This window comes from Ideonella azotifigens (genome assembly GCF_021043325.1).
GTDB lineage: Bacteria > Pseudomonadota > Gammaproteobacteria > Burkholderiales > Burkholderiaceae_C > Ideonella > Ideonella azotifigens.
This window is the reverse complement of the sequence record NZ_JAJNKD010000001.1, coordinates 1-451,879: the sequence shown is the minus strand read 5'-3', so window position 1 is coordinate 451,879 and position 451,879 is coordinate 1. Positions and strand designations below refer to the sequence as shown.

General features: G+C 67.7%; 402 protein-coding genes, 7 tRNA genes, 5 pseudogenes and 2 riboswitches (1 of these 416 cut by a window edge). Of the genes and pseudogenes, 160 read left to right on the top strand and 254 right to left on the bottom strand.

Annotated features, from left to right (window positions below; genetic code table 11):
• The 7 genes in view from LRH25_RS02085 to LRH25_RS02055 are tightly spaced (at most 19 nt apart) and all read right to left on the bottom strand, a layout consistent with a single transcriptional unit that may run on beyond the window.
• Positions 1-225, bottom strand: partial view of a flagellar biosynthesis protein FlhA gene (locus LRH25_RS02085; protein ID WP_141289227.1) — the 5' portion only. Its footprint begins 1,869 nt before the window's first position; 225 of the gene's 2,094 nt are visible here — the first part of the coding sequence; the start codon lies at positions 223-225; its stop codon lies beyond the left edge, outside the window.
• Positions 222-1,385: an EscU/YscU/HrcU family type III secretion system export apparatus switch protein gene (locus LRH25_RS02080; protein WP_141289229.1), complete on the bottom strand. Its 1,164-nt coding sequence runs from the start codon at positions 1,383-1,385 to the stop codon at positions 222-224. The genes LRH25_RS02085 and LRH25_RS02080 overlap by 4 nt, the downstream gene beginning before the upstream one ends.
• Positions 1,378-2,175, bottom strand: a complete 798-nt coding sequence (fliR, locus tag LRH25_RS02075; RefSeq protein ID WP_141289231.1) for a flagellar biosynthetic protein FliR — start codon at positions 2,173-2,175, stop codon at positions 1,378-1,380. The genes LRH25_RS02080 and fliR overlap by 8 nt, the downstream gene beginning before the upstream one ends.
• 19 nt (positions 2,176-2,194) lie before the next feature.
• The gene (locus tag LRH25_RS02070; RefSeq protein WP_141289233.1) at positions 2,195-2,467 is read right to left on the bottom strand and encodes a flagellar biosynthetic protein FliQ; all 273 of its coding nucleotides are present in this window, start codon (positions 2,465-2,467) and stop codon (positions 2,195-2,197) included.
• Between the two features lie 13 nt (positions 2,468-2,480).
• Entirely contained in the window at positions 2,481-3,239 is a 759-nt protein-coding gene (fliP, locus tag LRH25_RS02065; protein ID WP_141289235.1) for a flagellar type III secretion system pore protein FliP, read from the bottom strand.
• Entirely contained in the window at positions 3,236-3,601 is a 366-nt protein-coding gene (locus tag LRH25_RS02060; protein ID WP_141289237.1) for a FliM/FliN family flagellar motor switch protein, read from the bottom strand. The genes fliP and LRH25_RS02060 overlap by 4 nt, the downstream gene beginning before the upstream one ends.
• 4 nt (positions 3,602-3,605) lie before the next feature.
• Positions 3,606-4,520, bottom strand: a complete 915-nt coding sequence (locus tag LRH25_RS02055) for a FliM/FliN family flagellar motor switch protein (RefSeq protein ID WP_231010086.1) — start codon at positions 4,518-4,520, stop codon at positions 3,606-3,608.
• Between the two features lie 413 nt (positions 4,521-4,933).
• Positions 4,934-5,034: riboswitch (cyclic di-GMP riboswitch) on the top strand.
• Between the two features lie 584 nt (positions 5,035-5,618).
• Between LRH25_RS02055 and fliE the strand changes: the two genes are divergently transcribed.
• The 17 genes from fliE to LRH25_RS01970 all read left to right on the top strand — a co-directional run bounded on the left by fliE (position 5,619) and on the right by LRH25_RS01970 (position 19,381).
• Complete coding sequence (gene fliE / locus LRH25_RS02050) at positions 5,619-5,960, top strand: flagellar hook-basal body complex protein FliE (protein WP_211361658.1); 342 nt, start codon at positions 5,619-5,621, stop codon at positions 5,958-5,960.
• A 7-nt stretch (positions 5,961-5,967) separates the two neighbouring features.
• A complete protein-coding gene (fliF, locus tag LRH25_RS02045) occupies positions 5,968-7,683 on the top strand; it encodes a flagellar basal-body MS-ring/collar protein FliF (protein ID WP_231010085.1) in 1,716 nt (571 codons plus the stop codon).
• Entirely contained in the window at positions 7,667-8,710 is a 1,044-nt protein-coding gene (locus LRH25_RS02040; protein ID WP_259373850.1) for a flagellar motor switch protein FliG, read from the top strand. Before fliF ends, LRH25_RS02040 begins: the two co-directional genes overlap by 17 nt.
• The gene (fliH, locus tag LRH25_RS02035) at positions 8,710-9,447 is read left to right on the top strand and encodes a flagellar assembly protein FliH (RefSeq protein ID WP_231010084.1); all 738 of its coding nucleotides are present in this window, start codon (positions 8,710-8,712) and stop codon (positions 9,445-9,447) included. The genes LRH25_RS02040 and fliH overlap by 1 nt, the downstream gene beginning before the upstream one ends.
• The gene (gene fliI, locus LRH25_RS02030) at positions 9,444-10,754 is read left to right on the top strand and encodes a flagellar protein export ATPase FliI (protein ID WP_231010083.1); all 1,311 of its coding nucleotides are present in this window, start codon (positions 9,444-9,446) and stop codon (positions 10,752-10,754) included. Before fliH ends, fliI begins: the two co-directional genes overlap by 4 nt.
• A complete protein-coding gene (gene fliJ / locus LRH25_RS02025) occupies positions 10,751-11,212 on the top strand; it encodes a flagellar export protein FliJ (RefSeq protein WP_141290623.1) in 462 nt (153 codons plus the stop codon). Before fliI ends, fliJ begins: the two co-directional genes overlap by 4 nt.
• 120 nt (positions 11,213-11,332) lie before the next feature.
• Positions 11,333-12,691, top strand: coding sequence for a flagellar filament capping protein FliD (fliD, locus tag LRH25_RS02020; protein WP_141290625.1), 1,359 nt, complete (start codon positions 11,333-11,335; stop codon positions 12,689-12,691).
• A 41-nt stretch (positions 12,692-12,732) separates the two neighbouring features.
• Positions 12,733-13,119, top strand: a complete 387-nt coding sequence (fliS, locus tag LRH25_RS02015) for a flagellar export chaperone FliS (protein ID WP_141290627.1) — start codon at positions 12,733-12,735, stop codon at positions 13,117-13,119.
• Positions 13,112-13,462, top strand: coding sequence for a hypothetical protein (locus LRH25_RS02010; RefSeq protein WP_231010082.1), 351 nt, complete (start codon positions 13,112-13,114; stop codon positions 13,460-13,462). The genes fliS and LRH25_RS02010 overlap by 8 nt, the downstream gene beginning before the upstream one ends.
• Before the next feature lie 2 nt (positions 13,463-13,464).
• The gene (locus LRH25_RS02005) at positions 13,465-14,628 is read left to right on the top strand and encodes a flagellar hook-length control protein FliK (protein WP_231010081.1); all 1,164 of its coding nucleotides are present in this window, start codon (positions 13,465-13,467) and stop codon (positions 14,626-14,628) included.
• A gap of 5 nt (positions 14,629-14,633) precedes the next feature.
• Positions 14,634-15,083 carry a flagellar basal body-associated FliL family protein gene (locus tag LRH25_RS02000; RefSeq protein WP_141290324.1) on the top strand — a complete coding sequence of 150 codons (450 nt, stop codon included), beginning with the start codon at positions 14,634-14,636 and terminating at the stop codon, positions 15,081-15,083.
• A 2-nt stretch (positions 15,084-15,085) separates the two neighbouring features.
• Entirely contained in the window at positions 15,086-15,823 is a 738-nt protein-coding gene (locus tag LRH25_RS01995) for a FliA/WhiG family RNA polymerase sigma factor (protein ID WP_141290325.1), read from the top strand.
• A gap of 38 nt (positions 15,824-15,861) precedes the next feature.
• Entirely contained in the window at positions 15,862-16,779 is a 918-nt protein-coding gene (motA, locus tag LRH25_RS01990) for a flagellar motor stator protein MotA (protein WP_141290326.1), read from the top strand.
• Positions 16,766-17,854 (top strand): flagellar motor protein MotB, encoded by a 1,089-nt coding sequence (locus LRH25_RS32945; RefSeq protein ID WP_141290327.1) that lies wholly within the window; start codon positions 16,766-16,768, stop codon positions 17,852-17,854. The genes motA and LRH25_RS32945 overlap by 14 nt, the downstream gene beginning before the upstream one ends.
• Positions 17,855-17,885: 31 nt before the next feature.
• A complete protein-coding gene (gene flgM, locus LRH25_RS01980; protein WP_231010080.1) occupies positions 17,886-18,176 on the top strand; it encodes a flagellar biosynthesis anti-sigma factor FlgM in 291 nt (96 codons plus the stop codon).
• A gap of 7 nt (positions 18,177-18,183) precedes the next feature.
• Positions 18,184-18,627: a flagellar export chaperone FlgN gene (gene flgN, locus LRH25_RS01975; RefSeq protein ID WP_231010079.1), complete on the top strand. Its 444-nt coding sequence runs from the start codon at positions 18,184-18,186 to the stop codon at positions 18,625-18,627.
• Positions 18,614-19,381, top strand: a complete 768-nt coding sequence (locus LRH25_RS01970; protein WP_231010078.1) for a glycoside hydrolase family 73 protein — start codon at positions 18,614-18,616, stop codon at positions 19,379-19,381. Before flgN ends, LRH25_RS01970 begins: the two co-directional genes overlap by 14 nt.
• Here the strand turns inward: LRH25_RS01970 and flgA are convergent.
• Entirely contained in the window at positions 19,366-20,082 is a 717-nt protein-coding gene (gene flgA / locus LRH25_RS01965) for a flagellar basal body P-ring formation chaperone FlgA (RefSeq protein WP_231010077.1), read from the bottom strand. The two genes, LRH25_RS01970 and flgA, sit on opposite strands and share 16 nt — an antisense overlap.
• A 31-nt stretch (positions 20,083-20,113) precedes the next feature.
• On the opposite strand from flgA, the gene flgB reads away from it, so the two are divergent.
• From flgB to LRH25_RS01905, 12 genes are read left to right on the top strand one after another with little or no spacing between them, the layout of a single operon-like run.
• Entirely contained in the window at positions 20,114-20,476 is a 363-nt protein-coding gene (gene flgB / locus LRH25_RS01960) for a flagellar basal body rod protein FlgB (protein ID WP_141287862.1), read from the top strand.
• A 1-nt stretch (position 20,477) separates the two neighbouring features.
• Positions 20,478-20,888, top strand: coding sequence for a flagellar basal body rod protein FlgC (gene flgC / locus LRH25_RS01955; protein WP_141287863.1), 411 nt, complete (start codon positions 20,478-20,480; stop codon positions 20,886-20,888).
• A gap of 2 nt (positions 20,889-20,890) precedes the next feature.
• Positions 20,891-21,547: a flagellar hook capping FlgD N-terminal domain-containing protein gene (locus LRH25_RS01950; RefSeq protein ID WP_141287864.1), complete on the top strand. Its 657-nt coding sequence runs from the start codon at positions 20,891-20,893 to the stop codon at positions 21,545-21,547.
• A gap of 22 nt (positions 21,548-21,569) precedes the next feature.
• A complete protein-coding gene (locus LRH25_RS01945) occupies positions 21,570-22,757 on the top strand; it encodes a flagellar hook protein FlgE (protein ID WP_141287865.1) in 1,188 nt (395 codons plus the stop codon).
• Between the two features lie 10 nt (positions 22,758-22,767).
• Positions 22,768-23,493, top strand: a complete 726-nt coding sequence (locus LRH25_RS01940; RefSeq protein WP_141287866.1) for a flagellar basal-body rod protein FlgF — start codon at positions 22,768-22,770, stop codon at positions 23,491-23,493.
• A 34-nt stretch (positions 23,494-23,527) separates the two neighbouring features.
• Positions 23,528-24,316: a flagellar basal-body rod protein FlgG gene (flgG, locus tag LRH25_RS01935; RefSeq protein ID WP_170200875.1), complete on the top strand. Its 789-nt coding sequence runs from the start codon at positions 23,528-23,530 to the stop codon at positions 24,314-24,316.
• Between the two features lies 1 nt (position 24,317).
• Entirely contained in the window at positions 24,318-24,986 is a 669-nt protein-coding gene (gene flgH, locus LRH25_RS01930; protein ID WP_141287867.1) for a flagellar basal body L-ring protein FlgH, read from the top strand.
• Positions 24,987-24,999: 13 nt separating this feature from the next.
• A complete protein-coding gene (locus LRH25_RS01925; RefSeq protein WP_141287868.1) occupies positions 25,000-26,130 on the top strand; it encodes a flagellar basal body P-ring protein FlgI in 1,131 nt (376 codons plus the stop codon).
• Positions 26,130-26,501: a rod-binding protein gene (locus LRH25_RS01920; RefSeq protein WP_141287869.1), complete on the top strand. Its 372-nt coding sequence runs from the start codon at positions 26,130-26,132 to the stop codon at positions 26,499-26,501. The genes LRH25_RS01925 and LRH25_RS01920 overlap by 1 nt, the downstream gene beginning before the upstream one ends.
• 43 nt (positions 26,502-26,544) lie before the next feature.
• Positions 26,545-27,921: a flagellar hook-associated protein FlgK gene (gene flgK, locus LRH25_RS01915; protein WP_141287870.1), complete on the top strand. Its 1,377-nt coding sequence runs from the start codon at positions 26,545-26,547 to the stop codon at positions 27,919-27,921.
• A 19-nt stretch (positions 27,922-27,940) separates the two neighbouring features.
• Entirely contained in the window at positions 27,941-28,852 is a 912-nt protein-coding gene (gene flgL, locus LRH25_RS01910) for a flagellar hook-associated protein FlgL (protein ID WP_141287871.1), read from the top strand.
• A 28-nt stretch (positions 28,853-28,880) separates the two neighbouring features.
• The gene (locus LRH25_RS01905) at positions 28,881-29,960 is read left to right on the top strand and encodes a hypothetical protein (protein WP_231010076.1); all 1,080 of its coding nucleotides are present in this window, start codon (positions 28,881-28,883) and stop codon (positions 29,958-29,960) included.
• Here LRH25_RS01905 and LRH25_RS01900 read toward each other — a convergent pair whose 3' ends face one another.
• Complete coding sequence (locus LRH25_RS01900; RefSeq protein WP_141291151.1) at positions 29,961-30,890, bottom strand: lysophospholipid acyltransferase family protein; 930 nt, start codon at positions 30,888-30,890, stop codon at positions 29,961-29,963. It lies immediately after the preceding gene.
• A 112-nt stretch (positions 30,891-31,002) separates the two neighbouring features.
• Positions 31,003-31,872, bottom strand: a complete 870-nt coding sequence (locus tag LRH25_RS01895; protein WP_231010075.1) for a lysophospholipid acyltransferase family protein — start codon at positions 31,870-31,872, stop codon at positions 31,003-31,005.
• A gap of 195 nt (positions 31,873-32,067) precedes the next feature.
• Between LRH25_RS01895 and metK the strand changes: the two genes are divergently transcribed.
• Positions 32,068-33,249 (top strand): methionine adenosyltransferase, encoded by a 1,182-nt coding sequence (metK, locus tag LRH25_RS01890; RefSeq protein WP_141289718.1) that lies wholly within the window; start codon positions 32,068-32,070, stop codon positions 33,247-33,249.
• Between the two features lie 74 nt (positions 33,250-33,323).
• Here metK and LRH25_RS01885 read toward each other — a convergent pair whose 3' ends face one another.
• The 3 genes from LRH25_RS01885 to purT all read right to left on the bottom strand — a co-directional run bounded on the left by LRH25_RS01885 (position 33,324) and on the right by purT (position 36,036).
• A complete protein-coding gene (locus tag LRH25_RS01885) occupies positions 33,324-33,695 on the bottom strand; it encodes a response regulator (RefSeq protein WP_141289719.1) in 372 nt (123 codons plus the stop codon).
• A 51-nt stretch (positions 33,696-33,746) separates the two neighbouring features.
• Positions 33,747-34,715 (bottom strand): chemotaxis protein CheX, encoded by a 969-nt coding sequence (locus LRH25_RS32940; RefSeq protein WP_141289720.1) that lies wholly within the window; start codon positions 34,713-34,715, stop codon positions 33,747-33,749.
• A gap of 118 nt (positions 34,716-34,833) precedes the next feature.
• Positions 34,834-36,036: a formate-dependent phosphoribosylglycinamide formyltransferase gene (purT, locus tag LRH25_RS01875; RefSeq protein WP_141289721.1), complete on the bottom strand. Its 1,203-nt coding sequence runs from the start codon at positions 36,034-36,036 to the stop codon at positions 34,834-34,836.
• Positions 36,037-36,100: 64 nt separating this feature from the next.
• Here purT and LRH25_RS01870 point away from each other — a divergent pair, with 64 nt between their 5' ends.
• Positions 36,101-37,183, top strand: a complete 1,083-nt coding sequence (locus LRH25_RS01870) for a DNA glycosylase AlkZ-like family protein (RefSeq protein WP_231010074.1) — start codon at positions 36,101-36,103, stop codon at positions 37,181-37,183.
• 169 nt (positions 37,184-37,352) lie between these two features.
• Here LRH25_RS01870 and LRH25_RS01865 read toward each other — a convergent pair whose 3' ends face one another.
• On the bottom strand, positions 37,353-38,366 hold the full coding sequence (locus LRH25_RS01865) for an aldo/keto reductase (protein WP_211361628.1): 1,014 nt from the start codon (positions 38,364-38,366) through the stop codon (positions 37,353-37,355).
• Between the two features lie 170 nt (positions 38,367-38,536).
• Between LRH25_RS01865 and LRH25_RS01860 the strand changes: the two genes are divergently transcribed.
• The 6 genes from LRH25_RS01860 to LRH25_RS01835 all read left to right on the top strand — a co-directional run bounded on the left by LRH25_RS01860 (position 38,537) and on the right by LRH25_RS01835 (position 47,200).
• Positions 38,537-39,493, top strand: coding sequence for an AraC family transcriptional regulator (locus LRH25_RS01860; RefSeq protein WP_231010073.1), 957 nt, complete (start codon positions 38,537-38,539; stop codon positions 39,491-39,493).
• A gap of 85 nt (positions 39,494-39,578) precedes the next feature.
• Positions 39,579-39,652, top strand: a riboswitch (S-adenosyl-L-homocysteine riboswitch).
• Between the two features lie 120 nt (positions 39,653-39,772).
• On the top strand, positions 39,773-41,215 hold the full coding sequence (gene ahcY / locus LRH25_RS01855; RefSeq protein WP_141290588.1) for an adenosylhomocysteinase: 1,443 nt from the start codon (positions 39,773-39,775) through the stop codon (positions 41,213-41,215).
• Positions 41,216-41,245: 30 nt separating this feature from the next.
• Entirely contained in the window at positions 41,246-44,767 is a 3,522-nt protein-coding gene (locus tag LRH25_RS01850) for a DEAD/DEAH box helicase (RefSeq protein WP_231010072.1), read from the top strand.
• 73 nt (positions 44,768-44,840) lie between these two features.
• Complete coding sequence (locus tag LRH25_RS01845; protein ID WP_310733354.1) at positions 44,841-45,563, top strand: TlyA family RNA methyltransferase; 723 nt, start codon at positions 44,841-44,843, stop codon at positions 45,561-45,563.
• Positions 45,564-45,582: 19 nt separating this feature from the next.
• A complete protein-coding gene (gene metF, locus LRH25_RS01840; protein ID WP_141289710.1) occupies positions 45,583-46,413 on the top strand; it encodes a methylenetetrahydrofolate reductase [NAD(P)H] in 831 nt (276 codons plus the stop codon).
• Between the two features lie 172 nt (positions 46,414-46,585).
• On the top strand, positions 46,586-47,200 hold the full coding sequence (locus LRH25_RS01835; protein ID WP_141289713.1) for an OmpW/AlkL family protein: 615 nt from the start codon (positions 46,586-46,588) through the stop codon (positions 47,198-47,200).
• Between the two features lies 1 nt (position 47,201).
• Here LRH25_RS01835 and LRH25_RS01830 read toward each other — a convergent pair whose 3' ends face one another.
• Together LRH25_RS01830 and LRH25_RS01825 are read right to left on the bottom strand one after the other, a co-directional pair.
• Positions 47,202-48,626, bottom strand: coding sequence for a tetratricopeptide repeat protein (locus LRH25_RS01830; RefSeq protein WP_231010071.1), 1,425 nt, complete (start codon positions 48,624-48,626; stop codon positions 47,202-47,204).
• A 147-nt stretch (positions 48,627-48,773) separates the two neighbouring features.
• Positions 48,774-49,376, bottom strand: coding sequence for a 5-formyltetrahydrofolate cyclo-ligase (locus tag LRH25_RS01825; RefSeq protein WP_141290281.1), 603 nt, complete (start codon positions 49,374-49,376; stop codon positions 48,774-48,776).
• 83 nt (positions 49,377-49,459) lie between these two features.
• Here LRH25_RS01825 and LRH25_RS01820 point away from each other — a divergent pair, with 83 nt between their 5' ends.
• Positions 49,460-49,873, top strand: a complete 414-nt coding sequence (locus tag LRH25_RS01820; RefSeq protein WP_141290282.1) for a TfoX/Sxy family protein — start codon at positions 49,460-49,462, stop codon at positions 49,871-49,873.
• 47 nt (positions 49,874-49,920) lie between these two features.
• Here the strand turns inward: LRH25_RS01820 and LRH25_RS01815 are convergent.
• Positions 49,921-50,076: pseudogene (locus tag LRH25_RS01815) on the bottom strand (DUF2917 domain-containing protein); the annotation flags it as partial.
• 169 nt (positions 50,077-50,245) lie between these two features.
• On the opposite strand from LRH25_RS01815, the gene LRH25_RS01810 reads away from it, so the two are divergent.
• Together LRH25_RS01810 and LRH25_RS01805 are read left to right on the top strand one after the other, a co-directional pair.
• Positions 50,246-51,232 carry a LysR substrate-binding domain-containing protein gene (locus LRH25_RS01810; RefSeq protein ID WP_231010070.1) on the top strand — a complete coding sequence of 329 codons (987 nt, stop codon included), beginning with the start codon at positions 50,246-50,248 and terminating at the stop codon, positions 51,230-51,232.
• A gap of 30 nt (positions 51,233-51,262) precedes the next feature.
• On the top strand, positions 51,263-51,949 hold the full coding sequence (locus tag LRH25_RS01805; protein WP_141289998.1) for a glutathione S-transferase family protein: 687 nt from the start codon (positions 51,263-51,265) through the stop codon (positions 51,947-51,949).
• A 313-nt stretch (positions 51,950-52,262) separates the two neighbouring features.
• Here the strand turns inward: LRH25_RS01805 and LRH25_RS01800 are convergent, their stop codons facing one another.
• The gene (locus LRH25_RS01800; protein ID WP_141289999.1) at positions 52,263-53,321 is read right to left on the bottom strand and encodes a GlxA family transcriptional regulator; all 1,059 of its coding nucleotides are present in this window, start codon (positions 53,319-53,321) and stop codon (positions 52,263-52,265) included.
• A gap of 101 nt (positions 53,322-53,422) precedes the next feature.
• Here LRH25_RS01800 and LRH25_RS01795 point away from each other — a divergent pair, with 101 nt between their 5' ends.
• From LRH25_RS01795 to LRH25_RS01755, 9 genes are all read left to right on the top strand, one after another.
• Entirely contained in the window at positions 53,423-54,289 is an 867-nt protein-coding gene (locus tag LRH25_RS01795) for an ABC transporter substrate-binding protein (RefSeq protein ID WP_141290000.1), read from the top strand.
• Positions 54,290-54,313: 24 nt separating this feature from the next.
• Positions 54,314-55,099 carry an amino acid ABC transporter ATP-binding protein gene (locus tag LRH25_RS01790; RefSeq protein ID WP_141290001.1) on the top strand — a complete coding sequence of 262 codons (786 nt, stop codon included), beginning with the start codon at positions 54,314-54,316 and terminating at the stop codon, positions 55,097-55,099.
• Positions 55,100-55,108: 9 nt separating this feature from the next.
• Positions 55,109-55,795, top strand: coding sequence for an amino acid ABC transporter permease (locus LRH25_RS01785; RefSeq protein WP_231010069.1), 687 nt, complete (start codon positions 55,109-55,111; stop codon positions 55,793-55,795).
• Positions 55,792-56,478, top strand: coding sequence for an amino acid ABC transporter permease (locus LRH25_RS01780; protein WP_231010068.1), 687 nt, complete (start codon positions 55,792-55,794; stop codon positions 56,476-56,478). The genes LRH25_RS01785 and LRH25_RS01780 overlap by 4 nt, the downstream gene beginning before the upstream one ends.
• An 8-nt stretch (positions 56,479-56,486) precedes the next feature.
• Positions 56,487-57,902: an amidase gene (locus LRH25_RS01775; protein ID WP_231010067.1), complete on the top strand. Its 1,416-nt coding sequence runs from the start codon at positions 56,487-56,489 to the stop codon at positions 57,900-57,902.
• Complete coding sequence (locus LRH25_RS01770; protein WP_231010066.1) at positions 57,899-59,113, top strand: D-amino acid dehydrogenase; 1,215 nt, start codon at positions 57,899-57,901, stop codon at positions 59,111-59,113. Before LRH25_RS01775 ends, LRH25_RS01770 begins: the two co-directional genes overlap by 4 nt.
• A 65-nt stretch (positions 59,114-59,178) precedes the next feature.
• On the top strand, positions 59,179-61,275 hold the full coding sequence (locus tag LRH25_RS01765) for a lytic transglycosylase domain-containing protein (protein WP_231010065.1): 2,097 nt from the start codon (positions 59,179-59,181) through the stop codon (positions 61,273-61,275).
• On the top strand, positions 61,272-62,279 hold the full coding sequence (locus LRH25_RS01760) for a complex I NDUFA9 subunit family protein (protein WP_141289135.1): 1,008 nt from the start codon (positions 61,272-61,274) through the stop codon (positions 62,277-62,279). The genes LRH25_RS01765 and LRH25_RS01760 overlap by 4 nt, the downstream gene beginning before the upstream one ends.
• Positions 62,280-62,296: 17 nt before the next feature.
• The gene (locus tag LRH25_RS01755) at positions 62,297-63,538 is read left to right on the top strand and encodes a multifunctional CCA addition/repair protein (RefSeq protein ID WP_141289133.1); all 1,242 of its coding nucleotides are present in this window, start codon (positions 62,297-62,299) and stop codon (positions 63,536-63,538) included.
• A gap of 42 nt (positions 63,539-63,580) precedes the next feature.
• On the opposite strand, the gene LRH25_RS01750 is transcribed toward LRH25_RS01755, so the two are convergent.
• From LRH25_RS01750 to LRH25_RS01735, 4 genes are all read right to left on the bottom strand, one after another.
• Positions 63,581-63,886 carry a hypothetical protein gene (locus LRH25_RS01750; protein ID WP_141289131.1) on the bottom strand — a complete coding sequence of 102 codons (306 nt, stop codon included), beginning with the start codon at positions 63,884-63,886 and terminating at the stop codon, positions 63,581-63,583.
• A gap of 140 nt (positions 63,887-64,026) precedes the next feature.
• The gene (locus LRH25_RS01745) at positions 64,027-64,524 is read right to left on the bottom strand and encodes a hypothetical protein (protein WP_141289129.1); all 498 of its coding nucleotides are present in this window, start codon (positions 64,522-64,524) and stop codon (positions 64,027-64,029) included.
• 87 nt (positions 64,525-64,611) lie between these two features.
• The gene (locus LRH25_RS01740; protein ID WP_141289127.1) at positions 64,612-64,803 is read right to left on the bottom strand and encodes a DUF2905 domain-containing protein; all 192 of its coding nucleotides are present in this window, start codon (positions 64,801-64,803) and stop codon (positions 64,612-64,614) included.
• A 13-nt stretch (positions 64,804-64,816) separates the two neighbouring features.
• Positions 64,817-65,992, bottom strand: a complete 1,176-nt coding sequence (locus tag LRH25_RS01735) for a class I SAM-dependent methyltransferase (protein WP_141289125.1) — start codon at positions 65,990-65,992, stop codon at positions 64,817-64,819.
• 18 nt (positions 65,993-66,010) lie between these two features.
• Here LRH25_RS01735 and LRH25_RS01730 point away from each other — a divergent pair, with 18 nt between their 5' ends.
• The 5 genes from LRH25_RS01730 (at position 66,011) to glmU (ending at position 70,474) form a co-directional block, all read left to right on the top strand.
• Entirely contained in the window at positions 66,011-66,871 is an 861-nt protein-coding gene (locus LRH25_RS01730; RefSeq protein WP_231010064.1) for an SDR family oxidoreductase, read from the top strand.
• A gap of 5 nt (positions 66,872-66,876) precedes the next feature.
• Positions 66,877-67,272 (top strand): dihydroneopterin aldolase, encoded by a 396-nt coding sequence (locus tag LRH25_RS01725; RefSeq protein WP_141291536.1) that lies wholly within the window; start codon positions 66,877-66,879, stop codon positions 67,270-67,272.
• 6 nt (positions 67,273-67,278) lie between these two features.
• Positions 67,279-68,259, top strand: a complete 981-nt coding sequence (ttcA, locus tag LRH25_RS01720) for a tRNA 2-thiocytidine(32) synthetase TtcA (protein WP_141291537.1) — start codon at positions 67,279-67,281, stop codon at positions 68,257-68,259.
• Between the two features lie 129 nt (positions 68,260-68,388).
• Positions 68,389-69,018, top strand: a complete 630-nt coding sequence (locus tag LRH25_RS01715) for a DUF4136 domain-containing protein (RefSeq protein ID WP_231010063.1) — start codon at positions 68,389-68,391, stop codon at positions 69,016-69,018.
• A gap of 70 nt (positions 69,019-69,088) precedes the next feature.
• Positions 69,089-70,474 (top strand): bifunctional UDP-N-acetylglucosamine diphosphorylase/glucosamine-1-phosphate N-acetyltransferase GlmU, encoded by a 1,386-nt coding sequence (gene glmU / locus LRH25_RS01710; RefSeq protein WP_141290600.1) that lies wholly within the window; start codon positions 69,089-69,091, stop codon positions 70,472-70,474.
• On the opposite strand, the gene LRH25_RS01705 is transcribed toward glmU, so the two are convergent.
• From LRH25_RS01705 to tsaB, 3 genes are read right to left on the bottom strand one after another with little or no spacing between them, the layout of a single operon-like run.
• On the bottom strand, positions 70,471-71,319 hold the full coding sequence (locus tag LRH25_RS01705) for a uracil-DNA glycosylase (protein ID WP_141290598.1): 849 nt from the start codon (positions 71,317-71,319) through the stop codon (positions 70,471-70,473). The two genes, glmU and LRH25_RS01705, sit on opposite strands and share 4 nt — an antisense overlap.
• On the bottom strand, positions 71,306-71,902 hold the full coding sequence (gene rimI, locus LRH25_RS01700; protein WP_211361583.1) for a ribosomal protein S18-alanine N-acetyltransferase: 597 nt from the start codon (positions 71,900-71,902) through the stop codon (positions 71,306-71,308). Before rimI ends, LRH25_RS01705 begins: the two co-directional genes overlap by 14 nt.
• A complete protein-coding gene (gene tsaB / locus LRH25_RS01695) occupies positions 71,899-72,612 on the bottom strand; it encodes a tRNA (adenosine(37)-N6)-threonylcarbamoyltransferase complex dimerization subunit type 1 TsaB (RefSeq protein ID WP_231010062.1) in 714 nt (237 codons plus the stop codon). The genes rimI and tsaB overlap by 4 nt, the downstream gene beginning before the upstream one ends.
• 90 nt (positions 72,613-72,702) lie before the next feature.
• On the opposite strand from tsaB, the gene dacB reads away from it, so the two are divergent.
• On the top strand, positions 72,703-74,169 hold the full coding sequence (gene dacB / locus LRH25_RS01690; protein WP_231010061.1) for a D-alanyl-D-alanine carboxypeptidase/D-alanyl-D-alanine endopeptidase: 1,467 nt from the start codon (positions 72,703-72,705) through the stop codon (positions 74,167-74,169).
• Between the two features lie 51 nt (positions 74,170-74,220).
• Here the strand turns inward: dacB and LRH25_RS01685 are convergent, their stop codons facing one another.
• Genes LRH25_RS01685 through purE form a run of 4 tightly spaced genes read right to left on the bottom strand, consistent with a single transcriptional unit; the run spans position 74,221 to position 77,998 of the window.
• Positions 74,221-75,258 (bottom strand): SGNH/GDSL hydrolase family protein, encoded by a 1,038-nt coding sequence (locus tag LRH25_RS01685; protein WP_141291691.1) that lies wholly within the window; start codon positions 75,256-75,258, stop codon positions 74,221-74,223.
• A gap of 46 nt (positions 75,259-75,304) precedes the next feature.
• The gene (locus tag LRH25_RS01680; protein ID WP_231010060.1) at positions 75,305-76,297 is read right to left on the bottom strand and encodes an L-threonylcarbamoyladenylate synthase; all 993 of its coding nucleotides are present in this window, start codon (positions 76,295-76,297) and stop codon (positions 75,305-75,307) included.
• Between the two features lie 13 nt (positions 76,298-76,310).
• On the bottom strand, positions 76,311-77,504 hold the full coding sequence (locus LRH25_RS01675; RefSeq protein WP_231010059.1) for a 5-(carboxyamino)imidazole ribonucleotide synthase: 1,194 nt from the start codon (positions 77,502-77,504) through the stop codon (positions 76,311-76,313).
• A complete protein-coding gene (gene purE, locus LRH25_RS01670) occupies positions 77,501-77,998 on the bottom strand; it encodes a 5-(carboxyamino)imidazole ribonucleotide mutase (protein ID WP_141285834.1) in 498 nt (165 codons plus the stop codon). Before purE ends, LRH25_RS01675 begins: the two co-directional genes overlap by 4 nt.
• Positions 77,999-78,165: 167 nt before the next feature.
• On the opposite strand from purE, the gene LRH25_RS01665 reads away from it, so the two are divergent.
• The gene (locus LRH25_RS01665) at positions 78,166-79,128 is read left to right on the top strand and encodes a tetratricopeptide repeat protein (RefSeq protein WP_141285832.1); all 963 of its coding nucleotides are present in this window, start codon (positions 78,166-78,168) and stop codon (positions 79,126-79,128) included.
• Between the two features lie 38 nt (positions 79,129-79,166).
• On the opposite strand, the gene LRH25_RS01660 is transcribed toward LRH25_RS01665, so the two are convergent.
• The 3 genes from LRH25_RS01660 to fba form a co-directional block, all read right to left on the bottom strand.
• Complete coding sequence (locus tag LRH25_RS01660) at positions 79,167-80,270, bottom strand: hypothetical protein (protein ID WP_141285830.1); 1,104 nt, start codon at positions 80,268-80,270, stop codon at positions 79,167-79,169.
• Between the two features lie 16 nt (positions 80,271-80,286).
• A complete protein-coding gene (locus tag LRH25_RS01655) occupies positions 80,287-81,183 on the bottom strand; it encodes a phosphoribosylaminoimidazolesuccinocarboxamide synthase (RefSeq protein WP_141285828.1) in 897 nt (298 codons plus the stop codon).
• 112 nt (positions 81,184-81,295) lie between these two features.
• Positions 81,296-82,360, bottom strand: coding sequence for a class II fructose-bisphosphate aldolase (gene fba / locus LRH25_RS01650; RefSeq protein ID WP_141285826.1), 1,065 nt, complete (start codon positions 82,358-82,360; stop codon positions 81,296-81,298).
• A gap of 301 nt (positions 82,361-82,661) precedes the next feature.
• Here fba and LRH25_RS01645 point away from each other — a divergent pair, with 301 nt between their 5' ends.
• Positions 82,662-83,681, top strand: coding sequence for an STAS-like domain-containing protein (locus tag LRH25_RS01645; RefSeq protein ID WP_141285823.1), 1,020 nt, complete (start codon positions 82,662-82,664; stop codon positions 83,679-83,681).
• A 2-nt stretch (positions 83,682-83,683) separates the two neighbouring features.
• Here the strand turns inward: LRH25_RS01645 and pyk are convergent, their stop codons facing one another.
• The 11 genes and pseudogenes from pyk to LRH25_RS01590 all read right to left on the bottom strand — a co-directional run bounded on the left by pyk (position 83,684) and on the right by LRH25_RS01590 (position 97,159).
• Positions 83,684-85,114 carry a pyruvate kinase gene (pyk, locus tag LRH25_RS01640; RefSeq protein WP_141285821.1) on the bottom strand — a complete coding sequence of 477 codons (1,431 nt, stop codon included), beginning with the start codon at positions 85,112-85,114 and terminating at the stop codon, positions 83,684-83,686.
• 122 nt (positions 85,115-85,236) lie between these two features.
• Positions 85,237-87,558 (bottom strand): NADP-dependent malic enzyme, encoded by a 2,322-nt coding sequence (locus LRH25_RS01635; protein WP_141285819.1) that lies wholly within the window; start codon positions 87,556-87,558, stop codon positions 85,237-85,239.
• A gap of 289 nt (positions 87,559-87,847) precedes the next feature.
• Complete coding sequence (locus tag LRH25_RS01630) at positions 87,848-88,948, bottom strand: cellulase family glycosylhydrolase (RefSeq protein WP_141285817.1); 1,101 nt, start codon at positions 88,946-88,948, stop codon at positions 87,848-87,850.
• 161 nt (positions 88,949-89,109) lie between these two features.
• A complete protein-coding gene (locus tag LRH25_RS01625; RefSeq protein ID WP_141285815.1) occupies positions 89,110-90,303 on the bottom strand; it encodes a phosphoglycerate kinase in 1,194 nt (397 codons plus the stop codon).
• 44 nt (positions 90,304-90,347) lie between these two features.
• Positions 90,348-90,677 (bottom strand): branched-chain amino acid transport AzlD family protein, encoded by a 330-nt coding sequence (locus LRH25_RS01620; RefSeq protein WP_141285813.1) that lies wholly within the window; start codon positions 90,675-90,677, stop codon positions 90,348-90,350.
• Positions 90,674-91,417: an AzlC family ABC transporter permease gene (locus LRH25_RS01615; RefSeq protein WP_141285811.1), complete on the bottom strand. Its 744-nt coding sequence runs from the start codon at positions 91,415-91,417 to the stop codon at positions 90,674-90,676. Before LRH25_RS01615 ends, LRH25_RS01620 begins: the two co-directional genes overlap by 4 nt.
• Positions 91,418-91,526: 109 nt before the next feature.
• Complete coding sequence (locus tag LRH25_RS01610; protein WP_141285809.1) at positions 91,527-91,859, bottom strand: high-potential iron-sulfur protein; 333 nt, start codon at positions 91,857-91,859, stop codon at positions 91,527-91,529.
• Positions 91,860-91,976: 117 nt separating this feature from the next.
• Positions 91,977-93,722: a PQQ-dependent methanol/ethanol family dehydrogenase gene (locus LRH25_RS01605; RefSeq protein ID WP_141285807.1), complete on the bottom strand. Its 1,746-nt coding sequence runs from the start codon at positions 93,720-93,722 to the stop codon at positions 91,977-91,979.
• A gap of 239 nt (positions 93,723-93,961) precedes the next feature.
• Positions 93,962-94,654, bottom strand: a complete 693-nt coding sequence (locus tag LRH25_RS01600) for an FAD:protein FMN transferase (RefSeq protein WP_231010256.1) — start codon at positions 94,652-94,654, stop codon at positions 93,962-93,964.
• A gap of 120 nt (positions 94,655-94,774) precedes the next feature.
• Positions 94,775-94,837, bottom strand: a pseudogene (gene pqqA, locus LRH25_RS32645) (pyrroloquinoline quinone precursor peptide PqqA); the annotation flags it as partial.
• Between the two features lie 267 nt (positions 94,838-95,104).
• Positions 95,105-97,159: a sigma-54-dependent Fis family transcriptional regulator gene (locus LRH25_RS01590; protein WP_231010058.1), complete on the bottom strand. Its 2,055-nt coding sequence runs from the start codon at positions 97,157-97,159 to the stop codon at positions 95,105-95,107.
• A 373-nt stretch (positions 97,160-97,532) separates the two neighbouring features.
• On the opposite strand from LRH25_RS01590, the gene pedF reads away from it, so the two are divergent.
• Both pedF and LRH25_RS01580 read left to right on the top strand, forming a co-directional pair.
• On the top strand, positions 97,533-98,024 hold the full coding sequence (gene pedF / locus LRH25_RS01585) for a cytochrome c-550 PedF (RefSeq protein ID WP_141288126.1): 492 nt from the start codon (positions 97,533-97,535) through the stop codon (positions 98,022-98,024).
• 17 nt (positions 98,025-98,041) lie between these two features.
• Complete coding sequence (locus LRH25_RS01580; RefSeq protein WP_141288125.1) at positions 98,042-98,896, top strand: substrate-binding periplasmic protein; 855 nt, start codon at positions 98,042-98,044, stop codon at positions 98,894-98,896.
• Between the two features lie 21 nt (positions 98,897-98,917).
• On the opposite strand, the gene LRH25_RS01575 is transcribed toward LRH25_RS01580, so the two are convergent.
• The 4 genes from LRH25_RS01575 to def form a co-directional block, all read right to left on the bottom strand.
• Positions 98,918-99,319, bottom strand: a complete 402-nt coding sequence (locus LRH25_RS01575; RefSeq protein WP_141288124.1) for a hypothetical protein — start codon at positions 99,317-99,319, stop codon at positions 98,918-98,920.
• Positions 99,320-99,394: 75 nt separating this feature from the next.
• Entirely contained in the window at positions 99,395-100,243 is an 849-nt protein-coding gene (gene htpX / locus LRH25_RS01570) for a zinc metalloprotease HtpX (protein ID WP_141288123.1), read from the bottom strand.
• 122 nt (positions 100,244-100,365) lie between these two features.
• Positions 100,366-101,328, bottom strand: a complete 963-nt coding sequence (gene fmt / locus LRH25_RS01565; protein WP_141288127.1) for a methionyl-tRNA formyltransferase — start codon at positions 101,326-101,328, stop codon at positions 100,366-100,368.
• 65 nt (positions 101,329-101,393) lie between these two features.
• Positions 101,394-101,909 (bottom strand): peptide deformylase, encoded by a 516-nt coding sequence (def, locus tag LRH25_RS01560; RefSeq protein WP_141288122.1) that lies wholly within the window; start codon positions 101,907-101,909, stop codon positions 101,394-101,396.
• Positions 101,910-102,200: 291 nt separating this feature from the next.
• Here def and LRH25_RS01555 point away from each other — a divergent pair, with 291 nt between their 5' ends.
• From LRH25_RS01555 to LRH25_RS01545, 3 genes are all read left to right on the top strand, one after another.
• A complete protein-coding gene (locus LRH25_RS01555; protein WP_141288121.1) occupies positions 102,201-103,343 on the top strand; it encodes a LysM peptidoglycan-binding domain-containing protein in 1,143 nt (380 codons plus the stop codon).
• Between the two features lie 65 nt (positions 103,344-103,408).
• Positions 103,409-104,617 carry a DNA-processing protein DprA gene (gene dprA / locus LRH25_RS01550; RefSeq protein WP_231010057.1) on the top strand — a complete coding sequence of 403 codons (1,209 nt, stop codon included), beginning with the start codon at positions 103,409-103,411 and terminating at the stop codon, positions 104,615-104,617.
• Between the two features lie 89 nt (positions 104,618-104,706).
• Positions 104,707-105,159: a Smg family protein gene (locus LRH25_RS01545; RefSeq protein WP_141291160.1), complete on the top strand. Its 453-nt coding sequence runs from the start codon at positions 104,707-104,709 to the stop codon at positions 105,157-105,159.
• Between the two features lie 70 nt (positions 105,160-105,229).
• Here the strand turns inward: LRH25_RS01545 and LRH25_RS01540 are convergent, their stop codons facing one another.
• The 5 genes from LRH25_RS01540 to cadR all read right to left on the bottom strand — a co-directional run bounded on the left by LRH25_RS01540 (position 105,230) and on the right by cadR (position 112,063).
• Entirely contained in the window at positions 105,230-107,959 is a 2,730-nt protein-coding gene (locus LRH25_RS01540; protein ID WP_231010056.1) for a DUF1631 family protein, read from the bottom strand.
• 32 nt (positions 107,960-107,991) lie between these two features.
• Positions 107,992-109,026, bottom strand: coding sequence for a protein translocase subunit SecF (gene secF, locus LRH25_RS01535; RefSeq protein ID WP_141289267.1), 1,035 nt, complete (start codon positions 109,024-109,026; stop codon positions 107,992-107,994).
• Positions 109,027-109,075: 49 nt separating this feature from the next.
• On the bottom strand, positions 109,076-110,980 hold the full coding sequence (gene secD / locus LRH25_RS01530; protein ID WP_141289268.1) for a protein translocase subunit SecD: 1,905 nt from the start codon (positions 110,978-110,980) through the stop codon (positions 109,076-109,078).
• 112 nt (positions 110,981-111,092) lie between these two features.
• The gene (gene yajC / locus LRH25_RS01525; RefSeq protein ID WP_141289271.1) at positions 111,093-111,365 is read right to left on the bottom strand and encodes a preprotein translocase subunit YajC; all 273 of its coding nucleotides are present in this window, start codon (positions 111,363-111,365) and stop codon (positions 111,093-111,095) included.
• 161 nt (positions 111,366-111,526) lie between these two features.
• Positions 111,527-112,063, bottom strand: coding sequence for a Cd(II)/Pb(II)-responsive transcriptional regulator (cadR, locus tag LRH25_RS01520; RefSeq protein ID WP_141289269.1), 537 nt, complete (start codon positions 112,061-112,063; stop codon positions 111,527-111,529).
• A gap of 127 nt (positions 112,064-112,190) precedes the next feature.
• Between cadR and LRH25_RS01515 the strand changes: the two genes are divergently transcribed.
• On the top strand, positions 112,191-114,422 hold the full coding sequence (locus LRH25_RS01515; RefSeq protein ID WP_231010055.1) for a heavy metal translocating P-type ATPase: 2,232 nt from the start codon (positions 112,191-112,193) through the stop codon (positions 114,420-114,422).
• A gap of 7 nt (positions 114,423-114,429) precedes the next feature.
• Here LRH25_RS01515 and LRH25_RS01510 read toward each other — a convergent pair whose 3' ends face one another.
• Positions 114,430-115,176 carry a siderophore-interacting protein gene (locus LRH25_RS01510; RefSeq protein ID WP_231010054.1) on the bottom strand — a complete coding sequence of 249 codons (747 nt, stop codon included), beginning with the start codon at positions 115,174-115,176 and terminating at the stop codon, positions 114,430-114,432.
• 74 nt (positions 115,177-115,250) lie between these two features.
• On the opposite strand from LRH25_RS01510, the gene LRH25_RS01505 reads away from it, so the two are divergent.
• Together LRH25_RS01505 and fusA (LRH25_RS01500) are read left to right on the top strand one after the other, a co-directional pair.
• Entirely contained in the window at positions 115,251-115,724 is a 474-nt protein-coding gene (locus tag LRH25_RS01505) for a MarR family winged helix-turn-helix transcriptional regulator (RefSeq protein ID WP_231010053.1), read from the top strand.
• A gap of 436 nt (positions 115,725-116,160) precedes the next feature.
• Positions 116,161-118,185, top strand: a complete 2,025-nt coding sequence (fusA, locus tag LRH25_RS01500) for an elongation factor G (RefSeq protein WP_141285584.1) — start codon at positions 116,161-116,163, stop codon at positions 118,183-118,185.
• Positions 118,186-118,400: 215 nt separating this feature from the next.
• Here fusA (LRH25_RS01500) and LRH25_RS33335 read toward each other — a convergent pair whose 3' ends face one another.
• The 39 genes from LRH25_RS33335 to rpsL all read right to left on the bottom strand — a co-directional run bounded on the left by LRH25_RS33335 (position 118,401) and on the right by rpsL (position 143,100).
• A complete protein-coding gene (locus LRH25_RS33335; protein ID WP_425551818.1) occupies positions 118,401-118,886 on the bottom strand; it encodes a DUF7689 domain-containing protein in 486 nt (161 codons plus the stop codon).
• A complete protein-coding gene (locus tag LRH25_RS01495; RefSeq protein ID WP_141285586.1) occupies positions 118,859-119,335 on the bottom strand; it encodes a hypothetical protein in 477 nt (158 codons plus the stop codon). The genes LRH25_RS33335 and LRH25_RS01495 overlap by 28 nt, the downstream gene beginning before the upstream one ends.
• Positions 119,336-119,346: 11 nt before the next feature.
• A complete protein-coding gene (locus LRH25_RS01490) occupies positions 119,347-120,006 on the bottom strand; it encodes a hypothetical protein (RefSeq protein WP_141285588.1) in 660 nt (219 codons plus the stop codon).
• Positions 120,007-120,458: 452 nt separating this feature from the next.
• A tRNA-Met gene (locus LRH25_RS01485) sits at positions 120,459-120,535 on the bottom strand.
• 108 nt (positions 120,536-120,643) lie between these two features.
• Positions 120,644-120,720: transfer RNA gene (locus tag LRH25_RS01480), tRNA-Met, on the bottom strand.
• 32 nt (positions 120,721-120,752) lie between these two features.
• Positions 120,753-122,732: a protein-disulfide reductase DsbD gene (dsbD, locus tag LRH25_RS01475; protein ID WP_231010052.1), complete on the bottom strand. Its 1,980-nt coding sequence runs from the start codon at positions 122,730-122,732 to the stop codon at positions 120,753-120,755.
• Between the two features lie 193 nt (positions 122,733-122,925).
• Complete coding sequence (gene rplQ / locus LRH25_RS01470) at positions 122,926-123,318, bottom strand: 50S ribosomal protein L17 (RefSeq protein ID WP_141285590.1); 393 nt, start codon at positions 123,316-123,318, stop codon at positions 122,926-122,928.
• Between the two features lie 95 nt (positions 123,319-123,413).
• Entirely contained in the window at positions 123,414-124,403 is a 990-nt protein-coding gene (locus LRH25_RS01465; protein WP_141285592.1) for a DNA-directed RNA polymerase subunit alpha, read from the bottom strand.
• A gap of 149 nt (positions 124,404-124,552) precedes the next feature.
• Positions 124,553-125,176 (bottom strand): 30S ribosomal protein S4, encoded by a 624-nt coding sequence (gene rpsD / locus LRH25_RS01460; RefSeq protein ID WP_141285594.1) that lies wholly within the window; start codon positions 125,174-125,176, stop codon positions 124,553-124,555.
• A gap of 305 nt (positions 125,177-125,481) precedes the next feature.
• Positions 125,482-125,886, bottom strand: coding sequence for a 30S ribosomal protein S11 (gene rpsK, locus LRH25_RS01455; protein ID WP_141285596.1), 405 nt, complete (start codon positions 125,884-125,886; stop codon positions 125,482-125,484).
• A gap of 32 nt (positions 125,887-125,918) precedes the next feature.
• Complete coding sequence (gene rpsM, locus LRH25_RS01450) at positions 125,919-126,284, bottom strand: 30S ribosomal protein S13 (RefSeq protein WP_141285598.1); 366 nt, start codon at positions 126,282-126,284, stop codon at positions 125,919-125,921.
• A 34-nt stretch (positions 126,285-126,318) separates the two neighbouring features.
• Complete coding sequence (gene rpmJ / locus LRH25_RS01445) at positions 126,319-126,432, bottom strand: 50S ribosomal protein L36 (protein ID WP_028997278.1); 114 nt, start codon at positions 126,430-126,432, stop codon at positions 126,319-126,321.
• A gap of 93 nt (positions 126,433-126,525) precedes the next feature.
• On the bottom strand, positions 126,526-127,836 hold the full coding sequence (secY, locus tag LRH25_RS01440) for a preprotein translocase subunit SecY (RefSeq protein WP_141285600.1): 1,311 nt from the start codon (positions 127,834-127,836) through the stop codon (positions 126,526-126,528).
• A 31-nt stretch (positions 127,837-127,867) separates the two neighbouring features.
• Complete coding sequence (gene rplO / locus LRH25_RS01435) at positions 127,868-128,299, bottom strand: 50S ribosomal protein L15 (protein WP_141285602.1); 432 nt, start codon at positions 128,297-128,299, stop codon at positions 127,868-127,870.
• Positions 128,300-128,323: 24 nt separating this feature from the next.
• Entirely contained in the window at positions 128,324-128,509 is a 186-nt protein-coding gene (rpmD, locus tag LRH25_RS01430; RefSeq protein ID WP_141285604.1) for a 50S ribosomal protein L30, read from the bottom strand.
• Between the two features lie 19 nt (positions 128,510-128,528).
• Positions 128,529-129,047, bottom strand: a complete 519-nt coding sequence (gene rpsE, locus LRH25_RS01425) for a 30S ribosomal protein S5 (RefSeq protein WP_141285606.1) — start codon at positions 129,045-129,047, stop codon at positions 128,529-128,531.
• An 18-nt stretch (positions 129,048-129,065) separates the two neighbouring features.
• Positions 129,066-129,425, bottom strand: coding sequence for a 50S ribosomal protein L18 (gene rplR / locus LRH25_RS01420; RefSeq protein WP_141285608.1), 360 nt, complete (start codon positions 129,423-129,425; stop codon positions 129,066-129,068).
• An 11-nt stretch (positions 129,426-129,436) separates the two neighbouring features.
• Entirely contained in the window at positions 129,437-129,970 is a 534-nt protein-coding gene (gene rplF, locus LRH25_RS01415) for a 50S ribosomal protein L6 (RefSeq protein ID WP_141285610.1), read from the bottom strand.
• Between the two features lie 17 nt (positions 129,971-129,987).
• Complete coding sequence (rpsH, locus tag LRH25_RS01410; RefSeq protein WP_141285612.1) at positions 129,988-130,383, bottom strand: 30S ribosomal protein S8; 396 nt, start codon at positions 130,381-130,383, stop codon at positions 129,988-129,990.
• Between the two features lie 25 nt (positions 130,384-130,408).
• Positions 130,409-130,714, bottom strand: coding sequence for a 30S ribosomal protein S14 (gene rpsN / locus LRH25_RS01405; RefSeq protein WP_141285614.1), 306 nt, complete (start codon positions 130,712-130,714; stop codon positions 130,409-130,411).
• An 8-nt stretch (positions 130,715-130,722) separates the two neighbouring features.
• On the bottom strand, positions 130,723-131,289 hold the full coding sequence (gene rplE / locus LRH25_RS01400) for a 50S ribosomal protein L5 (RefSeq protein ID WP_141285616.1): 567 nt from the start codon (positions 131,287-131,289) through the stop codon (positions 130,723-130,725).
• A 14-nt stretch (positions 131,290-131,303) separates the two neighbouring features.
• Complete coding sequence (rplX, locus tag LRH25_RS01395; protein WP_141285618.1) at positions 131,304-131,621, bottom strand: 50S ribosomal protein L24; 318 nt, start codon at positions 131,619-131,621, stop codon at positions 131,304-131,306.
• 28 nt (positions 131,622-131,649) lie between these two features.
• A complete protein-coding gene (rplN, locus tag LRH25_RS01390) occupies positions 131,650-132,018 on the bottom strand; it encodes a 50S ribosomal protein L14 (protein WP_088286487.1) in 369 nt (122 codons plus the stop codon).
• Between the two features lie 302 nt (positions 132,019-132,320).
• Positions 132,321-132,830 (bottom strand): peroxiredoxin, encoded by a 510-nt coding sequence (locus tag LRH25_RS01385; protein WP_141285620.1) that lies wholly within the window; start codon positions 132,828-132,830, stop codon positions 132,321-132,323.
• Positions 132,831-132,974: 144 nt separating this feature from the next.
• Complete coding sequence (gene rpsQ / locus LRH25_RS01380; RefSeq protein WP_141285622.1) at positions 132,975-133,271, bottom strand: 30S ribosomal protein S17; 297 nt, start codon at positions 133,269-133,271, stop codon at positions 132,975-132,977.
• Positions 133,268-133,468, bottom strand: coding sequence for a 50S ribosomal protein L29 (gene rpmC / locus LRH25_RS01375; RefSeq protein ID WP_141285624.1), 201 nt, complete (start codon positions 133,466-133,468; stop codon positions 133,268-133,270). The genes rpsQ and rpmC overlap by 4 nt, the downstream gene beginning before the upstream one ends.
• 14 nt (positions 133,469-133,482) lie before the next feature.
• Positions 133,483-133,899 (bottom strand): 50S ribosomal protein L16, encoded by a 417-nt coding sequence (gene rplP, locus LRH25_RS01370; RefSeq protein ID WP_141285626.1) that lies wholly within the window; start codon positions 133,897-133,899, stop codon positions 133,483-133,485.
• A gap of 2 nt (positions 133,900-133,901) precedes the next feature.
• A complete protein-coding gene (gene rpsC, locus LRH25_RS01365) occupies positions 133,902-134,777 on the bottom strand; it encodes a 30S ribosomal protein S3 (RefSeq protein WP_231010051.1) in 876 nt (291 codons plus the stop codon).
• Positions 134,778-134,790: 13 nt separating this feature from the next.
• Positions 134,791-135,120: a 50S ribosomal protein L22 gene (rplV, locus tag LRH25_RS01360; protein WP_141284842.1), complete on the bottom strand. Its 330-nt coding sequence runs from the start codon at positions 135,118-135,120 to the stop codon at positions 134,791-134,793.
• Positions 135,121-135,131: 11 nt separating this feature from the next.
• Positions 135,132-135,407, bottom strand: coding sequence for a 30S ribosomal protein S19 (rpsS, locus tag LRH25_RS01355; protein WP_141284844.1), 276 nt, complete (start codon positions 135,405-135,407; stop codon positions 135,132-135,134).
• Between the two features lie 10 nt (positions 135,408-135,417).
• Positions 135,418-136,242 (bottom strand): 50S ribosomal protein L2, encoded by an 825-nt coding sequence (gene rplB / locus LRH25_RS01350; RefSeq protein WP_141284846.1) that lies wholly within the window; start codon positions 136,240-136,242, stop codon positions 135,418-135,420.
• 3 nt (positions 136,243-136,245) lie between these two features.
• The gene (gene rplW / locus LRH25_RS01345; RefSeq protein ID WP_141284848.1) at positions 136,246-136,575 is read right to left on the bottom strand and encodes a 50S ribosomal protein L23; all 330 of its coding nucleotides are present in this window, start codon (positions 136,573-136,575) and stop codon (positions 136,246-136,248) included.
• Positions 136,572-137,192: a 50S ribosomal protein L4 gene (rplD, locus tag LRH25_RS01340; protein WP_141284850.1), complete on the bottom strand. Its 621-nt coding sequence runs from the start codon at positions 137,190-137,192 to the stop codon at positions 136,572-136,574. Before rplD ends, rplW begins: the two co-directional genes overlap by 4 nt.
• Positions 137,192-137,863 (bottom strand): 50S ribosomal protein L3, encoded by a 672-nt coding sequence (gene rplC, locus LRH25_RS01335; protein WP_141284852.1) that lies wholly within the window; start codon positions 137,861-137,863, stop codon positions 137,192-137,194. Before rplC ends, rplD begins: the two co-directional genes overlap by 1 nt.
• Positions 137,864-138,112: 249 nt before the next feature.
• Positions 138,113-138,424 carry a 30S ribosomal protein S10 gene (gene rpsJ, locus LRH25_RS01330; protein WP_019561663.1) on the bottom strand — a complete coding sequence of 104 codons (312 nt, stop codon included), beginning with the start codon at positions 138,422-138,424 and terminating at the stop codon, positions 138,113-138,115.
• A gap of 66 nt (positions 138,425-138,490) precedes the next feature.
• Positions 138,491-139,681 carry an elongation factor Tu gene (gene tuf, locus LRH25_RS01325; protein WP_141284854.1) on the bottom strand — a complete coding sequence of 397 codons (1,191 nt, stop codon included), beginning with the start codon at positions 139,679-139,681 and terminating at the stop codon, positions 138,491-138,493.
• A gap of 207 nt (positions 139,682-139,888) precedes the next feature.
• Positions 139,889-141,991: an elongation factor G gene (gene fusA / locus LRH25_RS01320; RefSeq protein WP_141284856.1), complete on the bottom strand. Its 2,103-nt coding sequence runs from the start codon at positions 141,989-141,991 to the stop codon at positions 139,889-139,891.
• 68 nt (positions 141,992-142,059) lie between these two features.
• On the bottom strand, positions 142,060-142,530 hold the full coding sequence (gene rpsG / locus LRH25_RS01315; protein ID WP_141284858.1) for a 30S ribosomal protein S7: 471 nt from the start codon (positions 142,528-142,530) through the stop codon (positions 142,060-142,062).
• A gap of 192 nt (positions 142,531-142,722) precedes the next feature.
• Positions 142,723-143,100, bottom strand: a complete 378-nt coding sequence (gene rpsL / locus LRH25_RS01310) for a 30S ribosomal protein S12 (RefSeq protein WP_141284880.1) — start codon at positions 143,098-143,100, stop codon at positions 142,723-142,725.
• 232 nt (positions 143,101-143,332) lie between these two features.
• Between rpsL and LRH25_RS01305 the strand changes: the two genes are divergently transcribed.
• Complete coding sequence (locus tag LRH25_RS01305; RefSeq protein WP_141284860.1) at positions 143,333-143,812, top strand: PIN domain-containing protein; 480 nt, start codon at positions 143,333-143,335, stop codon at positions 143,810-143,812.
• A gap of 63 nt (positions 143,813-143,875) precedes the next feature.
• Here the strand turns inward: LRH25_RS01305 and rpoC are convergent, their stop codons facing one another.
• The 18 genes from rpoC to LRH25_RS01215 form a co-directional block, all read right to left on the bottom strand.
• Positions 143,876-148,099, bottom strand: coding sequence for a DNA-directed RNA polymerase subunit beta' (rpoC, locus tag LRH25_RS01300; RefSeq protein ID WP_141284862.1), 4,224 nt, complete (start codon positions 148,097-148,099; stop codon positions 143,876-143,878).
• A gap of 67 nt (positions 148,100-148,166) precedes the next feature.
• Positions 148,167-152,288: a DNA-directed RNA polymerase subunit beta gene (gene rpoB, locus LRH25_RS01295; RefSeq protein ID WP_141284864.1), complete on the bottom strand. Its 4,122-nt coding sequence runs from the start codon at positions 152,286-152,288 to the stop codon at positions 148,167-148,169.
• A 340-nt stretch (positions 152,289-152,628) separates the two neighbouring features.
• Positions 152,629-153,006: a 50S ribosomal protein L7/L12 gene (gene rplL / locus LRH25_RS01290; RefSeq protein ID WP_141284866.1), complete on the bottom strand. Its 378-nt coding sequence runs from the start codon at positions 153,004-153,006 to the stop codon at positions 152,629-152,631.
• 49 nt (positions 153,007-153,055) lie between these two features.
• Positions 153,056-153,592, bottom strand: a complete 537-nt coding sequence (gene rplJ, locus LRH25_RS01285; RefSeq protein WP_141284868.1) for a 50S ribosomal protein L10 — start codon at positions 153,590-153,592, stop codon at positions 153,056-153,058.
• Between the two features lie 294 nt (positions 153,593-153,886).
• A complete protein-coding gene (gene rplA / locus LRH25_RS01280; protein WP_141284870.1) occupies positions 153,887-154,600 on the bottom strand; it encodes a 50S ribosomal protein L1 in 714 nt (237 codons plus the stop codon).
• Positions 154,601-155,032 carry a 50S ribosomal protein L11 gene (gene rplK / locus LRH25_RS01275; RefSeq protein WP_141284872.1) on the bottom strand — a complete coding sequence of 144 codons (432 nt, stop codon included), beginning with the start codon at positions 155,030-155,032 and terminating at the stop codon, positions 154,601-154,603.
• 113 nt (positions 155,033-155,145) lie between these two features.
• Entirely contained in the window at positions 155,146-155,727 is a 582-nt protein-coding gene (gene nusG, locus LRH25_RS01270; RefSeq protein ID WP_141284874.1) for a transcription termination/antitermination protein NusG, read from the bottom strand.
• Between the two features lie 32 nt (positions 155,728-155,759).
• The gene (gene secE / locus LRH25_RS01265) at positions 155,760-156,146 is read right to left on the bottom strand and encodes a preprotein translocase subunit SecE (protein ID WP_141284876.1); all 387 of its coding nucleotides are present in this window, start codon (positions 156,144-156,146) and stop codon (positions 155,760-155,762) included.
• A gap of 159 nt (positions 156,147-156,305) precedes the next feature.
• A tRNA-Trp gene (locus LRH25_RS01260) sits at positions 156,306-156,381 on the bottom strand.
• A gap of 20 nt (positions 156,382-156,401) precedes the next feature.
• The gene (gene tuf / locus LRH25_RS01255; RefSeq protein WP_141284854.1) at positions 156,402-157,592 is read right to left on the bottom strand and encodes an elongation factor Tu; all 1,191 of its coding nucleotides are present in this window, start codon (positions 157,590-157,592) and stop codon (positions 156,402-156,404) included.
• Between the two features lie 48 nt (positions 157,593-157,640).
• Positions 157,641-157,715, bottom strand: a tRNA-Thr gene (locus LRH25_RS01250).
• Between the two features lie 153 nt (positions 157,716-157,868).
• Positions 157,869-157,942, bottom strand: a tRNA-Gly gene (locus LRH25_RS01245).
• A gap of 30 nt (positions 157,943-157,972) precedes the next feature.
• Positions 157,973-158,058: transfer RNA gene (locus tag LRH25_RS01240), tRNA-Tyr, on the bottom strand.
• A gap of 102 nt (positions 158,059-158,160) precedes the next feature.
• Positions 158,161-158,898, bottom strand: coding sequence for a uracil-DNA glycosylase (locus LRH25_RS01235; protein WP_259373849.1), 738 nt, complete (start codon positions 158,896-158,898; stop codon positions 158,161-158,163).
• Positions 158,899-158,900: 2 nt separating this feature from the next.
• Complete coding sequence (gene trpC, locus LRH25_RS01230) at positions 158,901-159,701, bottom strand: indole-3-glycerol phosphate synthase TrpC (RefSeq protein ID WP_231010253.1); 801 nt, start codon at positions 159,699-159,701, stop codon at positions 158,901-158,903.
• A 112-nt stretch (positions 159,702-159,813) separates the two neighbouring features.
• Positions 159,814-160,851, bottom strand: a complete 1,038-nt coding sequence (gene trpD, locus LRH25_RS01225) for an anthranilate phosphoribosyltransferase (RefSeq protein WP_141291856.1) — start codon at positions 160,849-160,851, stop codon at positions 159,814-159,816.
• 13 nt (positions 160,852-160,864) lie between these two features.
• Positions 160,865-161,899, bottom strand: a complete 1,035-nt coding sequence (gene ltaE / locus LRH25_RS01220; protein WP_259373847.1) for a low-specificity L-threonine aldolase — start codon at positions 161,897-161,899, stop codon at positions 160,865-160,867.
• Positions 161,896-162,495 (bottom strand): aminodeoxychorismate/anthranilate synthase component II, encoded by a 600-nt coding sequence (locus LRH25_RS01215; protein WP_141291883.1) that lies wholly within the window; start codon positions 162,493-162,495, stop codon positions 161,896-161,898. Before LRH25_RS01215 ends, ltaE begins: the two co-directional genes overlap by 4 nt.
• 393 nt (positions 162,496-162,888) lie before the next feature.
• On the opposite strand from LRH25_RS01215, the gene LRH25_RS01210 reads away from it, so the two are divergent.
• Positions 162,889-163,368, top strand: a complete 480-nt coding sequence (locus tag LRH25_RS01210; RefSeq protein WP_231010049.1) for a hypothetical protein — start codon at positions 162,889-162,891, stop codon at positions 163,366-163,368.
• Positions 163,369-163,371: 3 nt separating this feature from the next.
• On the opposite strand, the gene LRH25_RS01205 is transcribed toward LRH25_RS01210, so the two are convergent.
• From LRH25_RS01205 to trpE, 11 genes are all read right to left on the bottom strand, one after another.
• Entirely contained in the window at positions 163,372-164,718 is a 1,347-nt protein-coding gene (locus LRH25_RS01205) for a DUF4382 domain-containing protein (RefSeq protein ID WP_231010048.1), read from the bottom strand.
• Between the two features lie 8 nt (positions 164,719-164,726).
• Positions 164,727-165,338: a DUF2059 domain-containing protein gene (locus tag LRH25_RS01200; protein ID WP_141287441.1), complete on the bottom strand. Its 612-nt coding sequence runs from the start codon at positions 165,336-165,338 to the stop codon at positions 164,727-164,729.
• 23 nt (positions 165,339-165,361) lie between these two features.
• Entirely contained in the window at positions 165,362-166,975 is a 1,614-nt protein-coding gene (locus LRH25_RS01195) for an OmpP1/FadL family transporter (RefSeq protein WP_141287440.1), read from the bottom strand.
• Entirely contained in the window at positions 166,975-168,078 is a 1,104-nt protein-coding gene (locus LRH25_RS01190) for a transporter (protein WP_231010047.1), read from the bottom strand. The genes LRH25_RS01195 and LRH25_RS01190 overlap by 1 nt, the downstream gene beginning before the upstream one ends.
• Positions 168,079-168,080: 2 nt before the next feature.
• Positions 168,081-168,848 carry a C39 family peptidase gene (locus tag LRH25_RS01185; RefSeq protein ID WP_141287438.1) on the bottom strand — a complete coding sequence of 256 codons (768 nt, stop codon included), beginning with the start codon at positions 168,846-168,848 and terminating at the stop codon, positions 168,081-168,083.
• Positions 168,849-168,893: 45 nt separating this feature from the next.
• Positions 168,894-169,334: a hypothetical protein gene (locus LRH25_RS01180; RefSeq protein ID WP_170200839.1), complete on the bottom strand. Its 441-nt coding sequence runs from the start codon at positions 169,332-169,334 to the stop codon at positions 168,894-168,896.
• Between the two features lie 30 nt (positions 169,335-169,364).
• The gene (locus LRH25_RS01175; RefSeq protein WP_141287436.1) at positions 169,365-170,219 is read right to left on the bottom strand and encodes a hypothetical protein; all 855 of its coding nucleotides are present in this window, start codon (positions 170,217-170,219) and stop codon (positions 169,365-169,367) included.
• Between the two features lie 38 nt (positions 170,220-170,257).
• A complete protein-coding gene (locus LRH25_RS01170; RefSeq protein WP_141287435.1) occupies positions 170,258-171,037 on the bottom strand; it encodes a hypothetical protein in 780 nt (259 codons plus the stop codon).
• A gap of 138 nt (positions 171,038-171,175) precedes the next feature.
• Entirely contained in the window at positions 171,176-171,703 is a 528-nt protein-coding gene (locus LRH25_RS01165) for a DUF6160 family protein (RefSeq protein WP_141287434.1), read from the bottom strand.
• Positions 171,704-172,036: 333 nt separating this feature from the next.
• Positions 172,037-173,035 (bottom strand): AraC family transcriptional regulator, encoded by a 999-nt coding sequence (locus tag LRH25_RS01160; RefSeq protein WP_170200838.1) that lies wholly within the window; start codon positions 173,033-173,035, stop codon positions 172,037-172,039.
• Between the two features lie 257 nt (positions 173,036-173,292).
• The gene (gene trpE / locus LRH25_RS01155) at positions 173,293-174,768 is read right to left on the bottom strand and encodes an anthranilate synthase component I (RefSeq protein ID WP_141287432.1); all 1,476 of its coding nucleotides are present in this window, start codon (positions 174,766-174,768) and stop codon (positions 173,293-173,295) included.
• A 635-nt stretch (positions 174,769-175,403) separates the two neighbouring features.
• Here trpE and LRH25_RS01150 point away from each other — a divergent pair.
• Positions 175,404-176,309, top strand: a complete 906-nt coding sequence (locus LRH25_RS01150) for an energy transducer TonB (protein WP_231010046.1) — start codon at positions 175,404-175,406, stop codon at positions 176,307-176,309.
• An 11-nt stretch (positions 176,310-176,320) separates the two neighbouring features.
• Here LRH25_RS01150 and gph read toward each other — a convergent pair whose 3' ends face one another.
• The gene (gene gph / locus LRH25_RS01145) at positions 176,321-176,980 is read right to left on the bottom strand and encodes a phosphoglycolate phosphatase (RefSeq protein ID WP_141292054.1); all 660 of its coding nucleotides are present in this window, start codon (positions 176,978-176,980) and stop codon (positions 176,321-176,323) included.
• A gap of 46 nt (positions 176,981-177,026) precedes the next feature.
• Positions 177,027-177,902, bottom strand: coding sequence for a LysR family transcriptional regulator (locus LRH25_RS01140; RefSeq protein ID WP_231010045.1), 876 nt, complete (start codon positions 177,900-177,902; stop codon positions 177,027-177,029).
• 137 nt (positions 177,903-178,039) lie between these two features.
• On the opposite strand from LRH25_RS01140, the gene LRH25_RS01135 reads away from it, so the two are divergent.
• Positions 178,040-178,999, top strand: coding sequence for a DMT family transporter (locus LRH25_RS01135; protein ID WP_231010044.1), 960 nt, complete (start codon positions 178,040-178,042; stop codon positions 178,997-178,999).
• Between the two features lie 4 nt (positions 179,000-179,003).
• Here the strand turns inward: LRH25_RS01135 and rpe are convergent, their stop codons facing one another.
• A complete protein-coding gene (gene rpe / locus LRH25_RS01130) occupies positions 179,004-179,690 on the bottom strand; it encodes a ribulose-phosphate 3-epimerase (RefSeq protein WP_141291861.1) in 687 nt (228 codons plus the stop codon).
• A gap of 87 nt (positions 179,691-179,777) precedes the next feature.
• Between rpe and apaG the strand changes: the two genes are divergently transcribed.
• Positions 179,778-180,152: a Co2+/Mg2+ efflux facilitator ApaG/CorD gene (gene apaG / locus LRH25_RS01125; RefSeq protein WP_141291860.1), complete on the top strand. Its 375-nt coding sequence runs from the start codon at positions 179,778-179,780 to the stop codon at positions 180,150-180,152.
• On the top strand, positions 180,152-182,260 hold the full coding sequence (tlpB, locus tag LRH25_RS01120; RefSeq protein ID WP_231010043.1) for a transporter-like protein TlpB: 2,109 nt from the start codon (positions 180,152-180,154) through the stop codon (positions 182,258-182,260). The genes apaG and tlpB overlap by 1 nt, the downstream gene beginning before the upstream one ends.
• A gap of 8 nt (positions 182,261-182,268) precedes the next feature.
• Here the strand turns inward: tlpB and LRH25_RS32640 are convergent, their stop codons facing one another.
• Positions 182,269-182,391, bottom strand: a complete 123-nt coding sequence (locus LRH25_RS32640; protein WP_259372452.1) for a hypothetical protein — start codon at positions 182,389-182,391, stop codon at positions 182,269-182,271.
• Between LRH25_RS32640 and mltA the strand changes: the two genes are divergently transcribed.
• Together mltA and LRH25_RS01110 are read left to right on the top strand one after the other, a co-directional pair.
• Positions 182,390-183,580, top strand: a complete 1,191-nt coding sequence (gene mltA, locus LRH25_RS01115) for a murein transglycosylase A (protein ID WP_141289002.1) — start codon at positions 182,390-182,392, stop codon at positions 183,578-183,580. The two genes, LRH25_RS32640 and mltA, sit on opposite strands and share 2 nt — an antisense overlap.
• Before the next feature lie 247 nt (positions 183,581-183,827).
• Positions 183,828-184,967, top strand: coding sequence for an ABC transporter substrate-binding protein (locus tag LRH25_RS01110; RefSeq protein WP_141289000.1), 1,140 nt, complete (start codon positions 183,828-183,830; stop codon positions 184,965-184,967).
• 39 nt (positions 184,968-185,006) lie between these two features.
• Here LRH25_RS01110 and LRH25_RS01105 read toward each other — a convergent pair whose 3' ends face one another.
• From LRH25_RS01105 to LRH25_RS01090, 4 genes are read right to left on the bottom strand one after another with little or no spacing between them, the layout of a single operon-like run.
• Positions 185,007-185,582 carry a hypothetical protein gene (locus LRH25_RS01105; RefSeq protein WP_141288998.1) on the bottom strand — a complete coding sequence of 192 codons (576 nt, stop codon included), beginning with the start codon at positions 185,580-185,582 and terminating at the stop codon, positions 185,007-185,009.
• Positions 185,583-185,598: 16 nt separating this feature from the next.
• Positions 185,599-186,687: a hypothetical protein gene (locus tag LRH25_RS01100; RefSeq protein WP_211361453.1), complete on the bottom strand. Its 1,089-nt coding sequence runs from the start codon at positions 186,685-186,687 to the stop codon at positions 185,599-185,601.
• A gap of 21 nt (positions 186,688-186,708) precedes the next feature.
• Positions 186,709-187,416, bottom strand: coding sequence for a hypothetical protein (locus LRH25_RS01095; protein ID WP_231010042.1), 708 nt, complete (start codon positions 187,414-187,416; stop codon positions 186,709-186,711).
• Positions 187,416-188,042: an Lrp/AsnC family transcriptional regulator gene (locus LRH25_RS01090; RefSeq protein ID WP_141288470.1), complete on the bottom strand. Its 627-nt coding sequence runs from the start codon at positions 188,040-188,042 to the stop codon at positions 187,416-187,418. The genes LRH25_RS01095 and LRH25_RS01090 overlap by 1 nt, the downstream gene beginning before the upstream one ends.
• Before the next feature lie 176 nt (positions 188,043-188,218).
• Between LRH25_RS01090 and LRH25_RS01085 the strand changes: the two genes are divergently transcribed.
• Positions 188,219-191,779: an indolepyruvate ferredoxin oxidoreductase family protein gene (locus tag LRH25_RS01085; protein WP_141288471.1), complete on the top strand. Its 3,561-nt coding sequence runs from the start codon at positions 188,219-188,221 to the stop codon at positions 191,777-191,779.
• 10 nt (positions 191,780-191,789) lie between these two features.
• On the opposite strand, the gene LRH25_RS01080 is transcribed toward LRH25_RS01085, so the two are convergent.
• Together LRH25_RS01080 and LRH25_RS01075 are read right to left on the bottom strand one after the other, a co-directional pair.
• Positions 191,790-192,086, bottom strand: a complete 297-nt coding sequence (locus LRH25_RS01080) for a type II toxin-antitoxin system RelE/ParE family toxin (protein ID WP_170200926.1) — start codon at positions 192,084-192,086, stop codon at positions 191,790-191,792.
• Positions 192,083-192,307, bottom strand: coding sequence for an addiction module protein (locus LRH25_RS01075; RefSeq protein ID WP_141288473.1), 225 nt, complete (start codon positions 192,305-192,307; stop codon positions 192,083-192,085). Before LRH25_RS01075 ends, LRH25_RS01080 begins: the two co-directional genes overlap by 4 nt.
• 221 nt (positions 192,308-192,528) lie before the next feature.
• On the opposite strand from LRH25_RS01075, the gene LRH25_RS01070 reads away from it, so the two are divergent.
• Entirely contained in the window at positions 192,529-192,975 is a 447-nt protein-coding gene (locus LRH25_RS01070; RefSeq protein ID WP_141288474.1) for an SRPBCC family protein, read from the top strand.
• A gap of 72 nt (positions 192,976-193,047) precedes the next feature.
• Here the strand turns inward: LRH25_RS01070 and LRH25_RS01065 are convergent, their stop codons facing one another.
• From LRH25_RS01065 to LRH25_RS01040, 6 genes are all read right to left on the bottom strand, one after another.
• A complete protein-coding gene (locus tag LRH25_RS01065) occupies positions 193,048-194,715 on the bottom strand; it encodes a hypothetical protein (protein ID WP_231010041.1) in 1,668 nt (555 codons plus the stop codon).
• Between the two features lie 13 nt (positions 194,716-194,728).
• Positions 194,729-195,703, bottom strand: a complete 975-nt coding sequence (locus LRH25_RS01060; RefSeq protein WP_141290748.1) for an ABC transporter ATP-binding protein — start codon at positions 195,701-195,703, stop codon at positions 194,729-194,731.
• Between the two features lie 106 nt (positions 195,704-195,809).
• Positions 195,810-196,790, bottom strand: a complete 981-nt coding sequence (locus tag LRH25_RS01055) for an ABC transporter ATP-binding protein (RefSeq protein WP_141290752.1) — start codon at positions 196,788-196,790, stop codon at positions 195,810-195,812.
• 76 nt (positions 196,791-196,866) lie between these two features.
• The gene (locus tag LRH25_RS01050) at positions 196,867-197,805 is read right to left on the bottom strand and encodes an ABC transporter permease (RefSeq protein ID WP_231010040.1); all 939 of its coding nucleotides are present in this window, start codon (positions 197,803-197,805) and stop codon (positions 196,867-196,869) included.
• Positions 197,771-198,730 (bottom strand): ABC transporter permease, encoded by a 960-nt coding sequence (locus LRH25_RS01045; RefSeq protein WP_141288599.1) that lies wholly within the window; start codon positions 198,728-198,730, stop codon positions 197,771-197,773. Before LRH25_RS01045 ends, LRH25_RS01050 begins: the two co-directional genes overlap by 35 nt.
• 13 nt (positions 198,731-198,743) lie before the next feature.
• Positions 198,744-200,525, bottom strand: a complete 1,782-nt coding sequence (locus tag LRH25_RS01040; protein WP_141288598.1) for a peptide ABC transporter substrate-binding protein — start codon at positions 200,523-200,525, stop codon at positions 198,744-198,746.
• A gap of 303 nt (positions 200,526-200,828) precedes the next feature.
• On the opposite strand from LRH25_RS01040, the gene LRH25_RS01035 reads away from it, so the two are divergent.
• Positions 200,829-201,734 carry an amino acid ABC transporter substrate-binding protein gene (locus tag LRH25_RS01035; RefSeq protein WP_141288597.1) on the top strand — a complete coding sequence of 302 codons (906 nt, stop codon included), beginning with the start codon at positions 200,829-200,831 and terminating at the stop codon, positions 201,732-201,734.
• Between the two features lie 99 nt (positions 201,735-201,833).
• Here LRH25_RS01035 and LRH25_RS01030 read toward each other — a convergent pair whose 3' ends face one another.
• The 7 genes from LRH25_RS01030 to LRH25_RS01000 form a co-directional block, all read right to left on the bottom strand.
• The gene (locus LRH25_RS01030) at positions 201,834-203,405 is read right to left on the bottom strand and encodes a histidine phosphatase family protein (protein ID WP_141288596.1); all 1,572 of its coding nucleotides are present in this window, start codon (positions 203,403-203,405) and stop codon (positions 201,834-201,836) included.
• Positions 203,406-203,480: 75 nt separating this feature from the next.
• A complete protein-coding gene (locus tag LRH25_RS01025; RefSeq protein WP_141288595.1) occupies positions 203,481-204,254 on the bottom strand; it encodes an ABC transporter ATP-binding protein in 774 nt (257 codons plus the stop codon).
• 14 nt (positions 204,255-204,268) lie between these two features.
• Positions 204,269-205,393 (bottom strand): succinylglutamate desuccinylase/aspartoacylase family protein, encoded by a 1,125-nt coding sequence (locus LRH25_RS01020; RefSeq protein WP_231010039.1) that lies wholly within the window; start codon positions 205,391-205,393, stop codon positions 204,269-204,271.
• 33 nt (positions 205,394-205,426) lie between these two features.
• Positions 205,427-206,113: an ABC transporter permease gene (locus tag LRH25_RS01015; RefSeq protein ID WP_211361379.1), complete on the bottom strand. Its 687-nt coding sequence runs from the start codon at positions 206,111-206,113 to the stop codon at positions 205,427-205,429.
• Positions 206,114-206,136: 23 nt separating this feature from the next.
• Positions 206,137-206,820, bottom strand: a complete 684-nt coding sequence (locus LRH25_RS01010; protein WP_141287662.1) for an ABC transporter permease — start codon at positions 206,818-206,820, stop codon at positions 206,137-206,139.
• Positions 206,821-206,859: 39 nt separating this feature from the next.
• Complete coding sequence (gene aotJ, locus LRH25_RS01005) at positions 206,860-207,666, bottom strand: L-arginine-binding protein AotJ (protein ID WP_141287657.1); 807 nt, start codon at positions 207,664-207,666, stop codon at positions 206,860-206,862.
• A gap of 81 nt (positions 207,667-207,747) precedes the next feature.
• Positions 207,748-209,142, bottom strand: a complete 1,395-nt coding sequence (locus tag LRH25_RS01000; RefSeq protein ID WP_170200860.1) for a cyanophycinase — start codon at positions 209,140-209,142, stop codon at positions 207,748-207,750.
• 302 nt (positions 209,143-209,444) lie between these two features.
• Here LRH25_RS01000 and LRH25_RS00995 point away from each other — a divergent pair, with 302 nt between their 5' ends.
• From LRH25_RS00995 to LRH25_RS00980, 4 genes are all read left to right on the top strand, one after another.
• Positions 209,445-212,252 carry a TonB-dependent receptor gene (locus LRH25_RS00995; protein ID WP_141287659.1) on the top strand — a complete coding sequence of 936 codons (2,808 nt, stop codon included), beginning with the start codon at positions 209,445-209,447 and terminating at the stop codon, positions 212,250-212,252.
• 201 nt (positions 212,253-212,453) lie between these two features.
• A complete protein-coding gene (locus tag LRH25_RS00990) occupies positions 212,454-213,173 on the top strand; it encodes a winged helix-turn-helix domain-containing protein (RefSeq protein WP_141287660.1) in 720 nt (239 codons plus the stop codon).
• Positions 213,170-214,636 carry a HAMP domain-containing sensor histidine kinase gene (locus LRH25_RS00985; protein ID WP_141287661.1) on the top strand — a complete coding sequence of 489 codons (1,467 nt, stop codon included), beginning with the start codon at positions 213,170-213,172 and terminating at the stop codon, positions 214,634-214,636. The genes LRH25_RS00990 and LRH25_RS00985 overlap by 4 nt, the downstream gene beginning before the upstream one ends.
• Before the next feature lie 264 nt (positions 214,637-214,900).
• Complete coding sequence (locus LRH25_RS00980) at positions 214,901-216,028, top strand: lactonase family protein (protein WP_141290937.1); 1,128 nt, start codon at positions 214,901-214,903, stop codon at positions 216,026-216,028.
• 16 nt (positions 216,029-216,044) lie between these two features.
• On the opposite strand, the gene LRH25_RS00975 is transcribed toward LRH25_RS00980, so the two are convergent.
• Entirely contained in the window at positions 216,045-217,073 is a 1,029-nt protein-coding gene (locus tag LRH25_RS00975; protein WP_141290935.1) for an ABC transporter substrate-binding protein, read from the bottom strand.
• A 56-nt stretch (positions 217,074-217,129) separates the two neighbouring features.
• On the bottom strand, positions 217,130-218,350 hold the full coding sequence (locus LRH25_RS00970) for an MFS transporter (RefSeq protein WP_231010038.1): 1,221 nt from the start codon (positions 218,348-218,350) through the stop codon (positions 217,130-217,132).
• Positions 218,351-218,445: 95 nt separating this feature from the next.
• Between LRH25_RS00970 and LRH25_RS00965 the strand changes: the two genes are divergently transcribed.
• A complete protein-coding gene (locus LRH25_RS00965; protein WP_141291020.1) occupies positions 218,446-219,399 on the top strand; it encodes a LysR family transcriptional regulator in 954 nt (317 codons plus the stop codon).
• Positions 219,400-219,404: 5 nt separating this feature from the next.
• Here the strand turns inward: LRH25_RS00965 and LRH25_RS00960 are convergent, their stop codons facing one another.
• Both LRH25_RS00960 and LRH25_RS00955 read right to left on the bottom strand, forming a co-directional pair.
• Positions 219,405-220,214, bottom strand: coding sequence for an ABC transporter permease (locus tag LRH25_RS00960; protein ID WP_231010037.1), 810 nt, complete (start codon positions 220,212-220,214; stop codon positions 219,405-219,407).
• A 2-nt stretch (positions 220,215-220,216) separates the two neighbouring features.
• Complete coding sequence (locus tag LRH25_RS00955) at positions 220,217-221,017, bottom strand: ABC transporter ATP-binding protein (RefSeq protein WP_231010036.1); 801 nt, start codon at positions 221,015-221,017, stop codon at positions 220,217-220,219.
• A 476-nt stretch (positions 221,018-221,493) separates the two neighbouring features.
• On the opposite strand from LRH25_RS00955, the gene LRH25_RS00950 reads away from it, so the two are divergent.
• Positions 221,494-224,409 (top strand): AMP-binding protein, encoded by a 2,916-nt coding sequence (locus tag LRH25_RS00950; protein WP_141289942.1) that lies wholly within the window; start codon positions 221,494-221,496, stop codon positions 224,407-224,409.
• A 64-nt stretch (positions 224,410-224,473) separates the two neighbouring features.
• On the opposite strand, the gene LRH25_RS00945 is transcribed toward LRH25_RS00950, so the two are convergent.
• Positions 224,474-225,391 (bottom strand): LysR family transcriptional regulator ArgP, encoded by a 918-nt coding sequence (locus tag LRH25_RS00945; RefSeq protein ID WP_310742403.1) that lies wholly within the window; start codon positions 225,389-225,391, stop codon positions 224,474-224,476.
• Positions 225,392-225,489: 98 nt separating this feature from the next.
• On the opposite strand from LRH25_RS00945, the gene LRH25_RS00940 reads away from it, so the two are divergent.
• Together LRH25_RS00940 and LRH25_RS00935 are read left to right on the top strand one after the other, a co-directional pair.
• Entirely contained in the window at positions 225,490-226,149 is a 660-nt protein-coding gene (locus tag LRH25_RS00940) for a LysE/ArgO family amino acid transporter (protein ID WP_231010035.1), read from the top strand.
• A 29-nt stretch (positions 226,150-226,178) separates the two neighbouring features.
• Positions 226,179-227,159, top strand: coding sequence for a DMT family transporter (locus LRH25_RS00935; RefSeq protein ID WP_141291398.1), 981 nt, complete (start codon positions 226,179-226,181; stop codon positions 227,157-227,159).
• A 4-nt stretch (positions 227,160-227,163) separates the two neighbouring features.
• On the opposite strand, the gene LRH25_RS00930 is transcribed toward LRH25_RS00935, so the two are convergent.
• Positions 227,164-228,669: an FAD-dependent monooxygenase gene (locus LRH25_RS00930; protein ID WP_231010034.1), complete on the bottom strand. Its 1,506-nt coding sequence runs from the start codon at positions 228,667-228,669 to the stop codon at positions 227,164-227,166.
• 55 nt (positions 228,670-228,724) lie between these two features.
• Here LRH25_RS00930 and LRH25_RS00925 point away from each other — a divergent pair, with 55 nt between their 5' ends.
• The 3 genes from LRH25_RS00925 (at position 228,725) to LRH25_RS32935 (ending at position 232,024) form a co-directional block, all read left to right on the top strand.
• Positions 228,725-229,363 (top strand): TetR/AcrR family transcriptional regulator, encoded by a 639-nt coding sequence (locus tag LRH25_RS00925; RefSeq protein ID WP_141290833.1) that lies wholly within the window; start codon positions 228,725-228,727, stop codon positions 229,361-229,363.
• 99 nt (positions 229,364-229,462) lie between these two features.
• Positions 229,463-230,497, top strand: a complete 1,035-nt coding sequence (locus LRH25_RS00920; protein ID WP_141290835.1) for a GGDEF domain-containing response regulator — start codon at positions 229,463-229,465, stop codon at positions 230,495-230,497.
• An 84-nt stretch (positions 230,498-230,581) separates the two neighbouring features.
• Entirely contained in the window at positions 230,582-232,024 is a 1,443-nt protein-coding gene (locus LRH25_RS32935) for a Fic family protein (protein ID WP_231010033.1), read from the top strand.
• 104 nt (positions 232,025-232,128) lie between these two features.
• Here LRH25_RS32935 and LRH25_RS00910 read toward each other — a convergent pair whose 3' ends face one another.
• Complete coding sequence (locus LRH25_RS00910; RefSeq protein ID WP_141286835.1) at positions 232,129-233,013, bottom strand: LysR family transcriptional regulator; 885 nt, start codon at positions 233,011-233,013, stop codon at positions 232,129-232,131.
• Positions 233,014-233,138: 125 nt separating this feature from the next.
• On the opposite strand from LRH25_RS00910, the gene LRH25_RS00905 reads away from it, so the two are divergent.
• Genes LRH25_RS00905 through LRH25_RS00865 form a run of 9 tightly spaced genes read left to right on the top strand, consistent with a single transcriptional unit; the run spans position 233,139 to position 241,582 of the window.
• A complete protein-coding gene (locus LRH25_RS00905) occupies positions 233,139-234,107 on the top strand; it encodes a Bug family tripartite tricarboxylate transporter substrate binding protein (RefSeq protein ID WP_141286836.1) in 969 nt (322 codons plus the stop codon).
• Positions 234,108-234,164: 57 nt separating this feature from the next.
• A complete protein-coding gene (locus LRH25_RS00900) occupies positions 234,165-234,863 on the top strand; it encodes an RraA family protein (protein WP_141286837.1) in 699 nt (232 codons plus the stop codon).
• The gene (locus tag LRH25_RS00895; RefSeq protein WP_141286838.1) at positions 234,860-235,783 is read left to right on the top strand and encodes an NAD(P)-dependent oxidoreductase; all 924 of its coding nucleotides are present in this window, start codon (positions 234,860-234,862) and stop codon (positions 235,781-235,783) included. Before LRH25_RS00900 ends, LRH25_RS00895 begins: the two co-directional genes overlap by 4 nt.
• A gap of 7 nt (positions 235,784-235,790) precedes the next feature.
• Positions 235,791-236,855, top strand: coding sequence for a cyclase family protein (locus LRH25_RS00890; protein ID WP_141286839.1), 1,065 nt, complete (start codon positions 235,791-235,793; stop codon positions 236,853-236,855).
• A gap of 41 nt (positions 236,856-236,896) precedes the next feature.
• Positions 236,897-237,862: a Bug family tripartite tricarboxylate transporter substrate binding protein gene (locus LRH25_RS00885; RefSeq protein ID WP_141286840.1), complete on the top strand. Its 966-nt coding sequence runs from the start codon at positions 236,897-236,899 to the stop codon at positions 237,860-237,862.
• Positions 237,862-238,785: an SMP-30/gluconolactonase/LRE family protein gene (locus tag LRH25_RS00880; RefSeq protein ID WP_141286846.1), complete on the top strand. Its 924-nt coding sequence runs from the start codon at positions 237,862-237,864 to the stop codon at positions 238,783-238,785. The genes LRH25_RS00885 and LRH25_RS00880 overlap by 1 nt, the downstream gene beginning before the upstream one ends.
• 20 nt (positions 238,786-238,805) lie before the next feature.
• Complete coding sequence (locus LRH25_RS00875) at positions 238,806-239,768, top strand: Bug family tripartite tricarboxylate transporter substrate binding protein (RefSeq protein WP_141286841.1); 963 nt, start codon at positions 238,806-238,808, stop codon at positions 239,766-239,768.
• Positions 239,769-239,775: 7 nt separating this feature from the next.
• Complete coding sequence (locus LRH25_RS00870) at positions 239,776-240,753, top strand: Bug family tripartite tricarboxylate transporter substrate binding protein (RefSeq protein WP_231010032.1); 978 nt, start codon at positions 239,776-239,778, stop codon at positions 240,751-240,753.
• Between the two features lie 10 nt (positions 240,754-240,763).
• Entirely contained in the window at positions 240,764-241,582 is an 819-nt protein-coding gene (locus tag LRH25_RS00865; RefSeq protein ID WP_141286842.1) for an amidohydrolase family protein, read from the top strand.
• A 77-nt stretch (positions 241,583-241,659) separates the two neighbouring features.
• Here the strand turns inward: LRH25_RS00865 and LRH25_RS00860 are convergent, their stop codons facing one another.
• Both LRH25_RS00860 and queE read right to left on the bottom strand, forming a co-directional pair.
• A complete protein-coding gene (locus LRH25_RS00860) occupies positions 241,660-242,025 on the bottom strand; it encodes a 6-pyruvoyl trahydropterin synthase family protein (protein WP_141286843.1) in 366 nt (121 codons plus the stop codon).
• Positions 242,022-242,657: a 7-carboxy-7-deazaguanine synthase gene (gene queE, locus LRH25_RS00855; protein ID WP_141286844.1), complete on the bottom strand. Its 636-nt coding sequence runs from the start codon at positions 242,655-242,657 to the stop codon at positions 242,022-242,024. Before queE ends, LRH25_RS00860 begins: the two co-directional genes overlap by 4 nt.
• 391 nt (positions 242,658-243,048) lie before the next feature.
• Between queE and LRH25_RS00850 the strand changes: the two genes are divergently transcribed.
• Genes LRH25_RS00850 through LRH25_RS00830 form a run of 5 tightly spaced genes read left to right on the top strand, consistent with a single transcriptional unit; the run spans position 243,049 to position 260,965 of the window.
• Positions 243,049-244,707 (top strand): ShlB/FhaC/HecB family hemolysin secretion/activation protein, encoded by a 1,659-nt coding sequence (locus tag LRH25_RS00850; RefSeq protein ID WP_231010031.1) that lies wholly within the window; start codon positions 243,049-243,051, stop codon positions 244,705-244,707.
• A gap of 19 nt (positions 244,708-244,726) precedes the next feature.
• Positions 244,727-258,532: a filamentous hemagglutinin N-terminal domain-containing protein gene (locus LRH25_RS00845; RefSeq protein WP_231010030.1), complete on the top strand. Its 13,806-nt coding sequence runs from the start codon at positions 244,727-244,729 to the stop codon at positions 258,530-258,532.
• Positions 258,529-259,308 carry a SapC family protein gene (locus tag LRH25_RS00840; protein ID WP_231010029.1) on the top strand — a complete coding sequence of 260 codons (780 nt, stop codon included), beginning with the start codon at positions 258,529-258,531 and terminating at the stop codon, positions 259,306-259,308. The genes LRH25_RS00845 and LRH25_RS00840 overlap by 4 nt, the downstream gene beginning before the upstream one ends.
• Positions 259,309-259,368: 60 nt before the next feature.
• Positions 259,369-259,971 (top strand): helix-turn-helix domain-containing protein, encoded by a 603-nt coding sequence (locus tag LRH25_RS00835; protein ID WP_141291982.1) that lies wholly within the window; start codon positions 259,369-259,371, stop codon positions 259,969-259,971.
• Entirely contained in the window at positions 259,958-260,965 is a 1,008-nt protein-coding gene (locus tag LRH25_RS00830) for a GNAT family N-acetyltransferase (RefSeq protein ID WP_231010028.1), read from the top strand. Before LRH25_RS00835 ends, LRH25_RS00830 begins: the two co-directional genes overlap by 14 nt.
• Positions 260,966-261,016: 51 nt before the next feature.
• Here LRH25_RS00830 and LRH25_RS00825 read toward each other — a convergent pair whose 3' ends face one another.
• From LRH25_RS00825 to LRH25_RS00810, 4 genes are all read right to left on the bottom strand, one after another.
• Positions 261,017-261,448 carry a TA system VapC family ribonuclease toxin gene (locus tag LRH25_RS00825; RefSeq protein ID WP_141289987.1) on the bottom strand — a complete coding sequence of 144 codons (432 nt, stop codon included), beginning with the start codon at positions 261,446-261,448 and terminating at the stop codon, positions 261,017-261,019.
• Complete coding sequence (locus tag LRH25_RS00820; protein WP_231010027.1) at positions 261,445-261,714, bottom strand: CopG family transcriptional regulator; 270 nt, start codon at positions 261,712-261,714, stop codon at positions 261,445-261,447. The genes LRH25_RS00825 and LRH25_RS00820 overlap by 4 nt, the downstream gene beginning before the upstream one ends.
• A 179-nt stretch (positions 261,715-261,893) precedes the next feature.
• The gene (locus tag LRH25_RS00815) at positions 261,894-262,394 is read right to left on the bottom strand and encodes a helicase (RefSeq protein ID WP_141289988.1); all 501 of its coding nucleotides are present in this window, start codon (positions 262,392-262,394) and stop codon (positions 261,894-261,896) included.
• A 105-nt stretch (positions 262,395-262,499) separates the two neighbouring features.
• A complete protein-coding gene (locus tag LRH25_RS00810; RefSeq protein WP_170201027.1) occupies positions 262,500-262,745 on the bottom strand; it encodes a hypothetical protein in 246 nt (81 codons plus the stop codon).
• 8 nt (positions 262,746-262,753) lie between these two features.
• Here LRH25_RS00810 and LRH25_RS00805 point away from each other — a divergent pair, with 8 nt between their 5' ends.
• The gene (locus LRH25_RS00805) at positions 262,754-263,833 is read left to right on the top strand and encodes an ABC transporter substrate-binding protein (protein ID WP_170201028.1); all 1,080 of its coding nucleotides are present in this window, start codon (positions 262,754-262,756) and stop codon (positions 263,831-263,833) included.
• 21 nt (positions 263,834-263,854) lie between these two features.
• On the opposite strand, the gene LRH25_RS00800 is transcribed toward LRH25_RS00805, so the two are convergent.
• From LRH25_RS00800 to LRH25_RS00760, 9 genes are all read right to left on the bottom strand, one after another.
• A complete protein-coding gene (locus LRH25_RS00800; RefSeq protein WP_231010026.1) occupies positions 263,855-266,599 on the bottom strand; it encodes an ATP-binding protein in 2,745 nt (914 codons plus the stop codon).
• A gap of 12 nt (positions 266,600-266,611) precedes the next feature.
• Positions 266,612-267,355, bottom strand: coding sequence for a substrate-binding periplasmic protein (locus LRH25_RS00795; protein WP_231010025.1), 744 nt, complete (start codon positions 267,353-267,355; stop codon positions 266,612-266,614).
• Between the two features lie 258 nt (positions 267,356-267,613).
• The gene (gene glcF / locus LRH25_RS00790) at positions 267,614-268,900 is read right to left on the bottom strand and encodes a glycolate oxidase subunit GlcF (RefSeq protein ID WP_231010024.1); all 1,287 of its coding nucleotides are present in this window, start codon (positions 268,898-268,900) and stop codon (positions 267,614-267,616) included.
• A gap of 7 nt (positions 268,901-268,907) precedes the next feature.
• Positions 268,908-270,047: a glycolate oxidase subunit GlcE gene (gene glcE / locus LRH25_RS00785; RefSeq protein WP_231010251.1), complete on the bottom strand. Its 1,140-nt coding sequence runs from the start codon at positions 270,045-270,047 to the stop codon at positions 268,908-268,910.
• Between the two features lie 152 nt (positions 270,048-270,199).
• Positions 270,200-271,705 (bottom strand): FAD-linked oxidase C-terminal domain-containing protein, encoded by a 1,506-nt coding sequence (locus LRH25_RS00780; protein ID WP_141291408.1) that lies wholly within the window; start codon positions 271,703-271,705, stop codon positions 270,200-270,202.
• Between the two features lie 198 nt (positions 271,706-271,903).
• The gene (locus LRH25_RS00775; protein ID WP_231010023.1) at positions 271,904-273,109 is read right to left on the bottom strand and encodes an FIST signal transduction protein; all 1,206 of its coding nucleotides are present in this window, start codon (positions 273,107-273,109) and stop codon (positions 271,904-271,906) included.
• Between the two features lie 35 nt (positions 273,110-273,144).
• Positions 273,145-273,810, bottom strand: a complete 666-nt coding sequence (locus LRH25_RS00770) for a PhaM family polyhydroxyalkanoate granule multifunctional regulatory protein (RefSeq protein ID WP_231010022.1) — start codon at positions 273,808-273,810, stop codon at positions 273,145-273,147.
• A gap of 22 nt (positions 273,811-273,832) precedes the next feature.
• On the bottom strand, positions 273,833-274,909 hold the full coding sequence (locus LRH25_RS00765) for a TraB/GumN family protein (protein ID WP_231010021.1): 1,077 nt from the start codon (positions 274,907-274,909) through the stop codon (positions 273,833-273,835).
• A 4-nt stretch (positions 274,910-274,913) separates the two neighbouring features.
• On the bottom strand, positions 274,914-275,882 hold the full coding sequence (locus LRH25_RS00760) for a fumarylacetoacetate hydrolase family protein (RefSeq protein WP_231010020.1): 969 nt from the start codon (positions 275,880-275,882) through the stop codon (positions 274,914-274,916).
• 41 nt (positions 275,883-275,923) lie between these two features.
• On the opposite strand from LRH25_RS00760, the gene LRH25_RS00755 reads away from it, so the two are divergent.
• From LRH25_RS00755 to LRH25_RS00745, 3 genes are all read left to right on the top strand, one after another.
• On the top strand, positions 275,924-277,036 hold the full coding sequence (locus LRH25_RS00755; protein ID WP_231010019.1) for a DUF3108 domain-containing protein: 1,113 nt from the start codon (positions 275,924-275,926) through the stop codon (positions 277,034-277,036).
• A 53-nt stretch (positions 277,037-277,089) separates the two neighbouring features.
• Complete coding sequence (locus LRH25_RS00750; RefSeq protein ID WP_141290983.1) at positions 277,090-277,371, top strand: BTH_I0359 family protein; 282 nt, start codon at positions 277,090-277,092, stop codon at positions 277,369-277,371.
• Positions 277,372-277,479: 108 nt separating this feature from the next.
• Entirely contained in the window at positions 277,480-279,813 is a 2,334-nt protein-coding gene (locus LRH25_RS00745) for an ATP-binding protein (protein WP_231010018.1), read from the top strand.
• Positions 279,814-280,022: 209 nt separating this feature from the next.
• Here LRH25_RS00745 and LRH25_RS00740 read toward each other — a convergent pair whose 3' ends face one another.
• Positions 280,023-281,162, bottom strand: a complete 1,140-nt coding sequence (locus LRH25_RS00740; RefSeq protein WP_375142147.1) for a 3-deoxy-7-phosphoheptulonate synthase — start codon at positions 281,160-281,162, stop codon at positions 280,023-280,025.
• A 168-nt stretch (positions 281,163-281,330) separates the two neighbouring features.
• Between LRH25_RS00740 and LRH25_RS00735 the strand changes: the two genes are divergently transcribed.
• Complete coding sequence (locus tag LRH25_RS00735) at positions 281,331-281,630, top strand: antibiotic biosynthesis monooxygenase family protein (RefSeq protein WP_141289610.1); 300 nt, start codon at positions 281,331-281,333, stop codon at positions 281,628-281,630.
• Between the two features lie 12 nt (positions 281,631-281,642).
• On the opposite strand, the gene LRH25_RS00730 is transcribed toward LRH25_RS00735, so the two are convergent.
• The 5 genes from LRH25_RS00730 to LRH25_RS00710 are packed head-to-tail and all read right to left on the bottom strand — an operon-like array spanning position 281,643 to position 286,747.
• A complete protein-coding gene (locus tag LRH25_RS00730) occupies positions 281,643-282,806 on the bottom strand; it encodes a glycosyltransferase (RefSeq protein ID WP_141289609.1) in 1,164 nt (387 codons plus the stop codon).
• On the bottom strand, positions 282,803-283,789 hold the full coding sequence (locus LRH25_RS00725; RefSeq protein WP_141289608.1) for a hypothetical protein: 987 nt from the start codon (positions 283,787-283,789) through the stop codon (positions 282,803-282,805). The genes LRH25_RS00730 and LRH25_RS00725 overlap by 4 nt, the downstream gene beginning before the upstream one ends.
• A complete protein-coding gene (locus LRH25_RS00720) occupies positions 283,786-285,093 on the bottom strand; it encodes a glycosyltransferase family protein (RefSeq protein WP_141289607.1) in 1,308 nt (435 codons plus the stop codon). The genes LRH25_RS00725 and LRH25_RS00720 overlap by 4 nt, the downstream gene beginning before the upstream one ends.
• Before the next feature lie 50 nt (positions 285,094-285,143).
• Positions 285,144-286,073 (bottom strand): hypothetical protein, encoded by a 930-nt coding sequence (locus tag LRH25_RS00715; protein ID WP_231010017.1) that lies wholly within the window; start codon positions 286,071-286,073, stop codon positions 285,144-285,146.
• Entirely contained in the window at positions 286,070-286,747 is a 678-nt protein-coding gene (locus LRH25_RS00710) for a hypothetical protein (RefSeq protein WP_231010016.1), read from the bottom strand. Before LRH25_RS00710 ends, LRH25_RS00715 begins: the two co-directional genes overlap by 4 nt.
• A gap of 198 nt (positions 286,748-286,945) precedes the next feature.
• Here LRH25_RS00710 and LRH25_RS00705 point away from each other — a divergent pair, with 198 nt between their 5' ends.
• The 3 genes from LRH25_RS00705 (at position 286,946) to LRH25_RS00695 (ending at position 290,759) form a co-directional block, all read left to right on the top strand.
• The gene (locus tag LRH25_RS00705; protein WP_141285520.1) at positions 286,946-287,917 is read left to right on the top strand and encodes a sulfotransferase family protein; all 972 of its coding nucleotides are present in this window, start codon (positions 286,946-286,948) and stop codon (positions 287,915-287,917) included.
• A gap of 131 nt (positions 287,918-288,048) precedes the next feature.
• A complete protein-coding gene (locus tag LRH25_RS00700; protein WP_141285522.1) occupies positions 288,049-289,512 on the top strand; it encodes a DUF1800 domain-containing protein in 1,464 nt (487 codons plus the stop codon).
• A gap of 29 nt (positions 289,513-289,541) precedes the next feature.
• On the top strand, positions 289,542-290,759 hold the full coding sequence (locus tag LRH25_RS00695) for a DUF1501 domain-containing protein (protein ID WP_170200739.1): 1,218 nt from the start codon (positions 289,542-289,544) through the stop codon (positions 290,757-290,759).
• Between the two features lie 47 nt (positions 290,760-290,806).
• On the opposite strand, the gene LRH25_RS00690 is transcribed toward LRH25_RS00695, so the two are convergent.
• The 11 genes from LRH25_RS00690 to LRH25_RS00640 form a co-directional block, all read right to left on the bottom strand.
• Positions 290,807-292,018 carry a glycosyltransferase gene (locus tag LRH25_RS00690; protein ID WP_141285526.1) on the bottom strand — a complete coding sequence of 404 codons (1,212 nt, stop codon included), beginning with the start codon at positions 292,016-292,018 and terminating at the stop codon, positions 290,807-290,809.
• Positions 292,019-292,029: 11 nt separating this feature from the next.
• On the bottom strand, positions 292,030-292,839 hold the full coding sequence (locus LRH25_RS00685) for a sulfotransferase family protein (protein ID WP_231010015.1): 810 nt from the start codon (positions 292,837-292,839) through the stop codon (positions 292,030-292,032).
• A complete protein-coding gene (locus LRH25_RS32930) occupies positions 292,826-297,097 on the bottom strand; it encodes a glycosyltransferase family 2 protein (RefSeq protein WP_141285530.1) in 4,272 nt (1,423 codons plus the stop codon). The genes LRH25_RS00685 and LRH25_RS32930 overlap by 14 nt, the downstream gene beginning before the upstream one ends.
• Before the next feature lie 100 nt (positions 297,098-297,197).
• Positions 297,198-298,898 carry a polysaccharide biosynthesis/export family protein gene (locus LRH25_RS00675; RefSeq protein WP_141285532.1) on the bottom strand — a complete coding sequence of 567 codons (1,701 nt, stop codon included), beginning with the start codon at positions 298,896-298,898 and terminating at the stop codon, positions 297,198-297,200.
• 5 nt (positions 298,899-298,903) lie between these two features.
• Positions 298,904-300,019 carry a KpsE/RkpR family capsule polysaccharide export protein gene (locus tag LRH25_RS00670; RefSeq protein WP_141285534.1) on the bottom strand — a complete coding sequence of 372 codons (1,116 nt, stop codon included), beginning with the start codon at positions 300,017-300,019 and terminating at the stop codon, positions 298,904-298,906.
• Positions 300,016-300,783, bottom strand: a complete 768-nt coding sequence (locus LRH25_RS00665; protein ID WP_141285536.1) for an ABC transporter ATP-binding protein — start codon at positions 300,781-300,783, stop codon at positions 300,016-300,018. The genes LRH25_RS00670 and LRH25_RS00665 overlap by 4 nt, the downstream gene beginning before the upstream one ends.
• A 9-nt stretch (positions 300,784-300,792) precedes the next feature.
• Complete coding sequence (locus LRH25_RS00660; RefSeq protein ID WP_231010014.1) at positions 300,793-301,584, bottom strand: ABC transporter permease; 792 nt, start codon at positions 301,582-301,584, stop codon at positions 300,793-300,795.
• A gap of 202 nt (positions 301,585-301,786) precedes the next feature.
• Positions 301,787-304,447 (bottom strand): glycosyltransferase, encoded by a 2,661-nt coding sequence (locus LRH25_RS00655; RefSeq protein WP_231010249.1) that lies wholly within the window; start codon positions 304,445-304,447, stop codon positions 301,787-301,789.
• 202 nt (positions 304,448-304,649) lie between these two features.
• Positions 304,650-305,633 (bottom strand): glycosyltransferase family 29 protein, encoded by a 984-nt coding sequence (locus LRH25_RS00650; protein ID WP_231010013.1) that lies wholly within the window; start codon positions 305,631-305,633, stop codon positions 304,650-304,652.
• Positions 305,630-306,721, bottom strand: coding sequence for a glycosyltransferase family protein (locus LRH25_RS00645; RefSeq protein ID WP_231010012.1), 1,092 nt, complete (start codon positions 306,719-306,721; stop codon positions 305,630-305,632). Before LRH25_RS00645 ends, LRH25_RS00650 begins: the two co-directional genes overlap by 4 nt.
• A gap of 227 nt (positions 306,722-306,948) precedes the next feature.
• Complete coding sequence (locus LRH25_RS00640) at positions 306,949-308,466, bottom strand: YifB family Mg chelatase-like AAA ATPase (RefSeq protein WP_231010011.1); 1,518 nt, start codon at positions 308,464-308,466, stop codon at positions 306,949-306,951.
• Positions 308,467-308,768: 302 nt separating this feature from the next.
• Here LRH25_RS00640 and LRH25_RS00635 point away from each other — a divergent pair, with 302 nt between their 5' ends.
• From LRH25_RS00635 to LRH25_RS00610, 6 genes are all read left to right on the top strand, one after another.
• Positions 308,769-309,104, top strand: coding sequence for a hypothetical protein (locus tag LRH25_RS00635; protein ID WP_141288169.1), 336 nt, complete (start codon positions 308,769-308,771; stop codon positions 309,102-309,104).
• A 74-nt stretch (positions 309,105-309,178) separates the two neighbouring features.
• Positions 309,179-309,517 (top strand): P-II family nitrogen regulator, encoded by a 339-nt coding sequence (locus tag LRH25_RS00630; protein WP_141288170.1) that lies wholly within the window; start codon positions 309,179-309,181, stop codon positions 309,515-309,517.
• A gap of 121 nt (positions 309,518-309,638) precedes the next feature.
• The gene (gene amt / locus LRH25_RS00625; RefSeq protein ID WP_141288171.1) at positions 309,639-311,165 is read left to right on the top strand and encodes an ammonium transporter; all 1,527 of its coding nucleotides are present in this window, start codon (positions 309,639-309,641) and stop codon (positions 311,163-311,165) included.
• Between the two features lie 279 nt (positions 311,166-311,444).
• Positions 311,445-312,740 carry a glutamate--cysteine ligase gene (gshA, locus tag LRH25_RS00620; protein ID WP_141288172.1) on the top strand — a complete coding sequence of 432 codons (1,296 nt, stop codon included), beginning with the start codon at positions 311,445-311,447 and terminating at the stop codon, positions 312,738-312,740.
• Positions 312,741-312,860: 120 nt separating this feature from the next.
• Positions 312,861-314,744 carry a potassium transporter Kup gene (locus LRH25_RS00615; protein WP_141288173.1) on the top strand — a complete coding sequence of 628 codons (1,884 nt, stop codon included), beginning with the start codon at positions 312,861-312,863 and terminating at the stop codon, positions 314,742-314,744.
• A gap of 111 nt (positions 314,745-314,855) precedes the next feature.
• Positions 314,856-316,028 carry a benzoate/H(+) symporter BenE family transporter gene (locus LRH25_RS00610; protein WP_141288174.1) on the top strand — a complete coding sequence of 391 codons (1,173 nt, stop codon included), beginning with the start codon at positions 314,856-314,858 and terminating at the stop codon, positions 316,026-316,028.
• Positions 316,029-316,096: 68 nt separating this feature from the next.
• Here the strand turns inward: LRH25_RS00610 and LRH25_RS00605 are convergent, their stop codons facing one another.
• The gene (locus LRH25_RS00605) at positions 316,097-316,831 is read right to left on the bottom strand and encodes an outer membrane lipoprotein (RefSeq protein ID WP_231010010.1); all 735 of its coding nucleotides are present in this window, start codon (positions 316,829-316,831) and stop codon (positions 316,097-316,099) included.
• Between the two features lie 221 nt (positions 316,832-317,052).
• Between LRH25_RS00605 and gshB the strand changes: the two genes are divergently transcribed.
• On the top strand, positions 317,053-318,015 hold the full coding sequence (gshB, locus tag LRH25_RS00600) for a glutathione synthase (RefSeq protein ID WP_141288137.1): 963 nt from the start codon (positions 317,053-317,055) through the stop codon (positions 318,013-318,015).
• Between the two features lie 32 nt (positions 318,016-318,047).
• On the opposite strand, the gene LRH25_RS00595 is transcribed toward gshB, so the two are convergent.
• Positions 318,048-319,955: a GGDEF domain-containing protein gene (locus LRH25_RS00595; RefSeq protein WP_141288138.1), complete on the bottom strand. Its 1,908-nt coding sequence runs from the start codon at positions 319,953-319,955 to the stop codon at positions 318,048-318,050.
• Between the two features lie 318 nt (positions 319,956-320,273).
• On the opposite strand from LRH25_RS00595, the gene LRH25_RS00590 reads away from it, so the two are divergent.
• Positions 320,274-322,163 (top strand): ATP-binding cassette domain-containing protein, encoded by a 1,890-nt coding sequence (locus LRH25_RS00590; RefSeq protein ID WP_141288139.1) that lies wholly within the window; start codon positions 320,274-320,276, stop codon positions 322,161-322,163.
• 32 nt (positions 322,164-322,195) lie between these two features.
• Here the strand turns inward: LRH25_RS00590 and LRH25_RS00585 are convergent, their stop codons facing one another.
• On the bottom strand, positions 322,196-322,855 hold the full coding sequence (locus tag LRH25_RS00585) for a DsbA family oxidoreductase (protein WP_141288141.1): 660 nt from the start codon (positions 322,853-322,855) through the stop codon (positions 322,196-322,198).
• Positions 322,856-323,140: 285 nt separating this feature from the next.
• Between LRH25_RS00585 and LRH25_RS00580 the strand changes: the two genes are divergently transcribed.
• From LRH25_RS00580 to LRH25_RS00545, 8 genes are all read left to right on the top strand, one after another.
• A complete protein-coding gene (locus LRH25_RS00580; RefSeq protein ID WP_231010009.1) occupies positions 323,141-323,638 on the top strand; it encodes a GNAT family N-acetyltransferase in 498 nt (165 codons plus the stop codon).
• 115 nt (positions 323,639-323,753) lie between these two features.
• Positions 323,754-325,166, top strand: coding sequence for a cache domain-containing protein (locus tag LRH25_RS00575; RefSeq protein WP_231010008.1), 1,413 nt, complete (start codon positions 323,754-323,756; stop codon positions 325,164-325,166).
• Positions 325,147-325,806 (top strand): response regulator transcription factor, encoded by a 660-nt coding sequence (locus LRH25_RS00570; protein ID WP_141287598.1) that lies wholly within the window; start codon positions 325,147-325,149, stop codon positions 325,804-325,806. The genes LRH25_RS00575 and LRH25_RS00570 overlap by 20 nt, the downstream gene beginning before the upstream one ends.
• 175 nt (positions 325,807-325,981) lie before the next feature.
• Positions 325,982-327,229 (top strand): ABC transporter substrate-binding protein, encoded by a 1,248-nt coding sequence (locus LRH25_RS00565; RefSeq protein ID WP_141287599.1) that lies wholly within the window; start codon positions 325,982-325,984, stop codon positions 327,227-327,229.
• Between the two features lie 279 nt (positions 327,230-327,508).
• Positions 327,509-328,384 carry a branched-chain amino acid ABC transporter permease gene (locus LRH25_RS00560; protein WP_141287600.1) on the top strand — a complete coding sequence of 292 codons (876 nt, stop codon included), beginning with the start codon at positions 327,509-327,511 and terminating at the stop codon, positions 328,382-328,384.
• A gap of 4 nt (positions 328,385-328,388) precedes the next feature.
• Positions 328,389-330,317, top strand: a complete 1,929-nt coding sequence (locus LRH25_RS00555) for a branched-chain amino acid ABC transporter ATP-binding protein/permease (RefSeq protein ID WP_141287601.1) — start codon at positions 328,389-328,391, stop codon at positions 330,315-330,317.
• 102 nt (positions 330,318-330,419) lie between these two features.
• Positions 330,420-331,142: an ABC transporter ATP-binding protein gene (locus LRH25_RS00550; RefSeq protein WP_141287602.1), complete on the top strand. Its 723-nt coding sequence runs from the start codon at positions 330,420-330,422 to the stop codon at positions 331,140-331,142.
• 144 nt (positions 331,143-331,286) lie between these two features.
• On the top strand, positions 331,287-331,883 hold the full coding sequence (locus LRH25_RS00545; protein ID WP_141287603.1) for a superoxide dismutase family protein: 597 nt from the start codon (positions 331,287-331,289) through the stop codon (positions 331,881-331,883).
• A gap of 275 nt (positions 331,884-332,158) precedes the next feature.
• Here the strand turns inward: LRH25_RS00545 and LRH25_RS00540 are convergent, their stop codons facing one another.
• From LRH25_RS00540 to LRH25_RS00505, 6 genes are all read right to left on the bottom strand, one after another.
• A complete protein-coding gene (locus LRH25_RS00540) occupies positions 332,159-332,500 on the bottom strand; it encodes a hypothetical protein (protein WP_141287604.1) in 342 nt (113 codons plus the stop codon).
• Positions 332,501-332,703: 203 nt separating this feature from the next.
• Positions 332,704-332,988, bottom strand: coding sequence for a hypothetical protein (locus LRH25_RS00535; RefSeq protein ID WP_141287605.1), 285 nt, complete (start codon positions 332,986-332,988; stop codon positions 332,704-332,706).
• A gap of 51 nt (positions 332,989-333,039) precedes the next feature.
• Positions 333,040-333,648, bottom strand: coding sequence for a hypothetical protein (locus LRH25_RS00530; RefSeq protein ID WP_141287606.1), 609 nt, complete (start codon positions 333,646-333,648; stop codon positions 333,040-333,042).
• A gap of 204 nt (positions 333,649-333,852) precedes the next feature.
• Positions 333,853-335,508, bottom strand: coding sequence for a ShlB/FhaC/HecB family hemolysin secretion/activation protein (locus LRH25_RS00525; RefSeq protein ID WP_231010007.1), 1,656 nt, complete (start codon positions 335,506-335,508; stop codon positions 333,853-333,855).
• Positions 335,509-335,537: 29 nt separating this feature from the next.
• Positions 335,538-340,697: a two-partner secretion domain-containing protein gene (locus tag LRH25_RS00520; RefSeq protein ID WP_231010006.1), complete on the bottom strand. Its 5,160-nt coding sequence runs from the start codon at positions 340,695-340,697 to the stop codon at positions 335,538-335,540.
• A 143-nt stretch (positions 340,698-340,840) separates the two neighbouring features.
• A complete protein-coding gene (locus tag LRH25_RS00505; RefSeq protein WP_141286194.1) occupies positions 340,841-345,469 on the bottom strand; it encodes a YDG domain-containing protein in 4,629 nt (1,542 codons plus the stop codon).
• A 307-nt stretch (positions 345,470-345,776) separates the two neighbouring features.
• On the opposite strand from LRH25_RS00505, the gene LRH25_RS00500 reads away from it, so the two are divergent.
• A complete protein-coding gene (locus LRH25_RS00500) occupies positions 345,777-346,850 on the top strand; it encodes a helix-turn-helix domain-containing protein (protein ID WP_170200772.1) in 1,074 nt (357 codons plus the stop codon).
• Positions 346,851-346,885: 35 nt separating this feature from the next.
• Here LRH25_RS00500 and LRH25_RS00495 read toward each other — a convergent pair whose 3' ends face one another.
• Positions 346,886-349,024, bottom strand: a complete 2,139-nt coding sequence (locus tag LRH25_RS00495) for an endonuclease/exonuclease/phosphatase family protein (RefSeq protein ID WP_170200773.1) — start codon at positions 349,022-349,024, stop codon at positions 346,886-346,888.
• Between the two features lie 528 nt (positions 349,025-349,552).
• On the opposite strand from LRH25_RS00495, the pseudogene LRH25_RS00490 reads away from it, so the two are divergent.
• Positions 349,553-349,795: pseudogene (locus LRH25_RS00490) on the top strand (response regulator transcription factor); the annotation flags it as partial.
• Between the two features lie 15 nt (positions 349,796-349,810).
• Here LRH25_RS00490 and LRH25_RS00485 read toward each other — a convergent pair.
• The 4 genes from LRH25_RS00485 to LRH25_RS00470 all read right to left on the bottom strand — a co-directional run bounded on the left by LRH25_RS00485 (position 349,811) and on the right by LRH25_RS00470 (position 355,150).
• Positions 349,811-351,886 (bottom strand): ATP-dependent helicase, encoded by a 2,076-nt coding sequence (locus LRH25_RS00485; protein WP_231010005.1) that lies wholly within the window; start codon positions 351,884-351,886, stop codon positions 349,811-349,813.
• A gap of 122 nt (positions 351,887-352,008) precedes the next feature.
• A complete protein-coding gene (locus LRH25_RS00480) occupies positions 352,009-353,205 on the bottom strand; it encodes an acyltransferase family protein (protein WP_141286200.1) in 1,197 nt (398 codons plus the stop codon).
• 80 nt (positions 353,206-353,285) lie between these two features.
• Positions 353,286-354,014, bottom strand: coding sequence for a LytR/AlgR family response regulator transcription factor (locus tag LRH25_RS00475; protein ID WP_231010004.1), 729 nt, complete (start codon positions 354,012-354,014; stop codon positions 353,286-353,288).
• Positions 354,011-355,150 carry a sensor histidine kinase gene (locus LRH25_RS00470; protein ID WP_231010003.1) on the bottom strand — a complete coding sequence of 380 codons (1,140 nt, stop codon included), beginning with the start codon at positions 355,148-355,150 and terminating at the stop codon, positions 354,011-354,013. Before LRH25_RS00470 ends, LRH25_RS00475 begins: the two co-directional genes overlap by 4 nt.
• Before the next feature lie 197 nt (positions 355,151-355,347).
• Here LRH25_RS00470 and LRH25_RS00465 point away from each other — a divergent pair, with 197 nt between their 5' ends.
• Both LRH25_RS00465 and LRH25_RS00460 read left to right on the top strand, forming a co-directional pair.
• Positions 355,348-356,178, top strand: a complete 831-nt coding sequence (locus LRH25_RS00465; RefSeq protein WP_141289636.1) for a nucleotide-binding protein — start codon at positions 355,348-355,350, stop codon at positions 356,176-356,178.
• A 526-nt stretch (positions 356,179-356,704) separates the two neighbouring features.
• Positions 356,705-357,409 carry a hypothetical protein gene (locus LRH25_RS00460; protein WP_141289637.1) on the top strand — a complete coding sequence of 235 codons (705 nt, stop codon included), beginning with the start codon at positions 356,705-356,707 and terminating at the stop codon, positions 357,407-357,409.
• A gap of 546 nt (positions 357,410-357,955) precedes the next feature.
• Here LRH25_RS00460 and LRH25_RS00450 read toward each other — a convergent pair.
• The 3 genes from LRH25_RS00450 to hemE all read right to left on the bottom strand — a co-directional run bounded on the left by LRH25_RS00450 (position 357,956) and on the right by hemE (position 362,238).
• On the bottom strand, positions 357,956-358,336 hold the full coding sequence (locus LRH25_RS00450) for a glutaredoxin family protein (RefSeq protein ID WP_141289638.1): 381 nt from the start codon (positions 358,334-358,336) through the stop codon (positions 357,956-357,958).
• Positions 358,337-358,519: 183 nt separating this feature from the next.
• Entirely contained in the window at positions 358,520-360,736 is a 2,217-nt protein-coding gene (gene priA, locus LRH25_RS00445; RefSeq protein WP_231010247.1) for a replication restart helicase PriA, read from the bottom strand.
• A gap of 401 nt (positions 360,737-361,137) precedes the next feature.
• The gene (gene hemE, locus LRH25_RS00440; RefSeq protein ID WP_141290785.1) at positions 361,138-362,238 is read right to left on the bottom strand and encodes a uroporphyrinogen decarboxylase; all 1,101 of its coding nucleotides are present in this window, start codon (positions 362,236-362,238) and stop codon (positions 361,138-361,140) included.
• Between the two features lie 111 nt (positions 362,239-362,349).
• Here hemE and LRH25_RS00435 point away from each other — a divergent pair, with 111 nt between their 5' ends.
• The 3 genes from LRH25_RS00435 to LRH25_RS00425 are packed head-to-tail and all read left to right on the top strand — an operon-like array spanning position 362,350 to position 364,467.
• The gene (locus LRH25_RS00435) at positions 362,350-362,979 is read left to right on the top strand and encodes a LemA family protein (protein WP_141290782.1); all 630 of its coding nucleotides are present in this window, start codon (positions 362,350-362,352) and stop codon (positions 362,977-362,979) included.
• Between the two features lie 7 nt (positions 362,980-362,986).
• On the top strand, positions 362,987-363,940 hold the full coding sequence (locus tag LRH25_RS00430; RefSeq protein WP_231010002.1) for a TPM domain-containing protein: 954 nt from the start codon (positions 362,987-362,989) through the stop codon (positions 363,938-363,940).
• On the top strand, positions 363,940-364,467 hold the full coding sequence (locus tag LRH25_RS00425; protein ID WP_141289871.1) for a TPM domain-containing protein: 528 nt from the start codon (positions 363,940-363,942) through the stop codon (positions 364,465-364,467). The genes LRH25_RS00430 and LRH25_RS00425 overlap by 1 nt, the downstream gene beginning before the upstream one ends.
• Here the strand turns inward: LRH25_RS00425 and LRH25_RS00420 are convergent.
• From LRH25_RS00420 to LRH25_RS00275, 30 genes are all read right to left on the bottom strand, one after another.
• Positions 364,430-365,110 (bottom strand): 4'-phosphopantetheinyl transferase family protein, encoded by a 681-nt coding sequence (locus LRH25_RS00420; protein WP_170201012.1) that lies wholly within the window; start codon positions 365,108-365,110, stop codon positions 364,430-364,432. The two genes, LRH25_RS00425 and LRH25_RS00420, sit on opposite strands and share 38 nt — an antisense overlap.
• Positions 365,111-365,149: 39 nt before the next feature.
• On the bottom strand, positions 365,150-365,596 hold the full coding sequence (locus LRH25_RS00415; RefSeq protein WP_141289873.1) for an excinuclease ATPase subunit: 447 nt from the start codon (positions 365,594-365,596) through the stop codon (positions 365,150-365,152).
• 25 nt (positions 365,597-365,621) lie between these two features.
• Positions 365,622-366,857: a beta-ketoacyl-ACP synthase gene (locus tag LRH25_RS00410; RefSeq protein WP_141289874.1), complete on the bottom strand. Its 1,236-nt coding sequence runs from the start codon at positions 366,855-366,857 to the stop codon at positions 365,622-365,624.
• Positions 366,854-367,591, bottom strand: a complete 738-nt coding sequence (gene fabG / locus LRH25_RS00405; protein ID WP_375140609.1) for a 3-oxoacyl-ACP reductase FabG — start codon at positions 367,589-367,591, stop codon at positions 366,854-366,856. Before fabG ends, LRH25_RS00410 begins: the two co-directional genes overlap by 4 nt.
• 2 nt (positions 367,592-367,593) lie before the next feature.
• A complete protein-coding gene (locus tag LRH25_RS00400; RefSeq protein ID WP_141289876.1) occupies positions 367,594-368,067 on the bottom strand; it encodes a hotdog family protein in 474 nt (157 codons plus the stop codon).
• A complete protein-coding gene (locus LRH25_RS00395) occupies positions 368,060-369,259 on the bottom strand; it encodes a beta-ketoacyl-ACP synthase (protein ID WP_231010001.1) in 1,200 nt (399 codons plus the stop codon). The genes LRH25_RS00400 and LRH25_RS00395 overlap by 8 nt, the downstream gene beginning before the upstream one ends.
• Positions 369,256-369,834: a DUF3261 domain-containing protein gene (locus LRH25_RS00390; protein WP_141291448.1), complete on the bottom strand. Its 579-nt coding sequence runs from the start codon at positions 369,832-369,834 to the stop codon at positions 369,256-369,258. The genes LRH25_RS00395 and LRH25_RS00390 overlap by 4 nt, the downstream gene beginning before the upstream one ends.
• Entirely contained in the window at positions 369,831-370,904 is a 1,074-nt protein-coding gene (locus LRH25_RS00385; protein ID WP_141291450.1) for a class I SAM-dependent methyltransferase, read from the bottom strand. The genes LRH25_RS00390 and LRH25_RS00385 overlap by 4 nt, the downstream gene beginning before the upstream one ends.
• A gap of 9 nt (positions 370,905-370,913) precedes the next feature.
• Positions 370,914-373,238, bottom strand: a complete 2,325-nt coding sequence (locus LRH25_RS00380; RefSeq protein ID WP_231010000.1) for an MMPL family transporter — start codon at positions 373,236-373,238, stop codon at positions 370,914-370,916.
• Between the two features lie 17 nt (positions 373,239-373,255).
• On the bottom strand, positions 373,256-373,870 hold the full coding sequence (locus LRH25_RS00375; RefSeq protein ID WP_141289667.1) for a LolA family protein: 615 nt from the start codon (positions 373,868-373,870) through the stop codon (positions 373,256-373,258).
• Complete coding sequence (locus LRH25_RS00370; protein WP_141289668.1) at positions 373,867-374,292, bottom strand: acyl-CoA thioesterase; 426 nt, start codon at positions 374,290-374,292, stop codon at positions 373,867-373,869. Before LRH25_RS00370 ends, LRH25_RS00375 begins: the two co-directional genes overlap by 4 nt.
• The gene (locus LRH25_RS00365) at positions 374,285-375,820 is read right to left on the bottom strand and encodes an HAL/PAL/TAL family ammonia-lyase (protein ID WP_141289669.1); all 1,536 of its coding nucleotides are present in this window, start codon (positions 375,818-375,820) and stop codon (positions 374,285-374,287) included. Before LRH25_RS00365 ends, LRH25_RS00370 begins: the two co-directional genes overlap by 8 nt.
• Complete coding sequence (locus LRH25_RS00360) at positions 375,813-376,757, bottom strand: lysophospholipid acyltransferase family protein (protein WP_141289670.1); 945 nt, start codon at positions 376,755-376,757, stop codon at positions 375,813-375,815. The genes LRH25_RS00365 and LRH25_RS00360 overlap by 8 nt, the downstream gene beginning before the upstream one ends.
• Positions 376,754-377,497, bottom strand: a complete 744-nt coding sequence (locus LRH25_RS00355) for a glycosyltransferase family 2 protein (protein ID WP_141289671.1) — start codon at positions 377,495-377,497, stop codon at positions 376,754-376,756. Before LRH25_RS00355 ends, LRH25_RS00360 begins: the two co-directional genes overlap by 4 nt.
• Positions 377,494-379,215, bottom strand: coding sequence for an ApeI family dehydratase (locus LRH25_RS00350; RefSeq protein WP_231009999.1), 1,722 nt, complete (start codon positions 379,213-379,215; stop codon positions 377,494-377,496). Before LRH25_RS00350 ends, LRH25_RS00355 begins: the two co-directional genes overlap by 4 nt.
• Positions 379,212-379,763 (bottom strand): COG4648 family protein, encoded by a 552-nt coding sequence (locus LRH25_RS00345; RefSeq protein WP_231009998.1) that lies wholly within the window; start codon positions 379,761-379,763, stop codon positions 379,212-379,214. The genes LRH25_RS00350 and LRH25_RS00345 overlap by 4 nt, the downstream gene beginning before the upstream one ends.
• Before the next feature lie 8 nt (positions 379,764-379,771).
• Entirely contained in the window at positions 379,772-380,041 is a 270-nt protein-coding gene (locus LRH25_RS00340; RefSeq protein WP_141291557.1) for an acyl carrier protein, read from the bottom strand.
• A 60-nt stretch (positions 380,042-380,101) separates the two neighbouring features.
• Complete coding sequence (locus LRH25_RS00335; protein WP_141291555.1) at positions 380,102-380,365, bottom strand: phosphopantetheine-binding protein; 264 nt, start codon at positions 380,363-380,365, stop codon at positions 380,102-380,104.
• Entirely contained in the window at positions 380,346-381,134 is a 789-nt protein-coding gene (locus LRH25_RS00330; protein WP_141291553.1) for a lysophospholipid acyltransferase family protein, read from the bottom strand. Before LRH25_RS00330 ends, LRH25_RS00335 begins: the two co-directional genes overlap by 20 nt.
• Positions 381,131-381,847, bottom strand: a complete 717-nt coding sequence (locus tag LRH25_RS00325; RefSeq protein WP_231009997.1) for a beta-ketoacyl synthase chain length factor — start codon at positions 381,845-381,847, stop codon at positions 381,131-381,133. Before LRH25_RS00325 ends, LRH25_RS00330 begins: the two co-directional genes overlap by 4 nt.
• 118 nt (positions 381,848-381,965) lie before the next feature.
• Entirely contained in the window at positions 381,966-382,382 is a 417-nt protein-coding gene (locus tag LRH25_RS00320; RefSeq protein WP_141287873.1) for a F0F1 ATP synthase subunit epsilon, read from the bottom strand.
• 126 nt (positions 382,383-382,508) lie between these two features.
• A complete protein-coding gene (gene atpD / locus LRH25_RS00315; protein ID WP_141287874.1) occupies positions 382,509-383,933 on the bottom strand; it encodes a F0F1 ATP synthase subunit beta in 1,425 nt (474 codons plus the stop codon).
• Between the two features lie 58 nt (positions 383,934-383,991).
• Positions 383,992-384,876 carry a F0F1 ATP synthase subunit gamma gene (gene atpG, locus LRH25_RS00310; protein ID WP_141287875.1) on the bottom strand — a complete coding sequence of 295 codons (885 nt, stop codon included), beginning with the start codon at positions 384,874-384,876 and terminating at the stop codon, positions 383,992-383,994.
• A gap of 35 nt (positions 384,877-384,911) precedes the next feature.
• Complete coding sequence (gene atpA, locus LRH25_RS00305) at positions 384,912-386,462, bottom strand: F0F1 ATP synthase subunit alpha (protein ID WP_141287876.1); 1,551 nt, start codon at positions 386,460-386,462, stop codon at positions 384,912-384,914.
• Between the two features lie 77 nt (positions 386,463-386,539).
• Positions 386,540-387,073, bottom strand: coding sequence for a F0F1 ATP synthase subunit delta (locus LRH25_RS00300; protein WP_141287877.1), 534 nt, complete (start codon positions 387,071-387,073; stop codon positions 386,540-386,542).
• Positions 387,074-387,076: 3 nt separating this feature from the next.
• Positions 387,077-387,547: a F0F1 ATP synthase subunit B gene (locus LRH25_RS00295; RefSeq protein ID WP_141287878.1), complete on the bottom strand. Its 471-nt coding sequence runs from the start codon at positions 387,545-387,547 to the stop codon at positions 387,077-387,079.
• An 88-nt stretch (positions 387,548-387,635) separates the two neighbouring features.
• Positions 387,636-387,899, bottom strand: a complete 264-nt coding sequence (gene atpE, locus LRH25_RS00290; RefSeq protein WP_141287879.1) for a F0F1 ATP synthase subunit C — start codon at positions 387,897-387,899, stop codon at positions 387,636-387,638.
• Positions 387,900-387,968: 69 nt separating this feature from the next.
• A complete protein-coding gene (gene atpB, locus LRH25_RS00285) occupies positions 387,969-388,847 on the bottom strand; it encodes a F0F1 ATP synthase subunit A (protein WP_141287880.1) in 879 nt (292 codons plus the stop codon).
• 21 nt (positions 388,848-388,868) lie between these two features.
• Positions 388,869-389,354 (bottom strand): ATP synthase subunit I, encoded by a 486-nt coding sequence (locus LRH25_RS00280; protein WP_141287881.1) that lies wholly within the window; start codon positions 389,352-389,354, stop codon positions 388,869-388,871.
• A gap of 180 nt (positions 389,355-389,534) precedes the next feature.
• Positions 389,535-390,446, bottom strand: a complete 912-nt coding sequence (locus LRH25_RS00275) for an SMP-30/gluconolactonase/LRE family protein (protein ID WP_141287882.1) — start codon at positions 390,444-390,446, stop codon at positions 389,535-389,537.
• A gap of 168 nt (positions 390,447-390,614) precedes the next feature.
• On the opposite strand from LRH25_RS00275, the gene LRH25_RS00270 reads away from it, so the two are divergent.
• Positions 390,615-391,319 carry a lysoplasmalogenase gene (locus tag LRH25_RS00270; protein ID WP_231009996.1) on the top strand — a complete coding sequence of 235 codons (705 nt, stop codon included), beginning with the start codon at positions 390,615-390,617 and terminating at the stop codon, positions 391,317-391,319.
• Positions 391,320-391,484: 165 nt separating this feature from the next.
• On the top strand, positions 391,485-393,308 hold the full coding sequence (locus LRH25_RS00265) for a S8 family peptidase (RefSeq protein ID WP_231009995.1): 1,824 nt from the start codon (positions 391,485-391,487) through the stop codon (positions 393,306-393,308).
• Positions 393,309-393,322: 14 nt separating this feature from the next.
• Here LRH25_RS00265 and LRH25_RS00260 read toward each other — a convergent pair whose 3' ends face one another.
• The 3 genes from LRH25_RS00260 to LRH25_RS32925 all read right to left on the bottom strand — a co-directional run bounded on the left by LRH25_RS00260 (position 393,323) and on the right by LRH25_RS32925 (position 396,889).
• Positions 393,323-394,186, bottom strand: coding sequence for a LytR/AlgR family response regulator transcription factor (locus LRH25_RS00260; protein WP_231009994.1), 864 nt, complete (start codon positions 394,184-394,186; stop codon positions 393,323-393,325).
• A gap of 37 nt (positions 394,187-394,223) precedes the next feature.
• On the bottom strand, positions 394,224-395,666 hold the full coding sequence (locus LRH25_RS00255; RefSeq protein ID WP_231009993.1) for a sensor histidine kinase: 1,443 nt from the start codon (positions 395,664-395,666) through the stop codon (positions 394,224-394,226).
• 143 nt (positions 395,667-395,809) lie between these two features.
• Positions 395,810-396,889, bottom strand: coding sequence for a septal ring lytic transglycosylase RlpA family protein (locus LRH25_RS32925; RefSeq protein WP_310742402.1), 1,080 nt, complete (start codon positions 396,887-396,889; stop codon positions 395,810-395,812).
• Positions 396,890-397,268: 379 nt separating this feature from the next.
• Between LRH25_RS32925 and LRH25_RS00240 the strand changes: the two genes are divergently transcribed.
• From LRH25_RS00240 to LRH25_RS33250, 6 genes and pseudogenes are all read left to right on the top strand, one after another.
• On the top strand, positions 397,269-397,781 hold the full coding sequence (locus LRH25_RS00240) for a DUF2306 domain-containing protein (protein ID WP_141289959.1): 513 nt from the start codon (positions 397,269-397,271) through the stop codon (positions 397,779-397,781).
• Positions 397,782-397,928: 147 nt separating this feature from the next.
• The gene (locus LRH25_RS00235; RefSeq protein WP_141289958.1) at positions 397,929-398,582 is read left to right on the top strand and encodes a hydrolase; all 654 of its coding nucleotides are present in this window, start codon (positions 397,929-397,931) and stop codon (positions 398,580-398,582) included.
• A 112-nt stretch (positions 398,583-398,694) separates the two neighbouring features.
• Positions 398,695-398,988 carry a XapX domain-containing protein gene (locus LRH25_RS00230; RefSeq protein ID WP_141289957.1) on the top strand — a complete coding sequence of 98 codons (294 nt, stop codon included), beginning with the start codon at positions 398,695-398,697 and terminating at the stop codon, positions 398,986-398,988.
• On the top strand, positions 398,981-400,867 hold the full coding sequence (locus LRH25_RS00225; RefSeq protein ID WP_231009992.1) for an amidohydrolase: 1,887 nt from the start codon (positions 398,981-398,983) through the stop codon (positions 400,865-400,867). The genes LRH25_RS00230 and LRH25_RS00225 overlap by 8 nt, the downstream gene beginning before the upstream one ends.
• Position 400,868: 1 nt before the next feature.
• Complete coding sequence (locus LRH25_RS00220) at positions 400,869-401,318, top strand: DoxX family protein (protein ID WP_141290947.1); 450 nt, start codon at positions 400,869-400,871, stop codon at positions 401,316-401,318.
• Position 401,319: 1 nt separating this feature from the next.
• A pseudogene (locus LRH25_RS33250) lies at positions 401,320-401,453 on the top strand (MFS transporter); the annotation flags it as partial.
• A gap of 21 nt (positions 401,454-401,474) precedes the next feature.
• Here the strand turns inward: LRH25_RS33250 and LRH25_RS00215 are convergent.
• Positions 401,475-403,016: a methyl-accepting chemotaxis protein gene (locus LRH25_RS00215; protein WP_141290945.1), complete on the bottom strand. Its 1,542-nt coding sequence runs from the start codon at positions 403,014-403,016 to the stop codon at positions 401,475-401,477.
• 327 nt (positions 403,017-403,343) lie between these two features.
• Between LRH25_RS00215 and LRH25_RS00210 the strand changes: the two genes are divergently transcribed.
• From LRH25_RS00210 to gorA, 3 genes are all read left to right on the top strand, one after another.
• On the top strand, positions 403,344-404,783 hold the full coding sequence (locus LRH25_RS00210) for a carbohydrate-binding protein (protein WP_231009991.1): 1,440 nt from the start codon (positions 403,344-403,346) through the stop codon (positions 404,781-404,783).
• A 92-nt stretch (positions 404,784-404,875) separates the two neighbouring features.
• Entirely contained in the window at positions 404,876-406,444 is a 1,569-nt protein-coding gene (locus LRH25_RS32920; RefSeq protein WP_141289505.1) for a PAS domain-containing hybrid sensor histidine kinase/response regulator family protein, read from the top strand.
• Between the two features lie 131 nt (positions 406,445-406,575).
• Entirely contained in the window at positions 406,576-407,925 is a 1,350-nt protein-coding gene (gene gorA / locus LRH25_RS00190) for a glutathione-disulfide reductase (protein ID WP_141289504.1), read from the top strand.
• A 152-nt stretch (positions 407,926-408,077) separates the two neighbouring features.
• On the opposite strand, the gene LRH25_RS00185 is transcribed toward gorA, so the two are convergent.
• Both LRH25_RS00185 and LRH25_RS00180 read right to left on the bottom strand, forming a co-directional pair.
• Positions 408,078-408,698 carry an isochorismatase family protein gene (locus LRH25_RS00185; protein WP_141289503.1) on the bottom strand — a complete coding sequence of 207 codons (621 nt, stop codon included), beginning with the start codon at positions 408,696-408,698 and terminating at the stop codon, positions 408,078-408,080.
• A 137-nt stretch (positions 408,699-408,835) separates the two neighbouring features.
• Complete coding sequence (locus LRH25_RS00180; RefSeq protein ID WP_231009990.1) at positions 408,836-409,498, bottom strand: hypothetical protein; 663 nt, start codon at positions 409,496-409,498, stop codon at positions 408,836-408,838.
• 317 nt (positions 409,499-409,815) lie between these two features.
• Between LRH25_RS00180 and LRH25_RS00175 the strand changes: the two genes are divergently transcribed.
• Complete coding sequence (locus LRH25_RS00175) at positions 409,816-411,054, top strand: hypothetical protein (RefSeq protein ID WP_141288836.1); 1,239 nt, start codon at positions 409,816-409,818, stop codon at positions 411,052-411,054.
• 369 nt (positions 411,055-411,423) lie between these two features.
• Here the strand turns inward: LRH25_RS00175 and LRH25_RS00170 are convergent, their stop codons facing one another.
• Positions 411,424-413,082 carry a bifunctional AfsR/SARP family transcriptional regulator/alpha/beta hydrolase gene (locus LRH25_RS00170; protein WP_141288834.1) on the bottom strand — a complete coding sequence of 553 codons (1,659 nt, stop codon included), beginning with the start codon at positions 413,080-413,082 and terminating at the stop codon, positions 411,424-411,426.
• Positions 413,083-413,909: 827 nt separating this feature from the next.
• Here LRH25_RS00170 and LRH25_RS00165 point away from each other — a divergent pair.
• Positions 413,910-414,566 (top strand): RICIN domain-containing protein, encoded by a 657-nt coding sequence (locus LRH25_RS00165; protein ID WP_141288837.1) that lies wholly within the window; start codon positions 413,910-413,912, stop codon positions 414,564-414,566.
• Positions 414,567-414,663: 97 nt separating this feature from the next.
• Here the strand turns inward: LRH25_RS00165 and LRH25_RS00160 are convergent.
• Positions 414,664-414,843, bottom strand: a pseudogene (locus LRH25_RS00160) (IS6 family transposase); the annotation flags it as partial.
• A gap of 320 nt (positions 414,844-415,163) precedes the next feature.
• A tRNA-Arg gene (locus LRH25_RS00155) sits at positions 415,164-415,239 on the bottom strand.
• Between the two features lie 280 nt (positions 415,240-415,519).
• Here LRH25_RS00155 and LRH25_RS00150 point away from each other — a divergent pair.
• Positions 415,520-416,110 (top strand): c-type cytochrome, encoded by a 591-nt coding sequence (locus tag LRH25_RS00150; RefSeq protein WP_231009989.1) that lies wholly within the window; start codon positions 415,520-415,522, stop codon positions 416,108-416,110.
• 63 nt (positions 416,111-416,173) lie between these two features.
• Here the strand turns inward: LRH25_RS00150 and LRH25_RS00145 are convergent, their stop codons facing one another.
• Genes LRH25_RS00145 through LRH25_RS00125 form a run of 5 tightly spaced genes read right to left on the bottom strand, consistent with a single transcriptional unit; the run spans position 416,174 to position 419,729 of the window.
• Positions 416,174-416,722, bottom strand: a complete 549-nt coding sequence (locus tag LRH25_RS00145) for a DUF2946 family protein (protein WP_231009988.1) — start codon at positions 416,720-416,722, stop codon at positions 416,174-416,176.
• Positions 416,715-417,719: a YheT family hydrolase gene (locus tag LRH25_RS00140; RefSeq protein ID WP_231009987.1), complete on the bottom strand. Its 1,005-nt coding sequence runs from the start codon at positions 417,717-417,719 to the stop codon at positions 416,715-416,717. The genes LRH25_RS00145 and LRH25_RS00140 overlap by 8 nt, the downstream gene beginning before the upstream one ends.
• A gap of 26 nt (positions 417,720-417,745) precedes the next feature.
• Positions 417,746-418,192, bottom strand: coding sequence for a YybH family protein (locus LRH25_RS00135; protein ID WP_141290927.1), 447 nt, complete (start codon positions 418,190-418,192; stop codon positions 417,746-417,748).
• 33 nt (positions 418,193-418,225) lie between these two features.
• The gene (gene purU / locus LRH25_RS00130; protein WP_141290926.1) at positions 418,226-419,110 is read right to left on the bottom strand and encodes a formyltetrahydrofolate deformylase; all 885 of its coding nucleotides are present in this window, start codon (positions 419,108-419,110) and stop codon (positions 418,226-418,228) included.
• A gap of 43 nt (positions 419,111-419,153) precedes the next feature.
• A complete protein-coding gene (locus LRH25_RS00125; RefSeq protein ID WP_141290925.1) occupies positions 419,154-419,729 on the bottom strand; it encodes a GNAT family N-acetyltransferase in 576 nt (191 codons plus the stop codon).
• Positions 419,730-419,801: 72 nt separating this feature from the next.
• On the opposite strand from LRH25_RS00125, the gene LRH25_RS00120 reads away from it, so the two are divergent.
• From LRH25_RS00120 to LRH25_RS00105, 4 genes are all read left to right on the top strand, one after another.
• Complete coding sequence (locus LRH25_RS00120) at positions 419,802-420,431, top strand: ANTAR domain-containing response regulator (protein ID WP_231009986.1); 630 nt, start codon at positions 419,802-419,804, stop codon at positions 420,429-420,431.
• A 437-nt stretch (positions 420,432-420,868) separates the two neighbouring features.
• Positions 420,869-422,185 carry a CmpA/NrtA family ABC transporter substrate-binding protein gene (locus tag LRH25_RS00115; protein ID WP_141290080.1) on the top strand — a complete coding sequence of 439 codons (1,317 nt, stop codon included), beginning with the start codon at positions 420,869-420,871 and terminating at the stop codon, positions 422,183-422,185.
• Positions 422,186-422,240: 55 nt separating this feature from the next.
• Positions 422,241-423,143 (top strand): nitrate ABC transporter permease, encoded by a 903-nt coding sequence (gene ntrB / locus LRH25_RS00110; protein ID WP_141290081.1) that lies wholly within the window; start codon positions 422,241-422,243, stop codon positions 423,141-423,143.
• Positions 423,144-423,161: 18 nt separating this feature from the next.
• A complete protein-coding gene (locus tag LRH25_RS00105) occupies positions 423,162-423,962 on the top strand; it encodes an ABC transporter ATP-binding protein (protein ID WP_141290082.1) in 801 nt (266 codons plus the stop codon).
• On the opposite strand, the gene LRH25_RS00100 is transcribed toward LRH25_RS00105, so the two are convergent.
• A complete protein-coding gene (locus LRH25_RS00100) occupies positions 423,963-425,279 on the bottom strand; it encodes a type IV pili methyl-accepting chemotaxis transducer N-terminal domain-containing protein (protein ID WP_231009985.1) in 1,317 nt (438 codons plus the stop codon).
• A 505-nt stretch (positions 425,280-425,784) separates the two neighbouring features.
• Here LRH25_RS00100 and LRH25_RS00095 point away from each other — a divergent pair.
• A complete protein-coding gene (locus tag LRH25_RS00095) occupies positions 425,785-427,050 on the top strand; it encodes an MFS transporter (protein ID WP_141291234.1) in 1,266 nt (421 codons plus the stop codon).
• 85 nt (positions 427,051-427,135) lie between these two features.
• Here LRH25_RS00095 and LRH25_RS00090 read toward each other — a convergent pair whose 3' ends face one another.
• A complete protein-coding gene (locus tag LRH25_RS00090; protein ID WP_231009984.1) occupies positions 427,136-428,884 on the bottom strand; it encodes a bifunctional protein-serine/threonine kinase/phosphatase in 1,749 nt (582 codons plus the stop codon).
• Positions 428,885-428,985: 101 nt separating this feature from the next.
• Between LRH25_RS00090 and nirB the strand changes: the two genes are divergently transcribed.
• From nirB to cobA, 5 genes are read left to right on the top strand one after another with little or no spacing between them, the layout of a single operon-like run.
• Positions 428,986-431,454 (top strand): nitrite reductase large subunit NirB, encoded by a 2,469-nt coding sequence (gene nirB, locus LRH25_RS00085; protein WP_141289513.1) that lies wholly within the window; start codon positions 428,986-428,988, stop codon positions 431,452-431,454.
• Between the two features lie 17 nt (positions 431,455-431,471).
• Positions 431,472-431,852, top strand: a complete 381-nt coding sequence (gene nirD, locus LRH25_RS00080; protein WP_141289512.1) for a nitrite reductase small subunit NirD — start codon at positions 431,472-431,474, stop codon at positions 431,850-431,852.
• A gap of 11 nt (positions 431,853-431,863) precedes the next feature.
• Positions 431,864-434,707, top strand: coding sequence for a nitrate reductase (locus tag LRH25_RS00075; RefSeq protein ID WP_231009983.1), 2,844 nt, complete (start codon positions 431,864-431,866; stop codon positions 434,705-434,707).
• A 15-nt stretch (positions 434,708-434,722) separates the two neighbouring features.
• Entirely contained in the window at positions 434,723-435,646 is a 924-nt protein-coding gene (ybiB, locus tag LRH25_RS00070; RefSeq protein ID WP_231009982.1) for a DNA-binding protein YbiB, read from the top strand.
• A 19-nt stretch (positions 435,647-435,665) separates the two neighbouring features.
• Positions 435,666-436,463: a uroporphyrinogen-III C-methyltransferase gene (cobA, locus tag LRH25_RS00065; protein ID WP_231009981.1), complete on the top strand. Its 798-nt coding sequence runs from the start codon at positions 435,666-435,668 to the stop codon at positions 436,461-436,463.
• 22 nt (positions 436,464-436,485) lie between these two features.
• On the opposite strand, the gene LRH25_RS00060 is transcribed toward cobA, so the two are convergent.
• Entirely contained in the window at positions 436,486-437,166 is a 681-nt protein-coding gene (locus LRH25_RS00060; RefSeq protein ID WP_141290987.1) for a hypothetical protein, read from the bottom strand.
• Positions 437,167-437,364: 198 nt separating this feature from the next.
• A complete protein-coding gene (locus tag LRH25_RS00055) occupies positions 437,365-438,693 on the bottom strand; it encodes a hypothetical protein (RefSeq protein ID WP_231009980.1) in 1,329 nt (442 codons plus the stop codon).
• Between the two features lie 143 nt (positions 438,694-438,836).
• On the opposite strand from LRH25_RS00055, the gene LRH25_RS00050 reads away from it, so the two are divergent.
• Entirely contained in the window at positions 438,837-439,565 is a 729-nt protein-coding gene (locus LRH25_RS00050; RefSeq protein WP_231009979.1) for a response regulator, read from the top strand.
• 109 nt (positions 439,566-439,674) lie between these two features.
• Entirely contained in the window at positions 439,675-441,000 is a 1,326-nt protein-coding gene (locus LRH25_RS00045) for an ATP-binding protein (RefSeq protein WP_231009978.1), read from the top strand.
• A 15-nt stretch (positions 441,001-441,015) separates the two neighbouring features.
• On the opposite strand, the gene LRH25_RS00040 is transcribed toward LRH25_RS00045, so the two are convergent.
• Positions 441,016-441,639 (bottom strand): hypothetical protein, encoded by a 624-nt coding sequence (locus LRH25_RS00040; protein WP_231009977.1) that lies wholly within the window; start codon positions 441,637-441,639, stop codon positions 441,016-441,018.
• Positions 441,640-441,927: 288 nt separating this feature from the next.
• Here LRH25_RS00040 and LRH25_RS00035 point away from each other — a divergent pair, with 288 nt between their 5' ends.
• Both LRH25_RS00035 and LRH25_RS00030 read left to right on the top strand, forming a co-directional pair.
• On the top strand, positions 441,928-443,496 hold the full coding sequence (locus tag LRH25_RS00035; RefSeq protein ID WP_231009976.1) for a DegQ family serine endoprotease: 1,569 nt from the start codon (positions 441,928-441,930) through the stop codon (positions 443,494-443,496).
• A 140-nt stretch (positions 443,497-443,636) separates the two neighbouring features.
• Positions 443,637-444,026 carry an HU family DNA-binding protein gene (locus LRH25_RS00030; protein WP_231009975.1) on the top strand — a complete coding sequence of 130 codons (390 nt, stop codon included), beginning with the start codon at positions 443,637-443,639 and terminating at the stop codon, positions 444,024-444,026.
• Between the two features lie 81 nt (positions 444,027-444,107).
• Here LRH25_RS00030 and LRH25_RS00025 read toward each other — a convergent pair whose 3' ends face one another.
• The 5 genes from LRH25_RS00025 to LRH25_RS00005 all read right to left on the bottom strand — a co-directional run bounded on the left by LRH25_RS00025 (position 444,108) and on the right by LRH25_RS00005 (position 451,484).
• Positions 444,108-446,657 (bottom strand): fused MFS/spermidine synthase, encoded by a 2,550-nt coding sequence (locus LRH25_RS00025; protein WP_231009974.1) that lies wholly within the window; start codon positions 446,655-446,657, stop codon positions 444,108-444,110.
• Between the two features lie 4 nt (positions 446,658-446,661).
• Positions 446,662-447,285, bottom strand: a complete 624-nt coding sequence (locus tag LRH25_RS00020; RefSeq protein WP_141287621.1) for a putative 2OG-Fe(II) oxygenase — start codon at positions 447,283-447,285, stop codon at positions 446,662-446,664.
• Positions 447,286-447,297: 12 nt separating this feature from the next.
• Positions 447,298-448,257 carry a HupE/UreJ family protein gene (locus LRH25_RS00015; protein WP_141287620.1) on the bottom strand — a complete coding sequence of 320 codons (960 nt, stop codon included), beginning with the start codon at positions 448,255-448,257 and terminating at the stop codon, positions 447,298-447,300.
• A complete protein-coding gene (locus tag LRH25_RS00010) occupies positions 448,254-449,108 on the bottom strand; it encodes a peptidylprolyl isomerase (RefSeq protein WP_231009973.1) in 855 nt (284 codons plus the stop codon). Before LRH25_RS00010 ends, LRH25_RS00015 begins: the two co-directional genes overlap by 4 nt.
• A 126-nt stretch (positions 449,109-449,234) precedes the next feature.
• Positions 449,235-451,484 carry a hypothetical protein gene (locus LRH25_RS00005; RefSeq protein ID WP_141287618.1) on the bottom strand — a complete coding sequence of 750 codons (2,250 nt, stop codon included), beginning with the start codon at positions 451,482-451,484 and terminating at the stop codon, positions 449,235-449,237.
• Positions 451,485-451,879: the final 395 nt, after the last annotated feature.

Sequence of the window (451,879 nt, the reverse complement as noted above, 5' to 3'; positions counted from 1 at the left end):
GGTCGCCAGGATCACGGTGGGGAAAACCGAGAAGTCCAGCGGCCGCTTGGCACCCACGCTGACCAGCACCACCACCATCGCCAGCACGATGTTGAAGGTGAACAGCACGTCCAGCAGCAGCGGCGGCAGCGGCAGCACGATCATGGCCAGCACGGCCAGCACGAACATCGGCGTCGCGATCTTCTGGCGGCGCAGTTCGGTGATCAGGCGAGTCAGGGTGTTCATCGGGAGGGGGCTGGTTCAGGGGATTCGGTGGTGACGGGGTCGGCCAATTGGGCCGGCACCGGCAGTTCGGTGGGCAGCACCGGCGCCATCGGCCGTTTGCCGTTGTGGAAGGCCTGCAGCTGCATCAGGTGGTTCAGCACCAGGGCCACGGCCTTGTAGAGCGCGGCGGGGATCTGCTGCTGCACCTGGCTGGTGTTGTAGATGGCACGTGCCAGCGGCGGCAGCTCCAGCACTTCCACCTTGTGCTCGCGCGCGATCTGGCGGATGTAGAGCGCCATCTCGTCCACGCCCTTGGCCACCACATAGGGCGCCTGGGCGCGGCGCTCGTCGTACTTCAGCGCCACGGCGTAGTGCTCGGGGTTGACGATGACCACGTCGGCCTCGGGCACGGTCTTGCGCGCGCTGCGGCGCGACAGCGCCATCTGCAGCTGGCGGATGCGCTGGCGCACCTCCGGCCGGCCTTCGTTGCTCTTGTGCTCTTCCTTCTGGTCCTGCTTGCTCATGCGCTGCTGGCGCATGAACAGGAAGCGCTGCAGCGGCATGTCCAGCACCGCGAACAGCACGAAGATCATGCTCATCGTGAAGATGCCGTCCAGCATCAGGCCGGCGCCTTCGGCCACCGCCTCGCCCAGCGGCAAGGCCTGCAGCCGCAGGTGCTGGGCCATGCTGGTGCGCACCACGTGCAGCAGCACGGCAATCAGCAGGCAGGCCTTCAGCAGGGACATGCCGAAGTCGCTGTAGTGCTTGCCCGAGACCATGCGCGCCAGGTTGCTCAAGGGGTTCAGCCGCTCGAACTTCGGCGCCAGGTTGGCGCCGCTCATGACCCAGCCGCCCGGCCACAGCGAGCCCAGCACGATGGCCAGCGGGATGACGGCCAGCGGCGCCAGCATCTTCAGCAGCAGGCCGATCACCGCCGGGAAGATCAGCGTGCAGAGGTTCTCAAGCGCACCGTCGCCGTCCAGCGGCGAGATGACCAGGCCGAACAGGCTGCGGAAGTCGGCCAGCCAGCCTGGCGTGAGCAGTACCACCAGCTTCAGGCTCAGCACCAGGCCGATGGCGGTGGCCACGTCGCGCGAGCGCACCACCTGGCCCTGCTCGCGCACCTTGCGCAGCTTTTGCTGCGAGGCCTGTTCGGTCTTGTCGCCACTGCTCTCAGCCACGGCCGGCCCCCGCGCTGTTCAGGCCGTGCTGCAGCATGTCCAGCACGCGCTCGCTCATTTGCAGGTAGTGGGCCGGGAAGGTGGGCGCGAGCAGCACCAGCATCATCACGCCAAACAGCGTGACTACCGAAAAGCCCAGCGCGTACAGGTTCAGCGAAGGCGCCACGCGGTTCAGGAAGCCGAAGCCGATCTGCACCACCAGGCTGGAGAAGACCATGGGCAGCGCCAGCAGCATCGCGGCCGAGAAGATCCACGCGACGTTCAGCGCCAGCGTGTCGAACGAGAGGTTGGCAAACCCGCCACCCACCGGCCAGGCCTGGAAACTGGCGCCAACAATGCCGGTGATCACCAGGTGCCCGTCGACCGAGAAGAACACCAGCGTGCAGAGGATGAACAGCAGGTTGGAGACGGCATCCGACGAGCTGCCGTTCAGCGGGTCGTTCATCACCGCCATCGACAGGCCCATCTGCGAGGACAGCACGAAGCCTGCCGTCTGGATGGCCGCCATGCTCAGCTGCAGCGCCAGGCCGATGGCCACGCCGATCACCGCCTGCTCGAAGGTGGCGGCCAGGCCGTGCAGCGAAAACGGATCGATGGCCACGGCGTTGTGCGCGGCCACGGGCATCAGGATCACCGCCAGCGCCAGCGCCAGCGCCAGCAGCACGCGGATGGTCACCGGCAGCATGGCCTCGCCCAGCACCGGCGCGGCGCTCAGCAATGCCAGGCAGCGGCAGAACGGCCACCACAAGGCCGTGACCAGCGCCGGCAGCTTGAGCAGCAAGGCTTCCATGGTTGCCGCGGCGATCTCGTCAGCCGACCAGCGTGGCCGCGCGGTGGAAGATCGACACGCAGTAGTCCATCAGCGTGACCACCATCCAGCGGCCCATCACGCCCACGGTCACCAGCGTGACCATCAGGCGCGGCAGGAAGCTCAGCGTCTGTTCGTTGATCTGCGTGGCGGCCTGGAACAGGCTGACCAGCAGGCCCATGATCAGGCCAGGCAGCACCAGCAGCGTGACCAGCAGCATCACCAGCCGCAGGCATTCGGCGATCAGGTCCGAGGCGATTTCAGGCGTCAGCATTCGGGCACCTTTTTCAAACCGGATGCACGCTGCTGATCAGCGTCTGCACCGTCAAGGTCCAGCCGTCCACCAGCACGAACAGCAGCAGCTTGAGCGGCAAGGAGATGACCAGTGGCGACAGCATCATCATGCCCATCGCCATCAGCACCGAGGACACCACCAGGTCGATCACCAGGAAGGGGATGAACAACAGGCAGCCGATCTGGAAGGCCGTCTTCAGCTCGCTCAGCACAAAGGCCGCGAGCTTGACGGTGAAGGCATGGTCCTCGGGCTTGGCCACCTTGGGCTCGCCCGCCAGGCCCGCCACCTGCTGCAGCGCGGCCTTGCTGGTCTGCGCCAGCATGAAACGCGACAGCGGCACCGAGGCCACCTGCAGCGCCTGCTCCAGGCCGATCTTGTCCTGGTCGAACGGCATGAAGGCCTGGGTCCAGATCTGCTCGCCGATCGGGCGCATCACCAGCAGCGTGAGGATCAGCGCGACGCCGGTGACGATGCGATTCGGCAGGCCTTGCTGCAGCCCCAGCGCCTGGCGCAGCAGCGACAGCACGATCACGAAGCGCGTGAAGCTGGTCATCATCAGGAACAGCGCGGGCAGCAGCCCGAGCAGGGTCATGACGACGAAGACCTGCATCTTCACCGACATCGCGCCGCCGCCGCCCGCGGCCTTGCCGGGCGCGACCACGTCCAGCAGGTTCAGCTCCGGCGCCGCCTGGGCCGACGCGGCCAGCGCCAGGCCGCCCAGCAGCAGGGAGACTCGGCCTAAGCGGTTCATCCGCGCAAACCGTCCAGGTCCAGCGCGCTCAGCTCCACGACCTTGAGCCCGTAGTTCTCGCCGGAGACCACGACCTCGGCACGGCCGACCGGCGTGCCATTGGCCTTGATGACCAGCGGCTCGCCGGCCAGCACGTCCAGCTCGATGACCGACTCCGCACCCAGCTCGGCCAGCTCCTGCAGCGTGACCCGCGCGCTGCCGACCTCCAGGGTCAGCGTGATCGGGATGCGCCGCATCATCTGCGACAGATCGCGCTTGGGCTTGGCCACCGGCGCTGCCGACGTGGCTTCCGCGTCCAGGCCCAGGGATTCGGGCATGTCGGCCAGCAACTGGTCCAGGTCGAGGTTCTCGTTCATGTTCATCGCGTCACTCCGCATCTTCAAAAGTGGTCAGGCACAACTTGCCCTGGCGTTCGGCCACCGTCGCGGTGAACAGCCGGGCGTCGTCAATCAGCACATCGGTGGCACCCAGGCGCACCGGCAGCACATCGCCAACCTTCAGGTCCAGCAGCGTGCCCAGCGACAGCTCCTTCTGCAGCAGCCGCGCCGTCATGGCCAGGCCCAGTCGGTGCGGGAAGGGACGGGCAGCGTTCGCTGCGTCCCCCCGGCTGCGCACGCGCTCCGTGCGCGCCGGCTCCAGGGTCTTGAACAGCCGGTCCATGCAGGCGTCGTCCAGCGTGATCTCCAGCGCGCCGGTGGCGCCGCTGCGGCTGTCCTGCAGTTCGCCGCGCAGGCGCCAGTGGCGCAGGTCCGGCTGCACGACACCCAGGCATTCAATGTCCGCCAGTGCTGCAGGCTGCAGCGGCGCGGTGCCGGCCGGCCGGTCCAGGCACTGCACCAGCAGCGCCAGCACCTGCTGGCCGAGCTGCTGCACCAGGCGCTCTTCGGAAGCCGTCACCGGCCCGGGCTCGCGCGTGGGCGCAGCAGGATTTGCAGCGTCGGCCGCAGCCTGCTGCGGCAGCCCGTAGCGGTAGGCCAGCAGCCCCAGCGCCACCTCGCGTGCCAGCCGCCAGCCCCAGGCACCGGCGGCACCGCGGAAGGCCAGCCAGCGGCCTGGCGAGGCCGGCGCATCGCCGCGCGAGAAGGCCAGGCCACCGACATGCCAGTGCGCCTGGTAGCGGCGGTTCAGCGGCTCGGCCCAGAGGCTGTTCAGCGCGTCTTCAAGCAGCAGGGCGAAGCTGGCCAGGCGGTGCACAGGCCGGCCCAGCGAGCGGGGGTCCAGCACCGCATGCGTGGCAACACGGGCAGGCTCGGACACGGGCGGAATGGCGTTCAAGGGCATGGCGGCTGTGGCAATGAAGAAGATCGATGGCGCCGCGCGAGAAACTCGCTGCGACCTGCCGGCTTGTGGCCGACATCTCGTTGCCAGGCATATTAGAGGCAGACCGCCAAACCACGCCGACGACAAGCAGGGTTTTCGCCTGCTATTTCACGGCCAGCGCATTCCATACTCGCCGAGCACCCATCCAGCCCCTTTGTGAATAGTTTCCCATCTGGGGGTGGCAGTTAACTGACTCTGTCAGATATGCGACAGACGTCCCTCGATTGGTGCATCGAGATAACACAGGCTGGTGAGCGATCCATTCACCTCGACCACGAGATTTGCAGGCCTTGCTGTGAAACACATCACGGAACAGTTCGGTGCAGTGCAGCATGCCCTTGTTTCCAGATGTGATGCACCTGCAGAATGGAAGCAACAACTTAGGGCACACCCGAGCGAAAGCCGGGGTCGCAAAGCTTCCGGTCTGTCGTTCCTGGCGTTCTTCGCCAGGGGCCACGATAGCGGGGCCGCCAAACCGGCAGAGGGCCAGCGCGCAAGCGCGATGCCCTCGTGCCTGGCTCACGCCATGCGTGGCCGCCTCCTGGGGCAGCCACGCAGGTTTGTCTGTCGTCATCCGTGTGATGGCGGCGCGCGTCCCCGCGTGCATACCGGGTGACCTGAGTTCGACCGCATCGGCAGCACTGTGCCGAGTCACCTCAGGAAAGGACGCGCCATGACCCCTACCGCCGCTCACTTCAGCAGTGCCGCACCCCGACAGACGGGCTGCGGCCGCAGCGCTTGCGCGTCTGTCAGGCCGAGGGTCGAAGCGTGTCGGTCGTGTGACGTACCGCACGGAAAAGCGCCGTGTTTCCACCCTTCACTTTGCTTTGAGCAGACCGAAATCCTGAGGGATGATGCACTGCATCAAACATAAGAAACACGTCATGTTGGGAACCAATCAAACACTTCGCACCCTGCCTGCCTGATCTTTTCAAGACAGGCGCGCCGCGCAATTTCCGTTCCGCAGATTTCATCATTCGATATTGATGATCGAGTTTGGCGGAGCTTTGCCTGGATGGTTGAAAACCTCGGGCCGACATTCCATACCAAGACAGTTTCATGACCGTCAACATGCTGGTTTCAATGCAGGCCGACCTGAGTCAGATCAAGACCCAGCTGGATACCCTGCAAACGACCTCGCCGATTCTCCCGGCGCAGGCCTCGGGTGAATCTTCGCAGGGCGATTCCTTCCTGCACGCGATGCTGGACGCCGCGCACGGCGTGGACGGCCAGGAGCAGCAGGCGCGCCAACGCATCGAGGCGGTCGAGAGCGGCCAGTCCGACGACCTGGTGGGCGCGATGGTCGCCAGCCAGGAGGCCAGCCTGTCGTTCTCCATGCTCATGCAGGTGCGCAACAAGGTGATGGGCGCGGTCGACGAAATCATCAAGCTGCCGCTGTGAGCCGGACATGAGCGCACTGACCGGCTTCCCTCCCCTGTTCGCCCGCCTGCGCAGCCGCCTGGGCGGCGGGCTCCCGCTCGCCGCCCTGACGCGCGGCCTGCTGCCGCTGGTGCTGCTGACCGCCGGCGTGACCGCGCTGGTGCTGATGCTGCTGTGGCGCGACCAGGCCGGCTACAAGCCGGTCTTCGGCCAGCGCGAGAAGGTGTCGGCTGGCGACATGGTTGCGGTGCTGGACGCCGAGCACATCCCCTACCGCCTGCACCCGGACAGCGGCCAGGTGCTGGTGCCCGAAGACAAGCTGGGCCAGGTGCGCATGCTGCTGGCCGCCAAGGGCGTGACCGCCCGCCTGCCGGCCGGCCTGGAGCTGATGGACCGCAACGACCCGCTGGGCGTGAGCCAGTTCGTGCAGGACATGCGTTTCCGGCGTGGCCTCGAAGGCGAGCTGGCGCAAAGCATCATGACGCTGGACCCGGTCGAGTCGGCGCGCGTGCACCTGTCGGTCGCCAAGTCCACCTCCTTCGTGATGAACGACGGCGAGAAGAGCTCGGCCTCGGTGGTGCTGCAGTTGAAGCCCGGCCGCCACATGGCCCGCGAGCAGATCGCGGCGACCATCAGCCTGGTGGCCGGCAGCCTGGCCAGCCTGGACCCGCAGCGCGTCAGCGTGGTGGACCAGGCCGGCAACCTGCTGTCTGCCCATGTGGACCTGAGCGAAGGCTTTGATGCCGGCCAGGGCGGCGAGGCGGCCAACCGCTTCCAGGACGACGTGCGGCGCAATGTCAACGACCTGCTGGCGCCGGTGCTGGGCAGCGACAACTACAAGCTCAGCGTCACCGCCGAGGTGGACAACGACAAGATCAGCGAGACCCGCGAGCAGTACGGCGCCGCGCCCAAGGTCACCTCCGAAGCCATGCGCGAGGAGAAGGACCGGGACGCGATGGCGCTGGGTGTGCCGGGCTCGCTGAGCAACCGGCCGGTGGCCTTGCCCAGCGCCGCGTCGGCACCCGCCGGCGGCGAGGCCAGCACGGCGACCAAGAACGCCACCAGCCGCCAGTTCGCCTACGACCGCAGCATCACGCAGATCCAGCGCAGCCGCGGCCGGCTGTCGCGCATGAACGTGGCGGTGGTGCTCAACAGTGCGGCCGCGCCCGGCGGCGCCAAGGCCGGCTGGAGCAAGGAAGAGCTGGCCAATGTCGAGCGCATCCTGCGCAGCGGCCTGGGCATCAATGCCGAGCGGGGCGACACGCTGACCGTCTCGGCGCTGGCCTTCCCGGCCCTGCCTGCCGCCCAGCCCTGGTGGCAGGAGCGCGACACGGTGCTGGACGCCACGCACTGGGCCAGCTGGGCCGTGGGCGGCCTGCTGCTGCTGTTCCTGGTGCTGCGCCCGCTGACCCGCGCCGCCCAGCAGCGCCTGGCGCCGCAGCCCGAGCTGACGCCGTTGACCCCGCTGCCGGCGAATGCACCGGTGCAGCAAGGCGCCACCGTCATCGCCGGCGCACTGCCCGCGCCCGACGCAATGGCCGCCGGCCCCACGCTGGCCTCGCCAGCCGAGGCTGCGCAGCGCGCCAACCCGGTGGTGCCGCTGCTGGAGAACTACGACCTGCCGCCACCGGGCTCACCGGTGGACGTGCTGGTCGATCACCTGAAGTCGCTGGCCGGCAAAGAGCCGGAACGCGTGGCCGAAGTCGTCAAGCAATGGATGCAAAAGCATGCCCAGCCTCAATGAATCCCTGGACGCCCTGGCGTCCGCCCTGCCCGCAGGCATCTCGCTGAGCCCGGTTGAACAGGCCGCCATCGTGATGCTCAGCATCGGCGAGGAGCCCGCAGCCGCGGTGCTGCGCTGCCTCAGCCGCGAAGAGCTGCTGGAGCTCACGCAGGTGATGTCGCGCATGAGCGGCATCAAGGTCGACTCGGTGAAGACCGCGCTGCAGCACTTCTTCGACGACTACCGCGAGCAGAGCGGCCTGCACGGCGCCTCGCGCCAGTACCTCAAGCGTTCGCTGGACCTGGCGCTGGGCAGCGAAATCGCCAGCAGCGTGCTGAACAACATCTACGGCGACGCGATCCGGCCCAAGGTGGCGCGCCTGCAATGGGCCTCGCCGAAGTGGCTGGCCGACCGCATCGTGCGCGAGCACGTGCGCATGCAGGCCGTCTTCCTGAGCTTCCTGCCGGCCGCGCTGGCCGGCAGCGTGATCGAGGCCTTGCCGGTCGAAGGCCGCGACCTGGTGCTGATCAACGTCGCCCGCCTGACCGAGATCGATCCGGAGCTGCTGCGTGAACTCGACGAGCTGGTCGAGCGCTGCCTGCAGTCGCTGGGCTCGCAGAGCGCCACCGTCGAAGGCGTCAAGCAGGCCGCCGAGATCCTCAACCGCCTGCCCGGCGACCGCCAGCAGATGGTGGAACTGCTGCGCGCGCACGACCCGGCGGTGGTCTCGGAGATCGAGGTCAGCATGTACGACTTCTTCATCCTCAGCCGCCAGAGTGAAGCCACGCTGCTGCGCCTGATCGAGGCGGTGCCGATGGACCAGTGGGCGCTTGCGCTCAAGGGCGCCGAGCCGGCCATCCGCGACGCGGTGCTGCAAACCATGCCGCGCCGCCAGGCGCAAGGCTTCGAGGACGCGATGCGCCGCAGCGGCCCGGTGCCGATGAGCCGCGTGCTGCAGGCCCGCGAGCAGATCATGGCCGAGGTCAAGTCGCTGGTGGATGCCGGCGAGATTGAAGTGCAACTGTTCGCCGAAGCGGTTGTCGAGTGATGTTCGAACAGGCCCGCCCCCATCGCTTCCCGCCCCTGTCGCAGGTGCGTTCGCTGGTCACGACGACCGAGGCCGGCGCTGCCGCGCCGGTCGCCGGCCAGCTGCAGGCGGCCGTGGCTGCCGGCTTCCAGGAAGGCCTGGCCAAGGGTTACCAGGAGGGCCTGGCCAGCGGCCGCGAAGCGGCGCTGGAACAAGGCCTGCGCGAAGGCCGGCAGCAGGGCCGCCAGCAGGCGTCGGCCGAAGCCCGCCGCGAAGGCCAGGCGCTGTTGGAAGCCCTGGCCACGCCGCTGGAAGCCATGCTCAGCGCGCTGAAAAACCAGCGCGCCGAATACCAGTCGGCCCAGCGCAAGGAAGTGGTGGAGCTGGTGGCCAAGGTGGCGCGCCAGGTGATCCGCTGCGAACTCGCCTTGCAGCCGACGCAGCTGCTGGCGCTGGTGGACGAAACCATTGCCACGCTGCCGCCAGCCCGCGACGAAGACATCGAAGTCTTCCTGAACCCCGAAGAGCTGGCGCAGATCCGCGAGCTGGACCCGGCCCGCGCCGAACGCCTGCAGCTGCGCGCCGACGCCGCGCTGGCGCCCGGCGAATGCCGCGTGCGCGCGGCGGGCCGCGAAGCCGATGCAGGCTGCAAGCAGCGCCTGACCGCCTGCATGGAACAGATCGAACAACAGCTGGGCGCGAGCGAAGAAGACTCGCTGCCTGACGCCGACGACGACTTGCTGAGGGCCGCCGCATGATCGCCGAAGCCTTGCGCCGCCTCGAGCTGGGCCAGGTGCCGGTGGCCACGCCCACCGGCCGCCTGGTCGGCGCTTCCGGCCTGCTGCTGGAAAGCACCGGCTGCCCGCTGCGCACCGGCCAGCGCTGCCAGATCGAACTGGGCGACGGCCAGTGGATCGACGCGCAGGCGGTCGGCTTCAAGAACGACATCTCCTACCTGATGCCCTTCAAGCACACCGACGGGCTGGCCACCGGCGCCCGCGTGCTGCCGGTGCCGGACCGTGGCCTGCTGCGCATTGGTTCGAGCTGGCTGGGCCGCATCGTCAACGGCCTGGGCGAGCCGATCGACGGCCTGGGCCGGCTGGGCGGCGAACACACGCTGGACCCGCGCCCGCCCAAGGTCAACCCGCTGAAGAAGCAGCCTGTGCACGAGCGCCTGGACGTGGGCGTGCGCGCCATCAACGGGCTGCTGACACTCGGCCGCGGCCAGCGCGTGGGCCTGATGGCCGGCTCCGGCGTGGGCAAGAGCGTGCTGCTGGGCCTGATCACGCGCCAGACCGTGGCCGACGTGGTCGTGGTCGGACTGATTGGCGAGCGTGGCCGCGAGGTGCGCGAGTTCATCGACCTGTCGCTGGGCCTGGCCGGGCTGGCGCGCTCGGTCGTCGTCTGCGCGCCGGCCGACGAATCGCCGCTGATGCGGCTGCGCGCCACCGAGCTGTGCCATTCGGTGGCCGCGCATTTCCGCGACCAGGGCCAGCACGTGCTGCTGCTGGTCGACTCGCTGACACGTTATGCGATGGCACGGCGCGAAGTCGCGCTGGCGCTGGGCGAACCGCCGGCCACGCGCGGCTACCCGCCTTCGGTCTTCGGCCTGCTGCCGCAGCTGGTCGAAAGCGCCGGCAACGGCGAGCACCCGCAAGGCAGCATGAGCGCGATCTACACCGTGCTGGCCGAGGGCGACGACCAGCAGGACCCTGTGGTGGACACCGCCCGCGCCATCCTCGACGGCCACATCGTGCTGAGCCGCGAGCTGGCCGAGCGTGGCCACTACCCGGCCATCGACATTGCGCAGTCCATCAGCCGCTGCGCCGCGCTGGTCGCCCCGCGTGAACAGCAGCAAGCCGCACGCGCCTTCAAGGCCATGGTCGCCCGACACGCGCAGGTGCGCGAGCTGCTGCCGCTGGGCGCCTACGTGCCCGGCGCCGACCCCGCCACCGACCAGGCCGTGCAGCGCTACCCGCAGATGGAAGCCTTCCTGCACCAGGGCACGCACGAGCCGGCGCCAATGGCCACGGTCGAACAACAACTGATGGAGCTGATGGCATGACCCGTGAAGCACGACACCTGAAGCAGCTCGACACGCTGGCCGATTTGCGCGAGCGCGAGCGCGACCGGCTGGAGGCCGACCTGGCAACGCGCCGCGCGACGCAGCAGCGCTTCCAGACCAACCTGGCGCGCCTGGAGCAGCTGGCCCAGGGTGGCACCAGTGCGAACAGCAGCGCGGGCGGCAACCTGCCACTGGCCCTGTCGCTGAACAGCGCCAACTACAAGCAGGCCGTGCTGCAGCTGGCCGATCGCCACCGCCAGGACCTGGCGCTGCATGAGGCCCAGATGGCCCAGGCCCAGCAGGCGCTGCAGGGCGCGGCGCTGGACCACATGGTGATGGGCAAGGTGCGCGAGCGCCAGCAGGCCCTGGTGGGCCGGCTGCAGGCCGGGCGCGACCAGAAGACCCAGGACGAGATGGCCAACCAGGCCTGGCTGCGCCGCCTGGCGGCCAGCCAATGAGGACCGCCGCCATGCCGCGTTTTGCCGACCGCCCGACCTTTGTCGCCGCCGGATTTCAGTCCGGCCGCTGCACGGTCGCCTTTTGACAGGCAACCCCCGTCAATCGACCAGGAGATCTCAATGGGCAGCACCACCATCGACCCGGCCACCACTGCGCAGCAGCTGGCCACCGCGTACACCTCGGCCACCCAGTCGCAGCTGACCACGCAGTCCACCAAGGCACAGAGCACCGCCTCGGCGCTGAGCAAGCTGCAGTCGGCGCTGAGCGCGTTCGACACCGCGCTCTCGGCCATGACCACCAAGAAGAGCGTGCTGAGCTACGGCGCCACGCTGAGCAGCAGCGGCTTTGCCACCGCCACCGCGGGCGCGGGCGCCACGGCGGGCAACTACTCGGTCTTCGTCGAGCAGGTCGCCAGCGCGCACCAGATCGCCTTCGAGGACCTGCCGGCCGTGCCGGTCTCGCTGGGCGGCCCGCTGGTCGTGCAGATGGCCAATGGCAGCAGCTTCAACGTCAACCTGGCCGGCGCCGACCAGGACAACAACGGCACGCTGTCGCAGACCGAGATCGCCCGCGCGATCAACCAGGCCAGCGGCAACAACGGGCTGGTCAGCGCGATGGTCGTGACCTCCGGCAGCCAGACCAACCTGGTGCTGAGCGCCGGCAGCACCGGCGCCGGCAGCCAGATCACGCTGGACACCAGCGGCCTGCCGGCCAGCGCACTGAAGACCACGCTGGACGGCGGTGGCAAGCAGCTCAGCGCCGCGCAGGACGCCGTGATGTGGCTGGGCGCGCAGACCACCGGCGTGAAGATCCAGCAGGCCTCCAACACCTTCACCGCGGTGGCCGGCGTGAGCCTCACCGTGACCCAGGCGCAAACCACTGGCAGCAGCCCGCTGACGCTGGCCGTGACCAACAACGACAGCGGCACGGCCACCAATGTGCAGAGCTTCGTCGACGCCTACAACAAGCTCGAATCGGCGCTGGACGACCTGACCAAGATCGGCAGCAGCACCACCACGGCCGGCGCGTTCGCGTCGGACTCCGGCGTGACCTCGCTGCGCTCGCACCTGGCCAGCATCCTGCGCCAGGACGTGGGCGGGCTGCGGCTGATGGACTTCGGCATCACGGCCGGCCGCGACGGCCAGCTCTCGCTGGACCAGACCAAGCTCAGCAAGGGCCTGACCGCGCACCCCGACGGCCTCGACAGCCTGCTGGGCAGCAACAGCAGCAGCGCCCCGACCGGCCTGATGGGCGCCTTCAGCACGCTGAGCAAGCAATGGACCAACAGCAGCACCGGGCTGATCAAGAGCCGGCAGGACAGCGTGCAGCGCACCCAGGCCAGCATCACGACGCGCCAGACCAAGCTGGAGGACCAATACAACATGCTCTACCAGCGCTACCTGGCCCAGTTCACCCAGCTGCAGTCGCTGCAGTCGAGCATGAGTGACAACACCAGCCTGCTCGGCAGCCTGAGCTGACCTGCACGGCCCCACGACCTCCCCTCGCCAGGAAAACTCCCTTGTACCAAGACGCCTATCAAAGCTACCAGACCGTCAACCTGGGCGCGCAGACCGCCCAGGCCTCGCCGGTCGAACTGGTGCTGATCCTGACGGACGGCCTGCTCGAAGAGCTGGCCCGCGCCCGGGCCCACATCGCAGCCAAGCGCTTCGAGCAGAAGGCCAGGAGCCTGGACAAGTGCATCGGCATCCTCAACGGGCTGTCCAGCGCGCTGGACACCGATGGCGCTGGCGAGGTCGTGGGCAACCTGCAGGCCCTGTACGAGTTCTGCGCCGACCGGCTGTGCCGCGCCGGCATCACGCTGGACCCGGCCATGGTCGACGACGTGAGCGGCGTGGTGCAGACGCTGCGCCAGGGCTGGCAGGACGTGCAGGCCCACCATGGCTAGAGCCCAGCGCCTGCAGCAGCTGCGCGAGGCTTTGCAGAAAGCCTTGCAGCGCACCATGCCCGCCGCTTCGGCGAGCAGCCAGGCGCCGGACTTCGGCGACTGGCGGGCGCTGGTGCAGGCGGAGGCCGCACTGTCTCGCGCGCTGCCGGCGCTGGCCGGCGAAGGTGAATGGAGTGCGGCAGAGCGCCGGGCGCTGGCCGAACTGCGCGAGGTCCACGAGGCCGCCCGCACCCGCTGCGAACAGGCGCTGGCCACGCTGGGCACCCAGCTCCACGAGATGGGTCTGCAAAAAGAAGGCTGGCTGGCCTATGCCGGCATGAGCGCAACGCTGCAATCGACATGAACATGGCTTTGAACACCCTCTCGGTCAACGTCACGGCAGACACCGGCGCCATCGCCCCGGCGACGCCAGCGAACCCCGCCGCCAACAAGGCCGATGCCGCCGCCGGCACGCCGGTCGCCACGCCGCTGGCCGGCTTCGGCGCCACGCTGCAGCGCGCCGCGGTGGCCGACACGTCGACCCCAGCTTTGCCGCTGCCGCTGCCGGTCACGCCCACTGGTGGCGCGGACGTCAAGCTGCCGGTCGACAGCTCGCGGGTCGCGCCACCCGAGCTGCCCGCACAGGCCGCCAAGCCGGCGGCCGACGACAGCCAGGACGCCATCGACACCGGCACCGCCGCGCTGCAACCCGACTGGCCCGCGCTGTCGCCGCTGCTGGCGAGCTTGATGGCCTCGGCTTCGGCCGCCGCGGCTGCCGCCACCTCTACCGCACCAGCACCGGCCGGCAACACGCCCCGCCCGGCACCAGCGGCCGCCGGCCTCGCGGCGGTGGGCAAGCCTGTCACGGCAAACGCCGCTGCAACGCAGGCGGCAACGCCAGGCATTGCCCCCACGCCGGTCGCTGCGACACCGGTGCAGGCGCCCTCCGCCAAGGCCGACGTGGCCAGCCCCGCGCTGCAGGCATCGGTGGTCGACGCCGCGGATGCCGACGATGCCTCTGCCGCGCTGCCCAGCGTCGGCAGCGCCACGGCCGCGGCACCGAGCCGCCAGGAAATGAGCACCTCGCTGGCCCTGCCGGCCGGCCCGGACGCCGACCTGCGCCAGCCGCTGCGCCAGGCCCTGGGCCCGCGCCTGGCCTGGCAGGCCGACCAGCGCAGCGAGCAGGCCCAGCTGCGGCTGTCGCCGCCGCAGCTGGGCCACATCGACATCCAGATCCGCCACGAAGGCGGCAGCCTGCAGGTGCAGCTGTCGGCCAGCCATGCCGAAGTGGCGCGCCAGCTGGCCCAGGTCAGCGACGGGCTGCGCCAGGACCTGTCGCAGCGCCATGCCGGCGAAGTGCGGGTGCAGGTCGGCCAGGGCGCGGCCAACGGCAGCGACTTCGGCCAGTCCGGCCGCCAGCAGCCGCAGCGCACCACCTCCGATGAAGCGCAGGCCCCCGGCCGCGCACTGGCCGAGGCCGATGCAGAAACCGGCACGGCCACCACCCCCTTCCGTCTGCGCAAAGGCTGAACGCGATGTCCAAGAAACTGATCCTCGGCGGTGTCGCCACCGTCCTGCTGTTGTCCGCTGGCGGTGCCGCGGCCTGGTGGAAGCTGAAAGACCATGGGTCGGCCGGCGAGGCCAAGGCGCATGTGGCCGAAGCGGTGGACTACAAGTACGTCACGCTGGACAAAGTCATCGTGATGCTGCGCAACGGCGAACAGGAAAGCGGCTCGCACTACCTGGCCGTGGACCTGGTCTTCAAGGCGCCGCCCAAGACCGAGAAGCAGACCCGGGACCACCTGCCGCTGCTGCGCAGCGTGGCGGTGAAAGCCCTGTCGGAGCGCACCCGCGCCCAGGCCAGCTCGATGGGCGTGGACGCCCTGGCCAGCACGCTCAACGAGGCGTTCCATGAGGCCTATGCAGCCGAGCATCAGGAGATGCCGTTTGCCGAGGCCATGATCGGCAAGCTCATCGTCGAATGACCATGGACTTGCACGCGGGTCATTTCGAGGTGGCGGCCTATGCCGAGGCGGGCGGCGAAGCTGCGCGCGCCGCGCTCGACCCGGCCCGCGAGCAGCGCGAGCTGATCGCGCACACGCCGCTGGTCAAGCGCGTGGTGCGCCAGCTCAGCGCCCAGCTCAGCGCCACGATGGACCGCGACGACATGCAGCAGATCGGCCTGATGGGGCTGCTGGAAGCACTGCGCCGCTACGGCCCGCCGGACGAAAAGTTCGCTGCCTTTGCCTCGCTGCGCATCCGCGGCGCGATCCTCGACGAACTGCGCCGCCAGGACTGGCGCCCGCGCAGCGTGCGCCAGGACAGCCACAAGCTGCGCGACGGCCTGCGCGAGATGACGCGCCGCCTGGGCCGCGAGCCGACCGAGGCCGAAGTGCTGAAGGTGCTGAAGCTCACGCCGGAAACCTACCAGGCCCACCTCGCCGCAGAAAACGCCGAGCAGATGGCCAGCTTCGACGAACTGCTGCACGAGATGGCCGAATTGCCTTCGGCGCAGCGCTCGCCCGAGGAGATCCTGATCCAGCGCCGCAGCCTGGCGCAAGCCCTGAGCGCGCTGGACGAACGTGAACAACGCGTGATCCAGCTGTACTACGAGTACGAGCTGAGCCTGAAGGAAATCGCCGCGGTGCTGGACCTGACCGAGGCCCGCATCTGCCAGATCAACAAGGCCGCGCTGCAGAAGATGAAGCGCCACCTGGCCGCCTGACCGCCGCCTGACCCGCTAGCCCCCAAAGAGACCACCCCATGCAATCCATCCTCGGCATCCTCATCATCGTCGGCTGCGTCTTCGGCGGCTACATGATCCACGACGGCGACATGAAGATGATCTGGCAGCCCACCGAGCTGCTGATCATCGTTGGCGCAGGTGCAGGCGCCATCGTGCTGGGCAACCCCAAGCACGTGCTCTCGGAGATGTGGCTGCAGGTGCGCAAGGTGATGATGCGCAAGAAGCCCGGCGAGGAATTCCAGCGCCAGCTGCTGCTGCTGATGTACGAGCTGCTGCAGACGGCGGCCGGCGGCCTGAAGGCACTGGACGCACACGTTGAAGCCCCGCATGAGAGCGATCTCTTCAAGCGTTATCCGCTGATCCTCGAAGAGCCCAAGCTGCTCCACTTCATCGTCGACAACTTTCGCTTGATGGCGATGGGCAAGATCAATGCACACGAGCTCGAAGGTGTGCTCGAACAAGAGATCGAAGCGATCCACGAAGAGATGGCGCAGCCAGCCAAGTCGCTGGCCAAGATCGGGGAGGCGATGCCGGGCTTCGGCATCCTGGCCGCGGTGCTGGGCATCGTGATGACCATGAACGTGGTGGCCGAAGGCGCCGGCACTGCCGAGATCGCCGTGCGCGTCGGCGCCGCGATGGTGGGTACCTTCATTGGTATCTTCATGTGCTACGGCGTGCTGGACCCGATCAGCAACATGATGAAGCAGCTGGTCAGCGAGGAGCTGCAGGCCTTCGAGTCGGTCAAGGTGGTGCTGGTCACGCATGTCTCGGGCAAGCCGGCGCTGCTGGCGATCGACGCCGGCCGCCGCCTGGTGCAGCTCAACATCAAGCCCAGCTTCGCCCGCCTGGAAGGCTGGATCAACAAGATGCAGGACGCCGGCGACGCCGGCGCCACCCCGCAACGCCGCGCAGGAGACAAGCGTGCCCAAGCCTGATGCCCATCACGGCGAGACCGTCGTCAAGCGCGTCTCGGCCAAGGGCCATGACGAGGCCCACGGCGGCGCGTGGAAGGTCGCGTTTGCCGACTTCTGCCTCGCGCTGCTGTGCTTGTTCCTGGTGCTGTGGCTGCTGGCCTCGCGCGACAAGGAAGCGGCCGAGCAGAACCTGCTGTCCGTCATGGGCACGCCCATCGACGAAGGCAGCCAGGGCCACATCCCGGACCTGAAGGGCAGCCAGTTCGGCAGCCTGATCACCCGCGAGCCGGTGCCCGGCCAGGGCGGTACCAACGCGGCCCGTGGCCCCAACCAGGGCAACGGCCAGACCGACCAGGCCCATCCGCTGCAACGCAAGCACATGGACGGCCCGGAAGACATGCAGTTGCTGGCCCGCAAGCTCTCCGGCCTGGCCGAAGACGCCGGCCTGGAAAGCCACCTGAAGACCGAAGTCACGCCGCAGGGCCTGCGCGTGCTGCTGCACGACACCGACGGCGAAGGCATGTTCGCCCGCGGCAGTGCGGTGCCCAACACCAGGTTCCGCAAGCTGCTGACCCAGATGGGCCCGCTGTTCGCCGAGATCGACAACCAGCTGCTGGTGCTGGGCCACACCGACGCGACGGCCTATGCCAACACCGACGCCGCGGCGTTCTCGAACTGGACGCTGTCCAACCAGCGCGCAATGGCCGCCCGCCTCAGCCTGACCTACGGCGGCATGCCGGCGGCCAGCGTGCTGCAGGTCATCGGCATGGCCGACCGCGCGCCGATGAAGATCGAAGACCCGCGCGCCGCCGTGAACCGTCGCATTGAACTGGTGGTGCTGAGCACGGCCCAGGCCCGTGCACTGGCTGCCGCCTTCGGCATGCCCGGCCAGGTCCAGCCGCTGGCCGAAGGCGCCGACATGGTGGTCAGCCAGGCCGCGCCTTCGGCCAACGGTGCGGCGGCGATTTCGAAGATGGGCCTGCACCCGACGCGCCTGCCGGCCGCCGAAGCCTTGCCGCTGAAAGCCACCGTTGCCGAAAACGCCAAGGTGCGCCACCAGCTGACCCAACAAGCCTCGACGCTCGCGGAGCGCTGAGATGCAAACGAAACCTACCCGAGGTGCCCGCATGCGAATCACCGGCCGAACCACACTGGACCCCTTGACCGGCACCGCTGCGCCGGCTGCCGCCGAACCGGTGAGCCCTGCCGCCCCGGTTGGCGCCAGCGCCGCCGCCGACACGGCCGCGCCGCTGCAGTCCGACGCGCTGGCGCCCGCCATGCAGGCGCTGGACGCGATGCCGGAGATCGACAGCGCCCGCGTCGCCGAGCTGCGCGACGCGCTGGCCCGCGGCGAGATCAAGTTCGATGCCGACCGGCTGGCCGGCCTGGTGCAGCGCTTCCACAACGGCCGCGGCTGAACCCGCCATGAGCCACGTCCAAGCCCGCGCCAACAACAGCCGCCAGGCGACTGCGCTGCTGCTGCAGGACCTGCGCAGCGACTTGCAGGAGGCGCGCCAGCTGCAGGTGCTGCTGAACCTGCAGTTCGACGCGCTGCTCAAGCATGACCCCAAGCCGCTGCCGGCGCTGGCAGCCGACATCGTCGTCTGCGTGGAGCGCATGCAGAAACGCCGCGCCCGGCGCACCGCGTTGGTCGAGCGACTGGTCGGCCAGGACGCCGGCATGGACCAGGTGCTGCAAGGCCTCGGCCCGTCGCTGCAGGCGACCGGCACGGCCTGGTGGACCGCGCTCGAAGACCTGGTGCGTGCCTGCAAGGACGCCAACCTGCGCAACTGCGCGCTGCTGACCCAGCAGCACGAGCTGATGCAACGTGTGCTCGAACCCGACAGTGACCTTTATGCGCCTGCCTGACCCGTTCACCACCGCCACCCCGGCCACCGCACCGACGGCGGCCACGCAGCCGACTGCAGCGCTGGGCGCCACCAGCCCCGCTGGCTTCGGCGCGGTCTACAACGAGCTCGGCCGCTCGCTGCGCCAGGACGTGCAGCAGTTCATCGAGCAGGGCGACAGCGGCGAAGCCTTTGGCGGTGCCAGCACCTTGAATGCCGAAGCCCGGGCCCGCCTGGCCACGCTGAACGGCATGCGCTCGCCGGCCGGCAACCCCGACGCACCCACCGATGCACCCGCAGGCGCGTTGACCGGCCCGCAACAGGCCTTTCTCGAACAGGTGGCCCCGCTGGCCGCCGAGGCCGGCGCGCGGCTGGGCGTGTCGCCGCATGTGCTGGCGGCGCAGGCGGCGCTGGAGTCTGGCTGGGGCCAACGGCCGCTGCGCGACGCGCAGGGCGCCGACAGCCACAACCTGTTCGGCCTGAAGGCCGGCAAGGCCTGGCAGGGCGCCAGCGGCGACAACACCACCACCGAATACGCGGATGGCGAAGCCGTCTCCGAGGTGGCGCGCTTTCGGGCCTACGACGACCCTTCGGCCTCGTTCAAGGACCTGACGCAACTGCTGCTGAAGGCGCCGCACTACCAGGGCGCGCTGAACACCGGCCACGACGCGCTGGCCTATGGCCAGGGGCTGGTGCGCGGCGGCTATGCCACCGACCCGGCCTACGCGACCAAGCTGGCGCGCGTGGCGGGCCAGATCCGTCAGTCGCGGGACTGATCGGGCGCCGCCATGTTGTTGCTGTCCATCTCCACAGGCACCACTTCACCGGCACCGGTGATGCGGGCGCGCAGGATGCGGCCGGTGCGGCTGTTGCGTACGCGCACGGTCTCGTTCAGACGACCCGGGTCCATCGCCTCGCCGGCATTGGTCACTTCCACCGGCCCGCTGCGCGCGACGATGCGCACAGACTCGCCGCGCCGCACCAGCAGCGGCGCCGACAGCATTCGTTTCTGCAGCACCTGGCCGGCACGCAGCGCACGGCGCGGGCTCATGCCGACCAGCTCGGCCAGGTCCGAACTGGCATCGGGCAGCGTGCTGATGTCGCGCCGCTCCAGCGCCACGTCGCGCTCGGCAATCGGCTGGTTCGCATTCAGTGCCACCAGCGCCACGCCCACCTCGGCCGACAGCGTGGCCCGCACGTTCACCAGCTGCCGGGCGCCGACACCAGGGCAGACCAGCACGAAGCGCATGTGCGCCGGCTGGCGCAGGTCCACCGGCTCGATGCGCGGCTCCGCGCAGCTCGGCGGCGTGCTCGGCAGCGCCGCGAGTTCGGCCTCGACTTCCACGCCCTGCAGCCCGTCGCGCTCGGCCTGCTCGATCACCGCCTGGCGCGCTGCCGCCGCCACGCGCGCAGCCAGCGGCTCTGCCGCCTGGGCCGCAGACAGCAGCAGCGGCAGGCAGGCCAGCCCCCACTTCACGTTTGACCGTCGTCCTGAACAAAGGAATCGCATGAGCATCGACTTCACCAAGGCCCTGGGCACACACCCCGAGGCGCTGCGCTTGCGCGCCGAACGGACACAGGTCCTGGCCGCCAACCTGGCCAACGAAAGCACCCCCGGCTACCAGGCCCGCGACCTGGACTTCGGCGCGGCCTTGCAGAGCGCCACCGCCGACGAGGCCAGCGGCCTGTCCCTGGACAGCGACGGCTCGGCGAAATACCGGGTGCCCAACCACCCCTCGGCCGACGGCAACACCGTGGAGCTGGGCGTGGAACAGGCCGAATTCTCTCAGAACGCCAGCGACTTCCAGGTCAGCCTGACCTTTCTGAACATGCAGCTCAAAGGCCTCGCCAAGGCCATCGCAGGACAGTGACATGCCATTCCACGACATCACCCGCATCGCCGGCTCGGCCATGACCGCCCAGACCGTGCGGCTCAACACCGTCGCCAGCAACTTGGCCAACGCCCAGTCCGCCGCCAGCAACGCGACCGACGCCTACCACGCCCGCAAGCCGGTCTTCGCAGCCGTGATGGGCCGCGACAGCGGCGCCGGTGCCCGCGTGCAGGTGCTGGACGTCGTCAGCAGCACCGAGCCGCTGCGCGAAGCCTACGAACCCGAGAACCCCATGGCCAACGAGGAGGGCAAAGTGTTTTATCCGAACGTGAACCCGGTCGCCGAAATGACCGACATGATGGCCGCCTCGCGGGCCTTCGAGACCAACGTCGAAGTGCTGGGCCGGGTGCGGTCTATGCAGCAGTCAGTGTTGCGGCTTGGGGAGGCATGAGCATGAGTGACACGCTCACCACCCAGACGCAAAGCACGGGCAGCACCAGCGCCCTGTCCAACGCCCTGGTCAGCGCCAACGGCAGCGGCACCGACCTGTTCACCACCTTGCTGGTGGCGCAGATCCAGAACCAGAACCCGCTGGAGCCGAACGACCCGAGCGACTTCGTGAACCAGCTGACGCAGCTGAGCCAGATGGAATCGCTGCAGTCGCTGAGCAGCCAAAGTGCGGCCACCAACACGCTGCTGGACAGCCTGCAGACGCTGGCACTGGGCAACCAGGTCGGCAACAGCGTGGACGTGGTGACCGACCACGTGCAGCTGGACGCCTCCGGCACGGTGCCGGCGAAATTCACGCTTGCCAGCGCCGAGAACAACGCGACGCTGGTGCTGACCGGCGCCGACGGCGTGAAGCACAACGTGGACCTGGGCAGCAAAGGCATTGGCGAGGTCTCGCTGACGCTGGACCCGGTCGCGCTGGGCCTGCCGGCCGGCACCTACGACATCGCGGTGAAGACCACCAGCGGCGCGACGCCGGCTGTCGCGGTGACCGGACGGATCCAGAACATCCGCCTGTCCACCGCCGGCATGACGCTGACCGTCAGCCACCTGGGCGAAGTCTCGCCCGGCAACATTTCCCAATTCAACGGCAAGTCCTGAACGTCCTGAAGGAGTCCCGACCATGAGCTTCGAAATCGCCCTGTCCGGCATCAATGCTGTCAACACCCAGCTCGACAGCATCAGCAACAACATCGCCAACTCCGGCACCTACGGCTTCAAGTCCAGCCGTGCCAACTTCAGCGCGATGGTGGCCGGCTCCAGCCCCACCGGCGCCGAGATCGGCTCGCTGACGCAAAGCATCGGCACCGGCGGCAGCACGCTGTCCACCGGCCGCTCGCTGGACGCCGCCATCCAGGGCCGCGGCTTCTTCGCACTGCGCGACAGCACCGGCCTGATGAGCTACAGCCGCGTCGGCAACTTCGTGGTCGACAAGACCGGCATGCTGGTCGACGCCAGCGGCCGCAAGGTCCAGGGCTACGCGGTGACGCCGGGCTCGACCGCGCTGGGTGCGATGGGCGACATCAGCGTGCCCAGCGGCCAGATCGCCGCCAAGGCCAGCAGCAAGCTTTCGTACGTGGCCAACATGTCGAAGGACTGGACCACGCCGACGCTGACGCCTTTCGACAAGACCGACGCGCAGACCTTCAACAGCTCGATGGTCTCGGTGGTCTACGACTCGCTGGGCACCCAGCACACCATGACGCAGTACTTCGTCAAGTCCGGCAGCAACGCGGTGGACGTGCACTACACGATGGACGGCAACGACCTGGGCACGACCAACACGCTGAGCTTCAGCACCAACGGCGTGCTGACCGCGCCGGCCGGCGCGGTGACCCTGGCACTGGGCACGCCGGACGGCGCCAGCGCGCTCAGCATCGACGTGGACTACACCGGCACCACGCTGTACGCCGGCGAAGCGACCAACAGCGTCAACGCCGCCGACGGCTATGCCTCCGGCACGCTGACCGGCACGACGATCTCCGACGACGGCTCGGTGCTGGCCCAGTACAGCAACGGCCAGAAGCAGACCATCGCCAAGCTGGCGCTGGCCACCTTCCCCAGCGAAGACGGCCTGACCCCCACCAGCGATACCAGCTGGACGGCCTCGCAGGCCTCGGGCCAGGCGCTGTACTACGCCCCGGGCACCGGCATGGCGGGCTCGCTGACGGTGGGCGCGCTGGAGCAGTCCAACGTGGACATGACCGGCGAGCTGGTCAACCTGATGTCCGCCCAGCGCAACTACCAGGCCAACACCAAGGTCATCTCCGCCGAGAGCGAGATGATGCAGGCGCTGTTCCAGGCCGTCTGAGGCAAGCCGCATGGACGCCCTGATCTACACCGCGATGAGCGGTGCCGAACGCGCACTGCGGGCCCAGCAGGTGCACGCCAACAACCTGGCCAACCTGGACACCTCCGGTTTCCAGGCCGACATGGAACTGGCCACCAGCCAGACGGTGAGCGGCTTCGGCTACGACGCGCGCCACCTGAACAAGCTGCAGGCCAATGGCGTGTCGGCCCGCGAAGGCACGGCCAAGCCGACCGGGCGCGACCTGGACGTGGCCCTGCAGGGCGGCGGCTACCTGACGGTGCAGTACGGGGCCAGCGAGGCCTACACGCGAGCTGGCCAACTGCAGCTGGCCGAGGACGGCGCGCTGACGGTCAATGGCCGGCCGGTGATGGGCGAAGGCGGCCCCATCGTGCTGCCGCCGTACCGCAAGCTGGAGATCGCCAGCGACGGCTCGATCTCCATCCAGCCGGCGGGCGAAGAGGCCATGCAGGTGGTCGACAAGCTCAAGCTGGTCAAGCCCGAGGCCAAGGACGTGGTCAAGAACGAAGCCGGGCTGATCGTCTCGCGCCGCGGCGACACGCTGGAGAGCGACGACAGCGTGCGCGTGCACGGCGGCTTCGTCGAAGGCAGCAACGTCGGCGCGGTCGAGGAGATGGTCGCGACGATGACGCTGAACCGCGACTTCGAGATCCAGATGAAGCTGTTCCACGCCGCCGACAGCATGGCCGACAGTGGCAACCGGCTGATCCGCGACTGAACCTCAGGTTCCTCAATTCAAACAGGAGTTCCCTATGAATCCCGCCATGTGGATCAGCAAGACCGGTGTGCAGGCGCAAGACGCCAAGCTGCAGGCCATTGCCAACAACCTCGCCAACGTCAACACCGTCGGCTTCAAGCGCGACCGGGTGATGCTGGAAGACCTGTTCTACCAGGTCGACAGCCAGCCCGGCGCCCAGAAGGCCGAGGGCACGACCTCGCCGGTCGGCACCATGCTGGGCACCGGCACGCGCGTGGTCGGCACGCAGAAGGTGTTCACCAACGGCAACCTGCAGACCACCGGCCAGAGCCTGGACGTGGCCATCGTCGGCAACGGTTTCCTGCAGGTCGCGATGCCCAATGGCGAGACCGGCTACACCCGCGCCGGCCAGCTGCAGGTCAATGCCGAAGGCAAGCTGGTGAATTCGCAAGGCCTGTCGCTGCAGCCCGAAATCACGGTGCCGGCCACGGCCACCGCGGTGTCCATCTCCGAGTCCGGCCTGGTGACCGCGACCGTAGGCGGCAGCACCGCACCGACCGAACTCGGGCAGTTGCAGCTGGCAGGCTTCATCAACCCGGCCGGCCTGATGGCACGCGGCGAGAACCTGTTCCAGGAAACCGCCGCCAGCGGCACGCCGACCACCGGCAACCCCGGCACCGACGCATTCGGCAAGCTCAAGCAGGGCGCGCTGGAAGGCTCGAACGTGCAGGTAGTCGAAGAGATGGTGGACATGATCGCGGCGCAGCGCAGCTACGAGATGAACACCAAGGTGCTGTCTGCGGCCGACAACATGCTGCAGTCCCTGGCGCAGGCGGTGCGCTGAGATGCGTGCGCTTGTTCTTGCAGGGCTGATGGCAGGCGCGGCGCTGCTGGTCGGCTGCGCCGGCATCGAGCCGCCCAAGGCGCCGGAGCTGACGCCGCCATCGCCGCTGCCGCTGGTGCAGCAGGCGCCGCGCCGCGGCAGCTCGGGGGGCGTGTTCGTGGCCGACAACGGCTGGTCGCTGACCTCCGACGTGCGCAGCTTCCATGCCGGCGATGTGCTGACCGTGCTGCTGGACGAAACCACGCAGGCCAGCAAGAAGGCCAACACCAGCTTCGGCAAGAACAGCGATGTGTCGATCTCGCCGGCCACGCTGGCTGGCAAGGCGCTCAAGACGGACATCGGCCTGAGCAGCCAGAACAACTTCGCCGGCAACGCCGCGAGCACCCAGCAGAACGCCTTGCAGGGCGCCATCACGGTGATCGTGCACGAGGTCATGCCCAACGGCCTGCTGCGTGTGCAGGGCGAGAAAAGCCTGTACCTCAATCAGGGCGAGGAAATGATCCGCCTGAGCGGCTATGTGCGCGCGGCCGACATCACGCCGGACAACCGCGTCTCGTCGCAGCGCCTGGCCGAGGCCCGCATTGCCTACGCCGGCAGCGGCGCACTGGCCGACACCAACAACGCAGGCTGGCTGAGTCGCTTCTTCGCCAGTCCCTGGATGCCGTTCTAAAAAGAGATCACCCATGACCGCTTTGCGTTGGATCTTCGCCCCCCTGCTGACCAGCCTCTTGCTGGCCGGCGCCCATGCCGCGACACGCACCGCCGCCGAGCCGGCCGGCCAGCCGCTGCGCCAGCTGGTCAGCATCGAGGGCCAGCGCGAGAACCAGCTGCTGGGCTACGGCCTGGTGGTGGGCCTGAACGGCAGCGGCGACAGCACGCAGGTGAAGTACGCCGGACAGTCGGTCAACAACATGCTCAAGCAGTTTGGCGTGAAGCTGCCGGACAACGTGGACGCGAAGTCCAAAAACGTGGCCACGGTGATGATCAGCGCCAGCTTCCCACCGGGCTACCGCAAGGGCCAGACCATCGACGTGACCGTCGCCTCTCTGGGTGACGCCAAGAGCCTGCGTGGCGGCGTGCTGCTGCTCACGCCCCTGCGTGCGGCCAATGGCGAGGTCTACGCGATCAGCCAGGGCAACGTGGTGGTGGGCGGCATGACGGCGCAGGGCGCCAGCGGCTCCAGCGTCACGATCAACACGCCCACGGCCGGCCGCATCCCGAACGGCGCCAGCATCGAGCGCGAGATCGAGTCCGATTTCGACCAGAACCCCAGCGTGCGCCTGAGCCTGCGCCGGCCACACTTCCAGACCGCGACCAACATCGTCGACGCGATCAACAAGCGCTGGGGCGCGATTGCCACCGCGCGCGACGGCACCAGCGTGGAGGTCCAGGCGCCGATGAACCCGACCCAGCGCGTGGCCTTTGTCGCGCAGCTGGAGGCGATGACCATCGAGTCCGGCCTGGGCCGACCCAAGGTGATCTTCAACTCGCGCACCGGCACCGTGGTGATCACCGATGGCGTGCGCGTGCGGCCCGCCGCGGTCTCGCACGGCTCGCTGAAGGTGGTGATCTCCGAAAGCTCGCAGGTCAGCCAGCCGAATGCCTTTGGCCAGGGCCAGACGCAGGTCACGCCGAACTCGCGTGTCAGCGTGGACCAGGGCCAGGCCCACATGTTCAAGTGGGCGCCGGGCGCCAACCTGCAGGCCATCATCGACGCGGTGAACGCCACCGGTGCGACGCCGGACGACATCATGTCCATCCTGCAGGCGCTGGACCAGGCCGGCGCGCTGGACGGCGAACTGGAGGTGATCTGATGCCCATGCTGCCGATCCACCCCACGACGGACCTGGCGCTGCCGGACAGCTTCGCCGCTGCCGTCAAGCCTGCGCGACCCGACCCGATGCAGGCCGCGGCCAAGCAGGCCGCGCAACAGTTCGAGAGCCACTTCATCGGCCAGATGCTGCACGACATGCGGCGCAGCAGCCGCGTGCTGAGCGACGAGAAAGAGACCGAGCGCAGCGGCGAGGACATGCTGGACATGGCCGACACGATGGTGGCCGACCAGCTGGCCACTCAGGGCGCGTTTGGCATTGCCGACCTGATGCTGCGGCAGGTGATGCCGTCGGCTGCCTCGTCATTTAAGTCCGCACTGCCACCGGTCGCCTCTTCTGAGGACAAGCCCTGAACTCCGGGGCCGGCTTCCCTCCTTCTCTTCACGCCACGCTGTCATGACGCTCATCACCAACGCCCTGTCAGGCGCCCAGGCGGCGCAGGTCGCGCTGAACACCACCAGCCAGAACATCGCCAACGTGATGACGGCCGGCTACACCCGCCAGGGCGTGCTGCTGCGCTCGGTGCAACCGTCGCGCAGCGGCGTGGCTGCAGCGGGTGACGGCGTGGCCTCGCCTTCGCTGTTCCGCTTCAGCGACAGCTACAAGAACCTGCAGCTCTGGCAGTCCAACACCCAGCTCGGCCAGCACAGCGTGGCCCAGCCCTACCTGACCCAGATGGAGCAGGTGATGGGCAACGACGACGCCAGCATCGCCACCGGGCTGGACAACTTCTTCGCGTCGCTGAACGCCGCCAGCGTGGAGCCCACGTCCACGCCCTTGCGGGATGGCGTGATCGGCGCGGCCCAGGCGCTGGCGCAGCGTTTCAACAGCCTGCGCCAGACGCTGTCCAGCCAGCAGGCCGCGGTGAGCCAGCAGCGCCAGGACCTGGTGACGCAGGTCAACAGCCAGGCGGCCGACATTGCCGGCCTGAACAAGCGCATTGCCGCGGCCCAGGCCGATGGCGTGAACGCTTCCGGCCTGATCGACCAGCGCGACCAGAAGATCGACAGCCTGTCCTCGCTGGTCGGCTTGCAGGTGGTGACGCAGCCCGACGGCAGCGCCAATGTCTCGCTGGCCGGCGGCCAGCCGCTGGTGGTCGGCCAGCTGAATTCGGCGCTGACGCTGACGACCCAACCCGACGGCAGCCAGGTCATGGCGCTGAAGTTCGCCAGCGAGAGCTTTGGCGTCAACACCACGCAGATGGGCGGCGAGCTGGGCGGCCTGGCGGACTTCGAAAGCCAGCAGCTCAAGCCCATGGTGCAGTCGCTGCAGGACATGGCCAAGGGCCTGGCCGACGGCGTGAACAGCGTGCTGAGCGCCGGCTACACGATGAGCGGTGCGGCCGGCAAGCCGATGTTCAGCTTCGACCCGACCAGCAGCACCGCGATGCTGAGCGTGGACCCCACGCTGCAGGCCGCAGACCTGGGCCTTTCCGGCAGTGCCACCGAGCCGGGCAACAGCGACCAGCTGCAGGCCTTGATCGCGCTCAAGCAGCAGCCGGTCGCCATCAGCTCGCTGGGCAATGTGCTGCTGGGCGATGTGTACACCCAGCTGGTCGGCCGCGTGGGCATGGCCAGCCAGTCCAACCAGACGGCGATGGACACCGCGCAGACCGTGCGCGACCAGGCCGATGCCAACTGGAAGGCCACCAGCGGCGTCAACGAGGACGAGGAAGCCATCAACCTGATGCAGTACCAGCAGATGTACCAGGCCAACATGAAGGTGGTCGCCGTGGCCAACGACTTGTTCGACAGCCTGCTGCAAATGCTCTGAGCCCCCGGGAGACCACACCATGCGCATTGCCAGCACCCAGTACCACACGACGATGAACACGGCCCTGCAGCGGGCCAACGAGCGGCTCGAACACATCATGGAGCAGATGTCCACCGGCGCGCGCGTGCAGCTGCCGTCGGACGACCCGGTGACCAGCGTGCGGCTGTCGCGCCTGACGCGCGAGGATGCCGCGCTGACGCAGTACCGCAGCAACATCTCGGCGCTGAAGTCGCGGCTGTCGAACAACGAGGCCCAGCTGACCAGCATGACCGACGACATGCAGCAGGCGCGCGACCTGCTGCTGTGGGCCACCAACGGCAGCAACACCACCGACGACGTGGCCGCGATGGCCAGCTCGCTGACCGCGCTGCGCGACAGCCTCTACGACACCAGCAACAGCCGCGACCAGGAAGGCCGCTACCTGTTCTCCGGCACGGCCACCGGCACGGCCACCGTGACGCTGAACAGCAGCGCCGCCGCCGGCAGCCGCTACAGCTACACCGGCAACGGCGCGCTGCAGCAGGTGGTGGTGGGCAATGGCGTGACGCAGGCGGCCAACGTCGTGTTGCCGGAGTCCGCCGGGCTGCTGAACCAGCTGGACCTGATGATCCAGACGCTGAGCACACCGGGCGTGAACGTCAACGACGCGACAGTCCAGGCCACGCTGAAGACGGGGCTGACCAGCCTGGACAGCGCGATGAACTCGGTCAGCGCACGCATTTCCAAGCTGGGCGGCGCGCAGAACATGCTGGACACGCTGGACGGCGGCCACGCCAGCATCAGCCTGTCCAACCAGCAGGCCGCATTGACGCTGGGCCAGCTGGACTACAACCAGGCGGCCGTCCTGCTGAACGGCTACACCACGGCGGTGCAGGCGACCCAGAAAGCCTACGCCAAGGTCAGTGAACTGTCCTTGTTCAACGCAATGTGATGCCGTGAATCCGCCAGACTGACGGCCTATGCAGACGCTTTCCCTGGACCCGTCGACCCTGCTGCGGCCGACCTCGCCGGCTGGCACGCCTTCTTCGTCTTCGGCCAACGCCGCGGGCCGGACCGGCGCCGCCACGGCCATGCCGTCCGCCGAATTCACCGCGGCCCCCAGGCCCTCGCCGGCAGCCAAGGCCAGTCCCGCGCTGCGCACCAGCGCGCTGCAGGCCTGGGTGCCCGGCCAGCAGCAACAGGTGGCCGCCACACAGCAGACGGCCGACTACCTCGGCCGGCTCGGCCAGGCGCTGGGCGAGTTCAAGCAGGGCCTGAGCCAGGCCATCGCGCTGAAGCTGCCGGCCAGCAGCACGCTGCTGGCCCAGCGTGACCAGATCGGCCAGCTCTGGCAGCAGCGCAGCAGCGCCACCGCCGGCACGCTGGACGCACAAGGCCAGCGCACCGAACCGGGTGCCGCGCGCCAGAACTTCCAGATGCGCGGCCTGGACCAGGCCTCGCTCACCAGCCCCGCGCGCGAAACGCTGAGCCTGAACGTGCCCGGCCAACGCCAGGCCATCACCGTGGTGCTGGGCAATGCCAGCGGCCAGCCGGCCGACCCGGACAGCGCACTGCGCCAGCTCAACGAAGCGCTGGCGCCAGCCGACCTCAAGGCCACACTGAACAGCGAAGACGGTTCGGTGCAACTCTCGGTGCCCGAAGCCCAGTGGCCAGCAGTGCGCGACGGACTCAGCCTGCGCGGCGGCGGCCAGCGCTTTCCGGCCGGCCAACCCACCCGCCCACGGCTGGAAGCCCAACCCGAAGCAATGCAGCCGGCACGCTGGCAACTGGGCGACGCGACCAGCCAGCGCGAGACCTTGCATGCCGTGCTGGGCGCCGAGCGCCTGGTGCGCGAGCGCAGCCACGAAACGCGCAGCGAACTGGCCGAGCTGCAGGCCGCTGCGGACACTTCGAGCGCCGAGTCCCTGGCCGCAGCCCAGGACCGTGCGCAGGCCACGGCCGACAAATTGGCCGCAGCGCCCGCCTATGCCAGCTGGCGCGAACTGCTGCCCGCCGTGCACGCGCTGCAGCGCGACCGCGTCGACAAGCTGCTGTCCTGATCAGTACAGCCGCGGCTCACCCGGCGGGCGGGTCTTGAAGCGGCGGTGCACCCAGTAATACTGTGCCGGCTGCTCGCGGATGCGGGCTTCCAGCCAACGGTTGAAGGCTGCCGTGGCGACCACCGGATCCGGGTCGTCGAAACCCGGCGGCGGGTCCTGGAACGACACCTTGTAGCCGCGGCCGCGCGGCAGCATCGTGATGACCATCGGCTGCACGCGCATCTTCATCGACTGCACCATGCGAGCTGGCGAGGCCAGCGTGGCGGTCTGCACGCCGAAGAAGGGCACGAAGACGGCGTCCTTCTCGGCGAAGCGGCCGAAGTCCATGTCCGGCAGGTTGACGAAACCGGCCCCGTCCTGGATGGCCCGCACGATGGGCCGGATGCCGCTGCGGCGCTCGATCAACCGCGCATTGCCGAAGCGCGCACGCGACTTGTGCAGCCGCGCGTCCAGCACCGGGTTGCTCTGGCGCTGGTAGATGTTGATCGCGGGGCGCGACTGGAACAGCGTCAGCGCCGGGGCTGCGTAGTCCATGCCGACGAAGTGCGGCAGCAGCCACATGATGGGCGCGCCGGTGCGCTCGGCCAGCTGGATGTCACCCTCCACATGCACCAGCCGCCGCACGCGCGCCTCGCTGCCGAACCACAGCACGCAGCGCTCCAGCAGGCTGCGCACCAGGAACACGAAGTGCTCACGGCCGAGTTGTTCCCGCTCCGCCTCGCTCTTCTCCGGAAAGCACAGCCGCAGGTTGGTGCGGACGATGCGCCGGCGCGACTTCAGCAGCGGCCACAGCAGCCGCCCCAGCACCTCGCCGAAAAACGCCAGCACCGGCGTAGGGAACCAGTGCAGCAGCCACAGGCCGAAGATCAGCGCGCGGGCGCCGCCGTGCGAGAACTTCGCGCGCCAGCCGGTCTTGTGTCGTTTGCTCATGCCAGCCCCTCGGCCGAGGTGTACCTCAGCCGGTCCCCCAAGGGGACTGCGGGCCGGCTTGGGGCGGCCCGGCGCTCGGCCCGCCCGGCTTCGGTCAACCGCATCGTCTGGTTCATGCCTGCCCTTCCGGCTTGCGCGGATTCTTGTAGCGGTTGTAGCCCCAGATGTATTGCTCCGGGCACTGCGAGATGACCCATTCCATGGCCTGGTTCATCGCGGTGGTCACGGCAAGGTCGTCGGCTTCGGCGTCACCCGTCGGCACCGGCAGGGGCGCGGGCAGCGGACGGTAGCAGAGCCGGAAGCCACGCCCGCCGGGCAGGCGGTCGCACCAGGTGAGCAGCACCATGCAGCCGGTCTGCATCGCCAGCCGCGGGGCCAGCGTCATCGTGTACGCGGGTTGGCCAAAAAACGGCGCCCACGCGCCCTGTCCCCTGGGGGGCACCTGGTCAGGCAACAGGCCAACCGTCTCGCCTTTTTTCAGGGCCCGCAGCATCTGCCGCACACCGGCCAGCGAGGCCGGCGCGACGCGCATGCCGGGCGCGTTGCGCGAGTGCACCTGCAAGGCCGCCAGGCTGGCTTTCTTGGACGGCCGGTACAGCGCGGTGATGGGCTGCTGCACCCCCCAGCGTTCGGCATAGCCGCGCGCAGCAAACTCGAAACCGCCCAGGTGCGGCGTGAGCAGCAGCAGGCCGCGGCCGGCGGCCAGTGCAGCGTCCACCTGCTCGGCCCCGTCCCAGACCAGGTAGGGCGCCAGCGAACGGCCCGCATCCCGGAACCACAGCCAGGGCGCCTCGGCCGACATGCGGCCGGCCTGAAGCGCCGAGCGCCGGGCCTGGGCGGGCGTGAGCCCGGCCAGCGCGGCGTTGGCCAGCAGGCGGCGGCGGTAGGACGGCGACAGCGCCCATGCCAGCCAGCCCAGCGCCGCGCCCAGGGCTTGCACCCAAGCGAGCGGCAAGCGCGAAATACCTCGCAACAAGAACATCAAAGCTTCGGATAAGATCGGCCCCATCGCCGAGTTAACAGGACAACTTGCGGGGCGATGTGCCAGGTTTTCGACCGATGGCGCCGGGCCGATTCTCTCCAGAATCGCCTGCCAAATGCCGCTAAAGCGTTCGCCGCTCTCTCAGGTTGCCGAGCTGGACGAACTGCCATTCATCTCGCAACCGGAGAATGCCAAGTGGCGAACGATTATCTCTTCACCTCCGAATCCGTTTCGGAAGGTCACCCCGACAAGGTCGCCGACCAGATCTCCGACGCGATCCTCGACGCCATCTTCGCGCAGGACCCGCTGTCCCGCGTGGCGGCCGAAACCCTGTGCAACACCGGCCTGGTGGTGCTGGCCGGTGAAATCACCACGCAGGCCAACGTGGATTACATCCAGGTCGCGCGCGACACGATCAAGCGCATCGGCTACGACAACACCGAATACGGCATCGACTACAAGGGCTGCGCGGTGCTGGTGGCCTACGACAAGCAGAGCAACGACATCGCCCAGGGCGTGGACCGCGCCAGCGACGATTACCTGAACATCGGCGCCGGCGACCAGGGCCTGATGTTCGGCTACGCCTGCGACGAAACACCCGAGCTGATGCCCGCGCCGATCTACTACGCGCACCGCCTGGTCGAGCGCCAGGCCCAGCTGCGCAAGGACGGCCGCCTGCCCTTCCTGCGGCCGGACGCCAAGAGCCAGGTCACGCTGCGCTACGTGGACGGCAAGCCTGTGTCCATCGACACCGTCGTGCTGTCGACCCAGCACGCACCCGAGATGAGCCTGGGCGACAAGATGAAGCCCGAGTTCTACGAGGCGGTGCGCGAAGAGATCATCAAGCCGGTGCTGCCGGCCGAATGGCTCACCGCCGAGACCAAGTACCTGATCAACCCGACCGGCCGCTTCGTCATCGGCGGCCCGCAGGGCGACTGCGGCCTCACCGGCCGCAAGATCATCGTCGACACCTACGGCGGCGCCTGCCCGCACGGCGGTGGCGCCTTCTCCGGCAAGGACCCGACCAAGGTCGACCGCTCGGCCGCCTACGCCGCACGCTACGTGGCCAAGAACATCGTCGCCGCCGGCCTGGCCCGCCAGTGCCAGATCCAGGTGGCTTACGCGATCGGCGTGGCCCGCCCGATGAACGTCACGGTCTACACCGAAGGCACAGGCGTGATCCCCGACGAGCAGATCGCCAAGCTGGTCAATGAGCTGTTCGACCTGCGCCCCAAGGGCATCATCCAGATGCTGGACCTGCTCAAGCCGATCTACTCGAAGACCGCGGCCTACGGCCACTTCGGGCGGGAGGAGCCTGAGTTCACGTGGGAGCGCACGGATCGCGCTGCCGCACTGCGCGCAGCGGCCGGCTTGTAAACGCCCAGTGCCAAAGACAAAGGCCGCCACCGGGATTCCGGCGGCGGCCTTTTTTTCATGGGCGAACGGCGGGTTCAGCCCATTCCGCAAAGCTTGCGAAACGGCCCCAGCACCGCGTCGCCGCGGAAGGGTTTGACGATCCAGCCGTTGATGCCGATGGCCTTCGCGCGGGTGCGCATCGCCGGGTTGTCCTCGGTCGTCAGCATCACGATGCGCACGTCCTTGTTGCAAAGCTCGGTGCGGATCTTCTCGGCCATGGTCAGGCCGTCCATGTTGGGCATGTTGATGTCGCTGACCACCAGCCGGATGCCGGGGTCCTTGTTCAGCTGCACCAGGCCATCGCGGCCATCGGTCGCCACCGCCACCTCGAAGCCGTTCTTGCTCAGGAAACCGGCAACGATCTCCCGCATCGTGTTGGAGTCATCAACCACCAGAACGTGGGCCATGGCGGTCTCCTCTTTGAGGTCTTTGGGAATGAGACATCGGATGGCGCGCGATCAAAACAATTCGAGCTCACCGGTGGCTGCGCTGCTGCCGCTGGAAGCGTCGGCAAACACCGCGAACTCCTCGGGCGACCAGTGCAGGTTGAAGATCAGGCGCTGCACGATGGTCAGCGGCGGCAGGCCGGGGCGGCGCGGGTCCGAAAGCTGGTAGCGCACACACAGCTGCGGGTCCTGCGAGCCGAACGAGATGTACTTGTGCTCGTGGTTGATCACGATGGGCACCTGGCTCTGCTGGTTGGCAAAGGCCTTGGGCGGGATGTAGCGGTTCTTGAACGCGCCCCAGATCAGGTTGGTCGTCTCGCCCAGCAGGTGATTGAGTTCGCGGAAATTCAGGTCGCCACCGACGCCTTCGTAACCCATGCCCTGCATCAGGCCCTGGCGCAACGCCCCCTCTTCCGTCTGCAGCATCATGTAGCCGCGGCACCAGGTGCTCTCCAGCGGAATCAGCGTCGACACCTGGCCGAAGATGATGCGGTCGTGCACCACGTAGGGCGACTCGGCCTTCACCGTCGCATGCGGGAACATCGAACGCATCGCCGAGCAGGTCAGCTCGACCACGCCGTTCACCAGCTCGGTCGGGTAACGCAGGCTGAAGATGCTGCGCTCGACGCAGGACTGCAGCTGCGCCAGGTCGCCGGTCGTCCACGGATGGCGTATCGCAATTTCCTGCTCCTCGCTCAGCGGCTGGTTGCTGGTGCGGCGCAGGAAGATCGGCAGCTCCGGCCGCAGCTTGTGGATGCTGCAGGCCAGCGCCAGGCTGTCCATGCCCTCCAGCGGCAAGTCCTCGGCCAGCATCACGCCGCCCAGGTCCTTGTGCTGCGACAAGGTGGCCAGCGCGTCCGGCGCGCTGCGCGGCATGGCCATCAAGCCCATGCGCTCGCAAAAATCCATCAGGCATTGGTACTGCTTGGCGTCATGCTCCAGCAGCAGTACCTTGGCGGCGAGATTGGTGGTCTCAGTCACAGCATCCTCCGAAACCCAGGCGTGAACAAGACGACCAGCCCACACGAGCCGGTCGCTTCATGCATGCTTATCGGCAGGTGGCTGCCGGGCTGGAGGGGGAAACGGCTGGCGCCAAGCCTCAAGCCTTGCGCGGCTTGACCTTGCTGGCGGCCAGCTTGGCCTGGGTGCGGGCGGTTTCCACGTCCGCGTCGTGCACCAGTGCCACGCCCATGCGGCGCTTGACGAAGCTCTCGGGCTTGCCGAACAGGCGGATCTCGCTGTTGGGCACACGCATCGCGTCGGCCACGCCGTCGAAGACGATGCCCGTGGCATCGACGCCGCCGTAGATCACGGCGCTGGCGCCGGGGCTCTTCAGCGAGGTGTCCACCGGCAGGCCGAGGATGGCGCGAGCGTGAAGTTCGAACTCGTTCTGCCACTGGGTGATCATCGTGACCATGCCGGTGTCGTGCGGTCGCGGGCTGACTTCGCTGAACCAGACCTGGTCGCCCTTGACGAACAGCTCCACGCCGAACAAGCCCTGGCCGCCGAGGTTGTCGGTCACGGCCTTGGCGACGCGGCGCGACTCGGCCAGCGCGGCCGGGCTCATCGGGTGCGGCTGCCAGCTCTCCACATAGTCCCCGCTGACCTGCACGTGGCCGATCGGGTCACAGAAGAAGGTTTCGACCTGGCCGCTTTCGCCCACCGCGCGCACCGTCAGCTGCGTGATCTCGTAGTCGAAGTCAATGAAGCCTTCGACGATGACGCGGCCAGGGCCGACGCGGCCGCCGGCCATCGCGTAGTCCCAGGCTTTTTGCACGTCCGCCGGGCCATCGATCTTGCTCTGGCCCTTGCCGGAGCTGCTCATCACCGGCTTGACGATGCAGGGGTAGCCAATGCCCGCATCGATGGCCGCTTGCAGCTCGGCCAGCGAATCGCAGAACTTGTACGGGCTGGTGGGCAGGCCCAGGGTTTCGGCGGCCAGGCGGCGGATGCCTTCGCGGTCCATCGTCAGCCGGGCGGCACGGGCAGTGGGGATGCAACGCACCTTGCCTTCGGCCTCCAGCGCTTCCAGCACCGGCGTGGCAATGGCCTCGATCTCGGGCACGATCAGGTCCGGCTTCTCGGCTTCGATCAGCGCGCGCAGCTGGACCGGGTCGCTCATCGTGATGGTGCGCGCATGGTGCGCCACCTGCTGGCCGGGGGCGTTTTCGTAGCGGTCGACCGCGATGGTCTCGACGCCCAGGCGCTGCAGCGCGATCAGCACCTCCTTGCCCAGTTCCCCCGAGCCGAGCAGCATCACACGGGTGGCGGAAGGGGACAGCGGGGTTCCAAGGGTGGTCATGGCGGAGGTCAATCTCGGTATTTCGATGAGGCCGGCATTGTCGCCGCTGCGGCATCATCCGGCCATGCCTGCCCTGACCCTGGACGACCTGCGCCGCTACGCGATTGCCCGCAGCCTCTTCAAACCCACCACCCTGCCCCGCGCACTGCAGCGCCTGGGCTTTGTGCAGGCCGACCCGCTGCGCGCGCCGGCCCGCGCACAGGACCTGACGCTGCGCCACCGCGTGCTGGACTACCGCGCCGGCGACCTGGACAAGCGCTACACCAAGCTGCCCTATGAGGAAGATTTCTTCGTCAACTACGGCTATGTGCACCGCGACACCCAGGCGCTGATGCACCCGCGCGAGGCCAGGCACGAGTGGACGCCAGAGCGCTGGGCGCAGGCCGCAGACGTGCTGGCCTATGTGCGCGAACGCGGCGTGGTGCACCCGCGCGAGGTGGACGCGCATTTCGCCCACGGCAAGGTGACCAACTGGTTCGGCGGCTCGTCCAACGCCAGCACCGAACTGCTGGACGGCATGCACTACCGCGGCCTGCTGCGCGTGGCACGGCGCGAGGGCGGCACGCGGCTGTACGCGGTGCGCGAAGCCGCGGCGGCCCCGGTGGACCGGGACGTGGCCTTCGACAGGCTGATCGACTTGGTGGTCAACAAGTACGCGCCGCTGCCGGCCACGACGCTGGCGCAGCTCACGCGTTTCCTCGGCGGCGGCGTGCCGCAGTGGCGCGCGCACCGGGCCGAGGCGCTGCACCGCGCCCGCGAGCGGCTGGCCAGTGCCGAGGTGGACGGCGTGCAATGGTTCTGGCCGGCGGACGAGAAGCCGGCCTCGAAGCGGCACCAGGCGCCCGAGGCCGTGTGGCTGTTGGCGCCGTTCGACCCGGTGGTCTGGGACCGGCCGCGCTTCGAGCATTTCTGGGGCTGGGCCTACCGCTTCGAGGCCTACACCCCCGCGGCCAAACGCCTGCGCGGCCACTACGCGCTGCCGCTGCTGTGGCGCGAGCAGGTGATCGGCTGGGCCAATCTGAAAGTGACCGATGGCCAGCTGGTGCCGGACCTGGGCTTCGTGGACAAACGCCCGCGCAGCGCTGCGTTCAGCCAGGCGCTGGACGAGGAGCTGCAGCGCATGCACAGCTTCCTCGGCCTGGGCTGAGAGCCCTCAGAAGCTGTGAATGAATCGATCGGGCCCGAAGGGGTTGTCAAAACGGGCCCAATCTAGGCGCAAAGCACAGCTGTAGCTCGGGCTACAGCGAGCATTTGCAACGACGAGTGGGCGCGTTTTGGCGGCCCAGGCGGGTTCGAGTGATTCGTTCGCAGCTTCTCTAGACGTTCACGTTGGCCATGGCTGCTTCCGGGTAGCGCGTGCCCGAGACTGGGTGTTCGGCCAGCACGGCCATCAACTGCTCGCGCAACGCCGGGTCCAGCGTGATGCGGGTGGCCGCGGCGTTCTCGTCCAGCCTGGTGCTGCTGCGGGTGCCGGGGATGGGCACGATGTCGTCGCCCTGGTCCAGCAGCCAGGCCAGCGCCAGCTGGGCCGGCGTGTGGCCATGGTCGCGGGCCAGCATGCCCAGCGCATTGGCCAGCGCCAGGTTGGCGTCGAGGTTGCCGGCCTGGAAGCGCGGGTTGGCGCGGCGCCAGTCGTCGGCCGCCAGCTGGTCGGTGCTGCGGATCGCACCGGTCAGGAAACCACGGCCCAGCGGGCTGTAGGGGACCAGCGCGATGCCCAGTTCGCGGCAGGTGGGCAACACTTCATCTTCGACGTCGCGGCTCCACAGCGAATACTCGGTCTGCACCGCGGCAATCGGGTGCACCGCGGCGGCGCGGCGGATGGTGGCCGCCGAGGCTTCGGACAGGCCCAGGTGCTTGACCTTGCCCGCCTTGACCAGTTCGGCCATCGCGCCAACGGTTTCCTCGATCGGCACCTTCTTGTCGACCCGGTGCTGGTAGTAGAGGTCGATCTGCTCGACGCCCAGGCGCTGCAGGCTGGCGTCGCAGGCCTTGCGCACGTAGGCCGCGCTGCCGTCGATGCCCAGCGGCGTGCCGTCCGGCGCGCGCACGTTGCCGAACTTGGTGGCGATCACCACCTCGCTGCGTCGCTTGGCCAGCACCTGCGAGATGAGCTGCTCGTTGCGGCCCACGCCGTACATGTCGGCGGTGTCGAAGAAATTCAGGCCGATGTCCAGCGCGTGGTGCAGCACGGCCAGGGACTGGGCGTCGTCCCGCGGGCCGTAGAAGTCGGACATGCCCATGCAGCCCAGGCCGATGGCCGAGACCTGCGGGCCCTGGGTGCCCAGGCGGCGGCGCGGCAGTGCGGCGGTTTGCTTGGTGGTGGTCATGACAGTCTCTCCTTGTGAGCAGGCAACGGCCCTGTGCCGCTGCGATGGACCGAAGCTTAGGCAGCGGCGCCACGCCGGCACAGTGCAAAGCTCGGCCATCCTTGCCTGATCCTCCGATCCTGCGGCCACAGGACCGCCAAGGCCAAAGCAGCGCTTGCACAATCGCCGGCATGGCCGAATCGACACTTGTTGCCGCCCCATCCCCTGCCGCCGCCGAACTGGACGCATTGCGCCAGCGCGCGCTTGCGCTGACGCTGCGCCGCGCCACCAGCGACGGCACGCACGCCACCGCGGTGGCTGGCCTCCAACTGATACGCGCCAGCGCGCCAGCCGCCCAGTTGCCTGCCGTCTACGAGCCGGGACTGGTGCTGGCGCTGCAGGGCGCGAAAAAGGTGCAGCTCGGCGACGATGTGCTGGTTTACGGCCCGAGTCATTGCCTGCTGGTGGCCATGCCGCTGATGCCGCGCAGCCACGTGATCCAGGCCACGCCGGACAAGCCCTACATCTGCCTGCGCTTCAGCTGCGACACCCAGACGCTGGCCGACCTGTTGCTCGAACTGGATGCCGGCCCGCCGGTGACGGCAGCGCCGGTCGAACCCGCCGCCGGCGGCCTGAACCTGGCGCCCGTGACCGCGCCGCTGCTGGACGCTGCGCTGCGCCTGTTGCAACTGCTGGACACGCCGCAGGACCTGCGCATGCTGGCGCCGCTGGTGCAGCGCGAGATCTTCTACCGCGTGCTGACCGGGCCGCTGGGCCCGCGGCTGCGCGCACTGGCGGCCGGCGACAGCGCCGCGCCGCGCATTGCCCGCGCAGTCGAGCAGCTGACGCAGCGCTACGACCAGCCGCTGCGCATCGACGAGCTGGCCGCCAGCGCGGCGATGAGCCCGTCCACGCTGCACCTGCGCTTCAAGCAGCTGACCACGCTGTCGCCGCTGCAGTTCCAGAAGTCCCTGCGGCTGCAGCACGCGCGCCGGCTGATGCTGGCCGAAGGGCTGGACGCCAGCACCGCGGCGCACCGCGTGGGCTACGAAAGCCCGTCGCAGTTCAGCCGCGAGTACCGGCGGCTGTTCGGCACGCCGCCGCGGGCCGACATCAGCCAACTCAAAGCGCCGGCCGATGCGACATAAGTCCTGAAACTGACAGCGCCGGTACTGCACCCGCGGCAAGGGACGCCTCGCCAGCGGCTGCGGTGCTGGTTAGAATCCGGCCCTCGGTTCCGAGGAGCGTTGCAAGGCCAGCAGGCCCCAGGCTCGGAACCTTCTGCTTTGCAACGGCGCTCACCCGCACGGCCCTGCGATCCATGGCCGTGGCGCCCAGGGTGAGTTGTGTCCCGCTTGTGCCGGTGCACGCTGTTGTTCATCCTGTTCGCCACCGCGGGTCAACCCTTTGACTTTCGGAGCTCCCCGATGAATGCAGCCACTCCCGCCAGCCAACTGCTGGCCACCGATTCCCACGTCATTGCCGACCTGTCGCTTGCAGCCTGGGGCCGCAAGGAAATCAAGATCGCCGAGACCGAGATGCCCGGCCTGATGGCGATCCGCGAGGAATTCGCCGCCAGCCAGCCGCTGAAAGGCGCGCGCATCACCGGCTCGCTGCACATGACGATCCAGACCGCCGTGCTGGTCGAGACCCTGCAGGCCCTGGGCGCACAGGTGCGCTGGGCCTCGTGCAACATCTTCTCGACCCAGGACCATGCCGCTGCCGCGCTGGTCGCCGCCGGCACCCCCGTCTTCGCCTACAAGGGCGAAACGCTGAAGGACTACTGGGACTACACCCACCGCATCTTCGACTTCGGCGCCAAGGGCACGGCCGGCGAAGGCCCGAACATGATCCTGGACGATGGCGGCGACGCGACGCTGCTGATGCACCTGGGCCAGAAGGCCGAGAAGGACCTGTCCGTCATTGCCAACCCGAAGAGCGAAGAAGAGACCGAACTCTTCGCCGCGATCAAGGCCAAGCTGGCAGTGGACCCGACCTGGTACACCCGCAAGAGCGCCGAGATCATCGGCGTGACCGAAGAGACGACCACCGGCGTGCACCGCCTGAAGGAAATGTCGGTCAAGGGCACGCTGCTGTTCCGCGCGATCAACGTCAACGACTCGGTCACCAAGAGCAAGTTCGACAACCTGTACGGCTGCCGCGAAAGCCTGGTGGACGGCATCAAGCGCGCCACCGACGTGATGATCGCCGGCAAGGTCGCCTGCGTGGCCGGTTATGGCGACGTGGGCAAGGGCTCGGCGCAGGCACTGCGCGCGCTGTCGGCCCAGGTCTGGGTGACCGAGATCGACCCGATCAACGCGCTGCAGGCCGCGATGGAAGGCTACAAGGTCGTGACCATGGAATACGCGGCCGACAAGGCCGACATCTTCGTGACCACCACCGGCAACAAGGACGTCATCCGCCATGAACACATGGCCGCGATGAAGGACCAGGCCATCGTCTGCAACATCGGCCACTTCGACAACGAGATCGACGTCGCGTCGCTCGAGAAGTACGAGTGGGACGAGATCAAGCCCCAGGTCGACCACGTGGTCTTCCCGGACGGCAAGAAGATCATCCTGCTGGCCAAGGGCCGGCTGGTGAACCTGGGCTGCGGCACCGGCCACCCCAGCTTCGTGATGAGCTCCTCGTTCGCCAATCAGACCATCGCCCAGATCGAGCTGTTCTGCCACAAGGACGGCTACGACGTGGGCAAGGTCTACGTGCTGCCCAAGCATCTGGACGAGAAGGTCGCCCGGCTGCACCTGAAGAAGGTTGGCGCGATGCTGACCGAGCTGACGGACGAGCAGGCGGCCTACATCGGCGTGCCCAAGCAAGGCCCCTACAAGCCCGACACCTACCGGTACTGACCCGGTTTCGCGCCCAGCGTTCGCCTCGCCATGTACGACGACGATGAGTTGCAGGCAGTGTCCGGCCCCGGGCTGAGCACCTTGCTGCAACAGTTCGGCTCGGGTGCTCGCGAGCGTGGCGAACGCTACGCTCGCGAGCGGCGGGTCGGCGAGCTCACACTCACTGAAGACCCGAATGCGAACCCCGGCTGGACGGTGGACGCCGAAGTGGGCGGCAGCTCGGGCAACTACGAGACCTGGCTGGACCTGGTGCGCGACGAAAACGGCCAGTGGTGGTTTGGCGCGGGCTGCGATTGCCCGGTAGGCCAGCGCTGCAAGCACGCGGTCGCGCTGTTGCTTGAGCTGTCAAGGCAGCAGCCTGAGGTCGTGCCACCCACCCAGCCCCAGGCGCCGCGCGCCACCTCGGCACCGGCGGCAACACCGGTGGGCAAAGCGGCGTCCCGGCAGCCGTCCGCCGAAGAAGCGGCGGCCCAGCGCTGGCTGGAAAATCAACAGTTGGTTCGGGTCAGCCTGTCTTTCAGACCCTCACAGCCCGATGGCATCGTTTATTTCGAACTGGCAGAACATCGCGGCCATCAGCCGGGCGAGCACAGGCTCACGCTGAGGCCGGCGCGCAGCAAATTGCTGAAGAAGACCGGGTTGCCGGGACGCTTGCAAAGCCTGCCCTCGCAGAACTTTCACGACTTCAACGCCCATGCCGGAGACCCGGATTTGCTGTTCCTGCTGCAGAACCTGGAGGCCATGCAGCACCTGTCCGGTTCGCGCTGGAACACCCTGCCTTGGGGCGTCCTGGCCGGCGCGCTGGCGCGACCCACGCTGGAGCGGGTCCTGGCCAGTGGCCGCGTGGTTCAGCGCCTGTCCGACGACACGCCGTCTGCACCCTGGCATTGGGGCCCGAGCCGCCGCCTGGACTGGACCTGGCAGCCCCTGGCCTCGGCCATGTGGGCGCTGAGCCCATGCATCCGGGACGCGCACGGCCAGGAAGCCGCTGCCGTGCCCTACCTGGGGCAGGCCAATCTCTATCGGGACGACGCCACCCACTGCATCGGTCCACTGGATCTGCAAGGCATCGCCGAGTCGCAGGTTGCGCAATGGCTGCGCTGCCCGCCCATGCCTGAGGCCTGGCTGCGCCAGCAGCCGGAACTGCGGGGGCTGCTGCCTTCGCTGCCGGAGGCCGTGGCCGAGCCGGTGGTGCGCACCATCCGGCAGATCGCGCCGCGGCCAGTGCTCCGGCTGCGCTGGCCCGAACCGGCGGCCAGGCGCTCGAAACCTGCTGCACCCGCGCCCGTGGCCGAAGCGGAACTTTGGCTCGACTACGACGGCCTGCGTTGCGCCCCCTGGCCGGCGCGCGCGCCCGTACGCCAGTTCGTTACGAGCGCGCAAGGGTTAGTGGAACTGCACCGCGAGCCGGCCGCCGAATTGGCCGCAGCGCATGCCTGGGCCGAATTCGCCACACCGCGCCATGTGACCACATCGGACATCACGGACCCGCCGCACCACTGGCAACTGGGTGGCGCCAGGAGCGAAGACCCGAAGACCCTGCTGGCCGGCTGGCTGACCCAGGATTTCGCGCCACTGCGCGAGCTGGGCTTCATCGTTGAACTCGACGAGGATTGGCTGCGCCGCACCCAGCGAGTCGACGACATCTCCGCCAGCCTGGAAAGCAGCGACCCGCGCGATGCCGGGGGCTGGTTGGACCTTTCCCTGGGCTTCGACATCGACGGCCGGCGCATCAACCTGCTGCCCTTGCTGCCGCAGGTGCTGGCCGGCCTGAATCTGGATGCCGCCAACGATCCCGCCGCCCTGCCCGAGCATTTCTGGCTGCAAACGGACGACAACCACTGGTGGCAGCTGCCCTCGGCGCCGCTACGGCCGTGGCTGCAGGTGCTGATCGAGCTGCTGGGTGAACGCGAAGGCGACTTCGGCAGCGAATCCTTGAGCCTTTCGCCGGTGGAAGCCTTGCGGCTGGGCGCCGACCAGGCCGAGTTCGGCCAAAACGGCCATGCCGCTTTACGAGAGGTGCTGGCGCCACGCCAGGCCGGAGTCACGCTGCCACCGCCTCCCGAGGGACTGCAGGCCAAGCTGCGGCCGTACCAGCAACAGGGCTGGGCCTGGATGAGCGCACTCGCCAAGCATCGCCTGGGCGGCGTGCTGGCAGACGACATGGGCCTGGGCAAGACCCTGCAGACCCTGACCCACCTGCTGGACGAACAACGACGCGGCCTGGGCCGGCACCCAAGCCTGATCGTGGTGCCTACCAGCCTGGTCGGCAACTGGCACCGCGAATGCGAGCGCTTCGCGCCCGGACTGCGCATGCTGGTGCTGCACGGCGCCGGCCGCCACGCGCGCCACGCCGAGTTGGCTGAACACGATGTGGTGCTGACGACCTACCCCTTGCTGCAACGCGATCTGCACGTGCTGGTCGAACAGTCCTGGCATGCCCTGGTCCTGGACGAGGCCCAGACGCTAAAGAATGCGCGCACCCATACCGCCAAGGCGGCCCGGCAACTGCACGCCCACCACCGCATCGCGCTGACCGGCACGCCGATGGAGAACCACCTGGGCGAGCTGTGGAGCCTGTTCGACCTGGTGCTGCCGGGCTACCTGGGCCGCGAGCCGCGTTTCACCGAGCTGTACCGCACGCCCATCGAAAAGCAGCGCGACAGCCGTCGCCTGGCCTTGCTCCGCCGCCGGCTCATGCCCTTCATGCTGCGCCGGGACAAGCGCATGGTGGCATCGGAACTGCCGCCGAAGATCGAGCAGGTCGTGCGCGTGCAACTGGGCGCAGCGCAAGCCAATCTTTATGAAACCATCCGCGCTGCCGCCGAGGCCTCGGTGCAGAAGGCGCTCGCCGCCAAAGGCCTGGCCCGTTCCCAGATCTTCGTGCTGGACGCCTTGCTCAAGCTGCGCCAGGCCTGCTGCGACCCGCGATTGGTCAAGCTGAAGAACAACCGCCAGAAGATCGGCAGCGAATCGGCCAAGCTGACCTGGTTGCTGGAGAACCTGCCGCAGATGCTGGAAGAAGGCCGCCGCATATTGCTGTTCTCTCAGTTCACCTCGATGCTGGCGCTGATCGAAGCCGCGCTGGCCAGCGCCGACCTGCGCTGGACACTTCTGACCGGCGACACCCTGGACCGCGAGGCCGCGATCACCCGTTTCACATCGGGCGAGGTGCCGCTGTTCCTGATCAGCCTGAAAGCCGGCGGCACCGGCCTGAACCTGCCGCAGGCCGACACCGTGATCCATTTCGACCCCTGGTGGAACCCGGCTGCCGAGAACCAGGCCACCGACCGGGCCCACCGTCTGGGGCAGACCCAGACCGTCTTCGTCTACAAGCTCGTGGCTGATGGCACGCTGGAAGAGCGCATCCTCGCGATGCAGGCCCGCAAGGCAGAACTTGCCCGCAGCGTGCAAGGCGCAGCAGATGCCGAAGACACCAGCGCCCGCCTCAGCGAAGCCGACCTGAACTGGCTGCTGCAGCCGCTGGGCGCTGCCACGCTCGGCGAAGCCAGCAGCGTCTCCACCGAAAATTCCGAAATGGCCTCTGCATGAACAGCATCGCCGCCCTCTCACATTCCACTGGAACTCCATGCGCGCAGATCAATTGATTCTTCAACGAGGCCTCGTGGCCACCCGGTCGGCGGCTCAGCGCCTGATCGAGAGCCATGCCGTGCGGTGGAAGGGGCCCAAGGGCTGGGCGGTGATCAACAAGGCGGGGCTGGACGTGCCGGAGGAGTGTGAGCTGCAGGTCACCGACGACGCCGAGCTGCGTTTTGTCTCGCGCGGCGGGCTGAAGCTGGAAGGCGCGCTGAAGGCCTGCAAGATCGACGTGGCCGGGCGGCAATGCCTGGACCTGGGGCAGAGCACCGGCGGCTTCACCGACGCGCTGCTGCAGGCGGGCGCGGCCCATGTGGTGGGCATCGACGTGGGCCACGGCCAGTTGCACCCCAAGCTGCAGGCCGACGAGCGCGTGACCAGCTTCGAGGGCCAGAACGCACGGGACGTCGAAGGCTCGCCGTTTGCGGCCGCCTACGAACAGCACAGCTTCAACTTCGTGACGGGCGACCTGTCCTTCATCACCTCCACCCACGTGCTGCCGACCATGGTCGAGTACCTGGCGCCGGGCGGCGACCTGCTGGTGCTGATCAAGCCGCAGTTCGAGCTGCAGCCCGCGCAGATCGGCAAGGGCGGCATCGTCAAGGACAAGGTGCACTTCATCGAGGTCGAAAACCGCCTCTGGCAGGCCTGCAAGGCGCACGGCCTGAAGGTGCAGAAGTACTTCGAAAGCCCGATCAAGGGCGGCAACGGCAACACCGAATTCTTCGTCTGGGCCAAGCAGCCCGCTTGAACCTGCAAGCCAGATTGACATGACCTCCATCAGCCTAGAGTTCTTTCCGCCGAAGACGCCCGAAGGCGTGGTCAAACTTGCTGCCGTGCGCCAGCAGCTCTATGCGCTCAAGCCCGAGTTCTGCTCGGTGACCTATGGCGCTGGCGGCTCGACGCAAGACGGCACGCTGGCCGCCGTGCAGGCCATCCTGGCCGAGGGCATGGACGCGGCCTCGCACTTCACCTGCGTGGGCGCCACGCGCGCGTCGGTGCGCGAGAAGCTGCAGCTGTTCCAGGGCGCCGGCATCCGCCGGCTGGTCGCGCTGCGCGGCGACCTGCCCAGCGGCTACGGCGCGTTCGGCGAGTTCCGCTATGCCAGCGACCTGATCGCCTTCATCCGCGAAACCACCGGCACGCACTTCCACATCGAAGTGGCCGCCTATCCGGAGATGCACCCGCAGGCCAGGTCGCCGCAGGCCGACCTGGAGGCCTTCGCGACCAAGGCGCGGGCCGGTGCGAATTCCGCGATGACGCAGTTCTTCTTCAATGCCGATGCGTATTTCCGCTTCGTCGACGAAGCCCGCGCGCTGGGGCTGGACCTGCCCATCGTGCCCGGCATCATGCCCATCACCAACGCCAGCGGCCTGATGCGCTTTGCCGACAGCACCGGCGCCGACATTCCGCGCTGGATCCGCATGCGGCTGCAAAGCTTTGGCGATGACACGGCCAGCATCAAGGCCTTCGGGCTGGACGTGGTCAGCGCGCTGTGCGAGCGCCTGATCGCCGGTGGCGCGCCGAGCCTGCACTTCTACACGATGAACCAGAGCACGGCCACGCTGGCGCTCTGCGAGCGGCTGGGCCTGGGCGGCTGAGCCCTGTGGCGCCGGCGCATCACCGCGCCTGCGCCAATGCTGACCTGGATCAAGCGCTTTCCGCGGACACCGCCTCGCGCACCGGCAACTTGCGCCAGCACAGCTTGACGAACCCCTCCCCCGGTTGCAATGACATCACGTCATGTCATTCAACAACAAGGAGTTCGCCACCATGCGCAAGACCCTCATCGCCCTGGCCGCCGTTGCCGCCGCCCTCGCCCCCCAATTCGCCGCCGCCCAGCAAGACAGCGGCCAGTGGCTGCTGCGCGCCCGTGCGCTCTACCTGCAGTCCGACAACAGCGACAGCACCGGGCTGGACCTGAAGATCAACGACAAGGCCTTTCCCGAGTTCGATGTCAGCTACTTCTTCACGCCCAACATCGCCACCGAACTGGTGCTGACCTACCCGCAGCGCCACACCATCCGCTCGGGCGACACCATCATCGGCAGCCTCAAGCACCTGCCACCCACGCTGACGCTGCAGTACCACTTCACCGACCTGAAGGCGTTGCGGCCCTACGTCGGCGCCGGCCTGAACTACACCCGCTTCTCGTCGGTCAGCTTCGAGCCCGCGGTAGATGCGGCGCTGTCGCCCTCGATCAAGAAGAACAGCTTCGGCTGGGCGCTGCAAGCCGGCGTGGACGTGCCGGTGAAGGACGGCTGGCTGGTCAACTTCGACCTGAAGAAGGTGCAGATCGAGACCGATGTGAGCTCGGCCGGCACCAAGGTCGGCACCTTCAAGGTCAACCCGCTGCTGGTCAGCGTGGGTGTCGGCAAGCGGTTCTGATTCAAGCCCGGGCGATCTTCACCCAGGACAGTTCATCCCACACCTGCGCGGCGCCGGCCGGCCGGCGCCGATGCCGCGCGCCACCTGCCGACACCCGCGCCTGCAGCCGGGCCAGATGCGACTGCAGGCGCTGATCTTCCGGCCAATGCCGCAGGCTATCCTCCGCAACACGCAGCGCCATGTTCAACCGGCCCAGCTTGAGCAGGGTCGCGCTGAGGTGCAGGAAGATGCCCGCGGACCTGACGCCGCTTGCGAGCGCCTGGGCCAGGACCTCGCGGGCGCCCGGCAGGTCATCGATCTTGAGCAGCAGCTTGCCCAACTGCTCGTTCATTTCGGGATCGTCGGTCGCGATGAAGTGCGCCTCCCGCGCCGCCTGCACGGCGTCGCCCATGCGACCCGTGCGCGACAGCACCTGCGCGCGCTGCATGTGGAACTGCGCCGAGCCCGGCGCCATGGCCAGCGCGGCGTCGATGGCGGACAGCGCGTCTACCCACTGTTCGGCCTGCATCTGGCGCCGGCTCAGCTGAAACAAGCGTCTTGGGTGCTCCCCGTCGCCAAGCATCTGACGGCTCAGTTGCCTGGCCTCATCCTCTCGCCCCAACACCTGCAGGACTTTGGCCTTGAGCCAGATCGAGGTCGGGTCCCGCTCATCACGGGCCACGGCCGCATGCGCAGCTGCGAGCGCTGCATGTGGCCGACGATGGGTCAGCAACCGCCTTGAAAGATTTTTCCAGTAGGTCTTCGAGTCGCGGCGCGCATGGCGATGCAACTGCGGCCCGAGCGAATCGCCCCGCAGCACGTCCAGCACCGCGGGCTTCAACTGCCTGGCTTCATGGAGGAATTGAAGGCAGGGATGACCACTGTGCGGCAAGGCCAAAACATGCAGCCGAGAAGGCGCGATCAGGGCCCTCAATCGGTCCACGTGCAGCCAGTCTGCGTCCTGCGAATCGGCCCACACGAAGTAGCGGCAATCGGCTCCCAGCGCAGCCGCATCAATGCGGTAGCGCCAGGCCAATTGCTGGCCGAAAAATGCCCAGCGCTTGTCGAATGCTTGGTCGATCGCGAACTGAGGGGAGCAGGCCAGGACGGTGTCGAGTTTCAACCGACCTGAAAACGCGATGGCTGCAAAGCCCCCCATCGACGAGCCGTAGCCCACCCGGCGCTCATGGCCTCGCTCGGCCACAAAGGCATTGATGGCCGAAAAGAGTTCGGCGGGCACTTCCTGAAACCAGCCATCCACCGAAGACTTGAATGCCAGGACATCGAAACCTGACTTCAGCAGGAAGTCGCCGCCAAACCCCGTGCCGTCGAGCTGCTTGTTGTTCGAGGGCGTGAAGGTCACGGCCAGCGGCCGCCGACCGCCGTCGTTCATCGAGAAAAACTGAACCTTTAACGTCTTGGAGACGTGGAAATCCAATGCCTGCATGCAGCCCTGCCGCCGGTTTTCTAGTGGCCACTCCCAGCCCGCGCGCACGAATGCCGGCGAGCCCCTTCGCGGGACTATAACGACGATTGACAGGTACGTGACAGGAATGCCCCAAGCGGCGGCAGTATTACCACTGAGGAAGCAAGGCTACTTGTCCAGCTGAACGCCCTCTTCGTTCAGCATCGCATCGAGCGGCACGTCGTGCGGCTCGGGCTCCAGCCACGGCACGTAGCCGTGCGAGTAGCCCAGGCCGGCGGTGTACGGCTTCGGCTGGATCTCGGCCAGCGTGCGGTCGTAGAAGCCGCCACCGTAGCCCAGGCGCACGCCGCCGGGGCCGTAACCCACACACGGCACGAGCAGCAACTGCGGGTGGAAGATCTCGGTGTTTTTGGGCTTGGGGATGCCGTAGGCGTCCTCTTCCATCTCGCAGCCGGGATACCAGACGTGAAAGCTCAGGCGCTTGGTCTCGCGGTTCATCACCGGCAGCCCGATGCGCCGCGGCGGCTGGCCGGGCTCCGCTGCCTCGCTCCAGCGGTACAGCGCCGGCAGCGCGTCGAACTCGCCCTTGATCGGCCAGTAGGCGCCAATCGTGGTTTCCGGCCGCTTGATCAGCCAGACCTGCAGCACTTCCTGCAGCTGCGCCGCGCGCTTGTGGCGGTCCAGCAGCCCCATGCGTTCGGCCTGCAATTGCTTGCGCAGCACGGCCTTGTCGCGGGACGGTTCCAGTTGCAGCTTGAACGGCAGGGTCATGGTCGGACTCGGTACCAGGGAGCTTTGCATTGTGCGGCCTGAGCGGCCTGTGCACACCTGGCCTGACCCGCGAGAATCCGACCATGAGCAACGACTTCGTGGCGTGGTGCCGGGAATTGCTGTCGCCGCTGGGTACGGTGCGCAGCCGCCGCATGTTCGGTGGCCACGGCTTCTACGTGGATGACCTGTTCCTCGCACTGATTTTCGACGAGCGCCTGTACCTGAAGGTCGACGACGAAACCCGCGCGAGCTTCGAGGCCCAGGGCTGCACACCATTCACCTACAGCGTGCGCGACGGCGGCCAGCACTCGCTGAGCTACTTCACCGCGCCAGACGACGCGATGGACTCTCCCGCTCAGATGCTGCCGTGGGCCCGGCTCGCGCTGGCTTCAGCGCTGCGCGCCAGGGCCAGCAAACCGCCGGCCAGGAAACGCGCGCCTGCCGCCACGCCACGGCCGGTCTCCTCGCGCAAGCGGGCGAAGGGCAAGGCCGGTTGAGCCTGCCAGGCCAGTTGCACCGGCTTGCCCGCTTCCCATGGGCCGGCAGACAGCTGCTCGCCGCGCTGCACGTGCAGTGTTTCGCCGGCCTGCAGCACATGGTCGGACAGGTCGCCGGCGCGGGTGATCCACACCTCGCCTTGCAGCACCTTGAGGTCGCCGGCGCGCGGGGCGCGCCAGGCCTGGGCTTGGCGCAGGGTCATCGCTTGAGAGGCTTGGGTTTGCATGGTGAGGCTCCTTTGGGCTGGCGGGGTCAATAGCGTTCTTGCATCAGTGCGGTGGAAGAAGCTCACCGCTGCATGACCTGAATCATCGGCGTGTGGACAGCAAAACTCCAATGAGACTTGGCGCAGGGATTGATACCATCTGCGCATGAATACGCCGCTTTCCGGTGCACGCCAGCGCCCGCTCTCGCTGGACGGCCTGCGCAGCTTCGAGGCCGTGGCCCGGCTGCTCAGCTTCAGCGCCGCGGCCGAGGAAATGCACCTCACGCAGCCGGCCATCAGCCGCCAGATCAAGGGCCTGGAGCAAGAGCTGGGCGCCAGCCTGTTCAACCGCGGCACCCGCAAGGTCGAGCTCACCGCCGCCGGGCATGCGCTGCTGCGCAGCGTCGCGCCGCTGCTCACGCGGCTGGACACCAGCGTGCGCCAGATCCGCATGGCGCGCTCGCGCACCCAGGTCAGCCTGACGACCTTCCCATCGTTCGCCTCGCTGTGGCTGATGCCGCGGCTGGTCAACTTCGAACGCCAGCACCCGAAACTGGACATCCGCATCTCGGCCACCGACAGGCTGGTGGAAGTGGACGATGCCGAGCTGGACTTGGCGCTGCGCAGCTGCATGCCCGACAAGGCCCCTGGCGGCGCCATCCGGCTGTTCGACGAGGTGCTGACGCCCGTGGTGGGCGCCCGCCTGGCCGACGCCATCGCCCGCGGCGAGGCACCGCCGCTGCGCACCCCCGCCGACATGAGCGAACACACGCTGCTGGAGATGGACGACGGCACCGCGCAGGCCACCGCGATGGCCTGGCCGACCTGGCTGGAGGCCAAGGGCCTGGGCCGGCTGCAGCCGCGTCGCTGGATCAGCGTCAACTTCACCCATCAGCAGATGCAGGCCGCGCTGGCCGGCCAGGGCGTGGCGCTGGCCCGGCTACCCATGGTGCACGACGCGCTGGCCCGCGGCGAGATCGTCGAGCCCTTCGGGGAGAGCGGCCGCCTCGGCTCGCCCTACAGCTACTGGCTGATCCCGCTGGGCGCCAACCCGGCCGAGCGCCCCGAACTGCAGGCCTTCACCGCGTGGCTGCTCGCGCAGTCCAAAGAGACCTGTGACGCGGTGGGCTGCAGTGGCCGTGACTTACGATGAGGCGCCCTCGGCTCTCAACCACGCCTCGCCATGCAGCTCTACATCGACAACAAGAACTACTCGTCCTGGTCCATGCGCCCGTGGGTGCTGATGCGCCACTTCGGCATCCCGTTCGAAGAGGTCATGGTGCGCTTCGACAGCTTCGAGGCCGACTCCGCCTTCAAGGCCACCGTCAACGCCGTGGGCCCCACCGGCAAGGTGCCGCTGCTGGTCGACGAAGGCTTTGCCGTGTGGGACACGCTGGCCATCGCCGAATACCTGGCCGAAAAGTTTCCCACCCTGCCGCTGTGGCCAGTTGACCAGCGCCAGCGCGCTCGTGCCCGCAGCCTGTGCGCCGAGATGCACTCCGGCTTCGGTCACCTGCGCAACCATTGTTCGCAGAACCTCGAAGCCTCGCTGCCCGAAGTAGGCGCCCGGCTGATCGCCGAGCAGCCCGGCGTCGTGTCAGACCTGCAGCGCCTGCAAGCCATGTGGACCGAAGCCCTGGACCAATCCGGCGGCCCCTTCCTGTTCGGCAGCTTCGGCATCACCGACGCCTATTTCGCCCCTGTGGTGGGCCGCATCCGCACCTACGCGCTGCCCGTTTCCGACATCGTCAACGAGTACATCGCCAACGTGTGGGAGACGCCAGGTGTCGAGGCGTTTGTGGGTGAGGCGCTGGCGGAGAAGGACTTCCGGGAATTCGAAGAGCCATACCGGAAGTCGGCGGCGGGTTGAGTTCCTTCGTTCAGGTCGGCGCACGATCAGGTCGCCGGGGCGCATTCCTCCGCTCATGTCCTCCGCCCGGACTGCGTCCGAGCTCCCCCTTTACTTCGCTCCGAAACACGCCCCACCGCCCTGATCCGGCACGGTTCAGGCTGTTCAACCGGTGCGAGGTCCAAGCGCCGCCAGCCAGGGGCGTCGGGTGGTCGGCGCAGTGAAGTGAAGGAGGAGCTTGGACGAAGTCCAAGCGGAGGACATGAACGGAGCCGACCACCCGGCGGCCCTGGCCCACGCCAACCAAGGCGAAGCAAGAACCGAAAAGCAATCCTCAAACTTTGGCCACCAAAGCCGCCCGCAAGCGCCCCGGCGCCATGCCGTAGTGCTGCTGGAACAGGCGGATGAAATGTGCCGAGTCGGCGAAGCCGCTGTCGGCTGCAATCACGCTGATGGCCGCGTCCGTCGTCGTCAACAACCAGCGGCCGAACTTCAGGCGCGAGCGGCGATAGAACTCCGCGGGTGACAGGCCCGTCTCGGCGACGAACACCCGCTCCAGTTGCCGCCGGTTGCAGTCCACCAGCCGCGCGATCACGCCGATTTCCAGCGGCGTGGCGATGTTCTTTTCCATCAGCAGGATGGCCTGGCGCAGCTTGTCGTTGTCGGCACCGGCGTAGCCCAACGCGTGGCGGCGGGCGACGTGGGAGCTGGCGGCGCGGCGCGAGACGGTCATCTGGTGCACGACCTTGGCCGCGCGGTCGGCCCCGCAGTGGCGACGCACCAGCTCGGTGGCCAGCTCGATGATGGAAACGCCGCCGGCGCAGGTGATGCGGTCGCCGTCGACCAGGTAGTCGCCATGCGTGCTGTGCGGCAGCGCGGGGAACAGGCGCTGCCAGTCGGCCACGTGGAAGGGGTGCACGCAGGCAGTGTGGCCGTCCATCAGGCCGTGGTGCGCCAGCACGAAGCTGCCGGTGCAGATGCCTAGCAGCGGCACGCCCGAGGCCGCGGCCTGTTTCAGAAAGCGGACCTGCCGGCGGTCCGCCTTGTCCAGCTGCGGCAGCAGGCCGCCGATCACCGCGATGTAGTCGAACGTGGCTTCCGAGCCCAGCGACTGCTGCACCGGCACCTCGATGCCGCAGCTGGCCGCAATGCGCTCGCCAGGCGTGCCCAGGACCGTCCAGCTGCAGCGCAGCTGCTGGCTCTGGTCGCCGATGTCGGCCGCGTGGCGCAGCGCGTCGCACAGGCCGGCCAGCGACAGCAGCGGGAACTGCGGCCACAGCAGGATGCCGATGCGCAGTTCCACGCCGCCCGCGCCGGGTGCGTCCAGGCGCGCCACCAGGGCATCAGCGCCAGTGTCTGGTGCAGCTTTGACGGTTCGGGCGGCTTGTCGCATGCGTTCAATTCGGGGGGTTGCGCCTTCAATGCAAGAAGCAGGCGCGTTCCTAAAGTCGGCTTCGTTCAACCCACCCAAGTGTGTCTCCCAAGGAGTTGCCGATGACCCCGTTCTTGCCCCTGTTGCGCCGCCTGCTGCCTGCTGCACTGCTGTTGAGTGGCGCTTGCGCCTTTGCGCAAACGCCCGCCACCGTCGAGCCCGGCACGCTGACGATTGCCTTCACCGGCGACATGCCCGGCACCGGCTGGCAGGACGGCAAGATGATCGGCTACGACGGCGAGGTGCTGCAGCACGTGGCCGACACGCTGAAGCTGAAGGTCAAGCCGGCGCTGATGGAATGGTCCGGCACCATCGCCTCGGTGCAGGCCAAGCGCGTGGACCTGATGGCCGGCACCATGGGCTGGACCGAGCAGCGCTCGAAGATCATGCTGCTGAGCGACCCGATCCACTACTTCAAGAACGGCATCACCCAGGTCGACAAGACGAACTGGACCACACTGAAGGACCTGGAGAAGAAGAAGGTCGGCACCATCACCGGCTTCTCGTTCATCCCCGAGCTGCGCAAGATCCCCGGCCTGGAGCTGTCGCTCTACGACACCTCCGACGCCGCGGTGCGCGACATGCTGGCCGGCCGCATCGACGCGGTGATCGGCGATCCGCCGGTGATGCAGTACGCCATCTCGCGCAACCCGCAGTGGCACCTGCGCTTCAACGCCTTCAGCGACAACAACCCCGACTTCCCGCTGCTGACCGGCCTGGGCCAGGTGGTGATCGGCTTAAACAAGGATTCGCCCGAGCTGCTCGCGGCCGTGAACGCCGAAATCACCAAGCTCTGGCAGGGCTGCGAGCTGAAGAAGATCGGCACACGCTACGGCCTGGTGCAGGACGTCTGGTACATGCCGGTGGGCAAGAACTTTCGCGCCGGCGTGGACCGCCCGGCCGGCTGGCAGCTGCCCAGCTGCAAGTAAGCCCTGCCGCCGAAAGCTGCCGCGATGAACACCACCGCTCCCCCGCTGCTGCAGGTGCGCGACCTGCACAAGCGCTACGGCCCGCTGGACGTGCTCAAGGGCATTTCCTTCGACCTGCACAAGGGCGAGACGCTCTCGCTGATCGGCCCCAGCGGCTCGGGCAAGTCCACCTGCCTGCGCTGCCTGAACTTCCTGGAACGGCCCGACGGCGGCTCGGTGACGCTGGACCACCAGCGCATCGGCCAGCGCCAGGGCGGCAACGGCCAGTGGCGCTTCATGACCGACAGCGAACTGGCGCCGCAGCGCGCCGGCATCGCGATGGTGTTCCAGCTGTTCTATCTCTGGCCCCACCTCACGGTGCGGGACAACGTGGCGCTGGCGCCGATGAAGGCCATGGGCCTCAGCCGCGCCGAGGCCTACGAACGGGCAGACGCGATGCTGGCCAAGGTGCACCTGCACCACAAGGCCGGCGAATACCCCGAGCGGCTTTCCGGCGGCCAGCAGCAGCGCGTGGCGATTGCCCGCGCGCTGGCCCAGCAGCCGCAGCTGATCCTGTTCGACGAACCGACCTCGGCGCTGGACCCGGAGTTGGTCGGCGAGGTGCTGAACGTGATCCACGAACTGGCCGACGAAGGCCGCTCGATGATCCTGGTGACGCACGAGATCCGCTTCGCGCGCGAGACGGCCGACCGAGTCATCTTCATGGAAGGCGGTCACATCGTCGAGCAAGGCAGCGCGGGCGATGTGATCGACCGGCCGCAGGCGGTGCGCACGCGGCAGTTCCTCGGCCAGATGCTCACGGCAGCCTGAAGTCGAGACATGAACGCCCTCGACGCGCTCCCGTCCATCCTCGGCACGCTGGCGGCCGGCGCCTGGACCGCCGCGCGCATCGCCGCCGGCGCACTGGTCATCGCGCTGGCCGGCGGCCTCGCACTGGCGCTGCTGGTGCACGCCAGCAGCGGTGGCTCGCTGGCCGGCCGGCTGCTGCGCGGCCTGGTGGCGGCCCTCATCGAATGGGCGCGCAACGTGCCGGCGCTGGCGCACCTGTTCCTCTTGTACTTCGGCCTGGCCTCGGTCGGCCTGCGGCTCTCGCCAATGGCCGCGGCCATCCTCGGCCTGGGCGGCATTGGCGCGGCCACGCTGTGCGACGTGTTCGTCGCCGCGCTGAAGTCGCTGCACGTGGGCCAGCGCGAAGCGGCTTTGGCCGCGGGGCTCACGCCGAGGCAAACGCTGCGCTTCGTGCTGCTGCCGCAGATGCTGCGGCTGGTGATGCCGGCGCTGGCCAACTTCGCCAGCCAGCTGCTGAAGGACACCTCGCTGGCCTCGGCGATTGCCGCGCCCGAGATCATGTTCTTCGCCCGGCAGCTGGTCACCAGCACCTTCCAGACCCCGCTGATCTACGCCAGCGCGCTGGCGCTGTACGCCACGATGCTGCTGCCGCTGGGCTGGGCCTTGTCCCGCTTCGAAACCCGGCTGACCCGCAGCCGGCTGGAGGCCACGCCATGACCGAATTCTTCGCGCTGTATGCCGACCAGCTGGCCGACTGGCTGCCCCGGCTGCGCCAGGCCGCGCTGCTGACCATCGCGCTTTCGCTGCTCGGCTTTGCGCTGGCGCTGCTGCTGGGCGCCGGCTGGGTCGCGATGCAACGCAGCGGCCGGCCGTGGCCGCGCCGCGTGGCGCAGGCCGCCATCCAGGGCCTGCGCACCGTGCCGCTGCTGGCTTTGCTGCTGGCGCTGTATTTCGCGCTGCCGGCGCTGGGCCTGCGGCTTTCGGGCTTCTGGGCCGGCGTGCTGGGGCTGGGCTTGCACGGCTCAGCCTATGTGGCCGAGTTGCTGCGCGGCGGCCTGTCCGCGGTGCACCGTGGCCAGCGCGAAGCCGCGTTGGCGGCCGGGCTCACGCCGCTGCAGGCCTTGCGCTTTGTCGTGCTGCCGCAGGCACTGCGCGTGATGTTGCCGCCCCTCTTGAACAGCTACGTCGCGCTGCTGAAAGACAGCTCTCTGTGCGCACTGATCGCCACCGACGAACTGATGCTCACCGCCCGCGCCATCGCCAGCGAGTCCTTCCTGCCACTGCACATCTTCCTGCTGGTGGGCGCCTTCTACTTCGCCATCGCCTTCCCGCTGTCCATGGCCTCGCGGCTGCTGCAACAGCGCCTCTCTCGCGGCCGGCGCGGTCTGGGTGCAACATGACGCTTCCGATGAACCCCACACCCGTCCACGCCTCCATCGCCCAGCTCTCAGCCGCGCTGCGCGCCGGCCTGCTCACGAGCGAACAGCTGGTCCAGGCCCAGCTGGACCGCGCCCGGCGGCTGGACGGCCAGTTGCACGCCTTCATCGAGCTGTATGCCGACGAGGCGCTGGCCAGCGCGCGTGCGCTGGACGCGCTGCGCCGGGCAGGCACCACGCTGGGGCCGCTGCATGGCGTGACGGTCGCGGTGAAGGACCTGTTCGAAATCGAAGGCCGCCTCATCACCGGCGGTGCCAGCGCACTGCCGGCCCGGCGCTCCACGCTGGACGCGACGGTCGTGCGTCGCCTTCGCGCCGCCGGTGCGGTGCTGATCGGCAAGACCCACACCGTCGAACACGCGTTTGGCGGCTGGGGCACGAATGTGACCATGGGCACGCCGTGGAACCCCTGGGACCTGGCGACGCACCGCGTGCCGGGCGGCTCCAGCAGCGGCTCGGCCGTGGCCGTCTCGGCCGGCATGGCCAGCGCCGCGCTGGGCACGGACACGGGAGGATCGGTGCGCATTCCCGCGGGCCTGTGCGGCCTCACCGGCCTGAAGACCACGCACGGCCTGATCAGCCGCCACGGCCTGATCGAACTCTGCCCCACGCACGACACCATCGGCCCGCTGGCCCGCAGCGCCGAAGACGCCGCGCTGCTGCTGGACGCGATGGCCGGCCCGGACCCGGCCGACCCGGTCTCGCGCCTGTCGCCGGTGCGCCGCGTGGCCGGCGAACAGTTGCAACGCCCGGTGGCCGGCCTGCGCACGTGGGTGTTGCCGGCGGCGGAGCGTGAACACGTGTCACCCGAAGTGCTGGCTGGCTACGACGCCGCACTGCAGGCCTTTCAGCGCCTGGGCCTGCAACTGGTGGAACGCGCACTGCCGCAGCCGCTGGCCGAGGCGATGGCGCTGGCCGGCGAGCTGATGAGTGCCGAGGGCTATGCGCAGCTGGGCCCGCTGTACGAGCGCGAGGACCTCAATTGGGACCCCCACGTGCGCCGCCGCATCCTGCTCGGCCGCCAGACCAGCGCCGCGCGCTACCAGCAGCTGCTGAGGGCCCGCGCGCAGGCGATGGCCGCGATGACGGCGGCAATGGACGGCATCGATGTCTGCCTGTTCCCGACCAACGCGATCAGCGCGATTCCCGTGGCCGAGGTGGACGAACTCGCCACGCCGCTGTCGCGCCTGGGCCGCTTCGTCAACTGGCTGGACCTGTGCGCGCTGGCGCTGCCGGTGGGCCTGTCGCCGCAAGGGCTGCCGGTCTCGCTGCAGGTGATTGGCCGGCCGCTGGCAGAACCGCTGATCCTGCGCGTGGGCCACGCGTTCCAGCAGGCGACCGAATGGCACCTCGCCGTGCCACCGGGACTACAGGAGAGCGCCGCATGAAGGTTGGGGTGATCGGGGCCGGCCTGATCGGCTGCGCCACCGCCTATGCGCTGGCACGCGAAGGCCACGAGGTGCTGCTGCTGGACGCCGCGAGCGGCCCCGGCCAGGCCGCCAGCCGGGCCAATGGCGCGCAGCTGAGCTACAGCTACGTTGAACCGCTGGCCTCGCCCGGTACGCTGCGCGGCCTGCCCAGGCTGCTGCTGGACCCGGCCTCGCCGCTGCGCGTGCGCCCGGTGGCCGACTGGCGCCAATGGGCCTGGGGCCTGCAGTTCCTCGCGGCCTGCACCACGGCGCAGGTGCAGCGCGGCACGGTCGAGTTGCTGGCACTGGCGCGCATGAGCCGGCAGACGCTGGAAGCCTGGTTGGCGGAAGAAGCCTGGGACATCGCGTTTGCCCGCAACGGCAAGCTGGTGCTGTGCGCCAGCGAAGCCGGCCTGGCTGCGCAACGCCGTCAGATCGATTTTCAGGCCAGCCACGGCGCCGCACCGCAGCAGGTGCTGACAGCCGACGAATGCATTGCCCGCGAGCCGGCGCTGGCCGGTCAGGCCGGCCAAATGGTCGGCGGCGTGTGGACCGAAAGCGAATGCGTGGCCGATCCGTTTGCGCTGTGCCACGCACTGCTGGCCGGGCTGCTGCGGCTGGGCGGGCAAGCGCACTTCAACTGCACGGTCTCGGGCTTCGTCACCGCGAGCCGCAAAGTGCGGGCCGTGCGCAGTTCGCTGGGCGAGATCGAGGCGGACCACTGGGTGCTCGCCACCGGCAGCCAGAGCGCGCAGTTGGCCAAACCGCTGGGGTTGCGGCTGCCGGTGTGGCCGCTGAAGGGCTACAGCCTGACGCTGCCGCTGCTGCGCCCCGAGCGAGCGCCGCGGGCGAGCGTGACCGACCTGTCGCGCAAGACGGTGTTCGCACCGCTGGCCGGCCAGTTGCGCGTGGCGGCGATGGCCGAGCTGGGCGGCCACGGGCTGGACATTCCACCGCAGCGCGTGGCGCAGATGCTGGCCTCGGTCGAGGCGCTGTTCCCAGGCGCCTGCGACCTGGACCAGCCACGCCCTTGGGCCGGCCTGCGCCCGGCCACGCCCACCGGGTTGCCGCTGATCGGCGCGGTGCCGGCCTGGGACAACCTGCTGCTGAACACCGGCCACGGCGCGCTGGGGCTGACACTCGCGGCTGGAAGCGCAGCCCGTGTTTGCGAGTGGTTGAGGCGGCCCTGAAGCCCCTGCACCACGCCTGCCGAAGCGAGGGTTCGCCCACCCCCCTGCGGTACAGTGCCCGCACGATGCTTCGCGCCCTGTCCCGCCTGTTCCGAATACCTCATTCCCGCGCAGCTTCGCGCCCCTGGGCCAAGCTGCTGCTGATCGCCGCAAGCATCGCGGCGGCCATGGCCGTCCCGGCGGCCGCGCAGGACCGCGACGACGCCATCCGCCAGGCCCGCGACGCCTTTGTGAAGCGTGACCGGCTCAAGCTTTCCGCGCTGCGCCAGCAGGTGCTGGACAGCCGCCACCCGCTGGCGCCCTGGGTCGACTACTGGGAGCTGACTGGCCGGCTCAGCGAAGTGCGGGTGGACGAGGTGGAAGCCTTTTATGCACGCTGGCCGGGCAGCTATGTGGAAGACCGGCTGCGCAACGACTGGCTGCTGGAACTCGGCCGCCGCCGCGACTGGGCCAACTTCACCCGCGACCAGCCGCGTTTTCGCATGAACGACGATCGCGAGGTGACCTGCTACGCGCTGCTGGCCGAATACGCCGCAGGGCGCGACATCCGCGATGGCGCGCGTCGGGCCTGGATGGCCCAGACCAGCCCCGACGAGGGCTGCCAGGCCCTGGCGCAGACGCTGACCGACGCCAAGCTGCTGAGCGGCGACGACGCCTGGCGCAAGCTGCGCCACGCCGTGGAACACAACCGCCAGAAGCTGGCGCGCAACACCGCCAACCTGCTGGGCGACGACGTGGTCAAGCCGCTGGGCGAGATCTTCGACAACCCGGCCAAGTACCTGGCAAAGAAGGCCAGCGCGCGCAACGGCACGCATGCCTGGCTCAGCGCGCTGGCCATTGCTCGCTTGGCGTCTGGTGACGTGGATGTGGCCGCCAAGCAGTTGAACGAACGCTGGGGCACGATGCTGCCACCCGAGCAGGCCGCGTGGGCCTGGGCCATCGTCGCCCGGCAAGGCGCGCTGGGCCTTCACCCGGACAGCCTGGACTGGCAGAAGAAGGCCTTCTCCCTGCTGAAAAAGCGCGAGGCCGATCGCCCGGACTGGAGCGACGAAACCCTGGGCTGGATGACCCGCAGTGCGCTGCGCCTGGGCCAGGGCAGCGAGCGCTGGACACTGGCGCTGCGCGACATCGAGGCGATGGGCACGACCGAGCGCAACGAGCCGGTCTGGCAGTACTGGCGGGCCCGCGCGGTGATGGCGCTGGCCAAGCCCGGCGAGGCAGGCAATGTGGACCGGCAGGAAGCCCGCAAGCTGCTCGAAGCGCTGGCGCCGCAGCTGGGCTACTACGGCCAGCTGGCCTCGGAAGATCTGGGCGCCGTGCAGCCGCTGCCGCCGCGCCCGGCGCCGCTGACCGCACCGGAACGCCAGGCCGCGCAAAGCCACCCCGGCCTGCAGCGCGGGCTGATGGCGCTGGCCGCGGGACTGCGCTCCGAAGGCGCACGCGAATGGAATTTTTCGCTGATCGGCATGAGCGACCGCGAGCTGCTGGCCGCTTCGCAGCTGGCCTGCGAGCGCGAGGTGTGGGACCGCTGCATCAACAGCAGCGACCGCACCCGCGCCGAGTTCGACCTGAACCAGCGCTACCCGATGCCGCACCGCGAGCAGTTGCTGCCGCGCGCCAGCGAGATCGGGCTGGACCCGGCCTATGCCTACGGGCTGATCCGCCAGGAGTCGCGCTTCTACGTGGACGCGCGCTCGGCCGTCGGCGCATCCGGGCTGATGCAGGTCATGCCCTCGACCGCGAAGTGGACCGCGAAGAAGATTGGCCTGGACTATCGGCCCGACATGCTGAGCGACCGCGACACCAACCTTCGCCTGGGCACCGCCTACCTCAAGCTGGCGCTGGATGACTTCAGCGGCTCGCAGACGCTGGCCGCCGCGGCCTACAACGCGGGCCCAGGCAGGCCGCGCCGCTGGCGCGACGGCCCGGTGCTGGAAGCGGCGATCTGGACCGAGAACATCCCGTTCAACGAGACGCGCGACTATGTGAAGAAAGTGCTGTCCAACGCCACCTACTACGCCGGCCTGATGAGCGGCAAGCCCGCCTCGCTGAAGGCGCGCATGGGTGGCAGCATCGGCCCGCGCGACAGCAGCGTGCCCGAGCCGGCGCCGGACCTGCCTTCGCGCGTGGACCCCACAACAGGCGAAGGAGCCTCACGATGAACCAGGTGCTGATCCTCGGCGGCAGTGGCTTTGTCGGCCGCACGCTGTGCGAACTGCTGGTGCGCGGTGACGACTTTGCGGACGGCCGCTTCCACGAGGCCCTTGGCAACGCGCTGGGCCGCCGCGACACCGCGCTGCGCCTGGTGGTGCCCACTCGCCGGCGCGTCAACGCCCGCAACATCCTGCCGCTGCCGCTGGTCGACCTGCTGGAAGCCGATGTGCATGACGACAAGGCGCTGGACGGGCTGCTCCAGGGCTGCGACGCGGTGGTCAACCTGATCGCGAAGCTGCAGGGCAGCGAGGCCGAGCTGGATGCGGTGAACGCCAAGCTGCCGGCCCGTCTGGCCGCCGCCTGCCAGCGCACCGGCGTGAAGCGCGTGGTGCATGTCAGCGCACTGGGTGCGGCCTCCGATGCGCCTTCGCGTTACCTGCGCAGCAAGGCCAAGGGCGAGGCTGCGCTGCAAGGCAAGGGCCTGACAGTGACGGTGCTGCGCCCCTCGGTGATCTTCGGCGACGGCGACCACATCACGCCGCTGTTCGCCTCGCTGCAGCGCCGCTTCCCGGTCCTGCCGCTGGCCGGCGCACACGCGAAGATGCAGCCAGTGTGGGTGGGCGACGTGGCCGCGGCGATTACCAAGGTGCTGAGCTGGCCGGCCACGCAAGCTACGCCAACGGTGATCGAATGCGCTGGGCCGGAAGTCGTCACGCTGGGTGAACTGGCCCAGCAGGCCGGCTGGGCCGCGGGCCAGGCGCGGCCGGTGTGGGCGTTGCCCGGCCCGCTGGCCACGCTGCAGGCCATGCTGATGGAACTGGCCCCCGGCGAGCCGCTGCTGAGCCGAGACAACCTGGCCAGCCTCACCGTGCCCAACGTGGCGAGTGCAAACACGCCCGGCCTGGCCTCGCTGGGCATCGTGCCGCAGCCCATGTCAGCCATCCTGCCCGCCACCCTGGGTGCCGGCCAGCGCTGCGCCCGGCTGGACGGCTTTCGCGCCCGCCACCGCTGAAACAGGACGGCCCTCGCATGAAAGCCTACGTGGTGGGCGGCGCGGTGCGCGACGCGCTGCTGCAGCGTCCGGTCAACGACCGTGACTGGGTCGTCGTCGGCGCGACGCCGGCCGAAATGATCGCCGCCGGCTACACGCCCGTCGGCGCGGATTTCCCGGTCTTCCTGCACCCGCAAACGCACGAGGAATACGCGCTGGCCCGCACCGAGCGCAAGACCGCGCCGGGCTACAAGGGCTTTGTGTTCCACACCTCGCCCGAGGTCACGCTGGCCGAGGATCTGGCCCGGCGCGACCTGACGATCAACGCGATGGCGCGCGACGACGACGGCGCATTGGTCGACCCCTTCAACGGCCAGCGCGACCTGCAGCAGCGCGTGCTGCGCCACGTCGGCGAAGCCTTTGCCGAAGACCCCGTGCGCATCCTGCGCCTGGCCCGCTTCGCAGCCCGTTTCGACGACTTCACGGTCGCCCCCGAGACCGAGGCGCTGATGCAGCAGATGGTGACGGCCGGCGAGGTCGACGCGCTGGTGCCGGAGCGCGTGTGGCAGGAGGTCTCGCGCGGGCTGATGGAAAGCAAGCCCAGCCGCATGTTCGAGGTGCTGCGGCGCTGCGGCGCACTGGCCCGGCTGATGCCCGAGCTGGACCGGCTCTGGGGCGTGCCGCAGCCGCCTGCGCACCACCCCGAAGTGGACACCGGCGTTCACGTGATGCTGGTGCTGGACATGGCCGCGCAGATGGCCGCGCCGCTCACAGTGCGCTTCGCCTGCCTCTGCCACGACCTGGGCAAGGGCACCACGCCGCCCGAAGAATGGCCGCGCCACCTGGCCCACGAAGCCCGCAGCGAAGACCTGGCACGCGAACTGGCCCTGCGCCTGAAAGCGCCCACCGAGTGCAGCGAACTTGCCCAGCTGGTCGCCCGCGAACACACCAACATCCACCGCGCCACCGAATTCAACGCCCGCGCGCTGATGCGCCTGATCGAACGCAGCGACGCCTTCCGCCGTCCGCAACGCTTCAAGGAAGCGCTGCAAGCCTGCGAAGCCGACGCCCGCGGCCGCACCGGTTTCCAGGACCGGCCCTACCCCAGCGGCCCGCGACTGCTCAAGGCCGTCGATGCCGCAATGGCCCTGCCCACAAAGCCGATCGCCAGCGGTGCGATGGCCAAGGGCGCCCAGGGCCCAGCAGTTGCGGAGGCCATCCGCCTTGCGCGACTGCAAGCGGTGGCGCAAGCGTTAGATGAACATCTCGACGAAGGTTGACAGCTCGGTTGCGAACTCGCGTCAATCGCAAATGGCTGCAGGCTACGCATTGCCTCTCTTGAACCAGCGAAGGCTGCTCGGGAAGAGGAACAACACCGCCGCCAGTCCGAACACAACGCCTTGTCCAACGTAGATTGCCCGAAGCACCCCTGGGGGACTGGTCTCGTAGTACTGCATGCCCGCAACTGCCGTGAAGCCGAGAACGGCGAATGCCCACGGCAGTGAGCGCACCGCCTTGCGAACCAGGGCGTCAATCACCCACGCAGCGAGTGCGCCCGCCAACACAGTCAACACAAGGAGAGGCGTGCTGTGTTCTCCGTGTTTGATGTACAGGTCCGCGATGCCCATAAGTAAGCCTGCCACCCCAAGAAGTCCTGCGATTCTCGGAATCACGGGCGGTGGGCCAGGTGGCCTCCTCGGCACCTGACTCGGTTCCAGGTCGGTGACTTCTGCTTGCGGAGGTGAGTAGAGGTTCGGCTCGTTCACGGTCAGTTGCCCCCGCATTCCTTCGCAATCACCGGCGCCATGCGCGAATGCAGAGATCCAGACTTCTGCGCCTGTAGCAAGTCGTCAAAATGCGCAATGCGTGACTTCGGATCCTTGCTGACAAAGACTGCATAGGCCTTCAGCGTGCTCTCAACCCCCGCAACCTGCAACGATAGCTGGTCCCGAATGCCTGGATTCTGTATTTGGTACGCAAGGTTTCCGAACATCTGCTGGGCAAGCAGCACGGCACTGTTCGGAGGAGACTGACTTGGAACCGGTCCGAGAATTTCGCAAACCGTGATGCTGAAGTCTTTTGTCTCTTCTAGCCACTGCATCAGCCACTTTCGACTCTGTGCTGCCTCGACTCCGAGCGGATTCTTCTCCAGCGTGGCGACAAGTCTTACAACGCGCTCAGAATCTTTCTCTGGGCTTGAAGGGTCAGCGGCCAAAGCCAAGCCACTTGCCAGAATGAGCGAGATCAGTGAGACAAGGTTGCGCATGATTTGTTGGTGTGGCGGCGTGGCTTCTTGAGCAATTCCAGGGACGACGGCTTTGCTCTGGAGGCCGCATGGATGCAGAACCCGCCGTCACAACACCATCATCACACCCGACGCCACCAGGCTGAGCAGGATGCAACTCGCAAACGGCAGGAAAATTTGCCGGCCGAAGACGCGAAAGCGGACGTCGCCGGGCAGGCGGCCAAGGCCGAGTTTCTGCAGCCAGTCGCCGGCGCGGTTGAAGATCAGGCAGATCAGCAGCAGGACAATCAGCCAGCGCATGGGGTTCCCTGGCTCATAGCCGGTGCATGCGGTCGCCGTGGGCGAAGCCCAGCGGGTTGAACTGCAGGCCGGCGGTGGCGAAGGCGATGACCTTGAACAGCTCGCCCATCTCGTGTTCGGTGACCAGCTTCTGGCCCATGGCACGTTCGCGCAGCTCGGCGCCGGCCATCATCTCGGCGATGCCGCAGTTGAAGAGGAAATGCGCCTGGCTGGTGTAGCCGATCACGTCCAGTCCGGCTTGCTGGCCGGCCAGCGCGATGCCTGTGAAGTTGACGTGCGCGGTCAGGTCCTTCTCGCCCGGGTCGCCCAGCGGGTCGTGGTCGACCTGGTGCAGGCGGTGGGCGATGAGCGTGCCCTGGTGGCGCTGCAGGTGGTAGTACTCGGCCTCGGGGAAGCCGTAGTCCAGGAAAAACGCCGCGCCGCGCTGCAGGTGCTCGGCCAGGCTGCGCATGAAGGCCTCGGCCTGCGGGTGGATTTCGGTGACCATGCCGGGCAGCACGGCGCCGCCTTCCACGTCGATGAAAGGGATCGTCAGCTCGCTGGGCCGGTCGGCGAACAGGAGCTGGCCGGCTGCGCCCAGCGCCACGCCGCGCTCGTGCCAGCCACCTTCGGGCTGGCGCACCAGCAATTGCACCGGCATCGCGTCCAGCACCTCGTTGCCGACCACCACGCCTTGCATCGCGGCCGGCCATTCGCTGGCCCATGAGACCCGCTCGCCAAAGCGGGCGAGGCGCAGGGCCTGACGCTCGCGCAGCGTGCCGCTGAGGTCGATGATGGTGTAGCGCGTCAGCGGCTGGTCCAGCGCGTCCAGCGCGCTGATCAACTGCTCGGCCAGCGCGCCGGAGCCGGCGCCGAATTCGAAGACTTCCGTCGTGCCGCTCTCGCGCAAGGCCTGCGCGACCTGCACGGCCAGCGCTCGGCCGAACAGCGGCGTCAACTCCGGGGCGGTGACAAAGTCGCTGCCGCTTTGCGGCATCAGGCCGAACTTGCGGCTGCTGTTGGCGTAATAGCCCAGGCCGGGCTGGTACAAGGCCATGGCCATGTAGCGGTCAAACGGCAGCCAGCCGCCATTGGCCGCGATGGCCTGGGCGATCAGCGTCAGCAAGTCGGCAGACGCCGTGCCGGGCAAGGCCTCACCCGGCCGCTGTGCTGGCGGCACCGATACACTGTCGGGTTGGCTTTTTCGCATCGCGAGATTGTAGGTTCCATGGCTTCGCCCTCCTCCCTTGCTGCCTCACTGCCCGCTGGCGTGCGCCCGGTTTCGCTGGTCACCGGCGGCGCGCGGCGCATTGGCCGCGAGATCGCGCTGCACCTGGCGCGCCACGGACACGACCTGGCGCTGCACTGTCGGCAGTGGGGTGACGAGGCCGAGGTGACTGCAGCCGAACTGCGGGCGCTGGGTGCGCAGGTGACCGTGCTGCAGGCCGAGCTGGCGGACGAGGCCGAATGCAGGGCGCTGGTGCCGGACGCGGTGGCCCGCCTGGGCCGGCTGGACGCGGTGGTCAACAACGCTTCGCTGTTCGAATACGACGATGCCACCACGGCCAGTACCGCGCTGATGGCAAGCCACTGGGCCGCGAACACCGCCGCGCCGGTGCTGCTGGCGCAGGCACTGGCCGCGCATGTGAACGAGCGCGCAGCGACCGAAACCGCCGCGACGGGCTGCGTGGTCAACCTGCTGGACCAGAAGCTCTGGAACCCGAACCCGGACTATTTCTCGTACACGCTGAGCAAGGCCGCGCTGCGCGAGGCCACGGTCCTGCTGGCCCAGGCGCTGGCGCCGCGCGTGCGGGTGGTCGGCGTGGCGCCTGGCGTCACGCTGCTGTCGGGCCCGATGACCGAGGCCGAGCTGGCCCAGGCCAGCCGCATGACGCCGCTGCAGCGCTCGTCCAGCCCGGCCGACATTGCCCGCGCGGTGCTGTTCCTGATCGAGTCACCCGCCATCACCGGTACGACGCTGCTTGTGGACGGTGGCCAGCACCTGAGCGCACAGCCGCGTGACGTGCTGTTCCTGGCGCGGGCCCAGGGCGCCACCGCCGCCCTTCCCCTTTCTTCTTCGCAAAGCTGATCGCCATGTCGACCACTGCCCTGCTTCATCCGCGCCTGGCCGATTGCCGCCGGCTGTTCCTGCGCAACTACGAGGTGTGGATCAACATCGGCGTGCACGACTTCGAGAAGAAGGGCGAGCAGCGGGTGCTGTTCAACATCGAGCTGTTCGTGCCGCTGGCCATGTCCACGCCCAAGGACGACGAACTGCACGAGGTGCTGGACTACGACTTCATGCGCCGCAGCATCGCGCAGCGGGTTTCGCTGGGCCACATCCATCTGCAGGAGACCTTGTGCGACGAGGTGCTGGCGCTGATGCTCGCCCACCCCAGCGTGCGCGCCGCGCGGGTCTCGACCGAGAAGCCCGATGTCTACCCGGACTGCGATGCGGTGGGCGTCGAAGTCTTCGGCCTGAAGGATTGAGCTGCCATGAACGCTTCCGCTGACACCCAGGCCCTGCGCGCCGCCGAAGCTTTTGCCGCCGAGACGGCAGAAGCGGCCGAGGCCAACAAGAAGGCCAAGAAGGCCGCCTTCGAAGCCAACAAACTGAGCAAGCGCCTGCACCGCCAGGTCGGCCAGGCGATTGCCGACTTCAACATGATCGAGGACGGCGACAAGGTCATGGTCTGCCTGTCCGGCGGCAAGGACAGCTACGCCATGCTGGACATCCTGCTGAACATGCAGCAGCGTGCGCCGATCAAGTTCAGCATCGTTGCGGTGAACCTGGACCAGAAGCAGCCCGGCTTCCCGGAAGACGTGCTGCCCACCTACCTGAAAAGCCGCGGCGTGGACTTCCACATCGAGGAGCAGGACACCTATTCCATCGTCACCAACCTGATTCCCGAGGGCAAGACCATGTGCAGCCTGTGCTCGCGGCTGCGCCGCGGCATCCTGTACCGCGTGGCGAAGGAGCTGGGGGCCACGAAGATTGCGCTGGGCCACCACCGCGACGACATGGTGGTGACGATGCTGATGAACATGTTCTTCGGCTCGCGCCTGAAGGGCATGCCGCCCAAGCTGGTGAGCGACAACGGCGAGCACGTGGTGATCCGCCCGCTGGCCTACGTGGCCGAGACCGACCTGGAGAAGTGGGCCGTGCACCGCGCATTCCCCATCATCCCGTGCAGCCTGTGCGGCAGCCAGGACAACCTGCAGCGCGTGCAAATCAAGCAGATGATTCGCGACTGGGACAAGCAGTACCCCGGCCGCATCGACAACATGTTCACCGCGATGGGCAACATCTCGCTGTCGCACCTGATGGACCGCAAGCTGTTCCCGTTTGCCAGCATGCGCGCCACCGGCACGCCGGACCCGCAAGGCGACAAGGCCTTCGACGAGGACGAGGACTGCGGCGGCACATCCGGCGGCAGCGGCATTGCGGTACAAACCATCAAGCTGGACCTGGCCTGAGCCTCGCTGTCGTGTCGCTGTCCTGACTGCGCGCACGGCCTGGGCGTCTGTCAGCACGGCGCACGGCTGGTTCGTTAGCCAGATTACGGGGCGCTGAAGCTTTGCAGCGCCAATTTCGAGGAGATCACCGTGCAAGCAGTTTCCAGAACTTCCACTTCCAACCGCCGCCGCGTGCTGGGTGCCACCGCGGCAGCCTTGGCCGCCGTCACGCTGGCCGGCTGTGCCGGCTGGAACATGCTGACCAGCCAGGTCACCACTTTCGGCACCTGGCCGGCCGAGCGCCAGCCCGGCAGCTTCGCCTTCGACCGGCTGCCCTCGCAGCAGGCGCATGCCAAGGACCAGGATGCCGTCGAGCAGATGGCACTGCCGGGGCTGACCGCCGCCGGCTTCGTGCCCGCCGCGCCCGGCACCCAGGCCGACGTGCTGGTGCAGATCGGCGCCCGCTTCGACCGCCAGGACCGTTCGCCCTGGGACGACCCGCTGTGGGTGCGCCCCTGGGGCCCGCGCTGGGTCGGCACGCCCTGGGCCGGCCCGTTCTGGCGCGACTACGCGCTGCGCAACCCTGGCTACAGCCGCGAGGTGGCCGTGCTGATCCGCGACCGCAGCAGCGGCGAGGCGCTGTACGAGGCGCGCGCATCGAGCGACGGCACCACGCAGGGCGGCACCGCCATCTTCACGGCGATGTTCAGCGCTGCGCTGAAGGGCTTCCCGGCGGTGCAGAGCGAACCGCATGACGTGACCGCCGGCTTGCCAGGCTGACACCTCAGACACCGCAGCCAACGGCACCCTCGGGTGCCGTTTCGCTTTCTGCGCCGCCGATAATCGCGGCATGAACCTGAACGTCGTGATCATGGCCGCGGGCAAAGGCACCCGCATGCGCTCCGCGCTGCCCAAGGTGCTGCACAAGTTGGCCGGCCTGCCCTTGCTGCAGCATGTGCTGCGCAGCAGCGCCGAGTTGCAGGCGCAGCGCACGGTGCTGGTCACAGGCCACGGCGCCGAGGCGGTCGAGGCCACGGTCGGCGCTGACGTGCGCTGCGTGCGCCAGATGCCGCAGTTGGGCACCGGCCATGCGGTGCAGCAGGCGGTGCCGGCACTGGACGACACAGCCGGCACCACGCTGATCCTCAATGGCGACGTGCCGCTGATCCGCCCGGCCACCGCGAGGGCGCTGGCCGAGGCCTGTGCCGAAACGAAGCTGGCGCTGCTGACGGTGACGCTGGCCGACGCGACCGGCTACGGTCGCATCGTGCGCAGTGCCGATGGTCAGCAGATCCTCGCCATCGTCGAGCACAAGGATGCGAGCGACGCGCAGCGCCAGATCCGCGAGGTCTACACCGGCATGATGGCGGCGCCCACCGCGGCGCTGAAGCGCTGGGTGGCCGCGCTGAAGAACGACAACGCGCAGCAGGAGTTCTACCTGACCGACATCGTCGCGATGGCCGTCTCCGAGGGCGTGCCAGTGGTCAGCGCACAGCCGGCCGACGAGACCGAGGTGCTGGGCGTCAACAGCCCTTTGCAACTGGCCGAACTGGAGCGCCGGCTGCAGCGCCGCCACGCGGAAGCGCAGATGGAAGCCGGCGTTCGCCTGGCCGACCCGGCGCGCTTCGACCAGCGCGGCCTGCTGAGCTGCGGGCAGGACGTGGAAATCGATGTGAACTGCATCTTCGAAGGCTCGGTGACGCTGGGTGACGGCGTGCAGGTCGGTGCGAACTGCGTGATCCGCAACGCGACCATCGCCGCCGGCGCGCAGATCCGCCCGTTCACCCACATCGACGGCGAAGCCGATGGCGTGACCGTGGGCGAAGGTTCGCTGATCGGCCCGTTTGCGCGGCTGCGGCCGGGTGCGGTGCTGGGCCGCGAAGTGCACATCGGCAACTTCGTCGAAGTGAAGAATTCGACGCTGGCCGACGGCGCCAAGGCCAACCACCTGGCCTACCTGGGCGACGCGACCGTGGGCGCACGCGTGAACTATGGCGCCGGCAGCATCACCGCCAACTACGACGGCGCGAACAAGCACCGCACGGTGATTGGCGACGATGTGCACGTGGGCTCGAACTGCGTGCTGATCGCGCCCATCACGCTGGGCGCCGGCGGCACGATTGGCGGCGGCTCCACGATCAGCAAGAACACCCCGGAAAACCAGCTCACCGTGTCCCGCGCCAAGCAGCTCAGCCTGCCGAACTGGACCCGGCCGGTGAAGGTGAAAAAGCCCTAGGTGCCAGCCTGGGTGCTGGTCAACTGCCGGCGGTAAACCGACATCGCCAGGCACAGGTCTTCCCAGGTCTTGGCCTTCTCGGTCAGCTGGCGCAGCAGGTAGGCCGGATGGTAGGTGACGATGACCGGTACGCCGGCATGCTGGTGCACCTTGCCGCGCAGCTTGCCGACCGATTCATCGGTGCCCAGCAACTGCTGGATCGCGAAGCGGCCCATGGCCAGGATCAGCTTGGGCTGCACCAGCGCGATCTGGCGCGACAGGAAGGGCGAACACTGCGCGAGCTCTTCGGGCAGCGGATTGCGGTTGCGCGGCGGCCGGCATTTCAGCGTGTTGGCAATGAAGACCTGCTGCGCCGCCTCGCCGTCCTGGCGGGTCAGGCCCACGGCCTTCAGCATCTGGTCCAGCAACTGACCGGCCGCGCCGACAAAAGGCTCGCCCTGCCGGTCTTCCTGCTCGCCCGGCGCCTCACCGACGATCATCCAGTGCGCGTTCGGATGGCCGACGCCGAAGACCGTCTGCGTGCGGCTTTCGCACAGACTGCAGGCGATGCAACCAGCCACCGCTTCGCGCAACGCCGGCCAGTCCATGTTGGCGACGGGGCTGTCGCTGCGCGGCAAGGCCACAGGCGCTGGCGTCGCGGGCCGAGCCACAGGTGAAGAGGCGGAGGGAGCTGCCTGCACTTGCGCGACGGGCGCCGGCCGCTCAATCACCTCGGCGGGCGGCAGCGCCGGGGCTGGTGCTGGGGCTGGCGGCGTGTCCAGCAACAGTTCTGCAGCAGGCGGCGGCGCCCAGACCTTCAGGCCCATGCCGCGCAGCAGCGCCTGCTGGCGTTCAGACCAGGTCATGTGAATCCTCAGCACCACCGAGCTGGGCTGGCAGCAGGCCGGGCGACTGCAGCGCGGCACGCATCACCACCGCGTCTTCCCGCAAGCCCTGTCCTGCCGGGTAATAGGCCTTGCGGCGGCCGACTTCGGTGAAGCCGCTGAAGGCATAGAGCCGGCGCGCGCGTTGGTTGCTGTCGCGCACTTCCAGCCACAGCGTTTGCGCGCCTTGGCCCCAAGCCTGCGCGGCCAGGTGCGCCAGCAGTCGCCGCGCATGGCCCCGGCCTTGTGCCGCAGGTGCGACGGTGATGTTGAGCAAGTGCGCTTCCTCGACGCCAGGCATGGCGACGTAATAGCCCAGGCAGCCGGGCTGGCGCTCGGCGCGGCGGGTGCCGGACGCTGGTGGTTCGATCAGCAGCCAGGCGGCATAACCCGCGGCCAGCGAGTCGGTGAAATTGCCACGGCTCCATGGGAAGCTGTAGGCCTGCTGCTCCAGGTGGCAGACCAGGTCCAGGTCGGCCAGGGTCATCGCGCGCAGCGCCAGCCCGCCCAGCGCGGGCCAGGGCGCCACGCCGCAGGGTTCGGTCGCCTGCGGACGTGCGCTCATGCCTGGCTGGCCTTCAAGGCTTCGCGCTCGGCCGTGGTCAGCGCCACCTTGTCGCGCACATAGACCGGCAGGGCCTGCTCGGGCGGCACCGCCGCACCCTCGGCCCACGCCGCGCAGGCCAGCCGCAACAGCGCGGCAGCCCGGTCGACCTGCTGAGGCCAGCTTTGCGCACCTGCGGGCAGCGGCAGGCGTTCGCCGAAGGCCTGCATCGCGTTCCCGGCAACATGGCGCGGCGGCTGGGCGGCCCAGCGCAGCTGCAAGGTTTCGAGGTCATGCAGCGCAGGCGCATGCAGCGTGGCCCAGCGCCGGCCATCGTGCTGGTAGGCGGCGGCGTAGACCTCGTCCATGCGCGCATCCATCGCGACCCAGAGGATTTCGCGCGCAGTGGCAGCGCCCTGGCTGCGGGCGTCCTCGGCGACGATCAGCAGGCTGTCGATGCACAGCGCGGGTTTGCCTGCGCCAAAGGCCAGGCCTTGGGTGACCGAGACCGCCGTGCGCAAGCCGGTGAAGGCGCCGGGACCCTGGCCACAGGCAATCGCGTCGAGCTCGGTTATCGTCAAACCGGCCTTGGCCAGCAGCGACAGCACCAGCGGGATCAGCGTGGCTGAGGCCGCCGCGCCACCGATTTCGTTGCGCGTCAGGACCAGATCGCCATGGCACAGCGCCACGGCCATCTGCTCGGTGGCGGTGTCCAGCGCCAGCAGATTCATGGGGTTTGCGGGCCGCGCGCTGACGGACCGGACGAAGGAGAAGACGAAGCAACGCGCATCGCGGAAGTGTAGCCGTGCGATCATTTCCGCATGCATTTCCCACTCCCTCGCCACCGGCGCAGGACTGCCCTGGCGGCGCTGCTGATCGCGGCGCTGGCGCCGGTCGCCCAAGGCGCGGAGGTCCAGGCCTTGCCGGCCGGCGTGCAAGCCGCGCTGCAGCGCGCCAAGCTGCCCGACAGCGCGCTGTCCGCCGTCGTGCAGGAGGTGCGCAACGGGCCAGAGCCCGGCGTGCCGCTGCTGCGCTGGAACGAGGCCCAGCCGGTCAACCCGGCCTCGGTCTTCAAGCTGCTGACCACCTTCGCCGCACTGGACCTGCTGGGCCCTGCATGGACCTGGAGCACCCCGGTCTACTTCGGTGGCCCGGTGCGCGACGGCGTGCTCGAAGGCTCGCTGTACCTGCGTGGCAGCGGTGACCCGACGCTGGTGATAGAGCGCGTGTGGCTGATGCTGCGCCATCTGCAGCAGCTCGGCGTGCGCGAGATTCGCGGCGACATCGTGCTGGACCGCGGCGCCTGGAGCCTGCCGGCCAGCTCGCCAGCTGATTTCGATGGCGAATCCGCCCGCCCCTACAACGTCCGGCCCGACCCACTGCTGCTGAATCTGAAGGCCTTCACGCTGACGCTGCGGCCTGACCCGGCGCGCGGCATCGCCAGCGTCAGCATGGAGCCGCTGCTGGCCGGCGTGGCGGCCGACACCAGCGTGCCGCTGGCAGCCGGCCCTTGCGAGGACTGGCGCACGGCGCTGAAGCCGGACTGGAGCGACCCCGGCAAGGTGCGGCTGACCGGCCGCTACCCGGCCAGCTGCGGCGAACAGCCCTGGCCCGTCGCCTACAGCGACCCGGCCAGCTTCAACGCGCGGCTGCTGGCGCAGACCTGGTTCGAGTTGGGCGGCCGGCTGGGCGGCAAGGTGCTGGACGGCGCGGTGCCCGCAGGGCTGAAGCCGGCCTGGGAGCAACGCTCGCCGCCGCTGGCCGAGGTGGTGCGCGACATCAACAAGTTCAGCAACAACGTGATGGCTGAGCAGCTGTTCCTCAGCCTGCCCGGTGCTACCCGGGCCGACGCCAACCTGAGCGGCTCGCGGCCGGAAGATGCCCGCGCGCTGCTGCAGCGCTGGCTGCAGGCGCGGCTGGGCGACGCGGCGCAACGCGAAGTCGTGGTGGCCAATGGCTCCGGGCTGTCACGCGACAGCCGGGTCAGCGCCCAGGCCCTGGCCCAGTTGCTGGCCCAGGCCTGGCAAAGCCCGGTGATGCCGGAGCTGATTTCGTCGCTGCCGGTCAGCGGCATGGACGGCACGCTGCGCCGCTCTGTCACCACGCTGGGCCGCGCCCACCTGAAGACCGGCTCGCTGCGCGACGTGAACGCCGTCGCCGGCTTTGTGCTGTCCAACAGCGGCCGGCGCTACGTGGTGGTGGCCATCCTCAACCACCCGCTGGCAGGCGCCGGGCGGCCGGTGCTGGATGCACTGGCGCAATGGGCGATTGACGATGCGAAGCGCTGAAAGACAAACGCCGCCCTGAAGGCGGCACTTGCGAGCTCAGGCAAGGCCCGATCAGAACGGGTTGTTCACGGCGCGCGAAATGGCGGCGTTGCCGAGCTGTGCCTGTGCCAACGGAGCGATCAGCCGCAGGCCATCGGCCCACAGGTTCTTGGTCGCTGCGGTGTCGGAGGTCACGGTCGCCGTTGTGCAAGTGCCCAGCGCATCGCCGCCGTCCAGGTAGCCATCGGCGTCGGCATCCACCCCGTTGATGGTCTCGACATGGTCCTCGTTGCAGGCCAGGTCCGAGGTGTTGTAGCCGCCGTAGCGGTCCAGGTTGGCGACGATGTCGTTCAGCGACAGCAGGCCGATCTTGGTGCCATCGTTGATCAGCGCCAAACGCAGGCCGGTATTGAAGGCCTCGCTCATGCTGGTCATGGTCTTCGCCTCGGCCGAGCCCTGCGACAGCGCCCAGGGACTCAGGCCCACGTCGAAGATCTGGCTCACCAGCACCCGCGGCCCCAGGCCGGCCAGCTTGTTCACCAGCGCACCGACCTGCGCGCCGCGGTTCTGGGCTTCGGCGACCTTCTCGCCTTCGGCGCTGAAGTTCAGGTTGTCCTTGAAGATCTCGACAATGTCGTTGACGCCGACCAGCACCGTGATCAGGTCCTTGTTGTTCAGAGGGTCGTGCACGATGTTGGCCTGGAAGGCATCGACCTGCGGTTCCAGCGTGCGAACCGTGGCGCCATAGTGGGCCAGCATGTAGGCCTGAAGCTGATCTTCACTCAGCGCACTGGGATTGCATTCCTTGAAGGCAAGTCCGAACTGGGCAGCCAATCGCTGTACCCAGATTTCCTGAACGGTGAGATTGCAGGCGATGGTGCCGTTGGTCGTGTCGCCGGTGTTCAAACCGTTCATCGCGAAGTTGTAGCCGTTGCCATTGTTGTCGCGGTCCACCAGCGCACTGATCTCGTCGCCCAGCACGATCAGGCGCGCCGGACGGAACTCGTCCACACGAGAAGTGCTGCCACCGCAGGCGGCCAGCAGGCCGGCCGACAGCAGCGCGGCACCCAGGCCACGCAGCAGTTGGCGGGCGGGAAACAAAAACGTCATCATGGCTCCAGTGTCATTCAATTCGAGGTGGGGCGGCGCAGGCCACTCAGGCGGCTGCGGCCCGTTGCAGCCGGTCTCGCACGCCCTCCCAGGCGGCGTCGGCAGGCGGGGTTTCGATCCAGATCAGCGGCACGCCCAGCGCATCGAGCGCGCGCAGTGCCGCAAACAATTCATGGGCCGCGGCCGCCGCGTCCTGCGGCATGGCCCGGTAAGGCATGCGCCGGTCGGCCGGCCGCACCGTGCGGGAATATACCGCTGCCAGCGGACGGCCCTGCGGCTCGCCTGCACCCAGCAACTGCAATGCGGCCTGCAACTGGGCTGCGTCCATCACCCTGACCTTGGCCCGTGGCGCGTAATGGGCTTCCAGCGTGCCGGACGCACGCGGAGCGGCCGCATCCGGTGCCAGCAGCGGCTCGCCGAGCACGGCTTCCAGCTCGGCCCGCGTCAGGCGGCCCGGGCGCAGCAGCACCGGCCTGGCGCGGGTGCAGTCGACGATGGTCGACTCGATGCCGACCTCACAGTCGCCGCCGTCCAGCACCAGCAGGCCGTCGCCAAATTCGCCGGCCACGTGTGCAGCGCTGGTCGGGCTGACGCGGCCGAAGCCATTGGCACTGGGCGCTGCCACGCCGGGCACGCCCAGCGCGGCGGCAGCCTTCAACACCGCCAACGCGACCGGATGCGCAGGGCAGCGCAGCCCGATGCTGTCCTGCCCACCCGCAGCGGCTTCGGCCAGGCCAGCCCGCCGAGGCACGATGACTGTCACCGGGCCGGGCCAGAAGGCATGGGTCAGACGCTGGGCACTGGCCGGCCATGACGCGGCGAAGGCCTGCGCCGAAGCCACGTCGGGCACGTGCACGATCAGCGGATGGTCGCTGGGTCGGCCCTTGGCGGCGAAGATGCGCGCCACCGCGGCCGGGTCGTCGGCACGCGCCCCCAGGCCATAAACAGTTTCGGTCGGCAGCGCCACCAGTTCGCCGGCGGCCAGGCGTTCGGCGGCCAGCCTGATCGCGGCCGGCTCACGGCCCTGGAGAATGCTCATCTCGGCGCGGGGCTCAGAACCCGGGCAGGCCCAGCAGCGCGGCGGCCCGCAGCGCGGTGTCGCGCGCGGCCTCGGCGTTGGGGCCGGTCAGCGTCAGGTGGCCCATCTTGCGGCCGGGCCGGGCATCGGCCTTGCCGTACAGGTGCAGGTGGGCACCGGGCAAGGCCAGCACCTGCTCCCAGGGCGGCGTCACCTGCGTGCTGCCGCCGTCGCGCAACCACAGGTCGCCCAGCAGGTTCAGCATCACGCAGCAGGAATGCAGCCGCGGCGGCGCCAGCGGCAGGCCGGTCATCGCGCGCACCTGCAACTCGAACTGCGAAATGTCGCAGGCGTTCAGCGTGTAATGGCCGGAGTTGTGCGGCCGCGGTGCCATTTCGTTGGCGACCAGCCGCGGCTCGCCGCCATCGTCGTCGGCCAGCACGAAAAATTCGACGCACAGCACGCCGACGTAGCCCAGCTCGGCGGCGATCGCCGCAGCGCACTGCACCGCCTGCTGCGCCAGTTGCGGCGAGACGTCCGGCGCGGGCACTTCGGTCACGGCCAGAATGCCGTCGCGGTGCAGGTTCTGCTGCACCGGGAAGTTCACCAGTTGGCCATCGGCGCCACGCGCGACGATCACGCTCAGCTCGCGCAGCAGCGGCAGCCGCTGCTCCAGCACGCAGGCCACGCGGCCCAGGCGCTGCCAGGCAGCCGCCAGCTCGGCCGCATCGTTCACGCGGGCCTGCCCCTTGCCGTCGTAGCCCATGCGCGCGGTCTTCAGGATGCCGGGCAGCAGGCCGGCCGGTACTGCCGCCAGGTCGGCTTCGGTGCGGATGACCGCATGCGGCGCGCAGGGCACGCCCGCACGGCTGAAATGGGCCTTCTCGTCGGCACGGTCCTGGCAAATTGCCACCGCGTCACCCGCGGGCGCCACCGGCCGGCGCTCGGCCAGCACCCGCAGCGACTGGGCAGGCACGTTCTCGAATTCAGTCGTCACCGCGTCGGCCACATCGGCCAGCAGCGCCAGCCCGACCGGGTCCAGGTAGTCGGCCTGGATGTGGCGGTGCGAAACCAGCCCGGCCGGGCTGTCCGGGTCCGGGTCCAGCACTGCTGTGCGGTAGCCCAGGGCCTGGGCAGCGTGCACGAACATGCGGCCCAGCTGGCCGCCGCCCATCACGCCCAGCGTGGCCCCAGGCAACAGAGGCCGATCGGCTCGCGGCTGGGTCATTGCAGGTCCTGGGTCATCGCCCGCGCAACTTCGGTCTGGCGCACACGGAAGGCGGCCAGCTGCTCGCGCAGCGCGGCGTCCTGGTTGGCCAGCATCGCGACCGCGAACAGCGCGGCATTCGCTGCACCGGCGGTGCCGATGGCGAAGGTCGCGACCGGAATGCCCTTGGGCATCTGCACGATGGAATGCAGCGAGTCGACCCCTTGCAGGTGGCGGCTGGCGACCGGCACGCCGAGCACCGGCACCAGCGTCTTCGCAGCCAGCATGCCCGGCAGGTGGGCCGCACCGCCGGCACCGGCGATGATGGCCTGCAGGCCGCGCGCCTGCGCGGCCTCGGCATAGGCGAACATCTCGTCCGGCATGCGGTGGGCCGAGACAACACGCGCCTCATGGGCGATGCCGAACTCGGCGAGAATCTGGGCCGCGGCCTTCATGGTTTCCCAGTCGCTGGACGACCCCATGACAATGCCAACCACGGGCGAGGCGCTGTTCATCAAGGCTTCTGACTCCGGATCACACAAAACACGGATTTTAGGCTGCGCTTGTTTCCAGCCGGTGAGGCCTCATTTGCGACCCTGCCGCCAGTGGCCTGAAGAGGACCGTCAAACCGTCTGAAAGCAGCGCCCGGTCTGCGCCCTCCGCCAGCTTTTCCAAGAACACCATGATCGACATCACCATTGAGAATTTCCAGGCCGAGCTGATCGAAGCCTCGATGCAGCAGCCGGTCCTGCTGGACATCTGGGCGCCCTGGTGCGGGCCGTGCAAGTCACTCAGTCCGGTGCTGGAAAAGCTGGAGACCGACTACGAAGGCCGCTTCCTGCTGGCCAAGCTCAACAGCGACGAACAGCCCGAGATCGCCGGCCAGCTGAGCCAGGCCTTTGGCGTGCGCTCCATCCCCTTCTGCGTGATGTTCTCGCAGGGCCAGCCGGTGGACGGCTTTGTCGGCGCGCTGCCGGAAGCGCAGATCCGCGAGTTCCTCGCCAAGCACGTGCCGACCGAGCACGAACTCGTTGCCGAGGCCGAAGTGGAAGAGGCCGAGCAGCTGATGGCCGAAGGTGGCGACGTGCAAGACGTGCTGGCCAAGCTGCAGGAAGCCGTTGCCATCGACCCGGCCAACGACACCGCCCGCCTGGACTACCTGAAGCTGCTGCTGAGCCTGGCAGGCGACGAGCCGGCGCGCATCGCGCAGGCCCGCCACGCCTTCGAGCCGGCCGCGGCCAAGGTGTTGTCCGACACCCGCTTCTCCGCCGTAGAGCATTGGCTGAAGGCGGCCGAGGCCATGGCACAGGCCCGCCCTCGGGCCGAGCTGGACGCCGCCATCGCGGCGAACAAGCGTGACTTCGATGCACGCTTCGAGCGCGCCCAGCAACTGCTGGTCGCCGGCGAGCCGACCGCGGCCATGGACGAGCTGCTGGAGATCCTGATGCGCGACAAGGCCTGGAACCAGGACCTGGCGCGCAAGACCTATGTCGCCATCCTGGAGTTGATGACCAAGCCCGCGCCCAAGGCCGCCGCCGAGGCCGCCACCAAAGGCACGCTGGAAATCGCCGGCAAGGCCGCCGTGACCTCGTCCGACCCGGTGCTGGACCAGTACCGGCGCAAGCTCAGCATGGTGCTGTTCTGACCGGCTGATGCACTCGGCCTGCCGAGTGCATCAGCCCTTCAAATGACTTCTCGCAGCGTCGTGGCGAGGGTCTCGCGCATCGACTGCTGGTGCACTTTGTGCAGCGCCAGCGACTCCTCGGCGCGAGCCTGGTGCACCGCCGCTTCGTCGGGCAGCTGGCAAGCGCCAAACACCCGGGCCAGGCGGGCATGGGTCGCCGCCCAATCGTCGGCATCGAACTGCGAGGCCAGGCCGCGCTCGGCCTGGCGCGCATCCCGCAGGCCTTCGGCCAGGCGCTGGCTGCACACATGGCACCAGGCCCGGTCGGCCAGGAAACGGGGCTCGCGGTAAGCCATGCCTTCGCTGCGGGCGCGGCCCAGGTAGGCATCGAACAAGGCCACGGCCTCGTCGAAACGGCCCAGCACGACAAGCAACTGCGCGCGCAGCTGGATCGGCACCATCGCCGTCAGCGCCACGGCACCTGCGCCCCAGTCGTAATTCGCGGTGGACTCGGCTTCCAGCAAGGCCTTGGCGGCCACGTCCAGGTCGGTGTGGCCAAAGGCATCGTCAAGCCCGATGCGCGCCGAGCGCATCGCCGAGATGTTGTGCAGCAGCGCGCTGATCATCGAGCCGTCGCCATCGGCGCTGGCATGGGTGCGGGCCTTCAGGTACCAGACCTGCGAGGCCTCGTCGTCACCCGCGAAGCGGTAGGCGTCTGCCAGCACCAGCCCGGCACGGGCGCGGGCGCTGTGGTGGTCGGGTGCGGCCAGTTGCAGCGTCTCCAGCAGCTGCCCTGCCATCTGCGTCATGCTGGATTCGTTCCAGCTGCAGCTGGCCAGCCATGCCGAAGCCAGGGCCTGCATCGCGGTGTCTCCGGCCTCCATCGCCAGCTCGCGGCTGCGGCGGAACTTGTCCTTGGCCTTGGGCGCCAACGCCTCGAAGTGGTCGATCTGCCCGTCCACCAGCCAGACCCACGCACTGAGCCGCGCCGAGCGCCGGCGCTGGCTCTGGGTGCGCAGCCCCGCCAGGGCAAAGCGGGCATCGGCCAGCAGGCCGTGGCGAGCCAGCGCGCCGGCACGTTCAGCCTTCAGGCATTCACGCTGGACCGGGTCATCGGCGCTGACAATCGCCGCGTCCAGCCGCTCGATCAGACGGGAGGCCATTGCAATGCGCCCCGCTTCAGCCGGTGAGGCGCTCGAGCGCCTCGCGGTACTTGGCGGCCGTGTGCGCCACCACCTCGGCCGGCAGCGCCGGTGCCGGTGCGGTCTTGCCCCAGGGCTTGCCGTCCACCGTGGCCTGCTCCAGCCAGTCGCGCACGAACTGCTTGTCGTAGCTGGGCGGGTTGATGCCTTCCTGATAGCCCTCGACCGGCCAGTAGCGCGAGGAGTCGGGCGTCAGCACCTCATCCATCAGCGTCAGCGTGCCGTCGGCGTCCAGGCCGAACTCGAACTTGGTGTCGGCAATGATGATGCCCTTGGTCAGCGCAAAGGCGGCAGCCTCCTCGTAGAGGCGGATGGCGACCTCGCGCATCTTGGCCGCCAGCTCGGCGCCGATCTGCTTTTCCATCTGCGCAAACGAGATGTTCTCGTCGTGCTCGCCCATCTCAGCCTTGGTGGCCGGCGTGAAGATGGGTTGCGGCAGCTTGGAGGCGTTTTTCAGGCCAGCCGGCAGCTTTTCGCCGCAGACCGACTGGCTTTCCTGGTATTCCTTCCAGCCCGAGCCGGCCAGGTAGCCGCGCACCACGGCCTCAACCGGGATCGGCTTCAGACGCTTGACCAGCATCGCCCGGCCCTTGACCTGCGCGACTTCATCGGCCGCAACCGCCGACTCCGGCGCGTCGCCGGTCAGGTGGTTGGGCACCACGTGGCCCAGCTTGTCGAACCAGAACAGCGCCATCTGCGTCAGCAGCGCGCCTTTGCCCGGAATCGGTTCGGCCATGATGACGTCGAAGGCCGACAGGCGGTCCGAGGCAATCATCAGGATGCGGTCCTCGCCGACCACATAGTTGTCTCGCACCTTGCCACGGGCCAGCAGAGGAAGGGAATGCAGGGAGCTTTCGTGCAGCGCGTGGTCCATGAAAAATCTCAGGTGAACAACAGGCGATTGTAAAACCGCCCGCGCGGCATGGGCTCTGCCGGCGGGCGGTTTCGCGAATGCAGCCTAACAGAGAGGCCGCGGCGCAAGCCTGTCAGTTGACGGTCTGCGCCAGTTCGCCCAGCGCGTAGCGGCGGGCCACTTCCACCAGCGGCACGGCCTTGATCTTGCCCGCCTGGCCTTCGCAGCCAAACTCCAGGTAGCGCTGCTTGCAGACCTTCATTGCCGCCTCACGGGCCGGCTTGAGCCATTCGCGCGCGTCGAACTTGTCCGGGTTCTCGGCCAGGAACTTGCGCACCGCGCCGGTCATCGCCAGGCGGATGTCGGTGTCGATGTTGATCTTGCGCACGCCGAACTTGATGGCCTCCTGGATCTCCTCGACCGGCACACCAAAGGTCTCCTTCATCTTGCCGCCGTACTGGTTGATCTGCGCCAGCAGCTCCTGCGGGACGGAGGAGGAACCGTGCATCACCAGGTGGGTGTTGGGAATGCGCTTGTGGATTTCCTTGACGCGGCTGATGGCCAGGATGTCACCGGTGGGCTTGCGGCTGAACTTGTAGGCGCCGTGGCTGGTGCCGATGGCAATCGCCAGCGCGTCCAGCTGCGTGGCCTTGACGAACACCGCCGCCTCTTCCGGGTCGGTCAACATCTGGCTGTGGTCCAGCTTCACGTCGGCGCCAATGCCGTCCTCCTCGCCAGCGTCGCCGGTCTCCAGGTTGCCCAGGCAGCCCAGCTCACCCTCGACCGTGACACCGACTTTGTGCGCCATCTCGACCACGCGGCGCGTCACGTCAACGTTGTAGTCGAACGAAGCCGGCGTCTTGCCGTCCTCGCGCAGCGAGCCGTCCATCATCACCGAGCCAAAGCCCAGGTCGATCGCACCCTGGCAGATCGCCGGGCTCTGTCCATGGTCCTGGTGCATCACCAGCGGGACTTGCGGCCAGGTTTCCACGGCCGCCTGGATCAGGTGCTTGATGAAATGCTCGCCGGCATATTTACGGGCGCCGGCACTGGCCTGCAGGATCACCGGCGCGTTGACTTCGGCCGCGGCCGACATCACGGCCTGCACCTGCTCCAGGTTGTTGACGTTGAATGCCGGGATGCCGTAGCCGTTTTCGGCGGCATGGTCCAGCAGCTGGCGCATGGAAACGAGAGGCATGGTCTGCTCCGAGAGAGTGAAAAATCCTGAGGGCGGGCCGGCGGCAGAAGGCTGCCCGCGGCAGTCCTGCACTCTTCGTAACCACGCCGTAACTCGCCAAATTCTAACGACCGCAGGGCACTGACGGGTGCCGAAGCCCCCAGTTCTTGGGCGGCGGCCCGATGGCAACTGCGCCATATCGCCGCAAATCCCGTGCCTTTCCCCGCCTTTTCCGGCGCTGCCCATCGGCTTGGCCGGGCAAAACTTGAGCCCAATCTCGTTCAAGCATGTTCACAGGGCGCCCGTGCGCCGGAGAAGTCCCATGGCCCGCACCGATCTCGCTTCCGCCACCACCTGGATCACCTCGCTGGTGCAGCGGCACCCCAGCGGCCTGGCGCAAGCCGTGGCCGCCCGCGCCGGCTGCTCTCTGGCCAAGGCGCGCCGGCTGGTGCACCAGCTGACCGAACTGGGCTGGCTGAAGCGCTCCGGCCCGCTCAACCGGCCGCAGTTCGAGGCTGGCCCCATGCGCCAGATCGTGCAGCGCTACCCGCTGCAAGGCCTGGACGAAGACCGTCCCTGGGCGCGCGACTTTGCGCCGCATTTCTCGCTGCCCGCCCATGTGCGCGAAATGATGCAGCACGCCTTCACCGAGCTGCTGAACAATGCCATTGACCACAGCGAAGGCACGCAGGTCGCCATCTCGCTGCGCCAGACGAACAACCATGCCCAGTTGCTGGTGTCGGACGACGGCCGCGGCCTGTTCGACAAGATCCGCGAAGGCTTCGACATCGAAGACCCGGCCGCCGCGATGCTGGAACTGAGCAAGGGCAAGCTGACCAGCAGCCCGCAGCGCCACACCGGCCGCGGCCTGTTTTTCACCTCTCGCCTGGCCGACGTGTTCGATCTGCACGCCAATTCGCACGCTTTCCAACACCGAGAGTGGCGCGAATCGCACTGGGTGCAGGGCAAGGCCATGCGCCAGAGCGGCAGCGCGGTCTATCTGGCGATTGCACTGGACACCTCGCGCACGCTGGAGCAGGTGATGCGCTCGGCCAGCCTGGACGGCGAAAGCTATGGCTTCGAACGCACCACGCTGCCGCTGCGCCTGCTGACCGGCGAACACGTGGCCCTCGAATCCCGCTCGCAGGCCCGCCGCGTCGCCGCCCGCCTGGGCCAGTTTAAGCAGGCCGAGCTGGACTTCAGCGGTGTCGAGCGCATTGGCCAAGGTTTCGCCGACGAACTCTTCCGCGTCTTTGCCCGCGACCAGCAGCAAGTCGAACTGCAGATCCGCAACGCGAGCAGAAATGTGGCCGCGATGATCGCGGCGGTTCAAGCCAGCTGAAATCAGCGGACCATGCAGACTTTCAACATGTTCGTACCGCCGGGGTGGCCCATCGGCTCGCCGCAGGTGATCGCGTAGGTGTCGCCCGGCTTCAGCGCGCCACGTGCCACCAGCAGGCGTTCGGCTTCGGCCAGGGCCTGGTCGCGGTCGGTGTGGGTGGGCATCAGGATCGGGCGCACGTTGCGGTAGAGCGCCATGCGGGTCTGCGAGCCGGCCTTGCTGGTCAGGCCGTAGATCGGCACCTTGATGCGGTAACGGCTCATCCACAGCGCCGTCGAACCCGATTCGGTCAGCGCGATGATGGCCTTGCAGCCCAGGTGGTGCGCGGTGAACAGCGCGCCCATCGCAATCGACTGGTCGATGCGGCCGAAGCGCTTGTTGGTGAAGTCGGCGTCCAGCCGCACGTCGTCGGCGCGCTCGGCTTCCAGCGCGATCTGCGCCATCTGCTCCACGGTTTCCACCGGATAACGGCCGGCGGCGGTCTCGGCGCTCAGCATCACCGCGTCGGTGCCGTCCAGCACGGCGTTCGCCACGTCGCTGACCTCGGCGCGCGTGGGCACCGGGTTGACGATCATCGACTCCATCATCTGCGTGGCCGTGATGGCGATCTTGTCCATCTCGCGGGCCATGCGGATCATGCGTTTTTGCAGCGCCGGCACCGCCGCGTTGCCCACTTCCACCGCCAGGTCGCCGCGCGCGACCATGATGCCGTCGCTGGCCTTCAGGATGGCTTCCAGGTGCGGGATGGCTTCGCTGCGCTCGATCTTGGCGATCATCGCCGGCTTGTGGCGCCACGGTTCGCCGGCCACATTGGCCAGCTGGCGCGCCATTTCCATGTCGGTGGCATTCTTGGGAAAGCTCACGGCCAGGTAATCGCATTGGAAGCTCATCGCGGTCTTGATGTCTTCCATGTCCTTGCCGGTCAGCGCCGGCGCGGTCAGGCCGCCGCCCTGCTTGTTGATGCCCTTGTTGTTGGACAGCTCGCCGCCGATCTTCACCAGCGTGAAGACCTTGTCGCCCTGCACGCGGTCGACCGTCAGCACGATCAGGCCGTCGTTGAGCAGCAGCACGTCGCCGGGCTTCACGTCGCGCGGCAGTTCCTTGTAGTCAAGGCCCACGCCTTCGATGTCGCCAGGCTCGGTGCGGGCCGCATCCAGTACGAACGGCATGCCGTTCTCCAGCATCACCTTGCCCTGCTCGAACTTGCCGACGCGGATCTTCGGGCCCTGCAGGTCGGCCATCAGCGCAACCGTCTTGCCGACCTTGGCGGCGCACTGGCGCACCAGGTTCGCACGGTCTATGTGGTCTTGCGCCTTGCCGTGGCTGAAGTTCAGCCGCACCACGTCCACGCCAGCCTGCAACAAGCGCTCCAGGACCTCCGCGTCACTGGAAGCTGGGCCAAGGGTGGCGACGATTTTGGTGGCACGGGACATGAAGCGGTCTCCTGAGGGGGGCCTCATTATCCGCAGCCGCGGGCGCTTGGCGTTACAAGCGAATTACCAACGCAAAACGGTGAAGCCGCGGACCGCCGCCGCGCGGCCGGTCCGCGCCCATTTCACTTCGCTGCGGCGCGCTGCGCAGCCACGTCGGCCACCGCCAGCGCGGTCATGTTGACCACGCGGCGCATCGTGGCCGAAGGCGTCAGCACATGCACAGGCGCCGCGGCGCCGAGCAGGATCGGGCCGACCGTCACGTTGTGGCCGCTGGTCACCTTCAGCACGTTGAACAGGATGTTCGCGGCGTCGAGGTTGGGCATCACCAGCACGTTGGCACTGCCGCTCAGCGTGCTCTCGGGCAGGATGGCCTGGCGGATGTCTTCCGACAGCGCGGCGTCGCCGTGCATCTCGCCATCGCACTCGATCTCGGGCGCACGCTGCACGAAGAGGTCGCGCGCGGCACGCATGCGCTTGGCACTGGGCCGGGTCGACGAGCCGTACATCGAGTGGCTGAGGAAGGCCAGTTTGGGTGGCAGGCCGAAGCGCTGCACTTCTTCGGCGGCCATCAACGCGATGTCACACAGTTCCTCGGCCGACGGGGCTTCGTTGACGAAGGTGTCGGTGATGAACAACGTGTGCTGATCCAGCATCAGCGCATTCATGGTCGCCATCGTCGTGATGCCGGGCCGCGGCCCAATCACCGCCTTGACGTGTTCGAAGTGGCCATCGAAGCGGCCCACCAGGCCACACAGCATCGCGTCCGCATCGCCGCGGCGCAGCAGCATCGCGCCGATCAAGGTGTTGGAGCGGCGCAGCGCCGCCTTGGCCGCCTCGGGCGACACGCCGTCGCGGCCCATCAGCTTGTGATAGTCCTCCCAGCAGGCGCGGTAGCGCGGGTCGTCTTCAGGGTCCACTACCTCGAAGTCCACACCCGGCTTCAAGCGCAGGCCGGCGCGCTCGATGCGCATCGCGATCACCGCCGGGCGGCCGATCAGGATGGGCTTGGCCAGGCCTTCGTCCAGCACCGCCTGCACCGCACGCAGCACACGCTCGTCTTCACCCTCGGCATAGACCACGCGCGCCGGCTGCAGCTTGGCCGCGGCGAACACCGGGCGCATGAACATGCCGGTCTGGTAGACGTAGCGGCTCAGCACGTCGCGGTAAGCGTCCATGTCGGTGATCGGCCGGGTGGCCACACCGGAGGCCTCTGCCGCCTTGGCCACGGCCGGGGCGATGCGCAGGATCAGCCGCGCGTCGAACGGCGTCGGGATCAGGTATTCCGGGCCGAACTTCAGCTCCTTGCCGGCATAGGCCGCCGCCACTTCGTCGGACGCCTCGGCCTTGGCGAGTGCTGCGATCTCGCGCACGCAGGCCAGCTTCATCTCTTCGGTGATGCGCGTGGCGCCGCAGTCCAGCGCGCCGCGGAAGATGTACGGGAAGCAGAGGACGTTGTTGACCTGGTTCGGGTAGTCCGACCGGCCGGTAGCGATGATGCAGTCCGGCCGCGCGGCCTTGGCCAGCTCGGGGCGGATCTCCGGCTCCGGGTTGGCCAGCGCCAGGATGATGGGCTGAGTGCCCATCTTCTTGACCATCTCGGCCGTCAGCACGCCGGCGGTGGAGCAGCCGAGAAACACGTCCGCGCCCTCGATCACGTCGCCCAGCGTGCGGGCCAGCGTGACCTGGCAGTAGCGCTGCTTGGACTCGTCCAGCTTGCCGCTTCGCGCATCCTCGCGCTCGCTCTGGATCACGCCCTTGGAGTCGCAGACGAAGATGTGCTCGCGCTTCACGCCCAGGCCAACCATCACATCCAGGCAGGCAATGGCCGCGGCGCCAGCGCCGGACACCGCCACCTTGACCTCGCCGATCTGCTTGCCCACCAGTTCCAGCCCGTTGAGCAGCGCAGCGCTGGAGATGATGGCGGTGCCATGCTGGTCGTCATGGAAGACCGGGATGTTCATGCGCTCGCGCAGCTTCTTCTCGATATAGAAGCACTCGGGCGCCTTGATGTCTTCCAGGTTCACGCCGCCCAGCGTCGGCTCCATCGCGGCAATGATCTCGACCAGCTTGTCCGGGTCGTTCTCGGCCAGTTCAATGTCGAACACGTCGATGCCGGCGAATTTCTTGAACAGGCAGCCCTTGCCTTCCATCACCGGCTTGCTGGCCAGCGGCCCGATGTTGCCCAGGCCCAGCACCGCCGTGCCGTTGGTCACCACGCCGACCAGGTTGGCGCGCGAGGTGTACTCCGCTGCCAGCGACGGGTCTTGCTCAATCGCCAGGCACGGATAGGCCACGCCCGGGGAATAAGCCAACGACAGGTCCCGCTGGTTCAGCAGGGCCTTGGTCGGCGTGACCGCGATCTTGCCGCGGGTCGGGCTGCGGTGATACTCGAGCGCGGCTTCGCGCAGGGCCTGTTCGGCGGGGGACAAGGAAGGCTTGGTCATGGACACAGCAGGTGAGGAACAGAAGCGTGGGTGCGCCTGGCCCAACGCCAAGTGCATCCACCCCAATCTATCCCTGCAAAACCGGCGGCCCTAAGGGAAACCCACAATCATGCGAAAAATGCATGAGACCATGCACAAGGGCACCCCACATTGACCATGACGTTGGTGGTTTCAGGAAAGGTGGCCGGCAGCGGCAGTTTCCCGCCTCATCGCATCAGATCCAACACATTTGCTGAAGCTCTCGAAAGTAGGCGAGCCCTGCGTTGCAGACGGCCAAACCACCGGAGACTCAGCGCTCTGCCTTGTGGGCAGGGCTGAGGCCACATGCCGAAGCCGATACCGGCGCAGTATGAGCCCATGACTGCGACAAGCGGCCGAACATTTTGGCAAGATCCTCACCCGGACCCGCGTCCGGCGAAGTGCAGGAAACGCCGTCAAAACTCGTCAAATCGAAGCGGCCATTCGACGTCTTCTTGAACAAGCGGCTGTCCTGAGATTCAGCACCATAAGCCAGCACGCCAATGCGGCGGTGCTCGAGATAGCCCAGCAGCGTCCGCACAACACCAACAGGCGCCACTTCGCACATGCGTGCGAAGTGGCTCCACTCGGTCGCCACCACCACATGGTCGTCCGCAAAGCGGCCAAAGTAATCATCCCATTCCGGCACGCTGTTCATGTCCGCTCGAATGTAGGGGTGTACGCCATAGATCACTTGGCGCAAAGGATCCTTCAACTCAGGCGCCCCCGAGAGACGGCGACCACCATTCATGCCGTCGACCAGGACCACGTTCTGGGCACCTTGGGCGCGCAGCGCATCGATGATGGCCTGGTGCCCTTGACGCCAACGCTCCCACTCCACCGAATCCGGCCGAGTCACGCTTTGGGGTTCGTTGAACAATTCGAACACCACGCCGAGGTCATCGCTGAAGCGTGGGGCCAGTGCTTGCCATGCCCGTAGGCTGGACGGCCCTGGCATGGTTTCCACCGCGTGCACCTTCGTGCGCCCTTGCCATTGCATCAGCAAAAACACCGTCAGGCCACGGTCCCTGGCCAGCTTCACGGCAGCAGCCAATTCATCCTGATAGTCAGGCTGGTACTGCCGTGACTGGGGATCAAGGAACGGCATGCCGACCGCGTACCTGACCGAATCCCCCGCAATGCGCGTCACCATCTCCATGTTGGCGGCGCCAAACGAAGACTGAGCAGCCAATGTATCGGGGTCGCTGTTCCATTTTGCGGGAATGACTCGACCGTAGAAATTCAAGCCCGAAGGTACCCAGGGACGGCAATCGCGCAGCAACTCGCGGCCATCACGCACGCTCACCTGTCCCGTGGGGGCAGCCAACGCAGTAGAAGCGCAGATCAGGCCGACCACCAATGCGCTGGCCAAGCCTTTGAGCGTCCTGGTGACGCTTGCGGTTCGGCAAAGATGATGAGGAAAGGTCACAACGCCGCTCCAGTTTGAGCCGACAGGTTAGTCGACCACCGGGGCGGAACTGCGCTTCTCCCTCGGAGTTGAAGGGGCGAGGGGCCGGTTGCGGCCCCTCGCGCTTATGCCATTGCGCGCTTGCTCAGGATCTCGAAGGCCGGCAGGGTCTTGCCTTCCAGCACTTCAAGGAAGGCGCCGCCACCGGTCGAGATGTAGCCCACATCCTTCTCGATGCCGTACTTGGCGATGGCCGCCAGTGTGTCGCCGCCGCCGGCGATGCTGAAGGCGTCGCTGTCGGCAATCGCGCGGGCAATGGTTTCGGTGCCGTGAGAAAAGGCCTCGAACTCGAACACACCGACCGGACCGTTCCAGACGATGGTGCCGGCGGCCTTCAGCTGCGCGGCCAGCCTGGCGGCGGTCTCGGGGCCGATGTCCAGGATCAGGTCGTCGTCGGCCACGTCGGTCGCGGCCTTGACGGTGGCCGGCGCGTCAGCGGCAAAGGTCTTGGCGCAGACCACGTCTGTGGGGACCGGCACCGCGGCACCGCGTGCCTTCATCGCCTCGATCACCGCCTTGGCCTGGTCCACCAGGTCCAGCTCGACCAGGCTCTTGCCGATCTTCAGACCGGAGGCCAGCAGGAAGGTGTTGGCAATGCCGCCGCCGACGATCAGGCCGTCCACGTTCTTCGCCAGCGACTGCAGGATGGTCAGCTTGGTCGAGACCTTGGAGCCGGCGACGATGGCCACCAGCGGGCGCTTCGGGTTGGCCAGCGCCTTGTTGATCGCGTCGATCTCGGCGGCCAGCAGCGGGCCGGCGCAGGCGATCTTGGCGAACTGGGCGATGCCATAGGTCGAGGCCTCGGCGCGGTGCGCTGTGCCAAATGCATCGTGCACGAAGATGTCGCACAGCGCGGCCATCTTCTTCGCCAGCACTTCGTCGTTCTTCTTCTCGCCCTTGTTCACCCGGCAGTTTTCCAGCAGCACGACCTGGCCCGGCGCGACGTCCACACCATCGACCCAATTGGCCTCCAGCTTGACCTCCCGGCCCAGCAACTCGCCCAGGCGCACGGCCACCGGCGCCAGCGAATCCTCGGGCTTGAACTCGCCTTCGGTCGGGCGGCCCAGGTGGCTGGTGACCATCACCGCGGCACCGGCCTTGAGCGCCAGCTCGATGCAGGGCACCGAAGCGCGGATGCGGGTGTCTTCGGTGATGTTGCCCGACTTGTCCTGCGGCACGTTGAGGTCGGCGCGGATGAACACGCGCTGGCCAGAGACCTTGCCCTGGTCCACGAGGTCTGCAAAGCGGATGACGTTCATGGTGGTGTGATGGTTGAAGTGAAGGGAGGAAATACGGGCCGTGCTCACCAGCCCAGCGTGAGCCGCAGCGTCAGCAGCACCACGGTGCCGCAAACGATGGTGCCGAGGATGCCGCGGCGCCACCAGAACCACAGCGCGCCGGCCGCAGCGGCGAACAGCCGCGCGTCGCGCCAATCATGGATCATGTGGCCTTGCGTCATCACCGTTTCCGGCACGACGACCGCCACCAGCGCAGCCAGCGGCGCGTAACGCAGCGCCTCGCGCAGCCAGGCGGGAATGGGCACCTCGCGCTCGGGCAGCAGGAAAAAGCCACGCGTCAGCACCGTGATCAGCGCGAGTCCGATCAAGGCAATCACAGCTTCCCAGGTGCTCATGTGCGGTCCCCGGGATTGGCCACCGCCACCGGTGCGGACGGCGCCTTGAAGTGATCCAGCAGCACGCCGATGGCAATCGCCGCGGCAATCGCGGTGACGATGTTGAGCTTCAGCGGCAGCGAGTAGGCTGCCACCGAAGCGCAGCCGGCCACGGCGGCGGCGAGCCAGGTCGCGCGGTCAGACAGCAGCGAGCCCGTCAGGCCCAGCAGCGCCAGCGTGCCGGCGAAGCCCAGGCCCCAGGCGGTGGGGATGGTGTCGGCCAGGAAGATGCCCAGCAGCGACAAGATTTGCCAGGCCAGCCAGTTGACCACCGCGCCGCCCCAGAAATAAGGCAGTTGCTCGGGCGAAGGCTTGGGCTCGGGGAAACGCCGCATGAAGCAGACGTAGTTCAGGTCGGCCGTGAAATAGGCCTGCCACATGCGCTGGCGCCGCGGCAAGTGGCCGAAATAAGGCCGCCAGCCCGCACTGAAGATCACGAAGCGCAGGTTCACGCAGATCGCCGTGGCCCAGACGACCCAGATCGGCGCGCCGGAAACGATCAGCGGCAGCGTGGCCAGCTGCGCGCTGCCGGCGAACACCAGCAAGGACATCAGCACCGACAGCGGCACGCCCAGGCCGGTTTTGACCATCGCCACGCCGGTCACCAGACCCCAGGCCGCGATGCCCAGCGCAATGCCCACCATCTCGTGTGCACCACGCCGGAATTCAGGATGCCGCCACAGCGGCTCAGAAACGCTCATGCCGCCATTGTCCTATGGACCCTGGCAGCCGGAATTTCAGGCCGGCATCTGCCTGCGGGCCTGACCAACCGCCCGCGCCCCATCAGAGCGCTGCGCGACGCATCAAGCCTCAGGCAGGCTTCTTGACCCAGGCGTTGCACCAGCCGTTGGCATGGACCTGCTTGCGGCCGAACATCGCGCAGCCGGCCCATTCGTCGCTGGCTGCGCCCTGGAAAAGGCCGCAGTCCACGCAGCGTTGCGAGGCCTGGTGCTTGGGGAATTTCGCGCCGTCCACCTTGCTGGTGTCGTGCTTATAGCCCAGCGCGGCCGAGGTTTCGTCGGCTTCGTCCACATGCACCGGCGCGGCCAGCGCGGAGGCCGGCAGCGCCACGCTGGCGCCCACAGTGCCCAGCGCCTGGATCATGAAGAAACGGCGGGAAGAAAGTGAAAAGGGGGAGTTCATGCTGCAAGCTCCAGCCGGACCGGCGCGCGGCCCGGCGAGGGGGGCATCCAGCGATGCCCCCGGGTTCAATCCCTGCGGAAGGGAAACGGGAAAGGCCATGCGCCTGCGGGTCAGCCTCTAGCCCTTGGGCAGCTTGAACACCCACATCATCCCGCCCTGTTCGAGGAAGTTGACCTTCTTGGCCACTTCCCCGCCCCACAGCGGCACTGCACCACCCCAGCCGGAAGCAACGCCCACGTACTGCTCGCCGTTCTGCTGCCAAGTGACCGGCGGCGCCACCACGCCGGAGCCGGTCTGGAACTGCCAGACGACCTTGCCGGTCTTGGCATCGGCCGCCTTCAGGTAGCCCTCTGGCGTGCCCCAGAACACCAGGTTGCCGCCGGTGGTCAGCACGCCACCCCACAGCGGCGCGCTGTTCTTCACCTCCCAGACGATCTTGCCGGTCTTCGGGTCCATGGCGCGCAGCGAGCCGATGTAGTCCTCGTTGAGCGGCCGGATGGTGAAGCCCGCACCCAGGTAGGCCGCGCCCTTCTTGTAGGCCACGGGCTCGTTCCAGATCTCCATGCCCCATTCGTTAGACGGCACGTAGAACAGCTGCGTGTCCGGGCTGTAGGCCATCGGCATCTGGTTCTTGCCGCCCAGGAAGCCGGGCGCGGAGAAGACTTCGCTGCCCTTCTTGCCGTCGCCCACAGTCGGGTCACCGGGCCGGTTCTCGGCCACGAAGTTCGGGCGCCCGGTGGCCAGGTCCACACCAGTGGCCCAGGTGATCTTCTTGACAAACGGGAAGGCGTTGACCAGCTTGCCGTTGTTGGCATCGATCACGTAGAAGAAGCCGTTGCGATCGGCCTTGCCGCCGACCCGCTTGCCATCCATGTCGAAGGTGATGAACTCGTTGGCGCCGTCGAAGTCCCAGCTGTCGTTGGGCGTGCCCTGGTAGTGCCACTTGATCTGGCCGGTCTTCACGTCGATCGCGACGGTGGAGCAGGAGAAGAGGTTGTCGCCCTTGCGCAGGTGGCTGTTCCATGGCGCCGGGTTGCCGGTGCCGAAGTAGGCCAGCCCCGTCTTGCGGTCATAGGTGCCGCCCAGCCAGGTGGCCGCGCCGCCGGTCTTCCAGAGGTCGCCCGGCCAGGACTGGTTGGTGGTGCCGGAGATGCCGTTTTCCTGCTTGTTGCCATCCTTGTCCCAGAGGTACCCCATGTGGCCTTCGACCGTCGGGCGGGTCCAGACCAGCTTGCCGGTGCGCGGGTCGCGCGCTTCGACGCGGCCGACCACGCCGAACTCGCCACCGGACACGCCGGTCAGCAGCAGGCCCTCGGCAATGATGGGCGCAGCCGTGGCGGAGTAGCCGGCGGCGTAGTCGTCGATCTTGGTCTTCCAGACCAGGTCGCCGGTGTCCTGGTTCAGCGCGACCAGCTGGGCGTCCAGCGTGGCGAAGATGACCAGCTTGTCGAACAGCGCTGCGCCGCGGTTGACCACGTCGCAGCAGGGCATGATGCCCTCGGGCAGGCGGTGCTCGTACTTCCACAGCTTCTTGCCGGTGGCCGCGTCCAGCGCGAACAGGCGCGAGTAGGACGCGGTGACGAACATCTTGCCGTTGTAGATGACGGGCTGGGACTCCTGCCCGCGCTGCTTTTCGCCGCCAAACGAGAAGGCCCAGACCGGCGTCATCTTGCCGACGTTGGCAGTGGTGATCTGCTTGAGCGGCGAGTAGCGCTGGCCTTGCGGCGTGCCTCCCCAGCTCAGCACATTGCCCGAGGCCGAAGACTCGGTTTCGATCATCTGATCGGTCACGCCGGCGGCATGGGTGCTGGCCGCCGCGGCCAGCCCGATGCACATCAACAGGTTCAAGAGAGTCGGTCGCATGTTGTCTCCACGTGGGGTGAGCGCCGCCCGGTGGACCGGGCCGGCGGCGCAGTTGCGCGCTGCTACACAGCGCAATGTCTGTGCCACTCGGCCGGGGCCGGAGGGGGTTTGCCAGACGGTGGTTTTCCACGCACGTCACCCGGGTTTCCCCCGCCAGCTGTGCCACGCTTGCACAGTCAGGTGTGTCATGCCGGATGTGCCAGGCCGGGTATTCCGGCGTGGCGCTGCGCCACACTGGCTCAGGCCGTGAGCCCGGGCCAGCCTGGTGACACCCAGCGCCGCCCGGCCTTGTCCACGAGCAGCAGTTCGACCGACCATTCCCGTGCCAGCGTGACGGCCCGCCGCGGCCCGGCCATGAAGGCGACCTTGGTGAAGGCGTCCGCCAGCGCGCCTTCGCGGGCCAGCACCGCCACCTCGGCCACTTCGGGTGGCAAATCGCCGCTGCGCGGGTCCAGGATGTGGTGGTGGCGAAAGTCCGGCGGGAAGCAGCTGGGGTTGTCGGCCGAGGTGGCCAGGCAGGCCTCCTGCAGATCCAGCCCATTGATCCAGGCCGCGGCATCGCGCGGGTCGGCCAACGCCAGGTGCCAGGGCTGGCCGGCAGGGTTGCGGCCACGGCCGGCCCACTCGCCACCATCGACCAGCGCCTGCGTGATGCCGTGCTGCTGCAGCAGGGTTGCGGGGGCATCGGCGCCGTGGCACGGGCCAGGCCGGAGGCCAGGGCACTGGCGCCGGCGCCCAGCGCGCCGCAGGAATTGGTGACGGCGCATGTCAAGCTCCTCCTGGCGCGCCGGCGCGATGTTGTCGCCCACCACCTGTTCGCGGCGGTGCGGTGAATACGGTGGCGCCTTGCCCGGAATGGCGGTGAAGGCCAGGTGCTCGAAACCGGGGATCACGAAGCTGGCGCAATGCTGCTCACCGCTGACCGCAACCATGTGCACAGGGAGCAGTTGCAGTTCCACTGCGGGAACCCGCCGCCCGCGCCGGAGCCGAGCACAAGGATTTTCATGAGGGGCCATGGCCAGGTGTGGAGGTGGCGACGGCATCAGCGCAGCGATGTGCATCGTGATTTCGAAGCCGAAGCGCAGGTCTCCGCAGGCGGGGGTGGTCCAGGCCATGGGATGTCTCCATCTGCAAAGCCCGTGCCGAAACACCCGGGATCAGGCCGGGCCGGGGGTTATCCTCGGAAAGCAGCCCAGGCCACGCCTCTGCGGCGCCAGGACCGCGGGGTTGCCAGGGACCGCGGCAGCGCGGCAGGCGGCGGGGCGGCCAGGCGGCTGCGCGCCCGGCTGTGTCACTCTGGGACAGGCCCATGACACGCCGGCTGCGCCTGGCACAGGGTAGACCCGCGGCTGCGGGTGCCCGGGGCTGAGACGCTCAGCCTCTCAGCCCTTCTGGCCCAGGCGCAGCTTGCGGTAGATGGTGTTGCGGCTGATGCCCAGCTGCTTGGCGGCCAGCGAGATGTTGCCCTGGGCGGCGTCCACCGCGGCACGGATCAGGTCGATCTCGGCCTCGACCAGGGTGCGCGCAGCCGCGGGGCCGGCAGCGGGCAAGCTCAGCTCGCGTGAGGGCGCGGCGGGCGGCAACTCGCGCGGGGCGCTCGCGGGTGCCCAGGCTACCGCGATGGCTGGCGCCGAGGGCAGCGCCTCAACCAGCCCATGCGCGCCCGCACGGAGCTCGCTGCTGCGCATGCGCCGGATGTCGTCCAGGAAGTCGTCGGACAGGTGGTCCTCGGTGATCTGCGTTTCCCCGGCCGCCATCACTGCCGCCGTGCGCAGCACCGTGGCCAGTTGCCGCACATTGCCCGGCCAGTGGTAGCGGTTGAACAGCGCGATGACCGAGGGGCTGAGCGCCAGCGAGCCGGCCACGCCCAGCGACATCAGGATGCGCTGCGCGACCACCGTCAGGTCGCTGCGGTCGCGCAGCGCCGGCAGCCGCACGACCAGCCCGTCGAGGCGGTAGTAGAGGTCCTGACGGAAGCTGCTTTGTTCGATCATGGCCCGCAGGTCCCGGTGCGTGGCGCTGACCACCGCAATGTCCACCGGGATGGACCTCTGGCTGCCCAGCGGCGTCACGCAGCGCTCCTGCAGCACCCGCAGCAGGTGGGCCTGCAGGCCCAGCGGCATGTCGCCGATCTCGTCGAGGAACAGCGTGCCGCCGTTGGCCTGCAGGATGCGGCCGGTTGCCCCCTTGCGACGCGCGCCGGTGAAGGCCCCTTCCTCGTAACCGAACAGCTCGGCCTCGATCAGCGTCTCGGGGATGGAGGCGCAGTTGACCGCCACGAAGGGCTGGCGCGCGCGCTCGGAGTCCTGGTGCACGGCGCGGGCCAGCAGCTCCTTGCCGGTGCCGGTCTCGCCGAGGATCATCAGCGGGATGTCGCGGTTCAGGATGCGCTGGACCTTGCGCGCCACGGCCTCGAACTGCGCGTCGCCGGTGCTCAGGTAGTGCAGCCCGGACATGCGGGATTCGGCCACCGGACGCGTGGCCGCACCGGCGGATTCGCCGGCGGGGACGGCCCGCATTTCCGGCACGGTCGTCAGGCCCCCGGGCAGGCCGGTGATGCGCTGCAAGGACCCGCTGGCCCGCGGACTCAGGTGCACCAGCCGGCCGTTGGCCAGGTGCAGGCGCATCGGCTGAGCCAGCGGTGCGCGCAGGTGGTCGATCAAGGCCCCGACGTTGGTGTTGAGCAGGCTCACCAAGCTGTGCATGCGCACGGCGGCGCTGCTCATGTCGAGCAGGTCCAGCGCGCTGCGATTGGCCCCCAGGATGCGGCCATCGCCGCCCACCACCAGGATGCCCTCCAGCAAGGTCCCGATGAATTCGGGCCGGATGTGGAAGTGCAAACGCAGTCGGTCGCCGCTGTCGTCCGTCAGCCAGTGGTTCTCGATCATGCGGGCCGACATCCTCACCAGGCCCATGGTGTGCTGGTGGTACACACGCTGGTCTCCGGTGACGTCCAGCACGCCCAGCATGTTGCCGCGCGGGTCGAAGATCGGCGCGGCGGAACAGGTCATGAAACTGTTGACGTGCATGAAGTGCTCGCCGGCGTGGACCAGGGTGGGCAACTCGTCCACCAGGGCGGTGCCAATGGCATTGGTGCCCTTGGACTGCTCGGCCCAGTTCACGCCCGGCGCCAGCGCCACCTTGTTGGCCCGGGCCAGGAATTCGTCGTCGCCCACGGTATGCAGGATGGTGCCCTGCGCGTCGGTCAGCACGATCATGCTGCCGGTGTTGACGATCTGCTCCAGCAGCATCTCCATCACCGGCGCGGCATGGCTGGACAGCCGCAGGTTGCGCTCGCGCGCGATGTTCAGGTCGCCGCGCAGCAAGGGCTCGAAATCCGGCCGCTCCACCCGGGTCAAGCCCAGGGCTGCACAGCGCAAATGGGATTGCTCGATCAGCTCTGTCCGGGCCGGCAGGTTCTCCTGGGGCACGGCCACCGGGGAGGTCCAGGCGCCAGCGCGAGGTCCCGTCCCGTTGGCCTCTGAGTCAGCCACAGACATCGTCATCCAGTTCTCCTCCCGCGCTCACGCGCAGGTTGTCTCCGTGAGATCTCGCGGGTCAACCCTGATGCATGTGCCACCCGGGGTGCCCGCGACTGTTCATTCCTGCAACAGGCTCCGATGGCCGGCTTCAGGCTGACAGCAGCCTTGCCAGCCTCCCCGCTCGCAGGCGGGCCGGTTGATTGGAGCAGAAGCATCTGCAAGAGGGAATTGACGCAACAACTGTTCCCACGTGAAGCATTTCCCGGTGGCACATGGTTTGCGTTGAAGACGCGCATCCGGCCTCGAACCAAGAACAAGGAGACACACCATGAACCGCCCATCATCCCGCGACAGGCTCGGCCGCTGGGCCCGTCGAAGCATGCTGCTGTGCAGCATCGCCAGCGCCGCCGCCTGGGCCCACGGCGACGTGACGCCACAACCGGTGGACACCACCGGCCTGCCCAATCTGGGCGAAGCCTGGCGGAGTGAAAACCCGTTCAGCGGCAATGAGGTCGCGGTGCGCATCGGCACCTCGGGCTTCAACCAGAACTGCGCCCGCTGTCACGGGCTGGAGGCCATCTCGGGCGGCATTGCGCCCGACCTGCGCCGGCTGGACAACGACTGCGTGGGCATGCAGGGCGCCGAGCTGCGCAAGTCCTGCAAGGCCGAGATGGACGACTACTTCATGACCACCGTGCGCCATGGCCGCAGCCGCAATGGCGCGGTCTACATGCCGCCCTTCGAGGGCGTGCTGAGCCAGGAGGCGCTGTGGACCATCAAGACCTACCTGGAAACCCGGCGCGAAAAACCCCTGCCCTGATGCTGGAGGAGATTCCCATGAGAGACGCTCCCTGGACCCGCCGCGCGCTGCTGCGCGGCCTCGCTGCCACGGCCGCTGCCACGGCCCTCGCCACGCCGATGTGGCCCGCCTCGGCGACCACGCTCGCACAGGTGCGAGAACGCGGCACCCTCAGGTTCGCGATCTACAAGGACATGCCGCCGTTCCATGTGGACGGCCGCGGCATTGACGTGGACCTGGCCCAGGCGCTGGCCGATGCCTTGCAGGTGAAGCTCGCGCTGATGCCGTTCTACGCTGACGACAACATGAACGACGACCTGCGCAACATGGTCTGGAAGGGTCATTACCTGGGCTACGGCCCGGCCGACGTGTTGCTGCATGTGCCGGTGGACGCCCCGTTGATGGAAGCCAATCCGCAAGTGCTTTTGTTCGGCCCCTATTGCCGGGAGCGCGTGGCCATCGCCCGCCGCCTGCAGGCCCTGCCGCGGCTGGACACGCTGGAACCGCTGACCGGACAAGCTGTGGCGGTGCAGGGCCAGTCGCTGGCCGGCTGGCTCTTGATCGGCGCCAACGACGGCATGCTGAGGGAGTCCCTGCACACGCAGTGGAAGGACGGCACCGAGGCGGCCCAGGCGCTGCTGCGCGGTGAGGTGGTGGCGGCCGCCGGCCTGGCCTCGGAGCTGGAGACGGTGATCCGGAACGACCCGCGCTACGCCATCACCCCGTTGCCCATGCCGCGCGCGCCGCGTGACGGCTGGGCGGTGGGTCTGGCCGTCAAACGCGACAGTATGGACCTGGCTCAGGCCCTGACCCAGGCGCTCACCGCGTTGGGCCAGGCCGGCCAGCTGCGCGAGATCTTCGCCAGGCAACACCTGGAATGGCATGCAGCCTGAAGCCCAGCCCGCGGGCCTGGGTCAGTGCGCCGGTTTCTTGGCGTCTTTGGCAGGCTTGGCGTCCTTGCCGTCTTTCCCGGCTTCGCTGGCAGCAGGCTTGCTGTCGTCGGCAGCGTCATCGCCTTCGGGCGGCTTGGGCTTCTTCTCTTCCGGCTTGATCACCGGCACCACCGGTTCGATCTTGTTTTCGCGCATGTAGTCGTCCATCTCCCGCCAGCCGGCGTAGATGGACGCCTTTTCGGCCTTCTTGTTCAGCGTGTAGCAGTCTTCGATGGCGCGGCCAGCGTGGCGGCAGGCCGCACCAATGGCCTTGCCCTCGGCGGACTTCTTCTCGGCAACGACGGTGGCGGACTCGATGCCCAACTGGTCGCAGCCGGCCAGCAGGCTGGCAAGGACAAGGGTAGACACAAGGATGCGGCGCATCCCTGGTCTATCGGCCCGCATCACCGCGGGCTTGAGCCTGCGATGGCCCGATCTGGCGCCGGAAAGCGGGTCTTCTCAGCGTCCCGCGGCCATGGCGAGCAGGCGCTCGACACGCTCCTCGGTCGAAGGATGGGTCGAGAACAGCCCGCGCAGGCCGCCGGCGGAGAGCGGGTTCATGATCATCATCTGCGCGGTTTCCGGGTGGCGCTCGGTGGTTTCCAGCGGCAGGCCTTGCGCTGCGCGGTGGATCTTCTGCAGCGCGGACGCCAGGGCCTGCGGGTCGCCGGAGATCTGCGCGCCACCGCGGTCGGCCTCGAACTCGCGCGAGCGGCTGATGGCCATCTGGATCAGGCTGGCAGCCAGCGGCGCGAGCAGCATCACCAGAATCGAGACGATGGGATTGACCGAGCGGCCTTCACTGTCGCGCCCGCCAAAGAACATCGCGAAATTGGCCAGCATGCTGATGGCGCCGGCCATGGTCGCGCTGATGGTCGAGATCAGGATGTCGCGATGCTTCACGTGCGCCAGCTCGTGCGCCATCACGCCGCGCAACTCGCGCTCGCTGAGCACGCGCAGGATGCCGGTGGTCGCGGCCACCGCGGCGTGTTGCGGGTTGCGGCCGGTGGCAAAGGCATTGGGCGCGTCCTCCTGGATCAGGTAGACCCGCGGCATCGGCAGCTCAGCCCTGGCCGCGAGCTCGCGCACCAGGCGGTAGAACTGCGGCGCGGTGGTTTCGTCGACTTCCTGCGCGTTGTACATGCGCAGGACCATCTTGTCGGAGAACCAGTAGCTGAAGAAATTCATCCCCAGCGCAATCACCAGCGCCAGCACCATGCCTTGCTGGCCGCCCAGCAGCCGGCCAATGATCATGAACAGCGCGGTGATGGCCGCCATCAGCACAGCGGTCTTCATCAGGTTGAACATGGCGAACTTTCCTTCCAGCATCGAAACACACGCGCCAACAGGCGGCGCGACCGACGCGGCCCCATGACCGTGTCGCTGGATCAGATGGCGGCGGACCGCCGAAGTTCAACCGTTGCGCCGGTTCACTCGGGCAACGGCAGGGTCTGTCCGACCTGGCCAGGCTTGGCCTGCAGCAGCGCCGCGACCGGCAAGCGCTTACCGCCAGGCCGCTGGACCTGCCGCAGGGCCAGCGCGCCTTCGCCGCAGGCGATGCGCAATTCGTCGCCCGCTGCCAGGACCTGGCCGGGCTGCACGCCAGCTGGTGCCGGTCGCAACTCGGCCTGCCAGAGCTTCACGAGCTCGCCGTCCCAGACAAAGCTGGCGCCCGGGAACGGGTCAAACGCACGCACCCGGCGCTCGATCAACGCGGCCGGCAGCCGCCAGTCGATCGCGCTTTCGGCCTTGTCGATCTTGTGTGCGTAGGTGATTCCGTCTTCCGGCTGCCGCGTGGCTGGCAGCGGCTCGCCGCGCTGCAGGGTTTGCAGCGCCTGCACGATCAGCTCGCCCCCTTGCGCGGCCAGGCGGTCGTGCAGCGTGGTGGTGCGGTCGCCTGCCTGAATGGGCTGTTCGCCGATCAGCAGCATGTCGCCGGTGTCCAGGCCGGCGTCCATCTGCATGATGGTGATGCCGGTGCACGCATCGCCGGCCTCGATGGCGCGATGAATCGGGGCAGCGCCGCGCCAGCGGGGCAGCAGCGAGGCATGGATGTTCAGGCAGCCCAGGCGCGGCAGGTCCAGGACCCAGGTCGGCAGGATCAGACCGTAGGCAGCGACGATCATCACGTCGGGCGCTGCGGCCAGCAAGGCTTCGCGCGCCGCAGCGGCGTCTTCCGGGTACTTGCCGTCCAGCCGCAAGCTGCGCGGCTGGCTGACCGCCACGCCGTGCTGAAGCGCCAGCGCCTTGACCGGCGAGGCCTGCAGCTTCATGCCGCGGCCGGCCGGGCGGTCTGGCTGGCTCATCACCAGCGGCACTTCGAAGCCGGCGGCCAGCAAGGCCTGCAGTGCCACCGCGGCGAATTCGGGCGTGCCGGCGAACACCAGTTTCAGCGGATGCGGAGCCGAGGCGTCCTGAGAAGACGAAGAATCACCCATGCGCGTCGATTCCGGCGCGCTCAACGGGATTTGGCGTCGTCGCGCGTCTTTTTCAGCATCTTGGTCTTGATGCGGCCTTGCTTGAGCGGGCTCAGGTATTCGACGAACACCTTGCCGGCCAGGTGATCCATTTCATGCTGCACACAGACCGCCGTCAGTCCGTCCGCATCGAATTCGTAGGGCTGGCCGTCACGGCCCAACGCACGCACGGTGACCCTGGCGTGCCGGGGCACCTCGTCATAGATCGTGGGCACGGAGAGGCAACCTTCCTCGCCGACGGTCATCTCGTCGCTGAGCTTCAGCAGCTCCGGGTTGATCAGCACCAGCGGCTGGTCGCGGCCCTCGGAGGTGTCCATCACGATCACGCGGCGGTGCACGTCGACCTGGGTCGCGGCCAGGCCAACACCTTCGGCCTCGTACATCGTGGCCAGCATGTCGTCGACCAGTTGCCGGACTTCGGCGTCCACCGCCAGCACCGGTTCGGCCACCTTGTGCAGGCGGGGATCGGGATATCGAAGAATCGGAAGCAGGGCCATGGTGTCGAAAAGGATGGGAATCGATCTGTCAGCGGTGCGCGAAAAAAGGAGCAAGCGCACTCGCCATTGTTGACCCTGCGCAACGTGCGGTTTCACAACACAGCTGTTTCAGCCTGTTTCGTTAAACCGATTTCATTGCGGCATCAAGGGTTTAGGGGCAGAATTTGCCGGAGTTTCTAGCATTGCCCGCCGGTGGTCATGCGACGGGTGGGCTTCCAGCGCCCGGCCGCCGTCAACCGGAATTGTTGCACTGTCACAAATTTCCGGCTCATCGTCCGGGAGTCTCCATCCATGAGCCGTCTGTCATTCCACTGCCTGCCCCCATTGTTCTTCGCCCTGGCCGGCTCACTGACTGCCTCGGGCGCCTTTGCGGTGGACTACCCCATCACCCCAGGCCAGCGCAGCACTGCGCAGCAGGTGGCCCAGGCCGGTGTGCCGCTGTCCGAGCTGTCGCCCAATGCGCCTGACAGCTACACCATCAAGAAGGGCGACACGCTCTGGGACATCTCCAAGCTGTTCCTGAAGAGCCCGTGGCGCTGGCCCGAGCTCTGGGGCATGAACATGGAGCAGATCCACAACCCGCACCTCATCTACCCGGGTCAGGTGCTGTTCCTGGACAAGTCCAATGGCCGCGCGCGGCTGACGCTGGGCCGCCCGGTGGGCAACGAGGAAAAGCTGTCGCCGCGGGTGCGTTCCGAGCCGCTGATCACCGACGCGATCTCCTCGGTGCCCATGCACCTGATCGGCCCGTTCCTGAACGACGCGGTGGTCTTCGAGACCAACCAGTTGGAACTGTCGCCGCAAATCGTTGCCACCCAGGAAGGCCGCGTGCTGCTTTCGCGCGGTGAAACCGCCTATGTCAAGGGTGACGTGGATGCCGCCCGCAACTGGCAGCTGTTCCGCGAACCCAAGCCGCTGACCGATCCAGAAACCGGCGAGATCCTGGGCTTCGAGGCTCGCCATGTCGGCACCGCAGAGCTGATCGCCAAGCCCGATGTGAGCTCGCTCACCAGCGCCGACGAGATCGCGCCATCGGTCTTCCGCATCAACACGCTGCGCGAAGAAGCCAATGTCGGCGACCACCTGGCGCCGCTGCCCCCGCGCGACACCAGCCCGTTTGCACCGCACGCCCCGTCCAATGGCCTGAAGGGCAGGATCATTGCCGTCTATGGGGATGGCCTGAACGCCGGCCAGAACCAGATCGTGTCGCTGAACCGCGGCCTGCGCGATGGCGTCGAGCGCGGCCATGTGCTGGCGCTTTGGCGCGCCGGCACCCGGCGCCCGGACCCGACCGACAAGAGCAAGATGCTGGTGTTGCCCGACGAGCGCCACGGCCTGCTGTTCGTCTTCCGCGTCTTCGAGCGCGTGTCCTACGCGCTGATCCTGCAAGTGCAGGATCCCGTGCACTCTGGCGACAAGTTCACCCAGCCCTGAGCCCGCAACGACAGGCCGCACTGGCCTGCCGCGATGCGCGCGCCCGCAGCGCCGGCTCCGCCGCCATGAGCACCACGAAGCTGCCCGAGGCTGAAGCCCGAGCCTGGCTGCTGCTGGTGCACACGCCGGGCGCTGGCGGTGAATCGGTTCGCCGCCTGCTGTCCGCGTTTGGCTCGCCACAGGCCGTGCTGGCAGCGCCTCGCAGCGCCTGGCATGAAGTGGCCGGCGCGGCTTGCGCCCAGGCCCTGTCCGCGCCCAATGGCGACACACTGGCACTGGTCGACCGCACGCTGGCCTGGCTGGCCGAGGCGCCGGGCCAGCGCCATTTGCTGACGCTGGGCGACCCCGTTTATCCGGCACCGCTGCTGCAGACCGTCGACCCGCCAGCGCTGCTGTACGCCGTGGGTGACCTGGACCGGCTGCAATACCCGGCGCTGGCCATCGTGGGCAGCCGGGACGCCACGCCGCACGGCTTGGAACACGCACGCCGCTTCGCCGACACCGCCAGCAAGGCCGGCATCTGCGTGGTCTCCGGCCTCGCGCTGGGCATTGACGGTGCGGCGCACGAAGGCGCGCTGGACGGCATGGGCGGCACCATCGCAGTGGTGGGCACCGGGCTGGACCTGATGTACCCGCGCCGCCACCTGGCGCTGGCGCGCAAGATCGCCGAACAAGGCCTGATCCTCAGCGAGTTTGCGCTGGGCACGCCGTCGCTGCCGGCCAATTTCCCGCGCCGCAACCGCATCATTGCCGGACTGGCCCAGGGCACGCTGGTGGTCGAGGCCACGCTGCATTCCGGCTCGCTGATCACCGCCAAGCTGGCACTGGATGCCGGCCGCGAAGTCATGGCCCTGCCCGGCGCCATCGGTTCGGCCCAGTCGCGCGGTTGCCATCAGCTGATCAAGGATGGTGCGGCGTTGATCGAGTCGCCGCAGGAGTTGCTCGAACTACTGGGCTGGGCCGCGCCGACACCGCCGCCCGAAGGCAGCCGGCCGCGCGTGCGTCGCGGCAGCGCGCACCCGGTGCGCACCACGGGTGCAGTCGCCTGGAATCCGCAGACGCCCAAGCCCAAAGCGCAGGCCCCAGCGCCTCGGCCTGACAAGGAAGACCCGCTGCTGACTGCCATGGGGCACGAGGCAGCGACGGTGGACGCACTGGTCGCCCGCACCGGTTGGCCTGCCGACCGGCTGCTGGCCAGGCTGCTCGAGCTGGAGCTGGACGGCCTGGTCGTGCGGCTGCCCGGCGGGCTGCTGCAGCGCCGCGCGACGACCTGAAACAGGCCCCACGCGGTGCGCCAAACACCCGGCTGGCAGGCCGGCTTCTTTGCACCAGTGTGTCAAGCGCAAACAGGTATAGTCAGTTCATGTTCGATGTTCTGGTCTACCTGTACGAAAACTACTGGCGGCCCGATGCCTGCCCGGATCACGACCAGTTGACGCGAAAGCTGTCGGCTGTCGGGTTCGAGTCCGACGAGATCCAGGAAGCTTTGAGCTGGCTGGATGGCCTGGCCGCCACTGCCGACAGCACCCAAAGTGCGCCGCAAAGTCCGCAAAGCCTGCGGGTCTACCTGCCGCGCGAACTGGACTTGCTGGGTGATGAATCGGTGGGATTCATCAGTTTTCTGGAATCGGCGGGGGTTTTGCCACCGCCCATGCGTGAACGCGTGATCGATCGGGCCACCGCCGTCGGCAGCCCGCTGACGCTGGATGACCTGAAGATCATCGTGCTGATGGTGTTCTGGAGCCAGGGCGAAGAACCCGACGCGCTGATCCTGGACGAACTCTTCGTCGCGCCGGAAGACCGGCTGATCCACTGACCCCGGCCCCACGAACCTACACAAGACAAAGCCCGGCATGCCGGGCTTTGGTGCTTTCAGGCGGCAGGTTTCACGCGTCGGCCATCAGGCGAGAGGGATCGGCACTGAGCTTGCGCAGCGCGTCGCGCGTCGCCGAAATCGTCAGCGACTCGTCCTGCACCGGCACCAGCAAGCCCGCCTGCAGGAAAGCCGCCAGCCGGGTTTTCTGGAACAACACGCAACGCCCTTGCGAACCGACAAACAAAGACAGCTGCTTGTGCATGCCCTGCCACGACAGCCGAACCGTTTCGCGGCGGCCACGCAACTCCAGCGTGTAGGCGCTGCCCGGCTGCAGTTGCGCCGCAGCGGCCAGCATCGACGGCCCAGGCATCGAGCCGCCTTCGGAGACGATTTCAAGCCCCTCGTTGCGGTGGTTGGCCTCGTCCAGCACCCAGGAATCGTCCAGCTCGAGATCGTCGTCCGGCATCAGTTCCTCGATCGTCGCCAGCCGCTGCTTCAGGTGTTCGAGCTGTTCCGGGCTGACTGACGTGGCGCGTGCGCTGAAGGCCGCCGTGAGGGCCAGATTCAGTGCCTTGACGGCATCTTCCTGCTTGCGCGCATCCAGGCCCGCGGCGTTCATGCCACGCCGGATCACGCCCAGCAGCGGTGGCAGCCGGCGAATGACCTCGGCGCGTTCCTCGCGCGTGGTCTTGGAGCCCGCCGCCCACATCAGGTCGGCTGCAGCGTCGCGCACCGTCTTCACCTCGTGGCTGTGCGGGCCGTGCCGCACCGCGGTGGTCGCCAGCACGTCGGCCCAGATGTGGAACAGGAAGTCGCGCACGCCCTCCTGCACCGGCAGCTCGTTGAGCATCTTGCGCAACTCGATCGTGTACTGGATCGCCAGCGTCTCGCGTTGCTCGATCTGCTGCGCCAGCGACACGCCGGCCTTGGTCGCATCGTTGCGCTCGCTGAAATAGCGCTCCAGGAATTTCTCGAATTCGCTCAGCACGGCCTGGAACACACGCCGGCCCGTGTCGGGGAAAGCCTCGACGACCTGCACCACGCGGCGGATCTCGGCTTCCAGCGGCGTGCCGATGACCTCCGCATCGCCCTCGAAACCCATCACGCAGGCGCCCAGGCGGTCGATCAGCCGGCGCGCCGGGTGGTCGGCACCGGAGAAGAAATCGGGTTCGGCCAGCGCCACCCGCAGCACCGGCATCTGCAGCCGGGCAAACCAGATGCGCAGCAGCGCGGGAATGCGCTCGTCGGTCAGGATGCTCTGGAACAGCAGCGCCACCAACTCGACCGTGGCCCGCTCTTCCGGCGTGGCCGCGGCCTGCTTGAGCGTCTGCTGGCGCTCACGAAGCTCGGCCACAAGTTGGGCCGGCGAGGCCAGCAATTCGCCGCTGGGACCCACACCGCCAGCCGCCTGCTGCGCCTCGACCTGGGCCACCACGCGGATCTGCGCCTGGGCCATGGCTTGTGACAGCTGCTGCGACGGGCCACGGCCGGGCGCCTGGTCTCGGAAACCGGGCAGGTGGCGCTCAAGGATGTCGCTGAACTGGCCCAGCACGGCTTCAGCGCGCTGCAACGCCCCGCCACCGGCCTGGCGAGTCATCATGCGGGTTTCGTCGTCCAGCCCGCCGCTCATGCCGGTGGAGGCACCCGTGTGGTAACCGGTGCTGTAACCCCCGATGCCGCCGACACCGCCGCCCGCGCGCCCGGGGCCGCCCGGCCCGCCAGGGCCGGTTGCAATGCCGCCCGCACCCGGTGGGGTCGCACCACCCGGACCGGTGGTCCAGCCGCCCTGCCCGCCCTGTCCTTCGGCCATTTCGCCGCCGGGCCCATCCTGGCCAGGGGCGCCGGCAACACCGGTTCGATAGCCCGCAGCCTGTGGCCGCATGGACAAACCGGGTCCACCCGCACCGCCGCGCGCCACCGCGCCGCCTTGCGGCTGGCCACCCTGGGCACGCTGGCCGGATGGGTGCTGGCCGCCCTGGCCGCTACCTTGCGACAGCGAAGCCGGCATGACCCGGCTGATGTTGGGGCCCAGTGGCTGGGGTTCGCTCCAGCCGGAGCTGTCGGACTGGGTGCTGGGTCCGGACGTGGTGGAAGGTGCGCCGCTGGTGGTGTCCAGCGGCGTGGGGCTGGTGCTGGTGCCGTCGGAGCGGCGGATGAAGGGTCGCAGGTCGACGCGGGGCAGCACGCCACGTTCAATCAACCACTGATTGGTCGCGTGAAAGGCTTTTTCGACGTGCTCGGAACAGGCCTTGTGCAGCACGTTCTCCAGCATGCGCCAGCTCTCCAGCGTCAGCCCGGCTTCCAGCCAGGCCTTCAGCATGCCGCGCGCCACGACTTGCGGGCGGAACAGGTCGTCGTCGTCCAGGTCGCTCTGGCCGGACAGATCGGTCAGCCGCGCGCGCAGGTCGGCAAATTCCCAGGTCGTGCGGTCCAGCACGGCCAGCGTGAGCCGGGAGATCAGGATGTTGCGCTGGATGGTCGCGTCGTCGACCAGTTGCAGCCCGCCGCCGCCAGCAAAGGCGCCAGCGAACTCGGCCAGCGTGGTGTGCGGTGCTTCCGGCAAGAGCTTGGCGCGAAGCGTGCTGGCGACCAGCGGCAACCACTGGCTGCCATTGCGCATCAGGTCCTGCAGCGTGTCCTGGCGCAGCTGCATCACCGCGCGCTCGGCAGTCTGGTCCAGCAGCACATGCGCCTCGGCGATCGCAGCCTCACGCAGCGGCTGCAAGTCCTTCAAGACCTGGTCGGCAAAGAAATGCCGGGCCTGGTCTATCGTGGGGGCGCCGGCAACTGCGTCAGGCATGAATCCGTATCTGTTCGAGTGGACTTTCCACTCTACACCACCGCTCCGCTGTTCGGATCGTTCGGATCACCTTCCTTGGCCGCCGAGAACTTGATCAAGTCCTCTCGCTTGACGCCCAGCCACATCGCAATGGCCGCGGCGACGAACACCGACGAATAGATGCCGAACAGGATGCCGATGGTCAGCGCAATCGCGAAGTAGTGCAGCGTGGGGCCACCAAACACCAGCATCGACAGCACCATCATTTCGGTACAACCGTGGGTGATGATGGTGCGGCTCATCGTCGACGTGATCGCGTGGTCGATCACCTCGTGGGTGCTCATCTTGCGGTACTTGCGGAAGGCCTCGCGGATCCGGTCGAAGATGACCACCGACTCGTTCACCGAGTAGCCCAGCACCGCCAGCACCGCCGCCAGCACCGAGAGCGAGAACTCCCACTGGAAGAAGGCGAAGAAGCCCAGGATGATGACCACGTCGTGCAGGTTGGCGATGATCGCGGCGACCGCGAACTTCCACTCGAAGCGGATCGCAAGATAGGCCATGATGCCCAGCACGACGAAGATCAGCGCCTTGCCGCCGTCCCAGGCCAGCTCTTCGCCGACCGACGGGCCGACGAACTCGGTGCGCGAGAGCTTCAGCGGCTCGGCACCGGCCACTTCGCAAGCCTTGCGGCTCACCTGCTCGCCTTGTGGCGTGGTGTATTGGCGGTCAGCCACCTGGCCGGATTCAGCGTGGCACAGCTCGGCAAACACGTTGCTGGCCATGTCGGCAGCCTTGGTGGTCTTGCTGACCGGCAGGCGGATCATCACGTCATGCGAGGTGCCGAAATTCTGCACCTGCACTTCGCCAAAACCCATCTTCTCGACCACCTCGCGGGTGCGGGCCAGGTCGGCGGCCTGGGTGTAGGCCACCTCCAGCACTGTGCCGCCGGTGAACTCGTTGGAGAAGTGCAGGCCGCGCGTGACCAGGAAGAACACGGCGGCGACGAAGGTCAGCGCCGAGATAGCGTTGAACACCAGCGCATGCCGCATGAACGGGATGTCGCGCCGGATACGGAAGAATTCCATGGCAGAACCTCTGGGAGAACGTTGCTTGCGGGGCTGCGGCAGAAGCCTGTCAGCTGGCGTCGGAGGGTTGGACCTCGGTCGATGTCGAGGCGCCAGCGGCACCCGCCGGGCGCCAGATCTGGCCGATGGAAACCGACTTGAGCTTCTTCTGGCGGCCGTACCAGAGGTTCACCAGGCCACGCGAGAACATCACCGCGGAGAACATCGAGGTCACGATGCCCAGGCAGTGCACCACCGCAAAGCCGCGCACCGGGCCGGAACCGAAGGCCAGCAGCGCAACGCCGGCGATCAGCGTCGTGATGTTGGAGTCCAGGATGGTGGCAAACGCACGCTCGTAGCCGGCGTGGATCGCCGCCTGCGGCGAGCTGCCATTGCGCAATTCCTCGCGCACCCGCTCGTTGATCAGCACGTTGGCGTCGATGGCCATGCCCAGCGCCAGCGCAATGGCGGCAATGCCGGGCAGCGTCAGCGTGGCCTGCATCATCGACAGCATGGCCACCAGCATCAGCAGGTTGAAGGCCAAGGCCAGCGTGGAGAACACGCCGAACAGCAGGTAGTACAGGCACATGAACACGGCGATCGCCGCGAAGCCATAGGTCAGGCTGTGGAAGCCCTTGGCAATGTTGTCGGCGCCCAGGCTGGGGCCGATGGTGCGTTCTTCGATGATTTCCATCGGCGCGGCCAGCGAGCCAGCGCGCAGCAGCAGCGCGGTGTCGGTGGCTTCCTGGGTTGTCATGCTGCCCGAGATCTGGAAGCTGGCACCCAGCTCGCCGCGGATCACCGGCGCGGTGATGACCTCGCCCTTGCCCTTCTCGAACAGCAGGATGGCCATGCGCTTGCCGACGTTGTCGCGCGAGATGTCGCGCATGATGCGCGTGCCCTTGGCATCGACCTTCAGGTGCACGGCCGGCTGCTGGTGGTCGTCGAAGCCGGGTTGCGCGTCGGCCAGGTTGTCGCCGGTGAGGATGACCTGGCGCTTGACGATCAGCGGGCGCCCCCCACGCTCGACGTAGCGCTCGGTGCCAAACGGCACCGGCCCGCTGCCGGTGGCCGCCGCAGCGGCTTCGGCGCTGTCGTCGACCATGCGCAGTTCCAGCGTCGCGGTGCGGCCGATGATGTCCTTGGCCTTGGCGGTGTCCTGCACGCCAGGCAGTTGCACGACGACCCGGTCCAGCCCCTGCTGCTGGATCACCGGCTCGGCCACGCCGAGTTCGTTGACCCGGTTGTGCAGCGTGGTGATGTTCTGCTTGAGCGCAGCCTGCTGCACCTTGATGGCCTCGGCGGGCTTGAGCGCGCCGCTCAGCGACAGGTCACCATTCGCGCCGGCCTGTGGCGTCCACTGCACATCGGGCAGGCTGTCGCTCAGCAGGCCCAGCGCGGTGCTGCGGGTGGCCTCGTCGCGGAAGTTGACGGTGACCGTGTTGCCATCGCGCGAGATGCCGGAATGGCGCACATTCTTGTCGCGCAGCAGCGTGCGGATGTCACCGGTCAGCGATTCGGCCTTCTTGGTCAGCGCCGCCTTCATGTCGACCTGCATCAGGAAGTGCACGCCCCCCTGCAGGTCCAGGCCCAGGTTCATCGGCAGCGCATGCAGGCTCGCCAGCCACTGCGGCGAGCGCGACACCAGGTTCAGCGCAACGATGTACGACGGATCAGCCGGATCGGCGTTCAGCGCCTTGCCGATCACGTCCTTGGCCTTGAGCTGCGCATCCGTGTCGGCCAGGCGCGCGCGCACCGAGTTGCCTTCCAGCTGCACGTAGTCGGGCTTCAGCCCGGCGGCGTCCAGCGCCTGCTGCACCCGGCCAACCAGCGAGCCGTCGACCTTGACAACGACCTTGCCGCTGGAAACCTGCACCGCTGGCGACTGGCCGAACAGGTTGGGCAGCGTGTAGACCAGGCCGATGACCAGCGCGAACGCCAGCAGCACGTATTTCCACAGAGGGTAGCGATTCATGGGCAGTTCGCGGGCTGGGACACAGCCCGCGCCATGTGACGACGGCCCGCCAAGGCGGGCCGACCGGATTCAGAAGGCAAAGAAACGAAAAGGCGGACGCCAGCGGCGCAGCTTATTTCATCGAACCCTTGGGCAGCACCTGCACGACGGTGTGGCGCTGCACCTGGACTTCCACATCCTTGGCGATCTCGACAAACAGGATGCTTTCAGAGACCTTGCTGATGCGGCCCAGCAGCCCGCCGCCGATGACGACTTCATCGCCCTTGGCCAGCGCCTCGATCATGGCCTTCAGCTCCTTCTGGCGCTTCATCTGTGGCCGGATCATGATGAAGTACATCACCACGAAAATGCCGACCATCGGCAGGAACTGGACCAGACCGGACATGCCGCCAGCGGCCTGGGCAAGAGAAACAGAAGAGATCGACACGTGAATTCCTTGTGGGAGAGTGTGGTCGCCGCGAGGCGGCCACGCAAAAGGCCCGCGGCACCGACCAGAGTCTTGCTCGAAGACCCGGGGCGCACGGCAACCGCCGATTGTAGGACCCGCTAGGACCCTTGCCCCGACGACAGGTTCAAGCCCGCCTGGATGGCCTGCACCGGCTCGTGGACATGGGCTGCATGGGCCGGTCCACCATGCACCGCCCGCAGGTGGCCGCCGGCCTTGTTGCCCTGCACAGGTGCCACTTCGCGCGCGGCCGATTCCAGCCCGGACAGGATGCCGCACTGCGCCGCCGCCGAAGCACCGCTGCACTGCTCGCGCAAGGCCTTCAGCTGCTTTTCCAGTTGGCGCAGCTCGCGGATGCGCTGGCTGACATGGCCGATGTGCGCGTCCAGCAGCTGGTTCACGTCATGGCAGTCGCCGCCGGGCGCGTCCTTGAAGCGCAGCAACTGCCGCACCTCGTCCAGCGACATGTCCAGCCCGCGGCAGTGGCGAATGAACTGCAGCCGCGCCAGATGCTCCGGCAGGTAGACCCGGAAATTGCCCTCGGTGCGCGCAGGCGCCGGCAGCAGCCCTTGCCGCTCGTAGTAGCGGATGGTCTCCACCGGCGTGGCAGCCGCCTCGGCCAGAACGCCAATCTTCATCTTCGTGACCCTCAAGTCTGGGTGCGGCAATTCTAGGCAGCCAGGCCGCTTCTCCCTGCTGGCGGCAGCGGCTTGACTCTGGAGTGGCTACAGGCTTTCCAATCCGGCCAACGCTCTGGAAACCGCCATGTCCACCCACACCGCCCGGCCGCACGACCACGACCACGACCACGATCACGCGCCAGCGCCCGCCGCGTCCTGTGGTGGCTGCTGCGCCCACGAAGCAGCGCCTTTGCGAGCAGCCACCGCCGCCGCGCCGGGTCAGTTGCTGCTGCGCATCCCGGACATGGATTGCCCCGTCGAGGAAAACCAGATCCGCGCGGCGCTGGCCACGTTTGGCGCCATCGAGCAGCTGAAGTTCGACCTGCCGGCGCGGGCGCTGGCGATCTCAGTTCCGGCCGAGGCCTGGCCCGGCGTGGTCTCTGCCATCCAGGCCGCGGGCTTCGCCACCGAAACCCTGTCCGCCCCATTGCCTGCCGACACCGGCCGACAGGCCCTGCGGCGCGAGACGCTGCGCCTGGTCGCCGCATTGGTGATTGCGGCCGGCGCCGAGTTGCTGGACCTGCTCGCACCCGCCACGCCCATCCTGCAGGCGCTGGGCATGGGCCTGGCCGCCTTGGCCATTGCGCTGGCGGGCTTCAGCGTGCTGCGCAAGGGCCTGGCCGCCTGGCGCCGGCTGCAGCTGAACATCAGCGCACTGATGACGGTGGCAGTGCTGGGCGCGTTTGCGATTGGCGCCTGGCCCGAGGCGGCGATGGTGATGGCGCTGTATTCACTGGCCGAGCTGATCGAGGCGCGGGCGGTGGACCGGGCCCGCGGCGCGATCCAGAACCTGATGGCGCTCACCCCCGAAGAAGCCGAGGTGCGCCAGCCCGATGGCAGCTGGCAACGTCGGGCGCTGGCCCAGGTCGCCATTGGCGCGGTGCTGCGCGTGAAGCCGGGCGAGCGCCTGCCGCTGGACGGCGTGGTGCTGAGCGGCCAGGGCGCGGTGGACCAGGCCGCCATCACCGGCGAAAGCGTGCCGGTGGACAAGGCGCCGGGCGACACCGTCTTCGCCGGCACCGTGAACCAGGGCAGCGCACTGGAGATCCGCAGCACCCAGCCGGCGACCGACACGCTGCTGGCCCGCATCATCCGCGCGGTTGAACACGCCCAGGGCCAGCGCGCGCCAACCCAGCGCCTGGTCGACCGGCTTGCGGCGGTCTACACGCCCGCCGTGTTCGCCATTGCCGCGGCCGTCGCGCTGGGCATGCCACTGCTGCTGGACACGCCCTGGCTGCAGGCAGCCTACAAGGCGCTGGTGCTGCTGGTCATCGCCTGCCCATGCGCGCTGGTGATCTCCACGCCGGTCACCGTCGTCAGCGGCCTGGCCGCCGCCGCGCGGCGCGGCATCCTGATCAAGGGTGGCGTGCACCTGGAGCAGGCCCGGCTGCTGCGCAGCGTGGCGCTGGACAAGACCGGCACGCTGACACGCGGCGAGCCGAAGCTGGTCGCGCAACAGGTGTTTGGCAGTGACGAGGCTGTGGTGCTGGGCTGGGCCCGCAGCCTGGCGGCGCGCTCGGACCATCCGGTCTCCCGCGCCATTGCCGCCGGCCTGGCGCAGGCCAGCACGGCCGAAGTGGAAGGCTTCAGCGCCGCGCCGGGGCGTGGCGTGCAAGCCAGCATCGCAGGTCAAACGCTGCGGCTTGGCAATGCGCGCTGGATGCGGGAAGCGGGCCTGCTGACACCGGCCGTCGAGGCCGCGATGCAGGCCCACGAACAAGCCGGCCGCAGCGTCACGCTGCTGGCCGATGCACGGACAGTGCGCGCCCTGCTGGCGGTGGCCGACACGGTCAAAGCCCATGCGGCCGAAGCCGTGGCCGAGCTGAAGGCGCTGGGGGTGACGCCGGTGATGCTGAGCGGCGACAACGCGGCCACGGCGCAGGCCATTGCCGCGGGTGTCGGCATTCAGGACGTGCGCGCCCCCTTGCTGCCCGAGGACAAGTTGAAGGCGATCGAAGCCTTGCAGGCACAGGGGCCGGTGGCAATGGTCGGCGACGGCATCAACGACGCGCCGGCCCTGGCCCGTGCCAGCCTGGGCTTTGCGATGGGCGGCGCCGGCACGGACGTCGCCATCGAGGCGGCCGACGTGGTCATCATGAACGACGACCTGCGGCGCGTGCCCGAGATGCTGCGGCTGTCGCGCCGCACGCATGCCGTGCTGTGTCAGAACATCGCGCTGGCGCTGGGCATCAAGGCGGTGTTCCTGGCGCTGGCAGTGGCCGGCCAGGCGACCATGTGGATGGCGGTGTTCGCTGACATGGGCGCCAGCCTGCTGGTGGTCGGCAACGGGCTGCGGCTGCTGCGCTTCGGGCGCTGAACGGCGCTCAGGCCTCGGCCGGCGGCGCATCCGCGCCATGGCCGGCGTGCCAGTACGCGGCCGCGCGGATCGCGTGCTTGTCGTGGCCTTTTTCGTCGACCAGCAAGCGGCGCAGTTCGGCCATGAGGCCGCCTTCGCCGCCGCCCCACACGTAGCCTTCGCCAGCCGGCAGCGCCCACGCGCGGATGGCAGCCAAGCAGGCCTCAGCATCGTCCACCCATTGCACGTCCAGCTGCGCCGCGCTGCTCAGCGGCCGGCGGTCGGCTTCGGGCACCTGGCCGATCACCGTCACGCGGGTGCCGGCTGGCAGTTCTTCAAGGCGGCGGCAGATCGCCGGCAGCGCGGTTTCGTCGCCCACCAGCAAATGCCAGGCGTAGTCCACCGGCACCAGGAAAGAGCCCCGCGGGCCGCCGATGCGCACGTGCTGGCCCACGGCGGCCTGCTCAGCCCAGGTGGCGGCTGGGCCGTCGCCATGCAGCGCGAATTCCAGCGTCAGCTCGCCACTTGCGGCGTCGAAGCGAGGCGTGTAGTCGCGCCGGGCTTCTTCGCCGTTGGCCTGGGCGATGAACAGCTTGATGTGGTCGTCGAAGGCCGGGCTGGTGAAGTCCTCCAGCGGCCCCTTGAACACCACGGCGCGCATGTGCGGCGTGATGTCAGAAACACGCACCACTTCCAGCTCGCGGAATTTCAGCTCATGCCGCACACGCTGCACGCGCTTGGCGGATGGATTCGGATCGGCAACATCAGTGCGCATGGTCAGGCGGTTTGAATTGATTGACAATGTCATCCATCATGCGCAAATCAATTGACAATGTCAACCAAAAGGCTTTGAGCACCGCAAGCCCGAAAGAGGCTCTCGGCGAAGAGCTGATGGAGCTGGTGCACACTGTGATGCACCAGCTGCGCTCGGCCCAGTACCAGGCGCTGCGCGACAGCGAAGCCCTGTCGAAGCTGACCCACCTGGAGAGCAAGGTGCTGGGCTTTTTCGGCAGGCGGCCGGGCAGCACGCAGAGCGACCTGGCACAGCACAGCGGCCGCGACAAGGCCCAGCTGGCTCGCATGATCAAGGGCCTGCGCGACCGCGGCCTGCTGGCGGCCGAAGCCGATCCGCAGGACCGCCGCCACCAGCACCTGCGCCTGACGCCTGCCGCCGAAGCGCTGATGGAAAGTCTCGATGCGCAAGGCCGCACCCTTGGCCGCCAGGCCGTGACCGGGCTGTCAGCCGCCGAGCAGGCTCAGCTGCTGAGCCTGATGCGGCGCGTGCACGACAACTTGCAGGCCGAAGGCGGCGACGTCGCGTGAACGCGACCTCACGGCTTGCAAGGCTTTCAGCGCCGGCAGACAATCTGGCCATCATGAAGATTACTCACGCCATCCAGGCAGCCCCCACTGCCGCCTTGCTCGCCCTCTGACAGCGACTGGATCGCGTACGGAAGGCGCCCTGCCTTCCGTGTGCCCAAGACACGACCCGGCAGGCCCCGTCCTCCCGGGTTGTTTTGTTTTCCGGGCCTGATTTTTCTTCTCTCACTCCTGCCATGCGCACCTACGACAAGCTGATTGCGACGATTCCCGCCCGCCGGAGCGTGGGCTTCGTTTCGCCGCGCCTGCGCTTCGGCTGCAGCAGCTTCTTCCTCCTCTCGCGCTAGCCCAGTTGGCAATGTCTTCATTGCCGGGCTGGCGCACCAGTCACCCGGCGGTCCGTCCGCGCAGCATTGCGCACGGGCCGGAAAGCATTGTCATGAACACCACCTTCAGGAACCTCCGCAACATCGGCGTCATCGCCCACGTGGACGCAGGCAAGACCACGACCACCGAACGCATCCTGTTCTACACCGGCGAGCACCACCGCATCGGCACAGTGGACGCCGGCAACACGCGCATGGACTTCGATCCGCAGGAGCGCCAGCGCGGCATCACCATCCACAGCGCGGCGGTCACCGTGCACTGGCACGGCACGCAGATCAACCTGATCGACACGCCGGGCCACATCGACTTCAACATCGAGGTCAAGCGCTCGCTGCGCGTGCTCGATGGCGCAGTCGTGGTGTTCGACGGCGTGGCCGGCGTGGAGCCGCAGACGGAGACCAACTGGCGCCTGGCGGACCAGTACCGCGTGCCGCGCATCGCGTTTGTCAACAAGCTCGACCGCACCGGCGCAGACTTTGCGCGCGTGGTCGAGATGATGGCCACGCGCCTGGGCGTGCGCGCGCTGCCGCTGCAGTTGCCGATCGGCACGGAAGGCGATTTCCGCGGCGTGGTGGACCTGCTGACGATGCGGGCGCTGCTGTGGGACCGCGACGATGCAAGCCAGCCGCCGCGCGATGCCGAGATCCCGGTCAATCTGTTGCAGGAGGCCGCGCGCCAACGCGCGAAGCTGATCGAAGCCATCGTCGAGCATGACGATGCGCTGCTGGCTGCCTGGCTGCAAGGCGACGAGCTGCCGCTGGCGGACCTTCGGGCCGGCCTGCGGCGCGCAACGCTGTGCAATGCCCTGGTGCCGGTGCTGGCTGGCTCGGCCTTCCGCAACCGCGGGGTCGAGCCCTTGCTGGATGCCGTTGTGGACTATCTGCCGCGACCGGGCGAAGCCCTGGCCGAACAGCCCGAAGCCGATCCGCAAGGGCCGCTCGCAGCGCTCGCGTTCAAGGTGGCGACGGACGATCACGGCACGATGGTCTTTGTGCGGCTGTACCGCGGCCGGCTGCGGCGTGGCGACATGGTCTTCAACAGCAGCACCGGCCGCAGCGAGCGTGTCTCGCGCTTGTACGAGGTGCATGCCGATCAGCGCGTGGAGAAGGACGAACTGGTGGCCGGCGACATCGCCGGCATCGTGGGCCTGAAGGACACGTTGACCGGCCACACGCTGAGCGACCGGGCACATGCGCTGCAACTGGAGTCCATCGACGTGGCCGAGCCTGTCATCGACCTGGCACTGGAACCGCAATGCCAGGCCGACAGCCAGGGCCTGCTGCGCGCACTGCAGATCCTGCAGCGCGAGGACCCCAGTCTGCGCGTGCGGCAGGACGCCGAGTCGGGTCAGACCATCCTGTCCGGCATGGGCGAGTTGCAGCTGGAAGTGGCGGTGGAAACGCTGCGCAGCCGGCATGGCGTGAACGTCTCGGTTGGTCGGCCGCAAGTGGCCTATCGCGAGACCATCACGCGCGAAGTGGAAGCGCATCACCTGCACCGCAAGCAGAGCGGCGGCCCGGGCCAGTTTGCCGAGCTGACGCTGCGCTTTGTGCCGCTGGCGCGCGGCGAAGGCTTCCGCTTCGAGCAGCAGGTGGTGGGCGGCGCGATCCCGCGCGAGTTCATCCCGGCCGTTGAGCAAGGCATTCGCCGCGCGGCGCTGTCAGGCGTGCTCGCCGGCATGCCGGTGGTGGACTTCAGCGCCACGCTGGTGGACGGCCGCGCTCACGTGCGCGACTCGTCGGCCCTGGCCTTCGAGCTGGCGGCGGCCGCGGCCTTCCGCGAGGCGATGGCCAAGGCCGATCCGCAGTTGCTGGAGCCGGTGATGGCCGTCGAAGTGCTGACGCCACTGGACCATCTGGGCGACGTGATCGGTGATCTGCACCGCCGGCGCGGCACGGTGCTGGGGCAGGAGGCACGCGGGGTGACCGCCGTAGCAGTGCAGGCGCAAGCGCCGCTGCAGGCCATGTTCGGCTACATCAGCCAGTTGCGAGCGCTGACCGCAGGGCGCGCCTCGTTCTCGATGCAGCACGCGCATTACGCCGCTGCACCTGAAGCGGCGCTGGCCCTCGCGGCCTGACGCAAGAAGGGGCGACCTCTAACGAGACCGCCCAACTTTTTGACGCTTGCGGGCAGCCTTCTCGGCAACCCGCGCAGCCAGCGAAAAAGGCCTGCATCGAATCAGCGATGCAGGCCCTTTCAAGGCCCTTGGTTGCGGGGGGCACGCAACTTGAGCAACAGACTGATCCGCTTAACGTGCGTCGTCTGACTCGACCATGCCCCTAGGTTCTTGAACTACCGCTCGAAGTAGCCCCACACGCGGCCATAGGTTGGACCTTCGAGTGTCTCGGGGCTCGCATGCCATACGTCGCTGACTTTGCCGCACTTCGAACTCCAACCGGGCTTCGGGCTGAGTGTCTGACGGGCGATATGAGTGAACACACCGCCATCTCCAACGTACAGCACCACTTTGGTCTTGCCCTCGACGTGCGTTCCATCATTACATTTAACGTAGCCCTGAGAAGCGAGCATCAACTCGTATTTCTCAATCGCGTAACCCTCGCGAGCAACGGGCCAATACGTTAGTGGAAAATTGACAGGCGAAGGCTCCCACCACTTTTGATCATCCTCCATAGCCCAAGCGACACAGTTATAAAATTGGTCGATTGGACTGGTTACCTCCAGACTCTTCTTATTCTTCTTTAGATTAGGAAATACCCTCGATAGATCACTCGGACTTGAGTACTTCTCAGTCACAACATCCCCTGTTTCGTCCCCCATTGGATCCAGGCGGCCGCGAGTTCACGGAGATTACCTTCTGGCAAATCTTGCCCGACACGCTCCCCGGTCAAAACCCTGAGAGCGAGATACCAGGGGTTGCCGTTCATTTGCAAATCCCTCAGCATATGAGGCACGACTTTGGGGCCCAAGGAAATCACCTTCAGGTATTCCTCGCTGTGATGCAGATCAGCCAAGAGAGAGCTATATTGTTGGCGTTCAAACAGCGAGGCAGCTAGCTTTTGAAACTCCACCCCAATATTTCGCGAAATCGCCTTACTAACCCACCTAGAGTCCGCTGGCGCCTCGAAGACTTCTACACGTTTCTGCCGCTTGAACTGTGAAGCCCCGGGGGCCGAAGTCTTCTGCTTGCGCAACATTGGCACATCGGGACGATAGCTTACATAGCCAATTCCGAAATCGTGGGCACCGCCAGAACTATAGTCATCCACGATATTCCCCCTTATTTAATTTCAATTTTTGTAACCCCAGTCGCCTCAAGCATCTTAGACAAGGCCTTCTCCTTGTCTCTAGCACGATTCAGAATATCTGCAAGCTGCTCGATATCTTCCGCATCAATAGCGATGTGAAATTTTTTATCTTCACCGTTTTCAAAGCAATCCAATATCAAAGTCTGAATGATCGAATAGGCATCGACGTTCGAGACCTTGTCCGAGGCGAAGATCGGGCGGATATCCGAAATTATTCGAGCCTCTTGCAAAACCAATGGGCGCTCAAACACGAGCCCCGTTGCCTTTGCCCTCATTGCAATTCGTCGATTACCTAGCAAAGACAAAAGCCGGCTCTTGAGCAAAGAGATACTCTTCTTCGTCTTGAGAAGCTCACGCCCACGGTACGAAGCCAGTCCATCCTCAACTCCGGCGACAACCTCTGCAGGGGTGTATCCGTCCGATATGTAGGCGAAATACAACGGCATCACCGCATGGAGAATCTGAGTCGCTTCGTCGGCAGAGCACTGAGTCAAACGCGACGTAAGTTCGCTTATCGATTCATTGATCGAAACGAGCGCAGTGAGCTTCTCCATGCTCTGCACAAGATCTGCAAAATCCTCGTCAGAGATTGACGCCAACGCGGCCAAGCGCGGTACCACATCAGGCTTCAAGCTGAGACGCAAAGTCGATCTTGACTGTCTGGAGGCCATGTCTTCCCACAAAAATCGCTATTGGGGCCGGAGTGTATCCGTCACTGGCACAAGACGCTCCCGAAACTTGCCCGCATAGGGGACAAGCTGCAGCAGTTGCGGTGGGCGTCTTGCCGGCCTTGAGCCATCGGTTCAGGCTGCTGAGGATTAGCTTCGTGCGCTGCCCGCCGAGGTGGCTGCGAAGACGGTGCCAAGCGCGGTGGAGCTCGCAGGCGATGTGACCGCCACCTAACGCCGCATGCTGCTGCAACTTCGCGACGTGCTACTTTCGGATGATCTTGAACGCACGCGCGCACTGATCGCCGAGTTGCTTGGCCCAATCACCATTGTGCGTGACTACGAAGGAACGTGGGCTGAAACGGCGAAACCCGCCGATCGCCTGCGCTTGCAGGCAATGGGCGGGTCTCCAAAAGTGGTTGCGGGGGCAGGATTTGAACCTGCGACCTTTGGGTTATGAGCCCAACGAGCTACCAGGCTGCTCCACCCCGCGACTGAACTGAACACAAGCACCGCCTGGTAACGGCGCCTGTCGATCTATTTGGCTTTGCTGCGCAGCCCCAGAAGGCGTGTCGCGCAGCGAACCAAGATCCTGAAATTTTGGTTGCGGGGGCAGGATTTGAACCTGCGACCTTTGGGTTATGAGCCCAACGAGCTACCAGACTGCTCCACCCCGCGACTGAAGCTAGCATTCTATAACGAAATTGGGCTCAGAGTCCAGCTCCCTGCAGCGTTTTCTCAAAGTCCCGCGCCGACTGGAAACCGACCAGTCGCGCCGAGCCGATTTCCTCGCCTTGCGGGTTGAAGAAGATCGTGCCGGGCGGGCCGAACAGCTGGAAGCGCTTGAGCAGCGCCTTGTCGTCGGCACTGTTGGCCGTCACATCAGCCTTGAGGAGCAAGGCACCCGCGAGGCGGGCGCGCACTGCCGCGTCGCTGAAGGTGAAACGCTCCATCTCCTTGCAGGACACGCACCAGTCGGCATAGAAGTCCAGCATCACTGGGCGGCCAGCCGTCTTCAACGCCTGATCAAGCTCGGCCACGCTGCGAACGGGCTGGAACGGCAGACCCGCCTCGGCGGGCTGCTCAGCCGCGCCAGCTGCTCGTCCTGAAACGATGTGGGCCAGCGGCTGCAACGCATCGCGCCCGCCGGAGGCCGCGCCGATCAACAGCAGCACGCCGTAGACCAGCGCAGCCGCACCCGCGGCGCGCTGCAGCCAGACACGTGGCGCGGCGCTGTGCGGACTAGCGTCGAACGGCCGCAGCATGAAGCCTGTAACCAGCAACAAGGCCGCCCAGCCCACCAGCACCAGCGTCGGCGGCAGCACCGGCTGCACGATCCACAGCGCCACGGCCAGCAGCAGCAGACCAAAGAAGTGCTTGACCACGTTCATCCAGCTACCCGAGCGCGGCAGCCAAGCACCGGCGGAAGCGCCGAGGACCAGCAGCGGCGTGCTCATGCCCACCGCCAGCGCGAACAGCGCCGAGCCGGCAAGCAGCACGTCGTGCGTCTGGCTCAGGAACAGCAGCGTGCCGGCCAGCGGCGCGGTGACGCAGGGGCTGACGATCAGCGCCGACAGGCCGCCCATCAGGAATACGCCGAACAGCTTGCCACCCGGCAGGCTGCGCGACGCGCCGTCCAGCTTGCCAGCCAGGCCGCCGGGCAGGCGCAGTTCGTACACGTCGAACATCGACAGCGAGAAACCAGCCAGCAGCAAGCCGAACAGAACCAGCACCCACGGCTTTTGCAGCGCCGCGGCCAGGCCCTCGCCGGCCAAACCCGCCGCCACGCCCAGCGCGGTGTAGATCATCGCCATGCCCAGCGAATAGGCCAGCGCCAAGCCGAAGCCGCGTGCCCGCGAGGTCGCGCCACCGCCGGCGATGATGGACGACAGGATGGGCAGCATCGGCAGCACGCAAGGCGTGAAGGCGAGCAGCAGACCCATCAACCAGAAGGCGCCCCAGACGGCCCAGAGCGAGCCGCCTTGCAGCAGCGCCTGGACGCGGTTGCCTTCGCTGACGGGCGCGGCGGCGGCAGTCACAAGCGCGGCCGATGTTGCCGGCGCGGCACCCGGCGTTGCGGTCGCCGCAGCCTGCAGGTCGATGCCCTTCTTCGCGTCAGGTGCTGCGGAGCTGTTGGCACCGGCAGCATCCGGCACGGCGTCCACATCCGGCACGACCTGCACGCTGCCATCGCCACCAAAGCCTTTCAGCGCGACTTTCAGCGTCAAGGTTTGCGGCGGGTAGCAAAGGCCGGCTTCAGCGCAACCCTGGTAGACCACGCGCAGCGTGAACGGGCCACTGGCTTGCTTGACCGGCAGCTTGACCGAAAGGTCACCGTGGTAGGTTTCGACGTTCTTCTGGAAAGTCTGGTCGAACTTGACCTTGCCCTTGGGCAGGTCTGCCTCGCCCAGCGTGGCGCCGTCGGCCTCGAACTGGAAGTGCTCGCGGTACAGGTAGTAGCCGGAGGCCACTTTGAACAGCAGGCCGACGCTGCGATCGTCCGCTGCCTGCGCCGAGACGACAAAGGCCTGCGCCGGGTCCAGGAACTCCTGTTCGGCGTGGGCGGGGCGCATCAGGCTGACCAGCAGCAGTGCGAAGCACAGCGCCAGCCAGGGCAGCACGGAGAGGTTCAACCGGCGCGGCACGGGGCGTGCGGCACGGGAGGGCAAAAGCAACGAAGACGACATCATGGGCGAAGTGTGAGGGCTTCGACGAAGCGAGGTGCAGACAGGTGCTTGTGGCATCCGCCTGCAGCCGCACCGCGCGGTATCGGCACGGTTGCAGGGTAGATCCACCTTGCGACCGCGCCATGAAAAAAGGCCAGCAGATGCTGGCCCTTGTTCTCAGGACTGGGCGATGTGAACCGCCGCGTCGCTGAATGGCTTACGCCGCGGCTTCGGCCGTTTCGGCTTGCGCGTCGGGGCGGTCGACCAGCTCGACATAGGCCATCGGCGCGTTGTCGCCAACGCGGAAGCCCATCTTCAGGATGCGGGTGTAGCCGCCCGGACGGGTCTGGTAACGCGGGCCCAGCTCGTTGAACAGCTTGGTGACGATGTCACGGTCGCGCAGGCGGGCGAAGGCCAGGCGGCGATTGGCCACGGTGGCTTCCTTGGCCAGCGTGATCAGCGGCTCGACGACGCGACGCAGTTCCTTGGCCTTGGGCACGGTGGTCTTGATCGCTTCGTGTTCCAGCAGCGAGACGCACATGTTGCGCAGCATGGCTGCACGGTGTTCGCTGGTGCGGTTGAGTTTACGGAGACCGTTACGGTGACGCATGGTGCTTTTCCTTTCCTAGAGTATTGCCAGCAGCCGGATCAGGTACTGCCGGGGGCACCGGTGAGGGCATCATGACCTCACCATTCTTCAAAATATCAGCGCTTATCCAGGCCCTGGGGCGGCCAGTTTTCCAGGCGGGCGCCCAGAGTCAGGCCACGCGAAGCCAGCACTTCCTTGATTTCGTTCAAGGACTTGCGGCCCAGGTTCGGCGTCTTCAGCAGCTCGGTTTCGGTGCGCTGGATCAGGTCGCCGATGTAGTAGATGTTCTCGGCCTTCAGGCAGTTGGCCGAACGCACAGTCAGTTCGAGCTCGTCGACCGGGCGCAGCAGGATCGGATCGAACACCGCCGAGCTCTTCGCCGCTTGTTCGCCGAAGGTGGCGATCTCGCCGGCGTCCAGCTGTGCGAACACGGCCAGTTGCTCAACCAGGATCTTGGCCGATGCTCGGATCGCTTCCTCGGGCGAGATGGCGCCGTTGGTCTCAATCTCCATCACCAGCTTGTCCAGGTCGGTGCGCTGCTCGACGCGGGCGTTTTCGACCGCGTAGCTGACGCGCCGGACCGGCGAGAACGATGCGTCCAGCACGATGCGGCCGATCGACTTCGTCGGCTCATCGCCGTAGCGGCGCATGTTGCCGGGCACATAGCCGCGGCCCTTCTCGACCTTGATCTGCATGTCCAGCTTGCCACCGTGGGCCAGGTGGGCAATGACGTGCTCAGGGTTGACGATCTCGACGTCGTGCGGGGTCTGGATGTCGGCCGCGGTGACGGGGCCTTCACCTTCCTTGCGCAGGACAAGGGTCACTTCGTCACGGTTGTGCAGACGGAACACCACGCCTTTGAGGTTCAGCATGATGTGCACCACATCTTCCGCGACGCCATCGACCGTGGAGTACTCATGAAGCACGCCAGCGATCGTGACCTCGGTCGGTGCGTAACCCACCATCGACGACAGCAGCACGCGACGCAGCGCGTTGCCGAGCGTGTGACCATAACCACGCTCAAACGGCTCGAGCGTGACTTTGGCGCGGTGGCCGCCCAGCGGCTCCGCAACGATGGCTTTGGGTTTCAGCAGATTGGTTTGCATGTAAGTCCAGTTCCTCTCAATACCCTCGGCTCGTTACACCGATAAGGCTGACGGACCACGCCGGAAAGCGAAAAACCCGCAGCGGAACCGGCTTGCCGCAGCGGGGTGACTGCTGCGCGCCGGCAGGGCCGTGCGCGCAAGAAATCAGATCAGCGCGAATACAGTTCGACGATCAACGATTCGTTGATCTCGGCGCCGAATTCGTCGCGGTCAGGCGCCTTCTTGAAGGTGCCTTCGAGCTTGGTGGCATCCACCGCAACCCATGCCGGCAGGCCGATCGACTCGGCCAGCTTCAGCGAGTCGGTGACACGCAGTTGTTTCTTCGACTTTTCGCGAATGGCCACCACGTCGCCGGCCTTGACCTGGTACGACGGAATGTTCACGACAATGCCGTTGACCGTCAGCGCCTTGTGCGACACCAGTTGGCGCGCTTCAGCACGGGTCGAACCGAAGCCCATGCGGTACACCACATTGTCCAGGCGGGATTCCAGGATGGTCAGCAGGTTCGCACCGGTGCTGCCCTTGCGGCGGTCGGCTTCAGCGAAGTAGCGGCGGAACTGACGCTCCAGCACGCCATACATGCGCTTGACCTTCTGCTTTTCACGCAGTTGCAGACCGAAGTCCGAGGTGCGCTGACCCGAGGTACGGCCGTGCTGGCCGGGCTTGGTGTCGAACTTGGCCTTGTCGCTGATGGCGCGGCGAGCGCTCTTCAGGAAAAGGTCGGTGCCTTCGCGGCGAGACAGTTTCGCCTTGGGGCCGAGGTAACGTGCCACGTTTGTGTCCTTCAGTCGTTGTCTGACGCGACGCCCGTGGCCTGCGGCGTGACACTCCTGACGGAATGCGGCCGAAAAACCGTGGCTCGCGCGAGTCTGGCGGGTATTCTTTGAATTCGCTCAGACGGTGGGCTTACGGTGCCTGCGCGCTCGCTGGCAGATCTTGCAAAACCTGCAGACCCATCCAATTCGCGAAGCAGACCCCTGGAACCCAAACGGCCAGCGAGCGAAAGGCTTTTCAGCATTCCGCGCACCGGCGTTCGGGAAACTCTCGATTGTAGCAGGGCATGACGCCCTGCGCCAACTCAGATGCGGCGACGCTTTTGCGGGCGGCAGCCGTTGTGCGGAATCGGGGTGATGTCCGAGATCGAGTTGATCCGGATGCCCAGCGAAGCCAGCGCACGAACCGACGATTCACGGCCGGGGCCAGGGCCCTTGATCCGCACGTCCAGGTTCTTGATGCCCTGTTCCTGGGCAGCACGGCCGGCCGTTTCAGCAGCGACCTGGGCAGCGAACGGCGTCGACTTGCGCGAGCCCTTGAAGCCCTGGCCACCTGACGACGCCCACGACAGCGCGCCGCCTTGACGGTCGGTGATGGTGATGATGGTGTTGTTGAACGACGCGTGCACGTGCGCAATGCCGTCCGCGATGTTCTTGCGGATCTTCTTGCTCACGCGCCGAGCGGCGGTGCTGGCAGGGGACTTGGCCATGTCTTGTACTCTTCAGATGTTTCGGACGGCGCTTACTTCTTCAGCGCTGCGGCACCCTTGCGCGGGCCCTTGCGGGTGCGGGCGTTGGTGCGGGTGCGCTGACCGCGCATCGGCAGGCCGCGACGATGGCGGAAACCGCGGTAGCAGCCCAGGTCCATCAGGCGCTTGATGTTGATCGAGGTTTCGCGACGCAGGTCGCCCTCGATCGTCAGCTTGCCGACTTCTTCCCGGATCTTCTCCAGGTCGCCATCGGTCAGGTCCTTGATCTTCTTGGACAGGGGAATGCCGACCGCTTCGCAGATCTTCTGCGCCGTCGTACGGCCGATGCCGTAGATGTAGGTCAGGCCGATTTCCGCGTGCTTCTGCGGCGGAATGTTGATACCAGCAATACGTGCCATTGTGCTTCCTTAGCTTCGTGTCAGCGCTCGCGACTCAACCTTGCCGCTGCTTGTGGCGGGGGTCGGTGCAGATCACGCGAACCACGCCATTGCGGCGGATGATCTTGCAATTGCGGCACATCTTCTTGACTGATGCTGCGACTTTCATGATCTTCTCCTTGACCTTCTCAAACGCTCATTTCAGTTTCAACACGAAATGAGCGCGACTCAATTCGTACCCGGCACCCAGTTCAGGACGAGCTCAGCTCGACTTGAAGTTCGCCTTCTTCAGCAGCGATTCATACTGCTGGCTCATCACATACGACTGCACCTGGGCCCAGAAGTCCATCGTCACGACAACGATGATCAACAGGGACGTGCCACCGAAGTAGAACGGAACGTTGTACTTCAGGACCAGGAACTCAGGCAGCAGGCAGACCAGCGTGATGTAGATCGCGCCAGCCAGCGTCAACCTGGCGAGGATCTTGTCGATGTGCTTCGCGGTCTGCTCACCCGGGCGAATGCCAGGGATGAACGCGCCGCTCTTCTTCAGGTTGTCAGCAGTCTCGCGGCTGTTGAACACCAGTGCCGTGTAGAAGAAGCAGAAGAACACGATCATCGCGGCGAACAGCATCACATAGATCGGTTGACCCGGTGACAGCGCCGACGAGATGTCCTTCAGCCAGCGCACGCCTTCGCCGGTGGCAAACCAGCCCACCACCGTTGCCGGCAGCAGGATGATGGACGACGCAAAGATCGGCGGAATCACGCCCGACATGTTCAGCTTCAAGGGCAGGTGTGACGACTGGCCGCCGTAGACCTTGTTGCCGACCTGACGCTTGGCGTAGTTCACCAGGATCTTGCGCTGGCCCCGTTCCACGAACACCACGGCGAACGTCACGGCAATGACGATGGCAATGATGAACAGGCAGGCAATGATGCTCATCGATCCGGTGCGAACCAGTTCGAACAGGCCACCAATCGCATTGGGCAGGCCGGCAGCAATGCCGCCGAAGATCAGGATCGAGATCCCGTTGCCCAGGCCACGCTCGGTGATCTGCTCGCCCAGCCACATCACGAACATCGTGCCGGCCACCAGGCTGAACACGGTGGTGATGCGGAAGCCGAAGCCAGGATCCAGCACCAGGCCTTGCGAGCCTTCCAGCGCAAGGGCAATGCCCAGGGACTGGAAGATCGCCAGCACCAGGGTGCCGTAGCGCGTGTACTGGGTGATCTTGCGACGACCCGATTCACCTTCCTTCTTCAGCGCCTCCAGGCTCGGCACCACGTAGCTCATGAGCTGCATGATGATCGAGGCCGAGATGTACGGCGTGATGCCCAGCGCGAACACCGTGAACCGCGACAGCGCGCCACCCGAGAACATGTTGAACAGGTTCAGGATGCCGCCCTGCTGACCCTGGAACAAGGCCTGCAGTTGCTGCGGGTTGATGCCTGGCACGGGAATGTGCGCACCAATGCGATAGACGACCAGCGCCAGCAGCAGGAAGACCAGTCGACGACGCAGGTCGCCAAACTTGCCATTCTTGGCCAGCTGATTCGGTGAGGTTGCCACGGGCGTGGGTGTCCTAATCTGCCGTCAGACTTCAGGCCAGCTCGCCGCCGGCGGCTTCGATGATGGCCTTGGCGCCGGCGGTAGCGCCGATGCCCTTCAGGACCACCTTCTTGCTCAGCTCGCCCGACTTGATGACCTTCACGTTCTTCACGATCTGGGCCACCATGCCGCGCTGCTTGAGTGCCAGCAGGTCAACTTCAGCAAGGTCCAGCGCTTGCAGTTCACCCAGGGTGATTTCAGCGTTGTACTTCAGCAGGGCCGACTTGAAACCACGCTTGGGCAAGCGACGCTGCAGCGGCATCTGGCCGCCTTCGAAGCCAACCTTGTGGTAGCCGCCGGCACGCGACTTCTGACCCTTGTGACCGCGACCAGCGGTCTTGCCCAGACCGGAACCGATGCCACGGCCAACGCGGCGCTTGGCATGCTTGGCACCGCCAGCGGGCTTGATGGAATTGAGTTGCATGTTGCTTTTCCTCGTGGCGGGCGCTTAGAGCACCAGGACCAGGTAGGCGATTTTGTTGATCATGCCGCGCACCGAAGGAGTGTCCTCCAGCACGCTCTGGCTGTTCACGCGACGCAGGCCCAGGCCACGCACCGTGTCACGGTGCGATTGCTTGCAACCGATCGGGCTGCGCACCAGCTTGACCGTGAGGGTCTTTTTGGCTTCAGTCATTGAAGTTCTCCTCGGCGGTTCAGTTGAAGATTTCTTCAACTGTCTTGCCGCGCTTGGCAGCGATCGATGCCGGCGTGGTCGAGCGCTTCAGCGCGTCCAGCGTGGCACGGACCATGTTGTAGGCGTTCGAGGTGCCATGGCTCTTCGCGACGATGTCGGTGATGCCCAGCACTTCGAAAACGGCGCGCATCGGGCCACCAGCAATGATGCCGGTACCGGCGGGTGCCGGCATCATCATCACGCGGGCTGCGCCGTGTGCACCTTCGACCTTGTGGAAGATCGTGCCGTTCTTCAGTGCAACCTTGATCATGCCGCGGCGAGCAGATTCCATGGCCTTCTGCACCGAAACCGGCACTTCCTTGGCCTTGCCCTTGCCCATGCCAACGCGGCCATCGCCGTCGCCGACCACGGTCAGCGCCGCGAAACTGAGGGTGCGACCACCCTTGACCACCTTCGTGACGCGGTTCACCGCGATCATCTTTTCCTTCAGGCCGTCGTCATTGCCTTCGGTCTGCGCGCGGGGTTGAAACTTTGCCATTTCTGTATTCCTTTGCGATCAGAACTGCAGGCCGGCTTCGCGAGCTGCCTCGGCCAGCGCCTTGACGCGGCCGTGGTATGCGAAACCTGCGCGGTCGAAGGCAACCTTCTCGACGCCGGCGGCCTTGGCCTTCTCGGCGACGCGCTTGCCAACCAGCGCGGCAGCAGCGGCATTGCCACCATTGCCAGACAGTTCGGCCCGCAGGTCCTTTTCGACGGTGGACGCAGAAGCCAGCACCTTGGTGCCGTCGTCGGAAATGACGCTGGCGTAGATGTGCAGGTTGGTGCGGAAGACGGTCAGGCGCGCGACGCCTTGCTTGGCGATGCGCTCGCGCGTTTGACGCGAGCGACGCAGACGCTGTTCTTTTTTGGTCAGCATGGTGTCGCTCCTTACTTCTTCTTGGTCTCTTTGAGGACCACGCGCTCGTCGGCGTAGCGGATGCCCTTGCCCTTGTAGGGCTCCGGCGGCCGGAAGGCACGGACTTCAGCGGCGAGCTGACCGACGACCTGGCGGTCGGCGCCCTTGATCAGGATCTCGGTCGGGGTCGCGGTGGTCACGGTGATGCCGGCAGGCATGTCCTTGACCACGGGGTGCGAGAACCCGATCTGCAGATTCAGCTTCTGGCCTTGGGCCTGGGCACGGAAGCCCACGCCAACCAGCGTGAGCTTCTTCTCGAAGCCCTTGCTGACGCCGTTGACCATGTTGGCCAGCAGCGCACGCACGGTGCCGCTCATGGCATCGGCTTCAGCAGACTCGTCGGTTGGGCTGACCTTCAGCACACCAGCTTCGCTCTCGACCTTGACCAGCGCATGCGCCGGCCGCACCAGGGTGCCATTGGCACCCTTGACGGTGATCTGGTCGTCCACGATCTTGACGTCCACGCCTTGCGGGACGGTGATCGGCATTTTTCCAACGCGGGACATTGCTCGACTCCTTCCCTTTAGGCCACGTAGCAGAGCACTTCGCCGCCGACACCGGCTGCGCGCGCTTTGCGGTCGGTCATCACGCCCTGGGGCGTGGTCACGATGGCAACACCCAGGCCGTTCATGACCTGCGGAATGGCGTCACGGCCGCGGTAGATCCGCAGGCCAGGACGGCTGACTCGTTCGATGCGCTCGATGACCGGACGGCCAGCGTAGTACTTCAACGAGATTTCAAGTTCGCTCTTGCCGGTCTCACCCTTCAGGGCGAAGGCATCGATATAGCCCTCGTCCTTCAGCACCTGCGCGATCGCAACCTTGAGCTTGGAAGCCGGCATGACAACCGACGTCTTCTCAACGGCCTGCGCATTGCGGATGCGGGTCAGCATGTCGGCGATAGGATCACTCATGCTCATAGCTGTATTCTCCAGTTCGCCTTGATTACCAGCTGGCCTTGATCACGCCAGGAATGTCGCCCTTGAAGGCGAGCTCGCGGATCTTGCTACGGGCCAGGCCGAAGGTGCGGAACGTGCCACGGGGACGACCCGTGAGTTCGCAACGATTGCGCAGGCGGGTCGGGTAGGCGTTGCGCGGGAACTGCTGCAGTTCCAGACGTGCGGCGTAACGCTCTTCTTCCGACTTCTTTGCGTTGTCGATGATGGCCTTCAGCTCGGCGTACTTCTTCGCGTACTTGGCGACCAGCTTTTCACGCTTGTCTTCACGCTGCTTGAGGGAAGTTTTAGCCACGGGTCACCTCAGTTCTTGAACGGGAAGCGGAACGCGGCGAGCAGTGCCTTGCACTCATCGTCGGTCTTCGCGCTGGTCGTGAAGGAAATGTTCATCCCGCGGATCGCGTCGATCTTGTCGTACTCGATTTCCGGGAAGATGATCTGTTCCTTGACGCCGATGTTGTAGTTGCCGCGGCCATCGAACGAACGGCCGGAGATGCCACGGAAGTCACGCACACGCGGCAGGGCCACGGTGACGAAACGGTCCAGGAACTCGAACATCCGCGCGCCACGGAGCGTGACCATGCAGCCGATGGGCACCTGCTCACGGATCTTGAAGCCCGCGATGGCCTTCTTCGACTTCGTGACCACAGGCTTCTGGCCTGCGATCTTGGTCAGGTCGCCGACGGCGTGGTCCATGACCTTCTTGTCGGCCACGGCCTCGCTCACACCCATGTTCAGGGTGATCTTGGTCAGGCGCGGCACTTCCATCACCGACTTGTAGCCGAACTTGGCCATCATGTCGGGCACGACCTTCTCTTGGTAGAAGGCCTGCAGCCGGGCGACGATCGCCGCTTGTTGCGTTTGACTCATGCTGGATACCCGCCTTAAGCCTTGATCTCTTCGCCGCTGGACTTGAACACGCGGACCCGCTTGCCATCGGCGAGGGTCTTGATGCCCACGCGGTCAGCCTTGCCGGCAGCCGCATTCCAGATGGCAATGTTGGATTGGTGGATCGGCATGGTCTTGTCGATCACGCCGCCAGTCGTGCCCTTCATCGGGTTCGGCTTGGCGTGCTTCTTGACCATGTTGACGCCTTCGACGACCACACGGTCCTCGTCGACGCGCAGCGACACGGTGCCACGCTTGCCTTTGTCACGGCCGGTCAAGACCACGACCTGGTCGCCTTTGCGAATCTTGTTCATCGCGATTCCTTCAGTCTTGGCGAGATGCTCAGAGCACCTCAGGCGCCAGCGACACAATCTTCATGAAGCGCTCGGTGCGCAGTTCGCGCGTCACCGGGCCGAAGATGCGGGTGCCGATCGGCTCCAGCTTGGCATTGAGCAGCACGGCGGCATTGCCGTCGAACTTGACCAGCGAGCCGTCCTGGCGACGCACGCCCTTGGCGGTGCGCACGACCACAGCGCTGTAGACCTCGCCCTTTTTGACGCGGCCACGCGGCGCGGCTTCTTTGATGCTCACCTTGATGATGTCGCCGATACCGGCATAGCGACGCTTGGAGCCGCCCAGCACCTTGATGCACATGACGGACTTGGCGCCCGTGTTGTCCGCGACGTCAAGCCGCGATTGCATTTGGATCATGTCGATTCCCCAACTTGCTCCCGGCCCGCATCACCCCCTTGGCGATACATGAACGGTCAGTATTGGTCCCGTCTTGTTTGAAACTCAGCGAACGCTGGAACGCGCGCGCCTTGCATCAAGCAGCTTGGGCTGAAACCGGCCCGGGTCTCGCCACGAGTGGCCAACGGTGTTTGCGTTGGCGTACGAGCGGGCCCTAGACCGGCGAAGCTTTCAATTATGCACGAGGTGAAACGCGGGTGTCAACACCCCCGCTTCAGAAAGACCCTGGGGCTGCGCGTCCGCGCCCCAAAGCCTTGAGCAGGTCAGAGCGCCTTTGCCTGTGCCAGCAGTGTCTGGGCATCGCTGAGCTCGAACTTGCCTGGCGCCTCGACGTTCAGCGTCCTGACCACACCGTCGACGACCAGCATCGAGTAGCGCTGCGAGCGCACCCCCATGCCGCGCGCGGTCAGGTCCAGCGTCAGCCCGGTCGCGCGGGCGAAGTCGGCCGAGCCGTCGGCCATCATGCGCAGCTTGCCAGCTGTGTGCTGGTCGCGCGCCCAGGCGCCCATGACAAACGCGTCGTTGACCGACACGCACCAGATCTCGTCGACGCCAGCAGCGTGCAGCGCCTCTGCGTTCGCCACATAGCCGGGAACGTGCTGGGCCGAGCAGGTCGGCGTGAAGGCGCCGGGCAGCGCAAAGATGGCCAGGGTCTTGCCCGCAGCCAATTGCGCAACCTCGAAGGTGTTCGGGCCCAGGCTGCAGCCCTCGCCTTCGACTTCGAAGAATTCCTGCAGCTTGGTCGCCGGCAGGCGATCTCCAACTTTCAACATGATGCTTGTCCTTGCGGGATGAGGTAGAGACGGCGGCCGCCCAATGAAAAACGGCCGGACGCTGGAGTATTCCAGCATCCGGCCGCAATGCGAGATGCAAGGGGCTTGCACCCCTCGAACTCAGCGTGCGATCAGCTCACACGATCAGACCAGGCGGGCCTTCTCGATCAAGCGGGTCACGACCCAGTTCTTGGTCTTGGACATCGGACGCGTTTCCGCGATCTCGACCATGTCGCCCATGTGGTACTCGCCCTTTTCGTCATGGGCGTGGTACTTGCGCGAGCGGGCCACGATCTTGCCGTAGAGCTCATGCTTGACGCGACGCTCGACCAGGACCGTGATGGTCTTGGCGCGCTTGTCGCTGACCACACGGCCCACCAGGGTACGGGTGTTGGTGGTCTTGTCAGTCGTCGCCACGGCGACTTCTTGAGCTTGCGTCATTTCGTCGCTCCCTTCTTCTTTTCGGCCAGGACGGTCTTGGCACGAGCGATGTCGCGACGGGCCTCGCCCAACAGCGTGTGGTTGGTCAGCTGCTGGGTGCCCTTTTGCATGCGCAGGTTGAAGTGCGCACGCAGGAGGTCAGCGACCTCCTTCTCGAGCGCAGCCACGTCCTTGGCTCGCAGTTCAGATGCATTCATGATGAACTTTCCTCTCAGGCGCCGAGCATGCGGGCGACGAAGGTGCAACGCAGCGGCAGCTTTGCAGCAGCCAGCGTGAACGCTTCGCGAGCCAGCGCTTCAGGCACGCCGTTGATCTCGTAGAGCACCTTGCCGGGCTGGATTTCAGCCACGTAGTACTCCGGGTTGCCCTTGCCGTTACCCATCCGGACTTCGGCGGGCTTTTGCGAGATCGGCTTGTCCGGGAAGATGCGGATGAAGATCCGGCCACCGCGCTTGATGTGGCGCGAAATGGCACGGCGAGCCGCTTCGATCTGGCGGGCCGTCAGACGGCCACGCTCGGTCGCCTTCAGACCGAAGTCACCGAAGGACACGTTGGCACCGCGGGTGGCGACGCCAGTGTTGCGGCCCTTCTGCTCCTTGCGGTACTTGCGACGATTAGGTTGCAGCATGCTTATTCTCCTTTGCCTTCGCCACCGGCGGCAGGCGCGGCGACCTTGCGCACGCGCTTGACGGCGGGAGCGCCAGCACCACCGGCGGGGGCGCCGGCAGCTTCGGCAGGCCTGTCGCCAGCCGGACGCGGGGCGCCACGGTCGCCGCCCGGACGGCCACGGCCGGTCGGGGCACCCGGACGGGTGTTGCGACGCGGGCGGCGATCATCTTCAGCACCCGGAGGCGTGTTGATGGTCGGCGCTTCGCCATTGGCCAGGCGGTCACCGCGGTAGACCCAGACCTTGACGCCGATGACGCCGTAGGTGGTCTTGGCTTCCGAGAAACCGTAGTCAATGTCGGCCTTCAGGGTGTGCAGCGGCACACGGCCTTCGCGATACCACTCGCAACGAGCGATTTCGATGCCGTTCAGACGGCCGGACGACATGATCTTGATGCCCTGGGCGCCCAGGCGCATCGCGTTCTGCATCGCGCGCTTCATCGCGCGGCGGAACATGATGCGCTTTTCCAACTGCTGGGTGATCGAGTCGGCGATCAGCTGCGCATCGATTTCGGGCTTGCGCACCTCCTCGATGTTCACTGCCACCGGCACGCCCAGGCGGCGGGTCAGTTCGGCCTTCAGGTTCTCGATGTCTTCACCCTTCTTGCCGATCACCACGCCCGGACGGGCGGAGTAGATCGTGATGCGGGCGTTCTTCGCAGGACGCTCGATCAGGATGCGAGACACGGCGGCATTCTTCAGCCGGGCCTTCAGGAATTCACGAACCTGCAGGTCTTCGGCCAGCATGCCGGCGAAGTTGCGGTTGTTTGCATACCAGCGCGACGCCCATGCACGGGTGACGGGGAGCCGGAAGCCGGTCGGGTGGATTTTTTGTCCCATGGTCTTCCTTGGCTTAGTTGCCCACGGTCACGTAGATGTGGCAAGTGCCCTTGCTGATGCGATTTCCACGGCCCTTTGCGCGGGCCGAGAAACGCTTCAGCGTGGTGCCTTGCTCCACGTAGATCGAGGTGACCTTCAGTTCGTCGATGTCCGCGCCGTCGTTGTGCTCGGCGTTGGCGATGGCGCTCTCGAGTGCCTTCTTGACGATCCCGGCGGCCTTCTTCTGGGTGAACGCCAGAATGTTGAGCGCTTGATCGACTTTCTTGCCGCGAATCAGGTCGGCGACAAGCCGGCCCTTGTCGGCCGACAGTCGCACGCCACGGACGATTGCTTTCGTTTCCATCGTCGTGTCCTTTACTTCTTGGCCTTTTTGTCCGCAGGGTGACCCTTGAACGTACGGGTCAGTGCGAACTCGCCCAGCTTGTGGCCGACCATCTGGTCGCTCACATACACGGGCACATGCTGCTTGCCGTTGTGCACGGCAATCGTCAGGCCAATGAAGTCGGGCAGGATCGTCGAACGGCGCGACCAGGTCTTGATCGGCTTCTTGTCCTTCACGGCGACGGCTTTTTCAGCCTTGGCCAGAAGGTGGTGGTCCACAAAGGGACCCTTCTTGAGTGAACGTGCCATGGTCCAGCCCTTACTTCTTGCGACGCGAGACGATGAACGTCTGCGTGCGCTTGTTGTTGCGAGTGCGGTAGCCCTTGGTCAGGGTGTTCCACGGCGACACGGGAGCCTGGCCCTCGCCGGTACGGCCTTCGCCGCCACCGTGCGGGTGGTCCACCGGGTTCATGGCAGTACCACGAACGGTCGGACGGATGCCCTTCCAACGGATCGCACCAGCCTTGCCGTACTGGCGCAGGTTGTGCTCTTCGTTGCTGACTTCACCGATGGTGGCGCGGCACTCGATGTGGATCTTGCGGACTTCACCCGAACGCAGCCGAAGCTGGGCGTAGGTGCCTTCGCGCGCCATCAAGGTCACCGAGGTGCCGGCCGAACGCGCAATCTGCGCGCCCTTGCCAGGCATCATTTCGATGCAATGGATGGTCGAACCCACCGGGATGTTGCGGATCGGCAGCGTGTTGCCAGCCTTGATCGGCGCTTCCGAGCCGCTCATGATGGTGGCACCGACTTCAAGACCGCGCGGGGCGATGATGTAGCGGCGCTCGCCATCGGCGTAGCACACCAGCGCAATGTGGGCGGTGCGGTTCGGGTCGTACTCGATGCGTTCGACCTTGGCCGGAATGCCGTCCTTGTTGCGCTTGAAGTCGACCACGCGGTAGTGGTGCTTGTGACCACCGCCCTTGTGGCGAACCGTGATGTGACCGTTGTTGTTGCGGCCGGAGTTCTGCTTCTGGGGTTCCAGCAGCGAAGCTTCCGGCGCGCCCTTGTGCAGGTGCTTGTGAACGACCTTGACGACGGCGCGACGGCCGGCGGAGGTCGGTTTGACTTTGACGACTGCCATGATTTACGCGGCCTCCCCGGAGAAGTTGAGCTCCTGGCCGGCCTTCAGCGAGACATACGCCTTCTTGACGTGGTCGCGACGGCCCATGTTCTTGCCAAAGCGCTTGGCCTTGCCCTTGACGTTGACGACAGCCACGGCTTCGACATCGACCTTGAACAGCAGCTCGACCGCGGCCTTGATTTCAGGCTTGGTGGCGTCGCGCAGGACCTTGAACAGGACCTGGTTGTGCTTCTCGGCGACCATGGTGGCCTTTTCCGAGATCACCGGCGCAACCAGCACCTGGGCCAGGCGGCCTTCATTGAATTTACCGATGACGGGGTTGATGCGGCTCATGCGAACATCTCCTTGAGCTGCTCGATCGCGGCCTTGGTCACCAGCACCTTCTTGTAGAAGACCAGTGACAGCGGATCGGCGTAGCGCGGCTCGACGACCAGCACATTGGCCAGGTTGCGCGAAGCCAGGAACAGGTTGTCGTCGATCTGGTCGGAGATGACCATCACCGAGCTCAGGCCCATGGCCTTGAACTTGGCAGCCAGTTCCTTGGTCTTCGGCGAGTCGACAGCCAGCGAATCCACCACGGCCAGGCGGCCGTCGCGGGCCAACTGAGACAGGATCGCAGCCATGCCGGCGCGATACATCTTCTTGTTGACCTTCTGGGTGAAGTTCTCGTCCGGGCTGTTCGGGAAGGTGCGACCACCCCCGCGCCACAGCGGCGAGGACGTCATACCAGCACGAGCGCGGCCGGTGCCCTTTTGGCGGAACGGCTTCTTGGTCGAGTGGTGAACCGCTTCGCGGTTCTTCTGGGCACGGGTGCCTTGACGCGCATTGGCCTGGAAGGCCACGACGATCTGGTGCACCAGGGCTTCGTTGTAATCACGGGCGAACACGGTGTCGGGCGCGTCCACCTTGGACGTGGCCTGACCTTGTTCGTTCAGGAGCTCGAGTTGCATCAGTTGGCTCCCTTCTTGGCCTTCGCCTTGACGGCAGGACGCACGACCACGTGGCCGTTCTTGGCGCCCGGCACCGCACCGCGGACCAGCAGCAGCTGGCGCGCTTCATCGATGCGGATGACGTCGAGGTTCTGGGTCGTGACGGTTTCGTCGCCCATGTGGCCGGACATCTTCTTGCCCGGGAACACGCGGCCCGGATCCTGCGCCATCGAGATCGAACCCGGCACGTTGTGCGAACGGCTGTTGCCGTGCGACGCGCGCTGCGAGCCGAAGTTGTGGCGCTTGATGGTGCCCTCGAAGCCCTTGCCGATGGAGGTGCCCTGCACGTCGACCTTTTCGCCGGTGGCGAACAGGGAGACGGGAACGACAGCGCCCGGCTTGTACTCGGCGGCCACGTCGGCCGCGACACGGAATTCCTTGAGGATTTCACCGGCTTCGACGCCCGCTTTCGCGAGGTGGCCGGCTTCTGGCTTGGTCACGCGCGATGCTTTGCGCGAACCGAACGCCACCTGGATGGCGCTGTAGCCGTCGGTCTCAACGGTCTTGATCTGGGTCACGCGGTTGTTGGACACATCCAGCACGGTCACAGGGATGGCATCGCCATCGTCCGTGAACACACGCATCATGCCCACCTTGCGGCCCAGCAAGCCGAGACGGTTGCTAAGACTCATGGTTTTTCTCCGCCCCCATGCCCTCATGGCGAGGAGGCCGGTTTAACAAACCCGACAACGATTGGCCGGGCTGACGAAGCTTCAGTCGCCGCGAATCACCTTGAAGGGCTCTCCGCGCCGCCGAAGCCAATTGCTCTATCCACACGGCAAAGGGCGGAGCACCAAAGCGCACCACCCTTTAACGCGGAAAAGCTTGCGAGTATAGCGTGCCTGCGGGCGAACCCGCAAGCACGCTGTTCGCAGGGCTGCTTACTGCAGCTTGATCTCGACGTCCACGCCAGCCGGCAGGTCCAGCTTCATCAGCGCGTCGACGGTCTTGTCGGTCGGGTCGACGATGTCCATCAGGCGCTGGTGCGTGCGGATCTCGAACTGGTCGCGCGAGGTCTTGTTGACGTGCGGCGAACGCAGGATGTCGAAGCGCTGCATGCGGGTCGGCAGGGGCACGGGGCCCTTGACGATCGCGCCGGTGCGCTTGGCGGTGTCAACGATTTCCAGGGCGGACTGGTCGATCAGCTTGTAATCGAAAGCCTTCAGGCGGATGCGGATCTTTTGCTTTTGCATGACTGTTCCTAAAAAAGAGCGATGAGGCGGAGGGCACCTGGCTGGCACCGACCGCCGGTCATGCAATTACTCGATGATCTTGGCAACCACGCCGGCGCCGACGGTGCGGCCACCTTCACGGATGGCGAAGCGCAGGCCCTCTTCCATCGCGATCGGGGCGATCAGCTTGACGGTGATGCTGACGTTGTCGCCCGGCATGACCATTTCCTTGTCCTTGGGCAGCTCCACCGCGCCGGTCACGTCCGTCGTGCGGAAGTAGAACTGCGGGCGATAGTTGTTGAAGAACGGCGTGTGACGGCCGCCTTCGTCCTTGGACAGGACATAGATCTCGGCGGTGAAGTGGGTGTGCGGCTTGACGCTGCCCGGCTTGCACAGCACTTGGCCGCGCTCGACGTCTTCACGCTTGGTGCCGCGCAGCAGGATGCCGACGTTGTCGCCAGCCATGCCCTGGTCCAGCAGCTTGCGGAACATTTCCACGCCGGTGCAGGTGGTCACTTGCGTGGCCTTGATGCCGACGATTTCGATCGATTCGCCGACCTTGATGATGCCGCGCTCGATACGGCCCGTCACCACGGTGCCACGGCCCGAGATCGAGAACACGTCTTCCACCGGCATCAGGAAGGAGCCGTCCACTGCACGCTCAGGCGTCGGGATGTAGCTGTCCAGTGCGTCGGCCAGGGCCATGATGGCGCCTTCGCCCAGCTCGCCCTTGTCGCCTTCGAGCGCCAGCTTGGCCGAGCCCTTGACGATGGGGGTGTCGTCGCCCGGGAAGTCGTACTTGGAAAGCAGCTCGCGCACTTCCATTTCGACGAGTTCCAGCAGCTCGGCGTCGTCCACCATGTCGCACTTGTTCAGGAACACGATGATGTACGGCACACCGACCTGACGCGCCAGCAGGATGTGCTCGCGGGTCTGCGGCATCGGGCCGTCAGCGGCCGAGCACACCAGGATCGCGCCGTCCATCTGGGCAGCACCGGTGATCATGTTCTTCACATAGTCAGCGTGGCCCGGGCAGTCAACGTGCGCGTAGTGGCGGTTGGCGGTCTCGTATTCAACGTGTGCGGTGTTGATCGTGATGCCGCGTGCCTTTTCTTCCGGCGCCGCATCGATCTGGTCGTAGGCCTTGGCCTCGCCACCGAACTTGGCCGACAGAATCGTCGTGATCGCCGCCGTCAGCGTCGTCTTGCCATGGTCCACGTGACCAATCGTGCCCACGTTCACGTGCGGCTTGGTCCGTTCAAACTTGCCTTTTGCCATTTCGTATTCTCCAGAGAAAGAACAATTGCCCGTGTCGGTTTAGGGTCTCCAGCACTGGCTGCCACGGGCAGCTTGCCAACCACGTCGTGCGTGGCGCCGAAGACCAAATTGGAACCACCCCGAGCGCCTGCGGCGCTCCCCTCAAGGGGCGCCACCAGCGGACTGGCAGAGCCAGATCCGCGGCGGCCACTGGGTGGCGTTGCGTTTTTACTTGGCGCGGGACGTGATGATGGCGTCGGCCACGTTCTTCGGGGCTTCCGAATAGTGCTTGAACTCCATCGTGTACGTGGCACGGCCTTGCGACATCGAGCGCAGCGTGGTCGAGTAGCCGAACATTTCCGACAGCGGAACTTCGGCCTTGATGACCTTGCCGCCGCCGACCATGTCGTCCATGCCCTGCACCATGCCGCGACGGCTGGACAGGTCGCCCATCACGTTGCCGGCGTAGTCCTCAGGCGTCTCGACTTCCACGGCCATCATCGGCTCCAGGATGACCGGCGAAGCCTTGCGCATACCGTCCTTGAAGCCCATGGATGCGGCCATCTTGAACGCGTTTTCGTTCGAGTCCACTTCGTGGTACGAACCGAAGGTCAGCGTGACCTTCACGTCCACGACCGGGAAGCCGGCCAGCACGCCGTTTGGCAGCGTGTCGATCAGGCCCTTTTCCACCGCGGGGATGAACTCGCGCGGCACCACGCCGCCCTTGATGGCGTCGACGAACTCGAAGCCCTTGCCCGGCTCTTGCGGCTCGACCTTCAACACGACGTGGCCGTACTGGCCCTTGCCGCCGGACTGGCGCACGAACTTGCCTTCGACGTCTTCCACCGACTTGCGGATGGTTTCGCGGTAGGCCACCTGCGGCTTGCCTACGTTGGCTTCGACGCCGAATTCGCGCTTCATGCGGTCGACGATGATTTCCAGGTGCAGCTCGCCCATGCCGGAAATGATGGTCTGGCCCGACTCTTCGTCGGTGCGCACGCGGAAAGAAGGATCTTCCGCAGCCAGGCGGCCCAGCGCGATGCCCATCTTTTCCTGGTCAGCCTTGGTCTTGGGCTCGACAGCCTGCGAGATCACCGGCTCCGGGAAGACCATCTTTTCCAGCGTGATGATGGCTTCGGGGTCGCACAGGGTTTCACCCGTGGTGACGTCCTTCAAGCCCACGCAGGCAGCGATGTCGCCGGCCAAAATTTCCTTGATTTCTTCACGCTGGTTGGCGTGCATCTGCAGGATCCGGCCGATGCGCTCCTTCTTGCCCTTGATCGGGTTGTAGACCGTCGCGCCGGAAGCCAGCACGCCAGAGTACACACGAACGAAGGTCAGCTGGCCGACGAACGGGTCGGTCATCAGCTTGAAGGCCAGGGCGGCAAACTTGGCTTCGTCAGTGCGTTCGCGCGTGGTCGGCTGGTCGTCGTCGTCGGTGCCCGGGACCGGCGGAATGTCCGCAGGCGACGGCATGAAGTCGATCACGCCATCCAGCATGCGCTGCACGCCCTTGTTCTTGAAAGCGGTGCCGCAGAACATCGGCTGAATTTCAGCAGCGATGGTGCGGGTGCGGATGGCCGACTTGATCTCTTCCTCGGTCAGGTCGCCCGTCTCGAGGTACTTGTTCATCAGCTCTTCAGTGGCTTCGGCTGCAGCCTCGACCATCTTCTCGCGCCACTCTTGAGCCAGCTCCACCAGGTCGGCGGGGATGTCTTCGTAGCTGAACTTCATGCCCTGGGAGGCTTCGTCCCAGAAGATGGCCTTCATCTTGATGAGGTCAACCACGCCCTTGAAGTTTTCTTCGGCACCGATCGGAATCACGATGGGCACCGGGTTGGCCTTCAGGCGAGCCTTCATCTGGTCCACGACCTTGAAGAAGTTCGCACCCGTGCGGTCCATCTTGTTCACGAAGGCCAGACGCGGCACGTGGTACTTGTTGGCCTGGCGCCAGACTGTTTCCGACTGCGGCTGCACGCCACCCACGGCGCAATAGACCATGCAGGCACCGTCAAGCACGCGCATCGAACGTTCGACTTCAATCGTGAAGTCCACGTGTCCGGGGGTGTCGATGATGTTGATGCGGTGTTCCGGCAGGGACAGGTCCATGCCCTTCCAGAAACAGGTCGTCGCAGCGGAGGTGATCGTGATGCCACGCTCCTGCTCCTGCTCCATCCAGTCCATCGTGGCGGCGCCGTCGTGCACTTCACCGATCTTGTGGTTCACACCGGTATAGAACAGGATGCGCTCAGTCGTCGTGGTCTTGCCAGCGTCGATGTGAGCCGAGATACCGATGTTGCGGTAGCGCTCGATGGGGGTCTTGCGAGCCATGGTGACACTCCAAATGCGAAGAGCCGCCCGGGGTTGGTGACAACCCTAGGCGGCCAAAAGGACAGGGTTTAGAAGCGGAAGTGCGAGAAGGCCTTGTTGGCTTCCGCCATGCGGTGCACTTCGTCACGCTTCTTCATCGCGCCGCCACGGCCTTCAGAGGCCTCCAGCAGCTCATTGGCCAGACGCGCAGCCATCGACTTCTCACCGCGCTTGCGTGCCGATTCCTTCAGCCAGCGCATGGCCAGGGCCATCCGGCGAACAGGGCGAACTTCCACGGGAACTTGGTAGTTCGCACCGCCCACGCGGCGGGACTTGACTTCCACCATCGGTTTGACGTTGTTGAGCGCGACCATGAAGACCTCCAGCGGGTCCTTCTTGGCCTTGTTCTCAACCTGCTCGAGGGCACCGTAAATGATGCGCTCCGCAACGGCCTTCTTGCCCGACTCCATGATCACGTTCATGAACTTGGACAGGTCCACCGAACCGAACTTCGGATCAGGCAGGATGTCCCGCTTGGGGACTTCGCGACGACGAGGCATTTCTCTCTTCCTTCATCTTCAGTTGGTGCCGGAACATTCCCGCACCGCGAAAGACCATGAACCGCTCTGCGGCAGATCTCTCACTTACTCGGTCCAGCCACTCGACATGAGGACTGACCGCAACTTCACATCCTGAGGCCCTGCGGCCGGACATGACAACTTTTCCAAAAGCCCTTGCGGACCGCTTTGGACTTATTTGCTCTTCGGGCGCTTCGCGCCGTACTTGGAACGCGACTGCTTGCGATCCTTGACGCCTTGCAGGTCAAGCGAGCCACGCACGATGTGGTAGCGCACGCCTGGCAAGTCCTTGACCCGGCCGCCGCGCACGAGCACAACGCTGTGCTCTTGCAGGTTGTGGCCTTCACCGCCTATGTACGAGATGACCTCGAAACCGTTGGTCAGGCGAACCTTGGCGACCTTCCGCAGTGCCGAGTTCGGCTTCTTCGGGGTCGTGGTGTAGACGCGGGTGCAGACGCCGCGGCGTTGCGGGCAATTCTGCATTGCCGGCGACTTCGACTTCGTGACTTCGGCCTGACGGCCTTGGCGCACGAGCTGGTTGATGGTTGGCATGGGTAACTTGTTCCCGTTTGAAGTTACGTGAAAAACGTCTTTTCGGCAGACCTCGAACGAGCCCATCACGGCTCACCGAAGATCGCAAAAACACTGGCTTGCGCTGACTTGCGCAAGTTGCGGCAACGCCAAAGCACGGCAGTTTTCCGCCGAAAAGCCCTCGATTATAGTAAGCCGCTCCTTTTCCCGCAAGGCGCTTGGCATTCGACTTCGCTGCCGCCGCCGGCAACCCATGAATGCAAGTGCCCACTCTCCCGATTTTCCACGTGCACTGGTGATCGACACGCAGTCCATCCTGGACTGGCAACTGTTCGGCAATGCCCTTTGCGCCGGCTGGCAAGCCGAGTTGCAGCCCACGCGCTGGACCTGGCTGGCCACCAAGGCGATGCGCGACGAGCTGTCGCACGTGCTGGACCGCTTCACCGCACGCGGTCTGGCGCCGACTTGGCCGGGCACGGCCACGAGCGTGCTGGCGCATTTCGACCAGTACGTGCAGCTGCAACCCGTGCCGGTGCTGCCGCTGGGCACACCACGCTGCACCGACCGTGACGATCAGAAATTCATCGACCTGGCGATTGCCACCGGCGCGCTGCTGCTGAGCCGCGACAAGGCGGTGCTGAAGCTCAGGAAGCGCGCAGCGCTGCTGGGGGCCGAGATCCAGCCCCCCACAGCCTGGGCCGCCCAGCCAGGTCTGAAACGACCCGCTGAATAAAAAAGGCGACCCTTGGGTCGCCCTTTTGCACCGTGCCAGGCCGAAGCCCGGTGCTTCGTCGCTTTAGTCCGCGCTGCCTTCGGCGGGCGCTTGCGCGTCCAGGCTGGCCAGCTGGGCCGAAGCCAGCTCTTCGGCTTCCTGCATCGCGATGGCGCGGCGCTCGGTGTCGTCCATCTCTTCCTTGGCCTTGCGGGCCAGGTGGAAGGCCATGCCGGTGCCCGCGGGGATCAGGCGGCCGACGATGACGTTTTCCTTCAGGCCGCGCAGCTCGTCGCGCTTGCCCATGATGGCCGCTTCGGTCAGCACGCGGGTGGTTTCCTGGAAGGAGGCCGCGGAGATGAACGAGTCGGTCGACAGCGAGGCCTTGGTGATGCCCAGCAGCACGTCGGCATAAGTCGCCGGCAGCTTGTCTTCACGCTGCAGCCGTTCGTTGGTGTTGAACAGCTCCGAACGTTCGACCTGCTCGCCAACGATGTAGTTCGAGTCGCCCGAGTTGGTGATCTGCACACGACGCAGCATCTGGCGAACGATCACCTCGATGTGCTTGTCGTTGATCTTCACACCTTGCAGGCGATACACGTCCTGGACTTCGTCGACGATGTAGCGCGCCAGTTCCTCGACACCCAGCAGGCGCAGGATGTCCTGCGGGTCCGCCGAGCCGTCGACGATCAATTCGCCGCGGTTCACCACCTGGCCTTCGTGCACCAGGATGTTCTTTTCCTTCGGAACCAGTTCTTCGTAGACCTGGCCTTCCGGATCGGTGATCTGCAGGCGAACCTTGCCCTTGGTTTCCTTGCCGAACGACACCGTGCCGGTGCGCTCTGCCAGGGTGCCAACGTCCTTCGGCGAACGCGCCTCGAACAGCTCGGCCACCCGCGGCAGACCGCCGGTGATGTCCCGCGTCTTCTGGCCTTCGACCGGAATGCGCGCCAGCACTTCGCCAGGGGCGAGGTCCTGGCCGTCGCGGATCTGCACCAGCGAGCCGACCGGGAAGCCGATGGTCACCGAGTGGTCGGTGCCAGGGATCTTCACTTCCTGGCCCAGCGCGTCCAGCAGCTTGACCTGCGGCCGGATGACCTTGGCAGCGCCGCGGCGCTTCGGGTCGATGACCACCAGCGTCGACAGGCCGGTCACTTCGTCCAGCTGCTTGGCCACCGTCACGCCTTCTTCGACATTCTCGAACTTCGCCTTGCCGGCGAATTCCGTGATGATCGGGCGCGTCAGCGGGTCCCAGTTGCCCAGCACCGTGCCAGCCTTGAGCTGCTGGTCGGCCTTGACGTTCAGGATCGCGCCGTACGGCACCTTGTGGCGCTCACGCTCGCGGCCATGCTGGTCGGAGATGACGATTTCGCCGGAACGCGAAATCACCACCAGCTCGCCCTTGCTGTTGGTCACGTAGCGCATCGTGGCGTTGAAACCGATGAAACCATCGGACTTCGCATCCACGCTGGAAGCCACCGCCGCACGCGAAGCCGCGCCACCGATGTGGAAGGTCCGCATTGTCAGCTGCGTGCCCGGCTCGCCGATGGACTGCGCGGCAATCACGCCCACCGCTTCACCGGTGTTGACCAGGCCACCGCGGCCGAGGTCACGGCCGTAGCAGCTGGCGCACAGGCCGTAGCGGGTTTCGCAGGTCAGCGGGGTGCGGACCTTGACTTCGTCGACGCCAGCGGCTTCGAGCACGTCCAGCAGGTCTTCGTCCAGCATCGTGCCGGCCGGCAGCACCATTTCCTGGGTCTCAGGATGGGTGACCTCGATCGCGCAGACGCGGCCCAGGATGCGGTCGCGCAGCGATTCGATCACTTCGCCGCCTTCGACCAGCGCACGCATCGCGAAGCCGTTTTCGGTGCCGCAATCGGTCTCGGTCACGACCAGGTCCTGCGTCACGTCGACCAGGCGACGCGTCAGGTAGCCGGAGTTCGCGGTCTTCAGCGCCGTGTCCGCCAGGCCCTTGCGGGCGCCGTGGGTGGAGATGAAGTACTGCAGAACGTTCAGGCCTTCGCGGAAGTTCGCGGTGATCGGCGTCTCGATGATGGAGCCATCAGGCTTGGCCATCAGGCCCCGCATGCCCGCCAGCTGGCGGATCTGCGCGGCAGAGCCCCGGGCACCGGAGTCGGCCATCATGTAGATGGAGTTGAACGACTCGGTGTCGACTTCCTTGCCATGACGGTCGATGACCTTCTGCTTGGACAGCTGGCTCATCATGACCTTGCCGACTTCGTCGCCGGTCTTGCCCCAGATGTCCACCACCTTGTTGTAGCGCTCGCCAGCCGTCACCAGGCCGGAGACGTACTGCTGTTCGATCTCCTTGACTTCCTTCTCGGCGCGCTCGATCAGCGCTGCCTTTTGCGGCGGCACCAACATGTCGTCGATCGCGATCGAGATGCCGGCGCGCGTAGCCAGGCGGAAGCCCGACTGCAGCAGCTTGTCGGCGAACACAACCGTTTCCTTCAGACCGCACTTGCGGAACGAAGTGTTGATCAGGCGCGAGATCTCTTTCTTCTTCAGCGCCTTGTTGATGTTCGAGAAAGCCAGGCCCTTGGGCAGGATCTCGGACAGCAGCGCACGGCCCACCGTGGTGTCGACCAGCTTGGTTTCAGGCTGGAACACACCTTCGGCGTCCTTGGTCCATTCGACCAGGCGGACCGAGATCTTGGCGGTGATCTCGACGGCCGCGTTGTCCAGCGCGCGCTGGAGTTCCACGGTGTCGGAGAAGATCATGCCTTCGCCCTTGCCGTTGATGCGCTCGCGGGTGGCGTAGTACAGGCCCAGCACCACGTCTTGCGACGGCACGATGGACGGCTCGCCCGAAGCCGGGAACAGCACGTTGTTCGAAGCCAGCATCAGCGCGCGCGCTTCCATCTGGGCTTCGATCGACAGCGGCACGTGCACGGCCATCTGGTCACCGTCGAAGTCGGCGTTGAACGCCGCGCAAACGAGAGGGTGCAGCTGGATCGCCTTGCCTTCGATCAGCACCGGCTCGAACGCCTGGATGCCCAGGCGGTGCAGCGTCGGCGCACGGTTGAGCATGACCGGGTGTTCCTTGATGACTTCTTCAAGGATGTCCCAGACCACCGGCGTGCCGCTCTCGACTTCCTTCTTCGCCGCCTTGATGGTGGTGGCGATGCCCATCGCCTCCAGGCGCGAGAAGATGAAAGGCTTGAACAATTCGAGGGCCATCAGCTTGGGCAGGCCGCACTGGTGCAGCTTGAGCGTCGGGCCCACGGTGATCACCGAACGACCGGAGTAGTCGACGCGCTTGCCCAGCAGGTTCTGGCGGAAGCGGCCTGACTTGCCCTTGATCATGTCGGCCAGCGACTTCAGGGCGCGCTTGTTCGCACCCGTCATCGCCTTGCCGCGGCGGCCGTTGTCCAGCAGCGAGTCGACTGCCTCCTGCAGCATGCGCTTTTCGTTGCGCACGATGATCTCGGGGGCCTTCAGCTCCAGCAGGCGCGCCAACCGGTTGTTCCGGTTGATGACGCGGCGGTACAGGTCGTTCAGGTCGGAGGTCGCGAAGCGGCCGCCGTCCAGCGGCACCAGCGGACGCAGGTCCGGCGGCAGCACTGGCAGCACGTCCATCACCATCCAGTGCGGCTTGATGCCCGACTTCTTGAAGGCTTCCATCACCTTCAGGCGCTTGGAATTCTTCTTGACCTTCAGCTCGCTGCCGGTCATGTCGTTGCGCAGCTTGTCGATCTCGACGTCGAGGTCCATCTCGGCCAGCAGCTTCTGGATGCCTTCGGCGCCCATCAGCGCGACGAACTCGTCACCGAACTCGACGCGCTTGGCCTCGAAGTCGTCCTCGCTCATGATCGAGAACTTCTTCAGCGGCGTCATGCCCGGGTCCACGACCACGTAGGCTTCGAAGTACAGCACGCGTTCGATGTCGCGCAGCGTCATGTCGAGCACCAGGCCCAGACGCGACGGCAGCGACTTCAGGAACCAGATGTGCGCGCACGGCGCCGCCAGGTCGATGTGACCCATGCGGTCACGGCGAACCTTGGTCTGCGTGACTTCAACGCCGCACTTCTCGCAGATCACGCCGCGGTGCTTCAGGCGCTTGTACTTGCCGCACAGGCACTCGTAGTCCTTGATCGGGCCAAAGATCTTGGCGCAAAACAGGCCATCACGTTCCGGCTTGAAGGTCCGGTAGTTGATGGTCTCGGGCTTCTTCACTTCACCGAAGGACCACGAGCGAATCTTCTCGGGCGAGGCAAGCCCGATCCGGATCGCGTCGAAGTGCTCGTCGGGGGTGAACTGCTTGAACAGGTCCAGCAAACCCTTCATTGATTTCTCCTAGTAGTCAGTTTGAAGACCGGGCCGCCATGCAGGCCAGCCCGGTCCCGCAAGGTCATCAGTTGCGCTCGAGCTCGATGTCGATGCCGAGCGAACGAATTTCCTTGACCAGCACGTTGAACGACTCCGGCATGCCGGCGTCAATCGCGTGCTCACCCTTGACGATGTTCTCGTAGACCTTGGTGCGGCCGTTCACGTCGTCGGACTTCACGGTCAGCATTTCCTGCAGCACGTAAGCGGCGCCATAGGCTTCCAGTGCCCACACTTCCATTTCGCCGAAGCGCTGGCCACCGAACTGGGCCTTGCCGCCCAGCGGCTGCTGGGTGACCAGGCTGTACGGGCCGGTCGAACGGGCGTGCATCTTGTCGTCCACCAAGTGGTGCAGCTTCAGCACGTGCATGTAGCCCACCGTGGTCGGGCGCTCGAACTGGTCGCCGGTGCGGCCGTCGTGCAGCCAGGCCTGGGTGCGCGTGTCGGTCAGCCCCTTGCGGGCGGCGATGTCGTCCGGGTAGGCCAGCTTCAGCATGCGGCGGATTTCTTCTTCCTTCGCACCGTCGAACACCGGCGTCGCGAACGGCACGCCCTTGGTCAGCTCCTGCGCCATCTCGACCACTTCCTTGTCGGAGAGGTCTTCGATGTGCTCGACCTTGCCGCCGGACTTGTTGTACAGCTCGTCGAAGAACTTGCGCAGCTCGGCCACCTTGGCCTCGTGCTGCAGCATGTCGCCGATGCGCTGGCCAATGCCCTTGCCGGCCCAGCCCAGGTGGACTTCCAGCACCTGACCCACGTTCATCCGCGAGGGCACGCCCAGCGGATTCAGCACGATGTCGGCAGGCGTGCCGTCGGCCATGTAGGGCATGTCTTCGATCGGGGTGATCTTGGACACGACGCCCTTGTTGCCGTGACGGCCGGCCATCTTGTCGCCAGGCTGCAGGCGGCGCTTGACGGCCAGGTAGACCTTGACCATCTTCAGCACGCCAGCGGGCAGCTCGTCGCCCTGGGTCAGCTTCTTGCGCTTCTCTTCGAAAGCCAGGTCGAAGCTGTGACGGGTCTGCTCCAGCGAGTTCTTGATCGACTCGAGCTGGTTGGCGACTTCGTCTTCCGCCGGGCGCACGTCGAACCAGTGGTACTTGTCGATGCCAGCCAGGTAGGCCTTGTCGATCGTCGTGCCCTTGGCCAGCTTTTGCGGGCCACCGTTGGCGATGCGGCCGTTCAGCAGCTTCTCGATCCGGTCGAAAGCGTCCAGCTCGACGATGCGCAGCTGGTCGTTCAGGTCCAGGCGGAAACGCTTCAGCTCATCGTCGATGATCTGCTGGGCGCGCTTGTCGCGCTGGATGCCTTCACGGGTGAAGACCTGCACGTCGATCACGGTGCCGTTCGTGCCCTGGTCCACGCGCAGCGAAGTGTCCTTCACGTCGGAAGCCTTCTCGCCGAAGATCGCGCGCAGCAGCTTTTCTTCCGGCGTCAGCGTGGTCTCGCCCTTGGGCGTGACCTTGCCGACCAGCACGTCGCCTGGCGTCACTTCGGCGCCGACATAGACGATGCCCGACTCGTCCAGGCGAGCCAGTTGCTGCTCGCTCAGGTTCGGGATGTCGCGCGTGATTTCTTCCGAGCCCAGCTTGGTGTCGCGGGCCATCACCACCAGTTCCTCGATGTGGATCGAGGTGTAGCGGTCTTCGGCGACGACGCGTTCGCTGATCAGGATCGAGTCTTCGAAGTTGTAGCCGTTCCAGGGCATGAACGCGACCAGCATGTTCTGGCCCAGGGCCAGTTCACCCAGGTCGGTCGACGCACCGTCGGCCACCACGTCGCCAGCCGCCACCTGGTCACCGCGGCGCACGATGGCGCGTTGGTGGATGTTGGTGTTCTGGTTCGAGCGCTGGTACTTGATCAGGTTGTAGATGTCCACGCCGACTTCGCCCGCCAGGGTTTCGTCGTCGTTGACACGGATCACCACGCGGTTGGTGTCGACATAGTCGACCACGCCGCCGCGGCGTGCCGTGACCACCGTGCCCGAGTCGACCGCAGCGACGCGCTCGACACCGGTACCGACCAGCGCCTTTTCGGGGCGCAGCACCGGCACGGCCTGACGCTGCATGTTGGCGCCCATCAGCGCGCGGTTCGCATCGTCGTGCTCGAGGAACGGCACCAGCGAGGCCGCCACCGACACGATCTGCGTCGGCGCCACGTCCATGTACTGGATGCGTTCCGGCGAGGTCAGCACCGATTCGCCGTTTTCACGGGCCGAGACCAGCTCATCGGTCAGCGTGCCTTCCTTGTCCAGCGTCGCGTTCGCCTGGGCAATGACGTACTTGCCTTCCTCGATGGCCGACAGGTAATCGATCTGCATCGTCACCTTGCCGTCGTTCACGCGGCGATACGGCGTCTCCAGGAAGCCGTATTCGTTGAGCTGCGCGTACAGGGCCAGCGAGTTGATCAGGCCGATGTTCGGGCCTTCCGGCGTTTCGATCGGGCAGACACGGCCGTAGTGGGTCGGGTGCACGTCGCGCACTTCGAAGCCGGCGCGCTCGCGGGTCAGACCGCCCGGGCCCAGTGCGGAAACACGACGCTTGTGCGTGATTTCCGAAAGCGGGTTGGTCTGGTCCATGAACTGCGACAGCTGCGACGCACCGAAGAACTCCTTGAGCGCCGCGGAGATCGGCTTGGAGTTGATCAGGTCGTGCGGCATCAGGGCTTCGGTCTCGGCCTGGCCGAGGCGTTCCTTGACGGCCTTCTCGATCCGCGCGAGACCCGAGCGATACTGGTTCTCGGCCAGTTCGCCCACGCAACGCACACGCCGATTGCCCAGGTGGTCGATGTCATCGACTTCGCCGCGGCCATTGCGCAACTCGACCAGGATCTTCACGACGTAGATGATGTCCTCGTTGGACAGCGTCATCGGGCCTTCCGGCACGTCGCGGCCCACGCGGGCGTTGAACTTCATCCGGCCCACGCGCGACAGATCGTAGGTGTCGGCGTTGTAGAACAAGCGCTGGAACAGTGCTTCCACCGCATCTTCGGTTGGCGGCTCGCCGGGGCGCATCATGCGGTAGATCGCCACGCGCGCGGCCAGCTGGTCGGCGGTTTCGTCCAGGCTCAGCGTCTGGCTGATGTAGGCGCCCTGGTCCAGTTCATTGGTGAACAGGCACTGCAGGTCCTTGATGCCGGCGCCGCGCAGCTTCTTCAGCAGCGATTCGGTCAGCTCGTCATTGGCCTTCGCAATGATCTCGCCGGTGTCCGGGTCGACCATGTTGCGGGCGACCACGCGGCCCACCAGGAAGTCTTCCGGCACCGAGATGAAGTTGGTGCCGGTCTGCTCCAGCTGGCGCGCATGGCGCGCGGTGATGCGCTTGTCCTTCTCGACGATGACGTTGCCGTCCTTGTCGGTGATGTCGAAGCGCGCCACTTCGCCCTTCAGGCGCTCAGGCACGAACTCCAGCTGTGCGCCGGTGTCCATCAGGCGGAAGCTGTCGTTGTCGAAGAAGTGCGCCAGGATCGCTTCCGGGTTCAGGCCGATGGCCTTCAGCAGGATCGTCACCGGCATCTTGCGGCGGCGGTCGACACGGAAGTACAGGATGTCCTTCGGGTCGAACTCGAAGTCCAGCCACGAGCCGCGGTAAGGAATGATCCGCGCGCTGAACAGCAGCTTGCCCGACGAGTGCGTCTTGCCCTTGTCGTGTTCGAAGAACACGCCAGGCGAGCGGTGCAGCTGCGAGACGATGACACGCTCGGTGCCATTGACGATGAAGGAGCCGTAGTCGGTCATCAGGGGCACTTCGCCCATGTAGACCTCCTGCTCCTTGATCTCCTTGACCACCTTCGCCGGATGCGACTCGCGGTCATAGATGATCATCTGCAGCTTGGCACGCACGGCCGCTGCATAGGTCAGCCCGCGCTGCTGGCATTCGCGCGTGTCGAAGGCCGGTCGCGCGATGTTGAATTCGATGAACTTCATCTCCACGAACCCGTTGTGCGAAACAATCGGGAACGCGGACAGGAACGCCGCCTGCAAACCTTCAGGTTTGCGCTGTTGCGGCGGCACTTCCTTCTGCAGGAAGGCGACGTAGGATTCCCGCTGCATGGTGAGCAGGTAGGGGACGTTGAGAACGCTCTCACGCTTGCCGAAGCTCTTGCGAATTCGCTTGCGCTCGGTGTAGCTGTAGGGGGTTGCTTGCGCCATTGAACACTCCGTATCGGGCACCCGCCGGCCTAGCGGGGAACCTCGTCGGCGACTGGCTTTTGCAGGCGGATTTCCCGGGCGGGAAGCCTGAAAGCTTGGTGGTTGGCCACTACCAACCGCTGGCGGACAACCCCGGCATTGCACCGGAGCCCGACCAAACCTGGTTCTTCTGCAGTCGGATCAGAGAACACTTGGAATAACCGGCCATTATTGCGCAGGTCATTTCAGCTGTCCTCGGCAGGGTCAATGCCCGCCGACGCCCGCCTTCCGCGCGCTTGCGCAGAAAACACAAAAGGCCGGGAGCCCTTTCGGACCCCCAGCCCCTTGCTGCGAAGGTGAATTACTTCACTTCGGCCTTGGCGCCGGCTTCCACCAGCTTCTTGACAGCGGCTTCGGCGTCGGCCTTCGGCACGGCTTCCTTCACGTTCTTCGGAGCGCCGTCGACCAGGTCCTTGGCTTCCTTCAGGCCCAGGCCCGTCAGTTCGCGCACGGCCTTGATGACCTGCACCTTTTGGGCGCCGGCTTCCAGCAGCACGACGTTGAATTCGGTCTTCTCTTCGACCACGGCGGCAGCGCCACCAGCGCCACCAGCGGCAGGAGCGGCCATCGAAGCGGCGGACACGCCAAACTTCTCTTCAATCGCCTTGACCAGGTCGTTCAGTTCCATCACGGACATGCTGTCCAGGGCGGTCAGGAAGGCGTCTTTATCGAATGCCATTTGAGTTACCTCGTATTCAATGATTCAGTGTAGGGATCGGCTGCGGCGCTCAGGCGGCAGCTTCTTCGGCAGGCGCAGCGTCAGCCGGAGCTTCCGCGCCAGCGCCCTTTTGCTCGGCCAATGCGGCCACCACGGCAGCAATGCGCTGCACCGGCGACTTCAGCAAGCCAGCGATCTGCGACAGCAGGACTTCCTTGCTGGGGATCGCAGCCAGGGCCTTCACGCCGTCGGCGTTCAGGACCTTGCCTGCATAGGCGCCGGCCTTGATGACCAGCTTGTCGTTGCCCTTGGCAAAGTCAGCGATGACTTTGGCCGCGGCGACAGCATCTTCCGAAAAGCCGTAGATCAGCGGACCGACCATGCTCTCCGTGACCACCTCGAACGGGGTGCCGGCGACGGCGCGACGGGCCAGGGTGTTCTTCACGACGTGAAGGTACACACCCTTGGCACGCGCATCGACGCGCAGCTTGTTCAGGTTTTCCACGGTGAGGCCACGGTACTCGGCCAACGCCAGGGTCTGGGACTTGGCGACTTGCGCTGCCACTTCCTCGACCACGGCCGCCTTCTCGTTGCGGTTGAGACTCAAGGTCTACTCCTCACAAAAACGTGTCTGCAAGTCTTGCGACCCGTTCGACACACCAGGATTGCAGCGACCTAACCGATTCCGAGAGACGCTCCATACACTGGAACCTCCATCTTCACGGCGGGGACGCCATCTGCGCTGGTGCTTGCCGGGCAGGCCCGGTTCGCGATTAAGGCTGGGCATCGAAACACCCCACCACCAGCGGTCTTGGATGGCCTGCGGCGGTTGCCCGCCTCAGCCCACCAATGTCAGACCCGCGCGTCAAGACAGCCGCGCCGGCCTTGATTCAATGCTGCTTCAGGCAGCCGGGGCCGTGGCCGCGGCAACCGAGGCGATTTCGACGCGGGCGCCGACGCCCATGGTCGAAGACACCGCGACCTTGCGCAGGTACACGCCCTTGGACGCGGCCGGCTTGGCCTTGTTCAGTGCATCCAGCAGCGCGGCCAGGTTGCCAACCAGCTTGTCGTCGTCGAACGAGCGACGGCCGATGGTGCCGTGGATGATGCCGCCCTTGTCAACGCGGAACTGCACCTGACCAGCCTTGGCGTTGCGCACCGCCGTGGCGACGTCCGGCGTCACGGTGCCGACCTTCGGGTTCGGCATCAGGCCGCGCGGGCCCAGGATCTGGCCCAGCGTACCGACCACGCGCATCGTGTCCGGCGAAGCGATCACGACGTCGAAGTTGATGTTGCCGGCCTTGACCTGCTCGGCCAGGTCTTCCATGCCGACCACGTCGGCGCCAGCGGCGCGGGCTTCGTCAGCCTTGGCACCTTGGGCGAACACGGCGACACGCTTGGTCTTGCCGGTGCCGTTGGGCAGCACGACGGCGCCACGCACGACCTGGTCAGACTTCTTCGGGTCAATGCCCAGCTGCACGGCCACGTCGATGGATTCATCGAACTTGGCGGTGGCTGCGCTCTTCACCAGCGTCAGTGCTTCGCCGATCGCGTACAGCTTCAGGCTGTCGACCTTGCCTTGCAGGGTCTTGGCTTTTTTGGTCAGCTTGGCCATTTACACACCCTCCACGATCACGCCCATCGAACGGGCAGAGCCGGCGATGGTCTTCACTGCAGCGTCCATGTCGGCCGCCGTCAGGTCTTTTTGCTTGGTCTTGGCGATCTCTTCCAGCTGGGCGCGGGTGATCTTGCCAACCTTGTTCAGGTGCGGCTTGTCCGAACCCTTGCCCAGGCCGATGGCCTTCTTGATCAGCACGGTCGCCGGGGGCGACTTCAGCACGAAGGTGAAGGACTTGTCGGCAAACGCGGTGATGACCACCGGCAGCATCAGGCCGGGTTCCATGCCGGAGGTCTGGGCGTTGAACGCCTTGCAGAACTCCATGATGTTCAGGCCGCGCTGGCCCAGTGCCGGGCCGACGGGCGGCGACGGGTTGGCCTTGCCGGCCGGGATTTGCAGCTTGATGAAGCCGACGATCTTCTTTGCCATGAATGGCTCCTTTCGAGTTCAAACGCCTTGGGAGTGACCCCTTGGCTCCTCGCTGATGACCCGGAACGACAAAAACCGCTGGCGCCGGGTCAAGCCCGCCAGCGGTCAGAGATTCAAACTTTCTCGACTTGCGAGAAATCCAGCTCGACGCCCGTGGCGCGACCGAAGATCGTGACCGAGACCTTGACCTTGGACTTCTCGTAGTTGACTTCTTCGACAGCGCCGTTGAAGTCGGTGAACGGGCCTTCCTTGACCCGCACCAGCTCGCCAACTTCCCACTCGACCTTGGGCCGGGGTTTCTCGATGCCTTCTTGCATCTGGTTGACGATCTTCATGACCTCGGCCTCCGAGATCGGTGCCGGGCGATTGCGCGCGCCGCCGACAAAGCCGGTGACCTTGCTGGTGTGCTTGACCAAGTGCCAGGACTCATCGTCCATCAGCATCTCGACCAGCACATAACCCGGGAAGAATCGGCGCTCGGTGACCGACTTCTTGCCATTCTTCAGCTCGACCACTTCTTCGGTCGGCACCAGGATGCGGCCGAACTTGGACTGCATGCCGGCGCGGTCGATCCGCTCGCGCAGGTTGCGCTCCACGGCCTTTTCCATGCCCGAATAGGCATGGACGACGTACCAGCGCTGGCCGGAGGCTGCCGGCGAAGCGGGCGTTGCGTCGTTTGCGATGGAATCGCTCATGCTCTGTGGACCTCTTTTGTGTGCACCAGGAATCAGTGCTTCCAGCCCAGGATCAGGTCGTACAGCACCCACTCCAGGGATTTGTCGGTCAGCCACAGGAACAGCGCCATCAGGATGACAAAGGCAAACACGTAGCCCGTCATCTGCGCTGCTTCCTTCGGGGCCGGCCAGACGACCTTCTTGACCTCGCGAACCGACTCGCGGCCGTAGGCGATCAACTGCTTGCCACTTTCGGAGGTGAAAAACAGGCCCACCGCGACCGCCAGGCCCACCAGCAGCGCAATCACGCGCAGCCACATCGGCTGTTGGTTCAGCAGGTAAAACGCCACGACCGAACCGACGACCAGCACTGCGACAGCGGCCAGCTTGGCCTTGTCAGCGCCGGTGGAGAGGGTTTCGACTTGGGAAGGGGTGGACATTGCTTTCAACTTGCGATCCGGGTGACGGGCCGGTAAAACCTGCGACAAGGGCTCGAACACCCGGCGCCCAACAGCAGCAAAGCCCGCCGGGCACAAGGCCTGCGGGCTGGCTGATCAGGCCTTGGACCAGAACGGCAACTCAGACCTGAGCGCCGATGCTGGCAGGGGCAGTAGGAATCGAACCTACAACCTTCGGTTTTGGAGACCGACGCTCTGCCAATTGAGCTATACCCCTGTGGCCTTCAACTTGCTCGATTACTCGATGATCTTGGCAACCACGCCGGCGCCGACGGTGCGGCCACCTTCACGGATGGCGAAGCGCAGGCCTTCTTCCATCGCGATCGGGGCGATCAGCTTGACGGTGATGCTGACGTTGTCGCCCGGCATGACCATTTCCTTGTCCTTGGGCAGTTCCACCGCGCCGGTCACGTCCGTCGTGCGGAAGTAGAACTGCGGGCGATAGTTGTTGAAGAACGGCGTGTGACGGCCGCCTTCGTCCTTGGACAGGACATAGATCTCGGCGGTGAAGTGGGTGTGCGGCTTGACGCTGCCCGGCTTGCACAGCACTTGGCCGCGCTCGACGTCTTCACGCTTGGTGCCGCGCAGCAGGATGCCGACGTTGTCGCCCGCCATGCCCTGGTCCAGCAGCTTGCGGAACATTTCCACGCCGGTGCAGGTGGTCACTTGCGTGGCCTTGATGCCGACGATTTCGATCGATTCGCCGACCTTGATGATGCCGCGCTCGATACGGCCGGTCACCACGGTGCCACGGCCCGAGATCGAGAACACGTCTTCCACCGGCATCAGGAAGGAGCCGTCCACGGCGCGCTCAGGCGTCGGGATGTAGCTGTCCAGCGCGTCGGCCAGGGCCATGATGGCGCCTTCGCCCAGCTCGCCCTTGTCGCCTTCGAGCGCCAGCTTGGCCGAGCCCTTGACGATGGGGGTGTCGTCGCCCGGGAAGTCGTACTTGGACAGCAGCTCGCGCACTTCCATTTCGACCAGTTCCAGCAGCTCGGCGTCGTCCACCATGTCGCACTTGTTCAGGAACACGATGATGTAGGGAACGCCCACCTGACGCGCCAGCAGGATGTGCTCGCGGGTCTGCGGCATCGGGCCGTCAGCGGCCGAGCACACCAGGATCGCGCCGTCCATCTGGGCAGCACCGGTGATCATGTTCTTCACATAGTCAGCGTGGCCCGGGCAGTCAACGTGCGCGTAGTGGCGGTTGGCGGTCTCGTATTCAACGTGTGCAGTGTTGATCGTGATGCCGCGCGCCTTTTCTTCCGGCGCCGCATCGATCTGGTCGTAGGCCTTCGCCTCGCCACCGAACTTGGCCGACAGAATCGTCGTGATCGCCGCCGTCAGCGTCGTCTTGCCATGGTCCACGTGACCAATCGTGCCCACGTTCACGTGCGGCTTGGTCCGTTCAAACTTGCCTTTTGCCATCTTGCGCTCCTGCGGCGGTCGAGATCAAAAAAACGACATCGAAAGCGGTGGTGCCCATGGCGCGGATCGAACGCGCGACCTCTCCCTTACCAAGGGAGTGCTCTACCACTGAGCCACATGGGCATCGACACAGGTCTGGAAGCGCATCCTGGGAACTTGATGCATCCCGACACACCCAGACCAGTGCCGACGAATTCACACACCACTCACACACAACCCGAGCATCCAGCCAGCCCAACAGGCCGACCTGACGCCACAACCCCACGGCCTCGCTCATGGAGCGGGAAACGGGAATCGAACCCGTGTCATTAGCTTGGAAGGCTAAGGTTCTACCATTGAACTACTCCCGCGGGGATTCGTTCCTCGAATTGTGCCCTGCCTGGTGGAGGAGGCTGGATTCGAACCAGCGTACGCGTTAGCGGGCAGATTTACAGTCTGCTGCCTTTAACCACTCGGCCACCCCTCCGTGCAGAGCCACAGACTATAGCATGCTTTTATTTGCGAAAACAAGCCTCCAGCGCGGTGGTGCAACGCAACATCGCAGCGCCAAGGCAGGCGCCGGCCTGGCTCAATCCAAAGACCAGTCCAGGCCAGGCACCGCCGCCATGGCGGCCGAGAAATGCCCACAGCCAATGAAGGGCACGGGCGGCCGACGCGCCGACAGCGGCGAAGGGTGATTCGACTGCAGCAGCAGATGCCGCCCAGGCGCCGCCTGCTCGATCAGTCCGGCTTTGGCCTGGGCGTGACCGCCCCACAGCATGAAGACGGTCGGCGCTGCACGCTGGGCAAGCGCCAGGATCAGCGCATCGGTCAGCGCTTCCCAGCCGCGCTTGGCATGGCTGCCCGGCTGCCCATCTTCCACCGTGAGCGAAGTGTTCAGCAGCAGCACGCCGCGCTGCGCCCACTTCAGCAAGTGCCCATGGCCGGGCGGCTTCAGCCCCAGGTCACGTTGCAACTCGACAAAGATGTTGCCCAGGCTGCGTGGCGGCTTGACGCCCGGCGGGACCGAAAACGACAAGCCCTCGGCCTGACCCGGCCCGTGGTACGGGTCCTGGCCCAGGATCACCACCTTGACCGCCGCCAGAGGCGTCAAGGCCAGCGCACGCAGCGGCTCGCCGGGATAGATGGTCGCCCCGGCCTCGCGGCGGCCGTCCACATGCGCCACCAGCGCCTGGCCGGCCGCGCTGGCCCGCCAGGCCTGCACCATGGGCTGCCAATCGGGCGCGGTGTCCGCCAGCAACTCGCCCAGCGGCCGCGTCAGCCGGTTGCCAGGCAAGGCCGCCTGGCCAAACAGATCGCCCGCCATGCTCAGGCGGACGTGCCGAACAGCGCGGCCAGCGCCTCGCCAGGCTGCGGCGCGCGCATGAAAGCCTCGCCGACCAGGAAACTGGACACGCCGGCCTCGCGCATGCGCGCCACGTCCGCCGGACCCAGGATGCCGGACTCGGTGACCAGCAACCGGTCCGCCGGAACGTCGCGCTGCAGGTCCAGCGTCACGTCCAGCGACACCTCGAAGCTGCGCAAGTCGCGGTTGTTGATGCCCAGCAGCGGCGTGCGCAGGCGCAGCGCGCGCGCCAGTTCCTGCGCGTCGTGCACCTCCACCAGCACGTCCAGCCCAAGCGCCATGGCCGCGGTTTCCAGGTCGGTCATCTGGCCATCACTTAGGCAGGCAGCGATCAGCAGGATGCAGTCCGCACCCATCGCGCCGGCCTCCATCACCTGGTATTCGTCGACCATGAAGTCCTTGCGCAGCACCGGCAGCGCGCAGGCGGCGCGCGCCTGCTGCAGGTAGGTCGTCGCGCCCTGGAAGAACTGCGCGTCGGTCAACACGCTGAGGCAGGCCGCGCCGTGGGCGGCGTAGCTGGCGGCGATCTCGGCCGGCACGAAGGGTTCGCGCAGCACGCCTTTGCTCGGGCTGGCCTTCTTGACCTCGGCGATCACCGCCGCCTGGCCGCTGGCCAGCTTGGCACGCAGCGCCGCCTCGAAGCCACGGCGCTCGCCGCGCCGCTGCTCGGCTTCATCGCGCAGGCTGGCCAGCGAGCGCTTGGCCCGGCCCGCCGTCACTTCTTCATACTTGACCTCGACGATGCGCCGCAGGATGTCCGGGATCATGTCAACTCCCCGATTGCCGGGTACTGCAATCGACCCTCCGAGAGGGTCGGGCCTTGCTTGGGGCGGCCCGGCGCTGCGGCCCGCGGAGACTGTTGGTTCATGCGGCGCATCATGCTGCAGGCCGGAAGCGGTTGGTCACGGCGATGAACTGTTCCAGCTTGGCCTTAGCCGCACCGGACGCCACGGCTTCCCGCGCGCGCTGCACGCCTTCGACCACCGTGCGCGCCACGTTGGCGCAATACAGCGCCGCACCGGCGTTCAGCAGCACGATGTCGCGCACAGGGCCGTCCTCATTGCCCAGCGCGCGCTGGATGCAGGCCACCGACTCGGCCTGGTTGGCCACGCGCAGCACGCGGCTGTCGTAGACCGGCAGGCCGAAGTCGGCCGGATGCACGGTGTATTCGCGCACCTCGCCGTCCTTCAGCTCGCCCACCATGGTCTCGCCCGACAGCGAGATCTCGTCCATGCCGTTCATGCCGTAGACCACCATCACGTGCTCGGCCTGCAGCCGCTGCAGCACGCGAACCTGGATGCCGACCAGGTCCGGGTGGAACACGCCCATCAGCTGGTTCGGCGCACCGGCCGGGTTGGTCAGCGGGCCCAGGATGTTGAAGATGGTGCGCACGCCCAGCTCCTTGCGCACCGGCGCCGCATGCTTCATGGACGCGTGGTGGTTGGGCGCGAACATGAAGGCGATGCCGCACTCCTCCAGGCATTCGGCAACCTGCTGTGGCGACAGTCCGATGAAGGCGCCCAGCGCCTCGACCACGTCGGCGCTGCCGGAGGTGGACGACACGCTGCGCCCGCCATGCTTGGCCACGCGCGCGCCAGCCGCGGCGGCGACGAAAGTCGACGCAGTGGAGATGTTGAAGGTGTGCGAGCTGTCGCCGCCGGTGCCGACGATGTCGACCAGGCCGGTGCGGTCGGCCACCGGCACCAGCGTGGCGAACTCGCGCATCACCTGCGCGGCAGCGGCGATCTCGCCGATGGACTCCTTCTTCACGCGCAGGCCGACGGCAAAGGCCGCGATCATCACCGGCGACATCTCGCCACTCATGATGCGGCGCATCAGCGTCAGCATCTCGTCGTGGAAGATTTCGCGGTGCTCGATGACGCGGGTCAGCGCGTCGGTGTTGCTGATGCTCATGGCGGAATCCGGTTCAGTGCAAGGTTTCACGCAGGATGGCGATGGCCTGCTCGATTTGTTCGCGGCTCACGTCCAGGTGCGTGACAAACCGCAGCTGGTACAGGCCGGTGCAGCGCAGGCCACGCTCGGCCAGGCGCTCGACCACGCCACGCTCGCCCCGCTGCGCCAGTTCAGGCGCCAGCTCGACGAACACGATGTTGGTCTGCGGCGTGGTGACGCTGACACCCGGCAGCCCGGCCAGGCCTTCGGCCAGCAGCCGCGCATTCGCGTGATCCTCGGCCAGGCGGTCGATGTGGTGGTCCAGCGCATGGTTGGCCGCTGCCGCCAGCACGCCGACCTGGCGCAAGCCACCGCCGGTCATCTTGCGCCAGCGGTGCGCCCGCGAGATGAACGCCTGCGAGCCGCACAGCATCGAGCCGATGGGCGCGCCCAGGCCCTTGCTGAAGCAGACCGAGACGCTGTCGAACAGGCCGGCGATCTCGCGGGCGGCGGTGCGCGCATCACCGCCCTCGCCCGCCGTGGCCACGGCCGCATTGAACAGCCGCGCGCCGTCCAGGTGACAGGCCAGGCCGCGCTCGCGGGCCAGTGCCGTGGCGTCGCGCAGGTAGGCCATGGGCATCACCTTGCCGCCGAGGGTGTTCTCCAGCGCCAGCAAGCGGCTGCGCGCGAAGTGCGCATCGTCGGGCTTGATGGCCGCGGCAATGTCGGCCAGCGCCAGCGTGCCGTCCGGCTGGTGGTTCAGCGGCTGCGGCTGGATGCTGCCCAGCACCGCGGCGCCGCCGCCTTCCCAGCGGTAAGTGTGAGCCATCTGGCCGACGATGTATTCGTCACCACGCTGGCAATGCGCCATCAGCCCGCAGAGGTTGCTCTGCGTGCCGCTGGCCATGAACAGGCCGGCCTCGAAGCCCAGCATCCTGGCCAGGCGCGCCTGCAAGGCATTGACCGTCGGGTCGTCGCCGAACACGTCGTCACCAACTTCAGCGCCGGCCATCGCCTCACGCATCGCGGCCGTTGGCTGAGTGACCGTGTCACTTCTTAAATCGATCATGCCGCCACCCCAACGCGGCTCATCTGGATGAAGTTGCGCAGCATCGCGTGGCCATGTTCGGACAGCACCGATTCCGGGTGGAACTGCACGCCTTCCAGTGGCGCGGCGCTGCCGGCCAGTTCGCGGTGGCGCACGCCCATGATCTCGCCGTCGTCGGAGGTGGCACTGATCTCCAGCTCGGCCGGCAGGCTCTCGCGCTCAATGGCCAGCGAGTGGTAGCGGATGACGGTGAATTCTTCCGGCAAGCCTTCGTAGACGCCGCGGCCATCGGTGTGCAGCCGGCTGGTCTTGCCGTGCATCTGCTTTTGCGCCCGCACGATCTTGCCGCCCAAAGCGGCGCCAATGCTCTGGTGCCCCAGGCACACGCCCAGGATGGGCAGCTTGCCGATGAAGTGGCGAATGGCCGGCACGCAGATGCCGGCTTCGGCCGGCGAGCAGGGCCCGGGCGAGAGCACCAGCATCTCGGGCTTCAGCCCGGCAATGCCTTCCAGCGTGATCTCGTCATTGCGGTAAACCTTCACCTCCTGGCCCAGTTCGGCAAAGTACTGCACCAGGTTGAAGGTGAACGAGTCGTAGTTGTCGATCATCAGCAGCATGTCGCTCGGTCCTCGATGTCCAGGGCCCGCGGCGGGGCCGGTTCGCTAGCGTGATCCTCCCATGACGGCCGGCGCAACAGGCGACTCGGCGGCTTCGCAGCTTGGCGGCGGGAGGACAAACGGTGCGCCGGGTGGGCGCGAAAGTGACGGCGCCGGTGGGCGCAGGGGGGTGGTGTTATGCAGGCTTGCGCCAGCGCCAACCAAAGCGCTGCGTTGCGGGGAACAAACGCGTGCAGGACATGGCCGCCATTATGACCCGTGGCCTGCACCGCGCCAGCGCCGGCGCAGCGCGACTTCCGTCACACCGTCGCCCCGGCGCCAGCGCCATGCCGCTACAGCCTGGCCCAACCCGGCCGAAGCCTTGCGGACAACCACTCTCTCGGAGACCCGCCAATGGCCGCTGCCGCCCTGCCCGCTTTCTCCCGCACCCGCCTGTCACAGCTCGCGCTGGCCGCCCTGCTGCTGGCCGGCGCCATCAGCCAGGTCAGGGCCGACGAGCTTTCGCACCTGCAGCGCCTGGACGACACGGCGCTGTCCGACGTGCGCGGCGCAGGCCTCGACCCCGCCCAAAGCCTGGCGCTGCTGCAAGGCACCGCGCTGCCGATGATGGCGGCCGACGGCGGCAGCACTGCGCTGACCGATGCCCAGCGCTCGCTGCTGGACACCGCGCTGGCCGAGCGCCAGGCGCAGGCCTTGCGCCAGTTCGCCACCAGCACCGGCATGCAGACGGGCCTGAACAGCGCCGCGCTGATGGCGCAGGTCACCGTGCCGCTGACGACGGCCATTCCGGTGCTGCTGTCGATGATCGGCCTGCCACTGCTGGGCATCCTGCCGACGCTGCCGCCACCGGCCAAGCAACCCCAGAAGAGCTGACGCTCAGGGCGCTGCCGGCAGCCGCCAGACGCGTGCGGCGGCGCTTTCCATCGGCCCGAGCTGGGCCGCGGTGCTGCCCGAGGCCGGCAGCAGCAAGCGTCCGCCGCCCGCGCCTTCCTGCGGCGTGGCGAGGGTCACGACCTGGCTCAGGCCGCTGTCCCAGGTGATGCTGTCCCAGTCGCTGTCGACCCAGTATTGCGCCACCGGCCAGGTGCCTGTGCTCGGGTCCAGCCAGCCTGCGGCGCGCTGGCGCGGCCGGTCCCCGGGCAGGGTCTGCACCGCGCGCATGGCGCGCACGTCCGCCGGCGCGGCCGAGGCCAGCTGGACCGTGTGCGCAGCGGTCGCCAGGCTCAGCGGCAACGGATGGGTCTGGTCACCGATCAGCGCCAGCAAGGCCGCCGTCAGCGGCGCCAGGTCCACCGCCACCTTGCGCAGCAGCAGCGGCCGCATGTTCTGCCCCTGCACCAGCACCTCGACCTCGGCAAGCGGCGGCAGCGGGTACAGGCCGATGGCGCCGCTGGCGCCCACTGCGACCGAGCGCACCCATTCGAGGTGGCTGCCGTCGGCGCTGGGCGCCAGCACATGCGCTTCCAGCTTGCTGATGCAGCTGCCGGCCGGCGGCGCGCCGGCGGTGCCGCAGACGTTCGCCATGTCGACCAGGCCGGCAATCGCGCCGGTGCTGGCCAGGCCGTAGGCGCGCGGCTGGCCGGCCAGCAGGGAGCGCGTGCTGCCGTCCGTCGCGCTGGCGTTCAGCCAGGTCACGGCCTCCTCGGCGCCCAGCTGCACCGCCAGGTTGGTGGCGGTGTCGGTGGCAATGTCGGTCGCGCCGGAGGTGACCGGCAGCGAAGGCGCAGTGCTGCTCGTTTCCAGCGGCAGCCGCTGCGTGCCGCCGTCCGACAGCATGCGTTCAACCTCGTTGTTGTGGCTCAGGCCCGCGCTGCCGGCGACCGGCAGCAGCGTGCCGTCGGTCGGTGCCAGCAGCAGGCGCAGCTGCGCGTAGTGGCCGGTCGCAATGCCGAGGCCACTGAGCAGCGAGACCGAGCCCCCCGCGGTGCCCAGCGCCACCAGGTCCACCGTCACCGGCATGGTCGGCTGCAGGCGGACCCAGGTGCTGTCGTGCTCGGCGTAAGCCTGGTTGGCATCGGTGTGCAGCGCCACGCCGGTCACGGTGACCCACACATGGCTCAGCCGCCCAGGCAGGCTGCCGACCAGCGAGACCGACAGGCCGCCGCGGTCGGTGGTGCCGGGGTCTGGCTGCGTGGGCGTGTTGCCGCCGGTGCCACCGCCGCAGCTTGCCATGGCCAGGCTCAGGGTCAGCAGGCCGGCGGCGCGCGCGAGAGCGGTGCGCATCACGGCCTTCAGGGCACCATCGCCGCGGTGCGCAGCTTGGTGGCAATGGCCTGCTTCATCGTGTCCAGCTTGGGCTGCACCTGCGGGCCAGCATCGGTGGCGACCTTGTCACCCACCGCGCGCTCCAGCTGCGGCACCAGCTGCTCGAACTTGTGTTTCACAGGCGATTGCAGCAGCGCAATCAGCTGCTTCAGCTCGTCTTCGCTGAACTGCTGGGCCAGCATCTTGCCGGCCGTCTGCGGCACGGCCTTGGCTGCAGCGGCCTGGGCGATGGGCGTGGCCTCGTCGATGTAGCGCTGGGCATCGGCCGAGATGGCCTTCATCGTCGCCTCCTGCTTTTCGGCGCTGACGCGGCCCTGCATCGCAATGCGGCTTTGCTGCACCGCGTCGGCCGCCGGCCGCTGCACCATCACCAGCGCCACGCTCTCCGGGTGCCACAGCGTCAGCAGTTGGTCGACCAGCGCCTGCTTGGCGGGCGAGACCGGTGTGTCGGCCACGGCCGGCAAGGGCGGCGCGGGCGGCGCGGCGGTCTGAGCGGCCTGGCTGGAGAAGGTGGTGGCGAACAGCAGCGCGCAGGCGCCAAGGCGCAGCGTGGTGAGGAGGCGAGCGGAAGCAGTCATGACAGGAGCGGGGAAAGGAAGGCTCAGAACGGATGCGTCATCGTCACGCCGCCGTAGCGCAGGACGGTTTCGCCCTGCACGTCCAGCCCGGCGTAGGGGTTGTAGATGACGTTGAAGAAATCGGTGCAGTTGAGGTTGCAGCTGGCGTTGGCCGGCACCTTGTAGCGGCCCTTGGCGACGCTGGCACCAATGTCGAAGCGCGTGCCGTCGCTGGTGGTGTAGCTCACGCCCAGGCTGCGCACCTTCATGTCGGGCAGCGGCGCGATCAGGTCCAGCTTGTCGGTCGGGATCGAGCTCTTGCGCGGCTCGTAGCCAAAGCGCAGCTTGAGCTTGTCGGTCACCGTGATCTCGCTGCCGAAGCCGTAGTGGATGTTGCTCTTGTAGCCACGCGGAATCACCAGCTTGGAAGAGTCGGCCTGGCCGAACAGCCGCGCCATCTGCAGCAGCTTGACCTGCTTGTCGAACTGGAAGGTCAGCTTGTCCCACTGCGACCAGTCGGTCCAGTTGGCGTCCACGTTGAACTGCAGCCGGTCGATGGGCTTGACCTTGAAGCCCAGCTGCGCATGAGCCGGAAACGGCAGCACCAGCGTCACGTTGCCGGACTGGTTCTCGGGGATGGACGTGGGCAGGCCCAGCGTGGCCGCGGCGATGGGCCCCAGCAGCGACGAATACATGCCTTCGACGAACTTGCGGAACATCGGCTCCGCCTCGAAGTTGTAGCGCCCGGTCAGCACGGTGCGCGAGCCGCTCTGGTAGACCGCGCCGAAGCCCAGCCAGTCCTGCGGTTCCCACAGCAGGCCGATGTTGAAGGTCGGGTCTGCCGGCGCGGTGGCCTCGAAGCGCATGTTGCCGGCCTTTTTGAACGGGTCCAGCCGGCCCTCCTTGCCACCGCCGCACAGGCCGAAGGCAAAGGCGTCCAAGGGGTTGCCGTTGTCGCCGCACCAGGCTTCCTGCAGCTTGCCGAAAATGCCGATCAGCTTGTTCGGGAAGCGCATGTCGGTGTCCAGCGCGAAGCCCTGGTGCGCGATCGGGATCGCCAGGCCGACGCTGAAGGTGTCCGACACCTTGTAGGCCACCGAAGGCGAGGCATAGACCAGGCGCTGGATCACCACCTTGCGGCCGTCGAAGCGGGCTGGGTCGTCCGGGTTCTTGGTGCGGTCGATGCCAACCGCCTGCGGGATGTAGACGCTGGTGGCGAAGGTCCACGGCGAGCCGGGCTGGTTGAACGCCAGGCCCAGGCCGGCCGCCACCGCAATCGGCATGCGCCAGTTCGGCACGCCGGCAATCGGCAGGAAGATGGCCTGCCGGTTGTGGGCGCTGACGGTGCCGTCCAGCGGATCCTCCTTGAAGCCGCCCACATCGAAACCGTCCGGCTGGTGGAACGAGGTGGTCATGCGGATGCTCGCGCCGAACACCGTGTCGGCGCGGGTGTGCCCTTGCAGCTTGCTCAACCCCGCCGGGTTGAAGTGCACCGCTTCCAACCCGTGCGGATCGGCGGTCACCGCATTGCCCATGGACATGGCCGCCGGGCTGACCGCCAGGTTCTCGGTCAGCGAAGCACGGGCCGCCGAATGGATCAGGCACAACCCAGCGCCGGCCGCTGCAGCGCACCGCCGCCACAGACGCGCGGCCCTCATCAGAAGCTCAGCGGCATGTTCAGGCCCAGCGTGAAGTCCGGCGAATCGGTGCTCAGGCCGACGCCGACGGTCACGTTGACCGTGGTCTTGGGCGACACGCGCAGGCCCAGGCCGAAGTTCAGCATGCCCGAGGTCTGCGTGGCCGTCAGCGAGGAGCTGGTGGTGCGCGCCTCATCGTCGGTGACGAACTTCAGCTTGCTGCGCGCCGAGATGGTCTCCTGCAGCGACATGGTGGTCGAGACCTTGTACGACAGTGCATAAGCAAAGCCGAAGCCGAAGCCCACCGAGGTGCCGGGCCGCACCTCGGTCAGGATCAGCCCGTCGCGCTCCTGGCTCAGGTTGCGCGCCGGCAGGTTGAAGGTGAAGTTCAGCGAGCCGAACAGCGCCACCGGGTCCAGCACCTGCGAGACATTGCCGCCCAGCGTGATGGCGGTGTTGCCCGAGCCGGTGGCCACGTTTTGGCCCACGATGGTGGTGTACGGGCTGCGGCCGGTGGGCAGGCGCAGCGAGGCACTGCCGGTGTAGGTCGGGCCGTCGCGGTGCAGCGCAAACGGCTGCCAGCGCAGGCCCAGCGAAATGTCGCCCAGGCCGTGCGAGATGCCGCCGAAATCGGTGCTCTGCGAATAGCGGCTGACCAGCGGCAGCGTGAAGCTGCCGGTCAGGTTGTCCAGCAGGCCGTAGTCCACCGAGCCGGTGTTGGTGATGGTGTGGGCGCGGGTGTTCTGGATCTCGAACAGCGTCAGCGTGCTGTCGGTGAACTTGGCGTTGATGGTCTCGGTGCCGATGTACGAGTAGTTCAGGTCGTAGGTGGCCGACACCTGGCCGGCCTTCAGCAGCGAGTACTGCTTGTCGGCGGCAGACAGCGTCTCCTTCAGCAGCGTGGCCTGGTTGATGTCGCCTTCACGAGCCTTCAGCGCATCACGCGCGGCGTCGGCGTCCGGCACTGCGGGTGGCGGCACCGGCGCAGGCTTGCCGGCTTCGGTCCCGGGCGGTGCGGGAGACTGGCTCTGCGCGCAAGCGAGGCCGCTGGCCAGGGGCAGCCCAATGGCCAGCGCGAGGGCCGCAGCGGCGGCCAGGGGAGAGAGAGGTGAATGCAAACGCATGGTCATTGACGTCGGAAAAAGAAATTGCCGAATCCAGCCTGCACCGCGCGCTCCAGCGCTTCGCGGTGGTTCATCGTGTCGAGCACGGCAGGATCACGGAGCCGGTCGATGTCGATCACGCCCATTTCCTGATCGCTGAGCGCAAGCGCACGCGGCAGGGAGCTGACGCTGGCCGGCGGATAGATGATGAACAAGGTGTTGCGGTCCCACAGCTGGGCAAAGTCCTCCTGCGAAAAGACGATGTGCCCTGCGGCGGGATCAGCGAGGAAGACTTTGCCGCCGCGCAGGCCGCGGAAGACCACGAAGTGCTTGAAGCCGGCGTAGTCGATGGGCACGATGGCCGGGTCCTTGAGCGCCGCCAGGTCGCTCAGCTCGGCCTTGAAGCCGGCGCTGTTGCTGCCCAGCGTGGCGACATAGCGCTTCATGTCCAGCAGCGAGAAGCCGCGGCGGGCAATGATCTTGTCGCTCTCGCCGAACTTCAGCATGCCTTCCATGGACTGCTGCTCGGTCACTGGATACCCGAGGTGGTAGCGCAGCACGGTGGTCAGCGCGGCCGAGCCACAGCTGTAGTCATAGGCCTGGTGGACGATGTTCTCGAACTTGAACTCGCTCTGTGGCCGCATCACGACGGACTCCGGCGCCGGCCCGCCACCGACCGCCTGCATCGGCAGCTCGAACTGGTTGGCCGGCCGGTCCTGCGGCTCAACCTCGGAGCTGACGCCAGCACCGGTGATGGCCGACGCGATGACGCCGAGAAGAATGGTCCACATGGGAAGGGTCCAGGGAAAGGCGGGAAGACAGGCAGGGCGGGCGGCTCAGCGCGCCCACATCAGCACATGGCCGGTCATGGCACCGGCGCCATTGAGCATCAGGCTGCCGAAATTGCCGGCGCCGGGCGCGGCAAGCGGATCGGTCTGCACCGACAGTGCGCGCACGCCGAACTGCTCGAAGCCGACAAAGCCCGGCAGGCCGAGGTCCAGGTAGTCGCTGCCGTCGGCGTGGCGGCGCAGGTTCAGCGTGATGTTGTAGAGGTCCATGATGCCGCCCAGGCCGTGCATCACCAGGTACACCGGTTGCAGCGCATCGCCAAAGCCGACGACCAGATTGGGCTGCATGGCCTGTCCGCTCAGCAGCCCCGAGTTCAATTCGAGGTGCACGCCCAGGCCGATGCCCGCTGCACTCACCTCGGACAAGGCCGCGTCGTCCAGCGGCTGCGGCGCCGCGTGCACGGACACAGCCAGCCACAGCAGGGTCACGAGGGCGAAAGCCGACTGCCAGCGCATGGCTCAGGACCCGGGCCGCAGCCGGATGTCGACGAAGTTGATCTGCATGCTGCCGATGCGGCTGCTGCCCAGGTCGGTGACACCGGTCACCGGACTGGTGAAGCGGATGTTGTCAATCGCCAGGCCAGCGCGCGGCGCGCCGTCTGCCGTCGTGTTCCAGTCGACCAGCAACTGCAGTGCCGGGCCTTTTTCATCGGTGATGGCGCGCAGCAGGCCGGGCTGCGTCGTCACATCGGCCAGCGCCCAGGGCTGGTGGGTGAACTGGCCGTTGGCATCGACCGCGCCCAGGCGCAGACCCGAAAGGCGCAGCTCCTCGCTCGCGTTGACTCGGCCCAGCGGGCGCAGCACCAGCGCGCCCAGCTCGGCCCGCAGCGACAGGCCAAAGCCGATGCCGGTGGACACGTCCGCCTGCGTCGGCGTGCTGAGCTGCAGGCCGCCGCCATAGAAGGCCAGGTCCTGCAGCACCAGCGCGCCCAGATCGTGCGTGAGGTCGCTGGCATTGACGCTCAAGTCGCCCGCGAACTGCCAGCGCTGCAGGCCGGCGGTGTTCAGCGGCTGGCTCAGCACCACCATGTCGGCCAGGCCGCCGCCGCGCCGTTCGATCCACAGGCTGTACGGGTCGTCGAAGCTGTGGTCCGGGTCGTCGGAGCGCGAGATCGCCAGGTCGCCGAACTTCAGCGATGCGCCTGCCGGCGAGGTGTAGGTGAAGCTGAGCTTGCCCGAGAGCGAGAAGTCCTGCAGGTTGAAATTGAAGCCATCGCCGCCGGCCACACGCGAGAGCGCGCCGTCGTCCAGTGGCTGCAGCGCAAGGGCGGGCGGCGCGAGCACGAGGCCCAGCGCTGCGCCGAACGCTGCCACCAGCGTTCGGTACCACCCTGCCCTGCGCGCCGCCACGGTCAAGGGCCCTTGCCGGTGTTGACCGGCACGGTGCCGGTGGTGTTGATGGCCGTCAGCCGGTCGCGCCAGTTCAGCCACAGGCCGGCCAGCGCGGTGTCCGGCGCGCCGACGGCGGTGTTGACGGTGGGGAAGTTGACCGACTGCTTCAGCACCGAGAGGAAGAAGTCGCGGCTGGCGCCGTCTGCATTGCCGGCGGTGACGCCACCGATCTGCGACAGCGCGACGGTGCAGGTCGCCGTGCTGATGCAGGTCGTGCCGTCCCAACGCTTGCCGCCCAGCGTGTCGTTGCGCGAGTCGATGCTGCCGGCGCTGCCGGCGTCGATCAGCAGGCTGCCGCTGACGGCGTTCATCGTCAGGCCGATGTCACCGCTGATGCCGCCAAAGCCCAGCCGCATGCCGACGACTTCCTTGGTCGCGCCATTGGTGACGAACTCGAAATACGGGTGGGTGATGCTCACCGTGGTCTGCGCCGCCGTGGCGTCGCTGCGGCCGAAGTGCAGCGTACCGATGTCGATGTCGGCACCAGTGCCGTTGCGCGCGGCCCAGCTGTATTCGCCCAGCCGCAGGTTGTTGAAGTTGGCCGACAGGCGAATGTCGGCGTCCAGCGTCAGGCGGGTGAAGTCCAGCCCGAGGTAACTCGTGTTGTCCAGCGTGATCAGCGCCTGGCCCCAGGTCTCGGACAGTGCTTCGTCGTCCAGCAGCTTGCCCTGGGCGTGCGCGGCCGGCAGTGCGCATGCCGCCAGCAAGGCGGTCGTCAAACAGGTCAGCAGGCGGCGCATGGCGGAAGGTTCGGGGAACAGCTTTGCAAACACTGAGGGCAGAAAAGCCCCGCGTCGCCTGGCAGCGGCGCGGGGCTGGCACAACACGTCAGGCGACCGGCAGAAGACAGGCCTGGCGTGGGGTTCTCAGGCCGCAGCTCAGTGCGCGTAGATCCAGAACTTGCTGCCTTGCATGTCGATGTTGTTCAGCGCGATCGAGCCGAACGACTTCGTGCTGTTGCCCATCGTGATGGAGGCAACGGTCACCGATGGGGCCAGCTTGTGATCCAGGCCGCCGTCAGGGAAGGCGAACTGCACGACATCGGTGGCGCCGTCATAGATGCCGCTGGTGACCAGCTTGGCCGCTTCGGTCGGGGCTGCGGCGCCGACGTACTTGGCCATCGACGTGGCGACAGCGCTTTCGGTGGTCGCGGCATTCAGGATGTCGATCGTCATCACGAACATGCCGGTCACGCCGATGTTGTTGAACGACACGGAGCCGCCGTTGGCATCGGTGTCGGTGTACTTGAACGAGCCGATGTTGATGTTCAGGTCACCGGCGATGGTCACGCCGTCCTGGCCGCTGACGGCCGACAGGGCTTCGTCATCGATCGAGGTCATGGCCGAAGCCGAGAAAGCCAGGGCGGACAGGGCGGCCAGGGCCAGGGTGCGCAGTGCGAATGTCATGGGATGTCTCCAGGAATGAATGCTTGGTTGTGAAATTCACTTGTCGCCGATGCCTGCCGGCCCTGCCCGACTGCCGCACCGGTTGTGCCGGTGGCGCGACGCCCAGGATGCGGGAGTCAGTGGTCGAGCGGCGCAGGTTTGCATCGCGGAGCGGATGTTCGGCATTCGCAGGTTTTGCTGCACTGACTGCCTGGGCCAAGCTCATGGCTTCAGCGACCATGCGGGAAGGCCCCTAGAGGGTTGCTCCGAATGGCCGCGCACCGGGTGTTGGCGGCGGCCCAAATGCAGCGCGGCGACCCGAAGGTCGCCGCGCATCAACAAGGCAAGCCGGGCTCAGGAAGGCCGGTAATCGCCGGGGCTGCGGCCGAACCAGCGCTTGCAGGCGCGGTAGAAGTTGCTCGGGTCGGAGAAGCCCAGCGCGAAGCTCATCTCGGTCGGCGTGGCGCCGCCGCTGTCGAGGAAACGCTGGGCCAGCTCGCGCCGCGTGTCGTCGACCAGCTCATGGAAGGTGGTGCCGGCCTCGTTGAGCCGGCGCTGCAAGGTGCGCTCGCTCATGCACAGCACGGCGGCCACCTGTTCGCGCCGCGGGTCGCCGCGCGGCAGCTGGCGGCTCACCACCTGGCGCACCTGCGCCACCAGGCTGCCGCCCTGCTGTTCCAGCAGCCGCGTGGCCAGGCGCTCGCTGAGGTCGGCAATGGACGGGTCGGCCGTCGGCACCGGCAGGCTGAGGATGCTTTGCGGGAACTCCATCGAGAACTCGCCGGCACCGAACATCACCGGTGCGCCAAACGCTTCCAGCCACGGGCCGGGATCGGCCGGCGCCGGGAACGGGTGGTGCACCACCAACGGCCGGATCTGCAGGCCGCAGACCCAGAAGAAGCCCTGCAGCAGCGTGGCGGCCATGAAGTCGTAGCGCTGCTGGGCCGCGGGCTGGTGGCCAGGCGAAACCCGCAGCGTGACGCGGCAACGTTCGGGGCCAAGCTCCAGCCCGACCGAGGTGGTGGGCGAGATGACGCCGGTGAACCGCGAGAACTGCTGCAGTGCGCAGCGGATGTCGTCGGCCGCCATCACCAGGTGGGCCATGCTGCCCAGCCCCAGCATGGGCTGGCGCGGCGTCATCTTCAGGCCGATGGCGTCGTCGCCAGTGTGGGCCACGGCGGCACGCCAGGCCGTGTCGAACAGGTCCGCCAGGTCGACCCGCGGCACCACGTCATCCAGCGAGCGCAGCCGGCCGGTGCCCATCAACACCGTGTCCAGGTCCATGCCGAAGCGCGAGAAGCCATCGAGCATGGCCCGGTAGGCGCTGAGCTGGCGCAAAGGAATGGTGTTCATGCTCCCTCCAGGCCGGGGCAGGGCACACCGGCGGACAACAGGCTTTGACGGGGCTTCGGACGGGGACTGGCAGGCGCGCACGGTAAAAAAGCACGGTCGTGCGATTACAAGGCGTGACGATAACCGATGCGCCACCCGCTGCCATGCGAACGAACCCGTGATGCCGCGCCTGCGTGAACAAACTTGCGGATTTGCCACGTCGCCGCGCTGCCGTGGCGCGGGGGACGGCCTGCCGCTGCGCGGCAGGCCGGGGGCCGTCAGAACCCTTCTTCGACCAGTTCGGCGGCGCGGATCAGCGCGCGCGCCTTGGCCTCGGTTTCCTGCCATTCCATCTCGGGCACCGAATCGGCCACCACGCCGGCGGCCGCCTGCACGTACAGCGTGTTGCGCTGGACGATGCCGGTGCGGATCGCGATGGCCACGTCCATGTCGCCGGCAAAGCTCAGGTAGCCGCAGGCGCCGCCGTAGATGCCGCGCTTGACCGGCTCCAGCTCGTCGATGATCTCCATCGCGCGGATCTTCGGCGCCCCGGTCAGCGTGCCTGCGGGGAAGCTTGCGCGCAGCACGTCCAGGTTGCTCATGCCGTCCTTCAGCAGGCCTTCGACGTGGCTGACCAGGTGCATCACGTGCGAATAGCGCTCGACCACAAAGGCCTCGGTCACCTTGACCGAGCCGGTCTTGGCGATGCGGCCGATGTCGTTGCGCGCCAGGTCGATCAGCATCACGTGCTCGGCGCGCTCCTTCGGGTCGTTGACCAGCTCGGTCTCCAGCGCCTGGTCCAGCTCGGGCGTGGCGCCGCGCGGGCGGGTGCCGGCAATCGGGCGGATCACGATCTTCTCGCCCTGCTCGCTGTGCTCGTGGCGTACCAGGATTTCCGGTGACGCGCCGACGATCTGGAAGTCACCCATGTCATAGAAATACATGTACGGGGACGGGTTCAGCGAACGCAGCGCGCGGTACAGGCTCAGCGGGCTCTCGGTGTAGCGCTTCTTCAGGCGCTGGCCGATCTGCACCTGCATCATGTCGCCGGAGGCGATGTACTCCTTGGCCTTCAGCACCGCGGCCAGGTAGTCGGCCTTGTCGAATTCGCGCTCCACCGCATAACTCGGGCCCCGCTTGACCGGCGGCGCGGTCACGCTGTACTTCAGCTTGTCCGCCAGTTCGCCCAGGCGCTTCTTCGCCTTGAAGTAAGCCTCGGGCTTGGACGGGTCGGCCCAGACGATCAGGTAGAGCCGGCCCGAGAGGTTGTCGATGACCGCCAGCTCTTCGGTCTGCAGCAGCAGGATGTCGGGCGTGTCCAGGCCGCCGGGCTTGTTCGTGTCGGCCAGCTTCTTCTCGATGAAGCGCACCGTGTCGTAGCCGAAGTAGCCGGCCAGGCCGCCGCAGAAGCGTGGCAGGCCGGGCCGCAGCGCCGGCTTGAAGCGCTGCTGGTAGCTGGCGATGAAGTCCAGCGGATTGCCTTCGTGCACCTCCATGACTTCGCCGTCCGTCACCACTTCGGTGCGCAGGCCGGTGGCACGCAGCAGCGTGCGCGCCGGCAGGCCGATGAAGGAATAGCGCCCGAAACGCTCGCCGCCGACGACGGATTCGAGCAGGAAGCTGTTGGCCTGGCCGCCGGCCAGTTTCAGGTACAGCGACAGCGGGGTTTCGAGGTCGGCAAAGGCTTCGGCAATCAGCGCGATGCGGTTGTGGCCCTCGGCGGCAAGGCTCTTGAATTCAAGTTCGGTGATCACGGATCAGTTCTCCTGGCTGCCCAGCTCGTGCATGCGAACACCGCATGCGCACACCTGACCCAATGCAAACGATTGGAACGATACGTGCTAAGAATTGGGCCGAGGTGGCGAGGCGGTGCACACGCACCGCCCAGGGAGCCGGCTGCGAAATGCAGACCGGGCAAACGGCAAACGAGGCTCAGGTCGAGCGGCGCCAGGGCCAGGCTCCCCGGTCGTGAGACGACGCCATCCATTTGCGCGAGGTGAACATGGGCCAAAGTGTAGCAGCGCCCCCGGCGCGAACCGGGGCTGGAACGCAGCGCGCAACGGCGCCAGGCACGGGTCCGTCCGCATGGACAGGCCGCGAAACGCTTTGCGACACTGGTTGTCACAGTCGCTCACAAAGCGGCCCGCAAAGCATTCATGAGCACCCCAGGCTGACCGCCTCGCATCGGCGCACCAGTCATGATCAACGTCAGAACGGAGACCCGCACCCTTCCTGAACCTGAATGTTTCGCCGCGCTGCTGGGCATCTGGCTACCCTGACCCTGCTGGCTTGCCGGCCTCCCGAGTTGTCGGCCCCACCCCTGGCCGTTTCTTGAACCCGCTGCGCCGCGGACGATCTCCGCAGCCGGCCCGTTGGCTGAATAACAAAGATGGACTCTGCTGTCGTTGTGACCTGCCTGTCGGTGGCATTGCTGGCAGGCCTGCCTGCTGTTGCCCAGACGGCCAAACCGGCCTCCACTGCCAAAACCGCTGCGGCGGCATCTGCCCCCGCCGACGACGACCTGGCGCCACCGCCAGGCTTCGAGATGAGCGACCGCGTCAAGCGCGAAGCCGCGCGGCCGATGTACTGGATCAAGATGCACGCCGAGCCTGCCAAGGAGCAGGCGAAGGAAACCGCCAAGGCCCCGCCGCCAGCGCCCCCGCGCCCGCAGGCCACTGCGGCACCGGCCTTGGCCACCAAGGAACCGGCCAAGGACACCGCCAAAGACACCGCCAAGGACGCCGGCCTCAACCACCCGCCCGCCACGGCGGCAGCGGCCGCACCGGTGGCCGCGCAGGCCAAGGCCGGCACAGGCACGTCGCCGCCCCTGGGAGACGGCCCGGTCTCGCTCGCCACCGGCGCGCCACTGGCCACCAGCAACCCCGGTGCCACTGGCAGCGCCTCCGCGGCAAGCACGGCGCCTGCGCCAGCGGTGAGCGCGCCGGCAGAACAGGCCGTCGCGCTGGTCACGCCCAGCGTCGCGCCGCCGGTGGCCAAGCCGCCCGCCCCGCCGCCACCGGCCCCGGTCGAAGACCTGAGCCCCGTGCAGCTGGTCATCATGAACGGCCGTGAACCGCAGTTCCCGGACTCGCTGATGCGCCGGCTGCGCAAGGGCACGGTTCAGATCCGCATCGACGTGAACAACGCCGGCGAGGTCACCGATACCAATGTGGTGCAAAGCAGCAACCCGCGGCTGGACCAGCCGGCGATGGAAGCGGTGCGCGCGATGCGCTTCCAGCCCATCCGCCGCCCGACCACCGCGATCCTGAATTTCGGCTTCGACCTGGACAGCTGAAGAGCACTCGCTCAGCGCAGCAGTTCGACCAGGCTGTCCACCACCGCATTCGGCGCCGCGCTTTCGGCCGGCTCGCCATGGTTGTAGCCGTAGCGCACCAGCACCACCGGGCAACCCGCCGCACGCGCGGCCTGCGCGTCGTTGCGCGAGTCGCCAATCATCAGCGTGCGCGCAGGCAAGGTGCCCAGCGCCTCGCAGGTCTTTTGCAGCGGCAAGGGGTGCGGCTTCTTGCGCTCGAACGCGTCGCCGCCAAAGCTCAGCTCGAAAAACGGCGCCAGGCCTTTGCGGGCCAGCAGTTGCTTGGCAAAGGCACCCGGCTTGTTGGTCAGGCAGGCCAGGCGCCAGCCCGCCGCGCGCATCGCCGCGAGGCCTTCGACCACGCCGGCATACACCTCTGCCGCCTCGCCGTTGACTGCATCGTAGTGGCGCTGATAAGCCGCCCAGGCCGCGTCATACAGCTCAGCCACAGCGCCCACCTCGGCCAGCGTGCAGCGGATCAGATGCTCCGAGCCCTGGCCCACCGTGTGTTCGATGAACTGGCGGCCGACCGCCGGCAGGCCCAGCTCGGCCAGCATGCGGTTCAGCGCCAGGTCGAAGTCCCCCAGGGTATCGACCATCGTACCGTCCAGGTCCACGATGGCGGCGTCGAAATCGCGGGGGAGCAAGGGCAGGGCGTTCACATTCGGCAAGCAGAGTCGGGGCCTGCATTGTCCGCGCTCAAGCGCCCCACACCTCCTGCACCACCGCGCCCACGGCCTGCACTGCCGGTGCCACCTGCCCTGCCGGCCGCGAAGCCCAGCAGATCCAGGTGCGGGCCTGCCAGCCGGGCCAGATGACCAGTTCGCCGCGGCGCTGGGCTTCTTCGGCCTGGTCGCGCCGCACGATGCCCGCGCCCAGGCCGCTGGCGACCATGCTGCGCACCGAGCCCTCGGTGTCGGCCATCGCCCCTGGCCGGTAGACGCCACCGCCCGCGGCGAACAGTCTCTCCTGGTGCTGGCGCAAGGTGCAGGTCGGCGGCGTGCCGACCCAGGGCAGCGCCACCAGCGCCTGCAGGCTGGGCGCGGCGTCGGCCAGCGCCATCGGCAGGCCCACCACCAGCTCGACCTGCCCCAGGCGCTGGATCTCCAGCCCGGCCATGCGCTCCAGGTCGGTCATCGCGTAGGCCGCCTCCAGCTCGCCGCGCTGCACCTGGAGCAGCAGGTCGGCCGACAAGCCCTGGCTGAGCTGCAGTGAAACCTGCGGATGCCGCTCGGCAAGCCGCACCAGCGCGTCACCCAGGCGCAGCGCCACCGGGTCGCTCACCGTCCCCATGCGAACGATCCCCTGCACTTCGCCGCGCAGCTGGGCCGCCGCGCTGCGCATGCGGCCGGCGGCGGCCAGCGTGCGCTCGGCCTCGTCCAGCAGGCGCTGGCCAGGCTCGGTCAGCGTCATGCCGCGCGGCGTGCGGTCGAACAGCTTGACGCCCAGCTCGTCCTCCAGCGCCTTGAGCTGCGCGCTGACAGCCGGCGGGCTGGTGAAGACCCGCTCGGCGGCGCGCGTCAGGTTGCCCTCGCGGGCCACCGCGACAAAGGTCTTGAGTTGGTAGAGCTCCATGGACAGCGATGGTACGGACGGGCCGCCGCGCTGTCCGTTCGCTTCGGCCGAACACCCGATCCAAACATGCAAATGGATGCGCAGGCCAAGCCCGCCCAGACTGCGCTCCATATTTTGATTGCAGAGGGAACGCCTTCATGGACTCCACCCAGACCTCCCGCAGCTCGGCCATGCTGAGCCTGATCTTCGCCACTGTCGCTTGGGGCAGCCTGTTCCTGGTCGGCAAGCCGCTGCTGCGCGAGCTGGACCCGGCCTGGTTCACGCTGCTGCGCTACACCGGCGCCACGCTGGTGCTGCTAGCCCTGCTTCGGCTGCGCGGCCCGCTGCCGCTGGCCAGCCTGCGGGCGGACGCCCTGCCCTTCGCGCTGATGGGTCTGGCCGGCTTCGGCTTTTTCAGCGTGCTGGTGCTGTGGGGCCTGGCGCATTCACAGCCTTCGCACGGCGCCGTCATCATGGCCACCATGCCCATCACCACCCAGCTGGTGCGCTGGTGGCGGGACGGCGTGGCGCCCACGCGCAGCACCTTGTTCGGCACCGCGCTGGCGCTGCTGGGCGTGTGCATCGTCGCCGGGGTCGGCCTGCCCCACGAAGCCGCGAATGCCAGCACCTGGCGTGGCGACCTGGCCGCCTGGGTCGGCACGCTGGGCTGGATTGCCTACACCCGCGGCAGCGCGCGCTGGGCCCAGCTGGACGTGCTGAGCTTCAGCACCTGGACAGCCGTGGCCGCCTGGCCGCTGCTGCTGGCCGCCGCGGTGCTGAGCAGCCTGCTGGGCTGGAGCCGCTGGCCCACGCCGGGTCTTGTGGCCGACCACGCGCTGCCGCTGGCCTACATCGGCCTGGTGCCCTCGGCGCTGGCCGTGCTGGCCTTCAACCGTGGCGTGAAGACGCTGGGCGCCGTCACCGGCACGGCCTTCCTGAACCTGGTCCCCGTCTCAGCCCTGCTGCTGGGCGCGCTGCTGGGGCATGTGCCCAACGGCCGCGAGCTGCTGGGCGTGGCGATGGTGATCGGGGCGCTGCTGCTGCACACCGCATCGCAACGTCAGACGGCCAGCGGTTCACGCCTTCCGACAGCGCCAGCGGCGGCCTGCGCGCGGTGAAGCCTCAGCGCGCCAGCTCGGCGCGCATCTGGTCGATCACCGCCTTGTAGTCCGGCTTGCCGAAGATCGCGCTGCCGGCCACGAAGGTGTCGGCACCAGCGTCGGCGATGCGGCGGATGTTGTCGACCTTCACGCCGCCGTCGATCTCCAGGCGGATGTCGCGGCCGGAGGCGTCGATGATCTTGCGCACCTGCTCGGCCTTCTTCAGCGTGTTCTCGATGAAGCTCTGGCCGCCGAAGCCGGGGTTCACGCTCATCAGCAGCACCACGTCGACCTTGTCGATGACCCACTCCAGCACCTCCACGCCGGCCGCCGGGTTGAACACCAGGCCGGCCTGGCAGCCTTCGGCCTTGATCAGCTGCAGCGTGCGGTCCACATGGGTCGAGGCGTCGGGGTGGAAGGTGATGATGTCGGCACCGGCCTTGGCGAAGGCCTGGGCCAGCGCGTCCACCGGCTGCACCATCAGGTGCACATCGATCGGCGCGGGCGTGCCGTCCGGCTTCACGGCATGTTTCTTCAGCGCCTCGCAGACCATCGGGCCGAAGGTCAGGTTCGGCACGTAGTGGTTGTCCATCACGTCGAAATGGATCCAGTCGGCACCGGCGGCGAGCACGGCGCGCACCTCCTCGCCCAGGCGGGCAAAGTCGGCAGACAGGATGCTGGGCGCGATGCGAAAGGTCTTGCTGGACATGGTGGAGCGAGCGGGTTGGGGGCGGCAAATAGCCGTGGCCTGGCGGGGAAAACCGCGAATTTTAGGAGGGCTTGCTAGGATTCGCCCATGACCCCTGCCCAATTCGCCTGCACGGTGGTGACGCAATACCTGCCCGAAGAGTCTTCTTCCTCGGAGCAGGTCTATGCCTTCGCCTACACCATCACCGTGCGCAACACCGGACCGGTGACCGCCCAGCTCGTCGCAAGACACTGGATCATCACCGACAGCGCCGGCCATGAGGAGCAGGTGCGCGGCCTGGCCGTCGTCGGCCACCAGCCGGTGCTCAAGCCCGGCGAACAGTTCGAGTACACCAGCTGGACCCGGCTGGCCACCCCGCGCGGCCAGATGAAGGGCACCTTCTTCTGCATCAGCGAAGACGCGCACTGGTTCGAGACGCCCGTGCCCGAGTTCGAGCTGCTGCTGCCGCAGGCCCTGCACTGATGGCAGGCCAGCGCTGGGACCTGACGGCGCTGCTCAATGCAGCCGACCCCAACGCCCCGGCGGTCGAGCGCCATTTGTGGATGGTGCGGCTGCTGGAGTGGCTGCGCAGCGTGCCGGCCGAGCCAGCCGCGGAGGTGGCGTCCCCGGTTCCGGCACCGGTGCCGGCCACCGTCGAGTTGGCCAGCCCGCCGGCCGCCGAACCCCAGCCCCAGGCGGCCCCGGGCAACAGCCCCACGCCGTGGCCGCTGCGCCGGCTGCGCCACCTGCTGAACGTGCTGGACCGCAACCCCGAGCACCGCGAGCGCATCAGCGTATTGCTGCAGCGCTCGATGGCCGGGCTGGACGCCACCGGCCTGCTGGCCGATTTCGGCTTCTCGCCGCGCCAGGGCTTTTTCAGCGAACTGGCCGAGCGGCTGAGGCTGGCCACGCTGCCGGGCACGCCGCAGACCCAGGACCTGGGTGAGCTGTTCCTGCTGCTGTTCGAGGACGACGAGGCCGAGACGGCCTGGATCGAGGCCATCGACGACCAGACGCTGCACCGCACGCTGGCACTGTTCGTGCCGGACGCTGACGCCCGCCCCTGGCGCGCGGTGATGGTCGAGTCCATCCAGCTGCTGGCGAGCCAGTTCCGCGCCAGCGGCCTGTCGGCCGAGATGCGCCAGCGCATGGACCCCGCCCTGCGCACCGACCGCCCGTTCCACCAGGTGGTGCAGGCCGCGGAAGGCCTGCGCGCCTCGCTGCGCGAGCTCCAGCACGACGCCGACAACGCGCAGGCGATGCAGGCGCTGGCCCAGCAGGCGCACTACCTGCGCGCGGTGCTGGCCGCCTGCCTCACCGCGGCCGACAGCGTGCGCGGCCACCTGGACGACTACGGGATCTCGGTCGACCTGGTGTTCCAGATCAACCAGTTGCGCGGCCGGGCTGAACGCATGGAAGCGCTGCTGGCCTGCCTGATGGGCAATGACGCCGCGCCGGACCTGCGCCGGCTGCTGGCCGAGCTGGTGCGCGCCGGCATCGAGCGGCGCGGCATCGGCAAGCTGTTCACGCGCCATTACGCGCTGCTGGCACGCAAGGTGACCGAGCGCAGCGCCGACACCGGCGAGCACTACATCACCCGCGACAGCGCCGAATACCGCGACATGCTGCGCATGGCCGCCGGCGGCGGCGCGGTGATCGGACTGACCACCATGGTCAAGTTCGTGCTCACCGCGCTCGCCCTGCCCGCCTTCTGGGCCGGCTTCAGCGCCGGCACCAACTACGCGATCAGCTTTGTCGTGATCTACCTGATGCACTGGACGGTCGCGACCAAGCAGCCGGCGATGACCGCGCCCAGCCTGGCGCGCCGGCTCGAAGGCATCTCGTCCAGCGACGCGGCGCTGCAGCGCTTCGTCGACGAAGTGGCGCACCTGCTGCGCTCGCAATTCGCCGGCATCGTCGGCAACCTGAGCGCCGTGGCGCCAGTGGTACTGGGGCTGCAGATCCTATCGTGGCTGACCTTCGGCGCGCCGTTGATCGGCCAGGCCCAGGCCCACTATGCGCTGCACAGCACCTCGCTGCTCGGGCCGACCGCGCTGTACGCCGCATTCACCGGCGTGCTGCTGTTCGCCTCCAGCCTGATCGCCGGCTGGGCCGAGAACTGGTTCGTCTTCCACCGGCTGGACAGCGCCATTGCCTGGAACCCGCGCTTCATCCAGCGCCTGGGTGCCGCCCGCGCGCTGCGCTGGTCACGCTGGTGGCGCGACAACATTGCCGGCGTCACCGCCAATGTCTCGCTGGGCATGATGCTGGGCCTGGTGCCGGCGCTGGCCGGCATCTTCGGCCTGCCGATCGAGGTGCGCCACGTCACGCTGTCCACCGGACAGATCTTCGCCGCGCTGGGCACGCTGGGCTGGCCGCTGCTCAACGAGCCGGGTTTCTGGTGGTGCATCGCCGGCATCCCCATCACCGGCCTGCTGAACCTGGGCGTGAGCTTCGCGCTGGCCTTCCGGCTGGCCATGGTCTCGCAAGGCCTCAAGCTGCGCGACCGCGGCCGCATCTACGCGGCCTTGCGTCAGCGCTGGCGCGAGGCGCCGCACAGTTTTTTCAAGCCTTCGAAGCCACCGGGCTGAGGACAGACTCAGGCCTGGTCGTCCTCCGAGCGGTCCCGCTCACCGCCACGCCGGCCCGAGAACATCGTCCACCAGATCACAAAGACCAGCACCGCTCCGGCGCCCAAGGCCTCCAGCACCAACCACCCCATGCTGTCTCCGCGTTTGTTGAGAAGAATCTTCGCTGAAGGCCCATTGTGTGCGCTGGGCCTGGCCGCCACCATGCTGCTGGCCAGTTGCGCCGTCACACCGCCAGGCCCGCCCGGCTCGGCTTCGCCCGGCCAGCCCACCACCGCGCCCACCCCGCCGGTCCTCCACATGCCGCCTCCCGCCGGCACGGTCGAGCGCAATCGCTCGCGCTGGGTGCCGGCCTCGTTCAACGAGTTGCCCGGCTGGCAGGACGAGCAGCTCAGCGACTGGTGGCCCGCGATGCGCCAGGGCTGCCAGAACCCGCCCACCGCCTGGGCCACGCTGTGCACCGAAGTCCGCCAGACCAGCGGCCTGCCAGACGGCCTGCTGCTGCGCCTGTGGGCCGAGAGCAAGCTGCAGGTCTACCGCGTGGAGTCGCTGGACGGCGACCCCGCCGGCCTGCTCACCGGCTACTTCGAGCCCGAGATCCCCGCCAGCCGCAAGCCCACCTGGAACCGCAAGGTGCCGCTCTACGGCCCGCCGGCCGACCTGGTCGCCAAGAAGCCCTACTGGACCCGCCAGCAGCTCGACACCCTGCCGGCAGCGCGCAGCGCGCTGCAAGGGCGCGAGATCGCCTGGGTCGAAGACCCGCTGGACGCGCTGATCCTGCAGATCCAGGGCTCCGGCCGGCTGCAGCTCACCGAGTCCGACGGCGGCCAGCGCCTGATCCGCCTGGCCTTCGCCGGCCACAACGAACAGCCCTACAAGTCCATCGGCCGCTGGCTGATCGACCAGGGCGAGCTCACACCCGCCCAAGCCTCCTGGCCCGGCATCAAGGACTGGGCCCGCCGCAACCCGCGCCGCGTGCAGGAAATGCTCTGGCAGAACCCGCGCTACGTCTTCTTCCGCGAAGAGCCGCTGCTGGACCCCAGCCTCGGTCCCAAAGGCGCCCAAGCCGTGCCCCTCACCCCCGGCCGCTCCATCGCCGTGGACCCCCAAAGCGTGCCCTACGGCACCCCCGTGTGGCTGGACACCACAGAGCCTTTGTCCACCAAACCCCTGCAACGCCTGGTCATGGCCCAGGACACCGGCAGCGCCATCACCGGCGCCGTCCGCGCCGACTTCTTCTGGGGCTGGGGCGACGAAGCCGAGGCCAATGCCGGGCGCATGAAGCAGGGGCTGAAGATGTGGGTGTTGTGGCCGAAAGGGTGAGCGCGCGGGACGCTTGAGGGGCAGGCGACCGGCGCAATGGGGGAACAAGCGCGCCTCGTATTGCGGTTTCCCACATCGCACGCCCCGGGTTTTTACCGATGATTGCCGGTTGGACCCGGCTGGCTGCTTTCTTTCGACAGCAGGCCGGCTTGTTCGTGCCTGCCGGCTGAGAGCCGGCATGTCCTGACCGGGCACTGCCGCAAAACGGCGGGGCTCGTTTCGATCATCCGCCTCACGAAAGCGCCGCATGCCTGCAGTACCTTCTTCCCCCGTCCTGCTCCGCGGGTTCCGCCTGGCGGCGGTGGCCCTGCTGGCCACGCTGGGTTTTGCGGCGCGGGCCGACATCGTGATCGGTCAGGTCGCGCCGTTCACTGGCCCGCAGGCGGTCACCGGGCAGGCCATCCACGCCGGCGCGAAGCTGTACCTCGACTCGGTCAATGCCGCTGGCGGCGTTCGGGGGCAGAAGGTCAAGCTGGTGACGCGCGACGATGCGCAGAAGCCAGAAGACACGGTGCGGCTGGTCAAGGAACTGATTGTCGCCGAATCGCCGGTCGCGATGATCGGCACCGTGGGCACGGCCAACCTGGAGGCGCTGGCCAAGGACGGCGTGCTGGCCAAGGCCCGCATGCCGATGGTGGGTGCCGTGTCCGGGGCGGCCAGTGTGGCCAGGGCCGAGGGCATGTTCGTCGTCAAGGCGCGCTATCACGATGAAGTGGACCGCCTGTTCGAGAACCTGACGAACCTCGGCCTGAACCGCGTCGGCCTGGTCTACCAGGACGACGGCCTGGGCCAGGACGTGCTCGCCGGCGCCAACGCAGCCGCCCAGCGCCGCACCGTGACGCTGGTGGACACAGCCTCCTACGCCCGCAACACGACGGACACCTCGGCCGCCGTCACCCGCATGCTGGCCGCCAAGCCGCAGGCGATTTTCCTTGGCGCGACCACCGCCGCGGCAATCGACTTCGTCACCCGCTACCGCGCGGCCGGCGGCACGGCGCAGTTGTACGGCATGTCCATCATCGACCCCGACCTGATGCTGAAGAAGATCGGCGCCATCGCTGCGCGCGGATACGCCTTCACCACCGTGCTGCCGCTGCCCGCCGACAACAAGCGCGCCGTGGTGCGCGAATACCTGGCGCTCAGCGCCGAGTCCAAGGACCCGAACCTCTCGACCCGCTCGCTCGAAGGCTTCATCGCCGCCAAGGCCGTGGTCGCCGCCCTGAAGCGCGCAGCCCGCCTCGCGCCAGACGCCATCAGCGAAGCCCTCAGCGCCCCCGAAGGCATGGACGTGGGCAACTTCCCGCTGAACTTCAGCCAGAAGGGCCGCACCGGCTCGGCCTATGTGGACTTCGCGATGTTGGGGTCGGATGGGAAGCTGGTGCGATGAGCACCCGGCCGGAAGCAGGCACGCGCTGAGCAAGTCGCGCTACGCCTTATCGGGGCAATCGAACGCGGGCGCAGATGCAAAAGGGCCATTGGCGGCGGTGTGGGCCTCGGCACGTCGCTGGAGCTGGCGACACGGCACCACGCTGCGGGTGAACAGCCGGTCGGCATGAGGGCGCTGACTCCAGCCATAGGAGTCAAAGTCGTAGCGGCGCAGACGGCCATCGCTCGTTCGCAAGACGGCAATCCAAACAATCGAATCCTCGCCTTGCGCCTGAGACGCCACCCAATGGTCGACGCGCGCCGCCGCCGCGTGCGCCATACAGGCATCGGCTGAAAACGAGTCCTGCATTAACCCCACGAATCCGCAGGACACGGCGGCAGGCGGCATCACGGCCGGCACCTCACGACGGATGGCAGAGGCCCAGTCGGGCCGCGGCGAACTTGAACTGACGATCACCGGAATCGCCGGCAGCAGCGCCAACGACAGCAGCGTCAGCGAAAAGGCGAGCAGGTTCGGCCGTTGCATCATGTCGGCCTCCACTGCGCTGAAACTGCCGCGAATATCGCCTGGGCACACCAGGCTCGCTGGCTCCGTGACTGCAATCGGGCTCGTCACTTGATCTCCAGTTGCTTCAGCCTGGCATCTCGACATTCACGTACATGACGGGATTGGAAGCGCCTCGCGGGAAGTAGTGTGCAGCGGAACGGCCCACGTACTTGCACCTCACAGGCTCGGGCGCCGGCTCGCCGGTGAACTCCCAGCGCCCCGGCACGTTGACATCTGCGAGCGACCGGGTCGTGTAAGCCGTGCTGCCTGCTGGGTGCCAGGCCTTGGCGACATACACCTCGCGCACGATCCCTGAGGCCACAGCCAACACCAGCTCGACTTCGGCTCTCCGCTCGCCAACGCGCCAGACACCGCGAGTGGCTTCGTACAGCGCTTGCGGCGTCATGCCCTCTCGGTGAAGTCCCGCCACCCGGATGAGCAAAGCGGGTTCTGTCACCACCAAGCCGGGAGACACTTCGGTCTTCGCAGGCCTCGGTGCAGCCGAGGGCGCGGGTTGGCGGACGGCCAATGCCTCGGCAGCCGCGTCAGGCAGCAAAGCCGCAATGGCGGCAGCCTCCTCGCGCATTTGCGGCTGGAACTTGCCGTAGTTGGAGAAGTGCAGGTGCAGATGAACCGTGCGCCCCGCGTCCTGGTAGAGCACGGGGAGAGGGCCAGATGACGCCGGCCGTTGCGCCAGCCATCCGAACCGCCCGCTCGCGCGCAGCAGTTGCGCCACCTGCGCCGAAACGAAGATGAGCTTCGCACGGCCGCGCAGCATTGCAGACTCGATCATCTGCAAATGCGATGTCGCCAAGTCCGCCCGCGTCAGCTGGCTTCGGCCCATCGTGGGCAAGTGAAGCAGTTCGACAAACGACACCAGCGAAGCATGCCGCGGCGCAAAGCCGACGCGCGAGAAGTTGAGGTGATAGCGACGGCCGTCGCCACGGTAGTCAGGCAGCAGGAACGGGTGATGCACGCCATGCTGGCGCCAGAACGCCACGCCATCCTCGTGGTACGCCAGCACGTTGCCGAACGATGAACTGTGCGCGATCTGAGGGTCGTAGTTCGCATCCAGACCAATGAACAGGAACGTGGCATCCCAAGGCGCTGCGCCTTGGAATGGTCGCTCGGCAAAGCATTGCTGAAGTTCGCGGCTGGGATGCAGTTGGTACATGGCAGCGGTCGTGAAAATCCATCAGCGCGTCAACACCCGCACCTCCAACTGCTGCGCAGTAGACGCCGCCGCATCCCCACTTCGCCAGGTCCGCGTACCGGGATTGTCCGGCCCATTCTGCACAGCGCCGCCAGGCCCCGCCAGCCTTCCCAACATCACCCACTGCCCCATCGCCGCCAGCACTTCGCCGGACATCCAGGCCGCATCCGCTGGGCGGGCGCCCTGGCCCGCGGCGGACGGCCATTCGACGCGGTATTGCACGCGGACCGGGGCGTTGCCGCCGGGCCAGGTGGGGGCGACCCAGAGGCGGGTGGCTTCGGCCAGCGGTTCTTCGCCGCCGGAGAGGCCCATGGTGGGGTTGGCGTTGGCCTGACCTGCGCCGCTGGCAGCACTGCCCGGCGCGCCGACGTTGGCGTACCAGCGGGTTTGCGGGGCCAGCCGCCATTGGGTCAGCGCGACTTCGGACTGGCCGCCATTGCGGACCTGCATCAGCGGGAGCGTGGGTGCCGCGCCGCTGTTCGACGGCGTGGTGCTGACAACCCAGCCGCCGTTGCCGGGGGACTGCGGGCGGCTGGTCGAGACGACCACGTCGCGGCTGCCGCCTTGTGGCGACGCGGCGATGGGCTGCAGGCGGAACTGCAGCACCAGGTTGACGGCCGGCAGCGCGTCGGCAGCCTGGGCGCCGGCCGCTAGCAGGAGCAGCGCTGCAGTGACGAAGGTGCGAAGCATCACGTGCTCCCGCGCCGGCCTTCGCCGGGCATCAGGTGGCCCAGCGGCAGCGCGGCGCTGGACTTGATCTCGCCCAGCGAGAAGCTGGTGTGCAGGTCCTTCACGTTGGGCAGCTTGAACAGCGTGTCCATGGTCCAGCGGGAGTAGGCGTCCAGGTCGGTCACCAGCACCTGCAGCTCGAAGGTACCGGCGCCGCTGATGTAGTGGCAGGCGATGACCTCGGGCAGTTCGCGGATGGCGGCTTCGAGCGCGCGCATGGACTCGGCGTTGTCGCGCTCGGTGTCCACCCGCACGAAGGCCAGCACGCCCAGGCCGATGCGGCGGCGGTCGATCTCGGCGCGGTAGCCGGTGATCACGCCGATCTGCTCCAGCCGTTTGACGCGCCGCCAGGTGGGCGCGGCAGACAGGCCGATGGCGGCCGCCAGTTCGGCGTTGGACTGGCGCGCGTCGCGCTGCAGTTCGCCCAGCAGCAGCACGTCGTAGCGGTCCAGCGCGGCCAGGCCTTGCGGCAGCGTGACGGGGGCTGCGCGCTCGTCTGCTGCGGCCTCGTCAGTCGCGGCAGTCTTCCCAAGGGTTTTCCCTTGAATCCTCGTTTTGGGAAATCTGGATTCTTCTTTGACACTCATGGCGAAAGATTGTTGCGCGGTGGCGCACGACATGGCAATCGAAAGAAAGCACTTCTCGCACGCTTCTTCCTACACTGACGGCACCGCCCGAGGCTTCGGCGCGCCTGGCCACAAGCCACCCGCGCGCCCAGCCACCGCTCAAGCCACCGGACCCGCCGGCCCAGGAGACACGCAGCATGAACGCCCCGCTACCCGACTCGATTCGCAAGGCCCTGGAATCGGTCTCGCTGGAGGACAAGTACGCGCTGCCCACCGGCCGCGCCTTCATGAGCGGCGTGCAGGCCCTCGTGCGGCTGCCCATGCTGCAGCGCACCCGGGACGTGATGGCCGGCCTGAACACCGCCGGCTTCATCAGCGGCTACCGCGGCTCGCCGCTGGGCGGCTATGACCAGGCGCTCTGGGCGGCCAAGAAGCACCTGGAGAAGCAGCACATCGTCTTCCAGCCAGGCGTGAACGAGGAACTCGGCGCCACCGCCGTGTGGGGCACGCAGCAGCTGGACCTGTTCCCCGAGAAGGCCAAGTACGACGGCGTGTTCGGCCTCTGGTACGGCAAGGGCCCGGGCGTGGACCGCAGCCTGGACGTGTTCAAACACGCCAACATGGCCGGCACCAGCAAGCACGGCGGCGTGATCGCCATCGCAGCGGACGACCACGTCAGCAAGAGCTCCACCGCGCCGCACCAGAGCGACCACGTCTTCAAGGCCTGCGGCTTCCCGACCTTCTTCCCCAGCAGCGTGCAGGAAATCCTGGACATGGGGCTGCATGCGTTTGCGATGAGCCGCTTCTCCGGCGTGTGGACCGGCATGAAGACCATCCAGGAAGTGGTCGAATCCGCCGGCACGGTGGACGTGTCGCCGGACCGCGTGAAGATCCTCCTGCCCGAAGACTTCCAGATGCCGCCGGGCGGCCTGCACATCCGCTGGCCGGACGCGCCGCTGGAGCAGGAAGCACGGCTGATGGACTACAAGTGGTACGCGGCGCTGGCCTATGTGCGGGCCAACAAGCTGAACTACAACGTGGTGGCCACGCCGCACGACCGCTTCGGCATCGTCGCCTCCGGCAAGGCCTACAACGACATGCGCCAGGCGCTGCACGACCTGGGGCTGGACGACGACACCTGCCGCGCTCTGGGCATCCGCGTGCACAAGGTCAACGTGGTCTGGCCGCTGGAAGCCACCATCACGCGAGACTTCGCGCAGGGGCTGCAGGAGATCCTGGTCGTCGAGGAAAAGCGCCAGGTCATCGAATACCAGCTGAAGGAAGAGCTCTACAACTGGCGCGGCGACGTGCGGCCCAACGTGATCGGCAAGTTCGAGGAAGCCGAGGGTGACCTCTCCGGCGGCGAGTGGAGCCGGCCCAACCCCAGCGAGCACTGGCTGCTGCGCGCCAAGGCCGACCTGACGCCGGCCATCATCGCCAAGGCGATTGCCAAGCGCCTTAAAAAATTGGGCGTGCCGGACGACATCGCCGCGCGCATGGACCGCCGCATCGAAACCATTGCTGCCAAGGAGCGCGAGCTGGCCGCGCTGGAGATCAAGACCGGCGACCGCACGCCCTGGTTCTGCTCCGGCTGCCCGCACAACACCAGCACCCGCGTGCCCGAGGGCTCGCGCGCGGTGGCCGGCATCGGCTGCCACTACATGGTCAGCTGGATGCCGGGGCGCAATACAGAGACCTTTACCCAGATGGGCGGCGAAGGCGTGCCCTGGGTGGGCCAGGCGCCGTTCACCAACGAGCAGCACATCTTCGCCAACCTGGGCGACGGCACCTACTTCCACTCCGGCTTGCTGGCGATCCGCCAGAGCATTGCCGCGGGCGTGAACATCACCTACAAGGTGCTCTACAACGACGCGGTGGCGATGACAGGCGGCCAGCGCGTGGGCGAGCGGGCCGAGGGCCACACCGTCATCCAGATCATGAACAGCCTGAAGTCCGAAGGCGTGACCAAGCTGGTCATCGTGACGGACGAGCCGGAGAAGTACGACGGCGTGGCGCTGGCCGAAGGCGTGACGGTGCACCACCGCGATGAGCTGGACCGCATCCAGCGCGAGTTCCGCGAGATCAAGGGCACCACGGCCATCATCTACGACCAGACCTGCGCCACCGAAAAGCGCCGCCGCCGTAAGCGCGGCACCATGGCCGACGTGGAGCAGCGCGTGGTCATCAACGAGCTGGTCTGCGAAGGCTGCGGCGACTGCTCGGTGCAGAGCAATTGCGTCTCGGTCGAGCCGCTGGAAACCGAGTTCGGCCGCAAGCGCCAGATCAACCAGAACAGCTGCAACAAGGACTTCTCCTGCGTGAAGGGCTTCTGCCCCAGCTTCGTCACCGTGGAAGGCGGCAAACTGAAGAAGCCCAAGGCCGACAAGCGCGCCAGCCTCACCAGCCTGCCGCCGCTGCCCGAGCCGACGCTGCCGCTCGCGGAAACCGCCTGGGGCATCGTCGTGGCCGGCGTGGGCGGCACCGGTGTCATCACCATCGGCCAGCTGCTGGGCATGGCAGCCCACATCGAAGGCAAGGGCGTGATCACGCAGGACGCCGCCGGTCTCGCGCAAAAGGGCGGCGCCACCTGGAGCCATGTGCAGATCGCGCAGACGGCAGAAGCCATCTACACCACCAAGGTCGACACCGCGAAGGCCGACCTGGTGATCGGCTGCGATGCGATCGTCACCGCCAGCAAGACGACGCTGAGCGTGCTGCACCCGCAGCGCAGCTTCGTGGCCATGAACAACCATCGCACGCCCACCGCCAGCTTCGTCACCGACACCGAATGGACCTTCCCGGCGGGAGAGTGCGAAGCGGCCGTGGCCGGCGCGGTGGACCCGGCGAACTTCGTGTCGTTCGACGCCGAGGAAGTCTCGGTCAAGCTGCTGGGCGACTCGATCTACACCAACCCGCTGATGCTGGGTTACGCCTGGCAGAAGGGGCGAATTCCGCTCACGCACGCTTCGCTGATGCGCGCGATGGAGTTGAACGCCGTGCAGATCGACAACAACAAGGCCGCCTTCGAATGGGGCCGCCGCTGCGCGCACGACCTGGCCGAGGTGCAGTCGCTGTACACCGCTGCGCAGGTCATCCAGTTCGTCAAGAAGCCCTCAGTCGAGGAACTGGTCAAGCGCCGCGTGGAGTTCCTCAGCGCCTACCAGAACGAGGCCTACGCCGCGCAGTACAGCGCGTTCGTGGACCACGTGCGCCAAGCCGAAGCGCCACTGAGCAGCACGCGCCTGACCGAAGCCGTGGCGCGCTACCTGTTCAAGCTGATGGCCTACAAGGACGAGTACGAAGTCGCCCGCCTGCACACCGACGCAGCCTTCACCAACAAGATCGCCACGATGTTCGAAGGCGATGTGAAGCTGGTGCACCACCTCGCGCCGCCGCTGTTCTCCAAGAAGAACGACCACGGCGAACTCATCAAGCAACGCTTCGGCCCGTGGGTGCGCAAAGCCTTCGGCACGCTGCGCCACCTCAAGGCCTTGCGCGGCACCGCCTTCGACCCGTTTGGCCACACCGAAGAGCGCCGCACCGAACGCGCGCTGATCGGCGAATACCGTGAGTGCATCGAGGAACTGCTGCGCGGCCTGAATGCGCAGACGCTGCCCAGCGCCATCGAGATCGCCCGCATCCCGGAGGACATCCGCGGCTACGGGCACGTCAAGGCGAAGCACCTGGCGGCGGCGCGCAAGAAGTGGGATGAGCTGATGGCGCGCTGGCGCCAGGGTGGGTTGGCGAAGGCGGCTTGAAGGGCTTGCCTCAGGTCCGGTCACCCCAGTAACCGGGCTCGCGGTTCTGGTGCGCAATGGCGAATATTTGAGGCCCCATGATTTCATCCTCTTCATACACCACGGTGTAAGGAAAGCGATCGAAGTGGTAGACGCGAAGGCCATCTTCACCGTGCGGCCCACGCCGCTGGTTCTCGATGAGTAGATCTCGCACGCGCTCGTACTCTGCAAGGAAGGCCAATGCGATCATTCGGCTTGCGTGCGTGGCGTAGTAAACGGCTGCGTCGCCGAGCTCTGCCTCGGCTTCGGGATGAATCGAGTAACTCACGCGAGCCGTGCTCTGACGCGCTCCAAAGCTTCGTCGCCAGGAATCATCGCCACCTTGCCGTTTCGGACTTCCTCTCGCCGACGCAGCGCAAGGCTCATCCAAGCCTTCTGCGCGCTTGACTTCGGTTCAAAACTGGCAATCAGCAACTCAAGAATCCGGGCCCGCTCCTCGGCCGGAAGGTCAAGGACTTCCGCTGCTAGATCGTGGGCGGGAATGGTCATGATGCCTCCGGGTTGGTGCCTAGGCACAAGCATGCCACACCTCCGAGAGCCGCACAGCCCCCGTCGGCGCCGACAACATCCGGGTTCAGTTGCGGGGTTCTCGATCTCAGGCCTGTCGAAATTGCAAGCGCCCAATCGTCGTGCAGAGACGAGCAGTTCGCCACAATCGTTCTGCCTCCGATCCCACCAGCTCCTCACTTCATCCCCAAAGGAAACGACTCATGACCACCAGTGCCGTCAAACTCCACCGTGTCCTTCGCTGCAAGCCCGAGAAGCTCTACCGCGCCTTCCTGGAACCTGCCGCCATGGCCAAGTGGCTGCCGCCTTACGGCTTCACCTGCCAGGTCCACCACATGGACGCGCGCGTGGGTGGCGACTTCAAGATGTCGTTCCACAACTTCGGGTCCGGCAACGGCCACAGCTTTGGCGGTGAGTACCTGGAACTGGTGCCGAACGAACGCCTGCGCTACAACGACCGTTTCGACGACCCGAACCTGCCGGGCACGATGGAAGTCACCGTGGTGCTGAAGCCGGTGATCTGCGGCACCGAGCTCGACATCGTGCAGGACGGCATCCCAGACGTCATTCCACTGGAGATGTGCTACCTGGGCTGGCAGGAGTCGCTGGAACAGCTGGCACGGCTGGTGGAACCGGAGATTCCGGGTTGACGCAGGCACAGCGCCCGACTCGGCGAAAGGCTTCGCCAGGCTCAGCCCAAACTGTTGGCGCGATGTCGCCCCTCAGCCCGCAATCGAAAACAGCACCGAGCGGTTGATGGCGTAGACCGCGCCGTCGGCGCCGATGGCCGTGGGCGTGTAGGCCTCGCCGAGGCCGCCGGTGAGCCTGATGCGCTGGCTCAGGGTGTTGGTGGCCAGGTCCCAGCGGTAGAGCACGCCGTCTTCGCTATTGACCAGCAGCGAGTGCGTCAGCGGGTCCACGGCCACGGTGTTGACGCACCATTCCTTGACCGCTGCGGAGCCCGGGTTCTCGGGCGTCACGCCCAGCACGGTGATGACCTCGCGCATCACCGGCACGCCGGAGATCGGATCGGTCTGCGTGGCGTTCGGGTCCAGCACGGCCATGCGGTTCAGGCCGTCGCCCGTGCCGGCATTGAGGTAGTTGTTGTACTTGACGGCCAGCAGGTAGCTGGAGCTGCCGGTGTAGCCGCCCACGATGCTCGCCGGCACGAGGGAGGCCGTGTCGTCCCAGCCGAAGCTGCCCGGAACCTTGGTGGTGGCCAGCGTGCTGTCGAAATGCAGCAGCCAGCCGCGGTAGTTGTGCTGGCCCTGGCTGGACTCCAGCACGCCGATGTAGACGTCGCCGTCCGTGCCGATGGTCGGTGAGGCCGTTGAGTCGTCGCTCACCTGGGCCTTGTCGCCGGTTTGCGGGTCCAGCAATGCCACGCGGGCACGCGGCGCCAGAGTGGTGCTGTCCAGCGCCACCAGCACGCCATGCTGGGACCATCCGGCAGAGACCGCGTTGGCCAGCACGTACACGGTCGCCAGGTCGGGTGACAGCGCGGGCGCGCAATTCATGGCGGGCTTGACGACGCTGGCGTCGCCCGAGACATCGGCCGCGGCGATCCACCGCCCCTGGCCATCGGCGCCAATGCGCGCAAAGCCGCTGACCAGGCCCGCCGGGTTGCCGGCATTTGCGACGAACCCGAAGAAGGCGTTGCCTGCCGCATCGACGGTGATCGGCGTGTTGATGAAGACGGCAGCATCGAGCTGGGCCGAAGCCGCGGCGTAGGCAGCGCTGCCGTAGAACACCAGCGGCTGCAGGGCACCCTGCGCCGAGTCCGCCGCATCGCGCACATAGACCTTGCCACCCGCGCCAGGCACGAACAGGCGGTTGCTGCGCGACAGCGCCAGGTGGAAGCCCGGCATCCAGTGATGCGCGGGCACGGCGTAGTCGGTGTCGGCCGACCAGAGCAGCGTGCCGGTGGCGCCGGACCGGGCCTCGACCCGGAAGCCGCTGGTGGCCTGGGTCTTCACCGGCACCAGCACCGTGTTGTTGGACGTGATGACGGGCGAGCCGTAGTGCACCAGCAAGGTCTCGCCCTGGTACTGCGGCATCAGGTCCACCGGCGTGGACCAGGCAATGCGGTTCAGGTCCTGCGTCGCAATGGCGCCCTCGCCCGAGTGCTGGCTGTCGCGCCCGAAGTTCCACCAGGCAGGACCGGAAACAGGAGGTGGGGTTGGAGAAGGCGGCGGGGGCGGGGGCGCGGGCGCGGGGCTGCCAGCGTCGCCGCCACCACCGCCGCAGGCTGCCACGCCCATGCCGGCCGCGGCCATCGCGAGCACCAGGCGACGCCTGCGCAAGGACAGCAGGAAAGCCTCGGCCAGGTCGTCGGGCGGTGGTGCTTGCGTCATCGAGAAGGCCTCTGCCATCCAGGTTGGAAAGGCCATTGTGCCGCCTGCTTCAGCTGCGCAAATGGCACGCCACCCAGTGCCCATCGGCCACCTGCTTCAGCTCGGGCCGCTGCTCGCGGCATTGCGCGGTCTGCGCCAGCGGGCAGCGGGTGTGGAAGTGGCAGCCGGTGGGTGGGTGGATGGGGCTGGGCAGGTCGCCTTGCAGCGGGATGCGGCGGCGCTTGACGGTGGGATCAGGGATGGGGACGGCCGACAGCAGGGCTTCGGTGTAGGGGTGGCGGGGCTCGGTATAGAGGGCCTTGGCGGGCGCGATCTCGACGATGCGGCCCAGGTACATCACGGCCACGCGGTGGCTGATGTGCTCGACCACGCTGAGGTCGTGCGCGATGAACAGGTAGGCCAGGCCGAACTGCTCGCGCAGGTCTTCGAGCAGGTTGATGACCTGGGCCTGGATGGACACGTCCAGCGCCGAAACCGCCTCGTCGCAGACCACCAGCTTCGGGCTGACGGCCAGCGCCCGGGCAATGCCGATGCGCTGCCGCTGGCCGCCAGAGAACTCGTGCGGGAAGCGGCGCATCTGGTCGGCCGACAGGCCCACGGTTTCCAGCAGTTCCACGACACGCGCCTCGCGCTGCTGCGCATTGCCGGCCAGCTTGTGGATGACCAGCGCCTCGCCGACGATGTCGCGCACCGACATGCGTGGGTTCAGGCTGGCGAACGGGTCCTGGAAGATGATCTGCATGTCGCGCGTCAGCGCGCGCAGCTCGGCCGGGCTGGCGCGGGTCACGCTGCGGCCTTCGAAGCTGACTTCGCCGGCAGTCGGCTCCAGCAGGCGCAGGATGCTGCGGCCCAGCGTGCTCTTGCCGCAGCCGGACTCGCCGACGATGCCCAGCGTCTCACCCGGCGCCAGCTCGAAGCTGACGCCGTCCACCGCATGCACCCGCGCGACCTCGCGGCCCAGCAGCCCGCCATGGATGGGGAACTGCTTGACCAGGCCTTCGACCTTCAGCAATGGCATGCTCATGACCGCCCCTCGTCCGACGAATACGTCGGCCGATCCCCCGAGGGGATACGGGCCGGCTTGGGAGCGGCCCGGCGCTCGGCCCGGGTAGAGGTGGGAGCAGGATGGCTCATGGCACCAGCTCCAGGATGCACGCCACCTTGTGGCCCGGCGCTGCCTCGCGCAGCGCCGGCGTGGCGGTGGTGCAGGCTGGCGTGACATGGCGGCAGCGCGGCGCGAAGCGACAGCCGACCGGCGGGTTGATCAGGCGCGGCACGCTGCCGGCAATCGCTTCGAGCCGGGTCTTGTGCACGGCGTCGCGGTCAATGCGCGGGATCGAGCGGATCAGGCCCTGGGTGTAGGGGTGGCGCGGGCGGGCGAACAGGTCTTCCACGCCGGCTTCCTCGACCACCTGGCCGGCGTACATCACGACCACGCGCTGGCCGACTTCGGCGACCACGCCCATCGCGTGCGTGATCAGCAGCACCGCCATGCCCAGGCGCTCCTTGAGCTCCTGCAGCAGGTCCAGGATCTGCGCCTGGATGGTCACGTCCAGCGCGGTGGTGGGTTCGTCGGCGATCAGCAGCTTCGGGCTGCAGGCCAGCGCCATCGCGATCATCACGCGCTGGCGCATGCCGCCGCTGAACTGGTGCGGGTAATCGTTCACGCGCCGCTCGGGCGTGGGGATGCGCACAAGGCGCAGCATCTCGACAGCACGCGCCATCGCGTCTGCACGGCTCAGCCCTTCGTGCAGGCGCACGCTCTCGGCGATCTGCCGGCCCACGGTGTAGACCGGGTTCAGCGAGGTCATGGGCTCCTGGAAGACCATGGCGATTTCCTTGGCCCGCACGCGCTGCATGGCCGCAGCGTCCAGCGGCACCAGGTCACGCCCCTGCCACAGCACCTGGCCGGCGACGATGCGGCCCGGCGGCATGTCGATCAGCTTCATCACCGTTTTGGCGGTGACGCTCTTGCCGCAGCCGGACTCGCCGACCACACAGACCGTCTGCCCGGCCTCGACCGCGATGTCCACGCCATCGACCGCGTGCAACCAGCCGTCGTCGGTGAGGAAATGGGTCTTCAGCCCGCGAATGTCGAGCAGTGCAGTCATGTCGACCCCCAAGACGCCTGCGGCGTCGCCCCCCCGAGGGGGAGCGATGCGAGCTTGGGGCGGCCCGGCGCTCGCATCAGAACACCCTGCGTGGGTCCAGCGCGTCGCGCAGGCCGTCGCCAATGAAGTTGATGGCCAGCACCGTGAGGAAGATGGCCAGGCCGGGGAACAGCGCCCAGTGCGGTGCGATGTCCAGGTAGTCCTTGGCGTCGAACAGGATGCGGCCCCAGGTCGGGATGTCGGGCGGGAAGCCCAGGCCGAGGAAGGACAGCGTGCTCTCGGCAATGATGGCGCCGGCCACGTCCACCGTGCCGGCCACGATCACCGGGCCCAGCGCGTTGGGCAGGATGTGGCGCCAGACCAGCCGCATGCGGCCCGCGCCCAGCGCCCGTGCGGCCTCGACGAACTCCTTCTCGCGCAGGCTGAAGAACTGGGCCCGCACCAGCCGCGCCACCGGCATCCAGCCAAACGCGCCGATCACGCCCACGATCAGGACGAAGACGCCGAGTTCGGGCCCGAAGGCGTTTTTCAGCGTCTCGCGGAACAGGTAGATGACCAGCAGCAGCAGCGGCAGTTGCGGCAGCGACAGGAACAGATCGGTCAGCCACATCAGCGCGGTGTCCACCCAGCCGCGGGACATGCCGGCGGCAGCGCCGATCAGCGTGCCCACGCCGATCGCCATGCCCATGGCCGCCAGGCCCACCGCCAGGCTGATGCGCCCGCCGTACAGCAGCCGCGCCAGCAGGTCCTGGCCCAGGTCGTCGGTGCCCAGCGGGTGCGCGGCAGACGGCGTGGCCAGGCGGGCCGCGAAGTCGATGTCGTTGATGGCCAGCGGCCACAGCAGCGGCCCCAGGCCCACTGCCAGCACCATCAGCGCCAGCAGCACCAGGCTGAAGACCGCCAGGCCGTGCCGGCGAAAGCGCCGCCAGGCCTCGCGGGCGGGCGAGACCACCGGGCGCGGCGCCAGGATGGCCGCCGGCTCAGCGGTAGCTGATGCGAGGGTCGAGCCAGCCATACAGCAGATCCGCGACAAGGTTGAACAAGATCACCAGGCAGGCCAGCACGAAGGTGACTGCCATGATGACCGGCGTGTCGTTGCGCAGGATGGCGTCGATCAGCAGCGAGCCGATGCCGGGAATGCGAAAAATCTGCTCGGTGACGATGGCCCCGCCGAACACCTGCGGCATCGACAGCGCGACCAGCGTGACCACCGGGATCAGCGCATTGCGCGCCACATGGCGCAGCACCACCATGCGCTCAGGCAGGCCCTTGCTGCGCGCGGTGGTCACGTAGTCCAGCCGGATCACGTCCAGCGCCGCCGAGCGCACATAGCGCGTCCAGCCCGCCGCCTGGAACAGGCCCAGCACCAGCACCGGCATCAGCGTCTGCCGCAGTTGCTCCCACCACCAGGCCCAGCCGGTGGCGGGGATGTCGGCGCGGTAGACAAACGGCAGCCAGTCCAGCTTGATCGAGAACAGCAGGATCAGCAGCAGGCCGGTGAAGAAGGTCGGCAGCGAGAAGCCCATGAAAGCCAGCGTGTTGGCCAGCTTGTCGAACCAGGAATAAGGCCGCGTGGCGGCCATGATGCCGACCGGCAGCGCCACCGCCAGCGCCAGCAGCTGCGAGGCGCCGATCACCGCCAGCGTCACCGGCACACGCTGCCAGATCAGCGTGTCCACGTCCACGCGGCTGATGAACGAGAAGCCCCAGTCACCATGCAGCATCGCCCACAGCCAATGGCCGTAGCGCTGCCACACCGGATCGTTCAGCCCCAGGCTTTGGCGCAAGGCCTCGCGCACCTCGGGCGGCACGTTGGGATTGGTGGCCATCTCCGAAAACGGATCGCCCGGCGCCAGCGCCAGCACGGCGAACAGCACCACGCTGATGCCCAGCAAACTGGGCACCGCGAGCAGCAAACGACGGAGAAGGTACGGCCCCACGAACTTCAGGGAATCACGTTTCGCGATACCAGTCGGCCAGGCTGGCCATGTCCACGTCCCAGCCGTTCAGCGGCGCCACCATCTTGTTGCCCAGCCCGCTGACGGCCTGGCGGAACAGCAGCGGCACGACATAGCCGTCGCCACAGGCCAGGTCGTTCATGCGGATGAACAAGGCGGCACACTTGACCGGGTCCAGCTCGGTTTCCGAGGCCCGGTAGGCCTTGTCGAATTCGTCGCTGCGCCAGCGGCTCAGGTTCTGGCCCAGCCACTTGTTGCCCTTGGCCGCGATCTCCCACGAGACAAAACGTTGCATGTGCCGGTCCGGGTACGGCCGCCCCTGGCTGACCAGGTACATCTGCATGTCGGCGTAGAACTTGCCGTAGGTGTCCGGGTTGGCCACGTCCGACGAGAAGAACACGCTGGCCACGACCGACTTCAGCTCCAGCTCGATGCCAGCCTTCTGGCAGGCCTGCTTGATGATGGCCTGCACCTTCTGCCGCGGTGCGTTGATGGAAGTCTGGAACACGAACCTCAGCTTCTTGCCACCCTTCTCGCGAATGCCGTCCGCACCCCGCTTGTAGCCGGCGGCGTCGAGCACGGCGTTGGCCTTGTCGATGTTGAACTCGGGCTTCAGGTTGGCGCTGCGGAAACGCGGCGGGTTGTTGACGAAGTTCGGCGTGGCAATGCCGGCGCGGCCGAAGATGAAGTTCTGGATGCCCTGGCGGTCGATCAGCAGGCCCATGGCCTGGCGCACCGCCGGGTCGCTGAACAGCGGGTGGCGCGACTTGGCGCTGGACCGCTCGCCGTCGATCTCGGCCACCGGGTCGGCGTAGTTCAGGTAGAGCGACTCGGTCGAGCCGCCGGCAGCAAACACCACCCGGCCCTTGCCGCCCGCCTCCAGCCGTTTCAGGATCTCGTCTTCGACCAGCAGGTTCCAGGCGAAGTCGTATTCGCCGGTTTGCAGCACCGCGCGCGCCGCGGAGACGGCGTCGCCGCCGCCCTTGAGCTCCACCGTGTCGAAGAACGGCTTGTTGGGCTGGTGGTAGTTCGGGTTCAGCTCGCCGCGCACCATGTCGCCCGGCCGGAATTCGACGAACTTGTACGGCCCGGTGCCGACCGGCTTCAGGTTGGCCGGCGCCTCGCGCGACTTGGCGCCCATGTAGGGTGCAAACAGGTGCTTGGGCACCAGCTGCACGGTGGCGGTTTCGGGCCAGAACGGCGAGGGTTTGTCGAACACCACCCGCACCGTCAGTGCGTCGACCTTCTCCAGCTTCAGGCCCAGGTAGTAGCCGACGGTGTTGGTGGCGGCGGCCGGGTCGGTGGCGTACTGCCAGTTGAAGACCACGTCGTCGGCGGTGAAGGGCTGGCCATCGTGCCAGGTCACGCCCTTCTTCAGCTTCCAGGTGACGCTCTTGCCATCGGCCGAGATGCCGCCGTTTTCCTTGCTGGGCACCTCCGCCGCCAGCACCGGCACCAGGTTGCCGTCCACGTCGTAGCGGGCCAGCGCCTCGTAGAAGACGTGCGAGCCTTCTTCGTCCTTGGTGCCGGTGGCGAAATGCGGGTTCAGCAGCGTGGGGCCTTGCCACAGCAGCAGTTTCAGCGGGCCGCCGCCACCGCGTTTGGTGGGCTTGTAGGCCGGCTCGGCAGCGCCAGCCAGGCCGGCGCTGCCAAGCAGCACAGCGGCCATCGGCAGCGACAGGCCGAGCCCTGCGGCCTGGGCCAGGAAGCGGCGCCGCGGCAACGCACCGCTGCGCACCTGCTCAAGCCATTCACGCAGTTCGTTTTCTTCTTGCATCGTCGCCTCTGTTGCGAAGGGGTCAGCCGCTGCCGGCACCCAGCTCCGCGGGGCTGGGTTCGGCGCAGTGTAGCCAAGCCCTCCCAGCATGTTCGGCCGTGGGGCCGCCGGTCGCCAAGCGTGAAGCAATGCTCATGCCGCCCCGGGTTAAGCCGGATTGCCTGGCCCAACATTTGCTGGTTGCCATTGCCCGGTTCTGTACCATGGCGCACCGCGCCGACCGGCCAACCGCCGCCGATCAGCGCCTTTCCTTGGCGAACCGCCGTGATCCTGCTTTTTGCCTCGTTGTACGAAAGGTCCGCCATGTTTGCGTCCCGCCGCCTGCCTTCGCGCAGCGCCTGCCTCTTTGCCGCCGCCCTGCTGTGCGGCAGCGCCGCCACCTGGGCCGGCCCCTCGCTGGACCGCATCAAGCTGACAGGCAAGATCGTCATCGCCCACCGCGAGTCTTCGGTGCCGTTTTCGTACGTGCTGCCCGACAAGCAGCCGGTCGGCTATGCGCTGGACCTGTGCAGCCGCCTGTCGGAGGTCATCCGCAAGCGGCTGGGCCTGGCCAAGCTGCAGACCGAGTACCTGCTGGTCACCCCCGCCACCCGCGTGGCAGCCATCACCGATGGCAAGGCCGACATGGAATGCGGCGGCACCACCAACAATGCCGAGCGCCGGCAGAAGGTGGCCTTCACCGTGCCGCACTACATCACCGGCACGCGCTACATGGTGCTGGCCAACAGCAAGATCGACGACCTGAACAACTTCGGCAGCCGCAAGCTGGTTTCGACCGTTGGCACCACCGCGCTGAAGTCCATCACGCAGAACAACAACGAGCGGCTGCTGGGCATCCAGATTCTGGAGGCACCGGACCATGCCAAGGCGGTGCAGATGGTGGAAAGCGGCGAAGCCGACGGCTTCGCGATGGACGACGTGCTGCTGTTCGGCCTGAAGGCCAGCCGGCCAGAACCGGACAAGCTCAAGGTGGTGGGCAAGTTCCTGACCATCGAGCCGCTGGCCATCATGCTGCCCAAGAACGACCCGGAGCTGAAGGCCATCGTCGACGAGGAGATGAAGCGCCTGATCACCTCGCACGAAGCCGACACGATCTACGCCAAGTGGTTCCTGCAACCCATCCCGCCCAAGCAGGTCGCGCTGAACCTGCCAATGAACTACCTCTTGAAGGATTTCTGGAAGTACCCGACGGACTGGGTGCCGTTCTGAGCCTGATGCAGACGCAGAACAAGGAAACGCAGGGCCGCCCCAAGTTTCCTTGACCCCCTCGGGGGGCGGGCTGGGCGCAGCCCAGCCCTGGGGGCACACTCAGTACCCGTAGCAGCTGCGCAGCTGGGCGTAGTCGTAGAAGTGCTGCGTGCCGGGCAGCTTGGCGCCGTCGCAGGCGGCCTTGAAGTCGGTCTCGGCTTCGTTGTAGAGCATCTTCACGATGACCTGGCCGGCCTTGTTGCGGTACAGGTCCCACTGCATGTTGGCCGCCATCGGCGAGACGTCCACGCCGCGCCACGGGTTGCTGGCGTAGCTGTAGGTCTGCGCCAGCGGCACCTGCTGCAGCACGTTCTTCAGGCCCATCGCCGAGGCAAACGGGATCACCGTTTCGGCGTGCGCAAAGCGCAGCTTGGCGGCGTGCGACAGGTCGCCGGCGGCGATGGCATCCGCCTCCTTGAAGAAGTCGTCCACCAGGCCTTGTGCCATCTTCCAGGTGGCACTGCCTTTCTCGCTGAAGCCGGGGCCCTTGTCGTAGAAGTCCGAAGCGTCGTTCAGTTCGGCCACCACCTCGGCCTGGTCCTGCGGCATGTACGGCTTGAAGTTCACGCCGGCCTCGGCCTTCATGGCCGGGGCAATCGAATACAGCTCGTAGAGCAGCGCGGCCGCCGAAGCCAGGCTGTTGATTTTGGTCTTGCCGTCGCCGGTGAGTGTGGACGTGAACTTGCCGTCGTCGCTGGTGAAGCTGTAGGTGCCGGTGTTGGCAAAGCTGTAGCTGCCGTTCTCGATCTTGTCCACGAAGGCCTTGGCGAACAGCCGCTCCAGGATGACGCGGCCGGCCGCCCCCACCGCCGGGTTCGCCTGCAGCGCGGCCTGGCGCGACAGCAGGTCCGCATCGGCGCCCTTGTAGGCCTGGTAGGCCTGGCTGTCCGTGTAGGTGACGAAGTGCGGGTCGGCGGTGTTGGTCACCAGGTCGGTCGCGGCGACCAGCTTGTGGAAGTACAGCGCGAAACGGTCGGTGCCGGCCGGCTCGGCCACCGGCGTGCCCACGTCCGGGTACGGGCCGGGCGCGGCCGGCGTGGTGACCAGCTTGGCCAGACCGGGCTTGGCCGCCAGCAGGCCTTCGGTGAAGTAGTGGCCGCTGTCCACCGCGCGGTCCACGCCGGAGGTGACGACGACGACCTGGCGCGGCGCCGCCACCGAGTTGTTCGCGACCTGCTTCCAGTACGGCTGCAGGCGCGAGACCAGGCGCTGCGCCAGCGCCTTGTGCTCGCTGATGCCCAGCTGCGTCTCGTTGCCGTAGCCCGGCTTGGAGATGCCTTCCACGCCGTAGCCCAACAGGAAGTTGGCCTTCATGATCGTGTACACGTCCGGGCCGAGCGATGCGCCCAGCGGCGTCAACGCGCCATCGGCCTGGGCCTGCAGCCACATGTTGTAGACGGCCAGGTCGTACTTCAGGCTGGACAGGCCGCGCGAACCGTGGCGGGCCAGCATCTCGGTGAACACCGGCTTGAAGCCAGCCGGCGCGGCTTCGTAGGTCGAGGCCTGCTGCTGCGGCTGGTACGGTGTCTTGGTCTGGTACCAGTAGGCCGTCGTGGTGGCTGCCGTGGCGCTGAAGGCCAGCGTGAAGCCGAGGGCCAGGCACAGCGCGCGGGGAATGAAGGAGTGGGTCATCGTGAGAGCCGGTCAGCCGAATAGGCGGCCAGCTTATGAAGCACCGATGACGCGGGCGTGTCAGGCCCGCAAGCTTTACTTCAGGCCACCCGAGAGGAACTGCTTCAGCCGCTCGCTCTGCGGGCGCACCAGCACTTCCTTCGGCCTGCCTTCTTCCTCGATCAGGCCCTGGTGCACAAAGATCGCATGGTTCGCCACTTCACGGGCGAACTCCATCTCGTGCGTGACCACTAGCATGGTGCGGCCCTCTTCGGCCAGGCCGCGCATCACGCGCAGCACCTCGCCGACCAGCTCCGGGTCCAGTGCGGAAGTGGGTTCGTCGAACAGCATGACCTCCGGGTCCATCGCCAACGCGCGGGCAATCGCCACGCGCTGCTGCTCGCCGCCGGAGAGCTGCGCCGGGTAGACGTGCTGGCGGTGCGTGAGCCCCACGCGGGCCAGCAGCGCCTCGCCGCGTTCGGTGGCTTCGGCCTTGGTCTTGCCCAGCACATGGATCGGCGCCTCGATGACGTTTTCCAGCGCGGTGCGGTGCTGCCAGAGGTTGAAGCTCTGGAACACAAACGCCAGCCGCGTGCGCCAGTGCTGCAGCTGCTTCGCATCGGCCGCGCCCAGGCTGCCGTCGTGCTGGCGCTTCAGCTGCAGCACTTCGCCGTTCAAGCTCAGCGTGCCTTCGTGCGGCTGCTCCAGCAGGTTCAGGCAGCGCAGCAGCGTGCTCTTGCCCGAGCCGCTGGAGCCGATGATGGCGACCACGTCACCGCGCTGCGCCTGCAGCGACACGCCGCGCAGCACCTCGCGCTCGCCAAACTTCTTGTGCAGGTTCTGGACCTGCAGACCGCCGGAAACTTGCATGGGATGGATGGCTTTCAGGCGGACAGCAGCTTGCCCTGGCGCAGCGCCTGCTCGCCGGCCACCTTGCCCAGCGTCATGCCGGCAACGGCAAAGCGGCGCAGGTCGCGCGCGAAAAACAGGCCGGTGACGGGGCTGTTCAGCGTGGTGACGGCGCCGCTGATCGGGTCGATCAAATCCACCAGCGGCTCGCCCGCCTGCACCTCGGTGCCCGGCGGCTGCAGGAAGACGATCATGCCGCCGTGCGGCGCCACCAGCGGGATCGAGCCCGACAGCGGCGTGGGCGCGCGGCGCAGCGCCGGCATCGGCAGCGGCCTGGCCTCAGTGGACACCGCGCCGCAGGCGATCAGGAATTGCACGATGCCTTCTGCGTCTGCCTCGGCGCGGGCGTGCGACACATCGGCCTCGCCGCGCAGCTCGATGGTGGCGGCCATGCACGAAGACGGCAGCGGCTTGTCCGCTCCAAGTTTCGCGGCCAGCGCCGGCCAGACCATGGAGCAGGCCTCGTCGAACGGGTCACCGCCCGAACGCTCGGCCAGCAGCGAAACCTCGGCGCGGATGCAGCGCGCCAGCAGTTCGGCCGTGGGCCAGGTGGCCGGCGTGGTGTAGAGGTGCAGCACGGCCTCGCCGTCGCAGTGCAGGTCCAGCACCACATCGGCGTCGATGGCCAGCGCCAGCAGCGTCTTGCGCAGGCTTTCCAGCTCGGTGGCCACCGGCAATGCCGCCGCGGCGTCGCGCAGCGCGCCGCGCACCAGCGCCACGTTCTGCTGCGCGTCCGCCCCGAGTTGTTCGCCCACCGCGGCCAGCACGGCCTCGGTCAGGTCCGCATAGTTGCGGTTGAAGTTCTCGCCGCTGCCCAGCTCGAAGCGGCCCTGGTAGTTGCGCAGCACCCATTGCCCAATGCCGATCGGGTTGGCCGCCGGCACCAGTACCACTTCACCGAGCAGCCGACCGGCCGCTTCCAGCGCGGCCAGCGCGCCGCGCAGGTGATGGGCGACCAGCATGCCCGGCACTTCGTCGGCATGCAGCGAGGCCTGGATGTAGACCTTGGGGCCGCGGCCGGGCTCGCCGTGGTGCAGGCTGACCAGTTCGCGGCGGGTGCCGGGCACGGGGCTGAGCAGGGAATGGGTGACGGTTTTCATTGGAGCGAGAACAGAGGTTTCAGCGCGGCAGATTCAGCGCGGGAGCAAGGGCTGCAGCCAGCGCTTTTCGGCCTGCCGGAACATGGCCACCAGCACCATGGTGATCAGCACGTAGAACACGGCCGCGGTGATGAAGGCCTCGAACGGCAGGTAGTAGATCGAATGCACCTCGTTGGCGGCATTCGTCAGGTCGGCCAGCGTGACCACGCTGGCCAGCGAGGTGCCGTGCATCATCAGCACCACCTCGTTGCCATAGGCCGGCAGCGAGCGCCGGAAGGCCGAGGGCAGCACGATGCGCCGCAAGGTCACCCAGCGCGACATGCCCAGCGCCTTGGCCGCTTCGATCTCGCCATGCGGCAGCGCCTTGATCGCGCCGTAGAGAATCTCGGTCGTGTAGGCGCAGGTGTTCAGCGCAAACGCGGCAATGGCACAGAACCAGGCCGAGCTGAGCCAGGGCCACAGGATGCTGGCACGCACCCACTCGAACTGCGCCAGCCCGTAGTAGAGGATGAACAGCTGCAGCAGCATGGGCGTGCCGCGCATCACGTAGGTGAACAGCCAGACCGGCTTGTTGGCCCAGGGCGAAGGCAGGCTGCGCAGCATGGCCAGCGGCAGCGCACCCAGCATGCCCAGCGCCAGCGCGGCGGCCAGCAGTTCCAGCGTGACCAGCACGCCGTGGAAATACAGCGGCAGGCTTTCGCGGATCGCGTCGAAGTCCATCGTCAGTTCAACTTCTCAACGGCTCAGAGCGACACGCGCCGCGTGCCGATGGACAGCCGCTTCTGCAGCCAGGCAAAGCCCAGTTCGGACACACTGGTGAACAGCAGGTAGATGACCCCGGCCGCGACGTAGAACAGGAAGGGCTCGCGCGTGCTGCCGGCCGCGCCCTTGGCGCGCGCCATCAGGTCCGACAGGCCGATCAGCGAGACGATGGCCGTGCTCTTGATCATCACCAGCCAGTTGTTCGACAGGCCAGGCAGTGCATGCCGCAGCATCTGCGGGCCGACGATGCGGCGCAGCACCTGCCAGGGCGTCATGCCGTAGGCGACGGCCGCCTCGCGCTGGCCAGGCGGCACGGCCAGGAAGGCGCCGCGCAGCACCTCGGTCAGGTAGGCGCCGAAGATGAAGCCGATGGTCAGCACGCCCGCCACATACGGGTTGATGTCCAGGCTCTCCCAGCCCATGCGCTCGGCCAGGCTGTTGGCCGCGACCTGCCCGCCGTAGAAGACCAGCAGCATCACAACCAGGTCCGGCACGGCCCGCACCAGCGTGGTGTAGGCCGTGGCCAGCCACTGCAATGCGCGAACCTTCGAGAGCTTGGCCAGCGCGCCGGCCAGGCCCAGCACCAGCGCAATGGCCAGCGAACCCAGCGCCACCGCAAGTGTCAGCAGCGAGCCCTCGAGCAGGCTGTGGCCGTAGCCGTGCAGGAAGTCCACGCGCGCGCCCCTCTAGTCTCTTCTTCTGCCTTACTTGCCGAAGACGTCGAAGTCGAAGTACTTGTCCTGGATCTTCTTGTAGCCGCCACTGGCGCGCAGCGAGACGATGGCGGCATTGAACTTGTCGACCAGCGTGGTGTCGGCCTTGCGGATCGCGATGCCCGAGCCGTCGCCGAAGAACTTGGTGTCTTCGATGGCCGGGCCGATGAAGGCAAAGCCCTTGCCGATGGGTCGCTTCAGGAAACCGCCGTCCTCGGCGACCGAGTCGCCCAGCGTCGCGTCGATGCGGCCGGCCGCCATGTCCAGGTAGACCTCGTCCTGCTTGGCATAACGCACGATCTCGCTGTCCTTGTAGAAGGCGGTGACGTAGCGGTCGTGGATGGTCGTGCGCTGCACGCCGATCTTCTTGCCCTTCAGTCCGGCGGGCGACACATCGGTCGTGGCGCTGCCCTTGCCGACGAAGCGGGCCGGCGTGTTGTAGTACTTGTTGGTGAAGGCCACAGCCTTCTTGCGCTCTTCGGTGATGGCCATCGAGGCGATGATCGCGTCGAACTTCTTGGCCTGCAGCGCCGGGATCATGCCGTCCCACTCCTGCTGCACCAGCGTGCACTCGGCCTTCATCTCGGCGCACAGCGCCAGCGCCATGTCGATGTCGAAGCCCTTGAGCTTGCCGTCCGTGCCCACTTCCGAGAACGGCGGGTAGGCGCCTTCAACGCCGATGCGGACCTTCTTCCAGTCCGGCGCCTGGGCCAGCGCAGCGGTGCTGGTGAAGATGCCGAGGGTGGCCCCAAGGGCGGCCGTCAGGCAGGCGATCAAGAGAGGGCGGCGTTGCATCATGGTGCAGAAAGCTCCTGGGGAGAAAAAGCGCACGTGGACCGAAATGAAGGCCGCAGTATCGCGCGGCGCAGGGTGCGCGGATCAGCGGCCGGTCCAGGGCGCAAACAAGGGCCGTGCCATGCGCACCGGCTGCAGGTCCAGGTAGACGTTGACCACGCTGTAATCGTCGCCGCCCTGCTCGTCGGAGTACCAGCCCAGCGTGTCCTTGCCCTTGTAGAGGCGGAACGAGAAGCCGAGGTCGGGCAATGGGTCGCCGGGCTGGGCCTTGGGATCGAAGGCCAGGCCGCGCACTTCCTTCTGGCTGCTGTCGATCAGGAAGCCCATCGCATTGGCCACCGTGGTGTCGCCCAGCATGTCGATGTAGAAGGGCTCGTTGGTGAAGTCGGGCTTGTAGCCGGGTGCGTTCGGGTCCAGCTTCTGGCCGCGCTGCTTGCGCTCGGACGGCGCGATCTGCCGCGTGCCCAGGTCGTAGTGGTCGCCACGGTCCAGGTAGCTGAGCTTGGCGCCGGTGAGGTTCAGTGCGCCGAGCTGCGGGTTGGTCTGCGCATCGGCCAGGTCCACCAGCAGCGCACCCTTGCCGCCAATCACCTCGATCTGGTCGCCCTGCACGATGGCCGCGCTGTTCTCGTCCACGCCCAGGCCCAGCTTGTAGCCCTTGGCCAGCATCAGCGGAATCATGCGGCCGAAGCGGCCGCGCTTGAGGAAATGCTGGTCCACGAACAGGTTCGGGCCGACAAAGCCCAGGCCGTGGTCGACCTCCTTGCCGTCGCGCAGCTGGCCCTTCATCACGCTGAGCACGCTCAAGGCATCGCGGAACATCACCGTGCTCATCACCGCAGCACCAGCCGAGGTGCCGGCCACCACGCCACCGCGGCGGTACACGTCCCAGATCGCCTGCAGCATCGGCGTGGGCTTGCCGCCGGGGTTGAAGGTGTCGACGATGCGCTCCTGCGCGCCGCCGGAGAAGAAGATGCCCTTGGCGTTCTTGACCAGCTCCAACAGCGATGGGTCACGCACCGCCTTGTCCAGGTCCACCCATTTCAGCGCAGGCGCCACCGGCAGTTGCTCGGCCACGGCGCCGCGGCGCTCCAGCAGGTCGCCGATGCGGCGCGCCGTCTTGTCCGGATTTTCCGAAGCGGTGCCGAACACCACCCAGCGCGAGCCGCGCCCACCGGCCAGTTCCACCAGCCGGCCCCAGACCTCGTCGTTGTCGTCCTTCAGCGCACCGCCAATGACCACCGCGTAGCCCTTGACCTGCTGGAACGGGATCGCCCCGGCGGTGATGCCGCCGGCCCGGGTCACCGTGCCGACCGACTCGCGGCTCGGCGCCTGCACCTGGGCCTGCAGCGTCGGCACCAGGCCCAAACCCAGGCCCAAACCCAGGCCCAGCGCCAGTCCGCCCAGCAGCAGCCTGCGGCCCGCCCGCTTGCCGCTGTCGCCCTGCTTCATCTTGTCCGTCTTGCGGCGCTCGCTCATGCCAAACCCATCCCAAATCCATCTGAACCACGAAAGCGGCTGCCGCGCCCGCCCGAAGGCGGCGCTTTGCCATGGCGCATCTTGGCACCGCATTCCGTGAGAACAAACGTCGCCCGTGGGATTGCGTCGAGATTGCGAGGGCCGATACAGCACCGTCGCTTGCACCGCCGTGCAATCCCTTGTGAAGCCAAGTTGCTGAATTGCGACGCTCGGTGAAAGCGCCGTGACACGCGGCGCGAACGCTTCCTAGACTCGCAGACCGACCCACACACCACAAAGCATCGCTTCGGAGGATCCTCTTCATGCATAGCCCCGTCACGCCGCACGCGGCTGCCCACCGGTCCACGCGCCTTCGGGCCTGCGCCCAGGCGGTGGCCCTGCTGCTTTCCGGCGCGGCCCCGGCCTTGCTGCATGCCCAGACGGCTCCCGCCGACACACCCCAACGGGTCGAGATCACCGGCTCGGCAATCAAGCGCATTGACGGTGAAACGGCACTGCCGGTGCAGGTCATCACGCGCAAGGACATCGACAAGGCGGGGCTGACCACGGCCGCGGAAATCGTCGCGCACATCAGCGCCAGCGCCAACAACCTGACCGACGGCGGCAGCATGGCCTACGGCGGATTCCGCGACCAATCCGGCCTGAACGCGGCCAACCTGCGCGGCCTGGGCGTCTCGTCCACGCTGGTGCTGCTGAACGGCCGCCGCATGGCCAACTTCGCTTCGCCGGGTGACGGCGCCGGCGTGGACCTCAACACCATTCCGGCTGCGGCCATCGACCGCGTGGAAGTGCTGCTGGACGGGGCATCGTCCCTGTACGGCAGCGACGCGATTGGTGGCGTGATCAACTTCATCACCAAGCGTGACTACCAGGGCGGAGAGATCAGCGCCTACGCTGGCAAGACCGGCGAAGGCGGCGGTGGCAAGCGCTCGGCCACGCTGTCGGGCGGCGTGGGCGACTATGGCCGCGACGGCTTCAACCTGTTCGGCGTGTTCGACGTCCAGAAGACCGACAGCCTCAACGCCCGCCAGCGTCACTTCATCAAGGACCTGAAGATTCCCGAGCGCTTGCCGGATTTGCTTTCCAGCGCGACCTATCCGGCCAACCTGATCCTCAGTGGCTCCCAACGCGACAGCCTGATCGCCGACGGCTACTCCAGCAACGGCAAGACGGTCATCGACTCCAGGACCATCAACCCAGCCGCCGCCACCGGCTGCAACCCACCCGCCACGCTTTACCTCCCGGAAGGCATTGGCGGCGCCGACGGTTGCACCTATGACTACATGCGCGACATCGAGCTGTACCCGAAGTCGACCAAGACCAGCGTGTTCGGCCGTGGCGTGTGGGACCTGGGCGGCGGCCACCAGCTGTTCGGCGAAGCCTCCTGGGCCCGTTCGAGCACCTTGTATTCGGGCACGCCCAACCGCATTGACGCCGAAGTCGACGTCTCGCTGATCCCCGCGCTGGCCGGAACCACCCTCACCACGTTGGATCCGGACGACGAAGACCGCAGCATCACCGCGCGCACCCGCCTGGTCGAGGCCGGCCTGCGCACCAGCGAACTGGTGTCCACCGGTCAGCGCTACGTGCTGGGCATGAATGGCAATGTGTCAACGTGGGACTACGAGGTCGCGCTGAACCACAGCACCAGCCTCGTGTCCGACCGCGACCACAACGGTTACCTGAACGAGGACATGATCCGCGACGGTTTTGCCGACGGCACGCTGAACCCGTTTGGTGCCTCCGGCTCGGCCGGCCAGGCGCTCTACAACACGGCGCAGATCCGGGGCGAAGTGCGCCACGCGTCAGGCCAGATGGACGGCGTGGACTTCAAGGCCTCGCGCCCGGTGATGAAGCTCTCCGGCGGCGACATGGCATTGGCGTTGGGTGGCGAGTTCCGCCGCGAGCGCCAGAACTACCACCAGTCGCAGGCACTGGCGGACGATCTGATCCTCGGCGAGACCTCGCAAGGCCAGGACGCCGACTTTGGCCGCTCGCGCCACGTGGGCGCGGTGTTCGGCGAAATCAGCGCTCCCGTCACCAAGCAGCTGGAGCTGCAGGCCGCCGTGCGCTACGAGCACTACGAAGTCACCGGCAGCGCGACCAGCCCGAAGATCGGCCTGAAGTACACCGTCACGCCGGAACTGATGTTCCGCGCTTCCGCTGGTTCGGGCTTCCGCGCGCCCAGCCTGTCGGACCTGTACCGCCCGGTGACCGAAGGCTCCGCCGCCACGGTCACCGACCCCGTCTGCCTGGCCAATGATCCGGAGAACACCGTCACCGACTGTTCCGACCTCTGGACCACGCTGAACTACAGCAATGCCAAGCTGAAGCCCGAGCGCTCGCGCCAGTTCACGCTGGGCACGGTGTTCGAGCCCCAGCGCGGCATGAGCGTCAGCCTGGATTACTGGAACGTCCAGAAGAAGGACACCATCAGCACCATCGGTGTGGACGTGATCCTGGCCCACCTGGACAAGTACGGCAGCCTGGTGCACCGCTACAACGACCCGGCCGGCGACCCCGACAGCGACTTCATGCGCGTGTGTGGCGACGACCTGGACCCGGACGACAACTCGATCTGCTACATCGACCTGGTCAAGCAGAACCGCGGCCAGCAGCGCATCTCTGGCCTGGACATCGGCCTGTCGCTCAGCAAGCTGCAAAGCGGTGTCGGCACCTTCGGCGTGCGGCTGAATGGCACCTGGACCGTTTCGTCCAAGCAGCAGACCGGCAACGGCGACCCCTTCGTGAGCAACCTCGGCGAGTTCGTCAACGACGGCGTGGTGCAGCGCTGGCGGCACACGGTGGCCTTGGACTGGGAACAGGGCCCGTACTCGGCCACGCTGTCCAACAACTACCTCTCGGGCTACAAGGACCAGCACATCATCGGCAAGGATGACCGCCGCGTCTCGGCGTACACGCTGTGGAACCTGTCCGGCGCCTGGGACATCACCAAGGACTTCACGCTGCGCGGCGGGGTGCAGAACCTGTTCGACACTGCGCCGCCGTTCTCGCAACAGGCCTGGTACTTCCTCTCCGGCTACGACCCCAGCTACACCGACCCGCGCGGCCGCTTCTTCTACGCCAGCGCGACCTACCGGTTCAAGTAAGCCTCACTCGTTCCACACCAGCCCGGCCGCTCGCACGCCGGGCTTTTTTTCGTTCATCGTGGCCAAGGCCTGTCAGGTTTCGCCGGCTCGCGCGACCAAGGTTCACCGAAGCCTGAAAAGCTTCAACAAAACGTGAAACCTGCGCGTGCGCACCGGCCGAACAATGGCCTGGGGCGGGCGTGCGCCTGCCCGTGCCAAGCGATGCCGAACCCTGTGCCGAAAAAAGTCCTGCTGGTCGAAGACGACGCGCCGATTGCCGAGCTGGTGCAGATGCACCTGCGTGAAGAAGGCCTGGACGTGATGCATGCGGCCAGCGGCGACCTCGGCGCCGAGCTGCTGGCGCGCAGCCATTGGGACGCACTGGTGCTGGACCTGATGCTGCCAGGCGTGGACGGGCTTGAAATCTGCCGCCGCGCGCGGACCATGGCGCGCTACACGCCCATCATCATGATCAGCGCCCGGGCCAGCGAGGTGCACCGCATCCTCGGGCTGGAACTGGGTGCCGACGACTACCTCCCCAAACCCTTCTCGATGCTGGAGCTGGCCGCCCGCGTGAAAGCCTTGCTGCGCCGCACCGAGGCGCTGGCGCGCGACGCGCGCATCGAGTCCGGCGCGCTGTCGCTGCACGGGCTGGAGATCGACCCGCTGGCGCGCGAATTGCGGCGGGACGGCAAGTTGATCGAACTGACACCGCGCGAGTTCGACCTGTTGTATTTCCTCGCCCGCCACCCCGGCCAGGTGTTCTCGCGCATGGACCTGCTGAACAAGGTCTGGGGCTACCAGCACGACGGCTACGAACACACGGTCAACACCCACATCAACCGGCTGCGGCTGAAGGTGGAACAGAACCCCGCGCTGCCACAGCTGGTACTCACCGTGTGGGGCCGCGGCTACCGCTTCGCGGCGGAGGTGCCGGCGTGAAGCGCGGCTGGTCGCTTTCCACCCGATTGGCGCTGCTGTTCGGCGGCCTGCTGCTGGCCTGCGGCCTCGCAGCGACGGCGCTGCAGATCCACGCCGGCGAGCAGCGCGAGCAGGAGGTGGTGCAGCGCCTGTCGCTGGGACTGGCGGGGCACATCGCCGGCCATGAACTGTTGATGCTGCCGGACGGACCCGATGCGGGCAACGTGCAGCGCCTGTTCACCAAGCTGATGGACGTGAACCCCAGCGTGGAGCTGTACCTGCTGGGGCCGGACGGGAAGATCATTGCCGATGCAGCGCCGCCAGGGCACCTGAAGCGGCACCAGGTGAACCTCGCGCCGCTGCAGCGCCTGCTGGCCGGCGCCACGCTGCCGGTGTGGGGTGACGACCCGCGCAGCGAGGCCGGGCAGAAGGTCTTCAGCGCCGCGCCGCTGTGGACCAACGGCCGGCTCGCGGGCTACGTCTACGTGGTGCTGATCGGCGAGGAGCACCAGGCCTTGCTCCACCCCTGGGCCGATGCACCGGCCCACATCGGCGCGATGGCGCTGATCACCGGCCTGGCGATGCTGGCCGGGTTGCTCGCGCTGCGCGCCATCACCCGGCCGCTGCAAAGGCTGACGCGCATCGTGCAGCACTTCGACCACGACGGCCTGGCCGGCCTGGAAGCCGCGCAGCAGGCGCTGGCCAACGAGCCGCCGTCAAACGACGAGATCGGCCGGCTGCGCCAGGCCTTCGGCCACATGGCGCAGCGCCTGGCCGCGCAGTGGCAGGACCTCAGCCACCAGGACCAGCAGCGGCGCGAACTGGTGGCCAACATCTCGCACGACCTGCGCACGCCGCTGACCTCGCTGCACGGCTACCTGGAGACGCTGAAGCTGAAGGCCGCGCTGCTCAGCGAAGCGGAGCGGGCCCGCTACCTGGACGTGGCCATTGGGCAGAGCCGCCAGGTGGGCCGGCTGGCACAGGAGCTGTTCGAACTGGCGCGGCTGGAGTACGGCGCGGTGACGCTGAGCCGCGAGGTCTTCGCGCTGCCGGACCTGGTGCAGGACGTCTGCCAAAAGTTCGCGCTGGCGGCCGAGGCACGTGGCCAGCGGCTGCAGGCCGACATTGCACCGGCGCTGCCGCAGGTGGACGCGGACCTGGGCCTGATCGAACGGGTGCTGACCAACCTGATCGACAACGCGATCCGCCACACGCCGCCGGGCGGGTTGATCGAGCTGCGACTGCGCGCGCTGGGCCAGGCGGTGGAGGTTCGGGTGCGGGACGACGGCCCCGGCGTGCTGGAGCACCTGAAGCCGCATCTGTTCGTGCGGCCCAGTTTCCAGACCGGGCTGCGCGGCCGTGCCGGCGGTTTGGGCCTGGTCATCGTCAGCCGCATCCTGCAGCTGCACGGTTCGCAGATCCGGCTGATGCCTTCGTCACAAGGCGCCGACTTCGCCTTTCAGCTGGCACCCGTTCGGACCTGACCCGCCGCGCACACGGCGGGCCGAGCGCCGGGCCGCTCCCAAGCCGGCCCGCGTCCCCTCGGGGGACCGTCCGGCGTACCCGACGGGCGAGGGGCGAGGGGCGAGGGGCGAGGGGCACAAGGTTCACGATTTGTTGATCTTTGCGTGAACAAACGGCGAGCACCCTCGCGGGAGACTGCGATTCAACGCAAGGCGAACAAGGCCTTGCGAACAACAAGAACCTCTTTGTTCAACCGCATTCCTCGCTTCCTCCTGGAGATCAACATGACTGTTTCCCGTCGCACCTTGAGCGCCATCGGCCTGGCCATCTCTGCCTTCGCGTCCACCGGCGCCATGGCCGACACCGTATCGGTCCCTGGCCTGCACAGCCACAAGGTCTTCACCAGCAGCAATGCCGCCGAAGGCAACGAGCTGATGGTGCTGGCGCCTTCCGCTACCGGCGAGCTGGGCGTGGTCGCCCACACCAGCACCGGCGGCCTGGGCCTGGGCAAGGGCCTGGGTTCGCAAGGCGCTGTCACGCTGAGCGGCGACGGCCAGTACGCGCTGGTGGTCAACGCCGGCAACAACACCGTCTCGGTCTTTACGCTGGGCGACGACATGCTGACGCTGAGCGCAACCGTCGACTCCGCCGGCCTCACGCCCATCAGCGTCACCGAGCACGAAGGCCAGGTCTATGTGCTCAACAGCGGCGGCGCCGGCAATGTGGCCGGCTTCATGCTGGCAGACGGCCAGCTCACGCCGGTGGCTGGCGCGGTCGCGCCGCTGTCGGTGGCCAGCGGCGCCGCACCGGCGCAGGTCAGCTTCACGGCAGACGGCAAGGCGCTCGTCGTGACCGAGAAGGGCACCAACAAGCTCAGCAGCTATCACGTGCATGGCGACAGCTCGCTCAAAGGCCCCATCGTCACCAACTCGCCGGGCCAGACGCCGTTCGGCTTCGCGGTGAGCCCGTCCAACGTGATGGTGGTCAGCGAAGCGGTGGGCGGCGCAGCCGGCGCCAGCACGGTCTCATCCTACCGCTTCAAGGACGGCTCGCCGGCCGTGCCGCGCGTGATGAGCGCCGCCGTGCCCGACACGCAAAGCGCCGCCTGCTGGGTCGCCATCACGCCCAGCGGCAAGTGGGCTTACGTGGCCAACACCGGCAGCAGCTCGGTCTCCAGCTACCGCATCGACCAGAAGGGGCGGATCACGCTGAGCGCCGCCGTGGCCGGCAACACCGGCAGCGGCACCGCCCCGGCCGACCTCACCGTCGCCGCCGATGGCCAGCATCTCTACGTGCGCAACGGCGGCGTGCCCGGCATCGCCAACTTCGTGATCGGCAAGGGCGGCGTGTTGAGCGCCGGCACCAGCTTCACCGGTCTGTCAGCCATCGCGACCGGGCTGGCCGCGAACTGACGACCCCAACCGGACTTCAGGGTTGCCCGCCCAGCTGCTTCTTCAAGGCCACGCCCACGCCCTTGTTGACGAACTGGTAGGTGGCGACCTTGGAGAGGTCCACCTCGCCGGCCTTGTACAGGCCGGCGCGCACCATCTTGTCGAAGAAGTCCTTCACGCGCTCGGGCTTCATCGCGCCGATGCCCAGCGTCAGGCTGTCGCCGCTGTCGACCACGCCCAGCTCCTTCATCAGCGCCAGGGACTGGTCGATGGTGGCTTGGTCCATCTCGGGGTTGTCGCGCTTGATCAGCGCGTCGCCCTTGCTGTGGTCGCCGTAGAGGTAGTTGACCCAGCCGATGATGGAGGCTTCGACAAAGCGCTGCACCAGCGCCGGGTTCTTCTGCACCGTCTCGGCCCGGGTCTCGATGGTGGTGCTGTAGGTGCTGTAGCCGTGGTCGGCCAGCAGGAAGGTCAGCGGCTTGAAGCCGCCCTGCTTCTGGATGCTGATCGGCTCTTCGACCGCGTAGCCCTGCTGCACGCTCTTCTTGTCGGCCAGGAAGGGGCCGAGGTTGTAGTTGTAGGGACGCAGCTGTTCGTCGCTGAAGCCGTAGTCGGCCTTCAGCCAGGCCCACCAGGAGAACTGCGCGTCCTTGGCGATCCAGGCGACCGGGGCGTTTTTCAAATCCTCGAACTTCACATAGCCCTGGCCGGGGTGGGCCATCAGCGCCTGCGGGTCCTTCTGGAACAGGCTGGCGACGGTGACGACCGGCACGCCGCTCTTCACGTTGTCGAAGCTGTGCAGCAGGTTGCCTGTCATCAGGAAGTCGATCTTGCCGGCGGGCAGCAGCGGCCGGTTGTTGACCTGCGGGCCACCGGGGCGGATCTCCACCTCCAGGCCGTACTTCCTGTAGGTGCCGTCGGCAACGGCCTGGTAGAAGCCGCCGTGCGCGGCCTGGGCCTTCCAGTTGGTCGCGAAGACGACCTTGTCGTCCGCCTGCGCCAGGCCGCTGCTTCCGGCCATCGCCACGGCGGCCAGGGCCGCCACCGTCCAGTTCGTGCTCGTCATCGTGATGCTCCTCCAACGATGCGGCATGGTAGCGGCGGCGAGGTTCCGCTGCAGCATCAGCGTGAGGATGCACGCCGCTGTGCCAGCCGCAGCACCAGCGCGCCGCTGCTGGCCAGCGCGGCCAGCAGTGCCACGCCGCTCCAGCCCCAGGTCGACAGCGCCAGGCTGCCCATCGCAGCGCCGCTGGCCATGCCGATGAACACGCCCGTGAACAGCAGCGCGTTCAGGCGGCTACGGGCTGCAGGCTCCAGGCCGTAGACGATGGTCTGGTGCGCCACCAGCGCGGCCTGGATGCCGAAGTCGAACCCGATGGCGCTGGCCACGATCAGCCCCAGTTGTGCGCCAGCGGGCAGCAACGGCGCCGGCAGCATGGCCGCGAAGGACAAGGCGGCCAGCCCGGCACCCAGGCGGATCACCAGCTCCGGCCCGCGCCGGTCCGACAGCCGGCCAGCCAGCGGCGCGGCCAGCGCACCAGCGGCACCGGCCAGGCCAAACGCACCGGCCGCGGCACTGCCCAGGTGGAAGCTGCTGTGCAGCATCACTGCCAGCGTGGACCAGAAGGCGCTGAAGCCCATCGACAGCAGGCCTTGCGCCATGGCCGCGCGGCGCAGGCCCGGATGGCGGCGCCACAGCGAAGCCATCGAGCCCAGCAGCGCGCCATAGCCCAGTTGCGTGGTGGGCGTGAAGCGCGGCAGCCCGCGCCAGACGGCCACGCCCACCGCGGCAATGGCCAGCGCCGCGCCCAGGTACATCGCGCGCCAGCCGAAGTGTTCGGCCACGAAGCCGCTGACCACGCGCGACAGCAGGATGCCCAGCAGCAGCCCGGTCATCACCGTGCCGACCACCTTGCCGCGCTGCGCCTCGGGCGCCAGCGTGGCGGCGGCCGGCACCAGGTCCTGCGCCATCGTCGCCGTCAGGCCGACGGCCAGGCTGCCCGCCACCAGGCCGGCAATGCCTGGGGCCACGCCACAGAGCAGCAGCGCCAGCGTCAGCAGCACCGCCTTCACCAGGATCACGCTGCGGCGGTCGAAGCGGTCACCGAGTGGCGCCAGCAGCAGGATGCCCAGCGCATAGCCCAGCTGCGTCACGGTTGGCACCAGGCCGACGGCGCGCGTGCCGGCTTGCAGGTCGGCGCCCAGCACGCCCAGCATCGGCTGGCTGTAGTACAGCGAGGCCACGCTGAGGCCGGTGCCTGTCGCCAGCAACAACACCAGGCCCGCTGGCACGCCGGCTTGGGCCGGCGCGGGCTGGGCATGCACGGAAGGAATGGAGGTCATGGTGAAAACCCTTAAAAGCGAATTGACGCCAGTGTCTTCTCGGGTGAGCCAGAACGGTAGTCGCAGCCAGTGCAGATTCGCTATACGCTTGGCGCATGACCAACCTGTCCGTGCCCGGCGCCGACCGCATCGAGCTGATGCAGACCTTCGTGCGCATTGTCGAAGCCGGCAGCCTCTCCGCCGCAGCCGCCCAGCTGGGCACCACCCAGCCCACGGTGAGCCGCCGGCTGCAGGCGCTGGAGCGATCACTGGGCCTGAAGCTGCTGCAGCGCTCCACCCACGGCATGAAGCTCACCGGCGACGGCGAGCGCTGCTTCACGCATGCCAAGGAACTGCTGGAGAGCTGGCGCGCGCTGGAAGACGACCTGCGCGGCGCCACCGACGTACCGCGCGGCCTGCTGCGCGTGGTCGTGCCACATGCGTTCGGGCAGGACCAACTGGTGGCCCCGCTCACCGAATACCTGCAGCACCACGCGCAGGTTTCGGTGGACTGGCTGCTGCACGACCGTCGGCCGGATTTCATTGCCGAAGGCATCGACTGCGCGGTGATGGTGGGCACGGTGAACGACCCGGCGCTGATTGCCGTGCGCCTGGCCGAGGTGCCGCGCATCGTCGTCGCCGCGCCGTCGCTGTTGCCGGCAGGGCCCGGGGCCGCGAGCGCACCCTTGGCCGAGCTGCCCTGGCTGGCGCTGAAGACCTACTACCGCAACGAGGTCATGCTGCAGCACCGGGAAGATGGCCGCGAGCAGCGCTTCGCCATCCAGCCGCGCATGGCAACCGACAGCCTCTACGCGCTGCGCCAGGCCGCACTGGCCGGCCTGGGCGCCTGCATCGCCTCGCACTGGATCGTCGCCGACGACATCGCCCAGGGCCGGCTGGTGCACCTCGCCCCGGACTGGCAGGCCTCGCCACTGCCGGTCTACCTCGTGTACCCGCCCGCGCGCTTCTACCCGGCCAAGCTGCGCCGCTTCATCGAGCTGATGCGCGAACGCATGCCGGGCATCGTCGGCATGGTGGGCACGGCCGGCAAGCCAAGGCCTGCGAGCTGAAGGCCTCAGCGCCCGCGCTCGCTGTCATGCCAGCCGCGCAGCAGGCGCCGCGACAGCCACTCGAAGAACGCGTGGATCAGCACGCCGGTGGCCGAGACCAGCAGCAGTGCGGCGAACATCTTCGGGATCTCGGTGCGGAAGGCCGCTTCGAGGATGCGCGAAGCCAGGCCGGTGTTGCGGCCCGCGGCACCGGCGGTGAACTCGGCCACCACCGCGCCGATCAGGCTCAGGCCGCCGGCGATCTTCAGGCCGGACAGGAAATACGGCAGCGCCGAGGGCACCAGCAGGAAACGCAGCGTCTGCCAGCGGCTCGCGTGGTAGAGCCGGAACAGCTCGCGCAAGCCGGCGTCGGCACTGCGCAAACCCGTCAAGGTATTCGCCAGCAGCGGGAAAAAGGCGACGATGAAGGCGCAGATCAGCACCGTGGCGGTGGCGCTGTCGGTCAGGATCATGATCAGCGGCGCGACCGCGATCACCGGCGTGACCTGCAGCACCACGGCAAACGGCGTGAGGCTCCATTCCACCCAGCGCGACAGCGCGAACACCGCCGCCACGCCCACGCCGCCAACACAGGCCAGCGCCAGCGCCATCAAGGTGATGCGCAGCGTGACCCACCAGCTCACCATCAGCGAGCCCAGGTTGTCCCACAGCGTAACCAGCACGCGCGAAGGCGCGGGCAGCAGGTAAGGCGGGATCTCCCACCAGGCCACCGCCGCTTCCCAGCCGCCCAGGAACAGCAGCACCGCCAGCAGCGGCAGCAGCCAGCGCAGCGTCTGCTCGCGCCGGCTTGCGGAAGCAGATGCTGCGTGGACCACGATCAACCGAGTGCCGGTTCCTCGGCGGCGCGGGCCAGCGCGGTGCTCAGGCGGGCGCAGGCGTCGACGAACACGGGGCTCTGGCGGAACGAGGCGTCGCGCAGGCGCGGGCCTTCGATGCGCAGATCCTCGATGATGCGACCCGGCCGGGCGCTCATCACCAGCACGCGCTGGCTCAGGAACACTGCCTCGAACACGCTGTGCGTGACGAACACGCCGGTGAAGGCGGGCACCTTGGTCTTCTCGCCTTGCGGCAGCCACAGCGAAAGCAGGCTTTCATTCAGCGCAAAACGCGTGATCTCGTCCAGCGCGGCAAAGGGCTCGTCCAGCAGCAGCAGCGCCGGCTGCGTGACCAGCGCGCGGGCAATCGCCGCGCGCATCTTCATGCCACCGGACAGCTCACGCGGCATGGCCTCGGCGAACTCGCCCAGGCCCACGCGCTGCAGCGCGGCCAGCGCTGCAGCGGCACGCGGCTCGGCGGCCATGCCTTGCAGGCGCAGCGGCAGTTCGACGTTGGTGACCACATTGGCCCAGGGCATCAGCGTCGGTTCCTGGAACACGAAGCCGGCGTCGCGCACGGGGCCGCGGGTGGCCGCCGCGCCCTGGCGCAGCACCTCGCCGCTGCTCGGCAGGTCCAGCCCGGCCAGCAGGCGCAGCACCGAGCTCTTGCCGCAACCCGAAGGGCCCAGCAGGCTGACAAATTCACCGGGCGCGATGCGCAGGTCCACGCCTTGCAGCGCCAACAGCCCGGTTTCGTAGCGGCGATCAACCGCTTTCAGTTCGATCAATGCAGGAGAGTTCACGGGCGGAACTGTACGCGAGGCGAGCGGCCACCCTGTTTCTGCGCGATGCGCAAGCGGCCCTCGCTCACCTCGAGTCCAGTTTTCCTATCGCCATCGCCGCGCAAGGATTGATCCAAACCTCCGGCCGCAACACCGACCGACGCATCACAGCCAGCACCCAGTTCATGCCGAACCCGAGCACGGACGCAACCGCCGCAGCAAGCGCGCCACGCGCCCAAGGCAGGCCGGCCGCCACACCTTGGACCGCGTCAACAAGCGGACGCATGGGCAGCAATCCGGGCATCAAGCGTGAAGACACGGAATGCGAGCACTTGTTCAGCCCGGCGTACAAATGCCGGATTTGTGACTTATCTCGCCGCCAAATGCAGACGTTCGGATCTCGCCAAGAATGGACACACGCTAGAATGGCATAAATATTGCAAAGAGTTGGCGCTGCCTGCCCGAATAAGGGGCACCACTGCCAGTAGAAACATCTCATGTTGAACATCGCGCAACTCCCTGACTTCACATTCATCGACTCCAAAGGACAATCTGAGACGCTACGCTTGTGCGAAGCAGGAAACGAAATTGCGCGTCGTCAACAGTTGATGATGGCAATGGCGGCACCTGGAGCCGTCGTTGGACTGTTGCATCAATCCGGCCCCGCATTGGTACTGGACTGGCTGGCGGCTTTGGCCGCAGGTTTTAAGCCATTGATGATGCAGTATCCCACCAAGAAGCAAAGCTTTCAGTATTGGTCGGAATCGGTCAGCAACACCATGGCTCTGGCAGAAGTGTCACTCCTGCTGGTGGATACGCATTGCGGTGGCCTACTGGAAAATTCGTCAGTTTCCACGCTGTGCATCCCCGACCCGGGAATCGATCATCAAACGGCAGCACCCATTGAGGTCATCGAGCAATTCTCCATTCTTCAGCTGTCATCGGGAACGACGGGCCATCGCAAAGCCATGGAGTTCACCTCCCAGAATTTGCACAAGCATGTCCACGACTACAACGAAGATTTAAGGCTCATGCCGGAGAGCGACGTGATCGTAAGCTGGCTGCCTCTCTATCACGACATGGGTTATGTGGCCTGCTTTGTCATGCCACTGCTGTTGAAAATACCTGTTGTGATGATGGACCCCATGATCTGGGTCGCCAACCCTGTCATGTTGTTCGATGCGATTGAGAACCACCATGGCACCATTTGCTACATGCCCAATTTTGGGTATGAAATCATGTCGAAGGCGACACCGCGCAACCTGCCTTCCATGAAGCGATGGGTCTCATGCTCTGAGCCGGTGTCTCCTGAGACCTGCCGGAAATTTGTCGCTCATTTGAATATTCCTGAAACCCTGATCTCCCCGTGCTACGCCATGGCAGAGAACATTTTTGCAGTGGCTTTGGGCAGAGGAATCTCAACGCTCAAGATTGGCGCAACCGAAGTGATCAGTTGCGGGCCGACCATCAGCGGCGTAAAAATCAAGCTAGTAGACGGCGAGGTGTATGTCAAGAGCCCCACCTCCCTCATCAACTATGTGGGGACAAGCGATATCCGAGATGAAGACGGCTACTATCCGACCGGAGACCTCGGCGTCATGCAGTCGGGGCAGGTGTACATCACCGGCCGAAAAGGAGACCTGCTGATACAGGCAGGCAAAAAGTTCATGCTGTCTGACATTGATCTGGCGGTCAACCGGCTTGATCCCTCGATCAAAGGCCGCTCCGCAGCAATTCAAATACCGGACCCACGCCTGGGAACTCAAAAGGCTTGCATTCTGGTGGAAGACAGCAGGTTTTTCCAGAAAAGCAATGGAAAAGAACTGGCTGAAGGCATCAAAGATATTCTGGGATTGGAGCAGGTGGAAGTACGGCACGTGCCACCTCGCTTCCTCACCAAGACTTCATCCGGAAAGTTCAACCGCAAGAAGTGCGCACAGCATTGGCTGCAAGTGGAACAGGCACGTGCGCAGGCATCTGCAGAGAATGGAGGCGACGCCACCGAAGAACTGCGCAAGACCTTTCCGTCAGTGGATTGGGATTTACCCTGCGTCGAGGTTTTGGACTCGCTCTCCATCACGGTGCTTAGACTGATCATTTCTGACGCCAATATCGCTTTCCATAGGGAATGGAGCCTGAACCGATACGTTCAGGCCTTGGGCAAAGAAGGCAAAACGCGAGATGACGACCATTCTCAGCAAGAATTTCGAATCGTCTCGCTGGCTGATTCGGGCGTCATCAAGAGCATCACCGAGGCTCATCTGGAAGAGCTTTCCCGCCGCCTGGGGCTGCGCGTGACCTTTGAGCATGTTTGCCTGCCGCCATCGCCCATCATCCTGTCGGATCTGATATTTCAAGAATATTTCATGCCGCGCGCGAACTCGGAGCATTTCTCTGTCATCAATCGGCACCTGAACAAACTAAGAAACGCTTCCGTGATCGTGGTAGACGACACGGCCGAGTTATTCTATCCACCGACCCAGGTCTATACTGTCCTCTCGCACAATTTCGAGCGAGATGCCAAGGCGGATTTGGTGACGACCAGATGGCAACGCTATCCTGAAAACCATCATCTTCTGCCGCTCACCATCGCCTCAGGGTGTGACATTCCATTCAACCACTACAACAACACCCAAAGCCTGCTGTCCGAGTATTTGAATACGCCCATCTTCAGGATTTGCCAGATCCCCGAGTTTTCGGAATTCACCGGCGATTGGGATTACAAGATTGAGACTGGAAAAGAAACCTTGCGGGGTGACTTGTCAGTCGATCCGGATGTTTTCGTCGACCACATTGAGTCTCTTCTAAAAAGGCAGGGGCAATCGGTTAGAAGATTTCCAATCAGTCAACGGAACCAGCTTGATGTGGTTGATTTGGCTCATTATTGCTCCCACTACGCCAGCAAGGAGTCGATTGACAAGCTGATATCCACATATTCTCGCTTCTGCATTGTGGGAAAAACAGCAAGCGCTCCTTACATTCGGAAAAAGATCGAGCTGGAGAATAAATCCTACATCTATGCACCCAGCTACGCTCCAGAAGTGATTGGACCGTTGAAGGATCAATTCGACTGCGCACTTTCCGTGGGAGCGATGGGCGGATTCAAGGTAGATGTGCCGATTGCGGGCATCATGAGAACTGGATCACGCTGGAACACCCTGAACTTGTCGGATCCCAATCTGGCCAATCTCAAATACTCCGAAACTGCCGGCGCCTCACCGCCGAGCGGTTCAGATTGGTTCTATGATTTCAAGCCTGAGCGCCGTGCAACGCTGTCCAAGGTCAAGGTTGCCCGCGAGAACAGGAACGACTACACGCGGGAATTGAAGGTGAAGCGTGAACTGGAAAAGAAAATGCGCGATGAAGCCAAGGCGGTGAATCAGCTCAAACGCGCGGCACGGCTGGCAAAGTAACTGCATACATTGCAAGTCTGATTGCATCTGCGAAAGCGGGTCTCGCGGAAGTGCCCAGCTTTCTTCAAAGCGACGGCGCCCCGCTTCTTGTCAGCACCCGTCCCGCAGCGCCGCAAACAGAATCTCTCAACACTTCTGCCAGCGGCAAACCCTGCCGGCATTGCCAGTACAAGGGCACGTCCAGACTGCGCCCAGGCAGCAGTTCCACCAGCTCGCTGCGAGCCAGCAAACCGGCCACCAGCGGCTCGGGGTTCATGCCCCAGCCCAATCCCGCAACACTCGCATCGACAAAGGCCTGCGTAGATGGCAACCAGTGCGTGGGCACCGGCGGCGAGGCGCCAAAAGCGAGCTGCATCCAGCTGTCCTGCAGCCGGTCGCGGCGGCTGAAGATCAGGCAAGGCGCGGCGGCCAGCGACTGCGGGTTCACGCCTTCTGCGAAGAATCGCGCCACGTAGGCCGGGCTGGCCGTCGCCCGGTAGCGCAAGCTGCCCAGCGGCACGCTGCGGCAGCCTGGCACCGGCGCTGCCAGTGCAGTGACGGCTGCCACCACCTCGCCCGAACGCAAGCGCTCGGCGGTGTGGTCCTGGTCTTCAAGGCTGATGTCGAACAGCACCGGCTGAGACGAAGCCAGCGCGGCTGCAGCGTCGACAAACCAGGTCGCCAGGCTGTCGGCGTTGACGGCCACCGGCAGCGTGACCCGCGCCGTTGGCGCAGCATCGCCCGGCAGCAGCGCAGGCATGGCCTCGGCCAGGCCACGCTCCAGCAGCGCGACCTGCTCGGCATGCCGGCACAGCGCATGGCCGGCCTCGGTGGCGCGTGTGGGCTGCTCGCGCACCACCAGCACCTGGCCCAGGCGCTGCTCCAGCAGGCGCACACGCTGGGAGACAGCCGAGGGCGTGACGTTCAGCACCCGCGCGGCGCGCTCGAAGCTGCCTTCGCGCACCACGGCGGCCAGTGCGTCCAACAGGGCGTAGTCGAGCATTGAAGCCAGTGGAAAAAAATTTGAACGAAGCAGCGCTTCACGGGCTGAAGCAAGTCTAACTGGCGCCCCGCCGCGGCCTTGGGCATGCTGCGCGGCCCATGTCCTTCGCGCCCTCTTTCCAACTCAACGCCCTCGCCGGCCCTGCGCTGCAAGGCCTGCTGCTGTGCGGCTCGCTGATCGTCGCGATTGGCGCGCAGAACGCCTTCCTGCTGCGCCAGGGCCTGCGCCACGAACACGTGGCGCCGCTGGTGCTGGCCTGCTCGCTGGCGGACGCCGTGCTGATCGCGCTGGGCGTCGCCGGCCTGGCCGGCCTGCTGGGCGCGCGACCGCAATTGGCACAGGCCATGGCCGCGGCCGGCGTGCTGTTCCTGCTCGCGTATGGGCTGCGCGCGCTGTGGCAGGCTCGCAAGCCTTCGGCCCTGCAAGCGGCCCAGGGCGAATCGCTGAGCCTGCGCGCCGCACTGCTGCAACTGGCCGGCTTCACGCTGCTGAACCCGCATGTCTACCTGGACACGGTGCTGCTGATGGGCTCGGTCGGTGCGCAGCAGACCAGCGACGCGGCGCGCGCTGCCTTTGTCGTCGGCGCCAGCAGTGCCAGCCTGATCTGGTTCACCGGGCTTGGCTTCGGTGCGCGCAAGCTGGCGCCGCTGTTTGCGAAACCCAGGGCCTGGCAGGTGTTCGACGCCTTGATCGGCCTGGTGATGCTGCTGATGGCCTGGCAACTCATTCCATTGGCGACGGGGGTCGCTGCGGCTTGAGCTGGCAGAACAGGTACGCTCGCGCCCCTATGTTGATCGGAACCCTGTTTGCGCTGGCCGCGGGCCTGATGTGGGGCCTGGTGTTTGTCGGGCCGCTGTTGCTGGCCGACTACCCGGCCGTGATGTTGTCCTTTGGCCGCTACCTGGCGTTTGGCCTGATCGCGCTGCCGCTGGCCTGGTTCGACCGCGCGGCGCTGCGCCAGCTCAGCCGTGCCGACTGGCTGGAAGCGCTGAAGCTCTCGCTGGTCGGCAACGTCATCTACTACCTCTGCCTGTCGGCCGCGATCCAGCGCGCCGGCGGGCCGCTGCCGACGATGATCATCGGCACGCTGCCGGTCGTGATCGCCATCTGCGCCAACCTGCGCGCCGGCAGCCAGGGCGTTGCGTCCGAACGCCTGCCGTGGGCGCGGCTGGCACCGTCGCTGGGCTTGATTGCGCTGGGCATTGCGCTGGTCAACCGCACCGAGCTGGCCCAGCTGCAGGCCGACCCGCATGCCGACCTGGCGCGCTATGCGCTGGGCGCGCTGCTGGCGATTGGCGGCGTCATCTGCTGGACCTGGTACCCACTGCGCAACGCGGACTGGCTCAGAGCCCATGCGGACCGAAGCCCGCGCACCTGGGCCACCGCACAAGGCCTGACGACGCTGCCGCTGGCCGTGATCGGCTACGCCGGGACCTGGCTTTTCTTCTCCGCCACCGATGCGCCCTGGGCCATGCCGCTGGGCCCGCGCCCGCTGCCCTACCTGGGCCTGATGTTCGCCATCGGCCTGTTCGCCTCGTGGCTGGGAACGCTGTGCTGGAACGAGGCCAGCCAGCGCCTGCCGCCACACCTGGCTGGGCAACTGATCGTGTTCGAGACGCTGTCCGCCCTGAGCTATGCCTACCTGCTGCGCGGCGAATGGCCGGCGCCCGCCACGCTGGCCGGCGTGGCCCTGCTGATCGGCGGCGTGATGTGGGCCTTGCGCGTCAAGCCCGAGCCACCGGCGATCGCCGAGCCGGCACCGCACTGAAAGCTCAGACGGACACCTCCGCCAGCGCAGGCACGAACCAGCGCCGGAGCGCTTCAATCAAGCCTGCCGTGCCGCTGCCTTCGCCCACCCAGGCGACGCAGGCATCGGGCCGGATCAACATGGACGGGCCCGCGTCGACGCTGACGCAGCGGATGCCTTGCGTGCTCGCTGTCACCAGCCGGGAGGCCTTGCCATCTGTCGAGGCATCCAGCAGAACAGCCCTGCCGTCTTGCATGCACGCGTACAGCGAGCGCCTGTCGTTGCCGTGGCGGATCTCCCTGTCCGCCGCCAGCCGGCCGACTTCGTCCCGCGCGGACCCCAGCTCGTAGCGCGTGGACAGGCCGCTGGTCATCTCGCCGATGAGCCGGTTGACGTCGTCGAACTGCAGCAGCTTGGCCACGAGTTCCCGCATCGCGCCGGCCTGGGGATCGGGCCGCATGATGGCCGCCTGGGCCAGCGTGTTCGCCAGCACCGCTTCGGCGACGGGACGCCGCTCCGCGGTGTAGGTATCGAGCAGGCTGTCGGGCATTTCGCCGCGCACCACCGCGGCGAGCTTCCAGCCCAGGTTGGCCGCGTCCACCAGCCCCAGGCTCATGCCCTGGCCGCCAAACGGCGTGTGCACATGCGCCGCGTCCCCGGCCAGCAGCACCCGGCCTCGGCGATAGCTGTCGGCAAGCCGCGTGTTGTCGGTCCACTTGCTGGCGCTTTCCAGTGCCGCCACGCGGACGTCCGCGCCGCTGATGCGGCGCAGCACGGCTTCGATCTCCGCCGCGGCGACAGGCGCGTCCCGGTCCGCCGGCGGGCCGCTGAAGTCCAGCATGACCAGGCGGCGCGGCAGGAAGCCGTAAGAGAACACGCCCACCTCGGTGCGGCGCCAGCCGCTGGGCGCCAGACGTTCGGGCAGGTCGACATCGAGCACGGCCTGGTACATCGTCAGCGTAGGCGGCGTGCCGGGAAAGGCGAAGCCGGCCATCTTGCGCACGCGGCTGCGGCCGCCATCGCAACCCACCAGCCAGGCGCAGCGGACATGGCCGTCGCCCGCCGGGGATGACCAGGCCACGTCAACCCCACCCGCCTGCTGCACAAAGCCGGTGACGTCGCACTCGCGGCGCAGCTCGATCCCCAGGGACAGCGCGAGCTCGCCCAGCATGGATTCCACGGCCGGCTGATCCACCGGGCGGCCGCGCCGATCAGGCGCTTTCTGCGCGTCCGCACGGATCAGCGAGAGCCCGGCGAAATGACCGGTGTAGCGCGGGCCTGGCGCACTCGCGGCGGGCCGGTTCATCAAGGCCAGGGTGCATGCCTCTGCGGCGGCGATGGCCCCGGCCATGCCGCGGCGCTGCAAGGCCTCAACGGCCAGCGGCCCAATGCCCAAGGCCTTGGCAACACGGCTGGGTGCGGCCAGGCGCTCCAGCACCAGGACGCGAACGCCACCCAGCGTCAGCTCGATGGCGGTCAGCAGCCCGACCGGTCCCGCGCCCACGACCACCACATCCACCTGCTCACTCATGGACTCCACCTAAACATGTACTGAGTACATTAAATGTACTCAGTACAATATCTCGATGTCAACCTCACCCGACCGCCGGTCCCGCAAGCGCCTCGTCACAAGGCAAAGCATTTCGGACGCCGCCACGCGCCTCTTCCTCGAACGCGGTTTCGATCAGGTGACGGTGGACGAGATCGCGGCTGCCGCAGACGTTGGCCGCATGACGGTGTTCAATCATTTCCCCCGCAAGGAGGACATGTTTTTTGACCGCGACGAGGAAGGCCGCGAAGTCTTGCGCAACGCCTTGCGCCAGCGCGATGCCCGCGTCACGCCCATCGAAACGCTGCGCCTGCTCGCGCACCGGCTGGTGGCCGAGCAGCGTCCATACGTCGAGTTCTCGGCCTTGAGCCAGGGCTTCGTGCAGACGATTGCGGACAGCGAAACCCTCAAGGCCAGGGCCAGGGCGATACGCGACGAACTGGCGCAGCTCGTCACGCTGGCGCTGGCCGAATGCGCGGGGCGCGAAGCCTCCGATCCCGACGCCCATCTGGCAGCCGGCCTGTTGCTGGCCACCTGGAGCGTGGCCTTCCTCCAGGCGCACCGGACCTTTGACCAGAAGCAAGATGCGGAGGCAGCAAAAGCCGTCTTTCTCGCGCTGGTGGACAAGGGCAGCATGGCACTGAAAGCTGCCATGGCGGGCACGCCTTACGCCTGAACCTGCAGCAGCGGGTTTGCACTCAGGGACCTCAATTTCCGCCGCCATCGTCCGATAAAAGTGGTCCATGCGGGACTCCCCCCGCGAAGGTGGTACGCGATGGCTGCAAACACGGAGGCTGCTCTGAAGATCCTGCTGGTCGATGACCAGCAGTCGCACCGCATGGTGCTGTCGGCCGAGCTGCAAGCCCGAGGCCACCAGGTGCTGGAAACCGACAACGCCGAGTCCGCCGTGCGGCTGTTCGTGCAGTGCCGGCCAGACGCCGTGCTGCTGGACGTGGAAATGCCGGAGCACAACGGCCACTGGGCGGCACGCAAGATGCGCGAGACCGAACCCGAAGGCTGGACGCCCATCATCTTCCTGTCCGGCCTGGTGGGCGACGGCGACCTGGCCACCGGCATCGAGGCCGGTGGGGACGACTACCTGTTCAAACCCGTCTCTCCCGTGGTGCTGCATGCCAAGCTGCGCGCGATGCAGCGCCTGTGCAGCCAGCAACGCCAGCTGGTGCAGCTGACCGATCAGTTGAAGGCCAGCAATGCCAGCCTGCAGGCCCTCTCGGTGCGCGACCCGCTGACGGGACTGACCAACCGCCGCGGTCTGGACGTGCGGCTGGACGAGGAACTGCGCGCCGCGCGGCGCGACAAGCAGCCGCTGACGCTGATGCTGGTCGACGTCGACAACTTCAAGCTCTACAACGACACCGCCGGCCACCTGCAGGGCGACCAGTGCCTGCGCCGCATTGGCCAGCTGCTGGGCGAAACCTGCCGCCGCCCGCGCGACCTGGCCGCCCGCTTCGGTGGCGAGGAATTCGTCATCCTGCTGCCCGGCACCTCGCACTCCGGCGCCATGCTGTTCGCCAAGGGCCTGCAAAAAACCATGCGCCAGCTGGCATTGCCGCACCCGGCGGAAGGCAAGCGCTGCGTCACCGTCTCGGGCGGCATCAGCACCTGCGTGCCCGATGGCTCGACCACCATCGAGTCGCTGCTGTCGCGCGCCGATGCTGCGCTCTATACCGCCAAGTCCCTGGGCCGCGACCGCTTCTTCTGCTTCGAAACCCAGGCCGACACCAACACCGGCCATGCCGAAGCCGGCCACTACGACCGCGACCAGGGCAGCTCGGCCGAGATGTTCTGAGCCGTCTCTACGCGCAACAAATGTTGCGCATGGCCTATTTATTGCGCATACTGGTCGAATTGTTGCGCATGCAAGAAGACCGCCGTGGCCAGGCCGCTACCGGAAGACGATCTCACCGCCATCGTGGCCGCGCTGGGCGGCCAGGCTGAGGCCTGCTCGGCGCAGCAGATCCTGCAATCCCTGGCATCCCCGCCGCCGCTGCGCACGCTGCAATACCGGCTGCGCCTGCTGGTGGACCAGGGCCGGCTGCTGCGGCAAGGCGAAGGCCGCTGGGCCCGTTACCGCTTGCCGGCACTCATCCCGCCGCCAGCCGCCTCGGCGCCCTACGCGCAGCCCACGTCGCCCGTCCAGGTACCGGCACATCTCGCCGCAGAGCCCGCGCCGCCAGCCACAGTCGAGCTGCCCTTGTCCGCAGCCGCCCAGGCCGTGCGCGACCAGGTGCGACAGCCGCTGCAGCGGCGCCAGCCGGTGGGCTACCGGCGCGAGTTCCTGGAAAGCTACCGGCCGGGCCAAAGCTTCTACCTGACGGCCAGCGAACGCGCGCACCTGCGCCAGGTCGGCCAGCCCGGCATTGCGCCGCAGCCAGCGGGCACCTACGCGCGGCAGATCCTGAACCGCCTGCTGATCGACCTGGCATGGAACTCCAGCCGGCTCGAAGGCAACACCTACTCGCTGCTGGACACACGCCGGCTGATCGAGCTGGGCGAAGAGGCGCCTGGCCGCGGCCAGCTCGAAGCGCAAATGATCCTGAACCACAAGGACGCGATCGAATTCCTGGTCGGCCAGTCCGAGGACATCGGCTTCAACCGCTACACGCTGCTCAACCTGCACGCGATGCTGGCCAACAACCTGCTGGCCGACCCGCTGGCCGCCGGCCGGCTGCGCTACATCGCGGTCGGCATCGAAGGCTCGACCTTCCATCCACTGGAAGTGCCGTTCCTGATCGAAGAATGTTTCGACCAGATCCTGGCCACCGCCGCCGCGATTGCGGACCCGTACGAACAGGCGCTCTTCGTGATGGTGCAGTTGCCCTACCTGCAGCCGTTCGACGACGTGAACAAACGCGTCTCGCGCCTCGCGGCCAACATCCCGTTGATCCACGCCAACCTCGCACCCCTGGCCTTCACCGACCTGCCCCGCGAGCTCTACACCGAGGCCACGCTGAGCGTGTACGAGCAGAACAGCACCGCGCTGTTGAAAGAGGTGTTCATCTGGGCCTGCGAGCGCTCGGCCGCGCGCTACGCCGCAGTGCGCCAGTCCCTGGTCGAGCCAGACCCGTTTCGCATGCGGCACCGCCTGGCCTTGCGCGAACTGGTGGGCGAGCTGGTGCGCTCGGGCGTGCGCAAGACGGAAGCGGCAGCGCGCATTGCCGGCTGGTCCGCCGCGCATGTCGCGCCCGAGGACCAGGCCATGTTCAACCAGGTGGTCGAAATCGAACTGGCCAGCCTGCACGAAGGCAACTTCGCCCGTTACGCCATCCGGCCATCGGCATTCAAGGCTTGGCAGAACGCCTGGCGAGCAGCCTGAGCCTGCGCTCAAAGACTCCGCTGGCTTCCCGTCGTTCGTCGATGGGATACGAGGGCGCCCTCAGGCGAGCGCCCCGACCGGTCAACTTGACAGCCCGGCACACCTCACTCGTTGGACTGTTCGAACAACTCGATCAGCCTGCGTGCCGCCGGCGACAGGAAGCCGTTGGCCCGGTAGGTGACGACCAGCCGGCGCCGCATGGCCGCGCCCTTGACGGGCACTTCCTTCAGCCCCGCAATGCGGCCCCGGCCTTCCAGGTGGTGGCGGGATATGAAGCTCAGCAGGCCGGTCTGCACGATGAGCGTGGGCAGCATCAGCAGCATCGTGGTCTCGACCTGCACCCGCGGGCGGGGCAGGCTTTGGCGGTCGAAGGTGTGATCGAGCCAGTCGCGTGTCGGCGCGCCGGGGGGCTGCAGCGCCCAGGCGTGGGCGGTCAGGTCTGCCAGCGTCAGGCGGGACCGGAAGACCGGGTGTCGGGTGTGGGCCGCAACGACGATCATGTCCTCGGCCAGCGTCTTGGATACCCAACCGGCTTCGTCGGCGCTTTCGGTTCCGACCATCAGGTCCAGCTCCCCTGCCCGCAGTTGCGGGCGCAAGGTGTCAATCAGTCCGACCACGGTCCTGAGGGTCACCTCGGGCGCTTCCTGCAGAAGCTGCCTCGCCACCGCGGGCAGCAGGAACTGGGCTGCGGTGGGCACGATGCCGATGCGCACATGGCCGGTGAGGCCAGCGCCCAGGGACTGCAGTTCGCGCTTCGCGTCCTCCACGTCGAAGCGCATGCGCTGCGCCCATTTCAACAGCACCTTGCCGGCTTCGGTGAGCCGGATGCCGCGGCCGGCCTTCTCGAACAGCGCGGTCCCGCAGCCGGCTTCCAGCCGCCTGATGCTGCTGGTCAACGCCGGCTGGGTCCGGTGCAGCCGGGCCGAGGCACGTCCGAGGTGCTGCAGCTCGGCAATGGTCTCGAAGTAACGCAGATCCCGCAGGTCCATCGCAAAAGCGCCATCTATGGGTCGCAAGAAACTATCGATTGGACTGTACGCCATCGCCAACCAATACTCGCCGCCAGACCCAGTGCCCGCACTTGACCGAGGCACCAAGGCCAGAACGGAGACAGATGAATACCACCCGACACCTCGTGCTGGCGCTCGCCGCGGCAGCCTTCAGCGGCGCAGCCCTCGCCCAAGCTTGGCCCACCAAGCCCATCCGCATCGTCGTGCCGTTCCCGCCCGGTGGCGGCACGGACATCATCGCCCGCGAGACCAGTCAGCGCGTCGCCAAGGCAACAGGCTGGATTTTCGTGATCGACAACAAGCCGGGCGCGGGCGGCAACCTGGGCGTCGATTCGGCGGCAAAGTCGCCGGCGGATGGCTACACCCTGGTGCTGGGCCAGTCGAGCAACCTGGCCATCAACCCCACGCTTTATGCCAGGCTGCCCTACGACCCGCAGAAGGACCTGACACCCATCGTGCTGCTGGCCAATGCACCGCTGGTGCTGGTCACGGGCATGTCCACGCCCTACAAGACGCTGGCCGATGCGGTGAATGCCGCGAAGGCCAAGCCGGGCCAGGTGAACTTTGCATCGCCCGGCAACGGCACCGTTGCGCACCTGACCAGCGAGCTGTTCCAGAAGGCAGCAGGCGTGAAGACCCAGCATGTGCCCTACAAGGGCGCTTCGCAGGCCATGACCGATGTGATCAGCGGCACCGTGGACCTCTACATGTCCTCAGTGCCCACGATGCTGGGCCACATCAAGCAGGGCAAGGTGCGCGCGCTGGCGGTCACCTCGGCCAAGCGTGTGGACGACCTGCCCGACGTGCCGACGATCAACGAGTCCGGCTACCAGGGATTCGACGCCGTGACCTGGTTCGGCCTGCTGGCGCCCGCCGGCACGCCCAAGGACGTGATCGCCAAGCTCAATGCCGAGTTCAACAAGGCGCTCAAGCAGCCCGAGCTCGCCAAGCGGCTGGGGGATGAAGGCGCCGACCCCGCGGGCGGCACGCCCGAGCAGTTCGCGGCCCTGATCAAGGAAGAGATCCCTCGCTGGGGCAAGGTCGTCAAGGAATCCGGCGCCAAGGTCGACTGACCGGCCCACCTGGGTCGCCCCGGCCGCGGCCCCTCCCAATTTTTCAAGGAGATTCGCATGAGTCAAGCTGCTGCTTTTCCCGACCTGATCCGCGATTTCGACCGCGTCGACACCGGCGTGGTCGAACAGGCCGCCCAGTTCCCCTCGTCCATACTGGCCGACGTGGCTGGGCGTCGGGGCGCGCTCCACGGCCGCATCGCGCCGCTGTCGCCCTCCATGCGCTTTGCGGGGCCCGCGCTGACGGTGGAGGTGCGCCCGGGCGACAACCTGATGATCCACGCCGCGCTGGCGGTGGCCAAGCCGGGCGACGTGATCGTGGTCGACGGCAAGGGCGACCTCAGCAGCGCGCTGATGGGCGAGATCATGAGCCAGCAGGCCGTGGCACTGGGCGTCGTGGGCGTCGTGATCGATGGCGCGGTGCGGGATTGCGAAGCCATCCGCGAACTGGGCTTTCCCATGTTCGCCGCGGGTCTGAACCCCAACGGCCCGACCAAGAACATCGCGGGCCGGCTCAACCACCCGATCTCGATCGGCGGCGTGACGGTCCGGCCCGGCGATCTCGTCGTCGGCGATGCCGATGGCGTGACGGTCATCGAGCGCGAGAAGGCCGCGGCCATGCTGCCTCTGGCGGCCGAGAAGGTCGCCGCGGAGACCAAGCGCATTGCCGACATCAGGAGCCGCAAGTCACTGCGGCCCGGCTGGCTGGACAGCGCGCTGCGCGCGGCCGGTGCCATCCAGGAGGGCGAAACGCTGTGAGCGCGGAGAAGCCCGTCTTCCTCGTCACTGGCGCGGACCTGGCCGCCGAGGCGCTCGCGCTGCTGGGCGCCTATGAGGTCGTCTACGCCGGCAAGGCGCCAACCGAGGACGACATCGTGGCGCTGTGCCAGCAGCACGACCCGGTCGCGATCATCGTGCGCTACGGCAAGGTCGGGGCGGCCGCGATGGCTGCTGCGCCCAGCCTGAAGGTCGTCTCCAAGCACGGCAGCGGCACCGACACCATCGACAAGGCGACTGCCGCTGCGCGTGGGATCCAGGTGGTGGCCGCGGCGGGCGCGAATGCAGCGGCCGTGGCCGAACACGCGATGGCGCTGCTGCTGGCCTGCGCCAAATCCGTGGTTGCGCTCGACCAGCGCATGCATGCGGGCCACTGGGACAAGGCCACGCACAAGAGCGTGGAGCTGGAAGGCCGCACGGTGGGCCTCATCGGCCTGGGCGCCATCGGCCTGCGCTTTGCGCGCATGGCCGACGCCATGGGCATGCGCGTGCTCGGCTTTGATCCGTACGCGAAGGATCTGCCAACCTACGTGGTTCGCGCGGAACTCGAGACGATCTGGCGCGAGTCGGACGCGATCTCGCTGCACTGCCCGCTGACGGCCGACAACGCCAAGCTGCTCAATGCGCAGACGCTGGCCGCGTGCAGGAAGGGCGTGATCGTCGTCAACACAGCGCGTGGCGGTCTGATCGACGAGGCGGCGCTGCTGCAGGCCATCCGCAGCGGGCAGGTCGCCAGCGCCGGACTCGACAGTTTCGCCATCGAGCCGATGACCGCGCCGCATCCTTTCCACGGCGAGGCCCGCATCACGCTGAGCCCGCACATCGGCGGCGTGACGGACGATGCCTACGTGAAGATGGGTGTGGGCGCCGCGCAGAACGCGCTCGCCGTCCTGCACGGGTGAGACACCGATGATCCGCCGCTGGGTCCACGCGCCTGCAGGCAGCCACTGGGGCGAGTTCGGCCCCGACGACCAGCGCGGCCGCATGAACCTCGTGACGCCCGAGAAGGTGCTGCAGGGTGTCGCCGAGGTGAAGCTCGGGCGCAGCTTCTGCCTCAGCCTGCCGCTGGACGTGCCCGGCGGCCAGGCGATGAACCCGCGCCGCATCGCGCCGCAACGCTATGCCGTCACGCGCGACGGCAAGAGCGCTGGCCAGCAGGGCTTCTGCTGGTCCTACGCGAGCGAGGACCCTGACCTTACCGACGTCGTCAACGACGACCTGGTGCTGATGAGCCTGCAGTATTCGACCCAGTGGGACAGCCTCGCGCACGTCGGCAGCCGCTTCGACGCCGATGGCGACGGCGTCGCCGAGGCAGTCTTCTACAACGGCTTCCGTGCCGGCGAGGAGATCCGCCCAGCCTCTGTGGACGAGCAGGCCCGCGAACCGCACGCGCGCTACCCGCAGCCCGTGGCCGGCGCGCTCGGCATCGAACGCCTGGCCGAGCACGGCGTGCAGGGGCGGGGCGTGCTGGTCGACCTGGCCCATCACCTCGGCCGCAAGCGCCAGGCCGTCGGCTACGACACGCTGATGCGCATCCTCGAAGCCGACGGCGTCGAGGTGGAAACCGGCGACATGCTGTGCGTGCACACCGGCTTCGCCGACACGCTGCTGGCGATGAACCGCCGCCCCGACCTGGAGACCCTGCATGCCACCGGCTGCGGCCTCGATGGCTGGGACGACCGGCTGCTGAACTGGATCGTCGACGTGCGCCTGGCCTGCCTGATTGCCGACAACCCCGCCGTCGAACTCGTGGTGCCCAAGCTGCAGCGCCCACAGCCGTTGCGCCAGCCGAGGTTGCCGCTGCACGAGCACTGCCTGTTCAAGAACGGCATTCACCTCGGTGAGCTCTGGTACCTCACCGAGCTGGCAGCCTGGCTGCGCGAGCAGGGCCGCTCGCGCTTCCTGCTGACCGCACCGCCGCTGCGCCTGCCGGGTGCGGTGGGCTCGCCGGTCACGCCGATCGCGACGGTCTGACGCCCAGTGTGAACCCCATACCCATGACGGAGACAACACCGATGAAACGCCGATCCATTCACCGCGTCCTGGTGGCGCTGGCCACCGCCTGCAGCCTCGCGCCGGCCTTCGCGGCCTGGCCCGACAAACCGATCAGCCTGGTCGTGCCCTATGCGCCGGGCGGCACCGCGGACGCACTCGCACGGGTGCTGGCCCAGCACCTGGGACCGCGGCTGAAGACCACCGTCGTGGTGCTCAACAAGGCCGGCGCCAGCGGCGTGATCGGCGAAGGCGAGGTGGCGCGCGCGCCTGCCGATGGCTACACGGTGCTCTACGACGCGACGCCGCTATCGATCAACCCGCAACTGCAGAAGCTGCCCTTCGACCCCGACAAGGACCTGCAACCGCTGACGCTTGTGGCCGTGACGCCGATGCTCGTGGCCGTGCCTAAGAGTTCGCCCTACAACACGCTGGCCGATCTCATCAAGGCCGCGAAGCAGTCGCCCGGCAAGCTGACCTTCGGCTCGGGCGGGCAGGGCACGGTGCAATTCATGGGCGCCGAACTGTTCGCGCAGAAGGCAGGCATCCAGCTGATGCACGTGCCGTACAAGAGCGGCGGCCCATTCATCCAGGCGATCCTGTCCGGCGAGATCGACATGGGCTTCGGCAACGTGCCGGCCCTGACCGCGCACGTGAAGAGCGGCATGGTGAAGGCGCTGGCGACCACCGCGGGCACACGCAATGCCGGCTACCCCGACGTGCCGACCATCGGCGAGAGTGCTGTCAAGGGCTACGAGGTGTACGAGTGGAATGGCATGTTCGTGCCCGCCGGCACGCCGGCCGAGACGGTCAACACGCTGCATGCGGCGATCCGCGACGTCATGGCGCTGCCCGAGGTCAAGGAGCGCTTCGATGCCTTGGGGTCGCGCATCGTGGCCTCGTCGCCGGAAGATTTCCGCAAGTTCCTGGCGGCCGAACGCACGCGCTGGGCGGACACGGTCAAGGCCGCCGGGATCAAGAAGGAATGATCGCGCTGCTGCAGGCCCCGCAGGTGCGTGACACCGAGGTGTTCACGCGCCTGCCCGCGCGCTTTCGCCGCACCGGCGCGCGCTCGAACTGGGCCGACGCGAACCGTGGCGGGCAGCCGACCGACTCCTTCCTGGAAGGACCGGTCTTCGATGGCGCCGGCAAGCTCTACGTGACCGACATCCCGTTCGGGCGCATCTTCCGCATCGACGCACAGGGCGAGTGGGAGCAGGTGGCCGAATGGGATGGCGAGCCGAACGGCGCGAAGTTCCTGAACGAGCGCGAGTTGCTGGTCACCGACTACCGCAATGGCCTGATGGCGGTGGACGTGGGCAGCGGCGCCGTGCGCCCCTTCCTCGATCGCCGCAACAGCGAGCGCTTCAAGGGTGTCAACGACCTGGTGTTCGACAGCCGCGGCAACCTGTATTTCACCGACCAGGGCCAGACCGGCCTGCATGATCCCAGCGGCCGTTTGTACCGCCTGCGGCCGGACGGTCAGCTGGACTTGCTGCTGGCCAACGTGCCCAGCCCGAACGGCGTGGCGCTGTCGCCCGACGAGCGCGTGCTGTACCTGGCCGTGACCCGCGGCAACCAGGTCTGGCGCGTGCCGCTGCTGGAAGACGGCAGCGTCTCCAAGGTCAGCGCGTTCTTCACTTCGTACGGCCCCAGCGGCCCCGACGGGCTGGCCGTCGACGAGACAGGCCGGGTGATCGTTGCCAACCCGGGCCTGGGCCATGCCTGGGTGCTGAACCACCGCGCCGAGCCCGAGGTCGTGCTGCGCAGTTGCGCGGGCATGTCGCTCACCAACCTCGCATTCGGCGGCCCGCAGCGCAAGACCCTCTACTGCACCGAGTCCGTCACCGGCACGGTGCTGCGCGCGGTGCTGGACCAGCCCGGTCTGCCGATCCACCGCGCGCGGACCTGAGTCACCGAGGAGAACAAGCGATGCACCGCATCTGGCTGTCCACATGCACGCTGCTGGCGACGGCCGCCAGCGCGCAGACCGTTCCCTATCCGGCCCAGCCGGTTCACCTCGTCGTGGGCTTTGCCGCCGGCGGGCCTTCCGACATCGTCGCCCGGGCCTTCGGCGACCACGCGGCCAAGCCGCTCGGCCAACCGATCATCATCGAGAACAAGCCCGGCGCCAATGCCGTGCTCGCGGCGGAGGCTGTTTCGCTGTCCAAGCCCGACGGGCTGACCTTGCTGGCGGCCGCGACCAACCACACGATGATCCCGGCGCTCTATGCAGGCCGCATCAAGTTCGACGCGGCCAAGTCCTTCATCCCCGTGTGCACCTTGGCCAGCAGCGCGACCGTGCTCGTCGTCGGGCCATCGTTGCCCGTCAAGAACCTGGCCGAGTTCATCGGCCGCGCGAAGGCCAAGCCCGACTCGCTCACCTATGCGACGCCGGGCCAGGGCAGTTCGCCGCACCTCGCGACCGAGCAGTTCCAAAGGCTCGCGGGCGTGCACATGGTGCACGTGCCCTACAAGGGCGCCGCACCTGCCGTCACCGACCTGCTCGGCGGGCAGGTGGACCTGTCGTTCGCCACCGTCGGCTCCGTGCTGCCGCACCTCAAATCGGGCAAGCTGAAGGCACTGGCCGTCGCAGCGCGCCAGCGGTCGGCCCTGCTGCCTGATGTGCCCACGTTCGAGGAAGCCGGTGTCAAGGGCTATTCGATCGACACCTGGTACGGGCTGCTGGCACCCGCCGGCACGCCGGCGGGTGCCATCCAGGTGTTGACCCGGGAAGCCACCGAGTTTTCACGCTCGGCCGCCTTGCGCGAGCGTCTCGCCGGCGCAGGATTGGAGCCCGCCAACGTCTGCGGCGATGCCTTCGCGGCGCAGATCGCCCGCGAGATCGACAGCAACACGCGCATCGCGCACGACCTCAACCTCAAGGCAGAGTGACCCGTCCATGCTGAACACCACCCGCCGGGGCGCCGTCCTCGCGCTCACGCTCGCGGCCCTGCCGCTCGCCCTGCACGCCCAGGGTGTCTACCCGAACCGGCCGATCAAGCTCGTCGTGCCCTTCCCGCCCGGCGGCAACGTGGACCTGAGCGCCCGCGTCATCGCGCCTGAGCTGGCCAAGGAACTGGGTCAGCCGGTGATCGTCGAGAACAAGCCGGGCGCGAGCGGGACGCTCGGTCTGGACTACGTCGCGAAGGCGACGCCGGACGGCTACACGCTCGGCATCGCCTCGCCGGTGAACCACCTGGCCGCGCCTTCGCTCTACCCGAAGCTGCCCTACGACTCGATCAAGGACTTCACGCCGGTCGGCCTGATCGCCAGCGTGCCGATGGTGCTGGTCGTCGGCCCTTCCTCGCCAGTCAGGTCGGTACAGGAACTGCTCGCGCTGGCACGCAGCCGCAAGGGCGAGATGACGATGGCCTCGGCCGGCAGCGGCAGCGGCAACCACATCGTCGGCGAGCTGTTCCAGGACGCGACCGGCACCCGGTTCATCCACGTGCCCTACAAGGGCAGTGCCCCAGCCAACACCGACCTGGCGGGCGGCCACGTCGACATCCACTTCGACCAGCTGTCGTCGGTGCTGCCGCTGGTCCAGGGCGGCCGGCTGCGGCCGCTGGCCGTCACGACCGCCAAGCGCTCGGCGCTGCTGCCCGACGTGCCGACATTGGCCGAAGCCGGTGTACCGAAGTTCGATGCATCCACCACGCTCGGCCTGGTGCTGCCCGGCAAGGCCGCGCCCGAACTGGCCAGGCACCTGAACACGGCGCTGGACAAGGTGCTGTCCCAGTCGAACGTCAAGGAGCAGTTCGCACGCCTGGGCGCAGACGTCCGTCCCGGGACATCGGCCGAGTACGCCGAGTTCATCCGCGCCGAGATCGCGCGTACCGCGAAGATCGTCAGTGACGCGAAGATCACGCTCGAGTGAGGCGGCTAGAGTGGACATCGTCGACTGCCACTTCCACGTCATCGCGCCGGTAGAGCAGTCGCCAATGCTGCCCGGGCGCAGCTACACGCCGGCGCCGGCCTCGCTCGGCGACTGGCGCGCCACGCTATCGCCGCTGGGCGTCACGCGCGGTGTCGTGGTTCAGCCGAGCTTTTACGGCACGGACAACCGGGTGCTGCTGGCCGCGCTGGAAGAAGGCCAGGGTGCCCTGGTCGGCGTGGCGGCGGTGGCGGCCGACGTGTCGGATGCAGAGCTGGACCGGCTGGTCGCCGCAGGCGTCCGCGGCGTCCGCATGGCGCACTTCGAGCCCGGTGATCCCCGGGCCATGGGTGGCTTCGTTCGCCTGCAGGCTTTCGACGCGCTCGAAGAACGCCTGGCAGAACGCGGCATGCACCTGCAGCTGTTCACCGACAGCCGGCTGCTGCCGGCGCTCGCTGCGCGTCTTCGACGCTCGACCGTCCCGGTCGTCATCGATCACATGGGACGCACGCCAGCGCGGCTGGGCGCCAGCCACGAGGGCATCCGGGCGCTGGCGCAGCTGATGCGTGAAGGGCCGGTGTGGGTGAAGCTGTCGGGCATCGCCAACGTGTCGGACGCAGGGCCCAGCCATGACGATGCCAGGGCGGTGCACGATGCCCTGGTGGCGGCCGCGCCCGACCGGCTCGTGTGGGGTTCGGACTGGCCGCACACCAAGCCTGCGGGCAGCCGCCCGCGGACCTCTGCGCTGCTGCAGTTGTTCCGCGACTGGACGCCAGCGCCGATCGCAGATCAGATTTCTGCAGACAACGCGGCTCGCCTGTATCGCCTTTGAGTGGCGGAACGCAGGGCGGCAGCGGGCCATGGCCGGCTCGCCTTGACCACCCCTGAAGACGCGGTGACACAGTCGCTTCAGCGGACCAGCCGGCAAGCGTCGCCGCTGGCTTCGCGGCGGACTTCGACCCGGGCCAGCTTGCTGCTGTAGAGCAGCTCCATCGCGCGCCAGATGTAGGCGCAGAGGTTTTCCAGCGTGGCGGGGCCCAGGCCGTGGACTTCGTCGAGCAGGCGGTGGTCGAGTTCGAGGCGCAGGGTTTCGATGGCGCGGCGCAGGTGGCCGAGGTCGACCACCATGCCGGAATCGGCCGCGGGCTGGCCGGCCAGCGTGACTTCGGCGATGTAGGTGTGGCCGTGGATGCGCAGGCTGGGCTCTACATCCACGGTGCGGCGCAGCGTGTGGGCGGCTTCGAAATAGAAGCGCTGGCTGAGTTCGTATTTCATCGGATGCCCAGCACCTTGTGCGTCTGCACCGACAGGCGCCAGCGCGGGTCGGCCATGCAGTGCGCCGTGGCGATCTCGGCATTGCGCCGCGCCAGCGGGCCGTCCATGGCCTGCACGAAGTGGTGCGCAAACGGCAGCTCGGCCAATGCATCCAGGTCCAGCCCGGCCTGGGGAATGACAACCTTCAATTCCTGTCCCTGTTTCTGGACCAGCGTGCTGCCGGCCTTCGGGCTGACGCAGACCCAGTCCAGACCCGGCGGCGCGGCAATCGTGCCGTTGGTCTCGACGGCGATCTCGAAGCCCTGCGCATGCAGCGCTTCGATCAGCGGCGCGTCCACCTGCAGCAGCGGCTCGCCGCCGGTGAGCACGACCAGGCGCTGACCGCGGGTGTTCGCCGGCCACTGGGCGGCGACGAGCCTAGCCAGTTCCTCGGCCGTGCGGTACTTGCCGCCCAGCGTGCCATCGGTGCCGACGAAGTCGGTGTCGCAGAACTGGCAGACGGCACCGGCGCGGTCTTCCTCGCGGCCGGTCCAGAGGTTGCAGCCGGCGAAGCGGCAGAACACCGCGGCGCGGCCCGCATTGGCCCCTTCACCCTGCAAGGTATAGAAGATTTCCTTGACGCTGTAGGTCATGGCAAAGCCGGGTGGGCCGCGAAACAGGCGACGCCCGGGTCACTGAAGTCAAACGACCTAGGATTGTCCGCCATCGAGGGGAAAGGGCCCAGTTGCAACGGGCGGTCAAGGGTGTGGCAAATGTCTGCCGCGGCCTCGCTGGTCGCATCCGAAGCGGCGCGATGTGGCCGGAACACCCCTGTCAATCAAGGAAAGGGTGGTAACACGGGCGCAGCTCAAGGGATACCACCGCCCTGTTTCCACGAACACTGCCTACCGACCTCGATCTTCCGTCCCTTTCCCGTCCACGGTCCCGCAGTACCCAACCGCAACGCACCGAATGAGCCTTCGCCGCCGCCCCGTCCGCCACCCTGCAACTGCAGTTTTCCAATGGCGCCGGCTGGCGCTGGCCATGGCCCTGGCACTGCCGTTGACGCCAGCCTGGTCGCAGGTCGCCGTGCCGGCCCAGTTGCCGCCAGGCGCCGAGCCCGGCCGAGAGCCATTGCGACCACCGCAGCTGGTGCCGCAGGCCCCGGGTGGCGCCGTCGCAGTGCCGCAGGCCCCGGCCACCCGTGCACCGGAGGGGGCCGAGCAACTGCGCTTCACGCTGCAGCGGGTGGACATCACCGGCGTCAGCGCCTACCCGGCCGAGAGCCTGCGGGCGCTGTACGCCGAGTTGCTGGGCCAGACCATCAGCGTGGCCCGCGCCTTCGAGGTCGCAGCGGCGCTGGAGCTGCGTTACCGCTCGGCCGGTTACGTCACCACCCGCGTCATCGTGCCGCAGCAGACGATTGAAGACGGCGTGTTCCGCATCCAGGTGGTCGAGGGCTACGTGAGCACCATCGTGGTCGACGAGGCCGTAGACCCGGCCGCCGCCGCGGTGCAGCGCCTGCTGGCGCCGCTGAAGGACGTGAAGCCCATCAGCGTGGCCGAGATCGAGCGCCGGCTGCTGCTGGCCAATGACCTGCCCGGCCTGACCGTGCGCGCCACGCTGGAGCCTTCGGCCACCGCGCTGGGCGGCTCGACGCTGGTCGTCAGCACCACCCGCCAGGCCTTCGACGGCTCGGCCTCGATCGACAACCGCGCCTCGCCTTACCTGGGCCGCGGCGAAGTGGGCGCAGCCCTGGCGTTCAACGCGCTGGGCAGCGGCGCCGACCGGCTGACCCTGAGCGCCCACAGCTCGCTGCATTTCGACCGCAGCAGTGCGGTCTCCGGCGGCTGGGACACGCTGCTCAGCGATGACGGCACCACCTTCGGCCTCAGCGCCTCGCTGGCGCGCTCGCACCCCGGGCTGGAGCTGGACCCACTGGATGTGCGCAGCAAGGTGGTCTCCGGCCAGGCGACGGTGACGCAGCCGCTGATCCGCTCGCGGCTGGAGAACCTGCGCCTGGTGGGCCAGTTCGAGGCCCGCAACGTGGACACCGACATCGCCGGCACCGCGTTCACGCGCGACCGCCTGCGCATCCTGCGCGTGGGCCTGAGCTACGACCTCACCGACGCCTGGGACGGCATCACGGCCGCCCGCGTCACGCTGCACAAGGGCCTGGACTTCGCGGGCGCCAGCGAGCGCGGCGCGCCCACCGCCTCGCGCGTCAACGGCCGCAGCGACTTCTTCAAGCTGACCGCTGAACTGACGCGCCTGCAGCAGCTCGGTGCCCGCACCAGCCTGCAGGCCACGATGGCCGCGCAATGGACGCCGCAGGCCCTGCTGGCGAGCGAGGAAATGGCGCTGGGCGGCGCCAGCTTCGGCCGCGCCTACAACGATGGCGAGATCTCTGCCGACCAGGGCGTGGCGGCTGCGCTGGAACTGCGCTACAGCCCGGAAATGCCAGCGCTGCCCAACGGCGCCCAGGTCTACAGCTTCATGGACGGCGGCCGGCTGCGCGCCACCTCCCACGGCAACCCCATCAGCGGGCCTCACGCGCTTGCCTCCTGGGGTCTGGGCGCTCGCGCCAACCTGCTGCCCGGCGTGATGGCGGCACTCGAAGTGGCCAAACCCTTCCGCACGGAAGTGCGAACCGAGGGCAACCGCAAGGCCCGCGTGTTCGCCACCCTCAGCGCCCAATTCTGAACATCCAGCAGGTTCCTCCATGACCCATCGCACCCTGACTTCCCGCGCCCCCGCCGCGCGCGCCCGCTTCGCCCGCGACCTGCTGTTCGTTCGCCTGCCCCGCCGCGTGCGCCGCGCACTGCGCTGGCACCTGAACCGCGGCCACGGCGTGGCCTTCACGCAGCTGGCGCTGCTGGCCGGCGCTGCCGCCTCGCCAGGCCTGGCGCTGGCCAACCCGACCGGTGCACAGGTGGTTGCCGGCAATGTGCAGATCGTCAGCAGCGTGCCGGCCACGCTGGACATCCAGCAGAGCAGCAGCAAGGCCATCATCAACTGGGACAGCTTCAACATCGGCGCTGGCGAGACGGTCAACTTCATCCAGCCTTCGCTGAAAAGCGTGACGCTGAACCGCGTGCTGGGCAATGACCCGAGCGCCATCTTCGGCCAGCTCAATGCCACCGGCACCGTGATGCTGGTGAACCCGAACGGCGTCGTCTTCGGCGCCGGCTCGCGGGTGGACGTGGGCGGCCTGGTGGCCACCACTTCGAACATCAGCGACCGCGACTTCCTCGCCGGCCGCTTCAACTTCAACACGCCTTCGCCGCTGGCCACCGGCGGCATCGTCAATGCCGGCCAGATCAGCATCAAGGACAGCGGCCTGGCCGCGCTGGTCGCGCCCAGCGTGCAGAACAGCGGCGTGATCCAGGCCAGGCTCGGCCGCATTGCGCTGGCCGGCGCCGAGCGCTTCACGCTGGACTTCCAGGGCGACGGTTTGCTGAGCTTCAGCGCGGGCTCTGCCGTCACGCAACACCCGGTGGACGCCAACGGCCAGCCGGTCGCGGCACTGGTCAGCAACACCGGCGTGATCCGCGCCGATGGCGGCAACGTGCTGCTGACGGCCAGCGCGGTGCAGGGCGTGATCGACAACGTCATCAACACCAGCGGCGTGATCGCCGCGACCACCGTGGGCAACCAGGGCGGGCGCATTGTGCTCGCTGGTGGGCAGGGCGGTGGCGAGCACGGCGGCGTGGTGATGGGCGGCAGCGTGTCGGCCACCGGCCAGACCGGCGGCCATGTGACCGTCACCGGCGAAGCGGTGCGCGTCGTTTCCGGCGCCACGTTGGACGTCTCCGGCCAGGCCGGCGGCGGCGAGATCGCGCTGGGCAGCCAGGGCCGCGCCAGCGGCTACGCCGGCAAGAGCAACACCACCACCGTCGAAGCCGGCGCCAGCCTGAAGGCCGACGCACTCGCCCGCGGCGACGGCGGCAGCATCACGGCCTGGTCGACCGACACGACAGTGTTCGACGGCAGCATCTCGGCCCGTGGCGGCGAGGCCGGCGGCAATGGCGGCTTTGCCGAAATCTCCAGCCAGAAGAACATCGGCCTGAGCGGCAACGTGGACCTGCGCGCCACGCACGGCGCCACCGGCAACCTGCTGCTGGACCCGACAGACCTGCGCATCACCGACACGGCTTCCGGCGGCAGCCAGGACGGCAATGCCACCGACGCCACGGTGGCCGCGGGCGATGCCAACCAGGGCAGCGGCGCGACGCTGAACACCGTCTCGCGCGGCCTGCTCGAAAGCCTTTCGGGCAGCAGCAACATCACGCTGCAGGCCACCGGCCAGATCACGGTGGATGCAATGGCGAACCACCTGATCAACTTCGCCACCACCGCCGGCCACAGCGTGAGCCTGCAGTCCACGCAGAACGGCGGCATCCAGTTCGTCGACCCCAGCACCGAGCTGCGCACGCAAGGCGGCAGCATCACGCTGGAAGCCTTCGGCATTGGCAGCACGCTGAGCAACATCGGCAAGCTGACCAGCAACGGCGGCGCCATCACGCTGAACGCCACCGGCGACGTGCAACTCGCCGGCGCGATCAACGCCGGCAGCGGCGCGGTCACGGTGCAGAGCACGGTAGGCTCGATCAGCAACGCCGCGAGCAGCACGCCGCTGCTCAGTGGCAGCGCGGTCACCCTCAGCGCCGCAGGCGGCTCGATCGGCGCCAGCGGCAACGCCGTCAACACCCACACCGCCAACCTCACGCTGGCCTCGGGTGGCGACATCGTGGCCGGCAGCGACACGCAACTCGCCAGCCTGTCGCTCACCGCCAACCATGTGGCGCCCAGCACCGCCAACGCCTACCAGGTCAGCGCGCCCAACCTGCTGCTGCAGATCGCCGATGGCAGCAGCCTCGGCGTCACGCAGGTCAGCCAGAGCGCAAGCCTGAGCCTCGGCCTCGCGTCCGACCGCTCGCTGCTGCTCGGCACGCTCGACGTTGGCAGCGGCACGCTGGACCTGCGCAGCACCGGCGGCAACCTCACCGGCACGGCCGGCACCGCGCTGACGGCCAGCAGCGTCACGCTCACCGCGCAGGGCAGCAATGGCAACAACGGCGCGGTCGGCACCAGCGGCCAGGCCATCAACACCAGCACCGGCCACCTGGTGGCCAGCGCCGGCAGCGGCGGCGCGTTTGTCGCCAACACCGGCGCGCTGGCGCTGGACCGGCTGGACGCCACCGGCAGCTCGGCCATCAGCGCCACCGGCAGCCTGAGCGCCGGCAGCGTCAACGCCGGCACCGCCACGCTGGCGCTGACGTCCAGCGGCGGCAGCCTGCTGGACGACGGCAACGCCACCACCCGCATCGGCGCCGGCACGCTGCAGCTCAGCGCCGGCGGCGCCATCGGCTCGGCCGGCACCCGGCTGCAGACCAATGCCAGCACCCTCAGCGCCAGCGCGGCCTCCGGCGGCATCTACGCCGCCACCTCGGCCACCTCCAGCGTGTTGTCCAGCATCAGCTCGGGCAATGGCGCAATCGACATCACCGTTGGCGGCAGCAGCACGCTGACCTCGCTCAGCTCCGGCACCTCGTCGGCCAGCAACGACATCACGGTGACCGCCACCGGCACCGGCTCGATGAGCATCGGCACCGTCAACGCCGGCAGTCTGGGCGACGTGAACCTGGCCACGCTGAGCGGCTCGATCTCGGGCAGCAGCGGCGCCATCACCGGCAACACCGTGACGCTGAACGCCGCCAACAGCGGCAGCGTCTCGGTGCGCACCGCCGCCTCGCACCTGGACGTGCAGGCGGGCTCCAGCAGCATCAGCATCACGCAGACCGGCGCCGTCACGCTGGACCGCATCGCCACGCCGAGCAGCCTGGTCAGCATCACCAACAGCAGCGGCGACATCACCGTTGGCAACGTCAGCACCTCGGCCTCCGGCCAGGTCAACCTGACCGCCAGTGCCGGGGCCATCCTCGACGACGGCAACAGCACCACCCGCATCAGCACCGGCACGGCAACGCTCAGCGCCAGCGGCAGCATTGGCAGCGCCAGCCACGCGCTGCAGACCAGCGCCACCGGCCTGGCCGCCACCAGCACCGGCGACCTGTATGTGGCCAACGCCGACAAGACGCTGACCAGCCTCAGCGTGACCAACCGGCACACCACGCCGGGCAGCGTCAACACGCTGCAGGTCAGCTCCGACTACCTGAGCTTCGACGTCACCGACAACGGCAGCCAGTACACGCTGAACCGCCTGGTGGGCGTGCCGCTGAGCTCGCTGGCCTTCAGCGGCGACCAGGGCGCCATCATTGGCCAGGTGCAGGGCGCCGGCTCGGTGAGCCTGACAGCGACCCAGGGCAACCTGGTGGACGACGGCAATGCCAAAAGCCGCATCACCGCCGGCAGCACGCTGACGCTGAGCGCCACGGCCGGCAGCATCGGCAGCTCGCTGCACCCGATGGGCGCCAACGCCGGCAGCCTGGTGCTGACCACGCGCGGCGACCTCTACGTCAGCGACATTGCCGACCTCAGCTCGCTGACCATCGCCAGCTCGCACCCGGACGCGAGCACCAGCTATGGCATGGCCATCACCGCGCCGTCGCTGAAGCTGGCGGTCACCGACTCTGCGGCGGGCCACCTGGTGAGCACGCTGACCGACAACTCCTCGCTGTCGCTGAGCTTCACCAGCGACCGCGACATCACGCTGGGCACGGTCAACCTGACCAACACCGGCAGCGCACGCTTCACATCCACCGGCGGCGCGATCAAGGACGACGGCGACAAGAACACCCGCGTGCTGGCCAACAGCACCACGCTCGCCGGCAGCGCGGTCGGCGCCAGCGGCAGCGAGCACATGGACGTGGTCACCGGCACGCTGGCGGCCAGCGCCACGGCCGGCGGTGTGTATGTGGAAGTGCCCATGCCCACCGGCAGCACCAACACCACGAGCACGCTCACGCTCGGCACGATCACCGCCACCGGCGCTGTGGTGATCAACGCGCTCGAAGGCGATGTGTCGCTCGGCGGCTACCTCACCGCCACCAACCAGGCGGTGAGCCTCACCTCGGCGCAGGGCGCGATCTACAGCCCCATCGGTTACAGCATCGGCTTTGGCACCGGCAGCCTGACGCTGAACGCCGCCAAGGGCATCGGCACCAGCAGCGCACCGCTGGTGATGACCAGCACCGCCGGCAGCACGCTCAGCGCCAGCGCCGGCAACGACGTGTTCCTGCGCGACAGCGGCGCGCTGCTGCTGGCCAGCGTGGCCACGAGCAGCGGTGGCATCACCCACACCCAGAGCAGCGGCAACGTGAGCCTGGGCACGCTGAGCGCACCGGGCGCCATCGCCGTCACCGCCAGCAGCGGCAGCATCCTGGACGATGCCAACACCGGCACCGGCCTCACCGGCAGCCAGGTCACGCTGGCCGCGGCGCTCGGCAGCGTGGGCAGCGGCAGCGCGGCGCTGAACGTCAGCACGCCCAAGCTGCTGGTCAGCGCCAAGACCGACGTGGCAGTGAACGACAGCGCCACGCTGGACACGCTGAGCCTCACGCGCTCGGCCGGCTCTGCGGGCACGATCAGCATCGGCACGGCCGCGGGCCAGAGCGTGGTGATCAGCGAGGACGCCAGCAGCCACGACCTGCAGCAGGTCAGCAGCAGCACGCCGCTGGCCTTCAGCTTCAGCGGCCAGCGCAGCGTCAAGGTCGGCCAGATTGACCTGGGCGCCGCCGGCTCGGCCACGCTCACTTCGACCGCCGACATCGGCAACGACGCGGCCTCCGGCGCCTACATTGCCGCCGGCACCGTGGGCCTCACCGCCGGCAGCGCCTATGCCATCGGCACCAGCAGCAATGCCATCGCGCTGCAGGGCACCACTTCGCTGACCGCCAGCGCCGGCCGCAACATGTATGTGGCCGACGACAGCGCCTTGGCCAACCTGACGCTGACCAGCACCAACACCACCACTGCCGCCGGCACCGCCAGCGTGTTCGACATCACCGCTGCGGGCCAGACCTTTGGCATCACCGACAGCGGCACGACGCAAAGCCTGGACTTCAGCGGCACCGCGCTCGCCAACACCAGCTTCAGCACCAACAAGAACATCCAGGTCGGCGCCATCACGGCCACCGGCGACGTGACGCTCGCCACCAGCGGCGGCGGCGCCAACAGCAACATCAGCAGCGACAGCAGCAGCGGCACCATTGCCGGCAACCGCGTGCTGCTGACCGCCACGTCCAGCACCGCCGGCGGCGGCTCGATTGGCAGCAGCGGCACGGCCTTGCGCGTCGACTCGCCCACCGTGATCCTCAACGGCAGCGCCGATGTCTACGTCAGCGACGCCCAGAACCTCGCCAAGCTGGACATGACGCTGACGCACGGCGTCTCCACAGCCACCTACGGCTACGGCGTCAGCGCCGGCAACCTCAACAGCTTCGCGATCACCGACGGCGCCGCCCAAAGCATCGGGCTGGCCGTCTCCGGCGCGATGGACTTCAGCTACAGCGTGGACAGGGCCCTGAGCCTGGCCACCATAGACGCCGGCACCAGCACCACGGGCTCGATCTCGCTGACCTCGCGCAGCGCGCCCACCGGCACCGGCGCACAAATCAACCGCAGCAGCGGCAGCTTGACCGGTGGCACCGTCACGCTGTCGGCCACGGGCTACAACGGCGGCGTGGGCGCGGGCGCCACGCTCAGCACCAACACCAAGAACCTGAGCATCGCCACCGGCGGCAATGTCAGCGTGTCCAACAGCACCACACTGACCAGCCTCGCCCTGGATGCCCGGCACAACACCAGCGGCGCCAGCACGCAGAGCTACAGCATCAGCTCGACCGGGTTGACCTTCAGCATCAGCGACACCCTGGGCAACAACGCCTTCCAGCTGGCCAACATCTCGCAGAGCGGCCTGGACCTGACGCTCAAGGCCGACCGCGTGATCACCGCCAGCAGCGTCAACACCGGCGCCGGCGGCAAGGTCAACCTGAGCAGCAGCAGCTACATCCAGGGCGGCAGCGGTGCCAATGCTGGCAGCCCCAGCATCACCACCGGCGACCTGAGCCTGAACGGCGGCAGCGCCTTCGGCTACCAGGGCAGCACGCCGCTGTACACGGCAGCCAGCACGCTGGCCAGCAGCCTCAGCTCCACGCTGTACCTCTCGAACAATGGCAACCTCAGCCTGCTGGCCAACAGCGTCGGCAGCTCGGCCGACGTGGCCACCAACAGCGGCTCGCTGTTGCAGGGCAGCGATGGCCTGTTCACCACGCCAACGCTGAAGCTCAGCGCCAACCAGTCCATCGGCGCCAGCGGCACGGTGCTGACCGACGTGCGCCGGCTGACGCTGGTCTCGCGTGCCGACATCGACGTGGCCAACGCGTCCGACCTGTACGCGCTGACGATGACCTCCACGCACGGCACGCCGGGCGTGCAGAACACCATCTCGGTGACCGCACCGCGGCTCACGCTGAACCTCAGCGACAGCGTGGGCGGCAACCAGTACCACCTGGCCAACCTGCTCGACAGCAGCGGCCTGGACTTCACGCTGAGCACCGACGTGGCCTTGAGCCTGGGCAGCGTCAACGCCCAGGCCGGGCGAGCACTGGGGCTCTACAGCACCGGCAGTGGCACTGCCATCACCAATGACGGCACCAGCCTGCTGACGGCCAGCAGCATCACGCTGTCGGCCAGCGGCTCGGTGGGCGCGGCCGGCGGCAGCGGCACCCGCATGCAGACCGATGCGCTGGGGCTGGCGATTGCCACCGGCGCCAACGCCTTTGCCGACAATGCGCAGGACCTGAGCAGCCTGTCGCTGACCAGCTCGCAGACCACTGGCGGCACGGCCCCGGTCTACCAGGTGACGGCGCCTTCGCTGAGCTTCGACATCAGCGACAACGGCACGACCCACCTCAACAACGTGGCCGACAGCACCGGCCTGAACTTCGCGCTGAGCACGCGGCGCGACCAGGCGGTGGACGTGGTCGATGTCACCGCCTCCGGCACCGTGAGCCTGAGCAGCACCGGCGACATCCTCGGCGATGCCGACAGCAGCCACCGCATCACCGCCGGCAGCGCCACCTTCTATGCCAGCAACGGCGGCGCCATCGGCAGCGTGGGCAACCCCATCCACCTGACGGCACCGCTGGTCAGCTTCAATGTGACCGGCGCGCTGAACGTCGAGTCCGACACCCACATCGACCGGCTGGCCATCAACACCACGCACCCGGTGGGCTACGGCGGCACCTACAGCATTGTCTCGACCCCCATCACCGGCGCGGCCTACCAGCTCTTCAGCGCCACCGACAGCGTGACCGGCACCGCGCTGACCAGCCTGGACGACACACAGGGCCTGGCCTTCAGCTTCACCAGCGACCGGGCGATGCAGGTCGGCAGCCTGGACCTCGGCAGCACCGGCACGGTGGCGCTGACCGGCACCAGCAGCGGCGGCATCCTCGGCGATGGCGACCCCAACACCCAGGTGCAGGCGGCCTCGCTGAGCATGGTGAGCTACGGCGGCGCCGTGGGCGCCAGCGGCAGCGGCAATGGCATCGACGCGACCGTCAACAGCGTCAGCGCCACCGCGCAGGGTGGCGGCGTGAACCTGGCGCTGCATGGCCGCACCACGCTGGGCAGCATCAGCGCCACCGGCGGCATCAACATGGCCAACGACGTTGGCGACATTGCGCTGGGCTCGATCAATGCCGGCGGCAACGCCGTCAGCATCGACAACCAGGGCGGCTCCATCCTCAGCGGCTCGATCTACAACACCACCACGGTGGCCTTGACCGCAAGCGGCTCCATCGGCAACACCAGCGCCGTCGGCCTGTCGGCCAATGGCGGCGGCACCACCACGCTGACGGCCTCGGCCAGCGCGGCGCACGGTGCCAGCGGCAGCATCGCCATCAGCGAGAGCTACAACCTGGCGGCCAGCTCGGTGACAGCCCCGGCGGCCGTCACGCTGAGCAGCGGCTACACGCTGTCGCTGGGCACCGTCACCAGCGGCGGCGCCGTGACGGCGAGCTCGTCGCAAGGCAGCATCACCGGCATCAACGGCAGCAACGCCATCGGCGGCAGCAGCGTGAACCTGTCGGCCCGCTACGGCACCGGCAACGGCATTGGCAGCAGCGGCACGCGTCTGAACCTCGACACACCGCAGCTCACGCTCAACACCCCCGGCAGCATCTACGTGACCGACGCGGCCGACCTGAGCACGCTGAGCATAGACCGCACCAACTACACCGGCACCGGCAGCAGCGGCACGCTGAGCGTGATCGCCAGCGGCCTCGCCTTCAGCGCCAGCGACAGCGGCAACCTCACCACGCTGAGCACGTTGAACGACAGCACCGGCGTGGACTTCACCTACCTGGGCATTGGCTCGCTGAGCATCGGCAGCCTCAACGCCGGCAGCGGCGCGGTGCTGCTGCAGGCCTACCTGAGCAGCGGCGACGGCAACATCGACGCCATCAACGGCAGCTCGCTGATCACGGCCGGCAACCTGACGCTGCAGTCCTACGGCAGCAGCAGCCACATTGGCAGCAGCGGCAGCACGCTGGGCCTGGCGGTGGGCAGCGTGACCGCCAGCAGCGGCAACGGCGGCCTGTTCCTGCGCCAGGCCGGCTCGCTCAGCCTGGGCAGCCTCAGCACCTCGGGCGACCTGGCGGTGACCGCCAGCAGCGGCGACCTGACGCTGGGCAGCCTGAGCTACGGCAGCAACAAGACCCTGAGCCTGACCGCCAGCGGCGGCAGCATCCTGGCCGGCAGCAGCACGCTGGCCGGTGGCTCGTCCAGCGCGGCCATCACGCTGAGCGCGGCCAACGGCATTGGCACCGAACTCGCACCGGTGCTGGTCAACGGCTCGGCCGGCAATGCCATCAGCGCCAGCGTCACCGGCAACGGCTCGCTCTACCTGAGCAGCACCGGCACGCTGAATGGAGGCCTGAGCACCGCGGTGCACAACGGCGCGACCCAGGTCACCGCCGCCGGCAACATCAAGCTGAGCGCGATGAGCTCGGACACCGACGCGCTGGGCAACGACATCACGGTCACCGCCAGCGCTGGCGACATCACCGTGGGCAGCGTCTCGGGCGGCAGCAATGCGCGCTTCAACGCGGTGGACCTGTCGGCCAATGCCGGCAAGATCATCGCCACCCCGGGCGTGCTGGTCGAGGGCTTCGACGTCAGCCTGCACGGCGCCACCGGCGTGGGCGACAGCAGCAACCGCATGGCCGCCAGCGGCCAGCGGGTGCAGGTGAGCAGCGGCGGCGGCGCGATCTACCTCAACGCGGCGGCGCCCTCGGTGCTGTCCTCGGTGGACTCGAACGGCGGCGCGATCAACATCACCAGCTCGGCCGACCTGCTGCTGGCCAATGCACGCTCCAGCGGCGGCGCGATCTCGGTCACCACCAGCACCGGCGGCACCGAGCTGATCCTCGGCAACGTGAATGCAGGCAGCGGCTCGGTCACGGTGAGCGCCACCGGCACTGGCAGCTCGGTGCAGGACGACGGTAACCACAACACCCGCGTGGCCGGCGCCAGCGTCAGCCTGACCGGCACCGCCGGCGTCGGCAGCGCTGCGCAAAGCCTGCAGACGACCGCCGGCTCGCTGAGCGCCAGCAGCGCCAACGGCATCTACATCGACGACAACAACACGGCCGGCATCACGCTCAGTTCGGTGCTGGCCAGCAACGGCGCGGTGTCCCTCACCACCGCCGGCCCGACCACCGCCACGCTGGTGGCAGCACAAACCGATGCCAGCGGCAATGACGTCAGCATCAGCACCAGCAGCGGTGACCTGACGCTGGTCAACGTCTCGGCCGGCGCAAGCCTTGGCGCGGTCAACCTGTCGTCCGCCGGGTCCATCCTGGCCAGCGGCAGCGGCACGCAGGTCAGCGGCCACAGTGCCAGCCTGCTGGCCGGTGGCGACATTGGCGTGGTGAGCAACTTAGCCACCGGCGCCGGCACGCCGGTGAAGCTCGATGTCGGCAGCATCAGCGCGCTGGGCACCACCGGCAGCAACCGCGTGGTCTCGGTCAGCAACATCGGCACCGGCACGCTGAGCCTGGGCAGCAGCGCGCTCTCGCTGGGCAGCGGCAGCTCGGCCTACGTGGCCACCGCGGGCGACCTGGACGCCAGCGCCGGCATCCACCTTTCAGGCGGCAACCTGGCGCTGACGGCGGGCGGCACGCTGGTGCTGCCAACCTCCGCCATCACCACCACCGGCGCGGTGCGCCTGAGCGGCAGCACCGACGTCATCACCTCCGGCAACGGCCGCAACCTGCAGGTCAACGCCAGCAGCCTGGTGCTGCGCAGCGGCGCGGCAGGCGGCAGCACGCAGCTGACGACCGCCGTGGGCAGCCTGGACGCACAGCTCACCGGCACCGGCGCGTTGACGGTCAACAACACCGGCACGCTGGCCAGCACCACGCTTGCCACGACCAACGGCGACATCAGCGCCAGCAGCAGCAACGGCCTGAGCGCCAGCTCGGTCGTGGCAGGCGGCACCAGCCGCACCGTCTCGCTGACGGCGGGCAATGGCGACCTGACGGTGGCCACGGTGAATGCCGGCAGCAACGGCACGATCAACCTGACGGCCAGCCACGGCGCACTGACCGGCGGCGCGGCCACGCTGACCAGCCACACGCTGAACCTGGCCAGCGCCAACGGCATCGGCAGCGCGGGCCAAACCTTCGGCACCAGCGCCGCGCTGGTCTCGGCCCAGGTCAGCGGCACGGGCGACATCTGGCTGGCGCCGACCGCTGCGGTCACGCTGGGCCAGCTCAGCACCGCCGACGGCAGCATCTCGGTGGCCGGCAGCGGCAACATCACCAGCGCCACGGGTCTTTCGGCGGGCAACGGCGGCAGCCTGTCGCTCACCAGCACCGGCGGCGATGTGAGCGTGGCCCATGCGATCACGCAGGCCGGCAACGTGACGCTGCAGGGCCAGCACATCAGCGTGCAAGGCGTGAGCAGCAGCGGCGCGCAAAGCTACACCGGCGCCACCACGCTGAACGGCGACCTCAGCGGCAGCGCGATTGCACTGCACGGCAGCACCACGCTGGCCGGCGACCGCAGCCTGCTGGCCCGCAACGGCGCGCTGGTGCTGGACGGCACGCTGACCGCAGGCGGCTTCGCGGCCAGCCTGCAAGGCAGCAGCGTGAGCCTGGGCGGCAACCTGGCCAACCTGGCCTCGCTCAGCGTGAGCGGCGCCACCACGCTGTCGGCCGACACCAGCATCGCGACGAACAACGGCGCGGTGAGCTTCGCCGGCAGCCTGGACGGCGCGCATGCGCTGACGGTCAACGCCGGCACCGGCCTCACGACGCTGGCCAGCGTGGGCGGCAACACCGCGCTGGGCTCGCTGACGGTCAACGGCGCAGCGCAGCTGGGCGGCAATGTGAGCACCAGCGGCGCGCAGCACTATGCCGGCGCGGTCACGCTGGCCTCTGCCAGCACGCTGAACGGGCAAGGCGTGGCCTTTGACAGCAGCGTCAACGGCGCGCAGGCACTGACGGTCAACGCCGGCAGCGGCGACGCGAGTTTTGCCGGCGCCGTCGGCCAGACGACCGGCCTGGGCGCACTGACGGTCAACAGCAGCGGCGCCACTACCTTCGCCAGCACCGTGCAGGCCGCCTCGGTCAGCACCGATGCAGCGGGCACGCTGGCGCTGAATGGCGGCTCGGTCAACACCACAGGCACGCAAAGCTGGGGCGAGCGCGCGGTGCTGGGCGCAGACACCACGCTCACTGGCAGCAGCATCAACCTGGCAGCCGGGGCCGATGGCGCGCACCAGCTGAACATCGCGGGCGAGGCCACGCTGGGCGAGCTGGGCACCCAGCAGGCGCTGGCCGGCCTGTCGATCAGCGGCGCGGCCACGCTGCTGGGCGGCAGCATCCACACCGTTGGCTCGCAGACCTATGGCGGCAGCGTCACGCTGACGGCCGACCAGTCGCTGCTAACAGAGGGGGGCGACGTCACCCTGGCAGCCGCCAACGCGGCCAGCGCCAGCCGGAACCGCGGCCCTGGCATCGCCTCGGTCGACGGCACCGCGGCGCTGACGATCAGCACCGGCAGCGGCGCGATCACGCTGGCCGGCCCGGTCGGCCAGACCACCCGCCTGGGCGCGCTGCAGCTGGACAGCAGCGGCGCCACGACGCTGGGCGGCGCCGTGCAGGCGGCATCGGTCAGCACCGACGCGGCCGGCACGCTGGCGCTGAACGGCGGCTCGGTCGACACCACCGGCGCGCAAAGCTGGGGCGAACGCGCAGTGCTGGGCGCCGACACCACGCTCACCGGCAGCAGCGTGAGCCTGGCCGCCGGCGCCGATGGCGCGCACCAGCTGAACATCGTGGGCGACGCCAGCCTGGGCGCGCTGGGCGCCCAGCAGGCGCTGGCCGGCCTGGCCGTCAGCGGCAGCAGCGCGCTGGGTGGCGATGTCACCACGCTGGGTGACCAGCAGTACGCAGGCGCCGTCCAGCTGGCTGGCGACACCGTGCTGCACAGCAGCGCGGGCGGGCTGACCCTGGGCTCGACCGTGGACAGCACCAGCCACGCCAACCTGACGCTGAGCAGCGACGCAGGCGCGATTGCGCTGGGCGGCGCGGTGGGCGCCAGCAGCGTGCTGGGCGCGCTGACGGTGCATGCCGGCACCACGCTGGACTTCTCCGGCAACGTGCATGCCGACCAGGTCAGCGTCAACACCGGTGGGCTGACGCGTTTCCTCGGCACGCTCACGGCCGATGGCGCAGGCGGCCTGAACCTGAGCAGCGGCAGCCTGAGCTTCGCGCAGGCGGTCACGGCCACCAATGGCGCGCTCGCGCTGGTCAACACCGACAGCGCCGGCACCGCAAGCTTTGCCTCGCAGGCCAATGTGCAGGCCGCCACCGGCTTCACGCAGACCGGCGGCGCTGGCATCGTGCTGCCGGCATCGGTGCGGGTGGCCAAGGGGCCGATCACGCTCGCGGCACCGGCCAGCCTGCCCAGCGGCGAAGCGCTGATCGAAACCGAAGGCACGATCACCATCAGCGGCCTCAGCGGCCCGGCCACGCACCTGACGCTGGCCGCCGGCCACGGCCCGGTGGCCGGCAGCGGCCTGCCCTACAGCAGCACGGCCGGTGCCTTGCTGATCGGCCTGGACGACGGCAACAGCGCGCACCAGATCGACGTCGCCAGCCTGACGGTGACCGACGCCACCTCGGCGTCCCTCTTTGGCCGCATCAATGGCAAGGGCGGCGCGGTCGTGGCCTCGATGATAGACAGCGCGCTGGTCAATGCCCCGTACTTCATCAACGGCACGCCCTGGGGCCCGGTGGAGGTCATCAACCGGCTGGTGGCCACCACGGTGCCGGTCAGCGTGGTGCCGAGCACGCCGGGCGCGAATGCGCTGTTCACCCAGGTGGTGACCAGCGCCGGCCTGGCGCCGAACGCGCTGGGCGTGTACGCCGCGCCGCAGGTGCTGACGCTGAGCGCCGCCCTCTCGCCCAACCTGCTGCCAGCCCTGCCCGGCAACAGCAGCACAGAGAACAGCAGCGGCAACACCGACGAAGAAAAGAAGAAGAAACCATGACGCTGGCGCCTGCAGCCGCATCGCTGCCCCTGCTCTACCGCCAGCCCCGCGTGCTGCAGCCCGGCCTGCACAGCGGCCTGGGCTTCGCTGGCAACGGCCTCTACGGCTTTGCCGCCGAGGCCAATGCCGTGCCGCTGTTGGCGGCCGAGATGGCAGCCACCGGCCGGCGGCTGCCCATCGTCTTCACCGGGGACGCCTTGCCACAGGCCAGCGCAGTGCTGGGCCTGCGCGCGCGGCAGAACCTGTGCGTGGACGCCGCCGGCCGCTGGCTGGCCGGCCCGCATGTGCCGGCCTACCTGCGCCGCTACCCCTTCATCTTCCTGGAGGACAACGCACGCCAGGAGCTCACGCTGTGCATTGACGAAGCCGCCACCGTGGCGGTGGGCGCCGATGCGCCCGCGCTGTTCGACAGCGAAGGCCAACCCAGCGCGATGACCCGCAGCGCGCTGGCCTTTTGCCGCGACTACCAGGCCCATCACCTGCTGACGCAGGCCTTCTGCCAGGCCGTGGCCGCCGCCGGCCTGCTGGTGGACCGACATGCCGACATCGCGCTGCACGACGGGCGCCCCCTGCGCCTGGACGGCTTCAAAGTCATCGACGAAGCCCGCTTCAACCAGCTGCCGGCGGAGACGCTGGCCCAGTGGCGCGACAAGGGCTGGCTGGCCCCGGTCTACGCCCACCTCCAGTCGCTGGACAACTGGCGCACGCTGATCGACCTGGCACGTGAGGCCGCGCCGCCCATCCCTGGCCTGCCCGCCGGCACCATGCGTCAGTGATCCTCATTCTCTTGATTGAGAGGATTTCCCAATTCATGGAATTTGTTCCACAATCGGGAAATGGCGATCAATTCTGAGAACTCACCTGACACCACGACCGAGGACACGCTGGACCAGCGCCTGTCCGAACGCCTGGCCAGCCTGCGCCAGCGCCAGCAATGGTCACTGGACGACTTGGCGCAGCGCACCGGCATCAGCCGGGCCACGCTGTCGCGCCTGGAGCGCGGCGAAACCAGCCCGAGCGCCAGCCTGCTGAACCGGCTGTGCGCGGCGTACGGGCTGCCGATGTCGCGCCTGCTGGCCGAGCTGGAAAACGCGCCGGTGCAGCCGCTGCCTCGCAGCGCGCAGGCCTTGTGGGTGGACCCGGAGACGGGTTTCCGGCGCCGCATGGTCTCGCCGCCCGGCGCGGGCTTTGTCGGCGAGCTGATCGAGGGCGAGCTGCCGCCCGGCGCCAGCGTGCTGTACGAGCAACCCAGCGTGCAGGGGCTGGAGCACCACCTGTGGCTGCAGTCCGGCGGCCTGACGCTGACGCTGCAGGACCAGGCCCACCCGCTGCAGCCCGGCGACAGCCTGCGCTACCGCCTGTGGGGCAGCTCCCGCTTCCAGTCCACCGGCAGCGAGCCGGCCCACTACTTGATCGCGATCTGCCATGTCAGCAGCTGAAGACACCCGCATCGAAGCTTGGCCGGCCGAACTGACGCCCGTGCAACTGGACCAGCTTGCAGCCTTGCTACAGGCCAGCGTGGCCGCAGGCGCCAGCATCGGCTGGGTCAACACGCCCAGCGAAGAGACGGCGCTCGCCTTCTGGCGCAACTGCAGCCAGGCGGCCGCGCGTGGCGAGCGCAGCGGCTGGTGGGCGCTGCAGCAGGGCCGCGTGGTCGGCAGCGTGCAGGTCGTCTGGCAGCAGCCGGAAAACGGCGCGCACCGGGTGGACCTGGTCAAGCTGATGGTGCATCCGGATGCGCGCCGCGCCGGCATCGCCAGCCGGCTGATGGACGCCGCCGAAGCCGAGGTGGCCCGCCGCGGCCGGCGCCTGATCGTGCTGGACACCTGGCGCGCCAGCCCCGCCGAAGGCCTGTACTGGCAGCGCGGCTACCAGCGCTGCGGCTTCATCCCGGACTACGCCAAGACGGCCGAAGGCGGCGCAGGCGCCACCCGCGTGATGTTCAAGCGCCTGGGGGCAGCCGGGCTGCAGGTTCGACCCAGCACACCCGATGCGCTCGAAGCACAAGCTCTGCTCGACGCCCTCTCCGCAGAATTGCTGCGCAAGTACGGCTCAGACGGCCGCGCCGGCCTGGCCGACTGGTCGCCCACCAGCAGCGCCTTCGCCCTCGCCTGGAATGGCGAAGGCAAGGCCGTCGGCTGCGGCGCCTTCCGCCCGCTCCTGTTGCCCGCAGCAGAAGGGCCGACCCGCTGCGCGGAGATCAAGCGCATGTACGCCAGCGAATCCAGCCGCGGCATCGGCCAAGCCGTCCTGGCCTGGTTGAGCCACGAAGCCTGGACCCAAGGCTTCCGCGAACTGCGCCTCGAAACCCGCCGCGCGAACACACGGGCGCTGCGGTTTTATGCGGCGCAGGGGTTCACGGAATGCGCGCCATGGGGGCGGTATGTCGGGCGGGCGGAATCGGTGTGCCTGGGATTGGCGCTGGAAGATTGACACCCACGTCATCTGCCGCAAGCGATGCCTCAGTCCACAGCAGCCTGTGCCTCAGATGAATTCCAGGAACTTTCGCCCGTCGGCGACCACCTCGGAGGCCAGCTTCATGTCCATGGTTGCAAGCTTGCCTTTGTTCGCCCGCGCCAAGGCAAGAAGGTAGCTGTCGGTCACGCGCGAATGGCTGGACAACAGCGCTGGATCAACGCCTGCGCTGTCCACCAAGCTGATGCTGTCGGCCCAGAACTCGTGCCCAGCCATGCTCCGCATGGCGGTGAGTGCCCCTACCACCGAGCTCGGTGGTCCAGGTGAATTGGGGTACTTCGGATGCCCCACGATTCGAAGCAGTCCGTTCTCGGTGATGGGGCAGGTCGCGAAGGCCTTTCGACCCAAGCGGCCAAACCATTCATGAACCGATTCGTGTTGAACGTGTGCGGGGTCGATCAACGCAATCAGGACGTTCACGTCCAGCAAATAGCGCGTCAAGCTTGCTCGTCCCGCAACTGATTCACCAACTCAAGCGTCACGGTTTGACCGCCCTTGCGAACCGGCAGCAACGGGATGCCGTTGCGCTCGCTTGCGCCACCGCGCTTGCCACGGGACAGCCCCTGGCGCGCCAGCGAGGAGATGACCTCGCCGAGGCTGCGTTGCTCTCGCTCAGCCAAGTGCTTCGCGGCAGCCAGCACGTCGTCATCGATTGCTAGCGTTGTGCGCATGATCGCCTCCGAAGATTGATGCCGAGCATCATACATCTCGCATCACAGTCAATGGCCGTGATCGGACGCGCTGGCTCCGGATAGGCGTTGGACAACGCGCTCCACTGTCTTTCGGTCGTCACGCAACCGGGCCAAGTCGATGAAGACCGGGCCCCGCACCATCGCGCAAGCAGTCACCAGCCCGGCGAAGAAACGCCGGGGGGGGCGTCACGACTTCAGTCACCCGCCCGGCAAAAGACAAGGCGGTCTTCCGGGCTCCAGAGGTGATCGGCGCCGGACCGGTAGCCGCGCAGCCACAGCACCCCTTCGATCCGCCGCAGGTAGAAGCCTTTGGGCGTGTCGTCATCTTCAGCAATCGGCAGCGACGCCACCGTCAGCGAGCCCGGTGGCGCGCGGTGCTGCGTGACCGGCTGCCCGAGAAAGCCTTCGGCCTGGTCGAGGAACTGGAGCCGGAGATGCGGCCCAAGTTCAAGCGGGCACGGCGTCAGGCCTTGGCTCATCGCTCGCTCGATCACTTGCGCCCAGGTCGCCCCCTCGGCGAAGCCCAATTCGGCAACGGCAAGCTCGACGACCTCCCGCAGCGAAGTCACCGCAGAGGTCGTGAAGCGCTCGTCTGCAAAGAGCGATTTGCCGGCTTCGTTGAGCGCCACACCTGCGGCCTCGAGCTGGGCCAGCAGTTCGGCCTTGCTCGCGCCACCCACCCTGACTTGTCGCAATGCGGCTCCCTCCCGTCTTCGACTGGCGCTCGTTTTATCGAGCGAGCCGGCCTCCGTCAAGTCGACGCGAAGCCCGCCCCAACAGAAGAAGGCTGGCAGATCGATTCAGACATTGAACGGCAAGAAATGAGCTCGTTCATGCGCTGCCGCAAACCCCAGCACGTATTTGCCTTGCATGGCGAATGTCGGCGGCGCCGAGGCCGAATGTTCCCTGCCAGCAACACCGTGCCCAACACCTCGCATGGCGTCGCAGCCACAATGCCGGCCGGATCTGGGGTTGATTTCATCGAAAGCGCCGAATGCCATTTTCCCGCCGCCTGTCCAGGCTGCTGCACGCAGGCCTGTTGTCATGTTCCGCCATGCTGTTGTCCGCCGCGCCGCTGGCCCGTGCCAGTGACATCCTGATCGGCCAGTCGGCCGAGCTTTCGGGGGAGGCTTCCGCCAAGGACAACGTGGAAGGCGCGGAAGCGTATTTCCGGGCCGTCAATGCGCGCGGCGGGGTCAACGGCAGCAAGATCCGCCTGATTTCGCTGGACGACAAGCGCGACCCGAAACTCGCTGTGGAGAACACCAAGACGCTGATCGACGACAAGAACGTCATCGCGCTGTTCAGCTACCGCTCCACGCCCACGGTGCAGGCCGTGCTGCCGATGGTGCAGGAGCGCAAGATTCCGTTGGTGGGACCGATCACCGGGGCAGCCGCATTGCGCAAGCCGGGCAATGACTACGTCTACAACCTGCGCGCCAGCTACGCCGACGAGGCGGCCAAGATCGTGCAGCAGATCGGCACCATGGGCATCAGCCGGGTGGCGGTGTTCTTCCAGGAAGACGCATTTGGCAAGGAAGTTCGCGACCACTTCGAGACAGCCATCAAGTCGCAGAAGATGACTGAGGTCGCTTCGGCAAGCTTCAACCGGCAGGACATGCAGGTGGCGCCTGCCGTCGCGAAGATTGCCGCGGCCGAGCCACAGGCCGTGCTGATGGCCTGCACGCCCAAGGGCTGCGCGCTGTTCATCCGCGCGATGCGGGCCAGAGGGTCCCACCCGCAGTTCATTGCGGTGTCCAACGTCAACGGCCAGGAGTTCTTCACCGAGCTGGCCAGCGAGTGCCGCGGCGTGGCGATCTCGCAGGTGGTGCCGCACCCGACCAACATCGGCGTGGCCGTGGTCAACGAGTTCCAGGCATCGCGCAAAGGCATGGAATCGCCGCCACCGGTCAATTTCGCGGCCATGGAAGGCTTCCTGAACGCCAAGCTGCTGGTCGAAGGCCTCAAGCGGGCCGGCCCCAATCCCACGTCGGCCAAGCTGGCCGCGGCGCTGGACAGCTTCCGCGACCTGGACCTCGGCGGCGTGCGCGTTGGCTTTTCGCCGCAGGAGCGCGCGGGTCCGCGCTTTGTTGAACTGACGGTGCTGACCGAGGACTGCAAGGTCCGGCGCTGAGCCTGCCGCCGAGGCTGCGGGTCAAGCAGGCGGCCTCTTCGGCCGCTCGTCCAGCACCCGCCGCACCAGCGCCGGCAGCTGCTCCACGCTGAACTCCTTCTGCAGCAGCGCCTTCACGCCGGCCTCCCTGGCCGCCTGCCGCACTTCGTCGGACAGGTAGCCTGAGCTGATGACGACCGGCAGTTCGGGGCGCAGTTCGGCGCTGGCCTGGGCGAGTTCCAGGCCCGAGAGTTCGGGCATGTTGAAGTCGCTGAGCAGCAGGTCGTAGGCCGCAGCGTTGTGCCGCAGTTCGGTCAGCGCGGCAGGCGACTGCTCGAACAAGGTGACGCGGTAGCCGGCGGTTTGCAGCAGGCGTTCGACGATCAGGCCGATCGCAGGATCGTCGTCGACCACCAGCACGTGTTCGCCCTGGCCGGCGGTGCCGGCAGGCGCCGGAGCTGGCGCACTGGGCGGCTGCGCGACGGGTTCATCGGCCAGTGGCAGGTAAAGCGTGAAGCAGCTGCCAGCGCCGGGGCTGCTGTCGACCGTGATGCTGCCGCGGTGGGTGGCCACGATGCCGTGCACCACGGCCAGGCCCAGGCCGGTGCCGTGGCCCACGCCCTTGGTGGTGAAGAAGGGCTCGAACAGGCGCGCCAGCGTGTCGGCCGACATGCCGCAGCCGTCGTCGCTCACCCAGAGCCTGGCGTAGTCGCCGGGCGCCAGGCCAGCCAGGCGCTCGGGCAGCGGCGCGCTGAGGGACTGGGCGGCCAGGCCGATCTCGATGCGGCCGCTGTTGCGCCCGTTGCCGCGGCCATTCATCGCGTGCCAGGCGTTGGTGCAGAGGTTCATCAGCACCTGCTGGATCTGCGTCGCGTCGGCGCGCACCGGCAGTGGGGTGCTGCTGAGCGCCAACTCCAGCTGCACGCCGGCCGGCAGCGTGGCGCGCAGCAGCCTGGCGGCCTCTTCGACCAGCGGCTGCAGCGGCTGGCTCAGCAGCGCAGGCGCCTGCTGGCGACTGAAGGCCAGGATCTGCTGCACCAGGCTGCGCGCGCGGCTGCCGGACTCCTCGATGCGGCCCAGGCATTCATGTGCGCTGCGCTCGCCCTGCCCGGCCGCGAGCTGCTGGCGGGCCAGCGCGACATTGCCGAGAATGGCGGCCAGGATGTTGTTGAAATCGTGCGCGATGCCGCCGGCCAGCGTGCCGATGGCTTCGAGCTTCTGCGACTCGCGCAGCTGCGCCTCCAGCCTGGCCTGCTCGCGCTCGGCCTGCTTGCGCGCGGTGATGTCGCTGACCATCGCCAGCGCCCCCGGCGGCTGGCCAGCCGCGGCCGGAATGCAGCTGAACGACAGCTCGGCCCACAGCAGCTGACCATCGGCCCGGCGCAGGCAGAGCTCGCATTGCAGCGTGGGCAAGGCGGCGGCCGGGCCCGTCTGGTCGCCGCCGGGAGCGGGCGCGCCTTCGTGCAGCCACGGCAGCTGTGGCAACGGCGGGCTGTCGGCCGTGAGAAAGTCGCCCAGCGGCTGGCCTTGCAGTGCGCGCAGCGGCCAGCCCAGCATCAAGGCCAGGCGCGGGTTGGCAAAGCTGGTGCGGCCTTCGGCGTCCAGCATCCAGATGCCTTCGCTGGTGGTCTCGACAATGCGGCGGTAGCGCGCCTCGCTCTCGCGCAGCTCGCCGGTGGCAAAACGCGCCAGCCGCAGCGCCTGGGCGCGGCCGCGCTGCAGCTGCGAGGTGAGCACCGCCAGCAACAGGCTCAGGACCAGGCCGGCGGCGGCAATGGTGCGGGCCGCGCCGCCGCCCATGCGGCGCTCGAACTCGGGCTCGCTGCGCACCACCAGGGTCCAGCTGCGGCCGGCCAGCGCAAGGTATTCCTGGGCTTCCATCGGCGCGCTGCCTTCGTCCTCCGGCGGCGCGCTGGCGGCCACGGCGTCGCCACCCTCGTCGGGCTGGCTGCCGCTGGCCTGGTACATCAGTGCACCGGGCTCGGGTGTCACGCCTTCGTAGAGGCTCAAGCCCAGGCCGGGCACACGCTCGCCGTACAGGCTGGACATCATGTCCTCGACCGAAAACGTGGCCCAGACCCAGCCCACCAGCCGCGCCTGCCTGGCGGCCGGCGCCAGGCCCAGGCCGGGCGTGGCCAGCCCGCCGTCCTGCCGGGAGCCCGCTTCGCCGCGGTAGACCGGCAGGAACATCAGGAAGCCGCTGCCGGTCGGATGGCCCGCGCGCGGCACCAGTGCCACGCGGCCGCTGAGCGCAACCTGGCCGGCGTCACGCGCCTGCAGCATGGCCGGGCGCAGCTGCGGGTCCAGCCAGGGGTTGCCGGCGAAATGGCCGGGGTCGCCCGGCTGGCCGGGGGCTGACAGGCGCGTGCCAGCGAGCTCGGCCGGCACGCCCGGCGCCGGGTGATAGGCCAGCGCGCGCAGGCCGGTGTGGTTGCTGCCCGCCAGCAGCGAATCCATGTAGCGCTCGAACTCGGGCGGGCTCAGCGGGCCCTTCGCGGCCAGCAGGCCTTGCGCGCCACGCAGCATCTGCTCGTAGCTGGCCAGGCGCTGGTCGATGCGGCCGCTGAGCTGGCGCAGCGAGGCATGGAAGGCCGACTGCAGCAGCTCGCGCCTGACCTGGTATTCATGCCGCCACAGCCAGCCGGTGACCGCCAGCGACAGCACACCGACGAACAGCGGCAACCAGCCGGCGCGCAGCCACCAGGCTTGCGCGGCGTCGCCGCGCGGCCGCTGACCCGGCCAATGGCTGGCGCGTCGGAACCAGCGGGACAGCGAGGGCGGCGGCATCGGGTGGGCAGCTCAGAACTGGGTCAGGCTGCGCGCCATGTCGGGCTTGAAATACTTCTCGAAGATGCGCTGCACCGTTCCGTCGGCCCGCATCTCGTCCACCAGCGCGCGCCAGGCGGCCTGCTCGGTGGCGGACAGCGCGCGGCGCGACATGATGAGCCCATGCGGCACCGGCGGGTCGCCGAAGGACAGCAGCGTGGTCTGCTCGCGCAAGCGACCGCCCTCGACCATCGGGAAGTCGAAGGGCTCGATGATCAGCGCCTGCACCCGGTTGGCCAGCAGGATCTCGTACAGCGGATCCAGCCCGGTGGCATAGCTGACGCGCCCGTCGGCAGCCAGCCCGTCCATCAGCTCGTTGGCCTGCGGGCTGTAGCGGAAGCTGCGGATGGCGCCCAGCCGCAGCCGGTCGTTGCGCTCGAACTCGGCAATGCTGCGCACATGCGCGTCCTTGCGCACCAGCAGGTGGTAGGGGTTGGCGAAATACCAGGCGAAGGCGGCGTACTTGTCTCGGGCTTCATTGGTGATGCCCGAGAGGCTGAAGTCCAGCGAACCGGCCTCGATCAGCTGCCAGATGCGGGCCCGGGGCATCACCGAGACGCTGATGCGGCAGCCGCTGCGGCGCGCCAGCTCGGCGGCCATGTCCTGGTCGATGCCCTGGCCGGTCTGGGCCGAATACAACAGGCCGTGCTCGTGCAGCGCCAGGCTGTAGCTGCGGTTGCAGTCCGGCTTGGCCGGGCGGCCGGCTGCCGGGGCCACGGCAGGCGCGGCGGCGGACGCGGCGGAGCCCGGTTCACCCGTGGGCTGCCCTGCGGCCCAGGCGCTGCCTGCAAAGGCCAGCGCTATCCCGCCAAGCCAAAAGCCCACCCCCTGGTGCCACCCTGCCCGGCGCTGGCATGGCCGATCCTGCTGCTGCCTCACCTGCACGCCCTCCGCAATGCTGCGCCCGACTTTATGCCAGCCAGGGCCGCACCAACAGGGGGCGATCGTGTGAATAAGTCAGGTTCATCGGGTGCTTCATTGGCCGATGGCGGCACTCAACGCATCGTCCAGCACCTCAACCCAGTGCCGCACCGGCCGCGCGCTGGTCGCGCCCAGGTGCTGGATGCAGCCGATGTTGCCGGAGACGATGGTGTCGCCCGGCGCACCGGCCAGGGCCTTGAGCTTGCGCTCGCGCAGTTGGCCCGACAGTTCGGGCTGCAGGATGGCGTAGGTGCCGGCCGAGCCGCAGCACAGGTGGCTGTCCACCGGCGCGGTGCGCAGGTCGAAGCCCAGCGCGGCCAGGTGGGTTTCCACGCCGCCACGCAGCTGCTGGCCATGCTGCAGCGTGCAAGGCGGGTGGTAGGCCAGCGGCACCGGCTTGCCGGCCGCCTGCTGCTCGCGCGTGAGCCGGCCTTGCAGCAGCGGCTGCAGCCGAGGCACCAGGTCGGGCAGCAGCTCGCTGAGGTCACGCGTGAGCGCACTGATGCGCGCGGCCTTGTCGGCATAGTCCGCGTCACCGGCCAGCGCATGGCCGTATGCCTTCACGGTGACGCCGCAACCGCTGGCGTTCATCACGACGGCTTCGACCTTGCTGTCCCCGCCCAAACCCTCGACCAGCGGCCACCAGGCGTCGATGTTGCGGCGCATGTCGTTGAGGCCGCCCTCGTGGTCATTCAGGTGGCTGCGGATCGCGCCGCAGCAGCCGGCCTCGTCGGCCACCACGGTCTGGATGCCGGCGGCGTCCAGCACGCGCGCGGTGGCCGAATTGATGTTGGGCATCAGCCCAGGCTGCACGCAGCCCATCAGCATCAGCACCTTGCGCGGGTGCTGGCGCGTAGGCCAGCGGTGGGCCTGCGGGCCGGCGCGCGGCGGCACCTTGGCCTTCAGCGCAGCCGGCAGCAGCGGGCGCACCAGCCGGCCAACGGCCAGCGCGGGGCCGAAAGCCGGCGAGGTCAGCCCTTCCTTGAGCAGCCAGCGCAGCGCACGCTGGCCCGCCGGCCGCTCGACCTTCTGCTCGACGATGCGCCGGCCGATGTCCACCAGGTTGCCGTATTGCACGCCGCTCGGGCAGGTGGTCTCGCAGTTGCGGCAGGTCAGGCAGCGGTCCAGGTGGGTCTGCGTGGCCGCGGTCACCGGCGCACCTTCGAGTACCTGTTTCATCAGGTAGATGCGGCCCCGCGGCCCGTCCAGCTCGTCGCCCAGCAGTTGGTAGGTCGGGCAGGTGGCGGTGCAGAAGCCGCAGTGCACGCAGCTGCGCAGGATGGCCTCGGCAGCCTCGCCGTCTGGCGTGCCGGCGAATTCGGGAGCTAAGTGGGTTTGCATCGGTCGTTCAAAGCTGCGGATGAAGACGCTCGCGGTTGAAGATGCGCTGCGGGTCGAAGGCGGCCTTGAGCTGCTGGTGCAGCCGCAGCAGCGGGGCCGACAAGGGCGCAAAGATGGCGCCGTCGTCCGGTGCCGCGGTGCCTGCGCCGCGGCGGTACAGCGTGGCATGGCCGCGCGCGGCCAGCCCCGCTTCGCGCACCCGCCCGGCAGGCTCGCGGCTCAGCAGCCAGCGCCGGCCGCCGCCCCATTCCAGCAGCGTCTCGCCGGCCAGCTCCAGCCGCGGCGCCGTCGGCGCCACCGACAGCTGCCACAACGAAAAGCCGGTGGACTCGCCGTCACCCGCCGCCAGGACGGCCTCGGCGTGCAGGAAAAATTCGTCGCGCTGGTCACGCAGGCCGGCCCAGAAACCCGCGGCCAGCGGCGGCGGAATGGCCTCGCCGCCCAGCAGCCGTGCGGCCGAGGCCACCGCCGCCTCGGCGCCCGCCAGACGCAGCACCAGGATGCCGTCCCACCAGGCGCTGGCCTGCAGCGGCAGCGGCTGGCCGGCCCATTCGTTGAGGTGGCGCAGCGCGTTGGCCTGGTCCATGTCGAAGCGCAGCGTGCGGGTGGCGGGCGGGCGCGGCAAGACCTTCAGCGAGACCTCGCAGATCACGCCCAGCACGCCCATCGAGCCGGCCAGCAGGCGCGACACGTCATAGCCGGCGACGTTTTTCATCACCGTGCCGCCAAAGCGCAGCAGCTCGCCGCGGCCGTTCAGCAGGCAGGCGCCCAGCACGTGGTCGCGCACCGAGCCCGCCGCCGCGCGGGCCGGGCCGGCCAGGCCAGAGGCGACCATGCCGCCCACCGTGCCGCCCAGCGGCTGGCCGGCGCCATCGCGCCCCAGCCGCGGCGGCTCGAACGGCAGGCACTGGCCGTGTTCGGCCAGCGCCGCTTCCAGCTCGTCCAGCGGCGTGCCGGCGCGCGCCGTCACCACCAGCTCGGTCGGCTCGTACGAGGTGATGCCGCGCAGCGGCCGCAGGTCCAGCGGCTCGCCCAGCAGCGGGCCGCCGAGGAAGTCCTTGCTGCCGCTGCCGCGCAGGCACAGCGCGCGCTCGTGCGCCGCCGCCTCGCGCACCACGTCCAGGATGCGGCGCAGCGCCGGCTCGATCGCCGGCACGCTGGGCGCACCGGCCTCGGCCGCGATCGACGCGCCGAGAGCAATCTCGGTGCTGGCTTCGACGGCGGCCGGCAGGTCACGCGGCACCGCATCCGATGCCGGGCCGGTGGCTTGGTTCATCTCTGTCGATGAGGACTCGCTCATCAGAAGCGCTCCAGTTCCGGGAAGGCCAGCAAGCCCTTGCGCACATGCATGCGGCCGTATTCGGCGCAGCGGTGCAGCGTGGGGATGACCTTGCCGGGGTTCAGCACGCCAGCCGGATCGAAGGCCGATTTGAGGCGCAGCATCTGCTCGCGCTCCTCGGGGCTGAACTGCACGCACATCGAGTTCAGTTTCTCGACGCCCACGCCGTGCTCGCCGCTGACCGTGCCGCCCATCGCCACGCTGGTCTCCAGGATGTCGGCGCCGAACTGTTCGCAGCGGTGCAGCTGGTCCGGGTCGTTGGCATCGAACAGGATCAGCGGGTGCAGGTTGCCGTCGCCGGCATGGAACACGTTGCAGCAGCGCAAGCGGTACTTCTTTTCCATCCCGGCAATCGCCAGCAGCATGTCGGCCAGGCGCTTGCGCGGGATGGTCGAATCCATGCACATGTAGTCCGGGCTGATGCGGCCCGAGGCCGGGAAGGCGTTCTTGCGGCCGCTCCAGAACCTCAGGCGCTGGGCCTCGTTCTCGCTGACGGACAGCCGCGTGGCGCCGGCACCGACCAGCACCGCTTTCATTCGGCCAATCTCTTCTTCGACCTCGTCGGGCGTGCCGTCGCTCTCGCACAGCAGGATGGCTGCGGCGTCCAGGTCGTAGCCGGCGTGCACGAAGTCTTCCACTGCCGCAGTCATCGGCTTGTCCATCATCTCCAGCCCGGCCGGGATGATGCCGGCGGCAATGATGGCGGCCACCGCGTCGCCCGCATGTCGCACGTCGCCGAAGCTGGCCATGATGCAGCGCGCCAGCTGCGGCTTGGGCGTGAGCTTGACCGTCACTTCGGTGATGACCGCCAGCATGCCCTCGCTGCCGACCACGACGCTGAGCAGATCCAGACCCGGCGCGTCCAGCGCGTCGCCGCCAAACTCCACCGGCTCGCCCTCGGCGGTGAAGCCGCGCAGCTTCATCACGTTGTGCAGCGTCAGCCCGTATTTCAGGCAGTGCACGCCACCGGAGTTCTCGGCGATGTTGCCGCCGATGGTGCAGGCAATCTGGCTCGACGGATCGGGCGCGTAATACAGCCCGTGCTGCGCCACCGCCTCGCTGATCGCCAGGTTGCGCACGCCGCATTGCACGACCGCCGTGCGGCTGTACTTGTCGATCTGCACGATGCGGTTGAAGCGCGCCAGCCCCAGCGTCACGCCCATTGCATGGGGCATCGCCCCGCCGGAAAGCCCGGTGCCCGCGCCGCGCGCCACCACCGGCACGTTCAGGCCATGGCAGGCCTTGAGCACCGCCGCCACCTGCGCTTCGGTTTCCGGCAGCGCCACCAGCAGCGGCCGCTCGCGGTAGGCCGTCAGCCCATCGCACTCATACGGCACCGTGTCCTCGGCCTGCCACAGCAGCGCATGCGCAGGCAGCAGCGGCTGCAGTGCCGCCACGATCTCGGCCTGCCGGGCACGCCGGTCCGGCCCCGTCCCGGCAAGAACCCCATCGGTCACAGCTGTCATCGCAAAGCAGCCCCTTGTCAGAGGGCATCAGCAGCAAAAGGCTGGCAGCAGCTGGTCGACACCAGCCTGGTGCCCAGGCGCCCCGCAAAAGGGCGATACCCGACTTTACTGCGCTGGCGCAGGCAGGCCGGTCGAAACAATGCCAACTGAAATCGGGGGAATCCCCGGCGGCGCGGCACTCGGTGGCGAGGGCCTGGCTCAGGCTGCTGTGGTGAACACCGTCAGTACGCCGGTGTAGCCGTAGAGGTCGTGGCCGGCGATTTCGCCGGCGGCGAAGAAGCCGGCCAGTGGCACTTCGCCCAGTGCGTGGCGCACCAGCTGCAGTTCGGCTGAGCTGCCGCCGAACAAGGCGCCGCCGCGGCCGGTGCAGCTGATGTAGACCGCGCCGGCCATGCGCTGGCGGGGGCCGACCAGGCCGCTGGCTTCGAGGTCGTCGCTGCCTTCGACCTCTTCGCGCAGTTCGGCGCAGATGCGCACCAGGTCGCGCCGCGCGGCGTCGGCATCACGCCTGCAGAAGGCCAACTGCATGCCGGGCTGCACAAGGTCGGCCACGGCGACGGCATGGCGGCCCGGGTCCAGCCCGATCAGGTGGCGCACGCGGGTGTGCTGGCCAAACTGGCCGCCCAGGCCACGCGCCTGCTCGCCGGCATCGGTCAGGCCTGCCAGCGTGGCGCGCAGGCGCTGCATCAGCGGCTCGGGCGGCGTCAGCGCCACACCCAGGTCGGCCAGCAGCAGCGGCAGTGCGGGCTGGCCGTCCAGCTGCAGCACCAGGTTGCGGTCGGCCTGGGTGACGGTGCGCACCGGGCCCAGCGGCACGCAGCCCTGGGTCACGCGTGACAGCAAGGACACCTCCCGGCCAAAGGCCACGCCAGAGAGGCCGCCACGGAACACGCCGTCGGCCAGCTGCAGCGTGTGCACCTGGCGTGCGCTGGACAAGCCGCCAAACAGGTAGCGGCCACCCGTGCGCTCGGCCAGTTCGACCAGCAGCTCGGCCAGCTCGGGCGTGGCCGGGTCGGCATGCACCAGCGCGCTCCAGGCACCGGTCTGCCAGGTTTCGTCCAGCGGGCGGCGACCGTTGAAAACCTGGAAGCTGGCGGGCGCCAGGTCCAGCATCAGCATCACCAGCGCCGGCTCGTCCTGGTACTCCACGCCACAGGCTGCCACGCCGGTGCCAATGGTGCCGACCACGCTGAGCCCGGGCCAGCGCGCCTGCGCATCGGCCAGCAAGGCCTCGGCCTGGCGTGCGTAGGCTTCGGTCAGGTACATCAGCGCCAAGGTGGGCCGGAACTCGGGCCGCAGCTGACGCTGGGCTTCCAGTTGCGCGGCCACCAGCGCCAGCGCCATGCGGGCGTCGGGGTGGGTGGCATGGGCTTGCAGAAAGCCTGACAAGCCGGTGTCATTCATGGTGGCAATTCATCGTGGGGGAAACACAAACGGGTTCAAGGGCCCGCCCGGCCTTTGCGGACCTTGGCTGCCGGCGCAGGCGCTGCGGCCTTGGGCGCAGCAGGCTTGCGGGCCGCGGCCTTGCGCGGCGCGGCGGTCTTCCTGGCGGCGGCCGCAGGCGCGGGCGTGGTGGCGGCCTGGCGCGACGTCTCTGCAATCGCCGAAGCAGCGAGTTCACCGAACTGCTTGGTCAGCGCACTCCACCATTGCATCGGGTCCACGACGCCAGGAGGCGGCCCTTCGACCTGCGCAGCAGCCGCAGGTTCGGGCGCAGGCGCCGCCGCAGCCGGTGGCGGCGGTGGTGGTGGCGAGGCAAAAGCGGAAGCGAACGCCGAGGGTGCCCGGCTGGGCGCCGCGGCCTGCGGCTTGAGCATCATCGACTCGCGCAGGTCGCTCATCGAGACGTTCATGGTCTTGAGCGTCGACAGCGTCATGCGCTGCACTTCCAGCGCCTGGATGGTCGTGCCCAGCAGGCGCGCGTTCTGCTCCAGCCAGAACTGCACCGTGCGAAGTTCGTTGATGCGCTTTTCCAGCTCTTCGAGGTTCAGCGTCGGCGCGACCCACTGGCCCATGGCCGGCATCGCGGCACCGGCGTTCTTGACCATGCCTTGCAGGAACTCGAAGCCTGGCACCATCTTCATGAACGAGGGGGTTTCTGACATGGGCGCTGTCTCCTGTTGGTTTCTATTTCGAGTGGGCCGCACGGCCTGACGATGCCGATTCTGCGCCCGGCCCCGGGGGCGCGGTGAAGCTCACCCACTCGACTTCGTAGCCGCGCGCCTTCAGCAGCGCCGGCAGGCCGTGCGGGCCGATCATGTGCAGGCTGCCAACGGCGACGAAGACGCCACGCGCGCGCTGGTGCAGCCGGGCGATGGCCGCGGCCATCGCCACGTTGCGCTCGTCCAGCAGCTTGCGCATGGCCTGGCGCTGCTCGGCGCTGTTGAGGCAGTCGCACCACTGCGGGTAGGAAGCCAGCGTGGCGTAGTCGCTCGCGGCCCAGGCGTTGACCAACCGGCGCAGCGTGCGCTGGGCCTGGCCCTGGGCGAGTTCGTCCAGGCCTTCGCCAACGATGGTGGCGCGGGCCGCGGCGTCGTCGCCCAGCAGCAGCTTGATCTGGCGCTCCGGGGATTCCAGCGAGTGCACTTTCTTGCCCATGCCATGCGCCATGCTGGCGAGGAAGTTGTCAACGCCCCAGCTCGGGTCCAGGCCTTCGCTGCGCAGCACCAGCGCGGTCAAGGTGGCCACGCGGATCTCCGGCCGCAGGCCTTGCAGCGCGCCGCCGAGACAGGCCTGCTGCTCGGCCTTGCCCAGGCGCTCGGCCAGCGCGGCGGGCAACAGCGGGCCGTCGGCCGGCTGGCGGGTCAGCGCGGTCAGGCGCTCGATGATCAGCGGGTCCAGCAGGTCCAGCTCCAGCGCCAGTTCCTGCGAGCCGCGCAGCGCAGCCATCACCGCAGGGCCGGGGAACATCCAGTCGCGCTGGGCGACGTGCACGGTGCCGTAGAGCCAGGAGGTGCGGCCATCACGCTTGAGCTTCCACAGCAGGCCATGGTCGCGCGCCTGGGCCATGGCCTGGCGGACTTCCTCGGCGGTGGGCTCGACCGGTGCTGGCGGGCAGGCCGGGTCGACAGGCTGGGACGCCGCTGGCGCAGGCGCCGAGGCGGGCGGCTCGGCAACGGGATCGGCGGCGGTTGCCGGCAAGCCGAAGCACGCGGAAAGCAGCAGGGCGCTGTGGGCCAACAGGCGGCGGATCGGCAAGGCCATGCGCTTATTCCACCTCGGTGACGCTGTGTTCGATGGCGCCGAAGACGCTCAGGCCGTCGCGGCCCTTCAGGTCCACGTACAGCGTGTCGCCGTATTGCGCGAAGGCGGTGCGCACCTCGCCGGCCTGGGCCTCGCGGGCGCGCTGGTCGGCCAGGCAGGCCACGCCCTTGGCCGGGTCCTGGTTGCTGACCGGCCCGCTGCCGACCAGGCTGCCGGCCCCCAGCGGCCGCTGGCGCGCCAGCTGGGCGACGAGCTGGCCGAAGTGGAAGCTCATGTCGCTGCCGGTGTCGCACTGGCCGATCTTGCGGCCGTTCCAGCTGACCTGCAGCGTGGCCGAGACCTTGCCGCCCTGCCAAGCCTCGCCGAGTTCGTCGGGCGTGACGGCGACCGGACCGAAGGCCGTCATCGGCCAGCCCGGCAGCAGGCCGGCACCCGTGGGAGCAGCTTCGCGACGGCACCAGCTGGTGCAGAGCAGCAGCAGGCGCACGGCGTCCAGGCCTTGCGCGCTGGAGGCACCAGCGGCCACGTCGCCTGTCATCACCGCCAGGCCGGCCTCGAAGTCCAGCCCGCCGTCCACGCCAGCGAAGCGCTGCTCCGCGCAGGGTGCGAGGAACTGGTCGCTCGCGGCCGGGGCCAGCAGCGGCTCGCCGAGCAGGGCTTCGGGCAAGGCCTCGCCGCGTTGCGCATGGGCCAGCCGCAAATGCTGCAGATAGGCCACGCTGCTGGCCCAGTGGTATGCGCGCGGCAGTGGCGAGAGGCATTTGGCCGGCTCGAACGGGAAGGCATGGCGGGCCTTGCCGTGGTTCAGCGTGATGGCAAGGTCCTGCAGCTGCGGCGACAGGAAGTTCCAGTCGTCCAGCAGCTGCTGCAGCCGGCTGGCGATGCCGGTGGCGTAGTGGGCGGTGCTCAGGTCGCGCGAGACGACGACCAGTTGCCCGTCACGCGAGCCGTCTTGGTAGGTGGCGAGTTTCATCAGAATGCGGAAGTGGCGCGACAGTATTGTCCAATGCGCCTGTGACCACGCAGAACGCCCTTCCGCCCTCGCCCGCCGCCGCCCGTCATCGCGGTGTGCTGCTGGGCATCGTGGCCGCCGTGCTGCTGGCGCACGGGCTGCTGTTGCCGGCACCGAACTGGCGCGACTGGCGCTGGACGCCGCCGGTGGTGCCAACGAAGCGCAGCGCCAGCGTCACGCTGGCCGCCGTGCGGCTGCCGCCGCCTATCGCGGCCGCGCCAAGCGCGCAACCGGCCACAAAGCCGAAGCCACCGCCGCAAACCGCGGCCCGGCCGCCTGCCGTGGCCAGCACCGCGGCCTCCGCGGCGCTGGAGACTTCGCCGGACAACATCGCGCAAGAAGGCGCGGAACCCGGCCTGCCGGACATCGGCGGGCTGATGCCGGAACTGCCGACGCTCACGCTGCCGCAGCCTCTGCAACTGCGCTACAGCGCGCAGCGCAACGACGGCCAACCCGGCCAGGCCGAGCTGCTGTGGCAGCCCGATGCACAGGGCGAGCATTACACGCTGCACTGGCAGGTCAGCCTGCCAGGCGGGCGAGGCGAGCAGGACTGGCAGAGCAGCGGCGAGCTGGGTGACCAGGGCTTGCTGCCGGTGCGCATGGTCGAGCGCAAGCGCGGCAAGGACCAGCATGCGGTGAACTTCCAGCGCGAGAAGCAGCTGATCAGCTTCTCCGGCCCCAGCGGCATGCAGCGCCTGATGCCAGGCACGCAGGACAGGGCCAGCTGGCTGCTGCAGCTGCCGATGATCGTGCAGGCGCTCGCGGGGAGCGACGGGCTGGGAGTGGGCGTGGGCACGCTGGTCACGCTGCCGGTGGCCACGGTGCGCGGCGACCTGGACTTCTGGCAGTTCGAGGTGCAGGCCGGCCCGCCGCTGCAGTTGCCGAACCAGGCCCACCCGCTGCCCGCCTGGCGGCTGGTGCGCGAGCCGCAGCGGCCGTATGACCAGCGCATCGAGGTCTGGCTGGCGCGCGAACGCGACATGTTGCCGGCCCAGCTGCGCTTCACCACTGTGCCGGGAGAGAACAGCCTGACGCTGACGCTGCTGGACGGCCTGCCGCCGCCAGCCGAGACTTCCGCCTCGGCGCCGCCGCCCGGCCACAGCACCAGCCCTTGAATTCGGCCGGCGGGCCGGCATCTGCAGGGCAAGACCCCCACTGGAGCGCCTTGATGCACATGCTTTACAACTCCGACAGCTTTGCCGTGCTGGAGATCGACGTGGCCGAGCTGGCGAGCGGCACCCAGGCGGGTGAGCCTTCCGACAGCGGCACCAGCGGCTACGAGATCGTCGACAAAGCGGCCCGCAAGGGCATCTTCCTCGACGGTGAACTGGCCCGTGGTTTCCGCGCCCGCGCCCAGGCACTGGTGCAGGAAGAGGCCGACGAGGACACGCTGGAAGCCTTTGTCGCGACCTACGCCGGCCTGGCCCAGCAGCCGATGGCGCTGCACTGACGCCATCTTGCCGAGCTGAAGGCAGGCCGCCCGGGGCTTGCCGACCCCTCACGGCTGCGCCAAGATCGGCCTCGCCGGGCCGCATGGCCCGTTGCTGCGAGGCAATCCATGGTCGAACGTGTGCCGGAATCCCAGCTGCTGCTGTCGCCAGGCCTGAGCCAGGCGCCGGTGCTGGACCGCATGTGCTCGCATTTCGTGCTCGCGCTCACGCTGGCCCAGGTCAGCCGCTTCCCGCTGCGGCGCGACTGGAGCGCGCTGCTGAGCCTGACCGGTCGCCACCTGGTCTGGCCCCAGGCGGTGCTGCACAGGCTGCGCCGCTTCCTGCAGCGCCGCGGCCTGCCACAAGGCCCCTGGCTGGGCCACGAGCGGCTGGACGACGCCACCTTCCTGGCCCGCCACGGCGCCTGGAATGGCCCGTACGAAGAAGGCACGCTGTTCTTCTACCTGGACGACTACCTCAAGGACACGCCCAAGGACCTGATGGCCGTGCTCAGCGCCACCGCCGACTGGCTGGCGCGCGACCTGCAGAAGCACTCGACCCTGGTGCAGCAGAACATTGCCGCTCTGGGCCAACTGCTGCAGCTGAACCCGGCCGAGCGCGCGCTGCTGCTGTACGGCACGCTGGCACGCTACCAGCGCGAGCTGCGCGGGCTGCTGCTGGAATTCAAGGTCTCCAGCGCGCAGGAGGCGCACGCGGCGCTGGCGCGCGTGGCCGGCGTGGACGCACGCGAAGTCGCCGAGGCGCTGCGCGCCGGCTCGCGGCTGGAGCGCATCGGCATGGTCGAGAACCTGATTTCCGAACACAACGTGACCGACCTGGCGGACCTGATGAAGGTCAGCGAACAGCTTCCCACGGTGCTGATGCGCGAATACCGCGGGCCGGACGACCTGATGGCCGTCTTCACCCGCCCGGCCCGCGCCACCGAACTGAAGCCGGCCGACTTCTCCTTCGTGGCCGACGACGTGCAGGTGCTGGCCGGGCTGCTGCGCGAGGCGGTGGCGCAGCACGCGGTGGGCGTCAACATCCTGCTCTACGGGCCACCCGGCACCGGCAAGACCGAGCTGGCCAAGGTTTGCGCCCAGGCTGCCGGGCTGGCGCTGTACGAGGTGGAGCATGCAGACCGCGACGGCAACGCACTCTCAGGCCGGGACCGCTACCGCTCGCTGCAGATCAGCCAGGCCTTCCTGAAGGGCCACGCGCAGGTCGCGCTGCTGTTCGACGAGGTGGAAGACGTGTTCCCGCCGCTGCATGGCGACACCGCGCAGCTGCTGGCCAGGCTGGACGCGGGGGACAGCGCGAGCGCCAGCGTCTCCGGCAAGGCCTGGGTCAACCAGGTACTGGAGAGCAACCCGGTGCCGGTGATCTGGGTGACCAACCGCATCGAGCAGATCGACCCGGCCTTCCGCCGCCGCTACCAGTACCACCTGGAGCTGAATTCGCCACCGCCGGGCGCGCGCGAGGCACTGGTGATGCGCGCGCTGGCCGGATCGGATGTGAGCGCAGACTTCACCGCCAAGCTCGCCAGCCGGCGCGGCCTGACCCCGGCGCAGCTGCGCACCGCCGTGCGTTTTGCGCAGCTGGCCGGCGCCGGTGCCCAAGGCCATGCCGCGGCCACCCATGCCGGCCAGCCGACGATGGAATACCTGATCGAGCGCCAGCTGGCACATGCCGACAAGGCGCTCGGCCACAACGCTGGCGGCGGCCGCCCGGCGCGCAGCATCGTCACCGACTACCAGCTTGGCCTGCTGAACCTGGAAAGCCGCTTCGCACCGGCCGCCATCATCGAGGCGCTGCGCCGCCGCGGCCACGGCGCGCTGTGCTTCTTCGGCCCACCCGGCAGCGGCAAGACCGCGCTGGCCGAGCACCTGGCGGCCGAGCTGGGCAAGCCTTTGCTGCAGCGCCAGGCCAGCGACCTGGTCAGCAAATACGTGGGCGAGACCGAGCAGAACCTGGCGCGCATGTTCGAGGAAGCCGCGGCCGAAGAGGCGGTGCTGCTGCTGGACGAGGCCGACAGCTTCCTGCGCAGCCGGCGCCTGGCCGAGCGGCACTACGAGGTGACCGAGGTCAACGAGATGCTGCAGGGCATGGAACGCTTTGCCGGCATCTTCATCTGCACCACCAACCTGTTCGAGGACCTGGACGAGGCGGCACTGCGGCGCTTTGCGTTCAAGGTGCGCTTCCTGGCGCTGCGGCCCGAGCAGCGCGAGCAGATGTTCGCCGCCGAGGCGCTGTCGGGTGAGGCCCCGGCGCTGACCGGCGAGCAGCGCCAGCGCCTGGCCGCGCTGGACCAACTGGTACCCGGCGATTTCGCCGCCGTGCAGCAGCAGGTGCAGATCCTCGGCGCGCCCTTTGCACCAGACGAATTCCTGGCCCAGCTGGAAAGTGAACACCGGGTCAAGCCCGAGGTGCGCCAGCGCCGCGGCATTGGTTTCATGCGCTGAATTGCACGCCGTCCCGCAGGGCGCCCGGTGGTGAGCGCGGATTCATGCCGCGGCGGCGGTGGCTGATCGGCCAGCGCCTCGAATGGGGCATCGAAAAAGCTTGCGAACCGCTGCTCACGCACCGCCCACGGCAGTGACGCCAGGCGCACGGGGTTCTGGCGGCGAGGCGATGCGTGGCCGCCCGGGGAAAGCCCCAGGCCGGCCAGGTTTCACGCGGCAGCGCGGGCGCGGCGGGCTGCGACCGCGCGGGTCAGCGTGCGCAGCACGGGCTCGGTGTCGGCCCAGCCGATGCAGGCGTCGGTGATGGAGACGCCGGTCTTCAGTGGCTGACCGGCGACCAGGTCCTGCCGGCCTTCTTCGAGGTGGCTTTCGATCATCACGCCGGTGATGCGGTGGTCGCCAGCCGCGATCTGCGCGGCCACGTCCTCGCCGACGTTGATCTGCCGGCGGTGCTGCTTCTCGGAGTTGGCATGCGAGAAGTCGATCATGACCTGCTCGCGCAGCCCGCTCTTGCGCAGCACTTCGCACGCGGCCTGCACATGCTCGGCGCCGTAGTTGGGCTGCTTGCCGCCGCGCAGGATGACGTGGCAATCGGCATTGCCGCGGGTCTCGAAGATGGCGGCCTGGCCCATCTTGGTCATGCCCATGAAGGCATGCGGCGCGGCGGCGGCAACGATGGCGTCGGACGCGACTTTCACGCCACCATCGGTGCCGTTCTTGAAGCCCACCGGGCAGGACAGCCCGGAGGCCAGCTGGCGGTGGCTCTGGCTCTCCGTCGTGCGTGCGCCAATGGCGCCCCAGGAGACCAGGTCGGCGATGTACTGCGGGCTCAGCAGGTCCAGGAACTCGGTGCCTGCCGGCAGGCCCAGCGCGGCCACGTCCAGCAGCAGCTGGCGGGCGCGGCGCAGGCCTTCGTTGATGCGGAAGCTGCCATCCAGCCGGGGGTCGTTGATGTAGCCCTTCCAGCCCACCGTCGTGCGCGGTTTCTCGAAGTAGACGCGCATGACGATCTTCAGCTCGCCGGCCAGTTCGTCGGCCAGCACGCGCAGCTTGCGTGCATAGGCCAGCGCCTGCTCGTGGTCGTGGATGGAGCACGGACCGACGACGACGATCAGCCTGTCGTCCTCGCCGGAAAGCACCGCGGCCAGCTGGTTGCGGGCCTGCTCGACCACCGCTTGCGCCGCAGCCGGTGCCGGCATGTCGTCCAGCAGCAAGGCGGGCGAAATCAGCGGGCGGACCGCGCCGATGCGCAGGTCGTCGACCCGCGTGGTGTCGTGGGTGGCGGGCGGGGGCAGCAAGGAATCGCCGCCCACTTCGTGATCATGCTGCCAGTCATCGGGACGGTTCAACGCGGGCTCCTGTGGGCTTGGCCGGAAAAGCCTGCGATTATCCCCGCCGGCCCAGCGCCGTGCGGCACGCGGCACACTGGGCCCCAGAACGAGCGGCCCACGGGCCTTCGTCTTTTGTCACAGCAGACTTTCTCCGTCTCGCTGTTTTTTTACTTCAGGAGCCTCAGCGTGATCCTCGAACTCGCGGACATCCGCATCCATCCGGGCCAGCAGGCCGCTTTCGAAGCGGCCATCCAGACAGCCCTCAGCACGGTGATCAGCAAGGTGGAAGGCGTGCAGCGCTTCAACGTTCACCGCGGCATTGAGAGTGCAGAGCGCTATGTGCTGCAGATCGTCTGGGACACGCTGGAAGCGCACACCGTGGGCTTTCGCCAGTCGCCGGCCTTCGCCGACTGGCGTGCCATCGTCGGCCCGTTTTTCGCCGGCCCGCCCACGGTCGAGCACTTCGAGCTGGTCACGCAGTCCTGAACGGAAACGGCCCTAGGCGCTGGCCAGGGCCGTGGCGCTGACGCGCTGTGCCAGCCAGCGCGAGAAACGGCCGGTTTGCTGGGCGTACTCCGCGTCGAGCGCGGCCCGGCTGCTCACCGCCTGGGTGTGCAGCGCTGTCAGGCAGCCCACCGGGTCCGGTAGCAGCGTGTCGAACAGGTAGTCCACCAAGGCTTCGGGCGAGTCCAGCACCGGCAGCGTCCACAGGTGGGCCAGGCCTTCTGCGCCGGACGGGGTTGTCAGCACCGGTTTGCCGAAGGACAAGGGCTCCACGGTCTTGATCTTCAGGCCGGTGCCGCCCACCATCGGGTTCAGCGCCAGGTCGATCGCGTCGTAGAAACCACCCAGCTCTTTGACGAAGCCGATGTTGACCAGCCCCGGCATCTCGCGCACATGGCGGCAGATGCCACCCGCGACAGCGACCTGGAACGGCAGCACTGGCGCCTTGCGCGCCAGCGCGGCAACAAAGGCCTGCATGCTGCGCACATTCCAGTCGTTGCCACTGCCCACGTAACCCAGCCTCAGCCGCGGCACCTGCGCCGGCGGCTCGAATGGGCGAACCTGCGCTTCCACATAAGGCAGGTACAGCACATGACGATGCCCACGCGCCGCCATTTCCTGCGCCTCGCCGCGCTGGATCGCCAGCACCGCGTCCGCCATGCGGAACGCACTGTCTTCCTCGGCCAGCGTGGTGCTGAACCAGCTCGGCTTCATGCCCGCACGACGGTATTTTTCGCTGCGCTCGGCAAACAGGTCGTGGCTGTCCAGTACCTTGACGACCTCGGAGCCGAAGCCTTTCAGCAAGGGCGCATACCAGACGTAGTTGACGTGCACCACCTGGTAGCCGCGCAGGCGGTGCATCTCCTGGCAGACCTGCGCCAGCGCCGGGTCATACCAGTCAGACAACAGCGCGAAATGGCCCTCGCGAATGCGCTTGGACGCCCGCGAAGCCAGCACCTGGACTCGGCCGAACTCGGCCTGCATGGCCTGCGAGAGCCCTGCGTCCAGCCCCTCCTCGTTGTGATAGACGAGGTCGATCTCGTAACCCAGCCGGCGATAGACGCCGACCAGCTGCATGATGCGCCGCGAGTTGCCCTGGTCAGCCGGCATCAGGCGGTTGAAGGTCACGAGCAGGACACGCGGCCGCTGCACTGTCATGGCTGCAGCTCCAGGCTGAATTCGGCGGCGCCGATGTCACAGAAGTCGTCAGGTGGCAAGGCTGTCGGGGGCAAGGTCAGGTGCAGCAAGGCCTGCCCGCCAGGCTTGGCCGCCGGGAACGTGAAATCCACCAGCGCGCCGTGCTCGGTGTAGTGGACCGCGGCCGGCGGCAGGTCCAGGCCCTGAAACGCGGCATGCAGATCGTCGATGCGGCTGCGCACATTGCGCAGCAGCAGCCGTGCGCGATTCGCCCCCGCCCAGGGCAGGACCACGCTGGCTTCGCCGCGCGGCCCGAACACGGCGCGATCCTGCACCAGCACATGGTGCAGCATGGGCTCGGCCAGCGTGGCAATGCAATTCACCGCGACCGGGCGGAACTGCAGGCGCGGGCATGCCCCTGACTCCGAGGCCTGCAAAGAGAGGCCTGCCGGTGCGCGGCCCGCCGAGGCCGCCAGCAAACGCCTGGCCAGCGACAGCTCATAGCCCGCTTCGAGCCGCAATGCCTGCCCTGCCGCCGCCAGCGGACGGCCCACCAGCAGCCGCCAGCCCCTGGGCGCGGGCAAGGCCAGCCACTGACGCGACGCGCCCTCGACACTTTCCCAAGCCGGCAGGTCCTCCTTGCCGGCGACGAGCCAGGGTTGATCGAACCGAAGCTGGGCCATCAAGGGCTGAAGGGCCTGCAGCGATTCGGCACGGTGGGGCAGAACAAGCACGCCGAGTGCTGCGCGGCGCACCAGTTCCAGCGCTTCGCCAGCGCGCTTGTCCAGGCCCAGGCGAAGGCGGGTCGCCGGCAGGCGATGCGCAGCGGCATGGAAGTCCGCCCACGGCGACTGGTGAGGCTGCAACCACGTGGTGGGCAGGCCCTGCTCCAGCACCGGCAGCCAGCGGTGGTCCTCGTGCACGACCACGGCCGGCCCGGCGGTGGTGGCCGCGGGCACCAATGCGGCGGCGATCAGGTCCAGCCAGGCTTCAGCGCTGCTCAAGATCCGGCCCCCACGGTCGGTGCAGGAGCCGCGCCCACGGGCTGCGCCATGCGCCACGACTGATCCAGCCAATCGCGCAGGCCCGGGTAGAGCAGCGCGGGCGCCAATGCCTGTTGCCGCGTGGCCTCTTCGGCTTGCCGACTCGCGCGGGCAGCCGCGGTGTCACCCTGCCACTGGCGGAAGGCGCGCAAGATGCCTTCGACCAGTGCCGGCACACAGGGTCCGCCCACCGGCACCGTCCGGACCTGAGGCGACTGGAACTCGGGGTAGGCGCCGATGTCGACAGTCAAAACCTGCCCGCCACCCAGTGCCGCGCGCGGCAGGATGCCGGACGACTCGCCATAGGTCGGGTAGCGCAGCACGAAGGACAGGTCCGCACGACCGAGCAGCACGTCGAGTTCCTCTGCGTCCAGGTAACCACTGACCTCGGGGCCATCACCCTCGGGCCACCAGGCGGCAATGCGCTGCGACACCGGGTATTCATCGGCCCGCTCCTCGCCAGCCAACAGCAGCTGGCTGCCAGGGCACTGCGCCTGGACCTGGCGAAAGGCAGCCAGCACTTCGTAAAGCATCTTGTTGCCGGTCAGAAAGCCCGGCACCAGCATCAGGAACGCATCCGCCGAGACGCTGAACTTCGCCAGCACCTCGGCGCGACGATCCGCCGGCAGGGTTGGCGGTGGCAGCACGAAGTGCGGCATGCGCAGCAACGGGCGCCCCTGCTCGGCGCCCAGCGGCAGACCGTGAACCGCCCCACGCAGGCGGCGCTCGGCATAGCGTGTGTGCACCATCAGGCCCTGCCCGGAGCCGACCACTCGGCGAAGCATCAGGCACTCCTGGTACAGCAAGCCGGGCGTGCTGTGCAGCGCGCCGTCACGCTGCAGGAACTCACCGGGAATTGCATGACCCTCTTCCGCCAGCCAATGCCCGAACAGGCTGTCGGCCCGGGCGCGCTGCAATGCCAGTTGGTGCAGGTAGAACAAGGACACGTCGTGCACGATCACTGCGCCGGGGAAGGCGCGAAGGTGATCGAGCATGTAGACGCAGTCGCCGTTGTTGCCGAGGTTGAACAGCGTCTGCGCTGCGGGGTCGGGCTGAAGAGCAAGGAATTGCGCCTCGCTGAGCACCGTGATCGGCAGCGCGGCCAGCGCCTGCTGCGCGTCCGGCAGAAGCCGGGCCTGTGTCACGGTGTGCAGGTCGAAGTCCTGCGCCAACAGGGCCAGGTACTCGACCAGGTAGTCGGCCAGGCCGTTGCGCTGCGGTGGCAGCGGCGAAAACACGTACAGGCGGCGACGAGCGCGCAACACGCTCGCTTCAGCGACAGCCGCCTGTTTCGGCGTCGCCGGCTGGCGCCGTCTCATCGGCCCAGGCGCAGGCCGAGCCGGCTCAGCGCCGGCGGCGGGCTTGCCGGCGCTGCGCGGGCGGCCAGTGCCATCTCCACCGCAGCCAGGGCCTCGCGCTCGAAGTTGGCCCGCTGCATCGTCAGCATCTCGGAGCAGATGCCGACGATCTCGCTCTTCAGCAGCGCCAACCGGGCAGGCAGTGCCTCACTGGGCTGGGACATCATCAAGTGGTTCAGGAAACCGACCTGGGCCTCCAGCGCCACCACGCGGCGCTGCAGTTCGCTCTCGCCCTGCGCCCCGAGTTGGATCGGGTAGACCGCCAGCGGCTGGCCATCGCGGCCGGTCACGTGCAGCAGGTTGCGCCCTTCGCTCAGCACCTTGACCGGCAGGTCACAGAGGAAGAAATGCGCGCGCGCGTCGCCAGCGCTGTCCAGCCACAACCGCTCCGGGGGCCCTTCGTTGAGTCGCCAGTACAGAGTTGGCTGCCTGCCGCTTCCCAGCTTGTCCAGCACTACCCCGTGCAATGCGCCATCGCGCACACCGCGGAACTGCACTTCGTACAGCAGGTCCAACGGCGCACCGTCGGCCATGTGCAGCAATTCCTGCGGGCCTTGCAGCGCATGTTCGAACACGAGGTCGCCACGCGTGCTGCGCACCGTGAGCCGGACGCTGTCCTGGCCCAACTGCGATGGCAGCAGACTGCCCGAAGGCACGCGCAGCTCGAACGCACACGCTTCGCGCGACGGCAGCGGCAACCCCGCCAAGGCCTGCGCCAGCTCGAACACCGAGCGATTGGCCACCGCGGTGGATACCACGCGATCGTCCAGCGCGAGCTCGACCACGTCGAAGACCTCGCCCGCATCTGCCGGAACCGAAAACCCGATCACACGGGCCTTGGCCCAATCGATTCGCGCGCCGTGCGCCGCCATGGCCACGACGCTCACGGCGCCACCTCGAAAATGCCGTCGGAATCCGACGAAGCAGCCAGCGCCGACTCTGTCGCCTCATCGATCAGCAGCACAGCAGAAAGTCGCCGCAAACTCATCGTGCTGCGGACCTCAGGTGCAAAGATCACATGGAAGGCGAACTGCGAGACTTCTGCCGGCACCCACGGCCCCAGATCCAGGTCGAAGCTCATGTCGGCATCGGCAGGCAACTCAAAGTCGCGTTGCCGCTTTTCGCCACTCACCGTCCAGTCGCAGCGCAACTTGGCCGTCATCGCAGGCGTTGTCTGTACTTGCGCTGACAGCATCAGCAGTGCTTTCCCTGGACGGCTTTGGGCCACCAGCGATCGAGCATCGAAGGCCAGTGACAACCAGGTCCCGTCAAATTCGGCGACCTGCGCCACCAACCCATAGCCAAGCCCAGGGCCTGCATTCGTTCCGAGGGCCAGCGGCTGCTGCAGGACCTGCAGATAGCCGCCGCGGCGATCGCTGTAGAGCGACACGCCGGCCGCTACCGCGGTTCCACTCGCAGGTTGGAGCCGAACAGGTGCTGCTTCGGGCAACTCGAAACATGCGGGGACAAACAACAATTCCTGCCGGAGGCCCTGCTCGCCCGCTTCTTGACACGGCCCAGCGCCCACCAGCGCGCAAAGCTCGTCCACGGTCTTGTTCATGCGACCCTGCAATGAACGCAGTTCCAGCGTCAGCTGCCTCAGCTTGACAACGCGTGATGGATCGACTGGTCTCAACTTTGTCACCTCAAACCGGGTCAATGGCAGGCCTCTCGACGGGATTTCGATGGAAAGCAGCATGCCGAGTCGCGATGATATGCTGCCAACGCATGCCCGGCTGCGCCCCCATCTGAACCCTCCATGACGTCTGCCGCTTCCCCTCGGCCCTCCAACACGCCATTTTTCATCATTGGCTGCGTTCGTTCCGGCACCACGATGCTGCGCAACATCCTGCGGCTGCATCCCAATCTGGCGAGCCCTGAGGAAACCCATTTCTTCCGCTGGAGCGATCCATTTGGCAGCCCCGGCTATCGCCATGTGGTGACCAAGAATCCCGTCCTTCGCCGCCACCGTGAACTGGATGGCATCAGCGAGGCGGAATTCGAGACCATGTTGAATGACTCGACCAGCCGGGCCGACCTGTGCACGCGCTACATCCAGCGCTTTGCCGAAGTGCGCAAGCCGACCGCCAAGCGCTGGTTCGACAAGTCACCGCAAAACGCCTATGGCGCAGCGATGCTTGCCGGCGAGTTTCCGCGTGGCAAGTTCCTGCACATCGTGCGCAACCCTGTCAACGTGGTTGCCAGCTTGCGCATCGGCAAGGTCATGAAAATGGACGATCTGGTCGGTGCCTGCAGTTACTGGAACGAGGCCATCGAAAACCTGGCACTGCTGCAGCGGGCCTACCCGAAGCGCGTGCTCACGCTGAACTATGAGGCGTTCACGGTCAGTCCACTGGATGGCATTCGGGACGTGCTGGCCTTTCTTGGCGAGCCCTTCGATGCGGCACATTTTGCCGACGTGGTGACGAAGGAGGTGCGGCACGAGGATGCCGGCATCCTGACGGACGAGGAACTCGCCAAGGTCCGTTCGTTGTGCCAGACCGGTCGCTTGATGCACGGCTACGGCACCGAAGAGGAAATGGAAGCGGAGCGCCAACGCGAAGCCACGCGCCTCAAGCGGCGGGAGGCCCATGCCGCAGCAAGTTCGGCGCCCCCAGACTCAATGTCGAGCAAGCCCGACGCCGGCCCCAAGGCCGTACGCAAGGTGGCCGCTCCGCCACGGGCGACCAAGCCGGCCGCCGAAGGCCGCGAGGCCAAGCCCAAGGCCTGATCCCAGGCATGACCCCGAAGGCCCGGCCTGATCGCCGTGTCGGCGCAACCGGGGTTTCAAACGTTGGGGACGGTCTGCCACGAGGCAGCGGTTGGCGGGAGATGGCCTGCGGACCGCAACCGGAGTGACCGATGTCCCCTTCGCTTCAAACAGCCCTGGCCGCGCACCGTTTCGGTCTGGGCGAGCCCGATCTGGCCGTGGTCGGCCCCGACCCGCTGGCCTGGCTGCGGGCCCAGATCGGCCCGGCCGACCCACAGCAGGGCGAAGCGCTGGCCAGCACCGCTGAAGCGATGCGGGCGCGCGCCGAAACCGCCCGCAAGGCGGCGCGCCAGGGCGTGGCGATTCCGGATGCAGCCGCGATGGCCGCCCATGCCAAGGCCCGTGCCGAGATGTCCCCTGGCAAGAAAAAGGATGATCCCAATCGCGTGGACGCCGCCGCCCGCGAAGCGCAGCGCGACATCGCGGCACAGGACGTCTACGCCCGGCTGCTGACCGCCAGCCAGACCAGGCGCCCGTTCGCCGAACGCCTGGCGCTGTTCTGGATCAACCATTTCAGCGTGTCTGGCCAGGCGGCCAAGGTTCGCGGCCTGATCGGCGCATTCGAGCGCGACGCGATTCGCCCCCACATCGCCGGCAAGTTCCAGGACCTGCTGCGCGCTTCGACACTGCACCCGGCCATGCTGCGTTACCTGGACAACCAGCGCTCGGTCGGGCCGCATTCGCGCGCCGCCATGCGCCAGCCACCAGGCGACAAGAAGCCCAGAGCCACCGGCCTGAACGAGAACCTGGCACGCGAGGTGCTGGAGCTGCACACGCTGGGCGCGGAAAGCAGCCGACCCGGCACCAACGGCCAGGTGGCCTACGCCCAGGCGGACGTGACCGAATTTGCGCGCGTGCTGACCGGGTGGACCACGGCGGACCGCGCAGATGCCAGCGCGCCGGTGGCGTTCGAGCTGAACCGGCACGAACCCGGCGACAAGCACCTGCTTGGCAAGACCTACCCTGCGGGCCAGCAGGCGCTGGACATGGTGCTGCACGACCTGTCGCTGCACCCGGCAACCGCGCATTTCCTGGCCACCAAGCTGGCCCGGCATTTCGTCGCCGATGATCCACCGCCCGCCTTGGTCAGCCGCCTGGCCACCGCCTACCTCGACAGCCAGGGCGAGCTGCCGGCGATGTACCAGGCCTTGCTGGCCTCGCCGCAAGCATGGCAGCCGCAGTTGGTCAAGCTGAAGACGCCCGAAGAATTCGCCATCTCCAGCGCCCGCATGCTGCGGCTGGACCAACGCTGGCTGCAGCCCGCCCGCGACGGACAGGTCTCGGTGATGGGCCAGGTGCTGCACGAGCCCCCCTCGCCTGCAGGCTGGCCCGACAAAGCCGAGGACTGGCTGGGGCCGGACGCGCTGTGGAAGCGCATCGAATGGAGCACCGGGCTGGTGACCCGGTTCGGCACCGCGCTGGACGCCCGCTTGCTGGCACGGGACGGCATGGGGCCGCTGCTGAGCGCAGAAACCGGCCAGCAACTCGCCCGGGCAGCAGATGGCGCACAGGCCTTGTCGCTGCTGCTGATGTCGCCCGAATTCCAGCGCCGCTGAAGCTGCCGCGCCTCGTCAGGAGAATGGTCATGACCTCACTCGACTCACCCCCTTCGTTTTCGCGACGTACCCTGCTGCGCGCCGCCAGCGCAGGTGCGCTGCTGGGCGCAGCGTCCACACTGGCCTTGGCCGGACCCGGCCAGCCTGGCGGCCCGCGACTGGCCTTCGTGATCCTGCGCGGCGGGCTGGACGGCCTGTATGCGGTGCCAGCCGTCGGCGACCCGGCTTTCGCGAGCGCTCGTGGCCCCCTGGCCGAATACGCCAGCGCGCCGCTGCCGCTGCAAGGCGTGTTCGCGCTGCATCCGGCGCTGACCGAACTGCACGGCATGTACCAGCGCAACGAAGCCGCTGTGCTGCACGCCGTCGGCCTGTCGTACCACGAACGCTCGCACTTCGACGCCCAGCAGGTGCTGGAGTCCGGTGGCACGCAGCCTTACCAGCTGAAGGACGGCTGGCTGGGGCGTGCGCTTCAGGCGGACGCTCGCAAGGGTCTGGCCATGAACACGGCCGTGCCGCTGGTGCTGCGCGGCAGCCGCAACATCGACACCTGGGCACCGTCACGCATGCCCGACCCTTCGGATGACCTGCTGCAGCGCCTGTCGCGCATGTATGGCGACGACGCGGCGCTGGCTGGCGCACTGCAGCGCGCCAGGGGCTTGCGCGAGGGCCCCGAAGGCGACGCCATGGCCAGTGACATGGCCGGCGGCAAAGCCGTCGCAGCGTTCCCGGCGCTTTGCACACGCGCAGCCGAGTTTCTGGCGCAGGACCAGGGGCCGCAGGTCGCCGTGCTGGAAATCGAAGGCTGGGACAGCCATGCAGACCAGGCTGCGCCCAAGGGCCGCCTGTCCGCCAACCTGCGGCAGTTGGATGCCGGACTGGCCGCCTTGCGCGCGGGACTGACGGCGCCCAGCGCCAAGAACGCCTGGAACCGAACCGTCGTCATGGTCGCCACCGAGTTCGGCCGCACAGTGGAAGTCAACGGCACCCGCGGCACCGATCACGGCACCGGCGCCGCCGCCTTTCTCCTCGGTGGCGCGGTTCGCGGCGGGCGGGTGATCGCCGACTGGCCAGGACTGGCCGCAGCCCAGCGATTCGAGGGCCGAGACCTGAAGGTGACGACCGATTTGCGCGCGCCGATGAAAGCCTTGCTGGGCGATCACCTGAAGGTTGCCAGCGCGGTGATCGAACGAGACGTCTTCCCTGACTCTGCCGCCGTCAGGCCCGCGGAGGGCTTGCTGAAGTCCTGAGCGACAAAAGGGCGGCAAGTGGCGGCCGCCCTGCCGCCTGCGAGCGATCAGGCCCCGACAGGCTCCCCTGCGGGCAGCGCCAGACGATGCGCCAGCCAGCGCGTGAAGTACCCGGCCTGCCGGTCACACTCCGCCTGCCAGGCCACGCGCGTGCGCAGCGCCTGCTCACGCAGCCGCGTGAGCCCCCCAGCAGCCCCCGGCGCCAGTTCCGTCACCAGGAACTCCGCCAACTCGACCGGTGACTCGAACACCGGCAGTTGCCAGACCTGGCTCATGCCGTGAATGCCAGCCTGGGTGGCCAGCACCGGACAGCCATAGGCCAACGGCTCCACCGTCTTGATCTTCAGGCCGGTACCGCCCACCATGGGATTGAGCGCCACGTCGACAGAGGCATAAAAGCCGCTCAGTTCCTTCACGAAGCCATAGGGCACCAACCCAGGCGTGTTGCCCAGCTTGGCAGCATGCCAGGCCAGGCTGCCCGCCACGATCACCTGGAAGGGCGCACGCTCCCGAAGGGAAGTACGCCCCAGCGCCTCGACCAACGCCTGCAGGCTGCGCACATTCCACATGTTGCCGCTGCCCAGGTAACCCAGTGTCAGCACGCCACCTGCGGCGCTGTCGGGCCCACCCTTGCGCGGCAGAAAGTCTCGCGCCGCGACCTCCACCCAGGGCAGGTACAGGATGTGACGATGCGCTCTCGCCGCCATCTCGCGGGCTTCTTCCTGCTGAATGGCCAGGACCACATCAGCCATCTCGAAAGCGCGATCCTCTTCTGCGCGCGTGGTGCTGAACCAGGCCGGCGGCAGGCCAGCCTCGACATGCCGGGCCGCGCGGTCGGCAAACAAGTCATGGCTGTCCAGCACCTTGGTCACACTGGCGTCGAAACATTGAAGCAGCGGCGCATACCAGACGTAGTTGACGTGCACCACCCGGTAGGCACGCAGGCGATGCAGTTCCAGCGCCGGGGCCTCCAGCCCTTTGTCATACCAGTCCGAAAGGCGGCAGGCGTGATCCGTGCCAATGCGCTTGCTGGCCCGAGAGGGCACCACCCGCACCAGGCCGAACTGGGCTCGCATGGCCTGCGAAAGGGCCACGTCGTGCCCTTCATCAGCGTGATAAAGCAGGTCCACCTCGTGGCCCAGGCCCCGATAGATGCGCAACAGCTGCAGGATGCGCCGCGAGTTGCCCTGGTCCGCCGGGACCAGGCGGTTGAAGCAGACCAGCAGCACACGGGGGCGTGTCTGCACCTGCAAAGACATGCTGCTGCCGGTCAAGCCTGCACTGCGCCGCCCGCCGCCGGCAGGTAACCGTGCCGGCGCATGCCGGCCTCGCAGGCCTGCAGCACGACTTGAGTATCCTCGGGCGAGAGCACCTCTGCACCTCGATGGTCTGAAGGGGTCATGACGAAGTCGGCAAACCAGGCAGGGTCATAGGCTTCGCCGAGGAAAGACATCAGCAGGCGTGTGTGGCCCGGACCATCGTCCATCAGGTCTTCATAGCGCATTTCGTAGACCCGGTCCGGGAAGGCTTGTTTCAGCCCGCGCATGATGTGTTCGGCCTCGGTCCAGTAGTTGATGGCACCCAGCAAGGCGCCGACCTTGATGACCTTGCCCAGGCGCAGGCTGGCCACGACGTTCAGCGGATTGCGCACGATGTGAACAAAGCGGGCATCCGGCATCGAGCAGGCCATCAGCATCGCGCCATAGACGTTCTGCGGCGTCTTGTCGAACCAACGCCTCGCCTGCGGCTTGTTGCGCTCGATGTAGCACTGCATGTAGCGCTGGTACAGGTCGGCACGCGAGGTACTTTGCTCCATCATGCGCGTGAATTCAGACTCCTGAATCTGGTCGATCTTGCGGTGCTCACGCAGCACTGGGTTGCTGGACAGCACCTTGCGCAGGTTGTCGGTGCCCATAGGGTCACCCCAGCGGTAGAAATGTGTTTCTTCCGGGCATGCCAGATTGGGATGGCGGCGCAGCAGATCGCGCAGCATTGTTGTGCCTGAACGGACACAACCGACAAGGAAAAAGGGGTCGGGCCTCATGAACCGATTCTCCTTCACTGAGCTAGCGAAGCCCAATGTCCGGCATCAGGCCTGTGAACGAAGAGCTGTCCACATAGCGCATGGAATGCGAGGTCGAATACAGCGTGCCACTGGCCTCGGCCAGCAGCGACATGTATTGGCGATATTCCTCCGCCCCATTGAAATGCTGCTTGCGCGCGACCTCCTCCTGCACCTTGCGGGCAAAGCCTGCGTGGTACTTGAAGTGCGCCAGCCAAGCATGCTGGGGCGACACCTTCACGCCAGACGCGTAGTGCACCCCCTGCGACAGGCGCACCCAGGGCATGTAGCGCAAGGCGATCAGCTTCTGCGAGGTGTACTGGTTGGGTGCGGAGCCGGGAATCAGCCGATGCCGCAGCGCGCTCACGGTGCTGGGCGCGTTCGAATACCAGCCGCTGCCCAGTCGCCACGGCAGCAGGGGTTGGCGATCAAAATACGGCGCGGCATCAAATGGCGCGACGTGTTCGAAGTCCGCCGAGGCCAGGCTGCCGGCGGGATACATGTCGATCATGCCACCGCGCACGCCATCGAAACCTTGCGCCTGCTGCTGCTGCAACCAGGCCAGCAGCGGCGTTTGCTCGCAGCCCTCGAAGACCATGAATTCATCGATGTCGGCCAACACCGCCCAGCGACCCAGCCCGTGGGCCGCCAGCACCGCCTGTTGCCAAGCCACGCCATAGTGAGACAGCCGGTACTGCGAATCGACGGAATAGAGCACAACGTCCGGCTGAGCCAGCAAATACTCGCGCGTGCCATCGTCCGAGAGGTTGTCGATCAGAACGAAGTGGCGCACACCCAGTTTGCGGTAGTGCTGGAGAAAATGCGGCATCAGCACCCGCTCGTTGCGTGCCACGGCCACCACCAGCAGCTCAGCCTGCTCATGCAGGGCCCTCAACAGCGATGCAGGTGACAACAACTCCAGTTGGCCCGAGGCCTTGCCGTGCCGATCCGTCAGGCTGGGTGCCTGGCAAGTGGGCCAGATGCGCAATGGCGCCACGATGGCCTGGGTCAAGCCTTGGTGAATGGTATCCAGTGTTTTGGCATCGTCCAGGTGCGTCAGCATCGTCGGGCTGAGGGGGCCAGGATAGAAGGTGTTCTGCCAGCAATTCACCGGCACAGCGTTGTGCCCCAGCTTGCGGCGCAGCAAAGTCTCGTAGCCAGCATCCGTCAGTGGGATATCGGCTGCCCGAAGCAGGTCGCCCACCAGCTTGTCTTCCATGAAGACACTGCGGGTCAGGCGCGCGCCGCGAGTGGTCTGCAGCAATTTGCACAGCCGCCCCATGGCCAAGCGCGACAGCAGGTAGCCCGTGCCGCCGTCGGCATACACCGAGGGCTCGGGCGACTTGTCGATCGCGTTCGCTGCGCGGGCATCGTGCGACTTTGCCTGGTGCCAGCGCCGGTCGGTGCCGCCTTCGGCCCGATGCAAGGGCCGACCGAGGTAGTGCGCCCCCCAATGAGGGCAAAGATCGAAAAACGCATCCACCGCTAGGTGGCAGTCGTCGTCGATCTTGTAGAGGTGGTCGAAGTCGGTGTGACGCCACACCCAATCGATCAAGGCCAGGCTCTTGGCCGGCAGATCTTCGTAATGGTCCGACGCCCGCAGACCGAGCACCCCGTCCGGCTCAATCTGACCGTGACCTTCGCCCACCGCAACGAGCCAGGGAATGCCCCTCGCGGTCAGGTCCCGGCCCCAGGTCTGCCGGATGCGTTCGACCCGCGTGGCCAGATTGGCGCGGCAAGAGTAGACAACTACCAATGTGCGAGAAGACCATGCCGGCGAGACAAAGCGCAACGCTTCGCGCGTTGGCAAGGTCAACGCCCAGGTGTCGTCCGCCGGCAGCGCTGACAGAAATTCCTGGACGAGGCTTTCTTGCAGACTGCCCTTGGCTGCCGGCGTTGCCTGCAGCAGCAGCAACGCATTGCACAGTGCCGCCGGCACAGCATGAGAAGGCTTGTCGATCACGGCGCCACACGGCGTGACGGGCAAGCTCATGTGCGCGGCCATCCACCAGGCCCGCAATTCCGACAATTCGGCGTCAACCTGCGCAGCGTCCCAGCGAACCCGGCCGATGTACCAGCGCCACGCCGCCAATTGCACGCCAACAAAGTCGTGGGCAGCCCCCGCCAAGCGACGGCATGTCGCGAGCGACGGCAAAGGCTGCGTGGCATCGCTGGCCAATGCGCGCAGCTCGCGGAGCAACTGCTGCTGCAGTTCTCGCCCGGCCCGCTGCGTCACCCCACCTGCAGCCCTCATGCGGTCAACCAAGTCGCACTGCCCGGCCAGCAGCGGGGGAGGCAACAACGGATGCGCCGCCAACCGCAAGGATTCAGACACACCCAAGCCCTCGGTCTCAGCCCACAAAGGCTGCGCCTCCGCGGCGGCTTCGGCATCCAGTTGGGGCACTGCTGCCTGCAGAATGTCCCGTGAGAACTGCGGCACGTCGATATTGCCGCAGGCCCGGAAAGGCTGCAGTTGCAGCAAAAGGGCTTGCGCACGTGTAGGCGACAAGCCCGACTTCAGGCCCTCGCTCAGTGATACAAAACCACGATGAGCCGAGCGCAACTCAGGGGGCCACGGCAGACCCGCAGGCCAGCGACTGTCCAGTCGCGCCCAGAAGCTGGGGACCAGCGCAAAAAGCTTCAGGCAGGATTGAAGGACAGCGTAAGCGGCATCTGCCGGCAGCACGACCGCCAGCAGCAAAAGCGAGACCTGCGCATCCACGATGTGCTCGTCGTGCAAACGCCCCCAGTAACCAGCTTCGCTCATGGAGGCCAAGAAGGCCAGGAATTTCCCGACCAGTTTCAGCGCCTGTCGGTCGGCAACGGGCGAGCAGCCCAGTTCCTGCAACAGCAGGTCTGCCGCCTGGCCAACACATTCAGTGTTGAGCCAGCCAGACTTGCCCTTCACAAGTCGCTTGACCAGCGTCGCCGCTGCGTCGTAGTCAGAAGTCGCCACCAGCTCCGGCAACAACTGAGACGAGGACCATACCTCGCCCGAGTCCGCCAGTTCCCGCAACTGACTGACGCGCAACAGTGGCCGCAGGCTGGCATAGTCCCGCTGACCGGCAAAGACAGGAATCAGCGCCCGCAGAAAACGGTCCTGCACCTCGCCCGCCACGGGATGACGCGCAAGCACGGTTTTCAGGCTGGTCGCTGCCGTGGCACCAGGCTGCCCCATCGCGTCGCTGAGGGCGCGTTGCAGTTGTCGCATCGTCACCTGGTCAGGTTGCGGCAGCACCATCGGCGAGCGCTCAGGCAAAGTGGCCTGAGCGGGCAACAAGTTCGTCAAGCCAAAGCGGCCGGCCTGCAGCCTGGCAAAACGCATCAAGTCATCCGGCAGCAGATCCCACGCCTCGGCCGCGGCCAGGTGCTCCAGCGCTTGCATCACCTGGTACTGCCCCTCGGAACCCGCCAGCTCAAGAACCGACAACGCCGCCAACCGGCCGAAGTGACTCACGAGGTGGCTGGCGTCCAACCGCCTGGGTAGAGGCGGCAAGGATCGTGACCCGACGGCCAGCCGAAACTGGCAGGCGCCCGCCGAATCCCGATGCCGCCAGATGCCTGCGGGCAGTTCCAGCTCGAATCCGAGCATGGGATCTTGCAGCCCCAGTGCCGCACGCACATCTTCGCGATGAACGCGGATGACACTGGCTGTCAATTTACCCGAAGGAGTCCGCAAGCAAAGCGCCTGCCCCGAGGTGGCGTCCAGATGCAGCCACCCGGTCAGCACCAGCCCATCCATGGACTCGATCTGGCCACGCAATGGGGACGGCACATGCCGGGCCAGTGCCGAGTCAGGCTGTGTCAGTTCGTGTTCCAGATGCCGAGCCCGGGCCTCCTGCCGGAGCCAGTCGCCAGCAAGCCCCAACGACTTAGAGGGGCCACCGGCCACCGCCACATGGTGCATCAACCAAAGCAAGCTTTCCTCGCGCACATCGCCATCAGGCAGTTCGCGCAGGGAGTTGGCCCATTGCTCCATGGAGCCGGCAACTGGCAAGGCCAATTCAACACTGCCCTGGCGCAGGCGCAAATCGCCTGCCGCTGCGCGGCGCGCCAGATGAGGCGTCAGGTAGACACTGAAACCATAGGCGTCGTCCCCGTGACCTCCCAGTGCAGCCCTGACATCCGCGCGCGAATGACGTTGCAGCACGGCGTCCACCACAGGCTTGCCGCACAGCAGCAACTGAAGCTCGCCCGGACTAACCGAGGCATCGGCGGACCAACCCTCCAGCAACCCAGGCCAATGGCGCTCCAACGTGATCCGGGCAACAGGCACAGGCTCCCTCCAACTTTGACAACCAGCCCGGGCAGTGCGCCAGGGAGCGGTTGGATACGCTGCCGGCCGCTTGCGCAGCCAGACACGATGTCACTGGCAGTTAAAAGCCAATCGCCACCTTGGCCGCGATCGCGATCTGGTAAAGGATCTGCGTGATGCCACGCGCCACCTCGATGCTCTTGGATTCGATCTTCGGCAGGATCATGATCTCGTCGCCCGGCTTGGGCGTGGTGCCGGGGGGCGCCACGCTGCCATTGCGGTGCAACAGGATCTGCTTGGAGGTGTCGGCCGATTGGGTGTAGCCGCCAGCCAGGGCAATGTAGTCGTCCACCGCCGCATTGGGCTGGTACACCAGCGCGTTCGGGAACAGCACTTCGCCGCTGAGCAGCACCATGTTGCTGCGCTCAGGCACGACCACCAGATCACCATCTTCCAGCGGCAGCTGATCGGCCTGCTCGCGATCACTCAGCACCACCTGACCCAAGGGTTGTATCTGCTGGGCCCGGGTGATGAACTGAAGCATCAGGTTGGCTTCGACCTGACGCAGCGCTGCTTCTTCGCTGGTCGAAGAACGTGCCGTCAGCGCGGCGGTTTCGAGGTTGTGCAGGGAGATGTCGAGCGAACGTTTCTGCCGCACAGCCACGGACTTTCGGAACAGCTGCAGCGAGCTCAGGTCGGCTTGCGGTGAAGGCGACAGCCGTGCGATCACATCCTTGAGCTTTGCCCCATTGGGCATCACCAGGGCACGCTCACCCAGTTGCGCGCCGTCGATTCTCACCAGCAAGGTGGTGGCGTACTTGTCGGCGGTAAAGGTCACCAGATCGCCGCTCTGGATCTGCACATTCGAGGCGCTGCCCAGCGGGTAGTACTCGCTCTTCAGTTCCACCCCGGTGTTGCGCACGATGCTGAGATGGGTGGCATCCGCCTTGGGCTGCGCCAGGGCAAAAATCTCGGATGCCGGAACCGATTGCCGGGGCAACTCGAACACGTAGGCATTCTGGGCCTCGCCCTGCACCATGACCGCGTACTGGCGCGGCTTCACCACGATGGTGTCGCCGTCCTGCAGTTGAATGCGGTCGATCTTGCCGTCAAGCAGGAAGCGGTAGAGATCGAAGGTTGCCCGCGGCTTGCCGCCGCGCAGCACCTGCACCGAGAGATAGCTGCCACGGTCCGGATCGATGCCGCCGGCCAGGTCGAGGTAGGTCAGTACGGTGTCTGACGACAGGCCACCATAGAGGCCCGGAGCTCGCACGAAACCGGTGACGTAGATCTTCACCGGCTGGGCTGCCTCCAGCGTCGCGTAAACGCCGACGTTGGCCTTGAAGGTTTTCTTGACCAGTTCATCGACCTGCCGATTCAGGTCTTCGTTGCGCACACCCAGCACGCGAATCGGGCCAGCGTTCGGCAGGAAGATGTTGCCCTGCGCGTCGACCGTTTGCACGCCATCCTGGGTGACAGCGCCCCACATGCGAATGCTGACTCGGTCGCCGACGGCGATCTGGTAGTCAGGATTGAAGCCGCTGCTGGACTGCGCAAAGCGGCCGCTGAAGATCTGCGATCCGAACACCACCGGCTTGCCCATCCCGCCATCACTCGGCATGGCTGGCAAAGGCGTGCTGGCTGGCGGTGGCGTCACAGAGGGGGCCTGTAGAACCACGCTTTGCGCTGCGGAACCCTGCGGGCTCTGCGCACCCAGCGTCACCCCCGGCGGCAAGGTGATGCTCTGCTGTGCCTGCACGAGGGGCGACACCACCATGACGCACAGGGCAGTCAGCGAAGCGATGACAAAAGACTTGGTCATGACATTCAATCCTGGTGCTCGCGCACCGTGGCATAGATCAGGCGGACGATGGCGAACAGCATGGTGCAAACGGCCAACACGGTCAGCCAATCCATGATGCGGCGCGGATAGAGGGCCAGGTCCGGCAAGGTTGGCGACTCCAGCACCAGGACTGTCTTGAGCTTGCGCGATGCTTCCAGCCTGGCTTGCTCCACCGACAGCAACGCACTCTTGTAGGCGTCCTCGGCATAGCCGGCTTGCAGCAGCAGCCCCTGGTATTCGATCGCAAGCGCGGGCAACTGGCTGCCATTGACCGCTGCTGTGGCACGCAGTCGCTCCACCTCCAACTGGGCTTGTGTCGCCCCAAGTTGACTGCGCAAGCTGCGCACCTGCAGGCTGTCCGGGCTCATGAAGGCCTCCGCGGCCTTCAGGTCGGCCTCCTGCTTTGCCTGGGTTGCCTGCAAGCTGGCGGTCAGCGTGTTGGCCGCCACTGCCTGGGACAGCGGATCCAGCAACTTGTATTTTGTCTGGAAGGCCAGCACATCGCCCTTGGCGCTGCGCACTCGTTTCAGCGAACTCGCTTCCTCACCCTCGTAAAACGCCATGCGGTCGCGGGCAACTCGGTGGGCATTTTCGTTGATGTAACTTTCACCCTCGTCGATCATGGCCTGCGCCAGCTTCTGCGCAAATTCCCGATCAAACGCCTGCACTTCAACCGTCAGCAGCCCGGAGATTTCATCGTGCGCAATGGACACGCGGCTGTTGAAATAGTCGAGGAACCTCTCGCGCTCGGCATCCGCCGAAATGCGGTAGAACACGTCCAGCTTGGGCTGGCTGTAGTGCGCCCGCAGATTGAACTTCTTGTCCATCTTCAGCAGCATCGCCATGGAGTGCATGTAGCTCTCCAGCATGTAGGCATCCGACAGCGAAACCGGGGCCCCACCGCCCCCCAGCAGCAGGCTCGCGGCCGAGAGTCCGCCCCCGCTGGACCCGCCGGACGAGGTGTCGCGGATGCTCAGCACCGAATGGCTGGCATACCGGTCAACGGCGACGAAGCTGTAATAGACCGTGGCCAACACGGCGGGCACCACAAACAGGGCCATGCCCAGGCGGCGTGGCGTGACGATGTCAAAGAACTTCATGGTGTGGCAGGCGGCAAGGAGTTGTCGGCCCCGGCAGGCAAGGGTGCCGCGGGGGGAAGCGCCGCCGGTACCACAGGGCCCCGGCCAAGCGCAGATTTTTGGCGCTGTTGCATGCTCTGGTAAATCTCCAGACCTTCCTTGACGTCGCTGTAAAGCGTGGCCTGCCCGTCTTCGAGCACCACCACCACGTCGCACATGTTCTGGATGTCGCGGACCACGTGCGACACCAGGATCAGGTTCGAATTCTTGACCCGGTCCTTGAAGACCGCCTCGGCCTTGCGCTTGAAGATGGGGTCGCCGGCCGACATGCCTTCGTCAATCAGGTAGTAGTCGAACTCGAAAGCCATGCTCAGCCCGAAGGTCACGCGGCTGCGCATGCCCGAAGAATAGGTCTTCATCGGCATGTCGAAGAACTTGCCGATGTCGGCGAAGTCCTCGACGAACTTGACCTTCTCACGCGTCTCGGCAGGAGATGAACTGTAGAGCCGGCAGACGAACCGGACGTTGTCGCGGGCGCTCAGCGAGCCCTGGAAGCCACCGCCCATGCCGACGGTCCAGGAGAGCGTGTTGTTGGTCCGCACCCGGCCACTGTCCGGCGAAACCACGCCGGCGATGATGCTCATCAGCGTTGACTTGCCGGCGCCGTTGCGCCCCATCAATCCGATGCTGGCACCGTCGGGAAAGGTGAAATTCAGGTCCCTGAAAACGTAGTGCCGCCCGGTGGGCGTGGGAAAGTACTTGGTGAGGTTGACCAGTTCAATCATGGTGCACCTTCATTCGCCGGCAGCCAGCCGCTCGCGGCGCAACCAGTACATGCAGACCCCGATGGCCCACAAGGTCAGCGTCCACATCATCGGATAGGCCAGGTTGACACCCTGCAATGGCAGATACCCCGGAAGGAAGGCTGCTCGCGCCAACTCGACCAGATGCAGCAGCGGGTTGAACAACAGCCAGTAGCGCGCTTCGCTGGTGAAGCTGTGGACCGAGAAGATCACCCCAGCCGTCAGATAGAGCGGCAGCGAAAGCAAGCCGATCGCCAGGCCGAGGCGAGGCAGCGGACCGATCAACGTCGCCAGCATCAACCCCATGCCGGCGCCAAACAGGATGAAAGCCGCCCAGGCGCCGAGGTAGCCGATCAGGCTGTCGGGCAGGATTGGCGAGTAGTTGAGTCGCGCCAGGATCGACAAGGTCAGCACAAACACGATGAGGTCCGTTGCAACCTCCAGGATGGTGCGCGCAATCAGCGTGTCGAATGGCTTCACCTGCCGGTAGTTGAACAGCCCCACATTCGAATTGATGCCATTCATCAACTGCCCCCAAAGGCCGGAACACAGCCGATAAGGAATCAATGCCACGATCAGGAAGATCGCGTAGTCGTAGGTGCCGCGGGTCAATCGCCCGCGCAGGAAGGTGTTGACCGCCACCAGCGCAAACACCTGCGCCAGCGGCGCCCCCAGCATCCAGACCACCCCCGTCCAGTGACCGCCGAATCGGGTTTTGATCTCGCGCATCAGCAGCGCAAAGATCACGGCGCGTTGAATTTGCCAGGGGGTTCGTTTGATCACGGTGACGAGCAGAGCAAATGCTTAGGAGCTGAAGCAGACCTAGAAGCAAGCGCGCCGCCCGAGAAAACCTCAAGGCAGCGCGTCTCGCACTTTAACCTAGCCCACCTGTGCCAGCCAAGCCGCGAAAGTGCAGCTTTGCGAGGCGAATGCCACGGCTTGCCGCACGCGACAGGCCGGCGACAGGCACGTGACAGCAAGTGACTCAGCCTTCGCGGCGCATGGCCGTGCGCACAGCGCTTTGCTGCCCGAGCGCCGCACCCACCGGGTCCGGTGCACGCATCGCCCGCAGCAACACCTCGGCCAGTTCTTCCGGTTCGTCGGCCAGGCGCAATGGCAGCACCAGGTGCTGGGCATCGTGCAAGCGGGTGCGATCGGCCTGCGCCCCCAGGTCGAACACCGCGATGCGCCGGCCGCTGCGCAAGGCACCGGACAGCACATAACAGTAGGTCTCAGGCCAGACCGAGGGCACCAGGATCAGGTGCGGGTCGAAGCTGCTGATCTTCTCCGAGAGTTCGTTGTCGAAGTACCGACCGAGCAGCTTGACACCTGCGCCGGCCAGGCGGCCGTCGTCCGACGAATAGCCCAGCAGCGAGAACTCCAGCGGCAAGCCGCGCCGACTCGCCGCTTCGGCCAAGCCCAACAGCACGTCGTAACCCTTGATGCGGTTGATCGCGCCGATCACCATCAGCCGCACCGGCTCACCCGCCGGCACCAGCACCGAGGCCGACACCCTGGGCGGCGGATCCGCCTCGTGCGGGGCGACCCGCACCGCGCTGCTGGACGCCAGCATCGTCAGCCGGCGTGCCACATCCTCGGACGGCACGACGACCACCTTGGCCGCCTCCAGCAGCCGGCGCGCCTGGCTGCGCCAGACCTGGATCGTGCCGGTCTGCTGGATCAGCTGGTCCTGCGTCAGGCAGCGGTTGCAGTCGTCGTCACCAGGCAGGCCGCAGAACCGGCCCTCCAGGTTGACCAGGTTCACCCGCGGGCACAGCGTGTAGTAGTCATGCACGGCCAGCCGGATCTCGATGCCCAGGCGCTGCGCCGCCTCGATCAGTTGCGCACCGGTTTCGGACGGGAAGTCGATCAGGTGGTGGATGTGCAGCTCATGGATCTGCAGCCGCTGCAAGGCCTCGACCAGCATGTCCATTGGCCGCAGCGGCAGGTTGGCCAGGTTTTGCAGACCGAACAGGCCCGGGTGCAGCAGCGAAACGCAGCCAGCCTGCGGCGAAGGCCGCAGCTCGAACACACCGCAGCCCTCGTTCAGCAGTTCACGGCTTTGCTCCAGCAGGTGGCGCTCGGTGCCGCCGCCGCGGTTGTGGCAGACCAGCAGCACATTGCGCTGCGTGCATTGCCGCGCGAGGCGTGCCAGGTCCAGCCGGGCCCGGTGCATCCACGACGGGTCATCGGCGATGTAGCGCACCACGTCCGGCTCGTACTTGGGGTGCAACCTGGCCAGCGTCTTCATCGCCGCCTGGGTGCGCTCCAGTGCCTCGCCCTTGAAGCTGACCGAGCCCACGTGGCGCACGTAGATGTCGCAGGCGATTCCGTTGGACCAGCCGCGGCGGATCGCCCGCTGGCACCAGTCGTTTTCTTCGCCGTAACCGCGGCCGAAGTTGCGTTCGTCCAGGCCGCCGATGTCGGCGATCGCCTCGCGCCGCATGTACATGCAAAAGCCGACGCCGGTGGGGGCCTTCACATGCTGCAACCGGTTGGTCTCGGCGGCCAGCTGGTCGATCTCCTGCGGCGTGAGCTCCAGCGGAATGCGGTTGTCGCCCAGGGTTTCGGGGTAACTGCAAATGGTCGCGTTGTTTGACAGGGGCGTGACGCTCGCCAGCCGCGGGTGCTCGGCAGCATGCGCCAGCAATCGGTCCAGCCAGTCGTTGTAGACCACGGTGTCGCTGTTCAGGATCACGACGTCGCGGTCGCGGCACAGCCGCAGGCCGTGGTTGACCGTCTTCACGAAGCCCTGGTTGCTGCGATGCTGCTCCAGCACGAACAGGTCGCGCGCAGCCAGGCTGCGCAGCATCGCATTGAGCTCCGGCACCGGACCGGCGTCGTTGATCAGCACCAGCCGATGCGGCGTGCGCACCGGCGCGGTCAGCACGCTGTGCAGGCAGCGCAAGGTCTCCTGCAGGCCACCGTAGACCGGCACGAAGACGTCCACCACCGGTGCGCTGGCCCACCGGCGCGGCTGCACATTGGCCCACTGTGCAGGGTCCAGCATGTCGGGCTCGCGCGAATGCGGCAGGCGCTCGACCGCACGCAAGGTGGCCTGGTTGGCGCCTTCCTGCATGTAGAGCGACATCCACTCCGAACCGAACAAGGCCAGCACGCTACCCTTGACCATGCGCAACTCGGGGCGCGAATTCAGCAGCCGCCGCATGTCCAGGCCCGGCAACGGATTACGCCCCTCTCGCCAGCCCCAGCGCTGGAAATGGTTCAGCGCATCGATCGGCCGCGCGCCAACATCAGGATTGCTGCGCAGGTAGTAGTCGATGTCAAACCAGGGCGTGGGCGACAGCCCCTTGTAGCTGGCCACCAGCCCGTAGTGCAGCAGCCGGTTGATGCCATGCCGCGGCCCGCAGTGGGCGTCGTAGTGGCGGATGTCGAACAGCGGACTGGGCGACAGGCCTGCCGCGTCACCATGCAGCACGTAGTGGCGCAGCGGCGTCATGCCGTTCAGGCTGGCGAGCTCGATCTGCGCGAGATAGTGGTCCCGGTCGAACAGGCCCAGCAGGCGGGTCAGTTCGACCTCGAAATTCAACAGCGCGCGTTGCCGCTTGCCCAGCAGACGGGCAGCCGCACGCAGCAGGCGAATGCTGTGCAGCATCACCTTGGCATCCAGCGCCCGTTGCGGCACTTCGATCAAGGCCGACCTCTGTGATTTCCCGACATCTTCGTTGACATGAATTCAGCACGAACGCGAGCGCTACGCAGCTGTGTCGGCGGCAAGCGTCGCGCTCGTGTGGACAGCCCGCCGGGCCGGGCAAAGCCTCTGTCGAATGTATCCCACTTGGCCGGGCAGGCCGTCCCCCGTCCGGGGTGGACACGCGGCAAACACCTCATGCAGCAGGCCGCTGCGCCAACGGCGCCAGATCGTGCAGGCCCTCGGCCCGCCAGCGCTGCAGCAGCGCACGTTCAGCGTCCCAACGATGGCGGCGGCCCGCGCCATGCCCGGCCAGCAGGTGATGCCGCCCCTGCGGCGTGGCGCCCCAGCCGATGCCTGCGCTGGACAGCCCCTGCCATCCCGCGCCCAGCTCTCGCAGCCAGGCCAGCACCAGCACACCAGCGCTGGGCGGCGCCTGCAGCTCGCGCACCAGTGCGCGCCAGACAGCCAGCGGCACGGTCAGCACCGGCACGGCATGTTGTTCCAGGGACTGCGCCTGCGGCCAGCGCGCCAACGCTGCACAAGGGTCCGGCCCCGAAAACATGGCCCAGGACAGGCCGGGCGGTGGCGCTTGCCGCAGGTCCGGCGCCAACACCCAGACCTGCCAGGCATTGCCGACATCCAGGCGCGACACCGCTGCTCCGTCCGCGGCAGCCGGCTGCCAGCGATTGAAGCGCAATACGGCAGCATGCGCATCGATGTGCCCACCCAGCGCGCTGCCGCGCAGGCCGGCAGCATTGCCGACCAGGCACAGGCCACCGGTCGCGCGCCGGCTGGCCAGCCAGTCGGCAAAAGCCTGGCGCCGGTCAAGCATGGCCTGGTGTGCCGCGCCCCCGTCGGCCGCCAGCAGGTCTCGGGCGCGCCGGGCAGCGGCCGGCGGCAAGGATGGCAATGCGGCCGTCAAGGGCGCACGCCAGCGCGCGGGCAAAGGCAGCCCAAAGTCGCGCCGGCACAGGGCCAGTTGCAGCAAGCTGGCCGGGCGCGGCCAACTGCGGAACACCCACCAGCGCCAGCCCAGCAAGCGCCGCCGATATCGACCGCGGCGCCGCTGCCAGGCGCACCAGCCGCTGACCGGCAAGCCCAGGCAGGCACGCCAGAATCCGGCCCCGCGGCCCGCTGCGGTGAACGGCCCACCGGCCCGTTGGAAGGCGTTGCTCACGCCCGCAGCGCCGCGGAAGCGGGCTGACGCGGCGCCTGCATCACACCCTGAAGCCAATCGGCAGCGACGCTGTGCACATTCGCATGCGCCATCACCCGCGCCCGCAGGCCGGTGGCTTGTTGCGCATGGAAGCCGTCGTCGTCCAGCAGCCGTGTCAACCAGTGGCGCCACTCGGCTGCCGTGCTGGCGGCGAAGGCACCGGCATGGGCCAGGCGCCGGGCGTCCGGCAGCGGCGAGCACACCGTGGGCACGTTCCAGAAACCGGCCTCGATGACCTTCAGCGCCGACTTGCAGCGCGTGAATCGCGTGTCTTCCAGCGGCGCCAGGTTGACCCGCGCGCCGCGCACGGCCTGGTGGTAACGGTCAAAAGGCAGCTTCTCATGCCGCGTCACCTGGTGCGGCGGCAGCGCGAGTTCACCATCCAGCGGGCCGACGATTTCCAACCGCAGGCCGGGACGCTCGCGCAGCACGGCGGCCAGCGGTGCTGCGATCTGCGCGAAGTCGCGGTCATGGCTGCGCGTGCCGGGCAAGTAGCGAATCAGGGCCGCGGGGCCGCCTTCGTCTTCGTGCAGTTGCCGGCCCAAAGCGCTCCAGCTGTGGTGCACCGCATTCGGCACGACCTGCACATGGGCACGCTGCGCCAGGCCCGGCAGCGCCAGCAATTCGTCGCGCAGCGGCTCGGTTGACGCCGTGATGTAGGCAAAACGCTGCAAGGCCTGGCGATGGCGCTTGAAACGCCGCTCGATCGCCGCAGGCTCGGCGCGGCCGCTCAGCACTGCCGGACTCAGGTGCGCCATTGCCGGATCGAAGATCAGGTCGTCCACGTCGGCGACCAGCCGCACCTCGCGCTGGCGCAGCCAGCTCATCAACAGCCAGAGGCGGGGCGTCAGCTGCGGGCGGTGGAACACGACCAGGTCGGGGCTGGAGGCCCAGTCAAAGCGCGTGAAATGCTCGCACAACACTTTGTGGCCTTGCTTGGCCAGCGCTGCCGCCAGGTTCTCGCAGCGATAGACAAAAGACGCGTCCTCGCGGAACCGCGCCGGGTTCTTGTTGCAGGCCAGAAAGGCGATGGCCAGCGGACGTGACACGGGCGGCGGACTCCGGAACGATCAGACAACAGGCAACGATCAAAACCGCCACCCACGCAACGCGTGCCCGCGGGCTCGTGCTTCATTGAAAAGTCAAGTTTAAGGGAGGGTGCCGGCGAAGCGGCTGCGGGCACACCCCCTAATGTGTGTGCTGCTGCGCACAAACCTGCTTCACACAACCCGGCATGTTGCCGCACCACGGCAGAGCGGCTGCGCCACCGCAGCGCTCAAGCCCCCGGCAGCGCGCGCCGGTACTGGACGGCTTCGGCGACCTGCGCTACGGAAACCGTGGGCGATCCCGCCAGGTCGGCAATGGTGCGCGCCAGCTTCAGCACCCGGTGCAGCCCGCGCCCGGACCAGCCCAGCCGCTCGGCCGCAGCGCGCACAAACGCCGCTGCAGCCGGCTCCAAGTCGATCAGGCGGTCCAGCGCACCAGCATCCAGCGCGGCATTCAGGCCAGCCTGGCGGCTGTGTTGGCGCTGCCGCGCCTGCAGCACTCGCTCGGCCACGAGGGCGGAAGACTCCCCCATCGCACCGTCCAGCAACTCCGCAGGTCGCACCGCCGGCACCTCGACCTGCATGTCGATGCGGTCCAGCAACGGGCCGGACAAGCGCGCCTGGTACCGCAGGATGGCCTCTGGCGAGCAACGACAGGCGCGCCCCGTGGCCGCGAACGCGCCTTGCCAGCCGCAAGGACAAGGGTTCATCGCGGCAACCAGCTGAAAGCGCGCCGGGAACCGGGCCTGGCGGGCGGCGCGGGAAATCGTGATGTGCCCGGTCTCCAGCGGCTCGCGCAAGGCCTCCAAAGCCGTGCGGGCGAACTCGGGCAATTCGTCCAAGAACAGCACGCCACCATGGGCCAGCGAAATCTCACCCGGCCTGGGTGGCGAGCCGCCCCCGACCAACGCCACGGCACTCGCACTGTGGTGGGGCGCACGCACCGGTCGCGTGCGCCAGCCGGCTTCCAGCCCGTGGGACCCCAGGCCGCACAAGGCGGCGCTCTCCAGCGCCTCTTCATCGTCCAAGGGCGGCAGCAAGCCAGGCAGCCGCTGGGCCAGCATGGACTTGCCGGATCCGGGCGGACCGATCAACAACAGGCTGTGTCCGCCGGCCGCGGCCACCTCCAGCGCCCGGCGAGCAGCGGACTGGCCACGCACCTCGGCCAGGTCGGGCCCGGGCCGCGAGGGCGGATCCAGCTCTCCCAGCGCCCGCGGCAAGGCCTGCCCGTCCGGCAGCAGCGACTCGACCACCTCGGCCAGCGTCGCCGCCTCGCGAATGTCCAGCCCTGGCACCCGAGCTGCCTGCCGCGCGCTTTCGGTCGGCAGCACCAGGCAGCAGCCTGGCGAGGCCTGCCGCACCGCCAGCGCCAGCGCAATGGCGCCGCGCACCGGGCGCAAGCCGCCGGCGAGCGACAGTTCCCCGGCAAATTCGAAACGCGCCAGGCGGGCCGGATCAACCACGCCCTGGGCAGCCAGGATGCCCAGGGCGATCGGCAAATCGAAGCGGCCAGACTCCTTGGGCAGGTCCGCAGGCGCCAGACTGACGGTGATGCGCTTGTTGTGCGGAAACTGGAACCCGCTCTCCATCAGCGCGGCGCGCACCCGCTCCCGCGCCTCCTTCACCTCGGTATCGGCCAGGCCGACCAGCGTGAAGCTGGGCAGGCCGTTGGCCAAATGCACTTCCACCTGTACCGGTGGCGCCTGCACGCCATCAAGCGCGCGGCTGCTGATCACGGCCAGCGTCATGCGGCCCTCCCTGGTTGTTCGTTGTGCCCATGCTGGGATGACGGCCATTGTCCAAACGCGGCAACCGCGCGGGCAATCCCGCTCTGGAGGGAGAAAACGCAAGAGCGCACAACTTCGGTGCCAATCCCGCACCCACATGGCACCAACTTGGATCGCCCATGTCCGGTGGGGCCGGCTTGAAAGCCCGCCAAGCCTGTTTTCCTGCTTGCGCGGCTGCGGGCATGAAAGCTGCAGCTACCCAGCCGCTGAGCTCGACCCAACCCCACACAAGCCGCGGACTCACAGTACCCCGGAGCAGTTGCATGAAGAAGTCCCAGACGGCGTTTGCCGCGCCGAGTCTTTTGACCTTGCACGTGAATGCAGATGCCGGCCTGAGCGCTGGCGTCCTCCGCGTGTGGCGTGCGAATGACAAGAGCTTCGATATCCAGGATGCCCAGAACCCGGGCCATCTCGATCTGAGCGCGAATTACAAGTTCGCCGAAGGCTGGACCGCCGACCCTCGTGTTGGCTTCACCGCTCGCCCAAGCGGGGCCATGGAAGGCACCGGTCTTGCAATGCAACCGAAGACAAGCTCGGTGCGACCCCGAACCGGCTGTGCGATGCCGGCCCAACGCTATTCGCTTGCGCTCCTGCCATGAAGCAAGGGCTCTGATCGATTGAATCCCCCGGCTGGTGGCGCCTTCGCTGCCAGCCCCAACCTCTGGAGCAGACAATGAAAATGGTGACTGCCATCGTCAAGCCCTTCAAGCTTGATGAAGTGCGTGAAGCCCTCAGCGCCATCGGCGTGCAAGGCATCACGGTGACTGAAGTGAAAGGCTTCGGCCGTCAGAAGGGCCACACCGAGCTGTATCGCGGCGCGGAGTACGTGGTGGACTTTCTGCCCAAGGTGAAGATCGAAGCGGCGGTGGACGACGCGCTGGTCGACCGCGTGATCGAGGCCATCGAATCCTCCGCCCGCACCGGCAAGATTGGCGACGGCAAGATCTTTGTCTCCGCCCTCGAGCAAGTCGTCCGCATCCGCACCGGCGAGACCGGCAAAGACGCCCTCTGATACTGAGCGCCCCCAGACCTGCCGCTTCGCGTCAGGCCCCCCGAGGGGGTCAAGAAAACTCGGGAACGGCCCTTCGTTTCCTTGAGATCCGCCAGCACACCGACCAAGAGACACACACACCATGAGAAAGCTGATTGCTTCCCTCGCCCTGGGCTTCGCCGCCCTGGGCTTTGCGGGGACATCCCTGGCGCAGGACGCCGCTTCGGCGCCTGTCGCCACCGCGGCCTCCGAAGCCACGCCCGCTGCAGCACCTGCAGCCGCCGCTTCGGAAGCTGCACCGGCCGCGTCTGACGCTGCCGCCGCACCGGCCCCCGTGCCCAACAAGGGCGACACCGCCTGGATGATGGTCTCCACGCTGCTGGTCATCATGATGACCGTGCCTGGCCTGGCGCTGTTCTACGGCGGCCTGGTCCGCAGCAAGAACATGCTGTCGGTGCTGATGCAGGTGATGGTCACGTTCTCGATGATCGTCGTGCTGTGGGTCATCTATGGCTACAGCCTGGCCTTCACCGAAGGCAATGCCTTCGTCGGCGGCTTCGACCGGCTGATGCTCAAGGGCATCTGGGACAACGCAGCGGGCACCTTCGCCAACGGCGCGACCTTCAGCAAGGGTGTCTACATCCCTGAGATCGTGTTCGCAGCCTTCCAGGCGACCTTCGCAGGCATCACCTGCGCGCTGATCGTCGGTTCGTTCGCAGAGCGCATCAAGTTCTCCGCGGTGCTGCTGTTCATGGCTCTGTGGTTCACCTTCAGCTACGCGCCGATCGCGCACATGGTCTGGTTCTGGATGGGTCCGGACGCCTACACCGCCGCCAACGTGGTGGACTCGATGAACGCCAAGGCGGGTTACATCTGGCAAATGGGCGCACTGGACTTCGCCGGCGGCACCGTGGTGCACATCAACGCTGCTGTTGCCGGTCTGGTCGGTGCGTACATGATCGGCAAGCGCGTGGGCTACGGCAAGGAATCAATGGCCCCGCACAGCCTGACGCTGACGATGGTCGGTTCCGCCCTGCTGTGGGTGGGCTGGTTCGGCTTCAACGCCGGCTCGGCGCTGGAAGCCAACGGCTTTGCTGCCCTGGCCTTCATGAACACCTTCGTCGCCACCGCCGCTGCGGTGCTGGCCTGGTCGGTGGGTGAAGCGCTGCACAAGGGCAAGGCCTCGATGCTGGGCGCGGCGTCCGGTGCCGTCGCCGGCCTGGTCGCCATCACGCCGGCAGCCGGCAACGTCGGTGTGGGCGGTGCGCTGATCATCGGCGTGATCGCCGGCTTCGCCTGCCTGTGGGGCGTGACCGGCCTGAAGAAGCTGCTGGGCGCGGACGACACGCTGGACGTGTTCGGCGTGCACGGCGTGGGCGGCATCCTGGGTGCGCTGCTGACCGGTGTGTTCAATTCGCCGAACCTCGGCGGCCCGAGCGCCGTGGCCGATTGGGTCACCGTGGGCATGATCACCCCCGATGCCTACAGCATCGCATCGCAAGTCTGGGTGCAAGCCAAGGCCGTGCTGATCACCATCGTGTGGTCGGGCGTGGTCTCGCTGATCGCCTACAAGATCGTCGATCTGGTCATTGGCCTGCGCGTGCCGGAAGACCAGGAACGCGAAGGCCTGGACATCTCTTCTCACGGCGAGACTGCCTACAACAAGTGATGCCAAGCAGCGACAGCGCCTGAAGTCGCTGTCGCTCACAAGTTCGGAGCGAGTTGGGGACTGCCTGGAAAGGCAGTCCCTTTTTTTATCCGCATGGCAGAGGCGAATCTTGCAATTTGGCACGCCAGCCCTGATCTGAAAACGCGGATCGTTCTGCGCCTCTTGTGCGACCCCGGGCCGCCATCTGCCAGAATTCCCCATCGCCCCAGGCACACACCCATCCTGTCGTGCTTGCCCGCGCCCCGCTGTATCCCGCCGCCGCACACGCCAGAAAACACCATGGTTCCGCACCTCGTCACCGCCCTCACCGGACCGATCAATGAACTGGAACAGCGCATGCTGGAGTCCATGCCGGCGATCGAACGCTGGTTCAGGCTCGAATGGATGGAGCACACGCCGCCGTTCTACAGCTCGGTGGACTTGCGCAACGCAGGCTTCAAGCTGGCGCCGGTCGACACCAACCTGTTCCCCGGCGGCTTCAACAACCTGACCCCCGAAATGCTGCCGCTGGCGGTGCAGGCCGCGATGGCGGCGATCGAGAAGATCTGCCCGGAAGCCAAGAACCTGCTGCTGATCCCCGAGAAGCACAGCCGCAACATGTTCTACCTGATGAACGTGCAGCGCCTGGTGCAGATCTTCGGCCAAGCCGGCCTGAACGTGCGCCTGGGCACGCTGGACGAAAGCATCACCGAGCCCAGCACGCTGGAACTGCCCGATGGCAGCATGCTGACGCTGGAACCACTGGAGCGCAGCCAGCGCCGGCTGGGCCTGAAGAACTTCGACCCCTGCACCATCCTGCTGAACAACGACCTGTCGGCCGGCATTCCGGACGTGCTGAAAAACCTGCACGAGCAGTACCTGCTGCCGCCGCTGCATGCCGGCTGGGCCGTGCGCCGCAAGACGAATCACTTCCGCAGCTACGAGGAAGTGGCCAAGAAATTCGCCAAGCTGCTGGGCATGGATCCGTGGCTGATCAACCCGATGTTCTCGCACTGCGGCCCGGTCAACTGGGCCGACGGCACCGGCATCGACGCGGTGCAGACCCAGGTCGACGCGCTGCTGACCAAGATCCGCCGCAAGCACAAGGAATATGGCATCAACGAGAAGCCGTTTGTCGTCGTCAAGGCCGACAACGGCACCTACGGCATGGGCATCATGACCGTGCGCGACGCCAAGGAACTCGACGAGGTCAACCGCCGCACACGCAACAAGATGGGCGTGATCAAGGACGGCCAGGAGGTCACCGACGTGCTGATCCAGGAAGGCGTGCCGACCTACGAACGCGTCAACGACGCGGTCGCCGAACCGGTGGTCTACATGATCGACCGCTACGTCGTCGGTGGCTTCTACCGGGTGCATGCCGACCGCGGCATCGACGAGAACCTCAACGCCCCCGGCGCCAGCTTCGTGCCACTGGCCTTCTCCGACAGCCACCTGCTGCCAAAGCCCGGCAGCCGCCCAGGCGCCAGCGCCCCGAACCGCTTCTACATGTACGGCGTGATCGGCCGCCTGGCCATGCTGGCCGCGTCCTACGAACTCGAAGCCACCGATCCGGACGCCGAGGTTTACGACTGAAATCACGCGCCGGCACGCCCCAGAACCAGGGCCGCCTACCACGATCGGGCAGGCTTGGAAAGACGCTTCCTGCGCAGGTAGGCAGCGCACAATAGCGGCTCCGTTTCGCCGAGTCCGCGCTTGAGTTCATCCGCCACCCCAAAGTCACCCGCCGCGCTGGCCGCCCTGACGCTGGCCGCGCTGGGTGTGGTCTATGGCGACATCGGCACCAGCCCGCTGTACGCGCTCAAGGAAGTCTTTCATGCAGGGCATGTGCCGGCCACGCAGGGCAATGTACTGGGGGTGCTGAGCCTCATCTTCTGGACGATGACCATCATCGTCTCGTTGAAGTATGTGCTGCTGATCCTGCGGGCGGACAACAACGGCGAAGGCGGCTTGATCGCGATGCTGGCACTGGCCACGACGGCCGTGCGCGACCGGCCGCGGCTGCGGCGGGTGCTGATGGTCGTCGGCCTGTTCGGCACCGCGATCTTTTATGGCGACGGCGTCATCACGCCGGCCATCTCGGTGCTGTCTGCCGTCGAGGGCCTGGAGGTCGCGGCGCCCGGGCTGCACAGCTTCATCATCCCGATCACGCTGATCGTGTTGACCGGCCTGTTCTCGGTGCAGCGCTTTGGCACCGGCGGCATTGGCAAATTCTTCGGGCCGATCACGCTGGTCTGGTTCGGCGTGCTGATCTGGCTGGGCCTGCCGCACATCATCGAGAACCCCGCGGTGCTGGTGGCGCTGAACCCGCTGCATGCCGCGAGGTTCTGCATCGACCAGCCGCTGGTGTCGTTCGTCGCACTGGGCGCGGTCGTGCTGTGCGTGACCGGCGGCGAAGCGCTGTATGCCGACATGGGCCACTTCGGCCGCAAGCCCATTCGCATTGCCTGGTACAGCATGGTAATGCCGGCGCTGGTGATCAACTATTTCGGCCAGGGTGCGATGCTGCTGGAGCACCCGGAGGCGGTCGAAAACCCGTTCTACATGATGGCGCCGGCCTGGGCCCAGTTGCCGCTGGTGTTCCTGGCCACCGCCGCCACCGTGATCGCTTCGCAGGCGCTGATCTCGGCCGCCTTCTCCGTCACCAAGCAGGCCATGCAGCTCGGCATCCTGCCGCGCATGACGATCCGCCACACCTCCGTGCGCGACACCGGCCAGATCTACGTGCCCTTCGTCAACTGGGGCCTGTTCGTCTTCATCGTGCTGGCGGTGGCGCTGTTCAAGAGCTCGTCCACGCTGGCTTCGGCCTACGGCATTGCCGTCACGCTGGACATGACCATCACCACGGTGATGACCTTCTTCGTGATCCGCTACGGCTGGCGCTACCCGCTGCTGCTGTGCATCGCGGTGACCGGTTTCTTCTTTGTCATCGACCTGACCTTCTTCCTGTCCAACCTGCTCAAGCTGATCGCCGGCGGCTGGTTCCCGCTGGTGATCGGCTCGGGCATGTTCCTGCTGATGCTGACCTGGAAACAGGGCCGGACCATCATGCGCCACCGCGTGCGGGACGACGCCATCGAGCTCGAAGGCTTCCTCGAAGCGGTGTTCGTCAGCCCTCCGGTGCGCGTGTCCGGCACGGCAGTTTTCCTGGTTGCCGAGGAAGGCCTCACGCCCAATGCGCTGATGCACAACCTCAAGCACAACAAGGTGCTGCACGAGCACAACCTGTTCGTCACGGTGCGGCATCACGAAGTGCCCTGGGTCGGCTTCGACAAGCGCCTGTCCATCCATTCCATGGGACATGACTGCTGGCAGATCACGCTGAACTTCGGCTTCAAGAACGACCCGGACGTGCCCGAGGCGCTGCGACTGCTCGAAGGCCGCGGCGTGCCGATGGACGACATGGACACCAGCTATTTCCTGTCGCGCGAAACCGTGATCCCGACCTTCGGCGACGGCATGGCCATGTGGCGCGAGAAGCTGTTCGCCAGCATGCACCGCAACGCCACCGACATGGCCGACTTCCTGAACCTGCCCTCGAACCGCATCGTCGAGTTGGGCGCAAAGGTCGAGATTTGAATTGAGCCCCCCAGTCGCTGCGCTCCTGCCCCCGAGGGGCGCGATTCGGCTTGGGGCGGCCCGGCGCCGAATCCCCCTCGGCCGCAGCGTGCTGTTGCTACGCCATCACCGATGAAACGATCTCTTCTGCGGGACCTTTCGTTCTCCACCGTCGTGGCGGGCTTCGTCGCCGTGCTCGTCGGCTTCACCAGCTCGGTCGCGCTGATCTTCGCCGCGACCCAGGCGCTGGGCGCGACGCCAGCGCAGACAGCCTCGTGGATCTGGGCGCTCGGGCTGGGCATGGGCTTCACCAGCCTGGGCCTGTCGCTCTGGTACCGCCAGCCGGTGCTGACCGCCTGGTCCACGCCGGGCGCCGCACTGATTGCCGCGACCCAGGGCGTGCCGATGGCCGAGGCGATTGGCGCCTTCATGGCCTGTGCGCTGCTGATCGCCATCGTCGGCTACACCGGCTGGTTCGAACGCATCATGGACCGCATCCCGATGGCCATTGCCTCGGCCTTGCTGGCCGGCGTGCTGGCGCGTTTTGCGCTGGACGCGGTGCTGGCCAGCCATGCCCAGCCGCTGCTGGTGCTGGGCATGGCCGCGGCCTTCCTCGCGGGACGGCGGTGGTGGCCGCGTTATGCGGTGCCCGGCGTGCTGGCAGCCGGCATCGCACTGGCAGCGGCGCAAGGCCTGCTGCACCTGGGCGACGTGCCCTGGGGCTGGGCCCGGCCGGCATGGACCACCCCGCAGTTCTCAGCCCATGCCCTGATCGGGGTCGGCCTGCCCTTGTTCGTCGTGACCATGGCTTCGCAGAACCTGCCCGGCGTGGCGGCGCAACGGGCCGCGGGGTTTCAGATTCCTGTTTCCCCCACCGTGGGTGCCACCGGCGTCGCCTCGCTGCTGCTCGCGCCATTCGGCGGTTACGCGCTGAACCTGGCAGCCATCACCGCAGCCATCTGCATGGGCCGCGAGGCGCACGAAGACCCGGCGCGACGCTACATGGCCTCTGCCGCGGCGGGCGTGTTCTACATCGTCGTCGGCCTGGCCGGCGGTGCGGTGGCCGGGCTGCTGGGCGCGTTCCCGAAGGAACTGGTGATCGCGGTGGCCGGGCTGGCGCTGCTGGGCACGATTGGCGCCGGGCTGGCCAACGCGCTGAACGCCGAACGCCACCGCGACGCGGCCTTGCTGACCTTCCTGGTCACGCTGTCGGGCCTGAGCTTCTTCGGCATCGGCTCGGCGTTCTGGGGCGTCATCGCGGGTGCCGTGGCCTTGCTCAGCAGCGCCAGACGGCAGGCTGGCTGAGGGAGATTCGTCCCGCCATGAGAAAAGGGCCCGCAGGCCCTTTTCTCATTGGCAGATGCCGTCCGGCTTCAGTGGCCGACGCGCATCGAATTGCCCTCCACCGTCACCGCGGTGCCGACCGAGACCGGCTGCGGCTGGGTGATGGTGCGGCGGGTGCCATCGTCCATGCGCACGTGCATGCGGTAGACGGTTTCGGTGCGGGCGTGCTTCTCGATGGCATTGCCGGCAAACGCGCCACCGACCGCGCCCAGCAGGCGGGCCGCAGTGCGGCCGCCGCCCTTGCCGAACTGGTTGCCGATCACGGCACCGGCCACGCCGCCAGCCACGGCGCCAGCGCCAGAGCCCTTGCCTTCAACCGTCACCGTCTCGACCGACTCGATCGTGCCGCAGGTCGCGCAGATCACCGGTGCGGGCGGTGCCGGCGGTGCTTCGACCGGGTAGTCCTCCGCCTTGGCGGTGGTGGTGTCAGCCGGGTACGCGTTGGCAGGCTTCGTCGGTTTCGGCGTCGCGTGCTTGACGGCAGCCACTGGCTTCACGGCCGGCTCGACCACTTCGGCCTGCTGCGGCACTGGCGCCGGTGCGGCCGCCATCGGCGCGCTGGCCGCATCGTCCAGCAAGGTTGCGGGGGTGGCCGGCAGCGTGGCCACTTCGCTGGTCGGCGCGGCAGAGATCTGGCTGCGCTGCCAGACGACAGTGCCGGCCAGCGCCGCGATGGCGACGGCCATCAGGCCGCCAGCGACCCAGACCGCGCGCGGCAGGCCGGAACTGGCGGAAGACGAGGGAACAGTGGTTGAGGGGTTCATTGTTGTCAGCTCCTCCGGGAGGCTGTGGGGCAAATACTGTGGGGTACCTGCGGGTACGACGTTGAAGGCTTGAAGCCTGTGGGTATAACGCAATCCAGGCCGTTCGGCTGACGCTCAACCGGTATCAGAATGCTTCAGCCGCCAGAGGTCAAGCCCGAACCCGCCGGCAACGGCTGACGCTTCAGGGCACACTGCGCCTCAGTTTGTCACGGGCTGCCGCCATGAACCTGCTTTTTGTCGCCGACGCGCTGGATCACTTCAAGACCTACAAGGACACCACCTTCGCGATGATGCGCGAAGCCCAGCGGCGCGGCCATGTGCTGTTCGCCTGCGGCCCGCAGGACCTGCACTGGCGCAGCGGCGGCTCCGTGCAGGCGCGCCTGCGCCAGGTCACGCTGACCGGCCGCTCCGGCAAAGACGTGCACGACTGGTTCGAAGCCGGCCCGGAACTGGTGCGCCACCTGGCCAGCTTCGACGCCGTGGTGATGCGCAAGGACCCGCCGTTCGACAGCGAATACTTCTACGCCACCCACCTGCTGGAACGCGCCGAAGCCGAAGGCGCGCGGGTCTTCAACTCGCCCCGCGCGCTGCGAGACCATCCCGAAAAACTCGCCATCCTCGAATTCCCGCAGTTCACCCCGCCCACGCTGGTGACCCGCGCTGCTGCCGACGTGCGCGAGTTCCACGCCGAGCACCGCGACATCATCCTGAAGCCCTTGGACGGCATGGGCGGCATGGGCATCTTCCGCGTCAAGGACGACGGGCTGAACCTGGGCAGCATCATCGAGACGCTGAACCGCGACGGCGCGCAGACCATCATGGTCCAGCGCTTCCTGCCAGCCATCGAAGCCGGCGACAAGCGGGTGCTGGTGATTGGCGGCGAGCCGGTGTCGCACTGCCTGGCGCGCATTCCGCAGGGCGGCGAGGTGCGGGGCAACCTGGCGGCCGGCGGCAAGGGCGTGGCCCAGCCCATCAGTGCGCGGGACGAGGAAATCGCACGCACCATCGGCGCGGTGCTGGCGCCGCGCGGGCTGATGCTGATCGGCCTGGACGTGATTGGCGACAACCTGACCGAGATCAACGTCACCAGCCCGACAGGCTTCCAGGAAATCACCAACCAGACCGGCGTGGACGTGGCGGCGCTGTTCGTGGACGCCCTGGAAACTGGCGCGCGCCGAGGCTGACCGGTCGGACCGGGCGTCGGAGCCGGCTGGCGTCAGGCCGGCACAGCCATGCGCAGCAGCACCGTCGCCGGCTCGGCCAGCGAAAGCTGGTCCCGGCCCGCGGCCTTGGACACGTAGAGCGCCTGGTCCGCCGCGTCGATCAGCGCGGCCAGCGAGTCGGTGCCGGGCTGCCATTCGGCGCCGCCCATCGAAAACCGCACGCCGTGCGGCGACGGCAGGCCCGCAATCTCGCAGGCGGCAAAAGTCGCACGCAGCCGGTCGAACACCGCGTTCAGCTCGCTCAGCGTGGTACCCGGCATCAGCAGCAAAAACTCTTCGCCACCCAGGCGACCCAACCGGTCCTGCCCGCGCAGCACCCTGCCGGCCGCTGCGGCCAGCGCCTGCAGCACCGCGTCACCGGCGGCATGGCCCAGGCGGTCGTTGACCTGCTTGAAATGGTCCAGGTCGATCAGCGCCACGCTGAAAGGCAGCTGCCATTGGCGGGCCTGCGCGAGCTGCGCCTCACCAGCAGCCTTGATCGCGCGCCGGTTCGGCAGCCCGGTCAGCTCGTCGCGCAAGGCCAGTTCGGCCAGGTGACGCCGCTTGCGCCAGCCGCGCACCACCAGCACTGCGGCGCCAGCCAGCATCACCAGCAAAGCCAGCAGTGCGGCCCACAAGGCGCGGCGTGTGGCAGCCTGTGCCACCAGCTCCAGGTGCGCGGTTTCGGAGCGGCGGCGCAGGTCGGCGTTTTCCGCGTCCAGGCGCGCGCCTTCGTAGCGCGCCTGCAGGCGCAGCATCTGGCTGTCGCGCAAGGTTTCCTTGGCCTCGTTGCGCAGCAGGTTGGCGCGGGTCAGTTCGGCATAGGCCTTGGCGTAGAGGCCTTGAGACGCAAAGCCTTCGGCCATCGCCGTGGCCAGTTCGATGCGGCGTGACGCGATGCGCTCGGGCGCGTCCAACGGCCTTGCCTGCTCGATCGCCTGCAGGACGTCCGGCCGGCGCAGCGCCGTCAACGAGCGCAGCACCAGCACGTGTGCCGCCATCAGTCGGCCCTCGTTGTGCTGCGCCTCCATCAGGGCCTGGGCATCGCGCGCCATGCTCAGGCTGGCCTCGGCATTGCCGTCGTCCAGCACCCGCTCGCCCACCTTGATCAATGCCGCCGCAATGCCTGCCTCGTCCTGCAGGTCGCGGCTGAGCACCAGCGCAGCCTCGTAGTGGTCCCGGGCCTGCTGCAGCTGGCGCGAATACACCAGCGCATTGCCCAGCTGCCATTCCAGCAGGCTGCGCATGAAGCGCGCCGGCCGGTCGCCCAGCAGCGCCAGCGCACGGCGGAAATAGTCCTCGCCCTTCCCGGCTGCCGGCACCTTGCCGCTGACCTGGCTGGTCAAGCTGCCCAGTTGCAGCAGCGCCGAGACTTCCTGGTCCAGGCTGCCCACCGCATGCGCACAGCGCTCCAGCGCCTCGCCCGCCACCCAGGCCTCGTCATTGTTGCCGGCGTACACCATGGCCCACATGTCCAGCGACGCCAGCTCGCACTGCAGGTCCGAAGCCTCCAGCGGTTCGATCTGGCGGCGCAGCGCGGCAATGCGCGCGGCGATCTCGGCGGCAGGCTTCTCACGCAGGTCTGCCAGGATCATCGCCTGGGCCAGCCAGGCCTTGTGCAGCTCGCCCGCCCCGGGCCAAGCATTCATCAATGCCTCGGCCTGGTGCAGCAGCGCCAGCTGCGCGGGTGTGTCTTCCAGCTGGTCTTGCACGCTCGCGGCGCCCAGCAGCAGCCAGAACTCGGCATCGACATCACCGGCAACTCGCGCGGCCGCGAGTTCGTGCTGCGTCCAACGCTCCGCGGCGTGAGGATCGTCCAACACCAGCGCGTCCTGCTGCTGCCAGATCGCCGGCCGCGCCTGCACGCCGCAGGCCCACAGCAACGCCAGCACCAGCAGCCCGGCGCGCAGCAGCGCAGCCATGGCGGCGGCGCCAGGAGAAAGGAGGGGGAAAGCAGGCATGGCAGAGGTGTCCAACCCCTTTCTCGGCCCCTGGCGGCCTGACTTGAGCGGAACGGAAAAGGGAGTCTGACCCCATTTATTTCAAATCGGGCCAGACTGCCAACAAGTGGCGCCGGGGCCGGCTGGCTGCAGCTTCAACTGGCGGCAGATGCCCGCAGCCAACACGGCGCGCTGTCCAGCCCGGATAATCCCCGGTTGGCCGGCGCGTGGCTTGCGCGCGCTGCGCCACCTTCCGTGCCGACCGGCCGGCCTTCTTGCTTTTTGCCTCCGGCAGCTCCCATGGCCCTGATCACCCTTTCCAACGCCCACCTCGCTTTTGGCCATGTGCCGCTGCTCAACGGCACCGACCTGACCCTGGACATGGGCGAGCGCACCGGCCTGATCGGCCGCAACGGCGCCGGCAAGTCCTCGCTGCTGAAGATCCTCGCCGGTCTGGAGAAACCGGACGACGGCGTGATGCAGATCCAGACCGGCATCCGCCGCGAATACGTGCCGCAGGAGCCGCACCTGCGCCCCGGCGCCACCATCTTCGAGACCATCAGCGAAGGCGTGGCCGAGGCCAAGGCCATCCGCGAACGCTACGAGGCCCATGCCGACGGCGAGGATCTGGACGCGCTGCAGACCCGCCTCGAAGCGCTGGACGGCTGGAACTGGGAACAGCGCGTGGACGAGACCATCCACCGCCTGGACCTGAACCCCGACACCGTCGTGGACACGCTCTCCGGCGGCCTGCGCAAGCGCGTGGCGCTGGGCCGCGCGCTGGTTGCCACGCCCGACGTGCTGCTGCTCGACGAGCCGACCAACCACCTGGACCTGAACGCCATCGACTGGCTGGCCGGCCTGCTCAATAACTTCCGCGGCGCGCTGCTGCTGATCACCCACGACCGCGCCTTCCTGGACGCCGTGACCACCCGCATCGTCGAGCTGGACCGCGGGCAGCTGCGCAGCTACCCCGGCAACTTCGCCGCCTTCGAGGCCGCCAAGCAGCGCGAGCTGGAAGCCGAGGCGCTGCAGAACGCCCGCGCCGACAAGTTGCTGGCGCAGGAAGAAGTCTGGATCCGCAAGGGCGTGGAAGCCCGCCGCACCCGCAGCGTGGCCCGCATCGGCCGGCTGGAGAAGCTGCGCGAAACCCGCGCCGCGCGGCGCGACGTGATCGGCGGCGTGCGGCTGGACGTGGACACCGGCGGCGCCAGCGGCAAAATCGTCGCGCGGCTGGAAGACGTCAACAAGGCTTACGGCGACAAGCAGGTGGTGCGCAATTTCTCCAGCACCGTGCTGCGCGGCGACAAGATCGGCCTGATCGGCCCGAACGGCGCCGGCAAGACGACCCTGCTCAAGCTCATCCTCGGCGAGCTGGCGCCCGACAGCGGCAGCGTGCTGCAAGGCAGCAAGATCCAGGTCGCCTATTTCGACCAGATGCGCGAGGCGCTGAACATGGAGGCCACGCTGGCCGACACCATCAGCCCCGGCAGCGAGTGGATCGAGATCGGCAACCAGCGCAAGCACGTGATGAGCTACCTGGGCGACTTCCTGTTCGCCCCGGCGCGCGCCAACTCGCCCGTCAAGAGCCTCTCCGGCGGCGAGCGCAACCGGCTGCTGCTGGCCCGCCTGTTCGCCCGCCCGGCCAACGTGATGGTGCTGGACGAGCCGACCAACGACCTGGACATCGAAACCCTGGAAATGCTCGAAGAGCTGCTGCAGGACTACGACGGCACCGTCTTCCTGGTCAGCCACGACCGGCGCTTCGTCGACAACGTCGTCACCAGCACGCTGGTCGCCGAAGGCAATGGCCAGTGGCGCGAGTACGAAGGCGGCATTGCCGACTGGCAGGCCCAGGCCGCGCGCACCGCGCAGGTTCGTGCGCAGGCCGCGCGTTCCTCGGCCCCTGCGCCCACGCCACCGGCACCGGTTGCCGCGCCGGTGGCAGCGCAGCCCGTCGCGGAGAAGCGCAAGCTCAGCTTCAAGGAGCAGCGCGAACTGGGCGAACTGCCCGCGCGCATCGACGCCATCGAAAAAGAGATGGCCCAGCTGGCCGCGATGCTGGCCGGCACCGAGCTTTACAGCCAGGGCGCCAAGCGCATCGCCGAGGTCACGCAGCGCCATGCAGCGCTGGACGAAGAACTGCTCGAAGCGATGGAGCGCTGGGAAGCACTGTCAACGCGGGGCTGATCGTGCACCCGGCGGCCCGGCGCCCTGCGGGATCAGGCCGAAGTGGTTTCGGCGGCGATTTGCCGCAACGCCTTCTCGAACACCTCGGGTGGCTGGCCGCCGGAGATCAGGTGGCGGTCGTTGATGATGACCGCCGGCACCGAGTGGATGCCGGCCTGCTGCCAGTAGGCTTCCAGCTCGCGCACCTCGACAGCGTAGGTGTCGCTCTTCAGCACCGTCTCGGCGGCCTCGCGGTCCAGGCCCACGGCTTCGGCCGCGTCCAGCAGCACCGCAAAGTCGCCCGGGTTCTTGCCTTCGGTGAAGTAGGCGCTGAACAAGGCTTTCTTCAACGCCAGTTGAAGGCCGTCTGCCTGCTCGCCGGCCCAGTGCAGCAGGCGGTGCGCGTCGAAGGTGTTGTAGATGCGCGCGCGCTTGTCCATGCGGAACTCGAAGCCCAGCGCCGCGCCGCGCTGGCGGATGTTCTCGCGGCTGGCCTCGCTCTGCGCCGCGCTGGCGCCGTACTTGCGCTGCAGGTGCTCGCCAATGTCTTCGCCCTCCGCCGCCATCTGCGGGTTCAGCTCGAAAGGCTGGAAGTGCAGCGAGACTGGCAGCTCGGGCCCGATGCGTTCCAGCGCCTGCTGCAGCGACTGCAGGCCGATGATGCACCAGGGGCAGGAAACGTCGGAGACAAAGTCGATCTTCATGCGCGCCATTGTTCCGGGCATGGCAAAGCCTTGATTGGCGGCAGGACTTGGGGCTTGGCCGCGCCGGGCCGCCCCAAGCGGCCTAGGGCCTGTTAACGCTACGGCAAGGGGTGCCGTAGCGTTAACAGGCCCTAGCCACCCGCGCGGCGGGTGGTCTCGCGTATTTCGCGGGACCGGGTGCCCCATGTCTCATGGCGGGGAATCCCGAACCTTTGGAGGATCCCGATGGGTGCTCTGCCCGCTAGACTGGCGCTTCCGCTTGCTTTTGGCGCGCTGCTCGCCGCCCGACGCCCGGTGTCCCCAAACGACCCACCCGAGATCCTGCTGATCTGCCCGCAAACGCCTGACGCGCTGGACGCGACGCGCACCATCTTCCGCGAATACGCTGACGGCCTGGGCATCGACCTCGCCTTCCAGGACTTCGAGCAGGAGCTGGCCGCGCTGCCGGGCGAATACGCCGGCCCTGCCGGCCACCTGCTGCTGGCCTATGTGGACGGCGCACTGGCCGGCTGCGGCGCTTTTCGCCCCTGCGCCGAGGCCGACTACGCCAACGCCTGCGAGATGAAACGGCTCTACGTGCGCCGCGCCTTCCGGCGCTTCGGCCTGGGCCGGCTGCTGGCCCAGGCGCTGATGGACAACGCCCACCAGGCCGGCTACTCCTGCATGCTGCTGGACACGCTGGACGAGATGGAATCCGCCCGCGGCCTCTACACCTCGCTGGGCTTTGAAGAGATCCCCCCGTATTACTTCAACCCTGTTCCGGGCGCGCACTACCTGAAGGCCGAACTTTGAGCACCCGGCTTCGCGAATACGCGAAGCCACCCGCCGAGCGGGTTGCGCAGCCGCTTTGGGGCGGCCCGGCGCCGGCTGCGTCGTGAAGCGTTCTGTGTACCCCTTCGACTGACGCATGCGCCTCACCCACAAGGTCGTCCTGCTGGCGATGACGCCGCTGATCGCGGCCATGAGCCTGATCGCGGTGGCCCAACGCCACCAGGAGGAACTGCTGGCCAAGCGGCAGCAGGCGCTGGTCAAGAGCGCGTACATGGAGGCGGCGCGTTCGGAGCTGCGGCACTTCGTGGCGATGGCGCTGAGCACCATCAGCCCGCTCTACAACACCGGCCGCGACGACGACGAGATCAAGCAGCAGGTGATGCGGCAGCTGGCCGCACTGGACTACGGCAGCGACGGCTACTTCTTCCTCTACAACGACGAGGGCGTGAACCTGATGCACGCCCGCCAGCCCGAGCTGGTGGGCCGCAACCTGCGGCGCCTGCGCGACGCCTACGGCCAGTTCCCGATCCAGCTGATGATGGACAAGGCCAAGGCCGGCGGCGGCTTTGTCGACTACAGCTGGCACAAGCCTTCCAGCGATGCCGACGCGGCCAAGGTCGCCTATGTCACGCCGCTACCGCGCTGGCACTGGTGGTTCGGCACGGGGCTGTACGTGGACGACGTGGACCAGGTGCTGGCCCAGCTGGACGAGGAGCTGGCCGCCAGCGTCAACACCACGACCCGCTGGATCGCCGGCATCAGCGTGGCCGGGCTGCTGCTTATCTTCGGCGTGGGCCTGTGGCTGAACATGCACGAGCTGCGCTTGGCCGACGCCAAGCTCACGCTGCTGACGCGCCAGCTCGTCAGCTCGCAGGAAAGCGAGCGCGCCTACCTCGCACGAGAGCTGCACGACGGCACCGGCCAGACCCTGGTCTCGGTCAAGCTGCTGGCCGAATCGGCGCTGCAGCGCCTGAACGCCGCCGAGCTGGGCGACGAGCGCGCGCTGGCTGCGCGCACCGCGCTGCAGCGTGCGGTGGACCGGCTGCGCGACGCGCTGGTCGAGGTGCGCGGTATGTCGCACCGGCTGCGCCCCGTGATGCTGGACACGCTGGGCCTGCCCGCCGCGCTGGCGCAGATGGCGCAGGAGATGTGGGGCGACAGCGCCACGCGCTTCACGCTGCGCACCGATGGCGCTGTCGAAGACCTGCCCGAAGCCATCAAGACCGTGCTGTTCCGCGTCACGCAGGAGGCGCTGGCCAACATCGAGAAGCATGCCGCGGCCTCCCGCGTCGAGCTGCAGCTGGACTTCACGCCGGCCGGCCTGCAGCTGCGCGTGCAGGACAACGGCCGCGGCTTCGACACCGAATTCTTCCAGCGCCACCCCAGCCGCGGCCTGGGCCTGCGCCACATGCGCGAACGCCTGGCCGCGATCGATGGCACGCTCAGCATCAGCTCCCACCCGGGCCAGACGCTGCTGCTGGCCAACGTGCCCAAGGCCGTGATCACTCGTTTTTCCCGACAGGAACCCAATGCCAACCGACAGCCCTGAACGCCCGATCAAATTGATGATCGTCGACGACCACGCGGTCGTGCGCGATGGGCTGAAGGCCGTGTTCGCGATGGCCGACGACCTGCTGGTGATCGCCGAGGCCGGCAACAGCACGGAAGCCCTCTCGCGCCTGCGCGACTGCCCGCCAGATGGCGCGCCCGACGTGGTGCTGATGGACGTGGGCATGAAGGGCGGCGAAAGCGGCATCGACCTGACCGCCAGGCTGCTGGACGAGGACCCGGAGCGCGTGGTGCTGATGCTCTCGATGCACGACGGCACCGAGATCGCGCAGCGCGCGCTGCGGGCCGGCGCGCGCGGTTACGTGCTGAAGGACTCGCCATCCTCGGAGATCCTGCACGCGATCCGCACCGTGTACGCCGGTGGCACCTTCCTCAGCCCGGCGATGGCTGCACGCCTGTTCCGCGGCCCCAGCGCACGGCCGCTGCTGTCAGACCGCGAACAGCATGTGCTCAGCTTCCTCGGCCAGGGCCTGGCCAGCAAGCAGATCGCCAACACGCTGAACCTGAGCGTGCGCACCGTCGAGTCGCACCGGCAGAACATCCGCCGCAAGCTCAACCTCGCCGGCCAGGCCGAGCTGATCAAGTACGCAGTAGAAAACGCCGCGCGCACCGGTGGCTAAGCACGGCTTTTCAGTGCCGCAAAGGTTGCGGTGCTTTCCCTGATCGGGTCTCACCGGAGCGGGCAAACGAGTGCGTAAAGCCGCGAATCGGCTCTAGGTATTGCAGCGGTGGCGCGCAGATGCGCGGAGTTACACACTCGTTCCACTCGCTTTCACACAATCCGGAGACAAGCCGATGATCTCGCAAGCAACGCATTTCCGCCTGCCCCTCATCACCCTGGCGCTGGCCGCGGCCTTCGCCAGCGCACAGGCCGCCGACCCGATCAAGATCGGCGTGGCAGGGCCGTTCACCGGTGGTTCGTCCTCGATGGGCGTTTCGATGCGCGACGGCGTGCGCCTGGCCACCGACGAGATCAACAAGGCCGGCGGCGTGCTGGGCCGGCAGATCGAACTGGTCGAGCGTGACGACGAAGCCAAGAACGAGCGCGGCGTGCAGATCGCCCAGGAGCTGATCAACAAGGAGAAGGTCGCCGCCACTGTCGGCTACATCAACACTGGCGTGGCGCTGGCCTCGCAGCGCTTCTACCAGGAAGCCAAGATTCCGGTGATGAACAACGTGGCCACCGGCTCGGCCATCACCCACCAGTTCGACAACCAGCCCGAGAACTACATCTTCCGCAACGCCGCGCACGACAGCATCCAGGCGCCGATGATCGTCGAAGAGGCGGTCACCCGCCGCGGCTACAAGAAGCTCGCGATCCTGGCCGATTCGACCAACTACGGCCAGCTCGGCCGGCAGGACCTGGTGAAGGCGCTGGAGCTCAAAGGCATCAAGCCGGTCGCCGAAGAGAAGTTCAACATCAAGGACGTCGACATGACGCCGCAGCTGTTGAAGGCCAAGGAAGCCGGCGCCGAAGCGGTGCTGACCTACGGCATCGGCCCCGAGCTGGCGCAGATCGCCAACGGCATGACCAAGCTGGGCTGGAAGGTGCCCATCATCGGCAGCTGGACGCTGTCGATGGCCAACTACATCGACAACGCCGGCCCCGGCGGCGAGGGCGCGCGCATGCCGCAAACCTTCATCCAGGAGCCGACGACGCCCAAGCGCCAGTCCTTCATCGTCTCCTACCTGAAGACCTTCAACCCGAAGAACAGCCGCATCGATTCGCCGGTCTCGGCCGCGCAGGGCTACGACTCGATCTACCTGCTGGCTGCCGCCATCAAGCAGGCCGGCAGCACCGAAGGCCCGAAGGTCAAGGCAGCCCTGGAAGACCTGAAGGCGCCGGTGGACGGCGTGGTCACGACCTACAACAAGCCCTTCACCAAGACCGACCACGAGGCCATCACCGTGAACATCCCGGTGTTCGGCGAGGTCAAGGGCCAGCGCGTGGTCTACGCCTATGAAGCCGATTTCAAGAAGGCCTCGGAAGTGCGCGTGAAGGACGTCAACGCCAAGGGTGCGCTGACGGCCGTCAAGAAGTAAGCCGACCGCAGCCACCCACACCGTTCGCCCCGCGCTTCGCATCCGTTCGCCCTGAGCCTGTCGAAGGGCCGCGCGGCACGCCCGCAAGGCTTCGACAGGCTCAGCCCGAACGGGGGAGAGGTGCCTTGTTTTCCGTTCACCCTGAGCTTGTCGAAGGGCCAGGGCTTTGACCAAGCTCAGCCCGAACGGTGGTGGCCGAGATGACTGGCGAGGCCGCTGCGCCCCGCCCGTTCGCCCTGAGCCTGTCGAAGGGTCCATCCCTCATTGAAGAGGAAGTCCATGCAGATCCTCACCCAACTCGTGTTCAGCGGCATTGCGCTGGGCATGATCTACGCGGTCATCGCGTTCGGCTACCAGCTGACCTTCGCGACCTCGGACACGCTGAACTTCGGCCAGGGCGACGCGCTGATGCTGGGCGCGCTGGTCGGGCTCACGCTGGTCGGCCTGGGCGTGAACTACTGGCTGATGATTCCCATCGTCTGCCTGTTCGGCGCGGCGCAGGGCGCGGTGGTCGAGCGCATCGGCGTGCGGCCTGCCATCAAGATCAAGTCCGAGTTCGGCTGGATCATGTCCACCATCGCGCTGGGCATCATCTTCAAGAACGTGGCCGAGAACATCTGGGGCCGTGACGACCTGAAGTTCCCGTCGCCGCTGCCCGAGTCGCCGATGAAATTCCTCGGCGCCAACGTGCTGCCGATGGAGCTGCTGGTCGTCTTCGGCGCACTGGCGATGATGCTGGCGGTCGAGTTCTTCAACCGCAAGACCATCTACGGCAAGGCCGTGGTCGCCACCTTCAATGACCGGGACGCGGCCAAGCTGATGGGCATCAACACCAGCCTGGTCATCACCTTCTCGTACGCGCTCTCGTCGCTGACCGCCGCGTTTGCCGGCGTGCTGATCGCCCCGCTCACCCTCACCGGCGCCACCATGGGCGCGGTGCTGGGCCTGAAGGCCTTTGCGGTCGCCATCATCGGCGGGCTGACCAGCGGCATGGGCATCGTCGTTGGCGGGCTGATCCTCGGCATTGCCGAGACGACCACCGGCTTCTACCTCTCCACCGGCTACAAGGACGTGCCGGGCCTGGTGCTGCTGCTGATCGTGCTGGCACTCAAGCCAGCCGGCCTGTTCGGCAAGACGGCGATCAAGAAAGTCTGACGCAATGAAGGCACCTCAAATCGCGGCCATCGCCGTGGGCATCGCCCTGCTGGCGGCCTTCCCGGCCATGGTCGGCAACCCGTATTACGTGCACCTGGTCGAGACCATCCTGATCTACGCCATCGTGCTGTTCGGCCTGGACATCGTTGTCGGCTACACCGGGCAAGTCTCGCTGGGCCACGCCGGCCTGTTCGGCATTGGCGCGTACACCGCAGGCGTGCTGGTGATGAAGCTGGGCGCGCCGCTGTGGGTCACGCTGCCGGCGGCCATTGCGGTGGCGTCCGTGTTCGGCGCGCTGCTGGCCTTGCCGGCGCTGCGCGTCACCGGGCCGTACCTGGCCATGGTCACGCTGGCCTTTGGCACCATCATCCAGATCCTCATCAACGAGATGAGCTTCCTGACCGAAGGGCCCATGGGCATCACGCTGACCAAGCCCAGCGTCTTCGGCCACACCATGGACGAGACCGAGTACTACTGGCTGGTGGGCGTGCTGTTGCTGGCCTCGCTGCTGGTGGTGCACCGCATCCTGCGCTCACACCTGGGCCGAGCCTTCGAGGCGCTGCGCGGCAGCCCGGTGGCTTCGGACTGCATGGGCGTCTCGGTCTACCGCTACAAGGTCTATGCCTTCGTGATCAGCGCCGGCCTCGCCGGCCTGGCGGGCGCGCTGTACGCCTACTCCGAGCAGTACATCTCGCCCAACACCTACAACTTCGAGCTGACGGTGATGTTCCTGCTCGCCGTCATCATGGGTGGGCGCAAGAGCCGCATCGGTTCTCTGCTGGGCGCCGCCATCATCGTGCTGCTGCCCAAGCTGCTGGACGACCTGGCGATGTTCCGCACCGCCTCGGTGGCGCTGGCGGTGATCGTCGCCATCGCCGCGGGCGTGGCCGTGCAGCGCGGCAAGATCAAGCCCAAGAGCGCCGCCATTCCTGTGATCGGCACCATCGCGCTGGCCGCCGTGTCGTTCAAGCTGCAAAGCATGACGGACTGGCGGCTGTCCATCTTCGGGCTGATCACGCTGTTCGTCGTGTACTACCTGCAGGACGGCATCGTCGGCTTTGTGCGCGGCGCGCTGGGCCTGCGCAGCCATGCCTCGCACGAGGCGGCCGAGGTCGCAGCCCTTGCGCCCGGCCAACAGGCGCTGACCCAGGCCGGTGGTGCCACCGGCGAGCAACTGCTGGCCGCGAGCGGCGTGCTGATGCAGTTCGGCGGCCTGAAGGCGCTGAACAACGTGGACCTGAACGTCAGGCGCGGCAGCATCCACGGCCTGATCGGCCCGAACGGCTCGGGCAAGAGCACGATGATGAACGTGCTCACCGGCATCTACACGCCCACCGCCGGCAGCGTGGCGTTCGCCGGCCATTCGCTGGCCGGCCTCAGCCCGGCGCAGATCGCCCAGCGCGGCGTGGCCCGCACCTTCCAGAACGTGCAGCTGTTCGGCGAAATGAGCGCACTGCACAACGTGATGGTCGGCCTGCACCACAGCTTCCGTTCCAACCTGATCGACGTGGCGCTGCACCTGCCACGCTACCTGCGCGAGCACCGCGCCGCCCGGCTGCGTGCGCTGGCGCTGCTGCGTTTCGTGGGCCTGGGCGAGCTGGCCGGCGAGGAGGCGCGCAACCTGCCTTACGGCCAGCAGCGCCTGCTGGAGATTGCCCGCGCGCTGGCCTTGGACCCTCAGCTGCTGCTGCTGGACGAACCCGCCGCGGGCCTCACCGCGCCCGACATCGTCGCGCTGCGCGCCATCATCCAGAAGATCCGCGAACACGGCGTCACGGTGATCCTGATCGAGCACCACATGGACGTGGTGATGAGCCTGTGCGACACCGTCTCGGTGCTGGACTTCGGGCAGAAGATCGCCGAGGGCGGACCGGCCGAAGTGCAAGCCAACGAAAAAGTCATCGAGGCCTACCTCGGTGGCCAAGCGAGCTGATGGTGCCCCTCGTCCGACGAGTACGTCGGCCGATCCCCCAAGGGGATGCGGGCCGGCTTGGGGCGGCCCGGCGCTCGGCCCGCCCACATGCAAGGAACTGAAATGTTGACGATCCACAACCTCAGCGCCGGCTACGGAAAAGTCCAGGTCCTGCACGGCATTTCCATCGACGTGCCCAAAGGCCAGGTCGTCACGCTGATCGGCTCCAACGGCGCCGGCAAGACCACCACCATGCGCGCCGTGAGCGGCATGATCGCGCCCACCGGCGGCGAGATCCACCTGAACGGCAAGCGCATCGACGGCCTGGAGCCGTACCACATCGCCCGCCTCGGCCTGGCCCACTCGCCCGAAGGCCGGCGCGTGTTCGCCACCATGAGCGTGGCCGACAACCTGCTGCTCGGCGCCTTCCCGCGCCTCACTGGCAGCCGCCCCAAGGGCGACGTGGCGGCAGACCTGGAAAAAGCCATGGCGCTGTTCCCGCGCCTGCAGGAGCGCCGCACCCAGCTCGCCGGCACGCTTTCCGGCGGCGAGCAGCAGATGCTGGCCATGGCCCGCGCGGTGATGCTGAACCCCGAAGTCGTGCTGCTGGACGAACCGTCCATGGGCCTGGCCCCCATCCTGGTCGACGAGGTCTTCCGCATCATCGAGCGCCTGAAAGCCGCCGGCACCACCATGCTGCTGGTCGAGCAGTTCGCCGCCGCAGCACTGGCCGTGGCCGACTACGGCTACGTGCTGGAGAACGGCCGCATCGCGGTGCACGGCAGGGCCGAGAAATTGCGCAACGACCCTGCGGTCAAGGCGGCCTACCTGGGCGGCGGGCACTGAGCGCCGAGCAGCTCCGGGTAGCCCTCAAGAGGCCCAGGCGCGCGGGCGTCGTCGCCTCTTTGCGCTGGGCGGCTTGTGACGCTGCCACGGGCGCTCCTATAGTCGGCGATCCCAACAAGCACCTCGTGCACAAGGAGCCGCCTCATGACCCGTTCAAGCTCGTCGCTCGCCCGCCTGATCTCGCCACTGGCCCTCGCCGCAGCCGCCCTCGCCTCAGGCTGCGCCGCGCCGCCCGCGCATGAGCACGGTGCTGGCGGGATGGGGGGAATGGGCGGCAGGGAAGGCATGGGCCACATGGGCTCGATGGCCGTGGCCACGCTCACACCGATCGCCGGCAGCAACGTGCGCGGCATCGTGATGTTCCATGAGAAGGATGGCCACCTGATGGTGCACGCCAAGCTCAGCGGCCTGGCTCCCGGCCTGCACGGCTTCCACCTGCACGACAAGGGCGACTGCGCCAGCCCCGACGGCATGAGCGCCGGCGGCCACTTCAACCCCACCGGCCAACCCCATGGCCCGCAGGCCGCCGCCCACCACGTCGGCGACATCCCCGCCCTGACCGCAGACGCCAGCGGCAACGCCGACGAACACTTCATGCTCGACGGCCCAACCGTCGCCGCCGGCCCCACCAGCGTCATCGGCCACTCGGTGATCGTGCACGCGAACCCTGACGACTACGCGACGCAGCCGACTGGCAATTCAGGTGGGCGCGTGGCTTGTGGCGTCATCGCCGGGCACTGAGCCGAAGCGCTGACTATCAGCGGCCTTGCCTCACGCGAGGCCGCGCGGCAGCGGCGAATCGATCCGCCAAACCCGAAACCGCAACTGCCGCGACGGCGAATCCAGCAACCAAGACCAGGATGCTTAATTCCAAATTCGGGAGCAAACAAGGGTAGGTCAGCGCACAAATAAATGGGGTCGGAGTCAATTTATCTTTCTCAACCATTGAGCAGCATTCGCCTGACATGCAGATAAATTGACTCCGACCCCATTTATTTGAACCACGGTGGCGGCGGCTATTCCTTCGGATACTGCGAAAGTTCCAGTGCCAAGCCAAGCGCGCCCGCTTCGCGCACCAGTACAGCGGGCAGCGCAGCGAAACGAACTTCAGAGCCCGCACCTTCAACCGCGAAGTCGAGGACGCCGCTGGCCGTCGACGCCGCCATGAGCGCAGCGATCTCGTGCCTTCGTAAACTGAGGAAGGCAACAGCGTCTCTCACTTGCCCTGGCAGATTGTCGAAGTCGCATTCACTGACCTGAAAATGTGCCGTCCCACCCTGGAGCCGATAAGGCTTCAAAGAAATCCCACCCAAGATCAGGTCCAATTTATCAGAGGCAATTCGAAGGACGCAGCTCATGGGCTTGACGAATTCTTTCAGGCCAACCTTCGATCATTGATTCACCTCGGTAAACCACCTTAGGCACTGATTCAGTCATGCGGCTCCTCCGTGAGGGTCGCGGGTCAAAGGCGCGAGGTCCGGCTCGTCACGTTAACCGAAAGCGGAACGGGAAATGGGACACCTGACTCTCGACTCGCACGTGGCCTCGACTTCCACGAGCCTCAGTTAAATAGCGGAATAAAGAATTGAGACAGAACCAGCACCATAAGAGCATAGGGGATTGCTTTTGCCGATGTACTCACTGCCTGACCGCGCGCTCCCTTGGTGACCGTGAAGATCGAGCGGGCCGCAAAGGCAAGGACCCATAGAGAGCCGACAACGAGCACCAGAGACATCTCGCCAGGAGTTCCGTCTCCGTGAATCGCAAATACCGAACTCGCCGCAACAATGGCTAAGTTGATGATTGTGACCGCGATGACTGCGACGATGGCGAAAGTGGCCGACATGACACCTGAGGAATGAAAGGGTTGTGCTTAGCTGGACGTCACTCGCCTCGCTCACGGAATGCTGCACATGGACTGAAGCTTGTCGACGTGTTGCTTGAGCAGTGCACCTTGGAGGAATACATCGGCGACGGCGAGATACCTTCCGCCCTCCATGACCCATGTGGCGAATGTCCCCGATTCGGCGCTTGAGTGCCCGTAGACCTCGAGCACAGGCCAACCATTGGTGAATGGTTCGTGAAAATAGAGCATCCCGCCAAACTGCTCACCCAGATTGCGGCCCGTCTTCCCATCGAAAACCGAGAAGAAGCACCCTCCGCTGCCGCACGCTTCATCGCTACTCCTGACGATGAGTTCGTTTGCCCCATCCCGGTTGATATCGACGCTCAACGAAGCGGCCTTGATCAACGGCCCGTGGTCAAGGTCACTGAGCTTGTTCGCGATGCTCGTGAGATCGGTCGGCTGGCCGGAATTGCGATCAAGGCAAACAGCGCTCGCCGCGGCCATGTTTGAGATGCCGGCCAGAACCGTGAGGAAAAATGTCTGTCGCAAAAACGCAGACATCCAATCCACCCATCGCGGCGTTCCTCGCGAAAATAGGCTGAATACCATCAGGCACATCCGAGTATCAGGCAGCAGCCTTGGCACCAGTCCTTGATCCATTTCAATCCCCCCTGTCGAATTGCGTTGAGACTCGACATCACAGCGCCGTCAAAAGCGGCGCTTGTTGGGGATTCTGCGGGCGCGGCATCGTCTTGCCAAGCGCGGAGCTGCTTCGGCCGGGCCGCACGGTGCCGGTGGGCGCCGCGAAGGATCTGGCGGCCGCGGATCCGGCTACTCAGTCCGGCCGCGCAGCCAGGGCGCCAATCAATAGCCGACCGACAGACTCACCCACAGCCTGGGACTGCGCTTGGGCGTGATGACCGCGGTTTCGTGGTCCGTGGTCCAGGCGGCTGACAGGTCCAGTGCCCAGCCACTGCCTTGCAGACCGCCGCCCACACCGGCACCGGCCAGCCGGCGGCGGTTGCTGCCGGTGGCCCACGGCTGGTGATTGACCTGCACCACGCCCGCATCCGCAAACGCCTGCAGTTGCCATTCCGGCGCCGGCTGCCAGCGCAGTGCCACATTGCCGACCCAGCCGTCGTCGCCGCTGGCTTCGCCTTCAGGATAGGCGCGCACGCCGTTGGCGCCGCCGAGGCTGATCTTTTCGGCGGAGGGCAGGTTGTGGTCGGCGCGTTGGCCGCGCCAGGCCATCGCCAGCGTCCATTCGGGCAGCAGCTGCTGCTGTCGCTGCAGGCTGGCGGTGAACTTGCCAAAGCCTTTGCCGGTGTTGGCGCTGAGCTGGTCGATGAAATCGCTCACTGCGTCCATGTGGGCCTGGCCGGTCTGCAGGCCGAGGCTCAGGTCGCTCATCGCCGGCAGCGCCAGCCAGCCGTCCTGCCACTGGCCTTGCAGGCTGAGGCTGGCAAGGTTGATGCGGTGCGTGCTGCGGGTCTCGGTGCTGGCCACCATGTCGACCAGGCGCTTGTCGTCGTACTGCAGCTGCAGGCTCCAGTTTTCGGTCTGGCTGCGCACAAGCGGGTGGCGCGCGTAGAAGCTCAGCGTGCTGGCCAGGCCGTAGGCGCCGAGGGCGGCGAACTGCTTGCCGAGCCGGTAATCCATGTGCGAGGCAGACAGGCCCACGCGCGTGCCCAGCGGACCCACGGGCAGCTGGTAGGACGCGGCGGCGTAGCGCTGGGCCAGCTGGCTGCGCAGCAGGTGCAGGCTGAGCTGGTCGCCCAGGCGCAGCGGGTTGTTGAACGACAGGTTCAGGCTCAGGCGCTGGTCGCCGGTGCTGTCGCTGCCGTGGTTGTCGAGCGCGGCATCGGCCTCGAAGGCCTGGCCTTCGTCCACTTCCACCAGCAGGTCCGAAGCGCCTGGCGTGTCGCCCGGCCGCAGCGTGGACAGCACGCGCGCGCCCGGCAGGCTGCGCAGTGACAGCAGCACCGGCGCGAGGTCCTGCTCGCGCAGCGCGGCCTGCGGCTGCAGCAGGTCCAGCGGGGCCAGCGCGTCGCCCTGCAGCTCGGCGCGGTTGCGCAGCTCGACCTTGCCCAGCCGGCCTTCGGCCACCGCAATCTCCACTCGCCCGCCCTGCACCTCCTGCGCCGGCAGGTAGGCCCGCGCGACCAGGTAGCCGGCCTCGCGGTAGGCGCGGGTGAGCCGGCCGGCCAGCTGGTTCAGCTCGGCCAGGTTCAGCTCGCGGCCGATGGCGTCGGCCAGCAAGGCCTGCAGCCCGGCCTCGGGCAGGCTCTGCACGCCGCGCAGCACAAAGCCGCTGACCCGCACGCGCGCGCCGCCCTCAGGCACAGCGCCAGGCGCCGGTGCGTCCACGTTCAGCGGCGGCGATGCACTCGGCGCCGGGCGCGGCGGCGGGTTGTTTCGCAGTTCCTGCAGCAGCTGGCCGGCATCAGGTGCGGCCAGCGCGGCGCTGGTGGCCAGGCTCAGCGCACACAGCGTCAGGCGGTTCGGGGACAAGCTTCTCACGGCAACAACAACCCGGGATGAATCGGAACTCAGCGCGCTGCAGCGTCGGCTTCCAGCACCGTCAGGCCCAGGCCCTTCAGCAAAGCGATCAGCTTCAGTTGCTGGGCGCGGGTCACGGTGGCCGGCTTGAACACGTCTGCCAAGCCGAGCTGCTGGGTCTTGGTCAGCTGGTAGTTCTGCGCGTCTGCACCGCTGATGACGAAGGTCTCGACGACAGGCTTGTAGTGGCCCCACAAGGCGGTGACGAACTGGCCGGTCTGGCTGAGCGCCACGTCGTCGCCCGCGACAAGCCCGGTCAACGTGCCACCGGTGACCGTGGCGGTCTTCGTGCCGTCGAACACCTTGTCCTGCGCCTGGGCGCCGGTCACGGTCAGCAGGGCTTGGGCGATGTTGGCGCTGCTGCTGTCGTTGGCGACGACGTAGTTGCCCGCGTCGCCGCCGCCCAGGCTGTTTGTCACCGTCACGACCTTGCCGAGACCAGCGTTCTTGTCGGCGAACCTGCCACTCTGGCTGAGCGTGACGCTGTCGCCCGCGATCACGCCGGCCAGCGTGCCGCCGCTGACCTGCGCCAGCGTCGTGCCGTCGTAGGTCTTGTTGGCGACCGCGCTGCCGGAGACGGTGAGCAGCGCCTGCGCGATGTCGGCCCGGGCAATGGCCGAGGGGTTCATCAGCACGTAGTTGCCGGCGTCGCCGCCGCTGATGGCGAAGGTCTCGGTGACGGTCTTGCCGGTGCCGGCGGTCTTGTCGCTGAAGCTGCCGCTCTGGCTGAGTGCCACGCTGTCGCCATCGACCAAGCCGTGCAGATAGCCACCACTGACGCTGGCCGTGCTTGTGCCGTCGTAGGTCTTGCCGGCGACATGGGCGCCGAACACGACGAGGGCGGCCTGGCTGATCGCCAGGTTGGCGCTGTAGGCGATGTCGTAGCCCTGCTGCGTCGAATAGAGGCCGCTCACCCGCAGCGAACCATTGCCGGCGCTGTAGCTGCCGGCGTTGTCGCTGCTGCTGGCGTAGCTCAGCACGCCGCTGCCCAGCAGCGGGGCGCCGGGCTGGGACAGCGTGTAGCTGCTGGTGCTGCCCGCGGCGGCCAGGCCGTCGTAGACCTTGCCGTTTGCCGTGAAGGACACGCTGACCGGCGTGAGGAAGCTGCGCAGCAGCGGCATCGTGCTGCCTTCGTACAAGCGCCAGGCGGTGCCGCTGCCGCCCACGTCGTCCAGCGACCAGCCGGCCGCCGTGTAGGTGGCGGTGGACCTGGCCTCGGCATCGCTGAGGCCACGCGTCAGGCTGTCCACACTGGCCTGGTTGCTGCCGATGCCGGTGCCCGTGTTGGCCGTGAGCCAGAACGAGCGGGTCACCTGGCCTGCGCCGGAGTTGAGACCGACCAGGCCACCCAGCTGGGTGTAACCCAAGACGCTGCCGGTGGCGTAGGCGCTGGCGATGCTGCCGCTGTTCGCACCCGCCAGGCCGCCAACGACGTACGCGCCCGAGACCGCACCACTGGCGTACACATTGCTCAGCACGCCGCTGTTGCTGCCCGCCAGCCCGCCGGTGCCGGTGCCGTAGGCCATGACGGCACCGGTGGCATAGGCGCCGTCAATGCTGCCGCTGTTGACGCCCGCCAGCCCGCCAGTCCCGTTGCCATAGCCATAGCCGTACACGGCACCGGTCGCGTAGACGCTGCCGATGCTGCCGCCGCTGCTGCCCACCAGCCCGCCAGCGCTGCTGCCGTAGCTGACAACCACACCGGTGGCGTAGGCGCCGTCGACGCTGCCACTGTTGCTGCCCGCCAGGCCGCCAGTGTCGTTGCCATAGCCGGTGACGGCACCCGTCGCGTAGACGCCGCCCAGGCTGCCGTTGTTGTGCCCCACCAGCCCACCGACCTCGGTGCTGCCGTAAACAAGGCCGCTGGCGTGCGAGCCTGTGATGCTGCCGTCGTTGATGCCGACCAGGCCACCCACCTGGTTGCCGTCGTAGACAGAGGCGGTCGCCTGCGAGTTGCCGATGCTGCCGGCATTGCGCCCGACCAGCCCACCCACCGCGCCGCCGGCACTCCAGTCGCCGCTCACAGCGCCGCTGGCGCTGACATTGCTCAGCGCGGCGTCGCTCCAGCCGACCAACCCGCCCACGTTGGCCTCGCCGTCGACCGAGGCCGTGGACGAGACGTTGCTGAGGTTCAGGGGCAGCTTCACGGTGGTGGATTGGCCGTTGGCATCGGTGCCCGCCACGCTGGGCCGGCTCAGCGTGCCCACGAGCCCGCCCACGTCGGAGGTGCCGCTCACGCTGCCGCCGCTGCTCACGCCGCTCAGCGTGCCGCTGTCCCAGCCCACCAGGCCGCCGACCGAGCTGCCGCCGCTGACCGTGCCCGCGGCGCTGCTGGCTTGCACCAGGCCGCCCAACTCGTTGTCGCCCACCAGGCCGCCGGCCTTGTCGCCACCGCTCACGGTGGCCAGGCTTTGGCTACCGGCGATGGTGCCCAGGTTCAGGCCGGCCAGCCCGCCCACCGCGCTGCTGCCGGTGACGCTGCCGCTGACCCGCACGTCGCTGACGCTGCCGCCCGCGTTGACCAGGCCGACCAGGCCGCCTACGTGGGTACCACCGGTGGTGTTGCCGCCACTCAGCGCGAGGTGGCTGATGCTGCCGCCGTTGCCCAGCACGCCCACCAGGCCCACGTTGTCCTGGCCGGCTCGGTTGATCACCAGGCCGTCGATGCTGTGCGACTGGCCATCCAGGCTACCGGTGAAGGGCGCGGCGGCAGTGCCCAGCGGCACGAAGCCACTGTCGCCCAGTTGGCCAGCGTTGTCGGCTGGGCTGGCGGCAATGTCGTTGGCCAGGGTGTAGCTGGCACCAAGGTCGTAGCCGATCAGCTGCAGCTGACGCACGGTGTGGATGCCGCGCACGTACTCGGCCACGCGCACCGGGCGCAGGCCGTCCACCATGATCCAGGCCGGCTGGCCGTCGACGTCGTTCGCCACCCAGAAGCCCGAGCCCGGCGCGCTTTCGTGCCAGTTGCCGAGGTTGGCATAGTCGCCATGCTTGCTGCCGCCCGCGGCGTTGCCAATGTTGCTGCTGTAGCCGCCGGCCGAAGTGCCGACGGCGCTGGCTTGCCCGGTGCTGCTGCCGTCCCACACCAGGTAGCGGATTTCCCCGCCATTGAGGCCCACCAGCCCGCCCACCTGGGACTGGCCCTGCACTGAACCTGCCGCATAGGCATTGCGGATCGCATTCCAGTTGACCCCTGCCAGGCCGCCCACGGCATTGACGCCGCTGACGCTGCCGCTCACCGTGCTGTCGCTGATGCTGCCGGCGTTGTAGCTCGCCAGGCCGCCCACCATGTCGTGCCCCGTCACGCTGCCGCTGACCGCTGCACCGGTGATGCTGCCGAAGTTGAAGCCGACCAGGCCGCCCACGTTGGAGCCCTGCGGTGCCCACACGTCCACGCTGCTGCTGACGTTGCGGACGCTGCCCCAGTTGTGGCCCACCAACGCGCCGATGTAGGCGTCGAAGCCGTACTCGCCCAGGCTGACGCTGCCGCCTTGCAGTGCCAGGTCCCGGATCTCGCTGCCGCTGCCGGCGGCGGCGATCAGGCCCACGTCCTGGCCGGAAGCCTCGGCGATGGTGAAGCCCTTGATTGCGTGGCCCAGGCCGGCCAGGTTGCCGGTGAACGGGCTGTCGGTGCTGGCGATCAGCGCGCCGCTGTAGACCGTGGCGCTGGCGTCGATGTCCTGCGCCAGCGCGTAGTGCCCGGCCAGCCCCTGGCTGTTGATGGCCTCCAGGTCCGCCAGGCTGTGGACCAGGGTGTAGGCCGTGCCGTTGACGTTCAGCGAGGCATTGGCGCCGCTGAGCGTCACAGGCGCGTGCAGCTTGTAGTCCGCGCCGCTGCGCACGCTGCCGGAGGCGGCGTAATTGCCGGTGTTCAGCACCAGGCCGGCATTCGCGCCAGTGGCGGTGAGCTCGGCCAGCAGGTTGATGTTGTTGTAGGCGTTCAGCGTCAACGTGGTGTTGGCACTCCAGCTCACCGCGGCGTTGACGTTGATGTCCCCGCTGTCGCTGCCCTTGCTGTTGTCGGTCGTCAGCGTGACGTTGTTCGTCGCCAGGTTCGTGGCCAGGGTGCTCGCGCCGATGCCGCTGCTGGTCAACGCACCGCTGCCGGCGCTGATCGTGAAGTCCGTCGGGTCGACAAGCCAGGTGCCGGTCTTGCCGCTTTGCGACAGTGTGCTGATCTGCGCGCCATCTGCCACTTGCACATGCACGCCGCTGGTCTCGATGAAGCCGCCGTCGTGGTTCACGGACGAGGCGTCCAGCGTGCCGCCGGCCTTCACTGTGCCGCCGTTGAAACCGCCCAGCAGGATGATCTTGCCACCGCTGCTGTCGATGCCCTTGGCCTCGATCATGCCTTCGTTGTTGACGACTGTGTCCAGCAGCGCGTTCTTGGCTGTGGCGCTGAGCAGCACGCTGCCGTTGTCTGCGCGAATCAAGCCCTTGTTCTCGGCCAGCGCATTGAGCGTGCCTTCGTCGACCGTGACGCTGAGCAGCTGGCTGCCGCTGAAGTCCAGCGTGACCTTGTCGCCGGCTGCGAGGGCTGCGGTGCCGTTGGGCGTGGTGATGCTGCCGCTGTTGCTGACCTGCTTGCCGATCAGCGCCACGTAGCCGCCGGTCAGGCTGCCCTGGTTGACGACGCTGCCCTGGCTGCCGTTGCCGCTGAAGCTGGTCTTGCCGGTCGCAAAGTCGCTGTCGCTCAGGCTGAGCGTGGACGCTACCAGGCCGCCCACGTTGACGCTCGCGCCGTTGCCGAACAACACGCCGTTCGGGTTCAGGATCCACACCTGGCCGTTGGCCGTGAGGCTGCCGTTGATGCTCGAAGCATCGGTGCCCAGCACGCGGTTCAGCGCGATGGACGAAGCCCCGGGCTGCACGAACTTGACGCTCTCGCCCTTGCCCACGTTGAAGGTCGCCCAGTTGATCGCCAGGTTCTGGCTGCCCTGGTTGATGGTGGTCGTGCTGCCGCTTTGCGTGATCGTGCCACTGCCCGTGCTCACCGCACCGCCCGTCGGCCCGGCCAGCACGGCACCGCTCAGTGCCGCCGCTGCAAGCAGCACCGCGCCGCTGCGCTTGCCACGCGCCTTGGCAGTCTCCGGCACGGCGACAAAACGTTGGAACAGGTCGCTCCAGACAAGGCGGTAGGCGTGGTTCATGGCAGGGAAGGATGAGGAAGAAGGGGCTGACGGAATGTTAGGAAGCGGCCCCGCCGCTGTCCGTAGAACAAATGCGCTACAGCCGGCCGCCCACGCCCGTGCAGCGTGGGCGGCCGGCATCGCAGCGGCCGGCGGAAGCGAGCTCAGCGCGCCGCAGCGTCGGCCTCCAGCACCGTCAGGCCCAGGCCCCTCAGCAGCGCGGCCAGCTTCAGTTGCTGGGCCACGGTCACGGCCGCGGGCTTGAACACGTCCGCCTGGCCCAGTTGCTGGGTCTTGGTGAGCTGGTAGTTCTGCGCATCCGCGCCGCTGATGGCGAAGGTTTCGACCACCGGCTTGTAGTGGCCCCACAAGGCGGTGACGAACTGGCCGGTCTGGCTGAGCGCCACGTCGTCGCCCGCGACCAGGCCGGTCAGCGTGCCGCCGGTGACGGTGGCGGTCTTGGTGCCGTCGAACACCTTGTCCTGCGCCTTGGCGCCGGTCACGGTCAGCTGGGCTTGCGCGATGTTGGCCGTGGTGCTGTCGTTGGCGACGACGTAGTTGCCCGCATCGCTGCCGCCCAGGTCGTTGGTCACGACCACCACCTTGCCGCTGCCGGCGTTCTTGTCAACGAATGCGCCGCTCTGGCTCAGCGTGACGCTGTCGCCGGCGAGCACGCCCATCAGTTGGCCGCCACCGACCACTGCGGCGGTCTTGCCGTCATAGGTCTTGTTGGCCGCCACGGTGCCGGCCACCAGCAAGGTGGCGGCGGCGATGTCGGCCGTGGTGGTGCCGGTGGCATTGGCCAGCACGTAGTTGCCGGCATCGACACCGCCAATGGCGAACTGTTCGTTGACCGTCTTGCCCGTGCCGGCATGCTTGTCGACAAAGCTGCCACTCTGGCTGAGGCTGACGCTGTCGCCCGGCAGCAGGCCCAGCAGCGTGCCCTGGCCCAGGCTGACCTGGGTCGTGCCGTCGTAGGTCTTGTTGGCCGCCGTGCCGCCGCTCGCTGTCAAGGTCGCCGCGCTGATGCTGGCAGTGCTCGCACCCAGGCGGTTGAAGGTGTAGTTGCCGGCGTCCGTGCCCAGCAGGGAAAGGCCCACGCTGACGCTCTTGTTCGTGCCAACGTTCTTGTCGTCGAAGTAGCCGACGACATCCGCCGAAACCGCGTCGCCGGCAATCACGCCGCCAAGGCTGCCGGTGACGCTGGCGCGGGACGAGCCGTCGTAGGTCTTGTCAGCCGCCACGAGGTCAACCGACAGCAGCTTGGGCGTGATGTCGGCCGCCATGACGGTTGACGGATTGAGCAGCAGGTAGTTGCCGGCATCGGCGCCACCCAGGCTGCGGCAGACGGCGACCTGCTTGCCGTAGCCCACGTTCTTGTCGCCGAAGCTGCCGCTCTGGTTGACGGTGACCAGGTCCCCGTTGAACAGGCCATCCAGGCGGCCTCCGCTGACACTGGCTGCGGTGCCGCCGTCGTAGACCTTGCTGAGGGCCGTGCCGCCGACGAGGTAGAGGGTGGCGGCCGAGATGTCGGCCTGCGCGGTGCCGGCCTGGGGGCCGAGCACGTAGTTGCCGGCATCGGGTCCGGACAGCGCGCCGGTGATGCTCACGGTCTTGCCGGTGCCCACGTTCTTGTCGCTGAAACTGCCGCTCAGGTGATACCCCAGCTGGTCGCCCGCAACCACGCCCACGAGGCTGCCGCCGCTGAGCTGTGCCACGACTGTGCTGTCGTAGGTCTTGCTGCTCGCCTGCGCACCGCTCACTTGCAGTTGCGCAGGGTCGATGTCGGCGGCGACCTTCGCCACCGGGCCGACCAGCACGTAGTTGCCCGCATCGTCGCCGGCCAGGCTGTTGGTGACCGTGACTGTCTTGCCGCTGCCGGCGTTCTTGTCGCTGAAGCTGCCGCTCTGGCTGAGGGCGACACTGTCGCCGGCCAGCACCCCGCCCAGGCTGCCACCGCTGACACTCGCCAGCGTCGTGCCGTCGTAGGTCTTGCTGGCCGCGGTGCCGCCGCTGACGGTCAAGCTGGCGGCGGTGACCTTGGCGGTGCCTTCGGCAAAGCTCAGGTCGTAGCCAAACTGGCCGGAATAGAGGCCGCTGAGGCCGATGCTGTAGCTGCCAACGTTCTTGCTGCCGGCATCGCCGTAAACCGCCGTGCCGAGGATGAGGCTGCGGTCGGCGCCAGCGTCACTGGTGGCGTAGCCGCCGCCGCTGAAATTCACCGTGCCGTCATAGACCTTGCTGACGCCGTCGGCGCTGACGGTGAGCGCTGGCATGAAGGACCTCAGCAAGGGCGCGGTCTGGCCTTCGTAAATGCGCCACACGGCGTTGCTGCCGCCACTGCTGGCCAGGTCCCAGCCGCTGAAGCAGGACGCCTGCATCATCTGCGCGGAACTCAGCCCGGTGCCGCCACCCAGGCTGGTGGACTGGCCGGTGGTCTCCAGGTTCCAGTAGCCGTTGGTGACGGTGGGGTAGAAGCCGTCGAAGCCGCCGATCAGGCCGCCAGGTTGATAGCTGGCGCTGACATGGCCACTGGCATAGACATCGGTCAGCACGCCGGCCCCCTTGCCCATCAGGCCGCCCACGCGCGAGTCGCCGCTCACGTCGCCAGTGGCATAGGCGTAGACGACCGTGCTGTCGTAGTTGGCCGAGCCGATCAGGCCGCCCACGCCTTCGCCACCGGCGGACTTGACGTTGCCGGTGGCGAAGGCGCTGATGATGAAAGAGGCGTCGTTGTGGCCGACCAGCCCGCCGACCGAACCGGTGAGACCGGTGACGTTGCCAGTGGCATAGACATTGGAAAAGACCGAGGTGTTGTAGGCCACGCCGACCAGGCCGCCAACGTAGAGGTTGCCGCTGACGTCGCCACTGGCATGGGCGTTGTTGAGGGTCACGGCCTCGGTCTGCAAACCGACAAGCCCCCCGACATACGATGCGCCCGTCACGTCACCGCTGGCCCACACCTGGTCCAGGTTGCCCTTGTTGCGCCCGATCAGCCCGCCGGTGTCATTGCCGCCAGTGACCGTGCCGGTGGCGTCCGACCGTGTGATGCGGCCCGTGTTGTAGCCGACCAGCCCACCCGAATCGTCGCCACCGCTGACATCGACGGCGGCATGCACGTTGAGGATCGTCCCGTCACTCAGCCCGGCCAGCGCGCCCGCGCCCGGGCCCGAGGCCTGCACGCTGCCGCCCACCAGGCTGAGGTCGCGCACCACGGCGCCGTTGCGGATCTGGCCGATCAGCCCGGCGAGGCTGCCTGCGCCCGCCACGTTGAACTGATGAATGGTGTGGCCCAGGCCGGCCAGCGTGCCGAAGAACGTCCCGATCACCGCGCCACCGTAGACCGTGTCGCTGGCGTCCAGGTCCTGCGCCAGCGCGAGCAGGCCGTGGTTGTCGGCCGACTGCAGCTCGGCCATGCTGTGGATCAGCGTGTAGGCATTGCCGTTGAGGCTGAGACTGGCGTTGGCGCCGCTGAGCGTGACAGGGGCGTTGACCTTGTAGTCACCGCCATGGTTCAGCGCCAGTCCGGCTGCCTCGCCAGTGGCAGTGATCGCTGCGTTGAGGTTGACGTTGCGGTAGGCGTTCAGCGTCAGCGTCGTGTTGGCGCTCCAGCTGACCGCTGCGTTGACGTTGATGTCGCCGCTGTCCGTGCCGGTGCTGTTGTCGGTCGCCAGCGTGACGTTGTTGCTGGCCAGGCTGTTGGCCAGCGTGCCCGCGCCGATGCCGCTGCTGGTCTGCGCGCCGCTGCCCGCGCTGATCGTGAAGTCCGTCGGGTCCACCAGCCAGGTGCCGGTCTTGCCGCTTTGCGACAGTGTGCTGATCTGCGCACCGTCTGCCACTTGCACATGCGCACCGCTGGTCTCGATGAAGCCGCCGTCATGGTTCACCGAAGAGGCGTCCAGCGTGCCGCCGGCCTTCACGGTGCCGCCGTTGAAACTGCCAAGCAGGATGATCCTGCCGCCGCTGCTGTCGATGCCGCGCGCTTCGATCACACCTTCGTTGTTGACCACGGTGTCCAGCAGCGCGTTCTTCGCGTTGGCGCTCAGCAGCACGCTGCCGTTGTCTGCGCGGATCAAGCCCTTGTTCTCGGCCAAGGCGTTCAGCGTGCCTTCGTCCACCGTGACGCTGAGCAGCTGGCTGCCGCTGAAGTCGAGTGTGACCTTGTCGCCGGCGGCGAGTGCTGCCGTGCCGTTGGGCGTGGTGATGGTGCCGCTGTTGCTGACCTGCTTGCCGATCAGCGCAACATAGCCGCCGGTCAGGCTACCCTGGTTGACGACGCCGCCCTGGTTGCCGTTGCCGCTGAAGCTTGCTTTGCCGGCCGCGAAGTCGCTGTCGCTCATGCTCAGCGTGGATGCAACGAGACCGCCAACGTTGACGCTCGCGCCATTGCCAAACAGCACGCCGTTCGGGTTCAGGATCCACACCTGGCCGTTGGCCGTGAGGCTGCCATTGATGCTCGAAGCATCGGTGCCCAGCACGCGGTTCAGCGCGATGGACGCAGCCCCGGGCTGCACGAACTTGACGCTCTCGCCCTTGCCCACGTTGAAGGTCGCCCAGTTGATCGCCAGGTTCTGGCTGCCCTGGGTGATGGTCGTGGTGCTCCCGCTTTGCGTGATCGTGCCGCTGCCGGTGCTCACCGCACCGCCGGTGGGCCCAGCGAAGGCACCGCCACTCAAGGCAGCCGCCGCAAGCAGCACCGCGCCGCTGCGCTTGCCCCTCGCCTTGGCTGTCTCCGGCACGGCGACAAAACGTTGGAACAGTTCGCTCCAGACAAGGCGATAGGCGTGGTTCATGGCGGGAGAATTGGAGGGAAAGAGGGTTGGCGGGATGCTAGGGAGCGGGCCCTAGCCTGTCCGTAGAACAAATGCGCTACAGCCGCGTCGCCAGCGGCCGCTCACACTGGCCGCTGGCAAACCTGCGACACACTCGGCGGCCGCGCACACCAGCGCTCAAGCGGCGCCGCGCCAAGCCGCTTGGGGTGCCGCGTGATTTTCTTCAGCGGCGGCCGGCGACTTGACCGGGTGTCTCAGTTGCCAAAATGAATCCCCAGGATTGGGGGTACACCGCCTTGCCCTCCTCTTCATGGCCAGCAGTTCTTCCATGACCAGCGATTACTCGCCCACCGTGCGCCAGCTCCTGGCCTCTCCAGCGCAGCGCTACGCGCACCCTGGTGCCACCGCTTCCCCGGCCGAGGCATCCGCGGTGCTGCGGCACCACTTCAGCGTGGCTGCCGAGGCGCGCACCTTGCAGGCCCCGGCCTGGCGCGACTACGTGGGTCGCTCGCTGGACGTGCCGCTCTCACGCTCGCAGGTGGCTGCAGGTTTCCACGGCGAGATCGCCACCCATGTGCTGAGCGACATGGTGTTCATGGACATCCGCAGCGACGCGGTGACCCAGTTGCGCAGCGCCGCGCGCATTGGCACCGACACGCTGGACGACTACGTCTTCCACGTCGCCGTAGAAGGGCTGATCGAATCGGTGGCCCAGGGGCACCGGCCGCGCCGGTCCACGCAGTTCATGCCCGGCGTGCTGGCGCTGGACATGCGCCAGCCCTGGCGCATGCACCGCCCGACGCAGGCTCGCGTGCTGGCCTTCATGCTGCCGCGCGCCAAGGTGGAGGCCGTGATCCCCGATGCCCCGGCGATCCACGGCCAGGTCGTGACCTACACCTCGTCACTGGCCCGCCTGCTGCTGGCGCAGTTGCAGACGCTGGCCACCACCCTGCCGCGCCTGCCACCAGCCGAAGCCGAGCGCGCCATCCGCAGCGGTGCCGAGCTGATGCTGGCCGCATTCGGCCGCCAGGCCCGCTTGCACGGCCATGCGCGCAATGCCGTGCGCATGGCGCTGCTGGACCGGTTGCAGCACCATGTGCAGGAGAACCTGCACCAGGACACGCTGTCGCCCGACGGCATCCGCCTGCAGTTCCGGCTGCCACGCGCCACGCTGTACCGCCTGTTCGAGCCCGAGGGCGGGCTGGCCGCGTACATCCGCAACTGCCGGCTGCGCGAGGCCGCCGAAGAGCTGCTGAGCGCACCGAACAAGCCCATCATCGACATCGCCTACGGCCTGTCCTTCAACAGCGCCTCCGACTTCACCCGCGCCTTCCGCCGGGCCTACGGCATGGCGCCGCAGGACTTCAGGGCGATGGGGCTGCCAGCGGCCAAAGCGCGCTGAACAAGGCCTGCGCGACGCGCAGGCCTCGGGCCTCGTCAGCCCTGCGGCCAGACCAGGTCGACCTGGTAAGGGTAGTGGTCCGAAGCGTCGAGCTGCACGCCGGCCGGGTAGTGGCTGTGCGCCAGTGCGCGCTTCGCGTAGCCCTCGCCGCTTTCGTGCACATGCGCGTAGAACAGCAGCAAGTCATCGCCGAATGCCGCGGGGCAGACCGTGTCCATCGTCGCCAGGCGCGCATCGAAGTCCTGGCCGGACCAGTTCAGGCCGTCAGCAGACGAGCGATGGAACATGCCGGCGCCGCCGGGCTCGCGGTAGAACAGTTCGAAGCGGCCATTGCGGCTGGTGATGCCGGGCGAGCCGGTCGCGGTGGCGCCTCTTTCCAGCTGCGCTGGCTGCCACTTGCCGGTGTGGTTCAGCACCGCGCGCATCAGCCCACGCGGGCTGCCCGAGCCGGCATCCACCGTCACGACACACAGCGTGTCACCCAGCGACGCGGCCGCAATGTCGTGCGGTGTGTCGATGTGCAGCCAGTCCCGCTTGGACCAGCCCCCAGGACCCCACTGGTGCACGCAGACCTGCTCGCCATTCGGATCACGGCAGAAGACGTACAGCCGGCCCTGGTGCACCACCGCGCACACGCCGCCGGAGGAGCGCATTTCACCGCCTTGACTCTCGGCTCGCGACCACTTGCGTCCATCGACGGATTCCATCTTCATCACCTGCCGGTCTTGCTGGAAGAACAGGTGCAGGCAGCCCGCGAACCACACCAGCCCTGGCGCGCCGTCGCTGCTCACGTCCGGCAGCACCTCGTGGCGCCACTGCTTGGTCGCCTGGTCGAAGCGGCTGATCTGCAGGCTGCGGTCATGCGCGGCGCGCGTGGCCACCCACAGCTTGTCGCCGGCCACCGCGGCAGACGGCAGGTGCGCCAGGGTGCCCTTGTGAACCCAGTACCACGCGGGGTTGGAGGTATTCAGCGGGTAGTGCCAGTCGCGCAGCACAGTCGCCTGCAGCGGCCGCAGCGGCGTCTGCGCGCCGTCCTTCAGGTAGACGTAGTCCAGGCAGTCGGAATCGGGCGTGTCGCTTCCCGGGGTGAAGAACTGATCCAGCGTGTTGTGGATGTGGTCGTCGGTGGCCGAGGCCAGCGCCTGGTCCGGGCCGTGCACGCGGGTCCAGCTGTCGGTCGCGCCCTGGGCCGCCATCAAGCTCTCCAGCGTGGCGAACTTGGCCGGGTCGCCAATGCGGTGCACGTTGAAGTCGCCCAGCAAGGCCGCGGGCATGTCGCCCCGGCCGCCCAGGGTCCAGCCGATCAGGTTCTCGATGTTGGTGCAGCGGGCATCCTTGTTGCCCGCGTTGGTCCAGGCGTGGGTCATGCCGATGCGCAGCTTCACACCCCCGTCCAGCTTCATGGTGGCCGACAGCACGCCCTTGGTGGCCCAGGCATCTTCGCTGTCTTCCTCCGAAGTCTCGGGGAACTGGTTGAACTGCCAGTCCTCCAGCGGAAACTTGCTGACCAGCACGATGCCAGACCCCGCCCGGTTCAAGGCCCCGCTGGTGCCCCGGATGCTGTGCGGATAGACGCTCTTCAGGTCGTCACGGATGTTGTCCATGCGGTTGGCGGACCAGACCTCCTGCAGCGCCACCACGTCGGCGCCAGACTGCTTGACCTTCTCCACGATGAAGGCGTGGCGCTCATCGTCGCGAAAGGTGACCGGCAGCTTGCCGGTGAGCTTCGCCCCTGTCACGATGGCGGAGCCCTCCATCAAGTGGGTGTTGAAGCTCAGCAGGCGCAAACGGCGCGAGGCCCACAGCACCGGTTGCTTCGCGTGCTCGTCGGCCTCGCCAACACGCACCGTGAGCAGGCCGGCGTCTTCAACCACCGCCATGAACTTTCCGCCCGGTGCCACGGTGCCGGTGCTCCAGATGAAGTCGGTGTTGCCGTCGGGCTTCTGGCGGTAGACGCAGAGGTTGCCGTCGCCCTGCATCGCGGCGAAGTAGTCGCCCTGCGGCAGCGAGGCGCCCAGTGCAGCCCAGATGCAGCCGCCCCGTGCCTCCGGTCCGGGGCCCTGGTAGAGGCAAAGGTTGCCATCACGCTGCTGCGTGAGAAAACAGCTGCCGTCCGGCGACGTGAGGTGTTCGCCAGCGCGGAGCTTCTGGCCAGTCAACAGGAAGTAGGTCATGGTGTTGTTTCCCTTGCGATCTTGGAGATGTGGGGGCTGCCGCTGCGGGGTTCGCAAGCCTTCAGCCATCACGTTTTGATCGTAGGAAAGCGCCGGCTCGGCGTCCGTAGAACGAATGCGCTACGGCCATCCTCCGGTTTGACGAGGGCGCGTCAGCGCTGCACCAGGCTTCTTAAGCGGTCTTTAAAAGTTCTTAATCGCCGCGGCAGAAGCCGTGGGTTCAAAAGGCTTAACAAGCCACAAGCGCCGCTGAAGGACGGCGCAGGGGTCGCTCCCCGACAGTCCATTCCATGCCGCCGACTGCCCTGGAGCCCCAAAATGAGTAACGCCTACCGCCTCGCCTGGAGCGATGCCACGCAGGGTTTTGTGCCCGCCTTCGACACTGCCCGCAACGACCCCGGCTTCCTGAGAGCGCTGTGCGCGGCGATGCAGGCGGTATCGGACCTGAGCCGCGCGGCGCATGGGCCGCGGGCGGCGTGCAATATCGTCGTGAGCATCGATGACGACGCGCAGGTGACCTGCTCCATCGCGCCGCCCACGCCGACCACACCCGCGGCAGCGAACGATGGTGCGCCAGCCCTGTCAGCCCGCGAGCGCGAGGTGCTGGGCTACCTGGCCAAGGGCTTCACCGCCAACGAGATTGCCAGGTTGATGCAGCTCTCGCCCTTCACGGTGCGCAGCTTCGTGCGGCGCATTTACGAGAAGCTGAACGTCTCGTCGAAGGCGGAAGCCATCCACGAAGCCCACCAGCAGCACCTGCTGGCGGATTGAAGGCAGGCGGAAGGATCAGGCAGGCGGTGGCGCGCCTGCCACCTTGGCGGCCAGCGCTTCGCGCATGCGCTTCAACTTTTCCTTCGGGTCTTCCTTGCTGCCGGCCAGGTCCAGCTTCATCTCCTTGATGAAGCGGCTGGGAATGCCGGCCACGGTTTCGCGGCCTTTCTTGCGGCGGCGCAGCGTCGTGCACAGCAGCGTCTTCTGCGCGCGCGTGATGCCCACGTACATCAGCCGGCGCTCTTCCTGCAGTCGCTCGGGCGTCATGTCCTCGGCGTCGCTCTTGAAGGGCAGGATGCCCTCGTTGATGCCGACCAGGATCACGTGCGGCCACTCCAGGCCCTTCGATGCATGCAGCGTGGTCAGCGTCACCACGTCCTGCTCCTCGCCGCGCTCGGCCAGGCTGAGGATGACGCTGATGGTCTGCGCCACGTCCAGCACGCTTTTCTTCTCGCCTTCGACGGTCATGCCGCCGTCCTGGCTGATCTCGCCGCCGCAGCGCTTGGCCACCCAGTCGATGAAGTCCAGCACATTGGTCCAGCGGGCGGCGGCCACCTTCTCGCTGTCCTCGCTGTCGTAGAGGTGCTGCTCGTAGCCGATCTCCTTGAGCCACTCCAGCAGCATCGGCTTGGCAGCCTCGGCGCCAATCGTCGTGCGGGCCTTGTATTCGAGATCGTTGAGGTAGCGGCCGAACTCGTGCAGCGAGTCGATGGCCTTGCCCGGCAGCGCCACGCCCAGGCTCTCGGCGAACAGTGCCTCGAACATGCTGAGCTTCCACTTGCCGGAGAACTCGCCCAGCTTGCCCAGCGTGGTGTGGCCAATGCCGCGCTTGGGCGTGGTGATGGCGCGCAGGAAGGCCGGGTCGTCGTCCTGGTTCACGAGCAGGCGCAGCCAGCCGCACAGGTCCTTGATCTCGGCCCGGTCGAAAAAGCTCTGGCCGCCGGAGACCTTGTAGGCGATCTGCGCGGCGCGCAGCTTCTGCTCGAAGGGCCGGGCCTGGAAGTTGGTGCGGTAGAGCACCGCGAAGTCCGACAGCTTGATGCGCGGATCCTGCGCCATCAGCGCCTGGATGCGCGCGACCGTGCGCTCGGCCTCGTGGTCTTCGCTGTCGCACTCGGCAATGCGCACCGGCTCGCCTTCGCCCAGGTCGCTCCAGAGCTTCTTCGGGAAGATCTTCGGGTTGCCGCCAATCACCTCGTTGGCCGCCCGCAAAATGGCCGAGGTGGAGCGGTAGTTCTGCTCCAGCGGGATGACCTTCAGGTTCGGGAATTCCTCGGGCAGGCGCTTGAGGTTTTCGATGGTCGCGCCGCGCCAGCCGTAAATGCTCTGGTCGTCGTCGCCCACGGCCGTGAACATGCCGCGGCGGCGTTCGTCCGGGTGGTCCACCAGCGCCTTCAGCAGCTCGTACTGCACGGCGTTGGTGTCCTGGTATTCGTCCACCAGCACGTGGCGGAACTGGTTCTGCCATTTCTCGCGCGCTTCCGGGATCTTCTGGATCAGCTTGAGCGGCATGCTGATCAGGTCGTCGAAGTCCACCGCCTGGTAGGCCACCAGCCGCTCTTCGTAGAGCTTCATCACGCGAGCCGCCAGCTGCTCGTCGCTGTCCTTCGCGGCGGCCATCGCGCCATCGCTGTCCAGGCCCTGGTTCTTCCAAAGGCTGATGGTCCACTGCCATTTGCGGGCGATGGCGTTGTCGGTGCAGGAGCCGGCGTCGCGGATCACGCCCAGCACGTCGTCCGAATCGAGGATGGAGAACTTCTCCTTCAGGCCCAGCCGTGTGCCGTCCTCGCGCAGCATGCGCACGCCCAGGGAGTGGAAGGTGCTGATCCCCAGGTCCTTCGCCGCCCGCGCGCCCACCAGGCTCTTGGCCCGCTCGCGCATTTCCAGCGAGGCCTTGTTGGTGAAGGTGATGGCGGCGATCTGCTTGGCTTGCAGCCCCGCCTGCAGCAGCCGGGCGATCTTCTGCGTGATGACCCGCGTCTTGCCCGAGCCCGCGCCGGCCAGCACCAGGCAAGGCCCGCTCAGGTAGTGCACCGCCTCCATCTGGGCGGCATTCAGCGTGGACGGGGGCGGAGGCGAGGCGGAGGACATGGCGGCAACAGGAGGGGGCCGCGGATCATAGCCAAGCCGCCCCGGCAGCCCACCGCCAAAGCCGCACGAAGCGGCTCAGGTTCGCGGCGAACTTGGCAAAGCCAGGCTCGCTGCGGCGCGTATCAGGCCAGTGACCGGGCCGGCAAGCCACTTGGCAGCGGCTTGGCGCGCACGATGCCCAGCAGCCCCGCCAGCACCGGCACATGCCTGGCCGCAAGGTACACCGCGCCGCTGGCAGCGAAGGTGGCCGCGATCAGCAGCAGGCCTTCGGGCACCGGCGGCAGCGCCAGCGGCTGCAGCCACCAGGCCAGCAGCACGATCACCGTCTGGTGCATCACGTACAGGCAGAAGACCGCGCCGGTGAGGCGCCGGCGCCACGGGCCGTCATGGTCCAGCCAGCGCCGCGCAAAACCGCAGGCCGCGACGATGGCCCACCACTGCGTGGCACCCCACAGCAGGCGCTGGGCTGTCAGCAGCCCGTCCGGCATGGTCTGGTCGTGCCAGGGGCCGAAGAAATAGAGGCACAACAATGCCCAGCCGGCGAAGGCCAGGCCCAGCGCCCGCCAGCGCTGCGCCTGCAGTCCGGCCCACAGCCGGTCACCTGCGCGCGCACCCACGATGCCGAGGCCGAAGGCCCAGAGGTATTGCGCGTGGTTGTACCAATCCCAGGTCAGGTTGTGGGTGGAGGGGAACAGGCCGTACATCAGCCGCGCGGCCATGGTCGGCAAGGCCAGGCCCAGCAGCAGGCCCCACGGCCCCACAGGCAGGCGCGCAGCGGCAGCGTCCAGCAGCTTAGGCGCCCAGCGCACGAGTGCCCAGGCGATCAGGCTGTAGACCCACAGGTAGGGCAGGAACCAGAGGTGGTTCCAGGTCGGCAGGTCAATGCAGTTGGCGCCGCTGCACAGCTTGCCGCCCTGCAGGTAGCGCTGCATGAACGCGCCGTAGTCGCCCACGAAGCCCAGCTGCGTGAGGGCCTGCACATAGGCCTGCGGCGGCACGATGACCAGCATGCCGAACAGCAGCGGCCACAGCAGCCGGCTGCTGCGCTGGCCCACAAAGCCCAGGCCGCTCTCGCGCCGCAGCAGCGCCTGCGTGGCCGCGCCGCCAATGAAGAACAGCAGCGACAACCGCCACGGCGAGGTCAGCATCATCAGCGGCTCGATCGCGCCACCGGCATGCGGGCTCTTCACATGCCAGTCCCAGCTCACGTAGTACATGCCCACGTGGTAAGGCACGAGCAGGGCAAAGGCCAGGATGCGCAGCCAGTCGAGGAAAAAGAGGCGCCCGGCTGCGGTTGGCGCGAGGGGTGTAGCGTTCATGCCGCCAGCATCGCCGGCCGGTGCGCGCCGCTCAAGCGCGCTGGGGCGAAGTGGACGGCGGCTGGGGCGAGTTGGCGGATCTACTTCAAAGCATCGCGGAAGCTGCGCGAAATCCGCAGCGTCTCGCCGGAACGCAAAGTCAGCTGGGCCTCGCCGCGCGGCAGCGGCGCGATGCCCAGCACATGCACCGGATTCACCGCATGCGAGCGATGCACCTGCACAAAGCCTTTGGCGGCCGGGTGGGCGAGGAATTCGGCCAGCGTGCGGCGGTCCAGGTGGCAGGCGGGCGGGGCGTGCAGCTCGATGTAGTTGTCCGCCGCGGCCACCCATTCGACCTCGGCCAGCGGCAGGCGGCGCAGGCCACCGCCGCGCTGCGGCACCAGCCAGTCACCCGTCAGCGGCTGCAGTTGTTGCAGCGCGGTGAGCAATGCACCGCGGCGAGGGGCGGCACCGGCAGCGGCGAGGCGCTGCTGCATGCGGGCGATGGCCTCGGCCAGGCGCTCGCCGGTGTAGGGCTTGAGCAGGTAGTCGACCGCGTTCAGCTCGAAGGCGCGCACGGCGTGCTGGTCGAACGCGGTGCAGAAGGCACAGACCACACCGGGCGGCAGCAGCAGCGCCAGCTCCAGGCCGCTGCGGCCGGGCAGCTGGATGTCGAGCAGCGCCGCATCGGGCGCGTGCGTGATGGCCAGCGCCAGCGCTTCGTCGGCATCTGCCGCCTCGCCGACCAGGGTCACGCCGGGCATGTCCGACAGCAGGCGGCGCAGCTTGGCGCGCGCCGGTGGTTCGTCATCGACGATCAGCAGTTTCATGCGGCGACCGCCCCTTGCGCAGGCAAGACCAAGGTGAGCTGGCCACCACCGCCGGGTGCAGGCGCGAGCGTGACGCTGGCCGCGTCGCCATACAGCGCCTGCAGCCGCGCGCGGGTGTTGGCCAGGCCGATGGCGCCTTCGCGCTCGTCACGCGTGGGCGTCACGCCGCTGTTCTGCACCTGCAGCCAAAGGCGCGGGCCGGCCCGCAGCTCGCCGCGCACCGTCACACGCACCGGGCCGCTTCTTTGCGCCACGTCGTGCTTGATGGCGTTTTCGACAGGCGAGATCAAGAGCAGCGCCGGCACCTGGCAGATGCGCGCAGCCGGCGACACGTCGATCTCCACCACCAGCCGTTCGCCGAAACGCGCCTGCATCAGGGACAGGTAGGGCTGCACCAGCGCCAGCTCCTCGTCCAGCGCATGCCGGCCCGCCTGCTCGGCCGCCAGCGCCTGGCGCAGCAGCGTGGCCAGGTCGCAGAGGATGCGGTCGGCGCGCGGCACGTCTTCGTACATGACAGAGGAAATGAGGTTCAGCGTGTTGAACAGGAAGTGCGGCTGGATCTGCTCGGCCAGCCGCGCCAGCCGGGCCTCGGCCAGCTCCGCGCGCAGCCGGGCCAGCTCGCGCTGGCGCTGCTGCTCGGCAAACAGCAGCAAGAGGCCATGGCAGACCGCGACCATCACGGTGTAGCTCACCAGGTCCTTGCCCAGCTCGTAGGCCATGACCTTCAGCGGCCCGCCCGGTTCATAGCCCGCGCCCATCAGCGCATAGAAGCCAAAGCGCAGCGCGAACATGCCGCTCACGTGCAGCACCGCATAGGCCAGCGCACCCAGCACATGCCGGCCCAGCAGCGCCAGCCGGCTGCCACCGGCCTGCAACTGCTGCCAGGCCCGCGCATGCCAGCGATAGACCGCCACGCCCAGCGCCCCCATGCAGACGACCGAGCTGAGCTCCCACAGCAGCGGCTCCCAGGGGTGCTGGCCGCCGCGCTCCAGGTAGTGCTGCAGTTCCGCCAGGCCTTGCAGCAGGCCGACGACCAGCACGATGGCGGCGTAGCCACCCCAGAGCGCGCGCGGCGACACCGGTGCGGGGGTCTGCGGCAAGTCCTCAGGGGGCAGGACCGGTGACTCGGGCGACATGCGCGGGACCATATCACCGCCCTCAGGGCCGGCACCGCCCCGTCTCACCTGTAGCGCCCACGCAAGCCGGGCTTCCAGATGTTGCAGCACCGGCACCTGCCGCCATGCTTGTTGCGTTCTGCAACGCGCTGGCACGCCTGCGGCGGAGCTCGGATGCTGAAATCAGTCGCTTCGCCCCGCCCGTACCGAGAGCCACCATGCCTGTTGTCGCCGTCATCAACCGCAAAGGCGGGAGTGGAAAAAGCACGCTTGCGACCCAGCTCGCTGGCCACTTTGCACAGTGCGGGTTGAAGGTGATGCTGGGCGATGTGGACCGTCAGCAGTCCTCGCTGGCCTGGCTGCGCCGCCGTGCCACGCACCCGCTGGCGCGCACGGCCGAGATCCTGCCCTGGGCCCTGGACACCCGCAATGCCCGGCGTCCGCCGCCCGGGGTGAGCCATGTCGTGCTGGACACCCCCGGTGGCATGCACGGCCTGGAACTGGCCAGGGTGGTGATGAACGCCGACATGATCCTGGTACCGGTGAGTCCCAGCGCGTTCGACCGGGAGTCTGCCGCGGAGTCCCTGTCGGAGCTGCTGCGCCTGCCACGCGTGGCCACGGGTCGCTGTCGGCTGGCCGTGATCGGCATGCGCATGGATGCGCGCAGCCGCGACATCGCGCTGCTGAACCGGTGGGCCACGTCCCACCAGGTGTGCTGCCTGGGCGCGCTGCGCGACAGCCGCGTGTACCCGCGCACCGCAGAAGACGGCCTGAGCCTGTTCGACCTGCCCGCCGAACAGGTCCGCACCGACCTCGCGCAGTGGCAAGGTCTGCTGGACTGGGTGAACAATGCGCCCCAGGGCCGGCAAACGTCGCTGGCAGTCGGCCACGCAGAGCGGACGGCGATGCCAGCCGCCTCGGTGCCCAAGCACAGCCATCCGACGCGGCTGGGCGCCACGGGCAGCCCCTTGGCTGCAAACGGTCCCGCCATGCTGGGGCTGGGCCAGAGCCTGGGCCGGTTCTTCACCGCGCTGCGCTCGGCCGCCTGATCCAAGCTGCAAAGGCGTGGCACCACAAGCCGCGCATTTCGGGCGCATTCCGGGAGCAGCGCCGCGCACGGCGGGATGCCAGAGCGGCGGGCTCGCTCCCAGGATTGCCAGCCTGCACCGGGCGATGGACGACATCCACGCCCATGCAGAGGGCGCGATTGGCTTGGCGGACATCACCGAAGCGGCCTGCCTCAGCGTCAGCAGCCCGGTACGCCAGTTCAACGCCCAGCTGGGCGCCTCGCCTTGCAGCTGCCTCAAGACTGTCCGCCGCGAACTGCTGGGGCACCCCGGTTGCCGGTGCGAGACGTGGTGCTGCGCTGGGGCTTCCAGAACGCCAGCAAGTTCAGCCAGGCGCATCGGTTGCGGTTTAGGAGTTGCCCAGCACCACGCAGTTGCAGCGGGGAGTGAGCCAGGGCCCGGACGCGCCCCCCTTGAATGAGGCTTGGCGGGTTGGCATGGGCGCTGATAGCCTGCACTCCCCGGCTGGTACAGCGGTTTCACACCCATGCCAACCTGGAGACTTTTCATGTCGCACCGCTTCGTTCGCCACGCCCTCGTGGCAGCCATCTCCCTCGCCTGTGCCTGCAACGCCGCCGCAACCTCCCTGTCGGCCTGGGCCTATGGTGCCGAAATCTGGGAGAGCAACACGCTCACCACCAACGGCCTGAGCAACACGCCCATCAGCGCCGGCGGCACTGCGGCCGATGGCAGCGTGGTGGACTGCAAGGCCGGCGGTTCCAACGGCATCTTCATGCCCAGCAGCTTCAAGCTGCACCGGGAGGTCCGCGCCGACGACGAATGGTTCGGCTGCCAGACCGAGGTGGACTCCACCGACTCGGTCACCGCTTGGGCACCTGGCCTGCCGGACGGCACGCCGATCCGTTACATCGCCAAGATGAAGCTCAAGCTCAGCCTTGTGGCGCCTCCGCCGGACTTCGGCTACATGTACCTGGAGACAATGGTGCAAGTGGAAGACACGCGCGCCTTCTGGTACGGCCCGGACGCACTGGACGCCGAGCAGGAGGTGACGTTGCGCGCCGTCTATGACGCCGTGGTCGGCCAGAAGTTGGTGGTGCGCGCGCTGATCAAGAGCTACAACCAGGTGGGTGGCACTCTGGTCAATGGCGTGCCGGTGACTGGCGAGCTGAGCCTGAAGAAGGCCCGCGTGATCCTCAGTTCCCCCACGCCAGGCGCCAACATCACCGGCGACTCGGGGCACTTGTACCAGTGAGTGTGGAAGCAGCGCCCCAGCGCATCGCCGCCAAGCTCGCGCTGCACGCTGTCGCCCGTCGCTTAAATGCTCAACGGATCCACATCCACCGCCCAGCGCGCAATGCCTTTCATGGAGTGGCGCAGCCCATGCAGCGCGTTGGGGCTTCCAGAACGCCAGAAAGTTTAACCAGGCGTACCGGCTGCAGTTCGGCGAGCTGCCAAGCGTCACCCAGAGGCAGCGCTCCTTGCGTTAAACCAATACGCATGGGCCATACCCCACTAAGGGATGGCCCATTCTTGCAATCATTGGTCAGGGATAGGGGGGCGGCGCGCCTTCATTATCCATGCAATAGTCAAAACACTCCCGATATTCAGGTGTAGTTGTACTGCCCGGGTATAAAGACCGACACAATCTTGAACAATCCGCCGCAAGAGAAGCCATCGCAGCGCTTGCCGCCACAGACATGGCAAACAACACAAGGAGAGATTTCCATTTTTTCATGCTATTGACTCATAGACGTCGGCGATTGCAATCCGCTCGCCGACTTGCGGCACTGCAACATCTTCAGTTACCAACGATCTTCAACGCAACGTCGTATTCCTCAGGCCAAAAGCCTTGGATGCGACGATTGCCAATGATGACGACAGGAACACCGCCGCCGCCAGTTGCGGCGAGTTTGGCAGCAGCACTTCGGGAGCTCTGAACGTCCTCAAAGACGTACGGGATGTGGCGCTGATCCAGGTACGCTCGTGCACGTTTGCAAAAGCTGCAGCTTTGCGTTCCGAGAACCAAAACACGGGTCCTCTGATCCTGGAGGAGGGCCACATAGTCACCTTCTTGATAACGCCGCTCCAATATATTCGGAAAACGCGACAAGGCGTAACCAACACCCAACCCAAACACCACGGTAACAGCGTATAAAGCAATGGATTTAGCACTTGGCATGCGCAAGGCAAATCACGAAAGTCGGCCGGCCTACAGCTCTAGCCAGTTTCCCAACGCGTTTGGTAAAGTAGTTTGATGAATCAGTTTATGCTGAACAGCCCTCTCCCCTATCCCCAAATTTAGGGGGTGCACTCTTTTGGGCGATCCAATCATCCGTGCACAAGAAATTGAATAGCTGTCAGCTCAAATGCTCAACGGATCCACATCCACCGCCCAGCGCGCAATGCCTTTCAGCGAGCTGCGCAATACGTGCAACTCGGGCAGCCAGTTCGCCAGCAGGCGTTGCAGCGCGCCGCGCGAGGGCGACTCGATCAGCATCTGGCGACGTTCCAGGCCGGCGACTTTGGCGACGGGCGGTGGCACCGGGGCGTAGAGCATCACGTCGGCACCGCCGTGAGTCTTGAGCCAGGCTTGTGCGGCATCCCGCGCCTGCTGCAGGAAAGCTTCGGCGACCGGGCCTTCGCGGGCTTCGGTGCGCAGCAGCGCGAGGTGGCTGTAGGGCGGCAGGCCGGCCATTTCGCGCTCGGCCAGCTGGCTGGCGGCGAAGGCGGTGAAGTCGTGCGCCTTCAGCGCGGCGAACAACGCGTGCTGCGGGTTCCAGGTCTGCACCCACATCTCGCTGCGGGCGGCCGCTTCGGCGTCTCGCCCTGCCCGTCCGCCCGCCTGCAGCAGGCTGGCGAACAGGCGCTCGGCGGCACGGAAGTCGGCGGCGAACAGCGCGCTGTCGGGGTTGACGGCGGCGACCAGCGTGACACGCCGGAAGTCGTGGCCCTTGGTGATCATCTGCGTGCCGACCAGCACGTCGACCTCGCCGGCATGCACCGCGGCCAGTTGTTCTTCCAGGCTGCCTTTGTGGCGGGTGGTGTCGGCGTCGATGCGGGCGACACGCACGCTGCCGCCACCGGGACGCTCCACGTCTTGCAGCAGCGTGGCGATCTGTTCTTCCAGGCGTTCGGTGCCTCGGCCCACGGGCTGGATGTCGAGGTTGCCGCAGTCCGGGCAGGCCTTGGGCACACGTTCGGCAAAGCCGCAGTGGTGGCAGCGCAGCGTGCGGTCCAGCTTGTGGAAGACGCGCCAGGCGCTGCAGTGCGGGCAGCCGCTTTTCCAACCGCAAGCGCCGCAGTTCAGCACCGGCGCAAAGCCGCGGCGGTTCAGGAACAGCAGGCTTTGTTCGCCACGCTCAATCCGGTCGCGCACCGCCGCCAGCACCGGCGGACACAGGGCCGGCGCCTCCTGGCCCTGGCCGGGCGTGGGCTGCTTGGCCATGTCGACCACGCGCACGGCCGGCAGCGCGCCCTGGCCCACGCGCTGCGCCATCGTCAGCAGCTGGTAGCGGCCGCTGCGGGCGTGCTGCCAGGTTTCGAGCGAAGGCGTGGCCGAGCCCAGCAGCACCGGCGCGCGCTCCAGCTTGCCGCGGTAGACGGCCAGGTCGCGCGCTGAATAACGCGCGCCGTCCTGCTGCTTGTAGCTGGGGTCGTGTTCCTCGTCGACGACGATCAGCCCCAGCCGCGGCAGCGGACAGAAGATGGCCAGCCGCGTGCCCAGCACCAGTTCGGCATGGCCTTCGTGCGCCGAGAGCCAGTTCTGCAGGCGCTGCGCCGGTGTCAGCCCGCTGTGCAGCGAAACCAGCCGGCGGCCGGGAAAACGCTCGGCGAAACGGGCTTCGAGCTGCGGCGTCAGGTTGATCTCGGGCACCAGCACCAGCGCCTGCCGGCCGGCGGCCAGCGCCTGCTCGGCTGCGCGCAGGTAGACCTCGGTCTTGCCGCTGCCAGTGACGCCAAACAACAAGTGGCAGGCCGGCGCCTCGGCCTCGAACTGCGGCGACAGCCGGGCCAGCACCTCGGCTTGTTCGGTCGTCAAGGCCGGGCGGACGGGCGGCGAAGCAGGCACCTCGGGCACGGCTTCCGGCTCGGGCTGCAGGTCGGCCTTTCGGCGCTTCTTCGGCTTGGCGTCCGGGTCCGGCAGGCCCATCTGCTTGTGCAGGCGCTTCAGGCGCTTGGCCAGGCCGGTGTTGTCCAGCTTGCGCAATTCCGGCGGCAGCACCGCCAGCGCGACTTCGCCAATGGCGCGCTGGTAATAGCGTGCGGTGAATTCGACGAGCTGGCACCAGGCCGGCGGCAGCGGCGCCAGCGCCAGCAGCGCCTCGCGCACCGGTCGCAGTTGCCCGGCCGGCAGCGCGTTGGCAGCTTCTTCTGCGCTGGGCTCGCCGGGCCAGACCACGCCCGGCAGTTCGCGCCGGCCCAGCGGCACACGCAGCAGCGTGCCGGGCGGCAGCTCGGCCTCGGCGAGGTAGTCCAGCACATCGGCCATGCCGGCGTGCTGGGGAGTCTCGACGGCCACGCGGACACGGTGAGCACTCGCTTGCGTGGCGCCGTCGGCCGGCGCTGTCATGTGCGGCATGGACATGACGAACCCAGCGTCACAGTTGTCCACAAGCCCGGGCATTCCGTCATTTGCAGGTCATCTCTGTGACAGTTTTGAGAAAGGTGCCGTAAGCCCATGATTGGAAACGCCTTTCCCACTTGTGCAGGTTTTCTGTGGATAACTTTGTGGGAAAGCTTCATCGGCGTGCGCTAACTGCTTGATCCAGCGCGCTTTGCGACAGATTGCCCCAATTCGGAGCAGTGCTCATTTGTTATTACAAATCAAGCACTTGCCACGATTCGCCGGTATTTTTTCCGCTTTTCGCGAACGCCGCTTATGCCACCGTCTCGCCTAGAGTTTTTTGGGGATAAGTCAAGCCCCTGAGCGCTCACTCACCCTGCAAAACCCGTCGGACAGACCTTGGTATTTGCACCTAGTCAGGCCGCGGCGGGGCTGGCGCGCAAGGCCCGTGAGTGTTCGTGCACAGCCTGGACCAGGTCCAGCACCCGCTCGGGCGGCGTGAACTGGCTGATGCCATGGCCCAGATTGAACACATGGCCGTCCCAGCCACCGTCCGCGCGCTGCGGCCGGCCAAAGCTGTCGAGCACCAAACGGGCTTCTGCCTGCACCACTTCGGGCGGTGCAAACAGCACGTTCGGGTCCAGATTGCCTTGAAGGGCGACACTCGCGCCGACCCGCTGCCTGGCTTCGCCCAGGTTCACGGTCCAGTCCAGGCCGACCACGTCGGCGCCGCATTCGGCGATCTGCCGCAGCCACAGGCCGCCGCCCTTGGTGAAGACGATCACCGGCACCCGCTCGCCGCCCTGCTCGCGCTTGAGCTGCGAGACCACGCGGCGGGTGTAGTCCAGCGAAAAACGCTGGAAGGCGCCGTCCGCCAGCACGCCGCCCCAACTGTCGAAGATCATCACCGCCTGTGCGCCAGCCTCGATCTGGGTGTTCAGGTAGAGCGCCACCGCGTCGGCATTGACCTGCAGCATGCGGTGCATCAGGTCCGGCCGGCTGTAGAGCATGCTCTTGACCTGGCGGTAGTCGTCTGATCCGGCACCTTCGACCATGTAGCAGGCCAAAGTCCACGGACTGCCGGAGAAGCCGATCAGCGGCACCCGGCCGTTCAGCGCGCGGCGGATGGAGGTGACGGCGTCGAACACGTAGCGCAGCTTGTCCATGTCCGGCACGGCCAGCGCCTGCACGGCCGCCTCGTCCCGCACCGGGTAGGCGAAACGCGGCCCTTCGCCCTGCTGGAATGACAGCCCCAGGCCCATCGCGTCGGGCACCGTGAGGATGTCGGAAAACAGGATGGCGGCGTCCAGCGGGTAGCGCTCCAGCGGCTGCAGCGTGACCTCGGTGGCGTATTCGGTGTTGGTTGCCAGGCCCATGAAGCTGCCGGCCTTGGCCCGCGTCTCGCGGTACTCCGGCAGGTAGCGGCCAGCCTGCCGCATCAGCCAGACGGGCGTGTGCGTGGTGGGCTTGCGCAGGCAGGCGCGCAGGAAGGTGTCGTTTTGCAGCGGGGCGAACATGAAGCGATTATCCTGCCGGGCCGCTTGAAGCCCGCCGTGCACCCCTCATCTTGAGCGGGAACGCTGCCTCATGCCTGGGCGGCTGTCACCTGTTTTCTGATGGAGATCAACATGTACCTGACCTGGAGCGGCCTGTCCCGCACGCTGGCCCTGACGCTGGGCGCCGCCGCGCTGACCGCCAGCCTGAGCGGCTGCGGCTACAACGAGTTCCAGCAAAAGGACGAGGCGGTGAAAGCCGGCTGGTCCGAGGTGCTGAACCAATACCAGCGCCGGGCTGACCTGGTGCCCAACCTTGTGGCGACCGTCAAGGGCGAGGCCAATTTCGAGCAGGAAACGCTGACCAAGGTGGTGGAGGCGCGCAGCAAGGCCACGTCCATCCAGGCTACGCCGGAGCTGATCAACAACCCCGAGGCCTTCCAGAAATTCCAGGCCGCGCAGGGCGAGCTGACCAGCGCCTTGAGCCGGCTGATGGTGGTGACCGAGAACTACCCCAACCTGAAGGCCAACCAGGGCTTCCAGGACCTGCGCGTGCAACTCGAAGGCACCGAAAACCGCATCACCGTGGCGCGCAACCGCTACATCCAGACGGTCCAGGGCTACAACGTGCTGGCCCGCAGCTTCCCGACCAACCTGACGGCCAAGATGTTCGGCTACGACGTGAAGCCGGTCTTCACGGTGGAAAACGAAAAAGCCATCTCGGCGCCGCCCTCGGTCAGTTTCGACAAGCCGGCCTCGAAGTAAGCCCGCCATGCGGCTGTTCACCCGCTGGCTTGGCGCGCTGCTGAGCCTCCTTGCGCTGGGCCTGCTGGCCGCTGCGCCAGCGCAGGCCGAACTGGCCGTGCCGCCGCTGAGCGGCCGCGTGGTCGACCAGACCGGCACGCTCACGCCTGTGCAGGTCCAGGCGCTGGACGGCAAGCTGGCCCGCTTCGAAGCCGAGGCCGGGCCGCAGATCGTGCTGCTGCTGGTCACCAGCACGCAGCAGGAAGACATCGCGGCCTATGCCTGGCGTGTGGCGGACCAATGGAAGATCGGCCGGCGCGAGGTAGGCGACGGGGTGCTGGTCGTCGTGGCCAAGGGCGACCGGCGCGTGCGCATCGAGGTGGCCAAGGCGCTGGAAGGCGCGGTGCCGGACCTGGCGGCGCGGCAGATCATCGATCGGGCGATCAAGCCCGCGTTCCAGCGGAACGACTATGCCGGCGGACTGAATGCCGGCGTGGACCAGCTGATGGCGCGCATCCGCGGCGAGCACCTGCCGGCACCGCAGCCGCGCAGCGGCGTGCAGGTGCAAAACGGCAGTGCAGGCGGCCACGCGACGGGCGACTCGCTCGGCGGCTGGCAGTCGCTGGCCTTGTTCTTCTTCCTCGGCGTGCCGGTGGCCGGCGCGCTGCTCAGCGCGATGCTGGGCCGCAAGCTGGGGTCCCTCGCCACCGCAGGCGGCGCAGGCACCGCGGCGGGCCTGCTGGCCGGCAGCTGGCCCATAGCGCTGGGCGCGGGCATTGGTGCGCTGGTGCTGGTCGGGCTGCTGGGCATTGGCAGCACGCGGCGTGGCCGGGGCGGGCTGGGTGGTGGCGGCTTTGTGCCGCCCGTCATCTGGGGCGGTGGAGGTGGCGGCTGGAGCGGGGGTGGCGGCGGCGACAGCGGTGGCTTTTCGTCCGGCGGCGGTGGCGACTTTGGTGGCGGCGGCGCGTCGGGAGACTGGTGATGGCAGCGACCAACCGAAGCGGCAGCCGACTGCTGCGCCTGCTGAAACACCGCCGCTGGGATGTGACCGATGCGCGCAGGTTGTTGAACCCGGCCGCGCTGCAGCGGCTGGCCGCTCAGGTCACGGCCAGCGAGGCTGGGCACAGCGGTGAGATCCGCATCTGCGTCGAAGCCGGCCTGCCATTGAGCTACCTCTGGCGCCGCGCCGGTGCACGTGAACGCGCCATCGCGATGTTCGGCAAGCTGCGCGTGTGGGACACCGAGCACAACAACGGTGTGCTGGTCTACCTGCTGCTGGCCGAACGCACCATCGAGCTGGTGGCCGACCGAGGCTTGAACCATCAGGTCGACGCTGCCACCTGGGCCCGCGTCATCGCCGGGCTGCGCGAGGCCTTCAGCCAGGGCCAATGGGAACCAGGTCTCGGCCACGCGGTGGCCGAGATCGACGCCTTGTTGCGCCAGCACTTCCCGCTGACAGGTGAACGCCAGCTCAACGAGCTGCCGGATGCGGTGGTGATCCTGGGCTGAGATGCTGCCAGGGCGTGCCTGTCGGCAAGGCCGGCAGTGGCCCCAGCGCACTGGCGCTGACCAAAGCGACGGCCAGCGGCGGCTCCGTCAACATGCCACTCGCAGCGGGCGCAATGTCCGGCCCCGCCGCCTCAAACGCCAGCGACTGCAGCGTGGGAAATTGCAGCCCCTGCCCACGGTGCTTCAGCCAGGCTTCCTTCAGCGTCCACCAGCGGTAGAACTGCTGCATGCGCAGCAGCGCGTCAGGCTGCGCCTGCAGCAACGCGATCTGCGCCGGGCTGCAGACCATCTGCGCCAGGCCCAGCACGTCGCGTTTGGGATTGAGCTGCTCGATGTCCACGCCGATCGGCGCATCGGCAATCGCCACCGCCAGCCAGTCGCCGCTGTGCGAGAGGTTGGCGTGCAGGCCGGTGCCTGCCAGCGTGGTGGCGCCGGAAGCGGCGAGGTCCACCGGCTGAGCAGCAGGCTCGCCGCCTAGCAGTCCTGTCAGTTCAATTCGCAACTGCCAGCGGCCGGCCAGGTAGGTCTGTTTGCGCGCGGCCTGGCTGAACCCATGCCAACGCGTTTGCTCGGCAACGGTCAGCCACGCCGAGCCGGGTGGCTGCGCCTGCGCCCATCGCGTCAGCCGCAGGACTTGCAGCACGATCGTGGCCTGGGCAGCTCAGACGGTGCGTCGAGGCACTCAGTCCTTGATGATGGCGTAATCACCCTTCAGCGCCGCGCCGATGATGAGGGCGCCGGCGTGGCACTCGATCGTCGTCGGGCTCTGGGTTTCGTTCTTCTTGTAGTAGCTGACGATGTCGACCACCGCATTGGCGCCTTCGCGTTTGGCACTGGCCTGGAAGTTGATCAACGCGGTCAGGATGGCCCACTTGCAGCCGAACTCATCGGACTTCCCAAAACCATTGGTCTTGGGGTTGGACACATCCGAGCCCATGCGGCGCGTGACCGCCGGCGTGGCCTGGCCCTTCAGGTAGAACTTGACGCTGCCGTCCAGCTTGGTCTTGGCCTCGGGCAGGGCCAGCACCTCTTCCAGCGGAATGTTCAGGATGGAGTCGCGTGCCTGGGCCAGCGGCATGCCCGCCAGCAGGGCCAGCGTGGCGAAGGCCAGTCGACCGGTTTTTTTCATGTCAGCTCCTTTGAGGTTTTGGGGGTCAGTCGAATCGCTTGAAGATCAGCGAAGTGTTGATGCCGCCGAAAGCGAAGTTGTTGCTCATCACCAGCTCGGTCTGCAACGCGCGGCCGTTGCCGGTAACGTAGTCCAGTTCGGCGCAGCGCGGGTCCACCTGCGTGAGGTTGAGCGTGGGCGCGAACCAGCCGCTGCGCATCATCTCGATGCTCATCCAGGCTTCGAGCGCACCGCAGGCGCCCAGCGTGTGGCCCATGTAGCTCTTCAGCGAAGAGATGGCGACCCTGGGTCCGAAAACCTGGTGCGTGGCCTGCGACTCGGCCACGTCGCCATGGTCGGTCGCGGTGCCGTGTGCGTTGATGTAGGGAATCGCGGCCGGGTCCAGGCCAGCGCTTTTGAGCGCCAGGCGGATGGCCTGCGCCATGGTCGGCGCATTCGGCTGCGTGACGTGACTGCCATCGCTGTTGGTGCCGAAGCCAACGACCTCGGCGTGTATGGTGGCGCCGCGGGCCCGCGCGTGTTCCAGCTCTTCCAGCACAAGCGTGCAGGCGCCTTCGCCCAGCACCAGGCCGTCGCGGTTGGCGTCGAAGGGCCGAGGGCTCAGCTCGGGCGTGTCGTTGTGCTTCACGCTGGTGGCGAACAAGGTGTCGAAGACTGCCGCCTGAGTGGCGTCCAGCTCCTCGGCGCCGCCGGCCAGCATCGCCACCTGCTGGCCATGGCGGATCATCTCGTAGGCGTAGCCAATGCCCTGGCTGCCCGAGGTGCAGGCGCTGCTGGTGGGAACGATGCGGCCTGTGAGGCCGAAGAACACGCCGATGTTGACCGCGGCGCTGTGCGACATCATCTTGATGTAGGTCGTCGCGTTGATGCCTTCGGTGCTCTTCTCCAGCATCATGCGGCCGAAGTCGCCAATCGCCTTGGGCGTGCCGGAAGACGAGCCGTACGAGATGCCGACCTCGCCGCTCTTCAACCACTCGTCGCCCAGCAGGCCGGCATCGGCCAGCGCCATTTCGCTGGCGCGCGTGGCCATCAGCGCGACACGGCCCATGCTGCGCATGCTCTTGCGGTGGTAGCGCTCGGGCGGCAGTTCGAAGGCCGCAGCCGGTGCGCCGATCTGCGTGTTCAGGCCTTCGTAGCCAGCCCATTCGGCCATGCGTTGAACCGCGTTGTGGCCGGCCTTCAGCTTGGCCTCGACCGTGATCCAGCCGGTACCCAGCGGGCTGATCGCGCCCCTGCCTGTGACGACAACGCGCCTGCTCATCCCACCATCCCCCCGTTCACCGAAATCACCTGCCGCGTGATGTAGGCGGCGTCCGGACTCATCAGGAAGGCCACCAGTGCCGCCACCTCTTCGGGTTTTCCGACGCGCTTGGCAGGAATCATCTTCATCGCCTCTTCCAGCACCCGCTCGTCCACCATCTCGGTGGCGATCAGGCCCGGCGCCACGCAGTTGACCGTGATGCCGCGGCTGGCCAGCTCGACCGCCAGTGCCTTGCTCGCGCCGATGATACCGGCCTTGGCCGCGCTGTAATTGACCTGGCCGCGGTTGCCCATCAGCCCCGAGACAGACGCCAGCGTGACGATGCGGCCGGGCTGGCGGCGGCGCACGAGTGGCAGCGTCAGCGGCTGCAGCACGTTGTAGAAGCTGTCCAGGTTGGTGTGGATGACCTGGTCCCAGTCTTCGCCACTCAGCGCCGGGAAGGCGCCGTCGCGCGCGATGCCGGCATTGCAGACCACGCCGTAGTAGCAGCCGTGCGCTTCCACGTCGGCCAGCAGGATCTCGGCCACGCGCTCGCGCTCGGCCACGTTGAACTGCAGCACCCGGGCCTGGCGACCCAGCGTAGCAATCTGCTGTGCCACCTTCCGAGCTTCCTCGAGCTGGCTGCGGCAATGCAGCACCAAGTCATACCCGTCCTGCGCCAGCCGCAGCGCGATCGCTCGGCCGATACCGCGGCTGGAGCCGGTGACCAGCACGGTCTTCGCCGTCGATGTCATCGTCATGTTGTCTCGCCTCTGATGAATTTTTCGGGATCATCGGGACCGAAGACGGTGACCTGCGCGCTCGCGACCACCCGGTCTGCCAACCGGATCTCGCAAGCGAACTGGCCCAGGCCGTTGTCGGCCTGGTACTCGCGCCTTGCCACCACCTGCAGCACCTGCCCGCGTTCAAAACGCGGCAGCTCGCAGCGGTAGCGCCGGCTGCCGAGCAGGAAGCCGATTTTCGGTGCTTCGCCCGCAGCCCGCGCCTGCGCACCAGCCCAGGCCGCGACCGCCTGCGCCATGTATTCGATGCCGACCCACGCGCCCACGCCAGTGCCCGGCCCCAGGCTGTCGAGGAACAGGTGGTCCTCGCGCAATTCGACTTCGGCAATCAAGGTCTCGCCCTCGACCGACACCAGCCGATCCAGCAGGCACATGCGGCCCGCGTGCGGCACCAGTTCCTGGATCTGCCAGTCCTCGGTGTCAGCCATGAGGCGCCTCTTCCGCACTCAGCACCAGCGCGGCATTGCTGCCGCCAAAGGCAAAGGAATTGCTCAGCACGTGGCGCAGCGGGCGGCCCAGCGATTGGCCGGGGTGCGCCAGGTTCAGTGGCGGCAGCTGCGGGTCGGCGGCGCCGTCCCACCAGTGCGGCGGCAGCTTGCCCTGTGGGTTGCCCACCAGGCACAGCCAGGCAAACGCCGCCTCCAGCGCGCCCGCAGCCCCCAGCGTGTGGCCGGACAGCGGTTTGGTCGAGCTGCAGGCTACGCTCTCGCCCAGCAGCTGCATCACGGCGCGGCTTTCCATCGCATCATTTTGCGGCGTGGCGGTGCCGTGCAGGTTCAGGTAATCGATGTCCTGCGGCTGCAGGCCCGCCCGGGCCAGCGCCTGCCGCATCGCGGCCAGCGCGCCGGCGCCGCTGGGCTCGGGGGCCGAAATGTGGTGCGCGTCCGAGCTTTCACCCCAGCCCGAGAGCCGCACCGGCCCCGGTTCGCGAGTCATCAGGAACAGCGCCGCGGCTTCGCCGATGTTGATGCCGTGCCGGTGCACGCTCATCGGGTTGCAGCGCTGTGGGTCCACCGACTCCAGCGCGGCAAAGCCGGCCACCGTGAAGCGACACAGCGAATCGGCACCGCCGGTAATCACCGCGTCGCACATGCCGGCGCGCAACAGCCGCGCGGCGCTGGCCATGGCCTTGGCACTGGACGAGCAGGCGGTGGACACCACGTGGCACGGCCCGCCCAGTGCCAGCAGCTCGCCCAGCATCAGTGCGGGGGAGCCGATTTCCTGCTGCCCCAGGTCGAAGCTGAGCGGGAAACCGCCTTCGCGCGCCTGCCGCTCGAAGGCCAGCTCGCTCTCGCCCACACCCGAGGTGCTGGTGCCCAGCACCACCGCGACCCGTGCGGCGCCGTGCCGCGCGATGGCCGCATCCACCTCGGCGCGGATCTGCGCCAGCGCGCTGAGCAGCAGCGCGTTGTTGCGGCTGCGGTGGCGCAGCGGGAGGTGGTCGACGCTGGGCAACGGTGACGTGACGGCGCCCAGGTGCAGGCTGCGGCCGGGCCAGATCGCGGTGTTCTCGGCCACGCCGCCCGGCGCGTCGGCAAACAGCCCGGCGCGCACCGCCGCCTGGCCTTCGCCCAGCGCGCAGGTCAAGCCCAAAGCATGCAGGTAGACCGCGCCACTCAAGGTGCGCCCTCCTGCGGCGCAGACTCGATCTGCAACGCGTAGTGCTCCTGCAGGTTGCGCAGCTGCACCTGGCTGCGGCCCAGCAACGGGCCGTCGATGCGAATGCTGACGGCCAGCTGCCCGTCGTGCCGCAGCTCGCGGCCGGCCTCGGTTTCGATGAACGACCAGCCCTGTGGCAGCGCCTGCTGCACGCTGGCGGCCGGCCAGTAGACCAGGCTCATGTCGCGCAACAAGTGGGCCGCGTCCACGCTGGCCGGCAGCATCGCGTGGCGCTGTTCCTGCAGATCCTGCCCGTCCCATTGCAGCAGCAGCACGCGCTGGCCCAGTGCAAAAGCGGCCAGCAGCAGGCCGCCGGGTTCGAGTTGCAACTGCACGTCAATCGACTGGGCGGCGACACGGCCGTCGTCCAGCCGCGTGACGCGCAGGCGCTGCTGCAGGCTGGCGGACTCGGTGAGCAAAGCGGGTGACAGCCGCAGCATCGGCAGCTCGTGCCGCTCGGCCACCGGCGCGGCGGCGCAGGCGCACAGGCCCAACACGACGCTGGCCAGCCAAAGGCGACGGGAATGGACGATCATGCGTGAGCAAACCTCAGCAGGCTGTGGCAGTAGCCAATGCCGTCGCGCGTGGTCAGCAGCTTCAGGCCGGCGCGCTCGGCCAGGCGCACATAGTCTGCGCTCTCGTAGACCTTGCTGTTGCCGCTGGCCATGGCAGTGAAATAGGGTGAGGTGTTGATCAGGCAGTACGCGGCAATGTCGTAGCGCTGGCGGTCCCAGAAGGTGTCCATCACCAGCACCTGGCCCTGCGGCGCCAGCGCCGCGGCCACGCGCTCGAAGATGCCGGCGATGTGGTCCTCACTGAAGCAGCTGAGGAACTGGCTCATCCACACCAGGTCCATCTCGCCCGGCAAGGCACATGCCGTGTCCAGCAGGTCCACCGGGTGCAGGCTGGCGCGCGCGGACAGGCCGGCGTCCGCCAGGTTTTGCGCGGCCACCGCCAGTTGCTGCGGCAGGTCCACCAAGTGCAGCGCCACCTCGGGCTGGTAGCCCAGCGCGGCCAGGCTGAACTTGCCGGTGTTGGCGCCCACGTCCATCACCCGGCGCGGGCCGGTGGCGAACACATCGGGCAGTACGTCCGGAAAAGAGGTGTCTGAATAAAGGTGATCGAACGCGAACCAGCTGCTCTTGGCTGGCTCTGGCAGCTCGGCCATGCCCTGGTACAGCGTGGGCCAGTCGCCCAGGTGGGCCAGGCCCAGCGGCTGCTGCGCATCCAGCGAGCGTTCCAGCTCGAACAGGCCCTGGTAGCAGACGTCGTGCACGAAGTCGAAATTGACCTGGGTCATGCGGTCGCTGAGGATGCAGTAGCCGGTCTTGTCCAGCACCCAACGCCCGTCGGCGCGCAGCAGCACGCCGGCCGACAGGCAGGACTCCAGCACCACTTTCAGCGCGTAGTCGCTCCACTCGCCGTTGGCCAGCAGCTGCGCCTGCGTCAGCCCGCGGTCTCCCGCCTTGGCCAGCGCCTGCAGCAGGCCGCGCTTCCAGGCGTAGCGCACGCAGTGGAAAACGACCGGGCCAAAGGCGATCTTCTGGGCCTCGAAACGGGCTGCAAACGCGTGCTGCGGCTCGGGGGAAAACTTCTTGTCCAGCATGAAGGAGGGTCAGTTCGATGAAGAAGGGGAGCGGGGCAAGAAAACAGGCGTGAGGGCCCAGGCCAGTGTCACGCCGATCAGCAGTGTCAGCCCGAAGGCCCGCAGCGCTGGCGTGCCGGACAGCGCCAGCAGCCCGAAGGACAGCAGCGTGCAGGCGGCGGCCAGCGTGACGGAGAGAAACGGCCGTGTCGCCTCGGGCGCCGGCCGCTCCAGCAGGAAGATGCCGTAGTCCACGCCCAGGCCGAGCAGGATCAACAGCGGCAGCACATGGAACAACTGCAGCGGCTGGCCGGCCAGCGCCAGCAGCGCCACCGTCAACACACTGGCCAGCGCGGTGGGCAGCAGCGCACGCCAGGCCGCGCGGCCGAAGCGCCAGGCCAGCGCGGCCCAGACCAGCGTGTAGGCCAGCAGGATCACGCCGCTCATGCGCACCCGGTAGCGGCCCAGCAGCGACGAGACATCGGCCACCTTGTCGACCCAGCGCACGCCGGGCAATTCGGTGGCCAAAGCGGCGAGGCGTGTGCGGGCTTCGGCAGACTCGGAGCCGCGCAGCAGCACCGCGCTGGCCGGGCCGTCGCCCAGATGGCCGAGGAACTGGTGGCGCAGCGGCTCGGAAACCGGCGAGGCCAGCCAGGCCTGCAGCGTCAGCGCCGGCGGTGCCTGGGCCGGCAGCGGGCTGTCGACCGGCTGTTCCAGGCGCTGTGCCAGCAGAGCCGTGAGCCCGGCTTCGCCGTCGAAGCGCTGGTGCAACAGCGCCAAGTCCTGCGCCTGGCGCGCGGCCGAAGGCACCCAGTCGGACACGGCCTGCCAGCCGCGCAGCTGGCCCGCGCCCTGCAACGCGCGCAACCGGTTGGTCAGCGCTTCTTCGCGGGCCAGCAGTTGCTGTTCGTCCTGGCCCTGCACGACGAAGAATTGCGCGACGCCGGGCAGGTCCATCAGCCGGCCGAGTTCGCGCTGGTCCTGCACCAGCGCGGCCGGTGCGTTCTGCAACTGGCGGATGTCGTCGTTGGCCTGGAAACGCCAGGCCCCGGCGGCGGTCACGATCACCACCGCAGCCACACCCAGCGCGGTGAACGGCTGCCTGCCCCACTGCGGCCAGCGCGCGCGCCAGCCGCCCAGCCACTGCGCGAAACGGGTCGGCTGCATCTGCCCGCCGTCCAGCAGCGGGAACCACAGCAGCACGGTGATGAAGGCCGCCAGCAGGCCGACGGCCGAGAACACGGCGATCTGCTGCAGACCGGGGAACGGCGTAAGCGCCAGCAGCGCGTAGCCAATCACCGTCGTCAGCATCGCCAGGCCCATCACCGGCGCCTGCTCGCGCAGCATCTGCCAGCGCTGCTCGGGCGCCAGGCCCAGGCGGGCGCTGAAGTAGTTGCTGCCGTAGTTCTCGGCCACGCCCAAGAGGCTGGCACCAAACACCAGCGTGATCAGGTGCAGGCGCTGAAAGACCAGTGCGCAGACGGTGATGGCGGTGAGCAGGCCCACCGCCATCGACAGCGTGACCAGCAGCCGCGGGCGCAGCGAGCGGAAGACCAGCAGCGTCAGCAACACGATGCCGACCAGCGAGCCGATGCCAATCGTGTGCACCTCGTGCTGCGCCTGCGCCGCCGCAGCGGCAGCAAACAGCGGCACGCCGCCCTGGATCACCTGCGCCTTTGGCGAGGTCTGCAGCGCGGCGGCGCGGCCATTTGCCAGCAGCGGCTGCAGCGCCTGCGGGCCGGCAATGTCGAAAGCCGAGGCCTGCAGTTCCAACATCAGCACGGCATAGGACTGGGTGCCGTCCTGCAACGCGAGCCGGCCGTCCAGCACGCGCACACGGCTGAGCTGCGAGCGCTCGGCCAGCCACTGGCCCAGCAGGTTCAGCGGGTCGTCCGCCCAGCGGCCGACGCGCGGGCCGGCCACCGGCTGGTACAGCCAGGCCAGCGCCTGGTCTGCCAGCTGCGGTGCGCCTTGCTGCGTGAGCTGCTCGCGGGAACTGGCGCTGAGCAATGCGGCACGGTGCGGCGCGTAGAAGTCCAGCCAGGTCCGCTGTGCCTGGTCGTCGACGCGGTAGCGCAGCGTGGCGACCGTCTGGCCGGCCAGGCTGGCGGCAAAGGCGTCGCCCGCGCGCCAGGCAGCGGGCCAGTCGCTGCCGCCCACCAGCACGATGACACGGCGCTCGGCGGCGCTGGCCATCAGGCGCGTGGCGCTGGCGGCCAACGGGTCGCGCTCGTCCCGCGGCAGCATGGCCAGCACGTCGGTGTCCAGCAGCGTGCCACTGCGGGTCCACAGCCAGGCGTTGTGGCCCAGGCACAGCAGCGCCCAGGCCAGCCACACGAGGGCGAGCCAACGCAAGGCGCGCGGACCTGAAGTCACTCGAACAGCCCAGCCTCGCCAGCCCCCGGTGCGGCATCCGCACGCAGGTTGCTGAAGGCGATGGTGCTGCGGTCGCCGCTGGTCTCCAGGATGACGAGGCGGCGCACGAATGCATCGCCCTCCAGTTCGATGCGCTGCAGGAACTGCTGCAGCGCTGGCTGGCGCGGCGTGAGGGAGAGCTGCCAGGTCTTGGGCTGCAGCTGGGCCTGCAGCGTGAACAGCTCGGCCAGGCCGGCCATCTCGCCATTGAGCAGCGCGAACATCAAGGCATTGATGGTCCGCAGCGCCGGCTCGCGTGAAGCGTCCAGCTGGAAGGACGTGACGCCGCTCTGGCTGGCGCGCACCTGGTCGCGTGTGAGGCGCAGTTCGCTGGCAAACGGCTGCCTGGTGCGCCAGAGCACGCCCTTGCTACGCGCAACGACAAAGTCGCCACGCGAGACCAGCGGCTTCTTGAAACCAGGCACCTCTTTTACCTGCTCAAACTCACCGTGCAGCCAGGCCGGCTGCGTGAGGCGCGACTGCAGCTCGCGCACCAGCGCGGCACCGTCGTCGGCCCAAGACAGACCTGTGGCGACGGCGGTCGCGGCGATCAGCAGGTCACGCCGCTTCATGTCGGCTGCACGCCCAGGCGCTGCCACAGCACAGGAGGGCAGACGTAGGCCATCAGGCCGGTGCTGACGTCCACGGCCACCTGGATGGTGTGGGCGCGGGTCAGCACGCGACCGCTGGCGCCGTCCTTGATCAGGTAGTCCAGCCGCAGCCGGTTTTCCCATTCGGTGATCTCGGCGCGGATGCGCAGCGGCTGGCCGAAGGTGGCCGAGGCGACGTACTTCAGCCGCATGTCGACGATGGGCCAGGCGAAGCCGGAGTCGCGCATCTGCGGGTAGTCGTAGTCGAAGCGGGCCAGCAGTGCGCAGCGGGCGATTTCCAGGTACTTGACGTAGTGGCCATGCCAAACAACGTTCATCGGGTCCAGGTCGTGGAAGGCCGGCGTCAGCTCGATCTCGTGCACGAAGCTCGGCTTGTCAGTCATACAGGCTCCAGGCTTCTTCGCGCAGGCCGACGATCAGGCGCTGCAGCTCGCCGTCCAGCGCGCGGTCTTCCTCGATCAGCGGGATGCGCGCTGCCAGGTCGGCTTGCATCGCGGCCAGCGCGGGGCTGAGCGAAAGTGGTTGCTGACGGTCGCGCAGGGCAACACCTTGGCGCGCAGCGATCAACATTGCGGCCAGCACCTGCTCGGACAGCTCCAGCACGCGCAGGCAGTCGCGCGCGGCAATCGTGCCCATGCTGACCTTGTCCTGGTTGTGGCATTCGGTGGAGCGCGAGAAGACCGAGGCTGGCATGGTCAGCTTCAGCGCTTCGGCCGTCCAGGCCGAGACGCTGATCTGCAGCGCCTTCAGGCCGTGGTTGATGGCCGCGCGCTCGCCGCTGGCGCCCGAGAGGTTGGACGGCAGGCCATGGTTGAAGCGGGTGTCAACCAAGAGCGCGAGTTGGCGGTCCATCAGGTCGGCGACGTTGGCGACGGCGGTCTTCAGCGCGTCCATCGCAAACGCGATGTGGCCGCCGTAGAAATGGCCACCATGCAACACGCGGCCTTCTTCGGCGTCGATGATGGGGTTGTCGTTGGCGCTGTTGAGTTCGTTCTCGATCAGCTGGCGCAGGAAGGGCAGCGCGTCTTCCAGCACGCCAATGACGTGCGGCGCGCAGCGCAGCGAGTAGCGGTCCTGCAGGCGCTGCTCGTTACGACTGGGTCGATCGCTGGCCAGGTCTTCGCGGATGCGCGCGGCGACGCGCTGCTGCCCGGCATGCGGCTTGACGGCGAACAGCGCCTCGTCGAAGTGGTGCGCATTGCCGGCACTGGCCAGCACGTTCATCGCGGTGAGCCTTGTCGCCATGCGGCCCAGGTAGTCGGCGCGCTGCCAGGCCAGGCAGGCCAGCGCGGTCATCACCGCGGTACCGTTCATGATGGCCAGGCCTTCCTTGGGCCGCAGCGTCAGCGGCGCCACGCCCAGCGCCTGCAGCGCGGAAGCGGCACTGCAGCGCTCGCCGCGCCACATCACCTCGCGCTCGCCGCAGAGCACGGCGGCCAGGTAGGAAAGCGGCGTGAGGTCGCCACTGGCGCCGACCGAGCCTTCGGACGGGATCAGCGGCAGCAGGTCTTCGCGCAGCAGGGTTTCGATCTGGCGCAGCAGGTCCAGGCTGACGCCGGACACGCCTTGGGCCAGCGAGTTGAGCCGCGTGGCCAGCACCGCACGGGTCTCCTGCGGGCCCAGCATCGCGCCGGCGCCGCAGCCGTGGTAGGTGTACAGGTGGCGTGGCAGCTCGGCCACCAGCGCAGGCGGGATGACGACGGTGCAGGAGTCGCCGTAGCCGGTGGTGACACCATAGATCACGCCGTCTTCGGCCAGCAGCTTGGCGACGAAGTCGGCGCCGGCCTGGATGCGCGCGGTGAAGGCCGGTTCGGTGCTCAGCTTCGCGGTGCGCTGACCACGCGCGAGCGCCACCACGTCCTCGATGCACAGGCGGTGACCGTCAAACACGACGGGGGAGGTCTCAAGCATGGGCGGGGTCCCAGAAGCGGTAGAAATTGAACCAGTCGTAAGGCGAGCGCCGCAACAGCCTCGCCAGGCATTCGGCATAGCGCGCCGCATGTTCGGCCAGCGCCGTTTCGCGTTGCTTGCGCGGCAGCAGCACCTGCTCGGCCAGCCGCTCGAAATGCATCGCGTAGCCGTCGCCTTCATGCAGGCAACCCAGGAAATACAGCGGGCATTTGAGCAGGCTGGCCAGCACGTAGGGGCCGATGGGCAGCGGGGCCGGGCTGCCGAGAAAGTCGACCGTCACGGTGCGGCCGCCATGCAGCGGCACACGGTCACCAGCGATGGCGACGAACTCGCCTGCTGCGAGCTTGCCGGCCAGCAGCATGGCGGTGGCAACCGTGATCTCGCTGACCTCGATCAGGTTCAGCGCCGCGCCCGGCTGCAGGCGCTGCAGGATGCGGTTGAAGGCCTGCGCGTGCCGCGTGTGAACCAGCACGTTGAGCTTGAAAGCCGGCTGGCGCTGGGCCATTGCGCGGCACAGCTCCAGGCAGCCGATGTGGGCCGTGACCAGCACGCCGCCCCCGCCGGAAAGTGCCTGCTGCGCGACCGCCTCGGCACCGTCCAGGCGCACCTTGCCGGCCGGGTAGCGGCCGGCCATCGCCAGCAGCTTGTCCAGCATGGTCTCGGCGAACAAGGCAACGTGCTGCAGGCCCTGGCGCCAGCCGGGCTCGTGCGGCCACAGCCGGTTCGTGGTTTGCTGCCGGCGCAGGTAATCCAGGCTTGCCTCGCGCAGCGTCGGGCGCGTCAGCCAATGCACCAGCACGACCGGCCACATCAGCAGCCGGAAGCCTCGCCGGCCTGCGATGCGGTGCAGGCCGTACAGCAACCAGATGCCCGCGACAAATGTCGTCTCACCCATCTGCGCCCAATGGCGCGCCGTGGGCTTCGCAGCAGCGGTCATGCCGAATTCGTCCAACGCCGCCAAAGCAGCAATGGCGCACGCGGCAGCATGCCGAAGAACAGGCGCGTGTGCATCGCGCTGATGCGGACGTTGTCGCGCAGCGCGCGGAAGTGTGAGACGCCGTCGGTCGGGTAGTGCACCGCCGTCGGCTGGTTGATGAACGGCATGCCGCGCCAGAACAGGCGCACGGCGATGTCGGTGTCGAAGTCCATGCGCCGGCCGATGTGCACCTCGTTGACCAGCGCCAGCGTGGGCGCCAGCGGGTAGATGCGAAAGCCGCACATCGAGTCCTGGATGGCCAGCGACAGCGTGTTGATCCAGACCCAGAGGTGCGTGGCATAGCGACCATACAGCCGTGCCTTGGGCACGCTGTCGTCGTAGACCGGGCAGCCGCAGATCATGTGCGCCGGGTTGGCGGCGGACAGTGCGGCGAAGCGCGGGATGTCGGCCGCGTCGTGCTGGCCGTCGGCATCGATCTGCAGCACATGGGTCCAGCCGAGTTCGCCGGCACGGCGAAAGCCGGCCACCATCGCGCCACCCTTGCCCTGGTTCTGCGCCAGCCGCAGCAACTGCACGCGACCGACAGGATCGGCCGCCAAGGTTTGCAGCACCGCCGCGCAGCCGGGCTCGCTGCCATCGTCCACCAGCAGCACCGGCAGGCCGTGGGCGCGCACGGCGGCGACGACGGCGCCAATGGCCTCGCCATGGTTGTAGACCGGGATCACTGCACCCAGCGTCATGCCGTGGCCTCGGCGGCGGGCAGCTCGAACAGCACGCGACCGCTGGCATGCGGGCCTGAGTCGGATTCGAGCTTGAAGACCAGCTTGCCTTGCGCGGCCTGCATCGTCAATTGCATCTGCAGCGCCTGGCCGGGGCGGATGACCTGCTGGAACTTCAGCGCTTCCAGCGCACGGAGCGCGCCCGGCAGGCCAAACAGTTCCTGCGCAAACAGCAAGGCCCACTCGACCTGGGCCACGCCGGGCAGCACCGGGTGGCCGCTGAAGTGGCCGTCGAACTGCGGCAGCGTGGCGTCTGGCCAGATGCGCAGCGTGGCCTCGGTCGCGCTCTGGCTGAGCACCTGCATCGCCGGACGGCGCGGGTCGAACAAGGCCTGCAGTGCCTGCGCGGTGGTCTTGCCTTGCGCGTTGGCCGGCAGGTGCGAGACGAAGCGCCAGCGGCGCGGCAGCGTCATGGTTTCCAGCAGTGGCTGCAGCTGGCGGCGCAGCGCTTCGGCCATTGCGGCGCGGCCTTGCTGGGCGTGCAGCGCCCAGCCGGCCTCGGTCGGCACGCCGACCACGGCCAGCTGTTCGCGCAGGCCGGGCAGCACCAGCACGCGCAGCTCGGCGAGCCATTCGGTGGCCAGCAGCGCCTGCTCGATGGCCTGCAGCGAGACACGCTTGCCTTCGATCTTCAGCACCCGGTCCAGCCGGCCCAGCAGCTCGAAGCCTTCGTCGCTGGCGCGCACCCTGTCTTCGCTGTCCTGCCAGCCGGCTTCGGCCAGGTGCGCCGACGAAACCTGCAGCCGTTCGCCGTCGACCCGCCAGGCCACGCCTGGCAGGGCGCGCCAGACCGGCGAATGCACCTCGCCCGAACGCTGGCGCCACGCGATGCCGCCGGTTTCGCTGCTGCCGTAGACCTCGATTGGCGCCTGGCCGAACAGGCGCCGGCAGTCCGGCAGCGCGTCGTCTGGCAGCGGTCCGCCGGACGAGAACACCAGCGCCACGCGCGCGGTGAAGCTGTCGTCCGGCAAGGCCGGCGGCAGGCGCTTCAGGTGCGCGGGGCTGCCGATCAGCAGCGCGGTGTTGGGCAGCGCACGCAAGGCGACCGGCAGGTCTTCAATGTAGGCCAGGCGCCGCGCATGCAGCAGCCGGCCGCTGGCCAGTGGCCACAGCACGCGGAACAGCAGGCCGTAGATGTGCTGGTGCGAAACGGTGCCCAGCACTTCGGCCTGGCCGGCGCGCGCGCCAAAGGCCTGCTGCTGCGCGGCAACTTCGACGAACAGCTGGTCCAGCCGCTTGGTGATGGCCTGCGGTTCGCCGGTGCTGCCGGAGGTGAACAGCACGAGCTGCTCGGCCTGCGGGTTCAGCGGCAAGACCGGCAGCGGTTCGGCCGCGGGCGACGAGCGCAGCCGTGGCAGCGCGAAGTCTTCCGCCGCGTCGCTGGCCAGGCCGGCGACCTGGGTGCCGAGCGCCTGCAGCGTCGCGGCCGTGAGCTCACCGGGCAGGTAGGCGATCTTGCCGGCGTGCCAGGCGCCGAACAGCGCGGCGCTGAAGTCCAGCGTGTCCTCGAAGTGCAGTGCCACGGCCTGGCCGGGCTGTGCCGCGAAGGTGGCCTGCCACGCGCCGGCGGCCAGGCGCAGGCTGCCCAGCGTGACGACCTCGCCGGCGGCATTGCGCGCGACCGGCCGGTCGGCACCGTCCGCGCACATCAGGCGGCAGAGGTCGGTCCAGTCGCTCATGGCGTGGCTTTCTGTGCCGCGCGCACCTTGCGGCGCACCAGCCATTCGCCGCCCATCAGGCTGCCCATCAGGAGGTAGGCGATCAGGCCGTTGTAGAGCGCCCAGAGCTTGTCGTCGCCCCAGCAGGCGGTGAACAGCGCCAGGCTGCCGTTGAGCACGAAAAAACCGCACCAGACCTGCGTGACACAGCGGGTGTAGCGCACGCCGGCGGCGTCCAGGTCCGGCTCGGTCAGGCGGGCAATGCGCTCGACGACGGTAGGCGGGTGCCGCAGGCTGGCGCCGAACAGCAACAGCAGGCCGAGGTTCACCACTACCGGATAGACCTTCAGCGGCATGGCCTGGTTGATCAAGGCGGTGGTGGCGGCGAGCAGCAGCGCTGCCGCGGCGGCCCACCACCAGAACGGATCGCGCCGCGGGCTGGCGAGCGCGCGCGCCACCGCCAGCGCGGCCAGCAGCAAGGCCAGCCAGCGCGGCTCGAAACGCCCCAGACCCAGGTAGACCAGCAGCGGGTAGGCGGCGGTCAGCACGACCACCAGGCCCCAGCGCATGGCCGGACTCAGGCGCTGGTTTCGGCGGCGTCAGGGGCTTTGATCAGGCCCTGCAGCGCGTCGATCACATCCTGCAGCGTGCGCACGGCCTTGAAGGCCTCCGGCTGCAGGCGCTTGCCGACCAGCGGCTTGAGCCGGACGATCAGGTCGACCGCATCGATGCTGTCGATGTCCAGGTCTTCGTGCAGGCGGGCGGTGGCCACGACCCGGTCGGGCGCGATGTCGAAGGTTTCGACCAGGATGTCGCGCAGGCGCTCGAAAATGTCTTGGTTGGTCATGCTGGAACTCGTGGGCTGGCGGGCGGCACTGGCTTGCCGCTGAGTCATCTGTCGGGGCGATCAGGCGGGCATGCGGGCGGCGCTGACAAACTGCGCCAGTGCCCGAACGCTGGCGAAGTGACGGCGGGTCTCGGCCGAGTCGGCCGCCATGCTGACGCCGTAGCGCTTCTGCAGCGCCAGGCCGAGTTCGAGCGCATCGATCGAGTCCAGCCCCAGGCCTTCGACGAACAAGGCCTGTTCGGCGTCGATGTCCTCGGGACGCAGGTCCTCGAGGTTGAGCGCCGAGATCAGCAGCTCCTTGATTTCACGTTCCAGCGCTTCCATCACTCCCTCTTACCCTCGAGAAATGGCCGATCAAATGGTCTGTCAGGTGCCGCGCGGCCAACGCAGTCTCCTGCCCTGCCGCTGCCATGAAAGGCGCGACCGGGATGTCTTCATCCACCGTCAGCACAAAATGCAGCGGCACCGGCGCGGCCCGCCACCACGGCGCCCCCTTGGTCAGCCCCAGGGGCTGGCACTGGATGGACACCGGCGTGATGTCGATGCCGCCACGCAGCGCAATCTGCGCCGCGCCGCGCTGCATCTTCATGGGCTGGCCCGGGCGCGTTCGCGTGCCTTCGGGAAAGATGATCAGGTTGCCATCGTTCTTGACACTGTCTATGCAGTCTTGCAGCAATTCCGACCCTGAATTGTTGCAGATGTAGCCCGTTGCGCGCACCGCACCGCACGTGAACGGATTTTGGGCGAGTGTGGACTTCACCACGCAGTCGGCGTTGTCGATCAGCGAGATCAGGAAAACCACGTCGATCAGCGTGGGGTGATTGGCCAGCACCAGCAGGCCACTGCGCTGCAAACGCGCCAGGCCACGCACCTCGTAGGTGATCAGGCGCAGCAGCCGCATCCAGCCGATGAAGGCGCGGAACAGGTGGTGCACTGCTGAGCGCGCGAGCCTCGCGCGGCGCACCGGGTTGCGCACGACCAAGGTCAGCAACGGAAAAATGACCAGCCACAGCAACACGCCGCCGGCGCCAAAGCTGCCAAAAGCCAACGCGGTCGCCAGCAGGCCGCGCATGCGGCGCAGGCGGTCCATCATGGGGCCGCCGATGCGCGCAGCCAACGCCAACGGCCACGCTGCAGCTGCGTGTCGGTGCCGACCAGGAAGCGCAGCACGGCCAGGTCGCCCAAGGCCGCGTTGCCCTCGGTCGGACCTGGCGCGGTGGTCTGCAGCGAAAGCTCGCTGCCGGGCTGGATCAAGCACGCCCAGGCGCGCAGCGGCGCCAAGCCTGGCGGCTCGGCCAGATCGGCATAAGGCGCTGGCAGCGGACCATCGGAGCAGACGACGGTGACCTGCTCCGCACCGTCGGCCAGCAGACCCAGGGCTTCGACAAAACCGGCTTCGGCGCTGTGCGCCCCGGCCGCCACGGCGAGGAAATTGGACCTGTCGCCGCGGGCAATCGAGTACTGCGCGCTTTGCGCGTTGTGCACCGACAGGCTGAAGGCGGTCGGCGACAGCGGCTCGTCGGCCGCGAGTTGCTGCAGCATCGCCACCGAGCGCGCGATCTCGCCCCAGCGCGAGGCGAACACCACCGGGCCGCCGGCGTCGGCGCCCTGGGCCTGGAAGGCAACCTGCAGCGCGGCGCGGCCCAGCGGGTCGATGCGGCGCCGGGCCATGGCCGGCACTTCGCTCAACGACGCCAGTCCGTCTGCCGGCAAGGCACGCGGAGCGGCCAGCCAATCCAGCCAGTGGGCGGGATCGTCCAGGCCCGGTGCCCAGGCCGCCCAGCGCAGGATGCGAAAACTTGGCATGGCGAGACGGTGGGCGAATGAGAGGGCGACGGCTGCGGCGAACTTGAAGCCCCACAAGCACAAAGCCCGCCACGACCTGGATCGCGGCGGGCTTGCGGGGTTCGCTGCGCGCTGCAGCTTACTTCTTGCGCAGGCGCTGGATGGCGGCCAGTTGGGCGGCCATGGTGGCGAATTCGCCCTGGGCCAGCGCCAGGTCGATGTCGCTCTTGGCGTTTTTCATCGCGGCTTCGGCGGCCTTCTTGGCCTCGGTGGCCTTGGCTTCGTCCAGGTCGTGGCCGCGGATCGCGGTGTCAGCCAGCACGGTGACCGAGCCCGGCTGCACTTCCAGGATGCCACCGGCAACGAAGACAAACTCTTCTTCGCCCGTGTCGGCCCGCTGGATGCGCACCGCGCCCGGCTTGATGCGGGTGATCAGCGGCGTGTGGCGGGGCAAGATGCCCAGCTCGCCGTTTTCACCCGGCAGCGCGACGAACTTGGCCTCGCCGCTGAAGATCGACTCTTCAGCGCTGACCACGTCGACGTGAATGGTTGCCATGCTCGTGTTCCTCAAGTTCAAGAAGTTTCAGTAAGCGAGCAGTCGGGCCTCAGGCTAGGCGCTCCCCTCAGCCGTACACCCGTACGGCGAGGAGAGCAACGACGCATCAGGCCCGAATGCGAAGTCTTACTGGATCTTCTTGGCCTTCTCGAAGGCTTCATCGATCGTGCCAACCATGTAGAACGCTTGTTCCGGCAGGTGGTCGCATTCGCCAGCCACGATCATCTTGAAGCCGCGAATGGTTTCCTTCAGCGGCACGTACTTGCCCGGCGAGCCGGTGAAGACTTCGGCGACGTGGAAGGGCTGCGACAGGAAGCGCTGGATCTTGCGTGCGCGCGAGACGGCCAGCTTGTCTTCCGGTGCCAGTTCGTCCATGCCCAGGATGGCGATGATGTCGCGCAGTTCCTTGTAGCGCTGCAGCGTGGACTGCACGGCACGGGTGGTGTCGTAGTGTTCCTGGCCGATCACGTTCGGGTCGATCTGGCGCGAGGTCGAGTCCAGCGGGTCGACGGCCGGGTAGATGCCCAGCGAGGCGATTTCACGCGACAGCGAGACGGTCGAGTCCAAGTGGGCGAAGGTGGTCGCAGGCGACGGGTCGGTGTAGTCGTCCGCAGGGACGTACACGGCCTGGATCGAGGTGATCGAGCCGACCTTGGTCGAGGTGATGCGCTCCTGCAGGCGGCCCATTTCTTCGGCCAGCGTCGGCTGGTAGCCCACGGCCGAAGGCATGCGGCCCAGCAGTGCGGACACTTCGGTACCGGCAAGCGTGTAGCGGTAGATGTTGTCGACGAAGAACAGCACGTCGCGGCCTTCGTCGCGGAAGGACTCGGCAATCGTCAGGCCGGTCAGCGCGACGCGCAGGCGGTTGCCCGGCGGTTCGTTCATCTGGCCGTAGACCATCGCGACCTTGGACTCCGGCAGGTTCTCGAGGTTGACGACCTTGGAGTCGGCCATCTCGTGATAGAAGTCGTTGCCTTCGCGGGTGCGTTCACCCACGCCAGCGAACACCGACAGACCGGAGTGGGCCTTGGCGATGTTGTTGATCAGCTCCATCATGTTGACGGTCTTGCCGACGCCAGCGCCGCCGAACAGGCCGACCTTGCCGCCCTTCGCGAACGGGCAGATCAGGTCGATCACCTTGATGCCGGTTTCCAGCAGCTCTTGCGACGGGCTCAGCTCGTCGTAGGCCGGGGCCTTGCGGTGGATGGAGGCGGTCAGCTCGTGTGAGACCTCGCCGCGCTCGTCGATCGGGTTGCCCAGCACGTCCATGATGCGGCCGAGCGTGGCCTTGCCCACCGGCACGGTGATCGGGAAGCCGGTGTTGGTCACCATCACGCCGCGGCGCAAGCCGTCGGACGAGCCCAGCGCAATGGTGCGCACCACACCGTCGCCCAGCTGCTGCTGGACTTCCAGCGTCAGCGCCGAGCCTTCCATCTTCAGCGCGTCATAGATGCGCGGCATCTGGTTGCGCGGGAACTCGACGTCCACGACGGCGCCGATGCACTGGACGATCTTGCCCACGGCGGCCGTGGCTGCTTGAGTGTTCGACATTTCGGTGTCCTTCAATCTTTGATTCGCTGTATTCGGGTCTGGCTGCGGCGCTGCCGGCTCAACCGCTGATCGCGGCCGCGCCGCTGACGATCTCGGAGAGTTCCTTGGTGATCGCCGCCTGGCGGGTCTTGTTGTAGATGAGCTTGAGCTCACCGATCAAGGTGCCCGCGTTGTCGGTGGCCGCCTTCATGGCCACCATGCGCGCCGACTGCTCGGACGCCATGTTCTCGGCCACGGCCTGGTAGATCAGCGCTTCGAGGTAACGCTTGAACAACTCGTCGATCACGGTCGCTGCGTCCGGCTCGTACAGGTAGTCCCAACCGTAGGCCGACTTCTCGGCCGGCGTCTGGGCCAGGCTGTCGGCCTTCAGCGGCAGCAGCTGCTCGACCACAGGCTCCTGCTTCATCGTGTTGATGAAGCGGGTGTAGCAGAGGTAGACCGCGTCGACCTTGCCTTCGACGAAGGCGTCCAGCATGACCTTGACCGGGCCGATCAGGCGATCGAGCTGCGGCGTGTCGCCCAGCTGCGTGACATGGCTGACGACCTGGGCACCGACGCGGTTCAGGAAGCCGAAGCCTTTGTTGCCAATGGCCACGGCCTGCGACTTGCCGCCTGCTTCCTGCACCTCGCGCATCTTGCCGGTGACGGCCCGCAGCACGTTGGTGTTCAGGCCGCCGCACAAACCCTTGTCCGTCGTCACTACCACAAAGCCCGTGACACCGGTGCGGTGCTCGGTGCTCATGAAGGGCGAGTGGTATTCCGGGTTGGCCTGCGACAGGTTGGCCGTGATGTTGCGGATCTTGTCGCTGTACGGGCGCGCATTGCGCATGCGCTCCTGCGCCTTGCGCATCTTCGAGGCGGCAACCATTTCCATGGCCTTGGTGATCTTCTTGGTGTTCTCCACCGATTTGATCTTGCCGCGAATTTCCTTTCCAACCGCCATGACGGTGCTCCTTTCAGCGTTGCGTCAGGGCAGGGTCAGAAAGACTTCTTGAACGCGGCGATGGCGCCGGACAGTTCATCTTCGGCAACCTTGTCCATGGCCTTGTCGGCTTCCAGCTTCGCCAGCAGGGCGGCGTGACTGGCCTTCAGGAACTGGTGCAGGCCGGCTTCGAAGGCCAGGATGCGCTTGACCGGGATGTCGTCCATGAAGCCCTTGTTCACCGCATACAGCGTCGCGCCCATCAGGCTGATCGGCAGCGGCGAATACTGGGCCTGCTTGAGCAGTTCGGTCACGCGGGCACCGCGGTCCAGCTGCTTGCGGGTCGACTCGTCCAGGTCGGAAGCGAACTGCGCGAACGCAGCCAGTTCACGGTACTGGGCCAGGTCAGTCCGGATGCCGCCGGACAGCGACTTGATCAGCTTGGTCTGCGCAGCACCACCGACACGCGACACCGAGATACCGGCGTTGATGGCGGGGCGGATGCCGGCGTTGAACAGGCTGGTTTCCAGGAAGATCTGGCCGTCGGTGATCGAGATCACGTTGGTCGGCACGAAGGCCGAAACGTCGCCAGCTTGCGTCTCGATGATGGGCAGCGCGGTCAGCGAGCCGGTCTTGCCCTTGACTTCACCCTTGGTGAAGGCTTCGACGTAGTCGGCGTTGACACGGGCGGCGCGCTCCAGCAGGCGGCTGTGGAGATAGAACACGTCGCCAGGGAAAGCTTCGCGGCCCGGCGGGCGACGCAGCAGCAGCGAAACCTGGCGGTAGGCCACGGCCTGCTTGGACAGGTCGTCATAGACGATCAGCGCGTCCTGGCCGCGGTCGCGGAAGTATTCGCCCATCGTGCAGCCGGAGTAGGCCGACACGTATTGCATCGCGGCCGATTCGGAAGCCGAAGCAGCGACGACGATGGTGTATTCCATCGCGCCGGCCTGTTCCAGTGCGCGCACCACGTTCTTGATCGTCGAAGCCTTCTGGCCGATCGCAACGTAGACGCAGGTCATGTTCTGACCCTTCTGGTTGATGATCGCGTCGACGGCCACGGCCGTCTTGCCGGTCTGGCGGTCGCCAATGATCAGCTCGCGCTGGCCACGGCCGACGGGCACCATCGAGTCGATCGACTTCAAGCCGGTCTGCACCGGCTGGTCGACGGACTTACGGGCGATCACGCCCGGGGCGACCTTCTCGATCACGTCGGTCATCTTGGCGTTGATCGGGCCCTTGCCGTCGATCGGCTGGCCCAGGGCGTTGACCACGCGGCCAATCAGCTCGGGGCCGACCGGCACTTCCAGGATGCGGCCCGTGCACTTCACGGTGTCGCCTTCGGAGATGTGCTCGTACTCGCCCAGGATCACCGCGCCGACCGAGTCGCGCTCCAGGTTCAGCGCCAGGCCGTAGCTGGGCACGCCATCCTTGGTGGCTGGGAATTCGAGCATTTCACCCTGCATCGCATCGGACAGGCCGTGCACGCGGACGATGCCGTCGGTCACCGAGACGACGGTGCCCTGGTTGCGGATGTCCGTCGAGGTGCCGAGGCCCTCGATGCGGCTCTTGATCAGTTCCGAAATTTCTGCAGGATTGAGTTGCATTGCTTTCTCCGAAAGCGCGGCAGCCCGTTTGCGGCTGCCGAAGGATGAATGTGCGGATGCGGGGGCGTGCGGCGCGTTCAGTGGGTCAGCGCTGACTTCATCTGCTCGAGGCGCGCCTTGACCGAGGTATCCAGCACCTCGTCTCCCACGACCACGCGGATGCCGCCGATCAGCGACTCGTCGATCTCCACTGCGGCATTGAGCTTGCGTCCGAAGCGCTGTTCGAGCACCGCGACGGTCTCTGCCAGCTGCGCGTCCGACAGCGGGAAAGCGCTGGCGATGCGGGCGTCCGACACGCCGCTGCTGGCGTTGACCAGCGCGCGGAACTGCGCCGCGATCTCGGGCAGCGCAACCAGTCGGCCGTTGTCGATCACGGCAGTCAGCAGGTTGGCAACCTTGGGCGACAGGCTGATGTTGGCGACGCCAGCGATCAGCTCGAACACCTGGCTGGCGATGACCTTGGGGCTGTCGGCAAACTGGCGCAGCTGCGGGTTGCCGGCGACCTGGCCGACGGCTTCCAGCTGTTCGGCCAGTGCGGCGGCGTTGTCGCCAGCGACGGCCTTGAACATGGCTTCCGCGTAGGGACGGGCGATGGTTGCGAGCTCGGCCATGGTTTACAGCTCGGTCTTCAGGCGGGTCAGCAACTCGGCGTGAACGCCGGCGTTGACTTCGCGCTTCAGGATCGCTTCAGCGCCCTTGACTGCCAGCACGGCGACCTGCTCACGCAGCACCTCGCGGGCCTTCGTGGACTCCTGCTGCGCTTCGGCATGGGCGGCGGCAACGATCTTGGCGCCTTCTTCGCTGGCGCGGGCCTTCGCCTCTTCCACCAACTGCTGGGCCAGACGCTCGGCATCGGCCAGGCGCTTGGCGGCGCTGTCCTTTGCGGCGGACAGCTCGGCCTGGACCTTCTTGTCGGCAGCAACCAACTCGGCCTTGGCCTTGTCGGCGGCAGACAAGCCGGCGGCAATCTTCTGCGCACGCTCGTCGAGCGCGGCGGCAATCGGCGGCCAGACGAATTTCATCGTGAACCCGACCAGGATCAGGAAGACGATCATCTGGACGATGAGGGTACCGGTGATGCTCACTTTATTGCCTCAAACGGTGACTGGGACATTCAGCACAAGGCGCACCCTGTGGGGGTGCGCCCGGCCTCTCAAACTCGACAGACGCCGATTACTTGGCGAGCTGCTGGATCTGGCCCAGGAAAGGGTTGGCGGTGGCGAACCACAGCGCGATACCGGTACCGATGATGAACGCCGCGTCGATCAGGCCGGCCAGCAGGAACATCTTGGTCTGCAGTTCGCCCATCAGTTCGGGCTGGCGAGCGGCGGATTCCAGGTACTTGCTGCCCATGACGCCGATGCCGATACAAGCACCGAGCGCGCCCAGACCAATGATCAGGCCGGCGGCGAGGGCAACAAAGCTGATGACTTCCATGATGACTCCTAGGTCGAGAGGTTATGTTTACGAAAAGGGAAAAGCGAGAGAAATCCTGAACGGCCGCTGTCAGTGCGAGTCGTGCGCCTGGCCGATGTACACCAGCGTCAGCATCATGAACACAAAGGCCTGCAGCGTGATGATCAGGATGTGGAAGATCGCCCAGGCGGAGCCGGCAATGATGTGGCCGATGGCCAGACCGATGCCGGTGCCCAGACCGACGGAGGCGAAAGCGCCACCCATCAGGGCGATCAGCAGGAAGATCAGTTCGCCGGCATACATGTTGCCAAACAGCCGCATGCCGTGCGAGACGGTCTTGGCCACGAACTCGATGATCTGCATCAAGAAGTTGAAGGGATACAGCGCCCAGTGGTCACCAAACGGCGCCGAGAACAGCTCATGGATCCAGCCACCCAGGCCCTTGATCTTGACGTTGTAGACCAGGCAGACGATCAGCACGGCCAGTGACATGCCCATCGTGACCGAGAGGTCGGCGGTCGGCACCGAGCGCAGGTAGGCGTGGTGGGCATCGCCGCCATTGGCAACAACAATCTTCTCCCAGATCCAGGGCAGCAGATCGACCGGCAGCAGGTCCATTGCGTTGAGCACGAAGATCCACAGGAACACCGTCAGCGCCAGCGGCGAGACCAGCTTGCGGCTGTTGGCGTTGTGCACGATGCCCTTGGCCTGGTTTTCCACCATCTCGACCAGGATCTCGACGGCTGCCTGGAAGCGACCCGGCACGCCGGACGTGGCCTTGCGCGCGGCAAGCCACAGCACGAAGCAGGTGAGCACACCCAGCACGATGGAGAAGAACATCGAGTCCCAGCTGACCACCGAGAGGTCGAACGGGCCGTTCAACTCCTTGTTGCGCCAGTGGGTCAGGTGATGAACGATGTACTCACCGGCGGTGGGCGCGTGCTCTGCGACTGGACCTTCAGCTGACATGATTGATTGCTTCTCGTTCGTTCAACGCTTGCGGCGACCACGCCACGACAGCGCGAGCCAATAAACCTCGATGCACAGGACCAGCGCCACCAGCAAGGCTGGCCAGCTCAGGTCAGGCACCAGCTTCGGGGCCAGCATCAACATGGCCACCGAAATCCCCATCTTGCCGAACTGCCACAGCATGAAGCTCACGGCGGAAACGCCGGGCGCCAAGCTGCTGAGCCGGCTGGTCATGCCGCGCGCCATCAAGGCACCCGGCACCACCACCGCAGCCGCGCCATACAGCAGCGACCACGCCCACCCCTGTCGACCTGTGACCAGCCATGTCGCCGTGGCCAGCACCAACCCCACCACGGCCTGCACCGCGACCACCCGCCATGGCGACACCGATGGGTGCCGCGCCGCGAGGGCTTGCGCCTGCTCGCGATTCAGGGCTTGAAACTTTGGCTCATCGCCCTCTTGCTCGGAATCTGACCAGCGGTCAAAGCGGGCTTGCCGATCTGACATGGACAAAAAAGTTCCTTGGTAAAGGACATTGGGGGCGACAAAGCCTCGGAATTATAGGGTGAAAGCCTGCCTGTCCAAAACCTGTCGGTCTTGGCCTGCCAAGGCCGCCGGAATTGTTCCGGCTCTGCTTGACACCAGCCCCGGTTCGGTGCCAGCACCTGCCGAGCCTCGCGCCACGCCTCAAACCTGGGCGAAATGCACCGGCAGCCCCGGCACCTCGACCCGCATCTGCAGCACGCAACCGGCCCAGGGCTGGCGTTGCAACTCTTCGGCCGGCCGGTTTTCGCGCGAGGTCGTCACGTACAAGGTGCGCAGGTCGTCGCCACCAAAACACGGCATCGTCGCGCAACGCACCGGCAGCGCCACTTCCTGCAGCGGCGTGCCGTCGGGTGCCAGGCGCAGCAGCCGCTGGCCCTCGAACATCGCGACCCAGTAGCAGCCCTCGCTGTCGACCGCCGCGCCATCGGGCCGGCCGCCATACGACGCCAGGTCCTGGCCGGCCTGCTTCAACGGAAAGCTAGCGAAGACCCGCTGGCGCGACAGTTCACCGCTGGCCGGATCGAAGTCCAGCGCATGGATGGTGTGGGCCTTGGTGTCGCTCCAGTACAGCGTGCGGCCGTCCGGGCTCCAGGCCAGGCCGTTGCTGACCGTCACGTCGCCGGCCACGCGCGCCAGGTGCTCGCCGGACCAGCGGTACAGCGCCGCCAGCGCCGGCTCGCGCGGCTCGTAGATCGTGCCAACCCAGAAGCGGCCTTGCGCATCGGCCTTGCCATCGTTGAAACGCTCCTTGCGCGGATCGTAGGGCGGCCGCGCCAAGCGGCTGCGCTCGCCGCTGCGCGTGTCGAAGGTCCACAAGCCATCGCGCATGGCCAGCATCAGCCCGCCGCCCAGCAGTGGTGCGATGCTGCAGGGTTCGGTCTCGAAGGCCCAATGTTCGTGCGTCGCGGTGGCCGGATGGAAGCAGTTCAAGGTCTTGCCTGGAATGTCGCACCAGTACAGCGCCGCCTGCTCCGGGTGCCAGAACGGCGACTCGCCCAGCAGCGAGGGCGCCACCGGCAGCGGATGGGGGTCGAACAGCAATTCGGCAGGCATCGGCACGGTCCTTGGCAGATTCGTCAGGTGAACGGCCGGCAGCGCCGCCAGCCCGGCCCGCATTGTCGCGGCCGGCCAGCCGGCGCAGGAACATCCCGGTTACCAAGACCAGGCAATGGGGCCTTCTCCGCATGGCCGGCCCGCGGGCCCGGTCCGACACTTTGGCCGATGACGTCCCTGCCCTTGCCGCGCGCCGCCGGCATCTCGACCGCCTGGCTGCTGCGCCTGGCCGCCATCAGCGCTGCGCTGGCGATTGCCGCCGCGCCGTGGGCGCTGAACCGGCCCTGGCTGAACTTCGCCTTCAAGCCGCTGACCACGCTGCTGCTGATCGCCTGGGCCTGGCCGCGCGGCCGGCAGCATCCGGCCCGCACAGCGCTGCTGGCGGGGCTGTGGCTGTCGCTGGGAGGCGATGTGGCCTTGATGTGGCCGCAACAAGGCTTCCTGCCCGGGCTGATCTGCTTCCTGCTGGCCCACCTGGCCTACATGTTCGGCTTCACGCGCGGGCCAGGGCGCTGCGTGTGGGCGCCGGGCCTGCTGCTTTACGGCCTGGTTGCCGCCGTCGTGCTGAGCCGGCTGTGGCCCGGCGTGCCGACAGACCTGCAGTTGCCTGTGGTGGTCTATGTGCTGGCGCTGGCCGGCATGGCCGGGCTGGCGCTGGGCCGCTGGTGGCATGGCCGTGGCGACCAGGCTGCCGCACCCTGGCTGCGCCGCGCAGCACTGGGCGGCGCGCTGTTCATGCTGTCGGACGCGATCCTGGCGACGAACAAGTTCCGCCCGCCGGTGCCGCTGGACACGCTGTGGGTGCTGGCCAGCTACTGGCTGGCCCAGGCCTGCATTGCCGGCTCGCTGCCGGCGCCGCGAAGGGACCGCTGACGACTCGGGCCCATCGCGTGACGCAGTGCACGCCAGCGCCAGGCGCGGCAGGGTCCAGCCCTGGATCCCGGCGCGCGGCGGACGAAAGCAGAGGGACGTCGATCTGCGACGAGCCCACGACTGCCCGGCATGCCGCTCCGTACCGAATCTTCCACACCCCATTTCATGCGCCATGCCCGAGCCGACGCGGCCCGCGCCAAGGCCATGCCGGCTTCGCCTGCCGCCGCCCTGGCCCGCATAGCACTGGCCGCGCTGTTGCTGGCCGGCGGCGCCGCCGCACTGTGGCCCGGCCCGACCCATGCGCGCGCATTGGCCGTCACCGTTGACCCCGCACTCGAAGCCGACGCCTGGACCGACCGCCTGGTCATCGCCTACCGCACGGCCGAGACCACGCCAATGCGCCGCACCCTGCTCAGCGCCGCCAACAGGACCCAGCAGCACCTGCAGCGCTTCGGCCTGCAGGCGCTGGACAGCCACAGCACCGCGCAAGGCGCGCAGGTGCTGCACCTGAACCGCTGGGCCCGCGCCGCCGAGCTGCGCCAGGTCGCAGCGGCCATGGTCGCAGCCGACCCCAACATCGCCTACGCCGAGCCGGACCTGCTGATGCAGCCGCAATCGGTGCCCAACGACCCGATGTACGGCCAGCAGTGGCACTACTTCGAGGCCACTGCCGGCCTGAACCTGCCGGCCGCCTGGGACCTTTCCACAGGCAGCGGCGTCACCATTGCCGTGGTCGACACCGGCGTGCGCCCGCATGCCGACCTGGTGGGCAACCTGCTCGCCGGCTACGACTTCGTTGCCAACAAGACCACCGCCGCCGATGGCGATGGCCGTGACGCCGACGCGACCGATCCCGGCGACGGCTGCGGCACCGCGGCCGCCAGCTGGCACGGCACGCACGTCGCCGGCACGCTGGCCGCGGTCGCCAACAACAACCTCGGCGTGGCCGGCGTGGCCCATGGTGCCAGGCTGCTGCCGGTGCGCGTGATGGGCTGCGGCGGCGGCTACAACTCGGACATCGCCAGCGGCATCGTCTGGGCCGCTGGCGGCAGCGTCAGCGGCGTGGCCGCGGCGGCCAGCAAGGCCAGGGTCGTCAACCTGTCGCTGGGCAGCAGCGGCAGCTGTTCGGCCACGATGCAGTCGGCGCTGGACCAGGCCCGCAGCCTGGGCGCCACCGTGGTCGCCGCGGCTGGCAACAACAGCGGCGCGACAGCCAAGTATTCACCGGCCAACTGTCGCAACCTGATCGTCGTCACCGCCCTCAGCCGTGAAGGCAAGCGCGCGAGCTACGCCAATTTCGGCGCCGAAGTCGACGTGGCCGCGCCCGGCGGCGACATGGCCACCGGCAGCGCCAACGGCGTGCTGTCGACCTCCAACACCGGCATGCTGACGGTGGGCAGCGACAGCTACCGCGTCGAACAAGGCACCTCGATGGCCACGCCGCACGTGGCGGGCGTGGCCGCGCTGATGCTGGCACGCAACCCGGCGCTGACGCCTGACGAAGTCGAAGTGCTGATCAAGAGCAGCACCCGCAAGATCCCCGGCGCCTGCACCAGTTGCGGCACCGGGCTTGTGGACGCCGCCGCCGCGGTCAATGCGGTTTTCCTCGCCGGCAGCGCCCCCACGCTGGTCACCGAAGTCGAACCCAACAACAGCCACGCCCAGGCCCAGCTGCTGAGCAGCTTCCCGGCCAAGGTCAAGGGCAGCATCAACGCCAACGGCGACCTGGACACCTATCGCATCAGCGTCCCGGCCAAAGGCACGGTGAAGGCGCGGCTGATCGGCAATGCCGAGTCCGACTACAACCTGGCATTCCGCAACACCAAGAGCGTGGTGCTCGCCACCAGCGTCCGCGCCAAGGGCCTGACCGACGAACTCAGCTGGACCAACAGCGCCAGCACCGCTGCCGACCTGTTCGTGCGCGTCTCTCGCGCCAGTGGTGGCGTCGGCGACAGCGGCGGCCGCTATACCTTGGAAGTCACGAGATAAGTGAAGCGCCCGAGCTACATGCCTTTGAAGAGGTGCGCGTAGCTGCGGCTCACTTCCAATTTTTGGCTGTGGCCTTTGACGGCCACGATCTGGCGGCCGCGGAAGTCGCGCGTGATCGAGCCGATGGCGTTCACCGCGACCAGCGTCGAGCGGTGGATCTGCCAGAAGCGCTGCGGGTCCAGCTCGTCGACCAGCTCCTTGATCGGCTTGCGGATCAGGGCCTCGACCTGCAGCGTCTGCACCCGGGTGTATTTCTCGTCGCTGATGAAAAACAGCACGTCCTCGACCGGGATCATCTGGATGCCTTGGCCCACCGTCGCCTGGATCCACTTCAGGTACTGCGGCTGCGCGCTGCCGCCTGCCGCCAGCCGGTGCAGCAGCTGCTGGATCGGCGGGCCGTCCAGCGCCGCGCTGCTGGCGGCCGGTGCCGAGCCGGCGTCGTCCGCCGCACGCCGCGCGGCCAGGCGCTTGGTGATGCGCTCAACCGTGCGCTGCAGGCGGTCGCGCTCGGCGGGTTTGAGCACATAGTCGGCCGCGCCCTGCTCGAAGGCCTCGACCGCGTACTGGTCGTAGGCGGTGATGAAGACGATCTCCGGCAGCCAGCCGTCGTCGCCCACGTCCATCTGCGCAATCTGCTTGGCCGCCTCCACGCCCGTCATGCCGGGCATGCGGATGTCCAGGAAGACGACGTCCGGCCGGTGCTGCTCGACCAGTTCGACCGCCTCGGCACCGTGCTTGGCTTCGGCCACCAGTTCCAGCGCCGGCCACACCTCGGCCAGCCGGGCGCGCAGTTGTTCGCGCATCAGCCGCTCGTCGTCGGCCAGCACCGCACGGGCGGGCGGGAAAGGGGAGGAAGGAGAAGCAGCGGCGTCGGTCATGGTGCTTACTTTAGCGGGCCGTCGGCACTTGTGGCCTTCACAGCGGCCGGCCGGGCGTTTCGATCGGGCGGTACGGCACGGTGATGGTCACCACGGTGCCGCTGGGCTGGTTGGCCGCCACCGTCAGGCTGGCCTTGCTGCCGTGCAGCAGTTGCAGCCGCTCGCGGATGTTGGCCAGGCCCACGCCGGTGCCGGAGGTGGCCGCGGCACCGAAGCCCACGCCGGTGTCGGCCACGGTGACCTGCAGCTTGCCGTGCACGATCTCCGCGGTGACGCGCAGCGTGCCGCCCTCGGGTTTGGGCTCCAGCCCGTGGCGGATCGCGTTTTCCACCAGCGTCTGGATCATCATCGCCGGGAACTCGGCCGACAGCAGGCCCTCCGGCACGTCGATGCGCGCGTCCAGCCGCTCTTCCATGCGCACCTTCAGGATCTCGACATAAGGCTTCACGACCGCCAGCTCGCGGCCCAGGTCGCGGGCGCTGGCGTCCGCGGTGTCGCGCATCGTCGGCATGCTGGCCCGCAGCAGCGCGATCAGGTTCTTCTGCATCTGGCTGGCGCGCGGCGGGTCGGTCTCGATCAAATGGTCGATCGAAGCCAGCGTGTTGAACAGGAAGTGCGGCTCGACCTGGGCCTGCATCGCGGCCATGCGGGCTTCCACCACCTGGCGCTTGAGCGACTCGGCCTCGGCCGTTTCGGTCGCCTGCGCGGCCTTCACTTCGGCCTGCATGCGGCCCTTGTAGGTGAACTTCAGGATCGCCGAAGCCACGATCCACAACAGCGCCAGGTCGCTCAGGAACTCGCCATAGCGCACGGTGCGGATGCGGGTGCTGGGGCCGTCCTCTTCCTGGGCAGCGTCCCGCACCGCTTCGGCTGCGGCCTCGACCGCTTCGCGCTGCGCGTCGCGCGCCTGCTCCAGCGCCTCGACCACCTGCTCCTTGGCCTCCTTCACCGCGTCGCGCACGTCTTCCGAGTCGGCATCGGCAGGCAGGGCCACGTGCACATGCTTGTCGCCGATGTTGATCTCCACCCCCGGCTGCTCGGCCGAGGCGGCGCTGGCGGCGCTGGCGGCCGCAGCCGCGGCGGCGGAGGCTGCGGCCTGCGGCTTTTCCTCCAGCCGCACGCCATGCTCGTCGATCGAGAACTCGAACGAGCGGCGCGGCGACGACGCCGGTGCCGCTGGCTTGGGCAGCACGATGTGGATGTCCGGTGCCGAGACCGGCGGAACGGGCGGCACCGTCGGCAGCGTGATCTTCGGCCGACGCGTGGCCACCACCGATTCGGTGAAGGTCCACTTGAACGGCGGCAGGCTCTGCACCAGGTGCACCACGACCAGCAGCAACACCGACAGCACCGCGAAGCGCCGCCAGCTGATGCGGACCAACCACGTGCCGTAAGCGTGGAAGGCCCGCATGCAGCCGGCGACAAACCGCTGCCAGCGCTGGGCTGGTGTGTCTTGGGAGGAGGGGAAAGAAGGACTCATGATGTTCGGACCCGCACGGAACGACGACGGCATGGTTCGAAATGTAGGCAAGCCACCGCCGCCCTGCAGCCGGCTTGCGACGCGCCGGCCGGTCGCGAGGACAGGCTGCACTTGGCGCCGACCAGACGGACAGGCGGCGCCATTCAGCGCCGCTCGACGATCACCGGCACCAGCTGAAGCGTGCTGCGCACCCGCTCGCTGGCCTCCCTGGCCTGCTCGCGCGAAACATACGGCCCGGCCTGCAGCCGGTGGATGCCGCCCTCGCTGAAGACCGCCAGCAACGGCGCCAGCCAGCCCAACTCGTCGGCCACGCGGCGGTGGAAGCTCATTGCGCCCTCGCTGCGGCTGAAAGCGCCCAGTTGCAGCCAGAAGCCGCTGGCCGCGGTGGTGTAGGAGCGGGCCTGGGTCGGCGCGGTGCGGCTGTTGGGCGGCAGCGGCGCCGCGTCGCTGCCCGGCGCGGGCATGGGCAGGCGGCTCAGCTCGGCCGGCAGGCGCGGGTTGCTGGCCTGCGGGTCCGGTGGCGGGTCGTTGCCCGCAGGGTTGCCGCTCGCGGCCAGCAGGGTTTGCGCGCGCAGTGCGTCGCCGCCCGGGCCGTCGTCGGCAGCCGCCGCGGCGTCCACCGCCGCCGGGGCCAAGGTGTTCGCCGGCATGCCGGCCAGCACCGGCGGCGGCACCGCGGCCGGTGGCGTCACGCGCTCCATCCGGCTGCCGGCGGCCAGCACCGGCGGCGAGCTGACCGAGGGCCAGACGCCGGCGCGGATGTCATCGTTCGTCAGCCGCGTGACCTCCACCGCCGACACGCCGCCCTGCACGCCCAGCTTCACGGCGGCCGTCCAAGACAGGTCGATCACCCGGTCTTTCGAGAACGGCCCGCGGTCGTTGATACGCACGATGATCTCGCGGCCATTCACCGGGTTGCGCACCCGGGCGTAGCTGGGAATCGGCATGGTGCGGTGCGCCGCGGTCATCGCGTACATGTTGTACAGCTCGCCGCTGGCGGTGCGCCGGCCGTGGAAGCGCTTGCCGTACCAGGAGGCCAGGCCGCGCTCGGCCAGCGGCTCGTCGCGGGTCACCGGCGTGTAGTTGCGGCCCAGCGCCTCGTAAGGCTTGTTCGGCCCACCGCTGACGATGGGCTCGATCTTGGGCACCGCGTCGGGCACCTGCTGCGGGTCAGGCCCGCTGCCGGCCGGCGGCGGACCGTCCGGCCCGTTGCCCGTACCCATGGTCGCGGTTTGCGTGGTCGTGCAGGCGGCCAGCAACACCAGCAAGCCGGCGCACAACCAGGCAACAAGGCGGCGACAAGGCGAGGCAGCCAGCGCAGAGGACAAACCGATGGTGCTCCCGGACAAGGTTGGACGCGGAGGCAGGCCCGGCGGGCCGCCGCGTGGGCTTGCATTCTGCCGCGCCACGCCATCCTGCCTGTTTCAGGGCTTGTCAGCCGGCGCACCCCCCTCCTTTTGGCCTAGACAGACCCCCTCCCGCGGCGGCATGGCGGGCCGCGCCTGCGCCCGCAAGATCGCCAGTGCAGGGGATTGGCAACGGCGGGCGTGGCTCGCATGCTGGGCCGCGCCCCTTTTTCATCCCCTTCCACAGGAGCACCCCATGTTTGGACTGACTTCCATCGGCGTTGTCCACACCGCCATCAGCCTGGTCGCGCTGGTGACCGGCGTCTGGGCGCTGGCCCGGGACCGCGAGATCTCGCCGCGCACCGGCCTGGGCCAGACCTACCTCTGGACCACCATCTTCACCTGCCTGACCGGCTTTTTCATCTTCCAGCACGGCGGCTTCGGGAAGCCGCATGCACTGGGCATCATCACGCTGCTGGTGCTGGCACTGGCCACGGTGGCCGGCCGTACCACGCTGCTGGGCCGCAGCAGCCGCTACGTCGAGACCATCAGCTATTCGCTGACGCTGTTCTTCCACTTCGTGCCCGGCCTGACCGAGACCTTCACCCGGCTGCCGGCCGGCTCGCCAGTCTTCAGCAGCCCGGACGACCCCGGCCTGCAAAAAGTGGTGGGCGTGTTTTTCCTGGCCTTCCTGGTGATTGCCACGCTGCAGGTGCGCCGGCTGCGCGCGGCGTCAGGCAACGCTTCCGTGCTCGGCAAGCTGGCCTGAGCCCTCATCGGGATAGCGTCACCCTGTCCATGCGGATGATGCGATGCCGGCGTGACCGCCGGAGACTGAGCGCAAGCCCAGGGAGTGCCGCGCCGTTCGGCGGAACCCGGGCCACACCCCCGCTCAACGCCTCTGAAAGGTCACGCCATGTCCATCACCGCCACCCCCACCCCCGGCCCGCTGCTGCTGAGCCCGACCGACCACGTGCTGGTCATGATCGACTTCCAGTCGCAGATGGCCTTTGCCACCAAGTCCATCGACGCGATCGTGCTGCGCACCAATGCCGCGCTGATCGCCAACGCCGCCGCCGGCTTCAAGGTGCCCACGGTGCTGACCACGGTCGCCGAAAAGAGTTTCTCGGGCCCGATGTTCGACGAGATCGCCGCCGCCTTCCCGGGCCAGGAGATGCTGGACCGCACCTCCATGAACACCTGGGAGGACGCGGCCGTCATCAAGACGCTGAACGCCATCGGCAAGGACCGCCTGGTGCTCGCCGGCCTGTGGACCTCGGTCTGCATCGTCGGCCCGGCCCTGTCGGCCATCGCCCAGGGTTACGAGGTCTACGTGATCACCGATGCCTGTGGCGACGTCTCAACCGAAGCGCACGAGCGTGCCGTCGAACGCATGATCCAGGCCGGCGCCCGCCCGATGACCTCGCTGCAATACATGCTGGAGCTGCAGCGCGACTGGGCCCGCGGCGAAACCTACGAGCTGACCACCGGCATCGCCAAGAAATTCGGCGGCGCCTACGGTCTCGGCGTGATCTACGCCAAGACCATGTTCGGCGCGCATGAGGGTTAAGGACCACCCCTACGCGCTCGCGCGCCCCTCTAGGGGCAAGACCAGCGGACCGGCGAAGCCGGATCCGCGGTCTTCGCTGGGTTAACACCGTCTCAACGTTGCAGCTGCTCGCATGAAACCCTACCTTGTCTCCGCGGCCCTTGGGCTGCTGGTGGGCGTGATCTACGCCTTGTTCAATGTGCGCTCGCCAGCGCCGCCGGTGATCGCGCTGGTCGGGCTGCTGGGCATCCTGGTGGGGGAGCAGTTGCCGCCGCTGGTCAAGAAGGTTCTGCAGACCGATTCGGCGCCGGTCTCGTGGCTGCAGCACCAGGTCAAGCCGCACATGTTCGGCGAGCTGCCGCGCTGCGCTTCGGCCCAGGCCGCCACCCCTGTCCAATCACCTGCCGAAGGCAATCCGCATGGCTGAGAACCTCACTCCCGACCTGATCCTGCACCGCGGCCTGTTCACCACGCTGAACCGCGCCCAGCCGACCGCCAGCGCGGTGGCCATCAAGGACGGCCGCTTCCTGCGCGTGGGCCAGGACCATGAGGTCATGCCGCTGGCCGGCCCGCAGACCAAGGTCATCGACCTGCGCGGCAAGCGTGTGCTGCCTGGCCTGATCGACAACCACCTGCACATCATCCGCGGCGGGCTGAATTTCAACCTCGAACTGCGCTGGGACGGCGTGAAGAGCCTCGCCGACGCCATGGCCATGCTCAAGGCCCAGGTCGCCAACACCCCCGCACCGCAGTGGGTGCGCGTGGTGGGCGGCTTCAGCGAGCACCAGTTCGCCGAGAAGCGCCTGCCGACGCTGGAAGAGCTGAACGCGGTGGCGCCCGACACGCCCGTCTTCATCCTGCACCTCTATGACCGCGCGCTGCTCAACGGCGCCGCGCTGCGCGCCGTCGGCTATACCAAGGACACGCCCGAACCACCGGGCGGCCAGATCCTGCGCGACAGCGCCGGCAACCCCACCGGGCTGCTGCTGGCCAAGCCCAACGCCAACATCCTCTACGCGACCTTGGCCAAAGGCCCGAAGCTGCCGCTCGACTACCAGCTGAACTCGACCCGCCACTTCATGCGCGAGCTGAACCGCCTGGGCGTGACCGGCGCGATCGACGCCGGCGGCGGCTTCCAGAACTACCCCGAGGACTACGAAGTCATCGAGCAGCTGGCCAAGGACGGGCAGCTGACCATCCGCCTGGCCTACAACCTGTTCACGCAAAAGCCCAAGCAGGAGAAGGACGACTTCCTGCGCTGGACCGCCAGCTCGCAGTACAAGCAGGGCGACGACTACTTCCGCCACAACGGCGCCGGCGAAATGCTGGTGTTCTCCGCGGCCGACTTCGAGGACTTCCGCCAGCCGCGGCCGGACATGCCGGCCAACATGGAAGACGACCTGGACGGCGTCGTGCGCATCCTGGCGCAGAACCGCTGGCCCTGGCGCATGCACGCCACCTACGACGAAACCATCAGCCGCGCGCTGGACGTGTTCGAGCGCGTGAACCAGGACATTCCGCTGGCCGGCCTGAACTGGTTCTTCGACCATGCCGAGACCATCTCCGAGCAGTCCATGGACCGCATCGCGGCCCTCGGTGGCGGCGTCGCGGTGCAGCACCGCATGGCCTACCAGGGCGAGTATTTCGTCGAACGCTACGGCCATGGCGCGGCCGAGGCCACGCCGCCGGTCGCCAAGATGCTGGAAAAGGGCATGAAGGTTTCGGCGGGCACCGACGCCACCCGCGTCGCCTCGTACAACCCCTGGGTCTCGCTGTCGTGGCTGATCACCGGCAAGACCGTGGGCGGCATGCAGCTCACGCCGCAGCGCAACTGCCTGGACCGCGAGACGGCCCTGCGCATGTGGACCGAAAACGTGACCTGGTTTTCCAACGAGGTCGGCAAGAAGGGCCGCATCGAGCAAGGCCAGCTGGCCGACCTGGTGGTGCCGGACCGCGACTTCTTCGCCTGCGCAGAAAGCGAGATCGCCGACACCAGTGCGCTCCTGACCGTCGTCGGCGGCAAGGTGGTCTGGGGTGCGGGCGACTTCGCCGTGCATGACGACAGCGCGCCACCGCTGCCCATGCCGGACTGGTCGCCGGTGCGGCGCTACGGCGGCTACGGCGCCTGGGGCGATCAGTCTCAAGCACCGCTGGCCCGCGCCGCGGCTGCGGCGGCTGCCTGCGCTTGCGCGACGTCCTGCGGCGTGCACGGCCATGCGCATGCCAAGGCCTGGGGCAACAAGGCACCTGTATCCGATCTGAAATCCTTCTGGGGCGCGCTGGGCTGCGCCTGCTGGGCGGTTTGACATGGCACGTTCCACCCTCAAGATCGCGCCGCTGCCCGGCGCCGACCTGGCGCCGGCCTCCGGCCTGGCATCCCCTGTCGTGCGCTGGCTGGCCCTGCTCGGCCTGTGCGCGGCCTACCTGCAAGGCGGGCTGGTCAAGGCCTTCGACTTTGCCGGCGCGGTCGGCGAAATGCAGCACTTCGGGCTGCAGCCGGCGATGCCGCTGGCGCTGGCCACCATCGTGCTGGAACTGGTCGCCTCGGCCCTGATCCTCAGCGGCAAACTGCGCTGGCTGGGCGCGCTGGCACTGGCCGTCTTCACGCTGGGCGCCACCTTCATCGCCAACCGCTTCTGGCTGGCCGAGGGCCAGGACCGCTTCATGCTGATGAACGCGTTTTTCGAGCACTGGGGCCTGGCGGGCGGCTTTGTGCTGGTGGCCTGGATGGACTGGCGTGAGCGCAGCGGGCACTGAAGCCGCCGCCGTGGCACTGGTGCAGGCCGCGGCCACGCTGCCGATCTTCTGCTGGCAATCCCCGCCAGCGTGCTGTCGGACAGCATGGACCGGCGGCGCCTCCTGATCGCGGTGCAGCTGCTGCCGGCCTCCGTCAGGCTGATTCAGGCACCTGATTCACGCGGGCAACTGGAAGCGGCCGACCGCGGCCGAGAGTTGCAAGGATTGATCGCGCAAACTCTGCGCGGCTGCGGCTGACTCTTCGACCAGCGCGGCGTTCTGCTGCGTGACCTCGTCGAGCTGCTGCACCGCGCCGGCGATCTCGCCGAGGCTGCGCGACTGCTCGTTGGACGCGGCCGAGATGCCGTTGATCATCTCGGTCACGCGCTGCACCCGGCCAACGATCTCGGACATGGTGCTGCCAGCGCTGCCCACCAGGCGCGCGCCGCACTCCACCCTTTCGGCCGAGGTCACGATCAAGGTCTTGATCTCGCGCGCCGCGGCGGCGGAGCGCTGCGCCAGCGAGCGCACTTCGCTGGCCACCACCGCAAAGCCCTTGCCCTGCTCGCCAGCGCGGGCAGCTTCGACCGCAGCGTTCAGCGCCAGGATGTTGGTCTGGAAGGCAATGCCATCGATGGTGCCGATGATCTCGGAGATGCGGTTCGAGCTGTCCTGGATGTTTTGCATCGTCGTCACCACTTCGGAAACCACCTGGCCGCCGCGCTGCGCCACTTCGGTGGCCGAGCCGGCTTCCCTGCTGGCCTGTTCGGCCGCTTCGGTGGAACGGTTGACCGTGGTCGTCAGCAGGCTCATCGAGCCGGCCGTGCGCTGCAGGTTGGCCGCGGTGGCTTCGGTGCGGGTCGACAAATCCTGGTTGCCCAGCGCGATCTCGCCGCTGGCCGCGCCGACATTGCCGGTCGCGTCCCGCACCTGGGCCATGACCTGGGCCAGGCGGTCGCGGGTGCTGCACAGGGTCTGCATCATGCGGCCGATCTCGTCGAGCCGGCCGATCGGCACGTCCACGGTCAGGTCGCCCGCGGCAATCGCGCTCAGCGCCGTCTCGGCCTGCTGGAAGCGGCGCTGCAGGCTGCCGGCAAAGCGATGGATGAAGACGAAGATCAGCGCGCACACCACCAGGCTGATGGCCAACGTGACGCCGGCAAAACGCAGCGCGTCATTGCGCACCGCATCGATGTAGACACCCGAGCCGACCACCCAGCCCCAGGGCGTGAAGCCGGCCACGTAGCTGCGCTTGGGCACCGGCTCGTCGCTGCCGACACGCGGCCACAGGTAGTCCACGTAGCCGCTGCCCTGGGCCTTCACGACGTTCGCCATCTCGACAAACAGCTGCTTGCCCTTGGGGTCCTTGGTGTTGGTCTGGTCAGTGCCGTCCATCTCCGGCTTGATCGGGTGGGCGACCATGTGCGCCGTGACGTCGGTGATGAAGACGTATTCCTTGCCTTCGTAGCGCATGGCCATCAGCTCGGCCTTGGCCTTGGCCTTCGCTTCGGCCTCGCTGATCTTGCCGGCGGTGGCTTCGGTCTGGTACTTCTGCACCGTGCCAAGCGCCTGCGTGACCACCGCACGCGTGGTGCTCAGGCGCTGGCCGATCGACGACTCGTAGAACGCCAGCGCGGTGTACGCCGCCAGCCCCAGCATGGCCAGGGTCAGCAGCAGCGCCATCAGGCGCAGGCGGGTGGTGAGGGACAAGGTTTTCATGGGCGGCTCGAACTGCGAAATGGGCCGGCACCCTGCCGGAGGTCTGTCTTGTTTCGGCTCGAAACCACCGAAGCTGACGGCAACTTGACCCTCGTCAAATCAAACGACGTGGCGGCGTGACACATCGCACGTCGCAACAGGTCACCACGGCACTGCAAGCGTCATGGCCCCCGTCGAAACGCACGCTTACGCCTGAACAGGTCTCTTACTGGTCCTATATGTGTAGAACCAATTGAATGCCAATAGCATCGCGTCGCCCTTGCCTCATTGCTGTTTTCATCCACCATCTGCTCATCAGGCGGGGCCTTCTTCAAGGAGATCACCGCCATGTCGATTCCCGCTTTCACCCCAGCGCGCGCCCGGCTGGACTGGCTGGCCGCGCTGTCGGCCGTTGTCGCCGCCACCGTGCCGCTGGGCAGTTCGGCCGCCACGCCACTGAAGCAGCCCGTCACGGCGCAGGCCGTCGCCGCCTGCCAGGCCTGGGCCGCCAGCACCGTCTACGTGGCGGGCGACACGGCCACGCGCAACGGCAGCTCGTACAAGGCCAACTGGTGGACCCAGGGCGACGACCCGGCCACGCACAACGGCGGCGCCGGCAGCGGCCAACCCTGGACGCAGATCGCCAGCTGCACCGGCACGCCGCCCCCGCCGCCAGCCCCCGCACCTTGTGCGGCCTGGAGCGGCACGGTGACCTATGCCAAGGACGCACTCGTCACCGAAAACGCCGTGGGCTACCAGGCGCTGGCGCAGACGCTGAACCAGGAGCCGGCCACGCACAACGGCAGCGCCGGCAGCGGCCAGCCGTGGACCAAGACCACGGCCTGCGACGCGCCAGCGCCGACCGCGCTGGTCTTCGGTTCGTACAAGGACATCACGGTCAACCTGAACTGGAACACCAACGAACTCTCGACCCAGGTCACCGGCTCGCTGCAGCCGGTGCTCAGCGTGCTGCCGGCCAGGCAGCACTCGGCCACCTGGGCGTTTGCCACCGGCGAATGCGGGGCCGAGAACTGGGCCGGTGTGACGCCTGCGGCACTGGTCTCGGCGAACGTCTCGAAGTGGGTCGCGGCAGGCCGCAAATACATCATCTCGACCGGCGGCGCGGCCGGCAGCTTCAGCTGCGGCTCTGACGCCGGCTTCGAGAAATTCCTGGCCACCTACGCCTCCAGCAGCTTCCAGGGCGTGGACTTCGACATCGAGGCCGGCCAGAGCCAGGAGGTGATCAACAACCTGGTGGCGCGCGTGAAGACTGCGCAGGCCAAGCACCCGACACTGCGCTTCAGCTTCACGCTGGCCACGCTGGGCGGCAGCAACACGGCGCAAAGCCTGGGCGACGCCGGTGTGCGCACCATGAACGCGATCAAGGCCGCCGGGCTGAGCAAGTACATCGTCAACCTGATGACCATGGACTACGGCAGCACCAATGCCAACAACTGCGTGATCGGCAGCAACGGCTTGTGCGACATGGGCAAGTCGGCCGTGGCCGCGGCCACCAGCCTGCACAGCTACTGGGGCGTGCCGTACAGCCAGATCGAGATCACGCCGATGATCGGCGGCAACGACACCCAGGACGAGACCTTCACGCTGGCCGACGTGGACACCGTCGCCAACTTCGCGCGGGCCAACAAGCTGGCCGGCGTGCACTTCTGGTCACTGGACCGGGACGTGGATTGCGCACCCGGCTGGGCCTCGCCGGTCTGCAACAGCTACGGCCAGGCCGGCACCTGGGGCTTCACCAACCGCTTCGCGCTGAAACTGGGGCAGTGAAACCGGGGCAGTGAGAGCGGCGGCGATGGCTATCATCGCCTCTGGCCCGGCCGGAAGCAGCCTGCTTCCGCGGCCGGCCAGAGGTGACACCGATGGACCATCCCGCCAGCCCCCTGCCCGCCATGTCGGTCGAACAACGGTACCGGCTGCTGGTCGAGGCCGTGACCGACTATGCGATCTACCTGCTGGACGCGACCGGCCATGTGTCGAGCTGGAATGCCGGCGCGCAGCGTTTCAAGGGCTATGCCGAGGGCGAGATCCTGGGCTCGCATTTCTCACGCTTCTATGTGGACGAAGACCGGCAGAACGGCCTGCCGGCGCGGACCCTGGACACCGCGGCACGCGAAGGCCGCTTCGAAGGCGAAGGCTGGCGCCAGCGCAAGGACGGCACGCGTTTCTGGGCCCACGTGGTGGTGGATTCGATCCGCGACGCGCAGGGCCAGTTGCTGGGCTTTGCGAAAGTCACCCGCGACCTGACCGAGCGGCGCGAGACCCAGCAGGCACTGGAGCGCGCCCGCGAGTCCCTGCTGCAGGCGCAAAAGGTCGAGGCCATCGGCCAGCTGACGGGGGGCGTGGCGCACGACTTCAACAACCTGCTGATGGTCATCGTCAGCAGCATGGAACTGATCCGCCGCCGCACCGGTGACGACGCCAGGCTGCAATCGCTGGTCAGCACCGCCTTGAGCGCGGCCAGGCGTGGCGCCTCGCTGACCCAGCGCATGCTGGCCTTCGCCCGCCGCCAGGAGCTGAACCCGGTGACGGTGGACGCGCTGGCACTGGTGCTGGGCATGCGCGAGCTGCTGCGCCAGTCGCTGGGCCCTTCGGTGCGCTTGCAGCTGCCCACCGGGCAGGCGCCGCTGCACGTGCAGGTCGACGAAAGCCAGCTGGAGCTGGCGCTGCTGAACCTGGCCGTGAACGCGCGGGACGCGATGCCCGACGGCGGCAGCCTGACCATCAGCGTCCAGCCGAGCGTGATCAAGCCCTTGCCGGGCGCGGCCAGCCAACCCCTGCCCGCGGGCGCCTACGTCTGCATCAGCTTGCGCGACACCGGCCAGGGCATGGACGAGGCCACACTGGCGCGCGCCACCGAGCCGTTTTTCACCACCAAAGGCCCGGGCAAGGGCACCGGGCTGGGCCTGTCGATGATCGAAGGCCTGGCCTTGCAGCTGGGCGGCCGCTTCGTGCTGCGCAGCCAGCCCGGCGTGGGCACCACGGCAGAGCTGTGGCTGCCCGCAGCCAGCGCAGCCAGCGCCTTGCCCAAGGCAGGCGCCGAGCAGGTCACGCCGACCGGCCAGGGCCTGCAGATCCTGGTGGTGGACGACGACGAGCTGGTGCTCAGCAGCGCGCTGGCAATGCTGGAAGAACTCGGCCACCGCGCGCTTGGCGCCGCCTCGGCCAGCGAGGCGCTGCAGCTGCTGCGCAGCGAGCCCGGTGTCCAGCTGCTGCTGACCGACCACGCGATGCCCCAGGTCACGGGCGCCGAGCTGATCGCCATCGCCCGCCGCGAATTCCCCGCCCTGCCCGCCATCCTCGCCAGCGGCTTCGCCGAACTCGCTATCGGCCAGTCTCCGGTCACCGCCCACAGGCTGGTCAAGCCCTTCGGGCTGGAGACCCTGGAAACCGCCATCGCCCGGGCCATGATGCCCAACCCCCACCCCTGAGCCGCCGCCGCCGACGACGGCCGAATAAATGGGGTCAGACTCCATTTTTGACGGCGGGCGCTGCAGCATGCGACTGAGCGCTTAAGCTCGCCCAAGCTTCTTCACTTCTGCCACTGGCCACGGGATTCGACATGGGCAACAGCTTCGACCACGACTTGTTCGTCATAGGCGCCGGCTCGGGCGGCGTGCGGGCCGCGCGCGTGGCGGCCGGACATGGCGCCAAGGTGGCGGTCACCGAGGAGTTCCGGGTGGGCGGCACCTGCGTGATCCGCGGCTGCGTGCCGAAGAAGCTGCTGGTCTACGGCGCGCATTTCGCCGAAGACCTGCAGGACGCGCGCCGCTTCGGCTGGGACGTGCCCGAATGCGGCTTCGACTGGCCCGCGCTGCGCGACACGGTGCAGGCCGAGGTGGCGCGCCTCAGCGGCCTGTACCGGCAGACGCTGGACAGCCACCAGGTCACCGTGCTGAGCGAACGCGCCACCGTGACCGGCCCACACGAGGTGTTGCTGGCCAGCGGCCGGCGGGTCACGGCCAAGGTCATCCTGGTGGCGACCGGCGCTTCGCCGGTGCTGCCGAGCATCGAAGGCGCGCAACTGGGCATCACCTCCAACGAGGTGTTCCACATCGAACAGCTGCCGCGGCGGCTGGTGATTGCCGGCGGCGGCTACATCGCCAACGAATTCGCCGGCATCTTCCATGCGTTTGGCGTGCAGGTCACGCTGGTCAACCGCACCTCGCAGATCCTGCGCGGCTACGACGAATCCATCCGCGACCGGCTGCAGCAGATCAGCCTGGCCAAGGGCATCCAGTTCCGCTTCAACGCCGAGCTGGCGCGCGTCGAGAAGATAGGCGACGGCAGCCTGCGCCTGCACATCACCGGCGAAGACCCGCTGGCCTGCGACGCGCTGCTGTTCGCCACTGGCCGCAAGCCCAACACCGAAGGGCTGGGACTGACCGAGGCCGGCGTGGTGCTGGACGACCAGGGCGCCGTCAAGGTGGACGAATACAGCCGCTCCAGCGTGGAGAGCATCTATGCGGTGGGCGACGTGACCAACCGGGTGCAACTGACGCCAGTGGCCATCCGCGAAGGCCAGGCCTTTGCCGACACCGTCTTCGGCGGCAAGCCCCGCACGGTGGACCACAGCTGCATCCCGTCCGCCGTGTTCAGCGCCCCGCCGATGGCCGGCGTTGGCCTGACCGAAGCGCAGGCGCGCAAGCGCTATGGCGACATCAAGGTCTACACCTCGGACTTCCGCGCGATGAAAAACGTGCTGGCCAACCGCCACGAACGCGCGCTGTACAAGATGGTGGTGGACGCCGCGACCGACAAGGTCGTTGGCCTGCACATGATCGGCCCGGACGCACCGGAGATCCTGCAGGCCGCCGCGGTGGCCGTGAAAGCCGGCCTGACCAAGCAGGACTTCGACGACACCGTGGCGCTGCACCCGAGCATGGCCGAGGAGCTGGTGTTGATGCGCTGAGGCGATGCGGCGGGCGGAGCCCCCGCCCCGTGCCTTGTGTTCACTGCCTCACGGCCTGCGCCCGGCGATTGCCGCAGACATCCAGCCCCAACGCGATGAGCAGCGCACCGCAAGCAAGGTAGAAGCTGAGCGTGTGGTTCCCGCCGGCATGCTCATAGCATGTCACGCGCGTAGTTCAGCCCGATCCCGTAGCCGCCGCCATTGCCCTCAACGATGGCTCGCGCGGCATCGTAGGTGTCGTGCCGCGTCCAGTCCCGCTGCAACTCCAGCAGCACCTGCAGCCAGCTGGTCATGCGGGCGCCGGCCTGCGCCATCCGCCGTAGGGCCATCTCGTGCCCGGTGTCGGTCAGGCCGGCGCAGGCATCGGCAACCACATAGGCATTCAAGCCTTCCTGCTGGACACACAGCACAGGCAGCGAAATGCACGCTTCGGTGAGCATGCCGGAGAACAGCAGGTTCTTCCGGCCAGACTTCAGGATCGCTTCCCGTACCGCGTCGTCCTCCCAGACGTTCATGTTCCGCCGATCCAGGACCGGATGCTCGGGCAGCAGGGCCCGCAGCGCAGGAAGCAGCGGCCCGCTGTAGACCTTCGTCGCCGAGGTGCTGACGATGATGGGCAGGTCAAAGGCCAGGGCTGTCCGAACCAGGGCCAGGGTGTTGTTCAACAACACTTGCCGGTCCATCGACTGAGCGCCAAAGGCCAGGCCGGCCTGGTGGTCGATCAGGACCAGTGCGCAGTTGTCGGGTATGAGCAGGGTGTCGGGAAGTTTCATCGTGATTCCGGGATTCGACTGTGAAATGACCTGCCGCGCCCGCATTGGGCGCGGTCAGGACACCGGCACGATCGCCGAATTCGCGGCGCGTCACATCTTCCAGATTGGGTAGACCCCCATGCCCCGCATGCGGCGGACTACGGGCAGGTCCGAACAGGGGCTGTCCGGATGCCGTTCATGGCCTGCATGGCCGACGGCATGTCGACGCGATGGACCAGGGCACGGCGCGTCGAGCCATCGGGCAGGCGCTCCACCTTGAGGCACAGATCGGGGTTCATGCCCAGGGCAATGTGCTCCTCGAAGGTCGGCACGGGCGTGTTGCTGCGCGGGTCCAGCACACCCGGGTTCGCGAAGGACTCCCGCAGCACCTCGCGTCTGGGCGCGAGCACCAGCGCACCCGAAGCCGCCCGGGCGGCCGGCGCCGGCACGCCGACCTCGGCGCCGTCCAGGCCGACATGCCCTGGCAGCGCGGCGGGCGGCGAGGCGGTGCTCGCCTCGTTGATCGGCACGTTGGGCGTCGGCACCACCGCAGCAGCCGCGCCTGGCGAGGGCGCGGCAGGCGCTGCCACCACCAAGCTTCGCGAGACCGGCGGCGCGGGCGCCACGCTGCGCTCGGCTTCCTTGAGGACGCGCGCCACCGGGTCTGGCAGCAGGCGCATCCAGGAGACGACGGGCGTTTCCCTCTCCCGCGGCAGTTCCAGCTTGGTCTGCCAGCCCAGGCACACCAGCACGCCATGCACGGCCAACACCACCAGCCCGGCAACGGCGCGCCGCCGGGCCGGCGCGGCGCGAAGGTCCAACTTCAAGCGCCTGGCCCACAAAGGGCGACAAGCCGGCATGCCACAGACAGGGAAGACAGGGTTCTCATGGCGCTCGGCAGGCAAACATCAAACTTGCAATGCTAGGCGCCACGCACTGTGGACTTTCATGCGCCAACGTCAGCCAGCGTAAAGATCGGATGATCGGCGCGCCCGGCATGCGCTCCCCGGGTGATGACCGGCCACGGCCTCGCACGGACAATGCGCGCGCCCAAAGAACCTCGCACCCCCATCGCCATTGAAGGAACCTTGTGAATCCGCAGTCGCCACTCCGCCGCTTTTCCCGAACCCTGTTTGTCATGTTGTCGCAGTTGGTGGGCCTCGCGGCATCGCTGCCGGCGCACGCGGCAGATTCGAGCGAACCCTTCGAGCTGAAGGCCTCGCTCAAGTATGCGAATGCCTCCGATCAATACCTGATGGTCTACAGCAGCAACGAGGCGACCAGCGGCCCGAACATCTACAGCCGGGCGCTGAAGTCGGACGGCACCCCGCTGGGCACCGATGTCCGCCTGTCCAGTCAAACCGGCAAGATGACCAAGCCCGTGCTCGCCTATGGCGCCAAGTCCGAGCGGTTCCTGGTCGTCTGGGGCCGCAAGCTCGCCGACGAGTCCAGGGCGGAGATCGTCGGGATGAGCCTGGGCCTGAGCGGCGGCGTGGTCCATGAAGAATTCCGGATTTCCGTCTCCGACCTGTACGACCAACGCCCGTCCATCGCCTACTGCCCCGGCCGCGACCGGTTCCTCGTCACCTGGTCAAGAGGCGCGCAGTACGACTACGAGAACGGCGACTCCGATGTCTACGGGCAGTTCATCGCAGGCGATGGCAGCCTCATGCAGGGCGGCAATTTCCTGATCGCCACCGGCGCGAAGAATCAGTTCAAGCAGGACGTGGACTGCGATGAATTGAACGACCGCTTCCTGGTCGTCTGGGAAGACCAGCGCCAGGAGGCAAGCAAGGACGACATCTATGGGCAACTGCTGTCGTCGGACGGCACCCTGCTGGGCAACAACTTCCTGATCGCCAGCACCCCGGACACCGAGCGGCGCCCAGTGGTGGCGGCAAGCGCCAAGACCGGGACCTACCTCGTGGTGTGGGAGGTCGAGATGGCAGACGCCAGCGTTCGCATGTTCAGCCAGACCATCGACCCGAACGGCAATGTGCTGGGCACGCCCACCCTCATCGGTTCAAACCTCGGTGGCGACCGCAATCGCGCCGCGGTGGCCTACCTCAAACAGCAGGACATGTTCCTGGTGGCCTTCGACAATTCGGCATTCGGCGACTACTCTGACGGCATCTATGGCCAGTTCGTCGCCAGCAACGGCAAGCTGCGCCAATACGCCTTCCCGCTGACCATTGCGCAAAAGGGCCAGTACCGGCCGGACGTGGCCGCCGCCAGGAACACCTTCCTGGCCGTCTGGACCGACTACCGAACCACCGTGAACAAGGACAGCACGCACAACGTCTACGAGTACTTCGGGCGCGTCATCGGCAACGACATGGCCTTGTCGTCACGCTGGAAGAACCCCGAAAGCAAGTAGCCACGCGCTGCAGCAGCTTGCGCATGGACCTGCATGAACGGCCATTCAGGTCGAGCGTGCAGGCCCGGTGATCGGTTTGACGCGGGGTCGAAACGCTTCACAGCGTCGCATCTGTGAAGTAGACCATTTGTTGGCCGAAAGTGAGCCATAACCTGACCGTACTTGCGCGAGTTGGGCCGGCCTCGGCCCAACTCAGAAGGCATGACTTGGCCAAGCTTTCAAAACGGAAAGCATAACGTGGCCAAGCTTCCGCCAACCCTAAATGCGCGTCGCCAAAAGGCCGCCGTGCCAAGCCTGGTCAGGCAATGCGAGAACAAGCACCCACTCAAATGAATCAACCCGGGTTTCGAGGAGGCTGTTTGGTTTAAGTCAGGTACCCCCCTCTACGGCACCCGCTCGCGCTGCAGAGGCAGCAGCAAACGACTCTATGGCATCGATGACTGCATCGGTGTCACCCGTCCACCACCAGTGCGAGTCGCCCTGCAGCGGCAGAAACTCGGCGCGCCCGATGCTGCGCGCCAAGTGTTCTCCGGCCTCGAAGCGAACTGCGCGATCGCCACGGCGATGCATCACGAGTGTCGGAGCCGTGATGCGCGGCAGCAGCGGCCGCACGTCCATTTCGCGCAGACCTTTCAGCACAGCGCGCATGCTGGCCGGCGACGCCGACTGGCGCAACATGCGCGCCCACCATGCGCAAGTTTCGGGATCGTCGCGCAGCGTGGGCGCAAAGGTCTGGATGTCCGCCGGACCGCCCCAGCCGGCGATGAGCGAGTCCATCCAGTGGTCAAAGGAGTCGCCGCGCAGCGCCCAGGGGTAGTCCGCGTCGCGACTGCCTCGGGCAAGCGAGCCGAACAGGATCAGCCCGCTGACGCCTTGTGGGTGTTGCGCCGCGATGTGAATGGCCGCCGGTCCGCCTTCGGACGAGCCGAACAGCCAGGCGCGCCCGATGCGTGCTGCAGCAAGCACGGTGAGCACGTCGTCTGCGGCGGACTCGACCGTGCTCACCTCGCCAAGCCGCTCGGACAAACCAACTCCGCGACGATCGAACACGACGACGGTGAAACGTCTTGCGAGCCGGCCGATGGCCTCGCGGATCCCAGGGTGTTCCCAGCCGATTTCGATGTGCGAGACGAACCCCGGCAGCATGACCAGCGCCTCGCCACCCTCGCCGACGGTGGCGTAGGCCACCGAGCCGTGCTTTCCTGTCGCGAAGCGGATCGGCAGTGTCGTGATCGGCGAAGACGGCGCTTCGCGCCGGCCGTGCGCCAGCGCTGCGGCGCGCTCCTTCTCCTGGAGGTAGGCCTGTTCGGTAGCGGGCGCCGGCTTGGTGCCGAACTCGGCACGCAGCGCGTCAGCGCAGCGCATGAACGCTGCATCAACGCCCGCGCCGTCGCGAGCGTCGGCGGCCAGCGCCATGAGGAGCACATAGGACGGCTCGGCATACGGGTCGAAGGCGAGCAGCCGCTCGGCAGTTCCGATCGCGGCCTCGGCACACCCCTGCGCCCGCTGGTGTTCGGCCAGGCAGGCGAGCATGCGGGTCAGCAGATGGACATGCTCGATCCGCTGCATGCGCACCCAGTCGTCGAACTCGTCGGACCCGAACGTCAGCCCATCGAGCAATGGTTCGCACGCGCGCTCCGCCAGCGACTCGATGTCGGCCTGGGGGGGCGGCACTGCTGTGCCGGCAATCATGGCTTGGGCGAGGCTGCGGAATTCGAGCGCTTCGCAACGCAGCGCTCCCGCGGCGAACGAGATGCTGCGTTCATGGCTGTCGATCAGCGCGCGGCCGCAGCGGGCCTCGAGTTCGTAGATGAGTCGGCGCAGCCGCCCCAGTCCGACGGCCGCTGCGGCCTCGGGCCAGAGCATGCGTGCCGCCTGGTCGCGTGAGATCGGTCGCCGCTCAAGCGCCAGCATCGCCATCAGCCCGTAGGCGCGCTGCAGCGAGATGCGTAAGCGCTCGCCGGCCAGCACCAGCGACGGCACCCCGAACAGGTTCAGCAGCAGCGCAGGTGGCTCGGCGGGGTGCATCCGAGCATGGTAGTCAGAGTTCCTCGGTCCCACGTGAAAGGACGTTTCAAGGACGCGCGCGCCATAAGGTTGAGGCACTCACCGCCCCAGACAGATGCATGGAGGAGCCCGTCATGCTTGCCGAATCTTCAACCGTCCGGTCCTGCCAGGCCGCGTCCAGTGCATGCGCACCGGCGAACCCCGTCGGGCTGGGCATCCTCCTCGTGCCTGCGATGGGGGTCGCTGCGCGTTTCTACGAGCCCTTCTTGGCTCAGCTCTCGGCGGCATGCGGCGCGGCGACCGTGACGACGCTTGAGTTGCCCGGGCATCGCCATCCTGGCCATCTTGCCGCTTTTCCTTGTCATCGACCTGCTGTTTCCGCCGCCGGCAGGCGCCCGCACACGAGAGTGGCGCGCGCCGCTGCGGTGACGGCCGCCAATGGGGGGGATGCACGCTGCGATGGCCGGATTCGGTGCCGGCCTGCGTGGTACCGGGCAGGGTCTTCGGGCACACCTTGGCCCCACCCAAACCGAGGAGCTCGTTCATCGCCGCCGACTGCCACCGAAACGACCATGGCACCGACGAAATCTACAGACTGTCGCGTCTGTTGCCACGCGCACGGCCGGGTTTCACCGTCGGCCTCGCCCAACGCGGTGCGCTACGCCGCCTTCGGATGTGCGAGGTGGAAGGCGCGTTCGCTGGTCCAGCCGCCGAGGCGCGGCGATGCCAGCGCAACACCCTGTACCTCGACAGGTGCCACGACGATTAATCGATCTGCAGCCGTCCAACGGGCGGCCTAAGGGACGGACGTGCCGACCGTTTTTTCGGCGCAATTTAAAGGAGAGATCATGCAAAAACAGGAAACCCAGGGCCACGAAGCCCCGGCCTCGACGAAGGGCGATACCAATGATTCGCATGGCCCCAGCAGTTCGGCATTGGAGAGCAGCATCGTGAAAACCTCTCCGGCTCGACTTTTCCGCTTGCACCAGAGGCGAAGGGCGGGCAGGGCTCCTTCCCGCGTTCTGTGCGCGCTCGCTACCGGTGTGGCAGCCGCCGCGCTGACCCTCGCGGGAACGCCCGCCAGGGCGGCCGGCTACACCAACATCCGCGTCTGGAACACGACTCACTGCCTGGACAACGCCACCGACAATGCCTCGAAACTGCAGATGTGGTCGTGCGACAGCGGTAGCGACGAGAAGTGGCTGAAGATCTACAACTCCCAACTCGGTTCGTTCCGCTTCATCAACCAGCGCACGGGCCGATGCATCACGGCGCCGTCCTCCGGCGGGGCGGCGATCACCATGAAGGACTGCGACCTCCAGGCGCTCAACCAAGAGTGGACTGTCTACTATTCCGACCACACGTCCACTGGCTGGTACTACATGTGGCAAAGCGCTTCGCTGAGCGGCTACTGCCTGAACACGGACAGCGTGGGCAACGGCACCGTCATCACTAGTCAGGGCTGCAATCTGGCCGACCAGTATCAGCACTGGCTCGAGGGTTAAAGCACGAGGGGTCGGCCGCCGTCATGCGTGCAGGCTCAAGTGGGCTCTGTCGCGACCCGGATAACAGGCGCGTGATAGCCAACGCGGGCGGGCCGGTTCAGTGCACCAGCGAGTAGAACTGGTTGGCTGCGGAGATGACTTGGCCATCGGGGCAGGTCATCTGCCCCCTGTTGATCATGTGCATGGTTTCGATGCAGGCGATGATCTTGGCCGCCGACCAGAACGACTTGAATCCGAGCATCGGCCGGACGCGCCGCTTGGTGGCTCGGAGGTCCCTCAGCGTAGACCTCCCGGTCCACTGTGTGAAGTTCGGCAATTGCTGGCTGGAAAATCAGGCATGACAAGGCGGCATTTGCACGCCGCGCGCTGGTTCCGGCCAGCCATTCGAGGCATAACGTGGCGAAGCTTTTAGGAGCACCACCAAAAACGTGGCTGAACTTCCTAGGGTGCGCAAGTGCTTGACGCACAAAGAAGACAGACCGCAAATCCTTGCCGGGTTACGCGGTATCGGCAGTGATCAGCACACTGGTCATGGCGAATGCGGCCAAGTTATGGGCATGCTCGACAAGCATCGACCTTCTTGCGGTTCCTCGTTGGTGGTGCGCCCGGCTGGGATCGAACCAGCAACCCCTGGCTTCGGAGGCCAGTACTCTATCCATTGAGCTACGGGCGCCACGGAGAGGAACGCGGATTCTAGCAGGGCTGCGACGGCTGCTCTCTCCCTGCAAGGCCGGCCGCACGCCAGCGCGGTGGCGGACTTGATCCATGTCTAGCGCAGGTGACGGGGGCGGCGCACGGGGTGCATACCCCGCCCCGTCCCGGTGGACCCGCTGGCTATACTCGCACGCTTGAGCGGCCAGGGCGCCCGTGCACTGGCCGTCGGCCTGGGGTTTCAGCGATGCTGAACGCCGCGGGATTGCGATAGATCAAACACCAAGCGAGACGAGGACCTCATGAGCGACGCTCACGTTGAAGCACACGGCGCCCCGCACGACAGCGCGCATGACGGGCCACATGAAGGGCCGATCAAGACGCCCAAGCAGCTGGTGGTGACAGTTGTCGCCTCCTTCCTGGTGCCCATCCTGGTGATCATCATGCTGATCAACTTCGTGGCCTTCGGCAACAAGGAAGCGGCAGGCACCGACGCGCTGGCGCCGGAAGCGGTCGCGGCGCGCATCCTGCCGGTCGGCTCGGTGGAGGTTCGCGCGGCAGGTGCCGCGTCGGCCCGCACCGGCGAGCAGGTGTTCCAGGGCCAGTGCTCGGCCTGCCATGCCAGCGGTGCGCTGGGGGCGCCGAAGTTCGGCGACGAGGCCGCCTGGGGCCCTCGCATCAAGACCGGCTTCGAGGCGCTGTGGCAGTCTGCGCTGAAGGGCAAGGGCAGCATGCCGCCACAAGGTGGCGGCGATGCTTCCGACTACGAGATCGCGCGTGCGGTGGTCTACATGGCCAACAAGGGTGGCGCGAAGTTCGACGAGCCGAAGCCGCCGGCCGATGCTGCCAGCGGTGCCGCAGCCCCGGCAGCCGCCGGTGCCGCCAGCCAATAAGGCGCTCGGCCCCCTGCGAGAAGCCGCCCGCGAGGCGGCTTTTTGCTGCCCGCCCGGTTCGCCTCAGGCAGCGTGCGCCGGCTGGGCCGCCGCGGGGCTGCGCACATAGCCGAACTGCGCGGCCAGCGCCTCGGCGCTGCTGTCCTGCGGCTGCCAGCGGCCGGCTTCGACTTCTTCGGCGGCCAGGTCCATGTCCAGGCTGTGCACCAGGCCTAGGCCGATGTCGGTTGCCAGGTAGAGCCGGCCGGCCTCGTCCAGCCAGCAGGCCGAAAGGCTGGCCGCCAGGCCGGTGTGCGACTGCACGCGCAGCGCGCCATCGTCGCCGCGCTGCAGGCGCCAGACCCAGGGCGCGGCTTCGAGCTCCACGTAGACCCGCTGCGGGCCGTTCTGGAAGAACCAGCAGCCGTGTTCGTCGGCTTCGTAGTTACGGGCGATGAACTCGCGCAGCTTGTCGTGCAGGATGCGGCTGCCCTTGGGATGCGGGAACGGGCCCGCCGCCTGGCAGCGGTCGTCGCGCATGTACCAGTCGCCACGCGCGTCCAGCGCCAGCCAGTTGTAGCAATGCGGCACGTTAGGCCACTTGGCCAGTGCGGCGCGCACGATGTCATCCATGTTCGGGCTCCTTTGGCGTGTCGACCGACGCCAGGTGCTGGCCCAGCCAGCCGGCCACCGCGCGTGGCATGGTCTGCAGGTGGCCAGGAAAGCGCCCGGACGGGAAGCCGACGTGGCCGCCATGGCCGGGCTGCCACAGCGTGACCATGGCCCCGGTGTCCCTGGCCTGCGGCAAGCTGTGTGCCGGCACAAACGGGTCGTTGCGCGCGTTCAGCGCCAGCGTGGGCACGCGGATGGCTGGCAGGTGCGGCTTGGCCGAGGCGCGGCGCCAGTAGTCGTCGGTGTCGCGAAAACCGTGCAGCGGCGCGGTGAACAGGTTGTCGAACTCGTACAGGTCGCGCGCGGCCAGCATGCGCTGGCGGTCGAACAGGCCCGGGTGCTGGCGCAGCTTGGCCAGCGCCTTGGGCTTCATGCTGCGCAGGAACATGCGGGTGTAGACCTGCCGGTTGAAACCTTTGCCGATGGCGTGGCCGGAAGCCGTCAGGTCCAGCGGCGAGCAGACCGCCGCCAGCGCGCTGGCCACAGGACGCGCCGCATGTCCGACCTCGCCGGCCCAGCGCAGCAGCGCGTTCCCGCCCAGCGACACGCCCACCGCCAGCAACGGCCGCTCAGCCCGCTCGCGCAGCCGGCCGAGGATCCAGCCGATCTCCTCGAAGTCCCCCGAATGGTAGGCCCGCGGCGCCAGGTTCAGCTCGCCGGAGCAGCCACGGAAATGCGGCACCGCGTAGGACCAGCCGCGCTCGGCAGCCACTTCGGCAAAGGCCTGGGCATAGGTGCTGGAAGACGAGCCTTCCAGGCCGTGGAACAGCACCAGCCAGGGCGCCTGCGGGTCGGCTGCGGCGCACAGGTCGACGTCGACAAAGTCGCCGTCCGGCGTGGCCCAGCGCTCGCGCGTGAAGCGCGGCGGCGGGCCGAGCACGGGCCTGGCGTAGAGCGCCGGCCAGATGGTCTGCAGATGTCCACCAGGCAGCCAGCGCGGCGCGTGGAAGGCCTGCATGGTCAGACCCGCTCCGTCCCGTCCACTCAGTGCAGCACCGCCGGGGTTTCGATGACCTCCACAGGCTCGTGCGGCGTGCCGGGGCTGGCGTGGTGGGCCACCAGGCGCCAGCCCAGCGTGGTCTTGATGAAGACGTTGGTCGCGCTGACCCAGCCGGTGCGTTTGCCTTCGGCGGTCACCAGCTCCAGCCGTTCGTTGACGCTGTGCACCGCGGCCGAGAGGGTGTGCACGCGCCGCACGTTTTCCGGCTGCACGACGATGGGGCCGTTGCTGAACAAGGCCTCGAAGGCCGCCCGCACCGCCGCGGCGCCGACCATGCGCGGCCCGCCCGGATGCACGCAGATGACCTCTTCCTCCTCGGCCCAGACGGCCATCAGCTTGGCCAGGTCGGCCTCGCGCAAGGCTTCGTAGAACTGGTTCTCGACCTCGTCCGGCGAGGCCAGCAAGGCGGCTGCCTGGGCTTTGGTGGGCATTGGGTCGTCTCCTGTGGGCTGGCGGCGCCCGGCTTAGCGGAACACCACGGTCTTGTAGCCGTTGATCAGCACCCGGCGCTCGACGTGCCAGCGCACCGCGCGTGCCAGCACCACGCATTCGACGTCGCGGCCGACGGCGGTCAGGTCCTCGGCCGACAACGAGTGGTCCACGCGGGCCACGTCCTGCTCGATGATGGGGCCTTCGTCCAGGTCCGGCGTCACATAGTGCGCCGTCGCGCCAATCAGCTTCACGCCGCGCGCGTGGGCCTGGAAATACGGCTTCGCGCCCTTGAAGCTGGGCAGGAAGCTGTGGTGGATGTTGATGGCCCGGCCGCGCAGCCGCTCGCAGAACTCGGGCGAGAGGATCTGCATGTAGCGCGCCAGCACCACCAGGTCGACCTGCTCGGCTTCGATCAGCGCCTCGATGCGCTGCTCCTGCGCACGCTTGGTCGCCGGGTCCGAGCCGCCGACCAGCGGCAGGTGGTGGAACGGCAGGCCGTAGCTGGCGGCCAGCGACTCGAAGGTGCTGTGGTTGGAGACAATGGCCGGGATGTCCACCGGCAGCTGGCCGCTTTTCCAGCGGAACAGCAGGTCGTTCAGGCAGTGGCCGTGCTGGCTGACCATCAGCAGCACGCGCGGCTTGCGGTCCACCGCGTCAATGCGGGCGTCCATGCCGAACTGCTCGCGCACATGGGCGAACAGGCGCTCCAGCGTGGCCACGTCGGCCAGCTGGGCGGGCGCCTCGAAATGCACGCGCATGAAGAACAGGCCGGTGGCGTCTTCGCCCGACACATCGCCGAACTGCTGGGAATCGAGGATGTTGCAGCCGGCCTGGTACAGCAGGCCGGACACGTTGTGCACGATGCCCTTGGTGTCGCGGCAGGCCAGCGTGAGGATGAATTCGTCGGGTCGGGACATCGTCACATTGTAAGGATCGACGATTTCGCCCGGGGCAACGGGGTCAGCCCGCGAGCCTTGCACCCAGCTTGGCGTCCCAGTCCTCGCGCAACAGGCTGAACAGCAGCAGGTCGCGGTGCGCGCCCTGCCAGAAGCCGGCCTGGCGCATGCGCCCTTCGCGCTGGAAGCCCAGGCGCAGCAACAGGCCCAGCGAGGCCTGGTTGGCCGGGTGCACCTGCGCCTCGACGCGGTTCAGCGCCCAGTGCTCGAAGCCCCAGCCCAGCACCGCCTGCAGCGCCTCGCGCATCAGGCCCTGGCCTTGCGCGGCCGGTGCCAGCTCGTAGCCCAGGCCGCAGCTGCGCCAGCCGCGGTTCCAGCGGAACAGGCCGCAGCTGCCAAGCAACTGGTCGTCAGACAACTGCTGCAGGCCCCAGCGGATGCCGGGCTGCCTGGCCTCGCGGCTGGTGCGGAAACCCTCGATGACCTGCTCGGCCTCGGCCAGCTCGGTCAGCGGATCGGTGCCAAACCAGCGCATCGCATCGGCATTGCGGTGGATCTCGAAAAAGGCCGGGGCATCGGCCGGCTGCAACTCGCGCAGCCGCAGGCGCGGCGTCTGGAGCGTGGGGAAATCAGGACTCATCGTGACATGTTAGGCGGCATGGCCTTCCCGTCTTGTCACCGCACAGGTGCATTCCTTGCATGCTGCAACAGCGTGGGCAAGCCCGAACTCCGTCTGGCCGTCATCACGATGGCCACCAGCATCCCGGACCTCGCCGATGAGGAAGGTTGGGACGAAGCCTTGCGCCTGCGCGCGCTGATCCGCGGGCTGGAGCTGGGCGGCTACCGCATTGCCGGGCTGCTGGGCGCCGATGCGCAGCTGCCCGAGAAACTTGCCGCGCTGGCGCCGGATGTGCTGATCGTCGACGCCGAATCCGGCGCGCGCGATGCGATCGAGCACGTGGTCTGGGCCAGCCGCGACGCGCCGCGGCCCATCGTGCTGTTCACCGAAGAGCATGACCCGACGCATGTGCGCGAGGCGCTGGCGGCCGGCGTGGTGGCCTACGTGGTGGCCGGGCTGGCGCCCGAGCGCGTGCGGCCGGTGATCGACGTGGCCATCGCCCGCTTCGAGCACGAGCAGCAGCTGCGCACCGAGCTGGCGGCCGCCAAGGGCCAACTGGCCGAGCGCGAGATCGTCAACCGCGCCAAGGCCTTGCTGATGCAGCGCCATGGCCTGGAGGAACCGCAGGCCTACGCGCGCCTGCGCAAGACGGCGATGAACCAGGGCCAGACGATTGCCGAGATCTCGCGCCGGCTGCTGGAACTGGCCGACCTGTTTTCCTGAGCACCCCCAGACCTGTCGCTTCGCGCCAGGCCCCCCGAGGGGGTCAAGGAAACTTGGGGCGGCTCGGCGTTTCCTTGAGAACCGGACCGCCGATTCGCTCGGCTTTGGTGCAGGCAATTGGTGCAGCGCACGCTGCTGGGCCGCCGTTCTTGGTGCGGAATTCAAAAGGTACCTGTGTGCAGGGCCTCGCTCACCGGGCAAGACGACCTGAAGCCTGGCTGGCACATCGCTTGCATGTAGACATGCGCCGCTCAACGACGAGTGGCAATGATCAAGTTGTAGAAACCGAGAGGACCGAAGCCAACAGGGGCTAGGTTTCCTGGACAAAGGCGTCCGACCGACATGGCTTAGCAGCCCTGTCGTCGGGCGCTTTTTTTTCGCCTGTCGGTTTCACCGTCTGTTCTGTCTGTTGTCCGCCTGCTGAAGGAATTGCCCGCATGTACCCCGCCGAGCGCACCCCGGAACCCCGCCCCGAACACCCGCTGCTGAACCACCACAGCCTGGAAGCCGCCCAGCCCGAGCTGTCGCGCCGCAAGGTGCTGCAGGCCGCCTCGGCCGCCGCCATCGGCGCCATGGGCGTGGGGGCCGGCAGCCTGCCGGGCGGCGCCTGGGCGGCAGGTTCGGACAAGCCGGAGAAGGAGGAAGTGAAGATCGGCTTCATTCCGCTGACCGACTGCGCCAGCATCGTGATGGCCTCGGTGCTGGGCTTCGACAAGAAGTACGGCGTGAAGATCATCCCCAGCAAGGAAGCCAGCTGGGCCGGCGTGCGCGACAAGCTGGTCAACGGCGAGCTGGACATGGCCCACGTGCTCTACGGCCTGGTCTACGGCGTGCACCTGGGCGAGACCGGCCCCAAGAAGGACATGGCCGTGCTGATGACGCTGAACAACAACGGCCAGGCCATCAGCCTGTCCAAGAAGCTGGCCGACGCCGGCGCTGTGGACGGCCCCAGCCTGGCCAAGGTGATGGCCAAGGACAAGCGCGAATACACCTTTGCGCAGACCTTCCCCACCGGCACCCACGCGATGTGGCTGTACTACTGGCTGGCCTCGGCGGGCATCAACCCGATGAAGGACGCCAAGGTCATCACCGTGCCGCCGCCGCAGATGGTGGCCAACATGCGCGTGGGCAACATGGACGGCTTCTGCGTGGGCGAGCCATGGAACCACCGCGCCATCATCGACGGCATCGGCGTCACCGCCAACACCACGCAGGACATCTGGAAGGACCATCCGGAGAAGGTGCTGGGCACCACGGCGGATTTCGTCAAGAAGTACCCCAATACCGCGCGCGCCGTGGTCATGGCCGTGCTGGAGGCCAGCCGCTGGATCGACGCCAGCCTGTCCAACAAGAACAAGATGGCCGACACCATCGCCGACAAGTCCTACGTCAACACCAGCGTGGACGCGATCAACCAGCGCATCCTCGGCCGCTACCAGAACGGCCTGGGCAAGACCTGGGACGACCCGAACTACATGAAGTTCTTCAGCGACGGCGCGGTGAACTTCCCGTACCTGTCCGACGGCATGTGGTTCCTGACCCAGCACAAGCGCTGGGGCCTGCTGAAGGAGCACCCGGACTACCTGGCCACCGCGAAGCAGATCAACCAGATCGAGCTCTACAAGCAGGCCGCCTCGGCGCTGAACATCAGCGTGCCCAAGGACCCGCTGCGCAGTTCCAAGCTGATGGACGGCGTGGTCTGGGATGGCAAGGACCCGAAGAAGTACGCCGACAGCTTCGCCGTGCGCGCCTGAGCCCGTCCCGCGCCGCCAGCCCCCGCCCGCTCCACCCGCACCCCAGGAGATCACCATGGTCAGTGCCGTTTTCCACAGCCCTCTGAGCAGCAGTGCGACCCCACCGGTCGCGCCGACTGATGCCGCCGCCAAGGCAGCGCCCGCCACCCTCCCCGGCACCCCGGCACCGCGGCGACAACGCCTGTCCATCGACTGGCGGGCCGTCTGGCTGCGGGTGCTGCCGCCGGTGCTGGGCCTCGGGTTGATGATCGGCATCTGGGCGCTGCTGACCATCAAGTCGACCACCTTCCCGACGCCGCTGCAGACCTGGGACTCTGCCGTGCAGCTGTTCGCCGACCCGTTCTACCGCAAGGGGCCGAACGATCAGGGCATTGGCTGGAACAGCCTGTTCTCGCTGGAGCGCGTGGCCGTGGGCTTCGGGCTGGCAGCCGCGGTGGGCATTCCGCTGGGCTTCATCATCGGCCGCTTCGAGTTCATCAACCGCATGGTCTCGCCGCTGATCAGCCTGCTCAAGCCCGTTTCGCCGCTGGCCTGGCTGCCCATCGGCCTGCTGGTCTTCAAGAGCGCCAACCCGGCGGCGATCTGGACCATCTTCATCTGCTCGATCTGGCCGATGGTGGTCAACACGGCAGTCGGCGTGCAGCGCGTGCCGCAGGACTACCTCAATGTGGCCAAGGTGCTGAACCTGTCCGAATGGAAGGTCATCACCAGGATCCTGTTCCCCTCGGTGCTGCCCTACATGCTGACCGGCGTGCGCCTGTCGGTGGGCACGGCCTGGCTGGTGATCGTCGCGGCCGAGATGCTGACCGGCGGCGTGGGCATCGGCTTCTGGGTCTGGGACGAGTGGAACAACCTGAACGTGCAGCACATCATCATCGCGATCTTCGTGATCGGCATCGTCGGCCTCTTGCTGGAGCAGTTCCTGATGCTGCTTGCCAAGCGTTTTTCATACGACTGAACCCAAAGGATCACGATCATGAAACCGTTCATCGAAGTCCAGTCCGCCGAAGTCACGTTCCAGACGCGCAAGGGCCCGTTCCAGGCGCTGCGCGACATCGACCTGGCGATCCACAAGGGTGAGTTCGTCACCTTGATCGGCCACTCGGGCTGCGGCAAGTCCACGCTGCTGAACCTGATCGCCGGCCTGCTGAAAGCCACGCAAGGCGTGCTGATCTGCGACGGCAAGGAGATCAACGCGCCCGGCCCGGAGCGCGCCGTCGTGTTCCAGAACCATTCGCTGCTGCCGTGGCTGACCTGTTTCGAGAATGTCTACCTGGCAGTCGAGCGGGTCTTCGGCGGTGCCGAGCCCAAGGCCAAGCTGAAGGAACGCACCGAAGCGGCGCTGGAACTGGTAGGCATGGGCCACGCCACGCACAAGCGCCCGCACGAGATCTCCGGCGGCATGAAGCAGCGGGTGGGCATTGCCCGCGCGCTGGCGATGGAACCCAAGGTGCTGCTGATGGACGAGCCGTTTGGCGCGCTGGATGCGCTGACCCGCGCCAAGCTGCAGGACGAGCTGCTGAAGATCGTGGCCCGCACCAAGAGCACCGTCGTGATGGTGACCCACGACGTGGACGAGGCGGTACTGCTGTCGGACCGCATCGTGATGATGACCAACGGGCCGTCGGCCACGATTGGCGAGATCCTGCCGGTCACGCTGGACCGCCCGCGCGACCGTGTGGCGCTGGCCGAAGACCCGACCTATGTGCATGCCCGCAAGGCGGTGATCGACTTCCTCTACACGCGCCATGCGCATGTCGAGAAGCTGGCCGCGTGATCAGCCCATGATCACCTGCAGGCTGCGTTCATAACTGGCGGTCAGGCGATCGAAGATGTCCAGCAAGGCTTCACTCGATCGCGCCAACGCGCTGCGGCCCTCGGCACTGCCGGGGCCACGCAGGCCGCGCAGCAGACGCAGCCATTCGTCACGCGCCTGCACCAGCGCCTCGCGGATCTCCGGGCTGCTCAGCGGCGCCTGCTCCAGCTCGCGCAGCGTGGCCTCGAAGCCGTCCATCAGCGGGGTCAGCGTGTCCAGCCGCGCCGGCTCGGCCAGCAGCTCGGCCAGCAAGGCATCCTTGGCCAGCCGCTGCACCCGCATGCGCTGGCGGCCGCAGAGGTTGACGATGTGCAGCGCGCTGCGGGCGCCGCCGGCTTCGAGCTGCGCAGCCAGCGCCTCGGCGGCGGCCAGCAGCGCGTCGGCACAGGCGTCGGCGTGCTGCAGCACGGCGGGAGAGAGCCGAACCGAAAGGGCCTGCTGCAGCCTGCCCCAGCTCAGCTGCACCGCCTGCAGTCCGGCGTCCACCGGCGGCCCGGCCAGTGCAGGCAGGCTGTCCAGGTGCAACAGGTTCTCCATCGCCCGCTCGGCCGATGCGTCCTGCAGCGCCCGCGAGCGCCGCGCGTCCACGCCTGCCAGCCGCTGCGCCGCCAGCTTCACCAGCCGCTGCGACAGCATGCGCAGCTGGCCGGCGCGGTTGATGGCCTCGGCCCAGCGCGCCGCCTCGGTGACCGAGCGCGAGACCTCGCCCACGCGCAAATTGGCATGCATGGCCGCGCCGCGCAGCAGCCGGAAGGCCTCGTCCTCGCCCATGCCGCGCGCGCTCATCAGCACGCCCTTGGCGCGGTCCACCCATTTGCGCTCGTCGAGCTGGCCGCGGGCGCGCTGCAGTTCCTCGTGCAAGGCGCACTCGCGTTGCCAGCGCGCACGGTCCAGCGCCAGCGCGGCGGCGGCACTTGCCGCGTCCAGTTCGGCCGGCCACCAGCCGTTCAGGCCTTGGGCCAGCAGCTCGGCGAGCAGGGCCGGCGCTGGCGGCGTGCCCAGCAAGGTCAGCGGACATGGCAGGGGCGCGACATGGGCACCCAAGGCGTCCCGCAGGGCTTGCGCCGACATCAGTGCCAGCACGTGCGCGGGTGCCGAGCTTGGTGCACCCGCACCGAGTTGTGGCACCCAATCGGGGCTTTCAGCCACCTCAATCTGCGCCGCGCCAGTGTCCCGCAAGGCCTGGCGCCAGCCGTTCGGCAAGGCCGACGCGGCGTCTGCGGCATGCGATGCCGAGCCTGCCGAAACAGCGCGGATCACGAGGGTGGGAGCGGTCATGACGGCAATTCTTTCACGCCCTTCGGCGGGTCCGCGAGGGCGGTGTGTGTTGGCGCCGATTCGGCACAAATTGGCAGCGCTTCGCAAGAGGTGCCGCAATGGGCACGGCACTTGCATGAGAAACGCCCACAAGCGGTGTAACGACGCATCGCCGATTCAAGTGCACCAGGCCGGTGAGCCGGGCCATGCTGTTCCGCATGGCACTGCGGTTCTGCCGTTTAGCCAGTCTGCGCTGTTGCCTGCCCCGCGCTGCGCCCATGCGGCGCCATGGGCCACGCTCAACACCGCGCACCGCATCCTTCCCGCACTGGCCTTGCCAGCTGCTTCCGAGCGCCGCGCCGGCCCCGCACCCTCTCCTTTCGCTGCCATCGCCTGGCCTGAACGCCGCGCGCTGGCGACCTCCGCCTGAACCGCCGACAGGCCCGTGACACCGGGCCCGAAGCCCCGCTGTCCCGCTCATTTCGTCCACCGCCAGCCCTTCAACCCACCAGCCAGCCCCAACGCCATGTCCAGCTTCAAGAGCTTCCTGCGCGCAGGCCATGCGCCCACGCTGTTCGCCGCGTTCTTCTACCTGACGTTCTCCTTCGTCATCTGGGTGGTGAACGGCGCCATGGCGCCGTTCATCAGCGAGGAGTTCCACCTCACGGCGGCCCAGAAGGGCACCATGCTGGCCATTCCCATCATGGCCGGCGCGCTGATGCGCTTCCCGCTGGGCCTGTTGGCCCAGTACGTGGGCAGGAAGACCGCCACCCTGGTCGAGCTGGTCCTGATCGCCGGCGCGATGTCCTTCGGCTACTTCTTCGTGCACAGCTACAACGACATGCTGAAGATGGCGCTGCTGCTGGGCGTGGCCGGCGCCAGCTTCGGCGTGGCGATGTCGCTGGGCTCGGGCTGGTTCCCGCCGCGCTACAAGGGCCTGGCGATGGGCCTGGTGGGCGCCGGCAATGTTGGCACGGCCATCGCCGCACTGGCCGCCCCGCCGCTGGCGCAGAAGTTCGGCTGGCAGACCGTCTACGGCCTGGCCGCGCTGGCCTCGCTGGTGCCGATGGCGGTGGTGGCCTTCCTGGCCAAGGAGCCGCCGGACCGCGACGAGCACGCCAACCTGCGCGCTCACCTGGCCTGCCTGTTGGAAAAGGACGGCTGGGTCTTCAGCCTGATCTACGTCGTGACCTTCGGCGGCTTCATCGGCATCACCACCTTCCTGCCCACCTACTATTACGACCAGTTCGGCGTGAGCAAGGTGCAGGCCGGCCAGCTGACCATGCTGGCGGCGCTGATGGGCTCGGTGGTGCGCATTTTCGGCGGCTGGATCTCCGACCATTGGGGTGGCGTCAACACGCTGACGGTGGTGCTGGTGGTGACGGCGTTTGCGCTGGTCGGCGTGGGCCTGTCGTCCAGCTCCATCGTGCTGACCACGCTGCTGCTGATCGTCTGCTTCGCCGCTTTAGGCGCCGGCAATGGCGCGCTGTTCCAGCTGGTGCCGCTGCGCTGGCCCACCTCCACCGCGGTGGCCGGCTCGATGATCGGCGAGATCGGCGCGCTGGGCGGCGGCACGGTGCCGGCGCTGATGGGCCAGGTCAAGCAGCAGACCGGCAGCTTCTTCATCGGTTTCGTGGTGCTGGCGGTGTTCTCGCTGCTGATGCTGGCGGTGATGCGCAAGATGCAGCTGCGCTGGACCCGCACCTGGGCAGAAAAAGGTGGTCGCGCCCGGGTGCATGCCGAGTCGTCTCCGGTCGTGGCCAGCAAGCCCGGCTTGCGCCGCGTCGGCTGATGGCCCTCACCGCTCGCGCATCATGACCGCCCCCAGCTCTGTCCGTCGCAACGCCGCGCAAGCTTGCAGCGCCGTGGCGCGCGCCTCATCTGGGCAAGAACAAAAGCCAGAACACCAGCAGGAAGTTCAGCAGCAGGGACAGGCCCAGCGCCAGCTTCAACAACGCCGCCGGATCGCGCTGCATCAGCGGCGTGGCAGCCGGTGCGCTGACCGGGCGCGCAGCACCGCGCTGCAAGGCCAGCAGCAGCTCGTCGGCGGTCTCGAAGCGCTGCGCGGCGTCGCGCGCCACGGCCTTGGCCAGCAGGTGGTCCAGCCAGATCGGCACGTCGGGTCGCAGGCGGCTGGCGGGCTGCGGGTCGCGCCGGTAGCCGCCGGTCTGCCAGGGCTCGACCTCCCCGTAGGGCAGGCGGCCGGTGAGCCATTGGTACAGCGTCACGCCCAGCGCAAACAGGTCGCTGCCGGCATCGGCCACACCGCCCTGCCACTGCTCGGGGTTCATGTAGCTGGGCGTGCCGGCATGCAGCTCGCGCTGCGCGGCGCTTTCGCGGCCGCTGACGGCCACGCCCAGGTCCAGCAGCCGCCACTGGCCGTCGTCGCCCAGGTGCAGGTTGCCGGGCTTCACGTCGCGGTGGATCACGCCCTGGCGGTGCAGCCGCGACAGGATCTCGGCCCAGGCCTGCGCGGCGGCGAGCAGCTCGCTCACGCCGGGCCGCTGACCCTCCTCCATGCGCTGGGCCAGCGTGCGACCGCTGTGCCACTCGAAGACGGTGTAGAGCGCGCTGGCGTCGGCACCGCGCGGCAACACGCGCACAAAGCCCGGCTCGCCTCGGTCGCTGACGCGCTGGCCCAGCCAGGCCTCGTGCGCCAGCATCGCGCGCTCTTCCGGGTCGCTGGCGCGGCTGGGGTGCAGCGTCTTCAGCGCCACCAGCTGGCCCTGCCGGTCACGCGCCTGGTAGATCAGGTGCACGCCGGTGTCTGCCACGCGGGCGGTGACCTGGTAACCGTCCAGCCCGTCGCCCACCTGCAGCACACCGAGCACGGGCAGGCGCTTGGCATCGGCCCACTCGTCGTGCAGCTGGCGCGCGTCCAGCCCGGTGACACGCAGCACCAGCGCGGTCAGGTTGTCGCGGCTGCCGGCGTCGCGCGCGGCCTGCACCATCGCATCGGCCGCGGTCTGCGCGTCGGCCTCGGCAGCCAGGCCCAGCAGCGCGGCAATGCGCGCCGGCTTGAGCACACCATGCACACCGTCACTGGTCATCAGGAAGCAGTCGCCCATGTGCACGTCGCCCTGCGCGAAGTCGATGCGCACCGCGTCGTCCAGTCCCACGGCGCGGGTCAGCCGGCTGCGCTGGTCCGGGTGGTCGAAGGCATGGTCGTGGCTGAGCTGGGTCAGCTCGCCGGCTTCGGGCGCGCCTTCGACCTCGCTGCCGCGGCGCAGCAGCCAGGCCCGCGTGTCGCCCACGTGGGCCAGCGTCCAGGTCTGGCCGTGCAGCGCCAGCGCGGTCAGCGTGGTCAGCGCAGTTTCTTCGCTGCCGCGGCCATTGCGGCGCCGGTTGTGGCCGGCCAGCCAGGCGTTCTGTGCGCTGACCAGCCGGTCCAGCACGACGCTGGTTTCCCAGGTCGCGGGCGCGGCGAAGAAGTCCGACAGCAGGCCCATCACCGTGGTCTGTGCGGCCTCGCGGCCCAGCCCACCGGCCGACACGCCATCGGCCACCGCCGCGATCAGCCCGCGCGCCGCCTCGTGCGGCTGGGCGCGCACGGCACCGGCGAAATCCTCGTTCAGCGGGCGGGCGCCACGCTCGCTGCAGCAGCCGATGTCAACTTCAAAGCTCATGCCGGGATTGTCAACGGCCTCGCCGGCCGGTGCTGAGCGCCCGAATACCGTTTCCGTCCTCTCTCCTACCGATTCAACGCCCCGCCCTCAAGGACTCCGCCATGAAAAAGATGAAGCTCGTGATGATCGGCAACGGCATGGCCGGCGTGCGCACGCTGGAAGAGCTGCTGAAGATCGCCCCGGACATGTACGACATCACCGTTTTCGGTGCCGAGCCGCATCCGAACTACAACCGCATCCTGCTGTCGCCGGTGTTGGCGGGTGAACAGACCATCGACGAGATCATCCTGAACCCGCTGAGCTGGTACGAGGAACACGGCATCACGCTGCACCTGGGCAAGACGGTGGTCGACGTGGACCGGGCGCGCCGCGTGGTCACCGCGGCCGACGGCACGGTCGCCGAATACGAGCGGCTGCTGATCACCACCGGTTCGAATCCTTTCATCCTGCCAGTGCCCGGAAAGGACCTGATCGGCGTGATCGCGTACCGCGACATCGCCGACACCAACACGATGATCGAGACCGCCAAGACGCACAAGCATGCGGTCGTCATCGGCGGCGGCCTGCTGGGGCTGGAGGCGGCCAACGGGCTGATGCTGCGCGGCATGTCGGTCACCGTGGTGCACATCAGCAGCTGGCTGATGGAGCGCCAGCTGGACACCGTGGCCGGCAAGCTGCTGGAGAAGTCGCTGGCCGACCGGGGCCTGAAGTTCGAGCTGGGCGCCCACACCGCGGCGCTGCTGGGCAACGACGAAGGTCGAGTTCGTGCGGTGCAGTTCAAGGACGGCCGCGAGATCCCGGCCGACCTGGTGGTGATGGCCGCCGGCATCCGCCCGAACACCACGCTGGCCGAGAAGATCGGCCTGCACTGCCAGCGCGGCATCGTCGTCACCGACACCATGCAGACCGTGACCGACGCGCGCATCTACTCGGTTGGCGAATGCGCCGCGCACCGCGGCATTGCCTACGGCCTGGTGGCGCCGCTGTTCGAGCAGGGCAAGGTCTGCGCCACGCACCTGGCGCACTTCGGCATCGGCCGCTACACCGGCTCGCAGACCAGCACCAAGCTCAAGGTCACCGGCATCGACCTGTTCTCGGCCGGCGACTTCATGGGCGGCGAAGGTTGCGAGGAAATCCTGCTGTCCGACCCGACCGCGCCGGGCGGCGGCATCTACAAGAAGCTGGTGATCAAGGACGACAAGCTGGTCGGCGCCTGCCTGTATGGCGACACGGTGGACGGCAGCTGGTACTTCAAGCTGCTGCGCGAAGGCCGCTCGGTGGCCGACATCCGCGACCGCCTGATGTTCGGCGAGAGCAACATCGGCGACACGGGCCACGAAGGCCACAACAAGGCCGCGGCGATGGCCGACAGCGACGAGGTCTGCGGCTGCAACGGCGTCAACAAGGGCGCCATCTGCAAGGCCATCAAGGACAAGGGCCTGTTCACGCTGGAAGAGGTGCGCAAGCACACCAAGGCCAGCGCCTCCTGCGGCTCCTGCACCGGCCTGGTCGAGCAGCTGATCATGTTCACCGCCGGTGGCGACTATTCGGCCACGCCGAAGAAGAAGGCCATGTGCGGCTGCACCGACCACAGCCACCAGGAAGTGCGTGACGCGATCTTCAAGGACCACCTGACCAGCATCCCGCAGCTCATGCAGCACCTGGGCTGGAAGACGCCCAACGGCTGCGCCAGCTGCCGCCCTGCGCTGAACTACTACCTCATTTCGTCCTGGCCCAAGGAGGCAAAGGACGATCCGCAGAGCCGCTTCATCAACGAGCGCTCGCACGCCAACATCCAAAAGGACGGCACCTACTCCGTCATCCCGCGCATGTGGGGCGGCGAGACCACCGCCGACGAGCTGCGCCGCATTGCCGATGCGGTGGACAAGTACAAGATCCCCACGGTGAAGGTCACCGGCGGCCAGCGCATCGACCTGCTGGGCGTGAAGAAGGAAGACCTGGTCAACGTCTGGAAGGACATCGGCATGCCTTCTGGCCATGCCTATGCCAAGGCGCTGCGCACCGTGAAGACCTGCGTGGGCTCGGAGTGGTGCCGCATGGGCACGCAGGACAGCACCCAGATGGGCAAGGACCTCGAGCGTGCGATGTGGCGCATGTACGCGCCGCACAAGGTCAAGTTCGCCGTCTCGGGCTGCCCGCGCAACTGCGCTGAAGCCGGCATCAAGGACGTGGGCATCATCGGCGTGGACTCCGGCTGGGAGATGTACGTGGCTGGCAACGGCGGCATCAAGACCGAGGTCGCCCACTTCTTCACCAAGCTGAAGACGGCCGAAGAGGTGCTGGAATACACCGGCGCCTTCATGCAGCTTTACCGCAAGGAAGGCTGGTACCTGGAACGCACCGTGCATTACGTCAGCCGCGTGGGCCTGGATTACGTGAAGAAGAAGATCCTCGACGACCACGAGGGCCGCAAGGCGCTGTGGGCCGAGCTGCAGTTCGCGCTGGACGGCGAACCGGACCCGTGGTTCGATTTCGACAAGGCACGCGTGGACACCCGCCAGTTCCAGCCGCTGCAGCCGCAGCTGGCTTCCTCCGCCACCAGCGCCTGAACACGGAGACCTTCGCCATGACCACCTGGACCCCCATCTGCCGCATTGACGACATCCCCGTGCTGGGCTCGCGCCGTGTGCTGCGCGAAAAAGGCGCGGCCGTCGCGCTGTTCCGCACCGAGACCAACGAAGTGTTCGCACTGCTGGACCGCTGCCCGCACAAGGCCGGCCAGCTGTCGCAAGGCATCGTCTTCGGCAGCAGCGTGGCCTGCCCGCTGCACAACTGGACGATTGGCCTGCACGACGGCCAGGCCGCTGCGCCGGACGTGGGCTGCACGCCGCGCTTTGCGGTGCGCATCGAAGACGGCGCCGTCAGCCTGAAGGCCGATGAACTGGCCACGCTGGGCACCGAGCTGCCGCTGCCGATGGCCGGCCCCTGCCTGCGCCACGCGGCCTGAAGGAGACCGCCATGGTGCAGACGCGCTCGACCTGTCCGTACTGCGGCGTCGGTTGCGGCGTCGTGATCGAACACGATGGCGCGCAGATCACCGGCGTCTCAGGCGATCCCGACCACCCGGCCAACTTCGGCCGGCTGTGCACCAAGGGCTCCACGCTGCACCTGACCGCCAGCGCCAGCATCACCCGCCAGACGCGGCTGCTGCAGCCGCTGCTGCGCGCCGAGCGCGGCAAGCCCGCCACGCCTGTCACCTGGAACACCGCGCTGGACCTGGCAGCCGAGCGGCTCTCGACCATCCACCAGCAGCACGGTGCCGACGCGATCGGCGTCTACATCTCCGGCCAGCTGCTGACCGAGGACTACTACGTCTTCAACAAGCTGGTGAAGGGCCTGCTGGGCAGCAACCATGTGGACACCAACTCGCGCCTGTGCATGAGCAGCGCGGTGGCCGGCTACAAAGCCACACTGGGAGCCGATGCACCACCTTGCAGCTACGAGGACCTGGCTCTGGCCGACACGGTCTTCATCACCGGCAGCAACATGGCCTGGGCCCACCCCATCCTGTTCCGCCGGCTGGAAGACGGCAAGCGTGCGAAGCCTGAGCAGAAGTGGATCGTCGCCGACCCGCGTCGCACCGAGACAGCGGCGATGGCCGACCTGCACCTGCCGCTGCTGCCCGGCAGCGACGTGGCGCTGTACCACGGCCTGCTGCACCTGATGCTGTGGGAAGGCTTCACGAAGCCGGCCTACATCGCCGCCCACACCGAAGGCTTCGACGCGCTGAAGGCGCGCGTGCGCGACTTCACGCCACGCGAAACCGCCCGCCTCACCGGCCTGCGCGAGGACGACCTGCTGACCGCCGCGCGCTGGTTCGGCGACAGCCCGGCCACCTTGTCGCTCTACTGCCAGGGCCTGAACCAGAGCGCCGACGGCACCGCGAAGAACGCCGCGCTGATCAACCTGCACCTGGCCAGCGGCCAGATCGGCAAGCCCGGCGCCGGCCCGTTTTCGCTGACCGGCCAACCGAATGCGATGGGCGGCCGCGAAGTGGGCGGCCTGGCCAACCTGCTGTCCGCGCACCGCGACCTGGCCAACCCCGACCACCGCGCCGAGGTGGCCAGGCTGTGGGGCGTGCCCAGCGTGCCTTCGAAGCCCGGCAAGAGCGCGGTCGAGATGTTCCAGGCCGCGGCCGATGGCGAAATCAAGGCGCTGTGGATTGCCTGCACGAATCCGGCCCAGTCCATGCCCGACCAGGCCATGGTGCGCCGCGCGCTGGAACGTGCCGAGTTCGTGATCCTGCAGGAAGCTTTTGCCACCACCGCCACCGCGCCGTTTGCCGACCTGCTGCTGCCGGCCACGACCTGGGGCGAGAAGGACGGCACGGTGACCAACAGCGAGCGCCGCATCAGCCGCGTGCGGCCAGCCATTCCGGCAGCAGGCCAGGCCCGGCACGACTGGCACATTGCCGCCGACATCGCCCGCCGCATCGCCACCCGCATCGCGCCGGGCCGCATTGCGATGTTCGACTACGCGACACCCGAATCGGTCTGGAACGAGCACCGCGAAAGCACGCGTGGCCGCGACCTGGACATCACCGGCCTGAGCTACGCCATGTTGGAGACGCAAGGCCCGCAGCAGTGGCCGCTGCCCGAAGGTGCCACCCAAGGCCAGGCCCGGCTCTACGAAGACGGCCGCTTCGCCACCGCCAGCGGCAAGGCCAAATTTGCCGACGTGCCGTTCAAGCCGCTGGCCGAACCGCGCGACGCGCAATACCCGTTCAGCCTGGGCACCGGCCGCTTGCGCGACCAGTGGCACGGCATGAGCCGCACCGGCACGCTGGGCCGGCTGTTCGGCCACGACAGCCTGCCGGCGGTGGACCTGGCGCCGGCCGACATGGCACGCCTGAAACTGGCCGAAGGCGACCTGGTCGAAGTGCGCTCGCGCCGCGGCTCGCTGGTGCTGCCGGCGCGTGGCAGCGACACCGTCCTGCCCACGCAAGCCTTCATCGCGATGCACTGGGGCGAAGAAGTGCTGACCGGGCACGACGCGCAGGGCCGGCCGGTGCCTGGCGTCAACGCGCTGACCACGCCCGCGTACTGCCCCATCTCCAAGCAGCCCGAGCTGAAGCACTGCGCGGTGCACATCGCCAAGGCCCACGTGCCGTGGCGGCTCACCGCGATGGCCTGGCTGCCGGCCGACCAGGCGCTGGCACTGCGCGAGCAGATGCACCCCTTGCTGCACGCCTTCTCCTGGGCCAGCCTGCTGCCGTTCGGCCGCGAGCCGGACCTGGGCCATGCCACGCTGCCGGACGGCCGCGTCGGCCTGCTGCTGCGTGCCGGCGCGGCCAAGCCCATGGCCGACACGCTGGCCGCCGTGCTGCGCGACGCGATGGGCCTGGGCGCGCCCGGCGTGCTGGGCTACCAGGACGCCCGCCGCGGCCAGCAGCGCGCGCTGAAACTGCACCGCGACGAAGCCGGCGCGGAGCGCCTGCTGGCCTTCTGGCTGGCGGGCGACGCAGCCAGCGTGGGCAGCGGCGAAACCTGGCTGCGCAGCCTGCTGGAAGCCGACCAGACCCTGCCCGGCCCCGGCCGCATGCTGCTGGCCCCGGGCGCGCTGGGCCAGGCCATGGCCGGCGCGGCCGCCGTGCCGCGCAGCCCGCAGGTCTGCACCTGTTTCAACGTGACCGAACAGCAGATCCGCGACGCGCTGCCCGCGCTGCCCGGCACGGTGGACAACCGCGTCGCCCAGTTGCAGGCCACCCTGAAGTGCGGCAGCAACTGTGGCTCCTGCATCCCGACGCTGCGCAAGCTGGTACAGGCCGTGCCGGTGGCCGTCACCGCCACGCCGGCGACCTGAAGCCACAATGCCGGCATGAGCATCGCCCCCTACCTGAAGGAAATCGGCCGCGGCAAGGACGGTGCGCGGGCGCTGAGCCGCGCGCAGTCGCAGGACCTGATGGCCAGGCTGCTGGACGACCAGATCTCGGACCTGGAAAAAGGCGGCTTTGCGCTGGCGATGCGCATCAAGGGCGAGACAGCGGAGGAGCTGGCGGGGTTCATGGACGCGGTGCTGCCGCGCATGCTGGCACTCGCCAGCCCCACGCCCGCGGTGCTGCTGCCCTGCTACAACGGCGCGCGCAAGCTGCCGGCGCTCACGCCCTTGCTGGCGCTGCTGCTGGCGCGCGAAGGCGTGCCGGTGCTGCTGCACGGCTTCACGCGGGATGCGGCGCGCGTCACCAGCGCCCAGGTGCTGGAAGCGCTGGATCTGCCGCCAGTGGACAGCGCTGCGGCAGTGCAGGCGCGCTGGACCACCGGCCAACCGGCCTTCCTGCCGCTGGAGGTGCTGCATCCGTCGCTGGCCAGGTTGCTCGCGCTGCGTGCGGTACTCGGCCTGCGCAACCCCGGCCACACGCTGGCCAAGCTGCTGCCGGCCGTGCCGGGCGCGCTGCGGGTGGTCAACCACACGCACCCGGAATATGCCGACAGCCTGTCCGACTACCTGACGCTGAGCGAGGCCACGGCCATGCTGTTGCGCGGCACCGAAGGCGAGCCGGTGGCCGACCCGCGCCGCCTGCCGGCGCTGAAGTGCTTTGTGCGTGGCCAGCAGGACGAAAGCTTCAGCGTGGCCGCGCAAGGCGGCTCGCTGCTGCAGGTGCCCACGCTGCCGGCCAGCACCGAAGCCAGCGCCGCGGCCGGCTACATCCGCGCGACACTGGCCGGCGAACTGCCGGTACCCGAGCCCATCCTGCGCCAGCGCGACGCGCTGCTGGCGCTGCGCCAGACCCTTGCGAACTGACCCGAACCGAGCTGCCGCCATGACCGCTTCGCCCACCATCCACCCCGTCCACCTCGTCGGCGCCGGCCCGGGCGACCCCGAGCTGCTGACGCTGAAAGCCGTGCGCGTGCTGCGCGAAGCCACGGTGATCCTGATCGACGACCTGGTGGGCGAGCGCGTGCTCGACGAGGTGCTGGACGGCTCGGCGCAGGCCAGGCCGCGCGTCGTGCACGTGGGCAAGCGCGGCGGCTGCGCGTCGACGCCGCAGGCCTTCATCGAGAAGCTGCTGGTGCGCGAAGCGCTGGCCGGCGAAAAGGTGGTGCGGCTCAAGGGCGGCGACCCACTGGTCTTCGGCCGCGCCGGCGAAGAGATCACCGCACTGCGCGAGGCCGGCGTGCCGGTGATCGTCGTCAACGGCATCACCGCCGGCCTGGCCGCCGTCAACGCGCTGGGCACCGGCTGGACCGACCGCCGGCATGCGCAGGGCGTGATGCTGGTCACCGGCCATGCGCAATCCGGCGGTACCGGCGCAGACTGGGCCGCCATCGGCGCGGCCGCGGCCACCGGCCTCACGCTGGTCATCTACATGGGCGTGACGCAGGCCCCGCGCCTGGTCGAGCAACTGCTACCGGCGCTGGGCGCGGACTACCCGGCCGCCGTGGTGCAACACGCCAGCACCGCCTCGCAGCGCTGCGCGCTGACCACGCTGGGCGAGCTGGTCGCCACCATCGACCGCGAAGGCCTGGGCAGCCCCGCCGTGCTGGTGCTGGGCCGGGTGCTGGAAGCGGCGGCGGTGCAGGCGCTGCAGCCCTGGGTGGACCAGGCCGCAGCGGGCTGAAGACGCCTGCCTGAAGAACGGCTTAAGGGGGGTTGGGGAACTCCACCGGCAGGACCTCCACGCTACCGTAGGACATGCCCACCGTGCGCTCTGTGGTCAAGCCTCCGCCCACCGACACAAAAGCACCGTTGATTCGGTAAATACTCGACGCAGCCACACCACCCGTTGGCCGACCGCCCTCCGTGGCGCCGACAAGCCGTCCGGGCGTGTGAATCACCAGATAGCGGGCCTCGATTGGCACAGCCACATCCAGTGTCCTGGTACTGCAAGAGGCTCCTGCGGCACAGCTGCCGGGGCTTTGTTCAGTGTTGTCGAGCGTGACCAGAACCCGCCATTGCGCGTCAGCGAAGGTCGCCGCTGGAAAAAACACCGGTGCCCATCGACCGGTGCCCAGCAGGCTCTGTGGCCAGGCGCCGGACGCCAAGGCGAGATGCTGGGGTGGCTTGCCTGAACCAGCCAAATCCACGATCGCATACCGGCTGTTGCCGGTCGAAAAAGCAAGCACCGGCCCGTGCTCCGGAATCTGGACCGAAAAGGGCCGCGGCTGCCAGGGCGTTGCCGCTTGAGCGCTCAGGCCCGCACAGCAAGGCGGCGCCTGCTGCACGAGTTCTGCCTTTTGGGCAGCAATGTTGTTGCACCCGGTCATCGCCAAGGCCAATGGAAAGGTGCAAATCCAGCAAATGCGGATGTGAGGCAGCTTCATGGTGAGGAAAGGCGATGGACTCGGAACTGGGAATGCCAGTCTGCCTCAACTTGCCAGCCAACCCTCCTTCCTCGGTCAGCCCCCGCAACCCATACCTGCGGATGCCTGTGCTGCTTCGTCGCCATCGCAGAAGCGGCCAGCATGATCGGCGGACTTGGCGGGTGCACGGCCGGCGCCGAGCCGTGGTTCAGCGCTGGTCTATTCACGCGGCGCAACACGCGTAGCCAGCGGCGCCGGACGGAAATCCGGCAGAAAGCGGCAGGTGGACGGGAAGCTCGCCTGGGCTTGCACGCAGGCGGCGCTGACCGACACCGGCGAAGGCTTGCGCTGCTGCGTCACCCAGCCCTGCAGCTGGCCCAGCAGCGCGACGTAGGTCGCGTCGCTGAGGTAGCTGTGCGAGCTGTCGTCGGAGAAGGTCTGCACCAGCGTGTCGGCGTGGCCGGCCTTGGCCATGGTGGCGGCAAAGCTGTTGTCCATCTCGACGAAGGCCGTCAGGTCGTGCACGCCGTGCACGGTGAGCACCGGCACCGGAATGCGGCCCCCCAGGTCGGCGGCCTGCGAGAAGGCGGCGAGCGCGGTTGGGTCTGGCGCGTAGCGTGCCACGCGGGCGTTCAGCGCGTCGTCGTCGGCCGAGCCCTGGTAACGCACGCCGAGGTTGCCGAACACACTCCTGCCGTAACGCTGCGCGATGTCCTGGAAGTGGAAGGTGGCCCAGGTCAGGTGCGGCAGGATGGCCGATTCGGGCAGGCGCAGCACGGTGGTGAGCGTTTTCAGGCGCTCGGCCTGCGCGGGGCTGCGCTGGGCAGCGGGGTGCACCAGGCCCAGGCATTCGTCGGCCCGTGCAGCGAGGTCGGTTCGGGTCATCTTCGCGCCTTCGGGCAGGCCCATCCACAACGGGTACTGCGGCTCGTCCGGGCGCGGATGGTTGCCGCACAGCGCCTGGTAGACCGCGCGCAGGTCCAGTCGGATGTCGTAGGCCTTGCTGCCGCCGGCCAGCACACCGCTGGTCAGCAGCACCGCGTCGTACGGCCGGCCCGCGGTGTAGGTCTCGGCCGCCTTGGCGGCCACGCTGGCGCCCCAGGACTGGCCGTGCAGCAGCGTGAGCTTCGGCGTGACGACGTGCTGCAGGAAGATGTGGCGCAGCCGCTCGGTGTCTTCGGCCGCAGCACGCACCGCCACGCCGCCCTGGTGGAAGCTGGAGGCCGCCCAGGCGTAGCCGGCTCGCGGCACCACGGACCAGCGGTCCAGGTCTTCCTCCACGCGCTTGAGCGTGGGCGTGCCCAGCAGCGGGCCGCCGTGTGCATGCAGCACCAGCGTGCCGTTCCAGTCCGGCGGCATCACGATGATGTAGACGGCACCGGCGCTGTCGCGGCCCTGCAGGCAGCGCGTGCCGGCCGCCAGTTCCTTGGGGCAGGCCATGGCCTGCGGCGCGGCCTCCGGCGGGAAATCCGCTGGCGATGGCACAGATGGGGTCTGCGCGCAGGCAACCAGCAACAGCGCGGCGACAAGGCAGATGAAACGTTTCACGGGAGTCGACTCCTGGGGCAATGCGCATCAGGACACATGAGGCGCCCGGCGATTGTCCGGGCAGCCGGCGTTCTTGTCGCTGTCGATGCGGCGCTGGCGCGCTATGCTCCGCGAGTCCTGGCAAACCCGTAGAAACCGAGTCGATGCGCCTGCTGCTGGTGGAAGACGACCGCATGATTGGCGACAGCCTGCGGGCCGCGCTGCGCCCGGAAGGCTTTGCGGTTGACTGGGTGCGCGACGTGGCCGCGGCCCGCGCGGCACTCTCCACAGAGCGTTTCGACCTGGTGCTGCTGGACCTGGGCCTGCCACCCGGTGGACCGACCAGCGGGCCGGACAGCGCCGCCGCCGCGCTCGGCCAGGACGGCCTGACGCTGCTGCGCGAGCTGCGCCAGCGCGGTGACAGCACCCCGGTCATCGTGCTGACCGCGCGTGACGGCCCCGGCGACCGGGTGCGCGGGCTGGACACCGGTGCCGACGACTACCTGGTCAAGCCCTTCGAGTTCGACGAGTTGCGCGCCCGCATGCGCGCAGTGCAGCGCCGCCATGGCGGCCGGGCCCAGCCGGTGCTGCAGCATGGCGCAATCGTGCTGGACCCCGCGGCGCACCAGGTGACCGTGGACGGCCAGCCGGTGCTGCTGTCGGCGCGTGAATACGCGGTGCTGGAGGCGCTGATGCAGCGGCCCGGCGCGCTGCTCTCGCGGGCCCAGCTGGAGGACAGGCTGTACGGCTGGGGCGAGGAGATCGAGAGCAATGCGGTGTCGGTCTATGTGCACCAGCTGCGCCGCAAGCTGGGCGCGGAGCGCATCGGCAATGTGCGCGGCGTGGGTTACTTCCTGACGCCGGTTTCGCACAGCGGGCCGGCCAGCGCGTGAGACCCGTTTTGCCACCACGCGTTCAGGGGGCCGAGCGCCGGGCCGCTCCCAAGCCGGCCCCCATCCCCTCGGGGGATCGAACGGCGTATTCGCCGGGCGAGGGGTTGTCATGAGTTTCGGCTCCATCCGTTGGCGGCTGATGCTGGCGCTGGTGGTCGTGCTGGCGCTGGCCACCGCCACCACCGCCGGCCTGACCTACCGCGCCGTGCTGGCCGAGACCGAGGCGCTGTTCGACTACCAGCTCAGCCAGATGGCGCTCTCGCTGCGCGACCAGGGCGCGATTGCGCCGGACGAGGCCCGCGCGCTGGCCGACGAGCAGCTGGACTTCGTGGTGCAGATCTGGACCGTGGACGGCCGCAGCATCTATGCCTCGCGGCTGCACCCCACGCTGCCGGCGCGTGCCGTCCTGGGCCTGGCCGACGTGAACGTCAACGGCGAGGTCTGGCGCACTTTTGGCGTGGCCTCGGAGGGCCGGGTGATCCAGGTCGCACAGCCCGAGCGCATCCGCAGCCGGCTGGCCGCGCAGGCCGCGCTGCACAGCGTGGCCCCGCTGGCCTGGCTGGCGCTGCCGCTGCTGCTGGTGCTGTGGTGGGTGCTGGGCCTTTTGACCCGACCGCTGCGCAAGCTGGCAGCCGATGTGCAGCAGCGTGACGCGGTGGCCCTGGGGCCCTTGCCCGAAGCCGGGCTGCCGGACGAGGTGCGCCCGCTGGTCAGCGCGCTGAACGCCTTGCTGATGCGGCTGGGCGACTCGCTGGCCACGCAGCGCGCATTCGTGGCCGACGCCGCGCACGAGCTGCGCTCGCCGCTGACCGCGCTGAAGCTGCAGCTGCGGGTGCTGCAGGCGGCCCCCGACGCCGCCGCGCGCGACGAGGCGCTGGCCGCGTTGGCCGCGGGCATCGAACGCTCGGCGCGGCTGGTCGAGCAACTGCTGGCGCTGGCCCGCAGCGAGCCCGGCCCGGCCGGCCATCCGGCGCCGCTGGACCTGGCGGCCGTCGCGCGCGACGCGTTGGCAGACCTGTGGCCGCTGGCCCAGGCGCGGCAGATCCGGCTGTCGCTGGAAGCCCCGCAGCCACTGCGGCTGGACGGTGACCGCGCCGGCCTGTTTGCACTGGTGCGCAACCTGGTGGACAACGCGCTGCGCTACGGCCGCGAAGGCGGCCAGGTCATGGTCGCGCTGGCGCTGCAGAGCGACGGCAGCGCGCTGCTCACGGTGGACGACGACGGCCCCGGCATCCCGCCCGAAGACCGCGCCCGCGCCTTCGACCGCTTCTGGCGCCGCGACCCGGGCCAGGGCGATGGCGCAGGCCTCGGGCTGGCGATTGCCGCGGCCGTTGCGCGCCGCCACGGCGCCAGCATCACGCTGGCCGACTCGCCACTGGGCGGGCTGCGGGTGCAGGTCAAATTCAGCCTGCAGCCGGACGGCGCCGGTGGCTGACGCCAGCCTGGCGTCTCAGACGTCCGCGCCAGCATGCGCGTCGGCGGCCACCGGTTCGTCCGCCTCGCCCGGCACCGCCACGCCGCCATGGCCGACCATCGAGACGACCGGCGGCCGCCGCGCCGCCGTCACCGCATGCAGACCGACAAAACGCTCGCCCAGGTCCGCCGCCTGCTGCTCCACCAGCCGCCGCTGCGGCCCGCGGTAAACCCCGGCCCAGCACAGCAAGGGCTCCGGCGCCAGCACATACAGCCGCTGCACCTCGTCGCCCGGCCCGAGGTAACGCTCCTGCGAGAGCAGCAAATCCCGCCCGGCGCCGGCAAAACTGCGCAGCGTCGTCAGGTCTTTTTCCACCTCCGGCGCACCGCGCGGCAAATACCGCAGCATCACCACGCCAATCAACTGGCCCGCATGACAAATGGCCAGGTCCGGCACCCGCAAACGCCCTTGCTGGCCGACAAACACCGGCTCCACGTAAATGCGCCGCTGCATGTCACGGGCTTTGAAACCCGCCATCAGCGCGTGGCCGAAATACAGCTGCAGCCCGCGCTCGGAATCGATCATCTGATCGGCGTAGGCCTCGTCCATCACCCGCTGCCAGGCCTCGGCCAGGCATTGCTTCAGCAAGCTTCTGCTCATCGTGGAAACTCCTGCAGCAAGCCAAGCCGCCGCGTGAAGGGGTATTGCTGAATTGTCCCCTCTGACTTGAATCAGTGGGCGCGCACTTACCCGGACCCGGTACGTACGAGGGTTACCCGGCACTGCAACCCGAGCCATTTGGCCAGACCTGCAGTGGGTTTGGAAATCCCCAAGGCTTAATCCTCGCCTAACCCAGCGCTAACGCTGCCCTCATTCCCCTTCAGCACAGTGCAAACCAAGCGGCCGAAAGCCGCAGTGTTCTGTGTCCATCCCGAAGGAGCCCATTTCATGAGCAGCAACAGCAAGCAAGCCGGCCGGGTGTCGACCTTGTCGACGGTGGTCATCACCGCCGGGGTCACGGCTGCTGTCGTCGCGGCAGGCAGTGCCGGGGCGATCGACTTCAAGAGCCTGTTTGGCGGCGACAAGTCGCAGCAGCAGTCATCACAGCAGGTGGCCAGCGCCTCGCCGGTGAACGGCGGCGCCGTGGCCGGTGCGGCCATGGTGCCGGCCGCCCCCATCGCCCCGTTGCCGCCCGGCGCCGTGCCGGACTATCGCGCCATCGTCAAGCAGGCCGGCCCGGCGGTGGTCGGCGTGACGGTCGCCGGCGAGCGCAAGCCCGATGCCGACGAAGAAAGCGCCGACATCGAGAACGACCCGTTCTTCCAGTTCTTCCGCGGCATGCCCGGCATGCAGCGCGGCCAGCGCGCGCGGCCGCAGGCCAAGGTGCCGTTCAAGGGCCTGGGCTCGGGCTTCGTGATCTCGGCCGACGGCCTGATCCTGACCAACGCCCATGTGGTGCGCGACGCCAAGGACGTCACCGTCAAGCTCAGCGACCACCGCGAATACAAGGCCAAGGTGCTGGGCGCCGACCCGGTGACCGACATCGCGGTGCTGCGCATCGAAGCCAAGAACCTGCCCGTCGTGCGGCTGGGCAATTCGGACGAGCTCGAAGTGGGCGACCGCGTGCTGGCCATCGGCGCGCCTTACGGGCTGGAGCAGACGGCGACGCAAGGCATCGTCTCCGCCAAGGGCCGCTCGCTGCCGAACGATGCGGTGGTGCCGTTCATCCAGACCGACGCCGCCGTCAACCCCGGCAACTCCGGTGGCCCGCTGTTCGACGGCGTGGGCTCGGTGGTCGGCATCAACGCGCAGATCTACTCGCAAAGCGGCGGCTTCCAGGGGGTGAGCTTCGCGATCCCGATCAACGTGGCGCTGAAGGTCAAGGACCAGATCGTCGCCACCGGCGAGGCCCGCCACGGCCGACTCGGCGTGTCGGTGCAGGAAGTCAACCAGGCGCTGGCCGAGTCCTTCGGCATGGGCAAGCCCGAAGGCGCGCTGGTGGCCAAGGTCGAGAAGGGCAGCGCCGCGGCCAAGGCCGGCGTGCAGGCCGGCGACGTGATCACGGCGGTCGACGGCCGGCCGGTGCGCGAATCGGGCACGCTGCCCAGCCTGATCGGCCTCGCGGCACCGGGCGACAAGGTGGCGCTGACCGTCTGGCGCGAAGGCAAGCAGCACACGCTGGATGCCAAGCTGGACGGCGTGCCGTCCGAACGCGGCCTGCAGGCCAAGGCCGGCAGCGGCGAGGCCGACGGCCCGCAACTCGGCCTGGCGCTGCGCGACCTGAACAAGGCCGAGAAGCGCGAAGCCGGCGTGGCCCAAGGCCTGCTGATCGAGGACACCGAGGGCGCCGCGGCCCGCGCCGGCATCCAGGCCGGCGACGTGCTGCTGGCCGTCAACGGCCGCCCGGTGCAGACGCTGGACGACGTGCGCGCGGTGCTGAAGCAGCATCCGAAGCAGGTAGCGCTGCTGGTCAAGCGCGACGGCGACACGCTGTTCGTGCCGGTGCCGTTGAGCTGACGGGGCACCCGGCCTCGCGAATGCGCGAGGCCGGGTGGAGCGGCCCGGCGCTGACCCGAGCGGCGGGTGGCCCGGCTCGCCGGGCCACCCTGGCAGAATGCAGCCGCCCGATGTTGGGCGTGAGATCTCTTGGAAAATCGATGAACCGTCAGGAACTGATCGAACTGGTTGCGACGCAGCATGGCCTGAGCAAGGCCGAAGCCGGCAGGGTGCTGGTGACGCTGCTGGACGCGGTCGTCAACACCGTCAAGAAGGGCGGCACCGTGACACTGCCAGGCTTCGGCTCGTTCAAGCAGACCACCCGTGCTGCACGCACCGGCCGCAACCCGGCCACCGGCGACAAGCTCAAGATCGCCGCCATGAAGCTGCCGAAGTTCACCGCGGGCTCGGCTTTCAAGGCCGCCGTGGACCCGAAGGCCGCGGCGCGCAAGGCGGCCAGGGCCGCCACCGCCGTGCCGGCCAAGAAGGCAGCTGTGAAGGCCGCCGCCAAGGCGCCTGCCAAGAAGGCTGCGGCCAAGAAGAAGGCCTGAGGCCAGCGCCCTTGCAGGCTGACAAGGCCCGCCCGCGCAAGCCGGCGGGCCTTGTCGTTTTCAGGCGCCTCTATTCCGGACCTACAAGGCCAGCTGCTTCAGCGCCTCGCTGGCCTCGGGACGAGCGGGCTGCAGCTGGGCCAGCTCGCTCAGCAGCGCGCGGGCCGCGGGCGGGTCGCTGGGCGCCAGCGCGGTGGCCATGCGCAGCAGCGGGTTGTAGGCCGGCCGGAAATCCGGGCTGGTGTGCAGCACGGCCAGCAGCGGCGCCTGGACCTGGGCCAGCATTTCGCGGGCGTTGCGGGCGGGCCGCACGTCTCGGCCGGCGGCGATGAACTGACGGCGGGCCTGGCCGTAGGCTGACAGGCGCTGCAGCCACACGGCGTCGGCCGTCATCACTTGCGCGGGCTGCACCGAGACCTCGGCGAGCAGCGCCAGCAGGCGGTCGCGCGGCAGCGACTCGGGCGCGTAGGTGACGCGCGGCGCGAGGTAGGCGACGACGGGGTGGTCGTCGGTGTTGGCGGGGGCGTGGGCGGCGAAACGCTGCAGCGCCGTGGTGTCGGCCACGAAGCTGCCGAGCAGCGCGAAGTCATCGTCCAGGCCAAAGGCGGCCAGGCCGCGCGGGCCAGCGTTGCGGGCCAGGCCGGCGCGCAATGCGGCGGCGTCGAAGCGAAGGTCGTCGGCCCGGCCGACCAGGCCCAGCACGGGGGTCTCCAGGCTGTCGCTGGCGAGGATGGCGCTGGCTTGCGGGTAGGCCAGCAGGAAGGACTGCACGATGCTGCGCAGCGTCGCGCGGTCCAGCTGGTGCAGCGGCAGCCACTGGCAGAACACACCGCCGGCCGCCAGGCGCGCGCGCACCGCCTGGAAATGCTCGACGGTGTAGAGCGAGCCCGAGCCGCTGCGGGCAGGGTGGAAGTTGTCGGAGACGATCACGTCGTAGCGCGTGTCGCCGGCGCGCACGAAGCGGCGGGCATCGGCCGCCACGGGATGCAGGCGCGGCGCGTCGACGAACAGGTGCGACGCGACGATGACCTCGGGCAGCAGCTCGGCCACGTCGACCTGCAGCTGCGGGTCTTCGGCCGCGACCGACGAGGTGACGCCGGTGCCCATGCCGAGGAACAGCGCGCGCTGCGGCGCCGGGTGCAGCAGCAGCGGCAGCAAGGCTTGGCGCCCGTCCACCAGCCGCGTGGCGCTGCTGCCTTCCTGCTGGCGGTTGTTGATGCGCAGGCGGGAGACGCCCCGTGCGTCTTCGACCACGCTGACCGCGGCCATCGCGCCTTCCTGGTAGCTCACCAGCCTGCCGCCTTCGGGCAGCTCGACGAAGGCCAGCGGCGGCGCCAGCACGGTGACTGCGAGCACCACCACTGCCGGTGCCCAGCTGCCAACCCGCCAGCGCGCGCCACCACTTCGCAGCAGCAGGTAGCCGGCGGCCACCAGCAGCAGCCCGCCCTTGGGGCCGAGCAGCGGCACCAGCAAGACGCCAAACAGCAGCGGGGCCAACGCCGCGCCCAGCGTGTTGACGCCCAGTGCACGGCCCAGGCTCAGGCCGCGAGCCATCGCGCGGGCGCTCAGCTCACTGAACAAGGCGCCCATCACCAGCGTGGGCAGGCCGAAGGCCAGCAGCGCCAGCAAGGCTTCGACGCTGAGCGCTGCGGCCATGCCGCCGCCCGTGGCGGCGAGCCAGCCATCTCGCACCCACTCGGCCGCCCACAGGCTGCCAGTGCCCAGCAGGCAGGCCACGGACAGGGCGCTGAGCAGGCGGTTGGCGAGGCGCTCATCGTCCACCGCACCCGGCTTTCGCAACCGGGCCAGCAGCGCTGCGCCCAGTGAGGTGCCCACCAGGTAGACCGCCAGCAGCAGTGCAAAGGTGTAGACCGTGTCTTCGGTGACCTGGCTCAGCACGCGCACCACCAGCACTTCGTAGCCCAGGCCCAGCAGGCCGGTGAGCGCAAAACGCATCATGGGGCCGCGGGTGTCGCCGTGGATGGCGCGAGCCTCGGCAGGCAATGCGTCGCCAGCAAAGGCGCGCCAGGCGACCATGGCGCAGAGCAGGTTCAAGGCTACGCAGCAAGCGGCCGTGCGCGCCAGGCCCAAGGCAGGCAGCAGCCAGAACGCGGAGGCCAGCACGCCGACGACGGCGCCCAGCGTGTTGCTGGCGTACAGCGCCGCGAGCGCGCGGCCGGGCTGTGCAGCGCCCAGCAGTTGCTGGCCGACACGCTCCATCGCCGGCAGCGTTGCGCCCATGGCCGCGGTGGCCGGCAACAGCAGCAGGAACATGCCGCCAAACGCGACCGTCCATTGCCAGGCGGCGCTGGGCTGCGGACCGGTGATGGCCAGCAGCGCACCGCTGACCGCCGGCATCAGCAAGATCAGCAACGCCGCCCAGCCGCCGATCAAGGCTTCGCAGGCAGCGTACCAGCGGGCGGGCCGCGGGCTGCGCGCAATGCGTGGGCCCATCAGCAGCGCGCCCAGCGCCAGCCCGCCGAAGAACGCCGCCACGACCGCCAGCACCGCGGCCGACTCGTGGCCCAGCCACAGCGCGCCCTGCTGCGCCCAGACGACCTGGTAACCCAGGCCGGCAAAGCCGGAGGCCAGCATCAGGCCATGCGCGGCCCACACGCGTTTCGCCGCCATCGCTTCAGCCGGAGAACCCGATGGTGTAGCCCCAGGAGTCCAGCCGCGCCGGGATCGCATTGAAGGCCAGCGTGATGCGCTGCTCGCCCTGGTTGGGCGGCACGGCGTGCATCAGGTAGCTGGGAAACAGCACCAGGTCGCCGGGTTCTGGCGGCGGGCTGATCCACTTGTCGGCGTTGTACGGGCCGGTGACGACGCCGGCATGGTCGTTCTTGAACGAAAAGTCGGTACCGCCAGGCGCCTTGATGAACACGGTGCGTGCGCTGGGGTGGGTGGGTGTCAGGTAGACCACGCCGGAGATGAAGCTGTTGGCATGGTTGTGCATGGCTTGCTGGCCGCCTTGCTCGAGCACGTTGACCCACATCTCCTTGAGCGCCCAGGGCATGCGCTGGCCAAACAGCAGCGCGCCGAACTCGGAGAGCTGCGGCGTGAGCAGGCCCGCCACGTCCACCAGCAGCGGGCTGTCGCTGGGGCGCAGCATGCTGGTGTGCGACAGCAGCGCCGAGCCGTTGTTCTGCTGCTGCGCCTGGGCCGCGAAATGCGCCACCAGCGCGGCCACCAGGGCCGGCGGCAGCGCGCCGGGCACGCGCATGAAGGGCGTGGCGAACAATCCGTGAATTTCAGCCATGGCTTGTAGACCTCAACCGAAGATGGCGGCCACGCGCAGCCAGGACCAGTAGGCCGCGATCGAGCCGATCATGTACAGCACGACGCTGCGCGCCTTGGCCAGCTGCGGCCAGCGGCTGCACAACTTCCACAGCAGCATCGCCGCGCCCACCGTCATCAGCTGGCCGATCTCGACGCCGACGTTGAAGGTCAGCAGCGCCACAGGCAGGTGGTTCTCGGGCAGGCCGATCTCCTTGAGCGCGCCGGCGAAGCCCAGGCCGTGCACCAGGCCGAACAGGAAGGCCACCAGCGCCGGCCAGCGCCGCGCCAGCGTCTCGCGCTTGTGCAGCGCTTCGCCGGCCACCAGCACGATGGACAGTGCGATCGTTGCCTCCACGGGCGGCGGGCGTAGCGTCAGGATGCCCAGCGCGCTGAGCGCCAGCGTCAGGCTGTGGGCGGCGGTGAAGGCGGTGATGGTCCAGACCAGGCGGCGCTGGAAGCCGACCAGCAGCAGCAGGCTGATGACAAACAGCAGGTGGTCCACGCCGCTGAGGATGTGCTCGACCCCCAGCACCGTGTAGGCGGTGGCGACCTCGCGCCAGCTGCGGCCATCGTCGGCCGCGCCGTAGAGGTGCACCGAGGGCTGGCCGGCGGTCAGCGTGTAGACCCGCGCGTCGCCATTGAGCCAGTAGACCTTGACCAGCGCGGCCGAGTAGCGATCACCCACGCCAGTGATGGACAGAGTGCCGGTCAGGCCGGCCTCGCCGCAGTGCAGCACGTTCTCCTCGGCCTGGCAACCTTCGGGCCAGACGGGGGTCAGGTCATCGCTGGCGGCGCGCTTCTCGGCGGCGGCCCACATCCAGTAGAACTCGCCGTGCGAGACTTCGCGCAGCTGCATCTCGGCCATGCTGAGCTCGTGCGCGCCAGCAACCGGGCCGAGCGCCAGCAGCAACGCAGCCAACAAGCCGCGCAGCATCACATTCAGGGACCTCATTTCGCATCCTCGTAGCGGATGTTGTACTTCTTGGCCAGCAGCTGCACCGCGGCGCTGCGCTGCTCGGACAGCGTGGCATCGGTCCAGTCCTGCTGCACCACCGGGCGCAACACCTCGAACTGCGCCGGCTTGGCCGGGCTCACGGCCTCCAGCCGCACGGCGCGCCAGCCCTCGCGGGTCTTCTCGGCGCGCCATTCGCCCACCGGCGCGGTTTCCAGCGCCTTGGCAAAGTCTTCGCCGTAGCTCAGCACCAGGTTCTGGTGCGGCCTGCCCTTGAAGACCCGCAGGCCGGCCTTGGCATCGCCCGGCGTGCCGGCGTTGAGCTCGGTGACGAAGGCGCGCACGGCGGCCTCGGAGCTGTCGCCGTCCAGCGCGGCTTCCTGGAAGTCGAAGCGGGCGGGCTCGTCGTATTTCGCGCGGTGCGATTCGAACCACTTCTGCAGCGTCGCGTCATCGGCGGGTGGCAGCTTGGTGTTGGCGTCCACCACGCTCAGCGCCTTGAAGATCACGCGATCACGGATCGCGCTGTCGCCGCGGTCGACCTGCAGCGCCAGGCCTTCGCGGTACAGCACCTCGTTGTCCAGCCAGACCTTGCGCAACGCGGCCAGTTCCTCGGCGTTCGGATCGCGGTTGCGCGAGGCCTTGAAGATCTCGATGGCTTCCTTGTCCACCGCGGCACCGACGACGATGGTGTGCGGGTCGTCGCTGCGGCTGATCAGCAAATGGTCGGCACCGAACAGCAGGGCACCCAGCACGAGGAAGTGCAGCAGCGGCTCGCGGGTCCAGTTCGGCAGCCCGGCACGGGGTGCGGACTGGGCAGCAGCGGGCTTGGCGACAGGATCAACAGGCATCGTCAGCGGAGTGGACATGATTTCTCGACAGAACAACCATAACAACGGAAAAAGGCGCCGCGCGAAATCGCGCGGCGCCGTGCGGCGGTCAAACAACTGCCGCAGGGACGGATGGGTCCAGCCGGCTTACTTGACGCCGGCGACCTTCACCGAACCCTTCACTTCCACGTAGACCGGGTTGCTGTAGAACCACAGGTCAGACCAGGCGGCCACGTCGTACGACACCATCTTCTGGCCGTTGACCACCGCCAGGTGGTTCGGGCAGCCGTTGATCGTGCCGTTGGCGGCCGTCCAGCTCACGCCGTTTTCAGGCACGTTGGTGCCGGCGACCGTGCAGGGGATGCGCAGCTTGCTGGTGTCGTTGGCGTTGGTGAACAGGTCCGACAGCGGGTTGCCGCTGGCATCGGTCTCGTAAGGCGTGGCGGCCGGCAGGTTGCTGCCACGCAGACGCACGTACTGCGAAGCCACCACCGCCGGCAGGCGGTAGGACATGCGCAGGTAGGTCGTGCCGTCGGTCGTCGAGACGATCGAATTCCAGCCCTTGGGCGCGCTGAAGGTCTTGACGATTGCGGCCGAGGTGTTCTTGGCAGCAGCCGGCACGACAGCCAGGTCAGCGGTGACGCCATCAGCGCTCAGCCACGCGGTGTTGCGCGGCCATTCGCCCGAGTAGTCGGCAGCACCCGGCGTCTTGTAGCCCGAGACCATGCCGCGGATCAGGTCCACGTGGTCCAGCACCGGCTTGTTGATCGGCTGGTTCATGCCCACTTGGGCCAGCGACGGGTTGGCGAAGCTGTAAGGCGCGTAGTTGGTGCCAGCCGGGTCGCGCACCGAGATGCCGACCACCACGTCGTCACCCGCGTCCACCACCAGCTTCTCGCCCATCGAGACGCAGTTCGCGTGGTTCACGACGCTGCCCTTTTCGGCACCGGCGTAAGCGTAGTTGCGGACTTGCGAGTCGGACAGGTAGGCCGAGGCGTTGGACTTGCAGACCACCAGGCCCAGGCGGTCGATCAGCTGGCCGTCCACCGCGAAGCTGTTGCCGGTGCGCAGGCCGTCGACGATGGTTTGCGGGCGCAGCTTGTCCTGGCCGTTGCGCACCATCACGAAGTCGCGCTGGTATTCGCCGGGGTAGAAGTCTTGCGACGAGCGGCGGTCATCCGGGCCGAAGATGCCGCGGTTGTGCCAGTCGGAGCTGGAGAAGAACCAGTAGTTGCGGCCTTCGCCCAGCAGTGCGTCCCACACGCCGCCGATCACGCCACCGTACACGCCGGTGCCGCCGTAGGTCGTGCCGCCCACCGAGTCGACCTTGCCGGTCGGGAAGGTGTTGCGCAGGACCTGGTATTCACCGCGGTTGTTGGCAGCGCCGTGGCCCGGGTGGGTCTCGAAGCCGAAGGCGATGTTCGGGGCTGCGTTGTTGAAGTCACGCAGGTGCTCGATGTTGAAGCCGTTGTTGCCGTCCGGGTTGAACGGGCCGGCGCGCTCCAGGTGGGCCGGCACGTAGTAGCTGGCGTTGCCGTGGTTCTGGGCCATCCACTTCAGGGCTTCGACCGTCTTGGCGTGGCCGGTGTTGCCGGAGCCGGTGCCGCTGGCGGGGATCAGCTTGTGCGCGGTGGCGTTCCAGCTCGGGTCGGCGGCATTCAGGCTGCCGGTGACCGAGCAATCCCAGTTGTTGCCGGTGGCGGTGCCGGTGGTGTTGCCGCGGCTGGTGTCGGTGTCGCCACGGTCAAAGCAGTAGGACCACTGGGCCAGCGCATTGGCATTGCCCACGGCCTTGTAGCCCGGGCCGGTCGGCAGCGTGACCTTGTCCAGCTTCTTGGGCATCTGGCCGGTGACGACGGACATCGAGCTGTGCTCGTGGCCGGCGACGACCGATTCCATGCCGATGAACAGCGGCACGTTCTTCTGGGCCGAGAGGTATTCCAGCAGCGGGTACTGGTATTCCTGCACCGACTGCCAACGCCACATGTTGCCGTTGCCGCCCACGCCGCCGCCGTCGCCCTTGATGGCGGCCGCGCCGATGGAATTGGTCCACGTGGTGGTCGGGCCCTGGCCTTCGACAAACGGGTAGGCCGGGGTGCTCAGCGTGGCGTCTTCCACCAGCGTGCAGTTGCGGTTGCCGGTGCCACCGTGGCCGGCTTGCACGAACCAGTCGAGGCCGAAGGTGCCGTCGGTCTTGTCGGTCACCTTGCTGACCAGCTTCTGCATCGAGATCGTGCCGTCCGAGCAGGTGGTGTGGTTGTGGAAGTCGCCGGTGACGTACTTGCCGGAAGGGGTGGATTCGGCCTGGGCGGCCGAGGGAGCGGTGATGGCAGCGGTGCTGCCGATCGCGGCGATGGCAGCCAGCGCAAGCGGGCTCAGGCCAGTTCGGAACTTCATGAAGCTACTCCTGATCGTTGTGTTTGGGACGCGTTGCATCCCGTGGGTGGGCCTGGTTCGGCCAGTGAAGGTCGCCAGGCACCCGAAAAAGGCACTGCGGCGAAGTGCGCATGGTCGTCACATGAGGTGACATCCTCGTGACTGATGGACGAAATCCAGCAAGCTGGCTTCAAGTGCGATGGCTCGACAAACGCAGGCCGGCGCCGGGCCGCCCCAAGCGGCCTGCACAACCCGCCCGGCGGGTGGTTCCGCGTACCCGCGGAGCCGGGTGCCCCACTTCAGCAGGCCGGCGCCGGGCCGCCCCAAGCGGCCTGCGCGACCCGCCCGGCGGGTGGTTCCGCGTACCCGCGGAGCCGGGTGCCCCACTTCAGCAGGCCGGCGCCGGGCCGCCCCAA

What these genes read in the sequence shown, in the direction of transcription:
- LRH25_RS01190 (WP_231010047.1), bottom strand. Translation starts at nt 168,078, where the DNA reads ATGCGTTTGCATTCACCTCTCTCTCCCCTGGCCGCCGCTGCGGCCCTC.
- LRH25_RS00170 (WP_141288834.1), bottom strand. Translation starts at nt 413,082, where the DNA reads ATGCACCCCGCCGAGCCACCTGCGCTGCTGCTGAACCTGTTCGGGGTG.
- gshB (WP_141288137.1), top strand. Translation starts at nt 317,053, where the DNA reads ATGAACCTGCTTTTTGTCGCCGACGCGCTGGATCACTTCAAGACCTAC.
- LRH25_RS00535 (WP_141287605.1), bottom strand. Translation starts at nt 332,988, where the DNA reads ATGTCGGCCACTTTCGCCATCGTCGCAGTCATCGCGGTCACAATCATC.
- rpoC (WP_141284862.1), bottom strand. Translation starts at nt 148,099, where the DNA reads ATGAAGGGTTTGCTGGACCTGTTCAAGCAGTTCACCCCCGACGAGCAC.
- LRH25_RS01680 (WP_231010060.1), bottom strand. Translation starts at nt 76,297, where the DNA reads ATGAGCATTCTCCAGGGCCGTGAGCCGGCCGCGATCAGGCTGGCCGCC.
- fba (WP_141285826.1), bottom strand. Translation starts at nt 82,360, where the DNA reads ATGCCTCTCGTTTCCATGCGCCAGCTGCTGGACCATGCCGCCGAAAAC.
- LRH25_RS01740 (WP_141289127.1), bottom strand. Translation starts at nt 64,803, where the DNA reads ATGCGCTGGCTGATTGTCCTGCTGCTGATCTGCCTGATCTTCAACCGC.
- LRH25_RS00940 (WP_231010035.1), top strand. Translation starts at nt 225,490, where the DNA reads ATGTCCTTCGCGCCCTCTTTCCAACTCAACGCCCTCGCCGGCCCTGCG.
- LRH25_RS00630 (WP_141288170.1), top strand. Translation starts at nt 309,179, where the DNA reads ATGAAAATGGTGACTGCCATCGTCAAGCCCTTCAAGCTTGATGAAGTG.
- LRH25_RS00320 (WP_141287873.1), bottom strand. Translation starts at nt 382,382, where the DNA reads ATGGCAACCATTCACGTCGACGTGGTCAGCGCTGAAGAGTCGATCTTC.
- fusA (WP_141285584.1), top strand. Translation starts at nt 116,161, where the DNA reads ATGAACACCACCTTCAGGAACCTCCGCAACATCGGCGTCATCGCCCAC.
- flgM (WP_231010080.1), top strand. Translation starts at nt 17,886, where the DNA reads ATGCGAATCACCGGCCGAACCACACTGGACCCCTTGACCGGCACCGCT.
- LRH25_RS01860 (WP_231010073.1), top strand. Translation starts at nt 38,537, where the DNA reads ATGGCCGAATCGACACTTGTTGCCGCCCCATCCCCTGCCGCCGCCGAA.
- LRH25_RS01790 (WP_141290001.1), top strand. Translation starts at nt 54,314, where the DNA reads ATGAACACCACCGCTCCCCCGCTGCTGCAGGTGCGCGACCTGCACAAG.
- LRH25_RS01905 (WP_231010076.1), top strand. Translation starts at nt 28,881, where the DNA reads ATGCAGACGCTTTCCCTGGACCCGTCGACCCTGCTGCGGCCGACCTCG.
- rpsC (WP_231010051.1), bottom strand. Translation starts at nt 134,777, where the DNA reads ATGGGACAAAAAATCCACCCGACCGGCTTCCGGCTCCCCGTCACCCGT.
- LRH25_RS01675 (WP_231010059.1), bottom strand. Translation starts at nt 77,504, where the DNA reads ATGACCCAGCCGCGAGCCGATCGGCCTCTGTTGCCTGGGGCCACGCTG.
- ntrB (WP_141290081.1), top strand. Translation starts at nt 422,241, where the DNA reads ATGGTCAGTGCCGTTTTCCACAGCCCTCTGAGCAGCAGTGCGACCCCA.
- LRH25_RS00975 (WP_141290935.1), bottom strand. Translation starts at nt 217,073, where the DNA reads ATGACGAGCACGAACTGGACGGTGGCGGCCCTGGCCGCCGTGGCGATG.
- flgC (WP_141287863.1), top strand. Translation starts at nt 20,478, where the DNA reads ATGCCATTCCACGACATCACCCGCATCGCCGGCTCGGCCATGACCGCC.
- LRH25_RS00560 (WP_141287600.1), top strand. Translation starts at nt 327,509, where the DNA reads ATGCAGATCCTCACCCAACTCGTGTTCAGCGGCATTGCGCTGGGCATG.
- LRH25_RS01655 (WP_141285828.1), bottom strand. Translation starts at nt 81,183, where the DNA reads ATGGACCACGCGCTGCACGAAAGCTCCCTGCATTCCCTTCCTCTGCTG.
- LRH25_RS01600 (WP_231010256.1), bottom strand. Translation starts at nt 94,654, where the DNA reads ATGGTTGCGGTCAGCGGTGAGCAGCATTGCGCCAGCTTCGTGATCCCC.
- LRH25_RS00020 (WP_141287621.1), bottom strand. Translation starts at nt 447,285, where the DNA reads ATGGCTGAAATTCACGGATTGTTCGCCACGCCCTTCATGCGCGTGCCC.
- LRH25_RS01800 (WP_141289999.1), bottom strand. Translation starts at nt 53,321, where the DNA reads ATGCGACAAGCCGCCCGAACCGTCAAAGCTGCACCAGACACTGGCGCT.
- rpsK (WP_141285596.1), bottom strand. Translation starts at nt 125,886, where the DNA reads ATGGCCAAGTCCCCTGCCAGCACCGCCGCTCGGCGCGTGAGCAAGAAG.
- LRH25_RS00485 (WP_231010005.1), bottom strand. Translation starts at nt 351,886, where the DNA reads ATGTCCTCCGCCTCGCCTCCGCCCCCGTCCACGCTGAATGCCGCCCAG.
- LRH25_RS00165 (WP_141288837.1), top strand. Translation starts at nt 413,910, where the DNA reads ATGCAAAAACAGGAAACCCAGGGCCACGAAGCCCCGGCCTCGACGAAG.
- queE (WP_141286844.1), bottom strand. Translation starts at nt 242,657, where the DNA reads ATGACCTACAGCGTCAAGGAAATCTTCTATACCTTGCAGGGTGAAGGG.
- ttcA (WP_141291537.1), top strand. Translation starts at nt 67,279, where the DNA reads ATGAACGCTTCCGCTGACACCCAGGCCCTGCGCGCCGCCGAAGCTTTT.
- LRH25_RS01160 (WP_170200838.1), bottom strand. Translation starts at nt 173,035, where the DNA reads ATGAACACCATTCCTTTGCGCCAGCTCAGCGCCTACCGGGCCATGCTC.
- rplP (WP_141285626.1), bottom strand. Translation starts at nt 133,899, where the DNA reads ATGCTGCAACCTAATCGTCGCAAGTACCGCAAGGAGCAGAAGGGCCGC.
- fliE (WP_211361658.1), top strand. Translation starts at nt 5,619, where the DNA reads ATGACCGTCAACATGCTGGTTTCAATGCAGGCCGACCTGAGTCAGATC.
- LRH25_RS00965 (WP_141291020.1), top strand. Translation starts at nt 218,446, where the DNA reads ATGACCAACCTGTCCGTGCCCGGCGCCGACCGCATCGAGCTGATGCAG.
- rpmJ (WP_028997278.1), bottom strand. Translation starts at nt 126,432, where the DNA reads ATGAAAGTCGCAGCATCAGTCAAGAAGATGTGCCGCAATTGCAAGATC.
- LRH25_RS01015 (WP_211361379.1), bottom strand. Translation starts at nt 206,113, where the DNA reads ATGGACTTCGACGCGATCCGCGAAAGCCTGCCGCTGTATTTCCACGGC.
- LRH25_RS00695 (WP_170200739.1), top strand. Translation starts at nt 289,542, where the DNA reads ATGACCTCACTCGACTCACCCCCTTCGTTTTCGCGACGTACCCTGCTG.
- LRH25_RS00210 (WP_231009991.1), top strand. Translation starts at nt 403,344, where the DNA reads ATGTCGATTCCCGCTTTCACCCCAGCGCGCGCCCGGCTGGACTGGCTG.
- LRH25_RS00530 (WP_141287606.1), bottom strand. Translation starts at nt 333,648, where the DNA reads ATGGATCAAGGACTGGTGCCAAGGCTGCTGCCTGATACTCGGATGTGC.
- LRH25_RS00135 (WP_141290927.1), bottom strand. Translation starts at nt 418,192, where the DNA reads ATGCCCACCAAAGCCCAGGCAGCCGCCTTGCTGGCCTCGCCGGACGAG.
- LRH25_RS01200 (WP_141287441.1), bottom strand. Translation starts at nt 165,338, where the DNA reads ATGACTGCTTCCGCTCGCCTCCTCACCACGCTGCGCCTTGGCGCCTGC.
- LRH25_RS00255 (WP_231009993.1), bottom strand. Translation starts at nt 395,666, where the DNA reads ATGAGTCCTTCTTTCCCCTCCTCCCAAGACACACCAGCCCAGCGCTGG.
- LRH25_RS00345 (WP_231009998.1), bottom strand. Translation starts at nt 379,763, where the DNA reads ATGCGCTGGGGCCTGGTGGTCGTGCTGACCGCCGCCTACCCGCTGCTG.
- LRH25_RS00610 (WP_141288174.1), top strand. Translation starts at nt 314,856, where the DNA reads ATGAAACGATCTCTTCTGCGGGACCTTTCGTTCTCCACCGTCGTGGCG.
- LRH25_RS01235 (WP_259373849.1), bottom strand. Translation starts at nt 158,898, where the DNA reads ATGGCGGGCGATCTGTTTGGCCAGGCGGCCTTGCCTGGCAACCGGCTG.
- LRH25_RS00950 (WP_141289942.1), top strand. Translation starts at nt 221,494, where the DNA reads ATGTTGAACATCGCGCAACTCCCTGACTTCACATTCATCGACTCCAAA.
- LRH25_RS01750 (WP_141289131.1), bottom strand. Translation starts at nt 63,886, where the DNA reads ATGGGCATCGCGGACCTGTACATCAAACACGGAGAACACAGCACGCCT.
- LRH25_RS01830 (WP_231010071.1), bottom strand. Translation starts at nt 48,626, where the DNA reads ATGCAGGCATTGGATTTCCACGTCTCCAAGACGTTAAAGGTTCAGTTT.
- LRH25_RS00335 (WP_141291555.1), bottom strand. Translation starts at nt 380,365, where the DNA reads ATGGAAGCGCTGGAACGTGAAATCAAGGAGCTGCTGATCTCGGCGCTC.
- metF (WP_141289710.1), top strand. Translation starts at nt 45,583, where the DNA reads ATGACCTCCATCAGCCTAGAGTTCTTTCCGCCGAAGACGCCCGAAGGC.
- LRH25_RS00870 (WP_231010032.1), top strand. Translation starts at nt 239,776, where the DNA reads ATGCTGAACACCACCCGCCGGGGCGCCGTCCTCGCGCTCACGCTCGCG.
- LRH25_RS01820 (WP_141290282.1), top strand. Translation starts at nt 49,460, where the DNA reads ATGAGCAACGACTTCGTGGCGTGGTGCCGGGAATTGCTGTCGCCGCTG.
- LRH25_RS00945 (WP_310742403.1), bottom strand. Translation starts at nt 225,391, where the DNA reads ATGCTCGACTACGCCCTGTTGGACGCACTGGCCGCCGTGGTGCGCGAA.
- rpsQ (WP_141285622.1), bottom strand. Translation starts at nt 133,271, where the DNA reads ATGACGCAAGCTCAAGAAGTCGCCGTGGCGACGACTGACAAGACCACC.
- LRH25_RS00270 (WP_231009996.1), top strand. Translation starts at nt 390,615, where the DNA reads ATGACGTCCCTGCCCTTGCCGCGCGCCGCCGGCATCTCGACCGCCTGG.
- LRH25_RS01870 (WP_231010074.1), top strand. Translation starts at nt 36,101, where the DNA reads ATGCCTGCCCTGACCCTGGACGACCTGCGCCGCTACGCGATTGCCCGC.
- LRH25_RS01625 (WP_141285815.1), bottom strand. Translation starts at nt 90,303, where the DNA reads ATGAACGTCATCCGCTTTGCAGACCTCGTGGACCAGGGCAAGGTCTCT.
- LRH25_RS00820 (WP_231010027.1), bottom strand. Translation starts at nt 261,714, where the DNA reads ATGTATGATGCTCGGCATCAATCTTCGGAGGCGATCATGCGCACAACG.
- LRH25_RS00750 (WP_141290983.1), top strand. Translation starts at nt 277,090, where the DNA reads ATGCACATGCTTTACAACTCCGACAGCTTTGCCGTGCTGGAGATCGAC.
- fliR (WP_141289231.1), bottom strand. Translation starts at nt 2,175, where the DNA reads ATGGAAGCCTTGCTGCTCAAGCTGCCGGCGCTGGTCACGGCCTTGTGG.
- rpsJ (WP_019561663.1), bottom strand. Translation starts at nt 138,424, where the DNA reads ATGCAAAAGCAAAAGATCCGCATCCGCCTGAAGGCTTTCGATTACAAG.
- LRH25_RS00840 (WP_231010029.1), top strand. Translation starts at nt 258,529, where the DNA reads ATGACGCTGGCGCCTGCAGCCGCATCGCTGCCCCTGCTCTACCGCCAG.
- LRH25_RS00240 (WP_141289959.1), top strand. Translation starts at nt 397,269, where the DNA reads ATGTTTGGACTGACTTCCATCGGCGTTGTCCACACCGCCATCAGCCTG.
- LRH25_RS01055 (WP_141290752.1), bottom strand. Translation starts at nt 196,790, where the DNA reads ATGACTGCACTGCTCGACATTCGCGGGCTGAAGACCCATTTCCTCACC.
- purE (WP_141285834.1), bottom strand. Translation starts at nt 77,998, where the DNA reads ATGAACAGCGCCTCGCCCGTGGTTGGCATTGTCATGGGGTCGTCCAGC.
- LRH25_RS00505 (WP_141286194.1), bottom strand. Translation starts at nt 345,469, where the DNA reads ATGAACCACGCCTATCGCCTTGTCTGGAGCGAACTGTTCCAACGTTTT.
- LRH25_RS00090 (WP_231009984.1), bottom strand. Translation starts at nt 428,884, where the DNA reads ATGAGCTTTGAAGTTGACATCGGCTGCTGCAGCGAGCGTGGCGCCCGC.
- LRH25_RS32640 (WP_259372452.1), bottom strand. Translation starts at nt 182,391, where the DNA reads ATGGGGTGGTTGGTGCTGGAGGCCTTGGGCGCCGGAGCGGTGCTGGTC.
- LRH25_RS01540 (WP_231010056.1), bottom strand. Translation starts at nt 107,959, where the DNA reads ATGCCTGACGCAGTTGCCGGCGCCCCCACGATAGACCAGGCCCGGCAT.
- LRH25_RS00470 (WP_231010003.1), bottom strand. Translation starts at nt 355,150, where the DNA reads ATGTCGCCCGAGTCACCGGTCCTGCCCCCTGAGGACTTGCCGCAGACC.
- LRH25_RS00730 (WP_141289609.1), bottom strand. Translation starts at nt 282,806, where the DNA reads ATGACAGTGCAGCGGCCGCGTGTCCTGCTCGTGACCTTCAACCGCCTG.
- LRH25_RS00890 (WP_141286839.1), top strand. Translation starts at nt 235,791, where the DNA reads ATGATCCGCCGCTGGGTCCACGCGCCTGCAGGCAGCCACTGGGGCGAG.
- LRH25_RS01725 (WP_141291536.1), top strand. Translation starts at nt 66,877, where the DNA reads ATGTCGACCACTGCCCTGCTTCATCCGCGCCTGGCCGATTGCCGCCGG.
- LRH25_RS01760 (WP_141289135.1), top strand. Translation starts at nt 61,272, where the DNA reads ATGAACCAGGTGCTGATCCTCGGCGGCAGTGGCTTTGTCGGCCGCACG.
- atpA (WP_141287876.1), bottom strand. Translation starts at nt 386,462, where the DNA reads ATGCAACTCAATCCTGCAGAAATTTCGGAACTGATCAAGAGCCGCATC.
- LRH25_RS00570 (WP_141287598.1), top strand. Translation starts at nt 325,147, where the DNA reads ATGCCAACCGACAGCCCTGAACGCCCGATCAAATTGATGATCGTCGAC.
- LRH25_RS01555 (WP_141288121.1), top strand. Translation starts at nt 102,201, where the DNA reads ATGAGCCGTCTGTCATTCCACTGCCTGCCCCCATTGTTCTTCGCCCTG.
- LRH25_RS01755 (WP_141289133.1), top strand. Translation starts at nt 62,297, where the DNA reads ATGAAAGCCTACGTGGTGGGCGGCGCGGTGCGCGACGCGCTGCTGCAG.
- LRH25_RS00480 (WP_141286200.1), bottom strand. Translation starts at nt 353,205, where the DNA reads ATGAACGCTACACCCCTCGCGCCAACCGCAGCCGGGCGCCTCTTTTTC.
- LRH25_RS00465 (WP_141289636.1), top strand. Translation starts at nt 355,348, where the DNA reads ATGCCTGTTGTCGCCGTCATCAACCGCAAAGGCGGGAGTGGAAAAAGC.
- LRH25_RS00385 (WP_141291450.1), bottom strand. Translation starts at nt 370,904, where the DNA reads ATGCTGGACAAGAAGTTTTCCCCCGAGCCGCAGCACGCGTTTGCAGCC.
- LRH25_RS00595 (WP_141288138.1), bottom strand. Translation starts at nt 319,955, where the DNA reads ATGGCTGCGCTGCTGCGCGCCGGGCTGCTGGTGCTGGCGTTGCTGTGG.
- LRH25_RS00075 (WP_231009983.1), top strand. Translation starts at nt 431,864, where the DNA reads ATGGTGCAGACGCGCTCGACCTGTCCGTACTGCGGCGTCGGTTGCGGC.
- LRH25_RS00450 (WP_141289638.1), bottom strand. Translation starts at nt 358,336, where the DNA reads ATGCCAAGTGCTAAATCCATTGCTTTATACGCTGTTACCGTGGTGTTT.
- LRH25_RS00100 (WP_231009985.1), bottom strand. Translation starts at nt 425,279, where the DNA reads ATGACCGCTCCCACCCTCGTGATCCGCGCTGTTTCGGCAGGCTCGGCA.
- LRH25_RS00350 (WP_231009999.1), bottom strand. Translation starts at nt 379,215, where the DNA reads ATGAGCGACTGGACCGACCTCTGCCGCCTGATGTGCGCGGACGGTGCC.
- LRH25_RS00980 (WP_141290937.1), top strand. Translation starts at nt 214,901, where the DNA reads ATGACTGTTTCCCGTCGCACCTTGAGCGCCATCGGCCTGGCCATCTCT.
- trpD (WP_141291856.1), bottom strand. Translation starts at nt 160,851, where the DNA reads ATGAGCATCAGCAACACCGACGCGCTGACCCGCGTCATCGAGCACCGC.
- LRH25_RS00910 (WP_141286835.1), bottom strand. Translation starts at nt 233,013, where the DNA reads ATGGACCTGCGGGATCTGCGTTACTTCGAGACCATTGCCGAGCTGCAG.
- LRH25_RS00390 (WP_141291448.1), bottom strand. Translation starts at nt 369,834, where the DNA reads ATGATCGTCCATTCCCGTCGCCTTTGGCTGGCCAGCGTCGTGTTGGGC.
- LRH25_RS01060 (WP_141290748.1), bottom strand. Translation starts at nt 195,703, where the DNA reads ATGAGCATGCCATTGCTGAAGGTCGAAGGCCTGGTCAAGCAGTTCCCC.
- LRH25_RS00185 (WP_141289503.1), bottom strand. Translation starts at nt 408,698, where the DNA reads ATGAAACTTCCCGACACCCTGCTCATACCCGACAACTGCGCACTGGTC.
- LRH25_RS01205 (WP_231010048.1), bottom strand. Translation starts at nt 164,718, where the DNA reads ATGCGCACCGCTCTCGCGCGCGCCGCCGGCCTGCTGACCCTGAGCCTG.
- LRH25_RS00670 (WP_141285534.1), bottom strand. Translation starts at nt 300,019, where the DNA reads ATGAAGTTCTTTGACATCGTCACGCCACGCCGCCTGGGCATGGCCCTG.
- LRH25_RS00565 (WP_141287599.1), top strand. Translation starts at nt 325,982, where the DNA reads ATGATCTCGCAAGCAACGCATTTCCGCCTGCCCCTCATCACCCTGGCG.
- rpoB (WP_141284864.1), bottom strand. Translation starts at nt 152,288, where the DNA reads ATGGCGCAAGCAACCCCCTACAGCTACACCGAGCGCAAGCGAATTCGC.
- LRH25_RS01635 (WP_141285819.1), bottom strand. Translation starts at nt 87,558, where the DNA reads ATGACCAAGCCTTCCTTGTCCCCCGCCGAACAGGCCCTGCGCGAAGCC.
- LRH25_RS02000 (WP_141290324.1), top strand. Translation starts at nt 14,634, where the DNA reads ATGTCCAAGAAACTGATCCTCGGCGGTGTCGCCACCGTCCTGCTGTTG.
- dsbD (WP_231010052.1), bottom strand. Translation starts at nt 122,732, where the DNA reads ATGATGTCGTCTTCGTTGCTTTTGCCCTCCCGTGCCGCACGCCCCGTG.
- LRH25_RS00050 (WP_231009979.1), top strand. Translation starts at nt 438,837, where the DNA reads ATGCGCCTGCTGCTGGTGGAAGACGACCGCATGATTGGCGACAGCCTG.
- LRH25_RS00550 (WP_141287602.1), top strand. Translation starts at nt 330,420, where the DNA reads ATGTTGACGATCCACAACCTCAGCGCCGGCTACGGAAAAGTCCAGGTC.
- atpB (WP_141287880.1), bottom strand. Translation starts at nt 388,847, where the DNA reads ATGTCAGCTGAAGGTCCAGTCGCAGAGCACGCGCCCACCGCCGGTGAG.
- LRH25_RS01000 (WP_170200860.1), bottom strand. Translation starts at nt 209,142, where the DNA reads ATGAGCGAGCGCCGCAAGACGGACAAGATGAAGCAGGGCGACAGCGGC.
- LRH25_RS33335 (WP_425551818.1), bottom strand. Translation starts at nt 118,886, where the DNA reads ATGGGGGACGAAACAGGGGATGTTGTGACTGAGAAGTACTCAAGTCCG.
- LRH25_RS01770 (WP_231010066.1), top strand. Translation starts at nt 57,899, where the DNA reads ATGAAGGTTGGGGTGATCGGGGCCGGCCTGATCGGCTGCGCCACCGCC.
- LRH25_RS00705 (WP_141285520.1), top strand. Translation starts at nt 286,946, where the DNA reads ATGACGTCTGCCGCTTCCCCTCGGCCCTCCAACACGCCATTTTTCATC.
- LRH25_RS02005 (WP_231010081.1), top strand. Translation starts at nt 13,465, where the DNA reads ATGGCTTTGAACACCCTCTCGGTCAACGTCACGGCAGACACCGGCGCC.
- secF (WP_141289267.1), bottom strand. Translation starts at nt 109,026, where the DNA reads ATGGAATTCTTCCGTATCCGGCGCGACATCCCGTTCATGCGGCATGCG.
- atpD (WP_141287874.1), bottom strand. Translation starts at nt 383,933, where the DNA reads ATGTCGAACACTCAAGCAGCCACGGCCGCCGTGGGCAAGATCGTCCAG.
- LRH25_RS01545 (WP_141291160.1), top strand. Translation starts at nt 104,707, where the DNA reads ATGTTCGATGTTCTGGTCTACCTGTACGAAAACTACTGGCGGCCCGAT.
- aotJ (WP_141287657.1), bottom strand. Translation starts at nt 207,666, where the DNA reads ATGATGCAACGCCGCCCTCTCTTGATCGCCTGCCTGACGGCCGCCCTT.
- LRH25_RS01665 (WP_141285832.1), top strand. Translation starts at nt 78,166, where the DNA reads ATGATCGACATCACCATTGAGAATTTCCAGGCCGAGCTGATCGAAGCC.
- LRH25_RS01645 (WP_141285823.1), top strand. Translation starts at nt 82,662, where the DNA reads ATGGCCCGCACCGATCTCGCTTCCGCCACCACCTGGATCACCTCGCTG.
- LRH25_RS00045 (WP_231009978.1), top strand. Translation starts at nt 439,675, where the DNA reads ATGAGTTTCGGCTCCATCCGTTGGCGGCTGATGCTGGCGCTGGTGGTC.
- LRH25_RS00460 (WP_141289637.1), top strand. Translation starts at nt 356,705, where the DNA reads ATGTCGCACCGCTTCGTTCGCCACGCCCTCGTGGCAGCCATCTCCCTC.
- LRH25_RS01140 (WP_231010045.1), bottom strand. Translation starts at nt 177,902, where the DNA reads ATGGAGCTCTACCAACTCAAGACCTTTGTCGCGGTGGCCCGCGAGGGC.
- LRH25_RS01850 (WP_231010072.1), top strand. Translation starts at nt 41,246, where the DNA reads ATGTACGACGACGATGAGTTGCAGGCAGTGTCCGGCCCCGGGCTGAGC.
- LRH25_RS00005 (WP_141287618.1), bottom strand. Translation starts at nt 451,484, where the DNA reads ATGAAGTTCCGAACTGGCCTGAGCCCGCTTGCGCTGGCTGCCATCGCC.
- LRH25_RS00025 (WP_231009974.1), bottom strand. Translation starts at nt 446,657, where the DNA reads ATGGCGGCGAAACGCGTGTGGGCCGCGCATGGCCTGATGCTGGCCTCC.
- LRH25_RS01865 (WP_211361628.1), bottom strand. Translation starts at nt 38,366, where the DNA reads ATGACCACCACCAAGCAAACCGCCGCACTGCCGCGCCGCCGCCTGGGC.
- LRH25_RS01765 (WP_231010065.1), top strand. Translation starts at nt 59,179, where the DNA reads ATGCTTCGCGCCCTGTCCCGCCTGTTCCGAATACCTCATTCCCGCGCA.
- rplF (WP_141285610.1), bottom strand. Translation starts at nt 129,970, where the DNA reads ATGTCCCGCGTTGGAAAAATGCCGATCACCGTCCCGCAAGGCGTGGAC.
- LRH25_RS00605 (WP_231010010.1), bottom strand. Translation starts at nt 316,831, where the DNA reads ATGAACCCCTCAACCACTGTTCCCTCGTCTTCCGCCAGTTCCGGCCTG.
- priA (WP_231010247.1), bottom strand. Translation starts at nt 360,736, where the DNA reads ATGCCGCACATGACAGCGCCGGCCGACGGCGCCACGCAAGCGAGTGCT.
- rplK (WP_141284872.1), bottom strand. Translation starts at nt 155,032, where the DNA reads ATGGCAAAGAAGATCGTCGGCTTCATCAAGCTGCAAATCCCGGCCGGC.
- rpsS (WP_141284844.1), bottom strand. Translation starts at nt 135,407, where the DNA reads ATGGCACGTTCACTCAAGAAGGGTCCCTTTGTGGACCACCACCTTCTG.
- fliD (WP_141290625.1), top strand. Translation starts at nt 11,333, where the DNA reads ATGGGCAGCACCACCATCGACCCGGCCACCACTGCGCAGCAGCTGGCC.
- LRH25_RS00410 (WP_141289874.1), bottom strand. Translation starts at nt 366,857, where the DNA reads ATGAGCAGGCGCGTTGTCGTCACAGGCAGGGGCGCGATCAGCCCGCTG.
- LRH25_RS00500 (WP_170200772.1), top strand. Translation starts at nt 345,777, where the DNA reads ATGACCAGCGATTACTCGCCCACCGTGCGCCAGCTCCTGGCCTCTCCA.
- LRH25_RS02010 (WP_231010082.1), top strand. Translation starts at nt 13,112, where the DNA reads ATGGCTAGAGCCCAGCGCCTGCAGCAGCTGCGCGAGGCTTTGCAGAAA.
- LRH25_RS00030 (WP_231009975.1), top strand. Translation starts at nt 443,637, where the DNA reads ATGAACCGTCAGGAACTGATCGAACTGGTTGCGACGCAGCATGGCCTG.
- rplQ (WP_141285590.1), bottom strand. Translation starts at nt 123,318, where the DNA reads ATGCGTCACCGTAACGGTCTCCGTAAACTCAACCGCACCAGCGAACAC.
- nirD (WP_141289512.1), top strand. Translation starts at nt 431,472, where the DNA reads ATGACCACCTGGACCCCCATCTGCCGCATTGACGACATCCCCGTGCTG.
- LRH25_RS00990 (WP_141287660.1), top strand. Translation starts at nt 212,454, where the DNA reads ATGCCGAACCCTGTGCCGAAAAAAGTCCTGCTGGTCGAAGACGACGCG.
- LRH25_RS00760 (WP_231010020.1), bottom strand. Translation starts at nt 275,882, where the DNA reads ATGAAACTCGCCACCTACCAAGACGGCTCGCGTGACGGGCAACTGGTC.
- LRH25_RS00060 (WP_141290987.1), bottom strand. Translation starts at nt 437,166, where the DNA reads ATGAAGCTGCCTCACATCCGCATTTGCTGGATTTGCACCTTTCCATTG.
- LRH25_RS01305 (WP_141284860.1), top strand. Translation starts at nt 143,333, where the DNA reads ATGAATGCAAGTGCCCACTCTCCCGATTTTCCACGTGCACTGGTGATC.
- flgB (WP_141287862.1), top strand. Translation starts at nt 20,114, where the DNA reads ATGAGCATCGACTTCACCAAGGCCCTGGGCACACACCCCGAGGCGCTG.
- rpsG (WP_141284858.1), bottom strand. Translation starts at nt 142,530, where the DNA reads ATGCCTCGTCGTCGCGAAGTCCCCAAGCGGGACATCCTGCCTGATCCG.
- secE (WP_141284876.1), bottom strand. Translation starts at nt 156,146, where the DNA reads ATGTCCACCCCTTCCCAAGTCGAAACCCTCTCCACCGGCGCTGACAAG.
- LRH25_RS00015 (WP_141287620.1), bottom strand. Translation starts at nt 448,257, where the DNA reads ATGAGGTCCCTGAATGTGATGCTGCGCGGCTTGTTGGCTGCGTTGCTG.
- LRH25_RS00265 (WP_231009995.1), top strand. Translation starts at nt 391,485, where the DNA reads ATGCGCCATGCCCGAGCCGACGCGGCCCGCGCCAAGGCCATGCCGGCT.
- fliF (WP_231010085.1), top strand. Translation starts at nt 5,968, where the DNA reads ATGAGCGCACTGACCGGCTTCCCTCCCCTGTTCGCCCGCCTGCGCAGC.
- pedF (WP_141288126.1), top strand. Translation starts at nt 97,533, where the DNA reads ATGAACCGCCCATCATCCCGCGACAGGCTCGGCCGCTGGGCCCGTCGA.
- LRH25_RS00745 (WP_231010018.1), top strand. Translation starts at nt 277,480, where the DNA reads ATGGTCGAACGTGTGCCGGAATCCCAGCTGCTGCTGTCGCCAGGCCTG.
- LRH25_RS01660 (WP_141285830.1), bottom strand. Translation starts at nt 80,270, where the DNA reads ATGGCCTCCCGTCTGATCGAGCGGCTGGACGCGGCGATTGTCAGCGCC.
- LRH25_RS01515 (WP_231010055.1), top strand. Translation starts at nt 112,191, where the DNA reads ATGTCCACCCACACCGCCCGGCCGCACGACCACGACCACGACCACGAT.
- LRH25_RS01805 (WP_141289998.1), top strand. Translation starts at nt 51,263, where the DNA reads ATGCAGCTCTACATCGACAACAAGAACTACTCGTCCTGGTCCATGCGC.
- LRH25_RS01685 (WP_141291691.1), bottom strand. Translation starts at nt 75,258, where the DNA reads ATGACGTTTTTGTTTCCCGCCCGCCAACTGCTGCGTGGCCTGGGTGCC.
- LRH25_RS01945 (WP_141287865.1), top strand. Translation starts at nt 21,570, where the DNA reads ATGAGCTTCGAAATCGCCCTGTCCGGCATCAATGCTGTCAACACCCAG.
- rplA (WP_141284870.1), bottom strand. Translation starts at nt 154,600, where the DNA reads ATGGCCAAGCTGACCAAAAAAGCCAAGACCCTGCAAGGCAAGGTCGAC.
- LRH25_RS01025 (WP_141288595.1), bottom strand. Translation starts at nt 204,254, where the DNA reads ATGCAAGTTTCCGGCGGTCTGCAGGTCCAGAACCTGCACAAGAAGTTT.
- LRH25_RS32920 (WP_141289505.1), top strand. Translation starts at nt 404,876, where the DNA reads ATGGACCATCCCGCCAGCCCCCTGCCCGCCATGTCGGTCGAACAACGG.
- LRH25_RS00340 (WP_141291557.1), bottom strand. Translation starts at nt 380,041, where the DNA reads ATGACCAACCAAGACATTTTCGAGCGCCTGCGCGACATCCTGGTCGAA.
- LRH25_RS01150 (WP_231010046.1), top strand. Translation starts at nt 175,404, where the DNA reads ATGGACTCTGCTGTCGTTGTGACCTGCCTGTCGGTGGCATTGCTGGCA.
- flgG (WP_170200875.1), top strand. Translation starts at nt 23,528, where the DNA reads ATGAATCCCGCCATGTGGATCAGCAAGACCGGTGTGCAGGCGCAAGAC.
- rpe (WP_141291861.1), bottom strand. Translation starts at nt 179,690, where the DNA reads ATGTCCAGCAAGACCTTTCGCATCGCGCCCAGCATCCTGTCTGCCGAC.
- LRH25_RS01170 (WP_141287435.1), bottom strand. Translation starts at nt 171,037, where the DNA reads ATGCGCCGCCTGCTGACCTGTTTGACGACCGCCTTGCTGGCGGCATGC.
- LRH25_RS01215 (WP_141291883.1), bottom strand. Translation starts at nt 162,495, where the DNA reads ATGCTGCTGATGATCGACAACTACGACTCGTTCACCTTCAACCTGGTG.
- LRH25_RS00905 (WP_141286836.1), top strand. Translation starts at nt 233,139, where the DNA reads ATGAATACCACCCGACACCTCGTGCTGGCGCTCGCCGCGGCAGCCTTC.
- LRH25_RS00770 (WP_231010022.1), bottom strand. Translation starts at nt 273,810, where the DNA reads ATGTCAGAAACCCCCTCGTTCATGAAGATGGTGCCAGGCTTCGAGTTC.
- LRH25_RS00810 (WP_170201027.1), bottom strand. Translation starts at nt 262,745, where the DNA reads ATGACAACAGGCCTGCGTGCAGCAGCCTGGACAGGCGGCGGGAAAATG.
- rplL (WP_141284866.1), bottom strand. Translation starts at nt 153,006, where the DNA reads ATGGCATTCGATAAAGACGCCTTCCTGACCGCCCTGGACAGCATGTCC.
- flgL (WP_141287871.1), top strand. Translation starts at nt 27,941, where the DNA reads ATGCGCATTGCCAGCACCCAGTACCACACGACGATGAACACGGCCCTG.
- LRH25_RS02060 (WP_141289237.1), bottom strand. Translation starts at nt 3,601, where the DNA reads ATGAACATGAACGAGAACCTCGACCTGGACCAGTTGCTGGCCGACATG.
- ahcY (WP_141290588.1), top strand. Translation starts at nt 39,773, where the DNA reads ATGAATGCAGCCACTCCCGCCAGCCAACTGCTGGCCACCGATTCCCAC.
- rpmC (WP_141285624.1), bottom strand. Translation starts at nt 133,468, where the DNA reads ATGAATGCATCTGAACTGCGAGCCAAGGACGTGGCTGCGCTCGAGAAG.
- tsaB (WP_231010062.1), bottom strand. Translation starts at nt 72,612, where the DNA reads ATGAATCTGCTGGCGCTGGACACCGCCACCGAGCAGATGGCCGTGGCG.
- fliI (WP_231010083.1), top strand. Translation starts at nt 9,444, where the DNA reads ATGATCGCCGAAGCCTTGCGCCGCCTCGAGCTGGGCCAGGTGCCGGTG.
- LRH25_RS00495 (WP_170200773.1), bottom strand. Translation starts at nt 349,024, where the DNA reads ATGACCTACTTCCTGTTGACTGGCCAGAAGCTCCGCGCTGGCGAACAC.
- rplR (WP_141285608.1), bottom strand. Translation starts at nt 129,425, where the DNA reads ATGCTGACCAAAAAAGAACAGCGTCTGCGTCGCTCGCGTCAAACGCGC.
- rplE (WP_141285616.1), bottom strand. Translation starts at nt 131,289, where the DNA reads ATGAGTCAAACGCAACAAGCGGCGATCGTCGCCCGGCTGCAGGCCTTC.
- LRH25_RS01780 (WP_231010068.1), top strand. Translation starts at nt 55,792, where the DNA reads ATGACCGAATTCTTCGCGCTGTATGCCGACCAGCTGGCCGACTGGCTG.
- def (WP_141288122.1), bottom strand. Translation starts at nt 101,909, where the DNA reads ATGGCCCTGCTTCCGATTCTTCGATATCCCGATCCCCGCCTGCACAAG.
- apaG (WP_141291860.1), top strand. Translation starts at nt 179,778, where the DNA reads ATGACCCCTGCCCAATTCGCCTGCACGGTGGTGACGCAATACCTGCCC.
- LRH25_RS01040 (WP_141288598.1), bottom strand. Translation starts at nt 200,525, where the DNA reads ATGCAAGAAGAAAACGAACTGCGTGAATGGCTTGAGCAGGTGCGCAGC.
- LRH25_RS00710 (WP_231010016.1), bottom strand. Translation starts at nt 286,747, where the DNA reads ATGAACAAGACCGTGGACGAGCTTTGCGCGCTGGTGGGCGCTGGGCCG.
- LRH25_RS00555 (WP_141287601.1), top strand. Translation starts at nt 328,389, where the DNA reads ATGAAGGCACCTCAAATCGCGGCCATCGCCGTGGGCATCGCCCTGCTG.
- rpsL (WP_141284880.1), bottom strand. Translation starts at nt 143,100, where the DNA reads ATGCCAACCATCAACCAGCTCGTGCGCCAAGGCCGTCAGGCCGAAGTC.
- rimI (WP_211361583.1), bottom strand. Translation starts at nt 71,902, where the DNA reads ATGAGCGCACGTCCGCAGGCGACCGAACCCTGCGGCGTGGCGCCCTGG.
- purT (WP_141289721.1), bottom strand. Translation starts at nt 36,036, where the DNA reads ATGACCACCCTTGGAACCCCGCTGTCCCCTTCCGCCACCCGTGTGATG.
- fliH (WP_231010084.1), top strand. Translation starts at nt 8,710, where the DNA reads ATGTTCGAACAGGCCCGCCCCCATCGCTTCCCGCCCCTGTCGCAGGTG.
- rpsH (WP_141285612.1), bottom strand. Translation starts at nt 130,383, where the DNA reads ATGAGCATGAGTGATCCTATCGCCGACATGCTGACCCGCATCCGCAAT.
- LRH25_RS01835 (WP_141289713.1), top strand. Translation starts at nt 46,586, where the DNA reads ATGCGCAAGACCCTCATCGCCCTGGCCGCCGTTGCCGCCGCCCTCGCC.
- LRH25_RS01070 (WP_141288474.1), top strand. Translation starts at nt 192,529, where the DNA reads ATGACCACCAGTGCCGTCAAACTCCACCGTGTCCTTCGCTGCAAGCCC.
- LRH25_RS00540 (WP_141287604.1), bottom strand. Translation starts at nt 332,500, where the DNA reads ATGAGCTGCGTCCTTCGAATTGCCTCTGATAAATTGGACCTGATCTTG.
- LRH25_RS01185 (WP_141287438.1), bottom strand. Translation starts at nt 168,848, where the DNA reads ATGTGGACCATTCTTCTCGGCGTCATCGCGTCGGCCATCACCGGTGCT.
- LRH25_RS00775 (WP_231010023.1), bottom strand. Translation starts at nt 273,109, where the DNA reads ATGAATGACACCGGCTTGTCAGGCTTTCTGCAAGCCCATGCCACCCAC.
- flgK (WP_141287870.1), top strand. Translation starts at nt 26,545, where the DNA reads ATGACGCTCATCACCAACGCCCTGTCAGGCGCCCAGGCGGCGCAGGTC.
- LRH25_RS01940 (WP_141287866.1), top strand. Translation starts at nt 22,768, where the DNA reads ATGGACGCCCTGATCTACACCGCGATGAGCGGTGCCGAACGCGCACTG.
- LRH25_RS00145 (WP_231009988.1), bottom strand. Translation starts at nt 416,722, where the DNA reads ATGGATGACATCGTGCGCGCCGCACTGGCCAAGTGGCCTAACGTGCCG.
- LRH25_RS00280 (WP_141287881.1), bottom strand. Translation starts at nt 389,354, where the DNA reads ATGTCAGATCGGCAAGCCCGCTTTGACCGCTGGTCAGATTCCGAGCAA.
- LRH25_RS01615 (WP_141285811.1), bottom strand. Translation starts at nt 91,417, where the DNA reads ATGAGCGTTTCTGAGCCGCTGTGGCGGCATCCTGAATTCCGGCGTGGT.
- LRH25_RS01065 (WP_231010041.1), bottom strand. Translation starts at nt 194,715, where the DNA reads ATGGCCTTTCCAACCTGGATGGCAGAGGCCTTCTCGATGACGCAAGCA.
- LRH25_RS00370 (WP_141289668.1), bottom strand. Translation starts at nt 374,292, where the DNA reads ATGACTGACAAGCCGAGCTTCGTGCACGAGATCGAGCTGACGCCGGCC.
- LRH25_RS01110 (WP_141289000.1), top strand. Translation starts at nt 183,828, where the DNA reads ATGCCTGCAGTACCTTCTTCCCCCGTCCTGCTCCGCGGGTTCCGCCTG.
- glcF (WP_231010024.1), bottom strand. Translation starts at nt 268,900, where the DNA reads ATGCAAACCCACTTAGCTCCCGAATTCGCCGGCACGCCAGACGGCGAG.
- tlpB (WP_231010043.1), top strand. Translation starts at nt 180,152, where the DNA reads ATGGCAGGCCAGCGCTGGGACCTGACGGCGCTGCTCAATGCAGCCGAC.
- fliJ (WP_141290623.1), top strand. Translation starts at nt 10,751, where the DNA reads ATGACCCGTGAAGCACGACACCTGAAGCAGCTCGACACGCTGGCCGAT.
- LRH25_RS00115 (WP_141290080.1), top strand. Translation starts at nt 420,869, where the DNA reads ATGTACCCCGCCGAGCGCACCCCGGAACCCCGCCCCGAACACCCGCTG.
- LRH25_RS00425 (WP_141289871.1), top strand. Translation starts at nt 363,940, where the DNA reads ATGGCAGCGACCAACCGAAGCGGCAGCCGACTGCTGCGCCTGCTGAAA.
- LRH25_RS00635 (WP_141288169.1), top strand. Translation starts at nt 308,769, where the DNA reads ATGAAGAAGTCCCAGACGGCGTTTGCCGCGCCGAGTCTTTTGACCTTG.
- LRH25_RS00575 (WP_231010008.1), top strand. Translation starts at nt 323,754, where the DNA reads ATGCGCCTCACCCACAAGGTCGTCCTGCTGGCGATGACGCCGCTGATC.
- gorA (WP_141289504.1), top strand. Translation starts at nt 406,576, where the DNA reads ATGGGCAACAGCTTCGACCACGACTTGTTCGTCATAGGCGCCGGCTCG.
- LRH25_RS00590 (WP_141288139.1), top strand. Translation starts at nt 320,274, where the DNA reads ATGGCCCTGATCACCCTTTCCAACGCCCACCTCGCTTTTGGCCATGTG.
- LRH25_RS00475 (WP_231010004.1), bottom strand. Translation starts at nt 354,014, where the DNA reads ATGAAACTGCTGATCGTCGATGACGAACCACCGGCGCGCGCCAAGCTG.
- LRH25_RS01995 (WP_141290325.1), top strand. Translation starts at nt 15,086, where the DNA reads ATGGACTTGCACGCGGGTCATTTCGAGGTGGCGGCCTATGCCGAGGCG.
- LRH25_RS01900 (WP_141291151.1), bottom strand. Translation starts at nt 30,890, where the DNA reads ATGAGCAAACGACACAAGACCGGCTGGCGCGCGAAGTTCTCGCACGGC.
- LRH25_RS01775 (WP_231010067.1), top strand. Translation starts at nt 56,487, where the DNA reads ATGAACCCCACACCCGTCCACGCCTCCATCGCCCAGCTCTCAGCCGCG.
- glmU (WP_141290600.1), top strand. Translation starts at nt 69,089, where the DNA reads ATGAACCTGAACGTCGTGATCATGGCCGCGGGCAAAGGCACCCGCATG.
- htpX (WP_141288123.1), bottom strand. Translation starts at nt 100,243, where the DNA reads ATGTTCAACCTGATGAAGACCGCTGTGCTGATGGCGGCCATCACCGCG.
- LRH25_RS01825 (WP_141290281.1), bottom strand. Translation starts at nt 49,376, where the DNA reads ATGACCCTGCCGTTCAAGCTGCAACTGGAACCGTCCCGCGACAAGGCC.
- LRH25_RS00125 (WP_141290925.1), bottom strand. Translation starts at nt 419,729, where the DNA reads ATGAGTCCTGATTTCCCCACGCTCCAGACGCCGCGCCTGCGGCTGCGC.
- LRH25_RS01925 (WP_141287868.1), top strand. Translation starts at nt 25,000, where the DNA reads ATGACCGCTTTGCGTTGGATCTTCGCCCCCCTGCTGACCAGCCTCTTG.
- LRH25_RS01385 (WP_141285620.1), bottom strand. Translation starts at nt 132,830, where the DNA reads ATGTTGAAAGTTGGAGATCGCCTGCCGGCGACCAAGCTGCAGGAATTC.
- LRH25_RS00225 (WP_231009992.1), top strand. Translation starts at nt 398,981, where the DNA reads ATGGCTGAGAACCTCACTCCCGACCTGATCCTGCACCGCGGCCTGTTC.
- dprA (WP_231010057.1), top strand. Translation starts at nt 103,409, where the DNA reads ATGAGCACCACGAAGCTGCCCGAGGCTGAAGCCCGAGCCTGGCTGCTG.
- LRH25_RS01030 (WP_141288596.1), bottom strand. Translation starts at nt 203,405, where the DNA reads ATGACCCACTCCTTCATTCCCCGCGCGCTGTGCCTGGCCCTCGGCTTC.
- LRH25_RS01075 (WP_141288473.1), bottom strand. Translation starts at nt 192,307, where the DNA reads ATGACCATTCCCGCCCACGATCTAGCAGCGGAAGTCCTTGACCTTCCG.
- LRH25_RS00235 (WP_141289958.1), top strand. Translation starts at nt 397,929, where the DNA reads ATGTCCATCACCGCCACCCCCACCCCCGGCCCGCTGCTGCTGAGCCCG.
- LRH25_RS00875 (WP_141286841.1), top strand. Translation starts at nt 238,806, where the DNA reads ATGCACCGCATCTGGCTGTCCACATGCACGCTGCTGGCGACGGCCGCC.
- LRH25_RS00805 (WP_170201028.1), top strand. Translation starts at nt 262,754, where the DNA reads ATGCTGTTGTCCGCCGCGCCGCTGGCCCGTGCCAGTGACATCCTGATC.
- LRH25_RS01745 (WP_141289129.1), bottom strand. Translation starts at nt 64,524, where the DNA reads ATGCGCAACCTTGTCTCACTGATCTCGCTCATTCTGGCAAGTGGCTTG.
- pyk (WP_141285821.1), bottom strand. Translation starts at nt 85,114, where the DNA reads ATGTCCCGTGCCACCAAAATCGTCGCCACCCTTGGCCCAGCTTCCAGT.
- LRH25_RS01465 (WP_141285592.1), bottom strand. Translation starts at nt 124,403, where the DNA reads ATGCAAACCAATCTGCTGAAACCCAAAGCCATCGTTGCGGAGCCGCTG.
- LRH25_RS00665 (WP_141285536.1), bottom strand. Translation starts at nt 300,783, where the DNA reads ATGATTGAACTGGTCAACCTCACCAAGTACTTTCCCACGCCCACCGGG.
- LRH25_RS00925 (WP_141290833.1), top strand. Translation starts at nt 228,725, where the DNA reads ATGTCAACCTCACCCGACCGCCGGTCCCGCAAGCGCCTCGTCACAAGG.
- LRH25_RS01605 (WP_141285807.1), bottom strand. Translation starts at nt 93,722, where the DNA reads ATGCGACCGACTCTCTTGAACCTGTTGATGTGCATCGGGCTGGCCGCG.
- rplB (WP_141284846.1), bottom strand. Translation starts at nt 136,242, where the DNA reads ATGGCAGTCGTCAAAGTCAAACCGACCTCCGCCGGCCGTCGCGCCGTC.
- LRH25_RS02040 (WP_259373850.1), top strand. Translation starts at nt 7,667, where the DNA reads ATGCCCAGCCTCAATGAATCCCTGGACGCCCTGGCGTCCGCCCTGCCC.
- LRH25_RS00355 (WP_141289671.1), bottom strand. Translation starts at nt 377,497, where the DNA reads ATGACGCTGGGTGCAGTGATCCCGGTCTACAACCATGGCGAGGCCATT.
- LRH25_RS00835 (WP_141291982.1), top strand. Translation starts at nt 259,369, where the DNA reads ATGGCGATCAATTCTGAGAACTCACCTGACACCACGACCGAGGACACG.
- cobA (WP_231009981.1), top strand. Translation starts at nt 435,666, where the DNA reads ATGACCGCTTCGCCCACCATCCACCCCGTCCACCTCGTCGGCGCCGGC.
- LRH25_RS00330 (WP_141291553.1), bottom strand. Translation starts at nt 381,134, where the DNA reads ATGATGGACCGCCTGCGCCGCATGCGCGGCCTGCTGGCGACCGCGTTG.
- tuf (WP_141284854.1), bottom strand. Translation starts at nt 157,592, where the DNA reads ATGGCAAAAGGCAAGTTTGAACGGACCAAGCCGCACGTGAACGTGGGC.
- ltaE (WP_259373847.1), bottom strand. Translation starts at nt 161,899, where the DNA reads ATGATCGATTTAAGAAGTGACACGGTCACTCAGCCAACGGCCGCGATG.
- LRH25_RS01705 (WP_141290598.1), bottom strand. Translation starts at nt 71,319, where the DNA reads ATGACCTGGTCTGAACGCCAGCAGGCGCTGCTGCGCGGCATGGGCCTG.
- LRH25_RS00860 (WP_141286843.1), bottom strand. Translation starts at nt 242,025, where the DNA reads ATGAAATACGAACTCAGCCAGCGCTTCTATTTCGAAGCCGCCCACACG.
- LRH25_RS01620 (WP_141285813.1), bottom strand. Translation starts at nt 90,677, where the DNA reads ATGAGCACCTGGGAAGCTGTGATTGCCTTGATCGGACTCGCGCTGATC.
- LRH25_RS01795 (WP_141290000.1), top strand. Translation starts at nt 53,423, where the DNA reads ATGACCCCGTTCTTGCCCCTGTTGCGCCGCCTGCTGCCTGCTGCACTG.
- rpsM (WP_141285598.1), bottom strand. Translation starts at nt 126,284, where the DNA reads ATGGCACGTATTGCTGGTATCAACATTCCGCCGCAGAAGCACGCGGAA.
- LRH25_RS00095 (WP_141291234.1), top strand. Translation starts at nt 425,785, where the DNA reads ATGTCCAGCTTCAAGAGCTTCCTGCGCGCAGGCCATGCGCCCACGCTG.
- rpsE (WP_141285606.1), bottom strand. Translation starts at nt 129,047, where the DNA reads ATGGCAAAGTTTCAACCCCGCGCGCAGACCGAAGGCAATGACGACGGC.
- yajC (WP_141289271.1), bottom strand. Translation starts at nt 111,365, where the DNA reads ATGTCCGGTCTGGTCCAGTTCCTGCCGATGGTCGGCATTTTCGTGGTG.
- LRH25_RS00830 (WP_231010028.1), top strand. Translation starts at nt 259,958, where the DNA reads ATGTCAGCAGCTGAAGACACCCGCATCGAAGCTTGGCCGGCCGAACTG.
- amt (WP_141288171.1), top strand. Translation starts at nt 309,639, where the DNA reads ATGAGAAAGCTGATTGCTTCCCTCGCCCTGGGCTTCGCCGCCCTGGGC.
- LRH25_RS00545 (WP_141287603.1), top strand. Translation starts at nt 331,287, where the DNA reads ATGACCCGTTCAAGCTCGTCGCTCGCCCGCCTGATCTCGCCACTGGCC.
- rplN (WP_088286487.1), bottom strand. Translation starts at nt 132,018, where the DNA reads ATGATCCAAATGCAATCGCGGCTTGACGTCGCGGACAACACGGGCGCC.
- LRH25_RS00105 (WP_141290082.1), top strand. Translation starts at nt 423,162, where the DNA reads ATGAAACCGTTCATCGAAGTCCAGTCCGCCGAAGTCACGTTCCAGACG.
- atpG (WP_141287875.1), bottom strand. Translation starts at nt 384,876, where the DNA reads ATGGCGGTTGGAAAGGAAATTCGCGGCAAGATCAAATCGGTGGAGAAC.
- LRH25_RS00585 (WP_141288141.1), bottom strand. Translation starts at nt 322,855, where the DNA reads ATGGCGCGCATGAAGATCGACTTTGTCTCCGACGTTTCCTGCCCCTGG.
- LRH25_RS01885 (WP_141289719.1), bottom strand. Translation starts at nt 33,695, where the DNA reads ATGGCCCACGTTCTGGTGGTTGATGACTCCAACACGATGCGGGAGATC.
- LRH25_RS01610 (WP_141285809.1), bottom strand. Translation starts at nt 91,859, where the DNA reads ATGAACTCCCCCTTTTCACTTTCTTCCCGCCGTTTCTTCATGATCCAG.
- LRH25_RS01090 (WP_141288470.1), bottom strand. Translation starts at nt 188,042, where the DNA reads ATGAGTGTCAAAGAAGAATCCAGATTTCCCAAAACGAGGATTCAAGGG.
- rplO (WP_141285602.1), bottom strand. Translation starts at nt 128,299, where the DNA reads ATGCAACTCAATTCCATCAAGCCCGCTGGCGGTGCCAAGCATGCCAAG.
- gshA (WP_141288172.1), top strand. Translation starts at nt 311,445, where the DNA reads ATGGTTCCGCACCTCGTCACCGCCCTCACCGGACCGATCAATGAACTG.
- LRH25_RS02055 (WP_231010086.1), bottom strand. Translation starts at nt 4,520, where the DNA reads ATGCCCTTGAACGCCATTCCGCCCGTGTCCGAGCCTGCCCGTGTTGCC.
- LRH25_RS01095 (WP_231010042.1), bottom strand. Translation starts at nt 187,416, where the DNA reads ATGCTTCGCACCTTCGTCACTGCAGCGCTGCTCCTGCTAGCGGCCGGC.
- LRH25_RS32925 (WP_310742402.1), bottom strand. Translation starts at nt 396,889, where the DNA reads ATGGGTACGGGCAACGGGCCGGACGGTCCGCCGCCGGCCGGCAGCGGG.
- fusA (WP_141284856.1), bottom strand. Translation starts at nt 141,991, where the DNA reads ATGGCTCGCAAGACCCCCATCGAGCGCTACCGCAACATCGGTATCTCG.
- LRH25_RS02070 (WP_141289233.1), bottom strand. Translation starts at nt 2,467, where the DNA reads ATGCTGACGCCTGAAATCGCCTCGGACCTGATCGCCGAATGCCTGCGG.
- LRH25_RS00035 (WP_231009976.1), top strand. Translation starts at nt 441,928, where the DNA reads ATGAGCAGCAACAGCAAGCAAGCCGGCCGGGTGTCGACCTTGTCGACG.
- LRH25_RS01085 (WP_141288471.1), top strand. Translation starts at nt 188,219, where the DNA reads ATGAACGCCCCGCTACCCGACTCGATTCGCAAGGCCCTGGAATCGGTC.
- flgH (WP_141287867.1), top strand. Translation starts at nt 24,318, where the DNA reads ATGCGTGCGCTTGTTCTTGCAGGGCTGATGGCAGGCGCGGCGCTGCTG.
- LRH25_RS01165 (WP_141287434.1), bottom strand. Translation starts at nt 171,703, where the DNA reads ATGACATTCGCACTGCGCACCCTGGCCCTGGCCGCCCTGTCCGCCCTG.
- LRH25_RS01730 (WP_231010064.1), top strand. Translation starts at nt 66,011, where the DNA reads ATGGCTTCGCCCTCCTCCCTTGCTGCCTCACTGCCCGCTGGCGTGCGC.
- LRH25_RS00375 (WP_141289667.1), bottom strand. Translation starts at nt 373,870, where the DNA reads ATGAAGCGGCGTGACCTGCTGATCGCCGCGACCGCCGTCGCCACAGGT.
- LRH25_RS00360 (WP_141289670.1), bottom strand. Translation starts at nt 376,757, where the DNA reads ATGACCGCTGCTGCGAAGCCCACGGCGCGCCATTGGGCGCAGATGGGT.
- LRH25_RS01020 (WP_231010039.1), bottom strand. Translation starts at nt 205,393, where the DNA reads ATGAAAACCGTCACCCATTCCCTGCTCAGCCCCGTGCCCGGCACCCGC.
- LRH25_RS00700 (WP_141285522.1), top strand. Translation starts at nt 288,049, where the DNA reads ATGTCCCCTTCGCTTCAAACAGCCCTGGCCGCGCACCGTTTCGGTCTG.
- LRH25_RS01580 (WP_141288125.1), top strand. Translation starts at nt 98,042, where the DNA reads ATGAGAGACGCTCCCTGGACCCGCCGCGCGCTGCTGCGCGGCCTCGCT.
- LRH25_RS00275 (WP_141287882.1), bottom strand. Translation starts at nt 390,446, where the DNA reads ATGCCTGCCGAATTGCTGTTCGACCCCCATCCGCTGCCGGTGGCGCCC.
- LRH25_RS01210 (WP_231010049.1), top strand. Translation starts at nt 162,889, where the DNA reads ATGGCCGCTGCCGCCCTGCCCGCTTTCTCCCGCACCCGCCTGTCACAG.
- LRH25_RS01950 (WP_141287864.1), top strand. Translation starts at nt 20,891, where the DNA reads ATGAGTGACACGCTCACCACCCAGACGCAAAGCACGGGCAGCACCAGC.
- rplC (WP_141284852.1), bottom strand. Translation starts at nt 137,863, where the DNA reads ATGAGTCTTAGCAACCGTCTCGGCTTGCTGGGCCGCAAGGTGGGCATG.
- LRH25_RS01510 (WP_231010054.1), bottom strand. Translation starts at nt 115,176, where the DNA reads ATGCGCACTGATGTTGCCGATCCGAATCCATCCGCCAAGCGCGTGCAG.
- mltA (WP_141289002.1), top strand. Translation starts at nt 182,390, where the DNA reads ATGCTGTCTCCGCGTTTGTTGAGAAGAATCTTCGCTGAAGGCCCATTG.
- LRH25_RS01810 (WP_231010070.1), top strand. Translation starts at nt 50,246, where the DNA reads ATGAATACGCCGCTTTCCGGTGCACGCCAGCGCCCGCTCTCGCTGGAC.
- LRH25_RS00845 (WP_231010030.1), top strand. Translation starts at nt 244,727, where the DNA reads ATGACCCATCGCACCCTGACTTCCCGCGCCCCCGCCGCGCGCGCCCGC.
- LRH25_RS01895 (WP_231010075.1), bottom strand. Translation starts at nt 31,872, where the DNA reads ATGTTCTTGTTGCGAGGTATTTCGCGCTTGCCGCTCGCTTGGGTGCAA.
- purU (WP_141290926.1), bottom strand. Translation starts at nt 419,110, where the DNA reads ATGTCCCGACCCGACGAATTCATCCTCACGCTGGCCTGCCGCGACACC.
- LRH25_RS00520 (WP_231010006.1), bottom strand. Translation starts at nt 340,697, where the DNA reads ATGAACCACGCCTACCGCCTTGTCTGGAGCGACCTGTTCCAACGTTTT.
- LRH25_RS00800 (WP_231010026.1), bottom strand. Translation starts at nt 266,599, where the DNA reads ATGCCGCCGCCCTCGCTGTCCCGCTGGTTCCGACGCGCCAGCCATTGG.
- LRH25_RS01575 (WP_141288124.1), bottom strand. Translation starts at nt 99,319, where the DNA reads ATGCGCCGCATCCTTGTGTCTACCCTTGTCCTTGCCAGCCTGCTGGCC.
- fabG (WP_375140609.1), bottom strand. Translation starts at nt 367,591, where the DNA reads ATGACATCGACGGCGAAGACCGTGCTGGTCACCGGCTCCAGCCGCGGT.
- LRH25_RS00900 (WP_141286837.1), top strand. Translation starts at nt 234,165, where the DNA reads ATGAGTCAAGCTGCTGCTTTTCCCGACCTGATCCGCGATTTCGACCGC.
- LRH25_RS01135 (WP_231010044.1), top strand. Translation starts at nt 178,040, where the DNA reads ATGGACTCCACCCAGACCTCCCGCAGCTCGGCCATGCTGAGCCTGATC.
- rpmD (WP_141285604.1), bottom strand. Translation starts at nt 128,509, where the DNA reads ATGACTGAAGCCAAAAAGACCCTCACGGTCAAGCTGGTGCGCAGCCCG.
- LRH25_RS00040 (WP_231009977.1), bottom strand. Translation starts at nt 441,639, where the DNA reads ATGAGCAGAAGCTTGCTGAAGCAATGCCTGGCCGAGGCCTGGCAGCGG.
- LRH25_RS00415 (WP_141289873.1), bottom strand. Translation starts at nt 365,596, where the DNA reads ATGAAAAAAACCGGTCGACTGGCCTTCGCCACGCTGGCCCTGCTGGCG.
- nirB (WP_141289513.1), top strand. Translation starts at nt 428,986, where the DNA reads ATGAAAAAGATGAAGCTCGTGATGATCGGCAACGGCATGGCCGGCGTG.
- rplW (WP_141284848.1), bottom strand. Translation starts at nt 136,575, where the DNA reads ATGAGCCGCATCAACCCCGTCATCGGTAAATTCAATGAAGGCCGCCTG.
- rplX (WP_141285618.1), bottom strand. Translation starts at nt 131,621, where the DNA reads ATGAACAAGATTCGCAAAGGCGACCAGGTCGTGGTCTTGACCGGCCGT.
- LRH25_RS00690 (WP_141285526.1), bottom strand. Translation starts at nt 292,018, where the DNA reads ATGTCTTTGCAGGTGCAGACACGCCCCCGTGTGCTGCTGGTCTGCTTC.
- LRH25_RS00780 (WP_141291408.1), bottom strand. Translation starts at nt 271,705, where the DNA reads ATGACAGCTGTGACCGATGGGGTTCTTGCCGGGACGGGGCCGGACCGG.
- LRH25_RS00430 (WP_231010002.1), top strand. Translation starts at nt 362,987, where the DNA reads ATGCGGCTGTTCACCCGCTGGCTTGGCGCGCTGCTGAGCCTCCTTGCG.
- LRH25_RS00365 (WP_141289669.1), bottom strand. Translation starts at nt 375,820, where the DNA reads ATGCTTGAGACCTCCCCCGTCGTGTTTGACGGTCACCGCCTGTGCATC.
- ybiB (WP_231009982.1), top strand. Translation starts at nt 434,723, where the DNA reads ATGAGCATCGCCCCCTACCTGAAGGAAATCGGCCGCGGCAAGGACGGT.
- LRH25_RS00640 (WP_231010011.1), bottom strand. Translation starts at nt 308,466, where the DNA reads ATGACGCTGGCCGTGATCAGCAGCCGCGCGCTTGATGGCGTGCAGGCG.
- LRH25_RS00010 (WP_231009973.1), bottom strand. Translation starts at nt 449,108, where the DNA reads ATGCCTGTTGATCCTGTCGCCAAGCCCGCTGCTGCCCAGTCCGCACCC.
- LRH25_RS00215 (WP_141290945.1), bottom strand. Translation starts at nt 403,016, where the DNA reads ATGAAAACCTTGTCCCTCACCACCCGCCTGCGCCTGATGGCGCTGCTG.
- LRH25_RS00930 (WP_231010034.1), bottom strand. Translation starts at nt 228,669, where the DNA reads ATGAGTGAGCAGGTGGATGTGGTGGTCGTGGGCGCGGGACCGGTCGGG.
- atpE (WP_141287879.1), bottom strand. Translation starts at nt 387,899, where the DNA reads ATGGAAGTCATCAGCTTTGTTGCCCTCGCCGCCGGCCTGATCATTGGT.
- LRH25_RS00400 (WP_141289876.1), bottom strand. Translation starts at nt 368,067, where the DNA reads ATGGCTGACACCGAGGACTGGCAGATCCAGGAACTGGTGCCGCACGCG.
- LRH25_RS00920 (WP_141290835.1), top strand. Translation starts at nt 229,463, where the DNA reads ATGGCTGCAAACACGGAGGCTGCTCTGAAGATCCTGCTGGTCGATGAC.
- LRH25_RS00150 (WP_231009989.1), top strand. Translation starts at nt 415,520, where the DNA reads ATGAGCGACGCTCACGTTGAAGCACACGGCGCCCCGCACGACAGCGCG.
- fliP (WP_141289235.1), bottom strand. Translation starts at nt 3,239, where the DNA reads ATGAACCGCTTAGGCCGAGTCTCCCTGCTGCTGGGCGGCCTGGCGCTG.
- LRH25_RS01050 (WP_231010040.1), bottom strand. Translation starts at nt 197,805, where the DNA reads ATGGCTGGCTCGACCCTCGCATCAGCTACCGCTGAGCCGGCGGCCATC.
- LRH25_RS00765 (WP_231010021.1), bottom strand. Translation starts at nt 274,909, where the DNA reads ATGGCCTTGCCGATCCGCCGCCTGTTGGCCCACAGCGCCCTGCTGCTT.
- LRH25_RS00850 (WP_231010031.1), top strand. Translation starts at nt 243,049, where the DNA reads ATGGCCCTGGCACTGCCGTTGACGCCAGCCTGGTCGCAGGTCGCCGTG.
- LRH25_RS00325 (WP_231009997.1), bottom strand. Translation starts at nt 381,847, where the DNA reads ATGCCAAGTTTTCGCATCCTGCGCTGGGCGGCCTGGGCACCGGGCCTG.
- LRH25_RS00935 (WP_141291398.1), top strand. Translation starts at nt 226,179, where the DNA reads ATGTTGATCGGAACCCTGTTTGCGCTGGCCGCGGGCCTGATGTGGGGC.
- cadR (WP_141289269.1), bottom strand. Translation starts at nt 112,063, where the DNA reads ATGAAGATTGGCGTTCTGGCCGAGGCGGCTGCCACGCCGGTGGAGACC.
- LRH25_RS00300 (WP_141287877.1), bottom strand. Translation starts at nt 387,073, where the DNA reads ATGGCCGAGCTCGCAACCATCGCCCGTCCCTACGCGGAAGCCATGTTC.
- motA (WP_141290326.1), top strand. Translation starts at nt 15,862, where the DNA reads ATGCAATCCATCCTCGGCATCCTCATCATCGTCGGCTGCGTCTTCGGC.
- LRH25_RS01100 (WP_211361453.1), bottom strand. Translation starts at nt 186,687, where the DNA reads ATGTACCAACTGCATCCCAGCCGCGAACTTCAGCAATGCTTTGCCGAG.
- flgN (WP_231010079.1), top strand. Translation starts at nt 18,184, where the DNA reads ATGAGCCACGTCCAAGCCCGCGCCAACAACAGCCGCCAGGCGACTGCG.
- LRH25_RS01195 (WP_141287440.1), bottom strand. Translation starts at nt 166,975, where the DNA reads ATGAGGGCCGCGCGTCTGTGGCGGCGGTGCGCTGCAGCGGCCGGCGCT.
- LRH25_RS00995 (WP_141287659.1), top strand. Translation starts at nt 209,445, where the DNA reads ATGCATAGCCCCGTCACGCCGCACGCGGCTGCCCACCGGTCCACGCGC.
- LRH25_RS00885 (WP_141286840.1), top strand. Translation starts at nt 236,897, where the DNA reads ATGAAACGCCGATCCATTCACCGCGTCCTGGTGGCGCTGGCCACCGCC.
- LRH25_RS00220 (WP_141290947.1), top strand. Translation starts at nt 400,869, where the DNA reads ATGGCACGTTCCACCCTCAAGATCGCGCCGCTGCCCGGCGCCGACCTG.
- tuf (WP_141284854.1), bottom strand. Translation starts at nt 139,681, where the DNA reads ATGGCAAAAGGCAAGTTTGAACGGACCAAGCCGCACGTGAACGTGGGC.
- rplD (WP_141284850.1), bottom strand. Translation starts at nt 137,192, where the DNA reads ATGCAACTCGAGCTCCTGAACGAACAAGGTCAGGCCACGTCCAAGGTG.
- LRH25_RS00230 (WP_141289957.1), top strand. Translation starts at nt 398,695, where the DNA reads ATGAAACCCTACCTTGTCTCCGCGGCCCTTGGGCTGCTGGTGGGCGTG.
- nusG (WP_141284874.1), bottom strand. Translation starts at nt 155,727, where the DNA reads ATGAGCGATTCCATCGCAAACGACGCAACGCCCGCTTCGCCGGCAGCC.
- LRH25_RS00675 (WP_141285532.1), bottom strand. Translation starts at nt 298,898, where the DNA reads ATGACCAAGTCTTTTGTCATCGCTTCGCTGACTGCCCTGTGCGTCATG.
- LRH25_RS01920 (WP_141287869.1), top strand. Translation starts at nt 26,130, where the DNA reads ATGCCCATGCTGCCGATCCACCCCACGACGGACCTGGCGCTGCCGGAC.
- dacB (WP_231010061.1), top strand. Translation starts at nt 72,703, where the DNA reads ATGCATTTCCCACTCCCTCGCCACCGGCGCAGGACTGCCCTGGCGGCG.
- LRH25_RS01970 (WP_231010078.1), top strand. Translation starts at nt 18,614, where the DNA reads ATGCGCCTGCCTGACCCGTTCACCACCGCCACCCCGGCCACCGCACCG.
- LRH25_RS01035 (WP_141288597.1), top strand. Translation starts at nt 200,829, where the DNA reads ATGTTTGCGTCCCGCCGCCTGCCTTCGCGCAGCGCCTGCCTCTTTGCC.
- secD (WP_141289268.1), bottom strand. Translation starts at nt 110,980, where the DNA reads ATGAATCGCTACCCTCTGTGGAAATACGTGCTGCTGGCGTTCGCGCTG.
- LRH25_RS00175 (WP_141288836.1), top strand. Translation starts at nt 409,816, where the DNA reads ATGTTGTCGCAGTTGGTGGGCCTCGCGGCATCGCTGCCGGCGCACGCG.
- LRH25_RS01735 (WP_141289125.1), bottom strand. Translation starts at nt 65,992, where the DNA reads ATGCGAAAAAGCCAACCCGACAGTGTATCGGTGCCGCCAGCACAGCGG.
- LRH25_RS00260 (WP_231009994.1), bottom strand. Translation starts at nt 394,186, where the DNA reads ATGACCGACGCCGCTGCTTCTCCTTCCTCCCCTTTCCCGCCCGCCCGT.
- LRH25_RS00435 (WP_141290782.1), top strand. Translation starts at nt 362,350, where the DNA reads ATGTACCTGACCTGGAGCGGCCTGTCCCGCACGCTGGCCCTGACGCTG.
- LRH25_RS01785 (WP_231010069.1), top strand. Translation starts at nt 55,109, where the DNA reads ATGAACGCCCTCGACGCGCTCCCGTCCATCCTCGGCACGCTGGCGGCC.
- LRH25_RS00140 (WP_231009987.1), bottom strand. Translation starts at nt 417,719, where the DNA reads ATGCAGGCCTTCCACGCGCCGCGCTGGCTGCCTGGTGGACATCTGCAG.
- hemE (WP_141290785.1), bottom strand. Translation starts at nt 362,238, where the DNA reads ATGTTCGCCCCGCTGCAAAACGACACCTTCCTGCGCGCCTGCCTGCGC.
- LRH25_RS00970 (WP_231010038.1), bottom strand. Translation starts at nt 218,350, where the DNA reads ATGACCTCCATTCCTTCCGTGCATGCCCAGCCCGCGCCGGCCCAAGCC.
- rplV (WP_141284842.1), bottom strand. Translation starts at nt 135,120, where the DNA reads ATGGAAACGAAAGCAATCGTCCGTGGCGTGCGACTGTCGGCCGACAAG.